Origin of the sequence: Micromonospora vulcania (assembly GCF_042658605.1) — a bacterium.
GTDB classification, from domain to species: domain Bacteria; phylum Actinomycetota; class Actinomycetes; order Mycobacteriales; family Micromonosporaceae; genus Micromonospora; species Micromonospora vulcania.
In genome coordinates, this window is sequence record NZ_JBHSQS010000002.1 from 77034 (window position 1) to 471599 (window position 394566).

The 394566-nt window shown below is 72.6% G+C and carries 355 protein-coding genes, 1 tRNA gene, 1 other RNA gene, 9 pseudogenes and 1 riboswitch (1 of these 367 cut by a window edge); of the genes and pseudogenes, 210 read left to right on the forward strand and 156 right to left on the reverse strand.

Annotated elements, in window-relative coordinates; all coding sequences use genetic code 11:
* Together ACFQGL_RS02945 and ACFQGL_RS02950 are read left to right on the forward strand one after the other, a co-directional pair.
* Nucleotides 1–1787, forward strand: partial view of a heparinase II/III domain-containing protein gene (locus ACFQGL_RS02945; protein WP_377504892.1) — the 3' portion only. 220 nt of this gene lie to the left of the window's left edge; only the last 1787 of its 2007 coding nucleotides appear in the window; its start codon lies beyond the left edge, outside the window; it ends in the stop codon at nt 1785–1787.
* On the forward strand, nt 1784–2989 hold the full coding sequence (locus tag ACFQGL_RS02950; protein ID WP_377504895.1) for a glycosyltransferase family 4 protein: 1206 nt from the start codon (nt 1784–1786) through the stop codon (nt 2987–2989). The genes ACFQGL_RS02945 and ACFQGL_RS02950 overlap by 4 nt, the downstream gene beginning before the upstream one ends.
* 30 nt (nt 2990–3019) lie before the next feature.
* Here the strand turns inward: ACFQGL_RS02950 and ACFQGL_RS02955 are convergent, their stop codons facing one another.
* On the reverse strand, nt 3020–5188 hold the full coding sequence (locus ACFQGL_RS02955) for a Gfo/Idh/MocA family oxidoreductase (RefSeq protein ID WP_377504898.1): 2169 nt from the start codon (nt 5186–5188) through the stop codon (nt 3020–3022).
* 44 nt (nt 5189–5232) lie between these two features.
* Between ACFQGL_RS02955 and wecB the strand changes: the two genes are divergently transcribed.
* The 3 genes from wecB (at nt 5233) to ACFQGL_RS02970 (ending at nt 10660) form a co-directional block, all read left to right on the forward strand.
* Complete coding sequence (gene wecB / locus ACFQGL_RS02960; RefSeq protein ID WP_377504901.1) at nt 5233–6399, forward strand: non-hydrolyzing UDP-N-acetylglucosamine 2-epimerase; 1167 nt, start codon at nt 5233–5235, stop codon at nt 6397–6399.
* A gap of 133 nt (nt 6400–6532) precedes the next feature.
* Nucleotides 6533–9640 (forward strand): M14 family metallopeptidase, encoded by a 3108-nt coding sequence (locus tag ACFQGL_RS02965; protein WP_377504904.1) that lies wholly within the window; start codon nt 6533–6535, stop codon nt 9638–9640.
* 93 nt (nt 9641–9733) lie between these two features.
* Nucleotides 9734–10660: an NAD(+)/NADH kinase gene (locus ACFQGL_RS02970; RefSeq protein ID WP_377504907.1), complete on the forward strand. Its 927-nt coding sequence runs from the start codon at nt 9734–9736 to the stop codon at nt 10658–10660.
* A 22-nt stretch (nt 10661–10682) separates the two neighbouring features.
* Here the strand turns inward: ACFQGL_RS02970 and pgm are convergent, their stop codons facing one another.
* On the reverse strand, nt 10683–12326 hold the full coding sequence (gene pgm / locus ACFQGL_RS02975) for a phosphoglucomutase (alpha-D-glucose-1,6-bisphosphate-dependent) (RefSeq protein ID WP_377504910.1): 1644 nt from the start codon (nt 12324–12326) through the stop codon (nt 10683–10685).
* A 47-nt stretch (nt 12327–12373) separates the two neighbouring features.
* Nucleotides 12374–13606: a glucose-1-phosphate adenylyltransferase gene (glgC, locus tag ACFQGL_RS02980; protein WP_377504913.1), complete on the reverse strand. Its 1233-nt coding sequence runs from the start codon at nt 13604–13606 to the stop codon at nt 12374–12376.
* Between the two features lie 72 nt (nt 13607–13678).
* On the opposite strand from glgC, the gene glgA reads away from it, so the two are divergent.
* Nucleotides 13679–14899 carry a glycogen synthase gene (gene glgA, locus ACFQGL_RS02985; protein ID WP_377504916.1) on the forward strand — a complete coding sequence of 407 codons (1221 nt, stop codon included), beginning with the start codon at nt 13679–13681 and terminating at the stop codon, nt 14897–14899.
* A gap of 55 nt (nt 14900–14954) precedes the next feature.
* Here the strand turns inward: glgA and ACFQGL_RS02990 are convergent, their stop codons facing one another.
* Entirely contained in the window at nt 14955–15725 is a 771-nt protein-coding gene (locus ACFQGL_RS02990) for a nucleotidyltransferase domain-containing protein (RefSeq protein WP_377504919.1), read from the reverse strand.
* Between the two features lie 105 nt (nt 15726–15830).
* Here ACFQGL_RS02990 and ACFQGL_RS02995 point away from each other — a divergent pair, with 105 nt between their 5' ends.
* A complete protein-coding gene (locus ACFQGL_RS02995; RefSeq protein WP_377504922.1) occupies nt 15831–17081 on the forward strand; it encodes an HNH endonuclease signature motif containing protein in 1251 nt (416 codons plus the stop codon).
* Between the two features lie 161 nt (nt 17082–17242).
* On the opposite strand, the gene ACFQGL_RS03000 is transcribed toward ACFQGL_RS02995, so the two are convergent.
* Nucleotides 17243–17941, reverse strand: coding sequence for a hypothetical protein (locus ACFQGL_RS03000; protein ID WP_377504925.1), 699 nt, complete (start codon nt 17939–17941; stop codon nt 17243–17245).
* A 317-nt stretch (nt 17942–18258) separates the two neighbouring features.
* On the opposite strand from ACFQGL_RS03000, the gene ACFQGL_RS03005 reads away from it, so the two are divergent.
* From ACFQGL_RS03005 to glgB, 4 genes are all read left to right on the forward strand, one after another.
* Entirely contained in the window at nt 18259–18486 is a 228-nt protein-coding gene (locus ACFQGL_RS03005) for a winged helix-turn-helix domain-containing protein (RefSeq protein WP_377504928.1), read from the forward strand.
* 75 nt (nt 18487–18561) lie between these two features.
* Complete coding sequence (locus tag ACFQGL_RS03010) at nt 18562–19347, forward strand: hypothetical protein (protein ID WP_377504931.1); 786 nt, start codon at nt 18562–18564, stop codon at nt 19345–19347.
* Nucleotides 19348–19581: 234 nt separating this feature from the next.
* Nucleotides 19582–21762: an alpha-1,4-glucan--maltose-1-phosphate maltosyltransferase gene (locus ACFQGL_RS03015; RefSeq protein WP_377504934.1), complete on the forward strand. Its 2181-nt coding sequence runs from the start codon at nt 19582–19584 to the stop codon at nt 21760–21762.
* Nucleotides 21750–23852, forward strand: a complete 2103-nt coding sequence (glgB, locus tag ACFQGL_RS03020; protein WP_377504937.1) for a 1,4-alpha-glucan branching protein GlgB — start codon at nt 21750–21752, stop codon at nt 23850–23852. The genes ACFQGL_RS03015 and glgB overlap by 13 nt, the downstream gene beginning before the upstream one ends.
* A 175-nt stretch (nt 23853–24027) precedes the next feature.
* Here glgB and ACFQGL_RS03025 read toward each other — a convergent pair whose 3' ends face one another.
* The 5 genes from ACFQGL_RS03025 to ACFQGL_RS03045 form a co-directional block, all read right to left on the reverse strand.
* A complete protein-coding gene (locus ACFQGL_RS03025) occupies nt 24028–24363 on the reverse strand; it encodes a hypothetical protein (protein WP_377504940.1) in 336 nt (111 codons plus the stop codon).
* Between the two features lie 658 nt (nt 24364–25021).
* A complete protein-coding gene (locus ACFQGL_RS03030) occupies nt 25022–25525 on the reverse strand; it encodes a hypothetical protein (protein ID WP_377504943.1) in 504 nt (167 codons plus the stop codon).
* 110 nt (nt 25526–25635) lie between these two features.
* Complete coding sequence (locus tag ACFQGL_RS03035; protein ID WP_377504946.1) at nt 25636–26058, reverse strand: PH domain-containing protein; 423 nt, start codon at nt 26056–26058, stop codon at nt 25636–25638.
* A gap of 38 nt (nt 26059–26096) precedes the next feature.
* Nucleotides 26097–26447, reverse strand: a complete 351-nt coding sequence (locus ACFQGL_RS03040; protein ID WP_377504949.1) for a hypothetical protein — start codon at nt 26445–26447, stop codon at nt 26097–26099.
* Nucleotides 26448–26466: 19 nt separating this feature from the next.
* A complete protein-coding gene (locus tag ACFQGL_RS03045; RefSeq protein ID WP_377504952.1) occupies nt 26467–26889 on the reverse strand; it encodes a hypothetical protein in 423 nt (140 codons plus the stop codon).
* Between the two features lie 180 nt (nt 26890–27069).
* Between ACFQGL_RS03045 and ACFQGL_RS03050 the strand changes: the two genes are divergently transcribed.
* Nucleotides 27070–28692 carry a helix-turn-helix transcriptional regulator gene (locus ACFQGL_RS03050; protein WP_377504955.1) on the forward strand — a complete coding sequence of 541 codons (1623 nt, stop codon included), beginning with the start codon at nt 27070–27072 and terminating at the stop codon, nt 28690–28692.
* Between the two features lie 38 nt (nt 28693–28730).
* Here ACFQGL_RS03050 and ACFQGL_RS03055 read toward each other — a convergent pair whose 3' ends face one another.
* The 5 genes from ACFQGL_RS03055 to ACFQGL_RS03075 form a co-directional block, all read right to left on the reverse strand.
* On the reverse strand, nt 28731–29279 hold the full coding sequence (locus tag ACFQGL_RS03055) for a DsbA family protein (protein ID WP_377504958.1): 549 nt from the start codon (nt 29277–29279) through the stop codon (nt 28731–28733).
* Nucleotides 29276–29773 (reverse strand): redoxin domain-containing protein, encoded by a 498-nt coding sequence (locus tag ACFQGL_RS03060; protein WP_377504961.1) that lies wholly within the window; start codon nt 29771–29773, stop codon nt 29276–29278. The genes ACFQGL_RS03055 and ACFQGL_RS03060 overlap by 4 nt, the downstream gene beginning before the upstream one ends.
* A gap of 66 nt (nt 29774–29839) precedes the next feature.
* Nucleotides 29840–30526, reverse strand: a complete 687-nt coding sequence (locus ACFQGL_RS03065; protein WP_377504964.1) for a BON domain-containing protein — start codon at nt 30524–30526, stop codon at nt 29840–29842.
* Nucleotides 30527–30741: 215 nt separating this feature from the next.
* Nucleotides 30742–31149, reverse strand: coding sequence for a hypothetical protein (locus ACFQGL_RS03070; protein ID WP_377504967.1), 408 nt, complete (start codon nt 31147–31149; stop codon nt 30742–30744).
* Nucleotides 31150–31285: 136 nt separating this feature from the next.
* Complete coding sequence (locus ACFQGL_RS03075; protein ID WP_377504969.1) at nt 31286–31426, reverse strand: hypothetical protein; 141 nt, start codon at nt 31424–31426, stop codon at nt 31286–31288.
* A 362-nt stretch (nt 31427–31788) separates the two neighbouring features.
* Between ACFQGL_RS03075 and ACFQGL_RS03080 the strand changes: the two genes are divergently transcribed.
* Nucleotides 31789–32151 (forward strand): STAS domain-containing protein, encoded by a 363-nt coding sequence (locus tag ACFQGL_RS03080; RefSeq protein ID WP_130403378.1) that lies wholly within the window; start codon nt 31789–31791, stop codon nt 32149–32151.
* 20 nt (nt 32152–32171) lie between these two features.
* Here ACFQGL_RS03080 and surE read toward each other — a convergent pair whose 3' ends face one another.
* The gene (gene surE / locus ACFQGL_RS03085) at nt 32172–33002 is read right to left on the reverse strand and encodes a 5'/3'-nucleotidase SurE (protein WP_377504973.1); all 831 of its coding nucleotides are present in this window, start codon (nt 33000–33002) and stop codon (nt 32172–32174) included.
* The gene (locus ACFQGL_RS03090; RefSeq protein WP_377504976.1) at nt 32999–33994 is read right to left on the reverse strand and encodes a PfkB family carbohydrate kinase; all 996 of its coding nucleotides are present in this window, start codon (nt 33992–33994) and stop codon (nt 32999–33001) included. Before ACFQGL_RS03090 ends, surE begins: the two co-directional genes overlap by 4 nt.
* Nucleotides 33995–34155: 161 nt before the next feature.
* Here ACFQGL_RS03090 and ACFQGL_RS03095 point away from each other — a divergent pair, with 161 nt between their 5' ends.
* Nucleotides 34156–34623, forward strand: a complete 468-nt coding sequence (locus ACFQGL_RS03095; protein WP_377504979.1) for an SRPBCC family protein — start codon at nt 34156–34158, stop codon at nt 34621–34623.
* 181 nt (nt 34624–34804) lie between these two features.
* On the opposite strand, the gene ACFQGL_RS03100 is transcribed toward ACFQGL_RS03095, so the two are convergent.
* From ACFQGL_RS03100 to ACFQGL_RS03120, 5 genes are all read right to left on the reverse strand, one after another.
* Nucleotides 34805–35440: a hypothetical protein gene (locus ACFQGL_RS03100; protein ID WP_377504982.1), complete on the reverse strand. Its 636-nt coding sequence runs from the start codon at nt 35438–35440 to the stop codon at nt 34805–34807.
* 119 nt (nt 35441–35559) lie between these two features.
* The gene (locus ACFQGL_RS03105) at nt 35560–36627 is read right to left on the reverse strand and encodes a coiled-coil domain-containing protein (protein ID WP_377504985.1); all 1068 of its coding nucleotides are present in this window, start codon (nt 36625–36627) and stop codon (nt 35560–35562) included.
* Between the two features lie 5 nt (nt 36628–36632).
* Nucleotides 36633–36764: riboswitch (cyclic di-AMP (ydaO/yuaA leader) on the reverse strand.
* A gap of 114 nt (nt 36765–36878) precedes the next feature.
* Nucleotides 36879–37796 carry a cation diffusion facilitator family transporter gene (locus ACFQGL_RS03110; protein WP_377504988.1) on the reverse strand — a complete coding sequence of 306 codons (918 nt, stop codon included), beginning with the start codon at nt 37794–37796 and terminating at the stop codon, nt 36879–36881.
* Nucleotides 37797–37902: 106 nt separating this feature from the next.
* Nucleotides 37903–40020, reverse strand: coding sequence for a HelD family protein (locus ACFQGL_RS03115; protein WP_377504991.1), 2118 nt, complete (start codon nt 40018–40020; stop codon nt 37903–37905).
* A 108-nt stretch (nt 40021–40128) separates the two neighbouring features.
* A complete protein-coding gene (locus ACFQGL_RS03120; protein ID WP_377504995.1) occupies nt 40129–41073 on the reverse strand; it encodes an alpha/beta fold hydrolase in 945 nt (314 codons plus the stop codon).
* 148 nt (nt 41074–41221) lie between these two features.
* Between ACFQGL_RS03120 and ACFQGL_RS03125 the strand changes: the two genes are divergently transcribed.
* The gene (locus ACFQGL_RS03125) at nt 41222–41845 is read left to right on the forward strand and encodes a carbonic anhydrase (protein WP_377504998.1); all 624 of its coding nucleotides are present in this window, start codon (nt 41222–41224) and stop codon (nt 41843–41845) included.
* A gap of 83 nt (nt 41846–41928) precedes the next feature.
* Here ACFQGL_RS03125 and ACFQGL_RS03130 read toward each other — a convergent pair whose 3' ends face one another.
* Entirely contained in the window at nt 41929–42258 is a 330-nt protein-coding gene (locus ACFQGL_RS03130; protein WP_377505001.1) for a zinc-binding metallopeptidase family protein, read from the reverse strand.
* A 308-nt stretch (nt 42259–42566) separates the two neighbouring features.
* Here ACFQGL_RS03130 and ACFQGL_RS03135 point away from each other — a divergent pair, with 308 nt between their 5' ends.
* A complete protein-coding gene (locus ACFQGL_RS03135) occupies nt 42567–43058 on the forward strand; it encodes a DUF3145 domain-containing protein (RefSeq protein ID WP_377505004.1) in 492 nt (163 codons plus the stop codon).
* A gap of 106 nt (nt 43059–43164) precedes the next feature.
* Nucleotides 43165–44898, forward strand: a complete 1734-nt coding sequence (locus ACFQGL_RS03140; protein WP_377505007.1) for a glycoside hydrolase family 3 protein — start codon at nt 43165–43167, stop codon at nt 44896–44898.
* A 24-nt stretch (nt 44899–44922) separates the two neighbouring features.
* Here the strand turns inward: ACFQGL_RS03140 and ACFQGL_RS03145 are convergent, their stop codons facing one another.
* Complete coding sequence (locus ACFQGL_RS03145) at nt 44923–46782, reverse strand: NAD-binding protein (RefSeq protein WP_377505010.1); 1860 nt, start codon at nt 46780–46782, stop codon at nt 44923–44925.
* 103 nt (nt 46783–46885) lie between these two features.
* On the opposite strand from ACFQGL_RS03145, the gene ACFQGL_RS03150 reads away from it, so the two are divergent.
* Entirely contained in the window at nt 46886–47104 is a 219-nt protein-coding gene (locus ACFQGL_RS03150; protein WP_377505013.1) for a hypothetical protein, read from the forward strand.
* A 22-nt stretch (nt 47105–47126) separates the two neighbouring features.
* Here ACFQGL_RS03150 and ACFQGL_RS03155 read toward each other — a convergent pair whose 3' ends face one another.
* The 6 genes from ACFQGL_RS03155 to ACFQGL_RS03180 all read right to left on the reverse strand — a co-directional run bounded on the left by ACFQGL_RS03155 (nt 47127) and on the right by ACFQGL_RS03180 (nt 53619).
* Nucleotides 47127–48515, reverse strand: coding sequence for an acyl-CoA carboxylase subunit beta (locus ACFQGL_RS03155; RefSeq protein ID WP_465263512.1), 1389 nt, complete (start codon nt 48513–48515; stop codon nt 47127–47129).
* A 59-nt stretch (nt 48516–48574) separates the two neighbouring features.
* Nucleotides 48575–49801, reverse strand: coding sequence for a beta-ketoacyl-ACP synthase II (gene fabF / locus ACFQGL_RS03160; RefSeq protein WP_377505019.1), 1227 nt, complete (start codon nt 49799–49801; stop codon nt 48575–48577).
* A 2-nt stretch (nt 49802–49803) separates the two neighbouring features.
* Nucleotides 49804–50043, reverse strand: a complete 240-nt coding sequence (locus ACFQGL_RS03165; protein WP_089019568.1) for an acyl carrier protein — start codon at nt 50041–50043, stop codon at nt 49804–49806.
* A gap of 85 nt (nt 50044–50128) precedes the next feature.
* Entirely contained in the window at nt 50129–51073 is a 945-nt protein-coding gene (locus ACFQGL_RS03170; protein WP_377505022.1) for a beta-ketoacyl-ACP synthase III, read from the reverse strand.
* A complete protein-coding gene (locus tag ACFQGL_RS03175) occupies nt 51070–52239 on the reverse strand; it encodes an acyltransferase domain-containing protein (RefSeq protein WP_377505025.1) in 1170 nt (389 codons plus the stop codon). The genes ACFQGL_RS03170 and ACFQGL_RS03175 overlap by 4 nt, the downstream gene beginning before the upstream one ends.
* Before the next feature lie 78 nt (nt 52240–52317).
* Nucleotides 52318–53619, reverse strand: a complete 1302-nt coding sequence (locus ACFQGL_RS03180) for a PucR family transcriptional regulator (RefSeq protein ID WP_377505974.1) — start codon at nt 53617–53619, stop codon at nt 52318–52320.
* 122 nt (nt 53620–53741) lie between these two features.
* Here ACFQGL_RS03180 and ACFQGL_RS03185 point away from each other — a divergent pair, with 122 nt between their 5' ends.
* Nucleotides 53742–54296, forward strand: coding sequence for an orotate phosphoribosyltransferase (locus ACFQGL_RS03185; protein WP_377505028.1), 555 nt, complete (start codon nt 53742–53744; stop codon nt 54294–54296).
* 169 nt (nt 54297–54465) lie between these two features.
* Nucleotides 54466–54807, forward strand: coding sequence for a hypothetical protein (locus ACFQGL_RS03190; RefSeq protein WP_377505031.1), 342 nt, complete (start codon nt 54466–54468; stop codon nt 54805–54807).
* Nucleotides 54808–54830: 23 nt separating this feature from the next.
* Here ACFQGL_RS03190 and ACFQGL_RS03195 read toward each other — a convergent pair whose 3' ends face one another.
* Nucleotides 54831–55481 (reverse strand): hypothetical protein, encoded by a 651-nt coding sequence (locus tag ACFQGL_RS03195; protein ID WP_377505034.1) that lies wholly within the window; start codon nt 55479–55481, stop codon nt 54831–54833.
* 245 nt (nt 55482–55726) lie between these two features.
* Here ACFQGL_RS03195 and ACFQGL_RS03200 point away from each other — a divergent pair, with 245 nt between their 5' ends.
* Nucleotides 55727–56362 carry a copper resistance CopC family protein gene (locus ACFQGL_RS03200; protein WP_377505037.1) on the forward strand — a complete coding sequence of 212 codons (636 nt, stop codon included), beginning with the start codon at nt 55727–55729 and terminating at the stop codon, nt 56360–56362.
* A gap of 63 nt (nt 56363–56425) precedes the next feature.
* Here the strand turns inward: ACFQGL_RS03200 and gltX are convergent, their stop codons facing one another.
* From gltX to ACFQGL_RS03215, 3 genes are all read right to left on the reverse strand, one after another.
* On the reverse strand, nt 56426–57835 hold the full coding sequence (gltX, locus tag ACFQGL_RS03205) for a glutamate--tRNA ligase (RefSeq protein ID WP_377505040.1): 1410 nt from the start codon (nt 57833–57835) through the stop codon (nt 56426–56428).
* A gap of 86 nt (nt 57836–57921) precedes the next feature.
* Nucleotides 57922–59199 (reverse strand): MFS transporter, encoded by a 1278-nt coding sequence (locus tag ACFQGL_RS03210; RefSeq protein WP_377505043.1) that lies wholly within the window; start codon nt 59197–59199, stop codon nt 57922–57924.
* The gene (locus tag ACFQGL_RS03215; RefSeq protein WP_377505046.1) at nt 59196–60545 is read right to left on the reverse strand and encodes a GH1 family beta-glucosidase; all 1350 of its coding nucleotides are present in this window, start codon (nt 60543–60545) and stop codon (nt 59196–59198) included. Before ACFQGL_RS03215 ends, ACFQGL_RS03210 begins: the two co-directional genes overlap by 4 nt.
* A gap of 188 nt (nt 60546–60733) precedes the next feature.
* Between ACFQGL_RS03215 and ACFQGL_RS03220 the strand changes: the two genes are divergently transcribed.
* Entirely contained in the window at nt 60734–61180 is a 447-nt protein-coding gene (locus tag ACFQGL_RS03220) for an SRPBCC family protein (protein WP_377505049.1), read from the forward strand.
* 181 nt (nt 61181–61361) lie between these two features.
* On the opposite strand, the gene aceE is transcribed toward ACFQGL_RS03220, so the two are convergent.
* Complete coding sequence (aceE, locus tag ACFQGL_RS03225) at nt 61362–64100, reverse strand: pyruvate dehydrogenase (acetyl-transferring), homodimeric type (RefSeq protein WP_377505052.1); 2739 nt, start codon at nt 64098–64100, stop codon at nt 61362–61364.
* 230 nt (nt 64101–64330) lie between these two features.
* On the opposite strand from aceE, the gene ACFQGL_RS03230 reads away from it, so the two are divergent.
* From ACFQGL_RS03230 to ACFQGL_RS03260, 7 genes and pseudogenes are all read left to right on the forward strand, one after another.
* Nucleotides 64331–64735: a YjbQ family protein gene (locus ACFQGL_RS03230; protein ID WP_377505055.1), complete on the forward strand. Its 405-nt coding sequence runs from the start codon at nt 64331–64333 to the stop codon at nt 64733–64735.
* A 468-nt stretch (nt 64736–65203) separates the two neighbouring features.
* Entirely contained in the window at nt 65204–65608 is a 405-nt protein-coding gene (locus ACFQGL_RS03235; protein WP_377505977.1) for a MarR family winged helix-turn-helix transcriptional regulator, read from the forward strand.
* 51 nt (nt 65609–65659) lie between these two features.
* Nucleotides 65660–66008 (forward strand): annotated as a pseudogene (locus ACFQGL_RS03240) (transketolase); the annotation flags it as partial.
* Between the two features lie 113 nt (nt 66009–66121).
* Nucleotides 66122–68092 (forward strand): annotated as a pseudogene (locus ACFQGL_RS03245) (thiamine pyrophosphate-dependent enzyme); the annotation flags it as partial.
* A 112-nt stretch (nt 68093–68204) separates the two neighbouring features.
* On the forward strand, nt 68205–68642 hold the full coding sequence (locus tag ACFQGL_RS03250; protein ID WP_334631686.1) for a DUF3052 domain-containing protein: 438 nt from the start codon (nt 68205–68207) through the stop codon (nt 68640–68642).
* A gap of 87 nt (nt 68643–68729) precedes the next feature.
* Nucleotides 68730–69194, forward strand: a complete 465-nt coding sequence (locus ACFQGL_RS03255; protein ID WP_377505058.1) for a peroxiredoxin — start codon at nt 68730–68732, stop codon at nt 69192–69194.
* Between the two features lie 76 nt (nt 69195–69270).
* Nucleotides 69271–69342: transfer RNA gene (locus ACFQGL_RS03260), tRNA-Val, on the forward strand.
* A 10-nt stretch (nt 69343–69352) separates the two neighbouring features.
* On the opposite strand, the gene ACFQGL_RS03265 is transcribed toward ACFQGL_RS03260, so the two are convergent.
* Nucleotides 69353–70222 carry a class I SAM-dependent methyltransferase gene (locus ACFQGL_RS03265; protein ID WP_377505061.1) on the reverse strand — a complete coding sequence of 290 codons (870 nt, stop codon included), beginning with the start codon at nt 70220–70222 and terminating at the stop codon, nt 69353–69355.
* Nucleotides 70223–70331: 109 nt separating this feature from the next.
* On the opposite strand from ACFQGL_RS03265, the gene ACFQGL_RS03270 reads away from it, so the two are divergent.
* A complete protein-coding gene (locus ACFQGL_RS03270; RefSeq protein WP_377505064.1) occupies nt 70332–70883 on the forward strand; it encodes a DinB family protein in 552 nt (183 codons plus the stop codon).
* 36 nt (nt 70884–70919) lie between these two features.
* Here the strand turns inward: ACFQGL_RS03270 and ACFQGL_RS03275 are convergent, their stop codons facing one another.
* Complete coding sequence (locus ACFQGL_RS03275; RefSeq protein ID WP_377505067.1) at nt 70920–71264, reverse strand: hypothetical protein; 345 nt, start codon at nt 71262–71264, stop codon at nt 70920–70922.
* A 130-nt stretch (nt 71265–71394) separates the two neighbouring features.
* On the opposite strand from ACFQGL_RS03275, the gene ACFQGL_RS03280 reads away from it, so the two are divergent.
* The 3 genes from ACFQGL_RS03280 to ACFQGL_RS03290 are packed head-to-tail and all read left to right on the forward strand — an operon-like array spanning nt 71395 to nt 73046.
* A complete protein-coding gene (locus ACFQGL_RS03280; RefSeq protein ID WP_377505070.1) occupies nt 71395–71643 on the forward strand; it encodes a hypothetical protein in 249 nt (82 codons plus the stop codon).
* A gap of 34 nt (nt 71644–71677) precedes the next feature.
* A complete protein-coding gene (locus ACFQGL_RS03285; RefSeq protein ID WP_377505072.1) occupies nt 71678–72226 on the forward strand; it encodes a hypothetical protein in 549 nt (182 codons plus the stop codon).
* A gap of 22 nt (nt 72227–72248) precedes the next feature.
* Nucleotides 72249–73046 (forward strand): alpha/beta fold hydrolase, encoded by a 798-nt coding sequence (locus ACFQGL_RS03290; RefSeq protein WP_377505077.1) that lies wholly within the window; start codon nt 72249–72251, stop codon nt 73044–73046.
* Here the strand turns inward: ACFQGL_RS03290 and ACFQGL_RS03295 are convergent.
* Together ACFQGL_RS03295 and ACFQGL_RS03300 are read right to left on the reverse strand one after the other, a co-directional pair.
* Nucleotides 73018–74382, reverse strand: coding sequence for a TolB-like translocation protein (locus ACFQGL_RS03295; RefSeq protein ID WP_377505080.1), 1365 nt, complete (start codon nt 74380–74382; stop codon nt 73018–73020). The two genes, ACFQGL_RS03290 and ACFQGL_RS03295, sit on opposite strands and share 29 nt — an antisense overlap.
* A gap of 97 nt (nt 74383–74479) precedes the next feature.
* Nucleotides 74480–74593 (reverse strand): annotated as a pseudogene (locus ACFQGL_RS03300) (SigE family RNA polymerase sigma factor); the annotation flags it as partial.
* Nucleotides 74594–74756: 163 nt separating this feature from the next.
* Here ACFQGL_RS03300 and ACFQGL_RS03305 point away from each other — a divergent pair.
* Nucleotides 74757–75386 carry an HAD-IA family hydrolase gene (locus tag ACFQGL_RS03305; protein WP_377505083.1) on the forward strand — a complete coding sequence of 210 codons (630 nt, stop codon included), beginning with the start codon at nt 74757–74759 and terminating at the stop codon, nt 75384–75386.
* Here ACFQGL_RS03305 and ACFQGL_RS03310 read toward each other — a convergent pair.
* Nucleotides 75383–75991 (reverse strand): Pr6Pr family membrane protein, encoded by a 609-nt coding sequence (locus ACFQGL_RS03310; protein WP_377505086.1) that lies wholly within the window; start codon nt 75989–75991, stop codon nt 75383–75385. The two genes, ACFQGL_RS03305 and ACFQGL_RS03310, sit on opposite strands and share 4 nt — an antisense overlap.
* Before the next feature lie 56 nt (nt 75992–76047).
* Between ACFQGL_RS03310 and ACFQGL_RS03315 the strand changes: the two genes are divergently transcribed.
* Nucleotides 76048–76980, forward strand: coding sequence for a GNAT family N-acetyltransferase (locus tag ACFQGL_RS03315; protein WP_377505089.1), 933 nt, complete (start codon nt 76048–76050; stop codon nt 76978–76980).
* Here the strand turns inward: ACFQGL_RS03315 and ACFQGL_RS03320 are convergent.
* A complete protein-coding gene (locus tag ACFQGL_RS03320; protein WP_377505092.1) occupies nt 76865–78160 on the reverse strand; it encodes a glycosyltransferase in 1296 nt (431 codons plus the stop codon). The genes ACFQGL_RS03315 and ACFQGL_RS03320 overlap by 116 nt on opposite strands.
* On the opposite strand from ACFQGL_RS03320, the gene ACFQGL_RS03325 reads away from it, so the two are divergent.
* A complete protein-coding gene (locus ACFQGL_RS03325; protein ID WP_377505095.1) occupies nt 78131–78772 on the forward strand; it encodes a GNAT family N-acetyltransferase in 642 nt (213 codons plus the stop codon). The two genes, ACFQGL_RS03320 and ACFQGL_RS03325, sit on opposite strands and share 30 nt — an antisense overlap.
* A 105-nt stretch (nt 78773–78877) precedes the next feature.
* Nucleotides 78878–80020, forward strand: a complete 1143-nt coding sequence (locus tag ACFQGL_RS03330) for a polysaccharide pyruvyl transferase family protein (RefSeq protein ID WP_377505098.1) — start codon at nt 78878–78880, stop codon at nt 80018–80020.
* Between the two features lie 9 nt (nt 80021–80029).
* Here the strand turns inward: ACFQGL_RS03330 and ACFQGL_RS03335 are convergent, their stop codons facing one another.
* Nucleotides 80030–80236, reverse strand: a complete 207-nt coding sequence (locus tag ACFQGL_RS03335) for a hypothetical protein (protein ID WP_377505101.1) — start codon at nt 80234–80236, stop codon at nt 80030–80032.
* Here ACFQGL_RS03335 and ACFQGL_RS03340 point away from each other — a divergent pair.
* A complete protein-coding gene (locus ACFQGL_RS03340) occupies nt 80227–80385 on the forward strand; it encodes a mycothiol transferase (RefSeq protein ID WP_377505104.1) in 159 nt (52 codons plus the stop codon). The genes ACFQGL_RS03335 and ACFQGL_RS03340 overlap by 10 nt on opposite strands.
* Nucleotides 80386–80405: 20 nt before the next feature.
* On the opposite strand, the gene ACFQGL_RS03345 is transcribed toward ACFQGL_RS03340, so the two are convergent.
* Complete coding sequence (locus tag ACFQGL_RS03345) at nt 80406–81278, reverse strand: carbohydrate kinase family protein (RefSeq protein ID WP_377505107.1); 873 nt, start codon at nt 81276–81278, stop codon at nt 80406–80408.
* Nucleotides 81279–81414: 136 nt separating this feature from the next.
* Here ACFQGL_RS03345 and ACFQGL_RS03350 point away from each other — a divergent pair, with 136 nt between their 5' ends.
* Nucleotides 81415–84873 carry an SNF2-related protein gene (locus tag ACFQGL_RS03350; RefSeq protein ID WP_377505980.1) on the forward strand — a complete coding sequence of 1153 codons (3459 nt, stop codon included), beginning with the start codon at nt 81415–81417 and terminating at the stop codon, nt 84871–84873.
* Entirely contained in the window at nt 84870–85802 is a 933-nt protein-coding gene (locus ACFQGL_RS03355; protein ID WP_377505110.1) for an SWIM zinc finger family protein, read from the forward strand. Before ACFQGL_RS03350 ends, ACFQGL_RS03355 begins: the two co-directional genes overlap by 4 nt.
* Nucleotides 85803–85806: 4 nt before the next feature.
* On the opposite strand, the gene ACFQGL_RS03360 is transcribed toward ACFQGL_RS03355, so the two are convergent.
* Nucleotides 85807–86064: a DUF3040 domain-containing protein gene (locus ACFQGL_RS03360; protein WP_377505113.1), complete on the reverse strand. Its 258-nt coding sequence runs from the start codon at nt 86062–86064 to the stop codon at nt 85807–85809.
* 430 nt (nt 86065–86494) lie between these two features.
* Between ACFQGL_RS03360 and ACFQGL_RS03365 the strand changes: the two genes are divergently transcribed.
* From ACFQGL_RS03365 to ACFQGL_RS03385, 5 genes are read left to right on the forward strand one after another with little or no spacing between them, the layout of a single operon-like run.
* A complete protein-coding gene (locus ACFQGL_RS03365; protein ID WP_377505116.1) occupies nt 86495–88591 on the forward strand; it encodes a DUF1800 domain-containing protein in 2097 nt (698 codons plus the stop codon).
* A gap of 8 nt (nt 88592–88599) precedes the next feature.
* On the forward strand, nt 88600–89997 hold the full coding sequence (locus ACFQGL_RS03370; RefSeq protein ID WP_377505119.1) for a DUF1501 domain-containing protein: 1398 nt from the start codon (nt 88600–88602) through the stop codon (nt 89995–89997).
* Nucleotides 89994–91412: a ferredoxin reductase family protein gene (locus ACFQGL_RS03375; RefSeq protein ID WP_377505122.1), complete on the forward strand. Its 1419-nt coding sequence runs from the start codon at nt 89994–89996 to the stop codon at nt 91410–91412. Before ACFQGL_RS03370 ends, ACFQGL_RS03375 begins: the two co-directional genes overlap by 4 nt.
* Nucleotides 91413–91423: 11 nt before the next feature.
* Nucleotides 91424–92023 (forward strand): FMN-binding protein, encoded by a 600-nt coding sequence (locus ACFQGL_RS03380; protein ID WP_377505125.1) that lies wholly within the window; start codon nt 91424–91426, stop codon nt 92021–92023.
* Between the two features lie 49 nt (nt 92024–92072).
* Entirely contained in the window at nt 92073–92795 is a 723-nt protein-coding gene (locus tag ACFQGL_RS03385) for an FAD:protein FMN transferase (RefSeq protein WP_377505983.1), read from the forward strand.
* 273 nt (nt 92796–93068) lie between these two features.
* Here the strand turns inward: ACFQGL_RS03385 and ACFQGL_RS03390 are convergent, their stop codons facing one another.
* Nucleotides 93069–93740, reverse strand: a complete 672-nt coding sequence (locus ACFQGL_RS03390) for a bifunctional DNA primase/polymerase (RefSeq protein ID WP_377505986.1) — start codon at nt 93738–93740, stop codon at nt 93069–93071.
* A gap of 251 nt (nt 93741–93991) precedes the next feature.
* Between ACFQGL_RS03390 and ACFQGL_RS03395 the strand changes: the two genes are divergently transcribed.
* From ACFQGL_RS03395 to mctP, 9 genes are all read left to right on the forward strand, one after another.
* Complete coding sequence (locus ACFQGL_RS03395; RefSeq protein WP_377505128.1) at nt 93992–95221, forward strand: helix-turn-helix domain-containing protein; 1230 nt, start codon at nt 93992–93994, stop codon at nt 95219–95221.
* 16 nt (nt 95222–95237) lie between these two features.
* Complete coding sequence (locus ACFQGL_RS03400; protein ID WP_377505131.1) at nt 95238–95810, forward strand: flavoprotein; 573 nt, start codon at nt 95238–95240, stop codon at nt 95808–95810.
* Nucleotides 95811–95939: 129 nt separating this feature from the next.
* The gene (locus ACFQGL_RS03405) at nt 95940–96776 is read left to right on the forward strand and encodes a Nif3-like dinuclear metal center hexameric protein (RefSeq protein ID WP_377505989.1); all 837 of its coding nucleotides are present in this window, start codon (nt 95940–95942) and stop codon (nt 96774–96776) included.
* Nucleotides 96766–97503, forward strand: coding sequence for a zinc ribbon domain-containing protein (locus ACFQGL_RS03410; RefSeq protein WP_377505134.1), 738 nt, complete (start codon nt 96766–96768; stop codon nt 97501–97503). The genes ACFQGL_RS03405 and ACFQGL_RS03410 overlap by 11 nt, the downstream gene beginning before the upstream one ends.
* Before the next feature lie 3 nt (nt 97504–97506).
* The gene (locus tag ACFQGL_RS03415) at nt 97507–98655 is read left to right on the forward strand and encodes a bifunctional RNase H/acid phosphatase (protein WP_377505136.1); all 1149 of its coding nucleotides are present in this window, start codon (nt 97507–97509) and stop codon (nt 98653–98655) included.
* 91 nt (nt 98656–98746) lie between these two features.
* On the forward strand, nt 98747–98827 hold the full coding sequence (locus tag ACFQGL_RS03420) for a putative leader peptide (RefSeq protein ID WP_350874228.1): 81 nt from the start codon (nt 98747–98749) through the stop codon (nt 98825–98827).
* Between the two features lie 102 nt (nt 98828–98929).
* The gene (locus ACFQGL_RS03425) at nt 98930–101386 is read left to right on the forward strand and encodes a M14 family zinc carboxypeptidase (RefSeq protein ID WP_377505138.1); all 2457 of its coding nucleotides are present in this window, start codon (nt 98930–98932) and stop codon (nt 101384–101386) included.
* A 220-nt stretch (nt 101387–101606) separates the two neighbouring features.
* A complete protein-coding gene (locus tag ACFQGL_RS03430) occupies nt 101607–101849 on the forward strand; it encodes a DUF3311 domain-containing protein (RefSeq protein ID WP_377505140.1) in 243 nt (80 codons plus the stop codon).
* Complete coding sequence (mctP, locus tag ACFQGL_RS03435; RefSeq protein WP_377505142.1) at nt 101849–103498, forward strand: monocarboxylate uptake permease MctP; 1650 nt, start codon at nt 101849–101851, stop codon at nt 103496–103498. The genes ACFQGL_RS03430 and mctP overlap by 1 nt, the downstream gene beginning before the upstream one ends.
* A gap of 112 nt (nt 103499–103610) precedes the next feature.
* Here the strand turns inward: mctP and ACFQGL_RS03440 are convergent, their stop codons facing one another.
* Entirely contained in the window at nt 103611–104114 is a 504-nt protein-coding gene (locus ACFQGL_RS03440) for a MarR family winged helix-turn-helix transcriptional regulator (RefSeq protein ID WP_377505145.1), read from the reverse strand.
* Between the two features lie 54 nt (nt 104115–104168).
* Between ACFQGL_RS03440 and ACFQGL_RS03445 the strand changes: the two genes are divergently transcribed.
* A complete protein-coding gene (locus tag ACFQGL_RS03445) occupies nt 104169–105401 on the forward strand; it encodes an MFS transporter (RefSeq protein WP_377505147.1) in 1233 nt (410 codons plus the stop codon).
* A 142-nt stretch (nt 105402–105543) separates the two neighbouring features.
* Here ACFQGL_RS03445 and ACFQGL_RS03450 read toward each other — a convergent pair whose 3' ends face one another.
* Nucleotides 105544–106305, reverse strand: a complete 762-nt coding sequence (locus ACFQGL_RS03450) for a sulfite exporter TauE/SafE family protein (RefSeq protein ID WP_377505150.1) — start codon at nt 106303–106305, stop codon at nt 105544–105546.
* A gap of 153 nt (nt 106306–106458) precedes the next feature.
* On the opposite strand from ACFQGL_RS03450, the gene rnpB reads away from it, so the two are divergent.
* The 4 genes from rnpB (at nt 106459) to ACFQGL_RS03470 (ending at nt 109037) form a co-directional block, all read left to right on the forward strand.
* Nucleotides 106459–106874, forward strand: an RNA gene (gene rnpB / locus ACFQGL_RS03455) — RNase P RNA component class A.
* 411 nt (nt 106875–107285) lie between these two features.
* Nucleotides 107286–107507: a hypothetical protein gene (locus ACFQGL_RS03460; protein WP_377505153.1), complete on the forward strand. Its 222-nt coding sequence runs from the start codon at nt 107286–107288 to the stop codon at nt 107505–107507.
* A gap of 351 nt (nt 107508–107858) precedes the next feature.
* Complete coding sequence (locus ACFQGL_RS03465) at nt 107859–108188, forward strand: hypothetical protein (protein ID WP_377505156.1); 330 nt, start codon at nt 107859–107861, stop codon at nt 108186–108188.
* 78 nt (nt 108189–108266) lie between these two features.
* The gene (locus ACFQGL_RS03470; RefSeq protein ID WP_377505159.1) at nt 108267–109037 is read left to right on the forward strand and encodes a hypothetical protein; all 771 of its coding nucleotides are present in this window, start codon (nt 108267–108269) and stop codon (nt 109035–109037) included.
* A 180-nt stretch (nt 109038–109217) separates the two neighbouring features.
* Here the strand turns inward: ACFQGL_RS03470 and ACFQGL_RS03475 are convergent, their stop codons facing one another.
* Entirely contained in the window at nt 109218–109409 is a 192-nt protein-coding gene (locus ACFQGL_RS03475) for a DUF397 domain-containing protein (protein WP_377505162.1), read from the reverse strand.
* Nucleotides 109396–110202: a helix-turn-helix domain-containing protein gene (locus tag ACFQGL_RS03480; protein WP_377505164.1), complete on the reverse strand. Its 807-nt coding sequence runs from the start codon at nt 110200–110202 to the stop codon at nt 109396–109398. Before ACFQGL_RS03480 ends, ACFQGL_RS03475 begins: the two co-directional genes overlap by 14 nt.
* A gap of 1015 nt (nt 110203–111217) precedes the next feature.
* On the opposite strand from ACFQGL_RS03480, the pseudogene ACFQGL_RS03485 reads away from it, so the two are divergent.
* Nucleotides 111218–111999, forward strand: a pseudogene (locus ACFQGL_RS03485) (transposase family protein).
* Nucleotides 112000–112057: 58 nt separating this feature from the next.
* A complete protein-coding gene (locus tag ACFQGL_RS03490; protein ID WP_377505167.1) occupies nt 112058–112354 on the forward strand; it encodes a hypothetical protein in 297 nt (98 codons plus the stop codon).
* A 1001-nt stretch (nt 112355–113355) separates the two neighbouring features.
* Here ACFQGL_RS03490 and ACFQGL_RS03495 read toward each other — a convergent pair.
* Nucleotides 113356–114552 carry a helix-turn-helix domain-containing protein gene (locus tag ACFQGL_RS03495; RefSeq protein WP_377505170.1) on the reverse strand — a complete coding sequence of 399 codons (1197 nt, stop codon included), beginning with the start codon at nt 114550–114552 and terminating at the stop codon, nt 113356–113358.
* Between the two features lie 129 nt (nt 114553–114681).
* On the opposite strand from ACFQGL_RS03495, the gene ACFQGL_RS03500 reads away from it, so the two are divergent.
* Nucleotides 114682–115317 (forward strand): GNAT family N-acetyltransferase, encoded by a 636-nt coding sequence (locus ACFQGL_RS03500; protein WP_377505173.1) that lies wholly within the window; start codon nt 114682–114684, stop codon nt 115315–115317.
* Between the two features lie 63 nt (nt 115318–115380).
* Here the strand turns inward: ACFQGL_RS03500 and ACFQGL_RS03505 are convergent, their stop codons facing one another.
* Complete coding sequence (locus ACFQGL_RS03505) at nt 115381–115851, reverse strand: ArsI/CadI family heavy metal resistance metalloenzyme (RefSeq protein WP_377505176.1); 471 nt, start codon at nt 115849–115851, stop codon at nt 115381–115383.
* A 102-nt stretch (nt 115852–115953) separates the two neighbouring features.
* Here ACFQGL_RS03505 and ACFQGL_RS03510 point away from each other — a divergent pair, with 102 nt between their 5' ends.
* The 3 genes from ACFQGL_RS03510 (at nt 115954) to ACFQGL_RS03520 (ending at nt 117804) form a co-directional block, all read left to right on the forward strand.
* Complete coding sequence (locus ACFQGL_RS03510) at nt 115954–116325, forward strand: ArsR/SmtB family transcription factor (protein WP_377505179.1); 372 nt, start codon at nt 115954–115956, stop codon at nt 116323–116325.
* A 41-nt stretch (nt 116326–116366) separates the two neighbouring features.
* Nucleotides 116367–116840 (forward strand): GNAT family N-acetyltransferase, encoded by a 474-nt coding sequence (locus ACFQGL_RS03515; protein WP_377505182.1) that lies wholly within the window; start codon nt 116367–116369, stop codon nt 116838–116840.
* 64 nt (nt 116841–116904) lie between these two features.
* Nucleotides 116905–117804 (forward strand): hypothetical protein, encoded by a 900-nt coding sequence (locus ACFQGL_RS03520; protein WP_377505185.1) that lies wholly within the window; start codon nt 116905–116907, stop codon nt 117802–117804.
* Between the two features lie 30 nt (nt 117805–117834).
* Here the strand turns inward: ACFQGL_RS03520 and ACFQGL_RS03525 are convergent, their stop codons facing one another.
* Both ACFQGL_RS03525 and ACFQGL_RS03530 read right to left on the reverse strand, forming a co-directional pair.
* Nucleotides 117835–118332: an NUDIX hydrolase gene (locus ACFQGL_RS03525; protein ID WP_377505188.1), complete on the reverse strand. Its 498-nt coding sequence runs from the start codon at nt 118330–118332 to the stop codon at nt 117835–117837.
* Between the two features lie 60 nt (nt 118333–118392).
* Nucleotides 118393–119673 (reverse strand): M48 family metallopeptidase, encoded by a 1281-nt coding sequence (locus tag ACFQGL_RS03530; protein ID WP_377505191.1) that lies wholly within the window; start codon nt 119671–119673, stop codon nt 118393–118395.
* 197 nt (nt 119674–119870) lie between these two features.
* Here ACFQGL_RS03530 and ACFQGL_RS03535 point away from each other — a divergent pair, with 197 nt between their 5' ends.
* From ACFQGL_RS03535 to ACFQGL_RS03555, 5 genes are all read left to right on the forward strand, one after another.
* Nucleotides 119871–120074: a hypothetical protein gene (locus ACFQGL_RS03535; protein WP_082377299.1), complete on the forward strand. Its 204-nt coding sequence runs from the start codon at nt 119871–119873 to the stop codon at nt 120072–120074.
* A gap of 82 nt (nt 120075–120156) precedes the next feature.
* On the forward strand, nt 120157–121068 hold the full coding sequence (locus tag ACFQGL_RS03540) for an HU family DNA-binding protein (RefSeq protein WP_377505194.1): 912 nt from the start codon (nt 120157–120159) through the stop codon (nt 121066–121068).
* 104 nt (nt 121069–121172) lie between these two features.
* Entirely contained in the window at nt 121173–122603 is a 1431-nt protein-coding gene (locus ACFQGL_RS03545) for an RNB domain-containing ribonuclease (RefSeq protein ID WP_377505197.1), read from the forward strand.
* Nucleotides 122604–122694: 91 nt separating this feature from the next.
* Nucleotides 122695–123393: an NADPH-dependent F420 reductase gene (gene npdG / locus ACFQGL_RS03550; RefSeq protein ID WP_377505200.1), complete on the forward strand. Its 699-nt coding sequence runs from the start codon at nt 122695–122697 to the stop codon at nt 123391–123393.
* Between the two features lie 271 nt (nt 123394–123664).
* On the forward strand, nt 123665–124915 hold the full coding sequence (locus ACFQGL_RS03555) for an HNH endonuclease signature motif containing protein (protein ID WP_377505203.1): 1251 nt from the start codon (nt 123665–123667) through the stop codon (nt 124913–124915).
* Nucleotides 124916–125374: 459 nt separating this feature from the next.
* Here the strand turns inward: ACFQGL_RS03555 and panB are convergent, their stop codons facing one another.
* Nucleotides 125375–126220 carry a 3-methyl-2-oxobutanoate hydroxymethyltransferase gene (gene panB / locus ACFQGL_RS03560; protein WP_377505206.1) on the reverse strand — a complete coding sequence of 282 codons (846 nt, stop codon included), beginning with the start codon at nt 126218–126220 and terminating at the stop codon, nt 125375–125377.
* A gap of 262 nt (nt 126221–126482) precedes the next feature.
* Nucleotides 126483–128240, reverse strand: a complete 1758-nt coding sequence (locus ACFQGL_RS03565) for an NAD+ synthase (RefSeq protein ID WP_377505209.1) — start codon at nt 128238–128240, stop codon at nt 126483–126485.
* 248 nt (nt 128241–128488) lie between these two features.
* Between ACFQGL_RS03565 and ACFQGL_RS03570 the strand changes: the two genes are divergently transcribed.
* Both ACFQGL_RS03570 and ACFQGL_RS03575 read left to right on the forward strand, forming a co-directional pair.
* A complete protein-coding gene (locus ACFQGL_RS03570) occupies nt 128489–129838 on the forward strand; it encodes a glutamine synthetase family protein (RefSeq protein ID WP_377505212.1) in 1350 nt (449 codons plus the stop codon).
* A 91-nt stretch (nt 129839–129929) separates the two neighbouring features.
* On the forward strand, nt 129930–130355 hold the full coding sequence (locus tag ACFQGL_RS03575) for a DUF350 domain-containing protein (protein ID WP_377505215.1): 426 nt from the start codon (nt 129930–129932) through the stop codon (nt 130353–130355).
* A gap of 120 nt (nt 130356–130475) precedes the next feature.
* Here ACFQGL_RS03575 and ACFQGL_RS03580 read toward each other — a convergent pair whose 3' ends face one another.
* Complete coding sequence (locus ACFQGL_RS03580) at nt 130476–130946, reverse strand: hypothetical protein (protein ID WP_377505218.1); 471 nt, start codon at nt 130944–130946, stop codon at nt 130476–130478.
* Nucleotides 130947–131135: 189 nt separating this feature from the next.
* Here ACFQGL_RS03580 and ACFQGL_RS03585 point away from each other — a divergent pair, with 189 nt between their 5' ends.
* Nucleotides 131136–132029, forward strand: coding sequence for a Vgb family protein (locus ACFQGL_RS03585; RefSeq protein ID WP_377505221.1), 894 nt, complete (start codon nt 131136–131138; stop codon nt 132027–132029).
* An 82-nt stretch (nt 132030–132111) separates the two neighbouring features.
* Here ACFQGL_RS03585 and ACFQGL_RS03590 read toward each other — a convergent pair whose 3' ends face one another.
* The gene (locus ACFQGL_RS03590; RefSeq protein ID WP_377505224.1) at nt 132112–133044 is read right to left on the reverse strand and encodes a S66 peptidase family protein; all 933 of its coding nucleotides are present in this window, start codon (nt 133042–133044) and stop codon (nt 132112–132114) included.
* 101 nt (nt 133045–133145) lie between these two features.
* Here ACFQGL_RS03590 and ACFQGL_RS03595 point away from each other — a divergent pair, with 101 nt between their 5' ends.
* Together ACFQGL_RS03595 and ACFQGL_RS03600 are read left to right on the forward strand one after the other, a co-directional pair.
* Nucleotides 133146–133913, forward strand: coding sequence for a type 1 glutamine amidotransferase (locus ACFQGL_RS03595; RefSeq protein WP_377505227.1), 768 nt, complete (start codon nt 133146–133148; stop codon nt 133911–133913).
* Nucleotides 133913–136960 carry a bifunctional [glutamine synthetase] adenylyltransferase/[glutamine synthetase]-adenylyl-L-tyrosine phosphorylase gene (locus ACFQGL_RS03600; protein ID WP_377505230.1) on the forward strand — a complete coding sequence of 1016 codons (3048 nt, stop codon included), beginning with the start codon at nt 133913–133915 and terminating at the stop codon, nt 136958–136960. The genes ACFQGL_RS03595 and ACFQGL_RS03600 overlap by 1 nt, the downstream gene beginning before the upstream one ends.
* A 56-nt stretch (nt 136961–137016) precedes the next feature.
* Here ACFQGL_RS03600 and ACFQGL_RS03605 read toward each other — a convergent pair whose 3' ends face one another.
* Nucleotides 137017–138633, reverse strand: coding sequence for a hypothetical protein (locus ACFQGL_RS03605; RefSeq protein WP_377505233.1), 1617 nt, complete (start codon nt 138631–138633; stop codon nt 137017–137019).
* A 44-nt stretch (nt 138634–138677) separates the two neighbouring features.
* Between ACFQGL_RS03605 and mptB (ACFQGL_RS03610) the strand changes: the two genes are divergently transcribed.
* Nucleotides 138678–140078 (forward strand): polyprenol phosphomannose-dependent alpha 1,6 mannosyltransferase MptB, encoded by a 1401-nt coding sequence (gene mptB, locus ACFQGL_RS03610; RefSeq protein WP_377505236.1) that lies wholly within the window; start codon nt 138678–138680, stop codon nt 140076–140078.
* A 14-nt stretch (nt 140079–140092) separates the two neighbouring features.
* The gene (mptB, locus tag ACFQGL_RS03615; protein WP_377505239.1) at nt 140093–141634 is read left to right on the forward strand and encodes a polyprenol phosphomannose-dependent alpha 1,6 mannosyltransferase MptB; all 1542 of its coding nucleotides are present in this window, start codon (nt 140093–140095) and stop codon (nt 141632–141634) included.
* Between the two features lie 106 nt (nt 141635–141740).
* Here the strand turns inward: mptB (ACFQGL_RS03615) and ACFQGL_RS03620 are convergent, their stop codons facing one another.
* From ACFQGL_RS03620 to glnA, 3 genes are all read right to left on the reverse strand, one after another.
* Entirely contained in the window at nt 141741–142718 is a 978-nt protein-coding gene (locus ACFQGL_RS03620) for a hypothetical protein (RefSeq protein ID WP_377505242.1), read from the reverse strand.
* Nucleotides 142715–143080 carry a PadR family transcriptional regulator gene (locus tag ACFQGL_RS03625; RefSeq protein ID WP_377505244.1) on the reverse strand — a complete coding sequence of 122 codons (366 nt, stop codon included), beginning with the start codon at nt 143078–143080 and terminating at the stop codon, nt 142715–142717. The genes ACFQGL_RS03620 and ACFQGL_RS03625 overlap by 4 nt, the downstream gene beginning before the upstream one ends.
* 83 nt (nt 143081–143163) lie before the next feature.
* Nucleotides 143164–144588: a type I glutamate--ammonia ligase gene (gene glnA / locus ACFQGL_RS03630; RefSeq protein WP_377505247.1), complete on the reverse strand. Its 1425-nt coding sequence runs from the start codon at nt 144586–144588 to the stop codon at nt 143164–143166.
* Between the two features lie 263 nt (nt 144589–144851).
* On the opposite strand from glnA, the gene ACFQGL_RS03635 reads away from it, so the two are divergent.
* Complete coding sequence (locus ACFQGL_RS03635; protein WP_377505250.1) at nt 144852–145250, forward strand: RDD family protein; 399 nt, start codon at nt 144852–144854, stop codon at nt 145248–145250.
* Nucleotides 145251–145317: 67 nt separating this feature from the next.
* Here ACFQGL_RS03635 and ACFQGL_RS03640 read toward each other — a convergent pair whose 3' ends face one another.
* Nucleotides 145318–146007, reverse strand: a complete 690-nt coding sequence (locus ACFQGL_RS03640; RefSeq protein ID WP_377505253.1) for a DUF4191 domain-containing protein — start codon at nt 146005–146007, stop codon at nt 145318–145320.
* A 208-nt stretch (nt 146008–146215) separates the two neighbouring features.
* On the opposite strand from ACFQGL_RS03640, the gene ACFQGL_RS03645 reads away from it, so the two are divergent.
* Nucleotides 146216–146386 (forward strand): hypothetical protein, encoded by a 171-nt coding sequence (locus tag ACFQGL_RS03645; RefSeq protein ID WP_377505256.1) that lies wholly within the window; start codon nt 146216–146218, stop codon nt 146384–146386.
* Nucleotides 146383–149415, forward strand: coding sequence for a helix-turn-helix transcriptional regulator (locus ACFQGL_RS03650; protein ID WP_377505259.1), 3033 nt, complete (start codon nt 146383–146385; stop codon nt 149413–149415). The genes ACFQGL_RS03645 and ACFQGL_RS03650 overlap by 4 nt, the downstream gene beginning before the upstream one ends.
* 18 nt (nt 149416–149433) lie before the next feature.
* On the opposite strand, the gene ACFQGL_RS03655 is transcribed toward ACFQGL_RS03650, so the two are convergent.
* Both ACFQGL_RS03655 and lipA read right to left on the reverse strand, forming a co-directional pair.
* Nucleotides 149434–151050, reverse strand: a complete 1617-nt coding sequence (locus tag ACFQGL_RS03655; protein ID WP_377505262.1) for a hypothetical protein — start codon at nt 151048–151050, stop codon at nt 149434–149436.
* Between the two features lie 121 nt (nt 151051–151171).
* The gene (gene lipA / locus ACFQGL_RS03660; RefSeq protein ID WP_377505265.1) at nt 151172–152194 is read right to left on the reverse strand and encodes a lipoyl synthase; all 1023 of its coding nucleotides are present in this window, start codon (nt 152192–152194) and stop codon (nt 151172–151174) included.
* Nucleotides 152195–152631: 437 nt separating this feature from the next.
* Here lipA and aspS point away from each other — a divergent pair, with 437 nt between their 5' ends.
* Nucleotides 152632–153918, forward strand: a complete 1287-nt coding sequence (gene aspS / locus ACFQGL_RS03665; RefSeq protein WP_377505268.1) for an aspartate--tRNA(Asn) ligase — start codon at nt 152632–152634, stop codon at nt 153916–153918.
* A gap of 22 nt (nt 153919–153940) precedes the next feature.
* Here the strand turns inward: aspS and lipB are convergent, their stop codons facing one another.
* Together lipB and ACFQGL_RS03675 are read right to left on the reverse strand one after the other, a co-directional pair.
* Nucleotides 153941–154582 carry a lipoyl(octanoyl) transferase LipB gene (lipB, locus tag ACFQGL_RS03670; protein WP_377505271.1) on the reverse strand — a complete coding sequence of 214 codons (642 nt, stop codon included), beginning with the start codon at nt 154580–154582 and terminating at the stop codon, nt 153941–153943.
* Between the two features lie 74 nt (nt 154583–154656).
* A complete protein-coding gene (locus tag ACFQGL_RS03675; protein WP_377505274.1) occupies nt 154657–156483 on the reverse strand; it encodes a DUF6311 domain-containing protein in 1827 nt (608 codons plus the stop codon).
* A gap of 223 nt (nt 156484–156706) precedes the next feature.
* On the opposite strand from ACFQGL_RS03675, the gene ACFQGL_RS03680 reads away from it, so the two are divergent.
* Nucleotides 156707–157921 (forward strand): extracellular catalytic domain type 1 short-chain-length polyhydroxyalkanoate depolymerase, encoded by a 1215-nt coding sequence (locus tag ACFQGL_RS03680; protein WP_377505277.1) that lies wholly within the window; start codon nt 156707–156709, stop codon nt 157919–157921.
* Nucleotides 157922–158039: 118 nt separating this feature from the next.
* Here ACFQGL_RS03680 and ACFQGL_RS03685 read toward each other — a convergent pair whose 3' ends face one another.
* From ACFQGL_RS03685 to ACFQGL_RS03710, 6 genes and pseudogenes are all read right to left on the reverse strand, one after another.
* Nucleotides 158040–158939 carry a TIGR01777 family oxidoreductase gene (locus tag ACFQGL_RS03685; protein ID WP_377505280.1) on the reverse strand — a complete coding sequence of 300 codons (900 nt, stop codon included), beginning with the start codon at nt 158937–158939 and terminating at the stop codon, nt 158040–158042.
* 102 nt (nt 158940–159041) lie between these two features.
* A pseudogene (locus tag ACFQGL_RS03690) lies at nt 159042–159263 on the reverse strand (aldo/keto reductase); the annotation flags it as partial.
* A gap of 122 nt (nt 159264–159385) precedes the next feature.
* Nucleotides 159386–160309 carry a TIGR03621 family F420-dependent LLM class oxidoreductase gene (locus ACFQGL_RS03695; protein WP_377505283.1) on the reverse strand — a complete coding sequence of 308 codons (924 nt, stop codon included), beginning with the start codon at nt 160307–160309 and terminating at the stop codon, nt 159386–159388.
* Between the two features lie 72 nt (nt 160310–160381).
* Entirely contained in the window at nt 160382–160891 is a 510-nt protein-coding gene (locus ACFQGL_RS03700) for a hemerythrin domain-containing protein (protein WP_377505286.1), read from the reverse strand.
* Between the two features lie 91 nt (nt 160892–160982).
* Complete coding sequence (locus tag ACFQGL_RS03705; protein WP_377505289.1) at nt 160983–162320, reverse strand: low temperature requirement protein A; 1338 nt, start codon at nt 162318–162320, stop codon at nt 160983–160985.
* A gap of 45 nt (nt 162321–162365) precedes the next feature.
* A complete protein-coding gene (locus ACFQGL_RS03710; RefSeq protein ID WP_377505292.1) occupies nt 162366–162878 on the reverse strand; it encodes an SbtR family transcriptional regulator in 513 nt (170 codons plus the stop codon).
* Here ACFQGL_RS03710 and ACFQGL_RS03715 point away from each other — a divergent pair.
* Entirely contained in the window at nt 162774–163496 is a 723-nt protein-coding gene (locus ACFQGL_RS03715) for an SDR family NAD(P)-dependent oxidoreductase (protein ID WP_377505993.1), read from the forward strand. The two genes, ACFQGL_RS03710 and ACFQGL_RS03715, sit on opposite strands and share 105 nt — an antisense overlap.
* A gap of 66 nt (nt 163497–163562) precedes the next feature.
* Here the strand turns inward: ACFQGL_RS03715 and sucB are convergent, their stop codons facing one another.
* Nucleotides 163563–165404: a 2-oxoglutarate dehydrogenase, E2 component, dihydrolipoamide succinyltransferase gene (sucB, locus tag ACFQGL_RS03720; RefSeq protein ID WP_377505295.1), complete on the reverse strand. Its 1842-nt coding sequence runs from the start codon at nt 165402–165404 to the stop codon at nt 163563–163565.
* A 67-nt stretch (nt 165405–165471) separates the two neighbouring features.
* A complete protein-coding gene (lpdA, locus tag ACFQGL_RS03725; protein WP_377505298.1) occupies nt 165472–166902 on the reverse strand; it encodes a dihydrolipoyl dehydrogenase in 1431 nt (476 codons plus the stop codon).
* A 140-nt stretch (nt 166903–167042) separates the two neighbouring features.
* On the opposite strand from lpdA, the gene ACFQGL_RS03730 reads away from it, so the two are divergent.
* Entirely contained in the window at nt 167043–167372 is a 330-nt protein-coding gene (locus tag ACFQGL_RS03730; protein ID WP_377505996.1) for a hypothetical protein, read from the forward strand.
* A 121-nt stretch (nt 167373–167493) separates the two neighbouring features.
* Here ACFQGL_RS03730 and ACFQGL_RS03735 read toward each other — a convergent pair whose 3' ends face one another.
* Complete coding sequence (locus tag ACFQGL_RS03735; RefSeq protein ID WP_377505301.1) at nt 167494–169068, reverse strand: leucyl aminopeptidase; 1575 nt, start codon at nt 169066–169068, stop codon at nt 167494–167496.
* 162 nt (nt 169069–169230) lie between these two features.
* Between ACFQGL_RS03735 and gcvT the strand changes: the two genes are divergently transcribed.
* Nucleotides 169231–170361 carry a glycine cleavage system aminomethyltransferase GcvT gene (gene gcvT / locus ACFQGL_RS03740; protein ID WP_377505304.1) on the forward strand — a complete coding sequence of 377 codons (1131 nt, stop codon included), beginning with the start codon at nt 169231–169233 and terminating at the stop codon, nt 170359–170361.
* 45 nt (nt 170362–170406) lie between these two features.
* Here the strand turns inward: gcvT and ACFQGL_RS03745 are convergent, their stop codons facing one another.
* The 4 genes and pseudogenes from ACFQGL_RS03745 to ACFQGL_RS32160 all read right to left on the reverse strand — a co-directional run.
* Nucleotides 170407–171714 (reverse strand): DUF2314 domain-containing protein, encoded by a 1308-nt coding sequence (locus ACFQGL_RS03745; protein ID WP_377505307.1) that lies wholly within the window; start codon nt 171712–171714, stop codon nt 170407–170409.
* A gap of 67 nt (nt 171715–171781) precedes the next feature.
* On the reverse strand, nt 171782–172555 hold the full coding sequence (locus tag ACFQGL_RS03750; protein ID WP_377505310.1) for an adenosylcobinamide-GDP ribazoletransferase: 774 nt from the start codon (nt 172553–172555) through the stop codon (nt 171782–171784).
* Nucleotides 172545–174518, reverse strand: coding sequence for a bifunctional adenosylcobinamide kinase/adenosylcobinamide-phosphate guanylyltransferase (locus ACFQGL_RS03755; protein WP_377505313.1), 1974 nt, complete (start codon nt 174516–174518; stop codon nt 172545–172547). The genes ACFQGL_RS03750 and ACFQGL_RS03755 overlap by 11 nt, the downstream gene beginning before the upstream one ends.
* 964 nt (nt 174519–175482) lie before the next feature.
* Nucleotides 175483–176391, reverse strand: a pseudogene (locus tag ACFQGL_RS32160) (serine/threonine-protein kinase); the annotation flags it as partial.
* A gap of 142 nt (nt 176392–176533) precedes the next feature.
* Here ACFQGL_RS32160 and ACFQGL_RS03765 point away from each other — a divergent pair.
* On the forward strand, nt 176534–176734 hold the full coding sequence (locus ACFQGL_RS03765; RefSeq protein ID WP_377505320.1) for a hypothetical protein: 201 nt from the start codon (nt 176534–176536) through the stop codon (nt 176732–176734).
* Nucleotides 176734–177531 carry a site-2 protease family protein gene (locus ACFQGL_RS03770; RefSeq protein WP_377505999.1) on the forward strand — a complete coding sequence of 266 codons (798 nt, stop codon included), beginning with the start codon at nt 176734–176736 and terminating at the stop codon, nt 177529–177531. The genes ACFQGL_RS03765 and ACFQGL_RS03770 overlap by 1 nt, the downstream gene beginning before the upstream one ends.
* Before the next feature lie 286 nt (nt 177532–177817).
* Here the strand turns inward: ACFQGL_RS03770 and ACFQGL_RS03775 are convergent, their stop codons facing one another.
* The 3 genes from ACFQGL_RS03775 to ACFQGL_RS03785 all read right to left on the reverse strand — a co-directional run bounded on the left by ACFQGL_RS03775 (nt 177818) and on the right by ACFQGL_RS03785 (nt 184812).
* Nucleotides 177818–178816 carry an aldo/keto reductase family protein gene (locus tag ACFQGL_RS03775; RefSeq protein WP_377505323.1) on the reverse strand — a complete coding sequence of 333 codons (999 nt, stop codon included), beginning with the start codon at nt 178814–178816 and terminating at the stop codon, nt 177818–177820.
* Between the two features lie 43 nt (nt 178817–178859).
* Nucleotides 178860–183869, reverse strand: coding sequence for a WG repeat-containing protein (locus ACFQGL_RS03780; protein WP_377505326.1), 5010 nt, complete (start codon nt 183867–183869; stop codon nt 178860–178862).
* Nucleotides 183870–184251: 382 nt separating this feature from the next.
* Nucleotides 184252–184812, reverse strand: coding sequence for a helix-turn-helix domain-containing protein (locus tag ACFQGL_RS03785; protein WP_377505329.1), 561 nt, complete (start codon nt 184810–184812; stop codon nt 184252–184254).
* Between the two features lie 66 nt (nt 184813–184878).
* On the opposite strand from ACFQGL_RS03785, the gene ACFQGL_RS03790 reads away from it, so the two are divergent.
* Together ACFQGL_RS03790 and ACFQGL_RS03795 are read left to right on the forward strand one after the other, a co-directional pair.
* Nucleotides 184879–185640 (forward strand): AzlC family ABC transporter permease, encoded by a 762-nt coding sequence (locus ACFQGL_RS03790; RefSeq protein ID WP_377505332.1) that lies wholly within the window; start codon nt 184879–184881, stop codon nt 185638–185640.
* Nucleotides 185634–185942, forward strand: a complete 309-nt coding sequence (locus tag ACFQGL_RS03795) for an AzlD domain-containing protein (RefSeq protein ID WP_377505335.1) — start codon at nt 185634–185636, stop codon at nt 185940–185942. Before ACFQGL_RS03790 ends, ACFQGL_RS03795 begins: the two co-directional genes overlap by 7 nt.
* Before the next feature lie 7 nt (nt 185943–185949).
* On the opposite strand, the gene ACFQGL_RS03800 is transcribed toward ACFQGL_RS03795, so the two are convergent.
* The 4 genes from ACFQGL_RS03800 to nadA all read right to left on the reverse strand — a co-directional run bounded on the left by ACFQGL_RS03800 (nt 185950) and on the right by nadA (nt 189438).
* Nucleotides 185950–186543: a DUF3043 domain-containing protein gene (locus ACFQGL_RS03800; protein ID WP_377505338.1), complete on the reverse strand. Its 594-nt coding sequence runs from the start codon at nt 186541–186543 to the stop codon at nt 185950–185952.
* 127 nt (nt 186544–186670) lie between these two features.
* Nucleotides 186671–188026 carry a UDP-N-acetylglucosamine 1-carboxyvinyltransferase gene (gene murA / locus ACFQGL_RS03805; protein WP_377505341.1) on the reverse strand — a complete coding sequence of 452 codons (1356 nt, stop codon included), beginning with the start codon at nt 188024–188026 and terminating at the stop codon, nt 186671–186673.
* Nucleotides 188023–188172 carry a hypothetical protein gene (locus ACFQGL_RS03810; protein ID WP_377505344.1) on the reverse strand — a complete coding sequence of 50 codons (150 nt, stop codon included), beginning with the start codon at nt 188170–188172 and terminating at the stop codon, nt 188023–188025. The genes murA and ACFQGL_RS03810 overlap by 4 nt, the downstream gene beginning before the upstream one ends.
* 66 nt (nt 188173–188238) lie before the next feature.
* Nucleotides 188239–189438, reverse strand: coding sequence for a quinolinate synthase NadA (gene nadA / locus ACFQGL_RS03815; protein ID WP_377505347.1), 1200 nt, complete (start codon nt 189436–189438; stop codon nt 188239–188241).
* Between the two features lie 68 nt (nt 189439–189506).
* Between nadA and ACFQGL_RS03820 the strand changes: the two genes are divergently transcribed.
* The 4 genes from ACFQGL_RS03820 to ACFQGL_RS03835 all read left to right on the forward strand — a co-directional run bounded on the left by ACFQGL_RS03820 (nt 189507) and on the right by ACFQGL_RS03835 (nt 193204).
* A complete protein-coding gene (locus ACFQGL_RS03820) occupies nt 189507–190646 on the forward strand; it encodes a glycerate kinase family protein (RefSeq protein ID WP_377505350.1) in 1140 nt (379 codons plus the stop codon).
* A gap of 180 nt (nt 190647–190826) precedes the next feature.
* Complete coding sequence (gene erpA, locus ACFQGL_RS03825; RefSeq protein WP_007463211.1) at nt 190827–191195, forward strand: iron-sulfur cluster insertion protein ErpA; 369 nt, start codon at nt 190827–190829, stop codon at nt 191193–191195.
* Nucleotides 191196–191360: 165 nt separating this feature from the next.
* Entirely contained in the window at nt 191361–192338 is a 978-nt protein-coding gene (locus tag ACFQGL_RS03830) for a carbohydrate kinase family protein (protein WP_377505354.1), read from the forward strand.
* Complete coding sequence (locus ACFQGL_RS03835) at nt 192335–193204, forward strand: inositol monophosphatase family protein (protein ID WP_377505357.1); 870 nt, start codon at nt 192335–192337, stop codon at nt 193202–193204. Before ACFQGL_RS03830 ends, ACFQGL_RS03835 begins: the two co-directional genes overlap by 4 nt.
* A gap of 21 nt (nt 193205–193225) precedes the next feature.
* On the opposite strand, the gene ACFQGL_RS03840 is transcribed toward ACFQGL_RS03835, so the two are convergent.
* Both ACFQGL_RS03840 and ACFQGL_RS03845 read right to left on the reverse strand, forming a co-directional pair.
* Nucleotides 193226–193459 carry a sulfurtransferase TusA family protein gene (locus tag ACFQGL_RS03840; protein WP_377505360.1) on the reverse strand — a complete coding sequence of 78 codons (234 nt, stop codon included), beginning with the start codon at nt 193457–193459 and terminating at the stop codon, nt 193226–193228.
* Between the two features lie 25 nt (nt 193460–193484).
* Nucleotides 193485–194636: a cysteine desulfurase family protein gene (locus tag ACFQGL_RS03845; RefSeq protein WP_377505363.1), complete on the reverse strand. Its 1152-nt coding sequence runs from the start codon at nt 194634–194636 to the stop codon at nt 193485–193487.
* Nucleotides 194637–194808: 172 nt separating this feature from the next.
* Here ACFQGL_RS03845 and ctaC point away from each other — a divergent pair, with 172 nt between their 5' ends.
* Together ctaC and ACFQGL_RS03855 are read left to right on the forward strand one after the other, a co-directional pair.
* Nucleotides 194809–195780: an aa3-type cytochrome oxidase subunit II gene (gene ctaC / locus ACFQGL_RS03850; protein WP_377505366.1), complete on the forward strand. Its 972-nt coding sequence runs from the start codon at nt 194809–194811 to the stop codon at nt 195778–195780.
* A gap of 9 nt (nt 195781–195789) precedes the next feature.
* Complete coding sequence (locus ACFQGL_RS03855) at nt 195790–196215, forward strand: cytochrome c oxidase subunit 4 (protein ID WP_377505369.1); 426 nt, start codon at nt 195790–195792, stop codon at nt 196213–196215.
* A 109-nt stretch (nt 196216–196324) separates the two neighbouring features.
* Here ACFQGL_RS03855 and ACFQGL_RS03860 read toward each other — a convergent pair whose 3' ends face one another.
* The 4 genes from ACFQGL_RS03860 to ACFQGL_RS03875 all read right to left on the reverse strand — a co-directional run bounded on the left by ACFQGL_RS03860 (nt 196325) and on the right by ACFQGL_RS03875 (nt 199220).
* Nucleotides 196325–196531, reverse strand: coding sequence for a hypothetical protein (locus ACFQGL_RS03860; protein WP_377505372.1), 207 nt, complete (start codon nt 196529–196531; stop codon nt 196325–196327).
* Between the two features lie 88 nt (nt 196532–196619).
* Nucleotides 196620–197663, reverse strand: coding sequence for an anthranilate phosphoribosyltransferase (gene trpD / locus ACFQGL_RS03865; RefSeq protein ID WP_377505375.1), 1044 nt, complete (start codon nt 197661–197663; stop codon nt 196620–196622).
* A gap of 89 nt (nt 197664–197752) precedes the next feature.
* On the reverse strand, nt 197753–198148 hold the full coding sequence (locus ACFQGL_RS03870; RefSeq protein ID WP_377505378.1) for a response regulator: 396 nt from the start codon (nt 198146–198148) through the stop codon (nt 197753–197755).
* A 97-nt stretch (nt 198149–198245) separates the two neighbouring features.
* Entirely contained in the window at nt 198246–199220 is a 975-nt protein-coding gene (locus ACFQGL_RS03875) for a cytochrome c oxidase assembly protein (RefSeq protein ID WP_377505381.1), read from the reverse strand.
* A gap of 108 nt (nt 199221–199328) precedes the next feature.
* Here ACFQGL_RS03875 and ctaE point away from each other — a divergent pair, with 108 nt between their 5' ends.
* The 5 genes from ctaE to ACFQGL_RS03900 all read left to right on the forward strand — a co-directional run bounded on the left by ctaE (nt 199329) and on the right by ACFQGL_RS03900 (nt 204495).
* Entirely contained in the window at nt 199329–199928 is a 600-nt protein-coding gene (gene ctaE / locus ACFQGL_RS03880) for an aa3-type cytochrome oxidase subunit III (RefSeq protein ID WP_377505384.1), read from the forward strand.
* A 72-nt stretch (nt 199929–200000) separates the two neighbouring features.
* Nucleotides 200001–200837 carry a cytochrome bc1 complex diheme cytochrome c subunit gene (gene qcrC / locus ACFQGL_RS03885; protein WP_377505387.1) on the forward strand — a complete coding sequence of 279 codons (837 nt, stop codon included), beginning with the start codon at nt 200001–200003 and terminating at the stop codon, nt 200835–200837.
* Between the two features lie 64 nt (nt 200838–200901).
* On the forward strand, nt 200902–201990 hold the full coding sequence (qcrA, locus tag ACFQGL_RS03890) for a cytochrome bc1 complex Rieske iron-sulfur subunit (protein ID WP_377505390.1): 1089 nt from the start codon (nt 200902–200904) through the stop codon (nt 201988–201990).
* Complete coding sequence (gene qcrB, locus ACFQGL_RS03895) at nt 201987–203618, forward strand: cytochrome bc1 complex cytochrome b subunit (RefSeq protein WP_377505393.1); 1632 nt, start codon at nt 201987–201989, stop codon at nt 203616–203618. Before qcrA ends, qcrB begins: the two co-directional genes overlap by 4 nt.
* A 193-nt stretch (nt 203619–203811) precedes the next feature.
* Entirely contained in the window at nt 203812–204495 is a 684-nt protein-coding gene (locus tag ACFQGL_RS03900; protein ID WP_377505396.1) for a DUF4142 domain-containing protein, read from the forward strand.
* Between the two features lie 65 nt (nt 204496–204560).
* On the opposite strand, the gene ACFQGL_RS03905 is transcribed toward ACFQGL_RS03900, so the two are convergent.
* From ACFQGL_RS03905 to ACFQGL_RS03925, 5 genes are all read right to left on the reverse strand, one after another.
* Complete coding sequence (locus tag ACFQGL_RS03905) at nt 204561–204848, reverse strand: Lrp/AsnC family transcriptional regulator (RefSeq protein WP_377505399.1); 288 nt, start codon at nt 204846–204848, stop codon at nt 204561–204563.
* 187 nt (nt 204849–205035) lie between these two features.
* Nucleotides 205036–205896 (reverse strand): nucleotidyltransferase family protein, encoded by an 861-nt coding sequence (locus ACFQGL_RS03910; RefSeq protein ID WP_377505402.1) that lies wholly within the window; start codon nt 205894–205896, stop codon nt 205036–205038.
* Between the two features lie 35 nt (nt 205897–205931).
* Nucleotides 205932–206474, reverse strand: a complete 543-nt coding sequence (locus tag ACFQGL_RS03915; RefSeq protein ID WP_377505405.1) for an NUDIX hydrolase — start codon at nt 206472–206474, stop codon at nt 205932–205934.
* A 53-nt stretch (nt 206475–206527) separates the two neighbouring features.
* The gene (locus tag ACFQGL_RS03920) at nt 206528–208318 is read right to left on the reverse strand and encodes a RelA/SpoT family protein (protein ID WP_377506002.1); all 1791 of its coding nucleotides are present in this window, start codon (nt 208316–208318) and stop codon (nt 206528–206530) included.
* A gap of 129 nt (nt 208319–208447) precedes the next feature.
* On the reverse strand, nt 208448–210202 hold the full coding sequence (locus ACFQGL_RS03925; protein WP_377505408.1) for a DEDD exonuclease domain-containing protein: 1755 nt from the start codon (nt 210200–210202) through the stop codon (nt 208448–208450).
* 127 nt (nt 210203–210329) lie between these two features.
* On the opposite strand from ACFQGL_RS03925, the gene ACFQGL_RS03930 reads away from it, so the two are divergent.
* A complete protein-coding gene (locus ACFQGL_RS03930; protein WP_377505411.1) occupies nt 210330–211763 on the forward strand; it encodes an NYN domain-containing protein in 1434 nt (477 codons plus the stop codon).
* Between the two features lie 29 nt (nt 211764–211792).
* Here ACFQGL_RS03930 and ACFQGL_RS03935 read toward each other — a convergent pair whose 3' ends face one another.
* Nucleotides 211793–212140 (reverse strand): hypothetical protein, encoded by a 348-nt coding sequence (locus tag ACFQGL_RS03935; protein WP_377505414.1) that lies wholly within the window; start codon nt 212138–212140, stop codon nt 211793–211795.
* A 568-nt stretch (nt 212141–212708) separates the two neighbouring features.
* Here ACFQGL_RS03935 and ACFQGL_RS03940 point away from each other — a divergent pair.
* From ACFQGL_RS03940 to ACFQGL_RS03960, 5 genes are all read left to right on the forward strand, one after another.
* Nucleotides 212709–213455, forward strand: a complete 747-nt coding sequence (locus ACFQGL_RS03940; protein WP_377505417.1) for a DUF6928 family protein — start codon at nt 212709–212711, stop codon at nt 213453–213455.
* Between the two features lie 268 nt (nt 213456–213723).
* A complete protein-coding gene (locus ACFQGL_RS03945) occupies nt 213724–213957 on the forward strand; it encodes a hypothetical protein (protein WP_377505420.1) in 234 nt (77 codons plus the stop codon).
* 72 nt (nt 213958–214029) lie between these two features.
* Nucleotides 214030–214152, forward strand: coding sequence for a hypothetical protein (locus ACFQGL_RS03950; RefSeq protein ID WP_377505423.1), 123 nt, complete (start codon nt 214030–214032; stop codon nt 214150–214152).
* Nucleotides 214149–215408, forward strand: a complete 1260-nt coding sequence (locus tag ACFQGL_RS03955; RefSeq protein ID WP_377505426.1) for a M48 family metallopeptidase — start codon at nt 214149–214151, stop codon at nt 215406–215408. Before ACFQGL_RS03950 ends, ACFQGL_RS03955 begins: the two co-directional genes overlap by 4 nt.
* The gene (locus ACFQGL_RS03960; protein WP_377505429.1) at nt 215405–216529 is read left to right on the forward strand and encodes a glycosyltransferase family 4 protein; all 1125 of its coding nucleotides are present in this window, start codon (nt 215405–215407) and stop codon (nt 216527–216529) included. Before ACFQGL_RS03955 ends, ACFQGL_RS03960 begins: the two co-directional genes overlap by 4 nt.
* 12 nt (nt 216530–216541) lie before the next feature.
* Here the strand turns inward: ACFQGL_RS03960 and ACFQGL_RS03965 are convergent.
* From ACFQGL_RS03965 to ACFQGL_RS03995, 7 genes and pseudogenes are all read right to left on the reverse strand, one after another.
* Nucleotides 216542–217209, reverse strand: a pseudogene (locus ACFQGL_RS03965) (lysophospholipid acyltransferase family protein).
* A 32-nt stretch (nt 217210–217241) separates the two neighbouring features.
* The gene (locus tag ACFQGL_RS03970) at nt 217242–217823 is read right to left on the reverse strand and encodes a TetR/AcrR family transcriptional regulator (protein WP_377505432.1); all 582 of its coding nucleotides are present in this window, start codon (nt 217821–217823) and stop codon (nt 217242–217244) included.
* Between the two features lie 303 nt (nt 217824–218126).
* Entirely contained in the window at nt 218127–219785 is a 1659-nt protein-coding gene (locus ACFQGL_RS03975; RefSeq protein ID WP_377506005.1) for a putative bifunctional diguanylate cyclase/phosphodiesterase, read from the reverse strand.
* Nucleotides 219786–219867: 82 nt separating this feature from the next.
* Entirely contained in the window at nt 219868–220677 is an 810-nt protein-coding gene (locus tag ACFQGL_RS03980; protein WP_377505435.1) for an SAM-dependent methyltransferase, read from the reverse strand.
* A gap of 186 nt (nt 220678–220863) precedes the next feature.
* Entirely contained in the window at nt 220864–221532 is a 669-nt protein-coding gene (locus ACFQGL_RS03985) for a response regulator transcription factor (RefSeq protein WP_007072219.1), read from the reverse strand.
* A 7-nt stretch (nt 221533–221539) separates the two neighbouring features.
* Nucleotides 221540–223231: a sensor histidine kinase gene (locus ACFQGL_RS03990; protein ID WP_377505438.1), complete on the reverse strand. Its 1692-nt coding sequence runs from the start codon at nt 223229–223231 to the stop codon at nt 221540–221542.
* Nucleotides 223232–223245: 14 nt separating this feature from the next.
* Entirely contained in the window at nt 223246–225060 is a 1815-nt protein-coding gene (locus ACFQGL_RS03995) for an AMP-dependent synthetase/ligase (RefSeq protein WP_377505441.1), read from the reverse strand.
* A 211-nt stretch (nt 225061–225271) separates the two neighbouring features.
* On the opposite strand from ACFQGL_RS03995, the gene ACFQGL_RS04000 reads away from it, so the two are divergent.
* From ACFQGL_RS04000 to ACFQGL_RS04025, 6 genes are all read left to right on the forward strand, one after another.
* Nucleotides 225272–225727, forward strand: a complete 456-nt coding sequence (locus tag ACFQGL_RS04000) for an SRPBCC family protein (RefSeq protein ID WP_377505444.1) — start codon at nt 225272–225274, stop codon at nt 225725–225727.
* 31 nt (nt 225728–225758) lie between these two features.
* Entirely contained in the window at nt 225759–226463 is a 705-nt protein-coding gene (locus ACFQGL_RS04005; RefSeq protein ID WP_377505447.1) for a hypothetical protein, read from the forward strand.
* 80 nt (nt 226464–226543) lie between these two features.
* Nucleotides 226544–227491, forward strand: coding sequence for an ROK family glucokinase (locus ACFQGL_RS04010; protein ID WP_377505450.1), 948 nt, complete (start codon nt 226544–226546; stop codon nt 227489–227491).
* A gap of 11 nt (nt 227492–227502) precedes the next feature.
* Entirely contained in the window at nt 227503–228207 is a 705-nt protein-coding gene (locus ACFQGL_RS04015; RefSeq protein ID WP_377505454.1) for an endonuclease/exonuclease/phosphatase family protein, read from the forward strand.
* A 112-nt stretch (nt 228208–228319) separates the two neighbouring features.
* Entirely contained in the window at nt 228320–229726 is a 1407-nt protein-coding gene (locus ACFQGL_RS04020) for a flavin-containing monooxygenase (protein ID WP_377505457.1), read from the forward strand.
* Nucleotides 229723–230538 carry an alpha/beta hydrolase gene (locus ACFQGL_RS04025; protein ID WP_377505460.1) on the forward strand — a complete coding sequence of 272 codons (816 nt, stop codon included), beginning with the start codon at nt 229723–229725 and terminating at the stop codon, nt 230536–230538. The genes ACFQGL_RS04020 and ACFQGL_RS04025 overlap by 4 nt, the downstream gene beginning before the upstream one ends.
* A gap of 13 nt (nt 230539–230551) precedes the next feature.
* Here ACFQGL_RS04025 and ACFQGL_RS04030 read toward each other — a convergent pair whose 3' ends face one another.
* Both ACFQGL_RS04030 and ACFQGL_RS04035 read right to left on the reverse strand, forming a co-directional pair.
* Nucleotides 230552–232036 (reverse strand): alpha,alpha-trehalose-phosphate synthase (UDP-forming), encoded by a 1485-nt coding sequence (locus tag ACFQGL_RS04030; RefSeq protein WP_377505463.1) that lies wholly within the window; start codon nt 232034–232036, stop codon nt 230552–230554.
* A 172-nt stretch (nt 232037–232208) separates the two neighbouring features.
* On the reverse strand, nt 232209–233051 hold the full coding sequence (locus tag ACFQGL_RS04035; RefSeq protein ID WP_377505466.1) for a DUF308 domain-containing protein: 843 nt from the start codon (nt 233049–233051) through the stop codon (nt 232209–232211).
* A gap of 360 nt (nt 233052–233411) precedes the next feature.
* Between ACFQGL_RS04035 and ACFQGL_RS04040 the strand changes: the two genes are divergently transcribed.
* Complete coding sequence (locus ACFQGL_RS04040) at nt 233412–234107, forward strand: lysophospholipid acyltransferase family protein (RefSeq protein WP_377505469.1); 696 nt, start codon at nt 233412–233414, stop codon at nt 234105–234107.
* A 27-nt stretch (nt 234108–234134) separates the two neighbouring features.
* Here the strand turns inward: ACFQGL_RS04040 and ACFQGL_RS04045 are convergent, their stop codons facing one another.
* Nucleotides 234135–237668 carry an adenylate/guanylate cyclase domain-containing protein gene (locus ACFQGL_RS04045; RefSeq protein ID WP_377505472.1) on the reverse strand — a complete coding sequence of 1178 codons (3534 nt, stop codon included), beginning with the start codon at nt 237666–237668 and terminating at the stop codon, nt 234135–234137.
* A gap of 158 nt (nt 237669–237826) precedes the next feature.
* Between ACFQGL_RS04045 and ACFQGL_RS04050 the strand changes: the two genes are divergently transcribed.
* Nucleotides 237827–238024 carry a hypothetical protein gene (locus tag ACFQGL_RS04050; RefSeq protein WP_377505475.1) on the forward strand — a complete coding sequence of 66 codons (198 nt, stop codon included), beginning with the start codon at nt 237827–237829 and terminating at the stop codon, nt 238022–238024.
* 103 nt (nt 238025–238127) lie between these two features.
* On the opposite strand, the gene ACFQGL_RS04055 is transcribed toward ACFQGL_RS04050, so the two are convergent.
* Nucleotides 238128–238820, reverse strand: a complete 693-nt coding sequence (locus tag ACFQGL_RS04055; RefSeq protein ID WP_377505478.1) for a Crp/Fnr family transcriptional regulator — start codon at nt 238818–238820, stop codon at nt 238128–238130.
* Between the two features lie 315 nt (nt 238821–239135).
* Between ACFQGL_RS04055 and ACFQGL_RS04060 the strand changes: the two genes are divergently transcribed.
* The 5 genes from ACFQGL_RS04060 (at nt 239136) to ACFQGL_RS04080 (ending at nt 242908) form a co-directional block, all read left to right on the forward strand.
* Nucleotides 239136–239633 (forward strand): polyadenylate-specific 3'-exoribonuclease AS, encoded by a 498-nt coding sequence (locus ACFQGL_RS04060; RefSeq protein WP_377506008.1) that lies wholly within the window; start codon nt 239136–239138, stop codon nt 239631–239633.
* 106 nt (nt 239634–239739) lie between these two features.
* Entirely contained in the window at nt 239740–240243 is a 504-nt protein-coding gene (locus tag ACFQGL_RS04065) for a pyridoxamine 5'-phosphate oxidase family protein (RefSeq protein ID WP_377505481.1), read from the forward strand.
* A gap of 171 nt (nt 240244–240414) precedes the next feature.
* The gene (locus ACFQGL_RS04070; RefSeq protein ID WP_377506011.1) at nt 240415–241443 is read left to right on the forward strand and encodes a 6-phosphofructokinase; all 1029 of its coding nucleotides are present in this window, start codon (nt 240415–240417) and stop codon (nt 241441–241443) included.
* A 247-nt stretch (nt 241444–241690) separates the two neighbouring features.
* A complete protein-coding gene (proC, locus tag ACFQGL_RS04075) occupies nt 241691–242509 on the forward strand; it encodes a pyrroline-5-carboxylate reductase (RefSeq protein WP_377505484.1) in 819 nt (272 codons plus the stop codon).
* 48 nt (nt 242510–242557) lie between these two features.
* Complete coding sequence (locus ACFQGL_RS04080) at nt 242558–242908, forward strand: DUF2203 domain-containing protein (protein ID WP_377505487.1); 351 nt, start codon at nt 242558–242560, stop codon at nt 242906–242908.
* A gap of 22 nt (nt 242909–242930) precedes the next feature.
* On the opposite strand, the gene ACFQGL_RS04085 is transcribed toward ACFQGL_RS04080, so the two are convergent.
* Both ACFQGL_RS04085 and ACFQGL_RS04090 read right to left on the reverse strand, forming a co-directional pair.
* Entirely contained in the window at nt 242931–243653 is a 723-nt protein-coding gene (locus ACFQGL_RS04085) for a class F sortase (protein ID WP_377505490.1), read from the reverse strand.
* Nucleotides 243623–244492: a DUF4397 domain-containing protein gene (locus tag ACFQGL_RS04090; RefSeq protein ID WP_377505493.1), complete on the reverse strand. Its 870-nt coding sequence runs from the start codon at nt 244490–244492 to the stop codon at nt 243623–243625. The genes ACFQGL_RS04085 and ACFQGL_RS04090 overlap by 31 nt, the downstream gene beginning before the upstream one ends.
* Nucleotides 244493–244667: 175 nt before the next feature.
* Between ACFQGL_RS04090 and ACFQGL_RS04095 the strand changes: the two genes are divergently transcribed.
* Entirely contained in the window at nt 244668–246269 is a 1602-nt protein-coding gene (locus tag ACFQGL_RS04095) for a glycosyltransferase 87 family protein (protein ID WP_377505496.1), read from the forward strand.
* Between the two features lie 27 nt (nt 246270–246296).
* Here the strand turns inward: ACFQGL_RS04095 and ACFQGL_RS04100 are convergent, their stop codons facing one another.
* On the reverse strand, nt 246297–246971 hold the full coding sequence (locus tag ACFQGL_RS04100; protein ID WP_377505499.1) for an NADPH-dependent F420 reductase: 675 nt from the start codon (nt 246969–246971) through the stop codon (nt 246297–246299).
* Nucleotides 246972–247018: 47 nt separating this feature from the next.
* Here ACFQGL_RS04100 and ACFQGL_RS04105 point away from each other — a divergent pair, with 47 nt between their 5' ends.
* Complete coding sequence (locus ACFQGL_RS04105; RefSeq protein ID WP_377505502.1) at nt 247019–247267, forward strand: hypothetical protein; 249 nt, start codon at nt 247019–247021, stop codon at nt 247265–247267.
* Nucleotides 247268–247313: 46 nt separating this feature from the next.
* Here ACFQGL_RS04105 and ACFQGL_RS04110 read toward each other — a convergent pair whose 3' ends face one another.
* Nucleotides 247314–247808 carry a glutathione peroxidase gene (locus ACFQGL_RS04110; RefSeq protein ID WP_377505505.1) on the reverse strand — a complete coding sequence of 165 codons (495 nt, stop codon included), beginning with the start codon at nt 247806–247808 and terminating at the stop codon, nt 247314–247316.
* Nucleotides 247809–247975: 167 nt separating this feature from the next.
* Here ACFQGL_RS04110 and ACFQGL_RS04115 point away from each other — a divergent pair, with 167 nt between their 5' ends.
* The 4 genes from ACFQGL_RS04115 (at nt 247976) to ACFQGL_RS04130 (ending at nt 252867) form a co-directional block, all read left to right on the forward strand.
* Nucleotides 247976–249601, forward strand: a complete 1626-nt coding sequence (locus ACFQGL_RS04115) for a glycosyl hydrolase family 18 protein (protein WP_377505508.1) — start codon at nt 247976–247978, stop codon at nt 249599–249601.
* 164 nt (nt 249602–249765) lie between these two features.
* Entirely contained in the window at nt 249766–250275 is a 510-nt protein-coding gene (locus ACFQGL_RS04120) for a hypothetical protein (protein ID WP_377505511.1), read from the forward strand.
* An 88-nt stretch (nt 250276–250363) separates the two neighbouring features.
* The gene (locus ACFQGL_RS04125) at nt 250364–251770 is read left to right on the forward strand and encodes a class II 3-deoxy-7-phosphoheptulonate synthase (RefSeq protein ID WP_377505514.1); all 1407 of its coding nucleotides are present in this window, start codon (nt 250364–250366) and stop codon (nt 251768–251770) included.
* Nucleotides 251771–251835: 65 nt separating this feature from the next.
* On the forward strand, nt 251836–252867 hold the full coding sequence (locus ACFQGL_RS04130) for a threonine aldolase family protein (RefSeq protein WP_377505517.1): 1032 nt from the start codon (nt 251836–251838) through the stop codon (nt 252865–252867).
* Nucleotides 252868–252957: 90 nt separating this feature from the next.
* On the opposite strand, the gene ACFQGL_RS04135 is transcribed toward ACFQGL_RS04130, so the two are convergent.
* Both ACFQGL_RS04135 and pknB read right to left on the reverse strand, forming a co-directional pair.
* Nucleotides 252958–253818 (reverse strand): deoxyribonuclease IV, encoded by an 861-nt coding sequence (locus ACFQGL_RS04135; protein ID WP_377505520.1) that lies wholly within the window; start codon nt 253816–253818, stop codon nt 252958–252960.
* 7 nt (nt 253819–253825) lie between these two features.
* On the reverse strand, nt 253826–255808 hold the full coding sequence (gene pknB, locus ACFQGL_RS04140) for a Stk1 family PASTA domain-containing Ser/Thr kinase (protein ID WP_377505523.1): 1983 nt from the start codon (nt 255806–255808) through the stop codon (nt 253826–253828).
* 199 nt (nt 255809–256007) lie between these two features.
* Here pknB and ACFQGL_RS04145 point away from each other — a divergent pair, with 199 nt between their 5' ends.
* The gene (locus ACFQGL_RS04145; RefSeq protein ID WP_377505526.1) at nt 256008–256400 is read left to right on the forward strand and encodes an Rv2175c family DNA-binding protein; all 393 of its coding nucleotides are present in this window, start codon (nt 256008–256010) and stop codon (nt 256398–256400) included.
* Nucleotides 256401–256524: 124 nt separating this feature from the next.
* Here ACFQGL_RS04145 and ACFQGL_RS04150 read toward each other — a convergent pair whose 3' ends face one another.
* Together ACFQGL_RS04150 and ACFQGL_RS04155 are read right to left on the reverse strand one after the other, a co-directional pair.
* Entirely contained in the window at nt 256525–257607 is a 1083-nt protein-coding gene (locus ACFQGL_RS04150; protein ID WP_377505529.1) for a polyprenyl synthetase family protein, read from the reverse strand.
* 23 nt (nt 257608–257630) lie between these two features.
* The gene (locus ACFQGL_RS04155) at nt 257631–258017 is read right to left on the reverse strand and encodes a helix-turn-helix domain-containing protein (RefSeq protein WP_377505532.1); all 387 of its coding nucleotides are present in this window, start codon (nt 258015–258017) and stop codon (nt 257631–257633) included.
* A 304-nt stretch (nt 258018–258321) separates the two neighbouring features.
* Between ACFQGL_RS04155 and metF the strand changes: the two genes are divergently transcribed.
* Nucleotides 258322–259239, forward strand: coding sequence for a methylenetetrahydrofolate reductase [NAD(P)H] (metF, locus tag ACFQGL_RS04160; RefSeq protein WP_377505535.1), 918 nt, complete (start codon nt 258322–258324; stop codon nt 259237–259239).
* Nucleotides 259240–259283: 44 nt separating this feature from the next.
* The gene (locus tag ACFQGL_RS04165; protein ID WP_377505537.1) at nt 259284–259973 is read left to right on the forward strand and encodes a CDP-alcohol phosphatidyltransferase family protein; all 690 of its coding nucleotides are present in this window, start codon (nt 259284–259286) and stop codon (nt 259971–259973) included.
* 127 nt (nt 259974–260100) lie between these two features.
* On the opposite strand, the gene ACFQGL_RS04170 is transcribed toward ACFQGL_RS04165, so the two are convergent.
* From ACFQGL_RS04170 to ACFQGL_RS04195, 6 genes are read right to left on the reverse strand one after another with little or no spacing between them, the layout of a single operon-like run.
* Nucleotides 260101–261588, reverse strand: coding sequence for a phytoene desaturase family protein (locus ACFQGL_RS04170; protein ID WP_377505540.1), 1488 nt, complete (start codon nt 261586–261588; stop codon nt 260101–260103).
* A gap of 10 nt (nt 261589–261598) precedes the next feature.
* Nucleotides 261599–262726: a glycosyltransferase family 2 protein gene (locus ACFQGL_RS04175; RefSeq protein WP_377505542.1), complete on the reverse strand. Its 1128-nt coding sequence runs from the start codon at nt 262724–262726 to the stop codon at nt 261599–261601.
* A complete protein-coding gene (locus tag ACFQGL_RS04180; protein ID WP_377505545.1) occupies nt 262723–263622 on the reverse strand; it encodes a carotenoid biosynthesis protein in 900 nt (299 codons plus the stop codon). Before ACFQGL_RS04180 ends, ACFQGL_RS04175 begins: the two co-directional genes overlap by 4 nt.
* Nucleotides 263619–264170, reverse strand: coding sequence for a GNAT family N-acetyltransferase (locus ACFQGL_RS04185; protein ID WP_377505548.1), 552 nt, complete (start codon nt 264168–264170; stop codon nt 263619–263621). The genes ACFQGL_RS04180 and ACFQGL_RS04185 overlap by 4 nt, the downstream gene beginning before the upstream one ends.
* Nucleotides 264167–264904 carry a monooxygenase gene (locus ACFQGL_RS04190; RefSeq protein ID WP_377505551.1) on the reverse strand — a complete coding sequence of 246 codons (738 nt, stop codon included), beginning with the start codon at nt 264902–264904 and terminating at the stop codon, nt 264167–264169. Before ACFQGL_RS04190 ends, ACFQGL_RS04185 begins: the two co-directional genes overlap by 4 nt.
* Nucleotides 264901–265389, reverse strand: a complete 489-nt coding sequence (locus ACFQGL_RS04195; RefSeq protein ID WP_377505554.1) for a YbaK/EbsC family protein — start codon at nt 265387–265389, stop codon at nt 264901–264903. Before ACFQGL_RS04195 ends, ACFQGL_RS04190 begins: the two co-directional genes overlap by 4 nt.
* 471 nt (nt 265390–265860) lie before the next feature.
* Here ACFQGL_RS04195 and ACFQGL_RS04200 point away from each other — a divergent pair, with 471 nt between their 5' ends.
* The 9 genes from ACFQGL_RS04200 to ACFQGL_RS04240 all read left to right on the forward strand — a co-directional run bounded on the left by ACFQGL_RS04200 (nt 265861) and on the right by ACFQGL_RS04240 (nt 276445).
* The gene (locus ACFQGL_RS04200; RefSeq protein ID WP_377505557.1) at nt 265861–266310 is read left to right on the forward strand and encodes an SAV_6107 family HEPN domain-containing protein; all 450 of its coding nucleotides are present in this window, start codon (nt 265861–265863) and stop codon (nt 266308–266310) included.
* Nucleotides 266311–266412: 102 nt separating this feature from the next.
* Nucleotides 266413–267129 carry a hypothetical protein gene (locus tag ACFQGL_RS04205; protein ID WP_377505560.1) on the forward strand — a complete coding sequence of 239 codons (717 nt, stop codon included), beginning with the start codon at nt 266413–266415 and terminating at the stop codon, nt 267127–267129.
* Nucleotides 267126–268688, forward strand: a complete 1563-nt coding sequence (locus ACFQGL_RS04210) for a DNA polymerase Y family protein (protein ID WP_377505563.1) — start codon at nt 267126–267128, stop codon at nt 268686–268688. The genes ACFQGL_RS04205 and ACFQGL_RS04210 overlap by 4 nt, the downstream gene beginning before the upstream one ends.
* A 282-nt stretch (nt 268689–268970) precedes the next feature.
* The gene (locus tag ACFQGL_RS04215) at nt 268971–272402 is read left to right on the forward strand and encodes an error-prone DNA polymerase (RefSeq protein WP_377505566.1); all 3432 of its coding nucleotides are present in this window, start codon (nt 268971–268973) and stop codon (nt 272400–272402) included.
* Between the two features lie 93 nt (nt 272403–272495).
* A complete protein-coding gene (locus ACFQGL_RS04220; RefSeq protein WP_377506014.1) occupies nt 272496–272669 on the forward strand; it encodes a hypothetical protein in 174 nt (57 codons plus the stop codon).
* The gene (locus ACFQGL_RS04225; RefSeq protein WP_377506017.1) at nt 272666–273436 is read left to right on the forward strand and encodes a methyltransferase domain-containing protein; all 771 of its coding nucleotides are present in this window, start codon (nt 272666–272668) and stop codon (nt 273434–273436) included. The genes ACFQGL_RS04220 and ACFQGL_RS04225 overlap by 4 nt, the downstream gene beginning before the upstream one ends.
* The gene (locus ACFQGL_RS04230) at nt 273433–274605 is read left to right on the forward strand and encodes an alkaline phosphatase family protein (protein ID WP_377505569.1); all 1173 of its coding nucleotides are present in this window, start codon (nt 273433–273435) and stop codon (nt 274603–274605) included. The genes ACFQGL_RS04225 and ACFQGL_RS04230 overlap by 4 nt, the downstream gene beginning before the upstream one ends.
* Nucleotides 274606–274668: 63 nt before the next feature.
* Nucleotides 274669–275928 (forward strand): DNA polymerase IV, encoded by a 1260-nt coding sequence (locus ACFQGL_RS04235; RefSeq protein WP_377505572.1) that lies wholly within the window; start codon nt 274669–274671, stop codon nt 275926–275928.
* 115 nt (nt 275929–276043) lie between these two features.
* Nucleotides 276044–276445: a DUF3040 domain-containing protein gene (locus ACFQGL_RS04240; protein ID WP_377505575.1), complete on the forward strand. Its 402-nt coding sequence runs from the start codon at nt 276044–276046 to the stop codon at nt 276443–276445.
* Nucleotides 276446–276721: 276 nt separating this feature from the next.
* Here ACFQGL_RS04240 and ACFQGL_RS04245 read toward each other — a convergent pair whose 3' ends face one another.
* Genes ACFQGL_RS04245 through ACFQGL_RS04255 form a run of 3 tightly spaced genes read right to left on the reverse strand, consistent with a single transcriptional unit; the run spans nt 276722 to nt 281565 of the window.
* On the reverse strand, nt 276722–279196 hold the full coding sequence (locus ACFQGL_RS04245) for a transglutaminase TgpA family protein (protein ID WP_377505578.1): 2475 nt from the start codon (nt 279194–279196) through the stop codon (nt 276722–276724).
* A gap of 16 nt (nt 279197–279212) precedes the next feature.
* Nucleotides 279213–280511, reverse strand: a complete 1299-nt coding sequence (locus ACFQGL_RS04250) for a DUF58 domain-containing protein (RefSeq protein WP_377505581.1) — start codon at nt 280509–280511, stop codon at nt 279213–279215.
* Between the two features lies 1 nt (nt 280512).
* Nucleotides 280513–281565, reverse strand: a complete 1053-nt coding sequence (locus ACFQGL_RS04255) for an AAA family ATPase (protein WP_377505584.1) — start codon at nt 281563–281565, stop codon at nt 280513–280515.
* A 399-nt stretch (nt 281566–281964) separates the two neighbouring features.
* Here ACFQGL_RS04255 and leuS point away from each other — a divergent pair, with 399 nt between their 5' ends.
* Nucleotides 281965–284805, forward strand: coding sequence for a leucine--tRNA ligase (gene leuS, locus ACFQGL_RS04260; RefSeq protein ID WP_377505587.1), 2841 nt, complete (start codon nt 281965–281967; stop codon nt 284803–284805).
* Nucleotides 284806–284849: 44 nt separating this feature from the next.
* Here the strand turns inward: leuS and ACFQGL_RS04265 are convergent, their stop codons facing one another.
* Together ACFQGL_RS04265 and ACFQGL_RS04270 are read right to left on the reverse strand one after the other, a co-directional pair.
* Nucleotides 284850–285695, reverse strand: a complete 846-nt coding sequence (locus ACFQGL_RS04265; protein ID WP_377505590.1) for a hypothetical protein — start codon at nt 285693–285695, stop codon at nt 284850–284852.
* Nucleotides 285692–286600, reverse strand: coding sequence for an ABC transporter ATP-binding protein (locus tag ACFQGL_RS04270; RefSeq protein WP_377505592.1), 909 nt, complete (start codon nt 286598–286600; stop codon nt 285692–285694). Before ACFQGL_RS04270 ends, ACFQGL_RS04265 begins: the two co-directional genes overlap by 4 nt.
* Before the next feature lie 131 nt (nt 286601–286731).
* Between ACFQGL_RS04270 and ACFQGL_RS04275 the strand changes: the two genes are divergently transcribed.
* Both ACFQGL_RS04275 and ACFQGL_RS04280 read left to right on the forward strand, forming a co-directional pair.
* Nucleotides 286732–287925, forward strand: coding sequence for a sensor histidine kinase (locus tag ACFQGL_RS04275; protein ID WP_377505595.1), 1194 nt, complete (start codon nt 286732–286734; stop codon nt 287923–287925).
* Nucleotides 287922–288575, forward strand: coding sequence for a response regulator (locus ACFQGL_RS04280; protein WP_377505598.1), 654 nt, complete (start codon nt 287922–287924; stop codon nt 288573–288575). Before ACFQGL_RS04275 ends, ACFQGL_RS04280 begins: the two co-directional genes overlap by 4 nt.
* Nucleotides 288576–288720: 145 nt before the next feature.
* On the opposite strand, the gene ACFQGL_RS04285 is transcribed toward ACFQGL_RS04280, so the two are convergent.
* From ACFQGL_RS04285 to ACFQGL_RS04300, 4 genes are read right to left on the reverse strand one after another with little or no spacing between them, the layout of a single operon-like run.
* On the reverse strand, nt 288721–289536 hold the full coding sequence (locus tag ACFQGL_RS04285) for a phosphotransferase (RefSeq protein ID WP_377505601.1): 816 nt from the start codon (nt 289534–289536) through the stop codon (nt 288721–288723).
* Nucleotides 289497–290180, reverse strand: coding sequence for a TVP38/TMEM64 family protein (locus tag ACFQGL_RS04290; protein ID WP_377505604.1), 684 nt, complete (start codon nt 290178–290180; stop codon nt 289497–289499). Before ACFQGL_RS04290 ends, ACFQGL_RS04285 begins: the two co-directional genes overlap by 40 nt.
* A complete protein-coding gene (locus ACFQGL_RS04295) occupies nt 290177–290896 on the reverse strand; it encodes a type 1 glutamine amidotransferase (RefSeq protein WP_377505607.1) in 720 nt (239 codons plus the stop codon). Before ACFQGL_RS04295 ends, ACFQGL_RS04290 begins: the two co-directional genes overlap by 4 nt.
* Nucleotides 290886–292133 (reverse strand): MurT ligase domain-containing protein, encoded by a 1248-nt coding sequence (locus ACFQGL_RS04300; protein WP_377506020.1) that lies wholly within the window; start codon nt 292131–292133, stop codon nt 290886–290888. The genes ACFQGL_RS04295 and ACFQGL_RS04300 overlap by 11 nt, the downstream gene beginning before the upstream one ends.
* A 355-nt stretch (nt 292134–292488) precedes the next feature.
* Between ACFQGL_RS04300 and mraZ the strand changes: the two genes are divergently transcribed.
* The 25 genes and pseudogenes from mraZ to ACFQGL_RS04425 all read left to right on the forward strand — a co-directional run bounded on the left by mraZ (nt 292489) and on the right by ACFQGL_RS04425 (nt 319188).
* Nucleotides 292489–292920 (forward strand): division/cell wall cluster transcriptional repressor MraZ, encoded by a 432-nt coding sequence (mraZ, locus tag ACFQGL_RS04305; RefSeq protein ID WP_074313044.1) that lies wholly within the window; start codon nt 292489–292491, stop codon nt 292918–292920.
* Between the two features lie 204 nt (nt 292921–293124).
* Nucleotides 293125–294228, forward strand: a pseudogene (gene rsmH / locus ACFQGL_RS04310) (16S rRNA (cytosine(1402)-N(4))-methyltransferase RsmH).
* The gene (gene ftsL / locus ACFQGL_RS04315; RefSeq protein ID WP_377505611.1) at nt 294225–294830 is read left to right on the forward strand and encodes a cell division protein FtsL; all 606 of its coding nucleotides are present in this window, start codon (nt 294225–294227) and stop codon (nt 294828–294830) included. The pseudogene rsmH and the gene ftsL overlap by 4 nt, the downstream one beginning before the upstream one ends.
* 3 nt (nt 294831–294833) lie before the next feature.
* On the forward strand, nt 294834–297041 hold the full coding sequence (locus ACFQGL_RS04320; RefSeq protein WP_377505614.1) for a peptidoglycan D,D-transpeptidase FtsI family protein: 2208 nt from the start codon (nt 294834–294836) through the stop codon (nt 297039–297041).
* Nucleotides 297042–297132: 91 nt separating this feature from the next.
* On the forward strand, nt 297133–298656 hold the full coding sequence (locus ACFQGL_RS04325; protein WP_377505617.1) for a UDP-N-acetylmuramoyl-L-alanyl-D-glutamate--2,6-diaminopimelate ligase: 1524 nt from the start codon (nt 297133–297135) through the stop codon (nt 298654–298656).
* Nucleotides 298653–300050 (forward strand): UDP-N-acetylmuramoyl-tripeptide--D-alanyl-D-alanine ligase, encoded by a 1398-nt coding sequence (locus ACFQGL_RS04330; RefSeq protein ID WP_377505620.1) that lies wholly within the window; start codon nt 298653–298655, stop codon nt 300048–300050. The genes ACFQGL_RS04325 and ACFQGL_RS04330 overlap by 4 nt, the downstream gene beginning before the upstream one ends.
* Nucleotides 300047–301171, forward strand: a complete 1125-nt coding sequence (gene mraY / locus ACFQGL_RS04335) for a phospho-N-acetylmuramoyl-pentapeptide-transferase (RefSeq protein ID WP_377505623.1) — start codon at nt 300047–300049, stop codon at nt 301169–301171. Before ACFQGL_RS04330 ends, mraY begins: the two co-directional genes overlap by 4 nt.
* Nucleotides 301172–301609: 438 nt before the next feature.
* Nucleotides 301610–303022, forward strand: coding sequence for an FtsW/RodA/SpoVE family cell cycle protein (locus ACFQGL_RS04340; protein ID WP_377506023.1), 1413 nt, complete (start codon nt 301610–301612; stop codon nt 303020–303022).
* A complete protein-coding gene (gene murG, locus ACFQGL_RS04345) occupies nt 303022–304128 on the forward strand; it encodes an undecaprenyldiphospho-muramoylpentapeptide beta-N-acetylglucosaminyltransferase (protein ID WP_377505626.1) in 1107 nt (368 codons plus the stop codon). Before ACFQGL_RS04340 ends, murG begins: the two co-directional genes overlap by 1 nt.
* The gene (gene murC, locus ACFQGL_RS04350; protein WP_377505629.1) at nt 304125–305690 is read left to right on the forward strand and encodes a UDP-N-acetylmuramate--L-alanine ligase; all 1566 of its coding nucleotides are present in this window, start codon (nt 304125–304127) and stop codon (nt 305688–305690) included. The genes murG and murC overlap by 4 nt, the downstream gene beginning before the upstream one ends.
* Nucleotides 305687–306505 carry a cell division protein FtsQ/DivIB gene (locus tag ACFQGL_RS04355; protein WP_377505632.1) on the forward strand — a complete coding sequence of 273 codons (819 nt, stop codon included), beginning with the start codon at nt 305687–305689 and terminating at the stop codon, nt 306503–306505. The genes murC and ACFQGL_RS04355 overlap by 4 nt, the downstream gene beginning before the upstream one ends.
* A gap of 256 nt (nt 306506–306761) precedes the next feature.
* Nucleotides 306762–307874, forward strand: coding sequence for a cell division protein FtsZ (gene ftsZ, locus ACFQGL_RS04360; protein ID WP_377505635.1), 1113 nt, complete (start codon nt 306762–306764; stop codon nt 307872–307874).
* Nucleotides 307875–307883: 9 nt separating this feature from the next.
* Complete coding sequence (locus ACFQGL_RS04365) at nt 307884–308627, forward strand: YggS family pyridoxal phosphate-dependent enzyme (protein WP_377505638.1); 744 nt, start codon at nt 307884–307886, stop codon at nt 308625–308627.
* Between the two features lie 190 nt (nt 308628–308817).
* Nucleotides 308818–309513 (forward strand): cell division protein SepF, encoded by a 696-nt coding sequence (locus ACFQGL_RS04370; RefSeq protein WP_377505641.1) that lies wholly within the window; start codon nt 308818–308820, stop codon nt 309511–309513.
* Nucleotides 309514–309543: 30 nt separating this feature from the next.
* Nucleotides 309544–309849: a YggT family protein gene (locus ACFQGL_RS04375; protein WP_357069555.1), complete on the forward strand. Its 306-nt coding sequence runs from the start codon at nt 309544–309546 to the stop codon at nt 309847–309849.
* Between the two features lie 44 nt (nt 309850–309893).
* Entirely contained in the window at nt 309894–310694 is an 801-nt protein-coding gene (locus tag ACFQGL_RS04380) for a DivIVA domain-containing protein (protein ID WP_377505644.1), read from the forward strand.
* A gap of 80 nt (nt 310695–310774) precedes the next feature.
* Nucleotides 310775–311431 (forward strand): hypothetical protein, encoded by a 657-nt coding sequence (locus ACFQGL_RS04385; protein WP_377505647.1) that lies wholly within the window; start codon nt 310775–310777, stop codon nt 311429–311431.
* 12 nt (nt 311432–311443) lie between these two features.
* Entirely contained in the window at nt 311444–311749 is a 306-nt protein-coding gene (locus tag ACFQGL_RS04390) for a DUF167 domain-containing protein (protein WP_377505649.1), read from the forward strand.
* Nucleotides 311750–311771: 22 nt separating this feature from the next.
* Nucleotides 311772–313271 (forward strand): potassium/proton antiporter, encoded by a 1500-nt coding sequence (locus ACFQGL_RS04395; RefSeq protein WP_377505652.1) that lies wholly within the window; start codon nt 311772–311774, stop codon nt 313269–313271.
* Nucleotides 313272–313498: 227 nt separating this feature from the next.
* Nucleotides 313499–313918, forward strand: coding sequence for a TraR/DksA family transcriptional regulator (locus ACFQGL_RS04400; RefSeq protein WP_377505655.1), 420 nt, complete (start codon nt 313499–313501; stop codon nt 313916–313918).
* Nucleotides 313919–313984: 66 nt separating this feature from the next.
* Nucleotides 313985–314599: a signal peptidase II gene (lspA, locus tag ACFQGL_RS04405; protein ID WP_377505658.1), complete on the forward strand. Its 615-nt coding sequence runs from the start codon at nt 313985–313987 to the stop codon at nt 314597–314599.
* Nucleotides 314596–315540 (forward strand): RluA family pseudouridine synthase, encoded by a 945-nt coding sequence (locus tag ACFQGL_RS04410; protein WP_377505661.1) that lies wholly within the window; start codon nt 314596–314598, stop codon nt 315538–315540. Before lspA ends, ACFQGL_RS04410 begins: the two co-directional genes overlap by 4 nt.
* 42 nt (nt 315541–315582) lie before the next feature.
* Nucleotides 315583–316611, forward strand: a complete 1029-nt coding sequence (locus tag ACFQGL_RS04415) for a hypothetical protein (RefSeq protein WP_377505664.1) — start codon at nt 315583–315585, stop codon at nt 316609–316611.
* A gap of 74 nt (nt 316612–316685) precedes the next feature.
* Nucleotides 316686–318314 carry a MinD/ParA family ATP-binding protein gene (locus tag ACFQGL_RS04420; RefSeq protein WP_377505667.1) on the forward strand — a complete coding sequence of 543 codons (1629 nt, stop codon included), beginning with the start codon at nt 316686–316688 and terminating at the stop codon, nt 318312–318314.
* Nucleotides 318315–318396: 82 nt separating this feature from the next.
* Nucleotides 318397–319188: a DUF2567 domain-containing protein gene (locus ACFQGL_RS04425; RefSeq protein ID WP_377505670.1), complete on the forward strand. Its 792-nt coding sequence runs from the start codon at nt 318397–318399 to the stop codon at nt 319186–319188.
* On the opposite strand, the gene ACFQGL_RS04430 is transcribed toward ACFQGL_RS04425, so the two are convergent.
* Nucleotides 319103–319807 carry an LON peptidase substrate-binding domain-containing protein gene (locus tag ACFQGL_RS04430; protein ID WP_377505672.1) on the reverse strand — a complete coding sequence of 235 codons (705 nt, stop codon included), beginning with the start codon at nt 319805–319807 and terminating at the stop codon, nt 319103–319105. The genes ACFQGL_RS04425 and ACFQGL_RS04430 overlap by 86 nt on opposite strands.
* Before the next feature lie 107 nt (nt 319808–319914).
* Here ACFQGL_RS04430 and hisD point away from each other — a divergent pair, with 107 nt between their 5' ends.
* From hisD to hisF, 12 genes are all read left to right on the forward strand, one after another.
* Nucleotides 319915–321237 (forward strand): histidinol dehydrogenase, encoded by a 1323-nt coding sequence (gene hisD / locus ACFQGL_RS04435; RefSeq protein WP_377505675.1) that lies wholly within the window; start codon nt 319915–319917, stop codon nt 321235–321237.
* Entirely contained in the window at nt 321234–322304 is a 1071-nt protein-coding gene (locus tag ACFQGL_RS04440) for a histidinol-phosphate transaminase (RefSeq protein ID WP_377505678.1), read from the forward strand. Before hisD ends, ACFQGL_RS04440 begins: the two co-directional genes overlap by 4 nt.
* Nucleotides 322305–322346: 42 nt before the next feature.
* The gene (gene hisB / locus ACFQGL_RS04445; protein ID WP_377505681.1) at nt 322347–322958 is read left to right on the forward strand and encodes an imidazoleglycerol-phosphate dehydratase HisB; all 612 of its coding nucleotides are present in this window, start codon (nt 322347–322349) and stop codon (nt 322956–322958) included.
* Entirely contained in the window at nt 322958–323131 is a 174-nt protein-coding gene (locus tag ACFQGL_RS04450) for a hypothetical protein (RefSeq protein WP_377505684.1), read from the forward strand. The genes hisB and ACFQGL_RS04450 overlap by 1 nt, the downstream gene beginning before the upstream one ends.
* Before the next feature lie 19 nt (nt 323132–323150).
* A complete protein-coding gene (hisH, locus tag ACFQGL_RS04455; protein WP_377505686.1) occupies nt 323151–323783 on the forward strand; it encodes an imidazole glycerol phosphate synthase subunit HisH in 633 nt (210 codons plus the stop codon).
* Nucleotides 323784–323822: 39 nt separating this feature from the next.
* Nucleotides 323823–324146, forward strand: coding sequence for a hypothetical protein (locus ACFQGL_RS04460; protein ID WP_377505689.1), 324 nt, complete (start codon nt 323823–323825; stop codon nt 324144–324146).
* Nucleotides 324147–324160: 14 nt separating this feature from the next.
* Nucleotides 324161–324886: a bifunctional 1-(5-phosphoribosyl)-5-((5-phosphoribosylamino)methylideneamino)imidazole-4-carboxamide isomerase/phosphoribosylanthranilate isomerase PriA gene (gene priA, locus ACFQGL_RS04465; protein WP_377505692.1), complete on the forward strand. Its 726-nt coding sequence runs from the start codon at nt 324161–324163 to the stop codon at nt 324884–324886.
* On the forward strand, nt 324883–325272 hold the full coding sequence (locus ACFQGL_RS04470) for a RidA family protein (protein WP_377505695.1): 390 nt from the start codon (nt 324883–324885) through the stop codon (nt 325270–325272). Before priA ends, ACFQGL_RS04470 begins: the two co-directional genes overlap by 4 nt.
* A gap of 77 nt (nt 325273–325349) precedes the next feature.
* Nucleotides 325350–325796, forward strand: coding sequence for a MarR family winged helix-turn-helix transcriptional regulator (locus tag ACFQGL_RS04475; RefSeq protein ID WP_377505698.1), 447 nt, complete (start codon nt 325350–325352; stop codon nt 325794–325796).
* Between the two features lie 5 nt (nt 325797–325801).
* Nucleotides 325802–326233 (forward strand): organic hydroperoxide resistance protein, encoded by a 432-nt coding sequence (locus ACFQGL_RS04480; RefSeq protein WP_377506026.1) that lies wholly within the window; start codon nt 325802–325804, stop codon nt 326231–326233.
* 47 nt (nt 326234–326280) lie between these two features.
* On the forward strand, nt 326281–327279 hold the full coding sequence (locus ACFQGL_RS04485; protein WP_377505702.1) for an NADP-dependent oxidoreductase: 999 nt from the start codon (nt 326281–326283) through the stop codon (nt 327277–327279).
* 75 nt (nt 327280–327354) lie between these two features.
* Nucleotides 327355–328122, forward strand: a complete 768-nt coding sequence (gene hisF, locus ACFQGL_RS04490; RefSeq protein ID WP_377505705.1) for an imidazole glycerol phosphate synthase subunit HisF — start codon at nt 327355–327357, stop codon at nt 328120–328122.
* A gap of 6 nt (nt 328123–328128) precedes the next feature.
* Here the strand turns inward: hisF and ACFQGL_RS04495 are convergent, their stop codons facing one another.
* Together ACFQGL_RS04495 and yczE are read right to left on the reverse strand one after the other, a co-directional pair.
* Nucleotides 328129–328590, reverse strand: coding sequence for a hypothetical protein (locus ACFQGL_RS04495; protein WP_377505708.1), 462 nt, complete (start codon nt 328588–328590; stop codon nt 328129–328131).
* A gap of 103 nt (nt 328591–328693) precedes the next feature.
* A complete protein-coding gene (gene yczE / locus ACFQGL_RS04500) occupies nt 328694–329377 on the reverse strand; it encodes a membrane protein YczE (protein ID WP_377505711.1) in 684 nt (227 codons plus the stop codon).
* Between the two features lie 58 nt (nt 329378–329435).
* On the opposite strand from yczE, the gene yczR reads away from it, so the two are divergent.
* Nucleotides 329436–330893, forward strand: a complete 1458-nt coding sequence (gene yczR, locus ACFQGL_RS04505) for a MocR-like transcription factor YczR (protein WP_377505714.1) — start codon at nt 329436–329438, stop codon at nt 330891–330893.
* Nucleotides 330894–330969: 76 nt separating this feature from the next.
* Here yczR and ACFQGL_RS04510 read toward each other — a convergent pair whose 3' ends face one another.
* The 3 genes from ACFQGL_RS04510 to ACFQGL_RS04520 all read right to left on the reverse strand — a co-directional run bounded on the left by ACFQGL_RS04510 (nt 330970) and on the right by ACFQGL_RS04520 (nt 334640).
* Entirely contained in the window at nt 330970–332796 is a 1827-nt protein-coding gene (locus ACFQGL_RS04510; RefSeq protein ID WP_377505717.1) for an AMP-dependent synthetase/ligase, read from the reverse strand.
* Between the two features lie 137 nt (nt 332797–332933).
* Nucleotides 332934–333689 (reverse strand): terpene synthase family protein, encoded by a 756-nt coding sequence (locus tag ACFQGL_RS04515; RefSeq protein WP_377505720.1) that lies wholly within the window; start codon nt 333687–333689, stop codon nt 332934–332936.
* A 321-nt stretch (nt 333690–334010) separates the two neighbouring features.
* Nucleotides 334011–334640 (reverse strand): TIGR03085 family metal-binding protein, encoded by a 630-nt coding sequence (locus tag ACFQGL_RS04520; RefSeq protein ID WP_377505723.1) that lies wholly within the window; start codon nt 334638–334640, stop codon nt 334011–334013.
* Between the two features lie 172 nt (nt 334641–334812).
* On the opposite strand from ACFQGL_RS04520, the gene ACFQGL_RS04525 reads away from it, so the two are divergent.
* From ACFQGL_RS04525 to ACFQGL_RS04535, 3 genes are all read left to right on the forward strand, one after another.
* Nucleotides 334813–336696, forward strand: a complete 1884-nt coding sequence (locus tag ACFQGL_RS04525) for an ABC transporter ATP-binding protein (RefSeq protein ID WP_377505726.1) — start codon at nt 334813–334815, stop codon at nt 336694–336696.
* A 114-nt stretch (nt 336697–336810) separates the two neighbouring features.
* Nucleotides 336811–338586, forward strand: coding sequence for an ABC transporter ATP-binding protein (locus ACFQGL_RS04530; RefSeq protein WP_377505729.1), 1776 nt, complete (start codon nt 336811–336813; stop codon nt 338584–338586).
* Nucleotides 338587–338675: 89 nt separating this feature from the next.
* On the forward strand, nt 338676–339425 hold the full coding sequence (locus ACFQGL_RS04535; protein WP_377505732.1) for a DUF2470 domain-containing protein: 750 nt from the start codon (nt 338676–338678) through the stop codon (nt 339423–339425).
* Nucleotides 339426–339887: 462 nt separating this feature from the next.
* On the opposite strand, the gene ACFQGL_RS04540 is transcribed toward ACFQGL_RS04535, so the two are convergent.
* The 3 genes from ACFQGL_RS04540 to ACFQGL_RS04550 are packed head-to-tail and all read right to left on the reverse strand — an operon-like array spanning nt 339888 to nt 342044.
* Nucleotides 339888–340484 carry a TetR/AcrR family transcriptional regulator gene (locus ACFQGL_RS04540; RefSeq protein WP_377505735.1) on the reverse strand — a complete coding sequence of 199 codons (597 nt, stop codon included), beginning with the start codon at nt 340482–340484 and terminating at the stop codon, nt 339888–339890.
* Nucleotides 340485–340533: 49 nt separating this feature from the next.
* Nucleotides 340534–341289, reverse strand: a complete 756-nt coding sequence (locus ACFQGL_RS04545) for an ABC transporter permease (RefSeq protein ID WP_377505738.1) — start codon at nt 341287–341289, stop codon at nt 340534–340536.
* Nucleotides 341286–342044 (reverse strand): ABC transporter ATP-binding protein, encoded by a 759-nt coding sequence (locus tag ACFQGL_RS04550; RefSeq protein WP_377505741.1) that lies wholly within the window; start codon nt 342042–342044, stop codon nt 341286–341288. The genes ACFQGL_RS04545 and ACFQGL_RS04550 overlap by 4 nt, the downstream gene beginning before the upstream one ends.
* Before the next feature lie 129 nt (nt 342045–342173).
* Here ACFQGL_RS04550 and ACFQGL_RS04555 point away from each other — a divergent pair, with 129 nt between their 5' ends.
* From ACFQGL_RS04555 to ACFQGL_RS04575, 5 genes and pseudogenes are all read left to right on the forward strand, one after another.
* Entirely contained in the window at nt 342174–342542 is a 369-nt protein-coding gene (locus ACFQGL_RS04555; RefSeq protein WP_377505744.1) for a MerR family transcriptional regulator, read from the forward strand.
* Between the two features lie 484 nt (nt 342543–343026).
* Nucleotides 343027–343344 (forward strand): annotated as a pseudogene (locus ACFQGL_RS04560) (phosphoribosyl-AMP cyclohydrolase); the annotation flags it as partial.
* 186 nt (nt 343345–343530) lie between these two features.
* Nucleotides 343531–343965 (forward strand): phosphoribosyl-AMP cyclohydrolase, encoded by a 435-nt coding sequence (gene hisI, locus ACFQGL_RS04565; protein WP_377506029.1) that lies wholly within the window; start codon nt 343531–343533, stop codon nt 343963–343965.
* Complete coding sequence (locus tag ACFQGL_RS04570; protein ID WP_377505747.1) at nt 343962–345515, forward strand: anthranilate synthase component I; 1554 nt, start codon at nt 343962–343964, stop codon at nt 345513–345515. The genes hisI and ACFQGL_RS04570 overlap by 4 nt, the downstream gene beginning before the upstream one ends.
* The gene (locus ACFQGL_RS04575; RefSeq protein WP_377505750.1) at nt 345512–346102 is read left to right on the forward strand and encodes a Trp biosynthesis-associated membrane protein; all 591 of its coding nucleotides are present in this window, start codon (nt 345512–345514) and stop codon (nt 346100–346102) included. The genes ACFQGL_RS04570 and ACFQGL_RS04575 overlap by 4 nt, the downstream gene beginning before the upstream one ends.
* A 33-nt stretch (nt 346103–346135) precedes the next feature.
* On the opposite strand, the gene ACFQGL_RS04580 is transcribed toward ACFQGL_RS04575, so the two are convergent.
* Entirely contained in the window at nt 346136–346405 is a 270-nt protein-coding gene (locus tag ACFQGL_RS04580; protein ID WP_377506032.1) for a hypothetical protein, read from the reverse strand.
* A 486-nt stretch (nt 346406–346891) separates the two neighbouring features.
* On the opposite strand from ACFQGL_RS04580, the gene trpC reads away from it, so the two are divergent.
* From trpC to trpA, 3 genes are read left to right on the forward strand one after another with little or no spacing between them, the layout of a single operon-like run.
* Complete coding sequence (gene trpC / locus ACFQGL_RS04585; RefSeq protein ID WP_334631255.1) at nt 346892–347695, forward strand: indole-3-glycerol phosphate synthase TrpC; 804 nt, start codon at nt 346892–346894, stop codon at nt 347693–347695.
* Nucleotides 347696–347731: 36 nt separating this feature from the next.
* Nucleotides 347732–348970 carry a tryptophan synthase subunit beta gene (trpB, locus tag ACFQGL_RS04590; RefSeq protein ID WP_377505753.1) on the forward strand — a complete coding sequence of 413 codons (1239 nt, stop codon included), beginning with the start codon at nt 347732–347734 and terminating at the stop codon, nt 348968–348970.
* A 1-nt stretch (nt 348971) separates the two neighbouring features.
* Nucleotides 348972–349775 (forward strand): tryptophan synthase subunit alpha, encoded by an 804-nt coding sequence (gene trpA, locus ACFQGL_RS04595; protein ID WP_377505756.1) that lies wholly within the window; start codon nt 348972–348974, stop codon nt 349773–349775.
* A gap of 453 nt (nt 349776–350228) precedes the next feature.
* Here trpA and ACFQGL_RS04600 read toward each other — a convergent pair whose 3' ends face one another.
* Nucleotides 350229–350813 carry an NUDIX hydrolase gene (locus ACFQGL_RS04600; RefSeq protein ID WP_377505759.1) on the reverse strand — a complete coding sequence of 195 codons (585 nt, stop codon included), beginning with the start codon at nt 350811–350813 and terminating at the stop codon, nt 350229–350231.
* Between the two features lie 101 nt (nt 350814–350914).
* On the opposite strand from ACFQGL_RS04600, the gene lgt reads away from it, so the two are divergent.
* Both lgt and ACFQGL_RS04610 read left to right on the forward strand, forming a co-directional pair.
* On the forward strand, nt 350915–352117 hold the full coding sequence (lgt, locus tag ACFQGL_RS04605; RefSeq protein WP_377505762.1) for a prolipoprotein diacylglyceryl transferase: 1203 nt from the start codon (nt 350915–350917) through the stop codon (nt 352115–352117).
* A 15-nt stretch (nt 352118–352132) separates the two neighbouring features.
* Nucleotides 352133–353320 (forward strand): FAD-dependent monooxygenase, encoded by a 1188-nt coding sequence (locus ACFQGL_RS04610; RefSeq protein WP_377505765.1) that lies wholly within the window; start codon nt 352133–352135, stop codon nt 353318–353320.
* A gap of 23 nt (nt 353321–353343) precedes the next feature.
* Here ACFQGL_RS04610 and ACFQGL_RS04615 read toward each other — a convergent pair whose 3' ends face one another.
* On the reverse strand, nt 353344–354180 hold the full coding sequence (locus ACFQGL_RS04615) for a GNAT family N-acetyltransferase (protein ID WP_377506035.1): 837 nt from the start codon (nt 354178–354180) through the stop codon (nt 353344–353346).
* Between the two features lie 153 nt (nt 354181–354333).
* Between ACFQGL_RS04615 and gltB the strand changes: the two genes are divergently transcribed.
* The 4 genes from gltB (at nt 354334) to ACFQGL_RS04635 (ending at nt 362970) form a co-directional block, all read left to right on the forward strand.
* Nucleotides 354334–359016 carry a glutamate synthase large subunit gene (gene gltB / locus ACFQGL_RS04620; protein WP_377505768.1) on the forward strand — a complete coding sequence of 1561 codons (4683 nt, stop codon included), beginning with the start codon at nt 354334–354336 and terminating at the stop codon, nt 359014–359016.
* Entirely contained in the window at nt 359009–360520 is a 1512-nt protein-coding gene (locus ACFQGL_RS04625; protein ID WP_377505771.1) for a glutamate synthase subunit beta, read from the forward strand. The genes gltB and ACFQGL_RS04625 overlap by 8 nt, the downstream gene beginning before the upstream one ends.
* Nucleotides 360521–360747: 227 nt before the next feature.
* The gene (locus ACFQGL_RS04630; RefSeq protein WP_377505774.1) at nt 360748–362337 is read left to right on the forward strand and encodes an MFS transporter; all 1590 of its coding nucleotides are present in this window, start codon (nt 360748–360750) and stop codon (nt 362335–362337) included.
* 69 nt (nt 362338–362406) lie between these two features.
* Nucleotides 362407–362970 (forward strand): hypothetical protein, encoded by a 564-nt coding sequence (locus tag ACFQGL_RS04635; protein WP_377505777.1) that lies wholly within the window; start codon nt 362407–362409, stop codon nt 362968–362970.
* 72 nt (nt 362971–363042) lie between these two features.
* Here ACFQGL_RS04635 and ACFQGL_RS04640 read toward each other — a convergent pair whose 3' ends face one another.
* Nucleotides 363043–364572 (reverse strand): M1 family metallopeptidase, encoded by a 1530-nt coding sequence (locus ACFQGL_RS04640; protein WP_377505780.1) that lies wholly within the window; start codon nt 364570–364572, stop codon nt 363043–363045.
* Nucleotides 364573–364769: 197 nt separating this feature from the next.
* Between ACFQGL_RS04640 and ACFQGL_RS04645 the strand changes: the two genes are divergently transcribed.
* From ACFQGL_RS04645 to ACFQGL_RS04665, 5 genes are all read left to right on the forward strand, one after another.
* A complete protein-coding gene (locus ACFQGL_RS04645; RefSeq protein ID WP_377505783.1) occupies nt 364770–365567 on the forward strand; it encodes an SGNH/GDSL hydrolase family protein in 798 nt (265 codons plus the stop codon).
* 129 nt (nt 365568–365696) lie between these two features.
* Nucleotides 365697–368390 carry a type 1 periplasmic-binding domain-containing protein gene (locus ACFQGL_RS04650; RefSeq protein ID WP_377505786.1) on the forward strand — a complete coding sequence of 898 codons (2694 nt, stop codon included), beginning with the start codon at nt 365697–365699 and terminating at the stop codon, nt 368388–368390.
* A gap of 84 nt (nt 368391–368474) precedes the next feature.
* The gene (locus ACFQGL_RS04655) at nt 368475–371006 is read left to right on the forward strand and encodes an FtsK/SpoIIIE domain-containing protein (protein WP_377505789.1); all 2532 of its coding nucleotides are present in this window, start codon (nt 368475–368477) and stop codon (nt 371004–371006) included.
* Nucleotides 371007–371008: 2 nt separating this feature from the next.
* A complete protein-coding gene (locus ACFQGL_RS04660; protein ID WP_377505792.1) occupies nt 371009–371815 on the forward strand; it encodes a hypothetical protein in 807 nt (268 codons plus the stop codon).
* A 97-nt stretch (nt 371816–371912) separates the two neighbouring features.
* Nucleotides 371913–373082, forward strand: a complete 1170-nt coding sequence (locus ACFQGL_RS04665; protein ID WP_377505794.1) for a TDT family transporter — start codon at nt 371913–371915, stop codon at nt 373080–373082.
* Between the two features lie 22 nt (nt 373083–373104).
* On the opposite strand, the gene ACFQGL_RS04670 is transcribed toward ACFQGL_RS04665, so the two are convergent.
* Genes ACFQGL_RS04670 through ACFQGL_RS04680 form a run of 3 tightly spaced genes read right to left on the reverse strand, consistent with a single transcriptional unit; the run spans nt 373105 to nt 374509 of the window.
* The gene (locus ACFQGL_RS04670) at nt 373105–373662 is read right to left on the reverse strand and encodes a hypothetical protein (protein WP_377505796.1); all 558 of its coding nucleotides are present in this window, start codon (nt 373660–373662) and stop codon (nt 373105–373107) included.
* Nucleotides 373656–374357, reverse strand: coding sequence for a hypothetical protein (locus ACFQGL_RS04675; RefSeq protein WP_377505799.1), 702 nt, complete (start codon nt 374355–374357; stop codon nt 373656–373658). The genes ACFQGL_RS04670 and ACFQGL_RS04675 overlap by 7 nt, the downstream gene beginning before the upstream one ends.
* On the reverse strand, nt 374354–374509 hold the full coding sequence (locus ACFQGL_RS04680) for a hypothetical protein (RefSeq protein ID WP_377505802.1): 156 nt from the start codon (nt 374507–374509) through the stop codon (nt 374354–374356). The genes ACFQGL_RS04675 and ACFQGL_RS04680 overlap by 4 nt, the downstream gene beginning before the upstream one ends.
* Before the next feature lie 302 nt (nt 374510–374811).
* Between ACFQGL_RS04680 and ACFQGL_RS04685 the strand changes: the two genes are divergently transcribed.
* Nucleotides 374812–375057, forward strand: a complete 246-nt coding sequence (locus ACFQGL_RS04685; protein WP_377505805.1) for a winged helix-turn-helix domain-containing protein — start codon at nt 374812–374814, stop codon at nt 375055–375057.
* Nucleotides 375058–375131: 74 nt separating this feature from the next.
* Here ACFQGL_RS04685 and ACFQGL_RS04690 read toward each other — a convergent pair whose 3' ends face one another.
* Nucleotides 375132–376103 carry a hypothetical protein gene (locus tag ACFQGL_RS04690; protein ID WP_377505808.1) on the reverse strand — a complete coding sequence of 324 codons (972 nt, stop codon included), beginning with the start codon at nt 376101–376103 and terminating at the stop codon, nt 375132–375134.
* A gap of 280 nt (nt 376104–376383) precedes the next feature.
* Here ACFQGL_RS04690 and ACFQGL_RS04695 point away from each other — a divergent pair, with 280 nt between their 5' ends.
* The 3 genes from ACFQGL_RS04695 (at nt 376384) to ACFQGL_RS04705 (ending at nt 377873) form a co-directional block, all read left to right on the forward strand.
* A complete protein-coding gene (locus ACFQGL_RS04695) occupies nt 376384–376653 on the forward strand; it encodes a DUF6244 family protein (RefSeq protein WP_377505811.1) in 270 nt (89 codons plus the stop codon).
* Nucleotides 376654–376992: 339 nt separating this feature from the next.
* Nucleotides 376993–377439, forward strand: a complete 447-nt coding sequence (locus ACFQGL_RS04700) for a hypothetical protein (RefSeq protein ID WP_377505814.1) — start codon at nt 376993–376995, stop codon at nt 377437–377439.
* On the forward strand, nt 377436–377873 hold the full coding sequence (locus ACFQGL_RS04705) for a hypothetical protein (protein ID WP_377505817.1): 438 nt from the start codon (nt 377436–377438) through the stop codon (nt 377871–377873). The genes ACFQGL_RS04700 and ACFQGL_RS04705 overlap by 4 nt, the downstream gene beginning before the upstream one ends.
* A 23-nt stretch (nt 377874–377896) precedes the next feature.
* Here the strand turns inward: ACFQGL_RS04705 and ACFQGL_RS04710 are convergent, their stop codons facing one another.
* Both ACFQGL_RS04710 and ACFQGL_RS04715 read right to left on the reverse strand, forming a co-directional pair.
* Nucleotides 377897–378352 carry a Fic/DOC family protein gene (locus ACFQGL_RS04710; protein ID WP_377505820.1) on the reverse strand — a complete coding sequence of 152 codons (456 nt, stop codon included), beginning with the start codon at nt 378350–378352 and terminating at the stop codon, nt 377897–377899.
* 118 nt (nt 378353–378470) lie between these two features.
* Complete coding sequence (locus tag ACFQGL_RS04715; RefSeq protein WP_377505823.1) at nt 378471–379061, reverse strand: type II toxin-antitoxin system antitoxin SocA domain-containing protein; 591 nt, start codon at nt 379059–379061, stop codon at nt 378471–378473.
* 264 nt (nt 379062–379325) lie between these two features.
* On the opposite strand from ACFQGL_RS04715, the gene ACFQGL_RS04720 reads away from it, so the two are divergent.
* The 5 genes from ACFQGL_RS04720 to ACFQGL_RS04740 all read left to right on the forward strand — a co-directional run bounded on the left by ACFQGL_RS04720 (nt 379326) and on the right by ACFQGL_RS04740 (nt 386822).
* Nucleotides 379326–382817, forward strand: a complete 3492-nt coding sequence (locus ACFQGL_RS04720) for a DEAD/DEAH box helicase family protein (RefSeq protein ID WP_377505826.1) — start codon at nt 379326–379328, stop codon at nt 382815–382817.
* A 65-nt stretch (nt 382818–382882) separates the two neighbouring features.
* Nucleotides 382883–384223, forward strand: coding sequence for a restriction endonuclease subunit S (locus tag ACFQGL_RS04725; RefSeq protein ID WP_377506038.1), 1341 nt, complete (start codon nt 382883–382885; stop codon nt 384221–384223).
* Complete coding sequence (locus ACFQGL_RS04730) at nt 384220–385719, forward strand: type I restriction-modification system subunit M (protein WP_377505829.1); 1500 nt, start codon at nt 384220–384222, stop codon at nt 385717–385719. The genes ACFQGL_RS04725 and ACFQGL_RS04730 overlap by 4 nt, the downstream gene beginning before the upstream one ends.
* A 192-nt stretch (nt 385720–385911) precedes the next feature.
* Nucleotides 385912–386250: a hypothetical protein gene (locus ACFQGL_RS04735; RefSeq protein ID WP_377505832.1), complete on the forward strand. Its 339-nt coding sequence runs from the start codon at nt 385912–385914 to the stop codon at nt 386248–386250.
* A gap of 290 nt (nt 386251–386540) precedes the next feature.
* On the forward strand, nt 386541–386822 hold the full coding sequence (locus ACFQGL_RS04740; protein WP_377505835.1) for a hypothetical protein: 282 nt from the start codon (nt 386541–386543) through the stop codon (nt 386820–386822).
* A gap of 29 nt (nt 386823–386851) precedes the next feature.
* Here ACFQGL_RS04740 and ACFQGL_RS04745 read toward each other — a convergent pair whose 3' ends face one another.
* Nucleotides 386852–387268, reverse strand: a complete 417-nt coding sequence (locus tag ACFQGL_RS04745) for an ASCH domain-containing protein (RefSeq protein WP_377505837.1) — start codon at nt 387266–387268, stop codon at nt 386852–386854.
* 261 nt (nt 387269–387529) lie between these two features.
* Here ACFQGL_RS04745 and ACFQGL_RS04750 point away from each other — a divergent pair, with 261 nt between their 5' ends.
* Nucleotides 387530–388660 carry a hypothetical protein gene (locus tag ACFQGL_RS04750; protein WP_377505840.1) on the forward strand — a complete coding sequence of 377 codons (1131 nt, stop codon included), beginning with the start codon at nt 387530–387532 and terminating at the stop codon, nt 388658–388660.
* 64 nt (nt 388661–388724) lie between these two features.
* Here the strand turns inward: ACFQGL_RS04750 and ACFQGL_RS04755 are convergent, their stop codons facing one another.
* The 4 genes from ACFQGL_RS04755 to ACFQGL_RS04770 all read right to left on the reverse strand — a co-directional run bounded on the left by ACFQGL_RS04755 (nt 388725) and on the right by ACFQGL_RS04770 (nt 394176).
* Nucleotides 388725–389072: a hypothetical protein gene (locus ACFQGL_RS04755; RefSeq protein WP_377505842.1), complete on the reverse strand. Its 348-nt coding sequence runs from the start codon at nt 389070–389072 to the stop codon at nt 388725–388727.
* A gap of 545 nt (nt 389073–389617) precedes the next feature.
* Entirely contained in the window at nt 389618–390613 is a 996-nt protein-coding gene (locus ACFQGL_RS04760) for an SEC-C domain-containing protein (RefSeq protein WP_377505845.1), read from the reverse strand.
* 119 nt (nt 390614–390732) lie between these two features.
* Nucleotides 390733–392757: a N,N-dimethylformamidase beta subunit family domain-containing protein gene (locus ACFQGL_RS04765; RefSeq protein ID WP_377505848.1), complete on the reverse strand. Its 2025-nt coding sequence runs from the start codon at nt 392755–392757 to the stop codon at nt 390733–390735.
* Nucleotides 392758–392958: 201 nt separating this feature from the next.
* Complete coding sequence (locus ACFQGL_RS04770) at nt 392959–394176, reverse strand: FG-GAP-like repeat-containing protein (protein WP_377505850.1); 1218 nt, start codon at nt 394174–394176, stop codon at nt 392959–392961.
* Nucleotides 394177–394566: the final 390 nt, after the last annotated feature.

Genomic DNA, 394566 nt, shown 5'->3' on the forward strand with positions numbered 1-394566 from the left:
AGGTGCTGAACGAGGGCCTACGGGTCTTCGGGGGCCGGGTGGCCACGGGGGTGTCTGCACCCTGGGGCACCGACCCACTGACCGGGCGGCAGTGGCCGACGGACGACCCGTGGTGGCGCATCGACATCCGCTCGGAGGCTCGGCTGTCCGACGTGAAGTACACCTGGGAGGCGGGACGCCACCGCGACCTGGTCGTCCTGGCACGGGCGGCCCGCCTCGACCCGGTCGGCCCCTGGCAGGACGGCCTCACCGGCCTGCTCCGGGCCTGGTGCGCGGAGTCCCCGCCGGAGCAGGGCGTCAACTGGTACTCCAGCCTCGAACTCGCGCTGCGCGCGATCGCCTGGAACCAGATCCTGGCACTGGTCGGCGACCGGCTTCCCCGCGACGTCGTGACCGCCATGGAGCGACTGCTGCTGTCCAGCGCCCGGCACCTGATGGTCGAACTGCCCTACACGGTCAGCAGCATGCGCAACAACCACCTGCTCGGTGACGCCCTCGGGCTGATCCTGCTCGCCCGGATGTTTCCGACGGCCCGGCGCGCACGGTGGTGGGCGCGTACCGGCGAGAAGATGTTCGCGGCTCAGCAACGCCGGCACTTCGGACCCGACGGTCGCATGATCGAGGACTCGGTGTCGTACCACCGCTTCGTCCTCGAGATGCTCGTCGTGCGGGTGCTGCTCGGTGGCGCGCCGTCCAGCGTCCGCGACGCTCTGCGCGCGGCGAGCCTGCACCTGGCCCGGCTCGGCGTGTTCGACGGGGACGTCCCGCAGTACGGCGACTGGGACGAGGGACGGGTGCTCGCGTCCTCCGGCGACGCGCTCGACGTGGCCGGCTCGGCCGCGCTCGGGCTCGCGCTGTGCGGCGAGCGGCTACCGGCGAGGTGGTACGCCGACTTCGACGAGCTGGCGTGGTACGCGCCCACGCCGGACCGGGAGGCCACGGCGGAGCAGTTCACGCCGCCCACGCACACCCGACCCGGTGCGACGACCTCGGGAGGAATCGCGCTGGTCGACCGGGGCCCGTGGCGGGTGTGGTTCAAGGTGGACGGCGGCCCCTCACACGGCCACGCCGACCTGACCTCGGTCTGGGTCAAGCACGGCGGTCGGTGGTTGATCGCCGACCCGGGCACCGGCACCTACAACGGCCCGCTGGAGGTACGCAACGGGCTGCGTACCTCCGCCGCCCATCCGGTACGGCGCCCAGACGGGCGGGACCAACTCGTCCCCCATCGCGCGTTCCGCTGGCTCAACACCGGCCGTGGGCACCTCGGAGCACCGCTCGTTCTGCCCGATCGCACCATCGTCTTCGGTTGGCACGACGCGTACGCCCGTGGCGAGCACCCGGTCCGCGTCGGCCGCGCCGTCGTGGTGGCCGACGGGTACGTCGCGATCGTCGAGTTCGCCGACCCGCCGGCGGCCGCCGCCTCCTGGTCGCTCACGGTCCCGCTGCACCCCGAGGTCGCGGCGCGGGGCGACACGCTCATCGCCGGCGGAACCAAGGTCGGCCTCTTCGGCCTGGACGGGTACCAGGCGGTGCGCGGCCGGTCGGTGCCGTTCGCGGGCTGGCACAGCGGGACGTACGGGCGTTGGGAGCCGGCGACGTGGATCACGGCCGAGAGCCGGGCCGACACCGCCGTCTGGGGGCTCGGCGCGCCACCCGGGCCACCGCCCGACCCGAACGCACTCGACGGACTCGGCTTCCAGGTGACCTGGAGCGACGCCGGCGCCTGCCTCACCGTCACCGACCTCGGATCAGGGGAAGTCCACCACGTGCGAGCGCCGCGATGACAACACGCAGGGTCCTCGTCCTCAACCACTTCGCCGTACCCCCGGGTCATCCCGGCGGCACCCGGCACATCGAGTTGTTCAGCCGACTGCCCGGCTGGACACACGTGATCATCGCGGGCCGCCGCAACATGATCACCGGGCTGCCGCAGCTTCCGGAGCCGGGGTTCCATCCGGTCGCCGTGACGCCGTACCGGGGCAACGGCCTGGGCCGGGTGCTCAACTGGGCCAGCTACGCGGTGACGGCCACGGTGGCCGGCCTGCGGCAGCCCCGACCCGATGTGGTGTACGCGTCCTCGCCACACCTGCTGGCCGGTCTCTCCGGCTGCGTCGTGGCCACACTCCGGCGCAGGCCGTTCGTCCTGGAGGTCCGGGACCTGTGGCCACGGGTGCTCGTCGAGATGGGCACGCTGTCCGAGACGTCGGCGGCGTACCGGACGCTGGAGCGTCTGGAGCGGTTCCTCTACCGACGTGCCGATCGGGTGGTGATCATGGCACCCGGCGTACGGGCGGCGATCGAGGGCAAGGGCGTGGCACCCGAGAGGATCGCCTTCATTCCCAACGCGGCCGACCCCGACGACTTCGTCCCCAGTGGGGGCCGCGACGAGCTGCGCCGACGGTACGGGTTCACCCGCCGCACGGCGGTCTACGCGGGAGCCCACGGCCCGGCCAACGGTCTCGACCTGTTGTTGGCCGCCGCCCGGGCGGTGCCCGAGATCGACGTCGTGCTGGTGGGATCGGGTGTCGAGAAGGAGCGCCTACAGGCGGCGGCACTCGACATCCCCACCGTACGGTTCCTCGATCCGGTGCCGAAGACCGAGATCCCCGACCTCCTGCACGCCGCGGACGTCGGCCTGCACGTGCTCGCCGACGTCGAACTGTTCCGGTCCGGGGTCAGCCCCAACAAGGTGTTCGACTACATGGCGGCCGGGCTGCCGATCGTGACCAACAGCCCGGGTACGGTCGGCGACCTCGTCATGGGTGCGGACGCCGGGTACGTGACCCCGCCGGGGGACCTCGCCCACGGCCTCGCGCAGATGGTGCAGGCGAGTCCGGACGACCTGGCGAAGATGGGCGCGTCCGGCCGCCGGTGGATCCGGGAGAACCAGTCGCGCACGGCGATGTCGCACGCCCTCGGGCGCCTGCTCGCCCCACTGGTCGACGGCGGGGACGACCCGACGCGGCACGACGACGCGGCGCGCTGACCCGGGAGGGTCAGCGCCCGCCGCGCCGCGTCACGAGGTGAGCCCGGCTCCCACGCTGCTTGCGGCCTCGACCTGCGTGGGCAGGTGTGCCGGGTGCTCCTGGATGCCGGCCAGGGCGGCGATCGCGGACAGCGCCGCTCTCGTCGTACCGATTGACGCTTCGAGCCCTCGTTGGTCGGGTGCGTTCCCGGCGATCACCGTGCGCACGTGGGCGAGCAGATCCTGGTGGCCCTTGCCGCCGGGTACCCGCTTCACCTCCCGACCGTCGATCTCCAGGCGTCGGAAGTCGTCGATCATCAGGGTGTGGCCGCGGCCGAGGATTTCCAGGCGTTCCTTCGGAGTACGCCGGTGCCCGCGGGTGGAGTACGTGATCGTCGCCGTGGACCCGTCGGGGTATCCGAGCAGGACACTCACGTCCTCTTCCAGGCCCGGTTCACCGCGGCCACTGCCGTACGCGTGCACGACCCGGGGCTGCTCGCCCACCAGCCACGACGCGAGGTCCATGAAGTGGCACACCTCGCCGCGGATGCGGCCGCCCTGGCGCCGGTCGTGGTACCAGTGCGAGCCGGGCAACTGCCCGGCGTTGACCCGGTAGGCGACGGTTATCGGCCCGGACCCGGCCTCCAGCACCTTCTTGGCGTGCACCACCATCGGCGCGTGCCGGCGGTTGAACCCGACGAAGAGGTGGCCCGGGTTGCGGTCGTACGCGGCCAGCACCCCGTCGAGCTCGTCCTGCGTCAGCGCGAGTGGCTTCTCCACGAACACATGTTTGCCGGCGTCGAGCGCCTGCACGGTCAGGCGGGCGTGCGAGTCGTGGCGGCTGAGCACGAACACCACGTCGACGTCGTCACGGGCGAGCAGGTCCTCGACGGTCGGCGCCACCACGGGGATGCCGTTGCGCTCGGCGGCGTGACGTGCGGACAGTCCCTTGGCGGACGTGATGGCGGCGAGGTCGTCGCCCCAACCCGCCGCCTTCAGAGCAGGCAGGAACGTCGCCTTGGCGTAGGTGCCGGCCCCGATCAGGCCCGCCCGCGGCGACACCGAGGTGCGGCGCGGCCGGTTCGAGACCGTACGTCGGACCGGTTCCGCCGGCGCCGAGTAGCTGAGCTGCACCGCGAGCGAGCGCGGGTCTGACGCCAGCACCTCGTACGCCGATGTCGCGCGCTGCACGTCGAAGACGTGCGTCACCATGTCGTCGACCGCGACCCGGCCACTGGCCACCAGGTCGAGGTACGCCTCGACGTTGCGCCGTGCCGTCCAGCGCACGTGGCCGATCGGATAGTCGACGCCCCACTCCTCGTAGGCCCGGTCATAGCGGCCGGGGCCGTAGCTGCGGGCGAACCGCAGATCCAGCTCGCGCTCGTAGAACCGCCGACGGTCGAGTTCCAGGCCGACGTCACCGACCACGACCAGCCGGGCGCGGTCGCGGGCGATCTCGGCGCTGCGCGCGACCGGCTCGGACGAGGTCGTCGCCGCCGTGATCAGGACCGCGTCGACGCCTCGCCCACGGGTCAGTTCCAGGACCTGTTCCGTGGTCGCCGCGCCGGCCTCCACCAGGCCGACCGCGCCGCCACCGCTGGCCAGTTCCGCCGTCCACGCGCGCAGGTCGATGCCGATGACGTTGAGCCCGGAGGCGAGCGCCAGGCGTACCGTCAGTTGCCCGACCAGGCCGAGGCCGACGACCGCGACCGTGCCGCCCAGACCCACCTCGGCCTGCCGCAGCCCCTGCAACGCGATGGCCGCCACCGCGCCGAATGCGGCCGCCTGGTCCGAGACCGCGTCCGGTACGGGCACCGCGAGCAGCCCCGGTACCGCCTGATACTCGGCGTGCCCCGCCGACGCCGTGGCCACGCGCATCCCGGGTCGGATGCCGTCGGTTGCCGTGCCGGCGGTGACGACGACACCCGTGGCGCTGTAGCCGAGCGGCATGTCCTCGTCGAGCCGGCTGCGCACCGCGGCGAGTGTCGAGCGGACGCCCCCGGTGCGGGCCCGGTTGACGACCTGGCGGACGAGATCCGGCCGTGCCCGGGCCTTGCGCAGCAGACTCGCCGATGCCAGCTCGCGTACGGCGCGCTCGGTCCCCGCGGAGAGCAGGGACCTGCGCGTGGCGACGAGCACCTCGGTGGCCCCGGGCTCGGGCTGCGGAACCTCGACGACCCGCAACTCGCCGCCGGACACGGATTGGACGATCTGCTTCACGCGGTCTGCCTGCCTTCGGGGGAGAAAGAGTCAGTCGACACTGTATGGCGAGCAAAGAGATCAAATTGGGTAACTTGTACGATTGGCGTGTCGCAGCTGATTCGTACATAAATTCCCCGAGGAGACCCATGCCAGCCGACGCCGTTCTGCACGTCGCGGGCGCACGCCCCAACTTCCCCAAGGCAGCGCCCGTGATCCGCGCGTTGGAGCGGTACGGCGTCCGGCAGCGACTCGTCCACACCGGACAGCACTATGACGAGCGGTTGTCCGAGGTGTTCTTCCGCCAGCTGGGCCTGCCCGAGCCGGACCTCAATCTCGGGGTGGGTTCGGGAAGCCACGCGAGCCAGACCGCCGCGGTCATGACCGGCCTGGAAGAGCTGATGGTCGCCGACCGCCCGGCGCTCACCGTCGTGTACGGCGACGTCAACTCCGCGCTGGCCGCGGCCCTCGTCGCGTCGAAGCTGGGCATCCCCGTCGCACATGTGGAGGCGGGCCTGCGCAGCTTTGACCGGTCCATGCCCGAGGAGATCAACCGTGTCGTCGTCGACCACGTGTCCGACCTGTTGTTCGCCACCAGCCCGGACGCCGTGTCGCACCTGAGCGACGAGGGCGTCGCGGCCGAGAAGGTCCACCTGGTCGGCAATCCGATGATCGACACCCTGCTGGCCAACCTGGACCGCTTCGACGTCGCCGGCATCCGTGCCGCGCTCGCGCTACCCGAGCGCTACATCGTGGCGACGCTGCACCGGCCGGGCAATGTGGACGACGCGGCCGACGCCGTCGACCTGGTGAAGGCGATGCACGCCGTCGCCGACCAACTGCCCGTCGTCCTGCCACTGCACCCGCGCGGCCGGCGTCACCTGGAGAACGCGGGCCTGCTCTCGCACCGCGCGCTGCGAGTCGTCGAGCCCCTGGGTTACCTCGAGTTCGTCAGCCTGGTGCGCGGCGCGGCGGTCGTCGTCACCGACTCCGGAGGCGTCCAGGAGGAGACGACGATGCTCGGCGTGCCCTGCCTGACGTTGCGACCCAACACCGAACGCCCGATCACGATCACCCACGGCACCAACCGCCTCGTCACCCGGTCGACGCTCGCCGAGGTCGTGGCGATCACGGTGGCCACCGGACGGCTCGCCGTGCGGCCCACGCCGCCGATGTGGGACGGCGCGGCCGGCGAACGGATCGCCGGGATCATCGCGGCGACGCTCAGGTAACCGACACCGCCGCGCCCGTCACGTCGGGCACCGACACCGACACGGTCAGCCACCTCTCGCCCATCGATCTATTGACATCGATTACGCCGCCCCGAAGGCTCGCGCCTACAGGTCCTTCACCCAAGGAGGCACGATGAGACCGAGACGACTGGCGATCGCCAGCGTGGTCACCCTGGTCAGCGCCCTGGCACTGACCGCACCGGCGAGCGCGCGGCCTCCGTCCGACCCGGGCGGCCGCGACGGCCTCGAGGTGTACGTCGGCACGCTCGACGCGAAGCAGCTCGACCAGCTCCGCGCCGCCGGAGCCGACCTCGGCCACGACGCCGTGGCCGACCCGGGTGGGCAGACCCGGGTCGAGACGGTGCTCACCCGACGGCAGGCGAAGCGACTGACCAGTGCGGGCGTACCCCTGTCGGTGAAGAAGGTGCGCGGCAAGGACGCGTCACAGGCGTTGCGGGAGCAGTCCGCCGCCGGCTGGTCGGCGTTCCGCTCGTACAGCGAGCCCGGCGGCCTGCGCGACGAGATCACCGCGACCGTCGCGCGCCACCCCGGTCTGGCCAAGCTCGAGACGATCGGCCGGACCCAGCAGGGCAAGCCGATCCTCGCGGTCAAGGTCACCAAGAACGCCCGGACGGTGCCGGACGGCCGCCGACCGGCGGTGCTCTACGGCAGCGCCCAGCACGCCCGTGAGTGGATCACGCCGGAGATGACCCGCCGGCTGATGCACCACGTGCTGGACAACTACGGCACCGACAAGGCGATCACCCGCCTGCTGGACCGGACCGAGCTGTGGTTCCTGCCGGTCGCCAACCCCGACGGCTACGACTACACCTTTACCCCGGACAACCGGCTGTGGCGCAAGAACCTGCGGGACAACGACGGCGACGGGCAGATCACCGCCGTCGACGGCGTCGACCTAAACCGCAACTACAGCTACAAATGGGGGTACGACAACGAGGGCTCCTCGCCCGAGCCCAACAGCGAGACCTACCGCGGCCCGGCGCCCAATTCGGAGCCGGAGACCAAGGCACTGGACCGGCTCTTCCAACGGGTCGGCTTCGAGTTCTTCGTCAACTACCACTCGGCGGCCCAACTGCTGCTCTACGGCGTCGGCTGGCAGGTCAGCACCCCGACCCCGGACGACGTCATCTACCAGGCGATGGCCGGAGACGACGCGCACCCGGCGGTGCCCGGCTACGACCCGGACATCTCCGCCGAGCTGTACACCACCAACGGTGACACCGACAGCCACGCCTCGGTGCGCTACGGCACGCTGGGCTTCACCCCGGAGATGTCGACCTGCGACAGCGCCGCCCGGGTCGACCCGGACGACGAGTGGCGCCCGGAGGACTGCGTCAGCGACTTCATCTTCCCCGACGACGAGGGCCTGATCGCCGGCGAGGTGGCCAAGAACCTGCCGTTCGCGCTGGCGGTGGCGGCGTCCGCGGCCGACCCGGACGACCCGGTCTCGGTGGTCGGGCGCAGCACCCCGGACTTCGTGGTGGACGCCTTCGACACCTCGTACGGGCGCACCCAGCAGGTCGCCTCGATCACCCGTCGGGCGCTCAAGGACGTCCGGATGCACTACGTGGTCAACGGCGGCCGGCCCAAGACCAGCAAGGTCCGCGAGTGGCGCGGTGGCGAGCGGTACGGCGACACCGGCGACGACTACTACGCCGAGTTGCGCGGCACGGTCACCGGCACGAAGCCGGGTGACCGGGTCGAGGTGTGGTTCACCGGGGTGAAACCCCGCTCCGGCCTGGTCGCCAGCGAACGCTTCACCTACCGGGTGCACGACGACATCGGCGGCGACGTGCTGGTCCTCGCGGTGGAGGACGTCACCGGGCTGAGCCCGGCGCAGACCGGCGGCACCGCGAAGTACGCCGACGAGGTCGCCGCGTCGCTGACCCGGGCCGGCCGGAGCAGCGACGTGTACGACTTCGACGCGCGGGGACGCAAGGCCCCGCACCCTCTGGGCGTGCTGTCGCACTACCGCGCGGTGGTCTGGGAGACCGGCGACGACGTGATCCTGCGTTCCCCCGGTCAGGTTCCGGGCACCACGGCCCGGGCCGCGCTGGACACCGAACTGGCCGTCCGGGACTACCTCAACGAGGGTGGCAAGCTGCTGGTCAGCGGCAAGAACGCGCTGCTCGCACAGGCCGCCAACGGCTCGTACGTGTACCACCCGGACGCGCCGCCGGAGTGCACCGACGCCGACGACGCCACCTGCCTGCCGCTGCTGAACGACTTCCAGCAGTACTGGTTGGGCGCGTTCACCTACGTCAGTGACGGCGGCACCGCGCCGGAGGGCGACCCGTACCCGGTCGCCGGCGACGGCCCCGGGTTCACCGGGTTCACCGGGCAGCTCAACGCACCCGGGTCGGCGCAGAACCAGGACCACACGGCGTCCTTCCTGACCACCTCGACGTTCCTGCCACCGGATGAGTTCCCGCAGTTCGCCAGCTCCGCGCCGGTGGGCTGGACCCGCCCGGGCAGCGCGCCGTTCGATCCGCGTACCGGGGAGTGGTACCTGTACAGCGGGCAGGCGGACGAGTCGTACAAGCGGCTCACCCGGACCGTCGACCTGACCGGGGCGAGCAGCGGTGAACTGCGCTTCTTCACCTCGTACGACCTGGAGGAGAACTGGGACTTCCTCTTCGTCGAGGCGCACGAGGTGGGCAGCGACGCCTGGACGACCCTGCCGGACGCCAACGGCAAGACCGGCACGGTCACCGGGGACAGCTGCGCCGGGGGCTGGGTGGAGCAGCTGCACCCGTTCCTCGGGCACTACCAGGGCGCCGACTGCTCGCCGACCGGGAGCACCGGTAGCTGGAACGCGGCGACCGGCTCGTCGGGCGGGTGGAAGGAGTTCGTGGTCGACCTGTCCGGTTACGCCGGCAAGCAGGTCGAGCTGTCGATCTCGTACGCCTCGGACTGGGGCACCCAGGGGCTCGGCGTCTTCCTGGATGACGCCCGGGTGCTGGTCGACGGCTCCGCCGTGGCGGACACCTCGTTCGAGTCGGCCGACCTGGGCGGCTGGACGGTGGCCGGGCCGCCGGCCGGCTCCGGCGGCAACTCCAACGACTGGGCGCGTAGCCAGCAGGCCTTCGAAGAGGGCTCCGTGGTGGTCACCGCGGACACCGTCTATCTGGGCTTCGGACTGGAGGGCCTGGCCCCGGCGGCCCGCGACGACCTGGTCGCCCGCTCGCTGACCCACCTCACCGGTCGGCCCCGCCACTGACCGACGACGGGGTGCGCCGGTGGTCCCCGGACCGCCGGCGCACCTTCGGGGTAACACCGGGCGCGGCAGACCCCGATGTGGTGAGCTGTACGGGTGTCGGGGCGGGGACTGGGACTGGTGCTGCACCCCACCCGGGATGTCACCGAGGTGGTCGAGATCATCGACCGGTGGGCCACGCGCAACCACAAGTCGCTGATGGTACGCGTGGAGGACCAGCACCGCGTTCCGGCCAGCGTCGAGCCGGTTCCGGCGGACGAGGTGGCCAGCCGCGCCGACGCGTTGATCAGCATCGGCGGTGACGGCACCATGCTGGGCGCGCTGCGCTCCGCCGTCCTCGATCCGAAGCCGGTGCTCGGCGTACACCTGGGTCGGCTCGGTTTCCTGGTCGAGGTCGAGCCGCCGGCTCTGCCCGACGCGCTGAGCCGGCTGCTGTCGAAGGACTTCACCATCGAGTCGCACGCCTGCCTGGCCTGCGACGTGTGCGGCGACGACGTGGTGGCGTTCAACGACATCGCGTTGGTCCGCCAGCCCGGCTCCGGCTTCGTCACCGCCACCCTCGCGGTCGACGGCCAGCGCTACGGCTACTACCGCGCCGACGCGGTGGTGGTCAGCACGCCGACCGGCTCCACGGCGTACAGCTACGCCGCCGGTGGTCCGCTGGTCTCCCCGGCGACGGACGCGGTGGTGGTGACGCCGGCGGCACCGATGGCCGGCATCTCCCGGTCGATCGTGCTCTCGCCGGAGGAGAAGATCCGGCTGGAGCTGGAGCCCAATTCGTCGGCGGTCGTGGTCGAGATGGACGGGTTGGTGTTCCGGGACGCGGCGACCGAGGGGGCCGTGGACATCAGCCTGCGCCGCAACGCCGGGTTGGTGGTCCGCTTCGATCCGCAGCGCCACCAGGAGCGCAACCAGCTCAAGATGAGCCTGCTGGACCTGCCCTTCCTTCCCGACCAACTCCGCGAGCTGCTCCCCGACGAACTACGACGCGAGAACCAACGGGAAATCCCACCCCGCTGCTGAGCGGGGCGACCGCGCGGCCGGGTCAGACCTGGCCGAGGACGTCGTCCACCAGGGTCTTGGCTTCCTGTTGGATCTGCTTCAGGTGGTCGGGGCCTCGGAAGGACTCGGCGTAGATCTTGTAGACGTCCTCGGTGCCGGAGGGTCGCGCGGCGAACCAGCCCGACTCGGTGGTGACCTTGAGGCCGCCGATCGGGGCGCCGTTGCCGGGGGCGTTGGTCAGCGTCGCCGTGATCGGCTCGCCGGCCAGCTCGGTGGCGGTGACCTGCTCCGGGGACAGCTTGCCGAGCACGGCCTTCTGCTCCCGGGTGGCCGGGGCGTCGACCCGGGCGTACGCGGGCGCGCCGAACCGTTGGGCGAGCTCCGCCCAGTGCTCGCTCGGGCTGCGCCCGGTGGTGGCCAGGATCTCGGCGGCGAGCAGGCAGAGCAGGATGCCGTCCTTGTCGGTCGTCCAGGTGCCGCCGTCCCGGCGCAGGAACGACGCGCCGGCGCTCTCCTCGCCGCCGAAGCCGACCGCCCCGTCCAGCAGGCCGGGAACGAACCACTTGAAGCCGACCGGCACCTCGAGCAGCGGCCGGCCCAGGTCGGCGGCGACCCGGTCGATCATCGACGAGGACACCAGGGTCTTGCCCACCGCGGCGGCCGGGCCCCAGCTCGTACGGGTGCGGAACAGATGGCCGATCGCCACCGCCAGGTAGTGGTTGGGGTTCATGAGGCCGGCATCCGGGGTGACGATTCCGTGCCGGTCGGCGTCGGCGTCGTTACCGGTGGAGATCTGGTACGCGGCGCGGGCGGCGATCAGCGACGCCATCGCGTTCGGCGAGGAGCAGTCCATCCGGATCTTGCCGTCGCCGTCCAGGGTCATGAACCGCCAGGTCGGGTCGACCGTCGGGTTGACCACGGTCAGGTCGAGCCGGTGCCGCTCGGCGATCTCGCCCCAGTACGCCACGCTCGCCCCGCCCAGCGGGTCCGCGCCGATCCGGATCCCGGCGTCCCGGATCGCGTCGATGTCGATCGCGGCCGGCAGGTCGTCGACATAGTTGGCGAGGAAGTCGTACTCCCCGGTGGTGTCGGCGGCCCGGGCCCGGGCGTGGGTGATCCGGCGGACCTCCTTGAGCCCGGCGGCGAGGATCGCGTTGGCCCGGTCCTGGATCCACCGGGTCACGTCGGTGTCGGCCGGCCCGCCGTTGGTGGGGTTGTACTTGAAGCCGCCGTCGTCCGGCGGGTTGTGCGACGGGGTGATGACGATGCCGTCGGCGAGCCCACTGGTGCGCCCCCGGTTGTGGGTGAGGATCGCGTGCGACAGCGCCGGGGTGGGGGTGTAGCCGTCCCGGCTGTCGACCAGCACGGTGACCCCGTTCGCGGCGAGCACCTCCAGCGCGTCCACCGCGGCCGGCGCGGAGAGCGCGTGGGTGTCCCGGGCGAGAAAGAGCGGGCCGTCGAGGCCCTGCTCCCGCCGGTAGTCGCAGAGCGCCTGGGTGACGGCCAGGATGTGGTCGGAGTTGAACGCGTTGCGCAGGCTGGAGCCCCGGTGGCCGGAGGTGCCGAAGGAGACCTGCTGCGCCGGGTCCGCTGGGTCCGGATGCTCGGCGTAGTAGGCGGTCACCAGGCGCGGCACGTCGACCAGGTCGGCGGGCTCGGCGGGCTGGCCGGCACGGGGGTGGGTCACGGGGGTCTACCTCCTCGATAGTGCGACGGACGACGGGGACCGGGTGGTCACGGCTCCACCTTCTGGCCCTTCCCGATCACCACGATGCCGTTGTCGGAGACGGTGTACCGCTGCCGGTCCTTCTCCAGGTCGACACCGATCTCGGCGCCCTCCGGGACGAACACGTTCTTGTCCAGGATGGCCCGCCGGATCACCGCGTGCCGGCCGATCTCGACACCTTCCATCAGCACCGAACCCTCGACGTGCGCCCACGAGTGCACCCGCACCTTCGGCGACACGATCGAGTTCTCCACCAGCGAGCCGGAGATCACCGACCCCGGGGAGACCATCGAGCCGACCGCCCGGCCGACCCGCTCACCCCACTGGTGTACGAACTTCGCCGGCGGCCAGGGCGGCTGCTCGGTGTAGATCGGCCAGTCGAAGTTGTAGAGGTTGAACACCGGGTGCACGTTGATCAGATCCATGTGCGCGTCGTAGAACGAGTCGAGCGTCCCCACGTCCCGCCAGTAGCCGCGGTCCCGGTCGTCGCTGCCCGGCACCTCGTTGTCCCGGAAGTCGTAGACGTTGGCCTCGCCCCGCTCGACGAGCATCGGGATGATGCTGCCGCCCATGTCGTGCTTGCTGGACTTGTCCTCCGCGTCGCGCTCGACCGCCTCGCAGAGCGCCCGGGTGGTGAAGACGTAGTTGCCCATCGACGCGTAGATCTCGTCCGGCGCGTCGGGCAGGCCGACCGCGTCGGTGGGCTTCTCCCGGAACGCCCGGATCCGCCGGCCGTCCTCGCCGACCTCGATGACGCCGAACTGGTCGGCCATCGACAGCGGCTGGCGGATACCGGCGACGGTGACCGCGGCGCCGGAGGCGATGTGGTCCTCCACCATCTGCCGCGGGTCCATCCGGTAGATGTGGTCGGCGCCGAAGACGATCACGTAGTCGGGCTGCTCGTCGTTGATCAGGTTGAAGCTCTGGTAGATGGCGTCGGCGGAGCCGGCGAACCACCAGGGGCCGCGACGCTGCTGCGCCGGCACCGGCGTGACGTAGTTGCCGAGCAGCGTGGACATCCGCCAGGTCTTGGTGATGTGCCGGTCGAGGGAGTGGGACTTGTACTGGGTCAGCACGACGATCTTGAGATAGCCGGCGTTGGCCAGGTTGGAGAGGACGAAATCGACCATGCGGTACATCCCGCCGAACGGGACGGCCGGCTTGGCCCGATCCGTGGTGAGTGGCATCAGGCGCTTGCCCTCCCCACCCGCCAGGACGATCGCGAGCACCTTGGCAGCCATGCCCCGACGCTATCCACCCGCGTCCCACTTCACCACTCGTACGGGGAGTCTTCTGCACTAGGGTGCGAGGTCATGACGGAACCCACCCCTCTGCGCGTTGACCTTCTCACTCGTGAGTACCCGCCGGAGGTCTACGGCGGCGCCGGGGTGCACGTCGAGTACCTGGCCCGGGAGTTGCGCCGGCACACCGACGTACGGGTGCACTGCTTCGGCCTGCCGCGCACCGAGCCGGGCGTCACCGCGTACGCCGAACCGCCCGGCCTGACCGGCGCGAACGCCGCGCTGCGCACGATGGGCGTGGACCTGGAGATGGCGGCCGGCGCGGCCGGCACCGACGTGGTGCACAGCCACACCTGGTACGCCAACCTGGCCGGGCACACCGCGAAGCTGCTGCACGGGGTACCGCACGTGCTGACCGCGCACAGCCTGGAGCCGCTGCGGCCGTGGAAGGCCGAGCAGCTCGGCGGCGGCTACGCGCTCTCCTCCTTCTGCGAGCGCACGGCGATGGAGGCCGCCGACGCGGTGATCGCGGTCAGCGCGGGAATGCGCCGCGACGTGCTGGCCGCCTACCCGCAGGTCGACCCGGACCGGGTCCGGGTGGTCTACAACGGCATCGACACCGTCCAGTACGCGCCGGACCGGAACACCGACGTGCTGGACCGGCTCGGCATCGACCCGGCCCGACCCAGCGTCGTGTACGTGGGAAGGATCACCCGGCAGAAGGGGCTGCCCTACCTGCTGCGGGCGGCCCGGGAGTTGCCGGCGGACACCCAGCTCGTGCTGCTCGCCGGCGCTCCGGACACCGCCGAGATCGCGGCCGAGGTCGAGGAGTTGGTCGCCGAACTGCGGGCCAACCGCTCCGGGGTGATCTGGGTGGCCGAGATGCTGCCCAAGCCGGAGGTGATCCAGGTGCTCACCCACGCCACCGTCTTCGCCTGCCCGTCGGTGTACGAGCCGATGGGCATCGTCAACCTGGAGGCGATGGCCTGCGAGACGGCGGTGGTGGCGACCGCCACCGGCGGCATTCCCGAGGTGGTGGCCGACGGCGAGACGGGCCTGCTGGTGCCGATCGAGCAGGCCACCGACGGGTCCGGTCAGCCGCTGGACCCGCCGCGGTTCGTCGCCGACCTGGCCGCGCGGCTCAACGAACTGCTCGCCGACCCGGCCCGCACCGCGCAGCTCGGCCAGGCCGGCCGGCAGCGGGCGGTGCGGCACTTCTCCTGGGACGCCATCGCCCGGCAGACCCTGGAGGTGTACCGCTCCGTTGGGGCAGCGGGGTCAACGCGCGGGTAGCGCAGGCCGCGAGCCCGCGGCCCGACGCCGACTCCGCCGGACCTTCACGGAAGCCTCAGCCATCCTCGGAGCTGAGGATGATGGCGCTGAGCTCGACAACGAATCTCCGCACGTCGTCGGTCCGACCGCTGTCTGTGTCGTGACCGTGCCCGTACCACCAGTCGCGTGCCCACTTGATGAGATGCGCCCATTCGGGGCAGACGCCGACTGTCTGGTCGGCGGCCTGCCGTTTGGAGAGTTGGCGGCCGTACCGAAGACGCTGCAGGGCGCGGCACATGGTGAGCACCGCGTACGACTGGGCCCCGGGCGTCGTCATCCGCATGACCCAGGTCGGCCAGTCGCGGACGTGGTCGAGCAGAGCCGACCGAACGAGACCGGCGTCGAAGGCCGGCAGCAGCGTATCGGCTGGCTGCCCCAGCAGGACCCGACCACTGTCGTGGACAGTGGACCAGGTCACGACGCGGTGCGTGGTGGCCTCCAGAAGGTGCAGTGATTCACCCGGACTGACGCGTGCGATCAGGCGATAGGGGGCGATGCCACCACCCGCCGCCTGACGCACAACGTCGATCGATACGTACTCCACCTCGATCCGGCCCGCCCACTGCGGGTGCCGCCCATCAAGGTTCGCGTGTAGTGCGGCGAGCACGTCGAGAAGCTGCTCACTCGGATCGGCGTTCAATACTGCGAGCAGATCAAGATCACTGCGGTCGGCAGCGAAGTCGCCAGCCACCAGTGAACCGTGCACGTACAGGCCCACCAGCCCGTCCTTCAGCGCACCACGCCAAGCGTCACGAAGATCGAAGAGAAGTGCCTCGGGCGATGCCACCGCATCATCCTAGGGTGGTTGGCGCCGCGAGAAACAGGCCAAGAGAGGCCCACACCAACACGATCGCGAAGCCAAAATGTCGTACACGTGTTCTAGTCTTTGCCGGTGATCGATGCGTTGGAGCTCGCGGAGACCGCAGTGGCGGCCTGCTTCGACGCGGCCACCTGGGCCGCCACCGAGCACGACCTCGTCGCGGCACTGGATGCCACGCACCGCCTTGAGCAACGCCTGGCCGCGGTCAAGCTGACCCTCGTGCGCGAGTTGGACGGTCGAGGCACCGCGACCGCGCAGGGCGCGTCCTCGACGGCGGTGTGGCTACGTGACCGGTTGCGTCTCGGGGTCGGCGCCGCCCGCCGCCTGGTCGAGCTCGCCGCGGTGCTCGACGCCGCCCCGGCCGGGGTGCGTGACGCCTTGACCGATGGGTTGGTCAACGTGGAGCAGGTCCGCGTCATCGCCGAGACGGTCGGGACCGTGCACACCGTCGCCGGAGCGCAGGCCGCCGACAAGGCCGTCGGTGTCCTCGTCGACTGGGCGGCGCAGTTCGACGCCACCCTGCTGCGCAAGCTCGGCTCCCGAATCCTCGACCACGTCGCCCCGGAGGTCGCCGACGCCGCCGCGCAGGTGGCGCTGCAGGCGGAGGAGTCGCGGGCCGTCCGCGACCGGCACGTCACCGTCAGCGAGCAGCCCGACGGTCGACTGCGCCTCACCGGCACCCTCGACACCGAGGCCGCCGCCCTGCTCCGCGCCGTCATCGACCCGCTCACCGCACCCGCCGGGCCGGACGACACCCGCACCCCGGGGCAGCGCCGCCACGATGCCCTGGCCGACGTCTGCCGCCTCGCCCTACGCGCCGGTGAGTTGCCCGAGCACGGCGGCGACACCACCCAGCTCGTCGTCACCACCAGCTACGACGTCCTGCGCCAGCACCTCGACGCCGGCACGCTCGACACTGGCGGGCACCTCATACCCGAGGCGGTGCGTCGCCTCGCCTGCGACGCGAGCATCCTGCCCGCCATCCTCGGCGGCACCGGTCAGGTCCTCGACGTCGGCCGGCAACGCCGTCTCATCACCGGCCCGCTGCGGCGCGCGCTGGTGCTACGCGACCGGGGCTGCGCCTTTCCCGGCTGCGACCGCCCACCCCGCTGGTGCGACGCCCACCACCTCCTGCACTGGACCGACGGCGGCCCGACCAGCCTCGACAACGCCGTCCTGCTCTGCGGCCACCACCACCGACACATCCACCACAGCGACTGGGTCGTCCAGCTCGGCGGCGACGGCCGCCCCGAATTCCGCCCACCCGCCTGGCTCGACCCCGACCAACTACCCCGCCGCAACCACTACCACCGACGCAGATAGCCAACGACCCAGCTGGCCAACCACCACGGCGGCCCGATCCAGGGCCCGTCCCGATGCAACCCCCACTGGGTAGCGCTCCCGTGTCCGAGGCCAGACGACGCCCGTCAAAGCACGCACGCCGCGGGTAACGCCCACCGGGTGACGCTTGCCGGGCGACGCCGTCAGGCGACGTGCAGGGTTGCGGCGAGCTGGGCCAGGCCGGCCGGGGCGGCGGCCGATCGCGCCACGACAGCAATCAGATCCCGTACCGCAGGCCGGTCGTGCACCTCGCTGCGGGCGGTGCGTTCCGCGCCGAGCAGCGTCCGGCCCGCCCGGAGCAGGTCGCCAGCCAAGGCGTACGCGCGGGCCACATCGAGCAGGTACGCGGCCCGGTGCTCGGGCGGCAGCCACCGCCACTGGTCACCGGCTACCAGCCGCTCGTGCCGTACCGTCGCCGCCGCGACGTCCCCGAGGTCCGCCTCGGCCACCACCCGGGCCGCCTCGACCGACGCGGGGTTGAATCCCTCGCTCCCGACTCCGATCTTGCCGGCGATCTCCGCGGCCTGGTCGAGCAACTCCAGGACGCAGCGTTGCTCTCCCCGACCGGTGGCGGCGAGCGCGGCCTGCACCAGCAGCGTTCCGGCCAGCGAATCGCAACCAGGGTTGGCCGGCATGATCCGGCGAGCGGCGATGACGGCCGTCTCCATCGCGGACCGTCGTCTGCCTCCGGCGCGCAGGGCCTGACTCAGCGGCACGGTGGCGACGGCGGCCACCTGCGGATCGTTCGTGGCCACGGCGACGGCCATCCCCCGGTCGGCGGCCAGCCAGGCCAGCTCCCCCTGGTCGAGTTTCACCAGCACCAGGGCGATGAGCCCGTACATCGAGACCAGCAGGCCATCGGTTGTCGGACCGGGGCGAGCGGCCTGTGCCGCACGGGCGGCGTCGAGCAGGCCAGGCAGCAGGACGAGCAGCGCAGGGTACCGAGCGTGCCGATAGCACTGGTCTGCGTGGTCCAGGCGGGCACGCAGCCCTTCGACGGCGGCCGGCCGGCTCGAACCTCGCCCGGCCCCAAGGGCGCTCCGCTGCTGACGAGAGGACCCCTGATGTCAAACCCAACATAGGACCCTAAGTAGCCACAGGATCCACGCCGAGTCGCATGCAGTGAGAGTCTGGACAGGCTGACGAGAGGTGGTTCACTATGCCCCGCAAGCCTGTCTACGAGCAGGTCGTCGATGACGTCACCGCGTCAATCCGAAGCGGCACGCTTAAGCCCGGCGACAAGTTGCCAACGATCGCCGAACTTGCCCGGCAATACAGCTCGTCCGACAATCCGATCAAGCGAGCTCTGTGGATCTTGGATGAGCGGGGCTGGATCGAGGTGCACCAGGGCAAGGGCTCGTTCGTGGCACCGGAACCGCCCGCCTGAGTGCGTGTCGGTCGCGGTGGCGGTCTCGCGAATATGGCTCGACGCGGCGATGGCCGGCCGCCACGATGCTGAGTCATGGCGGACGACAAGTCGAACAGGCCACCCCTCCTTGTTACGTGGGCAGAGGTCGACCCGGCGCGGCACCCGTTCGACCCGGTCGAGATGTCGGTGGCGGTCCGGGCGTTGGTCCCTCCGCCGCCTCCCCGGCCAGCCTTCCGCGACGGCCAGTGGGTTGGGGAAACAGAAGCCTTCGCCTGGGTTGAGTCCGTCAGCGTGCCCCTGTCCGGCCGGTTCGGCCCGTGGGCCTACCGCTGGTACTGGGGGCCCTGGGAAAGGGAGCAGTTGGGCTTTGTGACCGACCGCACCCCGACGCCCGCTGACGCGCCGGCTTTCGTCGCCGACTCGCTGCTGGCCTGGCGGCGCTGGTTGGAGAGCGTGGCTGAGCGTTTCGACCGGATTCTGCCGTCGCTCGATCCGGCGCGGGCCGCCGCCGCTGCCGACGTCGTCGCAGCCTGGGAGGCCGCCTTCGCACAGCTGATCACGTTCGCCGCGGCCCCCGTCGTCGAATACGACGACGACTGGCCGGGGTGGTGCGAGATCGTCCTGCGGTGGTTTCTCACGGCCACCGGCATGCCGCCGGAAAAGGCGCATGCTCTGCTCGACGGAGCGTTCGGCGAACGGCTCCACCGGTGGGTGCCGCTGACGGCGGTGGAGATCGGCGATGTCGCCGAACGGGTCGCCAGAGACGTCCTCAGCCCCACCGGGATCGTGCCGGCCGCCCAAGTCGGCAACTGGCCCGACACCTGGCCACAGGGCTGGCCGTCATGGCGGGCGACGAACATCGACCGGGGCGTGGGCTGAAATCCCGCAATACCTCCCCTAACGCACGGCAAGTGGTGTGCCGCCGAACTCATGATCGTGCTCGATCCAGGAAACAGTGGCCTCGCGGTGCAAACGAGGCACTACATCCGGGATCGAGCACGATCATGAGCCACACGCCGGCCACGGGTCGGTCGCCGATGATGCTCGACGCCCCTCGCTTGCCAACCAGTTGCTTGCCGCGCGCGAACGGATCTCGCACAGTAGGTTGGCGGGGTGACAGGACGGTTCCCGATCGAAGACGTCTCCCCCGTGGTCGCCTGCGGTCGCTACCCGGCCAAGGCAGTGGTCGACGAGCCGGTGCCGGTGTCGGCCCGCGCCTACCGCGAGGGCCACGACGCGCTCGGCTGTAACGTGGTGTGGGCCAGCCCGGACGGCACGAGCCGCCCGTTCACCCGGATGCGTCCCGGCGAACCGGGCCAGGACCGCTGGCACGCCGTCATCCGCCCGGACGCCGTCGGCGCCTGGACCTTCACCGTCGAGGCGTTCCAGGACCCGTACCTGACCTGGCAGAACGCGGTGACCAAGAAGATCGCCGCCGGACAGGGGCCGGCCGAGCTGGCCAACGACCTCGCCGAGGGCGCGCGGGTGCTCACCGCGGCCCGCCCGCTGGTGCCGGAAGCCGAGCGGGCCGGGGTCGCCGCGGCGCTGACCGCGCTGGTCGACACCGACCTGCCGCTGCCGCAACGGGTCGATCCGGCACTGGCCCTGGCCGACCTGCTCTGGGCGTACCCGGTGCGGGAGTTGGTCACCACCGGTGACACGTACTCCCTCTGGGTGGACCGGCAACGGGCGCTCTACTCGGCCTGGTACGAGTTCTTCCCCCGCTCCGAGGGGGCCGTGGACGGGCGATCCGGCACGTTCGCGACCGCCACCGAACGGCTGCCCGGCGTCGCCGCGATGGGCTTCGACGTGCTCTACCTGCCGCCGATCCACCCGATCGGCCGGGTCAACCGCAAGGGCCGCAACAACGCGCTCACCGCCGGGCCGACGGACGTGGGCTCGCCGTGGGCGATCGGCGCCGCCGAGGGCGGCCACGACGCCATCCACCCCGATCTGGGTACGCCGGCAGACTTCCGAGCCTTCATCGAGGCGGCGGCGGCGCAGGGCCTGGAGGTGGCGATGGACCTGGCGCTGCAGTGCGCGCCGGACCACCCGTGGGTCAGCGAGCACCCGGAGTGGTTCACCACCCGGGCCGACGGCAGCATCGCGTACGCGGAGAACCCGCCGAAGAAATACCAGGACATCTACCCGGTCAACTTCGACAACGATCCGGAGGGCATCCGGGCCGAGGTACTGCGGGTGGTGCTGCACTGGATCGGCGAGGGCATCCGGATCTTCCGGGTGGACAACCCGCACACCAAACCGTTCGACTTCTGGCACTGGTTGATCGCCGAGGTGAAGAAGGTCGACCCGGACGTGCTGTTCCTGGCCGAGGCGTTCACCCGGCCGGCCATCATGCACGGCCTCGGCAAGATCGGCTTCAGTCAGTCGTACACCTATTTCACCTGGCGCACGACGGCCGCCGAGATGCGGGCGTACTGCGAGGAGCTGGTCGTCGCGGCCGACTACATGCGGCCCAACTTCTGGCCGAACACGCCGGACATCCTGCACGAGTCGCTCCAGCACGGCGGCCCGCCGATGTTCAAGATCCGGGCGGTGCTGGCCGCGCTGCTCTCCCCCTCCTGGGGCCTGTACGCCGGCTACGAGCTGTTCGAGCACGTGGCCCGGCCGGGCGCCGAGGAATACCTGGACAACGAGAAGTACGAGCTGCGCCCCCGGGACTGGGCCGGCGCCGAGGCGCAGGGCCGTTCACTGGCGCCGTTCCTCGCCACCCTCAACCGGGTACGCCGCGACAACCCCGCCCTGCACCAGCTCCGCAACCTGCGCTTCCACGAGATCGACAACCCGGCGCTGCTCTGCTGGTCCAAGCATGACCCGGAGACCGGCAACACGGTCATCGTGGTCTGCTCGTTCGACCCGCACACCGTGCAGTGGGGCAACACCACGCTGGACATGCCGGCCCTCGGCTACGACTGGCACGAGCGGTTCACCGTGCACGACGAGTTGACCGGCACCAGCTACGACTGGGGTCAGCGCAACGCGGTCCGGCTCGACCCGTACCTGCAACCGGCGCACGTGCTGACCGTGCGCCGGCCGACCCCGCCCGCCGTACCGGAGCGGGTGGGCGCCCAGCGGGCGCAGCTCACCGTCACCGAGGTGCCGGACGACCTGTCGGGCGGCACCGCGCCGACCGCCCCCGTCCCGACCCCTCCCCGCCGGTCCGCCCCCGTTCCGACCCCTCCGCGCCGGTCCACCCCTGTTCCGACCCCTCCGCGCCGGTCCACCACCGCACCGACCGATACCGCCTCGAAGGACCCCCGATGGACGAGCTGATCTCCGGCGCGACGCACGACCCGCACGCGCTGCTCGGCGCGCACCCCGCTGACGGGTGGACCACGATCCGCACCCTGCGCCGGGGCGCCAGCGACGTTTCGCTGCTCGTCGGCGACGAACGGCACCCGATGAAGCGGGTACACGACGTCGGTGTGTTCGAGAGCCACGTCGAGGGCACCGTGCTCGACTACCGGATCGACGCCGACGGCCGGGTCAGCGACGACCCGTACCGTTACCCGCCGACCCTCGGCGAGCTGGACCTGCACCTGATCGGCGAGGGCCGGCACGAGCGGCTGTGGGAGGCCCTCGGCGCGCGGGTCTTCGACGAGGGCGTGGCGTTCACGGTGTGGGCGCCGAGCGCCCGTGGGGTGCGGGTCGTCGGCGACTTCACCGGCTGGGCGCCGGACGACGGCTGGCCGATGCGGTCGCTCGGCTCCAGCGGCGTGTGGGAACTCTTCGTCCCGAACGCCCGGGTCGGCGCCCGCTACAAGTACCGCGTCCTCGGTGCCGACGGGCAGTGGCGGGACAAGGCCGACCCGCTCGCCGCGTACGCCGAGGTGCCGCCGGCCACCGCGTCGGTCGTGCACCACTCGACGTACCAGTGGTCGGACGCGGACTGGCTGGCCCGGCGGGCCGATCGGCAGCCGCACCAGGAGCCGATGAGCGTCTACGAGGTGCACCTCGGCTCGTGGCGACCCGGTCTGAGCTACCGCGAGCTGGCCGACCAACTCACCGCGTACGTCACCGAACTGGGCTTCACGCACGTGGAGTTCCTGCCGGTGATGGAGCACCCGTTCGGTGGCTCCTGGGGCTACCAGGTGACCGGCTACTACGCGCCGACCTCCCGGTTCGGCGACCCCGACGAGTTCCGGCACCTGGTCGACCGGCTGCACGCCGCCGGCATCGGCGTCATCCTGGACTGGGTGCCCGCGCACTTTCCCAAGGACGAGTGGGCCCTCGCGCGCTTCGACGGCACCCCGCTCTACGAGCACCCGGACCCGCGCCGCGGCGAGCATCCCGACTGGGGCACGTACGTCTTCGACTTCGGCCGCCGCGAGGTCCGCAACTTCCTGGTCGCCAACGCGCTCTACTGGTGCGACCAGTTCCACGTCGACGGGCTGCGGGTGGACGCCGTCGCGTCGATGCTCTACCTCGACTACTCCCGCGAGGAGGGCCAGTGGGCCCCCAACCAGTACGGCGGCCGGGAGAACCTGGAGGCCATCGCGTTCCTGCAGGAGGTCAACGCGACGGTCTACAAGCACCACGCCGGCGTGGTGATGATCGCCGAGGAATCCACCGCCTGGCCGGGCGTCACCCGGCCCACCGCGGACGGCGGGCTGGGCTTCGGCTTCAAGTGGAACATGGGCTGGATGCACGACACCCTGCTCTACACCTCGAAGGACCCGATCTACCGCCAGCATCACCACCACCAGCTCACCTTCTCCCTGGCGTACGCCTGGAGTGAGAACTACGTGCTGCCGATCAGCCACGACGAGGTGGTGCACGGCAAGGGCTCACTGGCCGGCAAGATGCCCGGCGACACCTGGCAGCGGCTCGCCAACGTACGCGCGCTGCTGGCGTACATGTGGGCGCACCCGGGCAAGCAGTTGATCTTCATGGGCTCCGAGCTGGCCGACGACCGGGAGTGGAGCGAGGAGCGCGGCCTCGACTGGTACCTGCTGCACGACCCGGCCCGAGCCGGGGTGCAGCGGCTGGTCGTCGACCTGAACCGGGTCTACCGGGACACCCCGGCACTGTACGCACAGGACACCGAGCCGGCCGGGTTCCGCTGGATCGCCGGCGACGACGTCGCCAACAACACCGTGTCCTTCGTCCGGATCGCGCCGGACGGCTCGACGCTGGTCTGCGTGGCCAACTTCTCCGCCCTGCCGCTGCACGACTACCGGATCGGCCTACCGGCCGGTGGCACCTGGACCGAGGTGCTCAACACCGACGCCCACCACTACGGCGGCTCCGGAGTGGGCAACCTGGGCGCGGTGCACGCCGAGGATGTGCCGTGGCACGGAATGGTGGCGTCGGCGGCCCTCCAGGTCCCCCCGCTAGGTGCCATCTGGCTCCGCCAAGCCTGACCCCCGCACCCCACGCCCACCCCACGCCCCGCCCGCCCCACGCCCCGCCACCCACGCCCACCCCACGCCCCGCCCGCCCCACCCACGCCCCGTCGATCTAGGGCGTATCGCTGCTAGTTGACCTCCGTGAGCGACGATTTTCCCTAGATCGACGCGGAGGGCGGGGCGGCGGGGGCTAGATCGACGCGCAGGGCGGGGGCGGCTCGGCGGGATCTGTCGACCCGGCACGGCCGGCCGCGTCCTCGGACACCAGTAGGTGGGGAGGCTGACCCGCGTACCTTCGTCTCTCGACCGGCAGACCGGGCCGGAGCACCGGGGCGAGCGCGTCGAAGACCGCCGCCACCGCCGCTCCGTGGTACTGCTCGAATCGCTCGGTCGCCTGCAGCCAGAGCGCGCCACCGCTCAGTTCCTCCACACGGGTGAACGCGCCCGTCGCCTTCAACACACCGGAGCCGCCAAGCTTGTGGGCCAACTCCCTCGGGACGATCGTCAGCCACGAGTAGCCCCGCAACAGCCGGCGACACTCGTTGACCGTGTGCTGGGGGCTCGTGCTGCTCGGGCGGGTAGTTCCGCGGGGGAAGACAGTCCTCCAGAGCGGTGGCGCCGACCCCGTACCCGTAGGCGATGTGGCCGAATCCAGGGTCCCACCTGTCCGCGTAGGAGCGCAGCGCGTCCAACCACACCTGCTGAACGGCCAGACTCTCGGCCGACCCGTCGATTCGCTCGTCGTTCTCCAGGACCGACAGTCTCATCCAGCCGGGCGACACCGCGTCATGTCGAACGCTGAGAACCAGGTGTCGGCGCCCGCGGTGCCCCATCTCGTCGAGTTCGCCGATCTCCAGCGTCGCCATCGCGGGGAGGTCGGCCAACTCCCTCCGCAGCCAGGCGAACCCCGAGGCCGAGCAGTTGCGCTCAGTCATCTTCGCCGGAGCGGTGATGCCGCCACGGGAAACCGTGAGCACGCCGAACATCGAGCCGGGCTCCCCCTGCCCCTTCGGCACCCGGGCGGGAAGGGTTGTCAGCGCCTGCCGCGCGTCCGGCAGAAGCCGCGCTGACAGCCCGTTCAGCCACTCGTACCCGATCGCACTCAGGTAGTCGGGAGACCCGCCCACGTCGAGCTGCAGGTCTATGGGAACAGGATGCATGTCAGCGAACCTCGGTGGGGCACGTCAAGCGACATAGTCGAAGGCGCACCCTGACTCCTCAGATATTTGGCTCGGTGTCAACAACTTCTCAGAATTCGCGCCCTGGTCATAGACATATTTGACTGACTTGGCATCGGTGCCCGACTGAAATTCCGGCACTTCCTTGAGCCGGAACGCATCACCGACGACATGTCGCCGATCCGCCCTGAGGACCGTGATTTCAACGGCCGATATTTCCGGCCGAACTGCACCACTCTTCGCCAGAACGAGCACCCGAGTGAAGGAACTGTCCCGACCAATGACGAATTCGCCCTTCGCGGCAGCATCGCTGTGCGGATCCGCCACCTTCCAGTATGGCGCGAGTGTGGGTTCGCCGGTCCGCGAGCCCGTGCGTTCAAGCGCGGCCTGGTTGTCGTACACCTCGACGATCGAGATCCGTTCGTCGTCGCAGAGCGGGGCCAGGATGCGGACCTCATCACCAATTTTCGCCACTCCCACCGCATAAGCGGCATCGCCCGGAAAACGCATCCCGCAGTGGCTACGAGCAGGGCGGTGGACAGCAGCACGCCCACAAGCCACCGCAAAGGTCCGGCGACCTCCCGAAACATGAGTAGCTTCCTCCGTCGCTGCTCGCAATCTCAGGCAGCTCCGCGGCGCCAGTTCATCAGGTGTTCGTTCAGCCCGGCGACGGCCCGCTGCCCGGGCGAGGCGTCGTACTGGAACAGCCCGTATCCGCCGAGGGCGTTCAGCTCGACGATGGCCTCGCTGCCGTCCGCGCGCCGTCGTCGGATCACCGGCACTGTCGGCCCGTTCAGGACCGGGGCACCGTCGCCCTGCGCCATCTCGATCTCGAGGATCTCATCCCAGGAGACGGTCGTGGTGCTGGTTAACTCGCGTACCACGACGCCATGCCGTTTGGCGTGCACGCCGAGCGTCGGTGCACGGAGGACTCCGAGCCAAAGTACGAGGGCGCTCACCCCGAACCCGATCGCCGAGACCGTGTTCGTCTGGGAGATCGCGACGCCGGTGACGATGACCGCCATCACCGTCATGACGGCCATCAGAGCGATGTTCCAGAACCACGATCGCCAGGCCGTTCTCATCTCGACTTGAAAAGGGCTCCGGGGGCCCACGGGAGGGTCATCAGATCTTCCACGAGGGCGCGACTGAAGAGACTCTGACGCTGAGTGACGCCCCGCGCGAGAGGGGTGACCGAGAAGTGGGCGGCTTGAATCGCAAGGGTCGCGATCACCGTGAAGAAGGAGGCGAGGGCGACCACGATGAGCGGTACGAGGACCACCACGAGCACCCTGTGGCTGATGAGCGCGTTGGCCGCCAAGACTTGCGTCAACGCGACGGACGCAGCCGCAAGGAGCACGAGTCGGAACGCCAGCACGAGCAACCGGTACGACGTGCGACTCCTCATCGCGGCTACCTGATCCTGTGACACACAACCCTCCATTGAGTAGCTAGTCAGCCTCGACGGGCAACGCACCAGGACCACTGAGCCGGGTGACCTCCCTGATCCGCCGCACCGCCTCGTCCCGATACGGGACAGCGTCCCGGGCCTGCCAGACGTAGCCCGGACCCGTCGGGAGGATGACGCAGAAGGCGACGGTTTCGCCGAACCTCGAGCTGATCGTTAACCGGGCGCCGTCAGCGGGCTGGACACCCGTCACGTCCGCGAGGCTCATCGACTTGGCACGGATCCAGGACTCGACAAAGCTGCGTACTCCCCAGACCCGAACAGGTGCGAAGAGCAGTCGCCTGGTGGTGATGATGAGGAGGGCGCCGGACACACTGAACACTGATCGGCCAAAGGGGAAGTATCCGCGCTGGGTGAAGACGATCCGCTCGTCCGGCGCCAGCCGAGGCTGCGCATAGCTCAGCATCGCCCCCACTCCCCACCTCCCGCTCGAACGGATCGGGTAGGACCGTAGCGCAGCCCAACAAGCCCACCCCGCCCACGCCCCGCCCCCACCCCCGCCCCGCCCCCCCCCCCCGCCCCCCCGCCCGACGGGCTGCGCCACGCCCTGGCTGCCGGCCGCTGGGACCGGGCCGGCGACCTGTTCGTGGCGCACTGGCCGGAGCTGACCCGGTACGACCGTGACCCGGTGACCCACCCAGCACCCCCGGATCCGCCCCCGGACGTGCTCCGCGCCGACCCCGAGGTGGCGCTGGCGTACGCGGCCGAGCGGGCGTACGCCGGTGACCTGCCGGCCGCCACCGGGCACCTGCGCCTCGCCGCCGGGTACGCCGACGGCCTGCCGGTGCCGCGCCGGGACCGGTTCGTCCGGCTGGCCACCGCCCTGGAGCTGACCGTGGCCCGACTCGACGGCGACATCGGGCAGGTCCGGGCTGCCGCCGCCCGGCTGCTGCGTACACGTCCGCCGAGCAGCACGCCGGCCGGTACGCCGAACCCCGCGCCCACGACCGGCGGGGGCGGTGCCGCCGACGACGCGGACCTGCGCGGGTTCACCGGCACCGCATTGGCGCTGGTCGAGATGGCCGCCGGCGAGCTGCCGTACGCGCGTTTCGGGCGGGCCCGGGCGGCGGCCCGGGAGGCCGGGCGGACGCGTACCGAACTGGTCGGCGCCAGCCGCTCCGCGCTGCTGCTCGCGGTCCGCGGCGAGCTGCGGGCGGCCGAGCAGGCGGCGTTGGATGCGCTGGGCATGCCGGCCTGCCGGGGCTGGTCCTGCCGGCTCGACTGCGGATACGCCTACCTGGCGCTGGCCGTGGTGGCGCTGCACCGGGACCAGCCGGAGGAGGCTGCGGCCAACCTGGCCCTGGCCGCCCCGGCGATCGACGCGATAGGCCCGAGCGACCCGACCGGCTCCGCCCCGGTGCCGGCCGATGGCGAGTGGCCGGGGGTGCCGGCTGGCGAGCCGGTGGCGGCGGCGGTGGCCGCGCTGTGCCGCGCACAGCTGTACCGCGACGCGGGTGACCCGGCCGCCGGTCAGCGCCTGCTCGTCCGTGCCGGGGAGGCGCTCGCCGGCCTGCCGGCCGCAGCCGAGTTGGCGGGACTGCTGCGGGCGGCCGAGGCCGACCTGCGTGCCGAGCGCGGAGACGTCGACACCGCCCGGCTGCTGCTGGCCGGTGCCGCCGACGACGGCGCGGACCCCGTGCTCGCGGTGGCGTTGGCCCGGGTGGAGCTGCGTGGCGGCGACACCGGTGCCGCCGGCCGGACACTACCGGCGTGGCAGGCGCCGTCCGCCACGGCCTGGCCCCTTCCGGTACGCCTGGACGCCGGTCTGTTGGACGCGGTGCTGGCCGGGCGCGGCGGGGACGAGCGCCGGGCCGGCCGGATCCTGGAAGAGGTGCTCGATCTGGCTGGCCCGCAGGGCTGCCGACGGGTCTTCACCCGCGCCGACCCGCCGGTCCGGGAACTGCTGGCCGCACACGTGGACGCGGGCACCGCACACTTCTCGCTGGTCAGCGACCTGGTCCGGGGCGCCGGTCAGACGTCGGCCGGTCAGCCGGCCGAGCCGGGCGGCACACTCGACGAGCCGCTCACCGAGCGCGAGTTGACCATCCTGCGGTACCTGCAGAGCATCCTGTCCAATGTGGAGATCGCCAGTGAGCTGTCGCTGTCGGTCAACACCGTGAAGACCCACGTACGCAACATCTACCGCAAGCTCGACGCGACCCGCCGGCGCGAAGCGGTCCGGCGGGCGCGCGAGCTGCGGTTGATCTGAACTGGCCGATCCGCCGACGGTCCGGCGCTCGCCCTCGGTCAACCGTTGGCGGCGGCGTCCACGGCGGCCAGCAGGTCGGGCAGGTCGTACCCGCCCTCGTGCCGGACCTCGTTGACGAAGAGGGTGGGCGTGCCGTTCACCCCGCTGCGGATGCCGCCGACGAAGTCCCGACGCACCCGGTCGGCGTGCGCCCGACCCTCCACCTCGGCGTTCAGCTCGTCGGGCGGCAACCCGAGCTGCTCGACGCCGAGCGAGAGGTGCACCGGGTCCAGTTGGTCCTGGTGCTCGTAGAGCCAGTCGTGCATCTCCCAGAACTTGCCCCGGACGCCGGCCGCCTCGGCCGTCTCGGCGGCGCCCTCGGCGTACGGGTGCATGTTGGCGATGGGGAAGTAGCGGTAGACCAGCCGTACCGTGTCGGCCCGCTGGCGCAGCAGTTCGTGCAGGTTCGGGTACGCGGCACCGCAGAACTGACACTGGAAGTCGCCGTACTCGACGACGGTCACCGGCGCGTCGGCCGGCCCGCGGATGTGATCGTCACTGACTACCGGGTCGCGGAGCCGGGCGGTGACCTGAAGTGGGGTGGTCATCCGGCCAGCACCTCCCGGTTGGCGGCGAGTCGGTCCAGCGCGTCGAAGATGCCGTCCGCGCCCGGGTTGACTTCGGGTGGGGAGAGGTAGCTCCAGGCCACCGTCCCGGCCGTGTCGAGCACCACCAACGCCCGGGCCGCCTCGCCCTGCGGGGCGTACGCGCCATAGCGGCGGGCCACCTCGCCCTTGGGCTCGAAGTCGGACAGCAGTGGAAACTCGATGCCCCGGCTCTCCGCGAAGGCTCGGTGCGACCAGATGCCGTCCACCGAGATGCCGAGCACCGCCGCCCGGTACTGCTCGAAGACCGGCGCCGCCGACTGGTACAGCGACATCTGATCACCGCAGACCGGGCTCCAGTCGGCGGGGTAGAAGGCGAGCACGACCGGCCGGCCGCGGAACTGCTCGGGCCCGGTCTGGCGCCCGTCCGGGGTGCCCGCCAGGGTGAAACCGGGCGCGGTCTGCCCGGGTTGGATCAGCCCGTTCGGATCACTCATGCCCCCAGCCTGCTCCCTGGGTGGGTGAGGCCGGCTCACCCACCCAGGGTGGTTCCACGCTCCGGCTCAGCGCAGCACCGGGGCGACCGCGATGTGGTTCTGCACCTCCCGGATGCCCGGCGCGGACCAGGCCACCTGCTCGACCTCGGCCCGCTCGGGCATCGAGTGCACCAGCCCGGAGAGCACCACGGTGTCGCCGTGGACCCGGACGCTGACCCGCTCGGCCTCGGTGGCGCCGGCGCGGGCCAACGCGTCGACGATCCGCTCGGCCAGGTTCCGGCCGTCCGGCGGGGCCGTCGGCCGGACGGTGATGCCGTTGCTCACCCCGCGTACGCCGGTCAGTCGGCCGACCGCCCGCTCGGCGGCCCGGCGCTGGTACTCCCACTCGACCTCGCCGTGCAGCGTCACCCAGCCGGACGAGACGGTGACCTGGAGCTTTTCGACGGGTACGAACGCGTCCCACTCCAGCGCGTGTCCGGCCGCGGCGGCCAGGTCGGGATCGGCGCGCTCGGCGGTGCCGGGCAGTCGTACGGCCAGGTCGTTGGCGATCGCCCGGACCTGGGCGACCCGGTGCGCGGCCCGCTCGGCGGCCCACTTCTTCGCATAGCTGTCCACCCGGCCGGTCAACGTGACGACGCCCTCGGCGACGGTCACCCCGATCTCGTGCGGCTGGACCCGAGGTTCCCAGGTCAGCTCGTCGAGCACGGCCGACTGGATGTCCTGGTCGGTGCGACTGATCGTCGAGACGGCCATCTGTCCCTCCTCCGCTGCGTCGACGGCGGACCGGATGACGGCTGCGGGCCGGAGGTCCGCCGGAGATCGATCCTGCCGTCGGCCAGGGTGAACCGTCCTCGCCCCGTCCGGGTGAGTGGGGATCGGTACCGCCCACCGCCAAGATCCGCGCGGGGGAAAAGGGTGAGCCCCGTTCGACCGGAGTCGAACGGGGCCCGTGGGGTTGCGGGGTGGGGTCAGTCGTCCAGGCCGACGGGGGTGTTGGGGCGGTCGACGTCGACGAACTCGACGTCGTCCACGGCGCGGTCGTCCCGACTGCCGGCGGCCCGGGCGGCGGAGCCGACGGCCCAGCCAACCGCCGCGCCGACCAGCGCGGCGCCGATCAGCAGCGTCCAGGGCAGTGCCGGCTGGCGGCCGGCGAGTGCGTCGAATGCCAACGCGGCGCGGCGCCGTGCCTCTTCGGCGGCGGAGCCCACCAGGTCACCTGCCTCGTCGGCGAGGTCGCTGCTGCTGCGACGGGCCGAGCGGGCGGTGTCCCGGACACTGTCTCCCGCGGAGCTGACGGCGGAGGCCAGGTGCTCCCACGCCTGGTCCGCGATCCGCTCCGGCTTGCTGCGGCGGTCCAGCAGGTTGGTTCCGAACATCGTGGTTACCTCCTCGGGTGCCGAAGCCGCCGGCCACTTCGGACTTCGGCGTCTGCTCAGCGCGTCACGGTTCGCCTAACCCGAAATGCCCCACGCCGGCCGGGCGCAAACCCGACCGGCGCGGCTCGGGCAGATATCAGCGCAGTACCACCGCGGCGACGCCCCGGGCGAAGTCGTCGTCATCGTCGTCGTCATCGTCTCCGCCGCCGAAACCGCAGGCCAGTACGAGGGCGAGCAGGACGCCGACGCCGGCCAGCCCAGCCAGTCTCTTGATCATTGATGATCCTCTCCGTCGCGGTGGGCATCCGGTCCGATGCTAGGAGGCAGCGGCAACCGTCCGGACGGGCCAGCAACAGCGCCTGGCGCGACACGCCGATGCCACGCGGGGAGGGCATGCCCGACGGACCGGTTGTGGGGTGCACCGCACCCGGACCGTTACCCTGGTTCGGCGGCGCGTCGGCTCCGACCGATCGTCGAGTGATCAGATAACGAAAATCACGGAGATGGGCGACCAGATGTCCCCGAATCCGCGAATTGCTCATCCCGAGGGGTGGCGACCGAGGCCGTCGGAGGAATACTCTCGGTCGCGGCCCGCGTACTGATGAGGCGCCCGGGGGACGGGCGGGTGGAGGTGCTCGCGTGAGCCTGTCGATCGTGAAGTCGGTGCTGTCCGGTGGTGTCGTGGAGATCGCCCCGCGGGGCGAGATCGACGTCGACACCGCGTACGAGGTGCGCGAGGCGATTGCCGAGGTGTTGGCCAAGGGTCGCCCTCTCCGGATCGAGCTGAACATGAGGCTGGTGACCTTCATCGACTCCGTCGGCATCAGCGCCATGGTCGCCGGCTTCCAGACCGCCGAGGTCAGCGGCGTCAAGCTGGTGGTCACCGAGCCGAGCCGGTTCGTGCACCGGCAGCTCTGGGTGACTGGCCTGCTCGGCCTCTTCGGTGCACCGGAGCCCTACTTCGCAGGCGCGGCCACCCCCGAGGTGCTCCCCGGCGCCTGAGCGTCACAGGCCCGTATCGGTCAGTGTTGCTGACCGTCCAGGCCGGTCAGGTCGACGTCGTTCACCTCGGTGACCGCTCGGATGGCCGTCACCGAGGCGTACCCGGCGGCCAGCAACGCCACGTCGGTGCCGGGCTGCGCCGCCTGCCCCGGCTCCTCCAATGAGGTACGCACGAAACCGTGCCCGGACTCGGCCACCGTCATCTGCACCTGGCCGAAGCTGGCCAGCGTGCCGTGGCGCACCCCGCGCAGCCGGCCGTGCGGCAGATCCGGGGCGTTGACGTTGAGCACGCTCTCCATCGGCGCGGCGGTCAGCCGGGGGAGCAGGTCCAGGGCGACCCGTGCGGCGGTGCTCCAGTGCCGTTCGGCGTCGCGTACCCGGGCGGCGGCGTCCACCGCCGCGCCACCACTGGCGGCCGTCGCCTCACCGGCGGAGAGTACGTCCAGCGAGACCGCCATCGCCCGGCAGCCGTTCGTGGCGGCGGTGAACGCGGCACCCACGGTGCCGGAGTGCAGGACGGCCCGACCGGCGTTGGCACCCCGGTTGATCCCGGAGAGCACCACCGACGGCGGCGGACCGAACGCGCCGTGCAACGCGATCAGCGTGATGAAGCCCGGTGATCCGCCAACCCCGTACGCCGGCACACCCGCCAGCTCCGCAAGCGGATGGTCGTGTACGACCACCCGCCCGTCCCGCTCCACGGCGCTCATCGCGGCGCTGGTGCCACTCGCCTCCTCCAACGGTGCGGCGATCACCACGTCCAGGCCCCGCTGCACCGCAGCCCAGGCCAGCGCCTGGATGCCCGGCGCGGCGATGCCGTCGTCGTTGGTGATCAACACCCGCAGCGTCACCGTTCGACCGCCCGGTCGGCCAGTTCGTCGGGGGTGGTCCGTTCCTGTGGCCGGCTGTCCGCCGGCACCAGCCGGACCCGGTCCACCAGACCGGTGATCGAGTCCAACCGTCCGGTGCCCAGGCCGTGCCGGGTCACGTTCAGCGCCCCGGCCGCCGCGCCGGTCCGGATCGCGGTCCGGATGTCCCCGCCGCCAGCCACCACGGCGGCCACCCCGGCGGTCATCGAGTCACCCGCGCCGCGCGGGTCGGCCGCCTGCAACCGGGGCATCTCCACCTCGAACAGCTCACCGTCCACGAGCGCCAGAGCCGGCTGGTCGGCCCTGCTCACCACCACCGTCTCGGCGCCGGCGGCGTGCAGCTCGTACATCGCGCGAGTCAGCTCCGCGCTGTCCTCGTTGCGGGCGCGGCCGTCCCGGATCAGCTCCTCGTGGCTCACCTTGAGGAAGAACACCCCGCCCTCCAGCGCGGCGCCGAGATGGTCGCCGGATAGGTCGACCACCACTCGGCCGCCATTGGCGCCGAGGTCGGCCGCGAAGCGCCGGTACAGGTCGGCCGGGACGAGCCACGGCTCGTTGGGCCCACTGAGCACGCTTACCGCCGCCCGAAGGCCCTCGCCGAGCGACAGGTTGTACAGCTCGTCGAGTTCGTGCCGGCTGAGCGGATGCCCGGGTACGTCGACGATCTCCTGCCGGGACCCGTCCCGACGGTCGTGCACGTACCCGCCGCTGCCGGAGTCCCGGACCACCACCTTGAGGTCCACACCCTCACTGACCAGCAGTGGTTCGAGCACCTGGCCGATCTCGCCGCCGAGCGCGGTGCAGAGCACCACGTCGACCCCGAGCGACATCACCATCCGGGCCTGCCACACGCCCTGCCCACCGGGGTGCAGGTGCAGTTCGGGCTGGTCGTTCGGCCGGTCGACGGTCACCGTCAACTGTGGGGTGGGCGCGAAGACCATCACGTGCCCGCTCACCGGGTCGTCGCCGCTCATCGTCCCGCCCTCCGTCGGCTGTCACCAACGGTGATTCCCCACCAACCGACCGTTATGCGAGCGGTGACCGAACAGGGGTGCAGCGGCCGGTGTCCGTCCGGCCGTTGCCAGCAGGACATCGGTACGGGACGATCGTGCGACTATCGACGGCGGGAGACGGTGTGCTCAGGCGCGACACGTTCAGCTACACCGTCCAGGCCCGCTGCTCGGTCGCCGACGCGGCGGCGCTCCTCGGCGACCTGACCCGACAGGGTGAGTTGCACCCGCTGATCATCCGGGTCCGACAGCTGCCGACCCGGCCCGGTGCCCGGGCCAGCTACGTGATCAACGATCGCCTGGAGGCCGGGCCGCTGCGCTTCCGGACCAGCTACCGGGCGGACGTGCTGATCAACGATGCGGACGAGATCGTGATGGTGGCCCGCCAATGGCCGGCCACTTCGGTACGCAACCACACCCGACTGCGCGCCGAGCCGGACGGCCTGGTCCGGATCGACGTGGAGATCACCCTGACCGCGCCAGCCCCACTGTTCCGGTACGCGTTCGGCCAGGCCCGTTCGGCGCACCTGGCCCTGGCCACCCGCCTCGCCGCAGCCCTTGACCAAACCGGCGACCCCCCACCCACGACCTGACCCACCCGCGCCTCGCGTCCCGCGCCGCGCCCGCGCTGCGCCGAGCGATCACCTCTGCGGCTCGCGCCGCGCCTGCGCCGCGCCCGCGCCGCGCGATGACCCCCGCGGCCGCGCCGCGCCTGCGCGGCGCGGTGATCGCGCTCGATCCACGATGTAGTGGCCTGCGGGCAGCGGGAGGCCACTACATCCTGGTTGCAGCGCGATCACCGCCGCCGGCGGCAGCGCGATCACGGCCGCCGGCGGCAGCGCGATCACGGTCGCCGGCGGCAGCGCGACCACCTGCGCTGGCGGCAGCGCGATCACGGCCGCCGCGGGCCGCGCGGGTGCGAGCGCCGCGAGCCGCTGCCGGCTGTGCGGCCGGTCGTCGTCCCCATGGTTTGTACGTGGAGAGCACCGTCGCGATGATCATCAGGCTGGTGGACACCGTGGGTGCGATCACCAGGTCGGCGCGGTCCCGAGCGGGCAGGGCGGCGCCCAGCGCCCCGGCGTGCCGCAGGTTCGGGGTGAGCAGGAACAGCACCAGCCCGACCATCACCGTGGTGATCACGAGCTTGGCCACCACCCAGCGGTAGCGCAGCAGCCCCCACGGGGTGAGCAGCGCGCTGACCACGCCGATCAGCCAGACGAGCACGCTCAGCGGCGCGAACAGCACGGTGCCGATCAGCGCGGCGACCGGGTAGAAGGCGGCCGGGTCGGCGCCGCGCTGCACCGCGATGCCGAGGGTGAGCAGCACCAGGTCGGCGCCGAGCCAGCCGAGCGAGGTGATCAGGTGCAGGGTGAGCAGTGCCTTGCGGGCGGTGGGCGAGATCCGAGGCATACCTGGATGCTGCCCGCCGGGCGTGCCCGGGTCGTCCGACCGCCGACGACACCCGGGGTACGCCCCCGGACGTACTCCGGTCGGTGCCCCCGAGTCACGGGGGCACCGACCGGGACGGGTCAGTAGACGGACAGGTGCACGTGGTTGGTGTGTGCGCTGGACGGGTCGCCGCCCGCCCCGCTGTACGCCTTCCACCCGCTGCTGGGCAGCCAGATCTGCCGGTACCAGATCACGTACAGCACGGCGAGCCGGTCGGCGTTGCGGATGAAGTACGCCGCCAGGTTGTTGCCGTACGTCTTGTCACCGCCGGTGGCGTTGCCGCCGAAGCCGGACTTCTGCGCGGCGAAGTCGCAGGCCCGACCCTTCGGGTGCTCGCCGGAGCCACCGTTGCGGTGGCAGGAGACGTACCGGGTGAAGCCGGCGGCCTTGGCCTGGTTGAGCGCGTGCAGGGTGCGTGGGGTGACGCAGCCGGACGCCGGCGTGGGGTCGTTGACGCTGCACGACTCCGACGGCCAGGAGCCGTCCGAGTTGCGGGGCGCCGGTGTCGCGTTGGCGGTGGAGGTGCCCCGGTTGGAGTCGCCGCTGTCGGCGGTGGCCTGGGCCCTGGTCGTGGCGACGGTGAGGGCCCGTTCGGCCTGCTCCTTGCGCTTGGCCATCACCGCGACCTGCTTCTGCTGCTCGCGGATCTCACCGTCCAGGGCTACCTGGGTGCGGGTGACCTCGTCCTTGGTGGCGAGCAGGTCACGCAGCGCCCGGTCCTCGTTGGCGGCGACCGCCCCCAGCGCGGCGGCCCGGTCCATGAAGCCTTCCGGGGTGTTGCTGTTGAGCAGCGCCGACACCGTGCCGAGCCGCCCGGTGCGGTAGGCCATCCCGGCGATCGTGCCGACCTTGCCGCTGCGGTGCGACAGCTCGGCTTCGGTGGTCTTCAGTTGGGCGGTGAGCTGCTGCTGCCGCTGCACGGAGGTCTCCAGCGCGCGCTTCGCGTCCAGGTAGCCCTTGCTGGCGGCCTCCAGTTGGGCCCGTAACGCCGGGGTGCCGCCCTCGACGTCGTCGTCGGGTGCGGCGGCGGCCCGCAGGCCGGTCGGGGGAGCGGCCGAGGCGGTGCCGGCCGGGAGTGCGATGCCGAGAGCGAACATCGCGACGATCAGGCCCGCGAATCGGGCCGTGGGTGGTCGTGCTGGTGCCACTACGCATGTCCTTCCGTCAGCCGCCGACCGGGTTAGCTGACGGGTTCGGGACGGAAGATCCCTACCGCTGACGCGGATGCACCCCAGGAACATGGTTCCCCGGTTCGCCCGCTCGGGCGATTAGGCGGCGACCGCCACCGGCACCGGGTGGGCGCCGCTTGGTGGAGGCCGGGACCGAGCTTACCGGTGCAGGTGGGGTCGATGCAGCCGATGTGACGGACGGTGCGTGCGTGGTAACGATGAACTCGCCACTACCACTCGATCGAGCCGCAGGCGCCGGGGGCGGCGCCGGGCTCGATCTGCAACGTCGCGTGCTCGATCCGGAAGTCGTCGTGCAGGGCGGTGCGGGCCGCGGTGAGCACCGCGCCGACCTCCGCGTCGGGTGCCATGGTCAGGTGCGCCGAGGCCACCTCCATGCCCGAGGTGAGCGTCCAGACGTGCAGGTCGTGCACCTCGACGACGCCGGGCACGGCGGCCAGCCGGTCGTGCACGGCGGTCACCTGCAGGTGCTCCGGGGCGGCCTGCACCAGGATGCGGACGGCGGCCCGGCCCAACCGCCAGGTGCGCGGCAGGATGAACACGCCGATGGCGACCGCGACCGCCGCGTCGGCCCACCACCAGTCGGTGACCTCGATCAGCAGCGCGGCGCCGATCACGCCGAGCGAGCCGAGCAGGTCGCCGACCACCTCCAGGTAGGCGCCCTGGATGTTGATGCTCTCCCGGGCCCCGGCGCGGAGCAGGGCGAACGCGATCAGGTTGGCGAGCAGGCCGAGTACGGCCACCACGAGCATCGGGCCGGCCAGCACCCGGTGCGGGTCGCCGAACCGGCCGATCGCCTCGATCACCACGTAGACCGCCACGCCGGAGAGCAGGACGGCGTTGGCGAGCGCGGCGAGCACCTCAAGTCGGTAGAGCCCGAAGGTGCGCTGCGGATCGCCGGTGGCCCGGCGGGTCGCGGTGATCGCGGCGAGCGCCATCGCGATGCCGAGCACGTCGGTGAACATGTGCCCGGCGTCGGAGAGCAGGGCCAGCGATCCGGTGTGGAAGGCGGCCACCGCCTCGACGACCATCAGGGTGGCGAGCGGCCCGAACGCCGCCCAGAGCCGGCCTCGGTGCTGCTGCGCGGCGTTGGCGACCGACCCATGGTGGTGGTCATGACCTGCGCCCACGGAACCACCCTCCGCCGTCGATCGGGACCGGGTCAAATGTATGCTCACATCGCTATGTATGCAAGTGTAGGGCCGGACGCCGCCCAGCGCGGGCCGTTGCCCCGGATCAGGCGGTCGGATCGATGGTGGTGAGCCGCTGGGTGGCCCGGGAGAGCGCGACGTAGAGCGTGCGTACGCCGGCGCCCGGATCCGCCCGGATCTCGGTCGGCGCGACCAGCACCACCCCGTCGTACTCCATGCCCTTGGCCTCCAGGCTGGTGACCACCTGCAACCGCGACGCGCCGAGCGCGCCGAGCCAGCCGGCGACCTCGTCGCGGCGGGGGACCGGCGTGATCACCCCGACCGTGCCCTCCACCTCGGCCAACAGCCCGGTGGCCGCCTTGACGGTCGCGGCCTCCAACTCCTCGGCGGAGACCACCAGTTCGACCGGGTCGATTCCGGTGGAGCGGACGGCGGTCGGCAGCGGCAGGTCGGGGTAGAGCCGGCGGATCTCCGTCGCCGCCACCGCGAAGATCTCCGCCGAGTTGCGGTAGTTGGTGGTCAGCGTGAAGTTGTGCCGCTTGCGCCGGCCCAACGCCTGGTCCTGAGCCCGGGTCAACTCCTCCGGGTCACCGGTCCATGCGGTCTGCGCCGGATCGCCCACCACCGTCCAGGAGGCCAACCGGCCACGTCGGCCGACCATGCGCCACTGCATCGGCGACACGTCCTGCGCCTCGTCCACCACCACGTGCGCGTACTCCCGGTAGTCCTCCGGCCGCTCACGGGCCGCCGCCCGGGCGGCCCGCTGCCGCTCGCCGAGAGTGCTCAGCTCGCGGACCCCGCCGGCGAGCTGGAACGGGTCGCGCTTGGCCCGGGCCGGCCGCATCGGCTTGCCGAGCAGCGCGTCCAACTCGTCCAGCAGCGCCACGTCGGCGATGGTCAGCCCGGCGTCGTCCAAACTCCGGTACGCCGTGTTCAGCAGGCGGATCTCGGCGCTGGAGAGGATCCCGCCCGCGTACCGGCGCAGCCGGTCCGGCCGGGCCAGCCAGCCGAGCACGTGCCGCGGGTGCAGTCGCGGCCACCACGCCTTGAGGAACTCCCGGAACTCCGCCCGCTCGGCGATCTCGCTCTCGAAGGCCTGCTGCTCCGGAAGCCGGGTGATGCCCAACCGGCGGGCCTGCGCCCAGAGCGCGGCGAAGACACCGTCGAAGCCGGCCCGGCGGGCCTCGTTGCGTCGGGCGCCCCGGGGCAGCGCGCGGTTCCGGATCCCGTCCAGCTCGGCCCGGTCCAGCCGCAGCAGCGTGCCCCGGTAGAGCAACCGCAGCTCACCCGGCCCGCCCGGCACCGCGTCCTGGACCGCCCGCTCCAGCACCCGGCGCATCCGCAGCGAGCCCTTCACCGACGCCACCTCGGGCGGGTCGGTGCGGGTGGCGGTCATCCCCGGGAAGAGGGTGCCCAACGAGTGCAGGGTCGCGGTGTCCTCACCGAGCGAGGGCAGCACCGAGGCGATGTACTCGACGAAGACCGAGGACGGGCCGACCACCATGATGCCGCCGCCGGCGTACCGGCTGCGGTCGGAGTAGAGCAGGTACGCCGCCCGGTGCAGGGCCACCGCGGTCTTGCCGGTGCCCGGCCCACCGGCGACGATCGTCACCCCGGAACCGGGGGAGCGGATCGCCTCGTCCTGCTCCCGCTGGATGGTCGCCACGATGTCGCGCATGCCCCGGCCGGTGGCCCGGGACAGGGTGGCCAGCAGCGCGCCGTCGCCGACAACCGTCATCCCCTCCGGCGCGGCGGTCGGGTCCAGCAGGTCGTCCTCGATCCGGGTGACCCGCTCGTTGCGGGACTGGATGGTGCGGCGGCGCACCACGTCCAGCGGTTGGGTCGGCGTGGCCTGGTAGAAGGCGGCGGCGGCCGGGGCTCGCCAGTCCACGACCAGCGTGGAGGCGTCCTCGTCGCGGATGCCGAGCCGCCCGACGTGCAGGATCTGCCGGTCCCGCAGGTCCAGCCGGCCGAAGACGAGTCCCTCGTGCTCGGCGTCCAGGGTGTGCCGGCGCTGCGCGGCGTGGAAGACCATCGCGTCGCGCTCGACCAGCGCGCCGAACGTGCCGACCCGGGCCATCCGGTAGCCGTCCCGCTCGGCGCGGACCGCCGCCTGCCGCAGGTCGGCCAGTCGGGCGTACACCCGGTCGAGGTGCCGCTGTTCGACAGCGATCTCCTGCTCCAGGGCGGTCTGGTCGGTCAACGCACGCTCCATTCGATGTCGCCGGCAAGCGGCGCGAACCGCGCGGGCCAACCGCAGAAGGGTACGGCCCCCGTCCCGGCCCCCCGCGCCCGAGGTGCGGGAACGCGGTCAGCGAGCCGTTTCGGCGGGGGTCGTGCCGTGCGCGCGGGGCGGCGGATCGGCGAGCACCCGGCGCAGTACGCCGGTCAGCGCGGCGTTCACCTCGGCCGGGCGTTCCATCATCAGCATGTGCCCGGCGCCCGGGCAGACGGTCAGGTCGGTGGCCGGCAGGGCGGCGGCGATCGACTCGGCGCACGGCGGCGGGGTCAGCCGGTCCCGGTCTCCGACCAGGGCGGCGGCCGGCAGGTGGGCCAGCGCGGCGAGGGTGGCCAGCCGGTGCTGGGCGCCGATCGACGCGCGGAACCCACCGATCGAGCGCAGCGACGCGCGGGCCACCGCCGAGGTCACCAGGCGGATGTCGGCCGGCTCGCAGCGGTCGCCGAAGAGCATCCACCGGATGCTCGGTTGCAACGCGTTCAGCAGGGCCCGGGGTGCTCGCCACGATCCGCAGCGGGCCAGCACACCGGCGCCGGTCGTCTCGGCCAGCCGGATCAGCCGCGCGATCCGGGGCGACAGCCCGTAGACGGTGTGCGTGTGACCCTCGGCGGTGGTCGAGACGAAGACCAGGCCGGCGGTGCGGGCGGCGAAGTGGGTGGGGTGGCGGTGCGCGTATTCCATGATCGTCATGCCGCCCATCGAGTGCCCGACCAGGATCACCCGGCCGGTCGGCGTCACCGCGTCGAGCACCGCGGCGAGATCATCGCCGAGCTGGGCGAGGGTGGCCGTGGGAAGCGCCATGCAACTGGACCGGCCGTGGCCCCGCGCGTCGTAGGTGACCACCCGCACGTCGCCGCCGGCCGCCTCGGCGAGCGCGTCGACCTGCCGGTGCCAGCTGCGCCCGTCCAGCGTCCAGCCGTGCAGCAGGACGGCGGTGACCTGGGCGTCCGGCGACCCCGTCGCCTCCACGTGCAGTCGCACACCGTCGGGCATACCGACCTCGAACCGCTCCGGCATCGCCACCTCCCAGGGCCGTCCGGCACCACCAGCACCGGATTACCCGGCGGTAACACCGGCTACCCGTCATGACACCACGCCAATCGCGCCGTGGCGAACATTCCCGACCCCGCCCGGGGCCCGTCGGTGGCGGGCCAAGCTGGACGACATGGGGTCGTCGGGGCAGGGGCGACAGGCCGGGGGTACGCCCCGAGCCGCGCTGGCCGAGCTGCTCGCCGGCAACCGGCGGTTCGTCAGCGGCCAGCCGGTGCACGGGCACGACGTGACGGCGGCCGCGGCGGCCGCGTCGGGGGACCAACAGCCGTACGCGGTGGTCCTCGGCTGCATCGACTCACGGGTGCCGTTGGAGGCGATCTTCGACCAGACCTTCGGCGCGATCTGTGTGATCCGTACCGGTGGGCACGTGCTCGACCGCGCGGTGTGCGGCTCGATCGAGTACGTGGTCGGGCAGCTCGGCGTACCCCTGGTGATGGTGCTGGGCCACGAGCGGTGCGGCGCGGTCGGTGCCGCGGTGGACGCGCTGCGCGGCGGCGAGCGCCCGGGCGGCTCGCTGGCGCACCTGGTGGACGAGATCGCGCCGGCGGTGACCGAGGCGGGGCTGGACGACCCGGCGGTGCACCCGTTGGCGATCCGCCGGCACGTCCGGCGCACGGTGCGCACCCTGCGCGCCGACGACCTGCTGGCCGGGCCGGTCGCCGCCGGCCGGGTGGACGTGGTCGGCGGCCTCTACGACCTGGCCACCGGCGAGGTGGCTCTGCTGGATGGGGCCTGAGCCCCGCGGGCCGGCCCCGGACGCGAAACCGCCCGCCGGGAGAAATCCCGACGGGCGGTTCCGATGGTGCGGTGGGGGAGGGCTCAGCCCTCGAAGACGCCGGCCGCGACCAGACGCTTCTCGGTCGCGTCCCAACCGTCCTGCGGGTGGTTCACGGCGAGGCCGTTGATCTCGGCGCGGATCTTGGCGGCGTGGCCGGCAGCGGCCAGCACCCGGATCTCCTCGACGAAGGCGTCGGAGTCGGTGCGCAGGTGCACGGTCTTGCCGTTGGTCAGGTTCCGGATGTAGGCGTGCTTGCCGCCGTTCAGCGGAATGAGGTACTTGAACTCGCCCAGCACGCTGAGGGCGCCACCCTGGCCAGCCTGGCCGGCCCGGACGGACGCGCGCGCGGTCTTAGAGGTGTTGCTCGCCACGGAGGTACTCCTTGCAAGACGTACGGGAGGACTGGGACGTCCGGGGGCTGTGTGCGGGCGACACTGGGTCGGCCCGCGAAGGTGTAACGCGGCACAAGCCGCCGATGGAACTGTACACGACCACGACATCAGGCTGGTCGTCGCGGTGTCCTGAGAGGCAACGGCGACCACCCGTCCGGCTATTCCGACCGGCGAGTTTTCCGATTCCCTGGCGCACCATCCGTCACACAAGTCATCATGTGTTGCAGCAACCACCTGGGTGGACGAGGTCGTAGGGGAAGACGCACCTCGCTCTCCGGGAGGTCACCGTGCCAACGCGTGGCGTCGTATACGTCCACTCGACCCCGCTCGCCGTGTGCTCGCACGTCGAGTGGGCGATCGCGCGCGTCCTAGCCGCGCCGGTCAACCTGCAGTGGACGGCTCAGCCCGTCGATCCCGGCGCCCGCCGGGCCGAATGCGGGTGGACCGGTCGTCCGGGAACGGGCGCCGAGCTGGCTGCTGCCCTCCGGCAGTGGCCCATGATCCGTTTCGAGGTGACCGAGGAGCCCAGTCCCGGTGTCGACGGCGAACGCTTCATGTTCGTGCCGGCGCGCGGCCTGTTCCGGGCCACCGTGGGCGCGGCCGGCGACATCCAGCTCGGCGAGGACCGGCTGCGCGCCCTGATGGCCGCCGCCCGGGCCCCGGAGGCGCTGGCGCACGCCCTGGACAAGGCGCTCGGCACCGCCTGGGACGACGATCTGGAGCACTACCGGCACGCTGGCGACGGCGCCCCGGTGACCTTGCTCACCCGGGTCGGCTGACCCGGCCGCCACCGAGCCGGCCACCTGCCCGCACGTCGTTTGACGGCCACGGCGTGAGCGGGTGGCCGGTAAGGTCAAGTTGCCCCGATAAGGGGGAACTGGTGGGATGGTCGGCGTGCCGATTCGCTCGCGTCGCGCCAGCGTCGCCGTCGCCGCCCTGACCGCCCTGCTCGTCTCCGGCTGCTCGGGCGACCCGGCTCGCCCCGGGCCGACGCCCGGCCCGGCCGGCACCTCCGCCGGCCCGAGCGCGCCCGCCCCGACGCCGACCGGCGACCCGGCCACCCGGGCCGCCGCGCTGGTCGGCACGCTCTCCGACGAGGACCTGGTCGGCCAGGTGCTGATGCCGTACGCCTACGGCGACTCGGCGACGAAGGTCTCCGCGGGCTCCGCGGCCGGCAACCAGGCCCTGGCCGGCGTGGACACCCCGGCCGAGATGATCGCGAAGTACCGGCTGGGCGGGCTGATCCTGGTCGGGTTCAGCGCGGACGACCCGACCAAGGGCAACCAGGAGACCACCAACGTCGACAACCCGAAGCAGGTGCACGAGCTGACCGGTGGGCTGCGCGCCGCCGCCGGCCGCCTCGCCGCCGGCCCGGCGCCCTTCCTGGTCGGCACCGACCAGGAGTACGGCGTGGTCACCCGGGTCACCAGCGGGGTGACCGTGCTGCCCAGCGCCCTCGCCGCCGGTGCCGCCGGCGACCCGGCGCTCACCGAGGCCGCCTGGCGGGCGGCCGGCACCGAGCTGGCCGCGATGGGGATCAACGTCGACTTCGCGCCGGTCGCCGACGTGCTGGCCACCCGCAGCACCGTGATCGGGTCCCGGTCGTTCGGTGCCGACCCGAAGCTGGCCGCGGCGCAGGTCGGCGGCGCGGTCCGTGGCCTCCAGGCGGTCGGCGTCGCGGCCACCCTGAAGCACTTCCCCGGCCACGGCCACAGTGCCGACGACTCGCACCAGGACCTGCCGGTGCTCACCCAGTCCGCGGCGGCACTGCAGAGCGGGGCCTGGCCGCCGTTCACCGCCGGGATCGACGCCGGGGCGATGGCGGTGATGTCCGGCCACCTGGACGCGCGGGCCATCGACCCGGGCACCCCGGCGACCTTCTCGCACAAGCTGCTCACCGACGTGCTGCGCGGTCAGCTCGGCTTCAAGGGCGTGGTGATCACCGACGGGATGAACATGCCGCCCGCGAAGCGATGGGCTCCCGGCGAGGCCGCCGTCCGGGCGCTGAACGCCGGCAACGACCTGATCCTGATGACCCCGAACGTCGGCCAGGCGTACGACGGGCTGCTCGCCGCGCTGCGCGGCGGGTCGCTGCCCCGCACCCGGCTGGTCGAGGCGGTCACCCGGGTGCTGACCATGAAGTTCCGGCTGGCCGAGCAGCCGCCCGCGCAGATGTCCACGCTCAACGCCCCGGCGCACCGTGCGGCGGCGGACGCGCTGGCCGCCGCCGCCGTCACCGTGCTGCGCGGTGCCTGTGGTGGCGCGGTACGCGGGCCGGTCACCGTCACCTCCTCCGCCGGCCGGGACGGCACCCGTGCGACGCTCACCGAGGCGCTGAAGGCGGCCGGCGTGCAGGTGAAGCCCAGCGGCGGCACGGTGGTGCACCTGGTCGGCTACGGCGACGGCACCGGCGACCTGAGCGCCGGCGCGGCGGTCACGGTCGCCATGGACACCCCGTACGTGCTGGCCAAGGCGGCGTCGCCGACGCTGCTGGCCACGTACTCCTCCAGCCGGGCCTCGATGACGGCGCTGGCCGCCGTGCTGGCCGGCAAAGCGCGACCGGGTGGGCGGTCGCCGGTGACGGTGCCCGGCCTGCCCGCCACCACCTGCGCCACCTGACCGGTCCGGCCGACGGCCGGTGGGTCAGAGGCCGTCCTCGACGGTTGGCCGGTCCGTGGCGTCGGCCCCGGTGTGCGTCCCGGCTTCCGTCCCCGATCGGCGCGCCACCGGTGGGGTGAGTAACCGCAACAGCGCCGTACCGGCCGTGTTCGACGACAGCGGAGGCGGATCCTCGCTCGGTACCGTCCGGGCCAGCAACTCCGCGAGCCCGGCCCGGGTGGCGACGACCAGCAGCCGGTCGGTGCGTACCAGCGGCCGCCGCTGCGGCAGGGTCCAGATGGTCTGCCCCACCCGGCCGGTACGCATGGCGATCACCCGAGCCTCGCGCGGGCGGCTGAGCTGCGCACAGAAGGCGCCCTCCACCTCCGAGCCGGCACCGACCGGCAGTTCGGCGAGCAGTAGGACACGCCGCCCGACCGAGATCGTGTCGATCACCTCACGGCCCATCATCGCCGCCGCGAACGCCGGCGCGGCCAGGTACGAGACGCTGCGCGAGTGGTTGATGCCGAAGGCACGCTGCACCCGCTGGGCGAACCCCTCGTCGAACAGCCGCAGCACCACCCGCAGGGGAGCCGCCGCGTCGCCCGACGACGCCCGGTGCAGCGAGCGCCCGAGGAGCGCGGTCTCCAGGTTGGTCACGTCGTCGGCGCAGAGCACCACGAGCGCCCGGCAGGTCGACACGGACGCCGCCCGCAACGTCTCCGGGCTGGACGCGTCGCCGATCAGGACCGCGATGCCCAGCTCCCGGGCCACCGCCACGCCTCGGGCCGTCGCCGCCCGGTCCACCGCCACCACGGTCAGGCCGAACGCGTGCAACTCCTGCACCACACGTGTGCCGATGTTGCCCAGCCCGACCACGATCACGTGGTCGTCGAGCGGATCGGTGAGCCGGCCGGCCGCGACCGCCAGTCGGGCACGCACCACCGAGTCGACCACCAGCGCGGTCACCGTGGGGACCAGCGCCACTCCGGTGACCACCAGCAGCAGCGCGGTGACCTTCTCCACCGACGACCCGGCTGGGTCGGCGTCGGCGCTGCCGAGGGCGGTGAGCAGCGTCAGGTAACCGGCCTGCAGCGGGTCCAGGTGCCGGGCCTGCCCGAGCAGCACACTGCCGACGGCGAGCACCGCGGCCGTCGCACCCAGCGCCCAGCGCAGACGCCGGCCGAGCACCAACCGGGCAGTTCGTAGCAGCCGGCGGCGTGGTGGGGTCGGTGCCGTCCGCCGCCGACCGTACGCCCGCACCAGCACCAGGTCGGCGGAGTCCTCGTCGGCGGGGAGGGTGACCGGCTCGGGGCCGCTGGTGTCCGCCAGCGCGCAGACCACGTCCGCGGTGGCCGGGTCGAGTGCGGCGCGGCTGGCGATCCGCAGCAACTCGTCGTCGGGCAACCGCAGGTAGGTGGGCGTGTCGTCGCCGAGCGTCGCGGCCACGAACGCCGGCGCGGCGATCTCCGATCCGGAGAGCACCGCGCAGTCGCCGAGCATGGTGGCCACACCGTCGCCGAGCACCGGATTGAACAGCCGGACGACGAGCCGCACCTCCGGGTCGAACTCCCGAACGATCAGTGCGGCGTCCACATTGGCCACGTCGTCCGCGCTCACCAACGCGACCGCCGCAGCCCCGCGTACGCCCACCCGTTGCAGGACCTCGCTGGTCAGCCGGCGAGCCACCAGCACCTCGGGGCGTGGGTCGACGTCGGACTCGGCGGCGAACTCCGCGATGTCCGGGGCGTGGTTGTCGGTCAGCGACGGCACCACCACGGTCACGGCCACGCCGTAGCGGTCGACCAGCTCGTTGACCAGCCGGCGTGCCAGCGCGTTGTCCCCGCAGACCACGAACCGCCGACCGGAATCCAGATCGACACCGTCCGCGCTCTCGTCGGGCACGCCCGCATGGTATCCGCCGACAGCCAGTGCGCCGGGTCCCCGCCGTGGGCGGGCGCCGGAAACCGGTCGCGCCGGCGGCCCCGGGGCTGGCATGGTCACGGCCATGGGGCAGGCGCGGGACTTCGAGTGGGTACAACGGGCCGACGGCACGGTGGTGATCACGCACCACGGGCGGGTTGCCGGCAGGCTGCGGGGCGGCCGGGCGGCGGAGTTCCTCGCCGAGGTGGACGACGACCCGCAGTTGGTGATGGCCCGCTGGACCGGCAACTATCGGCACGGCAACGAGCGCACCGCCAAGCAACACCCCCGCAACCGAGGCTGAGACGTGCGGGCGGCTCCCGCCGCTAGAGCGGGATGTTGCCGTGCGCGCCGCGGGCGGCCGGTGCGCCGGCCAGCGCCTCGGCGATCCGCCGGCGGGTCTCCGCCGGCTTGATCACGTCGTCCACCACGCCGATCTCCAGCGCCCGGTTGACCCCGCCCGCCGTCCGGGTCTGCTCCTCGATCAGCTGCGCGCGCAACGCCTCGCGCTGCTCCGCCGGAGCCGCGGCGAGCCTCTTGCGGTGCAGGATGTTCACCGCGGCGCTGGCGCCCATCACCGCGACCTCCGCGTTCGGCCAGGCGAAGACCGCGGTGGCACCGAGCGAGCGGGAGTTCATCGCGATGTACGCGCCGCCGTACGCCTTGCGGGTCACCAGGGTCACCCGCGGCACCACCGCCTCGGCGAACGCGTGCAGCAGCTTCGCACCGCGCCGGACCACGCCGTCCCACTCCTGGCCCAGCCCCGGCAGGTAGCCGGGCACGTCGACCAGCACGATCAGCGGCACGCCCAGCGAGTCGCACATCCGCACGAACCGGGCCGCCTTCTCCGCGCTGGAGGCGTCGAGGCAGCCGCCCAGCCGCAGCGGGTTGTTGGCGATCACGCCGACCGTCCGGCCGCCGAACCGGCCCAGCGTGGTCACCACGTTCGGTGCCCACTTGGCGTGCAACTCCACACCCGGCTCGTCGAGCAGTGCCTTGACCACCGGCTTGACGTCGTACGCCCGGTTGGGCTCGGCCGGCATCCTGGCCGCCAGATCGTGGCCGTGGTCGTCGGTGGCCGGCACGTCGTCCGGGGAGAGCCGACCCTGGTGGCCGAGCAGCGCGGCCAGCCGGCGCGACTCGGTCATCGCCGCCGCGTCGTCGGCGCAGGTCACGTGCACCACGCCGGAGCGCCTGCCGTGCGGCTCGGGGCCGCCCAGGCGCTCCATGTCGACCTGTTCACCGGTGACGCTGCGGACCACCTCGGGCCCGGTCACGAAGATCCGCCCGGCGCCGCTCATCACCACGATGTCGGTCAACGCCGGCCCGTACGCCGCGCCACCGGCCGCCGGGCCGAGCACCACGGAGATCTGCGGTACCCGGCCGGACGCGCGGACCATGGCCGCGAAGACCTGCCCGACGGCGTCGAGCGCGACCACACCCTCGGCCAGCCGGGCACCGCCGGAGTGCCACAGGCCCAGCACCGGCACCCGCTCCCGGACAGCGGTGTCGATCGCGTCGACGATGTGCCGGCAGCCCTGGGTGCCCATCGCACCACCCATCCGGGTGGCGTCGGTGGCGTACGCGATGGCGGCCGTGCCCTCGATCTCGCCGCGCGCCCACAGCACCCCGGAGTCGTCCCGGGGTGCCAGCAGGCGCAGCGAGCCGGTGTCGAACAGTGCCCGGAGGCGGACCTCCGGGTCCCGCTGGTCCACCGTGGATGTCTTCGTACCGAGGGCGGTGCTGGTCACGTACGCCTCCAAGGGCTGCGGTGTCAGGCCCGCGTGAAGACGAGGGCCACGTTGTGCCCGCCGAAGCCGAACGCGTTGTTCAGCGCGGCCGGGATCTCCATGTGGCGTGCCTTGTGGGCGGCCACCTCCAGGGTGAGGCCCTCCTCCGGATCGTCGAGGTTGATCGTCGGAGGAACGACACCGTCGCGGATGGCCAGGATGGTGGCGATCGACTCCAGCGCGCCGGCGGCGCCGAGCAGGTGACCGGTCATCGACTTCGTCGCGGCCAGCACCGGGTGGTCGCCGAGCGCCTTGTGCAGCGCGCCGATCTCCAGCATGTCGCCGACCGGGGTCGACGTGGCGTGCGCGTTGACGTGCACGATGTCCTGCTTGGCCACGTCCGCGTCCGCGATCGCCTTGGCGATGGCCCGGATGGCGCCCTCACCCTCGGCGTGCGGCTGCACGATGTCGTACGCGTCGGAGGTGATCCCGGAGCCGGCGAGGCGCGCGTACACCCGGGCGCCCCGGGCTGCGGCGTGGTCGGCCCGCTCCAGCACCAGGATGCCGGCGCCCTCACCGAGGACGAAGCCGTCGCGGCCCTTGTCCCACGGGCGGGAGGCCCGCTCCGGCTCGTCGTTGCGGGTCGACATGGCCCGCATCGAGCTGAATCCGGCGATCGGCAGTCCGTGGATGACCGCCTCGGTGCCGCCGGCGACCACCACGTCGGCCCGGCCGGCGCGGATCATGTCGAGGCCGAGCGCGATCGCCTCCGCGCCGGTGGCGCAGGCGCTGGCGACCGAGTGCACGCCGGCCTTGGCGCCCAGCTCCAGCCCGACCCAGGCGGCCGGGCCGTTGGGCATCAACATCGGGATGGTGTGCGGGGAGACCCGCCGCGGCCCGGAGGCCTCCAGGATGTCGTCCTGGGCGAGCAGGGTGGTGGCGCCGCCGATACCGGAGCCGACGCTGACCGCCAACCGCTCCCCGTCGAGGCCGGAGTCGGCCAGGCCGGCGTCCGCCCAGGCCTGCTGCGCGGCGATGATCGCGATCGCCTCGGAGCGGTCCAGCCGGCGCAGCCGGACCCGGTCCAGCACCTCGGACGGCTCCACGGCCAGCTGGGCGGCGATCCGGACCGGCAGTTGCGCGGCCCACTCCTGGGTGAGGGCACTCACCCCGGAGCGGCCGGCGAGCATGGCGTCCCAGGTCGACGCGACGTCCCCGCCGAGCGGGGTCGTCGCGCCGAGCCCGGTGACGACGACGTCAGGACGACTCATGATCAGGACTGCGCCTCGATGTAGGTGACGGCGTCCCCGACGGTCTTGAGGTTCTGCACCTCGTTGTCCGGGATCTTGACGCCGAACTTCTCCTCGGCGGCCACCACGACCTCCACCATGGAGAGCGAGTCGACGTCGAGGTCGTCGGTGAAGGACTTCGCCTCGGCCACGTCGTCCGGGTTCACCCCGGCAACCTCTTCGAGGATCTCGGCGAGGCCGGTGGTGATCTCGTCACGGGTCATTGCGGTTGGTTCCTCTCATCGGGGTTCGTTGGCGGCCGACGTCGCCGGCCGCCGCTCCTGGGGCGCGTGCGCGCCCGAGGGGTCTTCAGGGGCAGCGGATGACCTGACCGGCGTAGGTCAGCCCGCCGCCGAAACCGAACAGCAGCACCGGAGCGCCCGAGGGCACCTCCCGCCGCTCGATCATCTTGGACAGGGCCAGCGGCACGCTCGCCGCCGAGGTGTTGCCGGACTCGACGATGTCCTTCGCGATGATCGCGTCGGGGATGTTGAGCCGCTTGGCGATGCCGTCGATGATGCGGGCGTTGGCCTGGTGCGGCACGAACGCGGCCAGCTCGGACGGGTCGACACCGGCCCGCTCGCAGGCCTGCAGGGCCAACGGCGCCAGCGCGGTGGTGGCCCAGCGGAACACCGCCTGCCCCTCCTGCTGGATGTACGGGCGCCAGCCCTCGATGCGAACCGCGTCGCTCTTCTCCGGCACCGAGCCCCAGACCACCGGGCCGATCTCGGAGGGCTCGTCGTCGGCGGTGGCGGTGACCACCGCGGCGCCGGCGCCGTCACCGAAGATGATGCAGGTGGAGCGGTCGGTCCAGTCGGTGAAGTCGGAGAGCTTCTCGGCGCCGATGACGATCGCGTTGCGCGACGCCCCGGCCCGGATGGCGTGGTCGACGGTGCCCAACGCGTAGCCGAAGCCCGAGCAGGCGGTGTTGACGTCGTACGCGCCCGGCGCGGTGATGCCCAGCTTGGCGGCGACCCGGCAGGCCACGTTGGGGCTGCGGTCGACCGAGGTGCAGGTGGCGACCACGACCAGGTCGATGTCGGCGGCGGTCAGACCGGAGTTGGCCAGCGCCTTGCCGGCGGCGGCCGCGGCCATGTCGGCCACCGTCTCACCGTCGGCGATGCGCCGGGTGACGATGCCGACCCGGTCCCGGATCCACTCGTCGTTGGTCTCCACGAGCTGGGCGATGTCGTCGTTGGTCACCACCCGGGAGGGCTGGTAGTGACCCATCGAGACGATGCGACTGCCGGTCATGAGTGGCCTCCGATGCGGGCGAGCGGTTGGCCCGGCGCGACCGGGTCGTCGTGGTTGGCGAGCCATTCGGTGAGGACGCCGCCGGAGTGGGCGGCCACCTCGACCGGCCCCTGCCGGGTGGCGACGTGCCCGATGACCTGGCCGACGCGGATCGTCTCGCCCTCGGCCAGGTCGTCGGCCGGGGCGAAGGTGCCGGCGGACGGGGCCACCACCACCCGGAACTGCATGGTCGGCTCGTGGCTGGGCGCCATGCCGTGCCGGGCGATCAGGTCCCGTGCGGCCGGCAGGTCGTCCGGAGTGTTCAGGGTGACGATCTCCGGTGCGCCGGTGCCCTTGAGCTCCCGCTTGACCAGGCCGGCGAGGGTGCCGGCCGGGGGCAGCTCGATCACGCCGGTCACCCCGAGGTCGGCCAGCGTACGCATGCACAGGTCCCAGCGGACCGGGGCGGTGACCTGGCGAACCAGGCGCTGCACCATGTCCCGACCGTGGTTGACGGCGGTGCCGTCGAGGTTCGACAGCAGGATGCGCGCCGGGTCGGACGGGGTGATCCCGGCGGCCACCGTGGCCAGCGCGGCCTCGGCCGGAGCCATGTACGGGGTGTGGAACGCGCCGGCCACCTGGAGTCGGATGATCCGGCTCTTGGCCGGTGGCTCGGCGGCGAGCTTGTCCAGCCCGTCCAGGGAACCGGCGGCGACGATCTGACCGGCGCCGTTGCGGTTGGCCGGGTGCAGCCCGTGCGCGTCGATCGCGGCGAGCACCTCGGCCGGGTCGCCGCCGAGCACGGCGGCCATTCCGGTCGGCTCCAGCGCGCACGCGGCGGCCATCTCCCGGCCCCGGACGCCGGCGAGGGTGATCGCGGCCTCGGCCGACAACACCCCGGCAAGCGCCGCGGCACCCAGCTCGCCGACGCTGTGGCCGACGGTGAGCGTCACGTCGTACAGCGGGAGGTGCTCGGCGGCGAGCAGCGCCGCCGCGACCAGCAGCGGCTGGGTGCGGGCGGTGTCCTTGATCTCGTCGGCGTCGGCGGCGGTGCCCAGGTGCACCAGGTCGACCCCGGCCAGCGCGGACCACCACCGCAGTCGTGCTTCGGTGCCGGTCACGTCGAGCCAGGGGGTCAGGAAGCCGGGTTTCTGCGAACCCTGGCCGGGACTAAGTACGGCGAGCACGCTTATGACTCTCCCGGATACGCGTGGGTAGCGCTGTGCCGGCTCCGACCAAACCACACTAGAACCTTTGGAGGGTTCCTACAAAGATCGGCGGGGATCATCCTTGGTTTGGGCGGATTTCCGGACGGCCGGGGTCATTGTCTGGGTCGGGACGGGCGGGGTCACCGGGACCACCGGATCCAGCCGGCCCACGGTCAACGCCACCTGGAGGGTGAAGGCGTCCCGGGGCGACAGCGGCGAGAAACCGGTCACCTCGGCGATTCGGCGCAGCCGGTAACGCACCGTGTTCGGGTGCACGAAGAGTGCCCGAGCCGCGCTCTCCAGCGTCCCGCCGGCGGCCAGGAACGCGTCCAGGGTCTCCAGCAGCTCGCCACCCGCGCGCACCAGCGTCGCGTACACGTCGTGCCGCAGCCGACGGCGGGCCTCGGCGTCGCCGGCGAGAGCCCGCTCCGGCAACAGTTCGGCGGCCGGCACCGGCCGGGGGGCGGTCGGCCACGCGGGCGCCGCCCGGAATCCGGACAGCGCGGCCCGCGCCGACTCCGTCGCCTCGTCCAGGCTGGGTACGGCGGGACCGACCACCACCGGCCCGTCCCCGAACGCGCTCAGCAGCTTGCCGGTGGCGGCCAGCGGGTCCGCCGCGCCGCCCAGCACGATCACCAGCCGGTCGCCGTGCACACCGCCGATCACCTCGACGCCGATCCGGCGGGCCTGCCGGTAGACCACGTGTAGCACGGCGGAGACCTCCCCACCGGGGGAGCGACCCACCGCCACCGCGACCGGCGGCGCGTCCGCCCACCCGAGCGCGGCGGCCCGACTGGCCAGCACGTCCGGCGAGTCACCCCGCAGCAGCGCGTCCACCAGCAGGGCCTGCAACCGGGCGTCCCAGGCGCCGCGTGACTCGGCGGCGCGGGCGTACACCCGGGCGGCGGCGAACGCGATCTCCCGGGAGAAGCGCAGCACCGCCTCGCGCAGCGCCTGCTCCTCGCCCTCGGCGGCCAGGTGCGACACCTGTTCCTCGACCACGTCGATGGTCACCTTGATCAGCGCCACGGTCTGCTGGAGGGTGATCGACCGGGCCAGCGCCTCCGGGGCGGCGGCGAAGACCTCGTCGGAGACCTCCTGGGTGCTGTCCGCCGTGCCGCCACCGTCGCGTAGCCACTGCACCAGTGACCGGGCGCCGGCCTGGGCCACCAGCATCACCCAGGAGCGCTGGTCGGCCGGCAGGGCGCGGAACCAGGGCAGCGTCTCGTCCATCCGAGCCACGCTGGCGGTGGCCAGCGCCCCCGCCGCGCGTTCGATCTGGCGCAGCGTGGCCGTCAGCTCCCCACCGCCCGGCGTACTCACCGCCCTAGCCTGACACGTCGTGAGCAGGCCATCCACCTCGGCACCGGTTCGCCGGTCGGCGGCCCGCCAGCGCCCCGGGCGCTCGCGCGGGCCGCCGGCATCGACACGCATTACAAGGGGTACGCCGAGCGCGCGCCGGCGGGACCAGAATGATCATCATGACGTACGCAGAGACCAGGGCCGAGTTGGCCCGCGAGATCGACGCCACCTGCCGGCTGACCGGCCAGTTCGTGCTCCGCTCCGGCCGGACCGCCGACGAGTACTTCGACAAGTACCGGTTCGAGGCCGACCCCCGCCTGCTGGACCGGGTGGCCGCCGAACTGGCGGCCCTGGTCCCGGCCGACACCGAGGTGCTGGCCGGGCTGGAGATGGGCGGCATTCCGGTGGTGACCGCGCTCGGCCGGCACACCGGGTTGCCGTGCGCCTTCGTCCGCAAGACCGCCAAGCCGTACGGCACGGCCCGGCTGGCCGAGGGAGCCGACCTGGCCGGGCGGCGGGTGCTGGTGATCGAGGACGTGGTCACGTCCGGGGGCCAGGTGGTGGTGTCCACCGGTCAGCTGCGCGAGTTGGGTGCCCGGGTGGAGTGGGCGCTCTGCGTCATCGACCGTGCCGAGGGTGGAGCCGCACTGCTGGCCGAGCACGGCGTGGCTCTGCGGGCGCTGTTCGGCCGAGCCGATCTGGAGGCTCACCGCACGGTGCGACCCACCGGATGAACGATGCGGGACGAACCCGTGAACTGGAGAGCGTGATCAGCTCTTTTCGCGCCGTCCGAAGCGTTGACCCCGGGTACGCCGTGCGCGACCCGTCGGTCCCGGCCAGTACGGTGACAGGGCACGTCGGGGGGAGCACCGGCGGGTGAGTGCGAGCGTGAGGAGACCGGGGATGGCGCACGGGGAGGCCGAACACGGCTGCGCCCAGGGCGAGCCCTGCCGCCCGGGGCATCCCGACCCGCAGGCGGCTGCCAAGCACCGCCGTACGGTCGGCGGGGTGCCGCCGCACCCGGCGGAGCCGATCACCGGCCGCCCCGCCGACCGGGCGGACGACGACGTCGCGGTGCCCCGCCAGCGGGCTACCGAGCCGCTGCTGCCGGGGGAACCCGAACCCGATGTGGTCGACGGTTGCCTCAGCGAACTGCCCGGGTGGGCCGGCGCCCACCGGCACGGCCCGGTCCGGCCACGTCCGCGCGCCACCCGGCGGGAGCGCCCACCGCGCCGCTGGTGCTGACCACCCGGCCGCCCGGCGGTGGGTCAGCGGGTCCGGCGGCGGATCAGTAGCGCGATGCCGGCGAGGCCGACCGTGATGGTCAGCATGACCCCCACGTTGAGCAGCAGCAGGTGCTGCAGCTCGCCGAGCGCCTCGTCGAGGTCCTTGGCCGGGTCGAGGGTGTCCTCCGGAACCACCCGGTCGCCACCGCCCACGCCGCCGCTGACCGTGTCGTACTGCCGCTCCAGCGGCACCCCCGCGGTGCGCAGCGTCTCGGACATGTTGAGCCGCCCGAGGAACCAACCGGCGCTGGTCTTGCGGGCGTCCGGCTGCTTGGCGGGTCGGTAGATCCGCGGGCCGCCGACCGCCTTGGGATAGAGGTCGTACGTCTGCTTCGCGGTGTCACCGGCGAGCACCACGACCGTGTACTTCGGACCGAGGTCGGCGGCCTTCGGCCCCTTCGGCTGGCCGGTGCGGCCGAGGAAGTTGACCTGGTCGATGACCGCGACGACATGCTGCGACTGCTCTTCCGCGCGCAGCCGCAGCGGCTGGGACAGACCCTCGCCGGAGATGTCCACCCCGGCGGGCGCCGGCTTCGGTGCCGCCGAGGCCGGCGCGGCGGTGCCGAGCGACAGCAGCGCCGCGGCCATCGTGCCGACCAGCACGGTGACCATCCGCCTCATCTGTCGGACCATCCCGCCTCCTCGCCCCGTTCGATGGATGGCTTCGCCGTGACGTCCGAATCGGTCAGTCGGAGCTGGGACCGACCGGGGGGGGTCGGGGGCCCACTCTCACAGAATCCGCAGAACGTCGATGGATTGCAGCTTGTGGAACAGTAATTGGAACTATCTGCGATCTCTGCTCGACTAATGAGGAGCTATTTGATCAGCGGGCGGATCGTACCCTTACGGAGGGGTTCATGGGGGGCAGGGTTACACGAATGAAGCGGATCGTGCCAGTGGTGCTCGGCGTGGCGCTCGGTGTGTCGTTGCTGGTGCCGGCGACCCCGGCGGCGGCGCACAATTCGCTGACCGGCAGCGACCCGCGCGACGGCGCCCGGGTGGCCACCGCGCCCACCCGGATCGAGCTTCGGTTCTTGGCCAAGCCGGCTGCGGCTACGACGAAGATCACAGTAACCGGTCCGGACAATGTGGTCGCCGGTGGCCCACCGACCTTCAGCGGCACCCGGGTGAGCGTGCCCTTCAAGCCGGCTGCCGCCGGGCTCTACATCGTCGGCTACCAGGTCGCCTCCGGCGACGGGCACCCGGTGAAGGGCGAGGTGCGGTTCACCCTCACCACCGGCACGGCCGCCGACCCGTCCGCGAGCCCGTCCGCACCACCACCGGTCGGCGCTGGCTCCACCGCGGCACCGGGTGCGGCGACCGGCTCGCCCTCGGCCGGGTCGGCCTCCGCATCGCCCGGCGTGGACGGTGCCAGCATGACGGCGACCGCGCCGCTGTTGAAGAAGCGCGCCGACTCCGGTCAACATTGGTGGCCCTGGGCGCTCGGCGTACTGGTGCTAATCGCCGCCCTGGTGAGCGGCCTGCTGCTCCGTCGCCGGTCCAACCGCGGCTGAGCGTCCGCCGGGGTGTGCCGTCGACGGCACGCCCCGGCGGGTCAGACTGCTCAGCGGGCCCGGTCAGACCAGGCGGAGCCGCGCGGCGCGCATCCGGGTCAGCGAGCGCTCGCGGCCGAGGACCTCCAGCGACTCGAACAGCGGCAGGCCCACGGTGCGGCCGGTGACCGCGACCCGGACCGGCGCCTGGGTCTTGCCGAGCTTGAGGCCACGCTCGGCGCCGACCGCTTCAAGCGTCGACTTCAGCGCCTCGGCGTTCCAGGACTCCAGCGCCTCGAACGCCACGATGGCGGCGTCCAGCAGGTCGGCGGAGCCGTCCTTCATGGTCTTGGCCCAGGCCGCCTCGTCGATCAGCGGTGCGGACAGGAAGAGGAAGTCGACGTTCGGCACGATCTCGCTGAGCACCGCGAGCCGGGTCTGGGCCAGCGGCGCCACGGCGGCGAACGCGTCCGCGTCGAACTCCTCGGGCTGCCACGGTGGCGGGGCGATGGTCCCGGTGCCGGTCAGCCACGGCTGGCAGGCGTCGATGAAGTCGGGCACCGACAGCGCGCGGATGTACTCGCCGTTGAACGCGCGCAGCTTCTTCTCGTCGAAGAAGGCGGGGGAGGGGTTGACCTCCTCCAGCCGGAACTCGTCCTCGATCACCGACCACGGGACGATCTCCCGATCCCCGGAGGGCGCCCAGCCGAGCAGCATCAGGTAGTTGCGCATCGCACCGGCGAGGTAGCCCTCTTCCCGGTACGCCTCCAGCGCGACCTTGTCGCGGCGCTTGGAGAGCTTCTGCCGCTTCTCGTTGACCACCACCGGCACGTGCGCCCAGACCGGCGGCTTGACCCCGAGGGCGTCCCAGAGCAGCTGCTGCTTGGGGGTGTTGGGCAGGTGCTCCTCGGCCCGGATCACGTGGGTGATCCCCATGATCATGTCGTCGACGACGTTGGCCAGCAGGAAGACCGGCGAGCCGTCGCCCCGGGCGATGACGAAGTCCTCGATCAGCCGGTTCTCGAAGGTGGGCTCGCCGCGGATCAGGTCGACCACCACGGTCGCGCCCTCGTCCGGCGTACGGAACCGCAGCGCCCGACCCTCACCCGGGCCCAGGCCGCGGTCGCGGTGGTAGCCGTCGTAGCCCTGGTACTGCGAGCCGGTGCGGGCCTGCACGTCCTCGCGGGTGCAGTCGCAGTAGTAGGCGCGGCCCGACTCATAGAGCCGTGCCGCGGCGGCCCGGTGCTCGCCAGCGTTCTCGGACTGGAAGTACGGCCCCTCGTAGCTGCCCCGCGAGATGCCGATCCAGTCCAGCGCGGAGAGGATGCCCTCGGTCCATTCGGGCTTGTTGCGGGCGGCGTCGGTGTCCTCGATGCGCAGCACGAACACCCCGCCCTGCTGCTTGGCGTAGATCCAGTTCTGCAGCGCCGAGCGGGCGCCGCCGACGTGGAACATACCGGTCGGGGATGGGGCGAAGCGCACACGTACCGTCACGTCCTCCAGCCTACGGCGGCCGGCCAGCGAGTAAGGAAGGGCCCCTTCCTATCGCCTGGTGTTGTACAAGGGTCCCTTCCTTGCACTCAGGAAACTGAGCGGATCTTGACGACCAGGGCGCTGCCGACCACGGTGACCACGGCGGTGACCGCGTAGAGCGTCGGGTAACCGCCCAGATGCACCACCAGCGGGGCGGAGAGCGCCGGCCCGAGCACCTGGGGCGCCGAGTTGGCAATGTTGATCACGCCGAGGTCCTTGGCCCGGTCGGTGGCCCGGGGCAGGACCTGGGTGATCAGCGCGGCGTCCACCGAGAGGTAGACCCCGTACCCGGCGCCGAGCAGCAGCGCGGCGACGATCGCCATCGGCCAGACCGGCGCCACCGCGAGCAGCAGCGCCGCGACCGCCATCACCAGCCCGGAGACGATCACGTAGATCTTGCGCCGACCGGAACGGTCCGACAGCCGGCCGGCGACCACCGCGGTCAGCATCATGCCGAGCGTGTAGAGCAGGATCAGCACCAGCAGGCCGCCCTCGGGGTCGGGGTGACGCACCCCGTCGGTGAGGAAGTACAGCAGGTAGAGAGTGCCCAGCGCGTTGCCCAGCTGCACCAGGAACCGGGTGATCCAGGCCCAGGCGAAGTCCGGGTGCCGGCGCGGGCTGATCCACATCGAGGTCAGCAGCGTCCGCATCCGCAGCGCCGGCCGGTGTGCGCGGGGCAGCGGGTCGTCGGCGGTGAACAGCGCGAACGGCAGCGACAGCAGCAGGATGGCCACCGCGATGGCGACGTAGCCGGCCGCGTTGCCGGTGACCACGGCGGTGACCAGCACCGCGCCGAGGACCAGCCCGAGCGCCTGCGGGATCCCCACCCAGCCGGACACTGCGCCGCGCTGCACCACCGGCACCCGGTCCGGGATGGCCGCGGTGAGGCTGGCCAGCATCGCGTTGAAGCAGACCTGCGCGGCGACCCAGCCGAGGGCGACCCCGAGGATGGTCCGCTGCTGGGCCAGCAGCACCAGGGCCGCCGCGCCGAGCACGGCCCCGCCGGCGGTCCAGACGTGCCGGCGGCCGAACTCCCGACCGCCGAGCCGCAGGCAGGTCCGGTCCGACAGCGCGCCCGCCAGGGGGTTGGCCAGCACTGCGGCCAGCGCGCCCAGGCCGGTGACCACGGCCAGCATGTTCTCCTTGTCACCGGGCGCGATCTGCTCGATCTGCTGCGGTAGCAGCACCTGGATGGGCGTGAAGAACGCCATCCAGACGCCGAGGTTCGCCGCGAAGATCAGCGCGATCCAGCCACGCCGTACCGGCACGGTGGGTTCGGCGAGCGCGGCCGGCAGCGACGCCGGGGTCGGGTCGAGGGTGGTCACCGCGTCGACCCCGGCCGGCTGGCCGCGATCACGTCGCGCAGCCAGGTGTACGAGGACTTCGGCGTACGCGTCTGGCTGGCGTAGTCGACGTGCACCAGGCCGAAGCGTTTGGTGAACCCCTCGGCCCACTCCCAGTTGTCCAGCAGCGACCAGACGAAGTACCCGCGCACGTCCACCCCGTCGTCGATGGCGGCCCGCACCGCCCGCAGGTGCCCGTCGAGGTACGCGATCCGCTCCGGGTCCGACACCTGCCCGTCCGGGCCCGGTGCGTCGTCGTACGCGCAGCCGCTCTCGGTGATCTCGATCGGTGGCAGCGCCTCGCCGTACCTGGTGTGCAGCCAGCCGAGCAGGTCGTGCAGCCCGTCCGGGGCCACCGGCCAGTCGAAGGCGGTACGCGGGTACCCGTCGAGCGGGACCAGCTCGAACGGCAGCGGCGAGCCCTCCTCGGCAGCCCGTACGCCGGTCGGGTTGTAGTAGTTGACCCCCAGCACGTCGATTGGCGCGGCGATCGTGTCGAGGTCGCCCGGGCGGATCACGCTGGCGTCGAAGCCGGGCAGTTCCGGGTAGCCGCGGCCGAGCAGCGGGTCGGTGAAGAGCCGGTTGTGCAGCGCCTCGTACGCCGCCCCGGCGGCCAGGTCGGCGTCGCGGCCGCCGAGCACCCGCACCGGCGAGTAGTTGTTGGCGATCGCCACCGGGCTGGCGGTGCGGCCGCGCAGCGCGGCGACCGCGAGCCCGTGCCCGAGCAGTTGGTGGTGGGCGACCGGGAAGGCGTCGAAGAGCAGCAGGTGACCGGGGGCGTGCACGCCCATGCCGTAGCCGAGGCTCATCTGGATGAACGGCTCGTTCAGGGTGATCCAGAGCCGGACCCGGTCGCCGAGTCGGGCGGCGGTCAGGTCGGCGTACTCGGCGAATCGGCCCGCGGTGTCGCGGTGCAGCCAGCCGCCCGCGTCCTCCAACGGCTGGGGCAGGTCCCAGTGGTAGAGGGTGGCCACCGGGTCGATACCGGCGGCCAGCAGTTCGTCCACCAGCCGGTCGTAGAAGTCCAGACCGGCGGCGTTGGCCGGGCCCGAGCCGCTGGGCTGCACCCGGGGCCAGGCGATCGAGAACCGGTACCCGGAGACGCCCAGCCCGGCCAGCAGCGCGACGTCCTCGGCGTGCCGGTGGTAGTGGTCGCACGCCACCTCGCCGGTGCTGGCGTCACTGATCCGACCGGCCGACTGGGCGAAGGTGTCCCAGATGGACGGTCCGCGACCGTCCGCTGTGGTGGCGCCCTCGATCTGGTGGGCCGAGGTGGAGACGCCCCAGCGGAAGCCGGTGGGGAACTCCGGCAGCGGTGCGGTCGACATGCGCCCTCCCGGTCAACGTGAAACGTGTTCGGGACTCTAGGACGATCCAGATGAATGCGCCATAGGCCGGCTTGGCGCAATGCGCAATGGTTGATCGGCGTGTCTTTTTCCGAACCCGTCCTGGTAAGTCCGATTTAGCGCATAGAGTGCCGATATCGTGTGATGTCCTCACTGGAGGAAAGACGGAAATGATCCTCGTGGAACGCAGTGCGCACGTGGCGGCGCCGGTGGAAATGGTCTGGGACGTCGTACAGCGGGCCGAGCAGTTGCCGGCCTGGCTGGCGGGGGTCCGCGCGGCCGAGGTGCTCTCGGGAGAGGGCTTCGGACGGCGGCAGTTGGTCCAGGCGGGGCGCGGCTCGGCGCACGAAGCCGAGGTGATCGCCTATCAGGAGCCGACCTTGATCGGCTGGCGGGAACGGGCCAAGGGTGCCGGTGCTCGTGCGGAGGCGCGCACCGAGATCTACGTCCAGCTCACTCCCGACGAGGAGGAGGGCGGGACCATCGTGCGGCTCATCGTGGTCCGCTGGCCGGCCGGCCCGGTCAAGGCGGCCATGCTGCGCCTGGGGCTGCGTCGGGTCGGCGCCGACCTGGAGGACTCGCTGGCCCGGCTCACCGACCTGGCCGCCGTCGGCTGACGAGAGCCCGTCCTCCCCGCACCCCCACCCGCCCTCGGGGGTCGATCATGGACCTGTGGTGCCCGGAACGAGGTGACTTCACCGCTTCGTCGCCCACCACGACTCCATGATCGACGGGGTGGGGGTAAGAACGAGGAAGGGCCCGGCGCACCGCGCCGGGCCCTTCCTCGTCGTACGGGTACTAGCTGTCGCCGCCGGTCTCGCCGACCGGGGCGGCGTTGACGTCGTCGATCGCGTACTTCTTGGCGGCCTCGGCCGGCACGGTGGCCGGTACCGCGCCGCTGCGGGCGAGCTGCCGCAGCGTGGCGACCACGATCGACTCGGCGTCGACGTGGAAGTGCCGGCGCAGCGCGTGCCGGGTGTCCGACATGCCGTAGCCGTCGGTGCCGAGCGACGTGTAGTCACCGGGCACCCACCGGGCGATCAGGTCCGGAACGGCCCGCATCCAGTCGCTGACCGCGACCTTCGGCCCGTCCGCCGCCGCCAGCTTCTGCTGGATGTACGGCACCTTCGCCTCGGCGGCCGGGTTGAGCAGGTTGTACTCCTCGCACTCCACCGCGTCGCGGCGCAGCTCGGTCCAGGAGGTCACCGACCAGACGTCGGCGGCCACCCCCCAGTCCTGGGCGAGCAGCTGCTGGGCCTTGAGCGCCCACTGCATGCCGGTGCCGGAGGCGAGCACGTTGGCCTTCGGGCCGTCGACCTGCGGCGCGGGGGAGTAGTGGTAGATGCCCTTGAGCAGGCCCTCCACGTCCACCCCGGCCGGCTCGGCCGGCTGCAGGCTCGGCTCGTTGTAGACCGTCAGGTAGTAGAAGACGTTCTCCTGCGCGTCCCCGTACATCCGGTGCAGGCCGTGCTCCATGATGTGCGCGATCTCGTACGCGAACGCCGGGTCGTACGCGACCACCGCCGGGTTGGTGGCGGCGATCAGGAGCGAGTGGCCGTCCTCGTGCTGGAGACCCTCACCGTTGAGCGTGGTCCGCCCCGCGGTGGCGCCGAGCAGGAAGCCCCGGGCCATCTGGTCGGCCGCCGCCCACAGCCCGTCGGCGGTCCGCTGGAACCCGAACATCGAGTAGAAGATGTACATCGGGATCATCGGCTCGTCGTGGGTGGCGTACGAGGAGCCGGCCGCCGTGAACGAGGCGACCGAGCCGGCCTCGTTGATCCCCTCGTGCAGGATCTGCCCGGTGGTCGACTCCTTGTACGACAGGAACAGCTCCCGGTCGACCGAGGTGTAGCGCTGGCCGTGCGGCGAGTAGATCTTCGCGGTCGGGAAGATGGAGTCCAGGCCGAAGGTGCGCGCCTCGTCCGGGATGATCGGCACCCAGCGCTTGCCGAACTCCTTGTCCTTCATGATGTCCTTGAGCAGGCGGACGAAGGCCTGCGTGGTGGCCACCTTCTGCTTGCCCGAGCCGCGCTTGATGTCGGCGAACCGCTCCGGGCCGGGGATGGCCAGCCGCTTGCCGCTGGTCCGCCGGGACGGCAGGTAACCGCCGAGCTGCTCGCGCCGCTCCTTGAGGTACGCCAGCTCCTCGGACTTCTCACCCGGGTGGTAGTACGGCGGCAGGTAGGGGTTCTCCTCCAGCGCCGAATCCGGGATGTCCAGGTAGAGCCGGTCGCGGAAGGTCTTCAGGTCCTCCAGCGTCAGCTTCTTCATCTGGTGGGTCGCGTTGCGGCCCTCGAAGTGCGAGCCGAGCGTCCAGCCCTTGATCGTCTTGGCCAGGATGACGGTCGGTTGGCCGGTGTGCTCGGTGGCCGCCTTGTAGGCCGCGTAGAGCTTGCGGTAGTCGTGGCCACCCCGCTTGAGGTTCCAGATCTCGTCGTCGCTGAGCGGGTCGACCATCTTGCGGGTCCGCGCGTCGCGGCCGAAGAAGTGCTCGCGAACGTACGCTCCGGACTCCGCCTTGTAGGTCTGGTAGTCACCGTCGGTCGTGGTGTTCATGAGGTTGACCAGCGCGCCGTCGGTGTCCGCCGCGAGCAGCGGGTCCCACTCCCGGCCCCAGACCACCTTGATCACGTTCCAGCCGGCACCCCGGAAGAACGCCTCCAGCTCCTGCATGACCTTGCCGTTGCCACGGACCGGGCCGTCCAGCCGCTGGAGGTTGCAGTTGATCACGAAGGTGAGGTTGTCGAGCTCCTCGCGGGCAGCCACGCCGATGGCGCCCAGCGTCTCCGGCTCGTCCATCTCGCCGTCGCCGAGGAACGCCCAGACGTGCTGCTGGGAGGTGTCCTTGATGCCGCGATGCTGCAGGTACCGGTTGAACCGGGCCTGGTAGATCGCGTTCAGACCGCCGAGGCCCATCGAGACGGTGGGGAACTCCCAGAAGTCCGGCATCAGCCGCGGGTGCGGGTACGACGGCAGGCCGCCACCCGGGTGCGACAGTTCCTGCCGGAATCCGTCGAGCTGGTGCTCGCTGAGCCGGCCCTCGAGGAACGCCCGCGCGTACATGCCGGGGGAGGCGTGGCCCTGGTAGTAGATCTGGTCGCCGCCACCCGGGTGGTTCTTGCCCCGGAAGAAGTGGTTGAAGCCCACCTCGTAGAGCGACGCCGAGCTGGCGAAGGTGGAGATGTGTCCGCCGACGCCGATCTCCGGGCGCTGTGCCCGGTGCACCAGCATCGCGGCGTTCCACCGGACGTAGGCCCGGATCCGTCGCTCGACGTGCTCGTCACCCGGGAACCACGGTTCGCGCTCCGACGGGATGGTGTTGATGTAGTCGGTGGTGGTCAGGGGCGGAACCCCGACCTGGCGCTCGCGGGCCCGCTCCAGCAGGCGCAGCATGACGTAGCGAGCGCGTTTGGCGCCGCGTTCGTCGATGACACCATCAAGCGACTCGACCCATTCGCTGGTCTCTTCAGGGTCGATGTCCGGAAGCTGGCTCGGTAGGCCGTCGCTGATCACCGGGCGCTTGCGTTCCGTAGCCACAGGCGTTCCCTCGGTTGTGTGTGGGATAGGTCTCTAGCGCCATCCTGCCTCCTGGTGGCACCCGGCGTCACGTCTAGACCCCCCGGACGCGACGCTGAACACAGGTACTCGCCGGTAACTTAGCGCTACGAGACCCCGAACCACGTTGTCCGCCACCGCCACCGTGCCGGTAGGTGGGCACCGGGCCTGGTCGGCGGATCCAGGCCTCACGCTGCGGCAGAATGCGACGTATGCGCAGCGATGTGATCACCGTCCAGACCGGGTCCCGGCCGACCGTCCGGGACATCACCGCCGAGGCCCAGGCGTTCGTCTCCGGCGAGGGCGACGGCCTGCTGCACGTCTTCGTGCCGCACGCCACCGCCGGCCTGGCGATCATCGAGACCGGGGCGGGCTCCGACGACGACCTGCTGCGGGCGATCGGCGACCTGCTTCCCACGGACGACCGCTGGCGGCACCGGCACGGCTCGCCCGGGCACGGCCGGGACCACGTGCTGCCCGCCTTCGTCCCGCCGTACGCGAGCCTGCCCGTGCTCGACGGGCGCCTCGCGCTGGGCACCTGGCAGTCGATCTGCCTGGTGGACACCAACGGCGACAACCCGACCCGCCAGGTCCGCTTCTCCTTCCTCCCCGCCTAATCCACCCCGCCCCGCCCCCGTCGCCCCCCACGCTCCCCGTCCGCGTCGCCTCCCACCCTCCCCGTCCGCGTCGCGCCCCACCCTCCCCGTCCGCGTCGAGCCCCACCCTCCCCGTCCGCGTCGCCCCCACCCCCGTCCGCGTCGCGCCCCACCCCTCGTCCGCGTCGATCTAGGGCAGATCGTCGTGATTATTGATCCACTAACGACAACTTGCCCTAGATCGACGGGGACGGGCGCGGGGAGGGGCGGACGGGCCGCGCGGGAGGGGCGGACGGGCCGCGCGAGGCGTGGACGGGCGCGGGGCCGCGCGGGGAGGCGCGCGGGGAGACGGGGAGGGGGTGGTGTGATCGGTGGGACGGGGCGGTGGGGGTGGGTGCGTACGATGTGGTCGTGGCGCAGGAGGTCGTTGTTTCCGAGGTGGGCGGGTCGGTGGACCGTGCCGGTCTGGCCGTCGACGTGGTGCGCCGGATGGCGCACCTGACCGCCGCGCTGCGGCACCGGCAGGGCTCTGCCTTCGCCGAGCTGGGCCTCACCCCGGCGGCGGCGCGGGCGCTGCACGAGCTCGATCCCGACCGGCCCCTGCCGGCCCGCGACCTCGCCGAGCGGCTGAGCTGCGACCGGTCGAACGTGACCGCGCTGGTCGACAAGTTGGAGCAGGCCGGTCTGGTCGAGCGACGTACCGACCCGGCCGACCGGCGGCAGAAGACCTTGGTGGTGACCGAGCGGGGTCGCGACGTGCGAGGCCGGGTGGTCGAGGTGATGTCCGACTCCCGACTGCTGGCCGGACTGACCGACCGGGAGCTGAGCACCCTGCGTGACCTGGTCTGGAAGGTGTCCGACGGTGGGTGTCCGGAGCCGTGTGGGCCGGAGTGAGTCGACCTGCGTGGGCCGTGTCCCACTGGGCGACCAGGGCCCGCGTCGGTAATGCTGTCCGACGTGACCACCCCGCAAGATCTCGACGACCGCTTCCGGGAGACGCTGGCGGCACTTCCCGCCGCCGAGCGGCGGCGTGACCCCGCCGACCCGGTCACCGACGACGCCCCGCTGACCGGCGCGGAACTGCTGGACCTGTTCGACGCGCAGGTGACCAGCCGCCAGCTCGACCTGGCCGGCCACTGGCTGCGTAGCTTCGGGGAGGGCTTCTACACCATCGGCTCGGCCGGGCACGAGGGCAACGCGGCGGTCGCCGCCGCGCTGCGTCCGACCGACCCGGCCCTGCTGCACTACCGTTCGGGTGCCTTCTACTGCGTCCGCGCAGCCCAGGTCGCCGCCGAGCCAGCGCCGGCCGCCGACCGGGAAGCGCCCGCCGAGCCCACGGCCACCGGAAGGGACCCGGCCGGATCGGAACCAGCCGGGTCCGAGCCGGCCGCCAGCGGGTTCGCGGCGTACGCGGAGGCCGCCCGGGACGTGCTGCGCGGGATGGTCGCCTCCAGCCAGGAGCCGATCGCCGGCGGCCGGCACAAGGTCTTCGGCCGAGCCGACCTGGCCATCGTGCCGACCACCTCCACCATCGCCTCGCACCTTCCGCGAGCGGTCGGGATGGGGCTGGCCGTGGAGCGGCTGCGTCGGCTGGACACCGCCGGGCGGCGTACCGGTGCCGGGGCTCGGGTCGGCAGCGGCGCCGGCGCCACGCACGCCCCGTGGCCGCCGGACGCCATCGTGGTGTGCTCGTTCGGCGATGCCTCGGTCAACCACGCCAGCGCCACCGCCGCCTTCAACACCGCCGGCTGGTACGACCACGCGGGGCTGCGCATTCCGGTGCTGTTCGTCTGCGAGGACAACGGGCTGGGCATCAGCGTCCGCTCTCCGCAGGGCTGGGTGGAGGCGACGCTGCGTTCCAAGCCGGGCATCCACTACCTGACCGCCGACGGGGACGACCCGGTGCAGGCGTACGCGGTGGCGGCCGAGGCCGCGGCCTGGGTGCGCCGGCACCGCCGGCCGGCCGTGCTGCATCTGCGTACCGTCCGACTGATGGGGCACGCCGGCGCGGACGCCGAGTCGGCGTACCGCAGCACGGCGGAGCTGGTCGCGGACCTGGACCGGGATCCGGTGGTCGCCACCGCCCGGCTGCTCGTCGAGGCGGGTGTGGCCACCGGCGAGGAGCTGCTGGGCCGGTACGACGAGACCGGCTGGCAGGTACGCCGACTCGCCGAGGAGGTGCTGGGCGAGCCGAAACTGGCCTCCGCGGCCGACGTGGTGTCCGCGCTGGCCCCCCGCCGGCCGATGCGGGTGGCCCGGGCGGTGGCCGACGCGGCGGCTCGGGCCAGCGGGGCCGGGGTGGGTGCCCGGGCGGAGGCGTTCGGGGGCAAGCCGCCGGAGCTGGCCGGGCCGCTGACCCTGGCGCAGAGCATCAACGCGGCGCTCGCCGACGGGCTGCTGGACCACCCGCAGATGGCCGTCTTCGGCGAGGACGTGGCTGCCAAGGGCGGCGTGTACGGGGTGACGAAGGGGCTGCGCGACCGGTTCGGGGCGGCCCGGGTCTTCGACACCCTGCTGGACGAGACGTCGGTGCTCGGGTTGGGGCTGGGCGCGGGGCTGGCCGGGATGCTGCCGGTGCCGGAGATCCAGTATCTGGCGTACCTGCACAACGCCGAGGACCAGCTGCGCGGCGAGGCGGCCACCATGCAGTTCTTCTCGCGGGGCGCGTTCCGCAATCCGATGGTGGTGCGGGTCGCCGGGCTGGCGTACCAGGAGGGGTTCGGCGGGCACTTCCACAACGACAACTCGGTGGCCGTACTCCGGGATGTGCCCGGTCTGGTGATCGCGGTGCCGGCGCGGCCGGACGACGCCGCGCCCATGCTGCGGACCTGCCTGGCCAGCGCGGCGGTGGACGGCAGCGTCTGCGTGTTCCTGGAGCCCATCGCGCTCTACCACGCCCGCGACCTGTACGCCGAGGGTGACGGGGAGTGGCTGGCCGGGTACCCGGAGCCGGGTAGCTGGGTGGCCGGGCACGTGCCGATCGGTCGCGCCCGGGTCTACCGGGTGGGGTCGGCCGACGACCTGACCATCATCACCTTCGGTAACGGGGTGCGGATGTCGCTGCGGGCGGCGGCCGTCCTCGCCGAGGAGGGGGTGGGCACCCGGGTGGTGGACCTGCGCTGGCTGGCGCCGCTGCCGGTGGCCGACATCATCCGGGAGTCCTCGGCGACCGGCCGGGTGCTGGTGGTGGATGAGACGCGTCGCTCCGGCGGGGTCGGCGAGGGCGTGATCGCGGCGCTGGTCGACGCCGGATATGTCGGTGCCGCACGGCGAGTGGCCGGAGTTGACTCGTTTGTACCATTAGGTCCGGCAGCACGTCACGTACTGGTCTCCGCGGAAGCCATTACCGACGGTGCCCGTACGCTGCTGGCACGGTAAATTCCGTTCCACCCGGTGCGCCACTTGCGCGCGGAGGCACAACTGTGTGGACTTTGCCTGACGGCGTCGCTCCGACGCCGCGAGCAGGGACAAGAAGAGGAGGCACGCGACAGTGAGCGCGACCGCTGGTCAGGCCGCCGACGGGGTACGCAGCCTGGCGGACCGGTTCGGCATCGAACCGGGGATGGTCGTCATGGAGATGGGGTACGACGATGACGTCGACCAGGATCTCCGCGACGCCCTGACCGACCGCTGTGGAGAGCTGGTCGACGAGGACACCGACGAGGTGGTCGACGCGGTGCTGGTCTGGTACCGCGACGGCGACGGTGATCTCTTCGAACTTCTCGTGGAGACCCTCGCCCCGCTGGCTGACAACGGGGTCGTATGGCTGCTCACGCCCAAGGCGGGGCGTGAGGGGCACGTCGAGCCGAGTGAGGTTGCGGAGGCCGCGCCCACCGCCGGCCTTCAGCAGACCTCGACCATCAACGCCGGCCGGGACTGGAGCGGCGCCCGTCTGGTGCTGCGCCGAGGGGCCAAGGCCAAGAAGTAGCCCCGTTCGTTCCCCACACGCCCGGCGGACCGCATCGCCGGGTGTGGCACGGCTGTGCCGTCCCCCGACTCGAGGCGAGGAGTTCGCATGCCCATCGAGATTGGCGCCGAGGCGCCAGACTTCGTGCTCAAGGACCAGAACAACCAGGAGGTCCGGCTATCCGGCTTCCGGGGTAGGCGCACCGTGTTGCTGGTCTTCTACCCGCTCGCCTTCACCGGCACCTGCCAGGGTGAGCTGCACGAGGTGCGGGACAACCTCGGCGAATACGTGAACGACGATGTCCAGGTGTTGACCGTGAGCGTCGACTCCGCCTACAGCCACAAGGTCTGGGCCGACCGGGAGGGCTACGACTTCCCGCTGCTGGCCGACTTCTGGCCGCACGGCGGTGTCGCCCAGGCGTACGGGGTCTTCAACGACGTGGCCGGCTTCGCCAACCGGGGCACCTTCGTCATCGACAAGGCCGGCGTGGTCCGCTTCGCCGAGATGAACGGCCCCGGCGAGGCCCGCGACCAGCAGGGCTGGCGCAAGGCCATCGCCGAGGCGGCCGTCTGACGGGTACGCCGTGCGCCCGGGCCGGTGGCGAGCAGGGTAAGATTGCCAGCCTCCGGCCCGCCGTACGGGGCGTTCCGGGCGCGTAGCTCAGTGGGAGAGCACTCGCCTTACAAGCGAGGGGTCGCAGGTTCGAAACCTGCCGCGCCCACCCTGCACCATCACCGGTCGGCGACCATCACCCGGCTGTGGCTCAGCGACCTGGCGTGGCGGATCGGCAGGGACAGCGCCCGTGCCGCGTCGAGCAGGTTCTCGTCCCGGGTGACCGTGAAACCGTGTCGGGCGAGCAGCGCGGCCATGTCGGCGGGCCGCCAGGTCGAGCGCCACGGCTCCTTCGCCCAGACGGTCGACCGGCCGGTGGACGCCATCAGCAGCCGTGCGACGAGGCGGCCCAGCGTCGCGGACGTGGCCGGCAGTTGGAAGTTGACGATGAGCCGGCTACCCGGCCCCGAGCAGCCGGCGAGCGCGGCGAGCGTGCCGGTCACCTGCGCTCTGGTCAGGTAGGGCACGACCCCCTCCCAGACCCAGGTCGTCGCCTCGGTGGTGCGGTGCCCGGCGGCCGCCAGCGCCTCGCCCAGCGGGTCGCGGCGCAGGTCCACCGGGACGAACCTCGGCGGGGTGCCGAGCAGGCGCGCGGCCCGCTCGCGTTTGTCGAGCTGGCTGGCCGGTTGGTCCACCTCGAAGACCGTCACCCCGGCGAACTCCGGCATCCGCCAGGCGCGACCGTCCAGCCCCGCGCCGAGGAGCACAACCTGAGGGCTGGGACGGGCGCGTACGGCCTCGTCGATGGCGACCGTACGCGGCACCATCAGCTCGGCGCTGGCGCGTACCGTCTCGTAGTCGACGCGCTGCCGCCACGGTTGCGGGACGGCGCCGTCGCGTACCCACTGGACGGCCTCGCGCTCGTCGGGACGCAGCAGGGGCAGCGCGGTCGGGTCCGCGAAGCGGTCGGGAGCGATCAGCCCGTCCGCGGCGGCGCGACCCTGGCAGACCAGCACCGCCGTGCGGCTCGCCCGCGCGGGCTTCGGCATCGGTTGTCTCCACTCCGGGCTGCGGCGTGTTCCGCCCTCGACGGTAGCGCCGCCAACGGCCCGAGCGTGCCCTGGACCGTTCTCGGTCGGCCCGTTAGCCTCGACCCCCATGACCAACGCGGACGAGCCCGGTCACCCCGAGCCCCCGCTCGCGGGCGACGAGACCGCCACCCTGCTGGGCTCCCTGGACCGCCAGCGCGCCACCCTGGCATGGAAGACCGGCGGGCTCGACGCGGCCGGCCTGCGGGCCACGCTCGGCCCGTCGTCGATCACGCTGGGCGGGCTGCTCAAGCACCTGGCGCTGGTCGAGGACCTCTACTTCTCGCTGAAGCTGGCCGGCCGCTCACCCGGACCGCCGTGGGAGACCGTGGACTGGGACGCCAACCCCGGCTGGGAGTGGCGTTCGGCCGCCGAGGACACCCCTGAGCAGCTCTACACGCTCTGGCGGGAGGCGGTGGCCCGGTCCCGCGCGACCGTGGCCGAGCTGTTGGCCGACGCCGGGCCGGAGCAGTTGGCCAGGGGCGACTGGCCCGACGGCCAGGTGCCGAGCCTGCGCCGCGTCCTGGTCGACCTCATCGAGGAGTACGCCCGGCACGTCGGCCACGCCGACCTGATCCGCGAGTCGGTCGACGGGCTCACCGGCGAGGACCCGCCCCGCTGACCACGCGCCAGCGGGGCTGCGACTTCGGTGGTGCTGTCAGACGACCACCGAGGAACCGAACGCCCACTCGATCCAGTCCTCGGCGCAGTAGGCGGTGCTGCTCACCCCGCCGGACTTCCACGGCCCGAGCACGGTCCGCCAGTTGCCGTTGTTGTCCTCGCAGTACACCTTGACGCGGTACTGCCGGCTACCGCCGCCGGTGCACCCGGCCCACGCCCCGTACCGTCCGATGCTGGAGTCGTGGAAGGTTCCGTCGTTGCATTCCATCGCCGTCGCGCCCGCCATCGCCGGCGCGGCGGTGGTGGCGGTGAGCACGGCCGATCCCATGGTCAGCAGTGCGACCGCCGTGGCGGCACGCCGAAGCCCGTTGCGTCGTCTCATCGAATTCCCCCCCGCGGATAGGCATTGATCAATGAGCCTAGGCGGGGTGGTCGAAGCTGTCCAGATCGATGTTTGGCCGGTTGGGGCTCGACTGGCACGCGTACGGTGGGAGCGACGACGGAGGGTACCGATGATCCCGACGATGATTCTGTTCGGCCTGGCGTTCGGGCGCTGGTGGCGCTCGACGCTCGTCGCTGCCGCGTTGCTCTGGCCGGCCGTGTTGCTGGGCAGCAGCGTGATGCAGACCGATGTGGGGTTGCTCGGCGCGTCCGGGCTGGCCGTGGCCAACGCCGCCGTCGGCGTGCTGGCGCACCAGGTGATCCTCCGGGCGGTTCGGGCGATGCGTTGTGCAAGCCCGTCGCACGGCGACTCCCGTTGACCGCCCGTGTCCCGGGCAACGCGATGATGGGCGCGTGCAGGACACCGTCGCCGTCGCGCTGATCACCTCACTGTCCACGTTGGCCGCTGCGGCCCTGACCGGGTTGGTCGGCGCGCTCAGCACCCGCCGACAACTGGCCCACCAACTCGCCGTGGCCGGACAGGAGGCCACCGAGCGGCGGAGCACGCGCCGTGATGAGCTGCGGCGCGAGGCGTACGTCGGGTTCCTCGGCGCCTGTGACCAGGCGTACCGGTCGCTGGACCGACGGTGGGTCGAGGCCGGTGGGGACGAGCCGCCGTCCGGCTACGACGAGACGTACGCGGCGATGCGCGCCGTGGACGAGGCGTACAACCTGGTGTTGCTTCAGGGCCCGGCGCAGGTCGCGGCGGCCGGCCGGTCCGTGCTGACCAGCGTCACCACCGAGTACGCCGACCAGCGGCGGCTCGGCGGCGAGCCGGGCGCCGGGGTGGGGCCACTCCGCGACCGGCACCGGGAGCGCTGGCTGGCCGCCATCGAGGAACGCACGAATCGCCGGGTTTCGTTCGTCGCTGCCGTGCAGGCGGTGTTGGATCGGGACGGGTGACGCCGAGGAGCGGGGGTTCCGGGTGAGCTACGCGGACGTCAACGGGCTGCGGCTCTGGTACGAGTCGCACGGCGACGGCCGCCCGCTGGTGCTGCTGCACGGCGGTTACGGGTCGACGGAGATGTTCGTCCCGATCATGCCGGCGCTGGCCCGGCGTCGGCGGGTCATCGCGGTCGACCTGCAGGCCCACGGGCGCACCGCCGACGTCGACCGCCCGCTGCTCTACGAGACGTTGGCCGACGACGTCGCCGCGCTGCTCGGGCACCTCGACCTGCCCTCGGCGGAGCTGCTGGGCTACTCGCTGGGCGGTGGTGTCGCGCTGCGTACCGCGATCCAGCACCCGGCGCTGGTACGCCGACTCGTGTTGGTCTCCACGCCGTGTCGGCAGACCGGCTGGTATCCGGAGGTGCTGGCCGCGATGGCGGCCCAGGACGAGCGGGTCGGCGAGCAGATGCGCGGCACGCCGCCACACCAGCTCTACCAGCGGATCGCCCCGCGCCCGCAGGACTGGCCCCGGCTCTGGGCCAAGAGCGGCGACCTGCTGCGCCGCGCCTACGACTGGTCCGACGAGGTGGCCCGGCTGGCGATACCGACGTTGCTGGTGTTCGCCGACGCCGACTCGATCCCGACCACGCACATGGCGGAGTTCTACGGGCTGCTCGGCGGCGGGCACCGTGACCCCGGCTGGGACGGCACCGACCGTCCGGCCGCCCGGCTGGCCGTGCTGCCCGGGCACACCCACTACGACATCGTCAGCGCACCGGCCCTGCCGGCCGCGGTCCTGGAGTTCCTCACCCACCAGGTCGACGCCACCGCCTGACCCACCGCAGTACGGGAGCGCGCAGCGTCACCGCCGCGGCGATCAGCACCGTGAAGAGCCCCGCCCACAGCCAGAACCGGAGGCCCACCCCACCGGGAGGTTGCGCGTCGCGCACGCGTCCGCCGCGGATCACCTGGTCGGCGACGTCGACGGCGAGCACCTGGTCCGGGGCGGTCAGTACGGTCCTCGGCGTGGCGGCGCCGGGCGTGAGCGCCAGCAGCCGTACGCCGCCCACGCGCTGGTCCGCTGTGGGCGGGTCGGTCTGCTCCTCCAGTGGCGGATCGGGGGCGAGGGGGTCGGGCTCGAACGCCGCGACCAGCGCCGACCCGTCCGGTGCCCAGCCGAGCAGCCGGATGGCGACCACGCCGGACACGGCGGGCAGGCGCAGCGGACCGACGTCCCGCCCGGTGGCGGGGTCGACCTGGCGCAGGGTCCACTCGTCGGCCTCCAGCCGCCGGGTGGCCAGCGTCAACGTCGCACCGTCCGGCCGCCATGCGCCCTTGCCGGCCAGCCAGGTCTCGTCGGGCAGGGCGAACGAGGAGATCTCCCGACCCCGCAGGTCGGTCACCGCGACCGTGCGCCCGTACTGGTAGGCGAGACGACCCGGAGCGGCGGCGACGGCAGCGCCGAAGTGCGCTTCCTGCGCGCCGCCGGCGAGCCTGGTCCACCGCCCGCCGTCCAGCGTGACCACGTTCAGAACCGACGTGTAGGTGGCCCCGTCGAAGGCGACCGGTGCCTCGTCGCGGACGACCAACGAAGCGCCGTCGGCGGACCAGCCGACCGGTGTGCTCCGCACGGTGTCGGTGACGGTGGACCTGAAGTGCCGGGTCCGCCCCGTGACCAGGTCGACGACGTCGACCCCCGGGTGGTCCTGGTCCCCGTCCGGCCGTGCCAGATGCCGACCGTCGGGGGAGAGCCGGACCGTCTCGCCCGCCGACGCGTCCCTGCCCGCCGGCAGGATCCGGTAGCGGTCGGAGGCCGCGCTGACCACCCCGACGATGCTCGCGTCGTTCCAGCCGCGCAGTCGTGGTGCCGTCCCGCTGAAGATGACCGAGGCCGGCCCGAGCCGGGGTCGGTCGGTGGCGTGCGGCGTGCCGATCGGCGGCAGGCCGATCCGGTCGGGCAGCGCGGCGTCCGTCGCGGCGGGGTCGAGGGCAGGGGTACGCGTCACCGGCACCGTCACACCGGCCAACGCGAGCAGCACCACCGCGCCGACAGCGGCGGCGGTCCGACGGCGACGGGACCGGCGGGCAGTGGCCAGGGCACGCTCGTAGACGGGGTACGCGGGCACGCCGTCGGCGGTGCCGTGCAGTGCGTCGCGGAGGCGGGCGGTCATCGGGTGCTCCTCTCCGCTGTGGCGTCGACCAGGTCAGGGGCGATGGCTCGGAGTCGGCGTAGCGCGTCATGGGCGTGCCGCTTCACGGTGCCGATCACCAGGAGACCTGCTGGTGGTACATGACCCGCCGCACGTACGCCTCGGGGTCGCCGTCGCGGATGCGCCGCCAGTGCCGATACGTACGGGCCAGGGCGGTCTGCACCACGAACTCGTGGAACGTCTCGGTCATGCCCACCCCCTCGCCAGGAGAGACGTCTGTCGTCCCGGAAATGGTTGAGGCCGGGCGTGGTCCCGGACGCGACGGCGGCACCTGGCCGGCGGCCACCTCGGCACCGCCATATCCTCGGGACACGAGTATGAGGGGGCGTGTGATCGTGGATCTGGCAGGCATCGACGCGGTGCTGTTCGACATGGACGGCACCCTGGTCGACTCCGACGCGGCCGTGGAGCGGGCCTGGCGAAGCTGGGCAGCCGAGTACGGCGTCGAGGCTGGGGCGGCGCTGGCGATCGCGCACGGCCGTCCCGCCGACCAGACCATTCGCCGGCTCCTGCCCGGGCTCGACGAGAGCGCGGTCGACGTGGCGTCGGCACGGCAGTTGGAGCTGCAGTACGACGATCTGTCCGACGTGACGGCCACCCCGGGTGCACACGAGCTGCTGGCCACGCTGGCCCGGTTGGGGATGCCCTGGGCGGTGGTGACCAGCGCCGACGTCCGGTTGGCGCAGGCCCGGCTCGGTGCTGCCGGCATCGTCCCGCCGGTGCTGGTCACGGTGCAGGACGTCAGCGTGGGCAAGCCGGATCCGCAGGGCTACCTGCGGGCCGCCGAGTTGCTCGACGTGCCCGCCGTACGCTGCCTCGTCGTCGAGGACGCCGAGGTGGGACTCCAGGCCGGACGCGCGGCCGGCGCGCTGACCGCGGCCCTCAAGGGGCTCGACGGCGACCTGCGCCTCGACGACCTGTCGCAGTTGGCCCACCACCTGGATCCGACCCCGATCACCCCCTAGTCAGCCGTGCCCGCGCCGGGGGCGGGGCGGGTCAGGTGCACGGCGGTCAGGGACAGCAGGAGCAGGGTCAGGCCGAAGACCGACGCGTTCAGGGCGACCGTGGGGTAGCCGAGGTGCGGCACGTCGAGGAACGGGTAGAGGTAGCGGTCCTCGTCGTGGCCCAGGGCACCCCGGATCAGGATCACCGTCAGCCAGACCAGGGGATAGGCGAGGAGGCTGACCGCGTACCCCCGGCGTAGGGCCTGCCGGGGACGGCGGGTGAGCCACTCCGCGGCGGCCAACGGCGGCGCCACCGCGTGCAGCAGGAGGTTGCCGGCGTCGGAGACCGGCCCCCGGGCGTCGGCGGTCGCCACCATGGCGTAGCCGCTCCACGGGTTGGCCAGCACCAGGACGAAGACCAGGGCGACGCCGACCAGGTAGACGGTGAGCGCGGTGCGCAGCCGATCGCCCGCGCCGGCCAGCAGCGCCACCAGGTAGGCCGCGCTGACCTGCACGGTGAAATAGAACAGCAGCTCGACGGGCTCGTCGCGGGCGGCGATCATCGAGAGGACCAGCCCGACGGCGACCACCGCGCCGGCGCTCACCCGCAGGACCCGCCCGGACACCCGGCGGACGCTACCATCGCCGCATCGACGGACGCCACGACGAGCAGGCGCCCCGGGTGCGCGCGATCCTGGCCGCCGACGCCGATCGGGAGCCGGACTCGGCGCTCGCGCTGCTCGGCGACAAGCGGTTCCACTTTTCGCCGTCCGGGGCCAGCTTCCTGATGTACGGGGTGTGTGGCCGCTCGTGGATCGCGTTCGGCCCGCCGGTGGGGCCGGCCGCCGAGCGGTACGAGCTGCTGGCCGACTTCTGCGCGACGGCGCGGCGGGCGGGCCGACGCCCGGCGGTCTACCACGTCGGTGACGCGCTGCTGCCCGAGCTGCGCCGGCTGGGGCTCGCCGTGCATCCGGTGGGGGAGTCGGCGAGCGTGCCGTTGGCCGACTTCACGCTGACCGGGCCGGCGCGTGGGGCGCTGCGGCGCAACTGGCGGCGGCTGGCCCGCCACGACAACCTGTCCTTCGCGGTGCAGCCGGGCGCGGACCTGCTCGACGAGCTGCGCCCGGTCTCTGACGCCTGGTTGGCCGGGCGGCCGGACATGTCGTTCTCGCTCGGCGGGTTCGTCCCCGGCTACCTGGCGCAACTGCCGGTCGCCGTGCTCCGGCAACGGGCCCGGGTGGTGGCCTTCGTGGCGCTGCTGCCGACACCGCACCGGTGGGGCGTGGACCTGCTGCGGTACCACCCCGACGCGCCGCCGACGGCGATGGACCATCTCCTCGTCGAGGTGCTGCACGCCGCCCGGGATCGAGGTCTGACCAGTGTGGAGCTGGGGCTGGCCCCGTTGTCCGGGCTGACCGGCACCGACCCGCTGTGCCGGCTGGGTCGGCTGGTGTACGGGCACGGTGAGCGCTGGTACCGCTTCCGTGGGCTGCGCCGGTTCAAGGCGAAGTTCGCGCCGGTCTGGTCGCCCCGTCACCTCGCCGCGCCCCGGGGATGGCACCTCCCGCTGGTGCTGGCCCAGGTGGGGCGGCTGTCGTCGCGTCCGCCGCGGTGACCGGCGGCAGTGTCGCGTACAGCGCGGTCAACTCGGCCAGGTAGCGCGACCCGGACCAGGCCGTCACGGCCTCCCGGCCGTCGTGGATCACCGTGGCGCGCAGGTCCCGCTCGGTGAGCAGCCGGGTCAGCAACGCCCCGAACGCCGCCGCGGTGGGCTCGGCGATCGGCCGGGTGGTGCCGGTGCCGGGCCGCTCGGCGAGCGCCGCGTCCACCATGGCCACCGGCAGCCCGTACGCCTCGGCCTCGCCGAGCACCAGGCCCTGGGTGTCGGTGGCGGAGGCGAACGCGAGCACGTCGGCCGCCCGGTAGTGGGCGCCGACCTCATGGCGCGGAACCGGGCGCAGCAGGTGCAGCGCGTCGGCGACGCCGAGCCGGCGGGCCGCCCGACGGACGGCGAGCCGGTGCCGCCGTGCTCCGAGCAGCACCAGCCGAGCCGCCGGCAGCTCGCGCCGGACCTGGGCGAACGCGGCCAGCAGCAGCTCCGGGTTCTTCTCCGCCGTGGCGCGGCCGACCGCGAGCAGCACCGGCACGTCCGGCGCGATGCCCAGCCGGGCCCGCAGCCGCCGCCGGTCGTCGGCGTCCGCGTCCGGCGCGGCGATCGGGGTCGGCAACACCACGATCGGGGTACGCCCCGCCATCGGCGCCATCATCGCCGCGGTCTTCGCCGACGGGGCGACCAGCACGCTGGTGTGTGCCAGCAGGCACTCACCGAGCGCCGCCAGCCGGGCCTGCCGGCCGGGCCCGGGACGGGCCAGCGCCCACAGGTCCCGCACCCGCCAGGGCAGGCCCAGCCGCAGCCCGGCGTACGCGGCACCGATCGGCACCTCGGGATAGTGCGCCGCGTACGCGATCAGGTCGGTGTGCCAGGTCAGTACGGTCGGTACGCCCCGCGCGGCGGCCCACCGCAGGCCGGCGACGCCGAGTGGTCCGGTGGTGTGCACGTGCACCACGTCGACCGGCGCCGCCGGCGGCCGGGGCGGTGCCAGCCGGTACGGCCGGGTGGGCACCGCCACCGAGGGCACCTCGCCGGCGCGGCGCCGCCGCCGGGACAGCGGCCCGGGACAGTGCAGGACGACCTGGTGGCCGGCGGCACGCAGCAGCGCCACGGTGGTGCCGACCGAGGTGGCCACCCCCTCGGGATTGGTGAGATGGCTGTCGCTGACGTGGGCGATCCGCACCCCGCCATCATCGCCGGGCCGCGCACGCCGTGGCCGCCCGCGACGAATCGGGGTGGCACGTCCGGGCACGCCTTGCTGTACTACCCGCTCGACCCCGACGGTGAGGGAGCAATGGTGGAGCTGACGCTCACGGCGATGACCGAGCAGGAATTGGCCCCGTTACTGGGGACACTGGAGCAGCACTACGCCGAGGACATGGTGGCGCACCGGGGGATGACCCCGGCGGCGGCCCGGGAGCGGTCGTCGAACCAGCTGCGGGAACTGCTGCCGGCGGGCGCGGCCACCGAGGGCGTGCTGCTGCGGCTGGCCCGGTTCGGTGACGCCGAGGTCGGCTGGATCTGGGTGACCGTGCCCGGGGCGGTCGGCGCGACCGACACGACCGGTTCACAGCGGGGCTGGATCCACAACATCGAGGTGTATCCGGCACACCGGGGACGCGGCTACGCCCGCCGGATGATCCAGCTCATCGAGGTGGAACTGGCCCATCTCGGGGTGCCCGAGCTGGGGCTGAACGTCTTCGGTACGAACACCGTGGCGATCGGCCTCTACCGGAGCCTGGGCTTCGAGGTGATGGCCCAGCAGATGTCCAAGCGGATCGAACCCGCCGGCTGAGCCGCCGGGGAAGACGCGCTCCGCCTCGGGCCGGTCCGGCGGTCAGGACTGTTCACCGGGCCAGCGGGAACCCGGCCCGGACCGCACCCCGGGGAGGAGCGACGGATGACGCATGACGCCGGACTGACCATCGGTGTGCTCGGCTCGTACGGTGGCCGAAACCTCGGCGACGAGGCGATTCTCACCGGCCTGCTCACCGATCTGCGTACGCAGGAGCCCAACGCCCGGATCATCGTCTTCTCCCGCCACCCCGAACACACCCGACTCGCCCACCCGGACGTCGAGGCGGTGCCCTGGGAGGGCGTCAGCCGTACCGAGTCCGCCCTGGTCCTGGCCCAGCTCGACCTGCTCATCCTCGGTGGCGGCGGGATCCTCTACGACCGGGAGGCCCGCCGTTACCTGCGGGTGGTCCGGGTGGCCCAGGAACGCGGGCTGCCGCTGATCACGTACGCGGTGGGGGTCGGGCCGCTGAGCGACGCGGTGGACACCGGGATGGTCCGCGAGACGCTCTCCGGTGCCACCCAGTTGACCGTCCGGGACCAGGAGTCCCGGATGGTGCTGGAGGAGGCCGGTCTGCTCAACCCGATCACGGTCACCGCGGACCCGGCGTTCCTGCTCAAGCCGGCGGATTTCCCCGCCCACCTGCTGGCCGAGGAGGGGGTGCCGGCCGGCCAACGGTTGGTCGGGATCAGCGTGCGGGAGCCGGGCCGGGCCGCCGAGCGGCTCGACGTGGACGGCTACCACCGCCTGCTGGCCCAGATCGGGGACTTCCTGGTGCACCGGATCGACGCGTACGTGCTGTTCGTGCCGATGGAACGCGACGACATCCGGCATGCCCACGGGGTGTTGTCCCACATGGTGGCCGCCGATCGGGGGCGGATCCTGCACGGCACCTACTCGCCGGAGCAGGTGCTCGGGCTGATGCGCCACTTCGACCTGGCCGTCGGCATGCGCCTGCACTTCCTGATCTTCGCGGCGATGGTCGGCACACCGTTCCTGCCCCTGCCGTACGCCGGCAAGGTCTTCGACCTGGCCCAGCGGCTCGGGGTGCCGGCGCTGCGCGGCGTGGAGCGGGAGGTCGAGGGCCCACTGCTGGCGGAGGTCGACCGGCTCTGGGACGAGCGGGAGCAGCGCGCCGAGGCCACCGCCCGACGGGTGGCCGAGGTCTGCGAGCAGGCCCGCGGCACCTCCGAGGTCACCCGCGGCGTCCTGGACAGCCTGCGCAACAAGACCCTCACCCGGGCCTGAGGCCGGCGATCACACGGCCGGGCCGGTCCACCGGTACCGCCACTCGCGGGCGTCCTCGCCGGCGGACTCCAGCTCGTAGATCTGCGCCTCGGCCAGCCCACCGGACCCGAGATGGTGGTGGGTTAGCGGCGGACGGCCGTTGCTGTCCAACTCGGCGGTGACGGTGTGCCCGTCCGCCGCGCCACCGACCAGGACGATCTGCACGGTTGAGGCCATGCGCCCATCCTGCCCGCCACGCCAGCCTTGCGCAGCGGATAGCGCGGCAGCGCTGGATCCTGATCCACATGATCGAGGAGACCGCACGGCACGCCGGGCACGCCGACATCCTGCGCGAGCTGACCGACGGTGACACCGGCGCGGTCTGAGCCCGCGTGGCCGGTCGTCGTCACCCGGTGGGCAGCAGGCCCGCCGTATACTCCATGCCGTCATGTGTGCAGGCCGCGGCGGCCACCCGGGCCGCGTACCGGGCCGCCTCCGGCAACGGCTGGCCGCGCAGTCGGCCGGCGATCAGCCCGACCGCGAAGGCGTCCCCCGCCCCGTTGGTGTCCACCACCGGCCCCGGCGCGGTCGCGGGCGGCACCGGCACCGCAGTGCCGTCACCCAGGTACAGCTCGGCGCCGTCCGCGGCCCGGGTCACCACGACGGTACGAGGTGCCAGCGCCCCGGCGACCGACGCGGCCCGATCGGCCAGGCGTACCCCGCTGACCAGGATCAGGTCGGCGACCTCGGCGAACGGGCGGTGGTAGGGGTTCGCGCCGTCCCAGTCGTGCAGGTCGGTGGAGAGCAGCACGCCGGCCGGCAGCGCAGCCCGCACGGCGGGGAGCAACGGCACCGTCCAGTCCATGATCGAGAGGTGGACGTGCCGTGCCTCGCGGACCAGCTCGGCCAACTCCGTCGCCTCGAACGGCGCGCCACCCTGCCAGGGCCGCGGGTCATACAACGACGTACGCCGCCCGCCCGGATCGACCAGGTTCACCGACCGCCGGGTGCCGGCCCGGCCCTCGGCCAGCACCGCCGGCACCCCGGCCCTGCTCAGCGCCGTACGGACCAGATCGCCGGCCGGGTCGGCACCGAGGGTGTCGACGACTCGCACCTTGAGGCCGAGCGCCCGGCCGGCCAGCGCCACCCCGGCACCGGTGTTGCCGATACGCAGCTCGATCGGCTCGACGGCGTGCGAGTCCGCGGCTGGCAACGGCAACGCGGGCACCCGGACCCGTACATCCACCCCGAGCCCACCGAGCACCAACAGATCGAACATGGTGCCGACGCTAGCCCCCTCGGCCCTCCGGCGGCCGACCCCCGAACGCGGGCGGCGCGCGCGTCGGCCGATGGGCACCGACGCTGGTCCACCTGTGCCGCCTATCCTGGGCGCGGGCGGCGACGAGGGGGAACAGGTGCTGGTCATCCACGGGCTGTGGTTGCCCGGCGACGATTCGACCGCCGGCCTCGCGATCTGGGCCGAGGACAGCGCCGCCCCGGCCGTCGCGCCGCGCCCCGGCCGGGCGCCCCGGGAGCGCCCACATCCCTTCGCCGCCGGGCACGCCGAACTGGCCGCCGCGCTGGCCGAGGTCGCGGAACCCACCCGCCCGGACACCGCGCTGCTCACCCTCCCGACCCGGGCCGGCGCGCCGACCGACTCACCCGAGTTGATCCGGACCGACGTCGCACCCCCGGCCCGCGGCCGGCTCACCCTGGCCGGGTGGCGGGTGCCCGTCCTGGTGTACGCCCCGGACGACGCACTGCCGCTCCTACGCGCCCTGGACGACCTTCCGGCGGTGCCCGGGGCCACCCTGCGCCACCTCGCCGAGCTGGCCGACTTCGCCGTCGACCTGGTGGCCCGGGGTCGCGTGCTACCCGGTGTCAGCGCGTCGGTCCGCGCGGACACTGCTGGTGCTGGTGCTGGTGCTGGTGCTGGTGCTGGTGCTGGTGCTGGTGTGGCCGAGCCGGCGGGCCGGCCGGCGGCCGCGAGGCCGACGGGGAAGGCCGCAGCCCCGGAGTCGGCGCAGGCTGTCTGGCGGCCGCTGCTGACCGGCACCGACGCCGCCTGGGCGCGGTCGTTGGCGCTGGCCCTGCCGCCGGCCGCCCGAGCCGCCGCCCGCACCGCCCGAGCCGCCGCCGCTCTGCCGGCCGCCACCAGGCGTGCCGCTGGTGGGCCGACCGCCACCAGGCCTGCCGCTGGTGGGCCGGCCGTCACCACGCTCGCCGCCATCACGCCGGCCGCCATCACGCCGGTCATCACCACGCCGGCCGCTACCACGCCGGCCGCCATCGGGGCCGCCATCGAAGCGGTCGAGATGACGGCCGGTGCGCTGGTCGCGGACGCGTTGGACGCGCTGACCGACGCCGCCGCTCGCGCCGCACTCGCGTCCACCACCCTGGCCCGAGGGCTGCGGCCGGGCGGGCCCGCACCGGCCTGGCTGGCCGCGCTGGCCGGCCCGCACCGGGACTTCACCCTCGATCCGGCCGCGCTGGCCACCCTGCGCGCCGAACTGGATGCCTGGCAGCGCGACGCCGCCGGCGGCCCGGTCCGAGCCAGCTTCCGCCTGGTGGAACCGGCCCCCGACGAGGTCACCGAGCCGATCCTGGCCACCCGCCCCCACCCGGCCACAGAACCGCCCGGCCCGGCCGAGGGCGGCGTGCTCGCGGGCGAGCTGGTCGGGGACTCGCTGACCGGTGTGGACCCGGTCGGGGCTGGGCGGTGGCGGCTGGAGTTCGGGTTGCAGGCGGCCGACGAGCCGGGCCTGCACGTCGACGCCGGGCAGGTCTGGCGGGCACCGCAGACGCTCGGCGGGCTGGCCGGCCGCACGGCCAGCCCACAGGAGACGCTGCTCGCCGAGCTGGGCCGAGCCAGTCGGCTCTGGCCGGATCTGGACGTCGCGCTGCGTACCGCCGCTCCCGAGGCGATGGACCTGGACGTGGACGGCGCGCACCGGTTCCTCAGCGAGGGCGCGCCGGTGCTGCACGCCGCGGGCTTCGGGGTGCTGCTGCCGTCCTGGTGGCAACGCCCGTCGGCGCGGTTGGGCGCCCGACTGCGCGCCCGCAGCCGGACCGCGCCCGGCACGGTGGCCGGCGCCGATGCCGGGGTCGGGCTGGACGCCCTGGTCGACTACCGCTGGGAGGTGGCGCTCGGCGACCAGCCGCTGTCGGCCGAGGAACTGGCCGCGCTGGCCGAGGTGAAGACCCCGCTGGTGCGGTTGCGTGGCCGGTGGGTGGAGCTGGACCCGGGCCGGCTGGCCGCCGGGCTGCGTCTGCTGCGTTCGGCCGGTGAGCTGACCGTCGCCGACCTGCTCCGCCTCGGGCTGGCCGACGGCGAGGACACCGGGGCGCTGCCGGTGCTGGAGGTCACCGCCGACGGTGCGCTGGGCGACCTGCTCGCCGGTGCGGTCGAGCGACGGCTCACGCCGATGGACCCGCCGCCGTCGTTCCAGGGCACGCTGCGGCCGTACCAGCGGCGTGGGCTGGCCTGGCTGGCGTTCCTGCGGTCGCTCGGCCTGGGCGGCGTACTCGCCGACGACATGGGGCTGGGCAAGACCGTGCAACTGCTCGCGCTGCTGGCCGGGGACCCGCCGGAGGCCGGGCCGACCCTGCTGGTCTGTCCGATGTCGCTGGTCGGCAACTGGCAGCGGGAGGCGGCGCGGTTCACCCCGGGTCTGCGTGTGCACGTACACCATGGGGCGGAGCGGGCCCGGGGGGCGGAGTTCACCGCGGCCGCGCACGGCGCGGACCTGGTCCTGACGACCTACTCGGTGGCTGCCCGCGACGCCGTCGACCTGGCCGGCATCGACTGGCACCGGGTGGTGGTGGACGAGGCACAGGCGATCAAGAACGCCTCGACCCGGCAGGCCGAGGCGGTCCGTGCGCTGCCCGCACGGCAGCGGGTCGCGGTGACCGGTACGCCGGTGGAGAACCGGCTCGCCGACCTCTGGTCGATCATGCAGTTCGCGAACCCCGGTCTGCTCGGCCCGGCGGCGACGTTCCGCAAGCGGTTCGCCGAGCCGATCGAGCGCAACGGCGACGCCGAGGCGGCCGAGCGGCTCCGCCGGATCACCGGCCCGTTCGTGCTGCGCCGACTCAAGACCGACTCGTCGATCATCTCCGACCTGCCGGAGAAGCTGGAGATGGAGGTGCTCTGCAACCTCACCGCGGAGCAGGCCGCCCTGTACCGGGTGGTGGTCGACGACATGCTCGCCCGGATCGAGTCGAGCGACGGCATCGAACGGCGCGGTTTGGTGCTGGCCACCATGACCCGGCTCAAGCAGGTCTGCAACCACCCGGCCCAGCTCCTGCGGGACGGTTCGCCGCTGGAGGGCCGCTCGGGCAAGCTGGCCCGGCTGACCGAGATCCTGGAGGAGGTGCTGGCGGCGGGGGAGCGGGCGCTGTTGTTCACCCAGTACGCCGAGTTCGGCGCGATGCTGCGCGGTCACCTGTCGGCGCGGTTCGGCCGGGAGGTGCTGTTCCTGCACGGCGGGCTCGGCAAGGCCGAGCGGGACGCCATGGTGCAGCGGTTCCAGTCGGACGAGGGGCCACCGCTGTTCGTACTCTCGCTCAAGGCCGGCGGTACCGGCCTCACCCTGACCGCCGCCAACCACGTGGTGCACGTGGACCGGTGGTGGAATCCGGCGGTCGAGGACCAGGCCACCGACCGGGCGTTCCGGATCGGGCAGCGTCGGCGGGTGCAGGTACGCAAGTTCGTCTGCGCCGGAACCGTGGAGGAGAAGGTGGCCGCGCTGATCGCCGACAAGCGCAACCTCGCCGAGCGGGTGGTCGGCACCGGCGAACAGTGGATCACCGAGCTGTCCACCGGTCAGCTCCGTGAGCTGTTCGCCCTGGAGGCCGGGGCGGTGGTGGAGTGACCGACAGGTTCGCCGACTACGGGCGCCCTCGCCGGGTCGACGGTGGCCTGCGGGCGCGCAGCGCCCGAGGCGCGATCGGTCGGTCCTGGTGGTCCCGACGTTTCCTGGAGGTGCTGGAGTCGTTCGCGCTCGGCACCCGGCTGACCCGGGGCCGGTCGTACGCGCGCGCCGGTCAGGTGCTTCGGCTCGACATCACGCCCGGCCTGGTCAGCGCCGTGGTGCAGGGCTCCCGCGCACAGCCGTACCAGGTCTCCATCAAGCTCACGCCGTTCCCGCCCGCGCTCTGGGCCCGGGTCGAGAAGGAGTTGGCCGGCCAGGCGTTCTTCAGCGCCCGGCTACTCGCCGGTGACCTTCCCGACGAGTTGGAGGAGCTGTTCGCCGCCTCCGGCGCGCCGCTGTTTCCGGCCGGAGTCGGTGAGCTGACCCAACGGTGTAGCTGTCCCGATTTCGCGGTGCCGTGCAAGCACCTCGCGGCGACGTTCTATCTGCTCGCCGAGGCGTTCGACGCGGACCCGTTCGAGCTGCTGCACTGGCGCGGCCGGTCGCGCGCCGAGTTGCTCGACCAGCTCCGCGCCCTACGGGCCGAGGCCACCGGCGTACCGGTGCCGGGCGACCCGGTCAGCGCGTTGCCGGGCGAGGACGCCGGATCGACCGTCCCGGAGCCGGGCGGGCCACAGTCCGATGTGGAGCTCGTGGGGCCGGCCGGGGCGGCTCGCGTGCTCGCCGGGCTGTCGGCGATGCCGCTGGCCGACGCGGTGGACCGGTTCTGGCTACCGCCCGTGCCCCTGCCCGACCGGCCGCCGAGGCTGGCGACCGGGCCGGATCTCCTGCTGCGCCAGCTCGGCCCGCCGGCACCGGCCATCGGTGGCCCGGGGCTGCTCGAACGGCTGCGCCGGGCGTACCGGGCGTTCGGACCGTCCGACCGGTGAACGGTCACGTCCAGCGGCGGCGGAACCGCCACATGATCGCGGCGTTGGCCACCAGCACCACCGCGCAGATCGCACCGGCCAGCCGGCCGGCGAACACGGTCATCGCCGGCAGCGACGCCCACAGCACGATGGTCAACAACATCAGATAGCGGCCCCTACGGGCCCGGACCCGATGGTCGAGCCGGGCGAAGAAGGCCGGGTCACTCTCCTTGAGCTGACGGGTGATCTGGTCGAACCTGCGCTGATCCTCTTTGCTGAGCATGGCGCTGCCTTCCCCTCACGCGTCCAGCGGTTCGGCGGCATACCCGCTGCGACGGCGGCTCACGCTCACCCGCTCCTGCTACTTTCCTCGACCTGAGGTCACCTCACGTCCGGCTTAGCCGAACCTTAAGTTTGTCTGTGGTGCTGAACGGCGTGGAAAGTGGCACGTACGACACTCGGGGCCCCTCCGTCCCCGGGTGACGTGCGTCGGCCCTGCTGGGAAGGTCTGCGCCCGGCTCCGGCACCCGGCCCGGCACCGGGGCGGCACTGAGCGGTGTCTTAAGTGCCCTCACGAGGGCGTTCAGCCCGCCTTGAAGGGTTCTCAGCCCTTGGTTACCTTGCCGTAGCAACCCCCTCAGGCAACAGTCGCCGCACCTGCCGCACCTGCCCGGTCGCAGCTTTCGGCGCTCATCAGAAATCGGGATTGGTACATGGCCGACCAGAATGTGCCACCACGTCGACCGCGGGACGACCGCGGTTGGGACGGACGTCAGCACCACACCCCGGACGGGTATGGCGACCACACCTCGTCCGCGCCGTACGGGTACGACACGCCCCACCCCTACCAGGGCGGCTACTCGGCGCAGACCGACCCGCGCGAGCAGTACGCCGACGGGTACGCGCACGCCGGACAGCCCGCCCCCGGCCCGCGCGGGCCGCAGTGGGTCGGCCCGGAGGGTCTCGGCCGCCCGGCCCCGGCCCGTTCGGCCGGCGCTGGACTCCCCACTCTGGACGATGACGACGAGCCGGGCCGCAAGGTCGGCCGGCGCAAGGCCATGGTCGCGCTCGGTGGCACCGCCGCCGTCGTGGCTGGCGGCGCGGCGCTCGCCATGACCTCGCAGTTCCGGGACCTCTTCGGTGACGAGGCGGCCGGCGACGCGACCGGCGCCACCGTCACCGACGGCACCGCGGCGCGGCCGAGTGGCCAGCAGCCGAGCACGGTGCGTACCTACACCGAGCAGAACGAGAGCTACATGGGCTCCCGGGCCGGTGAGGCGCTGAAGAAGAACGCGCCCTCCGGTGGGCAGACCTTCTCCGGCCCGGCCGCCGCCGCGGCGGCGACCAAGGTGACCGTCAAGACGGTGCTGGCCAAGGACCCGATCCTGCACCTGGCCCGGCGCACCACCTTCGGGGTCACCCCGCAGGTCGTGGCGGACATCAAGTCGCAGGGCATCGACGCGTGGATCCGCTCGCAGCTCGCGCCGGAGAAGATCGCGCCGACCAAGGCCGAGCTGAAGATCGCCGAGCTGCCCACCCAGTCGCTCACCGTGCAGCAGCTGCGTACCCAGCGGGACCAGCTCAACGAGCGCGGCGCCCAGCCGGACCGGGAGGTGGTGGACGCCACCATCGCCCGGCAGATCTGGTCCAAGCGTCAGCTGTTCGAGGTGATGGTCGACTTCTGGAACGACTTCCTGCACGTCGCCGCGGACTTCGACGGTGGCGAGGTGTACCGCACCTCGTTCGACCAGGACGTCGTTCGCAAGCACGCGCTGGGCAGCTACCCGGAGATGCTGGTGGCCGCGAACAAGCACCCCGCGCTGCTGATCTACCTCAACCAGAAGGACTCCCGCAAGGACGCGATCAACGAGAACCTGGCTCGGGAGAACCTGGAGCTCTACTCGGTCGGCGTCGACGGTGGCTACAAGGAGCCGGACGTCCGGCAGGCCGCCATGCTGCAGACCGGCCGCGGCGTCGACTTCGAGGGCAAGTACGTCTTCAAGGCCGACGACCACTACGTCGGCAAGGTGAAGATCCTCGGCTTCACGCACGCGAACAACTCCTCGGACCCGAAGAAGGCCGAGGCGGCGATCGACAAGTACATCACCTACATCGCGCTGCACCCGTCGACCGCCAAGTACGTGGCGCAGAGCCTGGCGACCCGGTTCGTCTCGGACACCCCGCCGAAGTCCCTGGTGGACCGGCTGGCCAAGACGTACACCACCAACAACGGCATGATCAAGCCGGTGTTGATGGCGCTGTTCAGCTCCTCGGAGTTCTGGGCGGCGGTAGGCCAGAAGGTGCGCCGGCCGATGGAGTACCTGGCCGCCACGTACCGCACCCTGGGTGTCTCGCCGGAGGCGTCCGCGAAGGACGACAACGGTGACAACAAGCGCACCCCGTACGCCCGGGGCCTGCGGCAGATCCAGGACAAGATGCGCGAGCTGGGCCAGTACCCGATGGGCCAGCCCACCCCGGACGGCTACCCGGACGTCTACGTCGCCTGGACCTCGGCCGGCACCATGGTCAACGGCTGGAACGAGGCCGGTGAGCTCATCGCCGGCTACCGCACCTCCTTCACGTACACCGCGCCGGAGAAGCTGGTGGCGAAGCCGCCGGCCACCGCCGGGGCGTACGTGGACGCGCTCGCCCAGCGGCTGATCCACCAGAAGCTCACCGCCCGGGAGAAGAACCTGATCCTCGGCGTCGCCGGCGTCTCGGCGACCACCAAGGTCGATGCCACGTTCAACGGGGCCATCACCGCCGTCGCGCGGGCGATCCTCGCGTCCCCCCAGCACCACCTCCGGTGAGGCACCCGATGGAGAAGACTGTGTACAACTCTTTCCCCCTGCACCCCGAATGCCCCGACCTGGGGCGGCTGGCCGACAACCCGACCGAGGCCCTGCTGCGCGCGGAGGCCGACATCGTCGCCGCCGAGAAGGCCGCCGAGGCCGACCGCTACCGCACCCTGGAGGACCTGGAAGAGGCCCAGCAGGACGGTCGCGGCGTCACCCGGCGGACCTTCGTCGCCGGTGCCGCGGCCACCGCCACCGCGCTGGCCACCGCCCAGTTCGTCACCACCTCGGCGTCGTTCGCGGCGACGCCGACCGGCACCCTGATCCACGTCTTCCTCTACGGCGGGCTGGACGGGCTGAGCCTGGTCGCACCGGACAACGACCCGGTGCTCACCAAGGACCGCCCCGAACTGCTGCTCGGCAACGACTCGCTGGCCCTGGCCCGCGGCTTCAAGCTGACCAGCGCGTTCAAGCCGCTGGAGCAGTGGCTCAAGGCCGGGCAGCTCGGGTTCATCCCGGCCGTCTCCGACGAGCGGCTGTCCCGTAGCCACTTCCAGGCCGCGGACGCCTGCAACCTGGGCGGACTGCCGCACGAGACCGGCGGCCGGGGCTGGCTGGACAACCTGGTCGACAACCTCGGCAAGGGCACCGCCTTCCGTGGCGTCGGCATCGGCAGCACGCTGCCCCGCTCGCTGGTCGGCAACAACGGCGCGCTGTCGCTGAACAACGTCGGCTCGCTGCGGCTCAACGGCGACGAGCGGTTCCGGGCCGCCACCGAGAAGGCGATCAAGGGACTCTTCACCGGGATCAACCACCCGGTCGAGGAGGCCGTGCAGGACGGCATGGGTGCGCTGGTCACCGCGCAGAAGCTCGCCGCCAAGCCGTACCAGCCCGCCGCGGGCGTCAAGTACGAGGGCATCGGCAACGCCTTCCAGCAGCTCGCCCAGCTGATCAAGGGCGGCGCCAACGTCCGGGTCGCCACCGTCGGCATGGGCGGCTACGACACCCACGAGAACCAGGGCACCCAGGACGGTGGCCAGCTGCACCGCCGGCTGGGCGAGCTGGCCAGCGCGATGGCCGCCTTCTTCACCGACCTCGGCCCGCAGGCCGCCGACGTGACGATCATGGTGTCCAGCGAGTTCGGTCGGCGGATCGGCTCCAACAAGGGCGGCACCGACCACGGGCACGGCGGCGTGGTCACCGTGCTCTCCGGCAAGAAGCTGGCCAGCTCGCTGCTGGGCACCTGGAACGGCCTGGACAAGGACAAGCAGGACTCCGGCGACGTGCCGGAGTACAACAACATGTTCAACGTGTACGGCTCGGTGGCGCAGGGTCGGTTCGGCCTGACCAACGCGCAGGTGGAGAAGATGCTCTTCCCCGGTAGCGACCGGGCCTACAAGCCCGTGAAGCTGTACGCGTGACGCATTCGCACACCCACGCCGCCGGCCGCCGCACCGGGACCTCGTCCCGGCACGGCGGCCGGTCGGCTGCGCCCGTACCCCCGCAGATCCCGGCGCGGCGCGGACCCGGCGGCCGGCGGCTGCTGGCCGTGCTGCTGCTGGTCGGCCTGCTCGCCGCCGTGCTGCCCTGGTGGCTGGGCACCCCCGCGGGCTCGCTGAAGACCACGGCGGCCACCGTGAGCGCGGCGGGTCGGATCTCCGGCCTGGTCGCCGGCTACCTGCTGCTGGTGCAGGTGCTGATGATGAGCCGGTTGTCGGTGCTGGAGCGGTGGATCGGCGGCGAGCAGTTGGCCCGCTGGCACCGCGACGTCGGCGCCACCCTGCTGGTCGCCGTGCTGGCGCACCTGTCGCTGATCCTGGTCGGCTACGCCGACCTGCGGAAACACTCGGTCTTCGCCGAGGTCGGCACGCTGCTGCGTGACTACGACAACATGGTCCTGGCGTTCGTCGCCGCCGGCATCATGATGGTGATCGGGTTCAGCAGCATCCGGGTCATCCGGCGGGCGCTGCCCTACGAGCTGTGGCACCTGCTGCACCAGTCCAGCTATCTGGTGCTGCTGCTCGGCTTCGGGCACCAGTTCAGCCACGGCGCGCAGCTCTACCGGCCCGGCCCGGTGCGCACCGGCTGGATCGCGATGTACCTGCTGGTCGTCGCCGCCCTGCTCGGGGGCCGGGTGCTCGCGCCGCTGGCATTCAACCTGCGCTACCGACTGCGGGTCGCCGACGTGGTCGCGGAGAGCCCGGACACCATCTCCATCTACCTCACCGGCGAGCGGCTGGACCGGCTGGCCATGCTCGGCGGGCAGTACTTCCGCTGGCGCTTCCTCACCCGGGGCTGCTGGTGGCAGTCGCACCCGTTCTCCGTCTCCGCCGCGGCCAACGGCCGCTGGCTGCGGCTCACCGTCAAGGTGGTGGGTACGCACACCGGTGACCTGCGCGACCTGGACCCGGGCACCCGGGTGTGGGCCGAGGGCCCCTCGGGCACCTTCACCGCCGCGCACCGGGTGCGCGAGCGGGCGCTGCTGATCGCCGGTGGCAGCGGCATCACCCCGATCCGGGCCATGCTGGAGGAGTTGCCGCCGGGCGCGGCGCTCATCTACCGGGCCCGTACCCCGAACGACGTGCTGCTCAGCCGGGAGTTGGACTGGCTGGCCCAGGAGCGGGACACCTCGGTCTGGTACGTGATCGGCTCCCGCGACGACCCCGGCCCCCGGCAGCTGATGAGCCCGGACGGGCTGCGTCAACTGGTGCCCGACGTGGCGCGCCGCGACGTCTACCTCTGCGGGCCGCCCGGGCTGGTCGAGCAGTCGGTGCGGGCGCTGCGCCGGGCCGGCGTCCCCCGCCGGCAGATCCACCTGGCCACCTTCGAGTTGTAGGAAGGCATCACATGCGTCGCGCGTTCCTCGCGATCACTGGTCTGGCCGCCAGCACCACCGCGCTGGTGGTGCTCAAGGGCTCGCCGGGCACCGCCCCGGTGGCCCAGAACCTGCCCACCTCGCAGCCGGTCAACCCCACCCCGCAGGGTGTCGACCCGAGCGCCGACCCGTCGGGCGCGGCGCCGGAGCCGTCGGTGACCACCGGTGCGCCCACGTCGCCCAAGCCGACCAAGAGCACCGGCCGCCCGTCGGGTACCCGCACCACCGCGAAGGCCCCCTCCGCGCCGCGGACCACCACCAAGGCGCCCCAGCCGACCACCCGGCGGGTCACCGGCGCCGGCTTCGAGGCGAAGGACAGCACCCAGACCTACGGGTTCGTCCGGGTGCAGATCGTGGTCTCCGGCACCCGGATCGTCGAGGCCATCTCGCTGTCGCTGCCCAGCGGGGGCGAGTCCGACATCCACAGTGGCGACGTCCACGGCAGGTACGACGGCACTGGCGGCGAGGTGGTGCAGAAGCAGAGCGCCAACCTCAGCACCGTGTCCGGTGCCACCGAGACGAGCGACGCCTACAAACAGTCCCTGCGATCCGCGATCGAGCAGGCGTTCTGACGTGCCGGCGGCGATGACCCGCCCCGGGCTGCGCCGGGTCGAGCAGATCATGGGTACGGCGATCAGCCTGGAGATCGCCGACGACCTGCCGCCGGCCACCCTGCACGAGCTGGCCGATCAGGTCTTCGGCTGGATGCGCGAGGTGGACGCCCGGTTCAGCACCTACCGGACGGACAGCGAGGTGTGCCGCTTCGACCGGGGCGAGGTGTTGCTCTCCGAGGCGTCGGCGGACCTGCGGTTCGTGTTGGAGGCGTGTGCCGACCTGTGGGGTGCCACCGACGGGTTCTTCGACGCGTACGCCACCGGCCGGCTCGACCCGTCCGGGTTCGTCAAGGGCTGGGCGGCGCAGGTCGCCTCGGACCGGCTGCTCGCCGCCGGTGCGCCGAACCACTTCGTGAACGCCGGCGGCGACGTACGGGTCCGGGGCTGCTCCGCGTCCGGTGAGCCGTGGCGGATCGGCATCCGGCACCCCTGGGACCCGATGGCGACCTGCCTGGTGCTCGTCGGGACCGATCTGGGCGTGGCCACCTCGGGCGTGTACGAGCGGGGCCGGCACGTGCTGGATCCGCGCCGGGGCGCACCGGCCGGCGGACTGCGTTCGGTGACCGTGGTCGGCACCGACCTTGGCGTGGCCGACGCCTACGCCACCGCGGCCCTGGCCATGGGAGCCGCCGGGATCGGCTGGCTGGACCGCCTCGCCGAGCACACCTACGCCGTCGTCACCGACGACGCCCGCCAGTACCACTCCAGCGACCTTCCGCTGACCGACTAGCGCAGTGGGCGGTTGGTGCCGGCGGGACGGGAACCGGTGGGGCGTGGGCGGCCGGGGCGCGAGCCGGACGGGCGGGTGCCGGCCCAGCGGTGCCCGGGGTGACCACGTCGGGGCGGTTCGGTGCCGCCGGGATGAGGTGCTCTGCCGTCCGTGGACATCTTCCCCCCGCTCAAGGCGCGTTCGCGCCGTCCCCCTGACAACGAGGACCCGCGTGCCGGCGACGCTGTCGGTCACCGGATCGGATGGTCTGGCCGAGCCTCTCGGTGGGCCGGTTCACATGCCCCGCCGGGGCAGCGGCAGGTGACCGGGGAGCAGGTCGGGGACCAGCGTCACCCCGGAGGCGCGCAGCGCCTCGATCACCGTGTTCTGCACCAGGTAGGAATCCGGCAGCTGCCAGCGGGCCTGCTCCGGGGCGACGGCCCAGCGGACGGTCCCCTCGGGCAGCCGGGTGGGCGGAGCCGGGATCCACGAGCCCGGCCCGTGCCGGACCACGTGGAAGCAGTGCTCCAGCTCCGGCCGCAGCGGGTCGCCGGGGCGGACCAGGAACATCCAGCGCCCGGTGGGGGTGGCCAGCACCGGTCCGCGTACGCCGGTGCCGGCCGGATGGGTCTGCACCGCTTCGAGCACGTGCCGGCCGAGGTGGGCGGGCACCTCCAGCACGTCGAAGGCCCGGCCGGTGGGCAGCAGGATGCCGTGTGGGCGGGTCCGCCACCAGGTGGCCACCCGGGCCGGGTCGGCGCTGGCCGCCAGCTCCCAGTTCTCCAGCGCGGGATGGCAGCCGACGGTGGGACAGCCGGCCCGGCCGCACACGAACCGGCTGCGGGCCAGGCAGGCGCCGGGCGTGACCTCCCAGCCGTGCAGGGCATAGCGCATGGCGACCCGGCGGAGCCGGACCCGTTCCAGTGGCGACAGTTCGGCGACGCGCGGTGCGACGTTCCCCCACATGTGTGCCATCTCCCCTCGTCGGGCCCGGCGATCGCCAGGTCGCATGTCGAGCACCGTCACTGCCGTAACCCACGATCGTTGAGGTTGACGAACGGCTCGTGCAACTTGCACGAAAAGTACGAGGACTGGCTTCACGGCTGACGTACATGCTGTGCGACCAGCGGAAACCTGAACATGAACGAGAGCGCCGCACCCGCGGACAATGCCCCCGGCTCGACGGCCCGGCGGCGGCTATGGGGAGGGATGGGCAGATGGACGAGCTACCCATAGGGCGTCGAGTGGCCTACTGGCGGGGCCGACGCAAGATGTCCCAGCAGGTCTTCGCGGACCGGCTGGGCAAGTCCAAGAGCTGGGTGGACAAGGTCGAGCGGGGCGTACGCCGGCTGGACAAGTTCTCCGTCCTCTACGAGATCGCCGACATCCTCCAGGTGGATGTGCAACTGCTGCTGGGCAAGGATCCCGAGCGCCGCACCGACGCGCTCAACTGCATCGACCAGGTCGAGGTGCAGGAGATCCGAGCCGCCCTGGAGCGGTACGACTCGATGAGCGCGTACTTCGACCGCGCGCCGTACCCGCCACCGCTGGACGACATGCGCAAGGCCGTCAACCACGCCTGGCTCACCTACCAGTACGGCCGCTACGGGATGCTCACCCGGGCGCTGCCGAAGCTGCTGCGCGACGCCCAGGCGGCCGACGCCGGCCACGGTGGTTCGCAGGCCCCGGAGGCGGCCCACCTGCTCGGGCAGGTCTACCAGATCGCCTCCTCGGTGCTGCGCAAACTCGGCGAGTGCGAGCTGGCCTGGCTGGCCGCGGACCGGTCGATGGCGGTGGCCCAGCGGGCCGACGATCCGCTGCTTGCCGGCATCGCCACCACCCGGGTGTGCAACGCCCTGGTCGCGATGGGCCGGGCCCGGCCGGCCCTGGAGCTGAACGTCAGCATCGCCAACCGGCTCGCACCGGGGGGCTCCAACGAGGTCACCCCGGCCCGCCTCTCGGTCTATGGGATGTTGCTGCTCCAGGGGGCGATGGCCGCCTCGCGGATCGGTGACTCGACCACCGTGGACGACCTGATCAACGTCGCCCAGGAGGCCGCCGACCTGCTCGGCGGCGACGAGAACCACTACTGGACCTCGTTCGGCCCGACCAACGTCGAGTTGCACCGGGCCGCCGCCGCGGTGGAGCTGGGCGACGGGGGCCGGGCGGTGGAGGTGCACCAGCTGCGCATCGTGGAGCCGTCGTTCAACGCGCTGCTGCCCGAGCGCCGTGCCCATCACCTGCTCGACATCGCCCGCGGGTACGCCCAGATCGGCGACGTGGCCAACGCCGGCGAAATGCTGCTGCGCGGCGATCGGCTCGCTCCGTCGGAGATCCGCTGCCGGCCGATCGCGCACGAGGTGATGTCGGACATCCTGCGTCGCACACGTGGTGCGCCGCCTTCTCCGGTAGCGGAGTTGGCTGAGCACATGGGAGTTGGGGTATGAGCGCGGAGCCGGTTTGATGGCCGGTTCGCAGCGCACCAGCGAGCACCGCGAGGTGCTCTATGTCATCGCCTGCGGTTCGCCGCTGGCCCGGAATGTCGGGCGCCTGGTCGACCTGGCCCAGCAGGACGGCTGGGAGGTCTGCGTGGTCGCCACGCCCGACGGTGCGAAGTTCGTCGACCAGCCCGCGCTGGTCCGGCAGACCGGTCATCCGGTGCGGACGCACTACAAGAACCCCGGCGACCCGGACGTGCTGCCGCCGGCCGACGCCATGATCGTCTGCCCGGCCACGGTGAACACGGTCAACAAGTGGGCGGCCGGGATCACCGACACCCTGGCGCTGGGCCTGCTGGTCGAGGCCCAGGGCAAGGGCCTGCCCATCGTCGCGGTGCCGTACACGAATGCCGCGATGGCCGCCCATCCGGCCTTCCGGGCCGGCGTGGCCCGGCTGGCCGAGTGGGGCGTCACGGTGCTCTTCGGTGATCACGTGGTCGCCCTGCACCCGCCCGGAACGGGCGAGCAGCACCTGCACGCGTTCCCCTGGCCGATGCCGCTGGCCGCGCTGCGTACCGTCTCCTGGAGCGCCGCCTAGCCCGTTGGCCGTTTCCGACCGGTGTCGCCTTACCGGCGCGGCCGGGCCGGGCGTCGCCGCCCGAGGGCCCCCGCGCCGGTAAGCTGGCCCGCCGTGAGCGTATGCGGATCCGCGCCCTCGGTGGCCGACGTGGTTGCCGAGCTGGAACGGCGCTATCCGCCGGTCTGGGCGGAGGAATGGGACCGGGTGGGGCTGGTGCTCGGCGAGCCCTCCGCCCCGGTCCGCCGGGTGCTGTGCGTGGTCGACGTGGTGCCGGAGACCGTCGCCGAGGCGCTGGCCGCCGGCGCGGACATGATCGTCTCGCACCACCCGCTGCTGCTGCGCGGTGTCTCCTCGGTCGCCCCGACGACGTTCAAGGGGCGGATCATCCACCAGCTGATCCGGGCCGGGGTGGCGCTCTACGTGGCGCACACCAATGCCGACGTGGCGTCCCCGGGTGTCTCCGATGCGCTCGCCGTCCGGTTCGGGCTGACCGGGCTGCGCCCGCTGCAGCGGCCCGCGCCGGGCTCGCCCGCGTACGCCGAGGACCGGGGCATCGGCCGGATCGGGGAGCTGCCCCGCCCGATGAGCCTCGCGGAGCTGACCCGGCACGCCGCCGCCGTGCTCCCCGTCACGTCCTGGGGAGTTCGCGCTGCGGGGGATCCCGGGCGTATGGTTCGTACCCTCGCCGTCAGTGGCGGTTCGGGGGACAGCTTCCTCGGTGCCGCGACCGCCGCCGGGGTGGACGCGTTCCTCACCGCCGACCTGCGGCACCACCCGGCCAGCGAGCACGTCGCGGCCGATGGCCCCGCCCTGATCGACGCCGCCCACTGGGCGACCGAACGACCGTGGCTGGACGACCTGGCGGCCCTCCTGCGGGAGGCGCTGGGCGTCGAGACGCTGGTGTCCGACCTGGACACCGACCCGTGGACCGTACACGCCGCCGCACCCGCTGTGGACGACAAGGAGCCCGACCGTGAAGGCTGACCCCCAGGTGCAGCGCCGCCTGCTCGACCTGCAGGCGATCGACACCAACCTCGCCCAGCTCGCGCACCGTCGGCGCGCGCTGCCCGAGCGGGCCGAGCTGGAGGCGCTGGCCCGGGAGCTGTCGTCGCTGGAGGACGAGCGGGTCCGCGCCCAGGTGGCGGTCGACGACCTGGACCGGGACATCGCGCGGCTGGAGAAGGACGTCGAGCAGGTCCGGGCCCGCAAGGAGAAGGACCAGAACCGGCTGGCCGCCGGCACCGGCCCGGCCCGGGAGCTGGAGGCGCTCCAGCACGAGCTGGTCTCGCTCAACCGGCGCCAGGGTGACCTGGAGGACGCCGAGCTCGAGGTGATGGAGCAGCGGGAGACCGCGCAGGGCGTGCTGGACGGCGTGGAGCAGCGGCTGGCCGACACCCGGGAGAAGCGGGCCACCACCGAGCAGCGCCGGGACGACGCGCTGGCCGAGATCGCCAAGGAGGAGGAGTTCAAGCGAGGGGCCCGTCAGCCGCTCGCCGACGACCTCCCGGGCGAGCTGGTCACCCTCTACGACAAGATCCGCCAGGACACCGGTCTGGGCGCCGCGCTGCTCACCGCGGGTCGCTGCGGCGGCTGCCGGTTGGAGCTGTCCGGCGCCGACCTGGCCCAGATCCGCAAGGCCGCGCCGGACGACGTGGTCCGCTGCGAGGACTGCCGGCGGATCATGGTCCGCACCAACGAGTCGGGCCTGTAGGTCATGGCACCGCGCGTGGTCGTCGTCGAGGCCGACGGCGGATCCCGGGGCAATCCGGGCCCGGCCGGCTACGGCGCGGTGGTACGCGACCCGGAGTCCGGCGAGGTGCTCGCCGAGCGCTCCGAGTCGCTCGGTACGGCGACCAACAACGTCGCGGAATACCAGGGGCTGATCGCCGGGTTGACGGCCGCCGCCGAGCTGGGCGTCGCCGAGGTGGACGTCCGGATGGACTCCAAGCTGGTGGTCGAGCAGATGTGCGGCCGTTGGCAGATCAAGCACCCCGGCCTGCGGCCGCTCGCCGCCCAGGCGGCCGGGCTGGTGGGCCGGTTCGCGGCGGTCCGGTTCACCTGGATCCCCCGGGAGCAGAACCGGCACGCCGACGCGCTCGCCAACGCCGCCATGGACGCCGCCGCCGGTCGCCCCCCGGCGACCACCGCCCCGGCCACCAGCACGGCCACCAGCGCCAAGACCACCGGCACCGACCCGGCCACCGCGCCGGCGTCCTGGGAGCCGCGTCCGAGCTTCACCGCCACCCGGCTGATCCTCGTCCGGCACGGCGAGACCGCGTACACCGAGCAGCGCCGCTACTCCGGGCGCGGCGACGTGCCGCTCTCCGAGCGTGGCCGGGCCCAGGTCCGGGCCACCGCCGCCCGGGTGGCCGCGCTGGCCCCGTCCGTCGCGGCCGTGCTCAGCTCACCCCTGTCCCGGTGTACGCAGACCGCGGCGGCGATCGCCAGCGCGCTCGGCGACGTGCCGGTACGCACCGAGGACGACCTGATCGAGTGCGACTTCGGGGAGTGGGAGGGGCGCACCTTCACCGAGGTACGCCAGCAGTGGCCGGGGGAGATGGACGCCTGGCTCGCGTCGCCCCGGATCGCCCCGCCGGGCGGCGAGTCGTTCACCGCGGTGGCCGAACGCACCAACCGGGCGCTGACCGGGCTGATCGGGGCGTACCCCGGTGAGACCGTGGTGGTCGTCTCGCACGTCTCGCCGATCAAGCTGGCGCTGCGCGACGCGCTCGCGGCCGGCGACGATTTCCTGCACCGGCTCTTCCTGGACGCGGCCGGCATCTCGGTGCTGGACCGGTGGCCCGACGGCGGCGTCGCGGTGCGTACGGTCAACGACACCGCGCACCTCGCCAAGATCGTCTAATTCCCATCTGTCGGGAGGGTTTTGGCTCGGCCGCCCCATCCTGTGTGGAAACTGTTGACAGCGTGATGGCGGCCGATTCAAGATCGGTTTTGTGCGAAGCGTTCACCTGACGAAGCGGGGTCACATCGACCTCCTGCGCGTCGCCAGCGCCGCCTGTCGACGCTCCATCTGACGCCGGGTCCTTTTCTCGCACGCTGCAGGCACATCCCCATCACCGCGGGTCTCCGGCCCCGCCGCGTCCGCCTGCGCGTACCTCCCGACAGGAGCTCTGTCCATGCTGTCCAGAAGACGTTTACCCCGGCTCACCGCCACCGCGGTGAGCACCGTGCTGCTCGCCACGGTGGCCCTGACCGGGCCGGCGTCGGCCACCGCGCTGCCGACGGTGCCGGCGCGTCCCGTCGACCTCTCCGACGTCCGGGGTTACCCCCGGCAGAGCACCCTTCCGATCTGGCCGGACAACCCGGCCGACGCGTCCATCCCGATCGGCGTCCTGCCGTACGACGAGATCGCGCCCAAGCTGAACGCCCTCCAGCGGGCCAGCGACCGGGTCTCCGCCCGGGTCGCCGGCAAGTCCGCCGGCGGCTACGACCTGTACGCGGTCACCGTGACCGCGCCGGAGAGCCGCGCCGAGGCCCGGCAGCAGGAGACCTGGAAGCGACTCATCGAGGACGAGCCGGCCCGGGCACAGCGGGACCGGCGGCTGCTGGCCGGCTACAAGACCCCGCTCTTCGTCAACGCCAACATCCACGGCAACGAGTGGGAGGGCACCGACGCGGCCCTACGCGTCATCGAGAACTTCGCCACCGACCGCAGCCCCGAGGTGGCCCAGCTGCTGCGACGTAACCGGCTGGTCTTCAACATCACGTCCAACCCGGACGGTCGGGTGGCCGGCACCCGGGCCAACGCGGCGGGCTACGACCTCAACCGCGACCTGACCATCGTCGGGCAGCCCGAGACCAACCTGATCCGCGACCTGATCATCGACACCAAGCCGATCATCACGCTGGACCTGCACGGGTACGTCAACCCGACCCTGCTGCACCCCAGCACCCCGCCGCACAACGTCAACAACGAGTACGACCTGTACATCAAGCACGGCCTGCCGAACGCCCTGGCGATCGAGGAGGGCCTGCGCGGCCTCGGGTACGCCGAGACCCAGCGGGCCCGGATCCCGTTCCGCGACGACGCGCCAGGCGTGTGGGACGACTTCCCGCCGATCTACGTGCCGTCGTTCGCCATGCTGCAGAGCAGCATCCCGTACACCATCGAGGCGCCGCTGAACCCGCGCGGCAGCACGCTCACCCCGGCCGAGCGGGTCCGTCGTTCCGGCATCAACACCGACGTGCACGAGGTGGCGATCCGCACCTCGCTGCGGTACATCCAGGACCACCGGGCCGAGGTGCTGCACGACCAGGCCGAGGTCTACCGCCGAGGCTCGGCCGGTGAGCCGCTGCGCGACATCCCGGACGGCTACGTGCCGGGCTGGGGACCGGAGGACAACTACAACACCACCTTCCCCCGGGCGTACGTCATCCCGACCGGCACCGGGCAGCGCTCCGAGCCGGCCGCGGCCCGCCTCGTCGACCTGCTGATCGGCAGCGGAGGCCGGGTGTGGCGGGCGAAGAAGGCGTTCACCGCCGGCGGCAAGAGCTACCGCGCCGGCTCGTACGTCGTCGACATGCACCAGCCCAAGCGCGGCCTGGTCAACTCGCTGCTCGAACCGGGCGCGGACATCACCGACCGGGTGGACGACCTCTACGCCGGCCCGGCGGCGTGGAGCCAGGGTCTGACCTGGGGGGCCACCGTGGACACCGTGTGGGACACCCTGCCCGGCGTACGCCTGGAACGCGCCTACGACGGGCGGGCCGAGGGCACGCTGCCCGCCGGCCGGGCCGACCTGCGCCTGGACCTGCGGGACGCCGCCGACCTGCTGACGGTGAACTCGCTGCTGGCCAAGGGTGTCGCCGTGCACCGGCTCGCGGACGGTTCGGTGGTCATCCCCGGCACGCCGACCAACCGCAGGCTGGCCGCTGCCGAGGTCCGGGCCCACGGGGTCAGCTTCGAACGCGCGCCGGCCGGTTGGCAGGGCACCGGGCTGGACCGCGTCGTGGTCGGCTACCTCGGCTCGGTCGAGGAGCGGGACACCCTCGCCGACCTGGGCTTCGAGGCGCGCGCGGTGACCGCCGCGACGCTGGCCGGCACGCTGACCGACGACGTCGACGTGCTGCTGGTCGCCGGCAACGTCAACCTGGCGAACCTGACCGCCGAGAACCGGGCGGCCCTGGACCGCTTCCTCGCCCGGGGCGGCGGAGTCGTCGGTCTGGGCACCGGCGGGGCGGCCTTCAGCAACGCCACGGCCCTGCTGAGCGTGACCGCCACCGCGGGGGCGAGCCTGGCCAGCGGAGTGGCCAACATCGTCAACAACGGGGGACCGGTCACCACCTCGGCGATCCCGCACGCGTTCATCAGCCAGCCCGTCTGGTTCACCAACCTGGGCGCCAACGTCCAGGTCGAACAGTCGTACGCCGCCGACCCGCTGCTCGCCGGCTGGTGGGCCACCGACGGCGCCAACGGGCAGGCCGCGGCAGCCAACCAGGCCAGCATCGTGCGGGGCGTCTCGACGGCCGGAAACGGCGTGGTGCTGTTCGGCACCAACCCCACGTTCCGTCTGCACCCCAAGGGCCTTCAGTCGCAGCTCGGCCGGGCGGTGCTCTGGGCGGCCCGGCGGTGACCCCGACCGGGTAGCCGACGACCGGCCGATCAGGGGCCCGGGTGCCGACCGCACCCGGGCCCCACGCCGTCGGCGGGCCCGAAAGGTCGGTCGATGCCGCTCGGCGCAGGGCGGACGCCGTTCGGCGCAGCGCCCAGAACCGGTTGAGCGTGACCGCCTTCACAGGGTCGTAGCCTCCGGCCGTTACATCGCAAGCTACGACTTCCCGGAGGTGTGTCAGATGGCTGCACCCGAACCGGAGGCGACCACCACGGCACCAGTCAGGGCGAAGGACCACAGCCCCTGGAACTGGTTGCTCTTCATCCCGATCGTGGTGCCGCTGATCCCGGTCTTCTTCAATGGCGACTCACCCCGGATCTTCGGGTTCCCCCGTTACTACTGGCTGCAGCTGACCTGGATCCTGCTCGGCGTGTCCACCACGACGCTGGTCTACCAGCTCACCAAGAAGCGGGGTGAGCGGTGATGTGGCGCGATCATCTCACCGAGATCATCGTTTTCTCCCTGCTGTTCCTGCTGGTCAGCGGGATGGGCTTCGTGGCCGCCCGGTGGCGCGCGCCGAAGGACATGGCGCACCTCGACGAGTGGGGGCTGGGCGGGCGCAGCTTCGGCGGCTGGATCACCTGGTTCCTGGTCGGCGGTGACCTCTACACGGCGTACACCTTCGTGGCGGTGCCGGCGCTGATGTTCGGGGCCGGCGCGGCCGGGTTCTTCGCCGTGCCGTACACGATCGTCGTCTACCCGCTGGTCTTCCTGGTGCTGGTCCGGCTCTGGTCGGTCTCGCACCGGCACGGGTTCGTCACCCCGGCCGACTTCGTCCGCAAGCGCTTCGACTCCCCGGTGCTGGCACTGCTGATCGCGATCACCGGCATCGTGGCCACGATGCCCTACATCGCGCTGCAACTGGTCGGCATCGAGGCGGTCCTCAAGACCATGGGCGTCACCGGGGAGAGCACCCTGGCCCGGCACCTGCCGATCATCATCGCGTTCGCGATCCTGGCGGCCTACACCTACCAGTCCGGGCTACGCGCGCCGGCGCTGATCGCGTTCGTCAAGGACAGCCTGATCTACGTCGTGATCCTGGTGGCGGTCATCTACCTGCCCTACAAGCTCGGCGGCTGGGGTGACATCTTCGACGCGGCGGACGCGAAGTTCCAGGCGTCACCGAACCCGAACGACGGCATCCTGCTCAACGGCAACAACCAGCTCCAGTACGTGACGCTGGCGTTCGGGTCGGCGTTGGCGCTGTTCCTCTACCCGCACAGCATCACCGGTGTGCTGGCCAGCCGGAACCGCAACGTGATCAAGCGGAACATGTCCGCGCTGCCGGCGTACAGCCTGCTGCTCGGTCTGATCGCGCTGCTCGGCTACATGGCCATCGCGGCCGGGGTGAAGCCGCTGCCGGGCAACTCGGCGGGCTCGGTGGACAGCAACACCATCGTCCCGCTGCTGTTCGACCAGCAGTTCCCGAACTGGTTCGCCGGCGTCGCGTACGCGGCCATCGGCATCGGCGCGCTGGTGCCGGCGGCGATTATGTCGATCGCGGCGGCGAACCTGTTCACCCGCAACATCTACAAGGAGTACCTGAAGCGGGACGCCAGCCCCGCGCAGGAGGCGAACGTCTCGAAGATCACCTCGCTGGTGGTCAAGGTCGGCGCGGTGGCCTGCATCGTCTTCCTGGACCCGCAGTTCTCCATCGACCTCCAGCTCATCGGCGGCGTGATCATCCTCCAGACGCTGCCGGCGGTGGCGCTGGGCCTCTACACCCGCTGGTTCCACCGGACCGCGCTGATCGTCGGCTGGGCCGCCGGCATGGGGCTCGGCATGTGGATGCTCTACCAGGTGGCCAGCCCGACCCGGAAGCACTTCGGCGGCTCCGCGTTCCCGCTGGAGAAGTTCGGCTTCGACACCCCCAAGACGATCTACGTGGGCATCGTGGCCGTACTGGTCAACCTGGCGGTCGCTGCGCTGCTGACGCTGATCCTGCGGGCGACCAAGGCGAACGACGGCGTCGACGGGACCACCCCGGACGACTACTTCGCCGACGAGGGCGACCCCCGCGTCACCGCGGGCACCGAGCAGGACGCCGACTCGGCGCGCGAGCCAGTCGCCTAGCGCGAGCGCTAGCGCTAGCGCTAGCGCGAAAGGAAGGGCCCCTTGTTAACGCCAGGCGTTAACAAGGGGCCCTTCCTTTCGTTTCGGGCGCGGCCCGGCCTGGCCCGGAAGTTCAGCGGGGACGGTTGCGGGAGATCAGCGCCTCGTTGAGGCGGCGCAGCAGCAGCGCCAGGGTGTCCCGGTCCTCGGCGGGCCAGTCGGCGAGCATGTCGCCGTAGAGCCGGGTCCGCGCGGCCCGCACCGCCGCCATCCGCTGCAACCCGGCGGCGGTGGGGGAGATGACCGTGCCCCGACCGTCGGACGGATCCGGCGTACGGGTGATCAGCCCGTCCCGCTGGAGCGCGGAGACCTGCCGGGTCACCGTCGAGCCGTCCAGGTTGAGCCGGGCGGCGAGCGCGGAGACGTTTTGCGGGCCGGCGGTGTCCAGGTGCCGAAGGATCACGTACGCCGCCCGGTCGAGCACCCGGTGCTCGGCGGTGCCGGTCGCCCGCCGGGTCGCCTCGCCGAAGCGCATCAACAGGGCCACCTCGGTCTCGATGTGGCCGAGGGTGACCTCGTCGGCGTCAGCGTTGGTCTCGGCGTTGGCGTCGGTCTCGGCGGCACGGTCGTCGCTCATGGCTGTATGATACATCTTAAGTACCTGTACCATACAGCTAATTGGGGAGTCGGAGTGGATCGGCGTTCCGAACCGAACCGCAGTGCCATCTACGCCACCACACTGGTGGCCTTCCTTGCCATCGCCGGCATCGCCGTCGTCGACCCGATCCTGCCGGCCATCGGCGAGGCGATCGGGGTCACCGCCTGGCAGGTCGAGCTGCTGTTCACCGCGTACATCGCGGTGATGGCCCTCGGCATGATCCCGGCGACGCTGGCCAGCGGCCGGTTCGGCTTCAAGCCGGTGCTGATCGCTGGCGTCTCCGTGGTCGGCCTGGCCGCGATCCTCGCCTCGTTCAGCGACAACATCGTGCAGCTGTCCGTGCTGCGTGGCGTCTGGGGGCTGGGCAACGCGATGTTCTTCGCCACCGCCATGGTGGTCCTGGTCAACCTGGCCGTCGACCGGGAATGGGTGGTCGGCCTCTTCGAGACCGCCCTGGGCCTCGGCTTCGCCGTCGGACCGCTGATCGGCGGCCTGCTCGGCGAGGTCAGCTGGCGGCTTCCGTTCTTCGTCTGCGGCGTGTTCATGGTGCTGGCGCTCGGCGTCGCCGCCCGCAAGCTCCGCGAGCCCACCAACCGACAGCCACCCGTACGCGTGGCCCAGATCTTCGGCACCTACCGCCGACCGGCCTTCATCGCTCTCTGCGTGGTGACCGCCGCGTACAACTTCGTCTTCTTCGTGGTCCTCGGCTACACGCCGCTCTTCCTCGGCCTGGACATCATCCCGCTGGGACTGGCGTTCACCGGCTGGGGCCTCGGCCTGGCCACCGGCATCCTGGTGATCGGTCACCGGCTGGCCCACCGCATCGGCGCGGTGCAGACCGTCGGCGTGGCCATCGCCGGCCTGCTGGTCTGCATGGTCCTCTTCGCCACCTCGACCAGTACCGCCGAGGCGCTGGTGGTGCTGGTGCTCTCCGGGCTCTGCATGGGTCTGGCCAACGCCAACCTCACCGACCTGGCGCTCGGCCTCGGCTCCAGCGACCGCCGCGTGGCCACCGGCGCGTTCAACCTGGTCCGCTGGGGCGCCGCCGCGCCCGCGCCGATCATCGCCGGCAAGCTCGCCGAGCACTCCCTCGCCCTGCCGTTCTGGGTCGGCTTCGGGGTACTCGCCGTCGGCGTGCTGGTCTACCTGGCCTTCGCGCACCTGATGGCCGCCGGCTACGGCGAGCGGGTGCTCTGGTCGCGCTGGAACCGCGCCGCCGAAGGTAACGAGCACGCCGCCGAGGAGCCGGTCGGCGAGGCGTACTGAGCTTTCCTTCGTTCCTCAGTCAAGATCCGCGCAACATCCGGGAAAGTGCTGCCTCCGGTCGCGTCGAGGCAGCAATATCCGGGAAGTTGCGCGGATCTTGACGTTCGGGGTGGCGTGCGCGGGTGGCGTGCGCGCCCTCGGGTCAGGTCAGGGCTCGCCACAGCAGGTAGAGCCCGATGAGCGTGCCGAACACCACGATCAGCGCCTTGAGCACCACCGGCGGCAGCCGGCGGACCAGCCGGGCACCGACGTACCCACCGATCAGCGTGGCCGGAGCGACCACCGCGACCGCGGCCCAGTTCACCGGCCCGAACAACGCGAACACCACCAGCGTGGTGAACCCCACCACCGCCGAGAGCAGATTCTTGATCGCGCTCACCCGGGCCAGCGTCGCGTCCAGCACCAGGGCCAGCCCGGCCACCAGCATCACCCCGAGCGCGGCGCCGAAGTACCCGCCGTACACCGCACCGGTCGCGACCATCGTCTGCACCGCGATCGTCCGTTGGCGCGGCGTCAGATCCCGGGGATGACCGACCAGTCGGCGCAGCGGATCCTGAAAGGCGAGGACCGCGGTCGCCCCAAGAACCAGAAAGGGTACGACCAGCTCGAACGCGCGGGCCGGCGTGGCCAGCAACAGCAGCGCACCGACGATCGTGCCGACGATCGTGGTGGGCACCAGAGTGGCCAACGCCCGGGGGCGCGGCAGATCCGCCCGACTGCCCACCACGCTGGCCAGGTAACCGGGGAAGACGGCGACGGAATTGCTGACGTTCGCCGGCACCGGGGGCAACCCGACACCGATCATCGCCGGGAAAGTGATCAGCGAACCACCACCGGCCACCGCGTTGACCGTGCCCGCGGCAAGACCGGCGGCGAGCAGCAGCGCGGCGTGGGAGAGATCCATAGCCCCACGAGGCTAGCGCCCGCCCCGACGGACCAACGCGCCGGAGTCACACCCGGTGACCTCCCCGACCACCCGTGACCTGCGCGATCTTGCTCGGGCGGCCCGGCGGCAATGCCAGCCGACGGCCCGTCGTTAGGATGAAGGTGCGACGGACGAGTCGACCGGGCGGTCGCGTCGGCGGGCTTCGGCCCGCCGCCGAGGAACGTCCGGACTCCACAGGGCAGGGTGGTTGTTAACGGCAACCCGGGGCGACCCGCGGGACAGTGCCACAGAAAACAGACCGCCGACCCCATCGGGGACGGTAAGGGTGAAACGGTGGGGTAAGAGCCCACCAGCACCCCGGGTGACCGGGGTGGCTCGGTAAACCCCACCCGGAGCAAGGCCAAGCAAGGGCCGTCACCGCAAGATGACGACCCGGCGCAGACGCTTGAGGGCTGCCCGCCCGATGTCTGCGGGTAGGCCGCTGGAGCCTGCCGGCAACGGCAGGCCGAGATGGATGGCCGCCGCCGGCGCAAACCCTCCGGGGTACGCGCCGCGCACAGAATCCGGCGTACAGGTCGACTCGTCCGTCGCCTATCAGCTCAGAGACCTGATCAAGGCTCTGAGCTGGCCGTATATCGGGTGCCGTTGGTTGACCTTGGTCATCGTTGGGTGACGTTTGACGGCCTGGCCACGGCCTGACACGGCCTGGAGACGGCCTGAGCGCTGGCTCAGTTAGCCTCGGCCTCAATCCGGTCGCTGTGTCGTCGTGGCCCTCTCTCGGCCGACGTTCAATGGTCCCGGAAGTCGACCAGCGGCCGTGGGGGAGGGGCGGGCAAGTCCTGGCGGTGGAGCTGCCGCCGCGACCTGGTGACTCGGTGGCAAGCCAGTCCCGGGGTTGGACTGGCGGCAGCCGGAAGCCCTGACGCACGACCAGGCCGACCCGCTGGCTTCCGTAGCGGTCTTGGTGATCCCATTCGTGGATGAGGTGGGATGAGTGCGTGCCGGAGCTGCTGGAGCACCTGGGGGAGATGGGTCTAGTCGGGCTGGTCAAGATTGACGGGGAACGGGAGCGCAAGCCCTGGACCGTGGTGATCTCGGGTCAGCGGCTCGATGGCGCGTCGATCAGGGTTGACGGCCACAGCCTCGATTACTGCCTTAAGCATGCGGTTGCCGCGCTTCACGAGCGCTTCCCGGACGAACTCGCTCTGAGCCAGGTTTGACCCGTGGGGCGGTGTCCCGGCGGCTGTCGGTGGCTCACCGCCGGCCGGGCTTGCCGCCCCGCACGGCGTGGAGCGCGGTGCCTTGATCCGAAAAAGAGCAATTCGGCAGCAGAGACCGATGCAAGACCGATCCGTGAGGCGAGCGGGCCGTGACCGGCGACTCGTTTACCTGGGCGGTTCATCCGGCGAGGTTCGCTCGCGCCCGAGACCTCGGGCGGCTGTCCGTGGTCGACCCGTTGGTAGCTGCCTCGTCCCCGTTCGTTGTTGTCTCCGCTGCCGTCAATGCTGCTGCCGTGCACGGTTTAGGAAGGGTTCGGCCCTTGCTGACCTATCATCAAGGACTGCGACCCGGTGACGCTCACTCTGCCGTGGGAAAACCCGGCCGACGACGAGCGGGTGACGGTGCCGCTGCTGTTCACCACCACTCGCCGGGGTGCGATCAATCGGCGGACCTTCGACAACAAGAGCTGGCGTCCCGCCGTGGTGGCGGCCGGCATCACGCCGACTCGGGCCACCGGGATGCACGCGCTACGGCACTTCTACGCCTCGTCGCTGCTCGACGCGGGGGGAGAGCATCAAGGCTCTCGCGTCGTACCTCGGGCACGCCGACCCGGGGTTCACCCTCCGGGTCTACACGCACCTGATGCCGGCCAGCGAGGAACGCACCCGCAACGCGATTGACAGCTTGCTTCGGCCTGCGGCTGGCGATTCGGGTCCGCGCCCGTGACACTGCCGCACCTGAACGTCAGACTCGTCCGCGTGGAATTCGTCGAGCTGGGTGCGGTCGCTGCCCCATCTGGTGTCTTGGTTCTCGCCATGGTTGGTCACCTCGACCACATCTGGCCGAGCATCGGGGAGCGGCTTTCCGACCGTGCGGCGGCGGTTGCCGCCACTGGTGGCGGCCATATCCACGAATGGCTGTTCGAGGCGATTGCCGTACCTGTCGACGCCGACCGTCGCCTTCCCGTGCTGGCGGCCACCCAGCCGTCGCCGTTCTTCGGCGAGACCGTCATCACGATGCTTGAGGTTCGGCTGGGCGGAGAAAGCGCCGGCCGGTTGCTCGGCGACCTACCGGCCGACCGGTGCGGCATGGTCTTGGGCGACGCTGTCGCGCTCGATTCATGGGTCGGCCTGTCCATGGAGCCGCCTACTGACTACGACAACTTTCGTCGGTCCGCCGCGAACCATCCGCTGCACGTCGGCCCGGTCGAGGTTGCCGGCTGCCCCGTCCTCGGCATCGGCTGGAACGAGGGTGATCACTCGATGCGACATCGGGGAGAGCGGGCGGCGGGTCACGTCTACCCGGTGACGATCACCAATGGCCACTCGTCCGGGGCCGTTCTGCGGTGGGACGTTGACCCCGCCAAGGTTCGACCTGAGGCAGCGAGAGGGCGACGTGATCCTTTGCGACGCCCTGGCGACGCCCTGAGCGGGCAACTGGCGAACGAAGCGCCTGCTCAGGGCGCGTTTCACGTTCGTAATCCGGCGTACAGGTCGACTTGTCCGTCGCCCACCAGCTCAGAGACCTGATCAAGGCCCTGAGCTGGTCGCCTATTGGGTGCCGTTGGTTGGCCCTGGTTGCCGTTTGGGTGGCATCTGACGGCCTGGAGGCGGCCTCAGCGGAGGATCAGTAGATCTCGAACTCGGCCCGGGATTGGGAGGTGAGGTCGTTCTCCCTCAGTAAAAGCCCGCTAGGTGGGTTGACGCTGGTTACGGCCGCTCGGCGACCTGGGCGACGAACGCGGCCCAAGCGGCTGGGGCGAAGGTCAAGGCCGGTCCGGTGACGTCCTTCGAGTCGCGCACGGCCACAGTACCGGGCACGTTGCTCGCCACCTCGACGCAGTTTCCGCCGCTCGCGCCGCTGCGGGTGGACTTGCGCCACCGGGCGTTACTGAGGTCCATGATGGCTCTCAACTTCCTTCAGGAGGTCGATGGACTGCCGGCGCGGGAGCGCCTCATTCCGGACGCTCTCCCACCTTGCCTGAAGCGTAGCCACCTCATCGTCCTTGTCGACGACGTCCCCGCCAAGCTGGTTTTCGAGGTGCCCAACCCACACGCCCTCGCCGGATCGAGCCAGCGCGAACGGCCCGGACAGCCCGATGTGCAGGCCGCTGGCGATCGGTATGACGTGAACGTGCACGTGCGGAAGCTCGGCCATCGTGATCAGGTGGGCGACCTGTTCGGCCATGATCCCGCCGAGACCGTCACCAGTGCGCCGTATCGCGGCTTCGTCCAGCACGGCGACGAACTGTGGCCGGCGCTCCCCGGTCAGGATTGCTTGCCGGCTCATGCGGCCCTCTACGCGCTGTTCAACCTCGTCATCGGTGAGGTTCTCGACAGTTCGCAGGACGGTTCGGGCGTAGTGCTCCACCTGTAGTAGCCCGGGGATCAGGGTGGGCTCGAAGTAGCGCAGCTGTGTCGCTTCGCGTTCGGCGTCCAGCCAGGGCAGAAACCACGACGGCGCGCCGAACTTCGTCGCCAGGCGTTCGAAGAGCCCGCCGTTGTGCAGCGCCCGATCGGCGCCCTTGATGAAGTCGATTGTCAGCGCTCGCGTGGTGCCCTCTACGGCGCTGACGTGCGAGGCACTGAAGCCCGCAGCGCGGCCGAACGCCTCTTGCGTCATGCCGGAAGCTCCTCGGGCCCGGCGGATCTCGCCAACGACGAACGCTGACAAAGGACCTGGTACGTCAGCCATGCAACGCTCCTCAGTTCGAAGATCGATTACCCGGGGCGCCACCCGCTTGGAGCCTGGTGTGCCAGCTCAGCCCGGGCACCGAGGATGCCTTCCGAGCGTAGTGGTCTCCACACCAGAGTGTCACCAGGTGGCGCGACTGGTAGGGACCACGAGACCAGGCAGTCGCGTCCGTAGCGGGGCCGCTCTCGACGGGCGAGCGCTCACGGGACCGGCCTCTTCCCATCGACGCCAAGGGGAGACCGTGCGCGACGACAAGTCCAAGCCCACAGCAGCAAGCCCGCCGTCCATGAACCCGGATGCGCCGACTGCCCCCTACGATCTGTGGCCGCTCGACACGGTCAGCCCGCCCTTGCGGCGTCCAGGCGCGAACCGCACTCCCGCGTACCGGCGGGTGTCGCAGTGATCGGGCAGCCGAGGTCCGGTGAGGGTCGGATGACCGCGCGCCTTCGCCCGCACTTGCCGATGCGTCCGGCCTGGCTGTGCCGCAACTGCGCCGCGCCCTGGCCGTGTGGCCCGGCTCAGCTCGACCTCGCGGCGGAGTTCTACGGCCATTCGATCGCCCTGGCCTTCTACCTTGCCGCGTCGATGCACGAGGCGATCGATGACGTGTACGGCCTGGGTCTGCGTCCGAACCTGCCCGCTCTGCACGCTAGGTTCCTCGGGTGGTTGTCCCTGGCTCGACGACCCCGTGGGTCAGGTCCGTACTGACTTACCGTGCGATGTTCCGGTTACCCGGGCACCGCAGCGACGTCGCAGCGATCGGCCCGGTGATAGTTAGCTGGAGGCCGGGCTTCGGTGCGGACATCACGCGACCCGAGCGGCACTCGTCGTGACACGACCATGCTCGCCGGCGAGCCGAATGCCGTTCCCGCGACCGTCGAGGAGTCAATGAGCCGTTCCCAACCTGATCTTGCAGGTCAGCCCGCGTTGGCAGGGGGGTACTGACCGATGAGGGCGAGGCTCGAGGTAGGACAGCAGATCGACCAAAACCTGTCGCCCCGACCGGAGTCTCGCCATGCTGTCCTACCCTGCCACGATGCCGCTGTCCAGTCGGACCCTGAACCACCTCGCCGACCGCATCCGCCACCGCCGCCACCAGCGCAAATCCCGGTGGAGGCGACTGAACCCGGGCCGCCAGGCCCTGCTCGCCCTGGCTCACCTGCGCAACGGCGACACCTATACTCGCCTCGCCGCCGGCTTCGAAATCGGCATCGCCACCGCCTGGCGCTACGTCCAAGAAGCGATCGCCCTGCTCAGCAAGCCACTGAGGACCTAGACGCCGCGATGCGGCGCATCCGGCAACTGGCCTATGCGATCATGGACGGCACGCTTATCCCGATCGACCGGGTCGCCGACCAGAAGCCGTACTACTCCGGAAAACACAAACGCCACGGCGTGAACGTGCAAGTCATCGCGGATGCCGCCGGTCGGCTCGTCTGGGCCTCGGCCGCGCTGCCCGGCTCGACCCATGACCTGATCGCCGCACGCACCCACGGCATCATCGACGCGCTGACCAGCGCAGACGTGATGACCTTCGCGGATAACGGATACCAAGGCGCTCGCGGCAGCGTGCGCACCCCGTTCAAACGACGCCGCTTCCGGCCGAAGCTGTCACGCCGGCAGAAGACGGTCAACCGCGCCCACGCAAAGATCCGCGCCCTCGGTGAACGAGCCATCGCCACGCGCAAGACCTGGAAGATCCTCACCAAACCGCGCTGCTGCCCACGCCGATCCACCGCAATCGTGCAAGCGATCCTTGTCCTGCATTACGTCGAAGCCAACCGGTACACAGGATGAAGACGGAGTTGCTTGCGCTGAGCGGGCAAGCCTGACTGCCATCAGTACGATCTCGCCCATGAAGTTCGCGGCGGGTCCACCGTCTCAATGGCAGGTGACGCTGCGGTCCGGATCGGCCCTGACGATCCTCGCCGACGCGTACCATGAGGAGGACGGCGAAGCGTGCTTCGCCGTCCTCATGACCGCCTCACTGGAGGACTTCGCCGAGCTTCCTGTGGCCGGCGAAGTTAGTGGTCGAATCGGCGTCGCTCTGCCGGTGATCGTGGCACGCATCCCGATAAGCGAGGTGGTCGACGTGCAAACGCTCTGGAGCGGCGAGCGCCGACCTGATCAGGTTGGAAAGGCTCGATGTTGAGTCCACTTGGCGGCCTAATGTGCCTCGGCTTGATCACCCTTGCGGGAGCGTCGGCCCTGCTCTGGATCTGCATCCGAGTTCCGGAAGGCGTCCGCCGTCTACGGCTCAGCATGACCGGGAGACGATCGCGTCGACTACGAGACCACCCACTGCTCCAGGCTCCGGTGGAGGTAGATCCCCGGCAGGAGACTCTGTGGTGGCCCGACCTCTACGACTAACAGGCAGCCCACGGCCGCTCGCCACTACCTGCGGGTAGGTCGTCCAAGCGCTCGCCGCCGTGGCGCAGGTAGGGAGTGCAGCAATTTCACGCCCGCCCTCAACACGTACAACTCTCGGCGAGCTACGGCATCACCCCTGTCGTCCAGTTGGTAGCAATCGAGCCACATCCAACCTTCATACGTGTGCAGCTCCGTGCGGATCTTGATGAGGCGCACGAGGATCGGCCGTGCGAACTGCGGGCTCGCTGCGCGGCTCAGGTGCAGAACGTCACCCGCCTTCACGACGGGTCTTCCGGTCTCGCCAGGCACGTAGGGTCTCGCCAGCCGCGGTCAGACGAGGGCACCCGTCGTCAGAACACTTCGAGCAGGAGTTGCGGTGATGGAAGTCGACGACGTAGCCGGCCATCTGAACGGGAAACGGCGGTTCTGGCTGCCACTGCGGGAGCGACATGACTCACCGCTGGTTGCGGCGCTTGGCGGCATCCCCAACGCACCAGAAGTCCGCCCTCCCCGCTAAAGGACGTTCTGGTGCCGGGGCGCCTACTCGCACGGCCCGCCGCTGGGGTCGATGGCCGCCTGTCGCTGCGGCTGGCCAGCCGAACACGTAATCGACCGGCTGATCAGGGCGTTGGAACCACTTGATCCTGGGCATGTTCAGGGGTTCATTCCCTCCGCTCGGAGGGCGCGGTCCGGAGATTGACGAACGAGTTCTGTCCCGCGCCCCTGGGTTCAGGAGGAGAGCGTCACCTGGTGCGTGCTGGCGATCCAGTACGCGACTGTCCGCTAACTCCCAGCCCCGTCCGCTGTTTGCCGGCCGCGTGGGGCGTGGTCCTCGCACAGCTCGCGCAGCATCGCGGCCTCGGGTACGCCGGTCTGTTCTACCCTCGTCAGCAGTTCGGTCGCCCGCCACCAGTTCGACGGCACGACGCGTCCGGATGTCACCGCCTGCGCGGCAACGGCGGTCGCCTCTTCAGGTTGGCCGGCGGCGACCAGAGCGAGGCCGAGGTCCAGGCGGGCGGACGCGGATCGGCGTGGTCGCGCGCCGCCGTCGCTGTCCGGGTCCAGTTCGGCGAGGACCGCGCGGGCGACGTGCTCGGCGCCCGGGTCGCCTGCCCAGCTCAGGGTGGTAGCCGCGTACGCGGCAGCCTTGGCCGGGTCGTAGCGGTAGTGGTGCTCGGCTCGTTCCGGGAGAGGCAAATTCGCCGTCAGCCGTTCGACTCGGTCCAGGGCTCGCCGGGTCTCTCGAATGTCACCCATCCGCGCCCATGCGCGGGCTTCCTGCGCGGTCGCCTGAATGTGGGCGGAACTGCCGGTCGGCGCGACCCGTTGGGCCCGTCGGGACAGGTCGAGCGCCAGGCGGTAGTCGCCCTGGGTGAGGACCTCCCAGGCGCGAGTCTCCAGACACCATCCTCGGATCTCGGGATGTTCGGCGTGACTGGCCAGGTCGATCGCGGTCCTGAGATGCGCTGCCGCCGCCGCTCCCTGCTGCAGGTCGATGTGAACGGTTGCCCGCAGCACCGCCAGCCAGCCGCCCGCGACCAGGAGTCGGCGTTGCTGGGCAAGCGTGACGCGTCCGTCGAGGAGTCGCCCCACGTAGGCCAGGTGCCGCCGCACCAACGGCAGCAGGTCCATTGGTGCCATGGTCGGATAGGCACTGGCCAGGTCATCGACACCCTGCTCGATTCGGACCAGCACATCGTTGCTGACGTCGCTGGCGGCGACCCGGAGACGTAGCTCCGCAGCCTCGGCGGCGTGGTCCACCGGTGCTCCGACCAGGCGGGCGAGCGCGCCCTCGGCGTCGAGAACCTGGTCCAGGTGGCGGGCGGTGTCGGTGGTGGGAGCCTTGAGCCCAGCCTCCAACTCGTGGAGGTGGCTCTTGCTGCGGTGGGCGCGCTGGCCGAGTGCTCGGAGCGACAGGCCACGACGTTCGCGGAACTCGCGCAGGATAGCGCCGAAACGTGGGTCGACGGATGCCGCCATTGCGTCGCTCCCAGGTAGAGGTCTGGGTGGCGACACGCCATTGCTGTCGGCCGCCGCCATCGACCGTACCCTTCGGTGCCTGCCGTACCGCCCCCAAAGATCGCGTGCCCTGCGATAGCGTCGGCTGCTGTGACAGCACCCGAGATCACCATCGCTACCCCGGCGGACCGTGACGGGGTGATCCGTACCCTGGTCGCCGCGTTCGCCAGCGATCCCGTGCTGCGGTACCTGTTCCCCGACGACGCGACCTACCCGCGGCACGCTGCCGCCTTCTTCGGGCATCTCTTTGACAGGCGGGTGCCCAAGCAGTCGGTCTGGACGATCGGGCATGGTGCCTCGGTCGCGGTCTGGGAGCCGCCGGTGGTCGAGCACGAGTCGTCCGACGGCGGTCTCGCCGCCCAGTTCTCCGCCGACGTACGGGATCGCGTCGCGGCGTACGACGAGGCCGTGCACGCGGCGCTGCCGACCACCCCGTTCTGGTACCTCGGTGTGCTGGGCACGCACCCGGACAGCGCTGGTCGTGGCTGGGGTCGCGCTGTCATGCGGGCCGGGCTGCGTCGCGCCGCCGAGGACGGCCTGCCGGCGATCCTGGAGACCAGCAAGCCCGGCAACGTCGAGCTGTACCGCCGCGCCGGCTGGGAGGTGCTGAGCTTCGTGTCGGAGCCCCTGCCGACGTGGATCATGCAGCAGACGAGCGGGCCGGGCACAGCGGACGGATCGACCGCGCCCCCGGCCGATCAGCGCCGGCCGGAGCTCGTTGACTAGAGCTGGACCTCGACCGCTGTACGCGCCGGCGGCCCGATTGCCGCCGGCGCGCGTACCTCTTGGTCAGCAGCAGCTTGCCGCGGCGCCCGTGGTGGCGGGGTCCTTCTCGCCGACGACGGCCGCTGCGGCGGCCGGCGTGCAGCACGCCGCCGCCTTCTGCCGCTGCCCGGAGTCGGCCTTGACCGTGTAGACCTCCCAGGGCTCGTTGCCGGGGCCGTGCACCCAGACCTTGTCCTGTAGGGCGTAGCAGCACTCGGTGTCGTTCTCCTCCAGGGTGATCAGGCCGGCGTCGGTGAGCCGTCGGGTGGCGGCGTCGACCTCGTCGGTGCTGGGCACCTCGACGCCCAGGTGGTCGAGCACGGTGGGCTGTGCGGGCTCGCCTTCGAGCAGGACGAGCTTCAGCGGCGGGTTCTCGACGGCGAAGTTGGCGTAGTCGGGGCGGCGCTTGGCGGGCTCGACGCCGAACAGCTTGCGGTAGAAGGCGACGGAGCTTTCCAGGTCGGATACGCGCAGGGCGAGCTGGACTCGGGACACGGGTGACCTCCGGCTGTGTGGCGCGACCCCATCCTTGTCTAGATGGGTTTCGAAGCAGCCTCACTGTTGCACCCTGTTTCGAAGACTGTCAAGATAGCCGGCATGGCACAACGAGCCCTCCCGGTGGTGGACCAGCAAGCCGTCGCCTGCTGCTCTCCGCTGGCGGTGCGTCCGCTGGACGTCGACCAGGCCGCGCTGGTCGCGCCGATGTTCAAGGCCCTCGGCGACCCGGTCCGGCTCCGGCTGATGTCGATGATCGCCTCGGTCGCCGAGATCTGCGTGTGCGACCTGACCCCGGCGTTCGACCTGTCCGGGCCGACGATCTCCCACCACCTCAAGGTGCTGCGCGACGCCGGCCTGGTCGACTCCGAGCGTCGCGGCACCTGGGTCTGGTACACGGCCCGGCCGGAGGCGTTCCGCCAGCTCGGCGCGCTGCTGGAGCTGCCCGCCGGGTCCGCGCGGGCCACTGCGTGAGTGCCCCGGTCCCGCCGGTCGGCGGCGTCACGATCGCCGCGATGGGTGACGCGCACGCCGAGGCGGTCCTCGACATCTACCGGCTCGGCATCGCCACCGGCAACGCCACCTTCGAGACCGACCCACCGGCCTGGCCGGCCTTCGTCGCCAGCCGGCTACCCGGCCACCGCTGGGTCGCCGTCGACTCGGCCGGCCGTGTCCTGGGTTGGATCGCCTGCACGGCGGTCTCGGACCGGTGCGTCTATGCCGGGGTCGTCGAGCACTCCGTCTACGTGCGTCCCGAGGCCGTCGGCCGGGGCGTCGGGAGAGCCCTGCTGCGCGCCCTGATCGCGTCCACCGAGCAGGCCGGGATCTGGACCATCCAGTCCGGGGTCTTCCCCGAGAACGCCGCCAGCCTCGCCCTGCACGCCGCCTGCGGGTTCCGCGTCGTCGGCACCCGGCAGCGCGTCGGCCGACACCACGGCACCTGGCGCGATGTCACCCTCATCGAACGCCGCAGCCCGGTCGTCGACTGACCGGTCCGGGCACCCAAAGCCGGGGCTGGCGAATCCGTCGCAGGCTGGCCATAGGATCCGCGGCGTGCTCACCACCTCTCCCGCTCTGATCGACGTGCCGCTGGTCTTTCCGGCGGTCGCCCCCTACGCGTTGACGACGGTCCGGCTGCATCCCCGGCCGGGTTCGCCCACGGTCGAGCAGAGTTCGGTCGGCGGCCCCCTGCTGTGGCCGCTCGACGAGCCCTGGCCCACCTGCGACGGGCCAGAGCCCTACGACCATCTGGACAGTTCCCCGGGCGAGGCGGCGGCACCGCTGGTGCCGGTGGTGCAGTTACTGGCCGAGGACGTACCCGAGGTGCCATTCCCCGAGGGTGCGGACGTCCTGCAGGTGTTGTGGTGCCCGTTCGACCATGATCCGTCCAGTGCGCCCCGCCCGGAGCTGCGCTGGCGCTCACGCGCCGGCATCGGCGCTCGGCGGCTGGCGATGCCGGTGCCGGACGAGGAGTCGGATCCGCGGTACGTCCCGGACCCGTGCGTGCTCGACCCGGAGCGGGTGATCGAGTACCCGACCCACGACCTGCCGCAGGCCGTGTGGTCGCAGATCGACGCTGCGGTTGGGCAGGTCGAGCAGGACACCGGTTGGTCGTACGAAGCCGATCTGGCGGTCGCCTCGGGCATCAAGGTCGGTGGCTATCCCGGTTGGACGCAGTCGCCGCAGTGGCCGGTGTGCGGGTGTGGCACGTCGATGCGGCACCTGTTGACGATCGCCAGTTGGGAGTTCAGCGGTGGTGACGAGAAGCGGTGGGTCGCTCTGGAGGACCGCCCGGCGATGGTTGGTTGGGGGTACGACAGCAGCGACGATCACCCCTGGCGAACGCTGCAGAACCCCGCTGGTCTGATGCTGGGTGACGCTGGCGGCATTTACCTGTTCGTCTGCACGACCTGCCCCAACCGGCCGTTCGATCATCGATTCGACTGCTCCTGAGGTGCGCGCCGGTGGCCCACCGGCGCGGGCTCAGCTGGGCACGTCCTCCCAGGTCGTGCCCGGCGGCAGATACCCGGCCGCCGGGTTCTCGCGCAGCGCGTAGGCGATGACCAGCAGGGCGTGCGCATCCAACTCGGGCAGCCGGTCCAGCGGGAACCAGCGCACCGCGAGCGACTCGTCGTCGTTGACCCGGGCGGTGCCGGCCACCAACCGGCAGAGAAAGCCCAGGTTGAGATATTCGCAGCGGTCCCCGTTGGGGTAGGTGTGCGGGTGCGAGACGGCGCTGGACAGCCGCACCGGCGCCACGTCCAGGCCGGTCTCCTCCTGCACCTCGCGGACCAGCGCGGCGGCCGGCTGCTCGCCCGGCTCGACGAAACCACTGATCACCGACCAGCGCCCGTCGTCGGCGCGCTGACCGAGCAGCAGCTCACCGGCGTCGTTGCGGACCACCGCGCTGACGCTGGGCAGCCAGAGCAGATCGTGGCCGACATGCTTGCGCATCCGCAGGATGTAGTCCGGTACCGCCATCCGGCGATCATAGGCCGCGACCCCGCGGCCGCCGCCGATCCCCGGACGCCGCGTCCGGCGTCAGCCAGACCATTCGACGGTACGACGAAAGCGCGCGTACTCCCTGGTCAGCTCGTCGTCGATCCGCTCCATCCGAGCCGGAGTCAGCACCACCGTCGGGTCCAGCCAACCGCGCCCGGTGAGCATTCGGTCACGTAGCCCGGCCGGCGGGTGGCTGGCGAACAGGGACGTCGCGTCGCGGACCGACAGTTGACGCAGCAGTGGCAGCCGGTCGGCGGATGCCGAGCGGGACTGGGACAGCGCCGAGCGCCACCGGTCCGGGCCATGCCCGGCGCGTGACTCCCGGCGTACCACCAACTCCATCGAGTCGGAGTCGAGCAGGGCGTCGAGCAGATCGGTCGCAGCCTTCGTGCCGGCCACCCGTGCGGACAACTCGTCGGCCAGGTACTCGGCGCGCTGGCCATCGCGCAGCGCCACACTCACCAGCAGCAGGTGGGCCACGAACAGCAGCCGGGACGCCACCCACTGGAACGCCCGACCGAGCGCGTCACCGATCATCTCCACCAGGCCGCCGCCGACGACCGTCGAGACCGGCCGGAACAGGTCCGCGGCCGAGCCGAGCATCGTGAACGCGGGCTGGGTGAGCAGACCCCGACGCGGGTCGCCGTTGACGAAGTGGCCGAGTTCGTGCCCGAGCAAGGCCACCCGCTCGCCGGCCGTGAGCGAGCCCCAGAGCGGTAGGCCGAGGCCGAGCACCTTGCGCCGCCGCAACCCGACCGCGCCCGCGTACGCGTTGATGTCGCCGTCGCCGTCGACGCCGACCACGTCCGGTGCCGGCGCCCCGATCGCGACGGCCACCTCGTCGATCAGCGCGAACAGCTCCGGTGCCCGATCCCGGGAGAGCACCTCCAGATCCGGGTCGAGCCGACCGAAGCGGGGCCGCAGCGCGATCGCCAGGCCGACCATCGCGATGCCCGGCAGGATCGCCAGGTTGGGGAACGGGAACGCCACGATCAGCCAGACGCCGGTGACCGCGAGCGCGAGCACCGCGGCCAGCAGCAGCAGCGACGCCACCGTGACCAGCACCGCGGCCGCACCCGCGCCGCTGCCGTCGACCGGCCGCCCAACGAGTCTGGCGAACTGCCGCCCGGTCTCCCGGAACGCCAACCGGTAGGTCCAGCGGTCGACCCAGCTCCAGCCGAACTCGCGTCGACGTCGCGCCGGGTCGTACGCGTCCAGATTCCATTCGCAGCCGGGGCACCAGGGCTCGGCGTCTCGAATCGACGCCGTCGTCGCCCCACACTCTGGACACGCCCCCATGCCGGTCACCGTGTTGATCACGGGGACCGATCCTGCCCCAGACCTGGCGTACGTCGGAACTGGCCTTTCGGCGGACGGCCGCCGGTGGCGAAGCATTCTGACCTGCACCTCTTTCGCCGTTTCCGCCCGGGACACCGAATGCATATCTACTGTGGAGAAGGTCGGCGACTTGCGTGATCCGGTGGCGGCTGGCCGGCTCGCGGTGCACAGTGATTCCCATGAGCGACAGCGGACGTGGTGGGCAGTTCTACTGGTGCACCCGACACCACCGGGTTGAGACGGACGCCGACGTGTGCCCGGCGAAGCACGTACTCGGTCCGTACAACTCGGCGGCCGACGCGGAGAACGCCCTGCAACGAGTGCAGGAGCGTAACGAGGCGTGGGACGCCGAGGACGCCCGGTGGGCCGGGGAGGACAAATAGACGGCGCGGGACGGCCCGTGCCGAGGTATGCCGTGCTCCGCGAGGAGGCACGCGAGAGCACTTCCCCAAGGAGGGAACCAAGATGGCCGTTACACAGCAGGCCACCACCCGCCCGGCCGCCCGACGTACCACCGCGAAGAAGACCGCCGCGGCGGAGCGGAACACGGCGGCGAGCCGGACCACCCCCGTCCGCAAGTCCACCACGGCTGCGGCGAAGGCGCCGGCCCGCAAGGCGGCCGGTGGGGCGGGGCGCGCCCCGGCCAAGAAGACCACCACGGCCGCGAAGAAGGCCCCCGCGAAGAAGGCCACCACCAAGACCACCACCGCGGCCAAGAAGGCGCCGGCGAAGAAGACCACCACCCGCAAGACGACCACCGCCGCGAAGCGGACCCCGACGTCCGCGGCGAAGAAGACCAGCGTCGCCGCGAAGAAGACCACGGGTACGGCGAAGAAGACCACCAGCGCCGTGAAGAAGACCACCGCCTCGGCGGCGAAGAAGACCACCGCCGCGGCGAAGGCCCCGGCGCGCAAGGTCGCGGCGAAGGCTCCGGCGCGCAAGGTCGCGGCGAAGGCTCCGGCTCGTACGGTCGCGGCGAAGGCTCCCGCGCGCAAGGCCGCCACGAAGGCTCCGGCTCGTACGGTCGCGGCGAAGGCTCCGGCGCGTACGGTCGCCGCGAAGGCGTCGAGCGCGAAGAAGACGACCGCCAAGAAGGCTCCGGCGAAGAAGACGACGGCGAAGAAGACCGCGTCCACCCGACCGAGCGGCGGCGCCCGCAAGGCACCCGCCAAGAAGGCCCCGGCGAAGAAGGCGACCAGCACTTCGTCGACCGCCACCCGCAAGGCGGCGGCGAAGAAGGCCCCGGCGAAGAAGACCGTGGCGGCCAAGGCACCAGCCCGTAAGGTGACCGCCCGCAAGTCGCCGGCACGTCCGGTCGCCGCGCGGGCCAGCACCGCCCGCGGTACCCGGGCCACCGCGCGAAAGGCGACCGGCTGAGCGTACGTCGCCTCGGCCCCGCACCGGTTCGTCTGGCGCGCCGGCCGGAGATCTCCGGCCGGTCACCGGAAGCGGATCACCGGCGGCGCTGTCAGGATTGACCCGTGGTCATCCGACGCGTACTCGCGCCCCGCATCGACTTCGGCACGCTGCGCCGCGAACTCGGCCTGCCCGACAGCTTCCCGGCCGACGCCCAGCGGGAGGCCGACGAGGCGGCCGCCGCACCGCCGCGGCCGCTCGTCGACCGCACCGACATACCGTTCGTCACCGTCGACCCGGCCACCTCGCGGGACCTGGACCAGGCGATGCACCTCGCCCGCCGCCCGGGCGGCGGTTACCGCGTGCGGTACGCGATCGCCGACGTCGCCGCGCACGTGCGTCCCGGCGGCGCGTTGGAGGCGGAGACCTGGCGGCGGGGGCAGACCGTCTATCTGCCCGACGGCAACGTGCCGCTGCACCCGGTGACGCTCAGCGAGGGCGCGGCCAGTCTGCTGCCCGACGACGACCGGGCCGCGGTCGTCTGGACGATCGACCTCGACGCCGACGGCGGCACCGTGGCCGTCGAGCTGGAACGCGCACTGGTCCGCAGCCGGGCCAAGCTCGACTACGCCGGGGTACAGGCGGCGGCCGACGCCGGGCGGCTGCCCGAGCCGATCGCGTTACTGCCCGAGATCGGCGACCGGTTGACCGCCCGCGGCCTGCGTCGTGGCGCGATCAACCTGCCGCTGCCCGAGCAGGACGTGGAGCCCGACGGCGACGGCTGGCGGCTGGTGCTGCGCGGGCCGCTGCCCATGGAGGAGCACAACGCGCAGATCTCCCTGCTGACCGGGATGGCCGCCGCCGACATCATGCTGGCCGGCCGGGTCGGCCTGCTGCGGACCATGCCGGCACCGAAGCCGGAGGCGGTGCAGCGGCTGCGGGCCGCCGCCGCGCCGCTGGGCGTGCACTGGCCGGACGGGATGGGTCCCGGCGAGGTGATCGCTGGGCTGGACGCCGCTCAGCCGCGCGCCGCCGCGTTCATCGACCAGGCCGCCGAGTTGATGCGCGGCGCGGCGTACACCGCATTCGACGGTGCGCTGCCCGAGCAGCCGGAACACGGCGGGGTGGCCGCCGCGTACGCCCATGTCACGGCGCCGCTGCGGCGCCTGGCCGACCGGTACGCCACGGAGGTCTGCCTGGCTCTGCACGCCGGCCGGCCGGTGCCCGACTGGGCCCGCGCCGCGCTGCCCCGGCTGCCCGAGGTGATGGCCGCCACCGACCGGATCGCCTCGACGGCCAGCCGGGGTGCGGTCGAGCTGGCCGAGGCGGTGCTGCTGGCAGACCGGGTGGGGGAGACCTTCGACGCGGCGGTGCTGGACGTCGACGCCCCGCCCAACGGCAAGTCCCGCACCCGCCCGCCCGGCGGCACGGTCGCGCTGGATGCCCCGCCGGTACGCGCCCGCTGCGTCGGCCAACTCCCGCTCGGCGAACGGGTCCGGGTCCGGCTGGTCACCGCCGACCCGGCAGCCCGCACGATCCTGTTCGAGCTGGCCTGAGGCTGCCCGCCCGCTGCTGGTCGCTGCGCAGCGGGGATTGTTACAGCGGCTGGCGCTGCTGCCGCACGGGGCGGTTTGCGAGGATGAGCCCATGGCATACGACGCGAGCACGCTGCCCGACGTGTCCGGGCTGACGGTCGGCATCATCGGCGGCACCGGCGACCAGGGGCGGGGCCTCGCCTACCGGTTCGCCCGCGCCGGGCAGACGGTGCTGATCGGCTCCCGGTCCGCGGAGCGGGCCGCCGAGTCCGCCGCCGAGATCGCCGCGCTGCCCGGGGTGCCGGCCGAGGCCAGCGTCACCGGCGCGGCCAACGACGAGGTGGCCCGAGGCAGCGACGTGGTGATCATCGCGGTGCCGTGGGACGGGCACGCCGCGACCGTCGCCGCCCTCGCCGAGCCGCTCGCCGGCCGGATCGTCGTCGACTGCGTCAACCCGCTGGGCTTCGACAAGCAGGGCCCGTACGCGCTCACCGTCGCCGAGGGCAGCGCCGTCCAGCAGGCCGCCGCGCTGCTGCCCGACTCCCGCGTCTGCGCGGCGTTCAACCACGTCAGTGCACCGCTGCTGGCCGACCCCGAGGTCGACCGGATCGACCTGGACGTACTGATCTGCACCGAGGACCGGGAACTCGTCGACGTGGTCGGCGCGCTCGCCGCCCGAATTCCGGGCATGCGCGGCGTGTACGCCGGCCGGCTGCGCAACGCCCACCAGATCGAGGCGTTCACCGCCAACCTGATCGCCATCAACAAGCGCTACAAGGCACACGCGGGCATCCGGGTCACCGACATCTGAGCCTTCGCGTCGGCTGATCGGCCGACGCAATGACCGACCGTGGCCAAGTGGTGCTGATCGACCGGCTGGTTGCGCCCCGCTTGCCAGCCGGCGGCCTGCCTGTCGCCTTGCTTGCCGGCCTGCCAGCCGCCTTGCTTGCCGGCCTGCCAGCCGCCTTGCTTGCCGGCCTGCCAGCCTGTCTGCCACCTCTGCCGCCGCGACCTCGGGGGCAGCTGCAGTCCAATCGATCATGGTCGCTGAGATTGTCGTACACCTGTTCTAGTCTCGGGTTGTGATTGAGGAGTTGGCGCAGGCGGAGGCGGCGGTGGCCGCGTGCGTCGATGCGCCGGCGTGGGCGCTGGCCGAGTCGGATCTTGTCGCGGCGCTGGATGCGGCGCATCGCTTGGAGCAGCGGCTGGCGGCGGTGAAGCTGGCCCTGGTGCGGGAGGTGCACGGTCGTGGCACGGCGGTGGCGCAGGGCGCGTCGTCGACGGCGGTGTGGCTGCGTGAGCGGCTACGGCTCACCGTCCCGGCCGCACGTCGGCTCGTCGACCTCGCCGGCACGCTGGATGCCGGATCGCCCGGGGTGCGGGCCGCTCTGGCCGCCGGGGACATCAGCGTGGAGCAGGCTCGGGTCATCGCCGACACGGTCGAGACCGTGCACACCACCGCTGGCGCTGAGGCCGCTGAGAAGGCCGTCGGTGTGCTGGTCGACTGGGCTGGCCAGTTCGAGCCGACCCTGCTGCGCAAGCTGGGCACTCGCATCCTCGAGCACGTCGCCCCGGAGATCGCCGACGCCGCCGCCCGAGCCGCGCTGGACGCCGAGGCCCAGCGGGCCTGCCGAGACCGCCACGTCACGCTGTCCGAGATGCAGGATGGTCGCCTGCGCCTGACCGGCAACCTCGACGCCGAAGCAGCCGGCCTGCTGCGCGCGGCGATCGACCCGTTGACCGCACCATTTGGTCCCGACGATGCACGAACCGCCGGGCAACGCCGCCACGACGCCCTCGCCGAGCTGTGCCGACTGGCTCTGCGCACAGGTGAGCTACCCGCACACGGCGGCGAGCCCGCACAGGTCGTCATCACCACCAGCTACGACACGCTGACCCGGCACCTCACCACCGGCACCCTGGACACCGGCCTGCACCTCACCCCCGAGACGGTCCGCCGCCTCGCCTGCGACGCCGTGATTCTGCCCGCCGTCCTCGGCAGCACCGGTCAGGTCCTCGACGTCGGCCGACAACGCCGCCTCATCACCGGCCCACTACGCCGCGCCCTGGTCCTGCGCGACCGCGGCTGCGCCTTCCCCGGCTGCGACCGCCCACCCCGCTGGTGCGACGCCCACCACATCCACCACTGGACCAACGGTGGGGCCACCAGCCTCGACAACGCCGTCCTGCTCTGCGGCCACCACCACCGGCACATCCATTGCGGCGAGTGGACCGTCCGATTGGCCGGCGACGGCCAGCCCGAGTTCGTTCCACCAGCTTGGCTCGACCCCGACCAACTACCCCGCCGCAACCACTACCACCGACGGACGTGACCGCAATCGTCGAGCCGTGGGCCGTGGGCCGTGGGCCGTGGGCCGTGGGCCGTGGGCTGTGGGCTGTGGGCCGTGGGTCGTGGGTCGTGGGTCGTGGGCTGTGCAGCGGCGCAGCGGTGTGCCGTGGGCCTGCACTTCCGGGTCGCTGACCCGGTGTAGCCGCATGCTGTACGTGGGCCAGCGCCGCCGGGTCGGCGATCCGGTGCAGCCGCGTGCAGCGAGCCACCGGGTCGCCGGTCGCCGGTCGCCGGTCGCCGGTCGCCGGTCGCCGGGCGCCTCGGCCCTGGCACCGGGACTACCCGCCGAGCCGGATGGCGGTGGCGCGGCGGTGGCGCGGCGATGGGGCGGCGGGGCCGGCAGACGAACGGAAGCTCCGTGCCAGCCGATCCCGCCGCCGCGTGGACCGTTCTCAAGGGTGGCGGCCCGTTCTGAGGGCGGCCCGTTCTGAGGGCGGCCCGTTTAGAAGGTGTGTTCGGCCGTTGGGAACTGGCCGCCGCGGACCTCGTCGGCGAACTGGCGGGTCGCGTCGGTGAGGGCGCCGGCCAGGTCGGCGTACCGCTTGACGAAGCGCGGCGCCTTGCCGGTACGTAGGCCGGCCATGTCCTGCCAGACCAACACCTGCGCGTCGGTCTCCGGGCCGGCCCCGATGCCCACGGTGGGGATCGCCAGCTCGTGGGTGATCCGCTTGGCGACCTCGCCCGGCACCATCTCCAGTACGACCGCGAACGCGCCGGCCTCGGCCACTGCCCGGGCGTCGGCCAACACCTCGTCGGCGGTGTCGCCCCGGCCCTGTACCCGGTAGCCGCCCAGCGTGTGCTCGCTCTGCGGCGTGAAGCCGATGTGCGCCATCACGGGTATGCCGGCACCGACGATCGCGGCGATCTGCGCCGCACAGCGGCGGCCACCCTCCAGCTTCACCGCGTGGCAGCCACCCTCTTTCATGAACCGTACGGCGGTCCGCAGGGCCTGGGTCGGGCCCTCCTCGTACGAGCCGAACGGCAGGTCGCCGACGATCAGCGCCTGCCGGGTCGCCCGCACCACGGCCCGTACCAGCGGCAGCAGTTCGTCGGCGGTGATCGGCAGGGTGGTCTCGTAGCCGAACACGTTGTTCGCGGCGGAGTCGCCGACCAGCAGCACCGGTACGCCGGCCTGGTCGAAGATGGACGCCGTGTACTGGTCGTACGAGGTGAGCATCGGCCACCGTTCGCCGCGTTCCTTGGCGGCGATCAGGTCGCGGGTACGGACCCGTCGAGTGGCCGGGCCGCCGTAGAGGGCGGTCACCTCGCTCGGAGTGGACTGCACCATCACTGTCTCCTTCCTCGAGGCCGCCTGCGCGGTCCCCGGGTTCTGTCGCGATCGTCGCACCGCGGGGCGGGGTGACGGCAGGGAGCAGTGCGAGATGTCACTCCACCGGGGCGAGACGCCGGACCGGGCAACCGGCCCGACGCCCAACCCGGACCGCCGACCGAGGACCGAGGACCGCCGACCGAGGACCGAGGACCGAGGACCGCCGACCGAGGACCGCCGACCGCCGACCGCCGACCGAGGACCGCTTACGCAGGCCCGCTCAGCCGTCCTCGCGCCACCGGTTGGTGATCGGGAGCCGGCGGTCCCGACCGAACGCCTTCATGGAGATCTTCGTGCCCGGTGCCGACTGCCGTCGCTTGTACTCGGCGGTATCCACCAGCCGGAGCACCTTGTCCACGACCGCCGGGTCGTGGCCCGACTCGATCAGTCCGTCCCGGCCGAGGTCACCGTCGACGTAGCCGATCAGGATCGGATCCAGCACGTCGTAGTCGGGCAGGGTGTCGCTGTCGAGCTGGCCCGGGCTCAGTTCGGCGCTCGGCGGCTTGCCGATCGAGTTCTTCGGGATCGGCGCGGTCTCGCCCCGCCGGGCCGCGTCCGCGTTGCGCCACTTGGCCAGCCGCCAGATCAGCGTCTTCCAGACGTCCTTGACCGGGTTGAAGCCGCCGACCGAGTCGCCGTACAGCGTGGAGTAGCCGACCGCCAGCTCGCTCTTGTTGCCGGTGGTCAGCACCAGGTGGCCCTCCTGGTTCGACAGCGCCATCAGGATCACCCCGCGTACCCGAGCCTGCAGGTTCTCCACCGCGAGCCCGGAGAGCGACAGGTTGGCCAGGAAACCGTCCACCATCGGCTGGATCGGCTCGATCCGGTAATCCAGCCCGGTGCGCTTGGCCAGGTCGGCGGCGTCCTCCCGGGAGTGCTCGGAGGAGTGCTGGCTGGGCAGCGACACTCCGGCCACCCGATCCGGCCCGAGTGCGTCGACGGCCAACGCGGCCACCACCGCGGAGTCGATGCCGCCGGAGAGGCCGAGCACCACCGACGGGAACCGGTTCTTGTTGACATAGTCGCGCAGGCCGAGCACCAGCGCCTGCCACACCTCGGCCTCGTCGGCCACCGGTTCGATCAGCCCGCCGACGGCGGCCGGCCCGGACGGCGTGGGCGGGATGCCGTCCACCGTGCTGTGCGCCACCCGCATGCCGTCCGCGACGATCTCCGTGGCCGGCGGCGTGGCCGCGGCCGGCAACTCCACGTCGTGTACGAGCAGGTGCTCGACGAACTGCGGGGCGCGGGCGAGCAGCTCACCGTCGGCGGTGACGATCATCGAGTCACCCTCGAAGACCAGCTCGTCCTGACCGCCGATCATGTTGACGTACGCGATGGCTGCCTGCGCCTCGGCGGCCCGGCGGCGTACCAGCGGCAGCCGGATGTCGTCCTTGTTCAGCTCGTACGGCGAGCCGTTGATGTTGACCACGAGGCCGACCCCGGCCTGCCGGGCGGCGGCGAACGGGCCGCCGGCCTGCCACAGGTCCTCGCAGATGGTCAGCGCGACGTCCACGCCGCCGATCCGCACCACGGTCAGGGTGTCGCCGGAGACGAAGTAGCGGTCCTCGTCGAAGACGCCGTAGTTGGGCAGGTGGTGCTTGAAGTAGCGGGCGACCACCGCGCCCCGGTGCAGCAGCGCGGCGGCGTTGCGGGCGCCCCGGCCCGGCTCGGCGTCCCCGCTGACCTGCGGTGGGCCGTCGGCGTCCAGGTAGCCGACCACCACCGGCAGGTCGCCGAGGCCGTCCGCGGCGAGGTCCGCGGCGAGTCGCTCCAGGGCCGCGCGGGACGCCGCGACGAAGGAGCGCCGGAAGACCAGATCCTCGACCGGGTAGCCGGTCAGCATCAGCTCCGGAAAGAGTACGAGCTGGGCGCCGGCGTCGGCGGCCTGGCGTGTCCAGCTGCGGACCAGGTCCGCGTTGCCGGCGAGGTCGCCGACGCTCGGATTGACCTGGGACAGGGCGAGACGCAGGGTGGGCATGTCCTCATCTTGCCCCAGCGCGGCGGGGGTGGTCCGTAGCCTCGGACGAGACGGCGGCCACGCTGCGGCACCGCCGCCGCCGAGGGCGGTCCTGATTCGCTGATGCCGCGTCGGGTGCGGCGACGCGAGGGGACGGGCGACGGCGGTTCGCGTAACGTCTGCGTAACCAGGCCCGGGAACACTGGGCGGTCAGGTCGGGTGCAGCCCGGTCGAAGGCGGACAAAAGAGTGTCGCGAGGGGTTGGGGAAGTGGACCGTCAGCAGGAGTTCGTCCTCCGTACGCTGGAAGAGCGGGACATCCGGTTCGTCCGGCTGTGGTTCACCGACGTGCTGGGCACGCTCAAGAGCGTCTCGGTGGCGCCCGCCGAGCTGGAGGCGGCCTTCGAGGAGGGCATCGGCTTCGACGGCTCGGCGATCGAGGGCTTCGCCCGGGTCTTCGAATCGGACATGGTGGCCATGCCCGACCCGACCACCTTCCAGGTCTTCCCGTTCGAGGGTGGGGTCAGCGGCGAGAGCGCGCGGATGTTCTGCGACGTCCTGCTGCCCGACGGCGGTCCCTCCTGGGCCGACCCACGGCACGTGCTGCGCCGGGCGCTGTCCCGGGCCGCCGAGAAGGGCTTCACCTTCTACACCCACCCCGAGATCGAGTTCTTCCTGCTGGAGAACGGCCCGATGGACGGCTCGGTGCCCGTTCCGGTGGACACCGGCGGCTACTTCGAGCACACCACCCACTCGGTGGCGCGGGACTTCCGCCGCCAGGCGGTGCTGGCGCTGGAGCGGATCGGCATCTCGGTGGAGTTCAGCCACCACGAGGTCGCCCCCGGCCAGCAGGAGATCGACCTGCGCTACGCCGACGCGCTGACCACGGCCGACAACATCATGACCTTCCGGCACGTGGTCAAGGAGGTGGCGCTCTCCACCGGAGTGCAGGCCAGCTTCATGCCGAAGCCGTACACCGACCAGCCGGGCAGTGGCATGCACACCCACCTGTCGCTGTTCGAGGGGGAGCGCAACGCGTTCCACGACGGCGGTGACCCGATGAAGCTCTCCAAGGTGGCGAAGTCGTTCATCGCCGGCCTGCTGGTGCACGCCCGCGAATACACCGCGGTCACCAACCAGTGGGTCAACTCGTACAAGCGGCTCTTCCCGCAGGCACTGCCGGACCGGATCACCGAGAGCCCGGCGTACGTCTGCTGGGGTCACCTGAACCGGTCCGCCCTGGTCCGGGTGCCGGCGTACGGCAAGCCCAACTCGGCCCGGGTCGAGGTCCGCTCGTTGGACTCGGCGACCAACCCGTACCTCGCCTTCGCGGTGCTGCTCGGCGCCGGCATGAAGGGCATCGAGGAGGGCTACGAACTGCCGCCGGGCGCCGAGGACGACGTGTGGTCGCTGACCAGCGCCGAGCGGCGGGCGATGGGGTACGAGGCGCTGCCGGAGAACCTCGCCGAGGCGATCGACGTGATGGCCGAGTCCGAACTGGTCGCCGAGGTGCTCGGCGAGCACGTCTTCGACTTCTTCCTGCGCAACAAGCGGGCCGAATGGGAGCAGTACCGCCGCGAGGTCACCCCGTACGAGCGGCAGCGTTACATGTCGCTGTAGCCGCACGGGGCTGACGCGCTTGCGCGCTGCCGCTATCGTCTCGATCACCGCGCCGGCACCCGGCCGAGCGGGACCGGTCGGGAGGCAGTCGGTGCTGGAGGATCTGCTCAGCGGTGCCTGGCAGAGCGTCGTGTTCGGGATCGTCGGTGTGGGGCTGATGGCGGCCGGCTTCGGCCTGGTCGACCTGCTCACCCCGGGGCGGTTGCGGGACCTGATCTGGGTGCAACGCAACACCAACGCGGGGCTGCTGCTCGCCGCCAACCAGCTCGGCATCGCCGGGATCGTCTTCACCGCGATCCTCACCAGCTACAGCGACTTCGGCAGGGGGCTCGCCTCGACCGTGGTGTTCGGGCTGGTCGGGTTGGCCATCATGGCGCTGGCCTTCTTCGTGCTCGACCTGCTCACCCCGGGCAAGCTCGGCGAGATCATCTGCTCGGACGAGCCGCACCCGGCAGCCCGGGTCAGCGCCGCCACCCACTTCGGGGCGGCACTGATCGTCTGCGCCTGCATCGCCTGAGCGCGCAGGGGTTGAAGACCCAGCTCGCCGATGTGGCGGTGTCCGAGCGATCGGGACACCGCCACATCGCCGAAGCGGGGTGGTTCTAGCGGGACCTGCCGGGGGCGGACCCGCTGGGGGTCACTTGCCGGGCGTACCCGTGGGGGCGCCGCCACGCCAGCCGTGGCCGCCGTGGCCACCCGGGCCGGGGAAGACGCCCGCCTCGACGGCCTTGGTGATGGCGTCGGCCTGCTCCTGGGTGAGCTTGCCGTCCTTGACGGCCTGGGCCAGCCGCTCCTTGAGGGCGGCCTGCCGGTCCTCGGCGGACGGACGCTCCGGTCGACCGGCCGGACGGTGCTCCTCGCGCACCTTCTCCAGGGCGGCGGTCACCTTGTCGGTGGGGACACCCAACTCCTTGGCCAGCGCGGCGGCGAACTCGCCCTGACGGTCGGCCTTCGGCGTGGCCGGGGTCTCGGCGGTGCTGCTGGCGCTCGGTGCCGGCGTACCGGCGTCCGCGGCGAACGCGATCGTCGGGGCCGCGATCCCCACGCCGAGCACGCCGGCGGTGGCGAGGCCGGCCAGCAGGTGCTTCTTCGACATCGTGCGGGACATCAGTCCTCCAGGTCGTCCGTAGTGGTTGCGCTGACGTCACCGACAGTGACCGTCGAGCCTGGGCGGGACCCATGGCGAACCTGTCAGCGCGCTGGCAATTCAAGCCCGGCGGCCGGACAAATGGGTTGCCTCGTCGCTGTTCGTCCGGTCAGGGTGGTTCGGCCACCCACGGAAGGACCACAGCTCGTGATGATCGCTGACATCCGGGAGATTCCACTGGCGGAGCCGGGCGCCGGCCCGTACGGCATCACCGTCGGCCCCGACGGCGCGCTCTGGCTGACGTTGGTCCACGCCGGCGCGGTCGCCCGGTTGGGGCCCGATGGCGCGGTCCAGACCTACCCGCTCGATCCGGCCGGTGGCCGGCCACTGATCATCACCGCTGGCCCGGACGGCGCGCTCTGGTTCACCCGCTCCGGCGACGACCGGATCGGCCGGATCACCGTCGACGGCGAGCAGGACACCGTCGCCCTGCCGGCCGGCACCGGGCCCGGCGGCATCGCGGTCGGTCCGGACGGCGCGCTCTGGTACGCGGGGATGACCTCCGACACGATCGGCCGGGTGGACGTCGACGGCTCCCTCGCCTCGTTTCCGCTGCCGGTGACCGGCGGGTTCGCCTCGATGATCACCGCGGGGCCGGACCAGGCGCTCTGGTTCACCCTCAACCAGGCGAACGCGATCGGCCGGATCGACCTCACCGGCGCGGTGACCCTGCACCCGTTACCCACCGCGAACGCCGGCCCGGTCGGCATCACCCTCGGCGGCGACGGTGCGCTCTGGTTCGTGGAGATCACCGCCGGCCAACTGGGACGGATCACCCCGGATGGGCGGATCGACGAGTTTCCGCTGCCGGACCGGGCGGCCCGTCCGCACGCCATCGTGGCCGACGCGGCCGGTGGCGTCTGGTTCACCGAGTGGGGGGCCAACCGAATCGGCCACCGAGACCAGTCCGGCCAATTCCACACCCACGACCTACCCACCCCGAACGCCGAACCACACGGCCTCACGGTCACTCCCGAGGGCGCCCTCTGGGCCGCCCTGGAAATCGGAGCCATCGCCCACCTCACCGTCACCTCACCCGGTTGATCAAGAGGTTCGCGTCAGGATCCCGCCCGACGATGACGCAAACCTCTTGATCACCGGAGGAAGGGGTGGGGTGGGGTGGGGGTTAGGTTACTGCGGGTTGGATTGTGAGGGTTTGGGTTTCGGTGTTGAGGGTGGCTTCGGTGCCGATGGGGACGGTCAACTGGCCCGCGCCGTGGCCGATGGGTAGTCCGCCGAGCACTGGTACGCCGAGGTCGCCGAGGCGTTCGGTGAGCACGTCGGCGACCGTGGTGTCCCAGCCGTCGCCGCAGTCGGTGAACTGGCCGACCGCCACCCCGGCCAGGCCGTCAAATGCGCCGGTCCGGCGGAGTTGGGTGAGCATCCGGTCGACCTTGTACGGGGGCTCCTGCACGTCCTCGATCAGCAGTACGGCCCCGGTCAGGTCGGGCAGGTCCGGGGTGCCGATCGAGGCGGCGATCATGCACAGGTTGCCGCCGAGCAGGGTGCCGGTGGCCCGTCCGGGGACGCGTACTCCGAAGGTGTCCTCGTCGGCCACCGCCGGGACCGTCACCGGTTCGGTGGTCATCAACGCCCGGTGCAGCGACTCGGCCGAGCTCAGCGGGGTGCGCTCGTCCCGCCAGGCGGCCCCGGGCCCGTGCACGCTCGCCAGCCGCGCCCCCCGCCAGAGCGCGAACTGCAACGCGGTGATGTCGGAGAAGCCGGCCACCACCTTCGGGTCCCGACGAACGGCGGCCATGTCGATGGCGTCCACCACCCGCTGGGCGCCGTACCCGCCACGGGTGCAGATCACCCCGCGCACCTGCGGGTCGGCGAACGCCGCGTTCAGGTCCGCCGCCCTCTGCTCGTCCGTGCCGGCGAGGTAACCCCGCCGGGCGTACGCGTTCGGCGCCGGCACCGGCCGCAGCCCCCAGCCGGTGAGCAGCTCCATTCCGCGGGCCACCCGCTCCGGCGAGGTCGGCCCGGACGGTGACACCAGCAGCACCGTGTCACCCGGCCTCAGCACGGGCGGGCGAATGGCGGCGTCTTCGGTGATCACAGCGGCAGAGCCTATCCACCTCGTCCCAGCCGCGTGGCAGGACGCCGACGCGGGCCGTGCCGGAGCGCGGCGTCGCGCGATGCACCGGCTAGCCTCGACGGGTGGCAACCGCGTTGGTGATCGAGAACGACCCCACGGACGACCTACGCCGGCTGGGTGAGTGGCTGACCGAGGCAGGGCTGGAGCTGTGGGTGGTCCGCCCGCACGCCGGCGACGAGCTCCCCGCCGACCTTGAGGGGTACGCCGCGCTGGTGGTGCTCGGCGGCGAACAGCAGGCGTACCCCCTGCCGGACGGCTCGCCCGGCGCACCCTGGTTCCCCCAGGTGGAGGGGCTGCTGCGCAAGGCGGTCCGGTACCGGGTGCCCACCCTGGCGGTGTGCCTCGGCGCCCAACTGCTCGCCACCGCGCACGCCGGGCTGGTCGAGCGGAGCACCTCCGGGCCGGAGGTCGGCCCCGGCGTGGTGGGTCGGCGGGACGCCGCCGAGAACGACCCGCTGTTCCGGTACGTGCCGCTGATCCCGGACGTGCTGCAGTGGCACTCCGACGAGATCACCGAGCTGCCCCGGGGCGCGACGTTGCTGGCCGCGTCCACCCGCTACCCGAACCAGGCGTTCCGGCTCGGCGACCGGGCCTGGGGTCTGCAGTTCCACATCGAGTGCGACACCGCGATGATCGCCGACTGGGCCGCCGACTCGACCCTCCTCGCCGAGCTGGGCTACGACCCGGAGCTGGTGGTCGCGGCGTGTGACTCGGTGATGGTCGACGTCGAGGAGGTCTGGCAGCCGTTCGCCGCCCGGTTCGCCCTGCTGGCCCTGGGCGAGCTGGACGACAGCACGACGCGGCGGGGCCTGCCGCTGCTCGGGCACTGATGACTCGGCCGACCAGGGCACCGGGCCGGCTCGCCCGGTACGGCTTCGGCACCGCCGAGGGCGACGGTGGGGCACGCGCCGCCGACCTGCTCGGCCCGGACGGGCTGCGGCTGTGGCAGCCGGTCGAGCAGGAGCCGGTCGACGACCTGGCGGGAGAACTGCTCGCCGCGCTGTCCCGGGCCGCCGACCCGGATCTGGCGCTGCGTCAGCTGCACCGCATCGTCGAAGCCGAACGCCGGACGATCGGCAACACCCCGCCGCGCGCGAGTGGCACCACGATCGGCGGATCGCCGCTGCTGGCCGAGCTGCACGCCGACCCCGGTCTCCGGCGACGGCTGATCGCCGTGCTCGGCGCCTCGGCGGCGCTCGGTGATCACCTGGTGGCCAACCCCGAGCAGTGCACGTCGCTGCGTACCGCCCCGGACGGGCTCGCGCCGGCCGCCGAGGGGCGGCTGGAGATCGTCGGCGACGGCAACCCGGTGGCGGTGCTGCGGACCGCGTACCGCCTGGCGTTGCTGCGGATCGCGGCGGCCGACCTGACCGGCGGGCGTGGCCTGGAGCAGACCATGGCCGCGCTCTCCGCGCTGGCCGACGCGACGCTGACCGCGGCGTACGAGATCGCCGTCGCGGAGTTGCCGGACGGCACCGCGCGGCCCCGGCTGGCCGTGGTGGCGATGGGCAAGTCCGGCGGCGGCGAGCTGAACTACGTGTCCGACGTGGACGTCATCTTCGTTGCGGCCGAGGACACCGACCTGGCCACGTCCACCCTGGTGGCGACCCGGCTGATCCATATCTGTGGGCTGGTCGCCTGGCCGGTGGACGCGGCGCTGCGCCCGGAGGGCAACCGCGGCCCGTTGGTGCGTACCCTCGCCAGCCACCTGGCCTACTACCGGCGGTGGGCGCGCACCTGGGAGTTCCAGGCGCTGCTCAAGGCCCGTCCGGCCGCCGGTGACCTGCCGCTGGCGCAGGAGTGGATCGACCAGCTCGCGCCGCTGGTCTGGCGTGCCGCCGAACGGCCCGAGGCGGTCGAGGACGTCCGCGCGATGCGCCGCCGGATCATCGACAACGTGCCTCCGAAGGAGCTGGAGCGCGAGATCAAGCGCGGCCCCGGCGGTCTCCGCGACATCGAGTTCGCCGTCCAGCTTCTGCAACTCGTGCACGGGCGCGGCGACGAGACGCTGCGGGTGCCGGGCACCATCCCGGCACTGCGCGCGTTGGTCGCCGGCGGCTACGTGGGCCGCGCCGACGGGGAGGCGCTGCTGCGCGGCTACCGCTTCCTGCGCGGCATCGAGCACCGCCTGCAGATGCAGGGCCTGCGCCGCACGCACACCGTGCCCACCGAGCCGACCGCGCTGCGCTGGCTCGCCGCCGCGCTGGGCTACACGGCCACGCCGGGCCGCAGCGCCGTGGAGAGCTTCCGGGCCGAGTGGGTCACCCACGCCGCCGAGGTACGCCGACTGCACGCCAAGCTGCTCTACCGGCCGCTGCTGGAGTCGGTGGCCCGCGTACCGGCCGACGGGCTGCGGCTCACCCCGGAGGCGGCCCGGCACCGGCTGGAGATCCTCGGCTTCGCCGACCCGGCCGGGGCGCTGCGTCACCTCCAGGCCCTCACCGGCGGGGTGAGCCGTACGGCGGCGATCCAGCGGACCCTGCTGCCGGTGCTGCTCAGCGAGTTCGCCGACGCGCCGGAGCCGGACCGGGGGCTGCTCAACTACCGGAAGGTCTCCGACAAGCTGGGCAGCACCCCCTGGTACCTGCGGCTGCTGCGCGACGGCGGCCCGATCGCCCGGCGGCTGGCCCGGGTGCTCGCTCTCTCCCGGTACGTCTCCGACCTGCTGGCCCGGGACCCGGAGGCGCTGCGCCTGCTCGCCGAGGAGAACGAGCTGGTGCCGCGCCCGCGCGAGGTGCTGCGGGAGGGCTTCCTCGCGGCGGCGGCCCGCCACACCGACCCGGTCGAGGCCACCCGGGCGGTCCGCGCGCTGCGGCGCCGGGAACTGGTCCGGGTGGCCTGCGCCGACCTGCTCTGTCGGGCCGGTTCGCTGGCACCCACGCCCACCCGGCCGGAGGGTGCGAGCCGGCGGGCTCCCGGGCTGGCCGACGTCACCGCGGTAGGTACGGCTCTCGCCGACGTCACCGACGCCACCCTGGCCGCCGCGCTGCGGGCCGCCCAGGTCAGCCAGCCGCCGCCGCCCGGGCTGCGGTTCGCGGTGATCGGGATGGGCCGGCTCGGCGGGTACGAGTCGAACTACCTCTCCGACGCCGACGTGCTCTTCGTGTACGACCCGCCGCCCGGCAGCAGCGAGAGCGCGGCCAGCGCCGCCGCGCACGCGATCGCCGAGGAACTGCGTCGACTGCTCGGCATGCCCGCCACCGACCCGCCGCTCGGTGTGGACGCCGACCTGCGCCCGGAGGGCCGACAGGGCCCGCTGGTACGCAGCCTCGCCGCGTACGCCCAGTACTACGCCCGCTGGTCGCGGGTGTGGGAGGCGCAGGCGCTGCTGCGCGCTCGGTTCGTCTGCGGCGATGCCGACCTGGGCGCCGAGTTCGAGGCGATGGTCGACCCGGTGCGCTACCCGGCCGACGGGCTCACCCGCGAGCAGATCGTCGAGATCCGCCGGATCAAGGCCCGGGTGGAGACCGAGCGGCTGCCCCGGGGCGCCGACCCGGCCACCCACACGAAACTGGGTCGCGGTGGGCTGGCCGACGTGGAGTGGGCGGTGCAGCTCGTCCAGCTCCGGCACGCCGGCGCGGTCCCGGCGCTGCGCGGTACGCGTACCCTCGACGCTCTCGCGGCCGCCGCCGAGGCCGGCCTGGTCGACCCGGCGGACGCCGCGGAGATGGCCGCCGGCTGGTCCCTGGCCGCGCAGGTCCGCAACGCGCTGATGCTGGTCCGGGGCCGGGCCGGCGACCAGATGCCCCGGCACGGGGTGGAGCTGGCCGGGGTGGTCCGGCTGCTCGGCCGGGACGACCCGGGGGAGTTCCTCGACGAGTACCTGCGCACCGGCCGCCGCTCCCGCGCCGCCGCCCAGCGCGTGCTGGAATCGTAAGGAAGGGCACCTTATTAACGCCTGGTGTAGAGGAAGGGTCCCTTCCTAACAGGTGTTCAGCTACCGAGGGTGTACTCGCCGGAGCGGGGGACCGTGACCGTCGTCCACGGCCCGGCGGCGGCGACCGTGGCACCACCCGACGCGCTCAGCCAGCGGCTGTGCCGGACCCGGACCGTCACCGGGCCGGCGGTCGTGGCGCGGAACGTCACCGCTGCGCCATCGGCGCGGACCAGCTCGGCCGGGGCGGCGACCAGCGGCGTCGGGTCGGCCACCGCCCAGACCCGCCAGTGCGGGCCGGACCAGACCGGCGTCAGGTACGGCAACCCGCCCTCGACCAGCTCCGCTTCGGCCCGCCCGACCCAGGACAGCGGGGCGTCCGGCACCGCCACATACTGCACGGCGTTCTCGGTCAGCCACTCCCGGTAGCTGGTCGGCGTCAGCGGTACGCCGGTGCCGGGCGCGCCGGGCACCGTGGTGAAGAACAGCGGGTTGCGGTCGATGTCGGCCTGGCGCAGCCAGCCCCGGGCCAACGGCACCTCGCCCAGCCGGGCCGCCTCCCAGTAGTTGCGGGTCGGCGGCACCTCCACCCGGCCGGTGAGCCGCTGGCCGGCCAGGAACGCGCGCAGCGGCGCGTGGTAGGCGGGCTCGCTGGTCGGGTCACCGATGCTGCGCAGGTCGGCGGCGACCACCGGCGGCTGCCAGAAGCAGACCGCCGCCAGCAGCGCGGCCAGACCGACACCGCCCAGCAGCCGAGCCCGCCGGGGCGTCGGGGCGCTGGCCGCCGTGGCCGACCGGCGGGCCAGCCGGGCGGAGAGCCAGGCCGGCGGGCGGGCGGTGGCGGCCAGCACCGGCAGCGCGAACATCGTCACCAGCCGGGTCGCGTTCAACCCCACCGGCGTGTGCACCAGCGCGGCCGCGAGCACCCCGGCGGCGGAGAGCAGCGCGCCGACCCGAACCGGCCGGTACGCCACCAACGCGGCCACCACCAGGCTGGTCAGCACCGCGCGCAGCGCGTCGGTGCGGCTGATGTTCATCCACCCGCCGTCGCCGAACAGCAACGCGGTCCCGGCCAGCGGCACGGCCGCCGCGATCCCGAGCGTCAGACCGTCGGCGTACCGGCGGGCGAGCAGCAGCGCGACGCCGACGAGGCCGACGAAGAGACCGGCCACCGGGCTGGTCGCCGAGGCCAGCAGCGCGCCGGCCGCGGCGAGCGCGAGGCGCCACCCCGACAACCTCCGGCCCGACGGTACGCCTCGGGTGAGCGCGAGCAGCGCGGCCAGCCCGAACGCGACGCCGAGGGCGTAGGTGACCCGGCCGGAGACCAGGTTGCCGGTGAGGGTGACCACCCCGACCAGGCTGCCCAGCAGCGGCCGGCGCACCCCGCTGCGGACCAGCAGCGCGGCGAGCGCGGCCGACGACGCCACCAGGGCCAGCGCACCGGTCACCCGTACGCCGAGCAGCGCCATCACCGGTTGCGAGATGAGGCTGTAGCCGAACTGCTGCACGCCGCCGTACCAACGCAGGTCGATCGGTGTGCCGCCGTGTGCGGCGAAGAAGTCCGCCCGGGCCACCTGCGCGGCGAGGTCCGACCCGGTCACCGGCAGAGCCAGCCAGAGTACGCCGAGCACGACGGCGGCACCGGTGGCCACCGCCACCACCCGACTGCGCCGCATGCCCACCTCCGTACCGCGACAACCGTACTGGCAGCATGTCCGGCGTGCCTCACCACCTCGCGCGTTGGACCGGAGTGGCGGGATCGGCTCTCCTGGCCGTCGCCGCCTTCCTCGGCGGCGCCCTGCCCGGCTCACCCCTGCGCCCCACCCCGGTCAGCATCTGGCAGGGATCGAACGGGCCGCTGGTCATCGCCGCCTGGCTGGTCGGCACCGCGCTGCTGGCCGGCGCCTGGTGGTCGCTGCGCGAGCAGGTGCCGTCGACCCGCTGGGCGCTGGTCACCATCGGGCTCTGGCTGCTGCCGGTGCTGATCGCGCCGCCGCTGGAGAGCCGGGACGTCTACGCGTACGCCTGCCAGGGCGCCAGCTACGCCGCCGGGATCAACCCGTACGAGCAGGGTGTCTCCGCGCTGCCCTGCCCCTGGCTGGACACCATCTCGTACATCTGGCGGGACACCCCGGCGCCGTACGGGCCGCTGTTCGTGGTGCTCGCCGGCGCGGTGGTCAAGGCCACCGGCTCGCTCACCGCCGCGATCGTGGTGTTCCGGTTGATCGCGGTGGCCGGGGTGGCGCTGACCGCGCTCGGCCTGCCGGTGCTGGCCCGCAGGGCCGGCGTACCGGCGAGCCGGGCCATCTGGCTGGCGCTGGCCTGCCCGCTGGTCGCCGTGCACCTGGTCTCCGGCGCGCACAACGACGCCCTGATGGTCGGCCTCCTGGTCGCCGGGCTGGCGGTGGTGGCCTCCCGTCCGGGTCGCCCCGGGCCGCTGCTCGCCGGTGGCGCGTTACTCGGACTGGCCGCCGCGATCAAGGTGACCGCGCTGGTCGTGGTGCCGTTCGCCGCGCTGGTCGCGATCGTCGGCGGGTACTCGATCCGGGCGCTGATCCGGCACGGCGGGTGGGTGGTCGGCGGCGCGGTCGCCGTCGTGGTCGGGGTGACCTTCGCCGCTGGGCTGGACTTCGGCTGGGTCGGCGGGCTGGCCCGGGGCGGCGACGTGATCGCCTGGACCTCGCCGTCCACCGCGATCGGGCAGACCGTCGGCTACCTGGCGGTGCCGTTCGGTGGACACATCGACGCGTTGCCGGTCACCCGGGGGATCGGCATGGCCGTGCTGGCGGTGGTGCTGGTCTGGCTCTGGTGGCGGGCCCGTAACCGGGAGCCGCTCTGGTACGCCGGCCTCGCGCTGGCCGCCACGGTCGTCCTCGCGCCGCTGTTCCACCCCTGGTACTGGATCTGGCCGCTGGCCGTACTGGCGGCGACCGCCCGACGCACCGGCTGGTTCACCGTGCTGGCCCTGGTCGCCTCGTTCCTGGTGCTGCCGGACGGCACCGGGCTGCCCCGCTACACCAAGTCGGTGGGTGCGCCACTGATGACGCTGTTGGTGATCGTGCTGGTCATCCGGTTGGTACGGTCGGCTCGGGCGGCCCGGACGCCGGTCGCCACGAACTGAGGGAAGGTGCGCCGGTGACCGCTCCCGGCGCCGCGCCGACCCCGTCCGCCGCTGCCTCAGCCGGCCCGCGCGTCGCCCGTTACGCCGGTCTGGCCGGCGCGGTCCTGCTCACCATCGCCGGCCGGGCCGGCGGGGCGCTGCCCGACGCCCCGCTGGGCGCGACACCGGCGTCGATCTGGCGTTCCCCGGACGGCCCGGCGACGTTGACCTGCTGGCTGGTCGGCACGGCGCTGCTGGTCGGGGCCTGGTGGTCACTGCGCGCGGGTGCGCCGTCGGGCCGCTGGGCGTACGCCACCGCGGGGCTCTGGACGCTGCCGCTGCTGGTCGCGCCGCCACTGGGCAGCAGGGACGTCTACTCGTACGCCTGCCAGGGCTGGACGTACGCGCACGGCGTCGACCCGTACGCGGTAGGTGTGGCGGCGGCTGGCTGCCCGTGGCTGGATTCGGTGGCGCCGATCTGGCGGGACACCCCGGCACCGTACGGGCCGGTCTTCGTGCTGCTCGCGGCGCTCGCGGTGAGCCTCGGCGGCGGGCTCACCGGCACGATCGTGCTGCTGCGGGTGATCGCCGTGGCGGGGTTGCTGCTGGCCGCGCTCTGCCTGCCCGGACTGGCCCGGGCAGCCGGGGTGCCGACTCGCCGGGCCGCCTGGCTGGCGCTGGCCGCTCCGCTGGTCGGCGTACACCTGGTGGCCGGGGCGCACAACGACGCGGTGATGCTGGGTCTGCTGCTGTGTGGGCTGCTGGTGGTGCTCCGCCGACCGGGTCGGCCGGTGGCGCTGCTACTCGGCGGGGTGCTGCTCGGGTTGGCGGTGACGGTGAAGGCGAGCGCCGTGGTGGTGGTGCCGTTCGCCGCGCTGGCCGCGGTGCACGGCCGGTACACCGTACGGGCGCTGCTGCGCGACGGTGGCTGGGTGGCGCGCGGGCTGCTCGCCGCCCTGCTGGGCACCTCGGCGTTGTCCGGTCTCGGGTTCGGCTGGGTGGCCGGGCTGACCCGCAGCGGGGACTCCGAGCAGTGGACGTCACCGCCGACCGCGGTCGGCTTCGTGGTGGATTACGCCGGCGCTCTGCTCGGCCGCAAGCCCGACGCGGTCCCGGTGACCCGCGCGGCGGCGTTGCTGCTGCTCGCGGGGGTGCTGGTGGTGCTCTGGTGGCGGGCCTGGCGGGCGTTGCGGGGACTGAACGAGGTCCGGCACCGGGTGACGCGGATCGAGGCACTGCGCCCCCGGGCCGCGCTGTACGGTGCCGGGCTGGCGCTGGCCGCCACGGTCGTGTTGTCCCCGGTCTTCCACCCCTGGTACGCGACCTGGCCGCTGGCGTTGCTCGCCCTCACCACCACCCGAACGACGTGGTTCGTGCTGCCGGCCGCCGCGGCGGCGTTCCTCGCCCTGCCCGACGGCACCAACCTGGCACGCGTCACCAAGGCCCCCGGCGCCCTGGCGATGACCGCCCTGCTCCTGTTTCTCCTGTACGCGTCCCGCCACGGACGAGCGTCGCGCGCGGCCCGCACCCAGCCCACCTCCGGGGCCCGTTTGGACGATCACGAGGCCGGCGGCTAACAAATCGGAAGAATCGCCGCGCCAGCGTGTGATTACAACCATGGGGCCGGGGCCGGGGCCGGGGCCGGGGCCGGGGCCGGGGCCGGGGCCGTGTGGGCGTGGGCGGTCAGCGGTGGGCGTTCCACGTCGGGCCGGGGCTGGAGGGTCGGGCCAGTCGGGCGCGTACGGCAAGGGCCACCGGTAGCAGGGCAGGGCCGACCAGTGCGACCAGGCCAGCCGTCGCGGCCAGCGCCGTCCAGTTCGGGGAGAATGCGGCCGGATTGCCGTCCGCCGCCCCGGCCAGGGGTTGCAGGGCCAGCAGGCCCACCGGGGTGAGCAGGATCAGGGCCGCCCAGCCGCCCCTCTGGTCGCCGCGCAGCGCCAGTCCCATGGCGAGCAGCATGGCCACCGCGAGCACCGCCACGGCGGTGTTCTGCAACATCAGATCCGCCCTCACCGCGCGGTAGGTCCAGGCGAAACTGCTCGGCGACAAGCTCGCCGCCAACGCAAGGCCGGCGGCGGCGGCGACCAGCGGTGTCACCCGCAGCGACACCGGCCGCTCGCGGGACGCGCCGAGCGCCACCAGCCCCAATCCGAACTGAGGAACCAGCACGAACAGCGGCGGGCGGGGCAGGTCGGTGAGCGCGGCGGCGGGGACGAGCGCGACCGTGAGGAGCACCGCGAGCGCGACCGCGCGTCGGTGCCACCGGCCGGGCGCCAGCGCGTGCGCCGCCGCGGCGAGCAGCCAGCCGACCCACGTCACGATGCCGAGCGAGACGAACGGCCCGACCGACGGCTCACCGGAGCCCGGCGGTGCGGGGCGCAGTTCGAGCACCGTCCACATGCCAGCGAGCGTGATGGCGGTGAGCAGGGCCACCGCGGCCGCGAGGCGTACGCCCGGGACCAGGTGGATCACCCCGGCGGCGCGTACCCGCTGGCGGAGCCCGCCGCGCAGGAGGTCCGCGACGTCCGCGGGTAGCGGCCAGTGGCGGCCCGGCTGGGCCAGGTCCAGGTACGTGCCGACGATCTCGGCGCCCCGGACCCTCCGGTAGTCGGTGGGGTACGCGCGCAGCAGGCGCAGGTAGCGGCGCTCCAGATCGCTCATGCCAGCCCTCCAGCCACGCGCGGGGTGACCGGCCGGGTGACGCGAGCCCGCTGGGCCAGCCGGGCGCTGGCCGCCTCGACGTTGCGGCGTAGCCGCTCGGTTTCGGCGCTGAGCGTGGCATCGCCGGCGGGGGAGAGCCGGTAGTAGCGGCGCAACCTGCCGTCCACCACCTCCTCCCGGTCGACGTCGACCAGGCCGGCGTCGACCAGCCGGTCGAGCGCCCCGTAGAGCGTCCCGGGGCGCAGTGACACACGGTTGTCGGAGAGGGTGGCGACCTCGCTGATCAGCCCGTAGCCATGCATCGGCTCGACGGCGAGTGCGGTGAGGATCAGGAACGTTGGTTCCCGCAGGGGTGTGTCCATGGGCCCCAATATAACGGACGCGAAGGTATATCGGAGGGTGGTAGGTGAGCGTGCCCGGCCCAGCCGGTGGAACGGGTGACTGCTCAGCAGTCGTAGTACATGGCGAACTCGTGCGGGGTCGGGCGCAGGCGCACCGGGTCGACCTCGTTGGCCCGCTTCCAGTCCACCCAGGTGGAGATCAGGTCGGGGGTGAAGACGCCGCCGTCGAGCAGGTAGTCGTGGTCGGCCTCGAGCGAGTCGAGCACCGCCGGCAGCGAGCCCGGCACCTGCTTGACGTCGCCCCACTCCTCCGGCGGGAGGTCGTAGAGGTCCTTGTCGATCGGCGTCGGCGGCTCGATCTTGCTCTTGATGCCGTCCAGGCCGGCCATCATCATCGCCGAGAACGCCAGGTAGACGTTGGCCGACGGGTCCGGAACCCGGAACTCGACGCGCTTGGCCTTCGGGTTGCTGCCGGTCACCGGGATGCGGGTGCAGGCGGAGCGGTTGCGCTGCGAGTAGACCAGGTTGACCGGCGCCTCGAAGCCCGGCACCAGGCGGCGGTACGAGTTGACCGTCGGGTTGGTGAAGGCCAGCAGCGACGGCGCGTGGTGCAGCAGACCGCCGATGTACCAGCGGGCGGTGTCGGACAGGCCGGCGTAGCCGGTCTCGTCGTAGAACAGCGGCTCACCGTTGAGCCAGAGGCTCTGGTGGGTGTGCATGCCGGAGCCGTTGTCGCCGAACAGCGGCTTGGGCATGAAGGTGGCGGTCTTGCCGTTGGCCCAGGCCTCGTTCTTCACGATGTACTTGAAGAGCTGGAGCTGGTCGGCGGCGTGCAGCAGGGTGGAGAACCGGTAGTTGATCTCGGACTGGCCGGCGGTGCCCACCTCGTGGTGCGAGCGCTCCACGGTGAAGCCGGTGTCGACGAGCCGGCGCACGATCGAGTCGCGCAGGTCGGCGTAGTGGTCGACCGGGGGCACCGGGAAGTAGCCACCCTTGTAGGCGGTCTTGTAGCCGCGGTTGCCGCCCGGCTCCTCGCGGCCGCTGTTCCAGGCGCCCTCGATGGAGTCGATGTAGTAGAACGACTGGTTCGCCGAGGTCTCGTGGCGGATCGAGTCGAAGATGTAGAACTCAGCCTCGGCACCGAAGTACGCGGTGTCGGCGATGCCGCTCGCCGCCAGGTACGCCTCGGCCTTCTTCGCCACGTTGCGCGGGTCGCGGGTGTACGCCTCGCGGGTGAACGGGTCGTGGATGAAGAAGTTGAGCGCGACGGTCTTCTGCGCCCGGAACGGGTCGACGAACGCGGAGGCGACGTCCGGGAGCAGGAGCATGTCCGACTCGTGGATCGCCTGGAAACCGCGGATCGACGAACCGTCGAACGCGAGGCCGTCGGTGAAGAGGTCGTCGTTGACGGACTCGACCGGCAGGTTGAAGTGCTGCATCACGCCGGGCAGGTCACAGAAACGTACGTCGACGAACTTCACGTCCTCGTTCTTGAGGTATCGCAGCAGTTCCTCGGGATTGGCGAACACACATCCTCCTGGCACGTCCACGGGGTGGCTAGGCTTCTGGCGACGCTATGGCCAGGCGGTTGCCCGGCCATGTCTCCGTTGTTTCTGCCGTGTTACGTCCCTCGCGGAGCGTCAGCGACGCTCCTGTCCACGCTGTCGGTCCGCCACGATCGCCGTACCGACTGTGCCAGTCTAATGACACTTGATGTGGTTAGCCCGTTTCGGCGCGCTGCGTCGGGCGGTACCGGAAGCCCTCCAACCCGGCGCGGATACCCTTGACCGCTGTGACCAACCCGCACGCCCCGGCAGCGCCGGCCACCGACCCGACCTTCACCCCGCCGAGCCTCGGTCGGCGGTTCGGTGCGCTGATCATCGACTGGGTGCTCTCCCTGCTCGTGGCCAACATCTTCGCCGACCCGGTCAGCGACGGCTGGGCGCCGGTGCTCGTGCTGATCCTGGAGTACGGCATCTTCCTCGGCCTCTTCGCGCAGACGCCCGGCATGTACATCACCCGGATCCGCTGCCTGAACTGGCACGACGGCGGACGGATCGGGCTGCTCCGAGGGCTGCTGCGCGGGCTGCTGCTGGCCCTCGTCGTGCCCGCGCTGATCATGGACGAGCACCGTCGCGGCTACCACGACCGGCTCACCGACGCCGTCATCGTCGACGCGCCGCGCCGCTGACCCCCCAACACGAAAGAGCCGGCCCCGCGGGGGGGGCCGGCTCTTTTCGTCGTACGCGACGCAGTGCTCAGCGGCCCCGCTGCTGGCGGAACGCGCCGCCCTGAGGCCGCATGTTCTTCGGGATCGCGCCCTTGGGCATCTGCGGCCGGGCGGTGAGCGCCTTGAGCCGCTTGTCCAGCGAGTTGACGTCCTTACCGCTGAGTGTGCGGGGCAGCCGCAGCAGCGTGGTACGCAGCTTGCGGATCGGCAGCTCGCCCTCGGCCTGCCCGATCACGTAGTCGTGCAGCGGAGCCGAGCCGATCACCTTGGCCAGCCGCCGCTTCTCCTGGCCGAGCAGACCGCGCACCCGCTGCGGGTTGCCCTCGGCCAGCAGGATCACGCCCGGCCGACCGATCACCAGGTGGACCATGTCCATCTGGGTGGTCGAGCTGACCGCCGGGGTCACCCGCCAGTCGCCGCGCATGTTCTCCATGATCTGCGCCGCCGCGCCGGGCTGCCCCTCGGCGGCGTTCATCATCGCCTTGTTCGAGCGCAGGTTGAGCACGATCAGCACCGCGAGCAGGGCGAACAGGATGCCCAGCGGCAGCCAGATCCAGCTCCAGAGGATGACCGCGACCACGGCGAGGGCGAGCGGGATGAGCACCGCCGCGGCGACCAGCGGCGCGAACCACCGGTCCTGCTTGGCGGTGAACTGGAACACCATCCCGATCTGCTTCAGCCGCTGGCCGAACGAGACCTTCTCCTGGGGCTTTGCCATGTCGCAGAGTCTAGTGGGCGTCGCCCGCTCCGATGATCCGCGTCCGGGTCCCGGCCGGCTGAGTACCTTACGTCGCCGTACGCGCCCACGACGGCCGGGTAAGGAGGGCGGGGCCCGGGAAGATCAGGCACTGTGCCCATGCCCGGTTGGTGCCTTCGCGCGAAGAGTCAACGTCAGCAGATGACGACCACGCACGAAGGAGACCGACATGTTCGGCAACGACGCAGACTTCCTGCTCTCCCTGCACCGTAGCCACGCCGCCGAGCTGCGCGCCGAGGCGGCGGCGGACCGGCTCGCCCGGTCGCTGACCAGCCGCGTCAGCCGCAGTTGGCTGGGTCGGCGCCAGCAGGTCGCGCGCAGCGGCGAAGCCCGCCGGTGACCGCGACCGCCCTGCCCGCCGCACCGACCGCCCGCCCGGCCGGCGTGCCCGGCCCCGCCGCGACCACCCCGTCGCCCGGTCACCGCCCGATCGGCGGGACCGGCGGCGGGGTCGGCCGTGGCATGCTCGGTCCCGTGACCGTACGTGGTGCCAGCTCCGTCCTCATCGGCCGCCAGCGCGAGATCGCGGGGCTGCGGAGCGCGCTGACCCGGGCCCGGACCGGGGAGCCCAGCACCGTGCTGGTCGGCGGCGAGGCCGGGGTCGGCAAGACCCGGCTGCTGGAGGAGTTCGCCGGGCACGCCACCGAGGCCGGCGCGCGGGTGCTCGTCGGGCAGTGCCTGGAGCTCGGCGAGGCCGGCCTGCCGTTCGCCCCGTTCGCCGCCGCCCTGCGCGCGGTGCTGCGGGCCGACGGCGCCGAGGTCTTCGCCGGGTACGAGGCGGAGTTCGCCCGCCTGCTGCCGGAGCTGGGCCGGATGCCGGCGGCGCTGGCCGTCCCCACCGCCGCGCCGCTCACCGAGGCCCCGCGCGGATACCTGTTCGACCTGGTCGCCGAGCTGTTCCAGCGGCTCGCCGACGTTCAGCCGTTGGTGCTGGTGATCGAGGATCTGCACTGGGCCGACCGGTCCACCCGCGACCTCATCGGGTTCCTGGTCCGGGCCGCACGGCCGGGCCGGCTGCTGCTGGTCAGCACCTACCGCACCGACGAGTTGCAGCGCGGGCACCCACTGCGTCCGTTCCTCGCCGAGCTGGACCGGGCCCGGGGCGTGGAGCGGGTCGAGCTGGGCCGGCTGGACCGCGACGGCACCGCGGCGATCCTCGCCGACCTGCTCGGCGCCGAGCCGGCCGCCCGCGCCGTCGACGACGTGCACGACCGTACCCAGGGAAATCCGTTCTTCATCGAGGAGCTGGCCGCCGCCGGTGACCCGATCGGCTGCGCGAGCCTGCCCGAGACGCTGCGGGACCTGCTGCTCGCCCGGGTGGACCGGCTGCCCGACCCGACGCAGCGGGTGCTGCGGATCGCCGCGGCCGGTGGCACCCGCATCGCCCACCACCTGCTCGCCGAGGTGGCCGGGCTGCCCGAGGCGGAGCTGGAGGACGCGCTGCGCGCCGCCATCACCGCCCAGCTGGTGGTGGCCGACCCGGACGGCGACTACGAGTTTCGGCACGCGCTGGTCCGCGAGGCCGTACACGACGAGCTGCTGCCCGGCGAACACGCCCGGCTGCACGCCCGGTTCGCCGCCGCCGTCGAGGCCCAGCCGCACCTGGTCGCCGCCGGCCGGGCGCCGGCCGAGATCGCGCACCACTGGTACGCCGCGCACGACCATCCCCGGGCCCTGGTCACCGCCCGCACCGCGGCCTGCGCCGCCGCCGACCGGTACGCGTACGCCGAGCAGCGTCGGTTGTTGGAGCGGGTGCTGGAGTTGTGGGAGCTGGTGCCGGACGCCGCCGACCGGCTCGGCATGGATCACCTGGCGCTGCTGGAGCAGACCCTCGACGCGGCGATCACGGCCGGCGACTTCAGCCGGGCACTGACCCTGACCCGGGCCGGCCTGGCCGAGGTGGACGCCGACGCCGCGCCGCTGCGCGCCGCCCACCTGCTCGACCAGCGGGGTCGGCTGCTGGCGCTGCTCGGCAAGAGTGACGGTGCCGCCGAACTGGATCGGGCCTACCGACTGGCGGCCGGTGGGCCGGCCGGAATACGGCGGGTACGGCTGCTCGCCGACATCGCCGCCCACCTGGTCAAGATCGACCCCCAGCAGGCGGCACGGGTCGCCGCCGAGGCGAGCACCGACGCCGCCGCGCTCGGCGCGGAGCTGGCGTTGGTGCCCGCCCAGATCGCCCTGCTCTGTATCGAGCGGGACCTCGAGCAGGGCGTGGCCGAGTTGCAGCGGACCGAGTCCCGGGCCCGCGCGGCGGGGGACGTGCCGGCCCTGGTGCTCGCGCTGGTGTACCGGTCCGACGTGCTCTTCGAGCTGGGCCGGTACGCCGAGTCCGCCGAAGCCGCCGAGTCCGGTGTCGCCGAGGCGCGGCGGGTCGGGATCAGCCGCTCCACCGGCGCGTACCTGCTGTCGAACCGGGCCGAGGCGCTGCTCGCGTTGGGCCGGTGGGACGAGGCCGAGGCGGTGTGCGCGGAGGCCGCCCGGATCGACCTGTCCGGCGTGACCGGGCTGCACTGGCTCCAGTTGGGCGCCGGGCTGCGGCTGGCCCGCGCGCACCCGGCCGCCGACGAGCTGGTCGACCGTGCGCTGGCCTTCCTGAACCGGCCCTACCTGTGGCCGAACCACCGGCTGCCCCTGCACGAGCTGGCGATCGAGGCGGCGTTGGCCACCGACGACAAGATCGAGGCGGTCCGGGCGGCCCGCGTCGCGCTCGCCGACGACCGCCTGCCGCAGCTGCCCCGCGAGGGCTGGCCGGTGCTCAGCGCCGCCGCGCGTACCGCCGCCCGGGTGGGCGACCGGGAGCTGGCCGCCGCCGTCGCGGCGCTCGCCGCAGACCTGCCCGCCCGGCATCCGGGCGCGCGGGCGCACGCCGCCCAGGTCACCGCCCTGCTCGCGGCCGGCGACCAGGCTCTGCCGGCGTGGCGGGCCGCGGCGCGGGCGTGGCGGGCCGACGGGCAGCCGTACCCGCTGGGCCGGAGTCTGCTGGCGTTGGCCGAGGCGGCGGCCGCCGTCGGCGAGCGGGACGAGGTGTCCGCGGCGGTGGCCGAGGCCGCCGAGATCGCCGCCCGACTGGGTGCCGCAACGCTGGCCGAGGCGGCCGCCACCCTGGCGCGGCGGGTCGGCCTGCGCGGGGCGACCCAGGGCCGGCCGGGCGCGGATCTGCTCACCGCGCGGGAACGGGAGGTCCTGCTGCTGGTCGCGGAGGGGCACAGCAACAGTCAGATCGCCGAGCGGCTGTTCATCTCCCCGAAGACGGCCAGCGTGCACGTGTCCCGGATTATCGCCAAGCTGAACGTGACCAACCGTGTCGAGGCTGCGGCGCTGGCCCACCGCCTCGGCCTGCTCACCGAGCCGGCCGTACCCCGTTGACGGGCGCGCCTCGGCCGGTCAGGCACGCGGCCGGTAGATCCGCCAGCCGTCGAGGGTGACCAGGTCCATGCCGCCCGGTGCGGCGCGCATCCGTTCGTCGAGCCGGGCCGCCAGCGGCGAGCCGGCCGGAGCGACCCACGCCGGCGGCGCCGCCGAGCGTTGCACCGCCAGCCGGTACGCGGGGTAGCGGTCCAGGCCGGGGAGCAGTTCGTCGTCGACGACCGCACAGACCACGTCCTCGGCGCTGGCGAAGGTGAGGCGGTTGCAGGTCCAGTAGCCGGCGCGGACGTGCCGTACGCCGAGCTGCCGCAGGGTGGCCACCAGGTCGGCGTGCCGGGCCTCTTCGGCCCGGGTCGCCGGGGCGGTCTGCGCCGCCCGCCAGGTGGCGTGCGCCGTGCTGCCCAAGGTGGCGACGAGCAGCACCAGCGCGACCGACCCGAGCACCGTCCGCCTCGGCCCACGTCGATCGGTCGCCGGACGGAACAAACCGCGCCGGGCCACCGTCCACACCGGCCAGAGCAGCGCCGGCAGCGAGATGAGCAGGCAGGACAGGTAGCGGGAACTCTCCACCGGGGTGAGCCCGGCGGCGCTGCTCACGGTGTACGCGGCGAGGGTGGCCGCCGCCGCCAGCACGAGAGCCAGCCGCACGGCCCCCGCGACCCGCGTATCCGCCGGTGGAGCGGCCCTCGTCGGTGCGCGGAGGGAGCGCCAGGCGGTGACGGCGGCCACCGCCAGCAGCACCGGCAGGGCGAGCGCCCACCACAGTTGCCAGGTGGCGCACCGCCCCGGCCCGCAGAAGCCCAGACCCAGCGGCGGGCCGAGCACCAACCCGCCGTGCAGCCGATCCGCCCAGCCGGCGGAGGCGTCCGCCCCACCGGCGCTGAGCATCGCGTCCAGCGGAGCCTGACCGGCCACCAGGCTGTGCACCAGCATCGGCGCCGCGCCCACCAGGACGGTGACGCCGAGCAGCCCGCCGGCCGCTCCGCGCAGCTCCCGCCAGCGAAAACCGAGCAGCACCGCCCCGATCGCCGCGACGTACGGCAGCACCAGCGGGTCGACCCAGACCAGCAGGCCCGCCAGGAATCCCCACGCCGCCCAGCGGGCCAGCCGCCGACCCGGCCGGCCGGCGGCCAGGTCCACGGCGAGCAGGGCCAGCGCCACCCCGGCCGCGTTCATCTCGGGATAGCCGCCGCCGGCGATCAGTTGGTTCTTGACCACCCGGTCCGAGCCGAGGGCGAGCAGCGCCACCACCAGCAGCCCGAACCAGCGGTCCCCGGTCAACCGCAGCGTCAGCCGCCAGGTCAGCAGCAGGAACAGCGCGTACAGCGCCAGCACCGGCAGTCGCAGGCCGAGCAGTGACGGCCCGCCGGTCAGGGCGAAGACCGGTGCGGCCAGGTACGCCTCCAGCGTGCCCATGTACTGCTGGCCGTAGAACCAGATCGGGAAGTCCTGGCCCCGGGCGATGTGCAGCGCGGCCAGACCCATGGTGGCCTCGTCGCTGTTCGTCGGCGGCGCGTCCGAGAGCAGCAGGCCCAGCCGGTAGCCGACGCCCGCCACGACGGCGAGCACGGTGAGGACCCCGGGCAGCCAGGACCGCCGGGCGGGTGGCAGCGCACGCGGCGTAGATCCCGACACCCGTGCATAACGGACGTACCGCGATATTCGTCGCGTTGTCGCCGACGGGTGTCCAGCATGGGCGGCCGATCACGTCGCCTGCCGCCCGGGCCGGTGCCGGCGTGCACCGGCGGGCGGTGGGTCAGCCGGCGGTAGCCACCGGCGTGGCGGCGCGGGCGTCCAGGGCCTGCCGGTAGAGCCGGCCGGCGCGGTACGACGAGCGCACCAGCGGCCCGCTCATCACCCCGGCGAAGCCGATCTCCTCGGCCTCCTCGCGCAGCTCCACGAACTCCTCCGGCTTGACCCAGCGGGTCACCGGGTGGTGCCGGGGGGTGGGCCGCAGGTACTGCGTGATGGTGATCAGCTCGCAGCCGGCCTCGTGCAGGTCACGCAGCGCCTGCGACACCTCGGCCCGCTCCTCGCCCATGCCCAGGATGAGGTTGCTCTTGGTGACCAGACCGTCGGCGCGTGCCTGCCGGATCACGTCCAGCGAGCGGTCGTAACGGAACGCCGGCCGGATCCGCTTGAAGATCCGCGGCACGGTCTCCACGTTGTGCGCCAGCACCTCCGGGCGGGAGCCGAAGACCTCGGCCAGTTGCTCGGGGACTGCGTTGAAGTCCGGGATCAGCAGTTCGACTCCGCAGCCGGGCTGCAGGGCGTGGATCTGCCGGACGGTCTCGGCGTACAGCCAGGCGCCGCCGTCGGGCAGGTCGTCACGGGCGACGCCGGTGATGGTGGCGTACCGCAGGCCCATCGAGACCACCGACTCGGCGACCCGGCGCGGCTCGTCGGCGTCGAACTCGGCCGGCTTGCCGGTGTCGATCTGGCAGAAGTCGCAGCGCCGGGTGCACTGGTCGCCACCGATGAGGAAGGTGGCCTCGCGGTCTTCCCAGCACTCGTAGATGTTGGGGCAGCCGGCCTCCTGGCAGACGGTGTGCAGCCCCTCGCGCGAGACGAGCCCGCGCAGCTCGGTGTACTCCGGGCCCATCTTGGCCTTGACCTTGATCCACGGCGGTTTGCGCTCGATCGGCGTCTCGGCGTTGCGCGCCTCGATTCGCAGCAGGCGGCGCCCTTCAGGGGCTGCCGTCGCGGTGCGCGCTGCCTGGCCGGTCGTCGGCGCGGAGTGCTCGATCGTCACGAAAACGAGCCTACGCCCGACGGCCACCGTCTATGCGCGTCAGGCGACCGGCGTCACGCCCCAACTGTTGTGACGCCGGACACCGAACTGTCGAAAATGGGCGTCACACCGGCGGGGATCTGGTGCTACGGTCACCGCCAACAGCGACGACGGAGCCAAGTAGCGCACCGACCCGCCAGTGCAGAGAGCCGCCGGTGCTGAGAGGCGGTCTGGCGCCGGGGCGCGAAGACACTCCCGAGCTGCGGGAAGAACGGCGTGATGCAAGGAAGGGCACCTTCTTAACGCTTCCGGTATAGGAAGGGTCCCCTGCTAACGCCCAGTAGAGCCCGCCCGGCTGGCCCCGGTCATCAGGCGACGAACGAGGCTCCCGCTTCGGCGGGGGCGAAGGTGTGGTGGCACCGCGAGGTTCCCGCTCGCCCACACCTCCCTGGGGATCGCGTTGCGATGATCAAGGAGGTACCACCGTGCAACGCATCCTTTCCCACCACCTGCACCGCCATGTCGGCGAGACCGTTCGGGTCGCCGGCTGGGTGCACCGCCGCCGACTGCTCAAGTCGGTGGCCTTTCTGATCGTGCGTGACGCCGCCGGCCTGACCCAGGTCGTCCTCACCGACCCGGCCGCCCGCGCCCAGCTGGAGAAACTTCCCGAGGAGACCGTCGTCGAGGTCACCGCCACGGTGGTCGAGAACGAGACGGCGGCCGCCGGGGTCGAGCTGACCGACCCGACGGTACGACCACTCGGCCCACCCGCCGTTCCGCCACCGTTCGACCTGTACCGGCCGGCGCTCACCGCGAGCCTGCCCACCCAGCTCGACAACGCGCCGACCGCGCTGCGGCACCCGACCCGCTCGGCGGCGCTGCGGATCTCGGCGGCGGCGGTGGCCGGGTTCCGTACCGCCCTCGACGCCCGTGACTTCGTGGAGATCCACACGCCGAAGGTGGTCGGTTCGTCCACCGAGAGCGGGGCGAACGTGTTCGCGCTGGACTGGTTCGGTCGGCCCGCGTACCTGGCCCAGTCACCGCAGTTCTACAAGCAGCTGATGGTCGGTGTCTTCGAACGGGTCTACGAGGTGGGGCCGGTGTTCCGGGCCGAGCCGCACGACACCGTACGGCACCTCGCGCAGTACACCTCGCTCGACGCGGAGCTGGGTTTCGTCGCCGACCACTCCGACGTGATGCGTGTGCTGCGCGACGTCGTGGCCGGGATGCTGGCGACCGTCACGGACCGCGGCGGCGCGGCACTGGCCACCCTCGGCGTGACCGCGCCGCAGGTGCCGGCCGAGATACCGGCGGTGCACTTCACCGACGCGCTGAAGATCGCCGGTGCGCCCGCCGACGAGCCGGACCTCGCCCCGGCGCACGAGCGGGCACTGGGCGAGTGGGCCCGCCGCGAACACGGGTCGGACTTCCTCTACGTCACCGGGTACCCGATGGCGAAGCGGCCGTTCTACACCCACCCGGACCCGGCCCGCCCGGCGTACTCCAACGGTTTTGACCTGCTCTTCCGTGGCCTGGAGCTGGTCACCGGTGGGCAGCGCCTGCACCGGTACGACGACTACCTGGCGGCGCTGGCCGCCCGGGGTGAGCCGGTCGAGCCGTACGCCGGGTACCTGGACGCGTTCCGGCACGGGATGCCACCGCACGGTGGCTTCGCCATCGGCCTGGAACGGTTCGTGGCCCGGCTGGTCGGTGCGGCCAACGTCCGGGAGGTCACCGCGTTCCCGCGGGACCTGCACCGCCTCACGCCGTAGCAGCGAGCCGCCGGCTGTGCGCTCAGACCTCGGTCAGAGTGGACAGCCGGCGCTCGACCACCGGCAGCACGTCGGCGACGCTGATCGGGCGGCCCAGCTCGGCGGTGAGCGAGGTGACGCCGGCGTCGCGGATGCCGCAAGGCACGATCCGGTCGAAGTACGTCAGGTCGCAGTCGCAGTTGATCGAGAAGCCGTGCAGGGTGACGCCCCGGGCCACCCGGATGCCGATGGCCGCCACCTTGCGGGCCGGGCCCCGGTCGTCCTCGGGCACCCAGACGCCGCTGCGCCCCTCGACCCGGCCGGCGGCCAACCCGAACTCGGCGCACACGTCGATCAGCAGCTCCTCCGTCCGGCGGACGTAGGCGACCACGTCCACCGGGTCGGGCAGTCGCAGGATCGGGTAGCCGACGAGCTGCCCCGGCCCGTGCCAGGTGATCTTGCCGCCGCGGTCCACGTCGACGACCGGGGTGCCGTCGGTCGGCCGGTCCCAGGGCTCGGTGCGCTTACCCGCGGTGTAGACGCTCGGGTGCTCCAGCAGCAGCACGGTGTCGCCGCGTTCGCCGGCCACCACCGACTCGTGCAGCCGGCGCTGCTCGTCCCAGGCGGCCTGGTAGTCGAGCAGGCCGGCACGGGCGGCCGTCAGGCCGGAGGTCGTCGTCGTCACGGCGTCCAGCCTAGTCCCGTGACCGGCGAAGTTCCCTGGTGAGCCGCCTCACCAGGGCCCCGACGCGGTGGTGGTCAGGCTGGCGGGACGCGCCAGATCCAGACGTCGTCGACCCGCTGCGGTTCGCCGAACAGGGCGGTGGCGGTACGCCGGACCGCCTCCTCGTCGACCTCGAACTTCGCGCCGTGCACCGCGTCGGCGAGCACCACCGTCTCGATTCGCCAGTGCCGCAGGTCGGACTGAACCTCACGGACGGTGCCGTCGGTGATGATCGGCACCAGCCCGGTGCGGCCGGCCTGGTCCATCAGCGCGCTCAGGGTGCGCGGCACCGGCCCGATCCGGCCGCGCCCGTCCGGGCCGCCGGGGCCGAGGAAGAAGCCGCCCGGGATGGCGAACTCGCCCTGCCGGTGCGACAGCGCGTACGCCTGCCAGCGCTGGCCGTCCGGGTAGATGTCCACGGTCAGTGGCACCGGGGTGAGCACCCCGCCCGGGGAGACGTACTGCTTCCAGGTGCCCGCCGTGATGAACCGCGGGATCGGCTCCCGCTCGTCGGTCAGCAGCGGGGTGGGCAGCAGCGGCAGCAGGGCCACCGCGAACCCGAGCGACCAGGCCAGCTCCGTGGAGCGGTGCCGGGGTGGGACGGCACGCAGGTGGTCAACGGTGTACGCCAGCAGCAGCCCGATGATCGGTGCGACCACCAGGGCCAGCCGGGCCGGCAGCGCGGCGTTCACCACCGGCAGCTGCCCGAGCAGGTCGAACGGCATCGGCAGGTCGGTACGCCGCCCGTCGACCTTCGCCACCGGGCCGAACGAGAGCACCGCGAAGATCACCGTAGTGGCGCCCAGCGCCCAGAGAGTGGCCCGCCGACCTGCGTCGGCCCACCGCCAGAGCGCGACGAAGCAGGCCACGGTGAGCAGCAGCAGTCCGACGCCGAAGAACGAGTTCTCCTCGGTCGGGTTCGGTGCCAGGGAGGTGCCGAGACCGGCCTCGCCGGCCAGCGAACGGCGCGGGTACGCGGCGAACGCGGCGATGTCCTCGGAATGGATCACCGGGTCGAAGCCGGTGCCGTGGTAGCGCTGCGGCCCGGCGAAGTGCAGCCACAGCGGGTACGCCAGCAGCACCCCGGCCACCACCGCGGTCACCCCGAGCCCGCGCAGGAAGGTGGGCAGCACGGCGCGGGCCTCGGCCCGGCGGGCCGGGTGCAGCGCCCAGACGGCCAGGAACACGCCGAGCGCGAGCGCGGTGAAGAACAGCCCCTCGGCGGCGATCGAGAAGGCCACCGCGACCAGGACGCCGAGGATCACCCCGTCGCGGAGCCAGTGCCCGGGCCGGCGCAGCGCGAACAGCCGCCACACCAGCAGCGGCACCAGCCAGCCGGCGGACCAGTTCAGGTGGGCGTTGGCGTGCGAGACCATGCCGGGGGAGTAGGCGATGAACAGGCCACCGACCCCGGCGGCCAGCCGGCTGCGGACCAGGTGCCGGGAGAGCAGCCAGTACCAGGCCAGTGCGGTGGCGAGCAGGTTCAGGGTGAGGATCACCAGGAATGTGGCCGGCGGACCGATCAGGTACGTGAGCGGGGCGAAGACCACCGCGTACACCGTGATCGAGGTGTTGACGGCGAGGTTGACGCCGTCCGGGACGTTGATCAGGTACGTGAAGAACGGGTTCTCCCCGTGCGTGACCGCGTGCCCCCCGAAGGCCAGCAGCCACTCGAAGAGCGCCTGGTCGCTGGAGTTGACCGTGATCGTGCGTACGTTCGGGTCCCGCCACAGCCCGCTGGTCACCCAGACGGCCAGCGCGAGCGCCACCAGAACGACGATCAGGTCGGCCCGGCGGGCCCGGGCGGCGCGCGGCGGTGACGCGGGTGCGGGCCCGGTGGCCAGCGACGGGGAGGACGGCACGCAGCGGACGTTACCAACCGGACCTGGACGGACCGGTCAGACCTGCAAGGAGGGGACCCCTGCTATCGCCTGAGGTAGAGCAAGGGGCCCTTCCTAACGTCGCTTACACAACGAGCATCACGAATGTGTGAGTGTGCCCCATGTCATAGCGGCGACACATCGACGTAACGTCGCGGCAATTCGACCGTGACTCAGTTCACAGTTCGCCCGTCAGGAGGCCGCCGTGCGCCGCTCCTCATCCACTCTCACCCGACTGATCGGTGCGGTCGCCGGGCTCGCCCTCGCCGTCGTCGGCGCGGTCACCCTCGTCGCCGCACCCGCCCAGGCCGCCACCCTGACCCAGGTCACCGGGTTCGGCTCCAACCCGGGCAACCTCGCCATGTACGCCTACCGCCCGGACGGCCTGCCCGCCAACGCCCCCGCGGTGGTGCTGCTGCACGGGTGCACCCAGAACGCCTCCGGCTACTTCGCCAACTCCGGCTGGCAGAAGTACGCCGACCAGTGGAAGTTCGCCCTGATCGTTCCGCAGCAGTCCTCCGGCAACAACGCCAACGCCTGCTTCAACTGGTTCGAGACCGGGGACACCGCCCGGGGGCAGGGCGAGGCGCTGTCGATCAAGCAGATGGTCGACCACGCCAAAGCGAACTTCGGGGTGAACGGCTCCCGGGTCTTCGTCAGCGGCCTCTCCGGAGGCGGGGCGATGAGTTCGGTCATGCTCGCCACCTACCCGGACGTCTTCGCCGCCGGGTCGATCATCGCGGGCATCCCGTACCGCTGCGCCACCAGCATGGTCAACGCGTTCAGCTGCATGAACCCTGGCTCGGACAAGACCCCGGCGGCCTGGGGCGACCTGGTCCGCGGCGCGTACTCCGGCTACACCGGCCCGCGGCCCCGGGTGGCCATCTGGCACGGCACCTCGGACACGACGGTCGCCCCGATCAACGCCGTCGAGTCCCGCGACCAGTGGACCAACGTGCTCGGTGTCTCGCAGACCCCGACCAGCACCTCGTCGCTGCCCGCCGGCACCAGCCTGGAGGTGTACGGCAACGACGCGGTACGGCTCTACCGGGTCTCCGGAATGGGCCACGGCACCCCGGTCGACCCGGGCTCCGGCGCCGAGCAGTGCGGCAACGTCGCCGCGTACTTCCTGGACACCATCTGCTCGACGTACCGTGACGCGGTCTTCTTCGGCCTGGGCGGCGGCGGGACCAACCCGACCCCGACCCCGACGGCGACCCCCACCCCCACGCCGACCCCCACCACGCCGCCGACCTGCGTGACCGCCAGCAACTACGCGCACGTCGCGGCCGGCCGGGCCTACCAGTCCGGTGGGTACGCCTACGCGAACGGCTCCAACCAGCGCATGGGCCTCTACAACACCTTCTACACCACGGCCCTGAAGCAAACCGCCCCCAACTACTGGGTGATCGGCTGCTGACCCTGCGCCCTGCCACCCCCTCGCCTCGCTGCTCGCGCTGTTGATCAAGAGGTTTGCGTCAGATTCCGGCTCCCGGATGACGCGAACCTCTTGATCAACGAGGGCGGGTGGGGGCAGGTCAGGCAGCGAGGGCGGCTTGGAGGGCTGCGGGGAGGGTTGGGTGGTGGTGGGTGAAGCCGGCCCGGGTCAGGGCTGTGGGCAGGACTCTGGTGCTCGTCAGGGCCTCGTGGGCGAAGCCGCCGAGGGCCACCTTGAGGGCCAGCGCCGGGATCGGCATGATCGCCGGGCGGTGCATCTGCCGGGCGAGTTCCCGGGTGAACTCCGCGTTGGTCGACGATTCGGGACCCACCACGTTGACCGGTCCGGCGATGTCGTCCCGGTCGAGGAGGAAGAGCACGGCGCGCAGCCAGTCGGCCATCGAGATCCAAGGCCACCACTGCCGGCCGCCGCCCAGCGGGCCGGAGATGCCCAGCCGCATCGGCAGCAGTTGCGGCTTGAGCATCCCGCCGTCGCGGTGCAGCGGAAGGCCGATGCGCAGCCGTACCACGCGTACCCCGGCGTCCTCGGCCGGCCGGGTGGCGGCCTCCCACACCCGGCAGACGTCGGCCAGGAAGCCCTCGCCGGCCGGCGCGTCCTCCTCCACCGTCCGGTCGCCGGTGTTGCCGTACCAGCCGACGGCCGAGGAGTTCAGCAGCGCCCGGGGCCGGTCGGCCTCCGGTAGCCCGGCGATGGCCGTCGCCAGCGTGCCGGTGCTGTCCACCCGGCTGGTGCGGATCAGCCGCCGGTAGCCCTCGTTCCACCGCCTGTCGCCGACGCCCGCGCCGGCCAGGTTGACCACCGCGTCCGACCCGGCGATCGCGGCCGGGTCGAGCTGCCCGGCGGCCGGATCCCACTGCCGCTCCCGCTGGTCGCGCGGCGGCCGACGGACCAAACGGGTGACCTGGTGCCCGTCGGCAGCGAGCCGCTCGACCAGCCGGGTGCCGAGGAAGCCGGACGCGCCGGCCAAAAGGATGCGCATACCCCCATCTTCGTCCAGAGCGCCGCCGTTGGATGCGCCGGACGGGTTCGGTCAAGCCGCGTGGGTCGGCCGTAGATCGGTCAGCAAGCGCTCCACCTCGGCGTACGCCCCGGCCGCCGCGAACGCCTCCGCCGAGGCCGGGTCGTCGGTGCTCCAGCCGTACGCGCGGATCTTGCTCTGGCCGACCAGGTCCTCCAGGGTGCCGACCAGGTCGAGCGCGGCGGGCACCGGCAGTTCGTTGATGTGCAGTTGGTAGAGGTCGACGTGGTCGGTGCCGAGGCGGCGCAGCGAGTCCTCCAGGCTGCGGACCGCGAACGCCGGGCGTTGCTGCAACGGCACGCGACGCAGGTCGAGGAGCAGATGCGCCTGCTCCAACGCCAGTACGACCACCTCCGGGAGAAGATCCGCTTCTACGAGCGGCTGCCCGGCCAGCGGTCGCGGGACGTTCAGGAGATGGCGGCCAGCCGGGGAAGCAACGGGGCGAGCGGGTCCAGCGCGTCGGCCCGGACCACGTAGCGGGTGACGCCCCAGCGGCGCCGGTGTGCGGCGACCGAGGTGACGATCTCGTCCTCGGTGCCGATCAGCACGAACGGGGTGGCCAGCACCTCGTCGACGGTCAGGCCGGTCTGCTGGGCGGTCCGCGCGGCGACGGCCTCGGCGTCGTCGGTCACCACGACCTGCTGCACCAGCGCCTCCAGCGCCGGCTGATCGTCCCGCCCGGCCGCGCCGGCCGCGACCTCGGCCAGCTGCCGCTCGATCTCCGTCGCCCGCCAGCGCACGTCGTGGTCATGGCCGTCAGCGAGGGTACGGCCGAAGCCGGTGAGCCCCACCACGTCGGCGTACGCCCCGGCCCAGCGCAGCAGCTCGGTGTTCGCCGTACCCACGGTCAACGGGATCCGGGGCCGCACCGGACGGGGCCGGTCCAGTCGAGCGCCGTGCACCGTCAGATCGGCCGAGTCGACGGTGACCTCCTCGCCGTCCAGCAGCGCTCGGACGGCCTCGGCCACCGCGATGCAGCGGCGTACCCGGCCGGCGACGTCCGGGCGTTCGCGCCCCACCGCCCGCCACTCGGCCGGCGTGTGACCAGCCCCGATGCCGAACCGGGCGCGTCCGTCGGAGATCAGGTCGAGGGTGGCCACGTCGGCGGCGAGCAGCGCGGGCTCGCGGACGCCGGCGTTGGAGACGTACGAGCCCAGGCCGAGGGTCGAGGTGACCGACGCGGCGGCGGCCAGCGCGACGAACGGCGTGGGCCGCGCCCCCGGGTGGTCGCCGACCAGCAGCGCGTCGTAGCCGGCGGACTCGGCCCGCTGGGCCAGTTCGCGCCAGCTGGCCGCGTCGGAGGGGCTTGCCTGGATCGAGAAGGTGATCACGCGTCCACCCTGCCTCGGGAAGAACCGACCGGCCAGTGCGGGCCGGCCGGTTCTGCCAAGGGGAGAAAACCGTCAGCGGGCGGGCCGGGGCGGTGCGGTCAGGCCGAGTAGTTCCTCGGCCGTACCGGATCGGCCGGCGAGCGCGTTCAGCGCGGTGACCAGCCGCTTCTCCTCGTACCGGAAGTGCGACTCGAGCAGCGCGGCCAGCCCGTCCAGCTCGCCGCGCAGCTGGGCCGTCGGCGCCGGTGTGGCACCACCGAGCAGTTCCTCGATCCGGGCCAGGATTCCCGCCACCACCTCGTGGTCGGTGATCAGGTTGGCCAGGACCGGGCGCAGCTCGGGGACCTGCTCGGCCAGTAGCCGGAACGCGCCGTCGTCCTCACCGGTGTGGTGGCGGCCGAGCGCGGTGCAGAAGGTCAGGCAGTGGGCCCGCAGGTCCCGGGTCGGACGGGCGTCGCCGGGGGTGACGCCGTCCAGGCTCGCCCGCAGGCGGGCCAACTCCGCGCTGAGCCAGAGGTGGATCTCGATCATCTGATTGCCGACGGCGGCGAGCCGGTCGGCCGGTGGATCGGTTGGGTGCACGTTGATCCCATGCTGTCCCCGCGCCTCCATGCCCACGGCGGCCTTCGTGCCGGGTGCACCGCGACGCTGGCCCGCAGCCTACCCGGGCGGGTCAGGGTGTGGTCGGCTCGTCGGGTTCCCGGAGGTCGTGCCACCGGGCCCGCCAGGCGGCCTCGTGGGCCTCGTGCTCGGTCCGCTCCTCGAAGACCGCTGCCCGCAGCGCGTGCCGGGAACCCGACATCACCAGCACCTCGACGGCCACCAGCCCGACGCAGATCGCGGTCACCAGGGCGAGCGCGCCCAGCGCCGGCAACTGCTGCCCGACCGGCAGGGCCACCGCCAGCACCACCAGCACGCCGATCCGGGTCCAACTGACGGTGTGCAGGGTGCGGAGCTGAAACAGCAGGTTGACGGCGAAATAGCAGATCACCCCGCCGAAGAACATCGGCACGGCCGGTCCCTCGACCCGCTGGGCAGCTCCGCCGGCCGGGTCGGTGATCTGGTGCACGATCTCCTCACTGCCGATGGCGAAGAGGATCACCCCGGCGATCATCGGCAGATAGAGGTACGCGTACGCGTCGCGGGCCATCGCCACCCGGGGGCCGCCCTCGGCCGAGTGCAGGGCGATCCGGGCGGCCGGCCCGATGAAGTCGAAGTGCGCCCACCACAGGGCGGCCGTGAACACGATGCCGAGGGTCGCGGCGGCCACCGCCGGCCAGGTGACCGGCTTGCCGAGCAGGTTGCCGCCCACGCCCACGGAGATCACCGACTCACCCAGCGCGATGATCAGGATCAGGTCGTAGCGCTCGGTCCAGTGCTCGGCGCTGGTGACCCCCCAGCCCCAGGTGCCGACGATGAAGCCGGTGGCGTACTGGACCAGCACCACGGCGATCCACAGGCAGTCGCGGACCAGTGCCGCCCGGCCCGGGTTGTCGATCATCGGCGGGACCAGCGCGGCGGCCAGCAGCAGCACGATGCTGGCCAGCAGTTCGGGGGCGAACCGGCGCAGCTGCCGGCGCTCCTGAGGGCTGTCCCGTACCACGTGTTGATAGAGGACCGCGTGGACGCCACGGACCACGACGTAGCTGGTGGCCACCAGCATCGGGCCCGCGGCGCCGGCCTGCGGGTCGCTGAACGCCTGCGGCAGCGCCAGGGCGAACGCGAACAGGGCGGCCATCGCGATCACCATGAGCACCGGGACATAGCCCTCGCCGAGCCGGATCCGGGTGGCGACGAGGCTGTGCACCACCCAGCACCACCAGAGCACGGCGAGCACCAGGCCGGCGTGCAGCAGTTGCCGGCCGGAGATGTTCGCGGCGGTCGCGCGGGTGATGATGAAGAACGAGAAGACGAAGACGAGGTCGAAGAAGACCTCGAACTTGTCCACCCGGGCACCGGGGGCGATCGGAACGGCCGGACCCAGTTGTCCACGCCGCCGGTAGCCGCCCACGGTCCCACTCTGGCAGCGTCCGGCCTGGCCGGAGGGCGGAACGGGTCAGCCTGTGGCGTGCTGCCGCAGGCCGTCCATCAGCAGGTCGAGCAGCCGGTCGGCCTGCGCACGCTCGCTGGCGGCCAGGGAGATCCCGCTCAGGCTGGCCAGAACGTCGCCGGCCTCGACGTCGGCCCGGACGGTGCCGGCCGTGTCGCCCGCCGCCAGCAGTTGGCCGAGCGCCGCCAGCATCCGGTCGCGGCTCTGCGCGAACGGGTTGGCGCCGGAGGCGATCACCAGGCGCAACGCGTCGGCCATGCCCCGCTTGGTGGCGAGGTAGTCGATGAAACGGGACATCCGGCGCCTTAACGCCTGATCCGGCGGCAACCGGTCGAGCAGCTCGGCCGCGGCGTCGCAGAGCTTGCCCAACTTGCCGTACGTGACACCGCCGCCGGGCAGCGCGCCGCCGACGACATCACCGCCACCACCGGCAACGACCGGATCCTGGTCGCACCGCTGGACCTCGCCGACCAGGGCTCGGTCGCCGACTTCGTGGCCAACTGGGACGGGCCGCTGCACATCCTGGTCGACAACGCCGGCGTCATGGCCTCGCCGGAGATGCGGACCCCGCAGGGCTGGGAGATGCAGTTCGCGACCAACCACCTGGGGCACTTCGCCCTCGCCACCGGCCTGCGACCGGCACTCGCCGCCGCCGACGGGGCCCGGATCGTCTCGGTCAGCTCCGCCGCCCACCTGCGCTCGTCGGTGCAGTTCGACGACATCCAGTTCGAGCGCCGGGAGTACGACCCGTGGCAGGCGTACGGGCAGTCCAAGACGGCCAACGCGCTCTTCGCCGTGGAGGCGAGCCGCCGCTGGGCCGACGACGGCATCCTGGCCAACGCGCTGATGCCCGGCGCGATCCGGACCAACCTCCAGCGCTACGTCTCCGACGAGGAACTCGACCGGATGCGCGCGGGCAACGCGGCAGCCTGGAAGACCGTCGAGCAGGGCGCCGCCACCTCGGTGCTGGTCGCCGCGTCACCACTGCTCGACGGTGTCGGGGGGCGCTACTTCGAGGACAGTCAGGAGGCTGGCCTGGCCAAGCCCGGTGACCGACGCGGCGTCGCGCCGTACGCGCTGGACCCGGAGGCCGCCGAGCGGCTCTGGCAGGTCTCGACCGCCCTGCTGAAGGGCTGAGACCCGTCGAACGCCAAGGGGCGCCCCGGTCGACGACCGGGGCGCCCCTTCGCGCTTGGCGCGGGATCAGGCCAGACCCAGCTCCGACTCGAAGTTGCCGGCCTCCAGCCGCTCCTTGACCGCGGACAGGAAGCGGGCCGCGTCGGCGCCGTCGATCAGCCGGTGGTCGTAGGACATGGCCAGGTAGACCATCGACCGGATCGCGACGACCTCGCCCAGCTCCGGGTCGTTCACCACGACCGGCCGCTTCACCACGGCACCCGTGCCGAGCATCGCCGACTGCGGCGACGGCACGATCGGGGTGTCGAAGAGCGCGCCCCGGCTGCCCGTGTTGGTCAGCGTGAACGTCGCACCGGCCAGCTCGTCCGGGCTGACCTTGTTGGTCCTGGTCCGCTCGGCCAGGTCGGCGACCCGCTTGGCGATGCCCCCGAGGTTGAGGTCACCAGCGCTGTGGATGACCGGCACCAGCAGGCCCCGCTCGGTGTCCACGGCGATGCCGAGGTGCTCCGCCTCCGGGTAGGTGATCGTCCCACCCTCGAGGTCCAACCGGGCGTTGACGATCGGGTACGTCTGCAGCGCCTCGACGGCCGCGAGGGCGAAGAACGGCAGGAAGGACAGCTTGACGCCGTGCCGCTGCACGAAGGAGTCCTTCGCCTGCGCCCGCAGCTTGGCGATCCGGGTGACGTCCACCTCGACCACCGTGGTGAGCTGCGCCATCTCGTGCAGCGACTCCTGCATCCGGGTGGCGATGGCCTTGCGGATGCGCGGCAGCTTCTCGGTGGTGCCCCGCTTGCCGCTCGGCTGCGGCTTCGCGGCCGGCTTGGCCGCCGGGGCCGCGGCGGCGGTCGGCTGCGGCGCGGCGGGGGCAGCCTTGGCCGCCTTCGCCTTCTCGGCCGCCTCCAGCACGTCCTGCTTGCGGATCCGGCCACCCACACCGGTGCCGTTGAGCGAGGACAGGTTGACGCCGTGCTCGCTGGCCAGCTTGCGGACCAGCGGGGTGACGTAACCGGCGGCCTCCTCGCCACCGGCCTGAGCCGGGGCGGTCGGGCGCTGCGGTGCCGGGGTCGACGTGGCGGGCTGCGCGGCCTGCTCGGTCTTCGCCGGCTGCGCCGAGGACTCGGTCTCCGCGGCCGGCTCGTTGTACGAGACGCCCGGGGTCGGCTCCTCGACCTTCGGCTCCGGCTTCGGCGCGGCCTTCGGGGCGGCCGGGGCCGCCGCCTTCGGCGCGGGCGTCGGCTCGGGCTTCGCGGCAGCCGGAGCGGCGCCGGCGGTACCGATGATCGCCAGGTCGGCGCCGACGGCGGCGGTCTCGTCCTCGGCGACCTTGATCTCCAGCACGGTGCCGGCGACCGGCGACGGGATCTCCGTGTCGACCTTGTCGGTGGACACCTCCAGCAGCGGCTCGTCCACCTCGATGGTCTCGCCGACCTGCTTGAGCCAGCGGGTGACCGTACCCTCGGTGACGCTCTCACCCAGGGCCGGCATCTTCACCGCGGTGCCCTCGCCCGACGACGCGGCGGCCGGAGCCGGCGCCTCGGCCGGTGCCTCGTCCTGCGCCACCTCGTCGGCGGTGCCCTCGGCGGCGGCCGTCGGCTCAGTGACCGGCTCGGCCGCGGCCGGGGCCTGCTGCTGCTCCTGCGGGGCGGCCTCGCCGCCACCGGTCGACTCGCCCTCACCGGCGATGACGGCCAGCTCGCTGCCGACCTCGGCGGTCTCGTCCTCGCCGACCACGATCCGGCTCAGCACGCCCGCCGCGGGCGACGGGATCTCGGTGTCGACCTTGTCGGTCGAGACCTCGAGCAGGGGCTCGTCGACCTCGACCGTGTCGCCCTCCTGCTTGAGCCAGCGCGTGACGGTGCCCTCGGTGACGCTCTCGCCGAGCCGGGGCATGGTGACCGATACCGGCATTTTCTCCAGACTCCTTCATTCCCCTTGGGGGATCTTCGCCCGTCGCCGGACGCCGCGGTTGGTGTGATCAGGCGTGCGCGTGCAGCGGCTTGCCGGCGAGGGCCAGGTGCGCCTCGCCCAGGGCCTCGTTCTGGGTCGGGTGAGCGTGCACGAGCTGGGCGACCTCGGCCGGGTAGGCCTCCCAGTTGTAGATGAGCTGCGCCTCACCGACCAGCTCACCCACCCGGGCGCCGACCATGTGCACGCCGACCACCGGGCCGTCGTCCACCCGGACCAGCTTCACGAAGCCGGTGGTCTTGAGGATCTGGCTCTTGCCGTTGCCACCGAGGTTGTAGTTGTACGTCTTGACCTTGTCGGCCCCGTACTGCTCCTTGGCCTTCGCCTCGGTCAGACCGACCGACGCCAGCTCCGGGTCGGAGTAGGTGACGCGCGGGATGCCGACCTCGTCGATCACGGCCGGGTTCTGCCCGGCGATCTCCTCGGCGACGAAGATGCCCTGCTGGAAGCCACGGTGCGCGAGCTGGAGGCCGGGCACGATGTCGCCGACCGCGTAGACGTTCGGCACGCTGGTACGCAGCCGCTCGTCGGTCAGCACGTAGCCGCGGTCCATCTTGACGCCCTGCTCCTCGTACCCGAGGTTGGCGGTGGTCGGACCGCGGCCGACGGCGACCAGCAGTAGCTCGGCCTCGACGGTCTCGCCGCCCTGGATGGTCAGCTTGACGCCGCTCTCGGTCTTCTCGACCTTCTCGAACGGCTTGCCGACCTTGAAGTTGATCTTCCGCTTGCGGAACGCCCGCTCCAGCGCCTTGGACGACTCCTCGTCCTCGGCGGCGACCAGCCGGGGCAGCGCCTCGACGATCGTCACGTCCACGCCGAAGGACTTCCACACGCTGGCGAACTCGACGCCGATCACGCCGCCGCCGAGCACGATCACCGACGACGGCACCCGGTCCAGGGTGAGCGCGTGGTCACTGGTGATGATCCGCTCGCCGTCGACCTCCAGGCCGGGCAGGCTCTTGGCGTACGAGCCGGAGGCCAGGATGACGTTGCGGCCGGTGTAGCGCTTGCCGTCCACCTCGACCACGTTCGGGCCGACCAGCTTGCCGGCACCGGACACGACGGTGATGTTCTTCGAGCCGCCCACCAGGCCCTGCAGGCCCTTGTAGAGGCGGGAGATCACCCCGTCCTTGTACGAGTTGACCCCGGCCATGTCGATCCCGACCAGCTCGGCCTTGATGCCGAACTGCTCGGACTCGCGGGTCTGGTCGGCGATCTCCGCCGCGTGCAGGAGGGCCTTCGTCGGGATGCAGCCGTTGTGCAGGCAGGTCCCGCCGAGCTTGCCCTTCTCGATCAACGCGACCGAGAGGTCCAGCTGGGCGGCACGCAGCGCCGCCGCGTAGCCGCCGCTGCCACCTCCGAGGATGACGATGTCGAAGGTTGCGTCGTTCGGCTCGCTCACGTCCAACTCCCAGGTCGCGTCACTGCTTCGGGGGGTCACGGAGGGGTAACACGGACACACCCCACCTCGGTCATCTTGTCACCACTGGGCACAGGGTGCGTACTGAGGTGCCCAACGACACGTCATCGACACGTACGCTTGGCACCGTCTTCGATGGCGGGCGATGGGGGAGAGGTCCGGTGGGGTTGTTCCGGCGCCGCAAACAGGCGCGTGTGGTGAGCCGTGACCGCGCGGCGGATCGCGGCGACCTCGACCATCTCGAAAACTTCGTCAAGAGCCGGCGCGGCGTCGAGGCGTTCATCGAGCCGAGGACCACCGTCACCGAGACCACGGTCATCCTGATCGCCGACGACGGGGAGTGGACCCGCCGACGTGTCGAAGGCCCGGACGGCGCCCGGCGCTTCGCGTACCGGATGGGCATCCCGGTGTACGACGTCCGGCTGATGGGCTACCCGCAGCGGATGCGCGACTTCAACGAGCGCCGCAAGCGTCGCCCCGACCGGCACTGATCCGCTTGCTCTGCACTGACCCGCTTGCTCTGCGCTGGCGCGCTTGTTCTGCGCCGACCCGCTTGTTAGGAAGGGCCCCCTGTTATGCACCAAGCGTTAACAGGGGGCCCTTCCTTGCGCGTCAGCCGTTTGCGGCGACGTCCTCGACCAGCTGCACCAGGGTGCGGACCGGCACGCCGGTGCCGCCCTTGGTCCAGTAGCCGGTCGGCTCACCCGAGTAGTAGCCCGGCCCGGCGATGTCGATGTGCGCCCACGCCACGTCGTCGGTCACGAACTCGCGCAGGAACGCCCCGCCCTGCAGCATGTGCCCGGCCCGGTCCATCCCGGCGTTGACCTGGGAGATGTCCGCCACGTCGGAGTCCATGCCCTTGCGCACGTCGTCCGGCAGCGGCATCGGCCAGGCCGGCTCGCCGACCGTGTCGCCGACCGTCCGGACCCGCTCGCACAGCTCCGGGGTGCCCATCACGCCGGCCACCCGCTTGCCCAGCGCGATCACCTGGCCGCCGGTCAGCGTGGAGGTCTCGAACAGGTAGTCGGTGCCGTCCTCGCAGGCGCGGGCGATCGCGTCGGCCAGGATCATCCGGCCCTCGGCGTCGGTGTTGAGCACCTCCACCCGCTTGCCGTTGTACATGGTGATCACGTCGCCCGGCCGGTAGCTGGTGCCCGACGGCATGTTCTCCGCCATCGGCAGGTACGCGCTGACCGCCACCGCCGGCTTGAGCGCGGCGATCGCCAGCATGGCGGCACCCACCGCGGCGGCGCCCGCCATGTCGGACTTCATCTCCCACATGCCCTGCGCCGGCTTGATCGAGATGCCGCCGGTGTCGAAGGTGATCCCCTTGCCGACCAGCGCGACCCGCTTGCCGCTGCCGCCGCCCTGCGGGGTGTAGGTCAGCTTCACCAGACGCGGCGGGGCCTCCGAGCCCTGCCCGACCGCGACGATGCCGCCGTACCCGCCGGAGGCCAGCGCCGCCTCGTCGAGCACCTCGACGCCGAGGCCCGCGGCGCGGGCCGCGTCGGCCACCGCGTCCGCGAACGACGGCGGACGCAGCTCGTTCGGCGCGGTGTTCACCCAGTCCCGGCTGAGCCGGACCGCGCCGGCCACCGCCTGCGCCCGGGTGATCTCCGCCTGGGCGCCCGCGTCACCGGCGTCCGGCACGGCCACCAGCACCTCGGCCACCGGCTCGCGCCGGGCCGGCTGCGGCCGGGTCTTGTAACCGGCGAACCGGTACCCGCCGAGCAGCGCGCCCTCGGCGACCGCCCGCAGCGCGGCCAGCGCGTCGGCGTCGTCCGGCAGCGGCATGGCGAGCGCCACCTTCGGCGCGCCCGCCAGGGCGCGGATCGCCGCGCCGGCGGCCCGGCGCAGCGTCTCCGGTGCCGGGGCGGCGCCCGACGGCTCCGGGCCGAGCCCGACGGCGGTGACCAGCGGCGCGGTGACCGTGCCGAGCGTGGCCAGCTTGATCACCTCGCCCGCGCCACCGGTCGCGCCGAGCAGCGCCAGTGTCTCGGTCAGCTTGCCGTCGAACGCGGCGGCGATGCTCTCCGCGCCGCTGGCGAGCAGCAGGGTGCCGGCGAGGCCGCTGGTGGCGTCCTGCTCTCCGGTCTGGCTGTGCACGCCGATCACGATCGCGTCGACGGCGAGCTCCGCCGGGTCGGTGTCGACCAGGCTCAGGGTGGTGGTGCGGGGTGAAGTCACTGAAGCTACTCCGGGCGGGCCGGGCCGGCCGCGGCGTCGCGTACCGGCGGTGAAGGTCTCCGGCGGAACCTACCTGCCGGACGTGAGGGTTGTCCCGCCGATGGCGCCTGCGGGGTCCCGCCGATGCTAACCAGGGACGTTGCCACCGGTAAGTTGCCACCCATGACCGACGTGACCTTCGACGCCGCCGCGACCCGGCTGCGCCGTTCCCCGCTGCATGAGCGGCACACCGCCGCCGGTGCCAAGTTCGCCCCCTTCGGGGGCTGGGAGATGCCGCTGGAGTACGCCGGTGGCGGGGTGCTCAAGGAGCACACCGCCGTGCGTACCGCGGTGGGGGTCTTCGACGTGTCGCACCTGGGCAAGGCCCGGGTGACCGGCCCCGGCGCGGCCGACTTCGTCAACGCCTGCCTCAGCAACGACCTGGGCCGGATCGGCCCCGGCCGGGCGCAGTACACGCTCTGCTGCGACGACGCCACCGGCGGTGTGGTGGACGACATCATCGCCTACCTGCACGCCGACGACCACGTCTTCCTCATCCCGAACGCGGCGAACACCGCCGAGGTGGTACGCCGGCTGCGCGCCGCCGCGCCGGAGCAGATCACCGTCACCGACGAGCACGAGGCGTACGCGGTGCTGGCCGTGCAGGGCCCGCGCTCGGCGGAGCTGCTGGGCGCCCTCGGCCTGCCCACCGAGCACGGCTACATGAGCTTCTCCACCGCCGGGCTGACCGAGGTGGAGCTGACCGTCTGCCGGACCGGCTACACCGGCGAGCTGGGCTACGAGCTGGTGGTGCCGGCGGAGCACGCCGTCGCGGTCTGGGACGCGCTCTTCGCCGCCGGCGAGGGCTTCGGGCTGCGCGCCTGCGGGCTGGCCGCCCGGGACACGCTGCGCACCGAGATGGGCTACCCGCTGCACGGGCAGGACCTGTCCCTGGAGATCAGCCCGGTGCAGGCCCGCTCCGGCTGGGCGGTGGGCTGGGACAAGCCGGCCTTCTGGGGCCGGGACGCGCTGCGCGCCGAGAAGGCCGCCGGCCCCCGGCGTACGCTGCGCGGCCTGGTGGCCGTCGACCGGGCCATCCCGCGACCCGGCATGGCCCTCTACGTCGGTGACGTCCAGGTCGGCACGGTGACCAGCGGCACCTTCTCACCCACCCGCAAGCAGGGCATCGCCCTGGCCCTGGTGGACACCGAGGCGGAGCTGAAGGACGACGACGTGGTGGAGATCGACATCCGCGGCCGCCGAGCCCCCATGCGCCTGACCCGCCCGCCCTTCGTAACCCCCTCAGTGCGCTAACACCCCGGCATCACCGGTGGGGGGGGGGTCAACACCGCGTGCGGGTCAGGAGGGGGTTGGGGGGTTGGGGGTTGGGGGTTCGCCGGAATCCAGGACAGCCTGGGTCCAGCCGCCTTCGATCACGCCGGTGGCGTCCAGCACCGCCCAGTCGACGACATCGGTCGCTTCGACCACCACCGGAGCACCGATGCGGACCGCCGGATCGGTGGCGGCGTCGCTGGCGCTGACGCCCACGATCCGCTCCTCGGTGTCCCAGGAGGTGACGCCGGCCCACACGTACTCCGGGCCGTCGTCGCCGGGCAGGCCGTACTTGACCACCAGCTGCGACTCCGCCGGCAGGTTGCCGGCGACGAACCGGGCCCGGACACCGTCCAGCGCGGCCCGGGCGGTGGCGACCGCCCGGCTCATCGCGTCGCCGGAGCGGGCGTAGCGCACGTCCGGCTGGATCCCGGAGAACAGCGTCGCGCAGGCGGCGGCGTAGTACCGCCCGTCCGGGCCGGGATGCCCGGCCGGCGGGCGCAGGCTGAGGAACGAGTCGGCCTCCGGGTCGGTCGCCGGGTCCAGCTCCAGGCGCAGCAGCACCGGCGCGGTCGCGCCGTGCTGCTCCGGATTGCCGTACGCCACCGCGATGTCGTGCCCGGTCACCGTTGCCAGGACCGGCAACTGTACGAACGCCGGCACCTCCTCGCCGGAGAGCCCGTCGGTCCAGTCCCGCAGCAGCCGCCGGGCTGCCCCGGTCATCACCGCACCCCAGGCCCGGGTGAGATGGTCGGGCACCCCCTGCGTCTGCAACTCCAGCAGCCCGAACCGGCGCAACCCCTTGGTGGTGAACCACAACCCCTCGGTGTCCGAGGAGTACGGCACCAGCACCCAGTCCACCAGCCGGATCCGGCCCTGCTCGTCGGGCAGCGAGCGCAGCGCGGTCGCCGGGTCGAGGAACTGCAGGCCGAAGACGTCCACCACGTCACCGTCGACGGACTCGGCCACCGCCGCCGCCACCGCCCGGGCGGCCCACTCGTGCGCCGGCGGCCAGCCGGGCCGGTACTCGGCCTGCACGACGACCAGGTGACTCGCCGCGGCCAGCCGGCCGAGCTGCTCCTCGGTGGCGCCGAACGCGGTGAGCAAATCCGGCGGCAGCGCGGGGAACTCCGCGATCGGGCGAGTGTCCACGCTCATCAACGGGCTGTCCAACATCTGCCGGGCCAACCCGTGCACCGGCTCGGCCAGCCGGCCGGTCAGCGCCGCCACCGCGGTCTTCGCGCTGACCTTCGGCAGCCCCGCCATCGGCACCAGGTAGGTCGCGCTGAGCGACTCCGGGACCGGTACGGGCAGGAAATCGTCCGTGATGAGCATTGTCGTCCCCCGGGGTGGCCTGGTCGGCGCTGTCGAGCCGAACGCTACCCGGCCCGCCGTACCCGCCTCAGGCGGACAGGACCACACCGAGGTAGACCAGCGTGGTGACCACCTCGACGGTCGCACCGAGCACGTCGCCGGTGATCCCGCCGAGCCGGCGTACCACGTGGGTCAGCAGCGGCACCGCGACGGCGAGTGCGGCGACGACGGCCAGCGGCCCCTGCCACGGACGGCCCGGCACCGCGGGCACCGCGAGCAGCACGACGGCGACCGCGCCGACGGCCAACGCCACCGGGCCGACGGTGCCCGCGACCAGCGCTCCCAACCCGTCCGGGCGGGCCGCCGGCACGCCCCGCCGGCAGGCCACCGCGACGCCCAGCCGCCCGGCGGCGGTCGCCGTGACCACCGCCGCGAGGCACGCCGGCCCGGACCGGCCGACCAGCTCGGCGAGCACCGCCGCCTGCACCAGCAGGACGACCACCAGGGCGACGACTCCGAACGGGCCGACGTCCGGCTTCTTCATGATCTCCAGCGCGGCCGCTCCCCGGCGGTAGGAGCCGAGCGCGTCGACCGTGTCGGCCAGCCCGTCCAGGTGCAGTCCCCGGGTGAGCAGGGCGGCGGCGCCCACCGTCACGCCGGCGGCCACCAGCGGGGGCGCGAACGCGCCGGCCAGCAGCAGTACGCCGGCCAGGAGCGCGCCGAGCAGCACGCCGACCGCCGGGGCGAGCGCCATCGCGACGCCGGCCACCGGACGGTCGATCCGTCCGGCCCGGACCGGCGCCGTGCTGAACGTGGTGAGGGCCAGCCGGGCCCCCGCGGCGAGCCGCGACTCAGACGGCACGCCAGCCCGACGCCGGCTGCTCGTCGGCCCCGGTGGTGGCCGGGCCCGGCCCGTCCGGCTCCGGCTCGGCGTAGTCGGGCTCGCGGTACTCCGTCTCGCGGTAATCCGGCTGGGTGTAGTCCGGCTCGGTGTAGTCCGGCTCACTGTCGTCCGGGTCGACGTACCCCGGCTCGTCGGTGTCCCCGGTCGACTCGCCGCCGGACAGCGACGGGTGGACCGGCAGCGCGGCGGCCAGCGACAGCACCGAGCGCAGCAGCGGCAGCGCGGCCAGCGCGTTCGCCCCCTCGCCGAGGTCCAGTCGCAGGTCGAGCAGCGGGGTGAGGCCGAGCACGTCGGCGGCCAGCCGCACCGCCGGGTGCCCGCCGTGGTCGGGGAGCAGGCACCAGTGCCGCGCCTGCCCGGCCAGGTCGCGGCTGACCATGCCGGCGGCCAGGCCCACCGGGCCGTCCAGCAGCACCGGCACCCGGCGGGCGGTGGCGCCGAGCAGCACGCCGGTGGCCACCGCCACGTCGCCGCCGCCCAGCTCGGCCAGCACGTCCTTGGCGCTGCGCGGCGAACGGCGGGTGCGGTGCAGCGCATCGCGTACGGCCGCGCAGCGGATCATCCAGGCCGCGTCGTCGATCTCGCCGGAGTCGGTGATCACCCGACCGAGCACCGCCGGCGGCTCCGCGCCCGCGGTGGCCGCCAACACCGCCGCCGCGGCGGCCTCGGTGCCGGCGCCGCACGCCCCCAACACCAGCAGCTGTACGCCCGCGTCGGCGGCCTGCTCCGCCAGCCGCCAGCCGTAGCGCAGCGCGGACTCCACCTGCTCGGGAGTGAGCGCCGGCTGGTCCTCGATCGGTGCGGCGGTCGGGGCGTCCACCACCTGGAGGCTCGCGCCGCTCTCGGCGGCCAGCCGGGCCAGCACGCCCCGGCCCGCGCGGGCCTGCGCGGCCCGACGCGCGGACTCGCCGGCCACGGTGCCGGCCGACGCACCGCCGGAGTGGTCGCCGTGCAGCAGCAGCACCCGTACCGAGCCCCAGGAGACCGGGGTCGAGGTGCCCTGGGTGGCGGCGGCGAAGCCGACCGCCCGCTCCAGCACGCCCAGCCCGGCACCGGGCACGTCCAGGGTGGCCAGGCGGTCCACCGCCTGTGGGCCGGCGTACTCGTCGGGCATCGGCAGTTCCATGCCGGGCTGGATGACCAGCCCGGTGGCCACCATCGGCAGGGCCATGGTCGGCGCCGCCCACGGGTTCCCGGGCTCCTGGTTCGGAGCGGCCGGCGGGGCGTGGGTCAGCACGTCGGGCAGCTGCACCTCGGGGGTGGGCTCGACGTCGGCATCGCTCATGCCGCTCGGCGCGGTGGCGGTCGCGGTGACCGCCGGGGCGGGAACGGTGGTGGCCGTGGCCGTGGGCGTGGCCGTGGCCGTGGGCGTGACGGTCGGCTTCAGCCAGGCCGGTTGACCGGCGACCACCAGCACCACCGCGTCGCAGGCGTCGGCGACCGCGCGGTTGGCCGCGCCCAGCGCGTCGGTGAACGCCCGGCCCAGCGGCGTGGTCGGCACCAGCGACAGCCCCACCTCCGGGCTGACCAGCACCACCCGCGCCGCACAGGTGCGGACCGCCTCGGCCAGCTCGGCGATGGTCGCCACGTCGTCGGCCGGCTGGTGCTCCGGGTCGAGCAGCACCGTCACCCAGCCGCCCAGGTCGTCGACGAGCAGCGTCTCGTTGGGCTGGGCGGTCGAGAGCACGTCGGCGAGCCGCCGCGGCTCGCCCGCGGTCTCCTCGGTGGTCCAGCTGCCCGGCCGTCGGGCGCGATGCGCCGCCAGCCGGGTCGCCCACTCGGTGTCCTCCGGGTCCCCCTCCGCCGCGGTGGCGAGGTAGCGGACCACCGGCGCGTCGGTGACCAGGGACTCAGCGAACTCGGACTTGCCGGACCGGGTGCCGCCGAGCACCAGGACCGTGTTCCACCCGTCAACGGACATGCCCGTACCTTAAGGCCGCCCGGGGTGCCGGTGCCTGCCGGCCCGGCGGTCAGTCGCAGTGCTCGAAGCCGCTGCCGTAGCTGACCCCGCCGGTGGAGCCGCCCCACTTCACGCACGCCCCGGCGGCGCCAGCCCGCACGGGCCCGGCGTAGTAGTCGAACGACCCGCTGTCGGTGCTCCGGGCCCGACCCTGCACCTCCAGGTACGCCGAGGCCGCCGACTTCGTACCGACCGCGATGTCCTTGAGGGTGACCACGCAGTTGTTTCCGGTGCCCGAGTGGTACAGCAGGAAGACCCGGCCGGCACGACGCCCGCCCCCGTCGGTCAGCGTCGCCGAGTCGATCACCTGGTAGCCACTGCCGCACGCCTGCGCCGCCGTGTACGGGTTGGGCTTGCCGGCCGGGCTGCCACTGGACGTCGGTCTGCCGCTGGCCGTACCGGTCGGCTTGCTGCCCGGCGTCGGGGTACTCCCGCCCGGCGCACCGGTCGGCGCGTCGGTCCGGCCGCCGGAGCCGGTCGGCTCGGCGGACGCGGTGCGGCTGGGTCCCGGCGTACCGCTGGACGGGCGTCCCGGGGTGGTCGCACCCCCGGGATCCAGCGAGGCGTCGTCCGGAACGGACGTCGAGTCGCCGGCCAGCGCGGGCGGCCGGTCCGGCGTGCCCGGCTCACCGCCCGGCCGGAGCGCCACCACGGCCACGGCGATCAGCGCCACGACGACGACCGCGCCGGCCCCGACCAGCAGTAGCCGTTGACGGCGGGACGGCCCGGCCCGGAACACGTCCTCCCGGGTCGGCCCCGGCCCGGTGACCGGCTCGGCCGCGAAGCCCGCCGGTGAACGCACGGCCGCCGCCCCGATCGGCGCCGCGCCCAGCGGGGCGAGTCCGGTTGCTGCCGGCCCTGCCGGCCCTGCCGGCCCTGCCGGCGCGGCGGGTGGCGCGGGGGCCGGGACGGGCGGCGCGGCGGCCTGGGCGGCCGGGGGCGTGGCCGGGCCGGGGGCGGCCACCGCCCACGGTGGGCGCGCGGAGGGCGGGATGCTGGCCAGGGTCGCGTCGCGGGCGTCCGCGGCGGCAGCGGCCAACTCGGCGGCGCTGGCGTACCGGTCCGTCGGGCGCTTGGCCAACGCCCGTTCGACCACCGCCGCGACCGCCGGCGGGGTGCCCGACGGCAGCGGCGCGGGTTCGTCCTGGGCGTGCCGCAGCGCCACCGCGAGAGGATTGTCACCGTCGAACGGCGGCTGGCCGGCGAGGCAGAAGTACGCCACCGCGCCGAGCGCGTAGACGTCGGTGGCGGCCGAGACCGGCTGCCCGGTGGCCTGCTCGGGAGACATGTACGACGCGGTGCCGAGCACCATGTTCGCGGCGGTCAGCCCGGCCATGGTCCGGGACCGGGCGATGCCGAAGTCCACCAGCACCACCCGGCCGTCCGGCTTGACCAGCAGGTTGCCCGGCTTCACGTCCCGGTGCACGATGCCGGCGAGGTGGGCGGTGTGCAGCGCGTCGGCGGCCTGCGCCAGCACCGACATGGTGGTGGCCGGGTCCAGTCGACCGGCCCCGCGTACCCGGGCGGAGAGCGGCTCGCCCTCGACGTACTCCATCACCAGGTAGTCGACCCGGCTCCCGTCGGCGAGCACGGCCTGCCCGACGTCGTGCACGGCGACCACGCCGGGATGCCGCAGCGCCGCCAGCATCCGCGCCTCGGCCCGGAACCGGGCGGTGAACTCCTGGTCGGCGACCAGCGACGGCAGCAGCACCTTCACCGCCACCTCGCGTTCCAGCAGCACGTCGGTGCCGCGCCAGACCGCGCCCATCCCACCCGTCGCCACCCGCTCGCCGAGTCGGTAACGGTCGCCGAGCAGCACTCCCCGTGTCAGCACCGAGCCACCGTACCGGTCGACGCCGATGTGTTGATCCACCCGTGGGGCGCCGCGGGGCGAGCGCGCGGCCGTTCCGCGCCGGGCCGACTACGCTGGCGAGGGTTCGTCCCACGGGGACTTCAGCGGCGAGGGGAGACGCGGCATGGCGTGGAGCTGGCGGTACGAGGGCACGGACGGCAAGACGGTCGACGGACCGGCGGAGTCGTTCGGCAGCCAGGCCGACGCCGAATCCTGGATCGGTCAGACCTGGCGGGAGCTCGCGGCGTCCGGCGTCACCTCGGTCGCGCTCGTTGAGGACGACCGGGTGGAGTACCGGATGAGCCTGCTACCCACGGCCGAGTGATGGGCATCGACCGGCCGGGCGGCGAGGGGCTGGTCCTCGGCGTACCCAAGGCGGCGTTCCGGCCGAGCCCGGTCTTCCTCGGTCTGGTCGCCCTCTTCGCGGTCAGCGGGGTGCTGGCCTGGAACCAGTACGGCAGCGTCCGGTTCGACGTGTTCCTCTTCGTGGTCTCCGGCTGGCTGGTCTCGCTCTGCCTGCACGAGTACGCCCACGCGGTGGTGGCGTACCGGGCCGGCGACCGGGACATCGCCCACCGCGGCTACCTGACGCTCAACCCGTTCAAGTACACCCACCCGCTGCTGTCGATCGTGCTGCCGGTGGTGGTGGTGCTGCTCGGAGGCATCGGCCTGCCCGGCGGCGCGGTGTGGGTGGACCGGCACGCGATCCCCGGCCGGCTGCGGCACACCCTGGTCAGCCTCGCCGGCCCGGCCACCAACGTGCTGTTCACGCTGGTGCTGGTGGCAGCGGTACGCCTCGGCACCCAGGCGGGTGGTCCGGTGGAGTTCTGGGCCGGCGTGGCGCTGCTGGCCTTCCTGCAGCTCACCGCGAGCGTGCTGAACCTGCTTCCGGTCCCCGGCCTGGACGGCGGCAACATGATCCAGCCGTGGCTCAACCCGCAGTGGCGCAAGATGTACGACATGTTCGCCCCGTACGGCTTCCTGCTGCTCTTCGCGCTGCTCTGGAACCCGCGCATCGGCGGCTGGTTCTTCGACGCGGTCTTCGCCGTCGGCGATCTGCTCGGCCTACCGTCCTGGCTCTACGCCACAGGCCTCGACCTCATCCGCTTCTGGCAAAGCTAACCCCTCGCCCACCCTCCGCGCCCCGCCGCGCGCCCCGCTCGCCCACCCTCCGCGCCCGCCTCGCGCGCCCGCCCCGCCGTCCCGCCCCGTCGATCTAGGGCATATTGCTGTGTGTTGATCTTCATCAGCAGTGATATGCCCTAGATCGGCGGGGCAGGGCGGGCGGGGCGCGACGGGGCAGGGCGGGCGGGGCGCGACGGGGCAGGGCGGGCGGGGCGCGACGGGGCAGGGCGGGGCAGGGCGGGCGGGGCGCGACGGGGCAGGGCGGGGCGGGCGCGGGGTTAGGTTACGGGCGCTGGGCGGGGGACTGGGTCTTTGCCGGGTCGCGCTCGGTGACCGGCTCGACGATCTCGTCGATTGCCTTGAGCAGCGCGGCGTCGAGCTTCACACCGGCGGCCTTGACGTTGTCGTGTACCTGCTCCGGGCGGGACGCGCCGATGATCGCCGAGGAGACGTTCGGGTTCTGCAGCACCCACGCCACCGCGAGCTGGGCCATGCTGAGCCCGGCCTGGTCGGCCAGCGGCTTGAGCTGCTGCACGCGGGTCAGCACGTCGTCGGTCAGGAATCGGGAGATGAAGCCCGCGCCGGACTTCTCGTCGGTGGCCCGGGAGCCGGCCGGCGGCGGCTGCCCCGGCAGGTACTTGCCGGAGAGCACGCCCTGCGCCATCGGCGACCAGACGATCTGGCCGATGCCCAGCTCCTCACTGGCCGGCACGACCTCGGTCTCGATGACCCGCCACAGCATCGAGTACTGCGGCTGGTTGGAGACCAGCGGGACGTGCAGCTCGCGGGCGAGCGGGTGGGCGGCGCGCAGCTGCTCGGCGGACCACTCGGAGACGCCGATGTAGTGCGCCTTGCCGGCGTGTACGACGTCGGCGAAAGCCTCCATCGTCTCCTCCAGCGGCGTGCTGTGGTCGTACCGGTGGGCCTGGTAGAGGTCCACGTAGTCGGTGCGCAGCCGGCGCAGCGAGCCGTTGATCGACTCCATGATGTGCTTGCGGGACAGGCCGCGGTCGTTGCGGCCCGGCCCGGTCGGCCAGTACACCTTGGTGAAGATCTCCAGACCCTCGCGACGCTCGTTCTCCAGCGCCCGGCCGAGCACGTCCTCGGCCCGGGTGCCGGCGTACACGTCGGCGGTGTCGAAGGTGGTGATCCCCGCGTCGAGGGCGGCCCGGACGCACGCGAACGCGGCGTCCTCCTCGACCTGTGAACCGTGGGTGATCCAGTTGCCGTACGAGATCTCGCTGACCATCAGGCCGGAACGGCCCAGGTGTCGGAATTCCATACTCCGACCCTAGCTCTGCCGGATCATGGTCGCGAACGGCCGGTCAGAGCACCGGGTGGGCGTCGATCATCAGCCGGTCGATCTCCGCCACCACGGCGTCCCGGTCGCGGTGTACCGGATCGATCAGCGGCTCGCCGCGTCGGTCCAGCGCACCCCACCGCCCGCCGCTGTTACCCACCAGGAACGCCACCGGGTGGATGACCAGCATCGGATGCGTCGGCGCGACGACCATGGCGCCGTTGCGGTCGACCACGCCGCGCCGGCCACCCACGTCGACCACGGCGAGGCCCTCGTCGGTGAAGCCGTCGATCTGCCGGCCGTCGGCCAACTCGGTGACAAAGCCGTGGTAGCGGGTCGGCACCACGATCCGTCCGTTCCGGTCGACCGCGCCCCATCCCTCGCGCCGTACCGCGGCCACCCCACGACGGAACGGGCGTACCTCGGCGTAGTTGGGCGGCACCTGCACCGCGCCGGTCGCGTCGATCGCCGTCCACCCTCCGTCGCCGACCACCCACGCCAGGCCGTCGCTGAACGGGCGCACGGCACGGAACGACGGCGGGATGACCGTCGTACCGAGCATGTTGATCAGCGACCACCGGTCGGTGTCCGGCCGGCGGACCCAGGCCAACCCGTCGTGGAACGGCTGCGCCTCGGCGTACCGCGACGGGATGACCAGCTCACCGTCGGTGTCGGTGTAACCCCAGAGCGGTCCGTCCTGGCCGGGCGCCGGGGGTCGGTCGCGGTCGAGCACCTCGTCCCGACTCCGGGGGTACGCCCCAAAGCCCCCCGCGGCCCGGTCCGCGACCGCGTCGAGGCTCACCCGGACCCGGTCCAGCAGGTCGGGGTCGTCGGCGCCGCGGAGGTCGAGCGCCCGCTCGAAGTGCTGGCAGGCCTCCATCAGCCGGCCCTGGTCATAGCAGCACCGCCCGGCATGCTCGTGCAGCGCGGCCCGTAGCCGGTCGGGTAGCTCGATCGAGATGGCCTTGGCGAAGAGTTGGTCGGCCTCGGTGAAGTCGCCGCGCCAGCGCAGCACGTGGGCCAACCGGGCCTGGGCCAGCGCGGTCCGGCGCAGCTCGCCGGTGGCCTCGGCGTAGGTGAGCGCGAGCCGGCCGTCGGCCAGCGCGTCGTCCAGTTCACCGAGGATGCGGGAGACCACCGCGCGCAGACTGAGCAGTCGAGCCCTGGACCGGTTGTCGATGGCCGAGCCCAACTTCTCGGTCAGCCGCCGCCGGATCGCCCGCAGCTCGTCCGGCTCCGTCAGCACCTCGCGCAGGGTGTCCGGGTCCAACCGCCACCGGTACGCCGCGAGGACCTGCTCCGGGTCGCCCTGCTCCACCGACGGCCGGGCCGCCGGCGCGGCACCGGGTGGCGCGGACACCGGCACGCTCTCCTCGGGTGACCCGGCCCGTGGCTCGGGTACGACGGCCGGCGGCGCGGAGACCGGCGGCGGGGAGGTCGGCGACCCGGAAGCAGGTGGTGCGGAGACAGGCGGTGCGAACACGGGTGGCGCGGACACGGGGGTTGCTGGCGGCCCGGACACCGGGGTTGCTGGCGGTGCGGACACCGGGGGTGCAGGCGGCCCGGACACCGGTGCTGCGGAGATCGACGACGCGGACACCGGTGGCGCGGACACGGGTGGCGCGGGCACGGGTGGCGCGGACACCGGTGGCGCGGACACCGGCCGCGCCGGGGGCCCGGACACCGGCGCTGCGGAGACGGGTACCGCCGAGATCGGGGCTACGGGCATTGCCGAGACGGGCGCTGCGGGCGGCGCCGAGACGGGGACTGCCGAGAACGGTTGCTCCGCGTCGTCGTCGGACGCCGAGACAGGCGATGGCGGCGCACCGGCTGCGGACAGGTCGTCCGGCCGGGAGCGGGCCGGCGATTCCGGTTCGCTCGTGCCGCCGACGGTACGCAGGTCCGAGGGCGGGTTGTGCGGCGTGGAGGTGGTCCCGTCGGTCCGGTCGCTCCGGGCCGGGTCGGTGTGTCCGTCGGCCGGCGTGGACACTGGCCGGTCCGTCGACGCGGGGTTCGGCTCGTAGTCGCTGATCCGCGACGTCGGCTGGTCCGGCGGCTCGGAATCGGCGAGGTGGTCGGCCGCCCAGTCGGCGGGCGCGCCGGGGGTCGGTGCGGACGTCCGACCGGTCACCGGGTGGTCGGGTGCGGGGTCGGTGCGGTAGTGCACCAAGCCGCTGCTCGGTAGGCCGGAGACGGGCCGGTAGGCGTCGTCCGACATCGGCTCGTCGGTCGTCCGCGGGTCGTCGTCCAGCAGGTCGTCGGCCCAGGTCCGGGGGGCACCGGACACCGGGCGTGCCGGAGGCGCGGAGATCGGTGCGCCGGAGACCGGGTGCGCCGGAGGTGCGGAGACGGGTGCGCCGAAGACCGGGCGTCCCGGAGGTGCGGAGACCGGTGTGTCGGCCGGCGACCCGATCGCTGCCTCCCGACCGGTGCGGACATCGTCCGCCCAGGGGTCGGCTTCGACGGAGACCGACTCGGCCGGGGGTGCCGACCTCGGCCGTGCGGGCGGTGCCGAGACCGGCTGACCCGGCGGTGCCGAGACCGGCTGTGCGGGCGGTGCCGAGACCGGCTGACCCGGCGGTGCCGAGACCGGCTGTGCGGGCGGTGCCGAGACCGGCTGTGCGGGCGGTGCCGGCACGGGCTCGGCCGGCGGCGCGGAGACGACCGGCCGTGCCGGCGACGTGGGGGTCGGTGCCGCGTCGGCCGGCTCGACGGGGATCGACGGGTCGCGTTCCGGCTCGGGCGGCGGCGAGGAGCCGGCGCCACCCGAGGACGGCGGGCCGTCGGTCACCGACTCGTCCTGGTCGGACTCTGCCTGCTGGCCGGAGTTGAACCAGGCGGCCGGCGCCTCGGTCGGCTCCGGATCGGGTACCACCACCGGCTCCGACGGCGGCGGTGGGACGTACCGGCGCGGCCGGCCGGGGGCGATCGGAAGCGCGGGCTCGCTCCCGGCCGTGGGTGTCGGGGGCGCGGGTGTGGGCGCCGGCCAGGTGGTCGGGGGCTCCGCGGCCCGCCAGGTGGGCGGCGGCGCGAGTGGTTGGCGCGCGTCCGCCGTCGGGGCGGGCGGCTCCGTCGACCGTGGACGGTCCTGCTGGGCAGCCGGGCGTTCGGTCGTGGGTGGCTCGCCGCCACGGCGTTGGTCGGCCGGGCGGTCCGCGGTGCCCGGGCCGGGGTAACGCGGCGGTGCGGTGGTCGACGAGCCGGGCGTGGGCGGCTCGGCCGGCGTCCGACGCTCGGGGGACGGCGCCGGGTCGGCGAGCGGGGGGTCGACCGGGGCGGACAGGAACTCCAGGCGGAGCCGGGCGGCCGGCGGCCCGGACACCGGAGTGTCCGTCGCGGGGGAGACCGGGGCAGCCGACACCGGGCGGTCCCGGTCCGGGTGACCGGGCCGGAACTGGTCGGCCGGTCGGCGGCCGTGGTCCGTGCCGGGGGACACCGGGGCGGCCGAGAACGGCCGGTCCCGGCCCGGCGCGGCGGGTGAGACGGGTGCCGGTGACACCGGTCGCTCCGGGGCGACCGGCGGGACCGGGGCGGCACGGGCGGGAGTGGCCGGTGCCGGTGGAGCCGCCGCGGCGGGACGTTGCGGTCGGTCGTCGTACCGGGGCGGCGCGACCGGTGGACGTTCGGACCGGGCCGCTGGACGCGACGGGACACCCGGTTCGGCGGTGCGGCGCGGCTCCTCGCGGTGGCCCGGCTCCCGGGTGCGGTCCTGGTGCACCGGACCCGGCGGAGGCCAGGGCAGGCTGCCGTCGGGCCGGGGGCCGGGCTGCGACCGCGACTCGCGGTACGCGTCCTCGCGGTACGCGTCCTCGCGGTAGGTCTCCTCGCGGTACGCCTCCGGTCGGGCCTCCTCGCGGGAGCGCCGGTCCGGGTACGCCTCGGCACGGGCCGCCGCGTCGCGGGTCTGCCAACGCGGGTCGGTGTCGGGTCGACGCCGCTCGTCGTCGCGACGTGGCTGACCGGGCGTCTCCGGTTCGGGCCGGCGGCGGCGTCCACCGTCGGGTGTCTGCGGTGCGCCAGTCCCGTCGTCCGGGCGGTACCGCCGGTCCGTGGGCGTACCGGCGTCCGCGCGGGCACGGGCCGCCGGCCGGGCGTCGTCAGCGCCGCGCTCGGGGCGTCGGGCGTCGTCGCGCTCGGGACGCCGGGTGTCATCGGCGACCCCGTCGGCGCGGTATCGGGAGCGGTCCTCGACGGGCGCCCACTGGCCGGCACCGTTCGCCGCCCAGCCGTCGGCCGTCGCGGCCCAGCCGTCGGCCGGCCGGCCGTCGTGGGCCCGGGTGGGGCGGGCTCCGTACCCCTCGGAGGGGTTCCGCTCGTAGCCGGCGGCCGGACGCTCCTGCGCGGCACGTCGGCGCGGCGGCTCGTCCGTCTCGGGCACCCAGCCGGCATCGGACCGGGGTGCGGGGGAGACCGGTGGCGCCGCGGGGTAACCCCGGTCCCGGTCGGCCGGCTCGTGTCGCGGCCGGCGGGTGTCGTACCGCTCGGGGTTGGGTTGGTCCCGGTGCCAGGCGGCCTCCCGTTCCGGTCCCCGATCGTCGCCGGGGCGCCGGTCGGACCAGGCGGTCCGCCGGTCCGACTCGGGGTGGCGACGTTCCTCGCGCCGGGGCGGCTCGGGCAGCGGCCGGCGGTACGGCTCGTGGTCGTAGTGGCGGGTGTCCGCGCCCCCGTCGGGTCGGCCGTAGGCGGTCGACTCGACCGGGCGCTCGTCGCCACGGGACCGGCCGCCGTAGGCCGGGGCCTCGACCGGGTCCTCGTCGGCCCAGGACCGTCGGTGGGGCGCCGATTCCGCCGGCGGTTCGTCGGCCCAGGACCGGCCGAGGTAGGTGCCGTCCGGGCGGGTGGGGGCGAGCGGCGGCACCTCGCTGCGGCCGACCACGGCCGCTCGGCCACGCGGTGGTGGGGGTGGCTGGTGAGGTACGCCGATGTCGCCGGGATAGCGCTGGCCGGGGAACTGGGGGTGCCACTCGATGGTCGGGTCGTCCACCCAGGACGGTTCGTTCGGGTCGCGCCAGCGGTCGGTGTAGCGGCCGTTCATCCGTCGAGCCCATCGCCACACACGGAGGGCCGACCGATCTGGGCCGGAGGTGTGCCGTCGGTGGGCGCGCCCTGGTCGCCGTCGGGCGTCCGGTCGCCGCCTGCCACACCCCGGTGGCCGGCTCGCGTCCGCTCGCTCACGGCGTTGTCACCTCGTTGCACATTGTCGCGCTGGGGCCTCGCGCGCCGGTCAGGTCGCCCGTTCCGGCAGGGCGTGGCTGCGGATGGAGGGTAACGGCGTGGGCTCGGTCACCGCCACTGTGGTGCCGCCCACGGGCGCAAACGTTATCCCACCGTTTCGGACATTTGGGCCGATAACCGATACTGGTCTGCCGACGATACCGCACCCGCTCGCGGGGTGGCTCGGCCGGGATCGGGTGCGGTCAGGGGTGTTCCATGACGAGGACGGCGAAGGTGCCCGGGGCCAGTGCCTCGTAGCGGTGCGGGGCGTCACCGGGAAACGTCGCGTAGTCGCCCGGGCCCAGATCGACCTGGCCGGTCTCCGGGCCCACCCGCAGTCGGCCGGCGGCGACCACCACGTGTTCGACGCTGCGCGGGGTGTGCGCGTCCGCGGCCCGGACCGCACCCGGCTCCAGCGTGATCAGGTAGACGTCCCGGCGCAGGTGCGCCGACCCGGCGCTGAGCAGCGTGCCGGTGAAGTCGGCCTGCTCGGAGCGGACCTGCGGTCCCTCGCCGGCCCGGATCACCCGGATGCCGTCATCCGCCGGCTCCACCAGCCGGCTGAACGGCACGCCGAGAGCGACGCCGAGGGCCCAGAGCGTCTCCACACTCGGGTTGCCGGTGCCCGACTCCAGTTGCGAGAGGGTGGACTTGGCTACTCCGGCGCGGCGGGCGAGTTCGGTCAGCGAGATGCCGACCCGTTCCCGCTCCCGGCGCAGGGCGGTGGCGATGGTGGCCAGCGGGGCGGCCGGTTCGGGAGGCATTCGTTCGCTCCATTGGATCAACGTTCGGTTTGACGAACAGCGGCAACCTGTTCAGCATGGTGAACCATGCGTACGGTACAACGAACAGCCGACGCGCGGATGCTTCGCGACGTGCTTGCCCTCGGTGCGGCCATGATCGCGGTGGGTGCCTCGTTCGGGGCGGTCGCGGTCGGTGCCGGGCTGCCCGTGTGGGCCGTCCTGACCATGTCCGCGGTCCTCTACGCCGGCGGCGCGCAGTTCATGGCGGTCGGCCTGGTGGCCGCCGGTAGCCCACTGGCCGCCGTCCTGGCCGGGCTGCTGCTCAACGCCCGGCACCTGCCGTTCGGCCTCGCCCTCGGCGACAGCCTCGGTCCCCGGTTACGCCACCGGCTGCTCGGCAGTCACCTGATGACCGACGAGGTGACCGCGTTCGCCCTGGCCCGGCCGGCCGGCCCCGCCCGGCGACGGGCGTTCTGGCTGGCCGGCCCGCTGCTCTTCCTGCTCTGGAACGCGGGCACCCTGCTCGGCGTGCTCGCCGGTGGCGCGGTCGGCGACCCGGCCGCACTGGGCCTGGACGCCGCCTTCCCGGCCGGGCTGATCGCGCTGCTGCTGCCGAGCATGCGGGACCGGGACACCCGGCACGCGGCGCTGGGTGGGGCCGCGTTGGCGGTCGCCGCCACTCCGGTGCTGCCGGCCGGGCTGCCCGTGCTGCTCGCGCTCGCCGGACCGGCCGTGCTCGCCTTCCGCCACCGGTCGACCCCAGCCCACGGCGTCGACTCGACCCCAGCCCACGACGTCGCCGCGACCGCCGCTGGCGTGGTCGAGCACACCGAGGAGAGATCATGCTGATCGCGGTGATCCTGGCGCTGGCCGCCGGTACCTACGGCTTCCGGGTGGCCGGCGTACTGCTGCGGGATCGGCTGGACCTGCCCGACTGGTCGCGGCGGCTGCTACCGGTGGGCGCCGCCGCACTGCTCGCCGCGCTGGCCGCCACCGCGGCGGTGACCGAGGCCGGCCGGTTCGCCGGCTGGGCCCGTCCGGCCGGGGTGCTGGTGGGCGTGCTGCTCGCCTGGCGTCGGGTGCCGTTCGTGCTGGTGGTGGTGGGCGCGGCCGCCACCACGGCGGTGCTCCGCCTGCTCGGCGTGGACTGAGCCGAGGTCAGACCTTGTCGCCGAGCTTGACCTGGGGGGCCGGGGCGCGCATCCGCCGGAAGGTGATCGAGCGCATGACCGCGTACAGGTAGAGCGAACCCATCCGCAGGTCGCTCTTCGGGAAACGCTCCCGGACCAGCTTGCTGATCTTGCGGCAGATGAGCACCGAGTCGATGATCACGCCCAGCGCCAGCGCACCCCAGAGCACGTTGGAGACCAGGCGGACCACCGGCGGCATCGCCCCGTTCGACCCGATCAGCACGATCAGCGCGCCGCCGAAGAACCAGGTGCCGACCGTACGCCGGGAGTCGACCACGTTGCGGGCCAGCAGCCGCTCCGGGCCACGGTCGCGGGGGCCACCCTCACGGCGGAACTCCGACGCGGCCTCGGCGCGCAGTTGCCGGCGACGCTCCCGCTCCTCCTCCTTGGTCAGGGGGCGGGTGGGGCCGGCCGGGCGGCGGCCGGCGGTCGGCCGCTTCGGCGTCTCCCGACCCTTGGCCGGGGTGTAACCCCGGGAACGCTCGGCGGTCTCCTCGGGGGTCACCGAGGAGACGGCCTCGTCGACGAGGTCGGTGGACTTGCGGCGAAAGAGCGACGGCACGCGGCAAGGGTAGCCAACGGTCGGCGCCCGGTGCACATCGCGGTGCACCGGGCCGACGGCTCCAGGTCGCTGCGCGGCGAAGACGCACCGAGCTGGAGCCGTCGTAGCGAACGGAAGGTGTTCGACGTTACGGACGCTCGGCGTGCGCGCCCAAGTCGGCGAGCTTCGCCTCGAAGTCCTCGTAGCCCCGGTTGATCAGGTCGACGCCGTACACCCGGGAGGTGCCCTCGGCCGCGAGCGCCGCGATCAGGTGGCTGAAGCCGGCCCGCAGGTCCGGGATGACCAGGTCGGCGGCGTGCAGCTTGCTCGGCCCGGCGATCACCGCCGAGTGCTTGAAGTTGCGCCGGCCGAAGCGGCACGGGGTGCCGCCGAGGCAGTCCCGGTAGACCTGGATGTTGGCGCCCATCGAGTTCAGCGCCTCGGTGTAGCCCAGCCGCTGCTCGTAGACCGTCTCGTGGACGATCGACAGCCCGCGGGCCTGGGTCAGCGCCACGACCAGCGGCTGCTGCCAGTCGGTCATGAAGCCGGGGTGCACGTCGGTCTCCAGCGCCACCGCGTTCAGCTCGCCGCCCGGGTGCCAGAACCGGATGCCGCCCTCCTGACCCGGGTCGCCGAGCTTCGGCGGCCGGGCGTCGGTGACCTCGTACTCGCCACCGACCGAGCGGAAGATGTTCAGGAAGGTCATCATGTCGGCCTGCTGCGCGCCGAGCACCTCGACGTGACCACGGGTGGCCAGCGCGGCCGCGGCCCAGCTCGCCGCCTCGATCCGGTCCGGGATCGGCCGGTGCGTGTAGCCGTGCAGCTTCGGCACGCCCTGGATCTCGATCACCCGGTCGGTGTGCACCTTGATGATCGCGCCCATCTTCTGCAGGATGCAGATCAGGTCGATGATCTCCGGCTCCACCGCGGCGTTGCGCAGCTCGGTGACGCCCTCGGCCATCACCGCGGTCAGCAGCACCTGCTCGGTGGCGCCGACGCTCGGGTACGGCAGGGCGAACTTGGTGCCGCGCAGCCCGTTGGGCGCGGACAGGTGCAGGCCCTCGGGCCGCTTGTCGACCGTGGCGCCGAACTCCCGCAGTGCCTGCAGGTGGAAGTCGATCGGGCGCGGCCCGATGTGGCAGCCGCCCAGGTCCGGGATGAACGCGTGCCCGAGCCGGTGCAGCAGCGGGCCGCAGAACAGGATCGGGATCCGGCTGGAGCCGGCGTGCACGTTGATCTGGTCCGTGCTCGCGCTCTCCACGTTCGCCGGGTCGAAGACGAGCTCGCCGTCCTCGGCGCCGTCGGTCACCTTGACGCCGTGCAGCCCGAGCAGACCTCGGACCACCTCGACGTCGCGGATCTTCGGCACGTCGAACAGCCGGCTCGGGCTGTCGCCCAGCAGTGCGGCGACCATCGCCTTCGAAACCAGGTTCTTCGCGCCGCGCACGCGGATCCGCCCTTCCAGCGGAGTGCCTCCGTGCACGACCAGGACGTCGTCGGTCAACGCAACCTCCAGCGCGTCGGTGCTGCCATGTTGATGGTGGGGAGCGTGAACAACGTCGCTACCCAGGATGCGGCCATATCGAAACGGCTCGCGTGCGTCGTCGCTCCGGCAGCATAGCCCTCGGTGACGAAAAACGACTCGGTCACATCGCCGAGTGTGGCATTAATCGGTGATCCGGCACTTTTGCGTACCAAGGGCGCTACAGATGGTGATCAGGCCACGACCGGTGGCGGAGTGTCCGCGCCGGGCAGCGCGAGCATCTGGTCCAGTGCCACCCGGGCGTGGTGGGCGGTGTCGGCGTCCACCGTGATCTGGTTGGCCACCCGGCCCGCGACCAGCTCCTCCAGAGCCCAGACCAGGTGCGGCAGGTCGATCCGGTTCATCGTCGAGCAGTAGCAGACCGCCTTGTCGAGGAACATGACCTGCTTGTCCGGGTGCGCCAGCGCCAACCGGCGGACCAGGTTCAGCTCGGTGCCGAGCGCCCACGCCGAGCCGGCCGGGGCCGCCTCGATGGTCTTGATGATGTATTCCGTCGAGCCGACGTAGTCGGCGGCGGTGACCACCTCGTGCCGGCACTCCGGGTGCACCAGCACGTTCACCCCGGGCACCCGCTCCCGTACGTCGTTGACGCTCTCCAACGTGAACCGGCCGTGCACCGAGCAGTGCCCCCGCCAGAGGATCATCTTGGCGTCCCGCAACTGCTCGGGGGTGAGCCCGCCGCCCGGCTTGTGCGGGTCGTAGAGCACGCAGTCGTCCAGGGAGAGACCCATCTCCAGCACCGCCGTGTTGCGGCCCAGGTGCTGGTCGGGCAGGAAGAGCACCTTCGACCCCTGCTCGAACGCCCAGTCCAGGGCCCGCTTGGCGTTGGAGGAGGTGCAGACCACGCCGCCGTTGCGGCCGACGAAACCCTTGATGTCGGCCGAGGAGTTCATGTACGTCACCGGCACGGTGTCGCCGGCGATACCCAGCTCGGTCAGCGTGTCCCAGGCGGCCTCGACCTGGCCGAGCACGGCCATGTCCGCCATCGAGCAACCCGCCGCCAGGTCGGGCAGGATCACCCGCTGGGCGCTGGTGGTGAGGATGTCGGCGCTCTCGGCCATGAAGTGCACGCCGCAGAAGACGATGTACTCCGCGTCCGGGCGGGCCGCGGCCTCCCGGGCCAGCTTGAACGAGTCGCCGGTCACGTCCGCGAACTGGATCACCTCGTCGCGCTGGTAGTGGTGCCCCAGCACGAAGACCTTGCTGCCCAGCTTCGCCTTGGCCGCCGCGGCACGGGCCACCAGATCGGGATCACTGGGCGCCGGCAGGTCGCCCGGACACTCGACGCCGCGCTCGGTGTCGGGGTCGCTGCCCCGGCCGAGCAGCAGCAGAGCCGTCGCCGTGTTGGAGGGTTCCACCCAGGTCGAAGTCACGTGATCCATGGTCCCACAGCGCGAGCGCCGCACCGCGTCCGTCGGTGTGTGCTGCCACACTGCTCGGCATGCGCGTGCTGCTTTGTCCGGACAAGTTCGCCGGCACCCTGTCCGCACCGGAGGTGGCCGCCGCGGTGGCCACCGGCTGGCGCACCTTCGCCGACGAGGACGACCTGCTGATCCGACCGCTCGCCGACGGTGGGCCGGGCTTCGTGGAGGTGCTCGCCGAGGCACTGGGTGGCCGGCGGGTGTCGGTGCGGACGGTCGATCCTCTGGGTCGGCCGGCGACCGGTGAGATCCTGCTCACCGTCGACGGTACGACCGCCTACCTGGAGAGCGCCCAGGCGTGCGGGCTGCACCTGCTCGCCGCCGACGAGCGTGATCCCAAGAGCACCACCTCGTACGGGCTGGGCCTGCTGGTCGCCGCCGCGGTGGAGAGCGGTGCCAGGACGGTGGTGATCGGGCTGGGCGGCTCCGGCACCAACGACGCCGGCGCCGGCATGCTCGCCGCGCTGGGGATGACCCCGCTCGACGATGCCGGTGCCGCGCTCCCGTACGGCGGGGCGGCGTTGACCGCGATCGCCGCGCTGGACGGCTCACCCCGACTGCGCGGCGCCCGGCTGGTCGCCGCCACCGACGTGGACAACCCGCTGCTCGGCCTGCACGGCGCGAGCAACGTGTTCGGGCCGCAGAAGGGCGCCGACCGGTCCGACGTGCTGCTGCTCGATGCCGCCCTGGAGCGCTTCGCGGCGGTGCTGGAGCGGGACCTGCCCACCTGCCCCGCCGGGCTCGGCGCGCTGCCCGGCGGCGGGGCCGCCGGCGGCATCGGCGCGGCCATCCTCGCCCTGGGCGGCGGCTGCGAGTCGGGTATCGGCCTGGTCACCCGGGCCACCAGGCTGGACGACGCACTGGACACCGTCGACCTGGTGATCACCGGTGAGGGGTCGTTCGACCACCAGTCGCTGCGCGGGAAGGTGGTCGCCGGGGTGGCCGGCGCGGCGCGGGACCGTGGTGTGCCCTGCGTGGTGGTGGCCGGCCAGGTGAGCACCGGCCGACGGGAGGCCTCCTCGGCGGGGGTTACCGACGCGTACAGCCTGGTCGAGCACTTCGGCGGGGAGGAGCGCGGCGGGCTCGCCGCCGCGCTGAGCCGGCCCGCGGACGGGCTGCGCGAGCTGGGGGCCCGGCTGGCCCGGCAGTGGAGCCGCTGAGCGCCCCGGTCGGGCGACCGGAGCGCTCAGGACCGGGACGACCTGCGGCGGGGGTCACGCCACCGGGGTAAGTCCGGCCGGGGCGGCGTACGATCGGATTTGGACCACACCGGGAATCACTGGACGGCGCGCGGCGTTGGCCAGTGCGTCCGGACCCATACCGCGCAGGGAGACTTCCACGTGACCACGCCAGCGCAGACCGAGTCGACCGAGGCTCAGGCCCCTACTTCCGTCGTCCTCACCGACGTCGCGGCGCAGAAGGTCAAGGCCCTGATCGAGCAGGAGGGCCGCGACGACCTGCGGCTCCGGGTTGCGGTGCAGCCGGGCGGCTGTTCCGGCCTGCGGTACCAGCTCTTCTTCGACGAGCGTTCGCTCGACGGTGACGTCGTCACCGATTTCGGCGGTGTCGAGGTCGTCGTCGACCGGATGAGCGCTCCGTACCTTTCCGGGGCGACCATCGACTTCGCCGACCGGATCGACGCTCAGGGCTTCACCATCGACAACCCCAACGCGGGCAACTCCTGCGCCTGCGGCGACTCGTTCAACTGAGTCGCGCCACACGCACCAGCACGACGGGGCCGTCCCACGGGACGGCCCCGTCGTCGTCTGGGTAACGTCCGGTCCCAGCCGCCCACAGCGGTGTCGATCCGTCCGGCGGGGCGGAAATGGGGCCGGTAGGCTGACCGCGCCGTGCTCCCGACCCCGAGGGTTGACATGAAGATCGCCGTGACCGGCTCGATCGCCACCGATCACCTGATGAGCTTCCCCGGCCGGTTCGCCGACCAGCTCATCGCCGATCAGTTGCACAAGGTTTCCCTCTCCTTCCTGGTGGACGACCTGGTGCTGCGCCGAGGCGGGGTGGCGGCGAACATCTCGTTCGGCATGGGCCAGCTCGGGCTGCGCCCGGTGCTGCTCGGCGCGGTGGGTGCCGACTTCGCCGACTACCGCTCGTGGCTGGAGCGGCACGGCGTGGACTGCGACTCGGTACACATCAGCGAGGTCGCGCACACGGCCCGGTTCGTCTGCACCACCGACACCGACATGTGCCAGATCGCGTCCTTCTACGCCGGCGCGATGAGTGAGGCCCGCAACATCGAGCTCGCCCCGGTCGCCGACCGGCTCGGCGGGTTGGACCTGGTGCTGGTCAGCGCCAACGACCCGGAGGCGATGCTGCGGCACTCGGCCGAGTGCCGCACCCGGGGGTACGCCTTCGCCGCCGACCCGTCCCAGCAGCTCGCCCGGATGGGCGGCGAGGACGTGGTGGCGCTGATCGAGGGCGCCGAGTACCTGATGACCAACGACTACGAGAAGTCGCTGCTGCAGAGCAAGGCGCAGCTGAGCGACGACCAGCTGTTGGAGCTGGTCAAGGTGCGGGTCACCACGCTGGGCAAGCACGGCGTGGAGATCGCCGGGCGGGGTATGGACCCGATCCACGTGCCGATCGCGCGGGAGACCCGGGCGGTCGACCCGACCGGGGTGGGTGACGGCTTCCGTGCCGGCTTCTTCACCGCGCTGTCCTGGGGGCTGGGCCTGGAGCGGGCCGCCCAGGTCGGCTCGCTGCTGGCGACGTTGGTCCTGGAGACCGTCGGCACCCAGGAGTACGAGGTCCGCCGCGACCTGTTCGTCAAGCGCCTCGCCGAGTCGTACGGCGACACGGCCGCCGATGAGGTCCGCCCGCACCTCCTGCCGTGAATGATCTTCTGGTCGCTCGGCGCGCGGCGCTCGCCGGCGCCGCCGTCGGCCTGCGGTACTTCGCCGCCCTCGCCGAGCTTCCCCGGGAGCTGAAGTCCGACGGCAGCGTCGTCACCGAGGCCGACCGCGCGGTTGAAGCCGCCATCCGAGAGGTGTTGTGCGACGCCCGACCAGACGATGCCGTTCTCGGTGAGGAAGCCGGACAGACCGGCGGGGGCAGCCGTCGCTGGATCGTCGATCCGATCGACGGCACCGCGCTCTTCGTGGACGGTGATGACCGGTGGCTTGTTCTCGTCGCGCTGGAGGAGGCTGGCGAGATCGTTGCCGGGGTGGCCGTCGTCCCCGCGCAGGGGCGGATCTGGTGGGCGCAGCGAGGCTGCGGCGCCTTCGAGGCCGACATCTCCGGCGTGAGCCTGCGTGACGAACGCCGGATCTTCGTCTCCCGCGACGGCCAGGGCGGCTTGGCGGGGAGCATGCTCGGCGTCATTCCCACCGACGGGGAGCTCTCGCCGTCCGAACGTGAGCTGATCGCACCGCTGAGTGCGGTGGCCACGACCGTGCCGTGGGGCATCCACGCGGCGCTACTCGTAGCTCGCGGGCAATTGGATCTCACCGTTCAGGTGCGGGGGCAGGTCTGGGACTTCGCGGCGACGTCACTGATCGTCGAGGAGGCTGGCGGCCGCTTCAGTGGCCTTGACGGCCAGCAACGGCCCGCGCCCGGCCCGGCTCTCTTCGCCCGCAGCGCCGCCCTGCATGCCGCCGCACTGCAGATCCTCACCGCCCCGCACCGCACCGCCCCGCCCCGCGCCGCGCCGCCCCGCACCGCAGACGTTAATAGGGGACCCCTGCTATACCGCAGGCGTTAGTAGGGGACCCCTCCTTTCACGTCAGTGGGCGCGGCGGATGTCGTAGGCGGGCCCGTCGGGGCCGGTGATGGCGGCTAGGAACTCCTGGCCACGCATCCGGCACCAGGCGGGGATGTCGACCGCCGCCGCGGGGTCGTCGGCGAGCACCCGGACCACCGTGCCGACCGGCACCTCGGGCATCCGTCGGGCCGCCGCGATCACGGGCAGCGGGCAGCGCTGGCCCCGGCAGTCGAGCACCTCGTCCGGCATGGTCACCGTCCCATTCTCCCGTGCGACGCCGTCACAGCCCCACCACTCCGGCCTCGGCGCGCAGGTCGGCGACGATCCCGGGCAGTTCGGCGAGGAACCTCTCGACGTCCGCCTCGGTCGTCCCGGGGTGCAGGCTGACCCGGACGTTGCCGTGCGACAGCACTCCCATCGCCTCCAACACGTGCGACGGGCGCAGCGTCGACGACGTACAGGACGAGCCGGACGACACCGCGAAGCCGCGCCGGTCCAGCGCGTGCAGCAGCGCCTCGCCGTCGACGTACAGACAGGAGAAGGTCACCAGGTGGGGGAGCCGGAGCACCGGGTCACCCACCACCTCCACGTCGGGCACCTCGGCCGGCACCCGCGCCCGGATCCGGTCCACCAGCGGCGCCAGCCGGGCCGCCTCGGCCGCGGCGTCGCCCCCCGCCGCGCGCAGGCTCGCCGCCGCCGCCACCACCGCGGGCAGGTTCACCGACCCGGGGGTACGCCCACCCTCCCGCTCGTCGGCCGGCCAGGGTGACTCCCAGCGGGTGCCCTTGCGTACCGCCAGCAGTCCCACCCCGGGCGGGCCGCCCCACTTGTGTGCGCTGGCCGTGAGCACCGACCAGCCCGCCGGCAGGGGCACCCGACCGACCGACTGCGCGGCGTCGACGTACAGCGGCACGCCGGCGTCGGCGCACGCGGCGGCCGCCTCGGCGACCGGTTGTACCGTGCCCACCTCGTGACTGGCCGTGATCAGCGCCGCCAGGGCGACCCCGGGGGCGCGGACCGCGTCCGACCAGGCGGGCAGCTCCAGCCGGCCCAGCCGGTCGACCGGGACCGGGGCGACGTCGCCACCCGCCGCGGCGTGCCGCTCCGCGGCGTGCAGCACCGCGGAGTGCTCGATCGCCGAGTGCACCAGCGTCGAGCCGACCCGCCGCCGACCCGTCAGGCCGCCGAGCACCGCGCCGTGCGCCGCCGTCGTACCGCTGGGGGTGAAGGAGAGCTCGTCGGCGCGGACGCCGAGCGTCTGCGCGGCCGCCTCGCGGGCGGCGTCGAGCAGTTGCCGGGCCCGACGGGCCTGGGTGTAGAGCTTGCCGGGATCGGCCCAGCCGTCCTCGAGGGCGGCCAACAGGGCCTGCCGGGCGACCGGATGCAGCGGCGCGGCGGTCGCCGCGTCCAGGTAGACCGGGGATGCACTCACGGATCCCTACGCTATATCGGCGGTATGCCCAAGGTTCCCCCCGTTGGGGGCGGACAGTGACCCCACCACGGCCGAGTCCGCCATGGTCGAGTAATCTGCGACCGTCGGTGACGCCTTTGCCGCCGGTGCTGAGAGAAGGACGCACCGCGGCGCGCTAGGGAGGCAGGACCAGGTGGTCGCAAGGAGTTCGGAGGTACGGCCGACGGCCGTACGGCACAGCGCTTACCCAGGGGCCGGTGGACGCCGGCGGAGCGGTGCTGGCCGGCTGGCCGGGCTCGGTCTCGGTGGCGTGGCGCTGCTGGTCCTGCTCACGGGCTGTGACGTAGGCCAGGCGTTCGACGGTTTCGGCTGGCCGCAGGGCGGCATCTCGGCCGAGTCCCGGCGGATGTACGACCTGTGGATCGCCTCGTGCGTCGCCGCGCTCGCGGTCGGCGTCTTCGTGTGGGGCCTGATCTTCTGGTGCGTCGTGCGGTACCGCAAGCGCGGCAACGCGCTGCCGGTGCAGACCCGCTACAACCTGCCGATGGAGTTCCTCTACACCATCGCGCCGATCCTGATCGTCTCCGTGCTCTTCTACTACACGGCGATCGTGCAGACCGACGTGAACAAGCTGTCGAAGAACCCGGACGTGACGGTCGAGGTCGTCGCCTTCAAGTGGAACTGGCAGTTCAACTACCGCGACGGTCAGGGCACCGAGGCGCGCACCACCGCCTCGACGCTCGGCACCAGCGAGGTCATCCCGGTGCTGGTGCTCCCGACCAACCGGTCCATCCGGTTCGAGGAGACCAGCCGCGACGTCATCCACTCGTTCTGGGTGCCGGAGCTGCTGTTCAAGCGGGACGTCATGCCGGGCAAGATCCGCAACGTGTTCGAGGTCTCCAGCCTGGAGGCCGAGGGCGCCTACGTCGGCCGCTGCGCCGAGCTGTGCGGCAGCTACCACGCGTTCATGAACTTCGAGCTGCGGGTCGTCTCGCCGGAGAAGTACGACCAGTTCCTGGCGGCCAAGCAGGGCGGCAAGTCCACCCAGGACGCGTTGACCGCGATCGGTGAGGCTCCGTACGCGCAGACGACCGAGCCGTTCGACACCCGGCGGACGCGGGACAACTTCAACCCGGACAAAGCTCCGGCCGGCGCGGGAAGCTGAGGCAACGGCATGAAGACCGAATGGCGTATCTTCCTGATCATCGCCGCCTTCCTGGCCGGCGCCACGATCCTCTACGGCGCCTGGACGAACGGCGAGTCCGGCGGTGTCGAGTGGGTGGGCACGGTGGCCCTGCTGCTGTCCTTCCTGCTCTGCTCGATGTGCGGCGGCTTCTTCTGGTTCGTCTCCCGCCGTATCGACCTGCGCCCGGAGGACCGGGCCGACGCCGAGATCGCCGACGGCGCCGGTGAGATCGGCTTCTTCAGCCCCGGCAGCTACTGGCCGTTCGGCCTGGCGCTGGCCGCCGCGACGGCCGGCCTGGGCCTGGTGTTCTGGCAGTTCTGGCTGCTCGGCGCCGGTCTGTTGGCGGTCATCTTCGCCGCCTGCGGGCTGCTGTTCGAGTACTACAGCGGCACCCGGCGCACCGCCGAACACTGATCGACCCGGTCGCCGTCGCGACCGACCCGCACGACAACGAAGGCCCGTTCCCCACTGGGGAGCGGGCCTTCGTGTTGCGCGCTCGGGCGGCGCGGCGCGGGTTGCGCGCTCAGGCGGCGCGGCGCGGGGTGAGCCGGTGGCGGCGACGATCGGCCAGCCGGGTGGCGCGGAAGGCGAAGGTGGCGATCACCACGGCGGACCCGCAGCGGGCGCAGATCAGCTCGGGACAGTCGGTGCCGTGGCCGTCGACGCAGGGCGGCGCCGCGAACGGCGTCACGCCCTCGCAGACGTCGCAGTAGAGCTCGCGGTCCGACACGGGCGTCTCCTCTCACTCCGGTTGGGCTCGCCCCGAGGGCGAAGAACTACTCGGCTGTAGTTTCCCATCCGGGTCCGACACATCCCGGTCAGCTGGTGGCGGTCTCGATCCAGCGGTCGAGGGTGGCGGCCGCCGCGCCGGAGTCGATCGACTCGGCCGCGCGGGCCATGCCGGCGCGCAGGGCTTCGGTCAGATCGCCGTCCAGAGGACCCTGGGTGGCCAGTGCCGCCGCCGCGTTGACCAGCACCGCGTCCCGAACCGGTCCGGTCTCGCCGGCCAGCAGGCGACGGGTCACGCCGGCGTTGTAGGCGGCGTCACCGCCGCGCAGGTCGGCGAGGGTGGCCCGGGGTACCCCGAGGTCCGTAGCGTCCAGCACGGCCTCGCGTACGGTGCCGCCCTGTGCCGCCCAGACCCGGGTCGGTGCGGCGGTGGTGAACTCGTCCAGCCCGTCCTCGCCGCGCATCACCAGCACCGAGTCGCCACGGGCGGCGAAGACGCCGGCCATCACCGGAGCCATCCGTGGATCGAAACAGCCGACGGCGCCGGCGCGGGGCCGGGCCGGGTTGGTCAGCGGGCCGAGGAAGTTGAACACGGTGGGCACGCCCAGCTCCCGCCGGATCGGGCCGGTGTGCCGCATGCCGGGGTGGAACCGGGCCGCGAAGCAGAACCCGATGCCGGCCTCGGTGACGCAGCGGACGATCGCGTCCGGGTCGAGGTCCAGCGGGACGCCGAGGAACTCCAGCAGGTCGGCGGTGCCACAGGAGGAGGACGCCGCCCGGTTGCCGTGCTTGACCACCCGGACGCCGGCCCCGGCCACTACCAGCGCGGCCATGGTGGAGATGTTGACCGTGTGGGCGAGGTCGCCACCGGTGCCCACCACGTCCAGCGCGGTCGAGCGCAGCTCGTCGGGCAGGTCGACCGGGACCGCCCGGCTGAGCATGGTCTCGACCAGCCCGGCCAGCTCGGCCGAGGTCTCGCCCTTGGCCCGCAGCGCCACCGCGAACCCGGCGACCTGCGCGGCGCCCGCCGAGCCGGCCATGATCTCGCCCATCGCCCAGGCGGTGTCGGCGGTGGACAACTCGTCGCCGCGCAGCAGCGCGTTGAGCAGGTGCGGCCAGGTCCGATCGCCCATGGCGGGCCTCCCGAGCGTACGAAGTGCGGGTGGGCTGGAACCGGCGCCAGCGGATCCGGCGCCGTGACGGTGCCGGAGAGCGGGGGACGTCAGGCGGGTGCGTGCGTCCGCAGCAGCTCGGCCACCGTGCTGCCGGTGGTCACCGGGTCGAGCGGGTGCACCAGCGTCGCGTCGACCTCGGCGTACGCGGCGAGCCATCGGTCGGCGGCGCGGGCGATGACCACGCAGGTCGGGGGCGCGTCGTCCCGGTCGTCCTTGACCTGCCGGGCGATGCCGATGCCGCCGCCCGGGCTCGCCTCGCCGTCGAGCAGCATGAGGTCGATCTCATAGTCGTCGACGAGCCGGATCGTCTCGGCGTAGGTCGACGCGTCGACGAACTCGATCTGCAGCCCGGGTGCGGGCCGGGTGCCGACGGCCATCCGCATCCGGTCACGGACCTGCGGGTCGTCGCTGTAGAGCAGGACGGTGCACAGACGATCGCTCATGGCTAGATTGCGCTCCCACCTCGTAGCTGCTCGCAGATCGTACCGGTCGGCGTGACGTAGCTGACATCCCGCCCGGTCGGCGTACCGTCGGCGCAGCTCAGACCGCGGTGCCGGCGGCGCGCTCGCGGGCCTCCTGGCGGTCCAGCTCGCGGTCGATCCGGCGGGCCTCCCGCTCGGACTGCTTGACCCACTGCACGACCAGCACCGCCAGCATGGTCACGCTGACGAACTCGCCGCCGGCCCAGAGAATGCCGCCGGCCAGCACCTGGTCGTCCCAGGGGTCGGCCCAGCCCAGGTTGAGCGACGGGTACCAGTCGCCGCCGAAGAGCGTGGTGCTCTGCATGATGGTGAGCCCGAGCACGGTGTGGAACGGCACGGAGAGCAGCATGAGCAGCGCCCGCGCCGGGTACGGCCAGCGGCCGGGCAGCGGGTCGAGGCCGAGCAGCGGCCAGAAGAAGACGCAGCCGGTCATGATGAAGTGCGCGTGCACCAGCTCGTGGGCCCAGGCGTGCTCCAGGGTGAAGTGGTACAGGCCACTGAAGTAGAGCGCGAACGGGTTGACCACGAAGATCGCGAACGCCACCAGCGGGAAGCTGTAGACCCGGGCGACGCGGCTGTGCACGATCGCCAGAAGGCGCTTGCGGGGCCGGACCGGCAGGGTCCGCAGGGCCAGCGTCATCGGCGCGCCGAGCGCCAGGAAGATCGGCGCCACCATGGACAGCACCATGTGCTGGATCATGTGCACCGACAGCAGCGCGGTGTCGTAGGCGTGCAACCCGCTGACCGTGACCAGGGCGATGCCGCCCAGGCCGGGGCCGAGGAAGAACACGGTACGCAGGACCGGCCAGCGGTCGCCGCGCATCCGCAGCCGGTACACCCCGTAGAGGTAGAGGCCGGCCGCGAGCACCAGGCCGAGGGCCAGCCAACTGTCCAGCCGGGTCTCGGTCAGCACGGCGCCGACGGTGAACGGCGGCGGGGTCGCCTCGGCCCCGGCGGCCAGCGTCGGGGTGGCCGCGAGCACACTGGCCGGGACGGCCGAGGTGGCGGCGAAGATCGGATCGACGTGCAGCACGCTTTTCAGGCTAGGCCAGGCGAACCGGACCCCGACGGTCGGGCCACGGAAGGCGTGGGTTTGCCACCCCGCTGATCGCCGGCCCCGGTCAGGGGCAATAATGACGGCGTGACTGCGGCCCCAGCCATTGACAAGAGCCGGATCCACTCTCTGACACGACCAAACATGGTCAGCGTCGGGACGATCGTGTGGCTCTCCAGCGAACTCATGTTCTTCGCGGCGTTGTTCGCGATGTACTTCTCCATCCGCGCTGCGGCGCCGGAGCAATGGGAGAAGCACACCGAGTCGCTGAACATTCCGTACGCGACCACCTTCACGGTGATCCTGGTCCTCTCCTCGGTGACCTGCCAGCTTGGCGTCTTCGCGGCCGAGAAGGGCGATGTGCACGCGCTGCGGCGCTGGTTCACCGTCACCTTCGTGATGGGCCTGATCTTCGTGCTCGGCCAGGTGAACGAGTACCGCCACCTGGTGGAGGACGGCGTCAAGATCAACGTCGACGGCTACGGCTCGATGTTCTACCTGACGACCGGCTTCCACGGCCTGCACGTGACGGGCGGTCTGATCGCCTTCATCATCTTCATGGTCCGCACGACCATGGGCCGGTTCACCCCGGCGCAGGCGACCTCGGCGATCGTCGTGTCGTACTACTGGCACTTCGTCGACGTCGTGTGGATCGGGCTGTACGCCATGATCTACTGGCTCCAGTGATCTTGGCGCGTCACGTACCGCACCGCTGCTTCGTCCCCTGAGACAAGGTCCAACCGGTTAAGGACACAGGTCATGACTTCTGACAACGACCGCCGACGCGGTCTGCTCGCGCGGCTGCGCGAGCGGCCCGCCGCGCGCAGCAGGGGCCGCCGCCGGCTGGGTGCCGCGGTCCGGCTGTTCGCGGCGCTGATGCTCGCCGGCGGCGCCTACACCGTCTTCGCCCCCGGTGCCCAGGCGCAGGACAATCCGCCGCTGACCGGCGCCGCAGCCGAGGGCAAGGCGCTGTTCGACGTGAGCTGTGTGACCTGCCACGGACGCAACGCCCAGGGCGTCGAGGGTCGCGGACCGAGCCTGATCGGCGTCGGCGCGGCCTCGGTCGAGTTCCAGGTCAGCTCCGGCCGGATGCCGCTGGCCCGCCAGGAGGCCCAGGCGCACCGTAAGCCGCCGGTCTTCACCGACGAGCAGGTCCGCCAGCTCGGCCAGTACATCCAGGAGCTGGGCGGCGGCCCGGTCGTTCCGGAGGGCGACGACCTCCACGAGAACGGCAACGTCGCGGCCGGCGGCGAGCTGTTCCGGATCAACTGCTCCCAGTGCCACGCCTTCGGCGGTGGCGGCGGTGCGCTCTCCTCGGGCAAGTTCGCCCCGAGCCTGCACCCGGCCACCGACCGGCAGATCTACGCGGCGATGCTGAGCGGCCCGCAGAACATGCCGGTGTTCGGCGACAACCAGCTTCGGCCGGAGCAGAAGGCCGACATCATCGCGTACATCCAGGAGACGCTGAAGCGCGACCAGGACCCGGGTGGGTTGAACCTCGGTCGGTACGGGCCGTCCACCGAGGGCCTGGCGATCTTCCTGGTTGGCATTGTGGCGCTCGTCTTCGCTAGCCTGTGGATTGCGGGTAAGTCGTGACCGAGCGGATCATCCGATTCAGTGCTGTGGTGCCGCTCGGCGCCACCCGTAGCGAGGTGACGGCATGAGCACGCACACCGAGCACCAGGCCCCGCAGGGCCAGGAACCGCTCGACCTGAACGCCCCCGGTGTGACCCGGTTCGACATCGTCCGTGAGGGCGCGCGCCGGGACGACATCGAGATCGTCCACTACGAGCAGCAGGTGCTGCCCGGGACCAAGGCCGAGCGCCGGCTGACCCGGGTGGTGGCCGGGTTCTTCCTGATCACCGGTCTGGCGGCGACCGCCTTCCTGGCCATCTACATCTGGTGGCCGTGGCAGTACGAGCCGGGCCGTGGCGGCGACAAGTTCTACACCCCGCTGCTCGGCGCCACGCTCGGCGTGGCCCTGCTGGCCGTCGGTTTCGGCATCCTGACCTGGGGCAAGAAGTTGCTGCCCAAGGAGGTCTCGATCCAGGACCGGCACGAGGGCGCGGTGGACGAGGAGAGTCGTTCCATCACCGGCCAGACCATGCTCTACATGGCCGACGAGCTGGGTGTGAAGCGTCGTCCGCTGCTCGGCATCTCGCTGCTGGCCGGTCTCGCGCCGGTCGCCGCGGTCGCCGCCGCTCCGCTGGTCGGCGGTCTGATCTCGCAGCCGCACAAGAACAACCAGATGTTCACCACCGGGTTCGCCACGAGCGAGGGTGGCCAGCGCATCCGTCTGGTCCGCGAGGACGGTCGGCCGATCCGGCCGGCGGACATCAGCGCCGGCGGCCAGCTCACCGTCTTCCCGGGCATCGAGGAGGGCGTGAGCAACAAGCACGCCGACTCCCCGACGCTGCTGATCCACCTGCGGGACTCCGACGCGCAGCAGTCGCGCCAGGCCAACGAGCGGGTCGGCCACGGCGACTACATGTGGGGCAACTACGCGGCGTTCTCCAAGATCTGCACGCACGCCGGCTGCCCGGCGAGCCTGTACGAGCAGCAGACCAACCGGCTGCTCTGCCCGTGCCACCAGTCCCAGTTCCTGATCACCGACAATGCCCGGCCTGTCTTCGGCCCCGCCAGCCGGCGGCTGCCGCAGCTGCCGATCGAGGTGGACTCCGAGGGCTTCTTCGTGGCGAAGTCCGACTACACCGAGACCGTCGGGCCCGACTTCTGGGAGCGGCCATGAAGCGTCGAAAGTTTGACCTCGCAGCGACGCCCGGCAAGGCCGCGGTGGGAGTGGACGACCGCTTCCAGGTGGCCACCCCGCTGCGCAAGCTGCTGAACAAGGTCTTCCCGGACCACTGGTCGTTCCTGCTCGGCGAGATCGCGCTGTTCTCGTTCATCGTCCTGCTGCTGACCGGTGTGTTCCTGACCTTCTTCTACGAGCCGGCGATGACCGAGGTGGTCTACGACGGCAGCTACGCCCCGCTGCAGGGCACGCCGATGTCCGCCGCGTACGCCTCCAGCCTGGACCTGTCGTTCGACGTCCGTGGCGGTCTGGTGATGCGGCAGATGCACCACTGGGCGGCGCTGCTGTTCATGGCCGCGATCGTCGTGCACATGCTGCGGGTGTTCTTCACCGGCGCCTTCCGCAAGCCGCGCGAGACCAACTGGATCATCGGCTCGCTGCTGTTCTGGGTCGGCTTCCTGGCCGGCTTCACCGGCTACTCGCTGCCGGATGACGGCCTGTCCGGCACCGGCCTGCGGATCGCCTCGGCGATCATGCTGTCCATCCCGGTGGTCGGCTCCTGGCTCACCTCGTCGATCTTCGGCGGGGAGTTCCCCGGCACGATCATCATCAGCCGGTTCTTCATCGCCCACGTGCTGCTCATCCCGGGTCTGCTGCTCGCTCTGATCAGCGTCCACCTCGGCCTGGTGTTCAAGCAGAAGCACACCCAGTGGCCCGGCCCCGGCCGGACCAACGGCAACGTGGTCGGTGAGCGGATGTTCCCGCGCTACGCGATCAAGCAGGGCGGCTTCTTCATGGTCGTCTTCGGCGTCATCGCGCTGATGGGCGGTCTGTTCCAGATCAACCCGATCTGGCTGTTCGGCCCGTACGAGGCGTGGGTGGTCTCGGCGGCCAGCCAGCCCGACTGGTACGTCATGTTCCTCGACGGCTCGACGCGACTCATGCCGGCGTGGCAGATCACCATCCCGATCGGCGACGAGTACGTCATTCCGCCACTGTTCTGGCCGACGGTCGTACTGCCCGGCATCCTGGTGGGCCTGTCGACGATGTACCCGTTCCTGGAGGCCCGGAACCTCAAGGACCGCAAGAGCCACAACCTGCTCCAGCGGCCCCGTGACGTTCCGGCCCGCACCGCGGTCGGTGCCATGGCGGTCTCGTTCTACATCGTGTTGACGCTCTCCGGCGCCAACGACGTAATCGCGGACAAGTTCCAGATCAGCCTGAACGCGATGACCTGGGCCGGCCGGGTCGGCCTGCTGGTGGTCCCGCCGCTGGCGTACTACATCACCTACCGGCTGTGCCTGGGTCTGCAGCAGCACGACCGGGAGGTGCTCGCGCACGGCGTGGAGACCGGCATCATCCGGCGTATGCCGGACGGTCGGTTCGTCGAGGTGCACCAGCCGCTCAGCGCGGCGAACGGGCACGCCGACGGCCACGGCGAGCTGGACTACGTCGGCTGGGTGGTCCCGAAGAAGATGAACCGGCTCGGGGCCCTCGGCCCGGCGGTCCGGGGCTTCTTCTACCCGATCGAGAAGCCGGTCGAGGCGCCGGTCTCGCCGGGTCACCCGCCGGTCGAGGCACGGCCCGAGCGCGAGGAGATCGGCAGCGGCGAGAGCCGCCGCTGACCGCCCGAACGCAGCGTCCCGAGGCGCCCGCCGGAACTCCGGCGGGCGCCTCGGCGTTTGTCCCCCCACCGCCCATCCGACCAGGAGTCGGACGGCCACGGCGGGACCGGTCGACCCCGCGCGACAGGCGATCGCAGGAATAACCCCGGTGAGCCGGGTATCCGTGCGGTCCAACGTCTCAAGGGGGGGAAGCATGTTGGGTATCAAACGCCTCGGCCTGTTGGCCGCGCTGGTACTGGTCGGCGTTGCGCCGGCTGCGGCCGCGCAGGCCGCGGCACAGCCGTCGACGCAGGACACCCAGTATCTGCAGGCGGTGCACCAGGTCAACCTGTTCGAGATCACCGCCGGTGACCTGGCCCAGCAGAAGGGCCAGAACCAGGGGGTCAAGGACCTGGGCGCGATGCTGAAGACCGACCACACCCAGCTGGACCAGACGGTGCAACAGACCGCGTCCCAGCTGAACGTTCAGTTGCCGAACGAGCCCAGCGCCGATCAGCAGGCGGTGCTCGACCGGCTCAACAACGCCAGCGGTGAGAAGTTCGATCGGGAATGGGTGACCGCCGAGCTGGCCGGTCACGTCCAGAGCATCCAGGCCACCCAGACGGAGATCTCGCAGGGCTCCGAGCAGTCGGTGGTCCAGTTGGCTCAGACCGCCCTGCCGACGCTGCAGGCGCACTACGACGCACTTGTCGAGCTGGCCAACGAGTTGGGCATCCCGGTCCCGCAGACCAGCGCCAGCGGTACGCCCAGCCCGGGCGGCACCGAGTCGCCGGCTCCGGGTGGCGGCACTGAGTCGCCGGCTCCGGGCGGCGGCACCACCGAGTCGCCCGCTCCGGGCGGCGGCACCACCGAGGTGCCGGCTCCCAGCGAGAGCTGACGTACCGGCAGCAAGCAGACGGCCGGTCCACCCGCTCGGGTGGACCGGCCGCCGTGCGTATCGGATCAGTCGGCGCTGGCCAGGCCGATCGCGAACGCCTCCTCCAGATCGAGCTGGGAGTACGCCCGGAACGCGATGTGCGACTCGGTGTTGAGCACGCCCGGCACCTTGGAGATGCTGCCCGCGATGACCTCGGCGATCTGGTCGAACTCGCGGACCCGGACGATGGCGATGAGGTCGACGTGCCCGGCCACCGAGTAGACCTCGCTGACGCCGGGGAGGTTGGCGAGGGTCTCCGCCACCTCGGGGATCGCGTCGGTGGCGCAGTCGATCAGCACGATCGCGGTGATCACGGGACATTTCTCCGTTCGTCGGCGTCGTCGCTCATGGTAGATGTTCCCGCCTGGCCAGGGTCGGGCGGCGCTGACACCCGAGAGCGGTATACCTGTGAGTCATAGATATGACTCACAGGTATACCGCTCGCACCAGTTGTTCGACGGATCCGACCTGCCGACGCCCGCAGGCAGGCGTCGGCATGGTTCAGCCGTACGTAGTGGCCCGCACGGTACCGCCATCGCCGAACCGGATCACGTCCTTGAGCCGCTCGCCGTCGCGCACGGTCGCGCCCGGCCACACCACGGTGCGGCACACGTCGCCGGCCACCCGTGCGCCCGCGCCGACGACCGACTCCGCGCAGCGACCGGTGACCGTGGCGGTCGGTTCGACCAGGGTGCCGCCGGCCGCCGCGTGCAGGTTGGCCGTCAGGTAGTCGGCCGGGGTGCCGGTGTCGTAGAAGGTGCCCGGGTAGGGCACCACCTCCAACGCCCCGGCCGCCTCGGCCGGCCGCCAGACCGCGCGTACCAGGTCGGAGAAGACAACCGGCAGGTCGCGGACCAGCCGCCAGGGCAGCAGCGAGAAACCGGTGAAGCAGTGCCCGGCGAACGTGCCGGGGGCGGCCGGGTCCGCGGCGGGCTGACCGAGCAGGCGTACGCGGAACCCGTCCCAGCCGTCCAGTAGCGCGGCGATATCCGGGCCCGGGGGAGCCGTCGGGTCGGCCAGGTACGCGTCCGCGTTGCCGACCAGCACCGGCCGTCCGTCGATCCAGTCCCGCAGGTTGGCCACCCCGCCCGCGGTGCCGAGCGGGTCTCCGGGCTCCACCGACAGGTGGGCGCGGTCACCGACGTGCGTGACCACCTGGTCGGCGAGGTAGCAGGCGTTCACCGCGACCCGTCCGGGACCGGCGAGGCCGAGCCCGGCCAGCCGGGCCAGCGCCCGGTCCAGCAGCGGTACGTTGCCCACCGGGCAGAGCGCCTTCGGGACCCGTTCGGTGAGCGGGCGCAGCCGGGTGCCCTCGCCGGCGGCGAGCACCACGGCGCACACCTGCGGCCGCTGGTCGCCCACGCGCCCGTCGGTCGTCGGCGTGCTGCCCGCCCCGGTCACGGCGCGGTGTCCGGCACCGGTGGCGGAAACTGCCCGGTCAGCGGCCCGATGTCGTAGTACGCGAGCAGCCGCGCGGTCGGCCAGGTGAGCTTGGGCAGGTCGTCCAGCGGGTGCCAGGCGGCCTCGAAGACCTCCGCGCCGTCCACCGCCAGCTCGGTGCTGGACGCCGGCACCTCGACCTCGAAGACCATGTCCACCCAGCCCTTCGCGTGCACGATCGCGTTCGGCACCGCGGGGCGCAGCCGGGACGGGGGCAGCCGGATTCCGGACTCCTCGAACAGCTCGCGGGCCGCGCCCACCACCGGGGCCTCACCCCGGTTGAGCAGGCCGGCGGGCAGCGACCAGGCCTTGCCGGGCGGCTGGCGCAGCATCAGCAGCCGGCCCGCGCCCGTCGCCTCGGCGTCCCGGACCAGGGTCACCGCGCCGACGATGTACTTGGGCACGGCCAGCCGGACCAGACGGCGGCGAACCGGCAACGGCAGCCGGTAGAACGCCTGGTAGAACATGGCCCGACCGGTGGCGCGGGAGCGGGGGATCATGACCCCAGGCTAGTGGTCACGAATGTCCCTCGGACGCGCTGGGGGCCGCCGGCTCACTGCCGATGGTCGACCAGGTCGATGAGCTGGCGTACCACGGTGTCCGGTTCGATCACCCGGTCGAAGACCGCGACCAGCAGGGTCTCCAGGTCGGGGTAGCCCAACTCCTCGGAGAGGCGCAACAGCGGCAGGTCGCTGGCGAGGCCGCGGTTGTGCTGGCGCAGGGCGAGGCCGATGGTGGCCCGGCCCAGGCGGACCTTGTCGCTGATCGTGATGCCCGGCTCGGTGTGCTCGGCGAACCACCGGTTGATCTGCATCTGCGCGCTCGGCGACTTGACGAAGCCGAGCCACTCCCGGCGCGGGCCGCGCGGCGCCACACCGGCCTCGAAGCCGTTGTCCCCGTCACTCTCGGTGAAGATCTCCACCACGTCGCCCTCGTCCAACTCCGAGCTGAGCGGCGCGAGCCGGCCGTTGATCCGGGCGGCGAGGCAGTGGTCGCCCCGCGCGCTGCCCAGCTCGTAGGCCAGGTCGACCGGCGTGGCACCGGCCGGCAGCACGATCTGCCGCCCGTCGGAGAAGACCTGGATCTGCCCCTCGGCGAGGTCACATCGCAGCGACTCGAGGAACTGCGCCGGGTCGGCGGCGTCCGGCTCCCAGTCGAGCACCCGGCGCAGCCAGTCCAACTGCTCGGCGCGGGCCGCCGCGCTGCCCCCCGTGCGGGGGAAGCGGAAGTCGGCGGCGATCCCGTACTCGGCCGAGCGGTGCATCTCCTCGGTGCGGATCAGCACCTCCACCGTGCGGTTCTGTGGGCCGCAGACACTGGTGTGCAGGGAGCGGTAGAGGTTGTTCTTCGGTGAGGCGATGAAGTCCTTGAAACGGCCGGCGACCGGTCGCCAGGTGCCGTGGATCGCGCCCAACGCGGCGTAACAGTCGGTGGCCGGACCGTCGACCACCACCGAGATGCGCGGCAGGTCGTACGGCGCGGTGTGGCCGCCGGCGATGGTGTCCTTCCAGATCGAGTAGAGGTGCCGGGGCCGGGGGCTCACCTCGGCGTCGACCCGGCTGCGGCGCAGTGCCACCCGGGCCCGGGTGACCACCGCGTCCAGGTATGCGTCCCAGCCCGGCCGGTCGTGCACGTGCCGGGCCAGCCGGGCGTGCTCGTCGGGCTCCAGGTGCAGCAGCACCACGTCGTCCAGCTCGCGTTTGAGGCTCTGGATGCCCAGCCGGTCGCAGAGCGGTACCAGCACCTCCTGGGTCTTGCGGGCGATCCGCTCGCGCGACGACGCCGAGCGCACGCCGAGCGTGCGCATGTTGTGCAGTCGGTCGGCCAGCTTGATGATCAGCACCCGGACGTCCTTGGCGGCCGCGACGATCATCTTGCGGATCGTCTCCGCCTCGGCGGCCTTGCCGTAGAACGCCTTGTCGAACTTCGTCACGCCGTCGACCAGGTGGGCCACCTCGCCGCCGAAGTCCTCGGAGAGCGCCTGGAGCGTGTAGCGGGTGTCCTCGACCGTGTCGTGCAGCAGCGCCGCCACCAGCGTGGTGGTGTCCATCCCCAGCTCGGCGCAGATCTGCGCCACCGCCAGCGGGTGGGTGATGTAGGGCTCCCCGCTCTTGCGGAACTGCCCGCGGTGCATGTTCTCCGCGATGGTGTAGGCCCGGCGCAGCACCGCGGGATCGGTGCCGGCGTGGATGCCCCGGTGGGTCCGGACCAGCTGGGTCACCGGGTCCGAGTCGGTGGTCGGCCAGGTGAGCAACGACCGCAGTCGGCGGGTGAGCGGCAGCTCACCCGACTGGGTCGGCAGGGCGCCCCCCAGGGCGGCGCCGTGTCCGGCGTCGACGTCCACGAGGGACACCTCCTCACCCCGGCCCCACGGCCACCGGGAACCGGCGGCCGGGAGCAGGCCCACGAAACGGGCAGGACTGCACTTCTCTAACAGCCTAAGCGAGTGGACGTAGTCCGATCGGACAGTTGGTCATGAGCGTTCGGTCGAGAGTTGGTGGGACGACGCGTTCTCGGCCTTCGTCAGCAGGTCACGGAAGCGGCCCGCGCCACCGGCCGGGGAGGACCAACCGGAGGACATCTCGACCAGCCGGGTCTCCGGCCGTTCCAACCAGGACAGGATGCGCTCGGACTCCTCGGCGGTGGCCGCCGGCACCGGACCGTGCCCGCCCGGCACCGTCTCGGCGGTGGCCCGGATCGCGTTCAGCGTGGGTCGCGGGTGGACGCCGGGCGGCGAGACCCCCGCGCCCGCCAGCCGACCGTGCCGGACCAGGGCCAGCTCCCAGCCGCCCCGGGCGGCCGGCCGAGCGGCGGCCAGCTCGACGATCCCGGTCAGCGCGGCCAGCCGTTGCATCCGCACGGTGGCGCGCAGCACCGCGGCCAGCCGGGACCGCACCACGGCGGCCTCCTCGTAGCGCTGGTCGTTCGAGAGCACGTCGATCCGGGCCAGCAGCGCGTCCACCACCGGCGCCGGGTCGGTGGTGGTCGCCGTGCGGAACGGCGTCGCCGCGCGGTCGTCGTACTCCTCGGGGGTGATCCGGTGTTCGCAGGGTGCCGGGCAGCGGCCCAGCTCGGCCAGCGCGCAGGCCGGCGTGACGGTGCGCAGCGAGAGCCGGTGCGTGCACTGGCGCAGCGGCACCGCGTCGTGGAAGCCCGCGGCGGCCAGCTCCGCGGCCCGCCGGGAGGTGAACGGCCCGAGGTAGGCGGTGTCGGTGGGGGAGATGTCGCGGACCACCGACAGCCGGGGGTACGGCCCGTCGGTCAGCTTGAGCCAGACCATCCGCTCCGGGTACTTCGACCGCCGGTTGTACGGCGGCGCGTGCGCGGCGATCAGCCGCAGCTCGCGGACCTCCGCCTCCAGCGAGTGCGCGCACTCGACCGCCTCGACCCGCTCGGCCGCCGCCAACATCTCGGAGATCCGGGCGCGCTTCTCGCTGGCGGTGAAGTAGCTGCGCACCCGGGTGGCGATGTCGCCGGACGTGCCGACGTAGAGCGGCCGGTCGTCGGCGGCCCGGAAGATGTAGACCCCGGGGGCCTTGGGCAGCCCTTCGGCCAGGTGCTTCTTGCGTCGCTGGGTCGGGGTGACCGCCCGGGCGAACTCGATCGCCTCGCCGACGGTGTCGACCCGGTGCCCGCCGAGCCGGGCGATCAGCCCGTGCAGCACGTCGACGGTGGCCTTCGCGTCGTCCAACGCCCGGTGGGTGGGCTGCACGGCGGTGCGGAAATAGGCGGCCAGGGTGCCCAGTTTGCGGTTGGGCACCTCGTCGCGGGTCAGCACCCGACGGGCCAGCGCCGCCGTGTCCAGAACCCGGGGGTTGGGCCACTGGTAGCCGTGCTTCGCGCAGGCGGCCTTGAGGAAGCCGACGTCGTAGGGGGCGTTGTGGGCCACCAGCACCGCGTCGGTGAGGAACTCCAGGAAGCTCGGCAACACCTGCTCGATCGGCGGCGCCGGCATCAGCATGGCCTCGGTGATCCCGGTCAGCACGGTGATGAACGGCGGGATGGGTTGGCCCGGGTTGACCAGGGTGGCCAGCACCCCCAACTGTTCGCCGCCGCGCACCTTGACCGCGCCGATCTCGGTGATGCCGCCGCCGTCCGGCGCACCGCCGGTGGTCTCCAGGTCGACCACCACGAAGGTGGTCGCGTAGAGCGGCAGCGCCGGGTCCACCCCGCCCGTCGCCGGGTCGAGACCGGCCAGCGACTCCTGGACGTACTCCGCCTGTGCCATCGGCGGCACGCTAGCGTGCCGGTCCGACACTCCCGCCACAGCGGTCCCACCAGTCAACATGGGGCTAGGATGAGAGATCGGCTCACTCACCGGGCGGTGGGCCCGGTAGCGGTGGGAGACTTGCCACATGCCCCTCACCGACCCGTCCGACGACCACCTCCCGCAGGAGGATCCGGTCGCCGTACGTGACGGTGCCGTGGGCGACCCGGATGCCGCCGAGACCGCCGCCGGCCCGGACGACGCGCCGGCCATCGAGCCCGAGCCCACCCTGCCCGAGCCGGTCCGACAGCGGATCGTGGCGTTGACCGCCGCGGTGCTGCCGGGGCTGCCCGCCGACGAGGTGCCGGTGCCGCTGCGCCGGGTGGCCAAGTTCGCCCCGAACCGTCGGGCCCGACTCGGCGCACCGGCCATCGCCGCCCAGCTCACCGCCGACCCGCTGTTCCGGCAGCGGGTCACCGCCCGGGTGCTGAGCGACGCTGGTGATCTTGGTGCTGCCGTGGTCGAGGGCACCGCCCCGGCCGCCGCCGACCCGGTTGAGGTGGCCGCGCTGGCTTACCTGGCCCGGCCGCGCGGTTGGCGGGAACTGATCGACGCCAGCGGCGCGGCGGTCCGCGCCGAGGCGGACAGCGCCGTCGTCGCCGAGCTGGTCCGCGAGGCCGAGCAGCGGGCCACCCGGGCCGAGCACGACCGGGCGGTGGCCCGGGTCGAGGCGGAGAAGCTCCGCGACGAGGTGGCCCGGGTCCGCGAGGAGTTGGGCCAACTCCGCGAGGAGTCACGCCAAGTGGCCCGCACACTGCGGGAGACCCAGGCCCGCGAGCGCAAGGCCACCGAGCTATTGGCCACCGAGCGTGGCCGGGCCGCGCGGGCCAGCGCCGAGGTGGACGCCGAACTGCGCCGGGCCCGAGCCCGGCTGGCCGAGGCCGAGGCGGCGGCCGGGGTCGCCCGGGCCAGCGCCAAGGAGGCACGCTCGGTCGACGACGCCCGACTCTGGCTGCTGCTGGAGACCATCGGCCAGGCCGCCGTCGGGCTGCGCCGGGAGCTGGCACTGGACCCGGTCGACAAGCTGCCCGCCGACTTCGTCGCCGACGCGTTCGCCGAGCAGCCGGGCACCGCCCCGGCCGGCCCGGCCGCGCGCGCCCGGGACACCGACGACCCGGCCCGACTGGACCAACTGCTCGCCCTGCCCCGGGCACACCTGGTGGTGGACGGCTACAACGTCACCAAGCGCGGCTTCGGCGAGATGTCGTTGGAGCAGCAGCGCAAGCGTCTGATCACCGGGCTGGGCGGGATCGCCGCGCAGACCGGGGACGAGGTCACCGTGGTCTTCGACGGCGCGGAGCGGATGCACGGGCTGCCACCCGCCCCGCGCGGCGTACGGGTGCTCTTCTCCCGCAAGGGCGAGACCGCCGACGAGCTGATCCGGCGACTGGTCCGCGCCGAGCCGGCGGGCCGTCCGGTGGTGGTGGTCTCATCGGACCGCGAGGTCGCCGACGGGGTACGCCGGCACGGCGCCTACCCGCTGGGGGCCGACTCGCTGCTGCGGCGGCTCGCCCGCTCCTGAGCGCACCCGGTTGACAGACCCGGATGGGCCTAGTCCGAGAAGCGGTCACCGATCCGAATGCGGTCGTAGCGAGGTTTCTGCACGCAGGACTTCTTGCTCCGGCCGCTTTCGGTGACGTAGGTGACCTGGTAGCAGGTTCGCAGGCGGCACATCTGACCCTTGCGATTGCAGGCCGACGTGGAGACCAGGTCCTTGCCCGAGACAGTTCCGTCAGTATCACCGCGCGCCCACGTCGCGATCAGCCCGATCACCACGGCGAATGCGCAGGCGATCACCGCCACCACGATGACAGGTCGTTTCGCCGATCCGCTCCGACCGCGCGGCACCACCTCGCCGCCCGGACGGTCCGACGGAGGGCGGTCATGCTCGTCAGCCATCTACCTGCCCCGATTGTCGCGCCTACCCCCGATAGTCACGGCCCCACGGTAGGAGGACTTCGCAACGGACGGGCCTCAGGCAAGGCCGACCTGCTGGATCCCGAGTCGGCGGGCGCATGGTGACCCAGGGGGCCGAGGGCTTAGGCATGGAGGAGTTCCGACGACACGCACGGTGGTGCCCCGTGGGTCTGGCGCCGAGCGGTCACCGCTTGGACGTCGTCCCCGACTACGCGGCCTTCCCGGTGTGGGAGCCGGCCGGCATGTCCTCGCCACAGCGACTCGGGATCTCCGCCGAGCTGGCTCACGACCTGCGGGCCTGGCGCGAGTGGTGGGAGCGCCACAGCGAGTACGGGGGCGGCGAGCACGCCTCCGATCCAGAGCGCGAGAGCTGGGGCGAGGTCGGACTCGTCCTGGCGGAACGGCTCGCGCGGGAGACCGGCGCGGACGTCGTCTGTTGGTGGCCCAGCGGGCCGGCGGGCAGCGACCCGAGTTGCCAGAGCTGTAGGCCTGTCCGCCGGGCTCGGTAGGGTGCGCACCTGTTCGACTGCCGACGACCGGGAGGAGTGACGTGGGCGCGAAGACGGCCCTGTTGGCGTTCGTCGAGGGTGACATCCGTTCCGCGTTGCGAGGAGCGACGCGTTCGGAACGAGTCGAGGCCGAGGTGCTGGTACGGCAGATCCACCCGGGCTGTGCGGTGACGCCTGCCGACGATGGCACGTTGCTCGACGACACCTACCCGCCGGACGACATCACCTACGCCACCAGGGTGGGTGGGGTCGAGCTGTACTGCGACCGACGGTTCATGCTCGACCGTCCCTCCGAGCTGCCGGCGCACCTGCGTCAGGCCGGGGCGGGCCGGCGGATCGTCCTGCACGGGATGCACTCGGTCGTGGACTGGCTGGGCTTCGCGGTCTGGGTGGACGGTGTGCTGGAGAGATCATTGAGTCTGTCGCCCGACGGCGGCATCCGGGAGAACATCGGCGAGCCGTACGACTTCGAGCTGCCGTACTGGGCGGGCGAGCATCCCGTCGAGGTGCTGCCGGGCGGGCCGTACCCGTTGCCGTTTCACCCCCTTGAGCTGGGTGAGGAAGCGTTGCGCGCGCTGTTCGGCTTCGTCATCGAGGGACGTCCGGACCCGACGGACATCGACGCGGAAGCCGTTTACCTGCACGGCTTCCAGGTGACGGACGCCTCCGGCGAGGAGCAGGCGGCCCCTGCAGCTCAGCTCGCGGCGGCACTACGGACCATGGGTCCGCCCCGGCGGTTGCGGATGGGGTCGGACGGAACACTGCGCGAGGCCGACCTCGGCGAATGAGAGGCGATCGGTGCCCGAGCGCCCGGTACACCAAACGGTGCGGCTTCCTACACCTGATCGACACGAGTTCGGTCAAGCCGGGGTGTCGCGGGCCGGTCGGGATACCCCGATATCGCTGATCTGGAGTCGATCTAGCCCTGCAAATGATTGGTCGGGGCGGTTGTCCGGGTTTCTGTCGTACCCGGTGGCTAGCGTCGATGTGACCGACGGTGCTCGGGCGGCGACGACAGCGTGCCGGCCGTGCGTCGCGAGCCGATCAGGAGGCGTGATGCTCATCGACTGCGAGGGGTGCGCGAAGCGGGGCGACGGCTGTTCCGGCTGCCTGGTGGCGGCCCTGCTCGACGACACGTCGCCGGCGGCCGGTTTGGTCGCCGCCGAGGTCCAGGCGATCGAGGTGCTCGCCCGCGCCGGCTTCGAGGTGGAGGTGCTGGCGGCGCCCGCGCGTCCCGGTGCCGCGAACCCGGGCGCCGCCCGCCGCCGCTCCGCACGGCACGTGGCCTGATCACCACACCGCGCCCGGAGTGGGCTTTTCGCGGGCCATAGGATGGGCGGTCACGGCGGGAGGAGCGGCGGGATGAGCGGGGTACGACGCGACGACGGCGGGCCCGCCGGCAGTGGCGACAGCGCCCGCGGTGGCGAGCGCGCCGGCAGCAGCGGGAACGCCCGTCGCGCGGAGCGCAGCGTGGTGTCCCGGTGACCCCGCGCGGCTGGGCGCTGCTGACCCTGGGCGGGTTGACCGTCGCGCTGGTCGTGGTCGCCGCGCTGTTCATCCCCTGGCACCGGCCGCCCGCGCCCCGCGCCGACCAACTCGCCGCGCTACGCGACCTGCCGGCCGAGCAGGTGGCCCGGGGGCGGGAGTTCCGCGCCGCGCTGCGCCCCGGCGGCTACGCCGCGCTCGCCGTCGGGCTGCTGATCGCCCTCGCGCTCGGGCTGACCCCGCTGGGCAGTCGGCTCGTCGAGCTGGTGGGCCGGCCCTTTCACGGGCACTGGGCCGCGCAGGCGGTGCTCGGTGGGCTGTCCGTGGTGCTCGTCGCCGACCTGCTCACCCTCCCGTTCTCCGCCTGGCGGCAGAGCGTGCTCACCCGCTACGGGCTGAGCACCAACGGCTGGGGCGGCTGGGCGGTCGACCTACTCAAGTCGTACGCGGTCAGTGCGGTGATCGGCGCGGTGGCGCTTTTCGGCTTCTACGCGGTCATCCGGCTCGCCCCGCGGTGGTGGTGGGCGTTCGGCGCGGCCGGTGCGGCCCTGCTGGTGGTGCTGTTGTCGTTCGTGCTGCCGGTGCTGGTCGAGCCGGTGTTCAACCGGTTCACCCCGCTGGAGCAGGGCCCGTTGCGTACCGAGCTGATCAGCATGGCCGCCCGCGACGGGGTGCCGGTGCGCGACGTGCTGGTCGCCGACGCCTCCCGACGGACCAAGGCGGTCAACGCGTACGTCTCCGGTCTCGGGCCGACCCGGCGGGTGGTCGTCTACGACACGCTGCTGCGCGAGGCCACCCCTGCCGAGGTGACCGCCGTGGTGGCGCACGAGTTGGGGCACGCGAAGGACCGCGACGTGACGGTCGGCACGCTGACCGGTGCGCTGGGGGCCGCCGCCGCGGTGGTGGCGCTCTATCTGCTCGGCTCGTGGGGGCCGCTGCTGCGGCTGGCCGGCGTCGAGTCGGTCGCCCAACCGCGCGCGTTCCCGTTGCTGGTCGCCCTGGTCACGGTAGCCGGGTTGGTGGCTGCGCCGGTGCAGGCGCTGATGTCCCGGCGGGTGGAGGCGCGGGCCGACGCGCATGCGCTCGAGCTCACCCGTGATCCGGTCGCGTTCGAGGCGATGCAGCGCCGGCTCGGTTCGGTCAACCTCGGCGATCCCGACCCGCCGCGCTGGGAATACCTCTACTCGGCCTCACACCCGTCCACCGTGGAGCGGATGGCCGCCGCCCGCGCGTACGCCCGGGAGGCCGGCCGATGACCCGTACCCTGCTGATCACCAACGACTTTCCGCCCCGCCCCGGCGGGATCCAGTCCTTCGTGCACAACCTCGCGGTGCGTCAACCGGCCGGCTCGGTGGTGGTATACGCGTCGAGCTGGCGCGGTGCCGCGAAGTTCGACGCTGACCAGCCGTTCGAGGTGATCCGGGAACGCACCCGGGTGCTGCTGCCCACCCCGCTGATCGCCCGCCGGGCGGCGCGGCTGGCTCGGGCGTACGACTGCGACACGGTGTGGTTCGGCGCGGCGGCCCCGCTCGGGCTGCTCGCCCCCGGTCTGCGCCGACGGGCCGGCGTACGACGGGTGGTGGCGCAGACCCACGGGCACGAGGTGGGTTGGGCCGCACTGCCCGCCGCCCGGCCGGCGCTGCGCCGGATCGGCCGGGGTGTCGACGTCACGACCTACCTCGGTGAATACACCCGCAGCCGGTTGGCCCGGGTGCTGGACGGGGTGACCGAGCTGCGCCGGCTGGCGCCCGGTGTGGACGTGGACACCTACCACCCGAGCGTGGACGGTGAGCCGGTCCGCGCCCGGCTGGGGCTGACCGACCGGCCGGTGGTGGTCTGCGTGTCCCGGCTGGTGCCACGCAAGGGGCAGGACATGCTGATCCGGGCGCTGCCGGAGATCCACCGCCGGGTCCCCGACGCGGCGCTGTTGATCGTCGGCGGTGGGCCGTACCGGGCGACCCTGGAGAAGCTGGCCCGGCAGGTCGGGGTGGAACGGGACGTGGTCTTCACCGGCTCGGTGCCGTGGGCCGAGCTGCCGGCGCACTACGCGGCCGGCGACGTCTACGCGATGCCCTGCCGCACCCGCAACCGAGGGCTGGACGTGGAGGGGTTGGGCATCGTCTACCTGGAGGCGTCCGCGACGGGCCTGCCGGTGGTGGCCGGCGACTCGGGGGGCGCTCCGGACGCGGTACGCGAGGGAGAGACCGGCTACGTGGTACGCGGTCGCGACGTCGCCCAGCTCGCCGACCGGGTGGCCCGGCTGCTCGCCGACCGTGACCTGGCCCGCCAACTGGGTGCGGCCGGCCGGGCATGGGTGGAGCGGGAATGGCGCTGGGAGGCACAGGCGCAGCGGATGGCGGCGCTGCTCGCCGGTTGATCGCCGCGTCGCTCAGGCGGAGGTCGACCGGGGCGGGGCGTAGCGGGGCACGTACTCCTGGCCGGTGAGCCGTTGGATCGCCGCCATCACCTCGTCGGTGACCGTCCGGATGTCGCGGGGCCCGTGGATCCGGTCGGCCACCGGGATCGGGGGCCGAGGCGCAGGCTGACCGGGTGCCGGCGGGGCAGCCGCGCGTCGACCGGAAGCACCTCGGCGGTGCCGAGCACGCCGACCGGGATGATCGGCACGCCGGCGTCGCGGGCCAGTCGGGTCATCCCGGTACGACCCCGGTAGAGCCGCCCATCGGGGGAGCGGGTGCCCTCCGGGTAGACGGCGACCAGACCGCCGGCACGCAGCACCGGCACGGCGGCGTCGAGGGCGCTGAGCGCGGCCCGGCCGCCGCCGCGCTCGACCCGGATGGCACCCATGCCGTTGACGATCTGTCGGTTGAGCCAGCCGCCCGGACCGCGGCCGGTGAAGTACTCGGCCTTGGCCCAGAAGGTGACGTGTCGAGGGGTCAGGCTGGCCAGGAACAGCTCGTCGGCGACGGACAGGTGGTTGCCGGCGAGGATCGCGCCACCATGTCGGGGCAGGTGCTCCAACCCTTCGACACGCGGTCGCCAGGCCAGCCGCAGCGTGGTGCCGACGGTCAGCTTCATGAGGTCGTAGAGCAGGGGCACCGGTTCTCCCGAGGGTGTCGAGGGTGGACGTTTCAGGCGGTGGCCGGGCCGAGGTGGGCGTCCAGTGCGGCGCGTAGCAGGGCGTCGTCATCGGTGGCGCCGGTGGCCAGCGGCAGGCTGCCCCAGGCCCAGAGTTGGGCGATGCCGTGCAGGTTGGCCCAGAGCGCGCCGGCCAGCACCGGGGCCGGTGCGTCGGTCGGCCGGCGTACCTGGGCCACCAGGTCGGCCAGGACGGCGAACAGGGGCAGGCTCGTCTCGCGTAGCCGCAGTCGGCCGCTGGCGAGCAGGTCGTGTCGGAACATCAGCTCGAACATGCCGCGGTGCGCCGCTGCGAAATCCAGGTACGTCCGGCCCAGCGCGGTCAGCCGGGCACGCGGGTCCGGGCCGGCGGCGCGCATGGTCTCCTCGACCCGGGCGGCGAGGTCGGCGAAACCCTCCCGCGCGATGGCGGACAGCAGGTCGACGTGGGTGGGGAAGTAGCGGCGTGGCGCGCCGTGCGAGACCCCGGCACGGCGGGCGATCTCCCGCAGCGACACCGCCGACTGGCCCTCGCGCAGCACCAGGTCCACCCCGGCGGCCACCAGCCGCGCCCGGACACCCGCCTCCTCGCTCATAGACACTGTCTACCAGGCGTCCGTAGACGCTGTCTACTCGCTGCCGCTGCCGCTGCCGCTGCCGCTGCCGCTGCCGCTGCCGCTGCCTCGGGTCTGGAAGGGCGCTGCGGCGTGCCGCTCTCCGGCTGGCGGGCACCACCATGGTGAGCGGTATACCTCAGAGTCATATTTATGCCCCTGAGGTATATCGCTCACCAACGTGCCCGGCCGCCAGAGAACGAGCGAAGCCGTGACGCGAGCCAGCGCCGTGACGCGAGCCAGTGCCGGGCCGCGGGGCAGCGCCGGGCCGCGGGCCGCAGCCGGTCAGCGGATACGGGCCAGAATCCGGTCGGCGGGCGCAGGACGGCCGAAGTGCCAGCCCTGGGCGGCGTCGCAGCCGATCGCCCGCAGCCGCTCGGCCTGCCCGGCGGTCTCCACGCCCTCGGCGGTGACCGTCAGATCCAAGGCGTGCGCCAGCGACACCAACGAGGCGAGGATCCGCTCGTCGGTCCGTCCGACCGCCGGCGACAGCAGCCCGGCCACGAACTCCCCGGCCACCTTCAGCTCGGTCACCGGCAGGTCCCGCAGATATGCCAGATTGCTGTAACCGGTGCCGAAGTCGTCGATGGCGATCCGTACCCCGAGGTCGGCCAGCATTCGCAGGGCGCGTACCGGCTCCTCGGCGGTGCTCATCATCGTGCTCTCGGTGATCTCCAGTTGGAGCCGCTCCGGCGGCAGCCCGGTCTGCCGCAGCAGATTGAGCACCTCCTGCACCAACCCGGGCCGGTGCACCTGCCGAACGGCCAGGTTGACGCTCACGAACGGCGCCGCCTCACCACCGGCCGACCAGGCCTCCGCCTCCCGGCACGCCTCGGCCAGCACCCACCCGCCCAGCTGCACGATGAGGCCGGTCTCCTCGGCCAGCCCGATGAAGCTGTCCGGACGCAGCACCCCCAGCTCCGGGTGTCGCCAGCGGACCAGCGCCTCCACACCGAGCAGCCGCCCGTCCCGCAGCGAGGTGAGTGGCTGGTAGTCGAGGTAGAACTCGCCCCGCTCGAGCGCGGCCGGAATCGCGGCGGAGAGCGCGTACCGGGCCAGCTCCCGCCGATTGCGTTCGGCGTCGTAGAGCGCCCAGCGCGAGCCCCCGGCCGACTTGGCCCAGTGCAGGGTGCTGTCGGCGGCGCGCATCAGGTCCCCGGGGTTGGCGCCGGCCACCGTACGCTCGACGATGCCGATGCTCGCCGAGACCTGAAGCTCGTGCCCGTCGACCAGCGCCGGTGTCCGGATCGCGGCCAGCGCGGCCTCGGCCACCTTCACGATGTCGTCGGTGCCACCGGTCTGCTCCACCAGGATGACGAACTCGTCCCCACCGAGCCGGGCGACCAGGTGCTCACCCAGGGCGTGGGACAGCCGCTCGGCCACCGCGGTGAGCAGCCGGTCGCCGACCTGATGCCCCAGGGTGTCGTTGACGATCTTGAAGCGGTCCAGGTCCAGGAAGCAGACGCCGATTCGCTGCGCGCCCCGGCCCGGCTCGTTCAACGCTGCGGTGAGCCGCTCGGTGAACAACGTCCGGTTGGGCAGGCCGGTCAGCGGGTCGTGGGTGGCCTGGTGGCGGAACCTCGCCTCGCTGGCCCGCAGCGCGCGCTCGGCCTGCGTCCGGGCCATCATGGCGGCGCGCCGGATCGACTCCTGCTCGTCGAGCGTGCGGTCCCGCAGCGCGCGGGCGTAGCCGGTCGCCACGGCGGCCAGCAGCCGGGCCATCCGGTCCTCGACCTCCTCGGCTACCAGGCCCAGGTCACGTACCAGCCGGAGTTGGATGATCTCGACGGTACGACCCAGCCCCTCGGCGGAGGCGATGTGCGCCGCGACCAACTCGGCGCCGACCCGGTGCCCGGCGCGCAGGTCGAACCGCTCGCCGAGCAGCGCGCCGGCCAGCTCACCGGTGAGCCGGTGCAGCAGCGTTTCGAGCTGCGCCTGGGTCATCGGCAGGTAGCTGGTGCCGGAGACCGCCTTGGCCCAGGCCCGGGCGAAGTTGCCCGGGCTGGAGGAGGTCGCTTCGGGCGAATCAGCCACCGAGCCGCCCGACCCCGCCCATGAAGACCGCACGCTCGGCGTCCTCGGCGCTCTCCGGGGTGTCCGGCCGCCACTGGGGCACCCAGACTACGCCCGGGTCGACCAGCTCGAAGCCGTCGAACAGCGCGGTCAGCTCGGCCCTGCTGCGAACCCAGAGCGGGCTGTCGGTACGCCGGTAGACGCGTTCCGCCTCGGCCCGCTCGTCAAGGCTGCGCCCGTCGTCGCTGGCCTGCGACAGCACCAGGTAGCTGCCCGGGGCGAGCGCGTCGCGCAGAGTACGCAGCAGCTCCGCCGGTCGGTCCTCATCGGAGACGAAGTGCAGCACCGCCACGATCATCACGGCCACCGGCTGCGTCAGGTCGAGCAGGCCGCGTACCTCTGGATGGGCCAGGATCTTGTCCGGGTTGCGCAGGTCCTCCTGCGCGACCGCCGCGCGGTCGTTGCCGGCGAGGATCTCCCGGCTGTGCGCCACGGCCACCGGGTCGACGTCCACATAGACCACCCGCGACTCCGGGTCGATCCGCTGGGCGATCTCGTGCACGTTGCCGACGGTGGGGATCCCCGAGCCGATGTCCAGGAACTGCCGGATACCGGCCTCCGCGAGGTGGTGCACGGCCCGGCGGAGAAAGGCCCTGTTGGCCTGGGCCATCAGCGGCGCCTCCGGCACCGCCGCCACCATCGCCTGGGCCGCGGCCCGGTCGGCGGCGAAGTTGTGTGAGCCCCCGAGGTAGTAGTCGTACATGCGCGCGACGCTCGGGCGCTCGATGTCGATGGTGTCGGGTGCCCAGTCCGGCCGCTGCATGCGCTCACCCCTAGTCCAACGCGCGAACGTCGTCGCCCGCGCGGGTATTGTGCCCCCGCCGTGCCCGCCAGACCATAGCGTGTCGCCAGGTTCGGCCCGACGTCGGTCGATACGCGAAGGTCCGCGCCGCCCGGAGGCTGGCGCGGACCTTCGGTCGCGTCGTCCCGCTCACCGAGCGGGGGCAGGTCAGAACTTCGGAGCGTCGGGCGCCTCGAGCAGGCCGAGCCGCAGCGCGGTCATCAGCGCCTGCGCGCGGTTGGCGGCCCCGAGCTTCTCGTAGAGCTTGGAGATGTGCGTCTTGGCCGTGGACTCGCTGACGAACAGCTGCTTGGCGATGCCGGCCACGCTCATCCCGTCGGCGAGCAGCCGCAGCACCTGACCCTCGCGGGGGGACAGCTGCGGACCGGACGGGGCGAGCCGGCGCTTCATCGCCTCGGCCAGGTCGGCCGCCGTGAACGCGCTGGGAGAGGAGGCGGCGTGCCGGGCTGCGGCCACCACCTCGTCGGCCGGGGCGGTCTTCGGCACGAAGGCGCTCGCACCCGCCTCCAGGGCGCCGAAGAGCTGGTCGTCGCCCGCATACATGGTCAGCACCACGATGCCCATGGACGCGCTGGACTTGCGCAGCGCACGGGTGGCCTCCAGGCCGCTGCCGTCGGGCAGCCGCAGATCCATGATCACCACATCCGGCTGCAGGGCGCCGGCCTGGCGTACCCCCTCTGCCGCCGTGGCGGCCTCACCGACGACCTCGAACTGGCGGTCGCGCTCGAAGGCGTGCCGCAGGCCCTTACGAATCAGGTCATGATCGTCGACAAGGAGGACCTTGGTACGGGTAGCCGGTGTCGGACTTGTGGTCATCCTCGGGTTACTCCCCTTCTGGTGCTGCGCTGCCGCGCACGTTATCGCGCCGGGACGAGGTGCCGAGAACCACCGCCACGGTAGTGCCGCTCGGTTGCCGCGGCCTGATCTCCAACCGGCCCCGGATACGTTCCGCCCTCTCGGCCATGATCGCAAGACCGTACCGTCCGTCGGGGCGCTGGTCAGCCATCCCCTGACCGTCATCCGACACTTCAATTTGCGCGTACGGGGGGTCGACCTCGCACGTGACCCACAAATTCGACGCCCCGGCGTGTTTACGCGCGTTGGTCACGGCCTCCTGCGCGATGCGCAGCAACTCGGCCTCGGTGGCCGCCGGGAGCCGCGCGGTGGACTCGTCCAGCGACAGGTGCACCCGCAGTCCGCCGGAGGCGCCGACGGTACGCGCGTACTCGGCGATCGCCGCCGCCAGGCCGCCCTGCCGGTCCACCTCGCTACGCAGCTCGAACAGGCTCAGCCGCAGCTCGGTGATCACCCGGGTCACCTCGCCGCGCAGGGTCCGCAGGGCCTCGGCGGTCTCCTCGGCGTCGTCGAAGACGGTGGCCAGGGCGTTGTCGATGCCGTAGCCGACCATCACCAGCTCCTGCGCCACCCCGTCGTGGATCTCCCGGGCGAGCCGCTGTCGCTCCTCGTTGGTCGCCAGTGAGCGGACCTCGTCGAAGAGCAGCGCCGCCTCCAGCCGCAGCGCGGCCGGCTGGGTCAGCGCGGTCACCCGGGAGACCACCGGCTGCGGGTACGCGTGCGCGGCGTCCGCCTCCAACACCACCAGTCCCACCGTGCGCACCCCGGCGACCAGCGGGACGATCAGCGCCGAGACGTCGCCACCGCGGTGCGAGCGGGACTGCGACCGGGCGGCGGTCTGCGCCTGCTGACTGGCCCAGGCGTCGGCGATCGCCGAGTCCGCGTCCAGCGTCGTCTCCCAGTCCACCCGGTCCACCCCGGCCTGGGCGAGCACCACGAGCCGGCCGCCGCCGCTGGCCGAGAGCACCGCGCCCCGGTCCGCCCGAGCCACCGTGCGCAGCTCCTCCAGCAGGTGCTCGGAGATGCCGCCCGGGTCCAGGGTCGCCCCGGGCAGCTGCCGGGCCACGGTACGGAGCTGGGTCAGCAGCCGGGTCGCCTCGGCGTACGGCTGGGGCTTGCCCTCACCGCGTACCGCCATCACCCGGTGCAGGGTGCCGGCGGCGTAGAGGCCCAGTGCGGCCAGGATCAGCCACTGCGCGCAGACCGCCAGGTAGCCCAGCTGGCCGAGCTGACGCTCACCGCCGACCTCGGTCAACGCGCCGCTGATCAGCAGGGTCGCGGCGGTGACGGCGAGCAGGGCGGCGCCCTCGGAGAAGTGCCGGCGCAGCGCGGTGACGGTCACCGGCACCGCCAGGTAGGGCAGCACCGCCGAGGCGCCGAGCCCGTCGACCGTCCCGCCGATCGACGCGACCGCGGCGACCTGGCTCGCGGCGAGCCCGAGCACCACCACCTCGGCCACCCGGCTCAGGGGGCCGATCAGTCGGTGCGTGGGGGCCAGCAGCGCGGGCAGGCCGGCGACCGCCAGCAGCGCGATCCACCACAGCTGGGCGACGTCGTGGGTGGCGAACAGGGTCAGGACGGCGACCAGCGCCAGCATCACCAGGCGGGCGGCCGCGGCGAGGGGATGCGGGTGCGGTGCAGCGGGAGTCGATGCGGGCACGTGACGGATGGTAGTCAGCCTCGGTAGATATCGGCGATCTCCGCCGCGTAGGTCTTGTGGACAACCTGGCGCTTGACCTTGAGCGAGGGGGTCAGCTCGCCGGTGGCTTCGGTGAAGTCGTGCGGCAGGATCCGGAACACCTTGATCGCCTCGGCCTTGGAGACGGCCTGGTTCGCGGCGTCGATCGCGGACTGGATCTCCCTGCGCATGCCCTCGTGCTCGCGCAGTTGTTCCACCGAGGTGTCGGCGGGCATCCCGGCCGCCTCCAGCCACTGCGGCAGGGCCTCCTCGTCGACGGTGACCAGCGCCGCGACGAACGGCTGCCGGTCGCCGACCACGACGCACTGGCTGATCAACGGGTGTGCCCGGACCACGTCCTCCAACACCGCCGGGGCGACGTTCTTGCCGCCCGCGGTCACGATCAGCTCCTTCTTGCGGCCCGTGATGCCGAGGTAGCCGTCGTTGTCGAGCTGGCCCAGGTCGCCGGTGCGGAACCAGCCGTCGGTGGTGAGCGCCTCGGCGGTCGCCGCCTCGTTGTTCCAGTAGCCGTTGAAGACCAGGTCGCCGGAGAGCACGATCTCGCCGTCGTCCTCGATCCGTACGGTCACGCCCGGCAGCGGACGGCCGACGGTGCCGATCCGGGTGCCGGTGGGGAGGTTCGCCGCGGCGGCGGCCGAGGTCTCGGTCAGGCCGTAGCCCTCCAGGACCGTCACGCCGACGCCGCGGAAGAAGTGGCCGAGCCGGGCACCGAGCGGCGCGCCGCCGGAGACGGCGTCCCGGCACCGGCCGCCGAGCGCGGCACGCAGCTTGCGGTAGACCAGCCGGTCGAAGACCGCGTGCTGGGCGCGCAGCGCGAGGCCGGGCCCGCCCGGGGTCTCCAGCGCCTCGCTGTACGCGACGGCGACCTGCTCGGCGCGGGCGAAGACGCCGCCCTTGCCGTCCGCCTCGGCCTTCTGCTTGGCCGCGTTGTAGACCTTCTCGAACACCCGGGGTACGGAGAGCACGAAGGTCGGTCGGAACGCCTGCAACTCGGCGACCAGGTTCTTGGTGTCGGCGCAGTGCGCCATGGTGGCCCGGGCCTGCACCACACCGATCTGGATCAGCCGCGCGAAGACGTGCGCCAGCGGCAGGAAGAGCAGGGTGGTGGCGCCGGGGTTGAACAGGTTCGGCAGCACCGGCACCGCGTTGGCGATGTCGGCGTACAGGTTGCGGTGGGTGAGCATGCAGCCCTTGGGCCGACCGGTGGTGCCGCTGGTGTAGACGATGGTGGCCAGGTCGCCGGAGCGGACTGCCTTGCGGCGGCGCTGCACCTCGGCGGCCTCGACCGTGGCGCCGGCGGTGACCAGCTCGTCGACCCCACCGAGGTCGATCTGCCAGCTGTGCTCCAGGTCGGGCAGCCGGTCCCGGATACCGGCGACCAGCGTGGCGTGCGCGGTGGTCTCCACCACGACGGCGACCGCGCCGGAGTCGGCGAGGATCCAGGCGGCCTGCTCGGCGCTGGAGGTCTCGTAGACCGGCACGGTGACCGCGCCGGCGGCCCAGATGGCGTAGTCCAGCAGCGTCCACTCGTAACGGGTCCGACTCATCAGCGCGACCCGGGCGCCCGGCTGGACGCCGGCGGCGATCAGCCCGCGGGCCACCGCCGTCACCTCGTCCCGGAACTCCCGGCAGGTCACCTCGGCCCAGCTCGTGACGGTGCCGTCGGCGTTGGGGAGGGGCCGGGCGAACTGGACGGCGTCCGGCGCGACCTCGGCGTTGTCCCAGACCGGGTCGGTGAGGTTGGCCGCGTCGCCGACGGTGACGATCGGCGGAACGGAGAACTCGCGCACTTGCACTCCCTCGTGCTCGCACTGGCCGGGCCGGCCGCCATCTCGGGCGTCGGCTCTGTCGAAACCTACCCGGCGCCCGGTCCGGGTGGGACAACCAGGATGGTCGGTCGGCATCGTGACGGTCGGGCCGCGGCGCGGGCGGGGTGCCGACCCCCGGGCGCGGCGGGGGCGGCGCGGCGCGCGGGTGGTGCCCGCCGGGTAGCCTCCCCCCATGGCGGACTCCTCCACCCAGTCGATCATCATCGGCGCGTCACCGGAGCGGGTGGCGGCGGTCATCTGCGACTTCGCGCGCTACCCGGAGTGGACCGAGGCGGTACGCCGCGTCGAGGTCGTCGAGGAGTACGAGGACGGCTACGCCAGTCAGGTGCACTTCACCATCGACGCCGCCGTGATGGCCGACGAGTACGTGCTTGCCTACGAGTACGCCGAGGACCTGTCCCGGATCGAGTGGCACCTGGTGGCGCCCTCGAAGATGCAGAAGAGCCAGCGCGGTTCGTACGACCTGGTGGGTAACCCGGACGATGGCACCACGGTGACCTACACCCTGGAGGTCGAGCTGTCCGTGGGGATGCTCGGCATGTTCCGGCGCAAGGCCGAAAAGATGATCATGGACACCGCGTTGAAGCAGCTCAAGCGCCGGGTAGAAGCACTCGGTGCGGCGCAGTGACGCGTCCGGCGGCAGGGTAGAGGAGCCGAGGTTGGGCGGGACGGATCCGGGTTCGGCCCGGGAAGAGGCAGAGCGACTGGTCGCCACCCTGCTCGCTGGCGCGCGACTGGCCTCGGCCGGTTCGACGGGCGGAGCGTGGGGGCCGTTGGGCGGGATGTTGGCCGGTGTCCTCGGTCACAGTGCCGACCCGGGCGGTCGCCCCGGCGCCGGTGGAGGTTTCGCCACCGGTACGGCCGAATGCTGCATCTGCCCGGTCTGCCGCGGTATCGCCGCGTTGCGCGACCCGAGTCCGGAATTCGCCGAGCGGCTGGCCACCGGGGCCGGTGACCTCGCGGCGGGCGTGGCCAGCCTGCTGCGCGCGTTCGCCCCGGTGGAATCGCCCCAGGCCAGCCCGCCGGAGCCCGCAGCCCCGCCTCGGCCGGCACCCGCCTCGGCCGCCGACCCGAGCACCGACGCCGAGACCCTCGACCCCACACCGGCCGACCGGCCCGTCGGCACCGATGACGACCACGTGTGGCGCGAAGCCACCCGCACCGGGCATGATTCTCAGCCGGCGCCGGAGCGGGATGTCTGGTCGGTCGCCACCCGGACGGCGGACCCACTCGCCCCGGCCGCTGTGCCACCCGTCGAAGAGGCCGGGTCGGTGGCCGCACCGGCACCGACCAAGCGACCCGTGGTGCCCGCGACGCGGGTGCCGGACGACACCGGAGCGGACGCACCGGGCGACGGCGCCTGACCGCGGGACATCCCGACCCGGACCGGCGTGCCGCCGGCGCGCGGGCCGGACAGCACAGCAGAGCAGAGGGGGCGGCAGCGGTGACGCTGACCATCGGAGTCGACGTCGGTGGCACGAAGGTGGCCGGCGGTGTCGTGGACGACACCGGCGCGGTCCTCGTGCAGGCCCGACGGGACACTCCCGCCGATGACGTCGGCAAGACCCGCGACGTCATCATCGAGCTGGTCGGCGAGCTGGCTGCCGGGCGGACGATCGAGAGCGTCGGCATCGGCGCGGCCGGCTGGATCGACGCCAGCCGCTCGACGGTGCTCTTCGCCCCCAACCTGGCCTGGCGGGACGAGCCGCTGCGCGAGTACGTCAGCGAGGCCGTCGGCCTTCCCGTGATCGTCGAGAACGACGGCAACGTGGCCGCCTGGGCGGAGTTCCGCTACGGCGCGGCCCGGGACGCCGACGACTCCATGGTCATGTTCACCATCGGCACCGGCGTCGGCGGCGGCATCGTGCTCGGCGGGGAGCTGGTGCGCGGCGCGCACGGCATCGCCGCGGAACTGGGCCACATGCTGGCCGTGCCGGACGGGCACCAGTGCGGCTGCGGGCGGCTGGGCTGCATCGAGCAGTACGCCAGCGGCAGCGCCCTGGTCCGCTTCGCCCGAGCCGGTGCCCGCCAGGAGCCCCAGCGGGCCACCGCTCTGCTGGAGCTGGCCGGTGGGGACGCCGAGGCGATCACCGGCCCGATGGTGACCGCCGCCGCGCAGGGCGGCGACCCGGTCTCCGCCGAGGCGTTCGCGCAGATCGGCCGCTGGCTGGGCACCAGCCTCGCCGACATGGCGCAGATCCTCGACCCGCAGGCCCTGGTGGTCGGCGGTGGTGTGATCGACGCCGGTGACCTGCTGCTCGGCCCGACGCGCCGCTCGTACCTCGACGCGCTGGCCCAGCGGGGCCGACTGCCGGTGGCCGAGATCCGCCCCGCCGAGCTGGGCAACAGCGCCGGGGTGATCGGCGCCGCCGACCTGGCCCGGCGGATCTGAGGCGGGCCGCAATGGGCCAGGGTGCCGGCGTACCGCTGCGGGTGGTGTCGTACAACATCCACAGCCAGCGCGACGACACCGCCGCGCTGGCGGCGGTGGTCCGGGCCGCGCGGCCGGACGTGGTGATCGTGCAGGAGGGGCCGCGCCGGTTCCGGTGGCGGCAGAAGTCCGCCACGCTGGCCGAGTCGTTCGGCCTGTTCGTGGCCGCCGGCGGGTTGCCCGCGCTGGGCAATCTGCTGCTGACCAGCCTGCGGGTCCAGGTGCGTGGCACCCACTGCCAACGCTTTCCGCTCACCCCCGGCCGGCATCTGCGCGGTGCCGCGTACGCCGACTGCCGGGTCGGTGACGCCCGCTTCACCCTCGCCGGCTCGCACCTGTCCACCGATCCGGCCGAGCGTCCCGGGCAGGCCGCCGAGTTCAAGCGCGGGCTGGACGCGGCGAGCAGCCCGGTCCTGGCCGGGGCCGATCTCAACGAGGGTCCGGACGGGCCGGCCTGGGCCACCGTGGCACGCGGGTTGACCGACGCCGCGGTGGCCGCCGACCTGGCGGACCGGCACACCTACTCCTGCGCCGACCCGCGTCGGCGCATCGACGCCCTGTTCGTCGACCCACGGATCACCGTGGTCGACTACGACGTGGTGGACACTCCGCAGACCCGGCGGGCCAGCGACCACTTCCCGGTCCTGGTCGACCTGCTGCTGCCCACCACCGGCTGACCCCCGAAGCGGCCGGCCGTCGATCCGTCCGCGCCGGGGCTGGACATCCGGCTCCGTTGTGGAGAGGATTTCGCGCGACCGGCACGCGTGCCGCACAAAAGGAGATGTTCCGGTGTCCACCTCCACCGACCACGGCCGGCCCGACCCGGAGGCGCCCGCGTCCGCGCTGCACCGCGACGGCGCCCCGGTCTCCGACCGGGGCGACACGGTCTGCGTCATCGGGGCCGGGGCCAGCGGCCTGACCGCGATCAAGAATCTGCGCGAGCACGGGTTCGGCGTGGACTGCTACGAGCGGGAGACCGGCGTCGGCGGCGCCTGGAACTGGCGGCACGACCGCAGCCCGGTGTACGCCAGCACCCACCTGTTGTCGTCGAAGCCGTTCACCCAGTTCCCCGACTTCCCGATGCCGGACTCCTGGCCGGACTACCCGCACCACAGTCAGCTGCTCAGCTACTTCGAGCGGTACGCCGACCACTTCGACCTGCGCTCGCACATCTGGTTCGGCACCGAGGTGATCCGGGTCGAGCCGGCCGACGGAGAGCGCTGGGATGTGACCACCCGCTCCACCGGCGGGTACGGGCCGGAGCGCACCTCCCGGTACGCGGCCGTGGTGGTCGCCAACGGGCACAACTGGTCGCCCAAGCTGCCCCGCTACGAGGGGCTGGAGCAGTTCCGCGGCGAGATCATGCACGCGTCGTCCTACAAGGACCCGACGCAGCTTCGCGGCAAGCGGGTGCTGGTGGTCGGTGCCGGCAACACCGGCTGCGACATCGCCGTCGAGGCCGCCCAGCAGGCGGCGCACTGCTGGCACTCCACCCGGCGCGGCTACTGGTACGCCCCGAAGTACGTCCTCGGCCGCCCGGCCGACCAGGTCAACGACGCGCTGCTGGCGCTGCGGGTGCCGCTGCGGGTACGGCAGTGGCTCTACCACTGGACGCTGCGGCTGACCGTCGGTGACCTGACCCGCTTCGGCCTGCCCAAGCCCGACCACCGGGTGTACGAGACGCACCCGATCGCCAACAGCCAGCTCGTCTACTACGTGGGCCACGGCGCGATCGGCCCGGTGCCCGACATCGCCCGGTTCCACCCGTACGCGGTGGAGCTGGCCGACGGCCGCGAGATCGACCCTGAGCTGGTCATCTTCGCCACCGGCTACCTGCCGCGCTTCGAGTTCCTGGACGCGTCGGTGTTCGGTGACAGTGCCGGTGAGGGCCGGCCGACGCTGTGGCTCAACGCCTTCACTCCGGGGCATCCGACGTTGGCGGTGGCCGGGCTGCTCCAGCCGGATTCCGGCATGTTCACGTTGGCGCACTGGCAGACCGTGCTCATCGCCCGGCTGTTGCAGGCCCGACGGGACCGGCCGGAGCGGGCCGCGGCGTTCGCGCGGCGGGTACGTGAGCGGGCCGGGGAGCGCTACTCCGCGCAGGTCAAGGAGAGCAGCCGGCACTGGTTCGAGGTCGGTCACGCCGACTACCTGCGCGCCGTCGAGCGCGCCCTGGTCGAGCTGGAGGGCAAATGAGCAGCGAGCTGCGGATCATGCGGGGCCGGGAGTGGTCCCGCCCGGTCCGGGCGGCCCGGCGTGAGGTGCTCAGCGCCAGTCCCGAGCTGGACGAGGGGCGTCCGCCGCTGCTCTTCGTTCCCGGCTTCGGGCACGGGGCGTGGGCGTTCGCCGAGCACTGGCTGGGGCACGCGGCGTCGCGGGGGTTCCCGGCGCACGCGGTGAGTCTGCGCGGGCACGGCGGCAGCGAGCCCGCGCCGGAGGCGACGCTGCGCGCGTACGCCCATGATGTGGTCCAGGTGGCCGCGGGCCTGCCGCGGCAGACGGTGCTGGTGGGGCACGGCGCCGGGGCGCTGGTGGTGGCGCACGCGTTGGCCCGCTACCCGGCGCGGGCCGCGGTGCTGGTGGCGCCGGTCTTCGGTGGCTGGGGTGTGCTCGGCACGGCCCTGCGCCGCAACCCGGCCGGCACGCTGCCGGCGGCGTTCGGTGGGCCGCTGCGGCTCAGCCGGGCGCAGTTGTTCAGCCGTGAGCTGCCCGACGCCCAGGCCCGGCAGTACGTCGGCCGGCTCGGCCGGGCCGGCCGGCGGGCGCAGTGGTCGCTGCTGGGCGGCCCGGCCGTCGAACCGGCCGTCGGTGCGCCACCGGTGCTGGTGCTGGGCAGCCCGGACGACCGGGTGGTGCCGGCGTCGGCGTTGACCCGGGTGGCCCGGCGGTACGGCTCGGCTCCGCTGCTCTTCCCCGGCATGGGCCACGATCTGATGCTGGACGCGCGCTGGTCGGAGCCGATCGACGCAATCCTGGACTGGTTGGAGAAGGAGTCGGCGGCGCGCTGAGCGGACCGGGCCGTCAGCCGCCGGCGAGGTGGGTGGCCCGGGTCGCCGGGCTGGGCACCCGGACGGCGCTGTCCGGGGTGCCGTCGGTGCTGGTCAGGCGGCCGACCAGGGCGCCGCTCTCGTCCAGCGCGCTCAGGTAGGAGCGGGCCCAGGCCCGGATGTCGTGCCGGTGCAGGTGGGCACGCATGGCCCGCATCCGCTGCGTGGCGTCGGCGGGGCTGGCCCGCAGCGCCGCGCGCAGCCCCTGCTTGAGCCCTTCCAGGTCGTGCGGGTTGACCAGGTACGCCTGGGACAGCTCGGCGGCGGTGCCGGCGAACTCACTGAGCAGCAGGGTGCCCGCGTCGTCCACCCGGGCGGCGACGTACTCCTTGGCGACCAGGTTCATCCCGTCGCGCAGTGGGGTCACCGCCATCACGTCGGCGACCCGGTAGAGCGCGGCCAGTTCGGCCCGGTCGAAGGGCTGGGTCAGGTAGTGGATGGCCGGCTCGCCGACCCGGCCGAACTCGCCGTTGATCCGGCCCACCTCGCGCTCGATCCGCTCGCGCAGGATCTGGTACTGGCCGACGCGTTCCCGGCTCGGCATGGCGACCTGCACCAGAACCGTGTCGCGGACCTTGACGTCGCCGCTGGCCAGCAGCTCGCTGTATGCCTTCAGGCGCTGCTCGATGCCCTTGGTGTAGTCCATCCGGTCCACGCTGAGGATGACCTGGCGGGGATCGCCGAGGTCCTGGCGCAGCCGGCGGGCCCGGGCGGCCACGTCCGGGCGGGCGGCCAGCGCGGCCATCTCGGCCGTGTCGATGGAGACCGGGAACGCGCCGATGCGCACCACCCGGTCGCCGACCCCGATCCGCCGGTCGGTGGCGGGCAGCTCCAGCACCTTGGCCACCAGTTGAGCGAAGTTGTGTGCCGCCTGGGCGCGCTGGAAGCCGACCAGGTCGGCACCGAGCATGCCGCGCAGCAGCTCGACCCGGCGGGGGAGCTGCATGAACAGCTCCGGCGGCGGGAACGGCACGTGCAGGAAGAACCCGATGCGCAGGTCCGGCCGGAGCGCGCGGAGCAGGCCGGGGACCAGTTGCAGGTGGTAGTCCTGCACCCAGACCACCCCGCCGGGCTCGGTCACCTCGGCCGCAGCCTCGGCGAAGCGCTGGTTGACCCGTTGGTACGCCTCCCACCACCGGCGGTGGTGCTGCGGCTGCTCGACGGCGTCGTGGTAGAGCGGCCAGAGGGTGGCGTTGGCGAACCCCTCGTAGTGGTCGCGCAGGTCCTCGTGGCTGAGCGCCACGGTGTGCATCCGGACGCCGTCCACGTCCGGCAGCGCGGGGGCCGCTCCGGTGCCGCCGGCCCAGCCGACCCAGGTGGCCGGGGTGTGCCGCAGCAGCGGGTGCAGCGCGCTGACCAGCCCACCTGGGCTGCGGCGCCATTCGCAGGCCCCGTCGGGCGCCGCGTCGTCATCGATGGGGAGGCGGTTTGCTACCACCACCAGGGAGCTCTGTCGCATCTCGGGCATTCCGATCAGCAAAGGACTGACCGCCACGAGCAAGGAAAAACCGGTCAGTCAGCGGGGGAAGTGACGTACAGCGGTATTCCTACTGACAGTAAGTTACACCACTGTTACGGCCCGGGCGGGTCGGCGTCGTCCCGGGATGCGGTCGGCGAGGGGTATGCCGAGGTCAGACGACGGCGCCGTCGTCCGGGTCGTGATCGTCCTCGTCGCCGGGGCGCAGCCGCCAGATCAGTGTGACGAAACCGGCCAGGATGCCGGTGAACCCGAACAGGGTGACCGCCGAGCGGTCCACCGGGAGCAGTGCCGGAAAGAGGAAGAGCGCGAACCCGACGATCACCGCGAGCGCGCCGGCCACGGCGTACTTGGAGACGTGCGGCAGCGGTGGCGGCGGCGGAGGGTTGTAGCCCTCCTCGTCCTCGTCGTCGGGCAGGTCGGCGCCGAAGGTGTCCAGCCCGTCCAGCAGCGACGGCTCGTCCGGACGGGTGCCCCGCCCGACCGAGATCCCGGAGATGTCGGTGGCCGACGGCAGCCGGCGGACGTCGGTGGCGGTCGGGCCGGCCTCGTCGACGCCGGAGCGGGTCAGTGGGCCAGCGGCCGGTTCGTCCCGGTCGTCCACGTCCTCGGCGGCCGGCCACGGGTGCTCGCCCACCGTCGAGCTGGTGTGGAAGCCGGCCACGATCCGGTCCCACTCGGCGTCGATGTCCGGCTCGTCGCGGGCCGGCGGCTGCTCGGGGGCGGCCTCGTCGGCGAGCTGGGTGAGGTAGTCCCGGGCGGTGGTCAGGTGCGAGCGGTCGACGTAGAGCCGGTCGACCGGCCGAGCCGGGACGGTGGTGGTGCGGGTGACCGGGTTGAGGTCGGCGGACGGTTGCAGGTACGCGGCGATCCCGCCTGCGGCCAGCACGTCGAGCAGGTGCTCACCGACGCGCGGATCGACGTCGCCAACGATGGCGTATTCGCTTGCGTCGATCCCGTTGTCCCGCCGTCCCCGGCGGGCCCCACCCGCTGACACCGGACAACCTCCTCAACGCGCCTTGCGGCGCGGCCCCTCGGCGCCCCGTCCGTACGCCGTGCTCTGAATCGTGACACGTCAGGGGCCGGTTCCGGGAGTGCGTTGTGTCGCGTCTTCCAAAGTCAGCGCCCCTGTCGCAGGTCGCGGCAGGGGTTCTTTGTCCGTTCTTGCCCAACGTGCGGCAGGGGACCTGCCCAGGTCGAGTGGTCTCAGCCCGACCAGGCGATCGCAAGCCGGTCCGAGCGTCCGTTGTGGTGACGGCCGGCGCTTCGTAGGCTCGTCGGCACGGCGGCTTCGCCCCGGCGGAGCGCCGCACGGGGGCGCGGGCGTCGTCGTGACCTCGCCACGGGAAGGACGCCGGTGCTGTACTGGCTGTTGAAGTACGTCATCCTCGGTCCGCTGCTCAAGCTGATCTTCCGCCCGCAGGTGGAGGGCCTGCACCACGTGCCGGGGACCGGTCCGGTGATCCTGGCCAGCAACCACCTCTCCTTCTCCGACTCGATCTTCACGCCGCTGATCACCTCGCGGAAGGTCACCTTCGTGGCCAAGGCCGAGTACTTCACCGGCAAGGGGATCAAGGGCTGGCTGACCAAGATGTTCTTCGTCGGCACCGGCACCATCCCGGTGGACCGCTCCGGTGGGCGGGCGGCCCGCGCCGCCCTCGACACCCAGTTGCAGGTGCTGCGCTCCGGGGGAGTGGCCGGCATCTATCCGGAGGGCACCCGTTCCCCGGACGGACGGCTCTATCGGGGCAAGACCGGGGTGGCCCGGCTCGCCCTGGAGAGCGGCGCGGTGGTGGTGCCGGTGGCGATGCTCAACGCCGACGAGATCCAGCCGCCGGGCAAGCTGATCCCCAGGATCGACCGGGTGAAGATCCGCTTCGGCACCCCGCTGGACTTCTCCCGCTACGCCGGGCTGGCCGGGGACCGGTTCGTCGAGCGCGCGGTCACCGACGAGATCATGTACGAGCTGATGGAGCTCTCCGGCCGGGAGTACGTCGACATCTACGCGCAGAAGCTCAAGCAGCCGGTCGTCCCCGCGCCGGTCGCCGCCTGAGCCGCCTGAGCCGCCTGAGCCGCCGACTCAGCAGGCGACCGCCGACCCGGGCGGGCTGATCGGATTGATCGGCCGGCCGGCCAGCGCGAGCAGCCCGGGGGCGTCGTTGCGCAGCGCGAAGGTGCGCACCTCGGCGCGCGGCACCCGGGCCGCGGCCGGGTCACCCGCGTGGGTCAGCTCGGCCGCCGCGAACGCCAGGGCCAGTACCCGGTCGCTGGCGTCCGGGATCCGCCCGTAGGTCTCGGCGGCGGCCAGGTGCAGCTCGGCCGAGCGTCGGTGGTCGCCGTCGGCCGCGGCCAGGGCCGCCGTCACGGTCCGCAACGCCGCCTCCGACCAGGGCGTACGGTGGCCGACCCGGCCGAGCATCGCCCGTACCCGTACCGCCGCGTCCCGGCCGGCCAGTGCTGCGGCGTTCGCGGCCGCCGCGATCCACTCCCCGCTGGCCAACGCCGGCACCGCCGACCAGGACCGGTCCAGCTCGTCGATCAGCGTCGCCGCCTCGGCGTCGCGGGCCTGTAGCGCCCGGCACAGCGCGGCCATGCTCAGCATCGTCCAGTGCAGCCGATGGAACCCGCTGCGACGCGCGGTGTCCAGGGCATCGGCCAGGTCGTCCGGATCCTCGTCGTCGCGCAGCACCAGCAGGCAGCAGCGCAGCCCGCGGACCTGCATGTCCCAGCTACCGGTCGGCGTGTCCACGAACGCCTCGGCCGCGGTGAGCAGCCGACCGAAGTCACCGTCGAACCAGGCCCGCATCGCCTCAGCCGAGTAGCTGGTGGTCAGCGTCTGGCCGCTGGCGGTGCGGGCCGGCGCGGCCGAGAGCAGGGCGTTGGAGCGCAACCAGTCGCCCTCCTCCCGGATCGCGTACGCGAGGTTCTGGGTCGCCCGGGGCAGGGCGAGCAGCTGACCGGCCCGGCTGAACTCGACGATCGCGTGCAGCTCGTCCAGGCCGACCCGGTCGCCGGACTGGTAGCGGGCGGTGGCCGCGGTGATCCGGGCGTTGGTGCGCGTCTCGGTCAGCCCCAGCCGCTCGGCGATCTCCGCCGCGGTGTCCGCCGCCGCGACGGCCGGGTCCCGCTCGTAGTTGAGCATGTGCAACCGGCCCAGCTCCGCGTACGCGTCCGCCTTCTGCGGGGTGTCCGCCAGCGGCTCGAACAGCTGCACCGCGCGGTCCAGGCAGGCCAGGGCGTCGCTCCGGTCGGCCCGTAGCCAGGCGGCCTGACCGAGCAGCGTCCACGCCCGGGCGGCGCAGGCGTCGTCGCCGTGCACCAGCAGCCGGTCGGCGAGCGCGTGCACCTGCTCCGGGCCGCCGCCGGAGAGGAACCCGTTGCCGTCCCGGTAGAACGAGATCTCGGTGCTCAACAACTCCAGTTGGAGCCGGCCCACCGGGTCGCTGTCGTCGGCCAGGCTCAGCGCCCGGCCGGCGTGGCTGGCCGCCGCGTCCAGCCCGTGCAGCGCGTACGCCCGCCGGGCCGCCCGGTGCAGGGCCTGTCGTGCGGGCCCGGCGTACCGTCGGATCTCCATGCCCAGCGAGCGGGCGATCTCGTGGGCCGCCCAGCGGTGGTGGGCCAGCACCTCGGCCAGGTCGGTGTCGCGGCTCTGCGACAGCGCGTCGAGCCAGTCCGCGGCCCGCTCGTGCCGGGCCACCCGTTCGGTACGGGGCAGCCGCTGGTAGCAGACGTCGCGCACCAGCACGTGCCGGAACCGGAACTCCGCCTGCCCGGCCATCGTGGACGCCGCCTGCTCGTGCACGAAGTCGCGTTGCTCCAGCCGGCGCAGCGAACGCTCGACCGACTCGACCGGCTGACCCAGCGCGGCGGCCACCGCACCGGGCCAGAACTGCACCCCGACCACCGAGGCGGCCAACAGCACCGCCCGGTCCTTGACGTCGAGCAGGTCCACCCGGTTGGCGATCACCGAGTGCACGTTCTCCGGGATGGTCAGGTCAAGCTGCTTGTCCAGCGACCAGCCCCGCCCCGAGCGGCGCAGCGCACCCTGCTCGATCAGCATCCGGACGTACTCGTGGGCATAGAGCGGGTTGCCGCCGGCCACCTCGATCAGGGGGCTCAACATGTCGGCGGAGAACGCGGCCTGGCCGAACATGTGCGCGTACAGCGCGGCGATGCCGGTGTCGCGCAGCGGCGGCAGGGTGATGGTCACCGAGCCGGTGATGGTGCCGGCCCAGCTCGGGTCCCGGTCGACCAGCTCGGGGCGGGCGGTGCAGAGCAGCAGCAGCGGGACCTCGTGGGCCGACGCGCCGAGCAGTTCGACGAAGTGCAGCATCGCGTCGTCGGCCCAGTGCAGGTCCTCGAAGACCAGCACGGTGGGCCGACGGGTGGCCAGCGCCAGCAGGAAGCGCCGCCACGCCGACTCCGCCTCCTCGGCCGGCAGGGGTGTGCCGGGCAGCCCGACGAGGGGGCGCAGCGCGTCCACCACCCGGTCCCGTTCGCCCGGGCCGATCAGCTCGCCGACCGCCGCGGCCAGCCGCTGCGCCGCGCTGTCGGCCGGATCGGTGTCCAGGATGCCGGCCTCGGACTTGACGATGTCGGCGAGCGCGGCGAACGTGACGTTCTCCCCGAACGGCGGGCAGCGCCCGGTCCGCCAGGTCAGCGGCTCGTCGACCAGCCGGCCCGCGTGCTTGTAGAGTTCCCGCATCAGCCGGCTCTTGCCGATGCCGGCCCGACCGAAGATGGTCACCACCTGCGGCAGCCGGTCGCGCAGCGACCGGTGCAGCGCGTTGACCAGCATGCCCAGCTCGTGTTCCCGGTCGATCAGCGGCGTGCTGTCCGGCTCCCGGTCGGTGGGCTGGCGACGCAGCGGGGACAGGGCGAGCCACACCTCGGTGGGCGAGGACCGGCCGCGCAGGGTGACCGGGGGCTGCTCCTCGTAGCGGATCGCGTCCTTGGTCAGCGCGTGGGTGGTGCCGCAGACCAGCACCCCGCCCGGTGGTGAGACCGACTGCATCCGGGAGGCCGTGTTCACCACGTCGCCGGCCACGATCGCCTGACCGCCGTCGCGGGCGGCGGCCACGTCGACCAGCGCCTCGCCGGTGGCCACGCCGACCCGGAACCGCAGCTCGGTGCTGCCGGTCGGGGTGAACCGGGTGAGCACCCGTTGCAGTTCCAGCCCGGCCCGTACGCAGCGCAGCGCGTCGGTCTCGGTGGCGATCGGGGCACCGAAGAGCGCCATCACCGCGTCGCCGATGTATTTCTCGACCACCCCGCCGTACTGGCCGACGACCCGGCGGGCGGCGGAGAAGAACCCGGTCTGCATGCCCCGGACCTGCTCCGGGTCGGTCCGCTCGACGTACGGGGTGAAGTCGATCAGGTCGACGAAGAGAACGCTCACCCGCCGGCGGTCCTCCTGCGGGGTGATCGCCGCCGGCCGGTCCGCGCCCGGCCGGGGCGACCCGCACGAGGTGCAGAACGTGACGTCCGAGGCGAGCGGACGCAGGCAGTGCGGGCAGACGGCGCCGAGTTCGGCGCCGCAGCCACCGCAGAAGCGGTCTCCGTCGGCCGCCGTGCGTCCACAGCGCCCACACTGCGCGGCGATGACACCCTCCACTGGCGAGCCGGCCGACGCTCACGGCGTCCTTGAGAGGGAGTATCGCCCCCGGCGCGGATGTCAGGTACCGGGCTGTTGGTTTGTGGACAGTCCACCGGCCGGCTGAGCAGCTACATTCAGTCGGCCACATCGATCAGGGACCAGAGGGGGACAGGTCAATGGTGTACGTCAAGTTGGAGAGCGACTGGACCGACGGCAACGGCGTCAGTCACTCCGCGGGCGAGTCGGTCGACGTCGACGCCGCCACGCTCGCCACGCTGGAGGCCCAGGGCATCGTCATCGAGCAGACCCACGGCCCGGACGGCGACGGCAGCGGCCCGGACAAGTGGGCCGGGCCGGGCAGCTCCGGAGTCTGACGCAGCGCCGGAGTCTGACGCAGCGCCGGAACGCGAAGACGCGGCCGGGTCGCCCACGGGTGACCCGGCCGCGTCGTTCCCGTTCCGGTACGCCGTCGGCTGGTCAGCGCTCGTTCATGCCGGCGCGCCGGCGCAGCGCGGCGACGTCGGTCACCACGATGCGGCGCCCCTCCGTGCGCAGCCAGCCGCGGCTGGCGAACGAGCCGATCGCCTGGTTGACGCTCTGGCGGGAGCCGCCGGCCATCTCGGCCAGCTGACTCTGGTTGAGCTCGATGGTGATCATCGGGGCCTGGCTCTCGCCGGCCAGCCGGACCAACGTCTTGGCCACCCGGCCGGGCAGGTCGAGGAAGACGTGGTCGGCGTTCTGCTCGGTGAGCCGGCGGATCAGCCCGCCCAGCGAGCGCATCACCGCGTCCAGGATGCGCGGATTGGAGTGCACCAGTTCCATGAACGCACCCCGGGACAGCGCGAGCGCCGCACAGTCCTCGATGGCCTCGGCCGAGGCGGACCGGGTGGAGGCGTCGAGCAGGGAGACCTCGCCCAGCACGTCCGGCGGCCGGATCACCGACAGCACGGCCCGCTCGCCGGTGGGTGCGGTACGGAAGACGGCCACCGCGCCCCGGCGCAGGACGATCAACGACTCACCCGGGTCGTTCTCCACGAAGAGCAGTTGACCCTTGCGATAGGTACGCGGGACGGCGGCGGCGATGACCCGTTGTCGTACCTCGGGCTCCAGCCCGGCGAACATCTCGACACCCGTGAGCGCGTCACCCGGCTCCGGCAGGCGAACCTCCACGGCCCAACCCCTCCCCGGTCATGGACCCCAACTCGCTCACCGGGTGAACCTGTTGGCCCCGAAGGTGAAATGATCACCGGTTCGGCGTCCGGTAGCGGTACACATCAGATCATGACGGTCCGGTCGCTTGCTGTACACCCCTCGAAGCACTTCCGTGACCGTCGCGAGCTGCGGCGTACCCCGCGTTGAGGTGCCGGTTCGGGCTGGTTGGGCAGGTCGTCGCAGGCCCGGGGCCCATCGGCCGGGGGCCCGGGGGCCCGGCCGTCGGGGGCCCCGCCGGGCACGGCCGGGTGGGGGTGGGCGAGGATGGCCGGAATGGTCTACCGCTATTTCTATGACTGCGAGTTCATCGAGGACGGCCAGATCGTCGACCTCGTCTCGATCGGTGTCGTCGACGAGTACGGCCGCGAGTTCTACGCGGTCTCCACCGAGTTCGACGACTCCCGTGCCGTGCCCTGGGTCCGGCGCAACGTACTGGACAAGCTCCCCTCCCCGGCGGACCGGGCGTGGCGCTCCCGGGAGCGCATCCGCGACGACCTGTACGACTTCCTGGTCGAACCGATCCGGGACCGGCCGGGGGAGCAGTTGGAGCTGTGGGCCTGGTACGCCGCGTACGACCACGTGGTGCTCGCCCAGCTCTGGGGTGCGATGCCGGCGTTGCCCCGGGAGATCCCCCGGTTCACCAAGGAGCTGCGGCAGGTCTGGGACGACCGGGGCCGGCCCACCCTGCCGGACGCGGACGCGGCCCGGCACGACGCCCTGGTCGACGCCCGGCACAACCTGGCCCGCTGGCGGGCGATGACGTCCCGCTGAACGGCGGTCACGGTGGAGGCGTTCCGCCACAGGTTTGACCGGTTCTGTCCCGGGCACCGGTTCGACGAGTCGAGCTGAGCAAGAGGCCGAGCCGAGGGAGATTGCCATGAGCAACCAGCCGACCAGCGCCGCCGAGGCCCGCGCCCGGGTCACCGAGCTGGCCCGGGCCGCGCGGATCTGCATGCTGACCACGACCGCGCTGGACGGGCGGCAGGTGAGCCGACCGATGGGGTTGCAGGAGGCCGAGTTCGACGGCGACCTCTGGTTCTTCGCCTCGGCCGACTCGGCCAAGGTTCGCCAGATCCGGGTCAACCCGGAGGTCAACGTCGCGTTCTCCGACCAGCGGCACAACGCGTGGGTGTCGATCTCCGGCACCGCCACCGAGGGGCTGGACCGGCCCCGCGCCGAGCGACTGTGGAATCCACTGCTCACGGCCTGGTTCCCGGACGGGCTGGACACCCCCGGCCTGACGCTGCTCAAGGTGCACGCGAGTTCCGCGGAGTACTGGGACTCGCCCGGCAGCACCGTGGTCAATTTGCTCGGGGTCGCCAAGGCCGCGGTCACCGGTCGCCCGCCGAAGCTCGGCGAGAATCACGAGGTGGCCTATTGACCCCCGAGCTACGGCCGGTCGACCCGGGGCGCGCTGTCGGTGCACAGGCAGGCCGACTACAGTGCGCACAGACGGCCCGCCCCGGGCCGGCAACGGCGCCGATGGTCTGACCTGACACATATCCTGGGGCATATCGGGCTTTACCTGATGCTCCAGGAGGATGAGCGGATCATGCGTATCGGCGTGCTCACCGGCGGCGGCGACTGCCCGGGTCTCAATGCGGTCATCCGGGCGGTGGTCCGCAAGGGCGTCGCCACCTACGGTCACGAGTTCGTGGGCTTCCAGGACGGCTGGAAGGGCCCGCTGGAGGGCCTGTCCCGTCCACTGGGCATCGCGGATGTCCGCGGCATTCTCCCCCGTGGCGGCACCATCCTCGGCTCGTCCCGCACCAACCCGTTCAAGATCGAGAACGGCGTCGAGCGGATCAAGGACAACCTCGCCACCCAGGGCGTGGACGCGCTGATCGCGATCGGCGGCGAGGACACCCTGGGCGTGGCCACCAAGCTCTACGAGCTGGGCGTGCAGGTGGTCGGCGTGCCGAAGACGATCGACAACGACCTCGGTGCCACCGACTACACCTTCGGCTTCGACACCGCGGTCAACATCGCGATGGAGGCCATCGACCGGCTGCACACCACCGCCGAGAGCCACCACCGCACCCTGGTCGTCGAGGTGATGGGTCGGCACGCCGGCTGGATCGCCCTGCACGCCGGCCTGGCCGGCGGCGCCAACGTGATCCTGCTGCCGGAGCGGCAGTTCGACGTCGACCAGGTCGCCGGCTACGTCGAGAAGCGCTTCCAGCACCAGTACGCCCCGATCGTGGTTGTCGCCGAGGGCGCCCAGCCGCTGGACGGCCAGATGGTGCTGCACAACCAGGAGCTGGACTCCTTCGGTCACGTCCGCCTCGGCGGTATCGGCCAGTGGCTGGCCGAGCAGCTGGAGGCCAAGACCGGCAAGGAGGCCCGCACCGTGGTGCTCGGGCACATCCAGCGCGGCGGCACCCCGACCGCGTTCGACCGGGTGCTCGCCACCCGGCTCGGCCTGCAGGCGATCGACGCGGTGCACGAGGGCGACTGGGGCAAGATGGTCGCCATGCAGAGCACCGACATCGTCCGGGTGCCGCTGGCCGAGGCCACCCGCGAGCTGAAGACCGTACCGCTCGAGCGGTACGCCGAAGCCGAAGTCTTCTTCGGCAGCTAATCGCACCCCCCTCCCCCCTCCCCCTCCCCCGCCTCCCTCCTCCCCCTCCCCGCTGCGCCACCCTCCCCCGTCGATCTAGGGCATATTGCTGCTCGTGGAGCTCAATCCACGACGATTTGCCCTAGATCGACGGGGCGGGGACGGGGCAGGGGGGGCGGGGCAGGGGGCGGGGGCGCGGGGACGGGGCGGGGGCGCGGGGACGCGGGGAGCGGGCGCGGGCGGGTTGGTTGGTGAGAGGAGGGGTGGCATGGCGGTTGGGGTGCACACGGTTGCTGTTGTTGGGGCGGGGAAGATCGGGGAGCTGATGCTCTCTGGGCTGCTGCGCTCTGGGTGGCCGGTGGACCGGCTGCTGGCCACGGCCCGTCGGCCGGCGCGGGCCGAGGAGTTGACCGCCCGCTACGGCGTACGGGTGGTCGACAACCTGACCGCGGTGGACGAGGCCGCGGTGTTGGCGGTCAGCGTCAAGCCGCAGGACGCCGCCGCTCTGCTGGACGAGATCGGCCCGAAGGTGCCCGCTGACAAGCTGGTCATCTCGCTCTGCGCCGGCCTGCCCACCAGCTTCTTCAACCGCCGGCTGCCCGAGGGCACCCCGGTGGTCCGGGTCATGACCAACACTCCGGCGCTGGTCGACGAGGCGATGACCGCGATCTCGGCGGGCGCGCACGCCACCGGAGCGCACCTGGCGCTGGCCGAGGAGATGTTCAAGCCGCTCGGTCAGACGATCCGGGTGCCCGAGTCGCAGCAGGACGCGGTCACCGCGCTCTCCGGCTCCGGCCCGGCCTACTTCTACCTCCTGGTCGAGGCCATGATCGACGCCGGGATCCTGCTCGGGTTGCCCCGGCAGGTGGCGCACGAGCTGATCGTGCAGACCGCGATCGGCTCCGCGGTGATGCTGCGCGACTCCGGCGAGCACCCGGTCAAGCTTCGTGAGGCGGTCACCTCGCCGGCCGGCACCACCATCTCCGCCATCCGTGAGCTGGAGAAACACGGCGTCCGTGCGGCGCTGCTCGCCGCGCTCGAAGCCGCTCGGGACCGGGCCCGCGAGCTGGCCGCGCAGGCCGACTGACGTTCGTCGGGGCGCTGCGCGCCCCGGTGCGTGCCGCATACTGGCCCGGTGTTCACACTCGCCCAGGCCCGGCACCTGGTGGCCACCCTCCGGCCGCGCGTCGACGAGCTGATCCGACTGCGGGCCGATCTGGCCGAGCTGCGCGCCGATCTGGCCGATCACGGTGTGAGTTCGCTCGGCGGGCTGGCCGAGGTGAAGGGGCTGGAGGCCCGGCTGCACGGCGTCGTCGACGAGCTGCACCAGCACGAGATCCAGGTCAAGAGCATCGCGCCGGTGCTGCTCGACTTTCCCGGCGAACGGGACGGCCGCGTCGTGCTGTGGTGCTGGCTGGAGGGTGACTCGGACGTGCGCTGGTACCACCGCATCGAGTGCGGCTTCGCCGGCCGCCGCCCGGTCTGACCGGCGCTGGCGTCGAAGCGGCTCAGCCGGCGGCGGAGTCCGGCAGCACCGGGCCGTCCGACTCGGTCACCGCGAACACCACCACGTTGTCCCGGTAGTGCCCGCGCCGCCGGTCGAAGTCGCCCCCGCAGGTGACCAGCCGCAGCTCGGGGCCGGGCGTCGGGCCGTAGACCACCGCCGTGGGGAACTGGTCCTTGCGCGTACGCAGCGATCCGGTCACCCGGAACGACAGCCGCTGGCCGCCGCGCCACACCTGGACCTCATCGCCCGGGCGCAGCTCACCGAGTCGGGCGAAGACCGCTGGCCCACGCCGCGAGTCCAGGTGCCCGGCGAGCACCGCCGGGCCGGTGTCGCCGGGGGCCGGGCCGCCCCCGTACCAACCGGCGGTGTCGAAGTCGACCGGCGGGATCAGCGTGCCGGCGCGGTCCAGCCCGAGCACCGTGAGCGCGGAGTCGACGCCGATCTTCGGTACGCGTACCCGGGTGGGTGGGCCCTGGGGTGTGGCCGTGGGCGCGGCGGTGGCCGACGGGCAGCCGTCACCGCAACCGGGGTACCAGCTCGCCACTGCCGGCGAGCCGGCACCCCGGTCGGTGGTGGCGGCCAGCCCGACCCCGGTGCCGACGGCGAGGCAGACCGCCGCACCGGCCGCGATCAGCGCGGCCAGCGGCGCCCGGCGGTCGCGGTGCCGTCGGATCGTGGAGTCGGACCCGGCGCTCACCAGGTGGTGCGCCGCCGCCGGTGCCACAGCAGCAGGCTCACCACGACGGCGGCCGCGGCCAATCCGCCGGCAATCAGGGGGTACGCGTCACGGCCGGTCGCGGCGGTGCCGCCGGCGCCGGTGTCCACCCCACCGGCGGGTACGACGGTGCCGCCCTCGGCGTCGCGGCGCAGTTCGGCGGTGAGCCCGCCCTGCTTGGCGTCGAGCACCAGCAGCGAGTACACCGCGCCGTCGGTGAGCCGCACCTCGGCCTCGGTGCTCGGCCCACCGGCACCGGTCAGCCGCAGCCGCCAGCTGCCCGGCTCGACCTGCTGGTATTCGGTGGTGGTCGCGAACTGCACGCCGTCGGCGATCGTCGGACCCTGTGCGGCGGCCACGTCGAGCACCGGGGTCCGCACCGACGCCTGCACGACGCGGACCTTGGCCCGGCCCTGGGCCGGTGCGCTGAGGTCGTCGTTGAGCACCCGCAGTCCCAGGTCGGCGTGCCGACCGACGCCAGCGACCGTGTACGCGTCGCCGCTGGTCACCGCGACCTCGGTGGTGAGCACCGGGGGATCGCTGGCCGGGGCGCCGGCCTGGCGCATCGCCACGGCGTACCGGCCGGGAGCCAGCTCCAGGTAGTCGGAGACCACGCCGTAGCCGACACCGTGGAAGACTTTCGGCTTGGTCGAGTCGGGGGCGGCCAGGTAGACGTCCACCTCCGGGGTGTCGGGGGAGAGGTGGGCGAGTCGGACGTAGCCGACGGTGTCCGCGCCGGCAGCGGCGCTGGCCGGCAGCGGCGTGCCGGCGGCGGTGAGGGCGGTGCCGAGCAGGAGCACGCCGGCGCTGGCGAGCAGCCGGCGGGGCACGGTCGAGAGCTTGTGCATGTCGCCTCCGGGGGGCACGTTCGGTGAGCGGGCGGCAACCCAGGGAACAGAGTCTCGTCTACGGGACCCGGGCGCAAGCTGTCACGCCGGTGTCGACGAATTTTTGTCAGTGCGGCCCTTTCGTCCGTGCACAGACGGGCCGCTGCCAACCGTCCGGGTCGCCTATTCTCGGTCGATGCGGGATCGCCGGGTGGCGCTGGCGTGGGCGGCGTTCGTCGTCGTCGCGCTGGTGTCCTGTGTGCTCGTGCTGCGGCGCGAGGACCGCCTCTCCGACCTGCACATCTACTACGGCGCGCTGTCCGATCTGCACGCCGGTCGGCCGCTCTACGGATACGCGGCCGCCAATGGTGGGCCGTTCACCTATCCGCCGTTCGCCGCGCTCGTGCTGGGGCCGATAACCGCCGTCAGCGAGGGCGTGGCGCAGGGGATCTGGCTGGTGGCGACGTGCGCGGCGGTCGTCGCCATCGCCGGGTCGGTCGGTGTCGCGCTGACCGTACGCCGGTCCCGGCGCCCGTTCGTCGTGGCGGTGGCGGCCACGGTGCTGATGCTCTCCGCGCCGGTGCAGAGCAACCTGCGCTTCGGGCAGGTCAGCATCTTCCTTGTGCTGATGGCGCTGCTCGACGGCATGGGCGTCGTCCCGCCCCGGCTGCGCGGGGTGCTGGTCGGGGTGGCCGCCGCGATCAAGCTGACCCCACTGCTGTTCGTGGTCTACTTCCTCGCCGTCGGGCGCTACCGCGACGCCGGTCGAGCGGCCGGGACGTTCCTGGCCTGCGCGGTGATCGGCGCGATCGCGCTGCCCCGGGAGAGCTGGACCTACTGGACCGAGGCCGTGCGGCAGACCTCCAGGATCGGCAACCTGGCCTCGCTGGGCAACCAGTCCGTGCACGGGATGCTGCTGCGGATCGGCGTCGACGAGGGGAGTCTGCCGCTGCTCTGGGCCGGCCTGGTGGCGTTCATCTGCGCGGCGGCGTTGCTGCGGGCACGGCAGTTGACGGTGCACGGTCGCCCCGGGCACGGCGCGGTACTGGTCGGCTGTGCCACCGTGGCCGCGTCCCCGGTGTCCTGGACCCACCACCAGGTGTGGCCGGTGCTCGCCGCGATGCTGTTGATCGGCGCGGCCGGCGTCACCCAGCGGGTCGCCGGCGTGGCGCTGCTCGGCACGATGGTCGTCTCGCTGGGCGCGGTGCTGGGCCCGGTGTCGATGCGGCCGGGCGTGCAGTTCCTGTTCGAGAACGCCCGTGCCGTCGGGGTGTGCCTGCTGTGCCTGGCCGGTTTCGGTGGCGTCGCGGTCGTGGCCGCCCGTACCAACCGGCGGCCGGCTGCCGGGCGGGCCTGGTGGCGCGTGGGCATCACGGCCACGGTGGCGGTCGCGTTCTTCGCCGTGCAGCCGCTGCCCGCAGGGGCGGACCCGACGTTCAAGGCGTACTCGCTCGACGACGTGGTCAACCCGCGATATTTCTTCGTCTGCCGCGGCCCGGTCGAGTGCGCCGCGTACGGCACCGACGCCCCGGTCACCTTCGGCACCCGCGCGGAGAAGACCAAGGTACGGGTCAACGGCGTGGTCTCCCCACAGGTGGCCCGACTGGAGTACTACTCCGCCCCGGGCGGGGCACCCCGGGCCATTCCGCTGCTCGCCGCCTACCCGGGGACCCGGACGTTCTCGTTCCGCTCGGCGAGCATGGCGCAGGGCCGGCTCGTCGCGTACGCGGCCGACGGTCAGCCGATCGCCGACTATGACGAGGAGCTGGCCGCCGCCCTCCGTACGGCCACCCGGTAGGCGACCCGTGGAGGGCAGCGGCGGTGCTCAGCGGGTGGCGGCGGCCAGGAGGCTGCGCAGCTTCTCGGCGTCGCCCTGCGCCGGGTGCTCCCAGTCCGTCGGGTCGGCGGAGTAGAGCGTGCCGTACGCCGGGGTGTCCGGCTGGAAGCGCCAGCTGTCGGCCAGCGAACCGGCGTCCACGGCGTCGTACCCGATCCGGTCCAGGAAGGCCGTGACCTCGGCCTTCGCCTCGGCGTCGTCGCCCGCCACGGCGAGGGCGCTGCGGTCGGCGGCACCCGCCGGCCGGGCCAGCGCGGCCAGGTGCTTGAAGAAGATGTTGTTGAAGACCTTCACCACCCGCGAGGTCGGCAGGTGCTGCTGGAGCAGCTCGCTGCTGGTGATCTCGTCGGCGTCCAGCTCCGGGAAGTTGCCGTCGCGCTGCGGGTAGTAGTTGTTGGTGTCGATCACGACCTTGCCGGCCAACGGCTCCACCGGCACCGCCCGGTACGCCTTGAGCGGAACGCTGACCACCACCAGATCGCCGACCTTCGCCGCGTCCTGCGCGCTGCCGGCGCTGGCCGAATCGCCCAGCTCGTCGACCAGGTCGGTGAGCGTCTCCGGCCCCCGCGAGTTGCTCAGCACCACGTCGTAGCCAGCGGCCACCGCCAGCCGGGCCACCGTGCCGCCGATGTTGCCACTGCCGATCAGTCCTACAGTTGTCATGCTCGTTCCCAACTCCGCCTACCCACGCCGCATTCCCGACCGGTGTGGTGGGTTATTTCGAATGCCGGTACGCCTACCGCCCGCGCGGACTTCCGGGCATGCGCTGCCTCGCCGAGAATCTCGCGACCTTCGCCGCCGACGCCTGGTTGCGCCGGGAGCCGGTCCTGCACAACGTACTGCTCACGCTCGTCGCGCAGCGGCTCTCCGGCGACGTGCCACTCTCCGGTGACGAGCGGTTCGTCCGGGTGGTCGACGGCGCGCCTGCCCACCACGATCACCCTCGATCCAGGATGTAGTGGCCTCGCGTCTTCCGGAGGCCACTACATCCATGTTCAAGCGCGATCACGCAGGTCCTGAGAGCACCTTTTCGATGGCTGCGCGCAGCTCGTCGGCTTCGGGGGTGACCGTCGGGGCGAACCTCGCGGCGACCGTGCCGTCCGGGGCGACCAGGAACTTCTCGAAGTTCCAGCGGACGTCCCCGGTGTGCCCGTCGGCGTCCGGGGTGTCCACCAGCGCGGCGTAGAGCGGGTGCCGGTCGGCGCCGTTGACGTCCACCTTCTCCGTCAGCGGGAAGGTCACCCCGTAGTTGACCTGGCAGAAGTCGCTGATCTCGGTGGCAGTGCCCGGCTCCTGCCCGGCGAACTGGTTGCACGGCACCCCGAGCACCACCAGGCCGCGGTCGCCGTAGGTGTCGGCGAGGGCCTGCAGGCCGGCGTACTGGGGGGTGAGGCCGCAGCGGGAGGCGACGTTGACGACCAGCAACGCCCGGCCGCGGTAGCTGGCGAGGTCGGCGGGGCCGCCGGCGAGGGCGTCGATCGGGATGTCGAAGACGGTCATGGCCCGAGGTTACGCGGCCGTCGGCCGGGCCTTCCTGACGGGCGTGGCCAGTGCACTCCACGCACCAGGAGAAATCGATACATGCACATCTTGACGAAGTGATGACGCCGTGAGTACCGTCTCACCATCCTTCTGGAAAGTTTCCTAACAATTTGGGGAGACGCCTCATGAAAAGATCGCTCCGCCGGGCCCTCTGGGCCGGTGCCGTGGTCGCCGTGACCCTCACCGCGGTGCCGATGGCCACCGCGTTCGGCGCCGGCAGCGTCACCGCCACGTTCGCCAAGGTCCAGGACTGGGGGACCGGTCACGAGGCGAAGGTGACCGTCACCAACGGGTCGACGGCCAGCGTCAGCACCTGGCGCATCGAGTTCGACCTGCCGTCGGGCACCACCATCAGCAGCGCCTGGGACGCCGACGTCACCAGCAGCGGCAACCACTACGTCGCGGTCAAGAAGAGCTGGGCCGGCGCGCTCGCCCCGGGCGCCTCGTTCAGCTGGGGCTACAACGGCGCCGGCCCGTACGCGGCACCGCTGAACTGCACCGTCAACGGCGCGGCGTGCGGCGGCGGCACCCCTCCGCCGACCACCCCGCCGCCGACCACTCCGCCGCCCACGACTCCACCGCCCACGACTCCGCCGCCGACGACGCCCCCGCCGACCACTCCGCCGCCGAACCCGGGAGCCAAGAAGGTCGTCGGCTACTTCGCCGAGTGGGGCGTCTACGCCCGCAACTACCACGTCAAGAACATCCAGACCAGCGGCTCGGCCGCCAAGCTGACCCACATCCTGTACGCCTTCGGCAACACCACCGGCGGTCGTTGCGCCATCGGTGACAGCTACGCCGACTACGAGAAGGCGTACACCGCGGCGGACAGCGTGGACGGCGTCGCCGACACGTGGGATCAGCCGCTGCGCGGCAGCTTCAACCAGCTGCGCAAGCTCAAGCAACTGAACCCGCACCTCAAGGTGATCTGGTCCTTCGGCGGTTGGACCTGGTCCGGCGGCTTCACGCAGGCCGCACAGAACCCGGCCGCCTTCGCCGACAGCTGCTACAACCTGGTCGAGGACCCGCGCTGGGCGGACGTCTTCGACGGCATCGACGTGGACTGGGAGTACCCCAACGCCTGCGGTCTGAGCTGTGACACCAGCGGTCCCAACGCGTTCAAGAACGTGGTCGGCGCGCTGCGGTCGAGGTTCGGCTCGAACGCCCTGGTCACCGCCGCGATCACCGCGGACGGCAGCAACGGCGGCAAGATCGACGCCACCGACTACGCCGGTGCCATGGGCAGCCTCAACTGGCTGATGCCGATGACGTACGACTACTTCGGCGCGTTCGCCCCGCAGGGCCCCACCGCTCCGCACTCGCCGCTCACCTCGTACACGGGCATCCCGCAGCAGGGCTTCAACTCGGACGCCGCGATCCAGAAGCTCAAGAGCAAGGGCGTGCCGGCCAACAAGCTGCTGCTCGGCATCGGCTTCTACGGACGCGGCTGGACCGGTGTCACCCAGGCCGCCCCGGGCGGCAGCGCCACCGGTGCGGCACCGGGCACCTACGAGGCGGGCATCGAGGACTACAAGGTCCTCAAGAACACCTGCCCGGCCACCGGCACGGTCGGCGGCACCGCGTACGCCAAGTGCGGCAGCAACTGGTGGAGCTACGACACCCCGTCGACCATCAACGGCAAGATGACGTACGCGAACAACCAGGGCCTCGGTGGCGCGTTCTTCTGGGAGCTCTCCGGTGACACTGGCAACGGCGAGCTCATCGGCGCCATCAAGGGCGGTCTCGGCTGAGCCGAGGGCCGACGCACCACCCACACGGTGGGGAGGGGCCCGCACCGTCCCTCCCCACCCGTGCCGTACCCGGCCCGGTCGACGCCCAGCGTCGGCCGGGCCGGCCCGGTGTGACAGACTCGCGGCTCGGCACGTCTCGATGTTCCCTGTCGACGGAGGTGGTCATGCGCCCGATCCACCGCAGGCTGGCGGCGACCGCCGTCGGACTGGTGTCGCTGCCGGTCGCCCTGGTCGGCTGCGGGATCGGCGGCGGCGGCGAGAAGCCGGCCGCCAAGCCCCCGCGGGTACCCGCCGAGGAGGCCGGCACCCGGTCCCGCGAGCGCGTGCAGGCGTACCTCGACGCGATGACCGCCAAGGACGCTGCCGCCGGCCGCAGCCAGCTCTGCGCGCTGCTGCACGAGGGCTTCGACCTCGCCGCGACCGGCCCCAACGGCGACTTCGCCGACCACTTCGAGGTGCCCGAGGCGACGATCACCGACGTCCGGTCCGGCTCGCGTGGCCAGGAGGTCAGCGTCTCGGTCTCGGTCACCGTCGGCAAGCGCAAGACCACCCGACCGCTGCTGTTCACCGTCACCAAGGACGGCGGCGACTGGTGCATCGCCGGAGAGGCGCCGGGCGGCGTACCGGCCACCGGCTCGACGCCCTCCGGCGTCGTCCCCACGCCCGCGTCCTGACCTGCGCCCCGCGGGACTGATCTCCCATCTGCCGGAACCGTCCCCCTCGCCGCCCGGGCACCCCGCCGGTCGCCGTACGCTTTCTGTCATGCGCCATGAGTGGCATCAGCTGAGCCATCCCGCGGTGGGTAGCCCGGGCCTGCAGACCAGCCGACCGACCGTCGACTCCGCCGAGGACGCCGCCCTCGGCCTGGACCGATGGCGGGAGCTGCCCCGCGAGCAGACACCGCCGTGGTCCGACCCGGCCACCGTCGCCGAGGTCTGCCAGGTCCTCGACACCGTGCCGTCGGTCGTCGCGCCCTACGAGGTGGACCAGCTCCGGCAGAAGCTCGCCCTGGTCTGCGAGGGCAAGGCGTTCCTGCTCCAGGGCGGTGACTGCGCCGAGACCTTCGCCGACAACACCGAGAGCCACCTGCTGGCCAACGCCCGCACCCTGCTCCAGATGGCGATCGTGCTCACCTACGGCGCGTCCCTGCCGGTGGTCAAGGTCGCCCGGGTCGCCGGGCAGTACACCAAGCCCCGCTCGCTGCCCACCGACGCGCGCGGCCTGCCCGCCTACCGCGGCGACATGATCAACTCGCTGGAGGCCGACCCGGTCGCCCGGGTCGCCGACCCGCAGCGCATGATCCGGGCGTACGCCAACTCGGCGGCGGCGATGAACATGCTCCGGGCGTACCTCGCCGGTGGGTTGGCCGACCTGCACGCCGTGCACGACTGGAACAAGGGCTTCGTGAAGAACTCCCCGGCCGGGGAGCGTTACGAGGCGATCGCCCGGGAGATCGACCGGGCGCTGGCCTTCATCCGGGCCTGCGGGATGACCGACGACGACGCGCTGCGTACCGTCACCCTCTACTGCTCCCACGAGGCCCTCGCCCTGGAGTACGACCGGGCGCTCACCCGGGTCTCCGACCGCCGGGCGTACGGGCTGTCCGGGCACTTCCTCTGGGTCGGCGAGCGCACCCGGCAGATCAACGGCGCGCACCTCGACTTCATCTCGCGGATCGCCAACCCGATCGGCGTCAAGCTCGGCCCGACCACCTCCCCGGACGAGGCGATCGAGCTGTGCGAGAAGCTCAACCCGGAAAATGTCCCCGGCCGGCTCACCCTGATCAGTCGGATGGGCAACCATCGGGTACGCGACGCCCTGCCGCCCATCGTCGCCAAGGTCACCGCCGCCGGCGCCAAGGTGGTCTGGCAGTGCGACCCGATGCACGGCAACACGCACGAGTCGTCCAACGGCTACAAGACCCGGCACTTCGACCGCATCGTCGACGAGGTGCTCGGCTACTTCGAGGTGCACCGGGGGCTGGACACCCACCCCGGTGGCCTGCACGTCGAGTTGACCGGCGAGGACGTCACCGAGTGTCTCGGCGGCGCCCAGGGCATCGAGGACCTCGATCTGCCCGACCGGTACGAGACCGCCTGCGACCCGCGACTGAACACCCAGCAGTCGCTGGAGTTGGCCTTCCTGGTGGCGGAGATGCTCCGTGGCTGACGCGAGTTGTGAGCTTGCGGGCCCCGTAGTCGGTAGTCGAGCAGTCGGCAGTCGAGAGGACAATCGTGGCTGAAGCATTCGTGGACCTACGGTCCGACACGGTGACCCGGCCCACGGCCGGGATGCGGGAGGCGATGGCCACCGCCGAGGTCGGCGACGACGTCTACGGCGAGGACCCGAGCGTCACCGCCCTGGAGGCCGAGGTCGCCGCGTTGTTCGGGCACGAGGCGGCGCTGTTCGCCCCGAGCGGGTCGATGGCCAACCAGATCGCCCTGCAACTGGTGGTGCCGCCCGCCAACGAGCTGCTCTGTGACGCCGACGCGCACGTGGTCACGTACGAGATCGGCGCGGCGGCCGCGTACGGCGGAATCTCCTCACGGACCTGGCCCGCGGTCGGCGCGGACATCGACCCGGAGACGGTCGCCGGCATGATCCGGCCGGACGGATACTTCGCGGTCCCGACCCGGGCGATCGCCGTGGAGCAGACCCACAACCGGGGCGGTGGCGGGGTGATCCCCCTGGCCACGCTGCGGGAGCTGCGCCGGATCGCCGACACCGCCGGGGTGGCACTGCACTGCGACGGTGCCCGGATCTGGCACGCCCACGTCGCCGACGGGGTGCCGCTGATCGAGTACGGCCAGCTCTTCGACACCCTGTCGGTCTGCCTCTCCAAGGGTCTCGGCGCGCCGGTCGGCTCGCTGGTGGTGGGCAGCGCCGAGAAGATCGAGCAGGCCCGGTGGATCCGCAAACGGATGGGCGGCGGTATGCGTCAGGTCGGCATCCTCGCCGCCGCCGGCCGGTACGCGCTGGAGCACCACATCGACCGGCTGGCCGAGGATCACGTGAAGGCGGCCCGGCTCGCCGAGGCGGTCGCGCCGTTCGGTGTGCTCGCCACCGCGGTCCGCACCAACCTGGTCCCGCTGGACCTGACCAAGCACGCGCTGGACGCCCACGCCCTGGCTGCCGCCGCGCGGGCCGAGGGCGTACTCATCTCGGTGCTCGGCCCGCGTACCGCCCGCCTGGTCACCCACCTGGACCTCGACGACGCCGCCATCACCCGCGCCGCCGCAGCCCTGACCCGCATCCTCGCCGCCTGACCCCCTGCCGCCGTTGATCAAGAGGTTTGCGTCAGATTTCGGGCTGCGAACGGCGCAAACCTCTTGATCAACCGCCTTTGGCGGGGCGCCCTAGGGGTGGAGGCGGGTGAGGGTGGCGATGTCGGCGGCGTGGCCCTCGTGCTTCTCGCTGGGGGTCTCCACGACGACCGGTACGCCGGCGGTGGCCGGGTGGGCCATCAGCTCGGCGAAGGCCGGCTCACCGATGCTGCCCTTGCCGATGTTCTCGTGCCGGTCCCGGGTGGAGCCGCACAGGTCCTTCGAGTCGTTGGCGTGCACCAGCCGCAGCCGGTCCGCTCCGACGGTGGCCACCAGCGTGTCCAACGTCGCCGTCATGCCACCCTCGACCGCGAGGTCGTGCCCGGCGGCCCAGGCGTGGCAGGTGTCGAAGCAGACTCCGAGCATGGGGTGCCGGTCCACCGCGTCCAGGTAGGGACCGAGCTGCTCCACCCGGGAGGCGAGCGACCGGCCACCGCCCGCGCTCGGCTCGACCAGCAGCATCGGCCCGCCGGCCTCGGCGGCCTGGTCCAGCAGTGGCAGCAGCTGCTCCCGGACCTGCCGCATCGCCGCCTCGGCGTGCCCCTCGTCCACCGAGCTGCCCGCGTGGAACACCACCGCCCGGGCACCGATCGCCACGCCCCGGCGCAGCGCGTGCGCCAGGGTCTGCGCCGACTTCTCGACCGTGGCCGGGGTGGGCGAGCCCAGGTTGACCAGCAGCGATGCGTGGATGAACGTGGGAATGCCCCGCTCGGCGAAACCATCCCGGAACAGCACGTCCTGCGCCGGGTCACCGGCGGGCAGCGCCCAGCCGCGTGAGTTGGAGACGTAGACCTGCACCACCTGGGCGCCGGTCGCGTCGGCGTACGGCAGGGCGGCCTTGGCCAGCCCACCGGAGGTCGGAGTGTGCGCGCCCACCGGGCGGGAGTGAGTCACTGGCACCTCAGTAGCACGTGATGACGACCGGGGTGCCCGGCGGCACCTGGGTATTCTCGACCGGGACCTGGATCCGGACCACGGCGTTCGGGTTGATCGCGACCGTCACCGGGAAGCCCTGGCTCTCCAGCAGTTGCTTGGCCTGGGGGCAGGGCAGGTCGACCACCCGGGGGATGACCGCGAACGGCGGCCCCTTGCTGACCTCCAGCTTGACCTGGGTGCCCTTCTCCACGCCGGTCCCGTCGGACGGGCTCTGGCCGAGGATCTCGTCCTTGGGCTTGTCGGAGTCCTTGTAGGTCTCCACCGGCACCAGTTTGAGCTGGGCCAGCGCGGTCCGGGCCTCGGTCAGGGTCTTGCCGACCAGGTTCGGCACCGACACCGGCGCCCTGCCCCGACTGAGAATGAGGGTGATCTTGGCACCCGGTTTGACCTCGGTGCCCACCTTGGGGGAGCTGTCCACCACGACCCCGGCCGGCAGGTTGTCGTCGTAGCGGGCGGTGCCCTTGGCCACCACCAGCTTCGCGTTGACCAGGTCCGCCTCGGCCAGCTCGAACTCCTTGCCGATCACGTCCGGCACCCCGAAGCGTTCCGGGCCGAGGGACAGCGTCAGGGTGATCGTGCTGCCCTTGACGACCCGGGTGGCCGACGCCGGGGTCTGCCCCAGCACGCTGTCCTTCGGGGCCTTCTCGTCGTAGCGCGGCTCGCCGAAGGCCAGGATGAGCCCGGCGCGGTCGGCCTGCGCCTGAGCGTCGGCCTTGGTCAGGCTGACCAGCTGCGGCGCGTCGGTGTAGCGGCCCACGCCGAACCACCAGCCGCCGAGCGCGGCCACCAGACCCAGCACCACCACCACGGCCGCGACGGCCAGCCGGCCCTGCGGATGGCCCAGCACCCTGCCGCGTAGCGCGGCGAGCCGGGACCCCAGGCCCTCCGCCGGCTCCGGCGCGGCCCTCCGCCGGCCCGGCCCCTGGCCGCCCTCGGGCAGCCGGGCCCAGGTCGGGCGTTCGGCCGGGCGGACCGTGGCGACCACCATGGTCGGCTGGGACACCGGCGGCTCGTCGGTAACACGGCGCAGCACGGCGGTACGGCTGTTGGCGTCGCCCAGCTGGTCCCGGGCGACCTGCACCTCGGCCAGCAGTACGCCGGCGTCGGCGGGGCGGGCCCCGGGATCGCGCCGGGTGGCCCGGCCGACCAGGTCGTCGAGGACCGGCGGCAGGCCGGGCACCAGCGTCGAGGGAGCCGGGACGTCCCGGTCGACGTGCTGCCACGCGACGTCCACCGGGCGGTCCCCGTCGTAGGGCACCCGACCGGTGAGCATCTCGAACAGCACGATGCCGGCCGAGTAGACGTCGGTGCGTGGGTCGGCCCGGCCCTCGGTGACCAGCTCCGGGGCGACGTACGCCACGGTGGCCATGAGCTGGTTGCCCTGCTCGTCCTCGGCGCTCGCCTCGACCGCCCGGGCCAGCCCGAAGTCGGCCACCTTGACGACGCTGTCGACCAGGTTGGCGACGCCGCCGGTCGGCGCCTCGGCGACCAGCACGTTCTCCGGCTTCACGTCGCGGTGCACCAGGCCGGCCCGGTGCGCGGCGGCGATCGCGGCGAGCATCTGCTCGAAGATGGCCAGTGCCTCGTCCGGGTTGACCCGGCGCCGCTCGGCCAGCACGTCGCGCAGCGTGCGCCCGCGGACGTACTCCATCACCAGGTACGGCAGACCGGCGTGGGTGCCCTGGTCGTAGACCGCCACCACGTTCGGGTGGGTCAACCGGGCGATGGTCTTCGCCTCGTCGGTGAACCGGGCCACGAAGTTGGCGATCCGGGCCCGGGCCTCGGGCGCCTGGGTCGGGTGAATGATCTTGACAGCGACGGTGCGCTCAAGGCGCTCGTCGGTGGCGGTGTACACGGTCGCCATGCCGCCACGGGCCACGCGACCGCGAATGCGGTAGCGCCCGTCGATCAGCGAGCCCAGCAACGTGTCGGCGACCTGTGTGTCCATCGGCAGGGAGTCTATGTGTCCAGGAGGCGAAGGTTGAACAGGATGCTACAGCCGGGGACGCTTCTGGTCCGTCCCGCCGTCCTGCCCGCGCCTGCCCCGATCCCTCATCCGCTGGTCAACACCGGTCCGTTGCCCGGATCGGACCGGCCGTCCGGGGTGCCGGTGACTCGCCCCGGCGGCGGCGTGGCAGGGTGATCAGGTGACCGAACCCGTACCCTCCGGCCAGGCCGTGCCCGGCCCAGAGCTCGCCGGCCCCACCGATCCGGCCGGCTGGCTCACCCTGCCCGACGTCGCCGAGCGCCTCGACGTGTCGATCAGCAAGGTGCACCAGATGATCCGCGACCGGGAGCTGCTGGCGGTCCGCCGCGACGGCGTCCGCCGGATGCCGGCGGACCTGGTGGCCAACGAGACCGTGCTCAAGCACCTGCCCGGCGTGCTCAACCTGCTCTCCGACGCTGGCTACGACGACGAGGCCGCGCTGCGCTGGCTCTACGAGACCGACGACACCCTCCCCGGCGCCACCCCGGCCGCCGCCCTCTCCGGCGACCAGGCCCGCGAGGTGAAACGCCGAGCCCAAGCCCTCGGCTTCTAACCGCCCGCCGCCCGCCGCCCGCCGCCCGCCGCTCTCTGCGTTGATCATGACGTTGGCGACGTCCGTGTCGGCGTGTCGCGCCGCCAACTTCATGATCAACGGGGGTGCGGGGGCCGGGAGGGGGTTAGTCGGTGCGGCGGGTGGCCGCTATGGCCAGGTCGACCAGGGCCTGGCGGGCTTCGGTGTCCAGGTCCACGGCGGAGAGGGCCGCCAGCGCGGTGTCGGTGAGTGTGACGATCCGCTGCTCGGTGCGCTCCAGCGCCCCGCTCGCCGAGATCAGCTCGCGGAGCCGGGTCACCCCCTGCTCGTCCAGGTCGGCGTCGCCGAGCCGGCCGAGAAGCAGCTCCCGGCCCGCGTCGTCGGTGGTCTCCACGGCCGCCGCCACCAGGTAGGTGCGCTTGCCCTCGCGCAGGTCGTCCCCGGCCGGCTTGCCGGTCTGCGCCGGATCGCCGAAGACCCCCAGCACGTCGTCGCGGAGCTGGAACGCCTCGCCCAGCGGCAGCCCGTACGCCGAGTAGGCCGCCCGTACGTCGGCCGACGCGTCGGCCAGCGCGGCACCGAGCAACAGCGGCCGCTCGACCGTGTACTTCGCGGACTTGTACCGGGCCACCTTGCCGGCCCGCTCCACCGAGGTGTCGCCGGTGACCTGGGTGAGTACGTCCAGGTACTGCCCGACGGTGACCTCGGTGCGCATCTCGTCGAAGACCGGCCGGGCTCGGGCCACCGCCTGCGGATCCAGCCCGGCGGAGTGCAGCAGTTCGTCGGACCAGACCAGGCAGAGGTCACCGAGCAGGATCGCCGCGGCATCGCCGAACCCGTCCGGGTCGCCGCCCCAGCCGGCGGCCCGGTGCCGGGAGGCGAACCGCCGGTGCACCGCAGGCTCGCCGCGCCGGGTGTCGGAGCGGTCCATCAGGTCGTCGTGGATCAGGGCGCTGGCCTGGACGAACTCCAGCGCGGCCAGGGCGGTGAGCACCGGGTCGCCGTCCACCCCGCCAGCGCCCCGGAACCCCCAGTACGCGAAGGCCGGGCGCAGCCGCTTGCCGCCCCCGAGCACGAACGCCTCGATCGCCTCCGCCACCGGCACCAGGGCGTCGTCCACGGCACTCAAACGGACCCGCTGGCTGGCCAGGAACTCGGTGAGGGCCTTGTCGACCCGCTGTCGCAGGCCGGCACGGTCGACGGGAGACACGGGAGCAGCGTCGGTCACGCCACGACGCTAGCCGGTCGCCGTTACCCGCGCTCCACCGCCACGCGTGGTCCCGCCGGCACGCCCCCGGCGCGGCCCGGGCCCGTCCGGCCGGTCGGCCGGGCGGCCGCCACGGCGCCCCGGCCCGGCCCGCCGGGCTGCGTCCGGCCGGCCCGTCGGGCACTCGCCGCGGCCTCGGCGAGCACCACCAGTGGTACGTCCAGCACGGCGGCGAGCCAACCGAGCCAGAATCCTCCCGGTACGCGACGCTGCCGCTCCCACCGGGACACCTCGTGCCGACTCAGCGTCGGCACCCCGGCGGCGGCACACAACTCGGCGGCGGTGCGCTCCTGGCTCCACCCCCGGGCCAGCCGGCACCGGGCCAGCAGCGGCCCGAGCTGTGGTGGGCGCGGCGGTGCGGGCGGGGCCATCGATCCTCCAGCGGGGCGTCGGTGCGGTGACGACCCGCCCGCCCGACCGGACGGGACCGGCGTCACCGGTCGGTTTGCTGACCCCCGCGCGTGCCCCGGGCCGACCCCCGCCGCCCCTCCCGCGCCACCCATTCCTATCCCGTGGGTACGACGGCTTTCCGCCCTCCGGGCCGACGGGCAGCGCCCCGCCGCCCGAGGGAGGCGGCCCTGCCGACCCACGGGTGGACGCGCGCGGTCCCGTCGATCCGCGTGCCGGAGTGGGAAGCACCTGGGTGGCGGAGACGCGGCCCGCTAGAGTCGGGTCGTGGCGCTCGGTCTTCCCTCGGTACTCCCCAACCCGCAGCCGGCGATCGGGGAGCTCATCCGTGAGCGCCAGCCGACCTTCTCGTTCGAGTTCTTCCCGCCCAAGACCGAGGCCGGGGAGCGGCTGCTCTGGCAGGCGATCCGCGAGCTGGAGTCGCTGCGTCCGTCGTTCGTGTCGATCACGTACGGCGCGGGCGGCTCGACCCGGGACACCACCGTGGCGGTGACCGAGCGGATCGCCACCGACACCACCCTGCTGCCGTTGGCCCACCTCACCGCGGTCAACCACTCCGTCGCCGAGCTGCGGCACGTGATCGGCCGGCTCGCCGGAGTGGGGGTGCGCAACGTGCTGGCGGTGCGCGGCGACCCTCCGGGCAACCCGGGCGGCGAGTGGATCCGCCACCCGGAGGGCGTGGACTACGCCGAGGACCTGGTCCGTCTGGTGCGCGACGCCGGTGACTTCAGCGTGGGTGTGGCGGCCTTCCCGTACAAGCACCCCCGCTCGCACGACGTGGCCAGCGACACCGCGCACTTCGTCCGCAAGTGCCGGGCCGGCGCCGAGTTCGCGATCACGCAGATGTTCTTCGACGCCGACGACTATCTGCGGCTGCGCGACCGGGTGGCCGCCGCCGGCTGCGACACCCCGATCCTGGCCGGGGTGATGCCGGTGACCCAGATCAGCACCATCGAACGGTCGGTGCAGCTGTCCGGGGCACCCTTCCCGACGGCGTTGGCGGCGCGCTTCGAGCGGGTCGCCGACGACCCGGCGGCGGTCCGCCGGCTCGGCGTCGAGCAGGCCAGCGAGATGTGCCGCCGACTGCTGGACGAGGGCGTACCCGGAATCCACTTCATCACCCTCAACCGGTCCACCGCGACGCGTGAGGTCTGGCAGAACCTCAAGGCCGGCGCGCGGGTGTGAACGCGGAGTCTGCGACACCTGTTGCCCGGCACGACGGTTGATCCGTGGTGGGCACACAGCTGAACTGGGACCAGTACGCCACGGCGTGGGCACGGTTGCACGGCGGGTTCGACCCCCGGGCCGCCGCGCCGGTGGTACGCGCCTGGCTGCGGTTCGCGTACCACGTCGGGTATGTGCTGGGCCGGCTGCGGGTCGGCCCCACCGCGGTGACGGTGGCCGGGGTGCTGCTCTGCTTCTGCGTACCGCTGCTGGTGACCCGGCCGGCGGACGGCCCGTTCCTCGGTGCGCTGTTCGTGCTGCTCGCCGCCGTGGCGGACAGCGTGGACGGTGCGGTGGCGGTGGCCACCGGCCGCACCACCCGGCTCGGCTACGTCTACGACTCGGTCGCCGACCGGCTCGGTGAGGTGGCCTGGCTGCTGGCGTTCTGGCTGCTCGGTGCGCCGGGTGCGCTGGTCGTCGCGGGTGGCGCGCTGTCCTGGCTGCACGAGTACGTGCGGGCCCGGGCGGTCTCCGCCGGCATGCGCGAGATCGGTGCGGTGACCGTGGGCGAACGCCCCACCCGGGTCTCGGTGGCGCTGGTCGGGCTGCTGATCGCCGGGCTGACCGGGCTGATCGACCCGGATCTGGCCGCCGGCACCATCACCATGGCGACCGCGGTGTGGGTGCTGCTGGCCGGCTTCGGCCTCGGGCAACTGCTCTCCACCATCCGCCGCGCCCTGCTCGACGCCGGCTGAGCAGCGCCCTGCTCGACGCCGGCTGAGCAGCGCCCTGCTCGACGCCGGCTGAGCGGCGCCCTTGTTGTTAGGAAGGGTCCCTTCCTATACCGCAGGCGTTAACAAGGTGCCCTTCCTTGCACCGCACCTACCAGGCGGGGCCGATCTCGTCGGCGACGATCTGCGCGGAGAGGGTCACCATCGGTAGCCCACCGCCGGGGTGGCTGGAGCCGCCCACCAGCCACAGCCCGTGCGCCGGGCCCCGGTTGGCCGGCCGGAGCAGCCCGCCGGCGGTGCCGTAGATCGAACCGCCCGGCGCGCCGGTCGCCGCGTCCAGGTCGGCCGGGGTACGCACCTCGCGGAACAGCAACCGGTCGCGTACGTCGACACCCCGCTGCGCCAGCACCTCCAGGATCCGGTCCGCGTACGCGTCGGCCAGCCCCGGGCGTCGCCAGTCGACCGCGCCCGCGGCGGTGCCCTGTCGGGCGGCGTTGACCAGCACGAACCACGCCTCGTGCCCGGTCGGGCGGATCATCGGGTCGTCGGCCACGGTGACGAACACCGTCGGGTCGGCCGCCGGTCGGGCCCGTACGCCGTGCCCCGGGTCGCCGAAGACCGCGTCGAACTCGGCGTCGTAGTCGCGCGGGAAGAAGACGTTGTGGTGGGCCAGCCCGGTGCTGCCGGAGACGCCGAGCAGCAGCACGAAGCCGGCCAGGCTGCGGTCGGCCAGCCCGGCCAGCCGGCGGGGGTGCGGGAGCAGGTCACGGTAGACGGTGAGCGCGTCCACGTTGGCCACCACCACGTCGGCGGGCACCGGGGCGGTGGCGCCTGCGATGCGTACCCCGTGCACCCGGCCCCCGGTGGCGTCGATCCGGGTCACCGTGGTGCCGGTCTGCACGACCACGCCGAGGTCCAGGCAGCGGGTCAGCAGCGCGTCGGCGAGCGTGCCCAGCCCGCCGCGCAGGTACCAGCCGCCGAAGGTCAGCTCGGCGTAGGGGACCGCGACCAGCGCGGCAGGTGCCCGACGCGGGTCGGCGCCGGTGTAGGTGGCGTACCGGTCCAGCAGCATTCGCAGCCGCGGGTCGGACAGGTACCGGCGGCCCAGTCCGCGCAGCGTGCGGCCGGGGGCGATGGCGGCCAGGTCGCCGACGCGCCAGGCCAGCGACGCGAGGTCGCGGGGCGAGTCGACGGTGCGGTGCAGGATGTCCCGCGAGGAGGCGTGCCACACCCGCGCGGCCCGCTGCCACAGCCGCTGCCAGTCGGCCGCCGCCCGGTCACCGAGGACGGCCCCGATCCGGGCGGCGAACTCCACCGGGTCGGCGCAGGAGTCCAGCGCCGGCCCGCCGTCGGGAAAGACGTGCCGGACGATCGGATCCAGCGGGGCCAGGTCCAGGTATTCGTCGAGCTTCGCCCCGGTCGCCTCGAACAGGTCGTGGAACACCTCGGGCAGGGTGAGCAGGCTCGGCCCGGTGTCGAAGTGGAACGGGCCGGCCGGGGTGTCGTGCACGTACCGGCCGAGCTTGCCGCCGACCGTGTCGGCCCGCTCGAAGATGGTCACCTGGTGCCCGGTGGCGGCCAGCCGGGCGGCGGTGGCCAGGCCACCAACCCCGGCGCCGACGACCACGATCCGCGCCATGCCGCGCCCCCTAGCTGACCGGGCGGCCCCGCCAGGTCAGGCGGTGCCGCTTTCGCAGATGGTACGACCGCAGGGTCAGCCAACCGAGGACCACGACCGACACGGGGTGTGCGAGCGCGTCGGGCCACCACCGGCCGCCGGTCGCCCGGGCGGTGAGCAGCCGCCCGGCCACCCCGAGCAGGTAGCCGGCCAGGCCAACGGCGGCCACCCCCGGCGCGCCGATGACCAGGCCGGTCAGCGCGACCAGCGGCGGGGCCGTGTAGAGCAGCAGCAGCATCGTCACCACGGCCGCCGCCGCGCCGGGGTGCCCGAACGACGCCCAGAGCGACTTCGAGTACCCGTCGCGCAGCTGCGGCCAGTCGTCGTACATCCGGCAGGCGGCCAGCCGGGAACCGTCCGCCAGGGCGATCCGTCCGCCGGCCCGCTTGACCGCACGGGCCAGCTCGACGTCCTCCAGGATCCGGTCGGCGACCGCGGCGTGGCCGCCGGCGGCCGTGTAGCCGGCCCGGTCCAGCACCAGGAACTGCCCGCCCGCCGCGGCCAGCGACGGCCGCGACGAGCGCTCCATCGCGCGCAGCGGCAGGAAGGTCAACCAGAGCCACTGCAACAACGGCTGCACCAGCCGGTCGGCCGCCGTCGTCACCACGATCCGGGGGTACGGCGACAGCAACGTCGCGCGGGCGGCGCGCAGTTCGGTGACCGCGGCGGCCACGGCGTGCGGGGCGAGCACCACGTCGGCGTCGACGAAGACCAGCGCGGTGGCCGTCGGGTCGGCCCGGGTGGCCAACTGCCAGCAGGCGTGCGGCTTGCCCAGCCAACCCGGCGGCGGGGCGACCCCGGTGAGCAGGGTGACCCGCGGGTCGTCGCCGGCCACCGCGCGGACCACGTCGGCGGTGCCGTCGGTGGAGCCGTCGTCGAGGACCACGATGCGCAGCCCGGGCACTCCGCGCTGGGCCAGCAGGGCACGCAGGCATCCGGTGACCCGGGCGGCCTCGTCGCGCAGCGGCAGCAGGACGGCGACCGGCTCGTCGACCTCGTCCGGTCGGTCGGCGGGTCGGCGCAGCCAGCGGGCGGCGTTGAGCCAGGTGTGCCCGGTCAGTGCCGCGACGGCGAGGGGTAACGCGAGCAGGACGGTCATCGGGTCACGTCGACGCCGGGGCGGTGCGGCGTACGGCCCTGCCGGTGGGTGGCGTGGGCCCGCAGCAGGGTCGTCGTCAGCGGCACGGCGGTCACCGACATGCCGACCGCGCCCCAGAGCGCCGAGGCGGGCAGGTCGAGGAAGACCGCGTGGGCCAGGATGCTGGAGAAGTACGTCCACAGGTAGAGCGCGACCATCGGGTCGTCCCGCCGGTCGGTGCGCTCGACGGTCGGGCCGGCCAGCGGGCGCAGCGCGCACATCAGCAGCACCGCGAAGAGCAGCCAGCCCAGGTAGTTGCTGACCGGGATGCCGGGCAGGCCGGGCAGCGCGGGGGTGGCGTCCCGCCAGACCCAGTACCCCTCGGCCACCATCTGCGGATCGAGGAAGAGGTCCCAGGCGGCCAGGCCCAGCGCGGCCAGCGCGATCCGCCGTACCCAGGGACCGGCCGGCGCGACGGCGGTGCCGGCGCGGGCCGGCGCGACGTCCGCGGGCGCGGTGCCGCCGTCGGGGCCGGCGGCCGCGGTGCCGCCGCCGGTCTGGCGGACCCCCGCCAGCCAGGCCGGCCAGGCCATCCAGGTCCAGGCCAGCGGGATGATCAGCGGCACCCCGGCCAGCTTGGGGCCGAGCTCGCCGGAGTAGTCGTAGCTGCCGAACGGCACGCCGGTGGCCACCCCGACCGCCTCGATCGCGAAACCGCCGCCGGTGGCCACCGCGACCAGCGCCGCGGCGGCCCGGGGACCCCGGCTGAGCAGCGCGTGACCGACCGAGAGCAGCCAGCCGAGTACGACGGTGGCCACGGTGAGCCCGGCTCGGGTGGCGCCGGTGGTCAGCGGGTAGCAGATCTGGGCGAGTACCAGGACGGCGAGCAGCGTCCAGCAGATCCGCCGCCGGGTCATGACGCCGGGGGATCGAGCGGCAGATCCCGGCCGAGCACACCGAACGGTCGGTCGTCGCCGGGGAAGTGGAAGTCGCGCAGCACGTCGACGAAGCCGAACCGCCGGTACAGCCGCCAGGCCCGGGAGGTCTTCTCGTCGGCTTCCGGGGTGGACAGCAGCGTGGTGTCGCCCTCGGCCATGGTGAGCAGCGCGCGCAGCTGCCCGGCGCCCAGGCCGTGCCCCTGCGCCGGTGGCCGGACGTGCAGCTCGACCACCTCGAAGCAGTGGGTCAGCCAGCGCTGCCGGGTCGGGGCGTCCAGCGCCCGGTACACCTGGTCGTGCCACCACTGGCCGGGGCCGCCCAGGTAGCCGTAGCCGAAGCCGGCGAGGCGGCCCTCGCTGGTCAGGCTGGCCACGGCCCGGAAACCGGGTCGGCGTACGTGGGTGGCGATGTAGCCGCGCCGGGCCTCCAGCAGGTCGGTGCGGTATCCCATCGCCTCGCCGTAGACGGCCACCACGTCGTCCAGCCGTCGGACGAGATCGTCCGGCGTCCAGCGCACCAACCTCATGCCCCTCCACCCTTCACCGTTGCCGGGTCGCCGTCGGTGACCCATCCGAGCACCGTCCGGTCGCCGATCACGTCGCGCACCTCGAACCGCGCGAACAGCTCCTCGGCGTACCAGCCCTCGGTGGGGGTGCGCATGATCGCCGCCCGGTGCTCCGGGTGACGGTACGCGAACGCGACCAGGTCCGTCGGGTCGCGCCACACGCTCACCGTGCCCTGCCAACCCAGCGGCGCCTCGCCGACGCCGAACCGGGCCAGCAGCCCGGGTGCCTCGCGTAGGGCGGCGGCCACCGGGGGGACCGCCCGCCAGAAGGTGGCCGCCCGGCGGGCTCGCAGCCGGGCCCGGGTCAGCGCCAGCACCGGGCCGGCGACCCGGCCGCCCGGTGGCTCGCCGAACGGCCGCTGGCCGGACCACTCGCCCCGACTGCTCAGCGGGCGCAGGTCGATCCGGGCCTGCGCACGGGCGATGCGTGCCCAGGCCCGCCCGACCGGCGAGCCGTCGAAGCCGGCCGCCGCGACGGGCGAGTCCCAGACGGTCAGCGCCGCCCACCGGGTCAGGTCGGCGTCACCGGGCCCGAAGCCGGTGCCGGTACCGGTGCCCAGCAGCTTGCCGAACCGGACGCCGGGGAGGGCGCGCAGCCGGCCCGGGTCCACCGCCATCCGGGTCAGCGCCCGGGGCAGCGCGCCACGGGAGGTCCGCCAGACGTGCAGGGTGACCAGCTCGGGGCCGGTGCTCACGCCACCTCGGCAGCGGTGCCGGCGGTGACCCGCAGCAGCTCGGCGTAGGTGGTCGGGAAGACCGCCTGCGGTACGCCGCCCGCCGCCCAGATCTCCGGGTACGCCGCCAGCGCGGTGTCCACCAGGGTGCGCAACGGTCGCGGGTGCCCGAGCGGGGCGACTCCGCCGATCGGCTGCCCGGTGTGTGCCCGGACGAACTCCGGGGTGGCCCGGCGCAGCCGGGTGACCCCGATCGACGCGGCCAGGCCGGCGGTGTCCACCCGGTGCGCGCCGGAGGTGAGCACGAGCAGCGGCGTGTCGTCCGCGTCGAAGATCAGCGAGTTGGCGATCTGGCCGACCTGGACGCCGAGCGCCTCGGCGGCGGCCGCGGCGGTGTGCACCGCGTCGGGCAGCAGGCGGACGGCGCTGGGCTGGCCGGTGCCGTCGAGCGCACCAGCGCGGTCGAGCGCGTCCTGCACCGCCCGTACGTTCGGGTGTGGCTGCATGTCGCCATTCTTCCCGGTCCGCCGCTGGCCGGTTCAGCCGGCCAGGTCGGCAGCCGTCACTGGACAGCCTCCGGTCGTCCGGCGCGTCACACGTTGCATTTTCGTCGGAGGGGAGGTGTACTGTCAGCAGCAGTTAGAACGAGTGTTCGATTGCCTCGAACGCCCGTTCCAACCAGCCGGAGCGCGGTGTTTCGCGGCGCCACCTCCGGCCGGTGCGGCTTCGCGGGCCGCACCTGGGTTTCCGGGCAGTCGCGAGCCCGGTCCCATCAGGCAGGAGCGTCGCCCGCCGCCCACGACCCCCGGGCGGCGGGCGACGAACCCGCCGGTACGCCGGCCGGGTGTGGTGTGGGGAAGCGTCCACACCCGGCCGGCCACACCCGGTGCGTCTTCCTCCGCACCACCCGACCTCGGCGTCTCGTCGGCGGCACCAGCGCGCCGATCGACGCCCCGGCCACGTGGAGGAGACAGTTCATGCCGACCAACCCGGCTCAGGCACCGACGGTGCCGGCGCACGCGCTGCCGCACCGCACCCCCGTCCAACTCCTCACGTTGGCCCGGCACGGGCTGGTCGAGGCCGGCCAGACCCGGCCCGACGGTCTGCGCTACGCGGCTGCCCACCTGGCGGCGCTGCGTGCGGCGGCCGCCCTGCTCGCCGCCCGCGCCCGGCCCGCGCCCACCCGGCGCAACCGGATCACCAGCGTCTGGGTCCTGCTCTGCGCCGTCGCCCCCGAGCTCGACGACTGGTCCCGGTTCTTCGCCGCCGGTGCCGGCAAGCGGGCCGCCGCCGAGGCCGGCATTCCCCGGGTGGTCAGCGCCCGGGAGGCGGACGACCTGCTCCGCGCGGCCGAACAGTTCGTCACGGTGGTGGAGGCCGCGCTCGGCGTGGCCCACCAACCGGCGCTGGACGGCCTCGCCGCATGACCCCGCCGTGACACCGGCCGCCCGGCGGGGGGAGCCGGGCGGCCGGCGTCACGCGCGGCGGTCCTGATCTGACATTCACAGCAACGACGGGGGGTTGGTCCGATGGCGGGCCGCATGGTGGTCGGTTCCGCCGCACTGGCCGATCTGGTACGCCCGGCGAGCGCACCCGACTCGGCCGGCGGCCACCGGGTGCTGCCGGTGACGCCCGAGTTGACCGGCCTGCTGCCCAACCGTGGCCTGCGCCGGGGCAGCACCATCGCGGTCACCGTTGGTCAACCCCGGCGCAGTGGCGGCACCTCGCTGGTGCTGGCGCTGCTCGCCGCGGCGTCCCGAGCCGGCTCGTGGTGCGCCGTGGTGGGGGTGCCGACGTTCGGCGCGGGAGCGGCCGCCGAGCTGGGCATCGCCCTGGACCGGCTGGCCCTGGTGCCGAATCCCGGCCCCGAGTGGGCCACCGTGGTCGCCGCGCTGATCGACGGGGTGGACGTCGTGGTCACCGCCGTACCGGCCACGGTCTCCGCCTCGGTCGCCACCCGACTGGCCGCCCGGGCCCGGCAGCGCGGCAGCGTGCTCGTTCCGTACGGCCGGTGGGACGGCGCGGACGTGACACTGCAGGTGGTCCGCGGGGTCTGGGAAGGGCTCGGAGCGGGCCGGGGGCGGCTGCGCCGCCGCGAGGTCACCGTCTCGGCGCGCGGGCGCGGGGCGGCCGCCCGGCCAAAGGAGATCAAGGTCTGGCTCCCCGGTGACGAGCTCACCCGGGTGATCCCCCGCACGGTGCCGACCGGGAGCCGTCCGGCGCTCACCCTGGTCGGCTCGGCGTGACCGGTTCTCCGGTACGCACCCTGCTGCTGTGGTGCCCGGACTGGCCGGTGCTCGCTGCCGAGATCGTCGACGGGGTGCCGGCCACCGGTCCGGTCGCCGTGCTGCACGCCAACCGGGTGGTCGCCTGCTCCGAGCAGGCCCGCGCCGAGGGGGTCCGCCGAGGGCTGCGCAAGCGGGAGGCGCAGGGCTGCTGCCCGCAGCTCACCGTCGTGGAGTACGACCCCGGCCGGGACGCCCGGGCGTTCGAGCCCGTGGTCGCCGCGATGGAGGAGTTGGTGGCCGGCGTCGAAGTGGTCCGCCCGGGGGCCTGCGCGGTGGCCGTCCGGGGGCCGAGCCGTTACCTCGGCGGCGAGGAGGCCGCCGCCGAGCGGATCATCGAGCACGTCGCACAGTCGTGTGTGGTGGAGAGCCAGGTCGGCATCGCCGACGGGGTCTTCGCCGCGGGGCTGGCCGCCCGTGCCGGCCGAGTGGTGGCACCGGGCGGGACGCCGGAGTTCCTGGCCGGGTTGCCGGTCGAGGCGCTCGGCCGGCCGGCGCTGGCCGACCTGCTGCGCCGGCTGGGGGTGCGGACCCTCGGCGACTTCGCCGCGTTGCCGGCAGGCGACGTGCTGGCCCGGTTCGGGTTCGACGGGGCACTGGCCCACCGGCTCGCCGCGGGGCGGGACCACCGTCCGCTCGCCGTCCGGCAGCCGCCGACCGACCTGACGGTGACCGCCGAGCACGACGAGCCGATCGACCGGGTCGACGCGGCAGCGTTCGCCGCCCGCGCGTTGGCCGAGCAGCTGCACGAGCGGCTGGCCGGGCACGGGCTGGCCTGCACCCGGCTCGGCATCGAGGCGGTCACCGCGCACGGGCAGGAGCTGCACCGGGTGTGGCGGCACGACGGCCTGCTCACCGCCGCGGCCATCGCCGACCGGGTGCGCTGGCAGCTCGACGGCTGGCTCACCGGCAGCAACGGTCGGGCCGGCGCCCGACCGGCCCGGCCGACGGCCGGCATCATCCGGCTGCGGCTGATCCCGGACGGGGTGATCGCCCAGGCGGGCCTGCAAGCCGGTCTCTGGGGGGAGACCGGCGAGGAGCGGGAGCGGGCGCACCGGGCGTTGAGCCGGGTGCAGGGCATCCTCGGCCCGGAGGCGGTGGTCACCGCGGTGCTCGGCGGCGGACGCTCCCCGGCCGACCAGACGCACCTGGTCCCGTGGGGCGACGAGCGGCTCCCGGCCCGCCCCGACGCTCCGCCGTGGCCCGGCCGACTCCCAGCGCCCGCACCGGCGGTGGTGCTGCCCAGCCCGCTCGCGGCGACGGTGCACGACGCCGCCGGCGAGCCGGTGGTGATCAGCGCGCGGTTGGCGGTGAGCGCTCCACCTGCCCGGCTGGTGGTCGGCACCGGCCGGCCGGCGGAGGTCGTGGGCTGGGCCGGGCCGTGGCCGGTGGACGAGCGCTGGTGGGTGCCGGTCGAGGCCCGCCGCCGAGCCCGGTTCCAGGTCAGCCTCGCCGACGGCACCGCTCTGCTGCTCGCCGTCGAGTCCGGGCGGTGGCTGGTGGAGGCGATCTATGACTGAGTCAGGGCGGCCCGTGGCTGGCTCTGGCCGGTTCGGCTCCGGCCGGTTCGGCTCCGGCCGGTTCGGCTCTGGTCGGGCGCCGGATGTCCCGATGAGCGATATGACGGTGAGGCATATTTATGACTCACCGTCATATCGCTCACCGCACCCTCTCCCGCCGGCAGGGTCGGTCACCGCGCAGCGGTTGGTCGATCATGCCATCGCCGTCGATACGGCCCGAGCGGCCAAAGCAGCCCGAGCGGCCAAAGCGGTCGGAGCGGCCGGAGCGGCCGGAGCGGTCGGATGAGCTTTCACAACCCGAAGATGCCGTGGTCGGAGCTGGAGCGGGTGCTCTCCGGGCCGGCCAGCGGCGGCGTCGGCAGGTCGGAAGGCTCCGGCAGGTCGGACGGCTCCGGCAGGTCGGACGGCGACGGCGGCGGGCGGTCGCGCGAGGAGCGGCACCTGCACGTGGTGGACCCGCTCGCCGTGGACGCCGACGGTGGCGACTCCCCGGCCTGGAGCCGCCGGCGCGAGCAGTACCAGCCGCCCGAGCTGGCCCGGCCGGACGGCACGGTGCCCTACGCCGAGCTGCACGCGCACACCAACTTCAGCTTCCTCGACGGCGCGAGCCACCCCGAGGAGTTGGCCGAGGAGGCGGCCCGGTTGGGGCTCACCGCGCTCGCCGTCACCGACCACGACGGCTTCTACGGGGTGGTCCGCTTCGCCGAGGCGGCCCGTGCGCTGGCCCTGCCGACCATCTTCGGCGCGGAGCTCTCCCTCGGGCTGCCCGGCCCGCAGAACGGCGAGCCCGACCCGCACGGCGCGCACCTGCTGGTGCTCGCACACGGCCACGAGGGGTACGCCCGGCTGGCCACCACCATCGCCCGCGCCCAGCTGCGCGGCGGAGAGAAGGGCCGTCCGGTCTACGGGGAGTTGGAGGAGGTCGCCGCCGAGCTGCGCGACCACGTGCTGGTGCTGACCGGCTGCCGCAAGGGGCACGTGCCGGGGGCGCTGCTCACCGAGGGGGTGGACGCGGCGGCCCGCGAGCTGGACCGGCTCACCGCGCTCTTCGGTGCGGAGACGGTGGCGGTGGAGCTGACCGACCACGGCCACCCCATCGACGCCGACCGCAACGACGCGCTCGCCGAGCTGGCCGCCGCGGCCGGGCTGCCGACGGTGGCCAGCAACAACGTGCACTACGCCAGCCCGGGCCGGCGTCGGCTGGCCACCACGGTCGCCGCCGTCCGGGCCCGACGCAGCCTGGACGAGATCGACGGCTGGCTGCCCGCGGCGGCCACCGCCCACCTGCGCAGCGGTGCGGAGATGGCGGCCCGGTTCGCCACGTACCCGGGAGCGGTGGCCCGGGCCGCCGAGTTCGGCGCCGAGCTGGCCTTCGACCTCCAGCTGGTCGCGCCGCAGCTGCCGGCGTACCCGGTGCCGCCGGGGCACACCGAGATGAGCTGGCTGCGGAAGCTGACCGCCGACGGGGCACGGGAGCGCTACGGCCCTCCGCAGGCGCACCCGACCGCGTACGCGCAGCTCGACCACGAGCTGAACATGATCGAGGAGCTGGGCTTTCCCGGCTACTTCCTGGTGGTCTACGACATCGTCACGTTCTGCCGCGACCAGGACATCTACTGCCAGGGTCGGGGCTCGGCGGCCAACTCGGCGGTCTGCTACGCGTTGCGGATCACCAACGTGGACGCGGTACGGCACCAACTGCTCTTCGAGCGGTTCCTCGCCCCGGAGCGGGACGGCCCGCCGGACATCGACGTGGACATCGAGTCCGACCGTCGGGAGGAGGTGATCCAGCACGTCTACACCCGCTACGGCCGGGAGCACGCCGCTCAGGTCGCCAACGTCATCTCCTACCGGCCCCGGTCGGCGGTGCGGGACGTGGCCAAGGCGTTCGGCTTCTCGCCGGGTCAGCAGGACGCCTGGAGCAAGCAGATCGACCGGTGGGGCTCGGTCGCCACGGTCGACGTCGAGGACATCCCGGAGCAGGTGGTGGAGTACGCCAACGAGCTGCAGACGTTCCCCCGGCACCTGGGCATCCACTCCGGTGGCATGGTGATCTGCGACCGGCCGGTGATCGAGGTCTGCCCGGTGGAGTGGGGGCGGATGCCCGGGCGCAGCGTGCTCCAGTGGGACAAGGACGACTGCGCGGCGGTCGGCCTGGTCAAGTTCGACCTGCTCGGTCTCGGCATGCTCTCCGCGCTGCACTACGGCTACGACATGATCGGCTCCCGGCTCGACCTCGGCGACATGACGCTGGACGACCCGGAGGTCTACGACATGCTCTGCCGGGCCGACTCGGTCGGGGTGTTCCAGGTGGAGAGCCGCGCCCAGATGGCCACCCTGCCCCGGCTCAAGCCCCGCGAGTTCTACGACCTGGTCGTCGAGGTGGCGCTGATCCGGCCGGGCCCGATCCAGGGCGGCTCGGTGCACCCGTTCATCCGCCGCAAGAACGGCCAGGAGCCGGTGACCTTCGCGCACCCACTGATGCGCAACGCCCTGGAGAAGACCCTCGGCGTGCCGCTGTTCCAGGAGCAGTTGATGCAGCTCGCCATCGACCTGGCCGGCTTCGACGCGGCCGAGGCCGACCAGCTGCGCCGGGCGATGGGCGCCAAACGGTCGGTGGAGCGGATGACGCGCATCGCCGACCGGCTCTACGCCGGGATGGCCGAGCGGGGCATCACCGGCGAGTTGGCCGACGACGTCTACCGCAAGCTCACCGCGTTCGCCAGCTACGGCTTCCCGGAGAGCCACGCGATGAGCTTCGCCTACCTGGTCTATGCCAGTTCCTGGCTCAAGCGCTACCACCCGGCGCCGTTCCTGGCCGCGCTGCTCAACGCCCAGCCGATGGGCTTCTACTCCCCGCAGACCCTGGTCGACGACGCGCGCCGGCACGGCGTGGAGGTACGCCGGCCGGACATCAACGCCAGCGGGGCCGCGGCGGTGTTGGAGTCCACCCCGGACACCCGGTGGGGCAGCGTGCCGGGGGAGCCGCCGCACGCCTGGGGGCTGGGTGGCCCGGCGGTCCGGCTCGGGCTGGCTGGTGTGCGTACCCTCGGCGACGGGGTGGCCGAGCGGATCGAGGCCGAGCGGACGGTCGGCGGTCCGTACCGGGACATGCCGGATCTGGCCCGGCGGGTCGGTCTCACCGCCGCGCAACTGGAGGCGCTGGCCACCGCGGACGCCTTCGCCTGTTTCGGGCTGACCCGGCGGCAGGCGCTCTGGGCCGCCGGCGCGGCGGCCCAGGACCGGCCGGGTCGGCTGCCCGGCACGGTGACCGGCGCGGCAGCGCCCACGCTGCCCGGGATGGAGGCGGTGGACCGGCTGGTCGCCGACGTGTGGGCCACCGGGCTGTCGCCGGAGAGTCATCCGGCCCGGTTCATCCGGGGGCAGCTCGACGTGCTCGGCGCGGTGCCGATCGCCCGGCTCGGCCGGGTGGAGCCCGGGCAGCGGATCCGGGTCGGCGGCATCGTCACCCACCGGCAGCGCCCGGCGACCGCGGGCGGTGTCACCTTCCTCAACCTGGAGGACGAGACCGGGATGCTCAACGTCACCTGCTCGCCGGGGCTGTGGCAGCGCTACCGGCGGGTTGCCCGCAGCAGCGCCGCGCTGGTGGTCCGGGGGCGGTTGGAGCGGCACGAGGGAGTGACCAACCTGGTCGCCGACCGGCTGGACGCCATCGAGCCGCCGGTGCGCCCCGCCTCACGCGACTTCCGCTGATCCAGTGATCCACATTACGGTTTCCCGCGCCGCCGAGCGGGAGACTCGTGCTGAGCGGGCAGAGCGGCCCGTGATCCGTGAGGGGGATGAAGAGTGTTGGGGAATCACGCGTACACCGGAATTGCCAACGCCCGGCGGACCCGGCTGGGTGCCGGCTGGATGCCGTCGCACCTCGCCGACCCCCGCGAGTACGAGGTGACCAACGGTCCGGTGGCCAACGAGCGCCGGTCCCGGGCGCAGGACGAGGTCGAGGGCGCGGAGTCCTGACCACTAGGCTCGACCGGGTGGAGCAGACCCGAGGCCGGTTCGCCGGGCCGCCGCTGACCCCCCGTACCGCCGTGATCTGGTCGGTGCTCCGCGCCGAGCTGGACCGGCGCGGCGACGCCGAGCTGACCGTGCTGGACGTGGGTGGCGGCACCGGCGGCTTCGCCGTCCCGTTGGCCCGGGCCGGGCACCGGGTCACCGTGGTCGACGCCAGCCCCGACGCGCTGGCCGCGCTCACCCGCCGGGCCGCCGAGGCCGGCGTGGCCGACCGGATCGCCGCCGTGCAGGGCGACGGGGACGCGCTCGCCGGGCTGGTCGAGCCGGCCGGCGTCGACCTGGTGCTCTGCCACGCCGTCCTGGAGGTGGTCGACGACCCGACGCCGGTGGTGACGGCGCTGGCCACCGCGCTGCGCCCCGGCGGCGCGGCCAGCGTGCTGGTGGCCGGCCGGGCCGCCGCCGTGTTGGGCCGGGCGATGAACGGCCATCTGGATCTCGCGGCCACGCTGGCCGCCGACCCGGCCGGCACCGCCGGGCCACGGGACACCCTGCGCCGGCGTTACGACGCCCCCGGCGCCGCCGCGCTGCTGGGCGCCGCCGGGCTGGTGGTCGAGGAGATCCACGGGGTACGCGTGCTGGCCGACCTGTTGCCGGCCGCGGTCGCCGACGGTCAGTCGGCCGCCCTGGTGGAGCTGGAGCGGGCGCTGGCCGCCCAGCCTCCGTACCGGGACCTGGCCGCCCAGCTGCACCTGTTCGCCCGCCGGCCGGCATGACCGTCCCGCCGGGTGCCGCGCCGGCGCCGCTGACGGTGCTCGGGCCGGGGTACGGCGGGGGTCGACTCGCCGACGTGCTGCCCAGCGCGCTCGCCGTGCTGGGCGTGCCCGGGTCGGCCGACCCGCTCGGGCTGGTGCCCGCCCTGGCCGGCGTACGCCGGATCGCCGTGCTGCTGGTCGACGGGCTCGGCTGGTACCAACTGCCGATCGCCGCGCCGTACGCGCCGACGCTCACCGGTCTGGCGGCGACCGGGGGTCGGCCGCTGATCGCCGGTTTCCCGTCCACCACCCCGACGAGCCTGGTGACGCTGGGCACCGGCGTCGCGCCGGGCGCGCACGGGGTGCTCGGCTTCACCGTGCGGGTGCCCGACACCGACCGGGTGCTCACCCACACCGACTGGGCCGCCGACCCGTCGCCGCTGCGCTGGCAGCCGGTACCCACCCAACTGGAGCGGGCCCGCGCCGCCGGGGTGGCGGTGACGGTGGTGAGCCGGCCGGAGTTCGACGGCAGCGGGTTGACCCTGGCCGCCAACCGGGGCGGCGACTTCCGGGGCGCTGCCGGCGTGGACGCCGTGGCCGCCACCATGCGCGCCGCGCTGACCGCCGGCCCCGGGCCCACCCTGGTCTCCGGCTACCACCCCGACCTGGACCGGCACGGGCACCTCAGCGGGGTCGACTCGGTGCCCTGGCGGATCGCCGCCGGCGAGGTGGACGCGCTGCTCGCCCGGCTGGTCGACGGGCTGCCGGCGGACGCGGCCCTGCTGGTGACCGCCGATCACGGACAACTCGACGTGCCCGCCGCGCACCGCTTCGACCTGGACACCGATCCACGGCTGCGCGACGGCGTACGGCTGGTGGCCGGCGAGGCCCGGGTGCGCTATCTGCATGTCGCGCCGGGCGCGGTCGACGACGTGGTGGCCGCCTGGTCGGCGGTGCTCGGCGACGCGGCGCGGGTGCGTACCCGGGACGAGGTGGTGGCCACCGGCTGGTTCGGGCCGGTGCCCGAGGAGCACCTGGCCCGGGTCGGTGACGTGGTGGTGATCTGCAATGACACGTACGCGGTTATGGCTACCCGTACCGAGCGGCCGATGGCGTCCCGGCTGGTGGCGTACCACGGGTCGGACACCGCCACCGAGCTGACCGTGCCGCTGCTGGTCGTCCGCGGCTGATCGGCGGCATGGTCCGGCCCGCCGGCCGGTGGTGATGTCGTACCCCGGGGTTAACCTGCCGGGATGGGCCGCAGCCAGTCGTTGCCCCGGGGCGGCGATCCGCGCTTCGGGCCGGACGCCGACGACTCCGCCAGCGGGATCCTGCACGTCGACATGGACGCCTTCTTCGCCTCCGTCGAGGTGCGCCACCGCCCCGAGCTGCGGGGCCGGCCGGTGGTCGTGGGCGGTGTCGGGCCGCGCGGTGTGGTCAGCTCGGCCAGCTACGAGGCCCGCCGCTACGGCGTACGCAGCGCGATGCCGACCAGCCAGGCCCGGGCGCGCTGCCCGCACGCGGTCTACCTGCCACCCAACTTCGCCGCCTACTCGGCCGCCTCCCGTGCGGTCATGCAGATCTTCCGGGACGTCACCCCGCTGGTCGAGCCGCTCTCCCTCGACGAGGCGTTCCTCGACGTGAACGGCGCCCGCCGGCTGTTCGGCTCCCCGGCGACCATCGCCCGGCTGATCCGCCGCCGGGTCGTCGACGAGCAGGGGTTGACCTGCTCGGTCGGGGTGGCGCCGAGCAAGTTCGTGGCCAAACTGGGCTCCACCCGGGCCAAGCCGGACGGCCTGCTGGTCGTGCCCGCCGGTCAGGTGCTCGACTTCCTGCACCCGCTGCCGGTGGACGCGCTCTGGGGGGTGGGGGAGCGGGCCGCCGAGACGCTGCGCCGGCTCGGCCTGGCCACCGTCGGCGACCTGGCCGAGGCCCCGTTCGGCATGCTCCGCCGGGCGCTCGGTGCGGCGTCGGCGGCGCACCTGCACGAGCTGGCCTGGGGGCGCGACCCCCGCCCGGTCAGCCCCGAGCACGTCGACAAGTCGATCAGCGCCGAGGTGACCTTCGACGCCGACGTGGCCGACCCGATCGAGATCCGCCGTACCCTGCTCGCGCTCAGCGCGAAGGTGGGCGTCCGGCTCCGCGGCTCCGGGCAGGTCGGGCGCACCGTGTCGCTCAAGGTGCGGCTCGCCGACTTCCGCACGGTCAACCGCTCCCGCACCCTCGGCGTCCCCACCGACACCGCCCGCGAGATGTTCGACACCGTCTGGGCGCTCTACACCGCACTGGACCCGAGCGAGCGGATCCGACTCCTCGGCGTCCGGGTGGAGGGGCTCGCCCCGGCGCAGGAGACGCCCCGGCAGCTCACCCTCGGCGCGCCGGAGCGCGGCTGGCGCGAGGCGGAAGCTGCCGCCGACGCAGCCGCTGCCCGTTTCGGGCGGTCCGTCATAGGTCCGGCCAGTCTGTTGGGCAACCGTGATCCCCGTCGGAACGAAAATCCACCCCACCCGTAGGTCGTCCCGCTTTCCGACGCGCGACCCCCCTCGTAGACTTGCGGGTAAGCAGTCGGATGACTGCCACGGTCTGTCGGCCCGAGCGGGCCGACCAACGTGACCGGGGAGGAGTGCCGTGCCGCTCTCGGAGCACGAGCAGCGGCTGTTCGAGCAGATCGAGCGGTCGCTTGCCGAGGACCCCAAATTCGCCTCGGCCGTGCGCGCCAGCGATCCGCGCTTCCATGCGCGGCGTCGCCTGCTCGTCGCTGCCGTCGTGATCATCGCTGGTTTGGCCCTACTGGTCTACGGCGCGGTGATCAAGACTCCACCGCTGGCGGTGGCGGGCTTTGTCGTCATGCTGGCCTCGGCCGCGTTCGCGGTGCAGTCGCACCGGCGGGCGCAGTCACCCGACCTGCACGTGGTGGGCGGCACGACGAGTCGTCGCCGTTCCCGCGGCGGCGGCCGATCTGGTCGCCGGCCGTCGCTCCTGGACCGCATGGAGGACAGGTGGCGGCAGCGCCCGGAGGGGCACCGCTGAGCTCGACCTGCCGTTGAGCCCGTCCCGCCGCCAAGGCGGGGCCGTACACCGCGACGAGCGGGGTCGCCGGGACCAACCCGGCGACCACTGTCGTATCCGTGCGCCCATCCCCCCGCGCACCCGAGTCCTCCGCCGTGGGCCACCCCGCACCGGCCCCGCCGTGCAGGCCGCCGCCACCCACGCCCATGAGCACTTGGTGCTGAGCAGTTCCGTGGGGCTTTCCGGAACTACTCAGCACCAAGTGCTCTTGAGTTTGCGGGTCAGGCCCGCGCTCGGTCAGCGGGCCGCGCGGTCGGCCAGCAGTCGACGCGGGTTCCAGCGCAGCAGCCGACCCCGGATGCGGCCGGTCAGCGCCACCGTCCGGCCGGAGGTGTCGGCCAGGGAGACCCGCCAGCGCAGCAGCACCGACGGCGGCAGCACGGCGGCGAGTAGCCGGGTCCGCCGGTCCGCCCGGGTGGCGAGCGCCCCGCGAACCGCCCGCAACGCCGGTAGCAGCCGTTCACCGGTCAGCGGATCCCGCGCATAGCGGGCCCGTTCCTCCGCCCGGCCGAGCAGCCGGGCAGCGCCGACCGCGGCGGTGTCGTCGGCGAAGCTCTCCCGGACCAGCCGGTCCGCGGTCGCCCGGGGTGTCTCGGTCCGGTCGATCGGGACGCGGAAGTCCACCAGTGTGTCGAGCAGTTCCGCCCAGGCGGCGTGCGCGTCCGCGCGGGCCCGGTTGGCATCGGCCTCGACCACCATCACGGGCGCCCCCGCACCCGGCACGCCGTCGGGGGTGGCGGCGACCACCGTGCCGCCCGCCGCTCGGCTGCCCCGCTGCCGGCGCAGGGTCAGTCGCCGCAGCGCCGGCACCGCCAGCAGGGCCAGCAGGGCCAGCAGCCCAGCCGTCCACCACGGCCAGACCGGCGGCTGCTCGGCCGGCGTCTCGCCGCTGAGGGAGAGGCCGCTGTCGGTGTCCCGGTCGGCGTTGTCCGGACCGACCGGACCGGCCGAGGCGTCCGGGCCCTCCGGGGCACCCGTGGCGCCGGTGCTCGGGCTGGACGGCTCCGGCGCGTCATTGTCCGGCGCCCAGGCCGACCGGGTGGAGCCCGTCACGCTGCCGGCCGGGGTGGCGTCGAACGGCACCCAGCCGAACCCGTCGAAGTAGACCTCGGTCCAGGCGTGCAGGTTGCGGTTGGTCAGCGTGTAGGTGTTGCCGTCCTGGTTGCTGCCGTTGGTGAACCCGAACGCCACCCGGGCCGGAATGCCGGCCGCACGGACCAGCCAGGCCATCGCGGCCGCGTACTGCTGGCAGTAGCCGACCTTGTTGGTCAGGAAGTTGACGATGTCCTGGCCGCTGCTGCCGCTCACGGTGCTGAGCCGGTAGCTGAAGCCGTTGTCCGCCGAGAAGTGCTGGTAGATCGCAAACACCCGGTCGTAATCGGTGCGTTTGCCCTGGACCAGTTCCTTGACCAGCGTCTCCACCTCGGGCACCGGCCCCGGCGTGGCGGTCAGCTGGCGGCGTATCGGGTGCTCGGCCGGCAGCGGCTGCGCGGTACGCAGCGTGCCCGGGGTGTACGTCGAGCGGACGTAGTCGAACGAGTACTTCCGGCCCCGGGAGTTCTCCCGGTTGGAGAAGACGACCTGCTGGCTGGCGTCGTAGAGCCAGTTGCCGTTCAGGTCGTCGGTGCGTACCGGTTCGGCGTACACCGGCAGCAGGGACATGTTCAGGCTCTTGGTGACCTCGACGGTCGCCCGGTACGGAGTCCGCTGGACCCCCGGGGTGGCCCGCTCCCTCGGATCGGGCAGGTTCCGGTTGGCCGGCTGGCCATTCGGGTTGCGCGCCACGAACCCGTTCGGCCGCAGCTCGTCGGCGACCGCGTAGCGCAGGTAGAACGGGCTCGGCTCGGACGTGGTCACCTTGACCAGGTCGGCCACCTCGGACTGGTTGAGCTGACCGGCAAGCGAGGCGAACAGGTCGATCCGGCCCGAGGAACCCGAGCCCGACCGGCCGCTGCCGTTGCCGCTGCCCGTCCCGCCGCCGAGGGTGTCGAGCAGCCCGCCGGTCATGCCCGGCACGGCCAGCGGCAGCGCCACGGCCAGCGCCACCCCGACCACCGCGAGCCGGCGGCCGGCGGAGGCCAGCGGCGAAGCCTCCCAGACGTCGACGTCGCGGCCCTCGCCGGTGAACCGGCGCCCGAACCGGCGTACGCGGTCGACGTTGTCGGTGACCAGCAGCCACAGGTAACCGGCGGCGCCCACCACGAACGGCACCGGGGGGACGCTGTCCACGTAGACGGCGACCGGCACCGAGTAGATGGCGAGCATCGGCAGCCCGGCCAGCGCGGGCCGGCGCAGCCCCACCGCCAGTACGTCCACCAGCACGGCAACCCCGCCGACGCCGAGCACCGTGATGAACAGCAGCGGGTCCGTGTCCGGAACCTCGACGCCGTACGAGCGCATGTCCTGCATCGAGCCGCTGAGCAGGTCGGCGAAGTGCGCGAACGTGCCCGGCGTGGGCAGGAAGGTGAGCAGCTCGGCGCCGCTGGGGAACAGCCAGGTCAGTGCCAGCGCCAGGGCGGCCAGCATGCCGAGCACCTGACCCCACAGCGGTGCCCGGACCAGCCGGGTCAGCGCGGCCACCCCGGCCACCGCGGCGACCGCGATCGCGGACTGGATCAGCCACGTCCAGCTCTGGAAGATGGCCGACAGCGGCGCGGCGGCCAGCAGCGTGGCGGCGGCCGCCACCGCGCCGATGTTCCGACTGGCGATCATGAGGGGAACCTTCCGTTCATCGCACGCCGCCGGCGACCGTCTCGGCCAACGCGGCGCGTAGGGCGAACCCCTGCGAGCCCCGGCCCGCCTGTGGCCAGAGCGCCGGCAGACGGCTGCCATGGTCGACGCCGGCCACCCGCCAGCCACTCTGCAGCAGAGCCAGCGCCGCGGCACCGTGCGCGTGCTCGGCCTCGGCGCGGGCCTTCTCCGGCAGGCTGAGCCAGGTGGAGCTGTTCAACAGGAAGCCGACGCAGGTGGCGCCGTTGCCCCGCAGCCCGGCCAGCACCTCGGCCTCGGCCACGCTCACCGCGCCGAACAGCCCGATGATCAGGCCGCCGTCGGCGCGCTGCCGGACCCGCTGCACCAGGCCGGTCACCTCGGCCCGCTGATCCAGCCGGACCTCGGCGAGATGATCGAGCAGCACCCCGTCACCGCCGGCCTCCGAGGCGTCCACGTCCACCCCCGACCCGGTGACCAGGCGCAGCTTGTAGCCGGCCTGGCGCAGGTGCACGGCGATGCTCGCGGCGGCGGAGACGGCCCACTCGAAACTCGCCGTCGGCCCGTCGCCCCGGTGGCCGTACGCGCGGGTGTCCAGAACGACCGTGGCGCGGCTCTCCCACGGCTGCTCCTCGCGGCGCACCATCAGCTCACCGGTGCGTGCCGTCGACTTCCAGTGCACCCGGCGCAGGTCGTCGCCGCGCCGGTATTCCCGGGTCGCCGCGTCGTCCTCGCCGTGCACCGCCACCGAGCGGGCCCGGCTGTCGCCGCTGCCCGCGTACTCCCCGGGGAGCCGGACCGACGGCAGCGGAGTGACCTGCGGGATGACCGTCAGGTGGTCGGTGCTGGGAAAGGCCCGGCTGAGCTCGCAGAGACCGAACGGGTCGGTCATCCGGACCACCAGCGGGCCCACGTCGTAGCGGCCCCGCACGTCGGCCCGCACGGTGTACGCCACCGAGCTGGCCTGGTGCGCGCCGAGCCGCTCCAGCACCACCCGGGGACGGCTGCCCAACGCGTAGGGCAGCCGGTCCTCCAACAGCAGGGTGCCGGTCGGCAGCCGGGACAGGTTCTGCAGGCGCAGCACCACCCGGGAGTTGGCGCCGACCGGAACCCGGTGCGGGTCCAACGACCGGTTGCAGGCCAGCTTGTAGCGGCTGCGCCCGACGTAGGCGGCGGCCAGCAGCGGCAGGATGGCCAGCAGCACGGCCACCCGCAGCAGATCCTTCTCACCGAGGATGCCGGCCGAGATCGCCGCCGCGACCGCGGCGGCCAGGAACGAGCGCCCGCGGGTGGTCAGCCCGCGCAGCCCGGCACGCACGTCACGGCCTCCGCGGCTCGTAGGGCGCGCGACCGTTGCCGGTGGCGGGCCGGGTGTCGTACGGCGAGCGCTGCCGGTCGTGTGGCAGTGCCAGCCGGTGCACCAGCTCGGAGACGATCGCGTCGGTGGTGCGCCGGGCGAGCTGCGCGTCGGCGGTCGGGATGATCCGGTGCGCCAGCACCGGCACCGCGAGGGCCTGCAGGTCGTCCGGGAGCACGTAGTCGCGCCCCTCCAAGGCGGCGACCGCCCGGGCGGTGCGCAGCAGTTGCAGGGTCGCCCGGGGGGACGCGCCGAGCCGCAGGTCGGGAGCCTCGCGGGTGGCGGTGACCAGGTCGATCGCGTACTGCTTGACCGCGTCCGCGACGTGCACCTGTCGGACGGTGGCGATGAGCTGCCGGACGATGTTCGCGTCGGAGACCGGGCGCAGGTCGTGCAGCGGGTCGGTGGCGCCGTGCCCGTCGAGCATGGCCAGCTCGGCGCCGGCGTCCGGGTAGCCCATCGCGATCCGGGCGGTGAACCGGTCGCGCTGCGCCTCGGGCAGCGGGTACGTGCCCTCCATCTCGATCGGGTTCTGGGTGGCGATGACCATGAACGGGGTCTGCAACTGGTAGGTCACCCCGTCGACGGTGACCTGCCGTTCCTCCATGCACTCCAGCAACGCCGACTGGGTCTTGGGCGACGCGCGGTTGATCTCGTCGCCGACGACCAGGTTGGCGAAGACGGCACCCGGGCGGAACTCGAAGTCGTGCGTCTCCTGGTTGTAGACGCTGACCCCGGTGACGTCGCTCGGCAGCAGGTCGGGGGTGAACTGGATCCGGCGTACCGTGCAGTCGATGGACCGCGCGAGGGCCTTGGCGAGCTTGGTCTTGCCGACGCCGGGGACGTCTTCGATGAGGAGGTGGCCCTCGGCGAGCAGGACGGCCAGGGCCAGCCGCACGGTGGCGGTCTTACCCTCGATGACCTGCTCGATGTTGGCCACGATGGCCTCGCTGGCGGCGCGGAACTCGTCGTGCGGCAGTAGGCCGCCCACCTCGTCCCAGGTCTGTTGTGTCACGGGCCTCCTCCTCGTCGCCGTCACGGCAGCTCTGAATAGAGCACCTGGACCCGCCGTTGGGTTCGCGACGTCGAGCCTCGTTTGCCGCAGGAATCTCATTGGCCTCTCAGGCTAACCATGTTTGTCGTTATCGCCGACCCCCGCAGGTAGACGGTCGGTTACGCCCCGATATTCGCCGAGTCGAGGGACCGCGCCCGTCCGACCCCGGGCCCCCCGGCCCGACCCGGAGGCGGGGTACACTGCCGGACATGGCCGGAGTCTTCCTGCTTCTTACCGGGCCGTGCTGATGCGCTGACGCGCGACAGCACGGCGGGCCCTCCTGCGTGAGGGGCTTTTTTGTGCCCAGAGCCGGCCGGCCCGGTGGCGACGAAGCAAAGCGAAGCGAAGCGAGGAGAGACGATGAGTGAGGCAGCCGCACCGGCGGGCGACATTCCCCCGTTCCGGTACACCGCGGCCCTGGCCGACGAGATCGAGACCCGTTGGCAGGACACCTGGGCGCGCGAGGGCACCTTCCACGCCCCGAACCCGACCGGCCCGCTGGCCGACCCGGGCCACCCCCGGGCCGGCGCGGAGAAGCTGTACGTGCTGGACATGTTCCCCTACCCGTCCGGTGCCGGCCTGCACGTCGGCCACCCGCTGGGATACATCGGCACCGACTCGTACGCCCGCTACCAGCGGATGGCCGGCCGCAACGTGCTGCACGCCATGGGCTTCGACGCGTTCGGCCTGCCCGCCGAGCAGTACGCGGTGCAGACCGGCACCCACCCGCGCACCACCACCGAGCAGAACATCGAGCGGTACAAGGTGCAGCTGCGTCGGCTGGGGCTGGCGCACGACGAGCGCCGCTCCGTCGCCACCATCGACACCGACTTCTACCGCTGGACCCAGTGGATCTTCCTGCAGGTCTTCAACTCCTGGTACGACTCCGACGCCCGACGGGCCCGGCCGATCGCCGAGCTGATCGCCGAGTTCGAGGGCGGTAACCGGCCCACCCCGGACGGCCGGAGCTGGGCCGAGCTGAGCGTCGCCGAGCGCCGCGGGGTCGTCGACGACCACCGGCTGGCGTACGTCTCCGAGGCCCCGGTTAACTGGTGCCCGGGGCTGGGCACCGTGCTGGCCAACGAGGAGGTCACCGCCGACGGGCGCTCCGACCGGGGCAACTTCCCGGTCTTCAAGCGCAGCCTGAAGCAGTGGATGATGCGGATCACCGCGTACGGCGACCGGCTGATCGAGGACCTGGACACCCTGGACTGGCCCGAGCCGATCAAGCTGCAGCAGCGCAACTGGATCGGTCGCTCCACCGGCGCGCACATCGACTTCCCGACCGCCGGTGCGCCGGTGCGGGTGTTCACGACCCGGCCGGACACCATCTTCGGGGCCACCTACATGGTGCTGGCGCCCGAGCACGAGCTGGTCGACACGCTGGTGCCGGCGGCCTGGCCGGCGGGGACGAAGGACGCCTGGACCGGCGGGCACGCCAGCCCCCGGGCGGCCGTCGAGGCGTACCGCAAGGCGGCGGCCGCCAAGACCGACGTCGAGCGGCAGTCCGACAGCAAGGAGAAGACCGGCGTCTTCATCGGGGCGTACGCCACCAACCCGGTCAACGACGCGCAGATCCCGATCTTCATCGCGGACTACGTGCTGGCCGGCTACGGCACCGGCGCGATCATGGCAGTGCCCGCCCAGGATGAGCGGGACTGGGCGTTCGCCGAGGTCTTCGAGCTGCCCATCGTGCGTACCGTGCAGCCGTCGGAGGGCTTCGACGGGGCCGCGTACACCGGCGACGGGCCGGCGATCAACAGCGCCGCGCCCGATCGCGGCCTGGACCTGGACGGGCTGGGGGTCGCCGACGCCAAGGCGGCGATCATCGCCTGGCTGGAGGCGAACGGGCACGGCACCGGCGCGGTGACCTACCGGCTGCGGGACTGGCTGTTCTCCCGGCAGCGGTACTGGGGTGAGCCGTTCCCGATCGTCTACGACGAGACCGGTGCCGCCATCGCGCTGCCGGAGGAGATGCTGCCGGTCGAACTGCCCGAGGTGGACGACTTCTCGCCGAAGACGTTCGACCCCGACGACGCGGCCAGCAACCCGGAGACCCCGCTGTCCCGGCGGCGCGACTGGGTGGAGGTGGAACTGGACCTGGGTGACGGGCCGAAGCGCTACACCCGGGAGACCAACGTGATGCCGCAGTGGGCCGGCTCGTGCTGGTACGAGCTGCGCTACCTGGACCCGACCAACAGCGAGCGGTTCGTCGACGCCGAGAACGAGCGCTACTGGATGGGCCCGCGCGGCGACGGCGACTGCGGCGGCACCGACCTGTACGTCGGCGGCGCCGAACACGCCGTGCTGCACCTGCTGTACGCGCGGTTCTGGCACAAGGTGCTGTTCGACCTGGGCCACGTGTCGTCGTTCGAGCCGTTCCGCAAGCTGTTCAACCAGGGCATGATCCAGGCGTACGCGTACACCGACTCGCGGGGCAGCTACGTGCAGGCCGAGGAGGTCATCGAGCGCGACGGCGGCTGGTACCTGGGCGACGACGAGGTGCGCCGCGAGTACGGCAAGATGGGCAAGTCGCTGAAGAACGTGGTGACCCCCGACGACGTCAGCGCCCTGTACGGCGCGGACACCTTCCGGGTGTACGAGATGTCGATGGGCCCGCTGGAGGTGTCCCGGCCCTGGGAGACCCGGGCGGTGGTCGGCTCGTACCGGTTCCTGCAGCGGGTCTGGCGTGCGGTGATCGACGAGCAGACCGGGGCGCTGCGGGTCAGCGAGGAGCCGGCCGACGAGGCGACCCGCAAGCTGCTGCACAAGGTGATCGACGGCGTCCGTGGCGACATGGAGGGCATCCGGTTCAACACCGCGATCGCCAAGCTGATCGAGCTGACCAACGCGCTGACCCGGCTGTCGGCGACGCCGCGCGAGGTGGCCGAGCCGCTGGTGCTGATGCTGGCGCCGCTGGCTCCCCACGTGGCCGAGGAGCTGTGGCAGCGGCTGGGCCACGAGGGCTCGCTGACGTACGTGGACTTCCCGACCGCCGACCCGGCGCTGCTGGTGGCCGAGACGGTGACCTATCCGGTGCAGATCAACGGCAAGGTCCGGGGCCGCATCGAGGTCGCCACCGACGCCTCCGAGGAGGAGGTCCGCGCGGCGGCCCTGGCCGCGGTCAGCGCCGCCCTGGCCGGCAAGGAGCCCCGCAAGGTCATCGTGGTGAAGGGCCGAATGGTCTCGGTCGTGGCCTGACCCCACCCCCGCCCCCGGCCCGGTGCCGGGGGCGAGGGGTGGGTTTACGGGTCGCGGTGGTTGGTGGCCAGGATGGTGAGCACGGCGCAGATGGCGGCCCAGGCGGCGTACGTCGTCCAGGCGCCGGCGACCGTCGCCGGGTAGGGGGTCACGGCCCAGGCGGGTGGGGCGGTGGTCTCGATGAGGCGCTGCCAGGCCGGCATCGGCATGGCGTGCCGCAGCAGGGCCGTCCACCGTTCGTCCTCGTCGACCGCCGTGGGCAGCAGGAGGAGCACCGAGGCGGCCGTGACGATCGCCGGGGCGGTGTGCCGGACGACCGCGCCCAGGGCCAGGCCGATCAGCGTGCACAGGGGCGTGAGCAGCGCGGTCGCCGCGATGGCCCGCAGCACGCCCGGATCGTCGAGCTGGACGGCGCCGTACCGCCCGGAGAGGATCGCCTGGGACGCGGCGAACGCGGCCGACGCCCCGATGACGCCCAGTACGGTCATCACCCCGGTCACCACCACGATCTTCGCGCTGATCACCGCGCGCCGGGCGGGCACCACGGCGAAGGTGGTACGGATCAGTCCGGTCGCGTACTCGCCGCCGATCGCGATCACGCCGATGCTGCCGGCGGCGAGCACCACGAACAGCTGCGCCTCGTCGGGGAACGCGTCCCAGAACGGGTTCACCAGGGCCCGCCGGTCGGCGGGATAGCTGGGCCAGTTCCGGTAGTCGGCGAGCGAGGCGTAGACGCTGAACCCCACCATGGCGAGCAGGATCAGCAGGAGCGACCCCCAGGACGAGCGCAGCGACCAGAATTTGATCCACTCGGCGGCGAGTAGGTCCCGGTACCGGGCCCGGGGCACCACCGCGGGCGCTCGGACGGGCAGATCGGTCACGGTCGTCATCGGGGTCCTCCGGCGGGGTAGTCGACGCTGTCGGCGGTCAGCTCCATGAACGCCTCCTCCAGCGAGGCGGTGCGGGTGAGCAGTTCGTGCAGCGGGACCCGGTGCGCGCAGGCCAGCTCACCGACCTGGGCGGCGGTCAGGCCGGTCACCGCGAGGGCGTCGCCCTCCGGTCGTACCGCGCCGCCCTGCGCCGTGAGCAGGCTGGTCAGGGCCACCGGATCCGGCGTCCGGACGGCCACCCCGGCGCGGGCGCCCCGGGCGGCGAACTCGGCGAGGCTCTGCTCGGCGATCAGCTTGCCCCTCCCGATGACCACGAAGTGGTCGGCGGTGTGCGCCATCTCGCTCATCAGGTGACTGGAGACGAAGACCGTCCGCCCCTCGGCGGCGAGCCGCCGGAACAGACCGCGTACCCAGCGCACCCCCTCCGGGTCCAGGCCGTTGAACGGTTCGTCGAAGAGCAGCACCGGCGGGTCGCCGAGCAGCGCCGCGGCGATGCCGAGCCGCTGCTTCATCCCGAGGGAGAAGCCGCCGATCCGCCGCCGGGCCGCGCTGGTCAGGCCCACGTCGCCGAGCACCGCGTCCACCCGGGCCCGGGGGATGCGGTTGCTGGCCGCCAGCGCGCGCAGGTGCGCCCGGGCGGTACGCCCACCGTGCACGTCCGCGGCGTCGAGCAGCGCCCCGACGTGCCGCAGCCCGCGCGAGCGCTCCCGGAACGGCCGACCGTCGACGGTGACGGTGCCGCTGGTGGGTCGGTGCAGACCGAGGATCAGCCGCAGCGTGGTGGACTTGCCCGCGCCGTTCGGGCCGAGGAAGCCGGTGACGTGCCCGGGCCGTACGGTCAGCGTCAGACGGTGCACGGCGGTGGCCGCGCCGTACCGCTTGGTCACTTCGTGTAGTTCGATCACCTGGCTCACGCTGCCGGGTGGACGGCCGGTCGGCGTCGCCTCGGCGGCCACATCCGGCGGCCATCGACCCACCCCCGGGCGTACGCCCACGGGCCGATGCCCGCGCCGGCCCGTCTGGCTACCGTGTGCTGGTGAACGTCACCGCGCCCCGGCCGCCCGGCCCCCGTCCCGCCGCCTCGGTCGCGCGGGCCGTGCTCGCCTGGGCCGGGGTCGCCCTGCTCCCCGTCGTCGTGCTCTTCGCGCCCACCGTCGGCACCAGCGGCAACGGCGTGGGCTTCGCCGATCTGTGGATCCCGGTGCGGTACCTGGTGCCGGCCCTGGTCGTGCTGCTGCCCGTCGGGCTGCTGCGCCGCCGTCCCCTGCTCGCCCTGGGGCTGATGCTCACCGGCTCGCTCCTGGTGACCGCTACGACGCACTCCGGCCAGGACGGCTACCTGTCCGACATCTGGTACCTGCAGTTCCTGATGATCGACGCGGTGGCGGGGGCGATCGCGGCGAGCCGTCCCCGCCGGGTCTCGGTGCCCACCGCGGTCGTGGTGCTCGCGGTGCAGGTCGCGGCGGGTTTCCTCAGCCTCGCGTTCGATCCGCTGAACCGTGCCGTGTTCTCGCTGCTCGCCGTCACCGCGGCCTGGGTGGTCGGCGACTCGATCCAGGCCCGCCGTCGGCACGCCGAGGCGCTGCGGACGCACGCCGCCGCCGAGGCGGTCACCGCCGAGCGGCTGCGTATCGCCCGCGAACTGCACGACATGGTGGCGCACAGCATCGGGGTGATCGCCATCCAGGCCGGGGTGGGCGCCCGCGTGATCGACACCCAACCGGCGCAGGCCCGGGCGGCCCTGGTCACCATCGAGACCACCAGCCGGGAGACCCTGGCCGGGCTGCGACGGACCCTCGGCGCGCTGCGCCGCCCGCAGGGTGAGTCGGCCTCGCTGGCACCGACACCCGGGTTGGCCGACCTCGACCGGCTGGTCGCGGCCACCGCCGATGCCGGAGTGACGGTACGGCTGCAACGGCGCGGCGGATCGGCCGCGCTGCCCGCCGAGGTCGATCTGGCCGCGTACCGGATCGTCCAGGAGGCGCTGACCAACGTGGTCCGGCACGCCGGCGCCGCCGACTGCCGGGTGACCGTCGAGCGGCGTGCCGACGAACTGGACGTGGAGGTCCTCGACGACGGCCCGGGTGGCCCGGTCGGCGACGACGGGCACGGCATCGTCGGTATGCGGGAACGCGTCGCGCTGCTGGGCGGCCGGTTCGAGGCCGGGCCCCGCCCGGAGGGCGGCTTCCGGGTGGCGGCCCGACTGCCGTTGCCGGGGGTGGACCGGTGAGCGTCCGGGTGCTGCTCGTGGACGACCAGCCGCTGGTCCGCGCGGGCCTGCGGGTGCTCATCGCCGATGCGCCCGACATGGCGGTGGTCGGCGAGGCCGGAAATGGCGCCGAGGCCGTCCGACTGGCCCGCGAACTGGCACCCGACGTAGCCCTGATGGATCTGCGGATGCCCGGTACGGACGGCGTCGCGGCGACCCGCGCGATCACGGCGAACGGCGGCCCGACGCGTGTGCTGGTGCTCACCACGTTCGACGACGACGAGCACGTGCACGCCGCGCTGCGAGCCGGCGCGAGCGGGTTCCTGGTCAAGGACATGGCGCTGGACGACATCCTCAACGCGGTCCGGGTGGTGGCCGCCGGGGACGCGCTGATCGCCCCCGGGGTCACCCGGCGGCTGATCGCCGAGTTCGCACGCCGGCCCGAACCGGCCGCTCGCCCGCGCGTCCTCGACGGGATCACCGAGCGGGAACGCGAGGTGCTGGTCCTCGTCGCCCGTGGCCTGTCCAACGGCGAGATCGCCGCCCAACTGGTGATCAGTGCGGCCACCGCGAAGGCACACGTGGCGCGGCTCTTCACCAAGCTCGGCGCCCGCGACCGGGTCCACCTGGTGATCGCCGCCTACGAGGCGGGGCTGGTCCAACCGGGCTGACGCTCACCGAGCGCGACGCCTGCGGCGGCGGACACGCGGATGAGCGTTATGACTCAGAGGCATATTTATACCTCTGAGTCATAACGCTCGTCGGACATCCCGCCTCCCGACCCGCGACACGCCGACCCCGGCCGGCGGCACCGGCTCAGGCGGTCAGTGCCCCCGCCACCACGTCGTGGTGGGTGAGCAGCCAGTGCTGCCAGCGGCGTACCCCGTCGACCGCGCCCAGGTCGCGCAGCCGCCGCATGCCCGGCTCGTCGCGGTCGGCGCCGGCGTCGATGCCCCGCCAGGTGCCTTCGATCTGGGCGAGCATCACGTCGACCAGGTCCGTCCGGGGCAGCACCCCCGGGCCGGCCGCGTCGTAGGCGTCACAGAGGAGGCGGCAGCGCCGCCCCAGCTCGACCGGGTCGGCGCCCTCGCCCAACGCGGCCCAGTGCCAGCCGGCGAACGCCACGTCGTCGATGCGCCGGCCCGGTCCGGCGAGGTCCCAGTCGAGGAAGGCGACCGGTAGCGGCCCGGCCGGGGAGTCCCGGTACACCGTGTTCTTGGGGGACAGGTCGCGGTGGCACACGGTCTCGGCGTCGCCGGCCAGCGCGGTGCCGGCGCAGGCGTCGTGCAGCCGGCGGATCAAGCCGGCCAGCCGGACCAGCGCCGGATCGGCGAAGAACGTGGCGTCCTCCCGGTCCCGCCACGGCACCCGCCCGTCGAGGTGGCTGAGCACCTGCCGGCCGCGCGCGTCGAGGCCGAGGTGGTGGGGCGCGACGTCCGCGCCCACCCGGGCCAGGTGACGCAGCAGCGCGGCGACGAAGTCCAGGTTGGCCGGTGGGGTACGCCGTACCGTGTCGCCGACCCGGACCACGTCGGCGATGAAACCGCCGGCGAGCCGCTGCTCGTCGGGGCCGTCGGTCGACGCGTCCACCGTCAGGTCGGCATCGACCGGCGGCGTCGTTCCGCGCGCCACCACTGGTGGATCAGCACGACGCTGGCGATCAGGCCGAGGCTTGACGGGGCGGCGGCGTACCAGTTGATGTGGCCGGGGGTGCTGACCGCCGCGCCGATCGCGGCGTAGCCGAAGGCGGTCGGGGCGGCGGCGAGCACGCTGCCGGCCAGGAACGGCAGTATCCGGGCGCCGGTGGTGCCGTAGCCGTAACTGACCAACCCGAAGCCGGCGATCGGCAGCAGCCGGACGGTGATCACGCCGAGCAGGCTCTGCCGGGCGAACCAGCCGTCGAGGCGGGCCAGCCGGCCGCGAACCCGCTCGGCGACGAACTCCCGGCCGAGCAGCCGGCCGACCGTGAAGCCGATCGCCGCCGCCACCAGCGCGGCACCGAGCGAGTACGCGGCACCCTCCAGCGGGCCGAAGATCGCGCCCGCGGCGAGCGTGATGAAGGTCCGGGGGACCAGGGCGACCAGCAGCAGCGCGCCGCCGAGGATCGCCGCCACCGGCGCGAGGTCGCCGAGCCGGTCGGCCAACTGGGGCAGCTGGTCCGGGGACGGCCGAGGCACCAGGAGCAGCAGCAGCGCGCAGCCGCCGAGCAGCAGGACGAGCAGGGCGAACCGGGCGGCCGACGGCTGCCGGAGCAGCCGCCGGACAGCCTGGATCATGCCCGGGCTGCGGCCACCGCGGTGCGGCGCTCGCTCCGGAGCCGGTCCGACCAGGTGTCGTCTAGCGGCGGGAGCTGGTGCGCCCCGGTTGCCCAGCGCAGCAGCAGGTCGGCCAGGGCCGGGTTACGGGCCAGCGCCGGGCCGTGCGAGTAGGTGCCGAGCAGCTTGCCGCGCCACGCGCCCTCGGTGGTGCCGTCGTTGCCGATGCCGGCGCTGACCCGGGCCAGCGGGGAGACCTCCGGGCCGAGCTGTGTGCGGCCACCGTGGTTCTCGAAGCCGGTCAGCGCGGGCAGGCCCAGCCGGGGGTCGATCTCGCCGGCCAGCTCGCCGACGGCCCGGGTCGAGCCCCGGTCCGACTGCAGGTCGAGCATCTCCAGGCCACGGCACTGCACGCCCTTGGCGAAGAACGACGTGCCGAGCAACTGGTAGCCGGCGCAGACGGCGAACACCACCGAGCCCTGGGCGACCGCCCGGTGCAGGCCCCCGTCGGCGATCAGCCGCTGCGCGCCGAGCGCCTGCGGACCGTCCTCGCCGCCGCCGAGCAGGTAGATGTCGGCGGTCGCGGGCAACCGCTGGTCGGAGCGGACCTCCAGCACCTCGACCGGCATGCCACGTTGGCGGGCCCGCCGGGCGAGGATCAGGGCGTTGCCCCGGTCGCCGTAGGTGGAGAGCAGGTCGGGGTAGATCCAGACGATGCGCAGGCTCTCAGTTGACACGGTCCAACTCCGCTCGGATGTCCTGGAACGCGGTGTAGTTCGCGATGACCTCCAGCCGCCCGGGTGGAACCGACCGGATCGCGTCGTCGAACGCCCGTACGTGCTGGAACGGCACGTCGTTGACGTCCAGCCGGACCGCCAGGTCGTACGCCCGGTCGCCGGTGATCAGCACCTGCCGGCCGCGCAGGGGAGCGAAGTCGACGTCGTAGAGCCAGGAGGTGTCCAGCCCGTCGGGGTCGCGCGCGTTGATGGAGAGCAGTGTCGGCGCCTCGTCGGCCATGTCGAACGCCTCCAGCCAGCTGGCCGGGTTCTTGGCCAGCAGCAGCCGGATGTTGCGCCCGTCCTTGTTCACCTGCGCGTAGCGGCCCGCCACCGAGGTGACGATGCCGAGGCGGGACACCGCGTCGACCGGGCGGACGCCGAACTCGGCGGCCACCGCCAGCGCGGTCGCCGCGTTGCCGAGGTTGACCTTGCCGGGCAGCTGGAGGGAGACCTTGTGCCAGGCGCCGGTGGGGTCGAGCACACCCTCGTCCTCGACGGTCCACTGCGGCTCCGGCCGGCGCAGCGGGCAGCCGGTGCACCGCCACAGGTCGCCGGAGCGCTCGATGGTGGAGCCGCACTCGGGGCAGACCCAGGAGTCGTCGTGCCAGCGCTGGCCGGCGCTGAACCAGGTCACGTGCGGCGGCCGGATGCCACGGGCGGGGTCGCCCGGCGGGGTGGCGGCCCAGACCACCATCGGGTCGTCGGCGTTCGCCACCACCCGCAGGTCGGTGTGCCGGACCAGCGCCGCGCGCCAGAGCTGCGCCATCATGGCGACCTCCTTGGCCCGGTCGAGCTGGTCGCGGGAGAGGTTCAGCAGCGCGACCACGTGCGGCTCGGTCGCCTCCAGCACCTGGGCCAGGTAGTGCTCGTCGACCTCCAGCACCGCGTACGGGGTGCTGCCGGCCTTGGCCAGCGCGGACGTGTGCCCGGTGGGCATGTTGGCGCCGAAGGAGTTGGTGGCGACCCGCCCGAGCACGCCGACGGCGGCGGCGGTCAGCCGGGTCGTGGTGGTCTTGCCGTTGGTGCCCGAGACCAGCGCGATGGCCCGCCCGGACGACAGGTGGGCCAGCAGGTCCGGGTCGATCTTCAGGCCGATCCATCCACCGATCACCGAACCGTCGCCACGGCCGGCCGCCCGGGAGAGCGCCGCAGCGGTCCGTGACACGGAGCTGGCCACCTTGGCCCGTAGGGGCATTTTCGCGTCGGTCACGCGAGCGAGGTTACCGGACCGCCCACCCCGCCAGATCGCCGCCGACGGCGAACCGTTCGGCCGTGGTAGGTACGCGGGCGGCCGGGTCGGCCTCCACCGGACGGAGTCGGTCGATGTCGGAAAGCGGACCGGGCCAGCTGGACGCCGTGGCCCTCCACTCCACCCCACCCCTTGTGACGTGCGGTTTTGCCCCCAGGTAGAGCGCGCCACGCGGGTGATTCTGGTTGCAGGTGGAGGGAAGTGGAGTAGAGTGGGGGCCAATGGTGAGGCCGGGAGGGCTCACCGGCCCGGGGGGTCAGCGGCGCCGCGAACGCCGCTCAAGGGCGAGGGGGTAGGGCCGATGTTTCTCGGCACCCACACTCCGCGCCTGGACGACAAAGGCCGGTTGATCCTTCCGGCCAAGTTCCGGGACGAGCTGGCGGGGGGTGTCGTGATCACCAAAGGGCAGGAGCGCTGTCTCTACGTCTTTCCGACGCCCGAGTTCCAGCGGATCGCGGAGCAGTTGCGCGCGCAGCCGATGACGCACAAGGCGGCCCGGGCCTACAGCCGGGTCTTCTTCGCCAGCGCGCACGACGAGGTGCCGGACAAGCAGGGCCGGGTGACCATCCCGGCCCACCTGCGGGCGTACGCCGCGCTGGACCGCGATCTCGTGGTGATCGGCGCGAGCACGCGGGTGGAGATCTGGGACCGGGTCGCCTGGGAGACCTACCTCGCCGAGAGCGAAGACGACTTCGCCGACATCGAGGAGGGGGTGCTGCCCGGCGGTCTGTAGGGCGGAACGGCGCCCGACGTACTGCGAGATCTCCAGCCGCTTTCGAGTTCCTGGCATCCCTTCCCCGGTGCCAGGCGCACGATCCAGTCAACGGGCGGGAGCCCGGTGGCAGGCGGGAGCGGATGGGGATCTGGCGGTATGACGGCGGCGCCGTACGACGACGGGCGCATGAACGAACGGACGTTTCAACCAGTGGGGGTCAACATGGGGGAGCTGCGCGGCACGCACGTGCCGGTGCTGCTCGAGCGGTGTCTCGAGCTGCTGGCCCCCGCGCTGGGTCGAGGCGGCCGGACGGTGCACGTCGACGCGACGCTGGGCCTGGCCGGGCATGCCGAGGCGGTGCTTCTGGCGCACCCGGAGACGGTCCTCATCGGGCTCGACCGGGACACCGAGGCGCTCGCCCACGCGCGGGTCCGTCTGGCCCGGTTCGCCGACCGGGTGCACCTGGAGCACGCCGTCTACGACGAGCTGCCCGACGTGCTGGCCCGGCTGGGCTATCCGAGTATCGACGGGATCCTGTTCGACCTGGGTGTCTCGTCGCTCCAGCTGGACGCGCCCGACCGCGGGTTCGCCTATGCCCAGGACGCACCGCTGGACATGCGGATGGACCAGACCCGGGGGGTGACCGCCGAAGAGGTGGTCAACACCTACGCACATCCGGATCTGGCCCGTGTGCTGCGGGTCTACGGCGAGGAGAAGTTCGCCGGCCGGATCGCCTCGGCGATCATCCGGGAACGGGAACGGGCCCGGATCACCTCGTCCGCGAGGCTGGCGGAGCTGGTCCGGGACTCGATTCCGGCGCCAGCCCGACGAACGGGCGGACACCCGGCAAAGAGAACGTTTCAGGCTTTACGGATCGAGGTAAACAAGGAGCTGGCAGCGCTGGAGTCAGCGCTGCCGTCCGCGCTCGACGCACTGACCGTGGGCGGTCGCATGGTGGTCCTGTCCTACCACTCGCTGGAGGACCGGCTCACCAAGCTGGCGCTCGCGGACCGGGTCCGCAGTAAGGGTCCGGTCGACCTCCCGGTCGAACTACCCGGGTCTGGTCCGACGTTCCGGCTGCTCAGCCGGGGCGCCGAACTGCCCGGGGAGGCGGAGGTCGCCGCGAACCCGCGAGCCGCATCGGTGCGGCTGCGGGCAGCGGAACGGATCGACCCGAACGTGGCACAGCAAGGGCGGACCGACCGCGAACGGTCCGGCCGACGGGTGAAGGGGATGCACCAACCGGGGACGGGGTCCGCATGATCCGTGGGGGATCGGCGGGCGCCGGACGACGGAGGGACGGATGTTGAGGGGGAGGGGACATGAGCATTGACAAGCACGACCGCCGGGACGTCACCGGCGGCGGGCAGCGCACACCGCGGTCGGGGGGCCGGACCGCGGCGGAGCGGGCCCCGCGCGTGGGGAACGGTACGGCACGCATCGATCGAGTGAATCGGCAGGGGGAGACTCGCGCCCGGGGGGCGCGCGAGTTTCCCACTCAGGGCACCGCCGCTCTGCGGCCGGCCGAGCGGGCCGGTGGCGCAGCCACCGCGCGCCCGCCCCGGCTGCGGGTGGCACCGCCGCCGCCGGTGTCGGTGCCGCGCGCGCCGTTCGCGGCGCTGATCGTGGTGCTGGTGGTCGGCGGGGTGCTGGGCATCCTGGCGGTCAACACCAAGATCAATGAGAACGCCTTCCGGCTGGAGAAGCTGCAGCAGCAGCAGGCCCGTCTGGACCTGGAGAAGCAGCAGCTGGACAAGCAGATCGCCAACGCCGAGGCGCCGGGCAACCTGACCGCCGAGGCGCGACGCCTGGGCCTGGTGGACGCCGGCGACCCGGGATACATCCGGCTGCCGGACGGCAAGACCATCGGCGTGCCGAAGCCAGCCACCGGTGAGCCGTCGGTGACCAGCCAGGGTGCGGGAGGCTGACCGGTGCCACGGAGGTCGGACGAGCCGCGCCGGGACCCCACGGGGACCCGGCGCGGTTCTTCGCGTGACACGGGAGCCACCGAGGGAGAGTCGCGCGCCGACGAGGCGGGCATCGGGGGCATCTCCGGCGCTCGGGCGTACACCCCACGGGGCCGGACCGTCCGCGAGGAGCGCGGCACGCCGCCCCGCAGCGTCGGTGCCGAGCAGCGGCGTACCCCGCGGAGCACCCGGTCCGGTGATCCGTTCCGGCCGGCGTTGCAGGTGCTCGACGGCGGCCGGGCCGCCGCCCGGTCCGGCCGCCGGGACGCTCCGGCGGCGGGCCGTGGCGGCGTCGTGCGCACCGTCGCGCCGCGTGCCCCGCGCGATCCGGGCGGCGACGAACCGCCGCCGCGCCGCCGGACCACCCCGCGTGCGCCGCGCCGCGCCGACCGCCCGGCGGCACGCCGGCCGTCCCGCAAGCCCCCGCGTCCGCCGAAGCTGGCCGATTCGCGGCTGCGGCTGCGGCTCAGCACCGCGCTCACCCTGACGTTGTTCGCCGTCATCGGGATCCGGCTGATCTTCCTGCAGGCCGTGGACGCCCCGGCGTACGCCGGCGGTGGCGTCGCCGACCGGACCCAGAAGGTCGAGCTGCCGGCGCCGCGGGGCGCGATCTACGACCGCTTCGGCGAACCGCTGGCGCGCAGTGTCGAGGCGCGGTACGTGTTCGCCGATCCAACCAAGATCGAGGACGTGCCCGGCACCGCCAAGGCACTCTCCCCGCTGCTCGGCATCCCGGTGTCGAAGCTCTCCGAGCTGATGAAGCCGCGCAAGCTGGAGGGTGGCACCACGTCCACGTTCGCGTACCTGGCCCGGGGGGTCGAGATCCCGACCGCCAAGCAGGTGACGGCACTGGACCTGCCCGGGATCGGGGTGCACCGCGACGAGCGCCGTGAGGTGCCCGGCGGCGACCTGGCAGCCAACCTGATCGGCTTCACCAGCCCGGACATGGACGGGCTGGAGGGGCTGGAGGCCCGCTACGACGACCTGCTCGCCGGGCAGGACGGCAGGCGGGTGTACGAGGCCGGCCTCGGTGACCTCAACGCGCCGATCCCGGGCGGCTACAGCAAGACCACGCCGGCCAAGCCGGGCAGCTCGCTGACCCTGACCATCGACCGCGACCTGCAGTTCAAGTGCCAGCAGATCCTCAGCAGGGCGATGTCCACGCAGCATGGCGCCACCGCCGCGGCGGTGGTCATCGAGATCCCCTCCGGTGAGGTGCTGGCCCAGGTCAGCGACCCCACGTACGACGCCGCGAAGCCGCTGTCGAGCGACCCGGTGGCCCGGGAGGACGCCGCGACCACCTTCGTGGTCGACCCCGGGTCGGTGCACAAGGCGATCACCTACGGCGCGGCGCTGCAGGAGGGGGTGATCACCCCGGACACCACGCTGCCCATCGCGAACAGCATCAAGAAGGGCGACACCTGGTTCCCCGACACCCACCCGGCCAACGGCAAGCGGATGAGCATTCCGGGGATGCTCGCCTACTCGTCGAACGTCGGCACGATCACCATCGCGGACCTGCTCGGCCGGGACCGGCTGATCGACTATCAGAAGCGGTTCGGGCTCGGCCAGCCCACCGGTGAGGGGGTGCCCGGCGAGGCCAGCGGGCGCGTGTTGCCGGCCAACGAGTGGAGCAAGTCGTCGGAGGGATCGGTGCCGATCGGGCACAGCGTCGACGCGACGCCGCTGCAGATGGCCGCCGCGTACGCCGCGATCGCCAACAACGGCACCTACGTGCAGCCGCACCTGGTCAAGGAGACGATCGGCCCGGACGGCAAGCGCACTCCCGCGCCGGCCCCGGTGACCCGTTCGGTGCTCAGCCCGCAGAACGCGGTGGCGCTGCGCACCATGCTGGAGGCGGTCACCACGGTCGACAACGCCACCGGTCTGAAGGCCGCCGTCCCCGGCTACCGGGTCGCCGGCAAGACCGGCACCGGCCTGCGCATGGTGGACGGCGAGAAGCAGCCCGGCGAGGTGTCCTCCTTCATCGGCATGGCCCCCGCCGAGAACCCGCGGTACGTGATCGCGGTCTTCGTGTACGCGCCCGACTTCGGGGGCGCGGCGATCGCCGGGCCGGCGTTCCGCGACATGATGCAGTTCACGCTGCGTCACTACCGCGTACCGCCGTCGGCCGCCGGGTCGGCACCCAAGTTCGTGGTCTTTCCGCGCTGACCAGCGACGGCGAGACATCATCGACGAGTGCGTGCGAACCACCGGGGCGGCTGTGTGGCCGGAACCGGACGACCGGGTAGGGTCTGACGCCGTGCCCGGCAATCCACGTCCACGTACCGTGACCGGAGTCCGGCTCGGCGATCTCGCCGTCCGGCTCGCCGTCGACCTTCCGGCGGACGCCGCCGGGGTGGTCGTCACCGGGGCGACCCACGCCAGCCAGGAGGTCCTTCCCGGCGACCTGTACGCGGCACTGCCCGGCGCCCGCCGACACGGCGCGGAGTTCGCCGTCGCCGCCGCCGAGGCCGGCGCGGTGGCCCTGCTGACCGACCCGGCCGGCGCCGAACTGGCGGCCGGTAGCGGCCTGCCCACGCTGGTGGTGCCGGACCCCCGCGCGGTGCTCGGCGAGCTGGCCTCGGCCGTCTACGGCGACCCGACCGCCGCGCTCACCGTGATCGGCCTGACCGGGACCGCCGGCAAGACCTCCACCGCCTACCTGGTCGAGTCGGGGCTGCGCGCCGCCGGCCACGTCACCGGGCTGATCGGCACCGTGGAGACCCGGCTCGGCGACCTGGTGATCGACAGTGTGCGTACCACCCCGGAGGCGACCGACCTGCACGCCATGCTGGGCACCGCGCGCGAGCGCGGGGTCACGGCGGTGGTCATGGAGGTCTCCAGCCACGCGCTGGCCATGGGCCGGGTGGGTGGCGTCCGGTTCGCCGTCGGCGGTTACACCAACTTCGGCTCCGACCACCTGGACTTCCACGCCGACAGCGCCGACTACTTCGCCGCCAAGGCCCAGCTCTTCGACGGCCGCTGCGCCGTCGAGGTGCTCAACCACGACGACCCGGCGCTCAAGCCGCTGTACCGGCCGAGCACGGTCACCTACTCGGCCGCCGGCGACCAGAGCGCCACCTGGTGGGCCGACGGCGTGGACGGCGAGGGCTACACGCAGCGGTTCACCGCGCACGGTCCGGCCGGGCTGGCCCTGCCCGCCGGGGTGGCGCTGCCCGGGCGGCACAACGTGGCCAACGCGCTGCTGGCCATCGCCGTACTGGTGGGCGCCGGCGTGGACCCGTCGACCGCGGCGGCCGGTGTGGCCGCCTGTGGTGGCGTACCCGGCCGGCTGCAGCTGGTCGACGTCGCCGGGCCGGTACGCGGGGTCGTCGACTACGCGCACAAGACGGACGCGATCGTCGCCGTGCTGGCCGCGCTGCGCGAGCTGAGCGCCGGCCGGCTGATCTGCGTGCTCGGCGCCGGCGGGGACCGGGACCGGGGCAAGCGGCCGGTGATGGGCGCCGCCGCGGCCCAGGGGGCCGACCTGGTGCTGGTGACCGACGACAACCCGCGTACCGAGGATCCGGCGCAGATCCGCGCCGAGGTGCTCGCCGGGGCGTATCAGGCGGGCACGCCCGCCCGGATCATCGAGGTCGCCGACCGGCGGGCCGCGATCGACGAGGCGGTCCGGCTGGCCGAGTCCGGCGACGTGATCGCGCTGCTCGGCAAGGGCCACGAGCGTGGCCAGGAGGTGGCTGGCGAGGTGCACCCGTTCGACGACAGCATCGAGCTGGCCGACGCCCTGCGGGCCCGCTTCGGGGACCTGGCGGGTCAGCGGTGATCGCGCTGACCCTGGCCGAGGTGGCCGAGGCGGTCGACGGGCGGCTGGTGGCCGCCGATCCGACCGCCACCGTGACCGGCACGGTCGAGTTCGACTCGCGCAAGGTGGGACCCGGTGCGCTCTTCGTCGCCTTTCCGGGGGAGAAGGTCGACGGGCACGACTACGCGGCGACGGCGATGGCGGCCGGCGCGGTGGCGGTGCTCGGCAGCCGCGAGGTGCCCGGGGTGCCGATGGTGCTGGTCGCCGACGCGCTGACCGCGATGGGTCGGCTGGCCCGCGCGGCGGTGGACCGGCTGCCCGACCTGACCGTGATCGGGCTGACCGGCTCGTCCGGCAAGACCACCACCAAGGATCTGATCGGTCAGCTCACGTCCCGGCTCGGGGCCACGGTGGCGCCGCCCGGCTCGTTCAACAACGAGCTGGGGCACCCGTACACCGCCCTGCTGGCCGGGCCGGACACCCGCTACCTGGTGCTGGAGAAGGGCTCGCGCGGGGTGGGGCACGTGCGCTACCTCTGCGAGCTCGTGCCGCCCCGGATCTCCGTGGTGCTGAACGTCGGCACGTCGCACATCGGGGAGTTCGGCTCGCAGGACACCATCGCCCTGGCCAAGGGCGAGCTGGTCGAGGCATTGCCGCCGGACGGCCTGGCCGTGCTGAACGCCGACGATCCGCGGGTGGACGCGATGGCGGGTCGAACCCGGGCTCGGGTGGTTCGGTTCGGTGAGACGCCGGACGCCGACGTACGGGCCGAGGACGTCACGCTGGATGACCGGGGGCGCGCGTCGTACACCCTGGTCACCCCGGAGGGGCGCGCGGCGGTGCGGCTCGGGCTGACCGGCCGGCACCAGGTCTCCAACACCCTCGCCGCGGCGGCGGTCGCCCGGGAGCTGGGCATGCCGTTGGCCGAGCTGGCCACCGCGCTGGGCGAGTTGGGGTTGGTCTCCACCCGGCGGATGGACGTCTTCGACCGTCCGGACGGGGTGACCGTCATCGACGACTCGTACAACGCCAACCCGGCGTCGATGTCGGCCGCGCTGAAGGCGCTCGCCGCGCTCGGCAGCGGTCGGCGTACCGTCGCGGTGCTGGGTTACATGGCCGAGCTGGGCCCGTTCGAGCGGGACGGCCACGCCGAGGTCGGCCAACTCGCGGCCGAGCTGGGTGTGGACCGGCTGCTCGTGGTGGGCGAGCCGGCGGCGCCGATCCACGAGGGCGCCACATCGGTAGGTGACTGGGGAGGAGAGTCGGTGCTGCTCACCGATCAGGCCGCGGCCGTCGAGGTGCTGCGGGGCGAGCTACGACCGGGCGATGTCGTCCTGGTCAAGGGCTCCCGGTATCGGACCTGGGAGGTGGCCGACGCCCTGCGCGCCGACGCCAGTGGGGAGACCACCGCATGAGGGCGGTGATCGTCGCCGTCGGGGTGGCCTTCATCGTGTCGCTGTTCTGCACCCCGATCGCGATCAAGGTGTTCACCCGGCTCAAGGCGGGTCAGCCGATCCGGACCGACGGCCCGGCCATGCACCAGGGCAAGAAGGGCACGCCGACGATGGGCGGCGTGGTCTTCATCCTGGCCACGGTGATCGCGTACGTGGCGGGGCACCTGGCGCTGACCACCCTGCCGGACCTGCAGATCGCCCAGGTGGAGCCGACCATCACCGCGCTGGTGCTGCTCGGGCTCATGGTCTTCTCCGGCGCGGTGGGCTTCCTCGACGACTTCCTCAAGGTGCGCAGGCGCAACAGCGCCGGGCTGAACAAGCGCGGCAAGCTGCTCGGCCAGATCCTGGTCGGCGCGGTCTTCGGCGTGGTCGCGCTGTACTTCCCGAGCACGATGACCGATGCGACGGGCGCGGCGACCAACACCGAGACGGTCGGCAGCACCACGCTGAGCTTCATCCGGGACATCGACGCCCTGCAGGTCAGCAAGGTCGGCGCGGTGATCATCTTCATCTTCGTGGTGATGGGCGCGACGAACGGTGTGAACCTCACCGACGGCCTGGACGGCCTGGCCACCGGCGCCTCGGTGATGGTGCTCGCCGCGTACGCGTTGATCGCATTCTGGCAGTACCGGCACTGGTGCGCCGACCCGAGCTACAAGCAGGACTACTGCTATGCCGTCCGCGACCCGCTGGAGATCGCGCTGATAGCCGGGGCGGCGGCCGGAGCCTGTGTCGGCTTCCTCTGGTGGAACACCAGTCCGGCGCGGATCTTCATGGGTGACACCGGTGCGCTCGGGCTGGGCGGCCTGATCGCCGGCATGGCGATGTCCACCCGGACCATCCTGCTGCTGCCGATCATCGGCGGCCTCTTCGTCATCATCACGATGTCCGTGGTGATCCAGATCATCTCCTTCAAGACCACCGGCAAACGCGTGTTCCGGATGTCGCCCCTGCAGCACCACTTCGAGTTGGCCGGCTGGAGCGAGGTCAACATCGTGGTCCGCTTCTGGATCATCGCCGGCATCGGCGTAGCCATAGCGCTAGGCCTGTTCTACAGCGAGTTCCTCGCCAACATGACCTAACCCCCGCCGCCGCTGAGCCCCGCCCCGCGCTGAGCGCGTCCCGCGCTGAGCACGTAACCCCCGCCGGTGAGCGCGTCGATCTAGGGCAAATTGTCGTGGCTGGAGATCAGCTAACAGCAATCTTCCCTAGATCGGCGCGGCGCGGGGCGGGGGGCGCGGCGCGGGGGGCGCGGCGCGGGGGGCGCGGCGCGGGGGGCGACACGCCGAGGGGCGTGTGCGGTGGGCGGAGCCGGGCACAGCGGTGATGATGGGCGCATGGGGGAGGAACAGCACACCAACGGCGTCGGCGGGACACGGCCGGCGCGGGAGCCGTCGACGGCGGGGGCCAAGGCCGGTTCGCGAGCTGACGGGTCGGCTCAGCCGAGCGCCGAAGCAGCGCCGCGCGAGCCGGAAGCCGCAGCGCCGGCACCGCTGCGCGGGCTGGACGCGGCCGGCGGGCTGGCCGCTCTGCGGGGCCTGCTGGCCCGGCCGCTGGCCTCCTACTACCTGCTGTTGTCCAGCGCCGGCCTGCTGCTGCTGATCGGGCTGACGATGGTCTTCTCGGCCACCAGCATCAGGGACTACGCCGAGGACGGCAACGCGTCCGCCTCGGTGACCAAGCAGGCCATCTTCGCGGTGATCGGCATCGGGGCGTTCTGGGCCTGCCAGCGTCTGCCCGCCAGCACCTACCGGGCACTGGGCCGGCCGCTGCTGATCACCTCGGTGACGTTGCTGCTGGTGCTCAACCTGCTGCTCGCGTACGCCCGGCTTGCCGGCCAGAAGTCCGCCCAGATCGGGCCGATCGAGGCGCGGCTGCTCTGGTTGTTCATCGGCGGGATCCAGGTGCAGCCCTCCGAGCTGGCCAAGTTCGCGCTGGTGCTCTGGGGTGCGCACCTGATCGTCCGCAAGGGCGCCGCACTGGGCTGGTGGCGGGAGCTGGCCACCCCGCTCTTTCCGGTGGTCGGGTTGCTCTTCGTCCTGATCGGCTACAACGACACGGGCACCATGATCTGCCTGCTGGCCCTGGTGGTCGGCCTGCTCTGGGCCGCCGGGGTGCGGATGCGGGTCTTCGGCGCGCTGTCGGTGGTCGGGCTGCTCGGCGTCGGCCTGCTCGTCGCGGTGGCCTCACTGGGCGCCGGCTCCGGCGAGCGGGGCGAGGACAACTACCGCCTCGCCCGGCTGACCATGTTCTTCAATCCGCCGGACCCGGAGACCTGCAAGCTCGACGGCTGCCTCCAGTTCTATCAGGGCCGGCTGGCCATCGAGCACGGCGGCTGGTTCGGCGTGGGGCTCGGCAAGGGCAGCCTCAAGTGGGACTGGCTGCCCGAGGCGCACAACGACTTCATCTTCGCGATCATCGCCGAGGAGTTGGGCGTGATCGGGTGCGCGGTGGTGGTCGTCCTGTTCGCGGTGCTCGCGTACACCGGTCTGCGGATCGCCCGGCGGGTCGACGACCCGTTCCGCCGGCTCGCCGCCGCGGCGGTGACGACCTGGCTGACCAGTCAGGCCGTGATCAACATCGGTGGGGTGGTCGGCCTGCTGCCGATCACCGGTCTGCCGCTGCCGTTCATCTCCGACGGTGGAAGTGCCCTGGTCGTGACGTTGGCCGGGATCGGCATGCTGGCATCCTTCGCCCGCGCCGAACCCGATGCGGCCAGAGCACTGCATGCCCGTCCGCCGGCCCGGTGGGTCCGACTACTCTGGGCCCCGTTGCCGCCGCTTCCCGGCCGGCGTCGCCGGCCGGCGTCGCCGCCGGCTGGCCGAGGGTCCGTGCCCCGGTCCCGTGAGCGGCGGCAGGACGACCAGGCCGCACCGCGCGGCGTCCGGCAGGGCCGGAATCGTGCGGGTTCGGCGAGCGAGAGGAGACGCTGATGGGTCCGCTGCGTTCGGTGGTGCTCGCGGGAGGTGGCACCGGGGGGCACGTCTACCCGCTGCTCGCCTTCGCCGACTGCCTGCGCCGACACGACCCGGGCGTCCGGATCACCTGCCTCGGCACACCCCGTGGCATGGAGAACGATCTGATCCCGCCGCACGGCTACGACCTGCGGCAGATCCCGGCGTACCAGCTGCCCCGGTCGGTGAACATGAACCTGGTCCGCACGCCGGGCCGGATGTGGACCGCGGCCCGCGCCGCGGGCAAGGTGATCGACGAGGTGCAGGCCGACGCGGTGGTCGGCTTCGGCGGGTACGTGTCGGTGCCGGCCTACCTGGCCGCCTGGCGCCGGGAGCTGCCCATGGTGATCCACGAGGTGAACGTGCCGCCGGGCGTGGCCAACCGGCTGGGCATGAAGTTCACCAAGAACGTCGCGGTCGGCTTCCCGCACCAGCCGATCCAGGCCGAGTCGCTGCGCGACGCCCGGGTGGTCGGGGTGCCGCTGCGGCGCAGCATCGCCGGCCTGGACCGGTACGCGCTGCGTAACGCCGCCCGGGCCCACTTCGGGCTCCGTCCGGACCTGCCGGTGCTCTTCGTGGCCGGCGGCTCGTCGGGCGCCCGCTCGGTCAACCTGGCGGTCTCCGGTGCGGCCAAGGAGTTGGCCCGCAACGGCGTGCAGGTGCTGCACGTGATGGGCGCCCGCAACGAGCCGGTGCCGATCCCCACCGACCTGCCGGTGCCGTACGTGACGCTTCCGTACCTGTCGCAGATGGAGCTGGGCTACGCCGCCGCCGACCTGATGCTGGCCCGTGGTGGGGCGATGACCGTCGCCGAGGTGGCCGCGATCGGGCTGCCCACGATCTACGTGCCGTACCCGCACAGCAACCAGGAGCAGAAGCGCAACGCGCTGCCCGTGGTGGAGGCCGGCGGCGGGCTGCTGGTCGACGACGCGGAGCTGACGCCGGACTGGCTGGAGCGCACCGTCATCCCGCTCATCCGCGACCCACAGCGGCTGTACGCCATGGGCGCGGCCGCCGGGTCGTACGGGCGGCGCGACGGTGACGAGGCCCTGCGCTCGTTCGTCATCGAGGCGGTGTCCCGATGACCGCGCAGTTCACCCCGGCCGGCACGCTGACCGCCGAGGACCTGGGCACCATCCACCTGATCGGGGTCGGTGGGGTCGGCATGAGCGGCCTGGCCCGGCTCTTTCTCACCCGGGGCATCCCGACCTCCGGCAGCGAGCTGCGCGAGTGGCCGTCGCTGGCCGGCCTGCGGGCGCTGGGCGGGACGATCCACATGAGCCACGAGGCGACCAACCTCGACGGCGTGGACACCGTCGTCTACTCCTCGGCCATTCCGCAGGACCACCTGGAGATGGTCGAGGCGCGCCGACGCGGCCTGCGGGTGCTGCACCGCTCGGAGGCGCTCGCCGCGGCGATGACCGGCCGCCGGGCGGTGGCGGTCGCCGGCACCCACGGCAAGACCACCACCACCTCGATGGTGACCATGGTGCTCCAGCAGGCCGGGGTGGACCCGTCCTTCGTGATCGGTGGGGAGATCTCCGAGGTCGGCTCGGGCGCCCACCACGGCACCGGCGAGTACTTCGTGGTCGAGGCGGACGAGAGTGACCGCTCGTTCCTCATCTACCGGCCGTACGTCTCGATCATCACGAACGTCGAGGCGGACCACCTGAACACCTACGGCGACTACGCGACGCTGGAGGCGGCGTTCGTCGAGTTCGCCCGGCTCACCGACCCGGACGGGTTCATCATCACCTGCGCGGACGACCCGGGCGGGCGGCGGCTGGCCGAGAGCCTGCGTGCCGAGGGCCGGCGGGTCTACACGTACGGCGAGGCGGCCGACGCCGACCTGCGACTGACCGAGATCGTCTCGTCGGCGCGCGGGGTGCGCTACCTGGCCGCGATCGAGGGCCGGTCGCTGGGCGAGTTCCGGCTGCCGGTGCCGGGGCGGCACATGGGCCTCAACAGCGCCTCCGCGGTGCTGGCCGCGTACCTGCTGGAACTGCCGATGGCGGCGGCGGAGGCCGCGCTGGCGGTCTTCCCCGGCGTGCGGCGGCGTTTCGAGCGCAAGGGCGTCGCGGACGGTGTGCTGGTCTACGACGAGTACGCCTACCACCCGACCTCGATGACGCTGGCGTTGCAGACGTTGCGCGAGGTGGCCGGGCAGGGGCGGCTGATCGTCGTCTTCCAGCCGTACCGGCTGTACCGGACCCGGGACTCGCAGGCGGAGATCGCCGAGGCGCTGTCCATCGCCGACGAGCTGGTGCTGCTGGAGGTCTTCGGGCCCGGCGAGCTGCGCCAGCCGGGCGAGGGCTCGGCGGCGCTGATCGAGGCGGTGTCGTTGCCCGCCGAGCGGAAGGTCTTCGTCGACTCGTGGGAGGCGGCGCCGGTCGAGGTGGTCCGGCGGGCCCGCCCCGGGGACGTGGTGGTGACCATGGGCGCCCCACCGATCTCGCTGATGGGTGACGAGCTGCTGGCCGGCCTGCTCGCCCGTACCGCCGGCTCTGTCCCGACCGCGACCGTCGACCCGGTGGCCGCCGCCGGGGCGATCGGTGATCCGGTGGCCGGTGGCTCCACCGCCGGTGGCGATGGAGCGGCCCTCGGCGGCAGTGCCGCACCGGACGGCGCGGCACCCACGGCCGGATGAGTCCCGGCCCGGCCCGAGGGCGGACCAGCGGCGCCGACGGCGGCGCACCCCGGCGCGGTCCGGTCCGGCGTTGGCAGTTGGTCCGGGCCGGCAGCGACGCGGTGCCACCGTCGACCCGCCGGTTCATGGCCCGCGCACGGCAGCGTCGGATGCGCGCGGCACTGCCGTGGGCGGTGGCCGCCGGAGTCCTGGCGTTGGCCGGGCTGGTCGCGTGGACGGTGCTCGGCACCGGGCTGTTCGGGGTTCGTGAGGTGCGGGTGGAGGGTGCCCGCCTGGTCACACCGGTGCAGGTGCGCGACGCGGTCGGGGTGGCCGACGGGGTGCCGCTGGCCCGGGTGGACCTGGCCGGCGCTGGCCGGCGGGTCGGCGGCCTGGCGCCGGTGGAGCGGGCGACGGTGTACCGGGACTGGCCGGGCACGCTGGTGGTCCGGGTGACCGAGCGGACACCGGTGGCGGCGGTGCCGCAGGGGGAGGCGTTCACCCTGATCGACCGGACCGGGGTGGCGTTCCAGACGGTGCCCCGGCGACCGGCCGAGCTGCCGCTGGTGCGGGTGGTCGCCCCGGGCGCCGACGATCCCGGTACCCGGGCCGGGCTGGAGGTGCTCGGCGCGCTGACCCCGCGACTGCGCGCCGAACTGGTGGACGTGACCGTGGAGGGCCTGGCACGGATCAGCCTGCGGTTGCGCGGGGACCGGACGGTGATCTGGGGTGACGCGACCCGGAGTGCGGACAAGGCCCGGGTGGCCACCGCGATGCTCGCCGAGGACACCGACCGGATCGACGTCAGCGCGCCGGACGTGGTGACCTTCCGCTGACCGGGGGCCGTGCGGCGGGACGCGGGGACGTGACTCGTCGCGCTCCGGGCGGCGACACGCCGGTCAGGTCCTTGGCTCATCGCGCGGCGGCGCTTACGTTGCCCCGAAGAGGTTCAGTGGTTGACATAACTGTAAGCCTCTAGTAGAGGGTGAGGGTTCAGCTCTGATCCTCGCTGGTGACAGCTGTCGTCGGCCGCTGGTCTGGCCACGCCGTAGCCGGTCGGCCGAAGCCAATCTCGAAGGGAAAGGACCGGAGATGACACCTCCGCACAACTACCTGGCGGTCATCAAGGTCGTCGGCATCGGGGGTGGCGGCGTCAACGCCGTCAACCGGATGATCGAGGTTGGGCTCAAGGGCGTCGAGTTCATCGCGATCAACACCGATGCCCAGGCGCTGCTGATGAGTGACGCCGACGTCAAGCTCGACGTCGGCCGGGAGCTGACCCGTGGGCTGGGCGCAGGGGCCAACCCGGACGTCGGCAAGAACGCTGCCGAGGACCACCGGGACGAGATCGAAGAGGTGCTCAAGGGCGCCGACATGGTCTTCGTGACCTGCGGTGAGGGCGGCGGCACCGGCACCGGCGGCGCGCCCGTGGTGGCCAACATCGCCCGCAAGCTCGGCGCGCTGACCATCGGTGTGGTCACCCGGCCGTTCTCGTTCGAGGGCAAGCGTCGTCAGGTGCAGGCCGAGTCGGGAATAGACGAACTGCGCAACCAGTGCGACACCCTGATCGTCATCCCGAACGACCGACTGCTGGCGCTGGGCGACCGCGGTATCAGCATGATGGACGCGTTCCGTACCGCCGACCAGGTGCTGCTCTCCGGCGTGCAGGGCATCACCGACCTGATCACCACCCCGGGTCTGATCAACCTGGACTTCGCCGACGTCAAGAGCGTGATGAGCGGCGCCGGCAGCGCCCTGATGGGCATCGGCAGCGCCCGCGGCGAGAACCGCGCGGTCGAGGCGGCCGAGGCGGCCATCTCCAGCCCGCTGCTGGAGCAGAGCATGGACGGCGCTCGCGGCGTGCTGCTCTCCATCGCCGGCGGTTCCGACCTGGGCCTGTTCGAGATCAACGACGCGGCGCAACTGGTCACCGACGCGGCCCACCCGGACGCCAACATCATCTTTGGCGCGGTGATCGACGACGCGCTCGGCGACGAGGTACGGGTGACGGTCATCGCGGCGGGCTTCGACGGGGGCGCGCCGGCGTACAAGGCGGCCGAGCCGGTCCGCAAGACCAACACCAACCAGCCGGCGCCGCAGAGCCCGGTCCCGGCACCGACCACCATGCCGGCACCGACCCAGTCGCCGCGGCGGGTGCTCTTCGACGACGTGGACGTGCCCGACTTCCTCAAGAACGGGTCCTGAGCACCGCCGATGACCGACAGCTCAGCCACGGTACGACCGGATCGGCGCGCCGAACTCGCAGCCGGTCTGGCGCAGGTACGGACCCGCATCGTCGACGCCTGCGTCGACGCCGGCCGGGACCCCGCCGACGTCACGATGATCGCGGTGACCAAGACCTACCCGGCCGGCGACGTGCTGGCGTTGGCCGGGCTCGGGGTCACCGACATGGGGGAGAACCGCGACCAGGAGGCGGCCGGCAAGGCCGCCGAGGTCGCTGCGGCCGGGGTACGGCCGCGCTGGCACTTCATTGGCCAGCTACAGCGCAACAAGGCCCGTTCGGTGGTCCGGTACGCCGACGTGGTGCACTCCGTCGACAGTGCCCGGCTGGCCCGGGCGCTGGCCACCGCGGCGGCCGACCGGGAGCGACCGCTGGACGTCCTGCTCCAGGTCAGCATCGACGGGGACGCGGCCCGGGGTGGTGCGTTGCCCGGCTCGGCCGAGCCGGACGTCGGATTGGAGTCGGTGGCCGAGGCGGTCGCCGGCGCTCCGGCGCTGCGGCTCGCCGGCCTGATGGCGGTGGCGCCGCTCGGTTGGGAGCCGGAACGGGCCTTTGCGCGGCTGGCCGAGGTGGTCGCGGCCTTTCGTGCGGTCCATCCCGGGGCAACGGCGTTGTCCGCCGGAATGAGCGGCGACCTGGAAATCGCGATCCGATACGGCGCGACACATGTCCGCGTCGGTAGCGCGTTGCTCGGAATGCGCTCCACGCTGCGGTAGCCTGACCGCGAGACAAGCAAATTACATCAGTGTTGTTCCAGGGACGGCGTCTCCTTGTCGGGGGCTGTGGCGTGCGACGCGAATCGCGCGCCAGGGGATTGCCGTTCCGGTCCGATGGGCATCGTTGTCCACTCGCGACGAGCGACATGGCACGGGGGCGCGTGCCGCACGGCGGACGGAAGGGCGCGGGATGGGTGCACTGCGCAAGGCGGGGGTCTGGCTCGGTCTGGTGGAAGAGGACGACGAGCGGGCCTACGACGACGGTGGCTACGACAAGGGTGGCTACCGGGACTCGCGGTACCGGCAGAGCCGGTATGCCGAGGAGTTCGCCGACGAGGACGAGGACGACACCGAGGAGCCGCCGGCTCCCCGGCCACGGGCCAGCGAGCGGGGTCGGCTGTCCGAGCGGGCGAACGGGCGGGTCAGCGAGTCCGACCGCGGTGACGGTGAGCGTCCGGAGCGGGTCGAGCGGTCCAGCGTCCGGTCGATCACCCGGTCGTCGGCCGGTGAGACCTCCGGCGCGCTGAGCTACCACACCCGGGACAATCTGGCCCTCGCGCCGCAGGCCACGCCGCGTGAGCGGGTGGTGCAGCCCGAGGAGGAGCAGCGCTACCAGATCACCACGCTGCACCCGACCACCTACCGCGAGGCGCGCACCATCGGTGAGCATTTCCGCGACGGGGTCCCGGTGATCATCAATCTCACCGAGATGGATGAGGCCGATGCCCGCCGTCTGGTGGACTTCGCCGCCGGTCTGGCGTTCGGGCTGCGCGGTACGATCGAGCGCGTGACCAATCGGGTGTTCCTGCTCTCACCGGCCAATGTCCAGGTCACCGCGGAGGACAAGGCCAAGATCGCTGAGGGCGGTTTTTTCAGTCTGAGTTGATCCCGCCCGATCCGAGGGACGTCGCTGACCGTGTTGTCGATCTTACTGCAAGTGTTGTACCTGATCCTGTATGTCTTCCTGCTCCTTCTTCTGTCCCGGTTCGTGCTGAGCGCCGTCCTGCAGTACGGCCGCCGGTGGCAGCCGGGCCGCGGAGCATCGGCAGGATTGGAATCCGTGTGGAGCGTCACTGATCCCCCTCTCAACGCGTTGAGGCGTGTGATCCCTCCGCTGCGAATTGGTACCGTGAGCATCGACCTGGCCTCCCTTGTGCTCCTGGTTATCCTGTTCGTGCTGATGGAGTTCGTGTTAGGGCCGTCGATCACGGCAACTGCCTGATGAGCGACGCGCTTTCGCGGCCGCAACTGACCCGAGGAGTTTCGATGCCGCTGACCCCGGCCGACGTCCACAACGTCGCCTTCAAAAAGCCGCCGATCGGCAAGCGGGGGTATGACGAGGAGGAGGTCGACGCCTTCCTGGACGAGGTCGAGCGCGAACTCGCCCGCCTCATCGAGGAGAACAACGAGCTGCGCGCCCAGGTGGAGCGCGGCGGCCGTGGCGGTGCCCCCGCGGGCCCCGGCGGCGACGCCCGACTTGCGGCGGAGCTCAACGACGTCAAGGCCCAGCTGGACCGGGTGCAGCGCGACAAGTCGGCGGCCGAGCAGGCCGCCCGCGCGATGCAGGCCGAGCTGGAGCAGGTCCGCGCCACCGGTGGCCCGGCAGTCACCGGCGACGGCGAGCAGCAGGCCCTGCGGGTGCTGATGATGGCCCAGCGCACCGCCGACGACCACGTGTCCGACGCCCGCCGCGAGGCCGACCAGCTCCTGTCCGAGGCCCGCAGCAAGGCTGAGGAGGTGACCCGTGAGGCGCGCGCCAAGGCCGACGCCCTGGAGCGGGACGCCCGTCAGCGGCACCAGGAGGCCATGGGTGGCCTGGACGCCAAGCGCACCGCGCTGCAGAAGCACATCGAGGAGCTCAAGCAGTTCGAGCGCGAGTACCGCACTCGCCTGAAGGCCTACCTGGAGAGCCAGCTGCGTGACCTCGACGGTCGCGGCCAGGGCCTGGAGGCCGAGATGACCCGCTCCGAGGCTGGCCGGGTTGCCGGCGGCAACGGGTTGGCAACCGCGGGCCTCGCCGGTTCGTACGGCGGCGGGCGCTCCGGCGCCCTGGAAGCCGGACGCTGAGCACCGGCCGGCGATCGCTGTCAGCCGATGGTGACGATCGCCGGCCCCGCGTGGACGGTAAGACGCGGCGGGGGTGAGTCGTGATAGTCGCGAGTCTCCTACTCATCCTCGTCGCGGTGGTGCTGCTGGTGCTTGGTCTGGCCGGTGGCTCCAGCTTTATGTTGATCATCTCCATCGCGGCCAGTCTGCTGGCCGCCGTGGCGTTGGTGGTGGGCGCCCGCCAGGCAGCCGCCAATCGCGCGACGGCGGATCCCGGCCGGACCAGCCGGCGGGCCTTCGCAGCGCCCCGCACGACCGGCCAGGCCGGAGCGGGTGCCGCGTACGGGCCACCGCTGGCCGAGCCGGACGTACCGGTCCAGCACCTGTCCACGACGGTCGGTACCGGCGGCACCGGGTGGCGGCAACCACCCGAGCCTCCGGTCGACCACGGGTCGCCGATCGACACCCCGGCCGATGCCGGGCCGCCGTTCGCGACCCCGGCCGAGGGCGCTGAGGCGGCGGACGACGAGCCGGCCGCGCAGTCGGTCACCCCGGCCGAGGCGGCCCGCGTGGCGCGACTGCAGCGCCTCGTCCAGGTGGTGGACGGTCGGCCCCGCTACCACCTCGCCAGCTGCCCGCAGCTGGTCGGTCGGGAGCCCGAGGCGCTGCCGGTAGCCGAGGCTGTCGAGCTCGGCTTCACTCCGTGCGCACGCTGTGCGCCGGCCACCGCCCTGCTCGCTGACGCCCGGCCGATCTGAAACGGGCGCCGGGTGCCCGCACAGGACACGCTCACCGTCGCGGTACGGGTGAAGCCCGGCGCGTCCCGGGACCGGGTCGGTGGCCGCTTCGACGGCCCGCACGGTCCGGCTCTGGTGATCGCGGTGCACGCCCCGGCCGTGGACGGTCGGGCCACCGAGGCCGCCCGTCGGGCGTTGGCCGCCGCGTTGGGCATCCGGCCGGCCGCCGTGTCGCTGCGTACCGGTGCGGCCAGCCGCGACAAGCTCTTCCTCGTCGACCGACCCGGCCCGGAGCTGTCCGGGGTGCTGCACCGGCTGCGCGACGGATCAGGCGAGTGAGGAACGCCCGGGCCAGGCATCCGTGACGCCCGAGCTGGATATCGCGCTGCTGCTCGGCGCGGCCGTGCTGCTCGTCGCGGTCGGCGCGGTCCGGCTTTCCACCCGGCTCGGGGTGCCCAGCCTGCTGGTCTACCTGGCGTTGGGCGTGGCGATCGGTGAGGGCGGGCTGGGCATCCGCTTCGACGACGCCGAGCTGACCCGCGCCCTCGGCTTCTGTGCGCTCATCGTGATCATCGCGGAGGGCGGGCTCACCGCGAGGTGGAGCACCTTGCGCCCGGTGCTCGGGCTGGCCGCCGTGCTCTCCACGGTCGGTGTGGCGGTCAGCATCGTGGTGGTCGGCGTCGCCGTCCACCTGCTGCTGGGCCTGGACTGGCGGCTCGCGCTGCTCTACGGCGCGGTGCTCTCCTCCACCGACGCCGCCGCGGTCTTCGCCACCCTGCGCCGGCTGCGTCTGCCGCCCCGACCGGTCGCCCTGCTCGAGGCCGAGTCGGGGATGAACGACGCCCCGGTGGTGCTGCTGGTCGTCCTGCTGTCCCACTCGGGCTGGTCGCACCCGTGGTGGTACGAGGCCGCGCTGGTCGTCTACGAGTTGGGCGTGGGTGCGGCGGTCGGCGTGGCCGCCGGCGTGGCGGGCACGTGGGCGCTGCGCCGGGCCGCGCTGCCCTCGGCCGGGCTGTACCCGATCGCCGCGGTGGGGATCACCGTGCTGGCGTACGCCGGGGGCACGGTGCTGCACGCCTCGGGGTTCCTCGCCGTCTACGTGGCCGGGGTGCTGCTGGGCAACGCCCGGCTGCCGCACCGACAGGCGATCCTCGGCTTCGCCGACGGGCTGGCCTGGCTCGCCCAGATCGGCCTGTTCGTGCTGCTCGGGCTGCTGGCCTCGCCGGGACGGCTGGACGCGGCGGTGTTGCCGGCCGTGGTCGCCGGGCTGGCGCTGGTGCTGCTCGCCCGGCCGCTGTCGGTGCTCGTGTCGGCGCTGCCGTTCCGGGTCGGCCTGCGCGAGCAGACGTTCCTGTCCTGGGCCGGGCTGCGCGGGGCGGTGCCGATCGTGCTGGCCACCATTCCGCTCTCCGAACGGGTGCCCGGGGCGGAGCGCCTGTTCGACGCGGTCTTCGTGCTGGTGGTGATCTTCACGCTGGTGCAGACCGGGACGCTCGGGCCGCTCGCCCGGCGGCTGCGGATCACCGCGCCGGCCGAGGCGACCGAGATCCACGTGGAGACCGCCCCGCTGGAGCGGATGCGGGCCGATCTGCTCCAACTGGAGGTTCCCCCGGGCTCGCGGTTGGCCGGCGTGCACGTCGACGAGCTACGGCTGCCGCTGGGCGCCTCGGTGACCCTGGTGCTGCGCGACGGGGTGGGCTTCGTGCCCGCTCCGGACACCCGGCTCAAGACCGGCGACAGCTTGTTGATCGTGGCCACCGGCGGCGTACGCGACGCCGCCGAGCGGCGGCTGCGCGCGGTCAGCCGGCGCGGTCGGCTGGCCCGGTGGTTTGGCGAGTACGGGGATGAGGTCGAGGCGTGATCTGCTAGCGTTCCTTTTGCCCCAGTTAGGCAGGGCTAGGGGCTGTTTAGCGGTGCGACGGTGCGGCACGTTGTCGGACGCCTGTACGTTCCGTATTCTTGCCAACCTCCGGAGTGCGCGGCCCTCATCGCCGTGCGCCCCTTTTCGTACGGTGGGGGACACCCAGGTCGGTGGCCCCTGTCCAGGCGCCGCGGGCCACCGCGGTTCCGCGGCCGAGGGAGCGACCCATGGCGAAGCCAGCCGATACCAGGACCGCCGGCCGCAAGCCGGCGGCCAAGGCCACCCGCAGCGCGGCGGAGACCGAGAAGATCCGGGCAGCGCTGGCGGCGCGGCGGGACGAGCTGCGCGCCGAGTACGATCAGACGCTGAGTGAGATCACCGAGCTGCAGCGCGATCGGCTGACCGACTCGGCCGGGGACGACCAGGCCGACACCGGCACCAAGACGCTCGAGCGGGAGCAGGAGATTTCCCTCGCCAACAGCATCCTGGAACGGATCACGCAGGTCGAGCGCGCGTTGGAGCGCCTCGACGAGGGTGGTTACGGCTGGTGCGAGCGGTGCGGCAACCCGATCCCGGTCGAGCGCCTCGCCGCTTTCCCGTCGGCCACCCTGTGCGTGACGTGCAAGCAGCTGGAGGAGCGGCGCTGAGGTCCGCTTCCCGGCGGGCGATGAGACGGTGAGCGATCACCGCCGAAGAATCTCGATGGGGAGCGTATGACCGCAGCACCGTCCGCCGGACCCGACCGCACCGACGCGGGCGGCGGCAAGCCCCGGCCCAGGGCCGTCGTGATCCTCGCCGGGGTCGCCGTGGTGGCCCTGCTGGCCGACCTGGTCACCAAGCACCTCGCGTTGGCCGGGCTGACCGGCCGGGAGCCGGTCCGGCTGCTCGGTGGGCTGGTCTACCTCAGCCTCACCCGCAACAGCGGTGCGGCGTGGAGCATCGGCTCGGACCACACCTGGGTCTTTCCGCTGATCACCATCGGTGTGGTGGGCTGGATCGTCTGGATGGCTCTGCGGCTGCGCTCGCTGCCCTGGGCGATCTCCCTCGGTCTGGTGCTCGGCGGCGCGTTGGGCAACCTCGTCGACCGGATCTTCCGGGCACCCGCCCCCTTCCACGGGCACGTGGTCGACATGATCAGCCTCTTCGACGCGTACGGCCGGGTCTGGCCGGTGTTCAACCTCGCCGACAGTTCGCTGGTCTGCGGCGTGCTGTTGGCGGTGCTGTTGGAGCTGACCGGCCGCCAGCGGGACGGCCGGCGGGCCGGCCGCGACGGGGATTCCGCCGACGCGACCGCCAGCCAGGACGCCGGTCACCGGGAGCGGGCATGACGGCCGCGTTCGCCGCTGGCGGCGACCACCGTTCGCTGCCCGTGCCGGACGGCCTGGACGGGATGCGCCTGGACCAGGCGGTGTCCCGGCTGTTCGGGCTCTCCCGCACGGCCGCGGCAGCCCTGGTCGACGCCGGTGACGCGCTGGTCGACGGCACGGCCCGGCCCAACTCGCACAAGGTCAAGGCCGGCTCCTGGCTGGACGTCACGCTGCCCGCCCCGGTCGCTCCGCCGACCGTGGTGCCGCAGGCGGTGCCCGGCCTGCGGGTCGTGTACGCCGACGACGACATCGTGGTGGTGGACAAGCCGGTGGGCGTGGCCGCGCATCCCAGCCCGGGCTGGACCGGCCCGACCGTGATCGGCGCGCTGGCGGCGATCGGGCACCGCATCTCCACCAGCGGCGCCGCGGAGCGGCAGGGCGTCGTGCACCGGCTCGACGTGGGCACCACCGGGATCATGGTGGTGGCCAAGAGCGAGCAGGCGTACACCGCGCTCAAGCGCGCCTTCAAGTACCGCGAGGTGGACAAGGGCTACCACGCGGTGGTGCAGGGGCACCTGGACCCGCTGCGGGGAACCGTCGACGCGCCGATTGACCGGCATCCGACACACGACTACCGCTGGGCCGTGGTCTCCGGCGGAAAGCCGAGCATCACCCACTACGACACGCTGGAGGCGTTCCCGGCGGCGAGCCTGGTCGACGTCCGGCTGGAGACCGGCCGGACCCACCAGATCCGAGTGCACTTCTCCACCATGCGGCACCCCTGTGTGGGCGACCTCACCTACGGCGCGGATCCCACCCTCTCGGCCCGGCTCGGGCTGGCCCGACAGTGGCTGCACGCCCGCGAGTTGAGCTTCCTGCACCCCCGAACGGGGGACGAGGTCCGGTTCGTCAGCGACTACCCTGATGATCTGGAACGCGCGCTTCAGGTCCTGCGGGACTGAGCGGCGACCGCCCGACACCATCCTGACGAGGGGATCCCGCCCGTGCGCGCCGGCGACCTGCTGCGGCAGCTGGACCAACGGCTGTTGCCGCCGCTGACCCGTGCCGTGGCCCGGCTGGGCGACCGGTCGGCGCGGTCCGGGGTGCTCACCTGGGCTGCCCTGCTCTCCTCGGCGGCGGTGCTGGGCACCGCGGTCTGGGCCGTCGACGACACCCCGGTCGGCGACCGGACGGTGGGTGAGGTGACCCGGGTCGGCGTGGTCGACGGCGACTCGGTCCCGGGCTACCTGGAGTCCGCAGCGGCCGACCTGGCCGCGCTGCCCACGGCCGCCAAGGTCCCCGGGGACGGGACGTACGCCCTGGTCACGCTGGACGCGTACCTGCCGCCGCAGCAACTGGCCTCGGTGCTCGGCGACGTGCCGGTCTCGACGGTCTTCGGGCGGGTGCCGCTGCCCGGCCGGCAGACCGAGATCGTCAAGATCCCCGCGATGCGGGTGCCGGACGACGTGGTCGCCGGCATGGCGCAGGTGGCCGCCCGCAAGGACGGCGAAGCCGCCGACTACCGCGCCCGGGCGGCCGCGATCGGCGGCAAGGGGCCCGACGAGCGTGAGCTGCGCGAGCGGTACGCCAGCGGTGCGGCCGTCGCGGCGGCCGAGGCGGCGGCGTACCGCACCGGCTGCGCCTGCGTGTACGCGGCGGTGGTGCGGGCGGCGCCGGTGGTGCTGCGTGGCATGGCGTCCCGGCCGGACGTGCGCGCGGTCGACCCGGCCCCCGAGGTGTACCGGCTGGACCGCACCGTCTTCACGCCGCCACTGCCCGAGCAGCGGGACGTGGTCCGCCCACCGGCCGACACCGGGCCGAGCTCGGCGCCGACCCCGAGCGGGCCGGAGGAGTCGACGTCGGTCACGCCAGCGCCCACCGGGACGATGGGCGAATCGTCGGAACCCGCACCGGTCGTGACGATTCCGTCACCAGAGCCCTCGGTGCAGGAGTCGACCGAGCCGCCCTCGCCGAGCACCACCACCTCGCCGGACGCCACCGATGCCGCGCCGCTGGCGCCCACCCCGTCGTGATCCGCGCCGGGTGGTGTGCGCGCCCTGGTGTGGTCCGAATAGGGTTTCCTTCGTAGCCTGTCAGACGGAGATCGATGGCGCTGGGAGGGCGGGCCGTGGAGGGCAGTGAGACCGGCTGGGGCCGGCCGGCCGAGCCAGCACCGAGGTGGCGGGCGTTGTTGGACCGCGCCCGGGGTGGTGGCCGTGCCGCCGAGCAGCCCGAGCCCGAGCAGCGGGCCGACGAGCAATCGCCGGATCCCCTGCCCCGTCGCGCGGCCCCCAACGGCTACTCCGGCCGGGCGTCGGCCATCGGGCATCCGGCCGAGCTGTCGTACGGGGCGGAGCCGGGTTACCGGGCCGAGGCGAGCTACCGGGTCGACCCCGCGTACCGGGCCGAACCGGATTACCGTGCCGAACCGGCGTACCGGTCCGAACCCGCGTACCGCGCCGAGCCGGACTACCGGGCGGAGCCGGCGTACCGGTCCGATCCGGCGTACCGGTCCGATCCGGGCTACCGGGCCGAGCCGGGCTATCGGGCGGAGCCGGGCTATCGGGCGGAGCCGGGCTACCGGGCGGAGCCGGACTACCGGGCGGACCCGGTGTACCGGTCCGAGCCCGAACCGCCGCCGCGGGCCGAGCCGGTCGAGTCGCGTTACGCGCTGCTGGACAACGGCTACCGGCAGGGCAACCCGCCGGCGGAGTCCCGGTACGCGCTGCTGGAGACCGGCTACCAGCCGGAGACCGGCTACCCGGCGTCGGTGCCTCCGCCACCGCCGGTCGCTGCGCCGCCGCCTCCGCCGGTCGTCGCGCCCCCGGCCCCGCCGGTGGTCCCGGCACCCGCCCCGCCGGTCAGCTCGGCGATCGCCGAGCGCGGCTACCCGGCCCGGGTGGAGTGGCGCCCGCAGAGCGTCGATCCGGAGCAGGAGCGGGCCACCGGGGTGCTCCGGCGGGACCTGGGCACCCCTCGGGTGTTCGCGTTCGCCAACCCCAAGGGCGGGGTGCACAAGACCACCGCCACCGTGCTCGCCGCGGCCACCGTCGGCAGCGTCCGCGGGCGGGGCGTGCTGGCGTGGGACGACAACGAGCTGCGGGGCACCCTCGGGCTGCGCGCCGGCAGCGCCCGGCACGCCCGGACCATCCGCCACCTGATCACCGACCTGGCCCAGATCGAGATCCTGGAGGGCGCGACCCTGCTGGATCGGCTGGACGACTACCTGCGGCACGCCTCCGACGGCTCGTACGACGTGCTGGCCGGCGAGGAGAGCCCGCGCTTCGCCCAGCGACTGGACCAGTTCACCGTCCGGCGGGTGCTGGATCTGCTGCGCAGCACCCACGAGGTGGTCTGCGTGGACACCGGCAACAACGTGGAGAGCGCCAACTGGCGCACCGTGATGAACGCCGCCGACCAACTGGTGGTGACCACGGTTCCACGTGAGGACGCGGCGTTCAGCGCCGACTGGATGCTCGACCTGCTGCACGAGGAGGGCATGGGTGAGCTGGCCGACAACGCCATCACCCTGATCTCCTGCCCGACCCCGGGCCGCTCGGCGTTGCAGGACGACCTGGAGCGGCACTTCGCCACCCGTACCCGTGGGGTTGCCGTGGTGCCCTACGACCCGGCGCTGGAGACCGGGTCGTCGATCGAGTACCACCAGCTCCAACCGGAGACCCGCCAGGCGTGGCTGCGCGCGGCGGCGATGATGGTGGAACCGTTCGCCCGCTGACCGGAGGCGGTGCGGTCACGTCATCGGGCGAGAGGGCCGATGACCGTGCACGGCCCCGGCGGCGAGCTGAGAGGATCATCGGGTGAACCCCGACAGCCCCGAATCCGCTCGGCCCACGCCGCACGGCGACGAGCCGTTCGTACCGCCAGCACCGGCGGACCCGGTCGTGCAGCACAGCCCCGGCTGGATGTCCCCGGTCGTCGATGCGACCGCCGAACCGGACCGGCCGCGGGGCTGGGCCCAGATCGTCGCGACGGTGGTCGGCGTCGTGCTCGCACTGGCGGTGCTGGGCGCGCCGCTCGGGCTGCTCTGGGCCGCGCTGGCGCCGGACACCCCGGTGCTCAAGACCGCCGAGGGGGCGATCTACACCGATCCGCAGCCGGAGCAGCCGATCGCCGCCGACGGCGTCTTCAGCCTGCTCGGGCTCGCTTTCGGAGTGCTCGCGGCGCTCGCCCTGTGGTTCGTGCTGCGCCGGTGGCGTGGCCCGGTGGGGCTGGTCGCGGCGGCGCTGGGCGCGCTGGCCGCCGCGCCGGTGGCCTGGCAGGTGGGGCGACGGGTCGGCCTGGACACCTTCAACCGGCTGCTGAACACCGCACCGGCCGGTCAGGCGTTCACCAAACCCGCCGACCTGCGCGCGGGCGGGGTCGACTGGCTGTTCGGCGTGCTGCCGGTGCCGCACGGCAACCTGCTGCTGCCGGCGTTCGGCGCTGCGATCACGTACACCCTGCTGGCCGGCTGGTCGCGGTGGCCGTCGCTGCGGCCGGAGCCGGAGCCCGACCCGGCCGCGTTCAGTTGGGCGTCGGCGGGGACGCCAGCTCCGCCAGCGGCACCGGAACCGCCCGCACCTGGCGCAGCAGAGCCGCCTCGCGGTTGAGCAACCGCAGCTCGGCGCGGAGCCGGGCGGCGGTGTCGTCGATCGCCAGCAGCCGCTGCCGGTCGTCGACGGTCAGCGCCGCCGTCGCCGCCACCAGGTGGGAGAGCACGGTCGGGTCCTCCGGCAGCTGCTCGGAGATCTCCTCCGGGTCGGACCGGATCAGGCCGAGGTATTGCCGGAACACCGCGATGACCCGGGCCGCCAGCAGGTCGGCGACCTCGTCCGCCCCGGCTGGCTCGGGCAGCCACTCGACCTCGGCCGTCAGGTAGGGCGCGGCATGCTCGTCCACCTCGGCGATCCGGAACCGGCGCCGGCCGACCGTGACGATGTCGAAGCCGCCGTCGGCCAGCTCGGTAACCTGCCGCAGTTCGGCGGTGCAACCCACCTCGTGCAGCGTGACGTCGCCGCCGGCGGGAGTGGGCCGGCTGCCCGGCCCGGCCGGCGCGACCTCCCAGCCGGCCTGGATGGCCACCACCCCGAACTCGCGCGAGGCGCCCTCGGGCAGGCCGACCAGGTGTCGGACCAGGGCCCGGTAGCGCTCCTCGAAGATGTGCAGCGGCAGCACCAACCCGGGGAAGAGCACCGTGGCGAGCGGGAACACCGGCAGCCGTGCGGTCACGCCGTCGAGCCTAACCAATTGTGCCCACGTCGGCGTGGCCCGGCTCACCGTGGCCCCCGGCCGGGCGGCCCGGATGGGCTCCGGCCGGGCCGCCTAGACTCGTAAGGGTGCTGAATCGGATCGACCTGCGCAACGGTCTCGGTGACCCGCGCCGCCTGCTGCCCCGTGCCCAGCTCGACGTGTCGGTGGCCGTCGAGCGGATCCGGCCACTCGTGGAGGCGGTCCGGGAGCATGGGTACCCGGCGATCCGGGAGGCCAGTGAGCGGTTCGACGGCGTTTCGCCGGAGGTTCTGCGGGTGCCGGTCGAGGCGATCGCCGAGGCCGAGGGGGTGCTCGACGCCGACGTGCGGGCCGCGCTGCTGGAGTCGATCAGCCGGGCCCGCCGGGTGCACGCGGACCAGCGGCGTACCGGGCACACCACCCAGGTGGTGCCCGGTGGCACGGTCACCGAGCGCTGGTTGCCGGTCGACCGGGTCGGCCTCTACGTGCCCGGTGGGCTGGCCATGTACCCGTCGACCGTGGTGATGAACGTGGTGCCCGCCCAGGCGGCCGGGGTGCGCTCGCTGGTGGTGGTCAGCCCGCCGCAGAAGGACAACGACGGCCTGCCGGACCCCCGGGTGCTCGCCGCCTGCGCGCTGCTCGGCGTCGACGAGGTGTACGCCGTGGGAGGCGCGCAGGCGGTGGCGATGCTGGCGTACGGCGCGGCGGTGGACCCGTCGGGTGACCTGCGCTGCGAGCCGGTCGACCTGGTCACCGGCCCCGGCAACATCTGGGTGACCGCCGCGAAGCGGCTGCTGCGCGGCGTGGTCGGCATCGATGCCGAGGCCGGCCCGACCGAGATCGCCATCCTGGCCGACGACACCGCCGACCCGTCGCACGTGGCCGCCGACCTGATCAGCCAGGCCGAACACGATCCGCTCGCTGCGAGCGTGCTGGTCACCCCGTCGGTGGCGCTGGTCGAGGCGGTCGAGCGGGAACTGGCCCGGCAGGTGCCGGCGACCAAGCACACCGAGCGGGTGACCACCGCGCTGACCGGCGAGCAGAGCGGCGTGGTCCTGGTGGACGACCTGGAGGCCGGGCTGCGGGTGGTCGACGCGTACGCCGCGGAGCACCTGGAGATCCAGACGGTCGACGCCCGGGAGTGGGCGCTGCGGGTCCGCAACGCCGGGGCGATCTTCGTGGGCGCCTGGTCGCCGGTGTCGCTCGGCGACTACTGCGCCGGCTCCAACCACGTCCTGCCCACCGGCGGCTGTGCCCGACACTCCTCCGGCCTGTCCGTGCAGTCGTTCCTGCGCGGTGTGCACCTGATCGAATACACCCAGGACGCGCTGCGTGAGGTGGCTCCGCACGTGGTCACCCTGGCGACCGTGGAGGACCTGCCCGCGCACGGCCAGGCCGTTCAGGCCCGCTTCCCGGGAGACACGGCGTGACCAGCCTGGACGACCTGCCGGTCCGCGACGACCTGCGCGGGCTGTCGCCGTACGGGGCGCCGCAGCTGGACGTGCCGGTGCGGCTGAACACCAACGAGAACTCCTATCCGCTGCCCGAGCCGGTGGTGGAGGCGATCGGCAAGGCGCTCGCGGCCGAGCTGCGCGAGCTGAACCGCTACCCGGACCGGGACGCGGTGGCCCTGCGCGCCGACCTGGCCGGGTACCTCGGGCACGGGCTCACCGTCGAGCAGGTGTGGGCGGCCAACGGTTCCAACGAGATCCAGCAGCAGCTGCTCCAGGCGTTCGGTGGTCCGGGGCGCAGTGCGCTCGGCTTCGTTCCGGCGTACTCGATGCACCCGCTGCTGGCCCTCGGCACCGGCACCCGGTGGGTGCCGGCCCGGCGCGGCGTCGACTTCGGGCTGACCGCCGACGAGGCGGTGGCCCAGGTCCGCGAGCACCGGCCCGACGTGGTCTTCCTCTGCTCGCCGAACAACCCGACCGGAACCGCCCTGGACCCGGCGGTGGTCGCCGCGGTGCTGGACGACGCGCCCGGCATGGTGGTGGTGGACGAGGCGTACGCCGAGTTCGCCCGACCCGGGACGGTCAGCGCCCTGGCCGTGCTGCCCGGTCATCCCCGGCTGGTGGTCACCCGGACGATGAGCAAGGCGTTCGGCTTCGCCGGTGGACGGCTCGGCTACCTGGCGGCCGACCCGGCGGTGGTGCAGGCGGTGCAGTTGGTCCGGCTGCCGTACCACCTCTCCGCGCTGACCCAGGCCGCCGCGCGCGCCGCGCTGGCCCACCGCGACACCCTGCTCGGTACGGTGAGCGCGATCATGGCGCAGCGGGACCGGATCGTGGCGACGCTGCGCGAGCGCGGGTTGCGGGTCGCCGACAGCGACGCCAACTTCGTGCTCTTCGAGGTGGGCGGGGACCAGGCCACCGCCTGGCGCACCCTGCTGGCGCACGGGGTGCTGGTCCGCGATGTCGGCCTGCCCGGCTGGCTGCGGGTCACCGCCGGCACCCCGGGCGAGACCGACGCCTTCCTCAGCGCCGTGGAGGCGCTGTGAGCCGGGCCTTCGAGCCCCGCAACCGCGAACGAGAGGTACTCAATGAGTAGGACCGCCCGGGTGGAGCGGATCACCAAGGAGACCAAGGTCCTCGTCGAGATCGACCTCGACGGCACCGGCGCCGCCGAGATCAGCACCGGCGTCGGCTTCTACGACCACATGCTGAACCAGATCGCCCGGCACGGCGGCTACGACCTGACCGTGCGGACCGTGGGCGACCTGGAGATCGACGCGCACCACACGATGGAGGACACCGCGCTGGCCCTGGGTGCGGCGTTCGACCAGGCGCTGGGCGACAAGGCCGGCATCCGGCGGTACGGCTCGGCGACGGTACCGATGGACGAGGTGCTGGTCCGGGCCGCGGTGGACCTGTCCGGCCGACCGTACGTGGTGCACGACGAGCCGGCGCTGGCCCCGTACATCGGGCCGGTCTACCCGACCAGCATGACCCGGCACATCTGGGAGTCGTTCGGCCAGGCGGCGCGGATCACGCTGCACGTCGACGTGCTGCGGGCGGCCCGGCCCGGTGGTCACCCGGATGCGCACCACGTGGTGGAGGCACAGTTCAAGGCCGTCTCCCGGGCGCTGCGTGAGGCCACCGCGATCGATCCCCGGGCGGCCGGCGCGATCCCCAGCACGAAGGGTGCTCTCTGATGGGCGCGGCGTTGCCGACGTTGTTGCTGATCCTGGCCGGGGTGCTGGTGGGCGGCGCCTGGTCGCTCTACCGCCAGGGTGCCTCGCGCGGCGCGATCGTAATCACCGCGCTGCTCGCGGTGCTCGCCACGGTCGGCGGGTTGCTGTGGCTGCTTCCGGGGGAGGGCGCGTGAGCGTGGCGGGGGTGGCGACATGAGCGACGTGGTGGTGCTCGACTACGGCTCGGGCAACCTGCGGTCGGCCGAGCGGGCGCTGGCCGCCGCGGGCGCGCGGGTGCGGGTGACCGACGACCTCGCCGCCGCGGCCGCCGCGGACGGTCTGGTGGTCCCCGGGGTGGGTGCCTTCGCCGCCTGCATGGCCGGGATCGAGGCGCTCGGCGCCGGCCCGGTGATCGCCGAGCGGGTGGCCGCCGGCCGGCCGGTGCTCGGCATCTGCGTGGGCATGCAGGTGCTCTTCGAGCACGGCGAGGAGCACGGGGTGGTGACCAAAGGTCTCGGGCTGCTGCCCGGCCCGGTGACCCGGCTGGCCGCCACCCGGTTGCCGCACATGGGCTGGAACACGGTCCGGGCACCCCGGGAGTCGGTGCTCTTCGCCGGCCTGCCGGAGCAGAGCCGGTTCTACTTCGTGCACTCGTACGCGATGGGTGAGCCGGCCGCGCTGGCTGCCGCCGGCGCGACGGTGACCACGGCGCACCACGACACCGACTTCGTCGCCGCGGTGGAGCACGGCCCGCTCTCGGCGGCCCAGTTCCATCCGGAGAAGTCCGCCGACACCGGTGCCGCGCTGCTGCGCAACTGGCTCGCTACCCTGCCCAGCGGTGACTGAGCGTCGTGGCCGCCGGGCGCCCGACCGGCAGGGGGCACGGTGAGCCGGGAACGGGCCCGCCGTCGGGCGGAACGCGAGGCGGAGCTGGCCCGGGAGCGTGCGGTGCGGCAGCGCCGGGTGGCCCGTCGGCAGCGCCGCCGGGCGCTGGTCCGTCGGTTGACACCGCAGGTACGTCGGCGTCGGTCGGGCCGGCTGGCCCGGTACACCCGGGGCGAGCGGGCGTCGATCGTGCTGCTCACCGGAGCGGCGCTGATTCTGATCTGGTCGTTCGTCGACGATCTGGCGCTGCGCCTCGCGCTGATCGTGCTGCTGCTGCTCGTACTGCCGGCGATCGTGGTGATCGCCCTGGACCGTCGTACCTGATTGAGGAGTAGACGTTGAGCCTCACCCTGTTACCCGCCGTGGACGTCGCCGACGGCCGGGCCGTCCGGCTCGTGCAGGGCGCCGTCGGTAGCGAGAGCATCTACGGTGACCCGTTGGACGCCGCGCTGGCCTGGCAGCGCGACGGCGCCGAGTGGATCCACCTGGTCGACCTCGACGCGGCGTTCGGCCGGGGCACCAACGCGCACCTGCTCGCCGAGGTGGTGCGCCAGCTCGACGTGAAGGTCGAGCTGTCCGGCGGCATCCGCGACGACGAGTCGCTGCGCGCCGCGCTGGGCACCGGGGCGGCCCGGGTGAACATCGGCACCGCGGCCCTGGAGGATCCGGTCTGGTGCGACCGGGTGGTCGGGGAGTACGGCGACCGCGTCGCCATCGGGCTGGACGTACGCGGTCGTACCCTCTCCGCGCGCGGCTGGACCCGCGATGGCGGCGACCTGTACGAGGTGCTGGAGCGCCTGGACAAGGCCGGGGCCAGCCGGTACGTGGTCACCGACATCACCAAGGACGGCACCATGCGCGGGCCGAACCTGGACCTGCTGCGGGAGGTGTGCGACCGCACCGACGCGCCGGTGATCGCCTCCGGCGGCGTGTCCACTCTGGACGACCTGCGGGCGCTGGCCACCCTGGAGTCGGTCGGGGTGGAGGGCGTGATCGCCGGCAAGGCGCTCTACGCGGGCGCCTTCACGGTGGCCGAGGCGCTGCGGACGTTGGCCGAGGCGTGACGGCCACCCGGCTCGGTTCGGGCGGCCCGTGGGAGCAGCGGTACGGCTACTCCCGGGTGGTCCGGGCCGGCGACCGCGCCTGGACGGCCGGCTGCACGGCGACGGTGGACGGCCGGGTGGTGCACGTCGGGGACCCGGCCGCGCAGACCGCGCAGGCGCTGCGGATCGGGCTGACCGCGCTGGCCGAGGTCGGTGCCGAGCCGGGCGACGTGGTCCGGACCCGGATGTACGTGACCGACCGGCGGCACGCCGACGAGGTGGGCCGGGCGCACAACGCGGTGTTCGGGGCGGTCCGCCCGGCGGCGACCCTGGTGGTGGTGGCCGGTCTGCTGGACCCGGAGCACCTGGTCGAGGTGGAGTTGGAGGCGTACCTCCCGGACCACTGAGCCGCTCGGCGGTTCCGGCGGGCCGCTGTACGGCCAGATAAGTTGTGCACAATTGAATTGTGGGCTACGGTTCAGCGGTGACCGATGACCTGGTGCTGCGCCGGCAGGTGTGCTTCGCGCTCTACGCCGCGTCGCGCGCGCTGACCGACGTCTACCGGCCGATCCTCGAAGAGCTCGGGCTGACCTACCCGCAGTACCTGGTGCTGCTGGTGCTCTGGGAGCGTCCGGACGACGCCCCCACGGTCTCCGAGCTGGGCGCTGAGTTGCGGCTCGACTCGGGCACGCTCTCCCCGTTGCTCAAGCGGCTTCAGGGGGCGGGTCTGGTGGTGCGGCAGCGGTCGGCGCGCGACGAGCGGCGGGTCGAGGTGGGCCTCACCGCGCAGGGTCGGGCGCTGCGGCAGCAGGTGGACGACGTGCCGCTGCGGATCGCCCGGGCCACCGGGCTGGGCACCGCCGAGCTGGTGGCGCTGCGCGACACGCTCACCCGGGTCACCGACACCATTCACCGACAGAAGGAGCTGTGACCATCATGCAGGTGCTCTACACCGCGTCCGCCACGGCCAGCGGCGACGGCCGGGACGGCCACGTCGAGACCTCCGACGGCACGTTCACCCTCGACCTGGCCGTGCCGAAGGAGATGGGTGGCGCCGGCGGCGGTGCCAACCCCGAGCAGCTCTTCGCCGCCGGCTACGCGGCCTGCTTCCACGGCGCGCTGCGGCTGGTCGCCCGTCGCGCCAAGGCCGACGTGACCGGCTCGGTCGTCGCCGCCGAGGTGGGCATCGGCCCGAACGGCAGCGGCGGGTTCGGGCTCACCGTGCAGCTCGTCGTCGACCTGCCCGCCGTCCCCCGGGACGCCGCCGAGGGGCTGGTCGAGCAGGCCCACCAGGTCTGCCCGTACTCGAACGCCACCCGGGGCAACATCGACGTCGCGCTGACCGTCCGGGAGACCCTGCCGGCGTGACGTCGCCGACCCAGGCCCCGCCCCCGGACGAGAGGACGACCCACCCCGTGACCAGCAACCGTGAGATCCATCTGGCCAGCCGCCCTTCGGGCTGGCCCGTCGAGGAGAACTTCCGGCTCGTCGAGACCGACGTCCCGACGCCCGGCCCGGGCCAGATCGTGGTCCGCAACCAGTACATGTCGGTCGACCCGTACATGCGGGGGCGGATGGACGACGTCAAGTCGTACGTGCCGCCGTACGCCCTCGACGCCCCGCTCGACGGCGGCGCGATCGGCGAGGTGGTGGCCAGCGAGGCTCCGGAGGTCGCCGTCGGCGACACCGTGCTGCACGGGCTGGGCTGGCGCGAGTACGCGCTGCTCGACGCCACCGGCGCCCGCAAGGTCGACCCGGCTCTCGCCCCGGCCAGCGCCTACCTGAGCGTGCTCGGCATGCCCGGGCTGACCGCGTACGCCGGGCTGCTGGAGGTGGCCGCGATGAAGCCCGGCGAGACGGTCTTCGTCTCCGCCGCGGCCGGCTCGGTGGGCAGCCTGGTCGGCCAGATCGCCAAGCTCAAGGGCGCCGGGCGGGTGATCGGCAGCGCCGGTTCGGCGGCGAAGGTCGAGCGGCTGCGGGCGCTGGGCTTCGACGCCGCCTTCGACTACCACGACGGCCCGGTCCGGGAGTCGTTGCGGGCGGCCGCCCCGGACGGCCTGGACGTCTACTTCGACAACGTCGGCGGTGATCATCTGGAGGCCGCGATCTCGGCGCTGAACGTGCACGGCCGGGTCGCGATCTGCGGCATGATCGCGCAGTACAACGCCACCGAGCCGCCGGCCGCGCCGCGCAACCTGTCGCTGGTCATCGGCAAGCGGCTCACCCTGCGGGGCTTCCTGGTCCGCGACCACAACAACGTGCGTGAGACGTTCGTCCGGGACGTCGCGGGCTGGCTGCGCGAGGGCAGGCTCTCCTACGACGAGACGGTCGTGGACGGCATCGAGAACGCCCCGGCGGCGTTCCTCGGCCTGCTGCGCGGCGAGAACCTGGGCAAGATGCTCGTCCGGGTGTGACCCCTGGACATCGTGCGCGGCGGTCGGCCCGGTCGGGTCGGCCGCCGCGTCACGTGCGGAGGATAGGCTGGCGACATGACGGTGGCGGTGCGGGTGATCCCCTGTCTGGACGTGGACGCGGGGCGGGTGGTCAAGGGGGTCAACTTCCTCGACCTGCGCGACGCCGGTGACCCGGTGGAGCTGGCCGCCGCCTACGACCGGGCCGGCGCGGACGAGCTGACCTTCCTCGACGTCACCGCGTCCTCCAGCGACCGGGGCACCATGCTCGACGTGGTCCGCCGCACCGCCGAGTCGGTGTTCATCCCGCTGACGGTCGGTGGCGGGATCCGGCAGGTCGCCGACGTGGACACCCTGCTGCGCGCCGGCGCGGACAAGGTCGGCGTGAACACCGCCGCGATCGCCCGGCCGGAGCTGATCGCCGAGATCGCCGACCGGTTCGGCCGGCAGGTGCTGGTGCTCTCCCTCGACGTGCGCCGGGCACCGACCGGCAGCACGCCCAGCGGCTTCGAGGTCACCACCCACGGCGGTCGGCGTGGCACCGGGATCGACGCGGTGGACTGGGCGCGGCGGGGCGCCGAGCTGGGTGCGGGGGAGATCCTGCTCAACTCGATGGACGCCGACGGCACCAAGGCGGGCTTCGACCTGGAGTTGATCCGCGCGGTCCGGGCGGTGGTGGACGTGCCCGTGGTGGCCAGCGGCGGCGCCGGCGAGGTGGCGCACTTTCCGCCGGCGATCGGCGCCGGAGCGGACGCGGTGCTGGCCGCCAGCGTCTTTCACTTCGGCGAGCTGACGGTGGGCGAGGTCAAGGACGCGCTGCGCCGCAGCGGTCACCCGGTGCGTTGAGCCCGGTCAGTGGCCGCCGGACTGACCCTCCGGCGAGCGCCGCGGCGTGGGGATCGAGCGGACCACGTACTCCTGGACGGCCGCCGCGTGGTCGGCCTCGTCCAGGCTCCAGTCGGCGCTGCCCGGCTCGTGCCGGCGGGTCAACACGCCCTGCACGGTGTCCACCATGGTCCCCACCCCGGCGCGCGGGCGGGTACGCCAGAGCCGTTCGCCGTCGGCGGTGATCCGGAACCAGCCGTCGGCGACGCTGACCAGCCCGGCGCCGACCAGCCGTCGGACGGCGGCCTCCACCTCGTGCCGTTGCGGAATCGTCTGGTTGAGGTGGTCGGCGGTGGAGAGCACGTCCGTCAGGCGGACCCCCTCCGGTCGACGGCTTGTGGCGGCCCGACGGTGCCGCCCGGCGCCGCTGGCGATCACCAGCGACACGAAGATCCAGGCGTCCGTCCAGCGCCATCCGTTCTCCCCCATGAAGAGATGATGACGGCGAGCGTCGCGGAAGGGAACACCCACCCACCATCCGGCCCGCGTCGACCGTCCCGGCATGGCGCTCGGGCGGACGGTCGGTACGCGCTCAGCCGGCCGGGGCCACCGGACCGACCGTCCCTGGCGCGGCTGCGGCGGGGTCCGGGTCGGGCGTGGCGGTGGCCGGGTCGGGCACCGCGAACATCGGGATGAAGAACTGCGCCAGCGGGCCGATGGCCAGCGCGTACGCGACCGTGCCCAGGCCGACCGTGCCGCCGAGCAGCCAGCCCAGCGCCAGCACGGTGACCTCGATGGCCGTCCGCACCAGCCGGATCGACCAGCCCGGCCGGCGGGCCACGAAGCCGGTCATCAGCCCGTCGCGCGGGCCGGGGCCCAGCCGCGCGCCGAGGTACAGGGCGGTGGCCGCTCCGTTGGCGACGATCCCGGTGACGAGCAGCGCGATCCGGACGCCGAGCGGGCCGCCGGCCGGCAGCAGGGCCAGCGTGGCGTCCACCACCAAGCCGATCACCACCACGTTGCTGACCGTGCCGATGCCGGGTCGCTGCCGCAGCGGGATCCAGAGCAGCAGCACCACGGCGCCGACCACGATGGTGGCCGTGCCGAAGGAGAGCCCGGTCCGTTCGGACAGCCCTTGGTGGAACACGTCCCACGGGTCGAGGCCCAGGTCGGAGCGCACCATGAGAGCCATGCTGACCCCGTAGAGGAGCAGGCCGATGTAGAGCTGACCCAACCGTCGCGCCGGCCGGTAACGCAGATTGCCAAGCAGTGCCATGCATGCCACCCTAGGGTCCAATCCTCCCGGAGGAAGAAGCCAATATCGGAGGAGTGGCATGACTGGTCAGGTGCGGGGAGCCCAATTGGCTCGTCTGCTCGGGCAGTGGCACGCCCTGCCGGGTCGCCGACGCAGCCCGGACTACGCCGCCCTGGCCAGTGCGGTGCGCGGGCTGCTCTCCGACGCCCGGTTGCCGCTGGGCGTCCGGCTGCCGGCCGAGCGGGAGTTGGCCGAGGCGCTGCGGATCAGCCGGACCACGGTCACCGCCGCGTACCGGGCACTGCGCGAGACCGGGCACCTGGCCAGTCGCCGTGGCGCCGGCAGCTGGACGATGCTGCCCGGCACCCACCGGGTGGCCAGCACCGGGCTGTGGACTCCCCTGGACGACCGGGAGATGATCGACCTCGGGGTGGCCGCGCTGGCCGCCCCGCCGCAGCTGCTCGGCGCCGCCCGGGCCGCCACCGAGGACCTGCCCCGCTACCTGGGCGGGGCCGGCTACCACCCGACCGGCATCATCGAGCTGCGCGAGGCGGTGGCCGACGGGTACGCCGCCCGAGGTCTGCCCACCTCGGCCGACCAGATCATGGTCACCAGCGGCACCCAGCACGCACTGGACCTGGTGCTGCGGCTGGCCCTGGCGCCCGGCGGAAACGTGCTGGTCGAGTCGCCGACCTATCCCAACGCGCTCGCCGCGCTGGCCGGCCGACGGGCCCGGATCACCACCCACGGCCTGTCCGTCGACGGCGGCGGCTGGGAACCGGACCTGCTGCTGGGCAGCCTCCGGCAGACCCGGCCCAAGCTGGCGTACCTGATTCCGGAGTTCCAGAACCCGACCGGGCACCTGATGCCGGCCACGCTGCGCGAACGGGTGGTGGCCGCCGCCCACGCCGTCGGCACCGACCTGATCATCGACGAGTCCTTCGTGGACCTGCCGTTGGACGGCACCGAGCTGCCACCGCCGGTCGCCGCGTACGACCGGCACAGCCGGGTGATCAGCATCGGTGGGATGAGCAAGCCGTACTGGGGTGGCCTGCGGATCGGCTGGGTGCGCGCCTCCGCGCCACAGGTGCAGCGGCTGGCCGCCGCACGGGTCGGCGTGGACATGGCCAGCCCGGTGCTCGACCAACTGGTCGCGGTGCACCTGCTCGCCGACGCGGCGGCCATCGTGGCGGACCGCCGCGCCCAGCTCGCCGCCCAGCGCGACGCGCTGCTCGGCGCGCTGGCGGACCGGCTGCCGGACTGGCGGGTCACGGTGCCCCGCGGTGGCGTGACGCTCTGGGCCGAGCTGGACGGCCCGGTCTCCAGCGCACTGGCCCGCGCGGCCGAGGAGGTCGGCGTCCGGCTGGCGCCCGGCCCCCGGTTCGGCCTGGACGGGACGCTGGAGCGTTTCCTGCGGCTGCCGTTCACCCTGCCCGCCGCCGACCTGGTGGAGGCGGTCGGGCGGATCGCGGCGGTCCGCTACGACCTGGACCGCACCGGCCCGCAGCGGTGGCGCGAGCCCACCGTCATCGCCTGAGCCCGACTGCCGCACCGACGCCCCCGCACGCCGGTGGCCCCGCACCCGATCGGGTACGGGGCCACCGACGGTCGACTCAGAGCTCGGCGAGGGTGCCGGCGTACATCTTGTCGATCTCGGCGGCGAAGTTGCTCTCCACGCCGCGCCGCTTGATCTTCAAGGAGGGGGTGATCTCGCCGTCCTCGATGGTGAGGTCGCGCGGCAGGATGGCCACCTTCTTGATGGTCTCCCAGCGGTTGAGCTTGGCGTTGAGCTGGGCGACGTAGTCCTCGACCATCGCCTTGGCCTCCGGGGAGGCGACGATGGCGGAGTAGTCGCGGCCCTCCAGCGGCCCGCCGGCGACCCAGCCCCGGATCGCGTCCGGGTCCAGCGTGACCAGCATCGTGCAGAAGTTGCGGGCCTGCCCCACCACGACCGCCTGCGAGGTGTACGGGCAGATCGCCTTGAACATCCCCTCGATGTGCGAGGGCGCGATGTACTTGCCGCCCGAGGTCTTGACCAGGTCCTTCTTGCGGTCGGTGATCCGCAGGTAGCCCTGCTCGTCGAGGCTGCCGATGTCACCGGTGCGGAAGAAGCCGTCCTCGGTGAACGCTGCGGCGGTCTCCTCCGGCAGGTTGTGGTAGCCGCGCATCACCGGCCGGCCCCGGACCAGGATCTCCCCGTCGGTGTCGATCCGGCACTCCAGATCGCCCATCGCCTGGCCCACCGTGCCGATCCGCAGCCCGGACGGCGGGTTGACGAAGTTGCCGGCGCTGGTCTCGGTCAGGCCGTAGCCCTCGGAGATCGGCAGGTTGGCGGCGGCGAAGAAGGTGGCGATCTCCGGGCTGAGCGGGGCGGCACCGGAGACCAGCACCCGCATCCGGCCGCCCAGGCGGGCCTGGAGCTTGCTGAACACCAGCTTCTCGGCCACCGTGTAGCGCAGCTTCAGCCCGGCCGGTACCGGCTTGCCGGCCTGCTCCAGGGCCACCTTCTCCTTGCCGACCCCGACGCCCCAGGCGAAGATCTTCGCCTTCGCGCCACCGGCGCCCTGTGCGGTGGTCACCGCCCGGTTATAGACCTTCTCGAACACCCGGGGAGCACCGCACATCAGCGTCGGCCGGATCACCGAGAGCAGGTCGACCAGCTTGTCCACCCGGCCGTCCACATAGGTGGGCAGGCCGACGTGGATGGCACCGCAGAGCAGCGTCTTGCCGAACGAGTGGGCCAGCGGCAGCCACAGGTACTGCAGGTCGTCGTCGCGCAGCAGCCCGACCTCGGCCTGCGCCACGGCCTCCCAGCACCAGCCGCCGTGCAGCAGCTCGACGCCCTTCGGTCGGCCCGTGGTGCCGGAGGTGTAGATCAGGGTGGCCAGGTGGTCCGGGCCGATGCCGGCCACCAGCATGTCGATCAGCTCGGGCTCGGCGGCCAGCGCGCGGTTGCCCCGCTCCTCCAGCTCGGCGAGGGTGAGCTGGGGGACCGTCGCGGACGCGTCGGCGGTGCCGTCGAGGAGCACCACGTGGGTCAGCGCGGGCAGGTCGGCACCAGCGATCTTGGCAGCCTGGGCCGGGTTCTCCGCGAACAGCACCTTCGAGGCCGAGTCGGCGATGATGTACGTCGCGTCCGCCGGCTCGGTGGTCGGGTAGACGGTGGTGGTCGACCCGCCGGCACACATGATGCCGAGGTCGGCGATCACCCAGTCCAGCCGGGTGTTGGCGAGGATCGCGACCGGGTCCTCCTGGCCGACGCCCAGGCCGTGCAGGCCGGCGGCGACCGCCTTGGCACGCTGACCGACCTGGTACCAGGTCAGCCACGCGGGCCCCGAGTCGTCGGGGGTCGGGGACGCGAACGCGTGCTGGTCGGGGGTGGCCGCCACGCGCTTGAGGAACATGTCCGGGATGGAACGGTACGGTACATCGAGAGCCATCGCTGTAGCCGCCTTCGGGGGTGGTGGCGTGACGGTCGTCACGTCATAGTGGTTACCGAAGAGTATTGCCTGCCACCGGCCATCGGCTAGTGCTGGTGATCGTCCGGCGGTCCCGTCTCACCAACCGGTACGGCTGGTCAGGCGTACCGGGCGGCCACCAGGGACCAGTCGTAGGTTGCCCGTACCCAGTTGCGCCGGGTGGCCAGCGCGGGGCGCAACCCCTCGTCCCCGCTCGCCAGCAAGGCGTTCTCGGCCGCCAGGTACGCGGCCAACCCCTGGTTGAACCGGTCCGCCGCCGCCCGCAGCGCACCCGCCTCGTCCGTGCCGGCCTCCTGAGCGATCACCGTCACGAGGTTGTGCGCGTCCGGGGCGACCCGGCTCTCCTTGCCGTACGAGAAGACGTCGTTGCACCAGCAGACCAGGTCCACCGCCAGCAGGTCCAGGGCCACCACCGCCGGATCGGCGCCCCGGGCCGGCCCGGGCGGCTCCTCGAACGCCAGGTCGGTCAGCGTGAGGCTGGGATGCACACCGCCGGTGTGCCGCCGCATCTGCACGTACTCCGCCACTTCCGGCACCCGACGGCGCTCCCGGTTGGTCGCCTCCCACAGCAGCGCCAGCAGGTACTCGCGTACCTGGCTGACGAACTGGAGCAGCAGCGCCGGCCGGCCCTGTGCCCGCGTCCGTCGGCACAGGTCGTGCAAGGCGTCGCCGAGCGGGCCGGAGCCGGACGGCGGTGGACCGTAGGGGTCACCGCACCGGTCCAGCACGTCGAGCAGGGCCCCGATCGCCGGTGCCAGTCGGCCCGGGTCGGCGCCCAGGCCGTCCTCGTCGCAGGCGTCGTCCATGACGAAGAGCCAGGAGATCAGGTCGGTGAGCAGCCGCAACCCGTCCACCGGCCCGTCCGGGTACGCCCGGCCGGCAAGGCCGGCCGCGTCCGCCCGTTTCAGCCGGTGGACACGATGTCCGGATTCGATCAGCCCGAACGCGCCCGCCCACTCAATGCTCTCGCTCGCTACCTGATCTGCGGCCTTATGTCGCCTCGCCGCAAAAGGAGGTTCCCGCAGCGCCGAGATCGCGAAACTCCGCATGTTCGCCCCCACTCACGCCGCCCCGGCGCGGAACGGCGCGGTGAAGCGTACGGGAGCAGGGATCGGCCCGTTTCGCTGGGTGTGTCGTTGCCCACAGGGGCTCTGTGACCGTTTCGGTGCAGACAGTTACATGCCCAGGCTGGCGTTCCGTAACTTCCGCGCAGCCGCCACCGGACCGTCCAACTGGACCCGGGCGACCCGCTGCCGGCCGGAGAGGAAGAGGACCAACTCGGCCGGGGCTCCGACCACCCGCAACGGCTCGCCGCCACGTCCGACCGAGATCTTCCCGTACCCGGGCGCCTTCACGTAGAGGTCCGCCGGGAAGCGACGCAGCGTCAGCCGGGCCATCGGGGCGGCCCGCTTCCAGAGCGCGGCCTGCAGGCCGGGCGGCAGGTCGCGCGGCTGCCACCCGGAGCTGGCCCGCCGCACGTCCTCGTGGTGGATGAAGAACTCCAGCGTGTTGGCCAGCTCGTCGGTCAGCGGGTTGCTGACCGGGCTCCACACCGGTGGCCGGCGCACCTGCGCCACCAGCTCCGGATAGGGCCGGTCGGCGAGCCGGCGGCGGACCCGTTCGGCGTACCCGCGCAGCGGCGCCACCATGATCCCGCCGGCCGCGTCCGGCCGGCGCTCGCGCAGCACCAGGTGCGCGGCGAGGTCGCGGGTGGCCCAGCCCTCGTTGATGGTCGGCGCGTCCGGCCCGAGGGCCAGGAGGAGATCGGCCAGCGCCTCGCGCTCGGCTCGGGCGTACCGCGGCATGGCCCGATCGTAGGCCCGCGCACCCACCGGCGCGCGGCGGCGAACGTCGGGGCGTCGGCGCTGTCCACCGCCGTTCGGTGGGTGACGGTCGCCATATCCGATCCGGGTCGGCGGTGCTGGCCCCGACCGGTAAGGATGAGGGAGATAATTGCGGCTTACGGCGGGGGAGAGCGTGGCGAGCAAGACAAGTCGGGATGTTCTCGGCCGAGGCCTGGGGGTCCTGAGGCAGGCGATCCGGGAGCAGCCACGGATCTTCGTGGTCGCCGTGGTCGGCAGCGTGCTGTTCGGCTCGATGGTCATCGTCAGCGCGTACGTGGTCGGCGCGGTCGTCGGCGACGTGGTGGTGCCGGCCATCGGCCGGGGCGAGGTGGCCACCGGCACCCTGGCGCTGGCCGCGGCCGCGCTGTTCGGCATCAGCGTGCTGCGGGTGGTGGGCATCTTCGGCCGCCGGCTCGGCGCCGGCTACATGCAGTACCGCCTCCAGGCCGCCTACCGACGCCGGGTCACCCGCCGTTACCTGGACCTGCCGCTGTCCTGGCACCACCGCAACGCCACCGGCACCCTGTTGTCCAACGCCAACTCGGACGTGGAGGCTGCCTGGTACCCGATCGCGCCGCTGCCCTTCGCGGTCGGCACGTTGGTGATGCTGGTCGGCGCGATCGTCTCGCTGTTCGTCACCGACTGGGCGTTGGCCCTGGTGGGCCTCGCCGTCTTCCCCGCGCTGTTCGCGCTCAACGTGGTCTACTCGCGCCGGATGGCGCCCCGGCAGGCTCGGGCCCAGCGGCTGCGCGCCGAGGTCAGCGGGATCGCCCACGAGAGCTTCGACGGTGCCCTGGTGGTCAAGACGATGGGCCGCGAGGCGCAGGAGACCGCCCGGTTCGCCGGTCGCGCCGGTGAGCTGCGGGACGCGCTGATCTCGGTCGGCCGGCTGCGCGGCGTCTTCGACCCGTTGCTGGAGACACTGCCCAGCCTCGGCACCCTGGCCGTGCTGGTGGTCGGGGCGTACCGGCTGCGCCAGGGCGCGGTCAGCGTCACCGAGCTGGTCAGTGTGGCCTTCCTCTTCACCGTGCTGGCCTTCCCGGTACGGGCCATCGGCTGGGTGCTGGCCGAGTTGCCGCGCAGCGTCGCCGGCTGGGACCGGCTCCGCCGGGTGCTCGACGCCACCGGCGAGATGCCGTACGGGCAGCGGGTGCTCGACGCGGCCACGTCCGGTCCGGCCACGCTCGCCTTCGCCGACGTGCACTTCTCCTACCCGCCGGCCGAGGAGCACCAGCCCGGCGCGCAGGTGCTCGGTGAGGTCGGCTTCACCGTGCCGGCCGGCCGGACGGTGGCACTGGTCGGGCCGACCGGCGCCGGCAAGTCCACCATCGCCTCGCTGGCGGTACGTCTGGTCGACCCGGACAGTGGGGCCGTCGCGCTGGACGGGGTGGACGTGCGCGAGCTGACCGCCGCGTCGCTGGCCGGCACGGTGGCCCTGGTCGCCCAGGTGCCGTTCGTCTTCGACGACACGGTCCGGGCCAACATCGCCCTGGACCGGCCGGGCATCGACGACGAGGCGGTCTGGGCGGCGCTGCGGCTGGCCGAGGCGGACGGGTTCGTCTCGGCGCTCCCGGACGGGCTGGACACCATGGTCGGCGAGCGGGGCACCTCGCTCTCCGGCGGGCAGCGGCAACGGCTGACGCTGGCCCGCGCGCTGGCCGGCCGGCCGCGCCTGCTGGTGCTCGACGACGCGACCAGCGCGGTGGACCCCCGGGTGGAGGCGGCCATCCTGGCCGGGCTGCGCTCGTCGGCGGCCGAGCCGGGGGTGCCGGCCGCGTCGATCCTGGTGGTCGCGTACCGCCGGGCCACCATCGCGCTGGCCGACGAGGTCATCTATGTGGAGCAGGGGCGCGTGGTCGCCCGGGGTACGCACACCGAGCTGCTGGCCACCGTGCCGGGCTACGCCGACCTGGTCACCGCCTACGAGCAGGCCGAGGTCGACCGCGCGCAGGAGCGCCCCTACGAGGACGAGGTCGCGCCGCTGCCCTCGGGCCTGGAAATCGAGGTGGACCGGTGAGCGCGAGGAGTGCAGCGAAGCGGAGCCCCGCAGTCGCGAACGAAAGGCGGGCCCGGTGAGCGCGAGGAGTGCAGCGAAGCGGAGCCCCGCAGTCGCGAACGAAAGGCGGGCCCGGTGAGTACGGACAAGCAGAAGGAGACGGCCGAGACGACCTGGCGGACGCTGCGCCGGGGGTTGGCGCTCTCGCCGGAGCTGCGGATCGGGCTGGCCGGCACGCTGGGCCTGGCGCTGGTCTACATGGTCGGCCGGGTGGCCGTGCCGGTCGCCGTGCAGCAGGGCATCGACCGCGGCATCGTCGGCGGTCTGGATCTGAACGTGGTCTGGTCGGTGGTGGCGATCACCGCGGCGATCCTCACGGTCACCACGCTCTGCGGCTACCTGATGATGCGCCGACTGTTCACGGTCAGCGAGACGGCGCTGGCCAACGTGCGGACCAGGGCGTTCCGGCACGTGCACGACCTGTCGATGCTGCACCAGCAGTCGGAGCGGCGTGGCTCGCTGGTCTCCCGGGTGACCAGCGACGTCGACCAGATCACCCAGTTCCTCCAGTGGGGCGGGGTGATCCTGCTGGTCAACCTGGGCCAGTTGGTGGTCACCACGGCCGTCATGTTGGCGTACTCCTGGCAGTTGACCCTGGTCGTGTTGGCCGCGTTCCTGCCGGCGGTGCTGGTGATCCGGCGGTTGCAACGTCGCCTCGGCGCGGCGTACGCGACGGTGCGCCAGCGCACCGGCACGCTGCTCGGCGCGATCGGCGAGAGCGTGGTGGGTGCGCCGGTGATCCGGGCGTACGGCATCGCGGGGCGCACCGCGCGGCGGCTGGACGACGCCATCGACAACCAGCGGCTGGCGCAGCAGCGGGCGATCCGGATCAGCATCGTGGGCAGCTCGGTCGGCGAGTTGGCCGCCGGGTTGGCGCTGGCCGGCGTGGTGGTGCTCGGGGTGACCCTGGGGGTCGACGGCACGCTGTCGATCGGCCAGCTGACCGCGTTCCTGTTCCTGGTGACGCTCTTCATCCAGCCGGTGCAGATCGCCACCGAGGTGCTCAACGAGGCGCAGAACGCGATCGCCGGCTGGCGTCGGGTGCTGGACGTGCTGGACGTCGCCCCGGACGTGGCCGACCCGGGTGAGCAGGGGCGGGAGCTGCCGGGTGGTCCGTTGGACATCCGGTTCGCCGGGGTGCGGTTCGCGTACCCGGGTGGTCCGCCGGTGCTGCACGACATCGACCTGGACATCCCGGCGAAGAGCCGGGTGGCGGTGGTCGGCGAGACGGGCAGCGGCAAGACCACCTTCGCCAAGCTGCTCACCCGACTGATGGACCCGTCGGCGGGCGCGGTGCTGCTGTCCGGCGTACCGCTGGCGGAGGTCCGGTTCGACTCGCTGCGCTCCCGGGTGGTGATGGTGCCGCAGGACGGGTTCCTCTTCGACGCGACGGTGGGGGACAACGTCCGGTTCGCGCGCCCGGACCTGACCGACGAGCAGCTCACCGCGGCCTTCGTCGAGCTGGGTCTGGCGGATTGGCTGGACGGCCTGCCGGCGGGTCTGGACACGCCGGTCGGTGAGCGCGGTGAGGCGCTCAGCGTCGGTGAGCGGCAGTTGGTCGCGCTGGCTCGGGCGTACGTGGCCGACCCGGACCTGCTGGTGCTGGACGAGGCGACCAGTGCCGTGGACCCGGCGACCGAGGTGCGGTTGCAGCGGACCCTGGACGCGGTCACCCGGGGACGGACCACGCTGGCCATCGCCCACCGGCTCTCCACCGCGCAGGCTGCCGACGAGGTGATCGTGGTGGACCGGGGGCGGGTCGTGCAGCGTGGCTCGCACGACGAGCTGGTTCGCGACGCGGACTCGGTGTACGGCCTGCTGTACGCCTCCTGGTTGGAGCAGACCCGGTGACTCCAGCTGTGCCGGGAGGTGGACGCGGCCGGGCTGGGTGCTCTACGCTCCGGGTTAGGTAAGCCTAACCTCTTGAGGAGGTCGTGCCCATGCGGCCCAGCCCCGCCGAGATCGTTCGTACCCTCGTCGCCGGCCGGCTGCCCGGTCTCGTCCACCTGGCTCATCGGCCGGGCCCGCACCACGCCCGGCACGTGACCGACCCGGACGGGCGGGTGCTGCTGCTGGTCCCGGTGGCCAGCCACCTGGCCGCCGCGCTGCAGCCGGCCAGTGGCGCCGCCGACGTCGCTGTGGTGCTCGACGTACTCGACCTGCCGCCCGCCGCCGGCGCGCCCAGCCTGGGCCGGGCCTGGGTCTCCGGCTGGGCGGCCGAGTTGCACGGCGCCGAGGCCCGTGGCGCGGCGGTGGACTTCGCCACCGTGGAGCCGACGGGTGACCTACTCGACCTGGGCACCCGGTTCCGGCTGTTCCGCTTCGAGGTGGTCGAGGTCCGTTGGGAGCGGGCCGGCGCCGTGCATCGGATCGACCCGGGAGAGTACGCCGAGGCCGAGCCGGACCCGGTGCACCCGGCCGAGGCGCGGCTGCTCGCCGACCTCGCCGAGCACGACCCCGCCGAGGTGACCGACTACCTGCGCCGGCAGCTCGGGTTGACCGAGCAGACCCCGGACGGGCCGCCCCGAGTGGTGCGCATCGACCGTCACGGCCTGGTGGTCGTCCTCGGTCGCCCCGGCGCCCGGCGCCGAATCCGGCTGGCCTTCCCACACCCGCTGGCCGACCCAGCCGACCTGACCCGCCTGCTCACCCCGTCCCGCCACCCAGCCAGCGTCCCCCCACCCCGCTAACCCGCACCCCACCTCGCGCCGCGCTTCGCGCCCCTCGCGCCGCGCCCCTCGCGCCGCGCCCCTCGCGCCGCGCCCCTCGCGCCGCGCGCCGCGCGCCGTGCTCCGCGCCCCTCGCGCTGTGCTCCGCCCCCCGCCGCGTCGATCTAGGGCATATCGCTGCTTGTTGATCTCCATCCGCAGCGATATGCCCTAGATCGACGCGGCGGGGCGTGCGGGGCGTGCGGGGCGTGCGGGGCGTGTTGCGGCGGCGCGTGCCGGCGTAGCGTCCTGGCCCCCCGCCGCGTCGATCTAGGGAAAATCGCTGCTTGTTGATCTCCATCCGCAGCGATATGCCCTAGATCGACGCGGCGGAGCGGGGCGGCGCGGCGCGCCGGCGCGGCGGGGCGCGGCGGGGCGGGGCGGGGCGGGGCGTGCCGTGGCGGGGTGTGCCGTGGGGGCTTGGTGTGGGATGGGGTGGGGGTTTTAGGTTGGTAGGGGGCCCGTTAGGTAGCGCTGGATGGTGGGGCCGATCGCGGCGACCAGGACCTCCGGGTCGGCGGAGGCGACTGGTTCCAGGCGTACCACGTGTCGCATCATGGCCAGCCCGATCATCTGGGTGGCCACCAGTGATCCGCGCAGCGGCAGTTGGCCGGGATCGACGTCGAGGTTTTCGAGCACCCGGCGCAGCACCTGCGTGGTGACGAACTCGCGCAGCAGCCGAGCGGTCCACTCGTTGGACACCGCCGAGCGCAGCAGTGCCTGCGCGGCCGCCCCGGCCGGCGAGTCCCAGACGGCGAGGAAGGCGCGTACCAGCCGTTCGCCGGTGCCGTCCGGGTCGCCCAGGAGCACCTTCGGCACCATCTCGCCCGGGTCGATCGGCGCGTTCATCGCGGCGAGGAAGAGTTGGTCCTTGCTGCCGAAGTAGTGGTGCACCAGCGCCGGGTCGACCCCGGCGGTGGCGGCGATGGCGCGGATCGAGGCGGCGTCGAAGCCGCGCTCGGCGAACGCCGTACGCGCAGCATCGAGGATCGCCTCCCGGGTGTCCGGGTTGCCGGGTCGCCGGCCCGTCCGCCGCGTCATCGCCGCCCTTCGTCCGTCCACCGTGGCCCGGTCGGCCCGGGCGCCACGGTCAGCCGCTGCGCCGACGCAGGGTGGCCGCCGCGAGCACCAGCGCCAGCACCACGGCACCGATCACCACCGCCACGTCCCGCCACATCCGGCCGGTCGGTTCGGCGTGGGCGCCGACCTCCTGCAACGCCTCGATGGCGTACGACAGGGGGAACGCGTCGCTGAGCGCCTGGAGCCAGCCGGCCATCTGGTCGCGGGCCACGAACAGGCCACAGAGCAGCAGTTGCGGGACCACCACGACCGGCAGGAACTGTACTGCCTGGAACTCGGTGCGGGCGAAGGCGCTGCAGAACAGGCCGAGGGCGACGCCGAGCACCGCGTCGATCACCGCGATGCCGATCACCAGCCCGCTGCTGCCGACGGTGGACAGGTCAAAGATCCAGTACGCGACACCGGCGGCGACCGCGGCCTGCACGGCGGCGGCCAGCCCGAACGCGATTCCGTAGCCGAAGAGCAGGTCGAGCTTGCCCAGCGGGGTGGTGAGCAGCCGTTCCAGGGTGCCGGAGGTGCGCTCGCGGAGCATCGCGATGCTGGTCACCAGGAACATGATCACGAAGGGGAAGATGCCGAGCATCACCAGCGCGATCCGGTCGAACGTCGACGGCTGGCCCGGCGGGGTCGGCTGGTCGGCGTACATGAAGTAGACCAGGGTCAGCAGGGCGGCCGGCACCACGACCAGCAGCGCGATGGTGCGCCGGTCGTGCCGGAGTTGGCGCAGGATGCGGCCCGTGGTGGCCGCCAGGATCCGCGGGTTCACGCCGAGGCCTCCCGTCCGGCCGTCACGTCGACGTCGGTGGGACCCGCCTCGCCGGCCCGGATGAGTCGCAGGAACGCCTCGTCGAGGTCGTCCACGCCGGCGGCCGCGCGGATCGCGGCCGGACTGTCGTCGGCGATCAACCGCCCCTCCCGGATGAGCAGCAGCCGGTCGCAGCGGGCCGCCTCGTCCATCACATGGCTGGACACCAGCAGCGTGGTGCCGGCGGCGGCCATCGCGTGGAAGCGGGCCCACAGGTCGGCCCGCAGCACCGGGTCCTGACCGACCGTCGGCTCGTCGAGGATGACCAGCTCCGGCTCACCGACCAGGGCGCAGGCCAGGGACGCCCGGCTGCGCTGGCCGCCGGAGAGGGTGGCGACCAGTTGGCCGGCCGCCGAGGCCAGTCCGACGTCGGTGACCGCCTGGTCGGCCTCGGCGCGACCGCGCCCGTACAGGGCCGCGAAGTACCGGGCGTTCTCCCGCACGGTCAGGTCGGCGTAGACGCTCGGCGCCTGGGTCAGGTAGCCCACCTGGTGGCGCAGCGCGGGCGAGCCGGCCGGTTGACCCAGCACGGTGACCGTGCCGCCGGTGACCACCTGCACACCGACCACCGCGCGCATGAACGTCGTCTTGCCGCTGCCACTGGGACCGAGCAGCCCGGTGACCGCACCGCGCGGGACGGTGCAGCTGATGCCGTGCAGCACCCGCCGCCCGCCCCGGTCGACGACCAGGTCGCGGACGGCTATCGCGTCGTCCATCACACACCTCCAGAGAAACTCATCATCCGTTGAACTCAACGCTAGATGAGATACCCGCCTCGGCGCAACGGTTGACTTCGAGCACCCTCGAACTGGAAGCCTGGACGCGTGAACGTCAGCACCAGAGAGATGACCATCACTGTCGGTGAGGCCGCCGAGCGGGTCGGCCTGACCACCTACACGCTGCGCTGGTACGAGCAGGAGGGTCTGGTCGCCCCGGTGGGGCGCGACTCCGCCGGCCGTCGGCGCTACACCGCCGGCGACGTCGACTGGCTGTTCCTGCTCACCCGGCTGCGCCGCACCGGAATGCCGGTACGGGACATGCGCCGCTACGCGGAGCTGGCCCGGCAGGGCGATCGCACCCTCGGTGCCCGACGGGCGCTGTTCGAGGCGCACCGGGCACGGGTGCTGAGCCGGATCGCCGATCTGGAGGAGGACCTCACCGTGCTCAACCGCAAGATCGACGCCTACCGGCGCGCCGAGGGGGAGTGCGGCTGACCGCCGTGGCGAAAGGTACCCCGAGGCAGCAATGAGATTCCTCGGGCAGTAGCCTCCGGACCGGACACCGCGTCCGGCAACGGGCATTGCGCACTCATCGGACGTACGGCACGATGGCGCGGTGGGTCACGCTCCGCTACCGGACAGTGGGTTTCTCGACGACTGGGCCGCGCGGTTGCGACAGGCCGCCGAGCGGCCGGTCGTCGGCATCCTGCTGCGCGGCAGCCACGCCCGACGGGCCGCCACCGCGCACAGCGACGTCGACCTCGACGTGCTCGTCGGCGGCGCGCCGTACGCCGCCCGCCGGGCTTATCTGGCCGAGTCCGAGGGCCGGCTCACCCACGTCTCGGTGGCCGCCCGGGACGTCCGCTCCTGGGTGCACCGCCTCGGCGAGCCGGCCGACTGGGCGTTCGGGCTGCCGGTCACCGCGCCGGTACGGCTGCTCTGGGCCGACCCGCACTGGCGGCGTCGGATCGACCTGCCGGTGCTCTGCCAGCCCGCCGAACCGCCCCGGTTGGAGGAGCTGATCGCCACGCTGGGTAAGGCCGCCGGCGCTCGGGCCGTCGACGACCACCTCGGCGTCCGGCTCGCCGTGGCCGACCTGGCCCGGCTCTGCCCGTCGGTGCTGCGCCCGGCCAACCCGTCGGTACGGGTGTTCTCCCGTCGGGCGGCCTTCGCGGCGGCCCTGGAGCTGCCGGTCGCCCCGCCCGGCTACCGGGAGGACATGCTGCTCTGCCTCGGGCTGCGTCCGGGCGCGACCGGGCAGCTCTGGGCCGCCGCCGTGCGGCTGGTCGCCGGCACGTTGCCGCTGATCCGCCCGTACGCCGTCCAGATCGCCGAGGTGGCCGGCACGGACCTCGCCGACGCGCTGGTCGACGGGCGGCTCGACCGTTACGTGGCCCAGTTGGCCCGGCCCGAGAGCGGTCCACCGCGACCTCGGCGGGAGCCCTCGCCGGTGCCCGCGCCGCGTGCCGGACAATGGGTCACTGTGCCCGTACCTGACGCGCCGGTGACCGGCGTCCCCAGCGATCCGACCGGTTCGGCGGCGTCCGTGCCGGCCCGCCCGTCCCGGCTCGACCCGGCCATCGCGGCCCAGCTGCGTCGCACCGCCGACGGCCTGGTCGCCGCCGTGGTCCGCGCGCACGACTCCGGCGAGGTCCTGATGGTCGCCTGGATGGACGACGAGGCGCTGCACCGCACCCTCACCACCGGCCGGGCGACCTACTGGTCGCGCAGCCGGCGCGAGTACTGGGTCAAGGGCGCCACCTCCGGGCACCACCAGTACGTCCGCTCGGTCGCGCTGGACTGCGACGGGGACGCGCTGCTGGTCAGCGTGGAGCAGGTCGGCGCCGCCTGCCACACCGGGCACCGGACCTGCTTCCACACCGAGCTGCCGGTCACCGGGACGGGGGCTTCCGCATGACCGACGGCGCGGTGAGCCCCGATCCGGCCACCTTCACCGAGCTGGCCGCCCGCTGGCGGGTCGTACCGGTCACCCGGCGGCTGCTGGCCGACGCGGAGACCCCGGTCGGGGTCTACCGCAAGCTGGCCGGGGGGCCCGGCACGTTCCTGCTGGAATCGGCCGAACAGGGCGTCGGCTCGGCCGGCATGGCCTGGTCCCGCTACTCGTTCATCGGGGTCCGCAGCAGCGCCACCCTGGTCGAGCGGGACGGCGAGGCGACGTGGCTCGGCCAGCCGCCGGCCGGGCTACCCACCGGCGGTGACCCGGTGCGGGTGCTGCGGGAGACCGTCGCGGCGCTGGCCGGTCCGGTCAACGACCCGTCCAGCGGGCTGCCGCCGCTGACCGGGGGCATGGTCGGCTACCTCGGCTACGACCTGGTGCGCCGCTTCGAGCGGCTGCCCGAGCTGACCGAGGCCGACCTGGGCGTGCCGGAGCTGGGCATGATGCTCGCCACCGACCTGGTGGTGCTCGACCACTACGACGGTTCGGCGATCCTGGTCGCCAACGCGGTGCTGCCGCCGCTGGACGCCCCGGACCGCGTCGCGCAGGTCGCCGCCGCGTACCACCACGCGGTGGGCCGACTGGACGCGATGACCACCGCGCTGTCCCGGCCCATCCCGCCAATGATCTCCACCGTCGAGCGTCCGCCGGCCGGCGAGGTGCTCTGCCGTACGCCTGAGGGCGGCTACCCGAAGGCGGTGGAGGCGGCCAAGGAGGCGATCCGGGCCGGCGAGTGCTTCCAGATCGTGCTCAGCCAGCGCTTCGAGCGATCCACGCACGCCGATCCGCTGGACGTCTACCGGGTGCTGCGCACCAGCAACCCCAGCCCGTACATGTACCTGCTGCGTTTCGACGGGTTCGACATCGTCGGTTCGTCCCCGGAGGCGCATCTGAAGGTCACCGGCGGCGCGGACGGCCGTCGCCGAGCGTTGCTGCACCCGATCGCCGGCACCCGGCCCCGAGGCGCCACCGCGGCCGCCGACGCCGGGCTCGCCGCCGAGTTGCTCGCCGACCCGAAGGAACGGGCCGAGCACGTGATGCTGGTCGACCTGGGCCGCAACGACCTGGGCCGGGTCTGCCAGCCGGGCAGCGTGGAGGTGCCCGAGTTCGCCACCATCGAGCGGTACAGCCACGTGATGCACATCGTCTCCACCGTCACCGGCACACTGCGTGACGACCAGACCGCCTTCGACGCGCTCGCCGCGACCTTCCCGGCCGGCACGCTCTCCGGTGCGCCCAAGGTGCGGGCCATGGAGATCATCGAGGAGTTGGAGCCGGTCCGTCGCGGCATCTACGGCGGCACGGTCGGGTACTTCGGATTCGGCGGCGACCTGGACATGGCGATCGCCATCCGGACCGCCCTGATCCGTGACGGTCGCGCCTACGTGCAGGCCGGCGCGGGGGTGGTCGCCGACTCGGACCCGGCCGCCGAGGACCAGGAGACCCGCAACAAGGCCGCCGCAGTGCTGGCCGCGATCGCGGCCGCCGAGACGTTGCGGCCGGCCCGATGAGCGCGACGTCGGGCGCTCGGGACACGACCGGGCGGCGTCAGCTGACGTACGCCGTCCTGCTCTGTCTGGCCGGCGCGGGCCTGGCGCTCTGGGCGGCGACCCGGGGCTGGACGGTCGAGGTGACCGTGCGCCCGGCGCCGTTGCCGCCGGTGCGCGACGCCCGCACGGGTGCCGCCCTGCTGCCCTGGCTTCCGGCGCTGGCCCTGGTCACTCTGGCCGGTGGCGGCGCGGTGCTGGCCACCCGGGGTCGGCTGCGGCAGGTGCTCGGTGTGCTGCTCGGCGCGCTCGGCCTGGCGGTGGCGGCCGGCGGCGGGTACGGGCTGGTCGCCGGCTTCGACGGCGCGGTGAGCCGGCAGTGGCCGGCGTTCTGCCTGCTCGGCGGCCTGCTGGCCGCGGTCGGCGGTGGATGGACCGCGCTGTGCGGTGGCGGCTGGCCGACGATGGGTGCCCGGTACGAGCGCCCGGCGCGGACCACTCCGCAGAGCGCGCGAACGGCGGAGGGTGGCCCGGCCGCTCCGCTGGCCGGGCGGCGGACCACCGAGGCGTGGGACGCGCTGGACCGGGGCGAGGACCCGACCGCCGGCTGACCCGACCGCCGGCTGTCAGACGAGCGCCGGCGGTCAGCCGACCGGCTGGTGCTCCCGCTGCTGCCGGTGGGCGGCGGCGCGGGCGGCGGTCAGCTCGGCCACCACGCGGTTCAGCTCGTCGCGTCGGTCGGCGCGGGCCCGGTCGGCGCAGACCGCCGCCCAGGCGTTGCCGCGCGCCGTCCGCATCCGGCCCTCGCCGACCACGGCACGCTCCAGCGTGTGTACGACACCGACGGCGAGCGACGCCACGGTCCGCGAGATGGTGGTCAGCCCGATGCTCGGGGTCGGCTCGGCAATGCTCATGGTCACCTCGCACGAGAAGTTGGCGACGGTCGGCAGGCGCGCCATCGAGTCTGCCTGAGGACGATGCTGACCGGCTGACGTTTCGCCGGAGTGACCGCCCGGTCAACTGTCCCGCCCGGCCTGCGGCCTGGGGAGAGCCGTTCGGCCTTGAGCTTGCTCACAACATCGACCGGCGTCGCTGTCGACGGGCGGCGGGGCTGCGTGGGTGGCATGATCGATGGATCGGCCCGGTTTCGACGGGGGTCAGCCGGCCCTCATCGCGTGACGGCGGTCGATATCGGAGGTGGCGCAGCGTGACATCCCGTTCACGGCAAGTCGGCCATTATGCCGCAGCCCTTTTGGTGAGCAGCGCCATACCCCCGGCATCTGGCGCCGACCGGTTGCCCCTAGCATCGGCCCATGACACCCGGAGAGGGGAGTCCGTTGGTGACTGCTGAGCATGCGCACGCGGAGGGGGACGAGGCCGGTCCGGCGGCGTCCGTAAGCGTGCTCGACGAGATTCTGGCCGGCGTGCGCGAGGATGTCGCCCGGCGCCAGGAGCAGGTTCCGCTGGAGCGGATCCGTGAACTGGCCGCGGCCGCGCCGCCGCCGCTGGACGCGTACGCGGCGCTGCGCAAGCCCGGCGTGGCGGTGATCGCGGAGGTGAAGCGGTCCTCGCCGTCGAAGGGGCGGCTGGCCGAGATCGCCGACCCGGCCGACCTCGCCGTCGACTACGCGGCCGGTGGCGCGCGGGCGATCAGCGTACTCACCGAGGGGCGCTGGTTCGGCGGCTCGCTGGACGACCTGGCGGCCGTCCGGGCCGCGGTGACCGTCCCGGTGCTGCGCAAGGACTTCGTGGTCTCCAGCTACCAGATCCACGAGGCGCGTGCGCACGGCGCCGACCTGGTGCTGCTGATCGTCGCCGCGCTGGAGCAGAACGTGCTGATGGGTCTGCTCGAGCGGATCGAGTCGCTGGGCATGACCGCGCTCGTCGAGGTGCACGACGAGGAGGAGGCCGACCGCGCTCTGGAGGCCGGCGCGCAGGTGATCGGGGTCAACGCCCGTGACCTGCGTACCCTGGAGGTGGACCGGTCGGTGTTCGAGCGGATCGCGCCCGGCCTGCCCAGCAGCGTCGTCAAGATCGCGGAATCAGGCGTCCGCGGTCCGCACGACCTGATCCGGTACGCCTCCGCGGGCGCCGACGCGGTCCTCGTGGGCGAGGGCCTGGTCACCCAGAAGAGCCCCCGCGAGGCGGTGGCCGAACTGGTCAACGCCGGCAACCACCCGGCAACGCCCCGGCCGGTGCGCTGACCGCACCGGTGTGACGTCCCACCGAGAGGATTCCCGATGAGCGCCGACGCGCTGGCCCCGGTGGCCGGCCCGCAGCCCGACTCCACCGGTCACTTCGGTCGCTTCGGCGGTCGGTTCGTGCCCGAGGCCCTGGTGGCCGCGCTGGACGAGCTCGACGGGGCGTGGCGTACGGCGATGACGGACGAGTCCTTCCGGGCCGAGTTCGGTGCGCTGCTGCGGGACTACGCGGGCACGCCGTCGCTGCTCTACGAGGCCCGGCGCTTCTCCGCGAAGGTCGGCGCGCGAGTGCTGCTCAAGCGCGAGGACCTCAACCACACCGGCGCGCACAAGGTGCGCAACGTGCTCGGCCAGGCGCTGCTCACCAAGCGGATGGGCAAGACCCGGGTGATCGCGGAGACCGGGGCGGGCCAGCACGGCGTGGCCACCGCGACTGCGGCGGCCCTGTTCGACCTGGAGTGCGTGGTCTACATGGGCCAGGTCGACACCGAGCGGCAGGCGCTCAACGTGGCCCGGATGCGGATGCTCGGCGCCACCGTCGTTCCGGTCACCACCGGCTCGCGCACCCTCAAGGACGCGATGAACGAGGCGATGCGCGACTGGGTGGCCAACGTCGACGCGACGCACTACCTGATCGGCACGGCCGCCGGGCCGCACCCGTTCCCGGCGATGGTCCGTGACTTCGTCCGTGGCATCGGTGACGAGGCTCGCCAGCAGTGCCTCGACCTCACCGGCGGGCTGCCGGACGCGGTCACCGCCTGCGTCGGCGGCGGCTCCAACGCGCTGGGCATCTTCCACGCCTTCGTGGGCGACGAGGACGTGCGGCTGTACGGCTTCGAGGCCGGCGGCGACGGCGTGACCACCGACCGGCACGCGGCCAGCATCACCGGTGGGTCGGCCGGCGTGCTGCACGGTGCCCGTACCTACGTGCTGCAGGACGCCGACGGGCAGACGTTGGAGTCGCACTCGATCTCCGCCGGTCTGGACTACCCGGGCGTCGGCCCCGAGCACGCCTGGCTGCACGACACCGGTCGGGCCAACTACCTGCCGGTCACCGACGACGAGGCGATGGCGGCGTTCGAGCTGCTCTGCCGTACCGAGGGGATCATCCCGGCGATCGAGAGCGCCCACGCGCTCGCCGGCACCCTCGCGCTGGCCCCGAAGCTCGCCGCCGAGCTGGGCCGGGAGCCCACCATCGTGGTCAACCTCTCGGGTCGGGGCGACAAGGACGTGCACACCGCCGGCGACTACTTCGGCATCCTCGACAAGGAGCGGTGAGATGAGCCGGATCGGGGTGGCCTTCGACAAGGCCCAGGCCGACGGGCGGGCACTGTTGGTCGGCTGCATGCCGGCCGGGTTTCCGACCGTCGAGGGCAGCATCGCGGCGATGACCGCGATGGTCGAGGCCGGGGTGGACGTCATCGAGGTGGAGATCCCATACTCCGACCCGGTGATGGACGGGCCGGTCATCCAGAAGGCCAGTGACATCGCGCTGGCCGGCGGGGTGCGTACCGCGGACACGCTGCGCATCATCGAGGCGGTCGCGGCCACCGGAGCGCCGGTGGTCACCATGACCTACTGGAACCCGATCGAGCGGTACGGCGTCGACGTGTTCGCCCGCGACCTCGCCTCGGCCGGTGGCACCGGCCTGATCACCCCGGACCTCATCCCGGACGAGGCCGACGAGTGGCTCGCCGCCTCGGACGCGTACGGGCTGGACCGCACCTTCCTGGTGTCGCCGTCGTCCACCGACGCCCGGCTCGCGATGACCGTGCAACACTGCCGGGGCTTCGTCTACGCCACCGCCGTGATGGGCGTGACCGGGGCCCGGACGCGTACCTCCGACGCCGCGCCGACGCTGGTCTCCCGGGTCCGCGCGGTCACCGACCTGCCGGTCGGCGTCGGCCTGGGCGTCGGCACCGGCGCACAGGCCGGTGCCGTGGCCGGGTACGCCGACGGCGTGATCGTCGGCAGCGCGCTGATCCGTTGCCTGCTGGACGCGCCGTCCGAGGCCGACGGGCTGGCCGCCCTGCGTACCCTCAGCGCCGAACTCGCCGAGGGAGTCCGGACTCCCACCCGCTGACCGCTGCGGCGGGCCCGGCTCGCCGGCCGGCCCTACGGCCCTGTCCGTTGCCGTCGCGTGCTGTCCGGCCTTGGTCGGCCTGGCCTGGCCGGGGTCGTCCTGCGGCGTCGGCTCCGCGCGGCGTGGCCTTGGAGCACCTGGTGTATTGAGCGATATACCTGAGAGTCATATTTATGACTCTCAGGTATATCGCTCATTCGCGTGGTGCCCCCGGCGGGTGGCGGTGGCGCTGAGCCGGTCGGGTGCTGGTGCGACGGCGGTGCCGGTCGGGTGCTGGTGCGACGGCGGTGCCGGTCTGGTGGCCGGGTGCCGCTGAGGTTGCGGTGCCGGCCGGGTGGCGGGTGGGCTGGCGTGGTGGGTGCCGGAGGGGGTGGCGGTGCCCGCGGGGCGGGCGGTCCGCAGGGCGGGCGGTCTGCGAGGCGGGGATGGTGCCGTCCACCAATGCTGGGCTGGTCAGGGTTGGAGGGACGGGTCCGTCGTCGCTTCGCCGCGTTGTTCCGGAGGCTGCCCGGTGCCCGGCCGCCCGTCGGAGTCAATCCCCCGCAGCCTGTCCGGGTCGGCCAAGCCGGCAGAGTCGGCTGCCGGCGGCGTCGACCGCACGTCGCGCAGCACGCCGGAGCGGCCGGCGACCGCGTCGGCGACGGCTACCCGGGTGAGCGGGGTGACCGGCTCGGGCAGCGCGGCGGGAGCGTGCCAGGACAGCTGGCATCCGGGCGGCGGACCGGTGGTCGGCCGGACCTCGGCAGCACGGGCCCGGAAGACGTGTACCAGGACGTCCGGCTGGGGACCCGCCCGGCCGGCCGGTGTGCTCGCCGTGGGGCCGGTCAGGTGGTAGACGCCGACCAGGTCGACCAGATCGATCTCCCAGCCGGTCTCCGCGCGGATGTCGCGCAACGCCGCCCGGACCGGGCTCTCCGCCGGGCGTAGGCGACCGCCGGGCAACGCGTACCGCCGCTCGCCCCGGCCCTGTCGGCAAAGCAGCACCCGGCCGGTGTCGTCGGTGACGACCGCGGCGACCGCCCAGGTGAGCGCGCTCATGGACAAAGAGCCTACGGCGGTGCAAACCAGAAGTCACCGGGATGTGCACGGAGTGGCCCGGGGTGCCGCTTGCGGGGTGTACAGCGGTAGCGTGTGCACCCGTGACCCTCGCCTCGTTGTCCCCCCAGGCGGCCCTGCCCAGTCCCAGCACCGCGGTCTGGCAGCTCGGGCCGGTGCCGATCCGGGCGTACGCGCTGTGCATCATCGTCGGCATCGTGCTGGCCTGCTGGGTGACCGAGCGTCGCCTTCGTCAGCGCGGCGTCGCGCCCGGCGCGGTGCTCGACATCGCCGTCTGGGCGGTGCCCACCGGCATCATCGGCGCACGGATCTACCACGTGATCACCTCGCCGGAGAAGTACTTCGGTGCCGGCGGCGACCCGATGAAGGCGTTCGCCATCTGGGAGGGCGGCCTCGGCATCTGGGGCGCGGTCGCCGGTGGCGCGATCGGCGCCTGGATCGCGGCCCGGCAACTCGGCATTCCGTTCAGTGTGGTCGCCGACGCGGTGGCGCCCGGGCTGCCGCTGGCCCAGGCGGCCGGCCGGTTCGGCAACTGGTTCAACAACGAGCTCTTCGGTTCCCGGACCACCCTGCCGTGGGGCCTGCAGATCCACCGGATGGACCCGGACAATCCGGGGCACGCGCTGCGGGATGACGCCGGGCAGCCGATCCTCGAACCGGGCCTCTACCAGCCGACCTTCCTGTATGAGGCACTGTGGAACATCGGCGTGGTCGCACTGGTGCTCATCCTCGACCGGCGGCTGCGGCTGGGCAAGGGCCGGGCGTTCGCGCTGTACGTGATGGGCTACACCGTCGGCCGGTTCTGGATCGAACTGATGCGCACCGACGAGGCCAACCTGATCTTCGGCGTCCGGCTCAACGTCTGGACCGCCGCCCTGGTGTTCCTCGGCGCGTTGATCTACTTCGTACGGGTCCGCGGTCCCCGGGAGTACCTGATCCCGCTCGGCGCGGCGGCGACGCCGACCCCGCCCACCACGTCCGACCTGTCGCAGGTCGACCTCTCGGAGCGGGAGGTGGGCGCGCTGGCCGCCGCGCCGGAGGGCTACCGGGTGGTGAGCGAGGAGCAGTACCAGGCCTGGCGGGACACCGGCGTGGTGCCGCCCGAGCCGGCGGACGACGAGGCCAGCCCGGTCGGCGGTGAGCCGCTCGACGAGGCGTCGGCCGGCGTACCGTCCGCCGACGACGCGCCGGAGCCCGGCGACGACCAGCCGACGGACGGTACGCCGGAGTCTCGGGACGACCGGGCCGACGCCGCTGCCGCACGCCCCGCCGACCGGGACAGCTGAGCGGAGGCGGCACCGATGCGAAGCGCGGTGGTGGTCGGGGCCGGGGTCGGTGGCCTCGCGGTGGCCGGCGCGCTGGCCCGCTCGGGCTGGCAGGTCACCCTGCTGGAACGCACCGAGCGGGTCCGTCCCGAGCCGACCGCCGTGGTGCTGTGGCCCAACGGCGTTCGCGCGTTGCAGGCCCTCGGCCTCGGCGCCGGCCTGGCCGCCATCGCCACCCCGTTGCCGGACGGTGGGGTCCGCCGCCCGGACGGGCAGTGGCTTGCGCAGCCCCGACCCACGCCCGCCGACCGGATGCCGGTCGTGGTGCACCGCGAGGATCTGCACGACGCGTTGATCGCCGGGCTCGGTGACCGGGTCGAGCTGCGTACCGGGGTGACCGTGCGGCACGTCCGGGTCGAACCCGGTGCGCGCCCGGCGGTCGGCGACGGACGGCAGACCATCGAGGCCGATCTGGTGGTCGCCGCCGACGGCACGGACAGCGTCATCCGCCGCCAACTCGCCCCCGGATCCAACGCGGTCAGCTCCGGCTGCGCTGCCTGGCGGGCCGTCATTCCCTGGTACCGGGCACCGCGCCTGCCCGCCGACCAGCCGATCGTCGGCGAGGTGCTCGGCGCGGGCTACCGGTTCGTGTCCGCCTCGTTGGGCGAGCGCGGCTCGCTGGGCGGTTCCAGCCGGGGCGGCATCTACTGGGTGGCCACCGCCGCCGGTGCGCCCCGCCCGGAGCGGCCGGAGACCCAGCTCGCCCTGCTGCGCCGCTGGTACGCCGACTGGCCAGCGCCGATCGGTGCGCTGCTCGACGCCACCGAGCCGGAAGACCTGGTGCAGCAGGAGGTCCGCGAGCTGCGCCCGCTTCCCCGCGCGTACGGCTTCCCGGCCGGACCGGGCGGGGTGGTGCTGCTCGGCGACGCGGCGCACGCCATGCCGCCGCACCTCGGTCAGGGTGCCTGCCTCGCATTCGAGGACGCCGCGACGCTCGCCTCGTTGCTGCGCGAGGCTCGGCTGCCCGACGCCGTGCAGGCGTACGACCGGCTGCGCCGCCCCCGGGCGGCGACCGTGGTCCGACAGACCCGGCGGATGTCGGCGGTGCTCCAGACCCGGGGCCGCCTGGCGTTGCGCGCGCGGGACGCCGCCCTCGGCACGATCACCGCACGGCTGCTGTCCAGTGCTGCGGCCTCCGCCGCCGATTGGCGCCCTCCAGCCTGAGCCCCCGCGCCCCCCGGCTCCGGTCAGGGGATCAGCGGGGCGGGTTCGGCGATGCAGGCGGTGCCGATGCGGCGGAAGCCCACCCGTAGGTAGACCCGGGCGATCTCCTCGCTGCCCGCGGAGAGGAACACCAGTTCGGTGCCGGCGGTGAGCAGCTCCCGGGCGAGGGTGGCGGTCAGCGCGGCACCCAGCCCACGGCGTCGGGCGGCCGGCAGGGTGGCCACCCCGGCGATCTCGGCGACGTCGTCCACGCGCATCGCCATGCCGCTGGCCAACGCGCCCTCGGTGGCCGTGCCGGCCAGCGCGGAGATCCGTCGGCCGTCGGCGATCCGGGTGCGTTCCTCGTCCAGCGCGGCCAGCTCCAGCTCGGTGACGGCGGCGTCCCGCTCGGCGGGGCCGGCCGGGCCGCGTTCGGTGCCCGCGGCGCCGAACGCCACGGCCGCCACGGCCCGCCGGGCGGCCACGTCGGCGGCGAGGTCGGGCGAGTCGGCCGCCAGCACCCGCACCGGTACGTCGGACAGCGCCGCCGGGTCGGGCAGCGTGGTCGGGTCGAGCACCATGAGCGGTGCCTCCAGTACGCTCAGCCCCGCCGACCGGGCCACCGCCAGCAGCTCGGGGCTGGTCTCGTGCACCCACTCGAAGGCCTCCGGCAGGCCCAGCTCCCGCTGCCGCTCACGCACCGAGGTCACGTCGGCCAGCGACGGCGGCTCGGTGGCGTCGAGGCGCGGCCGGGCATAGAACGGCCAACCGGCGCCCTCGCGGACGAACAGCACGAGGCCACCGTGCTGCTCCGCACCGGCGACGTCCCGGGGCACCGCGTCGTAGAAGCGTTCCAACCGGTCAAAGACGTCCTTGTGCAACGGATCCACCGCGCGAGACTACACGTCCCAGACTCTGGACGGTGTGATCAATCTCGTCTGGCCGTGCGCCCCTCGCCCTAACGTAGACTCAATAGACCCACGGGCCGACGTCGTCCCCACCACGTACCAACCTGAGTGACGACAGGAGGCCCGGTGGCCTTTCCGTACCCGCACAGCCCGCAGGCGTCCCCGACGCCCGGCCCCCGCCCGTCCGCCCAGGGCCTCTACGACCCGGCGCAGGAGCACGATGCCTGCGGGGTCGCCTTCGTGGCGGACCTGTACGGCCGGCGTTCGCACTCGGTCGTCGCCAACGGGCTCGGAGCGCTCTGCCGGCTGGACCACCGCGGCGCCCGTGGCGCGGAGCCCAACACCGGTGACGGCGCGGGCATCATGATCCAGGTACCGGACGCGTTCCTGCGCGCGGTGGTGGACATCGCGCTGCCGCCGGCCGGCGAGTACGCCACCGGTCTGGTCTTCCTCCCCGACGACGACGCCGCCGAGGCCCGCGCCCGTCGGGTGGTCGAGAAGTACGCGCTGGTCGAGGGGGCCGAGCTGCTCGGCTGGCGGGACGTGCCGACCGAGCCGACCGGGCTGGGCGAGACCGCCCTGGTGGCGATGCCCCGGGTCCGGCAGCTCTTCCTGGCCGCGCGTCGGCTCACCGACGCGCCCACCGGGCCGGCCGGTTCCGCGCTGCGCGGCATCGAGCTGGACCGGGTGGCGTTCTGCCTGCGTAAGCAGGCCGAGCGGGAGACCGCCGAGCGGGGCGTGCCGGCGTACTTCCCGTCGCTGTCCAGCCGCACGATGGTCTACAAGGGCATGCTCACCCCCGACCAGTTGCCGGCGTTCTATCCGGATCTGCGCGACGAGCGGGTGGACAGCGCGATCGCGCTGGTGCACTCCCGGTTCTCCACCAACACGTTCCCGTCCTGGCCGCTGGCGCACCCGTACCGGTTCATCGCGCACAACGGCGAGATCAACACGATCCGTGGCAACCGCAACTGGATGCAGGCCCGCGAGGCGTTGCTGCGGTCGCCGAACGTGCCGGGCAACATCCGCCGGGTCTTCCCGGTCTGCACCCCGGGCGCCTCCGACTCGGCGAACTTCGACGAGGTCCTGGAGCTGCTGCACCTGGCCGGGCGCAGCCTGCCGCACGCGGTGCTCATGATGATCCCCGAGGCGTGGGAGAACGACCCCGGCATGCAGCCGGACAAGCGGGCCTTCTACCGCTTCCACGCCAGCCTCATGGAGCCGTGGGACGGGCCGGCGTCGGTGGCCTTCACCGACGGCGAGATCGTCGGCGCGGTACTGGACCGCAACGGGCTGCGTCCGGGGCGCTGGTGGCGTACCGACGACGGGCTGGTCGTGCTCGGCTCGGAGGCGGGCGTGCTCGACCTCGACCCGGCCCGGGTGGTCGCCAAGGGGCGGCTCCAGCCCGGGAAGATGTTCCTGGTCGACACCGTCGCCGGCCGGATCGTGCACGACGAGGAGATCAAGTCGGAGCTGGCCGCCGAGCAGCCGTACGGCGAGTGGCTGCACGCCGGGCTGATCGAGCTGGACGACCTGCCCGCCCGCGAGCACACCGTCTACACCCACGATTCGGTCCGCCGCCGCCAGCAGACCTTCGGCTACACCGAGGAGGAGCTGAAGATCCTGCTCGCGCCGATGGCCCGTACCGGCGCCGAGCCGCTCGGGTCGATGGGCACGGACACCCCGATCTCGCCGCTGTCCACCCGGCCGCGGCTGCTCTACGACTACTTCCACCAGCTCTTCGCCCAGGTCACCAACCCGCCGCTGGACGCCATCCGCGAGGAACTGGTGACCAGCCTGGTCTCCACCATCGGGCCGGAGGGCAACCTGCTCGACCCGGGTGCGGCGAGCTGCCGGCAGGTCGTACTGCCACACCCGGTGATCGACAACGACGAGCTGGCCAAGATCCTCTCCATCGACGAGGACGGTGACCTGCCCGGCTTCAAGGCGGTCCGGGTCTCCGGGCTGTACCGCATCCGGGAGGGCGCCGCCGGCATCAAGGCGCGGCTGACCGAGATCTGCCGACACGTCTCCGAGGCGATCGAGGACGGCGTACGGATCCTGGTGCTCTCCGACCGGGACTCCAACGCCGACCTGGCACCGATCCCGTCGCTGCTGCTCACCGCGGCCGTGCACCAGCACCTGGTCCGCGAGCAGACCCGCACCCAGGCGGCGCTGATCGTGGAGTCCGGCGACTGCCGCGAGGTGCACCACGCGGCGGTGCTGATCGGCTACGGCGCGGCGGCGGTCAACCCGTACCTGGCCTTCGAGTCGGTCGAGGACCTGATCTCCACCGGGGCACTGGTCGGCGTCGAACCCGCTGCCGCCGTGCGCAACTACGCCAAGGCGCTCGGCAAGGGCGTCCTGAAGATCATGTCGAAGATGGGCATCTCGACGGTCTCCTCGTACTGCGGGGCGCAGGTCTTCGAGGCGGTCGGCCTGGACGTCCGGCTGGTGGACCGCTACTTCCGGGGCACCCCCAGCCGCATCGGTGGTGTCGGGCTGGCCGGCGTGCACACCGAGGTGGCCGCGCGGCACGCGCTGGCCTGGCCGCCGACCGGCACCGCCGAGTCGGACCGGCTGGAGGTCGGCGGCGAGTACCAGTGGCGCCGCGAGGGTGAGCTGCACCTGTTCAACCCGGAGACGGTCTTCCTGCTACAGCACGCCACCCGCAGCCGGCAGTACGACGTCTTCCGGCAGTACACCGCGAAGGTGGACGCGCTCGCGGCGCAGGCCGGCTCGCTGCGCGGGCTGTTCACCCTGCGTACCGGGGTCCGCCCGGCGGTGCCGATCGAGGAGGTCGAGCCGGCCACCGAGATCGTCAAGCGGTTCGCCACCGGCGCCATGTCGTACGGGTCGATCTCGGCCGAGGCGCACGAGACGCTCGCCATCGCGATGAACCGGCTCGGTGGCAAGTCCAACACCGGTGAGGGCGGCGAGGATGTCGAGCGGCTGCACGACCCGGCCCGCCGGTCCGCGGTCAAGCAGATCGCCAGCGGCCGGTTCGGTGTCACCAGCGAATACCTGGTCAACGCCGACGATCTGCAGATCAAGATGGCGCAGGGCGCCAAGCCCGGCGAGGGCGGCCAGTTGCCCGGCAACAAGGTCTGGCCGTGGATCGCCCGTACCCGGCACGCCACGCCGGGCGTCGGCCTGATCTCCCCGCCGCCGCACCACGACATCTACTCCATCGAGGACCTCGCCCAGCTGGTGCACGACCTGAAGTGCGTCAACCCGGCGGCCCGCGTGCACGTCAAGCTGGTCAGCGAAGTGGGTGTCGGAACCGTCGCCGCCGGGGTGGCCAAGCTCAAGGCGGACGTCATCCTGATCTCCGGTCACGACGGCGGCACCGGTGCGTCCCCGATGAACTCGCTCAAGCACGCCGGCACGCCGTGGGAGCTGGGGCTGGCCGAGGCACAGCAGACGCTGCTGCTCAACAAGCTGCGGGACCGGGTGACCGTGCAGGTCGACGGCCAGCTCAAGACCGGCCGGGACGTGCTGATCGCGGCACTGCTCGGTGCGGAGGAGTTCGGTTTCGCCACCGCCCCGCTGATCGTCTCCGGCTGCGTGATGATGCGGGTCTGCCACCTGGACACCTGCCCGGTCGGCATCGCCACCCAGAACCCGGTGCTGCGTGAGCGGTACACCGGCACCCCGGAGTTCGTGGAGAACTTCTTCCTGTTCCTCGCCGAGGAGGTTCGGGGCTACCTCGCCGAGTTGGGCTTCCGCTCGATCGAGGAGGCGATCGGGCAGAGCGAGCTGCTCGACGTGGCTCCCGCGGTGACGCACTGGAAGGCGCACGGGCTGGACCTGGCGCCCGTGCTGCACCTTCCGGAGCTGCCCGCCGACGCGGCCCGTCGCGGCGTACGCGCCCAGGACCACGGCCTGGAGCAGGCACTGGACAACGAGCTGATCGCGCTGGCCCGTCCGGCGCTGACCGAGCGCGCGCCGGTACGCGTCGAGGTCGCGGTACGCAACGAGCACCGCAGCGTCGGCGCGATGCTCGGCGGCGAGGTGACCCGCCGCTTCGGTGGCGCCGGCCTGCCCGAGGACACCATCGAGTTCGTGCTGAACGGCACCGCCGGGCAGTCCTTCGGCGCGTTCCTGCCGCACGGGGTGACCCTGCGGCTGCACGGCGACGCCAACGACTACGTCGGCAAGGGCCTCTCCGGCGGGCGGCTCATCGTCCGTCCGGACGCCGCCGCGCCCTTCCTGGACGGCGACGCCGAGCCGGGCCAGCGGGCCGAGGACCAGATCATCGCCGGCAACACGATCCTCTACGGGGCCACCGCCGGTGAGGTCTTCCTGCGCGGCCGGGTGGGGGAGCGGTTCGCGGTACGCAACTCCGGCGCGGTCGCCGTGGTCGAGGGCGTGGGTGACCACGGCTGCGAGTACATGACCGGTGGCACGGTGGTGGTGCTCGGCGCGACCGGCCGCAACTTCGCGGCCGGGATGTCCGGCGGTACGGCGTTCGTGCACCAGCTGGACCGGGCCCGGGTCAACGCGGAGCTGGTCGATCTCGCGCCGCTGGGCGAGCAGGAGCAGACGCTGCTGCACGAGTTGGTCCAGCGGCACGTGGCCGAGACCGGGTCGTCGGTCGCCGAGGATCTGCTCAAGCGCTGGCCGGAGGCGGTTGCCGAGTTCACCGCCGTGGTGCCCCGCGACTACCGCCGGGTGCTGGAGATCATGCGGGCCGCCGAAGCCGCCGGCCGCGATGTCGACGACGCGGTGATGGGCGCGCTCAGCGCGCCCGCCGCGCCGGTGCCGCCCGCCCCGCGGGTGGCTGCCCAGGAGGTGGCACGTGCCTGACCCGAACGGTTTCCTGCGCTACGACCGGCGACTGCCGGCCCGCCGCCCGGTGCCGGTGCGGATCAGCGACTGGCGTGAGGTGTACCCGCCGGCCGGCGAGGAGTTGGTCCGCGAGCAGGCCACCCGCTGCATGGACTGCGGTATCCCGTTCTGCCACGACGGCTGTCCGCTGGGCAACCGGATCCCGGACTGGAACGACCTGGTGCGGACCGGCAACTGGGACGCCGCCGTGGAGTCGCTGCACGCCACCAACAACTTCCCGGAGTTCACCGGCCGACTCTGCCCCGCGCCCTGCGAGGCGGCCTGCGTCCTGGGCATCGCCGGCGGTCAGCCGGTGACGATCAAGCAGGTGGAGGTCGAGATCGCCGACGCGGCGGCGGCGCGCGGGTTCACTCCCCGCCTGGTGCCGGCGCCGTCCGGTCGGTCGGTCGCCGTGGTCGGTTCCGGGCCCGCCGGCCTGGCCGCCGCCCAGCAACTGGCCCGCGCCGGTCACGCGGTGACGGTGTACGAGCGCGACGACGCGATCGGTGGCCTGCTCCGGTACGGCATCCCGGACTTCAAGTTGGAGAAGCGGCACATCGACGCCCGGCTGGCCCAGCTCGCCGCCGAGGGGGTGCGCTTCCGTACCGGCGTGAACGTCGGGGTGGACGTCACCGCCGAGCAGTTGCGCGCCGAGCACGACGCGGTGCTGCTGGCCTGCGGGGCTCTGCAGGGCCGGGACACCCCGGAGACCCCGGGTCGGGCGCTGCGCGGCGTACACCAGGCGATGGCACATCTGGTCGCCGCGAACCGCGTGGTCGCGGCCCGGCCCGGTGGTGCGGGCGAGCCGGCCCCGGCGGTGCTGCCGGACGGCACCCCGATCGACGCGGCCGGCAAGCACGTGGTGATCATCGGTGGCGGTGACACCGCCGCCGACTGTCTGGGCGTGGCCAACCGGCAGGGCGCCGCGGGCGTCCACCAGCTCGACCTGTACCCGCAGCCGCCGCAGGAGCGCGACGAGGCGCGGGACCCCTGGCCGACCTGGCCGTGGATCCTGCGCAGCTACCCGGCACACGAGGAGGGCGGGGAGCGGGTCTTCGCCGTGGCGGTGCAGGAGTTCGTGGACGACGGCACGGGCCAGGTGCGGGCGGTACGGATCGCCGAGGTGACCGTCGAGAAGCGCGACGGTCGGCGGGTGGTTACCGTGGTGCCCGGCTCCGAGCGGGAGCTGCCGGCGGATCTGGTGCTGCTGGCGATCGGCTTCGAGGGCACCGAGCAGCAGCCGCTGCTGGCCCAGTTCGGGGTCACCCGTAACCCCCGGGGTGCCGTCGACGCCCGGGACGACTGGCAGACCGACATCGACGGGGTGTTCGTCGCCGGCGACATGCACCGGGGCGCCTCGCTGATCGTCTGGGCCATCGCCGAGGGGCGGGCGGCGGCTGCCGCGATCCACGCTCACCTTGGCGGTGCCGGGGCGCTGCCCGCCCCGGTCAGCTCGGCCGCACAGCCGCTCGTCGCGCGCTGACGGCGGTTCCACTGGTCCAGCCCTCCGCGAGCAAGTTGCCCGTTATCTGACGGTTCGGGACCGGTCGGTCGGCGCGCACAAGCCTGCTGCGCCGGCCGACCGGGTCGCCGTGAGACCGGTCACGAATATGGGCAAATCCGTTTAAACGGGCAAGACTTGTCGGCTGTTCTACTGCGCCGTGCTCGGCGTCAGCAACCAAGCCGTCAAACCGCCCGGGAGGGTCCGTCGTGGCCAAAAGTGCCACCTTCGCCGCATTGCGCCACCGGAACTACCGGATTTGGGCGCTCGCCGGGTTCGTCTCCGTCATCGGGACCTGGATGCAGGTCCTGGGAGTCAACTGGTACGTGCTGAAGGAGACCGGCTCCGCGACGTCGATGGGCTTCGCCGTGCTGCTCCAGGCGGCGCCCACGCTGCTGCTCAGCGTCTGGGGCGGCGTGCTGGCCGACCGGCTGCCCGCCCGCCCACTGCTGATCACCGCCCAGGCGGCCCACGCGACACTCGCCGCGGGCCTGGCGGTGGTCGCTCTCACCGGTGTCGGCGGCCTGCCGGTGATCTTCGCGATCTCGCTGCTCACCGGTGCCGTCTCGGCGATCGAGGGCCCGGTGATGGGGCGCTGGGCCTCGACCCTGGTGGACCGGGAGACGCTCGGCAACGCGTTGGCACTCGGCTCGCTCACCAACTCCGCCGGCCGCATCCTCGGCATGAGCCTCGGTGCCGTCGTGGTCGCCGCCGTCGGACCCGCACTGCTCTTCGGCATCAACGCGGCGAGCTTTCTCGCCGTGGTGGTCGCGCTCTTCGCCGTACGCCCGGGGGTCCTGGCCGCTTCCCCGGTCGCGGAGGCGGACGAGGGCCGTACCCGCAACAGCGTTCGGGCCGGCTTCGCCTACCTGCGGGGGCAGCCGGTGCTGCTCCTCGCGCTCGCCCTGTCGTTCGTGCTCGGCAGCCTGGGTCGCAACTACCAGGTGACGATGGCCGCGATGAGCGACGGGCCACTCGCCGGTGGGGCGTCCGGCTACGGCTTCCTGTCGACCGTGTTCGCGGTCGGAACGGTGGTGGGTGCGCTCGTCGCGGCCCGCAAGAGCGTGCTGGGCTACCGGACCCTGGTCGGCGCGGGTCTGCTGGCCAGTGCGCTGCAGATCGTCGCCGGCCTCGCGCCGGGGACCGTGAGCTTCGCCGCGGTGATCCTGCCGATCGCCGCCGCCGCGGTGGTCATCGACACGACCGTCGGCACCCGTGCCCAACTCGACACCGACGGCGCGATGCGCGGCCGGGTGCTGGCCGCACTGGCGGTCACCGGCTCGGTCTCCGCCGCGGTCGGCGCACCGCTGCTCGGCTGGCTCGCCGAACACGCCGGGCCTCGGCAGACGCTCGTCCTGGCCGGGTCCGTCGCGGCGGTCGCGACCGTGGCGGCGGCGGTGGCCCTGGACCGGCAGCAGAGTCGGCAGCCCAACGGCGAGACCGCTCTGGCCGTACCGCCGCTGGGTCGTCCGGTGCGGCGGGTGGCGCTGAGCGCGGCCCGGCTCGTCGGGCGCGTCGGCGACCCGGTACGCGGTGTGCGGCGCGCGCTGCGCGCCACCGGTCAGCTCGGCGCCGTGCGGCTCGCGGCCCGGCAGCAGCGTCGGCCGGTCGGAGCGGTCGGTGGCCGCCGACCGATGCCGATGGGCCGGCTCCGGTCGCTCCGGCTCGTGGGCGAATGGTCCGTCCGCGAGCCCTCGCCGGCCCGCAGCCGACCGGTGACGCCGACACGCGACACCCGGCACGCCGCCGCACCCACGGTGCCGGCCGCGCCGGCCAGCCCGCCGGTCGCGTCGCACTGAGACAGCGGTCACCCGGGGTGACCGGCCGGCGGGGCCAACCGCGATGAAGATCATCGTTACGCTGCGGTCATGGAGATCGAGGAGCGACTGCGGTGGACCCGCCGGTGGTTGTGGATCGTCATCATCGGGCTCTTCCTGAGCGGGGCGACCGCGTTCCCGCTGGAGATCGAGGTGCGCTGGCTGCTGCGCGCGCTGGACCCGTTCGCCGGTCAACTGCCGGCGCTGGTCGACTGGATCGAGCGAGTCCACACCGGAATCGTGACGGCCAGCGACGACTATCCCTTCCTGCTCTACGGCACCGACTGGCTGGCCTTCGCGCACCTGGTGCTGGCGGTGGCGTTCTGGGGGCCGGTGCGTGACCCGGTACGCAACGTCTGGGTCGTGCAGGTCGGCATGATCGCCTGTGCGGGGATCGTCCCGCTGGCGCTGATCTGCGGGCCGATCCGGGACATCCCCTGGTTCTGGACGCTGATCGACCTGTCCTTCGCGGTCGGCGCCTTCCCACCGCTCTGGTTCGCGTACCGGCACATCCGCGCCATCGAGGCGAGCACGGCCGAGCCCGCTCGCGAAGCTCCTCGCGGGAACACCGAAGGTGCCGCCTCGGGCGTCCCGGAGGCGCCGGCATCCCGGTAGTTGCGCGAATCGCGAGCGGGGTACGGCACCCGGCCCGGGGCCGTCGCGACAGCGACGGCCCCGGGTTGGGCGTCAGTGCGACAACAACTCGTGCGACTCGCGGATCTTGGCCCAGGACTTCGGCTCGGCCTGCGGGGCGGTCTTGCGGGCGGCCGCCGCCACGTCCGGTCGGCCGGCGGTGAACAGCCAGGTGGTGAACAACTCGTCCAGGTCCAGTCCGGAGATCCGCTCGGCCAGGGCCTGGAACTGCGCGATCGTCCCGTTGCCGTACCGGTGCTCGGCGGTCCAGGCCGGCAGGATCTCGAAGAACGCGTCGTCGCCGACGGCCAGCCGCAGCTGGTGCAGGGTCATCGCGCCCCGGTCGTAGACGGCGTCGTCGAAGACCCGGTTGGCGCCCGGGTCACCGGGCAGCACCTGCCAGAACCCGGAATCGGCCGGGTAGCTCGCGTAGGTGAAGTCGAACACCTCCTGGGCGGTGCCCTCGTCCTGCTCCTCCGACCAGAGCCACTCGGCGTACGAGGCGAAGCCCTCGTTCAGCCAGATGTTCTGCCAGGAGGCGACCGAGACCGAGTCCCCGAACCACTGGTGGGCGTTCTCGTGCGCCACCACGTAGGTGTTGGCGCCGCGTCGCCAGAAGCCCGGGCCGTACACCGGTCGGGTCTGCGTCTCCAGGGCGAAGCCGATGCCGTCCACCGGCCCGGCGACGCCGCCCTGTGCCTCGAACGCGTACGGGCCGAAGATCCCGCTCTCCCAGTCGACGATCTCGGCGGTCCGCTCGATGCTGGCCCGTGCGGCCGGCCCGAGATCACCCAGCGAGGTGCTGTACGCGTTCACCACCGGCTGGCCGCTCGGCGTGGTGTCGGTGACGATGTCGTACTGGCCGATGGCGATGAAGGCCAGGTAGGTGGCGGTGGGGGAGGTGGTCCGCCAGCTCCACCGGGTGCGGTTGCCGGCCTCGGCCAGTGGCGGCCGGGGCTGTACGCCGTTGCTGATCACCTCGAGGCCGGTGGGCACCGACACGGAGACGTCGAAGGTGGCCTTGTCCAGCGGGTGGTCGTTGCTCGGGAACCACCACCACGCCGACTCCGGCTCGTTGACGCCGAGGGCGCCGTCGTCGGTACGCGTCCAACCGGTGTAGCCGCCGACCAGGGCCTCCGACGGGATGCCGGCGTAGCGGACCACGATGGTGAGCTGCTGACCCCGGGTCACCGTGCGGGCCGGGGTGACCACCAACTCGTGGACGCCCTCGGTGCTGGTGCTGGCCGCCCAGCCGTTGACCCGTACGGACTCCACGTCGAGCAGGAAGTCCAGGTTGAACCGGGACAGGTCCTCGGTCGCGGTGGCCAGGATGGTGGTGGTGCCGCTGAGCTGGTCGGTGGCCGGGTCGTAGCGCAGCCGCACGTCGTAGTGCGAGACGTCGTAGCCGCCGTTGCCGTAGTCGGGGAAGTAGCTGTCGCCCAACCCGGGTGCGCCGGGTTGCGGCGCGAGGGTGACGACAGGTCGGCCCCAGGCCGTCGGAGCGGCCTGGGCAGGTACGCCGGTGAGCATGGTGCCGGCGGTGAGGGTCAGGGCGGCGGTGGCCGCCGTGAGGACTCGTCGCACGAGGTGGACTCCCTCCATCGGGGTTTTCGCCTCGCCAACCTAATCGACAACTGTGAACATCGCCGGCCCACCGCGCCTCGAAGGCATTCCATTGATCTGAATGTTTCGATAGCATTACTGCCTGGTAACAAGCGTTCCACCCCTGGCCACGCGCGCGGTCACAGGATCCCACCACCCCCGTCCTGTGGAGGTCCGTCATGCCCCACCGCTCGCTGGCCCGCGCCCTGGCCGCGCTGGTCGCCGTGTGCACCGCCGTCCTCGGCGCGGTGCTCGTCCCCGGCAGCGCGCAGGCCGCCGCCATCAACTACGTCGCGCTCGGCGACTCGTACTCCTCCGGCGTCGGCGCCGGCCCGTACGACTGGTCCACCTGCCTGCGCAGTCAGAAGTCGTACGCCCCGCTCTGGGCCGCCGCACACGGCGTGACCAGCTTCAGCTTCCCGGCCTGCGGGGGTGCGGTCACCGCCGACGTGCTCAACAGCCAGGTCAACTCGCTCAGCGCCAGCACCACCCTGGTCACCATCACCATCGGCGGTAACGACGCCGGCTTCGTCGACGTGATCACCAGTTGCCGGTTCGGCAGCACCACCTCCTGCACCAACGCGGTCAACACCGCCAAGGCATTCGCCACCTCGACGTTGCCCGGCCGGCTGGACGCCACCTACGCGGCCATCCGCAACCGCGCCCCCAACGCCCGGCTCATCGTGCTCGGCTACCCGCGACTGTTCGAACTGTCCTCCTGCGGATGGTTGGCGATGAGCACCTACAAGCGCACCATCCTCAACGAGGCCGCCGACGTGCTCGCCTCGGTCACCGCCGGCCGGGCCAGCGCGGCCGGCGCCACCTTCGCCGACACCCGGTCCTACTTCGCCGGTCACGGCGTCTGCGCCGGTGACCCGTGGATCCACGACGTCAGCGGCGTCATCGAGGCGTACCACCCGGACGCCGACGGCTACCGGTACGGCTACCTGCCGGCGCTGAACGCGGTCACCGGCTGACCGCACCCGCACCCCCCGCCGCACCCCTGACGGCCGGCGGTCGAGCGCCCCGCGTGGGCGTCCCGGCCGCCGGCCGTCACCGCGCCCTTGCGCACGATGACCACACTGGGTGGAATCGGAGGTGACGACGTGCGATGGTCGGGGGTGTCCATGCGGGAGGTGACCGGCCAGACGCAGTCGACCATCGGTCGGGACAGGTTCCCCGCCGGCGGGCTGGAGTTCTTCACGCTGCTCGCCCGACTGCTGCGCCGACCTCGCCGGGGCGACCGTCGACTGCCGCTGATCTGGCTGGTCCGCACCGACTCCCCGGACCTGATGGCGCCACTGCGCCGCTTCCTCGGCCAGGGCCCCCGTCGCCGGGTCCCACACGCCAAACTGGACGCCGAGGCACCGCCGGGCGCCGGGGGCGTGCCGGCGCTGCTGCGCGAGTTGCACCGGCAACTCTCCCTGGAGGCGTTCGGCGCCGCCCGGCTGCGCTTTCGGCACTATCCCCTCGCCGACTGGCTGATGCACCAGAGCCTCAGCTTCGGCGTCGACGCCGACGACAGTCGCGCGGCGCTGGTGCGCCGGCTGCGGGACCGCCGGGGCCCACGTACGGCAGAGGCATTGCCCGCCGGCGGTGACGCGGTCAGCATCGTCTCGCAGGTGCTGCTCTGGCTGATCCGCCGGGCGGTGCCCGGGGTGGTGTTCCGGGCCGCCGTCTCCGGCCGGGTGCCCGTGATCGGCCAGCACTACCGCTGGTTCATGCGCCAGCAGTACCTCGCACCCCGGCAGTCGGTCACCTTCCTCGGCTTCGCCGAGCGCCTCACCGCCGGTTGGCGCGACGGCGAGCAACCCGACCAGGTCAACAAGCTGCTGCTGCACGCGTTCCTGGAGGACCTGCGGCAGGCGTACCGGCGGCGGCCGTGGCGTCCGTCGGACTGGCGGCGCACCGCGTACCCGGTGCTGCTGCTGGACAACGTCACCCCGGACAACGTTGGCGGGGCGCTGCTCCGCCTGATCGGCGACGTGCGTACCGAGACCGGCCGCAACGACCCGCTGCTCGTGGTCGCGTCCGGCGCGCTAGCCCCGCCCGAACTGCCCGAGCCGCACCCGCTGACCGACGCCGACGAGGCGTACGACGAGTGGGCCGAGGCCCTGCCGGAGATGCGGCGGCTGCGCCGCCCGGCGGCCTGGCTGGTGGTGCTGCGCCCGGACGACACCGACACCGGCCCGCCGTCGCGGGGCGGGATCCGGCCGTTCAGCGCGCCCGAGCCGCCCTGGTGGTCGCGGCGTTTCCTGCCGGCGGCGCTCTGCCTGGTGCTGCTGGCCTCGGGTGGCGCGTGGGCGGGCAGCAGGTGGGGGCCGGGCTGCCATCCCTCGCTCACCGGCGGCCGGGTCGCGGTCGAGGTGGTCGGCGGCGAGTGCGTCGGCTACAGCGACAGCGCGGCGCAGGTGTTCAACGACGACCCCGGCCAGCAGCGGCTGCGCACCATCCAGGAGCGCATCTTCGCGCAGAACCGCGCCGCCGAGGAGGTGTGGCAGCGCAGCGATCGGCGTCGACCCTTCCTCACCCTCGTCTACCTGGGCACTCTGACCGGCAACCGCACCCGGGCCGACGAGGAGTCGTACGTGTCCGAGCGGGAGGAGCTGGAGGGGATGGCCACCGCCCAGTACGCGCTGCTCAAGGAGTCGGCCGGCGCCGACGGTGCCGCGCTGCTGCGGATCGTGGTGGCCAACGGCGGCCGGCAGATGCGGTACGCCGACCGGGCCGTGGCGATGCTGGCCGAGCTGGCCCGGGACGATCCGACGGTGCTCGGCGTGGTCGGCCTGGTGGAGAGCCGTACCAGCACCGCCCGCGCGCTGCGCGAGCTGAACCAGGTCGGGCTGCCGGTGCTGGCGCCCACCCTCTCCGCCGATCGGATGGACGCCAACTCCCGGCTCTACCTGCAGATCTCGGCGCCCAATGTGGACCAGGTGGAGATGGTCGACGCGTACGCCCGGCAGGTGCTCAAGGTCGACGAGGCGCACGTCTACTACACGACGTTGGAGGGCAGCTCACTCACCGAGGACCTGTACGTGGGCACCCTGGTCGACGGGCTCCGGCAGCGGTTCGGCCCCCGGATCAGCCGCCTCGACGAGTGGCGTACCGGGCAGCGGCTGACCACCGAGTGCGGCTATCCGGGCCTGCTCTTCTACGCCGGCCGGTGGTCCGAGTTCGACGGCTTCCTGCGGGCGCTGCGCGAGTGCGGCGACAACCCGCCCCGGCACCTGGTCGCCGACGACTCGGCGAACCGCTACATGGCCAACCCCGGGCTGCGCGCCGCCGCGCCCGGCAACCTGCCGGTCACGTACGTCTCCAAGGCCGCCCTGGCCACCTGCGAGGCGCTGCGCGCCGCCGAGGGCCGGCGCGACGACGCCCGGGCCAGCTTCCTGTCCTGGATCCAGGCCGGTGATCTGCTCGACCCGCCGCGCTGCCGTCCGGACACCGGCCAGCCGGTCGGCGAGCGGGTCAGTCTCGCGTACGACGCGTCGATGATGATGGTCCGGGCGGTGGAGAGCCTCGCCGCCCGGCTGCACCACGCCGACCCGCGCCAACGGTGGGAGCCGACCTCGGTCAACCCGGTCGGCGTGCACACCGAGGTGCTTCGGCAGAACGCCGGCCAGGGCTACCCGGGGGTGGCCGGGCTGATCCGGTTCACTCCCGACTCGGGTGAGCCGGTCGACAAGCGGTTGGCCCTCATGCGGGTCGAGCAGGTGCCCGACGTGGCGACCGCGCCGGTGGAGGTGTTCCGCTGCGGGGCGGCCGACCGACCCGCCCCGGTGGCCTGCGGCCCGGCGTGACACGTCCTCGCGGGACTGTCCGGTAGTCACCGGAGTCCGTTAGGGTTCCTGGGACCAGACGGCCGTCGGCGTTGGGGGCAGAGGTTGAGCAGGCTCGCGTCGGCGTACGGGCAGGCGGTCAGCTCGCACCGGGCGGCCCGTACGCACCTGGACGCCGCCCGGGGAGCGCTCGGCGCGGCACCGGCTCCCGCCGCGCCGGTCGGCTCCGGTGAGCTGGTGGCCCGACTGGCCCGACTCGGCGGCGTGCTGGGCACCCCCACCCCCGGCGCCACCCCGCTCACCGACGCGCCCACCGCGGTCCGGATCGGCGAGGCGTCCACACCGGACGGCGGCTTCCCGGTGCTGCTCCCGCTCGGCGGCGGCCACCACCTGGCGCTGGACACCGACGCCCGCGATCCCCGGGTCGCGGGGCTGCTGCGGGCGCTGGTGCTGCGTCTGCTCGCCACCGCACCAGCCGGGCAGGTCCGGGTCGCCGGCATCGACACCGCCGCGCTGGGCGCCACCTTCGGCCCGCTGCGCCCCCTGCTCGACGCCGGGGTGCTCGACGCACCGGCTACCGGCGAGGCCGAGGTGGCCGCGCTGCTCGATGCCGCCGAGCGGCACGCCCGCGCCGCGCAGCAGGCCGAGCCCGACGCCCGGCACCTGCTGGTCGTGGTCGCCACCGCCGCTCCGCCACCGCGCGAGCTGGCCCGGCTCGCCGCGCTCACCCACGCCGGTCCGGCCGCCGCCGTCTGCGTGCTGCTCGCCGGGCACCCGTCCGGGCGGCCCGGCGAGACCGCACCGCCACTGGGCGGCACCACCGAGGTCCGGCTCACCGAGCGGTACGCGCAGGTCGGCGACCCGCCCGGCACCCCGTTCAGCGCCGACGGCAGCGGCCTCGCCGCGCCGGTGCTGCTCGACGGCGACCCGCCGCCGGCCTCGGTACGCGCCCTCGCCGAGCACCTGGGCGCCGCCGCCCGTCGTACCGACGCTCTGCACTTCGCCGAGCTGCTGCCCGAGCAGCGCTGGGCCGAGTCCGCCGGCAACGGCCTGCGTACGGTGATCGGCCGGGCCGGCCGCGCCCCGCTGACCATCGCTTTCGACGATGCCACCCCGCACTGGCTGGTCGGCGGGCGCACCGGCGCCGGCAAGACCGTCTTCCTGCTCGACGTCCTCTACGGGCTGGCCGCCCGCTACTCCCCGGCCGAGCTGCAGCTCTATCTGCTCGACTTCAAGGAGGGCGTCAGCTTCACCGAGTTCGTGCCCACCGGTCGGGACCCGTCCTGGCTGCCGCACGCCCGTGCCGTCGGCATCGAATCCGACCGCGAGTACGGCCTCGCCGTGCTGCGCGAGCTGCGCCGGGAGGCCCAGCGCCGGGCCACCGCGCTCAAGCGGCACGGCGTCACCAAACTCGCCGACCTGCCCCGGGACAACCCGTTGCCACGGATCGTGGCGGTCATCGACGAGTTCCACGTGCTGCTCGCCGGCAACGACGCGCTGGCCCGCGAGTCCGTCGACCTGCTCGAAGAACTGGCCCGCAAGGGCCGGTCCTACGGCGTACACCTGGTGTTGGCCAGCCAGAGCATGACCGGCATCGAGGCGCTCTACGGCCGGGCCGAGGCGATCTTCGGGCAGTTCGCGCTGCGGGTCGCGCTACCCGGCGGCGGCGGGGTGCTCGACCAGCTCAACGAGAGCGCGGCGGCCCTGCCGATCGGCTCCGCTGTGATCAACACCGCCGCCGGCGCGGTCGGTGCGGACACCGTGCTGCGCTTCCCCGACGCGCACGCCGCCGCCTCCGACCTCGCCGCACTGCGCCACGCGCTGTGGCAGGCCCGCCCGCCGGGCTCGCGCGCACCGGCGGTCTTCAAGGGGTACGAGGCGGCGCGGTTCGAGGACGATCCCACCTTCGCCGGGCTGCGACCCGGCGGCCGTCGCCCGATGGCACTGGTCGGCCGGACGGTCGACGTGCACGGCACCACCGCGCTGTTCCTGATGGACGCCACCCCCGGCCGGCACCTGGCCGTCGTCGGCACCACGGCGGCCGGCGCGGACGTGCTGCGCGCCGCCACGCTGAGCCTCGCCCGGCAGCACGCCGCCGGCGACGCCCGCTTCGTGCTGGCCTCGCTGGTCAGCGCCGCCGATCCGGTGGCCGACGAGACCGAAGCCGCCCTGCGCGCCGCCGGTCACCCGGTGCGGCGCCTCGACGCGGTCGAGCTGCGCGAACGGATCGCCGCGCTCGCCGCCGCGCCCGCCGGGCGCGAATACCTGGTGGTGTACGGGATGGACGCCGCCGCACCGGTGCTCGGCGCGGCCGACCCGGTCACCTTCCGCTCCGGCCTGGACGACCTGCGTACCCTGCTGCGCCAGGGCCCCGGGCAGGGGGTGCACCTGCTCGGGTGGTGGCGTGGGCTACGCCGGCTCGCCGACGACCTCGGCGGCACGCAGAACCGCGACGACGTCGCCTGCCTGGTCGCGCTCAACGTGCCCGGGGCCGAACTGGCCCTGCACCTCGGCGTGCACGAACTGGCCTACACGCCCCGCCCCGACCGGGCGCTGCTGGTCGACCGGCATGACCAGCGCACCCGGCTGATCGTGCCGTTCGCCCGTGACGAGCACGAATTGGACGGGGAGCGCTGACGATGTCCTTCGAGGATTACGCGGCGCTGGCCCGACAGCTCGCCGAGCAGCGCCGCGCCGGCGAGCGGGACGCCGCGGCCGAGTCCGAACGCCGCCGTGGCCTGCACGCCACCGTCGACTACCTGCACGAGCGGCTCAACGCCCAGGGGTACCGCCTCGACCAGCTCGGCCGAGCCATCGGCGTCGACCAGCCGGCCGGTGACCCCGCTGTCGGCTCCGGCCCGTCCGCCGGACCCGGATCGGGGGACGGCGGATTCGCCGGCGCAGCCGGCGTGCCGGGGCGGGCGGATGTCGGGGCGTACCCCCAACTGCCGGTGGGGGAGGCGCGCCTGGCGCTGCCGACGGCGGTGAGCCCGGCGGGCGCCGGGGTGCCGGCCCAGCGAGCGCCGGCGGTCGATCCGGCGGTGGAGCTGGAACTGGCCCGGCGGATGGCCGACGAGGCGGACCGGCACGGGCAGCAGGCCGAGCTGCTGGCCCAGCGGCCCGCGCTACTGCCGACCTGGTCACCGCTGGGGCGGGCGGTCGCCGTCTACGCCGCGTGCGGCGTGGCCGCCGGGGTGCTGGTGCTCGCCCTGGTGCTCGCCTCGGGGGTCGGACTGGTCGACGGGTTCACGCTCGGCGCGTGGATCTGCGCGGGGTTGCCGGCGCTGGCGTTCTTCGGGGGGTACCTGGTGCTCGGCCGTTGGGGGCGACCCGCCATGGTCGTCGGCACGCCGCCGCGCTACCTGCCGCTCGGGTTCCTGATCTGCTTCCTGCTGGTGCCGATGGCCTACTGCGGCTACCTGCTGATGGTGCGTGGCCTGCGCTGACCCCGGCCCTGCACGGTGGCTTGTGCTGCGTCGCGCGGCGAGGTGATTCAGGACAAGAAAGTTGGTTTCCCGGGCTTATCGGGGCGATTGTGATGACATGACCGCGCTCCTCTCCGCCCCACCGGCCGGCGACCCCGCCCCGGCACGCGCCCTCCGGGGGCTGTTCCGCGATCTGGATCATCCGTCCCAGGTGTTCCAGAACCTGGGCCCGAACTGGTACGCCTCGATCATGGGTACCAGCATCGTGGCGATCGCCGCCGCGACGCTGCCCGTGCACGTGGTCGGGCTGCGGGCCGCGGTCACCGTGGTGTGGGCGTTGGCCGCCTTCCTGCTGGTCGCGCTGACGGCCGCCTGGGCGGTGCACTGGACCCGCTATCCCGCGACCGCGCGAGCCCACGCGGAGAACCCGGTGATGGCCGGCTTCTGGGGCGCCCCCGCGATGGCGACCATGACGGTCGGCGCGGGCACCCTCCTCCTGGGCCGGGACTGGATCGGCCTGCCCGCCGCCGTCGCCGTGGACACCGTGCTCTGGGTCGGGGGCACCCTGCTGGGTCTGGTCACCAGCGTCTGGATTCCGTACAAGATGATGACCAGCCACCGCGTCGCGCCGGACGCCGCGTTCGGCGGTTGGCTGATGCCGGTGGTGCCGCCGATGGTGTCGGCCGCGACCGGAGCGCTGCTCGTTCCGCACGCGCCAACGGGTCAGATCCGGCTCACCCTGCTGCTCCTCTGCTACGTCATGTTCGGTCTCAGCCTCTTCGCCTCCCTGATCATCACCACCCAGATCTGGCAGCGGCTCGTCCACCACCGGATCGGCCCCGCCGCACTGGTGCCCACGCTCTGGATCGTCCTCGGGCCGCTGGGCCAGTCGGTGACCGCCGCGAACCTGCTCGGCAACGTCGCGCCGCTCGCGCTACCCGCGCCCTACGGTGCGGTCGCGCAGGCGCTCGGCCTCTTCTACGGCCTGCCCACCTGGGGGTTCGCCATGCTGTGGCTGGCGCTCGCCACCGCGGTGACGGTCCGCACCGTCCGGGTCCAGTTGCCGTTCTCGCTGACCTGGTGGAGCTTCGTCTTCCCGTTCGGCACCGTCGTCACCGGCACCAGCGCCCTCGCGCTGCGGACCGGGTCGGTGTTCTTCCGGTGGGCGGCGGTGGTCGGCTACGTGCTGTTGGTCGTCGCCTGGTTGGCCGTGGCGGCGCGCACCGCATGGGAGTCGGCCCGGGGCAGGATCTTCCTGCCGGCGCAGCCCGCCCCCGAGCTTCCTTGATCGGCTCCTTGTCCGGGTCTTCCTAATTCGCTTCCCTGGGGCCCCTCGCTGCCGGCTGGTGCTGCTGTGCGCCCTGTGCTGACTCGTCCGCCGCTGGGCTGTCGGAGGCTGTTTGGTCGTAGGCGGCGGGCGGACTGTCGGCGGGCAGGCTGTCGGCGGCGGGCGGACTGTCGGCGGCGTGCGCGGCGGCGGCGAGGACGTCGTCCCGTTCCCGGTCGGTGAGGCCCTCGTCCTCGAGCAGGCCGAGCAGCAGCACCGTCTGGGCGACGATCGTCGGTGCGTCGTCGGGCAGCGGCGGGCGCTCGCCCAGCGCCGCCCAGACCAGCGCCTCGGCCAACGCCGGGTCGACGTCGCGGCCGGTGGCGTCGTAGCGCTCGCGGGCGGAAGCCACGAACCGGATCACCGGCGCCCGGTCCTGCCCGGCGACGAACCGCCGCCGCACCGCCACCAACAGCGCCCCGGCGAGCAGATCGGCGTACCGCCGCCAGTCCGGCTCACCGAACCGGCGCAGCCGCCGCTCATGGCCGTACAGCCGCCCGGCCAGCAGACTGCGCAGCGCTGCGTGGGGGTCGGTCACCATCGTCGCTCCTTGTTCATCCTGAGTTTCATGAGTCCCCGGCGTCGTCTGCTCTTCGCCAGGGCGCTTGCCGCGCGGCAGCCGCGGGCGATCTCGTCGGTGCTGGTGCTGGTGCTGGTGCTGCCGGTCCCGGCGGTGGCGCTGGCGCTGGCGACTGCGGCGGCGGGCGTGGCCTGGCGGGGTACGGGCGGTGTCGCCAGGCCGCCGGTCAACGCGGCCACCGAGCGGTCGATGCGGCGGCCGCCCACCGCCAGCCGGGTGACGACCAGGTCCAACCGGGTGATCGCCGCCGCGAGGTGCCGGGCCGCGACGGCATCCGCCACGATTCGGGTACGCCGCAGCCGGTCCTCGGCCGCACCCAACCGATGTCGGACCCGAGTGGCGAGCGCGGTGGCCCGGTCGGCGTCTCCTTGGGCCGCGTGCAGGCCAGCGAGCAGTTCGCCGGCCGAGCCGGCTCTCTGTCGCGCTGCTTCTTGGTCCGCTGCCTTCTGGCCCACAGTCCAAATGGCGGGGTCACGGCTCGCGGCCACACCGGCGTAGACCAGGCTCAGTGCCCGCCAGCACTCGGTGACGGCGTCCTGCCACGGCGGCCGCCGGCCCGGTGGCCCCGCGCCGTGCAGGTGAGCGCCCGCCCGGTCGGTGGCGGCGATCGTGGCCAGCCAGGCGTCACGCAGGTCGTCGATGGGATCAGGGTTCATTCGCCCGCCTCGGCGGTGGCCTTGACCAGACGGGCGAAGAGCACGTCAGGGCAGGGGTAGTCCACACCGCAGTCACAGACCCAGCGGCGCACCACCCGGGGTGGATGGGCGAAGAGGATGTCGTCGGCGTCCTCGACGTCCTTGTCGGACACGAATCGATCGCCTGAGCCTCGGCGGTCTTCGGGCTGGTCATTGGGTCGATCGGGCATCGGGGCTCCCGTCGGGGTTGGTCTCCTTGCTGGTCAGGGCATTGCGGCGGGGCGGCGTGCGGGCACGCCCCGGCACGCCCGGCCGGACGGGGGACCGACCAACCGGGCGCTCTCTGCGCGGTGGGTAAAAACCAACTCCGGGTTTGCAGACCTGGGAGCCGGTCACCGGGAAGCGTATATAACAGGTCATGTACGCGCAAGCACCGACCGCACATTGCTTGCTATACAAAGTTGCTCGTGATCGAATGGCGGGGCAGACCTGGGAGACACCAATGCCCGCCAAAGCCAAGTGGGCGCTGATCGCCGACGGCATCCGCGCTCAGATCAAGTCCGGTGACCTCGCTCCGGGCGACAAGCTGCCCTCGACGTCCGAGTTGTGCCGTCAGCATGACGTCTCGGCCATCGTCGTTCGTCAGGCCATCAACGCGCTCAAGATCGAAGGCTTGGTGGAGGGCGTCGGCGGCGTCGGAGTGTTCGTCGCCGAGCGCTGAGCACGCCCAACCCTCGCACCCGCCTCCAGATCTTGGACAGTTTCCGTCTCAAGCTAACGGAAACTGTCCAAGAATCACGTCGGGCGGCGTTGTCGGGGCGGTGGTGGGGTCCAGCCGGCCGCGGTGAGGGCTCGCCGAAGGGTTTCGGCGACCTCGTCGGGGCGGGCGCGGATCAGCCAGGCGGGGAATCGCAGGATCCGATCGCCGCTCGTCCAGACGTCATTCTGTCGACGCATGTCGGCCGCCCACTGTCGGGCGTCCATGTGGTGCGCACCGTCGATCTCGGCGTGTATCCGCCACTCCCGCCAGTACACGTCCAGCCAGCGGTTCCGACCCGCCGCGTCGACCCGGTGTTCCTGCAGGTCTGGCGTCGGCAGCCGGTGCTTGCGACAGAGTCGCAGGAAATCGATCTCGGAGAGCGCTTGGGCGCCGCCCGCGATATCGCTGGTGGTCTGCCGGATCAGTCGCCGGCGGGGTGCCCGGGGCAGTATGTCGAGCACCGCGTTCAGTTCTTCGGGCAGCACACGCCGCTGCTGGCAGCCGGCCGCGAGCAATCCTTGAGCCTCATCGACGCCTGCGGCCCAGCCTGCCGCGTCGACCAGGGCCCGTGCTGTCGTCGTGCGTGGTGGACGCGCGAGTTGAAGATGCGCCTTCGGCAGGATCGACGTGCGGTGTACCCGGACGGCGGGCATGTCGATCGGGAGTCGGCGCAGGCTGGTCCGGGCGGCACGGCGGGCAGCCGGCACCAGCACGTGCAGCGGCTCCCGTCGCAGTCCCCGTACCCCGGCTTCGGCCGCGGCGGTCGGCCCGGCGAGTACGGCTCCCGGGCCGGCCGCCAGTACTGCCACCCAGAGTTGTTGGTCGTGGGTCAGGCGGCCGTTACCGGTGAGCAATATTCCTCGGCTGATCGACCGCCATCGGCCGGAGCGGATCCGGCCGCGCACCACCCCCTCGCCGAGCAACTGAGAGACCTGGGCGGTCGTGAGCACGCCCGCCTGCTCGAAGGCGAGCCACTCGAGCGCGTCGGCATCGTCGGAGGGCAGCATTCCGGCAAGTCTTGCCGCCGATGCGGCACCGCGCCGCCAGATCTTGGACAGTTTCCGTTAGCGCGCGACGGAAACTGTCCAAGATTCAGCGCATCGTCCGGGGCGTGGTGCGGCTTCGCTCCCGCGAGCGCTCTGGATTGCGGTCGATCTAGCTCGCAGGATCACCGTCCTCGGGCCACGGCTGAGCGAGCGGGTGGTCGCGGAGCGTGTGCGAATCTCGTACGCTCCCTTGTGGTCTCCGCCCGTGCGGTGGTGGAGGCGATGGTCGACCAGGGGGAGGATGCGCGTGAGCGCAGCACAGATCATCGCGAGGTTGGCTGCGGCGTCGCAGAAGTTGGACGAGGCGAAAGCCAAGACCGCAGCGGCAGCACAGGACGCGGCCGAGGCACGGGCGCTCGTCGCCGGCGCGCTGGAGGGCGTGGCCGCCGGCCCGCTGGTCGGCATGATCGACGCTTACCGTCAGGCGCTCGCGCAGGCGTCTCAGGGCGGTGACCCGGCCAAGCAGCACGTCCAGGAGACGATTGCCAAGGTTCGAGCGCTGGGAAACTGACCACGGGTGGTGGTAGCACGACCCACCAGCCACCCGCGGCAGTCGGCGTCACCTTGCGACACGCGATTCCGGGGCCGGAGCCTGCGCTGCCCATGCGAGAAGGGCTACGCGACGCCCGAAGCCGAGAACACAGCGATGCTCCAACGCCAACCCGCCGCAGGCGCGTCAGTCCGGAGGCGATTGCGGTGGGCGGGTCATCGGCGGCAACAGCATGGGCGACTGTATCGGAGTTCCTGCCGGCTCTGCCGAAAGCGGTAGCCGGCGTCCTACTTGGGGTCGTGGCAACCTGGGGATCCCTCAAGGCATACAAGGCGAGATCGCAAGATAGCGGAGGTTCGCGTGAAAATCGATGCTCGAGTTGAGCAGCTCGTTCGAGACACGTTGCACTGGGCGGTCAAGCGACAGCCGGCAGAGTTTGATGAGGCACTCACAGCGTTCTCCGACTTATCGGCGCGGCATACGGCCACCGAGTTGCTCGTTGCTATCTCGGTCTTCGTCAGTGCGGACATCTGTGGGGGCAAGCCGACGCCTCAACAGATCCGGGAGTTGGCCAACGAGGTCGCCGAAACAGAGAAATGGAGCTCGGTAACCTCGCCAGAGATCGAGGCCTTTCTCAGTGCGATCCTGTCCGGACGACCGCTGGCCGGTGTGCTGCCCGCCGGTAGCGTAGTCGTCCTCTCCTTCGTTGTGGCTGCGAGCCTGCTGTCTATGCGCCCCAAGAGCGAAGGGGAGTGGTGGTTCAACTACCTGGACAAGGTGGAAGCGGCGATCGAGGCGGCAGGGTGACGGGCGCACCTGATCTGATTGCCCGTAACGGTGGCGGGCTGGACGGCTTCCATATCGGGTATTTGCCGCCGGACGTCGCCGACCTGGTTTCGGACTTCCAGTCAGAGTGGGAGGACGTCAGCTTCGCCACCCGGGTCTGGGAGCGCCAGGTCGAGGACGGGCACCGGGTCGACCTGCGGGTGCACGTGCTCCGAGGCGACCGGCTCGGCACCCTCGCCGAACTGCGTGAGTTCCTGGCCGAGTACCACGAGCGTGACCCCGCGGACTGGACGCTAACTGAGTTTCAGCACGGCGAGTCCCCCGGCCTGATCGGTGCCGCCGAGGCATTCTGGCTCGACTCACCCGGCCGGGCTGTGCACCTGCTGATCGACCCGGAGCGCTTGGCCCCGGACGTTCTCGGGGCTATCGCGACGGCCATCACCGCCGCTAGTTGAGGCGCAGGCCCCGCAGGGGAGAGTCAGCTCAAGCGTCGAACGACCGGACGCAGGACGGTGACCAGGCGGCTCGTGTCGGTGGTCGTCAGGTGTTCACGGCACGCCGCGATGTTGTCGGCTTCGTTGAGCTCGGACCAGTCGAGCAGAAAGCCGGCTGCGGCACCGAGTTGTCGGAGAAATGAGCGCGTTGTCCGGCCGTTGCCCTCTCGGAAGGGGTGACAGACGTTCAACTCGCCGTAGTAGTGAGCAAGCGTCTCCACGAACGTCTCGTGTTTCAGGCCGAGGAGGAAGCCGTCGGTGCTCAGTGCGCCGAGGATCGTGCTGACCTGATCGTCGATGAAGCGCCAGTGACAGAATCGCGCTCCCGGCTTGCTGATATCGACGATCCTGGTCTGCCCGGCCCACTCGTAGAGATCGCCGAAGAGCTTCTGATGGAACGCCTGTAGATGATCAAGGCCGTAGTTGCCGGGGATGATCATCCGGGATGCTTGGATTTCCCGAATCGAGGTGAGGCGGAACTCCGTCTCGCGGAGGACGTCCGGGTCGGTGATCGCTAGCTTGTTCTTGAGGCAGTCGGTCCCTGGCCAGCAATACGGATCATGCACCCTTGAGGCGAGCAATCTCTTCGTTGATCAGCTCGTCTGCGCTGATCACTCCCGATGCCACGTCGCGAAGCTTGTCCTGCCAGTCCTGGTCGAACTCCGTACCTTCCAGGGCCGCGTTCGCGGTTGCCAGGCCAACTGCGGTCTCCGTGCTCGCGATCTGTCGCGCGTAGTACGTCCGCATGAGGTCGGTGCTTATTCTCTCCGAGGAGTTGGCTGACTCTGGCAAGGCACCCCGCGCGGCCCGCCAGGGAAGCTCGTTGTGCGTCATGGTGGACAACTCGCTGGCCGAAAACTTGCCGTACTCGTCAGCGACCCACTGGACGGTGCGCTGTTGAGCCGCCGACAGCCGAGATGCCTCCCCGTGCGGCCACTCAGAGACGGTGAGCTGCCGACGGTGGTGTCGGTACAGGGGTGGCACGACCGGGCCTTCCCGCCAAGCTTCGATCGGCTCGGCGAACAGCAAGGCTCCCTCGCGGGCCAGATGCCATCCCTGGCAGTAGTACACGAGCTTCTCCAGCTTCATCGCCGTGACGCTGCCGAGTCTGTCGAGCACCGCCGCAGCGACATCGTGCGCGGTAGCCATGCGGTGACACCCCCTAACTCGGCCTCGCTTCGAGACTAGCGATCGACGGGACACTCCGCTGGCTGTGAGCTGGGGTGTCGCGCTTGACTCCGATTCTATCGCCAGCGCGTGGGCGCAAGCCGGGAACATGTGTTCGATCCGCTATGGGCGCATCTCTGGACCATGTGCTGTCGGAAAGCTGTCAGCGGGCGCGAAACGGGCTGTGCCGATCGGTGATCGTCCCTATCCTGGCGTGTTCACCGCCGGCTAGCGACGTGGAGTGTCGTGGATCCTCGACAGGTACGACGTCTGGCAGAGCAGTCCGCCAACTTCGGGTTCCTGAAGGAGTACCCGCTGCTGGTCTGGTACGGGGCAGGGGCTGAGCTGCTCGTCTATGTCGACGCCCAGTCGGCGATGTTCAAGATCCGTGCCTTCGGCGACGAGATGGCCAAGGACCTCGTCCGTCGCACCGGTGTTACGCCGCAGCAGAACAACTTCTATCGCCGGGTCGAGGCGCTGTACGCCGACGGCACCCTCGTACCGGAGATCTATCAGGCCTTCGACCGCCTACGGGACCAGGGCAACCGGGCCGTACACGATCATCTGGGTGAGGTCCGCGCGGCGCTGGACATGCTGCGGACCTGCTTTGAGCTGGGGGTCTGGTTCCATCGGGCGCTGACGGGCGATCGGACTCCGCTCGGCTTCGTGCCGCCTTCCCCGCCACCTCGCCAGGTGCCGCAGAGCATCGCCGACGGGCTCCAGGCGGAGATTCAGCGTTACAAGGATGAGCTGGCGCAGACCAAGCTGCTGCTGGAGGGCAAGGCGTCGCTGGCGCAGGCCCAGGCGGACGCGACCGTCGCCGCCGAGCGAGCGGTCCGTGATGCCGACGCCCGCCGCGACCAGGCTGCCGTCCTGGTGGCGAGCCTGGAGTCGGCGGCCCAGGTGGAGCAGGCGGCGCTCGACAGCAAGGCGCCAGCGAAGGTGTCGGCCGCCCGGCGCGAGGAGTTCATCGCCCGTGCCCGTCGCGCCTCGCACGAGCCGCTCAACGAGATGCAGACCCGCGTCGAGATCGACCGTCAGTTGGGGGCGGCCGGTTGGGTGGTCCAGGACGAGAACCAGATCAACCTGTACGCGGACACCGGCGTAGCCGTCCGCGAGGTGACCCTGGCGGCCGGCCGGGCCGACTACCTCCTCTACGTCAACCAGCGGCTGGTCGGGGTGATCGAGGCCAAGCGGGAGGGGACCGCGCCGCGTGGCGTCGAGGCGCAGCTCGACCGCTACCTCAACGGACTCACCGCCGAGCAGAAGATCGCCGCGTGGCACCGGGACGACCCGCTGCCTTTCGGTTACGTCGCCACCGGCACCGAGACCGCCTTCGTTAACCGGCTCGACCCTTTTCCGCGTACCCGCGAGGTTTTTGCCTTTCATCGGCCCGAGACACTCGCGCGGTGGATGCGCGAGGCCGACGACGACCGGGCGGCGCCGACGCTTCGGGCACGGCTGCGGCGGATGCCGGCGCTGGACCGGCTCGGGCTGCGGCCGGCCCAGGTCGACGCCATCGACGGGCTGGAACGCTCGCTCGCCGAGGACCGGCCGCGCTCGCTGATCCAGATGGCCACGGGCGCGGGCAAGACCTTCACCGCGGTCACCGCCAGCTACCGGCTGCTCAAGCACGCCCGCGCCGCCCGGATCCTCTTCCTGGTCGACCGCAACAATCTCGGCAAGCAGACCCTGCGGGAGTACGCGGGCTACCAGACCCCGGACGACGGACGGAAGTTCACCGAGCTGTACAACGTGGATCGGCTGTCCAGCGCGGGCATGCTCGCCTCTTCCAACGTGGTCATCTCCACCATCCAGCGGCTCTACGGCGCCCTGCGCGGTGACGAACTGCCGGACGTGGACCTCGACGACCGGGCGTACGACGACTACGAGCTGGACGGGCCGGCCGAGGTCGCCTACAACCGGGACCTCCCGCCGGAGACGTTCGACCTGATCGTGGTCGACGAGTGTCACCGCTCGATCTATGGCAAGTGGCGGGGTGTCATCGAGTACTTCGACGCCTTCGTGGTCGGGCTGACCGCGACGCCGGTCAAGCAGACGCTGGGCTTCTTCCAGCAGAACCTGGTCTCGGAATACACCTACGAGCAGGCGGTCGCCGACGGGGTGAACGTCAGCTTCGACGTCTACCGGATCAAGACGGAGATCACCGAGAAGGGCGCCGACATCGAGGCCGGCACGGTCGTACCGCTGCGCGACCGGCGCACCCGGGCCGAGCGCTATCAGGAACTGGAAGACGATTTCACGTACGGCGGCAACCAGGTCGGCCGGTCGGTGATCTCGAAGGGCCAGCTCAAGCTGGTGTTGGAGACGTTCCGGGAACGCCTCTTCACCGAGATCTTCCCCGACCGGTCGACGGTGCCCAAGACGCTGATCTTCGCGCGGGACGACAACCACGCGGAGGAGATCGTCACCATGGTCCGGATCGTCTTCGGGCGCGGCAACGACTTCGCCACGAAGATCACGTACGCCTCCCGCAAGGGCGGCGACAACCCCGACACCCTCATTCAGGCGTTCCGCAACAGCCCGGAGCTCCGCATCGCGGTGACCGTCGACATGATCGCCACCGGCACCGACGTACGACCGCTGGAGTGCGTCTTCTTCCTCCGGCCGGTGCGCAGCGCGACCTACTTCGAGCAGATGAAGGGCCGTGGCGCCCGTACCATCGACGCCGCCGAGTTCCAGGCGGTCACCCCCGATGCGGAGGTGAAAGATCGGTTCGTCATCGTCGATGCGGTGGGCGTCACCGAAGCCGACCTGGACGAGGCGGTGCCGCTGCAACGCCACTCCGAACGGCAGATCTCGCTACGCGACCTGCTCAAGAAGGCCGGCACCCTGACCGCCGACCCGGACGAAGTGGCCACTCTCGCCGCCCGGCTGGCCCGGCTGGAGCAGCAGCTGACCGACGATGAGCGCGCCGAACTGGCCGACCTCGCCGACCAGCCCTTGACGGGCATCGTGCGCGGCCTGGTCGACGCGGTCGCCCCCGAGAAGCTCAACCCGGCCAAGGAGGCCGGCCCGGAGGCCGTACGCGACCTGCTGACCGGCGCGCTGCGCCCGCTCGCCGCCAACCCGCAGTTGCGCGAACGCATCCTGGAGATCCGCCGCGCTCACGACATCACCATCGACGAGGTGAACGCCGACACGTTGATCTCGGCGGCCGGCGTGCCGGCCGAGGAACGCGCCCAGGACACCGTGAAGAGCTGGCACGACTACCTGGAGGAGCACCGCGACGAGATCACCGCGTTGCAGGTCTTCTTCGAGGGGCGGGGTCGGGTCGGGTACGACCAGCTCAAGGAGTTGGCCGCGCGGATCGCCCGGCCGCCGCAGGCGTGGACGCCCGAGTCGCTGTGGAAGTCGTACGTGCTGCTCGGCCGGACTGCTGAGGCGTCGGGAAACAGGGGACCGGCGGATCTTGTCAGCCTCGTCCGGTATGAGTTGGGGCTTGATCAGGAACTGCGTCCGTACCGCAGTCTTGTCGAGGAGCGCTTCCGTGGGTGGCTGCTCCGGCAGGAGCAGGCGGGCGCTACGTTCACTGCCGATCAGGCGTGGTGGCTGGAGAGGATCAAGGACGTGATAGCGGTCAGCGTGGAAATCACCGCCGACGACCTGGAGGGCGCGCCGTTCACCGAGCGGGGCGGGATCGACGGGTACGCGGGTGCCTTCGGTAGGCGCGCCGAGCCGCTGTTGGACGAGCTGAACCAGGAGCTATCCGCGTGACCGCCCTACCCCATGGCTGGACGCAGACGACACTCGGCGAGGTCGCGGAGACGTCCCTCGGCAAGATGCTCGACCGGGGTAAGGGCACTGGTCAGCACTTGCGGCCCTACCTTCGCAACGTCAACGTTCAGTGGGGTCGCATCGACCAGTCCGACGTGCTAAGCATGGACATCCCGCCCGAACATGAGGAGCGGTTCCGCCTTCGCGACGGCGATCTGCTCGTATGTGAAGGCGGTGAGATCGGACGCTGTGCCATCTGGCATGGCGGCGATGGGTACATGGCATTCCAGAAAGCCCTCCATCGGGTCCGTCCGCTTGGGGGTATGGATCCGCGGTATTTGCGTTACCTCCTCGAACACCTTAGTTTGCGGGGTGCCCTGGCGAGTTGGGCGACCGGAAGCACCATCAAGCATCTCCCGCAAGAGCAGCTACGGCAGTTGCCTATCCCGCTGCCACCGCTCGCTGAGCAGCGCCGCATCGTGGTTGCTCTGGAACGTCACCTGCCTCGACTTGAAGCTGCTCTTACTCAAGCGTCGACTATCGTTAGGCGATCGACGTCATGGGAGACGGCAATCAGCGGTGCCATTGTTGGGGGTAGGTGGTCGCAGCTCACTCGGCCCGATGGTGGCCCTGCCAGTTGGGGCGAAGCATCAATCGACGATCTGGCTTCGGTTGGGACAGGCGCGACCCCGTCACGCTCGCGTAAGGAATTCTACGAAGGTGGGACCGTGCCGTGGATTACCAGCGGTCTTCTCAACGAGCCATTCGTGGACCGTGCATCGGAATACATAACTGAATCCGCCCTGGCTGAAACGTCAGTGAGGATTTGGCCACCGGGAACTCTATTGGTGGCCATGTATGGTGAGGGGCGGACTAGGGGGCGTTGCTCCGAGTTGCGGATATCAGCTACGACCAACCAGGCTTGCGCTGCGGTTAGCCTGAAGCCTGAATGGGAATCCTACCGTTCTTGGGTGAAGCTATTCTTCCGGGCCACGTACGAGCAAAATCGGCGGCTTGCCGCCGGCGGTGTCCAACCCAACCTGAACCTCGGGTTGATCCGTAACCTGCGTGTGCCGATGCCCCCAGAGGGCGAGAGGGATCGCCTCCTAGAAGAGTTTGCGGTGCAGTCCGACGTGGCGGTTCGCCTGAGGAAAACCGTAAAGTCTGCCAATGGCCGTGGCGGGAAGCTGCGGCGGTCGCTGTTGAGGGAAGCGTTTGCTGGGCGGCTGGTGCCGCAGGACCCCAATGACGAGCCGGCGTCGGAGTTATTGGCCCGGATCCGGGCTGAGCGGGCAGCCGCACCGCAGAAGCCGAGGACGCGCTCTCCGCGTACCAAAAAAGAGCTGCCGGCTCCGCCGACCAGGGTGACCGGCGACAACTACCAGCAGGAGGCACTGCCGCTGTGAGCACTGTGGATTCGCGCCGGCTGGTGCAGAAGCTCTGGAACTACTGCGATGTGCTGCGCGACGACGGTGTCTCGACGATCGACTACGTCGAGCAGTTGACCTTCCTGCTCTTCCTCAAGATGGCCGACGAGCGGGCCAATCGGTCGTTCCGGCCCGAGCAGATCGTGCCCGACGAGCTGAGCTGGCAGACCTTGCTCGACGCCGAGGGTGACGCCCTGGAGGTGCAGTACCGGCACATCCTCACCGGGCTGGCGCGAGAAGGCGGCACCCTCGGCACGATCTTCCGTAAGGCGCAGAACAAGATCCAGGACCCGGCGAAGCTCAAGCGGCTGATCGTCGACCTGATCGACAAGGAGCAGTGGTCGCAGGCGGGCGTCGACGTCAAGGGTGACGCCTACGAGGAACTGCTGGCCAAGGGTGCCGAGGACGCCAAGTCCGGCGCCGGGCAGTACTTCACCCCGCGCGCCCTGACCGCCGCGATGGTCGACTGCATGCAGCCCACGCCTGACGACACGATCACCGACCCGGCCTGCGGGACGGGCGGGTTCCTGCTCGCCGCGTTCGACCACATCCAGCGGCACCACGGCAATGCCCTGACGCCGGATCAGCGGCGGCGGCTCGCCAACGGCGCGATTACCGGCACCGAGTTGGTAGACGGCACCGCCCGGCTGGCCGCCATGAACATGTTGCTGCACGGCATCGGCACCCCGAACGGCCCGTCGCTCATCGCCGTCAAGGACGCCCTTGGCCGTGAGCCGGAGAGTCGCGTCAGCCTGGTCCTCGCGAACCCGCCGTTCGGCCGCAGCTCCTCGATCCGGATGGTCGGCGAGGATGGCCGATCCACCCGTGAAGAGCGGGAGATCGAGCGCGCCGACTTCTGGGCCACCACCGCGAACAAGCAGCTCAACTTCGTCCAGCACATCGCCAGCCTGCTGGAGATCGACGGCCGGGCCGCGGTCGTCCTGCCGGACAACGTGCTCTTCGAGGGTGGCGCGGGGGAGACCATCCGTCGCCGGCTGCTCAAGCAGTACGACCTGCACACCATGCTGCGCCTGCCCACCGGCATCTTCTACGCCGGCGGCGTGAAGGCCAACGTGCTCTTCTTCGAGCGCAAGCGCGCCCGCGAGGAGCCATGGACCCAGAAGCTCTGGGTGTACGACTTCCGCACGAACCAGCACTTCACCCTCAAGCAGAATCCGCTGCGCCGCGAACATCTCCAGGACTTCGTCGAGTGCTACCTGCCGGGCAAGGATCGCGCCGAGCGGGTCGAGACCGAGCGGTTCAGGGCCTTCTCCTACGAGGAGTTGATCGCTCGCGACAAGGTGAACCTCGACATCACCTGGCTGAAGGACGCTTCGCTGGAGGACGCGGACGCGCTGCTGCCGCCCGAGGTGATCGCACAGGAAATCGTCGAGGACCTGGAGGCTGCTCTGCGGGAGTTCGCGGCGATCGCGGACGCGCTGTCCTCCAGGGCAGCCCCACCCACGGAAAGCTGAGCAGCCCAAAGCACTCGCGGGTCGTCCCCGCGAGCGTGGTTCTGGCGCGCGGAAACCCGGCGCTTCGGGCCTGGATCAGCCGGCCGGGGAAGCTACCATCACCGGCATGTCCGCTGCCCACGCCCTTGAATTCGAGGTTCCCGAGCATTCGCCCGCTCCGACCGAGGCGGTTATCGGGCGGTCGACGGCAACGTGGTCTACCTGACGCGGCGAGGTCGTCGCTTCGCGGCTGTCGTGCCGGCCGAGCGAGCTGCGGCTGACATCGAAGAGATCGTTGATGGGCTGCTGGATGTCATGGTGCCCGTCGTCGAGAATGATCCGGCGGCTGCCGAGGGGCTGCTTCGGTCCTGGATGACAGTCCTCGCAGCGGGCAGGGATGATGAGCTGTCCCGGGCGATGATCGAGGCACTGCAGGAAATGCTCGATGACCTCGCCGAGTTGCCGGAGGCAGCCGACCGACTGGCAGCCCATCGAGCCGGCGACGTCCGAGGGATCCCGTGGGAGCAGGCGAAGCGGGAGCTCGATCTGTGAGCTGGCAGGTAGAGATTGATCGTCCCGCCCTGAAGCAGATTGCGGCTCTTGACCGGCTGCTGCAACGGCCCATCACCGCAGCAATCGACAAGTTGGCTGATGACTAACTGTTGGCCATCTCGGCCCCGGCCGCCTGACCGCCCCACATCCGAGACCCGCAGCAACCTCGGGTGGTTGCCGCTTGAAGCGTTCCGAGGCGACGGTCACCCCGGAAGCGCGTGGACAGTGAGGCGAGGTGTGCGGCGCAACCGGACACAACACCGGCCTCCCAGCGCGCCCTGTTCGACCTGATGTTCCGACCCACCGAGCTGCACACCGACGACCCGGCCCTGCGCGCGGCGCAGGACGAGGCCATCGGTGAGCTCAGCTCGGCTGTGCACGACGTTCCGGGCCTGTCGCTGCTGAGCTGGGCCCTCGTGCACGGTCTGGTCGTGCTCGCCCGCGATGGCGCGCTGCAGTCCGCGACGAAAGCGGCCTCCCCTGAGGCGGCGGCGGAGACCGCCCGAAGCCTGACTGCCCTGTTCACCGCCCAGTTGGGCACCGGCCCGGCCGCGCAAGATTCCGGAAGCTGAGGGGCGTCGGGCCCCAGGCGGTCGATGTCTCAGGCGTGGGCCAGCCGGAAGCGCTTGGCCAGCACCAGTGTGTCGTCGTCGACGGTGAAGTCGGGGTCGCCCAACTCCGCGCGTACCTCGGCGCTGTGCCAGAACCGCTCGTGCCCGGCCCGCCACTGGGCCACCGACTCGTCGCCCTCGCCCTCGTCGAGGGCGTGTTGGAGGTCCACGTCGGCGAGCCGCACCACGCGTACCTCGGTCAGCTCGATGACCGCGACCCGCCGTTCCGCGGAGTCCAGCACCGCGAAGCGTTGCCCGACCACCGGCAGTGGTTCGTTCGAGCGCTCGTACCCCAGCACCAGGCCGGAGGTCGACGTCTTCGTGCCGGACAGGATCGCCGCTACCAGTCGATCCCGGAGCGGCCCGGGGAACGCGAACTCCACCACTGGCAGGTCGTCGAGGCTCATGCCGCCGAGGGTACGGGCCGAGCCTGGCATCGACCGGCTCTGTCAGCTGGCTGACACCTGCGAAGCCGCAATTCGCACCCACCGAAATGGCCTCTGACCAGGGGTTTCATTCCTCCACACGCGACGTACGGTTCATTCAACGCTTGTCGTGCAGATGGCCGGAAGAGGTGATATTCCGGCCGGCACTGCGCCGCGTTCTCACCGGGCAGATCGACCTGCCCGTCCCTCACCACTCGATGTTCGGCGCCGGAGGTGCGGCCCGTGACGCTCTATGGATGGGATACCAGCGATTACGACGTCGGCAGGGGACTGACCCGGGCCAGGGTCGCCGCCGCGTCCGGCCTGGGTATCGACTTTCTCACCAGCAAGGGGACGGAACAGTCGCCGTCCAACATCTTCAAGAGCAAGAGCTGCGGTTGGATCCTGGCCGCCGGGCGCGACGCCGGCATCCCCTACCTCGGGATGTACGTCGTGGTCCGCTCCGGCGTCCCGGCGGCGACCCAGGCGCGGACCGCCATCGCGTACGCCGACGCCGAACTGCCCTGGTGGCGTACCTGGCCTGGCTTCTTCTGGCAGGTCGACCTGGAGCGGTGGCCCTACGACAGCGTCGCACCGGCGGTCGGCGTCCAGGTTGGGAACGAGCTGGAGGCGCGGACCACCAAGTCCGTGCTGATGTACGCCTCCAAGGGCCAGTACGGCTCCAGCCAGCTGGGCCACTTTCCCCGCTGGAACGCCAACTACCCGCACAACCGCGACGAGGACTTCAAACCCGCCTACACCAGGGCCGGCGGGGACAGCGGTCCCGGTTGGCAGGTGTACGGGACGCCGTCCGCCATGCCCCGGATCTGGCAGTACACCAGCACCGCCCGGATCGGCGCGCAGCACACCTGTGACGCGAACGCGTTCCGGGGCACGGACACCGACTTCGCGGTGATGATCGGCGCTACCACAGCAGGAGGCACGGACGTGCAGACAGTCTCTATCGTCACCATCTATCGCGGCTTCACGGTCACCGCGGACGGCGCCTTCCACGCGATCCGGTGGAGCGACGGCAACGCCGCGTACCGGATCACCGCCGGCGGCCTCATCGGTCACCAGTCAAAGATCGAGCTGGTGGGTCTGCACGAGGGTGACCTGGTCCGGCTCCGGGCGATCTACACCTTCCCCGGCAACCCCACCCCGACCGTCCAGGCGTTGAACCAGCAGACCGTGGAGGTCGACCCGCTCACCATCGGCGGCGGCTACGTGACGATCAGCGCCAACGAGAACCACCAGGTCCCCGCCGGTACGACCCTGACGTTCGAGGTGGCGGTCACCCCGGTGCCCAACACCGGTGGCCGGACCCTGACCTTCGGTAACGCCACCCGAAAGTCCGTCCTGCTGTTCTCCTGACGCCGTCGGGTGGGTCCGCTCCACGGTCGGCGCGGAGCGGGCCCGCCCGGCGTCCCTTGACTGTTCAGCCGCAGGCCGGGCGACGGGCCGGGCCGTTGTCGACGAACCGGAACGTGCTGCGCAGCAGCTGCTGAGCCGTCTTCTTGGGGTCGCAGACGGCGCCCTGCACGGTCAGCGACTTCGCCGATCCCGGGTTGTACGCCTCCCCGCAGGTCGGTTCGTCGTTCGCGGGGTGGTTCCCGAACAGCACCGGGTTGGTCGAACCTGCCGGGGTCGACGATGCCCTGGTGGGCTCCGCCGGCATCGCGGGAGCCGTGCCGGCCGCGCTCGGCGCCTTCCCGTCCCCGCATGCGATCAGCGCACCCGTGCACGCCAGGACCACGGCGCCGGTAACCCACGTCACCTTGAACATGTCGTACTCCCCATGCCGTGCCCGCACCCCGTCAGCCGGGAAGTCAATCTGAGACGTCTCGTCGGCGACCTTGGTCATCGACACGCCACGTAGGAGGACAACCGGTTAGTACCCACCGGTTCTCGGATCCATGAGGGATTTCCGGCTACTTCTGGATGGTCGTCGCGTGGCGGCGGCCATGCGCCGACCGGATCGGCCGGGCAGGTTCCGGGTTCCGGGTTCCGGGTTACTGTCGCGGACCCTTTGCTCTGCTTCAACCGGCGCACCACTGACGGCACGTTTTTGTTGCGTCCGTTGAAGCAGAGCAAAGACATCCCAGGTGCTTAGGTGTCAAGCAGTGGCGGTGCGTGACAGGTGGACCGGCCAGCCAGCCGGCGGCGCCGGCGGCGGGTTTCGCCCAGGCCGCACCAGTGTCTGCGTCGGGTGAAGTCCCACTCGACCTGGTCGCGGCGCTTGTCGGCCAGCGTGTCGATCGTCGCGGTGTTGCCGGCATCGAGCTGACCCAGCCCACCCCCAGCCCTTCGGCGGGGGCGAGTGGGCGGGGCTCAGCTCCGTGAGCGAGGCAGGCAGCACTTCTTGTACTTGGAGCCCGAGCCGCACCAGCAGGCGTCATTGCGGCCGGGCGGCCACGCCCGGAGGTCGGTCCCGCTGAGGGAGTCGGCGTACTCGTCGAGGGTGTCCTCATCGGTGGGGTCGCCGCCGTTCCGCTCGGCGAAGGTTGCCAGTCCCGCGACGGAGCCGGCGACCACGCCCAGGTCGGCGGTGCCCAGCCCAGCGGCGTCGGCGAGCGCCCGTTCGAGCTGAGCGCGGTGCTCATCCCATTGCGCCGGGTAGCTGTCGACCAGCGCGGGCCAGCGGACCAGCAGCGCGTCGAACTCCGCCTGCGGCCAGAACAGCAGCGTCGCCGGGCCGTCGTCGTCCAGCGCGTCGAGGGCGTGATCGCTCGCGGCGCGCAGTCGGTCGGCGAGGTGGTCGTGGTCGTCGTGCGGCAGGCCCATCTCCTCGCGCAGGTCGTGCCGCTGCTGGACCAGGCCGTAGATCATGGCGGCTGCCTCGTCCTGCGCGTCCTCGGAGCTGTGCTGCTGGGTCCGGGTCCGTTCCAGGATCGCCTCGAGCGCCCCGGTGAGCCACTCCAGCGCCGTCTCGGTGTGGCCGGACTCCATCAGCCCGTCGATCAGGTGCATGGCGCCGGGGTCGGTCTCCAGCGCCGGGCGCAGCGCGGTCAGCTCGGCCAGGCCCTCGTCGTCGCGGCCGAGGCGCAGCAGCAGACCGCCGCGCACCGACCGGGCGTGTGCGTTGTCGTCCGGTTGTTCGGCGATGGCGCGGGTGGCCAGCGTGAGCGCGTCGTCCAGATCACCCGCCTGCTCCAGGATGTCCGCCGCGACGAGCAGCGCGTACCCGGTGTCATCGGGGTCGGCGACGCGGCCCTCGTCCACGGCACCCACCAGTTCGGCGACCAGCGCGGCCGAGTCCGTGTTCTCGTACTCCAGCGCACCGATCTCGGCGATGCGCTCGGCGGTCAGCAGGTCGGACGTCGGCATGGGGGCATCCTGGCGGCAGGGAAGGGGCGGGAAGCCGCCAGCGTACGCCCGAATCGGGCGAATACCTCGATTGTCACTCGGGTGCGGTGGTGCGGCTCACTCTTAAGCTCCGGGAGCGGTCAATTCCGGTCCCGGGCGAGCGTGAACACGTTGCGCAGGATCGTCGATGCGACGGCATCGGTTGCGAGTGCACCATTGAATGCGATGGACGACGCACTGAAGACGAAGCCGCCGTTGGGCTTCTCGAGGAAGACCATGGCGGCACCGCCTCCGGGGTTGGTGCCGCGAGCGATGACCTGCAATGCGGTCGCTTCGCCTTCCAGGCCGAGCAGGGAGTCGACCTCCCAACCGCTGGCCCCGCCGTTGTAGCCGCTCTGCCCGAACTGGTCGCCGACGGAAAGTCCCGTGCCCGCCAGCAACGGGTGCATCTTGGCCACCGTGTAGGGCGCGAAGGTGAACCAGCTGTCCTCGATGTAGTTCACCCCAAGGAGTTGGGAAGCCGGGAGCCCCCGCGCCTCGTAGGTGTCCCGCGTGCCGGTGCTCGTGCGAAAGTCGATCTGGCTACGGTCGGCACTGAAAGAGACTCGTTCGTACACTCCGTTGCCGCCCGAGTAGATGAGGCGCCCGCCGCTCGCGACGTAGGTGATCATGTGCTGCCGCATCGCCTCGGACCAGTACTCCGGATGACTGCCCAGCACCACGGCGTCGTATGTCGACCAGTCGCTGATCAGATGAAGGTCGGTGTCGTTGTACGAATCGAAGCTGATCTTCTCACTGGTCATCCAGCGGGTCAGCAGGATGTCCGAGTAAAGGGTGTGTTCCAGATATCCGGTGGCTTCAACGTTCATTTCGGTCGACGGCCGATGCAGTGACAGCGTGCGGGTGCCCGTCAGGTCGGAGCAATACTGGCTGTGGTTGCCATACGTGTTGTAGGCGTGGTATGTGTTGGTCGGAAAAATGAACGCTATTGAGTTCGACGGTGCGGTTGGCCTAACGACGAAGGGGACGTAGCGCCGCATCCCGTACGGCCCGTCGAGTCGCACCGCATACATGCCTGACGCGAACGTGGTCGGAATCCTCGTCTGGATGGTGTCGGCCCAACCGCAGCCAGTGTGCACGAACCCGATCGGCACCGGCTGCACACCACCGTTGACAGTCATCGGCGGGGCAACCTCGGCAGGCCCCGCGGCGCCAGGCGCTACGCGCACCACCGTGGCGGTGAAGCTGGCGAAGGTGCTCGATGTGGCAACGTGAACGGTGTCGCCCGGCCGCACGCTGTTGGTGCGGGTGTAGCCCTGGAGCGCGGCGTTTCGCTGGATCGTCCAGCCGGTGCCCACGATCCTCTCCAAGCCACCGCCCGCCCACGAACGCGACTGGTCCGGACCGGCGGTCCTCCAGTTGACCAGGCGGTACTGCACCATGTCTCCCGGCCACGACGCGGTGGACAGTCCGGGCTTGACCCCGTAGATCGCTCCTTGACCAGCGGCGATGAGACCCACGTGCATGAGCTCCGCGAACCCGCTACCGATCTGGTACCCGGAGCCGGGCGTCCAGCCGCTTGCGGTGTACTGGTGCCAGTAGATGTCGCCGTGCCGCACCGCGTAGATGACGCCGCTGTCGTCCGCGTACAGCTGGTAGGACTTGAAGTTGCCGATACGCGTGCCGCTGCTGTTGATCCAGGTGCCGGTGACGGGGTTGAACTGGTACGCGTACAGGTCACCGCCCGCGGTGACGCCGTAGATATGGCCGTTGAAGCCGAACACGCGGGGAAACCTGTCGAAGCCGGTGCCGATTTGCACGCCGCCCGCGTTCACCCAGGAGCCCGCACCGGTCTCGATGTCGGAGCAGACATATCGGTATCGGCGCAGTGTGCCGTCGGCACGCAGACAGTACAGCGAGCCGTCCGCGCCGCCGAAGATGCCGATGAACTGGTTGAATCCCCCACCGATAACGCGACCCGAGCCGCTGGCCCACGTAGGGCCGACTGTCTGCCAGTCGGCGTGCCGGTACCAGCGGAGGGCACCGTCGGCGCGGATGCCGTAGATGACCCCGTCGCCACCACCGACCAGCTGAAGGAACTGCTGCTGGGGATCGAACGCGGGCCCCGCTGCGGATGCCGGTGCCTGCCCGGCCGGCTTGGGCAACGGCCGCTCATTCGCCATTGCCTCCGTCGCGGTCGCCGCAGACATGGCTGTGCCAGCGATCCCGGCTGCGCGCAGGAGGTTACGCCGGGAAATAGGCATGGTTGGAGATCCAATCGATGAGGGGTGATCGGGAGCAGGTGATGGTCAGTGGGTGGTGCACAGAGCGCACTGTGCACCACCCGTTCTGACGTCCCCGAGCTGTCAGAAGATGCGGTTGTATTGCGCCCAGTCGTGCCCGATGTTGGTGCCGTTGACGAATGGCACGTGGTTCGGGTTGGAGTCCATGTTGTTGGGGTAGTACCACATGGTGCCGTCGGGTTTTGTCGCTAGGACGTCGGCGTGTCCGTCGCCGCTGACGTCGGCGCTCGTCACTCGGTTGAATTGTGCCCAGTCGCGGCCGATGTTGGTGCCGTCGGTGAATGGCAGGTGTCCTGGGTTGGAGTCCATGTTGTTGGGGTAGTACCAGAGCGTGCCGTCGGGCTTTGTTGCTAGGACGTCGGCGTGTCCGTCGCCGCTGACGTCGGCGCTCATGACTCGGTCGTACTGTGCCCAGTCGCGGCCGATGTTGGTGCCGTCGGTGAATGGCAGGTGCCCTGGGTTGGAGTCCATGTTGTTCGGGTAGTACCAGAGCGTGCCGTCGGGCTTTGTTGCCAGTACGTCGGCGTGTCCGTCGCCGCTGACGTCGGCGCTCATGACTCGGTTGAACTGTGCCCAGTCGCGGCCGATGTTGGTGCCGTCGGTGAATGGCAGGTGCCCTGGGTTGGAGTCCATGTTGTTCGGGTAGTACCACATGGTGCCGTCGGGTTTTGTTGCTAGTACGTCGGCGTGTCCGTCGCCGCTGACGTCGGCGCTCATGACTCGGTCGAACTGTGCCCAGTCGCGGCCGATGTTGGTGCCGTCGACGAACGGCACGTGGTTCGGGTTGGAGTCCATGTTGTTCGGGTAGTACCAGAGCGTGCCGTCGGGCTTCGTCGCCAACACATCCGCGTGGCCATCACCACTCACATCCGAAACATTGCCCTTTGTCGGGGATGCGCTCAGGTTCCAGAGGGCGTAAGCGATTGTGGTGCCGTCGCTGGCTTCCTCGTAGTATCTGGAAGGGCGGGCCGAGTTTTGGACGTCCTGGCAGACCTCACCGATCGGGTCGGTCATCCAAGTGTTCGGGTCGACCTCCAACATTTTCCTGATGAAACGGCCGGTGGCATAGACCGGATCGAGGATCTGCTCGACGGTGCCCCAACCCTGCGACGGTCGTTGCTGGTAGAGCCCGACGCTATCCCTGTCACCATAAGTCAGGTTCCGAATAGTCGACTCGACGATAGTTGTGGTGATGGCGATGGCCGCAGCGCGGCGAGCCAATCCACGCCGCTTGATATCATCGACGATGACGCGCGCGCAGGACACCCGGTACGCGGTCATGGCACCCTCCAATGTGCCATTCAGTTGTCCGTTCAGTTGGCTGGCCAGCTGCGCATCAGCGGAGGTAGTCCCTCGCGGGTCGCACGGTCTCGTATCGGCAGCGTGAGCTGGTGTGGCCGAGACACAAACTGACGCCATGGCAAGGGAAAAAGTCGCCGCAATGGTGGCGATGCGACTGGTGTATTGTCGTCGGCCCACGGTTGCTCCTTTTCCGGTGTTCGTGAGAGTCGGGTGGATACTGTGCGGCGCGCGAGCCGGAGCGAATATTTGCGGCTCGCGCGCCGCGTGACTGCGTTGACCAGCTGGCTAGAGGATGCGGTTGTATTGCGCCCAGTCGTGCCCGATGTTGGTGCCGTTGACGAATGGCACGTGGTTCGGGTTGGAGTCCAT

Coding starts and splice junctions, on each gene's coding strand:
- ACFQGL_RS02950 (WP_377504895.1), top strand. CDS start 1,784: ATGACAACACGCAGGGTCCTCGTCCTCAACCACTTCGCCGTACCCCCG.
- wecB (WP_377504901.1), top strand. CDS start 5,233: ATGGCGAGCAAAGAGATCAAATTGGGTAACTTGTACGATTGGCGTGTC.
- ACFQGL_RS02965 (WP_377504904.1), top strand. CDS start 6,533: ATGAGACCGAGACGACTGGCGATCGCCAGCGTGGTCACCCTGGTCAGC.
- glgC (WP_377504913.1), bottom strand. CDS start 13,606: ATGGCTGCCAAGGTGCTCGCGATCGTCCTGGCGGGTGGGGAGGGCAAG.
- glgA (WP_377504916.1), top strand. CDS start 13,679: ATGACGGAACCCACCCCTCTGCGCGTTGACCTTCTCACTCGTGAGTAC.
- ACFQGL_RS03000 (WP_377504925.1), bottom strand. CDS start 17,941: ATGTACGGGCTCATCGCCCTGGTGCTGGTGAAACTCGACCAGGGGGAG.
- ACFQGL_RS03005 (WP_377504928.1), top strand. CDS start 18,259: ATGCCCCGCAAGCCTGTCTACGAGCAGGTCGTCGATGACGTCACCGCG.
- ACFQGL_RS03010 (WP_377504931.1), top strand. CDS start 18,562: ATGGCGGACGACAAGTCGAACAGGCCACCCCTCCTTGTTACGTGGGCA.
- glgB (WP_377504937.1), top strand. CDS start 21,750: ATGGACGAGCTGATCTCCGGCGCGACGCACGACCCGCACGCGCTGCTC.
- ACFQGL_RS03030 (WP_377504943.1), bottom strand. CDS start 25,525: ATGCGTTTTCCGGGCGATGCCGCTTATGCGGTGGGAGTGGCGAAAATT.
- ACFQGL_RS03035 (WP_377504946.1), bottom strand. CDS start 26,058: ATGGCCGTCATGACGGTGATGGCGGTCATCGTCACCGGCGTCGCGATC.
- ACFQGL_RS03045 (WP_377504952.1), bottom strand. CDS start 26,889: ATGCTGAGCTATGCGCAGCCTCGGCTGGCGCCGGACGAGCGGATCGTC.
- ACFQGL_RS03055 (WP_377504958.1), bottom strand. CDS start 29,279: ATGACCACCCCACTTCAGGTCACCGCCCGGCTCCGCGACCCGGTAGTC.
- ACFQGL_RS03060 (WP_377504961.1), bottom strand. CDS start 29,773: ATGAGTGATCCGAACGGGCTGATCCAACCCGGGCAGACCGCGCCCGGT.
- ACFQGL_RS03065 (WP_377504964.1), bottom strand. CDS start 30,526: ATGGCCGTCTCGACGATCAGTCGCACCGACCAGGACATCCAGTCGGCC.
- ACFQGL_RS03070 (WP_377504967.1), bottom strand. CDS start 31,149: ATGTTCGGAACCAACCTGCTGGACCGCCGCAGCAAGCCGGAGCGGATC.
- ACFQGL_RS03075 (WP_377504969.1), bottom strand. CDS start 31,426: ATGATCAAGAGACTGGCTGGGCTGGCCGGCGTCGGCGTCCTGCTCGCC.
- ACFQGL_RS03090 (WP_377504976.1), bottom strand. CDS start 33,994: ATGAGCGGCGACGACCCGGTGAGCGGGCACGTGATGGTCTTCGCGCCC.
- ACFQGL_RS03100 (WP_377504982.1), bottom strand. CDS start 35,440: ATGCCTCGGATCTCGCCCACCGCCCGCAAGGCACTGCTCACCCTGCAC.
- ACFQGL_RS03120 (WP_377504995.1), bottom strand. CDS start 41,073: ATGCCGGAGCGGTTCGAGGTCGGTATGCCCGACGGTGTGCGACTGCAC.
- ACFQGL_RS03125 (WP_377504998.1), top strand. CDS start 41,222: ATGGGGTCGTCGGGGCAGGGGCGACAGGCCGGGGGTACGCCCCGAGCC.
- ACFQGL_RS03140 (WP_377505007.1), top strand. CDS start 43,165: ATGGTCGGCGTGCCGATTCGCTCGCGTCGCGCCAGCGTCGCCGTCGCC.
- ACFQGL_RS03150 (WP_377505013.1), top strand. CDS start 46,886: ATGGGGCAGGCGCGGGACTTCGAGTGGGTACAACGGGCCGACGGCACG.
- fabF (WP_377505019.1), bottom strand. CDS start 49,801: ATGAGTCGTCCTGACGTCGTCGTCACCGGGCTCGGCGCGACGACCCCG.
- ACFQGL_RS03165 (WP_089019568.1), bottom strand. CDS start 50,043: ATGACCCGTGACGAGATCACCACCGGCCTCGCCGAGATCCTCGAAGAG.
- ACFQGL_RS03170 (WP_377505022.1), bottom strand. CDS start 51,073: ATGACCGGCAGTCGCATCGTCTCGATGGGTCACTACCAGCCCTCCCGG.
- ACFQGL_RS03185 (WP_377505028.1), top strand. CDS start 53,742: ATGACGTACGCAGAGACCAGGGCCGAGTTGGCCCGCGAGATCGACGCC.
- ACFQGL_RS03190 (WP_377505031.1), top strand. CDS start 54,466: ATGGCGCACGGGGAGGCCGAACACGGCTGCGCCCAGGGCGAGCCCTGC.
- ACFQGL_RS03195 (WP_377505034.1), bottom strand. CDS start 55,481: ATGGTCCGACAGATGAGGCGGATGGTCACCGTGCTGGTCGGCACGATG.
- ACFQGL_RS03200 (WP_377505037.1), top strand. CDS start 55,727: ATGAAGCGGATCGTGCCAGTGGTGCTCGGCGTGGCGCTCGGTGTGTCG.
- ACFQGL_RS03215 (WP_377505046.1), bottom strand. CDS start 60,545: ATGTCGACCGCACCGCTGCCGGAGTTCCCCACCGGCTTCCGCTGGGGC.
- ACFQGL_RS03220 (WP_377505049.1), top strand. CDS start 60,734: ATGATCCTCGTGGAACGCAGTGCGCACGTGGCGGCGCCGGTGGAAATG.
- ACFQGL_RS03230 (WP_377505055.1), top strand. CDS start 64,331: ATGCGCAGCGATGTGATCACCGTCCAGACCGGGTCCCGGCCGACCGTC.
- ACFQGL_RS03235 (WP_377505977.1), top strand. CDS start 65,204: ATGGCGCACCTGACCGCCGCGCTGCGGCACCGGCAGGGCTCTGCCTTC.
- ACFQGL_RS03255 (WP_377505058.1), top strand. CDS start 68,730: ATGCCCATCGAGATTGGCGCCGAGGCGCCAGACTTCGTGCTCAAGGAC.
- ACFQGL_RS03265 (WP_377505061.1), bottom strand. CDS start 70,222: ATGCCGAAGCCCGCGCGGGCGAGCCGCACGGCGGTGCTGGTCTGCCAG.
- ACFQGL_RS03270 (WP_377505064.1), top strand. CDS start 70,332: ATGACCAACGCGGACGAGCCCGGTCACCCCGAGCCCCCGCTCGCGGGC.
- ACFQGL_RS03275 (WP_377505067.1), bottom strand. CDS start 71,264: ATGAGACGACGCAACGGGCTTCGGCGTGCCGCCACGGCGGTCGCACTG.
- ACFQGL_RS03280 (WP_377505070.1), top strand. CDS start 71,395: ATGATCCCGACGATGATTCTGTTCGGCCTGGCGTTCGGGCGCTGGTGG.
- ACFQGL_RS03295 (WP_377505080.1), bottom strand. CDS start 74,382: ATGACCGCCCGCCTCCGCGACGCACTGCACGGCACCGCCGACGGCGTG.
- ACFQGL_RS03325 (WP_377505095.1), top strand. CDS start 78,131: ATGGCTGTCGCTGACGTGGGCGATCCGCACCCCGCCATCATCGCCGGG.
- ACFQGL_RS03330 (WP_377505098.1), top strand. CDS start 78,878: ATGACGCATGACGCCGGACTGACCATCGGTGTGCTCGGCTCGTACGGT.
- ACFQGL_RS03335 (WP_377505101.1), bottom strand. CDS start 80,236: ATGGCCTCAACCGTGCAGATCGTCCTGGTCGGTGGCGCGGCGGACGGG.
- ACFQGL_RS03345 (WP_377505107.1), bottom strand. CDS start 81,278: ATGTTCGATCTGTTGGTGCTCGGTGGGCTCGGGGTGGATGTACGGGTC.
- ACFQGL_RS03360 (WP_377505113.1), bottom strand. CDS start 86,064: ATGCTCAGCAAAGAGGATCAGCGCAGGTTCGACCAGATCACCCGTCAG.
- ACFQGL_RS03365 (WP_377505116.1), top strand. CDS start 86,495: ATGGCCGACCAGAATGTGCCACCACGTCGACCGCGGGACGACCGCGGT.
- ACFQGL_RS03370 (WP_377505119.1), top strand. CDS start 88,600: ATGGAGAAGACTGTGTACAACTCTTTCCCCCTGCACCCCGAATGCCCC.
- ACFQGL_RS03380 (WP_377505125.1), top strand. CDS start 91,424: ATGCGTCGCGCGTTCCTCGCGATCACTGGTCTGGCCGCCAGCACCACC.
- ACFQGL_RS03385 (WP_377505983.1), top strand. CDS start 92,073: ATGGGTACGGCGATCAGCCTGGAGATCGCCGACGACCTGCCGCCGGCC.
- ACFQGL_RS03390 (WP_377505986.1), bottom strand. CDS start 93,740: ATGTGGGGGAACGTCGCACCGCGCGTCGCCGAACTGTCGCCACTGGAA.
- ACFQGL_RS03395 (WP_377505128.1), top strand. CDS start 93,992: ATGGACGAGCTACCCATAGGGCGTCGAGTGGCCTACTGGCGGGGCCGA.
- ACFQGL_RS03400 (WP_377505131.1), top strand. CDS start 95,238: ATGGCCGGTTCGCAGCGCACCAGCGAGCACCGCGAGGTGCTCTATGTC.
- ACFQGL_RS03415 (WP_377505136.1), top strand. CDS start 97,507: ATGGCACCGCGCGTGGTCGTCGTCGAGGCCGACGGCGGATCCCGGGGC.
- ACFQGL_RS03425 (WP_377505138.1), top strand. CDS start 98,930: ATGCTGTCCAGAAGACGTTTACCCCGGCTCACCGCCACCGCGGTGAGC.
- ACFQGL_RS03430 (WP_377505140.1), top strand. CDS start 101,607: ATGGCTGCACCCGAACCGGAGGCGACCACCACGGCACCAGTCAGGGCG.
- mctP (WP_377505142.1), top strand. CDS start 101,849: ATGTGGCGCGATCATCTCACCGAGATCATCGTTTTCTCCCTGCTGTTC.
- ACFQGL_RS03440 (WP_377505145.1), bottom strand. CDS start 104,114: ATGAGCGACGACCGTGCCGCCGAGACCGACGCCAACGCCGAGACCAAC.
- ACFQGL_RS03450 (WP_377505150.1), bottom strand. CDS start 106,305: ATGGATCTCTCCCACGCCGCGCTGCTGCTCGCCGCCGGTCTTGCCGCG.
- ACFQGL_RS03475 (WP_377505162.1), bottom strand. CDS start 109,409: ATGGACCTCAGTAACGCCCGGTGGCGCAAGTCCACCCGCAGCGGCGCG.
- ACFQGL_RS03480 (WP_377505164.1), bottom strand. CDS start 110,202: ATGGCTGACGTACCAGGTCCTTTGTCAGCGTTCGTCGTTGGCGAGATC.
- ACFQGL_RS03490 (WP_377505167.1), top strand. CDS start 112,058: ATGAAGTTCGCGGCGGGTCCACCGTCTCAATGGCAGGTGACGCTGCGG.
- ACFQGL_RS03495 (WP_377505170.1), bottom strand. CDS start 114,552: ATGGCGGCATCCGTCGACCCACGTTTCGGCGCTATCCTGCGCGAGTTC.
- ACFQGL_RS03510 (WP_377505179.1), top strand. CDS start 115,954: ATGGCACAACGAGCCCTCCCGGTGGTGGACCAGCAAGCCGTCGCCTGC.
- ACFQGL_RS03515 (WP_377505182.1), top strand. CDS start 116,367: ATGGGTGACGCGCACGCCGAGGCGGTCCTCGACATCTACCGGCTCGGC.
- ACFQGL_RS03525 (WP_377505188.1), bottom strand. CDS start 118,332: ATGGCGGTACCGGACTACATCCTGCGGATGCGCAAGCATGTCGGCCAC.
- ACFQGL_RS03535 (WP_082377299.1), top strand. CDS start 119,871: ATGAGCGACAGCGGACGTGGTGGGCAGTTCTACTGGTGCACCCGACAC.
- ACFQGL_RS03540 (WP_377505194.1), top strand. CDS start 120,157: ATGGCCGTTACACAGCAGGCCACCACCCGCCCGGCCGCCCGACGTACC.
- npdG (WP_377505200.1), top strand. CDS start 122,695: ATGGCATACGACGCGAGCACGCTGCCCGACGTGTCCGGGCTGACGGTC.
- panB (WP_377505206.1), bottom strand. CDS start 126,220: ATGGTGCAGTCCACTCCGAGCGAGGTGACCGCCCTCTACGGCGGCCCG.
- ACFQGL_RS03565 (WP_377505209.1), bottom strand. CDS start 128,240: ATGCCCACCCTGCGTCTCGCCCTGTCCCAGGTCAATCCGAGCGTCGGC.
- ACFQGL_RS03580 (WP_377505218.1), bottom strand. CDS start 130,946: ATGTCCCGCACGATGTCGAAGAAGCACCTGCTGGCCGGCCTCGCCACC.
- ACFQGL_RS03585 (WP_377505221.1), top strand. CDS start 131,136: ATGATCGCTGACATCCGGGAGATTCCACTGGCGGAGCCGGGCGCCGGC.
- ACFQGL_RS03600 (WP_377505230.1), top strand. CDS start 133,913: ATGACTCGGCCGACCAGGGCACCGGGCCGGCTCGCCCGGTACGGCTTC.
- ACFQGL_RS03605 (WP_377505233.1), bottom strand. CDS start 138,633: ATGCGGCGCAGTCGGGTGGTGGCGGTGGCCACCGGTGCCGCCGTCGTG.
- ACFQGL_RS03620 (WP_377505242.1), bottom strand. CDS start 142,718: ATGAGCGATCTGGAGCGCCGCTACCTGCGCCTGCTGCGCGCGTACCCC.
- ACFQGL_RS03625 (WP_377505244.1), bottom strand. CDS start 143,080: ATGGACACACCCCTGCGGGAACCAACGTTCCTGATCCTCACCGCACTC.
- ACFQGL_RS03640 (WP_377505253.1), bottom strand. CDS start 146,007: ATGGCAAAGCCCCAGGAGAAGGTCTCGTTCGGCCAGCGGCTGAAGCAG.
- ACFQGL_RS03645 (WP_377505256.1), top strand. CDS start 146,216: ATGTTCGGCAACGACGCAGACTTCCTGCTCTCCCTGCACCGTAGCCAC.
- ACFQGL_RS03685 (WP_377505280.1), bottom strand. CDS start 158,939: ATGCGCATCCTTTTGGCCGGCGCGTCCGGCTTCCTCGGCACCCGGCTG.
- sucB (WP_377505295.1), bottom strand. CDS start 165,404: ATGCCGGTATCGGTCACCATGCCCCGGCTCGGCGAGAGCGTCACCGAG.
- gcvT (WP_377505304.1), top strand. CDS start 169,231: ATGACCGACGTGACCTTCGACGCCGCCGCGACCCGGCTGCGCCGTTCC.
- ACFQGL_RS03745 (WP_377505307.1), bottom strand. CDS start 171,714: ATGCTCATCACGGACGATTTCCTGCCCGTACCGGTCCCGGAGTCGCTC.
- ACFQGL_RS03755 (WP_377505313.1), bottom strand. CDS start 174,518: ATGTCCGTTGACGGGTGGAACACGGTCCTGGTGCTCGGCGGCACCCGG.
- ACFQGL_RS03765 (WP_377505320.1), top strand. CDS start 176,534: ATGGCGTGGAGCTGGCGGTACGAGGGCACGGACGGCAAGACGGTCGAC.
- ACFQGL_RS03770 (WP_377505999.1), top strand. CDS start 176,734: ATGGGCATCGACCGGCCGGGCGGCGAGGGGCTGGTCCTCGGCGTACCC.
- ACFQGL_RS03775 (WP_377505323.1), bottom strand. CDS start 178,816: ATGGAATTCCGACACCTGGGCCGTTCCGGCCTGATGGTCAGCGAGATC.
- ACFQGL_RS03780 (WP_377505326.1), bottom strand. CDS start 183,869: ATGAACGGCCGCTACACCGACCGCTGGCGCGACCCGAACGAACCGTCC.
- ACFQGL_RS03785 (WP_377505329.1), bottom strand. CDS start 184,812: ATGCCTCCCGAACCGGCCGCCCCGCTGGCCACCATCGCCACCGCCCTG.
- ACFQGL_RS03790 (WP_377505332.1), top strand. CDS start 184,879: ATGCGTACGGTACAACGAACAGCCGACGCGCGGATGCTTCGCGACGTG.
- ACFQGL_RS03795 (WP_377505335.1), top strand. CDS start 185,634: ATGCTGATCGCGGTGATCCTGGCGCTGGCCGCCGGTACCTACGGCTTC.
- ACFQGL_RS03820 (WP_377505350.1), top strand. CDS start 189,507: ATGCGCGTGCTGCTTTGTCCGGACAAGTTCGCCGGCACCCTGTCCGCA.
- ACFQGL_RS03830 (WP_377505354.1), top strand. CDS start 191,361: ATGAAGATCGCCGTGACCGGCTCGATCGCCACCGATCACCTGATGAGC.
- ACFQGL_RS03855 (WP_377505369.1), top strand. CDS start 195,790: ATGAAGACCGAATGGCGTATCTTCCTGATCATCGCCGCCTTCCTGGCC.
- trpD (WP_377505375.1), bottom strand. CDS start 197,663: ATGGGCGATCGGACCTGGCCGCACCTGCTCAACGCGCTGCTGCGCGGC.
- ACFQGL_RS03870 (WP_377505378.1), bottom strand. CDS start 198,148: ATGAGCGATCGTCTGTGCACCGTCCTGCTCTACAGCGACGACCCGCAG.
- qcrC (WP_377505387.1), top strand. CDS start 200,001: ATGACTTCTGACAACGACCGCCGACGCGGTCTGCTCGCGCGGCTGCGC.
- qcrA (WP_377505390.1), top strand. CDS start 200,902: ATGAGCACGCACACCGAGCACCAGGCCCCGCAGGGCCAGGAACCGCTC.
- qcrB (WP_377505393.1), top strand. CDS start 201,987: ATGAAGCGTCGAAAGTTTGACCTCGCAGCGACGCCCGGCAAGGCCGCG.
- ACFQGL_RS03900 (WP_377505396.1), top strand. CDS start 203,812: ATGTTGGGTATCAAACGCCTCGGCCTGTTGGCCGCGCTGGTACTGGTC.
- ACFQGL_RS03915 (WP_377505405.1), bottom strand. CDS start 206,474: ATGATCCCCCGCTCCCGCGCCACCGGTCGGGCCATGTTCTACCAGGCG.
- ACFQGL_RS03925 (WP_377505408.1), bottom strand. CDS start 210,202: ATGGCACAGGCGGAGTACGTCCAGGAGTCGCTGGCCGGTCTCGACCCG.
- ACFQGL_RS03930 (WP_377505411.1), top strand. CDS start 210,330: ATGCCCCTCACCGACCCGTCCGACGACCACCTCCCGCAGGAGGATCCG.
- ACFQGL_RS03935 (WP_377505414.1), bottom strand. CDS start 212,140: ATGGCTGACGAGCATGACCGCCCTCCGTCGGACCGTCCGGGCGGCGAG.
- ACFQGL_RS03945 (WP_377505420.1), top strand. CDS start 213,724: ATGCTCATCGACTGCGAGGGGTGCGCGAAGCGGGGCGACGGCTGTTCC.
- ACFQGL_RS03950 (WP_377505423.1), top strand. CDS start 214,030: ATGAGCGGGGTACGACGCGACGACGGCGGGCCCGCCGGCAGTGGCGAC.
- ACFQGL_RS03960 (WP_377505429.1), top strand. CDS start 215,405: ATGACCCGTACCCTGCTGATCACCAACGACTTTCCGCCCCGCCCCGGC.
- ACFQGL_RS03970 (WP_377505432.1), bottom strand. CDS start 217,823: ATGAGCGAGGAGGCGGGTGTCCGGGCGCGGCTGGTGGCCGCCGGGGTG.
- ACFQGL_RS03975 (WP_377506005.1), bottom strand. CDS start 219,785: ATGACCCAGGCGCAGCTCGAAACGCTGCTGCACCGGCTCACCGGTGAG.
- ACFQGL_RS03980 (WP_377505435.1), bottom strand. CDS start 220,677: ATGCAGCGGCCGGACTGGGCACCCGACACCATCGACATCGAGCGCCCG.
- ACFQGL_RS03985 (WP_007072219.1), bottom strand. CDS start 221,532: ATGACCACAAGTCCGACACCGGCTACCCGTACCAAGGTCCTCCTTGTC.
- ACFQGL_RS04000 (WP_377505444.1), top strand. CDS start 225,272: ATGGCGGACTCCTCCACCCAGTCGATCATCATCGGCGCGTCACCGGAG.
- ACFQGL_RS04015 (WP_377505454.1), top strand. CDS start 227,503: ATGGGCCAGGGTGCCGGCGTACCGCTGCGGGTGGTGTCGTACAACATC.
- ACFQGL_RS04025 (WP_377505460.1), top strand. CDS start 229,723: ATGAGCAGCGAGCTGCGGATCATGCGGGGCCGGGAGTGGTCCCGCCCG.
- ACFQGL_RS04030 (WP_377505463.1), bottom strand. CDS start 232,036: ATGCGACAGAGCTCCCTGGTGGTGGTAGCAAACCGCCTCCCCATCGAT.
- ACFQGL_RS04050 (WP_377505475.1), top strand. CDS start 237,827: ATGGTGTACGTCAAGTTGGAGAGCGACTGGACCGACGGCAACGGCGTC.
- ACFQGL_RS04060 (WP_377506008.1), top strand. CDS start 239,136: ATGGTCTACCGCTATTTCTATGACTGCGAGTTCATCGAGGACGGCCAG.
- ACFQGL_RS04065 (WP_377505481.1), top strand. CDS start 239,740: ATGAGCAACCAGCCGACCAGCGCCGCCGAGGCCCGCGCCCGGGTCACC.
- ACFQGL_RS04070 (WP_377506011.1), top strand. CDS start 240,415: ATGCGTATCGGCGTGCTCACCGGCGGCGGCGACTGCCCGGGTCTCAAT.
- proC (WP_377505484.1), top strand. CDS start 241,691: ATGGCGGTTGGGGTGCACACGGTTGCTGTTGTTGGGGCGGGGAAGATC.
- ACFQGL_RS04090 (WP_377505493.1), bottom strand. CDS start 244,492: ATGCACAAGCTCTCGACCGTGCCCCGCCGGCTGCTCGCCAGCGCCGGC.
- ACFQGL_RS04095 (WP_377505496.1), top strand. CDS start 244,668: ATGCGGGATCGCCGGGTGGCGCTGGCGTGGGCGGCGTTCGTCGTCGTC.
- ACFQGL_RS04100 (WP_377505499.1), bottom strand. CDS start 246,971: ATGACAACTGTAGGACTGATCGGCAGTGGCAACATCGGCGGCACGGTG.
- ACFQGL_RS04110 (WP_377505505.1), bottom strand. CDS start 247,808: ATGACCGTCTTCGACATCCCGATCGACGCCCTCGCCGGCGGCCCCGCC.
- ACFQGL_RS04115 (WP_377505508.1), top strand. CDS start 247,976: ATGAAAAGATCGCTCCGCCGGGCCCTCTGGGCCGGTGCCGTGGTCGCC.
- ACFQGL_RS04120 (WP_377505511.1), top strand. CDS start 249,766: ATGCGCCCGATCCACCGCAGGCTGGCGGCGACCGCCGTCGGACTGGTG.
- ACFQGL_RS04125 (WP_377505514.1), top strand. CDS start 250,364: ATGCGCCATGAGTGGCATCAGCTGAGCCATCCCGCGGTGGGTAGCCCG.
- pknB (WP_377505523.1), bottom strand. CDS start 255,808: ATGGACACACAGGTCGCCGACACGTTGCTGGGCTCGCTGATCGACGGG.
- ACFQGL_RS04155 (WP_377505532.1), bottom strand. CDS start 258,017: ATGGCCCCGCCCGCACCGCCGCGCCCACCACAGCTCGGGCCGCTGCTG.
- ACFQGL_RS04170 (WP_377505540.1), bottom strand. CDS start 261,588: ATGGCGCGGATCGTGGTCGTCGGCGCCGGGGTTGGTGGCCTGGCCACC.
- ACFQGL_RS04175 (WP_377505542.1), bottom strand. CDS start 262,726: ATGACCGTCCTGCTCGCGTTACCCCTCGCCGTCGCGGCACTGACCGGG.
- ACFQGL_RS04180 (WP_377505545.1), bottom strand. CDS start 263,622: ATGACCCGGCGGCGGATCTGCTGGACGCTGCTCGCCGTCCTGGTACTC.
- ACFQGL_RS04185 (WP_377505548.1), bottom strand. CDS start 264,170: ATGAGGTTGGTGCGCTGGACGCCGGACGATCTCGTCCGACGGCTGGAC.
- ACFQGL_RS04195 (WP_377505554.1), bottom strand. CDS start 265,389: ATGCAGCCACACCCGAACGTACGGGCGGTGCAGGACGCGCTCGACCGC.
- ACFQGL_RS04200 (WP_377505557.1), top strand. CDS start 265,861: ATGCCGACCAACCCGGCTCAGGCACCGACGGTGCCGGCGCACGCGCTG.
- ACFQGL_RS04205 (WP_377505560.1), top strand. CDS start 266,413: ATGGCGGGCCGCATGGTGGTCGGTTCCGCCGCACTGGCCGATCTGGTA.
- ACFQGL_RS04215 (WP_377505566.1), top strand. CDS start 268,971: ATGAGCTTTCACAACCCGAAGATGCCGTGGTCGGAGCTGGAGCGGGTG.
- ACFQGL_RS04230 (WP_377505569.1), top strand. CDS start 273,433: ATGACCGTCCCGCCGGGTGCCGCGCCGGCGCCGCTGACGGTGCTCGGG.
- ACFQGL_RS04235 (WP_377505572.1), top strand. CDS start 274,669: ATGGGCCGCAGCCAGTCGTTGCCCCGGGGCGGCGATCCGCGCTTCGGG.
- ACFQGL_RS04245 (WP_377505578.1), bottom strand. CDS start 279,196: ATGATCGCCAGTCGGAACATCGGCGCGGTGGCGGCCGCCGCCACGCTG.
- leuS (WP_377505587.1), top strand. CDS start 281,965: ATGAGTGAGGCAGCCGCACCGGCGGGCGACATTCCCCCGTTCCGGTAC.
- ACFQGL_RS04265 (WP_377505590.1), bottom strand. CDS start 285,695: ATGACGACCGTGACCGATCTGCCCGTCCGAGCGCCCGCGGTGGTGCCC.
- ACFQGL_RS04290 (WP_377505604.1), bottom strand. CDS start 290,180: ATGATCCAGGCTGTCCGGCGGCTGCTCCGGCAGCCGTCGGCCGCCCGG.
- ACFQGL_RS04300 (WP_377506020.1), bottom strand. CDS start 292,133: ATGCCCCTACGGGCCAAGGTGGCCAGCTCCGTGTCACGGACCGCTGCG.
- mraZ (WP_074313044.1), top strand. CDS start 292,489: ATGTTTCTCGGCACCCACACTCCGCGCCTGGACGACAAAGGCCGGTTG.
- ftsL (WP_377505611.1), top strand. CDS start 294,225: ATGAGCATTGACAAGCACGACCGCCGGGACGTCACCGGCGGCGGGCAG.
- mraY (WP_377505623.1), top strand. CDS start 300,047: ATGAGGGCGGTGATCGTCGCCGTCGGGGTGGCCTTCATCGTGTCGCTG.
- murG (WP_377505626.1), top strand. CDS start 303,022: ATGGGTCCGCTGCGTTCGGTGGTGCTCGCGGGAGGTGGCACCGGGGGG.
- murC (WP_377505629.1), top strand. CDS start 304,125: ATGACCGCGCAGTTCACCCCGGCCGGCACGCTGACCGCCGAGGACCTG.
- ACFQGL_RS04355 (WP_377505632.1), top strand. CDS start 305,687: ATGAGTCCCGGCCCGGCCCGAGGGCGGACCAGCGGCGCCGACGGCGGC.
- ftsZ (WP_377505635.1), top strand. CDS start 306,762: ATGACACCTCCGCACAACTACCTGGCGGTCATCAAGGTCGTCGGCATC.
- ACFQGL_RS04365 (WP_377505638.1), top strand. CDS start 307,884: ATGACCGACAGCTCAGCCACGGTACGACCGGATCGGCGCGCCGAACTC.
- ACFQGL_RS04370 (WP_377505641.1), top strand. CDS start 308,818: ATGGGTGCACTGCGCAAGGCGGGGGTCTGGCTCGGTCTGGTGGAAGAG.
- ACFQGL_RS04380 (WP_377505644.1), top strand. CDS start 309,894: ATGCCGCTGACCCCGGCCGACGTCCACAACGTCGCCTTCAAAAAGCCG.
- ACFQGL_RS04400 (WP_377505655.1), top strand. CDS start 313,499: ATGGCGAAGCCAGCCGATACCAGGACCGCCGGCCGCAAGCCGGCGGCC.
- lspA (WP_377505658.1), top strand. CDS start 313,985: ATGACCGCAGCACCGTCCGCCGGACCCGACCGCACCGACGCGGGCGGC.
- ACFQGL_RS04410 (WP_377505661.1), top strand. CDS start 314,596: ATGACGGCCGCGTTCGCCGCTGGCGGCGACCACCGTTCGCTGCCCGTG.
- ACFQGL_RS04420 (WP_377505667.1), top strand. CDS start 316,686: ATGGCGCTGGGAGGGCGGGCCGTGGAGGGCAGTGAGACCGGCTGGGGC.
- hisB (WP_377505681.1), top strand. CDS start 322,347: ATGAGTAGGACCGCCCGGGTGGAGCGGATCACCAAGGAGACCAAGGTC.
- ACFQGL_RS04450 (WP_377505684.1), top strand. CDS start 322,958: ATGGGCGCGGCGTTGCCGACGTTGTTGCTGATCCTGGCCGGGGTGCTG.
- hisH (WP_377505686.1), top strand. CDS start 323,151: ATGAGCGACGTGGTGGTGCTCGACTACGGCTCGGGCAACCTGCGGTCG.
- ACFQGL_RS04480 (WP_377506026.1), top strand. CDS start 325,802: ATGCAGGTGCTCTACACCGCGTCCGCCACGGCCAGCGGCGACGGCCGG.
- hisF (WP_377505705.1), top strand. CDS start 327,355: ATGACGGTGGCGGTGCGGGTGATCCCCTGTCTGGACGTGGACGCGGGG.
- ACFQGL_RS04495 (WP_377505708.1), bottom strand. CDS start 328,590: ATGGGGGAGAACGGATGGCGCTGGACGGACGCCTGGATCTTCGTGTCG.
- yczE (WP_377505711.1), bottom strand. CDS start 329,377: ATGGCACTGCTTGGCAATCTGCGTTACCGGCCGGCGCGACGGTTGGGT.
- yczR (WP_377505714.1), top strand. CDS start 329,436: ATGACTGGTCAGGTGCGGGGAGCCCAATTGGCTCGTCTGCTCGGGCAG.
- ACFQGL_RS04510 (WP_377505717.1), bottom strand. CDS start 332,796: ATGGCTCTCGATGTACCGTACCGTTCCATCCCGGACATGTTCCTCAAG.
- ACFQGL_RS04520 (WP_377505723.1), bottom strand. CDS start 334,640: ATGCCGCGGTACGCCCGAGCCGAGCGCGAGGCGCTGGCCGATCTCCTC.
- ACFQGL_RS04535 (WP_377505732.1), top strand. CDS start 338,676: ATGCGGCCCAGCCCCGCCGAGATCGTTCGTACCCTCGTCGCCGGCCGG.
- ACFQGL_RS04540 (WP_377505735.1), bottom strand. CDS start 340,484: ATGACGCGGCGGACGGGCCGGCGACCCGGCAACCCGGACACCCGGGAG.
- ACFQGL_RS04550 (WP_377505741.1), bottom strand. CDS start 342,044: ATGGACGACGCGATAGCCGTCCGCGACCTGGTCGTCGACCGGGGCGGG.
- ACFQGL_RS04555 (WP_377505744.1), top strand. CDS start 342,174: ATGACCATCACTGTCGGTGAGGCCGCCGAGCGGGTCGGCCTGACCACC.
- ACFQGL_RS04570 (WP_377505747.1), top strand. CDS start 343,962: ATGACCGACGGCGCGGTGAGCCCCGATCCGGCCACCTTCACCGAGCTG.
- ACFQGL_RS04575 (WP_377505750.1), top strand. CDS start 345,512: ATGAGCGCGACGTCGGGCGCTCGGGACACGACCGGGCGGCGTCAGCTG.
- ACFQGL_RS04580 (WP_377506032.1), bottom strand. CDS start 346,405: ATGAGCATTGCCGAGCCGACCCCGAGCATCGGGCTGACCACCATCTCG.
- trpB (WP_377505753.1), top strand. CDS start 347,732: ATGAGCGCCGACGCGCTGGCCCCGGTGGCCGGCCCGCAGCCCGACTCC.
- trpA (WP_377505756.1), top strand. CDS start 348,972: ATGAGCCGGATCGGGGTGGCCTTCGACAAGGCCCAGGCCGACGGGCGG.
- ACFQGL_RS04600 (WP_377505759.1), bottom strand. CDS start 350,813: ATGAGCGCGCTCACCTGGGCGGTCGCCGCGGTCGTCACCGACGACACC.
- ACFQGL_RS04610 (WP_377505765.1), top strand. CDS start 352,133: ATGCGAAGCGCGGTGGTGGTCGGGGCCGGGGTCGGTGGCCTCGCGGTG.
- ACFQGL_RS04635 (WP_377505777.1), top strand. CDS start 362,407: ATGGAGATCGAGGAGCGACTGCGGTGGACCCGCCGGTGGTTGTGGATC.
- ACFQGL_RS04645 (WP_377505783.1), top strand. CDS start 364,770: ATGCCCCACCGCTCGCTGGCCCGCGCCCTGGCCGCGCTGGTCGCCGTG.
- ACFQGL_RS04660 (WP_377505792.1), top strand. CDS start 371,009: ATGTCCTTCGAGGATTACGCGGCGCTGGCCCGACAGCTCGCCGAGCAG.
- ACFQGL_RS04665 (WP_377505794.1), top strand. CDS start 371,913: ATGACCGCGCTCCTCTCCGCCCCACCGGCCGGCGACCCCGCCCCGGCA.
- ACFQGL_RS04670 (WP_377505796.1), bottom strand. CDS start 373,662: ATGGTGACCGACCCCCACGCAGCGCTGCGCAGTCTGCTGGCCGGGCGG.
- ACFQGL_RS04675 (WP_377505799.1), bottom strand. CDS start 374,357: ATGAACCCTGATCCCATCGACGACCTGCGTGACGCCTGGCTGGCCACG.
- ACFQGL_RS04685 (WP_377505805.1), top strand. CDS start 374,812: ATGGCGGGGCAGACCTGGGAGACACCAATGCCCGCCAAAGCCAAGTGG.
- ACFQGL_RS04690 (WP_377505808.1), bottom strand. CDS start 376,103: ATGCTGCCCTCCGACGATGCCGACGCGCTCGAGTGGCTCGCCTTCGAG.
- ACFQGL_RS04695 (WP_377505811.1), top strand. CDS start 376,384: ATGCGCGTGAGCGCAGCACAGATCATCGCGAGGTTGGCTGCGGCGTCG.
- ACFQGL_RS04710 (WP_377505820.1), bottom strand. CDS start 378,352: ATGATCATCCCCGGCAACTACGGCCTTGATCATCTACAGGCGTTCCAT.
- ACFQGL_RS04715 (WP_377505823.1), bottom strand. CDS start 379,061: ATGGCTACCGCGCACGATGTCGCTGCGGCGGTGCTCGACAGACTCGGC.
- ACFQGL_RS04725 (WP_377506038.1), top strand. CDS start 382,883: ATGCTCGACCGGGGTAAGGGCACTGGTCAGCACTTGCGGCCCTACCTT.
- ACFQGL_RS04740 (WP_377505835.1), top strand. CDS start 386,541: ATGTTCCGACCCACCGAGCTGCACACCGACGACCCGGCCCTGCGCGCG.
- ACFQGL_RS04745 (WP_377505837.1), bottom strand. CDS start 387,268: ATGAGCCTCGACGACCTGCCAGTGGTGGAGTTCGCGTTCCCCGGGCCG.
- ACFQGL_RS04755 (WP_377505842.1), bottom strand. CDS start 389,072: ATGTTCAAGGTGACGTGGGTTACCGGCGCCGTGGTCCTGGCGTGCACG.
- ACFQGL_RS04760 (WP_377505845.1), bottom strand. CDS start 390,613: ATGCCGACGTCCGACCTGCTGACCGCCGAGCGCATCGCCGAGATCGGT.
- ACFQGL_RS04770 (WP_377505850.1), bottom strand. CDS start 394,176: ATGACCGCGTACCGGGTGTCCTGCGCGCGCGTCATCGTCGATGATATC.